The 461,373-nt window shown below is 71.2% G+C and carries 403 protein-coding genes, 3 tRNA genes, 7 pseudogenes and 3 riboswitches (2 of these 416 only partly in view); of the genes and pseudogenes, 248 read left to right on the forward strand and 165 right to left on the reverse strand.

The annotated features are described in order from the left end of the window. Nucleotides 1-34: the end of a succinyl-diaminopimelate desuccinylase gene (gene dapE / locus CP975_RS23245; protein WP_055530850.1), read on the forward strand. Its footprint begins 1,055 nt before the window's first position; only the last 34 of its 1,089 coding nucleotides appear in the window; its start codon lies off the left edge, out of view; its stop codon occupies nt 32-34. Between the two features lie 112 nt (nt 35-146). Next, on the forward strand, nt 147-923 hold the full coding sequence (locus CP975_RS23250; protein ID WP_055530852.1) for an LOG family protein: 777 nt from the start codon (nt 147-149) through the stop codon (nt 921-923). 227 nt (nt 924-1,150) lie between these two features. Here the strand turns inward: CP975_RS23250 and folP are convergent, their stop codons facing one another. After that, nucleotides 1,151-2,011, reverse strand: coding sequence for a dihydropteroate synthase (gene folP, locus CP975_RS23255; protein WP_055530854.1), 861 nt, complete (start codon nt 2,009-2,011; stop codon nt 1,151-1,153). 125 nt (nt 2,012-2,136) lie between these two features. Here folP and CP975_RS23260 point away from each other — a divergent pair, with 125 nt between their 5' ends. Both CP975_RS23260 and CP975_RS23265 read left to right on the forward strand, forming a co-directional pair. Next, a complete protein-coding gene (locus CP975_RS23260) occupies nt 2,137-2,523 on the forward strand; it encodes a DivIVA domain-containing protein (protein ID WP_055530856.1) in 387 nt (128 codons plus the stop codon). Then, on the forward strand, nt 2,520-3,116 hold the full coding sequence (locus CP975_RS23265; RefSeq protein ID WP_055530858.1) for a DNA-3-methyladenine glycosylase I: 597 nt from the start codon (nt 2,520-2,522) through the stop codon (nt 3,114-3,116). Before CP975_RS23260 ends, CP975_RS23265 begins: the two co-directional genes overlap by 4 nt. A 3-nt stretch (nt 3,117-3,119) precedes the next feature. Here CP975_RS23265 and chcB read toward each other — a convergent pair whose 3' ends face one another. Further along, entirely contained in the window at nt 3,120-3,920 is an 801-nt protein-coding gene (gene chcB, locus CP975_RS23270) for a 2-cyclohexenylcarbonyl CoA isomerase (RefSeq protein ID WP_055530860.1), read from the reverse strand. A 307-nt stretch (nt 3,921-4,227) separates the two neighbouring features. Here chcB and CP975_RS23275 point away from each other — a divergent pair, with 307 nt between their 5' ends. Continuing rightward, a complete protein-coding gene (locus CP975_RS23275; protein WP_003966491.1) occupies nt 4,228-4,395 on the forward strand; it encodes a DUF3117 domain-containing protein in 168 nt (55 codons plus the stop codon). 192 nt (nt 4,396-4,587) lie between these two features. On the opposite strand, the gene CP975_RS23280 is transcribed toward CP975_RS23275, so the two are convergent. Then, a complete protein-coding gene (locus tag CP975_RS23280; RefSeq protein WP_150477301.1) occupies nt 4,588-5,286 on the reverse strand; it encodes an O-methyltransferase in 699 nt (232 codons plus the stop codon). Between the two features lie 154 nt (nt 5,287-5,440). Here CP975_RS23280 and sigE point away from each other — a divergent pair, with 154 nt between their 5' ends. The 5 genes from sigE to CP975_RS23305 all read left to right on the forward strand — a co-directional run bounded on the left by sigE (nt 5,441) and on the right by CP975_RS23305 (nt 10,562). Next, nucleotides 5,441-6,214 (forward strand): RNA polymerase sigma factor SigE, encoded by a 774-nt coding sequence (gene sigE / locus CP975_RS23285; RefSeq protein WP_199782995.1) that lies wholly within the window; start codon nt 5,441-5,443, stop codon nt 6,212-6,214. Further along, the gene (locus CP975_RS23290) at nt 6,211-7,203 is read left to right on the forward strand and encodes an anti-sigma factor family protein (protein WP_055530864.1); all 993 of its coding nucleotides are present in this window, start codon (nt 6,211-6,213) and stop codon (nt 7,201-7,203) included. The genes sigE and CP975_RS23290 overlap by 4 nt, the downstream gene beginning before the upstream one ends. Nucleotides 7,204-7,334: 131 nt before the next feature. Continuing rightward, nucleotides 7,335-9,191 (forward strand): S1C family serine protease, encoded by a 1,857-nt coding sequence (locus CP975_RS23295; RefSeq protein WP_150477302.1) that lies wholly within the window; start codon nt 7,335-7,337, stop codon nt 9,189-9,191. Nucleotides 9,192-9,311: 120 nt separating this feature from the next. After that, nucleotides 9,312-9,773 carry a sec-independent translocase gene (locus tag CP975_RS23300; RefSeq protein WP_055532802.1) on the forward strand — a complete coding sequence of 154 codons (462 nt, stop codon included), beginning with the start codon at nt 9,312-9,314 and terminating at the stop codon, nt 9,771-9,773. Between the two features lie 120 nt (nt 9,774-9,893). After that, nucleotides 9,894-10,562 (forward strand): hypothetical protein, encoded by a 669-nt coding sequence (locus CP975_RS23305; RefSeq protein WP_055532800.1) that lies wholly within the window; start codon nt 9,894-9,896, stop codon nt 10,560-10,562. 52 nt (nt 10,563-10,614) lie between these two features. Here CP975_RS23305 and CP975_RS23310 read toward each other — a convergent pair whose 3' ends face one another. Genes CP975_RS23310 through CP975_RS23320 form a run of 3 tightly spaced genes read right to left on the reverse strand, consistent with a single transcriptional unit; the run spans nt 10,615 to nt 13,656 of the window. Beyond that, complete coding sequence (locus tag CP975_RS23310; protein ID WP_055532798.1) at nt 10,615-11,748, reverse strand: Mrp/NBP35 family ATP-binding protein; 1,134 nt, start codon at nt 11,746-11,748, stop codon at nt 10,615-10,617. 44 nt (nt 11,749-11,792) lie between these two features. Next, nucleotides 11,793-12,377: a DUF1003 domain-containing protein gene (locus CP975_RS23315; RefSeq protein WP_055532796.1), complete on the reverse strand. Its 585-nt coding sequence runs from the start codon at nt 12,375-12,377 to the stop codon at nt 11,793-11,795. Next, a complete protein-coding gene (locus tag CP975_RS23320) occupies nt 12,364-13,656 on the reverse strand; it encodes a magnesium transporter MgtE N-terminal domain-containing protein (protein WP_055532794.1) in 1,293 nt (430 codons plus the stop codon). Before CP975_RS23320 ends, CP975_RS23315 begins: the two co-directional genes overlap by 14 nt. 263 nt (nt 13,657-13,919) lie before the next feature. Here CP975_RS23320 and CP975_RS23325 point away from each other — a divergent pair, with 263 nt between their 5' ends. Continuing rightward, nucleotides 13,920-14,642: a hypothetical protein gene (locus tag CP975_RS23325; RefSeq protein ID WP_246201816.1), complete on the forward strand. Its 723-nt coding sequence runs from the start codon at nt 13,920-13,922 to the stop codon at nt 14,640-14,642. A 91-nt stretch (nt 14,643-14,733) separates the two neighbouring features. On the opposite strand, the gene CP975_RS23330 is transcribed toward CP975_RS23325, so the two are convergent. Together CP975_RS23330 and CP975_RS23335 are read right to left on the reverse strand one after the other, a co-directional pair. Next, nucleotides 14,734-15,246, reverse strand: coding sequence for a hypothetical protein (locus CP975_RS23330; protein WP_055532790.1), 513 nt, complete (start codon nt 15,244-15,246; stop codon nt 14,734-14,736). A 24-nt stretch (nt 15,247-15,270) separates the two neighbouring features. Beyond that, nucleotides 15,271-16,407, reverse strand: a complete 1,137-nt coding sequence (locus CP975_RS23335; RefSeq protein WP_055532788.1) for a magnesium and cobalt transport protein CorA — start codon at nt 16,405-16,407, stop codon at nt 15,271-15,273. Nucleotides 16,408-16,910: 503 nt separating this feature from the next. On the opposite strand from CP975_RS23335, the gene CP975_RS23340 reads away from it, so the two are divergent. From CP975_RS23340 to CP975_RS23355, 4 genes are all read left to right on the forward strand, one after another. Next, a complete protein-coding gene (locus CP975_RS23340; protein ID WP_055532786.1) occupies nt 16,911-17,495 on the forward strand; it encodes a suppressor of fused domain protein in 585 nt (194 codons plus the stop codon). 73 nt (nt 17,496-17,568) lie between these two features. After that, nucleotides 17,569-18,210 carry a DUF6758 family protein gene (locus tag CP975_RS23345; RefSeq protein ID WP_037896898.1) on the forward strand — a complete coding sequence of 214 codons (642 nt, stop codon included), beginning with the start codon at nt 17,569-17,571 and terminating at the stop codon, nt 18,208-18,210. A gap of 145 nt (nt 18,211-18,355) precedes the next feature. Then, nucleotides 18,356-19,222 (forward strand): PHP domain-containing protein, encoded by an 867-nt coding sequence (locus tag CP975_RS23350; RefSeq protein ID WP_055532784.1) that lies wholly within the window; start codon nt 18,356-18,358, stop codon nt 19,220-19,222. A gap of 135 nt (nt 19,223-19,357) precedes the next feature. Then, a complete protein-coding gene (locus CP975_RS23355) occupies nt 19,358-19,963 on the forward strand; it encodes a MarC family protein (RefSeq protein WP_030781114.1) in 606 nt (201 codons plus the stop codon). Nucleotides 19,964-20,025: 62 nt separating this feature from the next. On the opposite strand, the gene CP975_RS35100 is transcribed toward CP975_RS23355, so the two are convergent. After that, a complete protein-coding gene (locus CP975_RS35100; RefSeq protein ID WP_167532721.1) occupies nt 20,026-20,178 on the reverse strand; it encodes a hypothetical protein in 153 nt (50 codons plus the stop codon). A gap of 238 nt (nt 20,179-20,416) precedes the next feature. Here CP975_RS35100 and CP975_RS23360 point away from each other — a divergent pair, with 238 nt between their 5' ends. Next, nucleotides 20,417-21,346 (forward strand): NYN domain-containing protein, encoded by a 930-nt coding sequence (locus CP975_RS23360; protein ID WP_055535531.1) that lies wholly within the window; start codon nt 20,417-20,419, stop codon nt 21,344-21,346. Between the two features lie 30 nt (nt 21,347-21,376). On the opposite strand, the gene CP975_RS23365 is transcribed toward CP975_RS23360, so the two are convergent. Beyond that, nucleotides 21,377-22,348 carry an alpha/beta fold hydrolase gene (locus CP975_RS23365; RefSeq protein ID WP_055535533.1) on the reverse strand — a complete coding sequence of 324 codons (972 nt, stop codon included), beginning with the start codon at nt 22,346-22,348 and terminating at the stop codon, nt 21,377-21,379. A 198-nt stretch (nt 22,349-22,546) separates the two neighbouring features. After that, on the reverse strand, nt 22,547-24,994 hold the full coding sequence (locus tag CP975_RS23370) for a DEAD/DEAH box helicase (RefSeq protein WP_208835578.1): 2,448 nt from the start codon (nt 24,992-24,994) through the stop codon (nt 22,547-22,549). 454 nt (nt 24,995-25,448) lie between these two features. Between CP975_RS23370 and CP975_RS23375 the strand changes: the two genes are divergently transcribed. Next, a complete protein-coding gene (locus CP975_RS23375) occupies nt 25,449-26,207 on the forward strand; it encodes a ferritin-like fold-containing protein (RefSeq protein WP_030781104.1) in 759 nt (252 codons plus the stop codon). Nucleotides 26,208-26,251: 44 nt separating this feature from the next. Here the strand turns inward: CP975_RS23375 and CP975_RS23380 are convergent, their stop codons facing one another. The 4 genes from CP975_RS23380 to CP975_RS23395 all read right to left on the reverse strand — a co-directional run bounded on the left by CP975_RS23380 (nt 26,252) and on the right by CP975_RS23395 (nt 28,105). Next, the gene (locus CP975_RS23380) at nt 26,252-26,521 is read right to left on the reverse strand and encodes a hypothetical protein (protein WP_055530989.1); all 270 of its coding nucleotides are present in this window, start codon (nt 26,519-26,521) and stop codon (nt 26,252-26,254) included. A gap of 188 nt (nt 26,522-26,709) precedes the next feature. Then, nucleotides 26,710-26,937 carry a DUF3107 domain-containing protein gene (locus CP975_RS23385; protein WP_030781098.1) on the reverse strand — a complete coding sequence of 76 codons (228 nt, stop codon included), beginning with the start codon at nt 26,935-26,937 and terminating at the stop codon, nt 26,710-26,712. Nucleotides 26,938-27,076: 139 nt separating this feature from the next. Next, nucleotides 27,077-27,718: a TetR/AcrR family transcriptional regulator gene (locus CP975_RS23390; RefSeq protein ID WP_030781095.1), complete on the reverse strand. Its 642-nt coding sequence runs from the start codon at nt 27,716-27,718 to the stop codon at nt 27,077-27,079. Nucleotides 27,719-27,880: 162 nt separating this feature from the next. Further along, complete coding sequence (locus tag CP975_RS23395) at nt 27,881-28,105, reverse strand: hypothetical protein (protein WP_055530991.1); 225 nt, start codon at nt 28,103-28,105, stop codon at nt 27,881-27,883. Nucleotides 28,106-28,318: 213 nt separating this feature from the next. On the opposite strand from CP975_RS23395, the gene CP975_RS23400 reads away from it, so the two are divergent. Next, a complete protein-coding gene (locus tag CP975_RS23400; protein ID WP_150477306.1) occupies nt 28,319-29,374 on the forward strand; it encodes an alpha/beta fold hydrolase in 1,056 nt (351 codons plus the stop codon). An 8-nt stretch (nt 29,375-29,382) separates the two neighbouring features. Beyond that, complete coding sequence (locus CP975_RS23405) at nt 29,383-30,756, forward strand: DUF3152 domain-containing protein (RefSeq protein ID WP_055530993.1); 1,374 nt, start codon at nt 29,383-29,385, stop codon at nt 30,754-30,756. A gap of 15 nt (nt 30,757-30,771) precedes the next feature. Here the strand turns inward: CP975_RS23405 and CP975_RS23410 are convergent, their stop codons facing one another. Both CP975_RS23410 and CP975_RS23415 read right to left on the reverse strand, forming a co-directional pair. Further along, a complete protein-coding gene (locus CP975_RS23410; RefSeq protein ID WP_246201607.1) occupies nt 30,772-31,866 on the reverse strand; it encodes an amidohydrolase family protein in 1,095 nt (364 codons plus the stop codon). Continuing rightward, complete coding sequence (locus tag CP975_RS23415; RefSeq protein WP_055530995.1) at nt 31,863-32,927, reverse strand: LacI family DNA-binding transcriptional regulator; 1,065 nt, start codon at nt 32,925-32,927, stop codon at nt 31,863-31,865. The genes CP975_RS23410 and CP975_RS23415 overlap by 4 nt, the downstream gene beginning before the upstream one ends. A gap of 234 nt (nt 32,928-33,161) precedes the next feature. Between CP975_RS23415 and CP975_RS23420 the strand changes: the two genes are divergently transcribed. The 14 genes from CP975_RS23420 to moeZ all read left to right on the forward strand — a co-directional run bounded on the left by CP975_RS23420 (nt 33,162) and on the right by moeZ (nt 48,979). Then, a complete protein-coding gene (locus tag CP975_RS23420) occupies nt 33,162-34,187 on the forward strand; it encodes an ABC transporter substrate-binding protein (RefSeq protein ID WP_167532722.1) in 1,026 nt (341 codons plus the stop codon). Continuing rightward, nucleotides 34,184-35,077 carry an ABC transporter permease gene (locus CP975_RS23425; RefSeq protein ID WP_150477309.1) on the forward strand — a complete coding sequence of 298 codons (894 nt, stop codon included), beginning with the start codon at nt 34,184-34,186 and terminating at the stop codon, nt 35,075-35,077. Before CP975_RS23420 ends, CP975_RS23425 begins: the two co-directional genes overlap by 4 nt. After that, a complete protein-coding gene (locus CP975_RS23430; RefSeq protein ID WP_055535430.1) occupies nt 35,074-35,898 on the forward strand; it encodes an ABC transporter ATP-binding protein in 825 nt (274 codons plus the stop codon). Before CP975_RS23425 ends, CP975_RS23430 begins: the two co-directional genes overlap by 4 nt. Next, nucleotides 35,895-36,665, forward strand: a complete 771-nt coding sequence (locus tag CP975_RS23435; RefSeq protein ID WP_055535432.1) for an ABC transporter permease — start codon at nt 35,895-35,897, stop codon at nt 36,663-36,665. The genes CP975_RS23430 and CP975_RS23435 overlap by 4 nt, the downstream gene beginning before the upstream one ends. A 55-nt stretch (nt 36,666-36,720) precedes the next feature. Further along, complete coding sequence (locus CP975_RS36410) at nt 36,721-36,813, forward strand: Ms4533A family Cys-rich leader peptide (RefSeq protein ID WP_342787974.1); 93 nt, start codon at nt 36,721-36,723, stop codon at nt 36,811-36,813. 140 nt (nt 36,814-36,953) lie between these two features. Next, entirely contained in the window at nt 36,954-38,675 is a 1,722-nt protein-coding gene (locus tag CP975_RS23440) for an ABC transporter substrate-binding protein (RefSeq protein ID WP_055535433.1), read from the forward strand. Nucleotides 38,676-38,677: 2 nt separating this feature from the next. Next, nucleotides 38,678-39,604 (forward strand): ABC transporter permease, encoded by a 927-nt coding sequence (locus CP975_RS23445; RefSeq protein ID WP_246201608.1) that lies wholly within the window; start codon nt 38,678-38,680, stop codon nt 39,602-39,604. Continuing rightward, complete coding sequence (locus tag CP975_RS23450; RefSeq protein ID WP_055535437.1) at nt 39,601-40,608, forward strand: ABC transporter permease; 1,008 nt, start codon at nt 39,601-39,603, stop codon at nt 40,606-40,608. Before CP975_RS23445 ends, CP975_RS23450 begins: the two co-directional genes overlap by 4 nt. Next, nucleotides 40,605-42,206: a dipeptide ABC transporter ATP-binding protein gene (locus CP975_RS23455; protein ID WP_055535439.1), complete on the forward strand. Its 1,602-nt coding sequence runs from the start codon at nt 40,605-40,607 to the stop codon at nt 42,204-42,206. Before CP975_RS23450 ends, CP975_RS23455 begins: the two co-directional genes overlap by 4 nt. A gap of 201 nt (nt 42,207-42,407) precedes the next feature. After that, nucleotides 42,408-44,216, forward strand: coding sequence for a DUF3492 domain-containing protein (locus tag CP975_RS23460; RefSeq protein ID WP_150477310.1), 1,809 nt, complete (start codon nt 42,408-42,410; stop codon nt 44,214-44,216). Between the two features lie 572 nt (nt 44,217-44,788). Then, a complete protein-coding gene (locus CP975_RS23465; protein ID WP_342787975.1) occupies nt 44,789-45,880 on the forward strand; it encodes a hypothetical protein in 1,092 nt (363 codons plus the stop codon). Between the two features lie 151 nt (nt 45,881-46,031). Beyond that, nucleotides 46,032-46,985, forward strand: a complete 954-nt coding sequence (locus CP975_RS23470; RefSeq protein ID WP_055535859.1) for an NAD-dependent epimerase/dehydratase family protein — start codon at nt 46,032-46,034, stop codon at nt 46,983-46,985. Then, a complete protein-coding gene (locus tag CP975_RS23475; protein ID WP_055535861.1) occupies nt 46,973-47,737 on the forward strand; it encodes a spherulation-specific family 4 protein in 765 nt (254 codons plus the stop codon). Before CP975_RS23470 ends, CP975_RS23475 begins: the two co-directional genes overlap by 13 nt. A 63-nt stretch (nt 47,738-47,800) precedes the next feature. Continuing rightward, nucleotides 47,801-48,979, forward strand: a complete 1,179-nt coding sequence (gene moeZ, locus CP975_RS23480; RefSeq protein ID WP_055535863.1) for an adenylyltransferase/sulfurtransferase MoeZ — start codon at nt 47,801-47,803, stop codon at nt 48,977-48,979. Between the two features lie 56 nt (nt 48,980-49,035). On the opposite strand, the gene CP975_RS23485 is transcribed toward moeZ, so the two are convergent. The 3 genes from CP975_RS23485 to CP975_RS23495 form a co-directional block, all read right to left on the reverse strand. Then, nucleotides 49,036-50,565, reverse strand: coding sequence for an alpha/beta hydrolase (locus tag CP975_RS23485; RefSeq protein ID WP_055535865.1), 1,530 nt, complete (start codon nt 50,563-50,565; stop codon nt 49,036-49,038). Nucleotides 50,566-50,647: 82 nt separating this feature from the next. Continuing rightward, a complete protein-coding gene (locus CP975_RS23490) occupies nt 50,648-52,195 on the reverse strand; it encodes an alpha/beta hydrolase (RefSeq protein WP_150477311.1) in 1,548 nt (515 codons plus the stop codon). A gap of 171 nt (nt 52,196-52,366) precedes the next feature. Next, nucleotides 52,367-55,120 (reverse strand): lysylphosphatidylglycerol synthase domain-containing protein, encoded by a 2,754-nt coding sequence (locus tag CP975_RS23495; RefSeq protein ID WP_425474271.1) that lies wholly within the window; start codon nt 55,118-55,120, stop codon nt 52,367-52,369. Between the two features lie 212 nt (nt 55,121-55,332). Here CP975_RS23495 and CP975_RS23500 point away from each other — a divergent pair. The 6 genes and pseudogenes from CP975_RS23500 to nudC form a co-directional block, all read left to right on the forward strand. Then, nucleotides 55,333-55,719 (forward strand): annotated as a pseudogene (locus CP975_RS23500) (MGMT family protein); the annotation flags it as partial. A gap of 332 nt (nt 55,720-56,051) precedes the next feature. Continuing rightward, nucleotides 56,052-59,498, forward strand: a complete 3,447-nt coding sequence (locus CP975_RS23505) for an ATP-dependent helicase (RefSeq protein WP_425474332.1) — start codon at nt 56,052-56,054, stop codon at nt 59,496-59,498. A 96-nt stretch (nt 59,499-59,594) separates the two neighbouring features. Then, nucleotides 59,595-60,296 carry a hypothetical protein gene (locus CP975_RS23510; protein ID WP_055534728.1) on the forward strand — a complete coding sequence of 234 codons (702 nt, stop codon included), beginning with the start codon at nt 59,595-59,597 and terminating at the stop codon, nt 60,294-60,296. An 83-nt stretch (nt 60,297-60,379) separates the two neighbouring features. After that, a complete protein-coding gene (locus CP975_RS23515; protein WP_150477314.1) occupies nt 60,380-63,982 on the forward strand; it encodes an ATP-dependent helicase in 3,603 nt (1,200 codons plus the stop codon). A gap of 10 nt (nt 63,983-63,992) precedes the next feature. Continuing rightward, nucleotides 63,993-65,396, forward strand: a complete 1,404-nt coding sequence (locus tag CP975_RS23520) for a dipeptidase (RefSeq protein ID WP_055536151.1) — start codon at nt 63,993-63,995, stop codon at nt 65,394-65,396. Between the two features lie 96 nt (nt 65,397-65,492). After that, on the forward strand, nt 65,493-66,440 hold the full coding sequence (nudC, locus tag CP975_RS23525; protein ID WP_030781009.1) for an NAD(+) diphosphatase: 948 nt from the start codon (nt 65,493-65,495) through the stop codon (nt 66,438-66,440). 453 nt (nt 66,441-66,893) lie between these two features. Here nudC and CP975_RS23530 read toward each other — a convergent pair whose 3' ends face one another. Both CP975_RS23530 and CP975_RS23535 read right to left on the reverse strand, forming a co-directional pair. Continuing rightward, nucleotides 66,894-67,544, reverse strand: coding sequence for a class I SAM-dependent methyltransferase (locus CP975_RS23530; RefSeq protein WP_246201610.1), 651 nt, complete (start codon nt 67,542-67,544; stop codon nt 66,894-66,896). Nucleotides 67,545-67,609: 65 nt separating this feature from the next. Beyond that, a complete protein-coding gene (locus CP975_RS23535; RefSeq protein WP_246201611.1) occupies nt 67,610-68,113 on the reverse strand; it encodes a glycine-rich domain-containing protein in 504 nt (167 codons plus the stop codon). Between the two features lie 216 nt (nt 68,114-68,329). Between CP975_RS23535 and CP975_RS23540 the strand changes: the two genes are divergently transcribed. Further along, on the forward strand, nt 68,330-69,064 hold the full coding sequence (locus CP975_RS23540; RefSeq protein WP_055536153.1) for a hypothetical protein: 735 nt from the start codon (nt 68,330-68,332) through the stop codon (nt 69,062-69,064). Between the two features lie 59 nt (nt 69,065-69,123). On the opposite strand, the gene CP975_RS23545 is transcribed toward CP975_RS23540, so the two are convergent. Beyond that, on the reverse strand, nt 69,124-69,381 hold the full coding sequence (locus tag CP975_RS23545) for a mycoredoxin (RefSeq protein ID WP_055536144.1): 258 nt from the start codon (nt 69,379-69,381) through the stop codon (nt 69,124-69,126). Between CP975_RS23545 and CP975_RS23550 the strand changes: the two genes are divergently transcribed. The 5 genes from CP975_RS23550 (at nt 69,380) to CP975_RS23570 (ending at nt 73,411) form a co-directional block, all read left to right on the forward strand. Continuing rightward, entirely contained in the window at nt 69,380-71,740 is a 2,361-nt protein-coding gene (locus CP975_RS23550; protein WP_150477315.1) for an ATP-dependent DNA helicase UvrD2, read from the forward strand. The two genes, CP975_RS23545 and CP975_RS23550, sit on opposite strands and share 2 nt — an antisense overlap. A gap of 163 nt (nt 71,741-71,903) precedes the next feature. Then, nucleotides 71,904-72,245 carry a hypothetical protein gene (locus tag CP975_RS23555; RefSeq protein ID WP_055536146.1) on the forward strand — a complete coding sequence of 114 codons (342 nt, stop codon included), beginning with the start codon at nt 71,904-71,906 and terminating at the stop codon, nt 72,243-72,245. 169 nt (nt 72,246-72,414) lie between these two features. Then, nucleotides 72,415-72,783 (forward strand): WhiB family transcriptional regulator, encoded by a 369-nt coding sequence (locus CP975_RS23560; RefSeq protein ID WP_055536147.1) that lies wholly within the window; start codon nt 72,415-72,417, stop codon nt 72,781-72,783. Continuing rightward, nucleotides 72,780-73,103 carry a hypothetical protein gene (locus CP975_RS23565; RefSeq protein WP_055536148.1) on the forward strand — a complete coding sequence of 108 codons (324 nt, stop codon included), beginning with the start codon at nt 72,780-72,782 and terminating at the stop codon, nt 73,101-73,103. The genes CP975_RS23560 and CP975_RS23565 overlap by 4 nt, the downstream gene beginning before the upstream one ends. A 116-nt stretch (nt 73,104-73,219) precedes the next feature. Further along, on the forward strand, nt 73,220-73,411 hold the full coding sequence (locus CP975_RS23570) for a hypothetical protein (protein ID WP_150477316.1): 192 nt from the start codon (nt 73,220-73,222) through the stop codon (nt 73,409-73,411). 34 nt (nt 73,412-73,445) lie between these two features. Here CP975_RS23570 and CP975_RS23575 read toward each other — a convergent pair whose 3' ends face one another. Both CP975_RS23575 and CP975_RS23580 read right to left on the reverse strand, forming a co-directional pair. Further along, nucleotides 73,446-74,807, reverse strand: coding sequence for an ABC1 kinase family protein (locus CP975_RS23575; RefSeq protein WP_055536149.1), 1,362 nt, complete (start codon nt 74,805-74,807; stop codon nt 73,446-73,448). A gap of 41 nt (nt 74,808-74,848) precedes the next feature. Beyond that, complete coding sequence (locus CP975_RS23580; protein ID WP_150477317.1) at nt 74,849-76,036, reverse strand: TOMM precursor leader peptide-binding protein; 1,188 nt, start codon at nt 76,034-76,036, stop codon at nt 74,849-74,851. Between the two features lie 248 nt (nt 76,037-76,284). Between CP975_RS23580 and CP975_RS23585 the strand changes: the two genes are divergently transcribed. The 4 genes from CP975_RS23585 (at nt 76,285) to CP975_RS23600 (ending at nt 80,214) form a co-directional block, all read left to right on the forward strand. Next, the gene (locus tag CP975_RS23585; protein WP_150477318.1) at nt 76,285-76,908 is read left to right on the forward strand and encodes a M48 metallopeptidase family protein; all 624 of its coding nucleotides are present in this window, start codon (nt 76,285-76,287) and stop codon (nt 76,906-76,908) included. A gap of 117 nt (nt 76,909-77,025) precedes the next feature. Continuing rightward, nucleotides 77,026-78,750 (forward strand): TerD family protein, encoded by a 1,725-nt coding sequence (locus CP975_RS23590; RefSeq protein WP_150477319.1) that lies wholly within the window; start codon nt 77,026-77,028, stop codon nt 78,748-78,750. 11 nt (nt 78,751-78,761) lie between these two features. After that, on the forward strand, nt 78,762-79,442 hold the full coding sequence (locus tag CP975_RS23595) for an AIM24 family protein (RefSeq protein ID WP_030780979.1): 681 nt from the start codon (nt 78,762-78,764) through the stop codon (nt 79,440-79,442). 16 nt (nt 79,443-79,458) lie between these two features. After that, nucleotides 79,459-80,214 carry an AIM24 family protein gene (locus CP975_RS23600; protein ID WP_055536071.1) on the forward strand — a complete coding sequence of 252 codons (756 nt, stop codon included), beginning with the start codon at nt 79,459-79,461 and terminating at the stop codon, nt 80,212-80,214. Between the two features lie 85 nt (nt 80,215-80,299). Here CP975_RS23600 and CP975_RS23605 read toward each other — a convergent pair whose 3' ends face one another. Further along, nucleotides 80,300-80,824 (reverse strand): NUDIX hydrolase, encoded by a 525-nt coding sequence (locus CP975_RS23605; RefSeq protein WP_055536070.1) that lies wholly within the window; start codon nt 80,822-80,824, stop codon nt 80,300-80,302. Next, nucleotides 80,821-82,281 carry a zinc-dependent metalloprotease gene (locus tag CP975_RS23610; RefSeq protein WP_055536069.1) on the reverse strand — a complete coding sequence of 487 codons (1,461 nt, stop codon included), beginning with the start codon at nt 82,279-82,281 and terminating at the stop codon, nt 80,821-80,823. The genes CP975_RS23605 and CP975_RS23610 overlap by 4 nt, the downstream gene beginning before the upstream one ends. 190 nt (nt 82,282-82,471) lie before the next feature. Between CP975_RS23610 and CP975_RS23615 the strand changes: the two genes are divergently transcribed. The 4 genes from CP975_RS23615 (at nt 82,472) to CP975_RS23625 (ending at nt 85,672) form a co-directional block, all read left to right on the forward strand. Further along, nucleotides 82,472-83,584, forward strand: a complete 1,113-nt coding sequence (locus tag CP975_RS23615) for an SDR family oxidoreductase (RefSeq protein ID WP_055536068.1) — start codon at nt 82,472-82,474, stop codon at nt 83,582-83,584. A gap of 148 nt (nt 83,585-83,732) precedes the next feature. Further along, the gene (locus CP975_RS23620; RefSeq protein WP_030780966.1) at nt 83,733-84,197 is read left to right on the forward strand and encodes a molybdenum cofactor biosynthesis protein MoaE; all 465 of its coding nucleotides are present in this window, start codon (nt 83,733-83,735) and stop codon (nt 84,195-84,197) included. A gap of 140 nt (nt 84,198-84,337) precedes the next feature. Then, nucleotides 84,338-84,508: a hypothetical protein gene (locus tag CP975_RS35105; protein WP_167532723.1), complete on the forward strand. Its 171-nt coding sequence runs from the start codon at nt 84,338-84,340 to the stop codon at nt 84,506-84,508. 75 nt (nt 84,509-84,583) lie between these two features. After that, nucleotides 84,584-85,672 carry a YlbL family protein gene (locus CP975_RS23625; protein WP_055536067.1) on the forward strand — a complete coding sequence of 363 codons (1,089 nt, stop codon included), beginning with the start codon at nt 84,584-84,586 and terminating at the stop codon, nt 85,670-85,672. Nucleotides 85,673-85,738: 66 nt separating this feature from the next. Here CP975_RS23625 and CP975_RS23630 read toward each other — a convergent pair whose 3' ends face one another. Next, a complete protein-coding gene (locus CP975_RS23630; RefSeq protein WP_030780960.1) occupies nt 85,739-86,278 on the reverse strand; it encodes a PPA1309 family protein in 540 nt (179 codons plus the stop codon). A gap of 148 nt (nt 86,279-86,426) precedes the next feature. On the opposite strand from CP975_RS23630, the gene CP975_RS23635 reads away from it, so the two are divergent. The 4 genes from CP975_RS23635 (at nt 86,427) to CP975_RS23650 (ending at nt 91,764) form a co-directional block, all read left to right on the forward strand. Further along, nucleotides 86,427-89,408, forward strand: a complete 2,982-nt coding sequence (locus tag CP975_RS23635; protein ID WP_055536066.1) for a UPF0182 family membrane protein — start codon at nt 86,427-86,429, stop codon at nt 89,406-89,408. A gap of 57 nt (nt 89,409-89,465) precedes the next feature. Then, nucleotides 89,466-89,539, forward strand: a tRNA-Met gene (locus CP975_RS23640). A gap of 222 nt (nt 89,540-89,761) precedes the next feature. Beyond that, nucleotides 89,762-91,603, forward strand: a complete 1,842-nt coding sequence (locus CP975_RS23645) for a tetratricopeptide repeat protein (protein ID WP_055536065.1) — start codon at nt 89,762-89,764, stop codon at nt 91,601-91,603. An 87-nt stretch (nt 91,604-91,690) separates the two neighbouring features. Continuing rightward, nucleotides 91,691-91,764: transfer RNA gene (locus CP975_RS23650), tRNA-Met, on the forward strand. Between the two features lie 167 nt (nt 91,765-91,931). Here CP975_RS23650 and CP975_RS23655 read toward each other — a convergent pair. Further along, the gene (locus CP975_RS23655; protein ID WP_150477320.1) at nt 91,932-92,348 is read right to left on the reverse strand and encodes a Fur family transcriptional regulator; all 417 of its coding nucleotides are present in this window, start codon (nt 92,346-92,348) and stop codon (nt 91,932-91,934) included. A gap of 159 nt (nt 92,349-92,507) precedes the next feature. On the opposite strand from CP975_RS23655, the gene CP975_RS23660 reads away from it, so the two are divergent. Beyond that, a complete protein-coding gene (locus CP975_RS23660; protein WP_055531825.1) occupies nt 92,508-93,977 on the forward strand; it encodes a catalase in 1,470 nt (489 codons plus the stop codon). A 115-nt stretch (nt 93,978-94,092) separates the two neighbouring features. On the opposite strand, the gene CP975_RS23665 is transcribed toward CP975_RS23660, so the two are convergent. Both CP975_RS23665 and hisN read right to left on the reverse strand, forming a co-directional pair. Continuing rightward, the gene (locus CP975_RS23665) at nt 94,093-94,494 is read right to left on the reverse strand and encodes a CBS domain-containing protein (RefSeq protein ID WP_055531823.1); all 402 of its coding nucleotides are present in this window, start codon (nt 94,492-94,494) and stop codon (nt 94,093-94,095) included. Nucleotides 94,495-94,789: 295 nt separating this feature from the next. After that, the gene (hisN, locus tag CP975_RS23670; protein WP_030780942.1) at nt 94,790-95,590 is read right to left on the reverse strand and encodes a histidinol-phosphatase; all 801 of its coding nucleotides are present in this window, start codon (nt 95,588-95,590) and stop codon (nt 94,790-94,792) included. A gap of 144 nt (nt 95,591-95,734) precedes the next feature. Between hisN and CP975_RS23675 the strand changes: the two genes are divergently transcribed. Then, a complete protein-coding gene (locus CP975_RS23675; protein ID WP_055531821.1) occupies nt 95,735-96,340 on the forward strand; it encodes a TetR/AcrR family transcriptional regulator in 606 nt (201 codons plus the stop codon). Between the two features lie 25 nt (nt 96,341-96,365). Here CP975_RS23675 and CP975_RS23680 read toward each other — a convergent pair whose 3' ends face one another. From CP975_RS23680 to CP975_RS23695, 4 genes are all read right to left on the reverse strand, one after another. Continuing rightward, nucleotides 96,366-96,689 (reverse strand): DMT family transporter, encoded by a 324-nt coding sequence (locus CP975_RS23680; RefSeq protein WP_030780936.1) that lies wholly within the window; start codon nt 96,687-96,689, stop codon nt 96,366-96,368. Between the two features lie 78 nt (nt 96,690-96,767). Continuing rightward, complete coding sequence (gene rsgA / locus CP975_RS23685; RefSeq protein ID WP_055531819.1) at nt 96,768-97,778, reverse strand: ribosome small subunit-dependent GTPase A; 1,011 nt, start codon at nt 97,776-97,778, stop codon at nt 96,768-96,770. A 16-nt stretch (nt 97,779-97,794) separates the two neighbouring features. Further along, nucleotides 97,795-99,126 carry a 3-phosphoshikimate 1-carboxyvinyltransferase gene (gene aroA / locus CP975_RS23690; RefSeq protein WP_055531817.1) on the reverse strand — a complete coding sequence of 444 codons (1,332 nt, stop codon included), beginning with the start codon at nt 99,124-99,126 and terminating at the stop codon, nt 97,795-97,797. Nucleotides 99,127-99,158: 32 nt separating this feature from the next. After that, nucleotides 99,159-99,881, reverse strand: a complete 723-nt coding sequence (locus CP975_RS23695; RefSeq protein WP_055531816.1) for a M50 family metallopeptidase — start codon at nt 99,879-99,881, stop codon at nt 99,159-99,161. Between the two features lie 49 nt (nt 99,882-99,930). Between CP975_RS23695 and CP975_RS23700 the strand changes: the two genes are divergently transcribed. From CP975_RS23700 to CP975_RS23745, 10 genes are all read left to right on the forward strand, one after another. Then, nucleotides 99,931-100,749, forward strand: a complete 819-nt coding sequence (locus CP975_RS23700) for an SOS response-associated peptidase (RefSeq protein ID WP_055531814.1) — start codon at nt 99,931-99,933, stop codon at nt 100,747-100,749. A gap of 25 nt (nt 100,750-100,774) precedes the next feature. After that, entirely contained in the window at nt 100,775-101,413 is a 639-nt protein-coding gene (locus tag CP975_RS23705; protein WP_055531830.1) for an alpha/beta hydrolase family protein, read from the forward strand. Nucleotides 101,414-101,645: 232 nt separating this feature from the next. Further along, complete coding sequence (gene sigR / locus CP975_RS23710; RefSeq protein ID WP_030780923.1) at nt 101,646-102,320, forward strand: RNA polymerase sigma factor SigR; 675 nt, start codon at nt 101,646-101,648, stop codon at nt 102,318-102,320. Then, nucleotides 102,317-102,652: a mycothiol system anti-sigma-R factor gene (rsrA, locus tag CP975_RS23715; protein WP_055531812.1), complete on the forward strand. Its 336-nt coding sequence runs from the start codon at nt 102,317-102,319 to the stop codon at nt 102,650-102,652. The genes sigR and rsrA overlap by 4 nt, the downstream gene beginning before the upstream one ends. 116 nt (nt 102,653-102,768) lie before the next feature. After that, nucleotides 102,769-104,079, forward strand: a complete 1,311-nt coding sequence (locus CP975_RS23720) for an HD-GYP domain-containing protein (RefSeq protein ID WP_055531810.1) — start codon at nt 102,769-102,771, stop codon at nt 104,077-104,079. A gap of 26 nt (nt 104,080-104,105) precedes the next feature. Continuing rightward, nucleotides 104,106-105,353 (forward strand): HD-GYP domain-containing protein, encoded by a 1,248-nt coding sequence (locus CP975_RS23725; protein ID WP_055531808.1) that lies wholly within the window; start codon nt 104,106-104,108, stop codon nt 105,351-105,353. Between the two features lie 139 nt (nt 105,354-105,492). Continuing rightward, on the forward strand, nt 105,493-106,473 hold the full coding sequence (locus tag CP975_RS23730; RefSeq protein ID WP_055531806.1) for a tetratricopeptide repeat protein: 981 nt from the start codon (nt 105,493-105,495) through the stop codon (nt 106,471-106,473). An 81-nt stretch (nt 106,474-106,554) separates the two neighbouring features. Continuing rightward, nucleotides 106,555-107,205, forward strand: a complete 651-nt coding sequence (gene def / locus CP975_RS23735; protein WP_030780909.1) for a peptide deformylase — start codon at nt 106,555-106,557, stop codon at nt 107,203-107,205. A gap of 303 nt (nt 107,206-107,508) precedes the next feature. After that, nucleotides 107,509-108,621: an epi-isozizaene synthase gene (cyc1, locus tag CP975_RS23740; RefSeq protein ID WP_150477321.1), complete on the forward strand. Its 1,113-nt coding sequence runs from the start codon at nt 107,509-107,511 to the stop codon at nt 108,619-108,621. After that, nucleotides 108,618-109,994: a bifunctional albaflavenone monooxygenase/terpene synthase gene (locus CP975_RS23745; protein ID WP_055531802.1), complete on the forward strand. Its 1,377-nt coding sequence runs from the start codon at nt 108,618-108,620 to the stop codon at nt 109,992-109,994. The genes cyc1 and CP975_RS23745 overlap by 4 nt, the downstream gene beginning before the upstream one ends. Nucleotides 109,995-110,073: 79 nt before the next feature. Here the strand turns inward: CP975_RS23745 and CP975_RS23750 are convergent, their stop codons facing one another. The 8 genes from CP975_RS23750 to CP975_RS23785 form a co-directional block, all read right to left on the reverse strand. Further along, nucleotides 110,074-111,096 (reverse strand): ribonucleotide-diphosphate reductase subunit beta, encoded by a 1,023-nt coding sequence (locus CP975_RS23750; RefSeq protein ID WP_030780900.1) that lies wholly within the window; start codon nt 111,094-111,096, stop codon nt 110,074-110,076. Continuing rightward, the gene (locus tag CP975_RS23755; protein ID WP_055531800.1) at nt 111,096-113,492 is read right to left on the reverse strand and encodes a ribonucleoside-diphosphate reductase subunit alpha; all 2,397 of its coding nucleotides are present in this window, start codon (nt 113,490-113,492) and stop codon (nt 111,096-111,098) included. The genes CP975_RS23750 and CP975_RS23755 overlap by 1 nt, the downstream gene beginning before the upstream one ends. Nucleotides 113,493-113,620: 128 nt before the next feature. Next, a riboswitch (cobalamin riboswitch) is annotated at nt 113,621-113,743 on the reverse strand. A 60-nt stretch (nt 113,744-113,803) separates the two neighbouring features. After that, nucleotides 113,804-114,304 carry a GNAT family N-acetyltransferase gene (locus tag CP975_RS23760; RefSeq protein WP_055531798.1) on the reverse strand — a complete coding sequence of 167 codons (501 nt, stop codon included), beginning with the start codon at nt 114,302-114,304 and terminating at the stop codon, nt 113,804-113,806. A 76-nt stretch (nt 114,305-114,380) separates the two neighbouring features. After that, entirely contained in the window at nt 114,381-116,009 is a 1,629-nt protein-coding gene (mctP, locus tag CP975_RS23765) for a monocarboxylate uptake permease MctP (protein ID WP_030780891.1), read from the reverse strand. Next, nucleotides 116,006-116,260, reverse strand: coding sequence for a DUF3311 domain-containing protein (locus CP975_RS23770; RefSeq protein WP_150477322.1), 255 nt, complete (start codon nt 116,258-116,260; stop codon nt 116,006-116,008). Before CP975_RS23770 ends, mctP begins: the two co-directional genes overlap by 4 nt. A gap of 121 nt (nt 116,261-116,381) precedes the next feature. Then, on the reverse strand, nt 116,382-116,579 hold the full coding sequence (locus tag CP975_RS23775; protein ID WP_055531794.1) for a YbdD/YjiX family protein: 198 nt from the start codon (nt 116,577-116,579) through the stop codon (nt 116,382-116,384). Then, nucleotides 116,576-118,690 carry a carbon starvation CstA family protein gene (locus tag CP975_RS23780; RefSeq protein WP_055531792.1) on the reverse strand — a complete coding sequence of 705 codons (2,115 nt, stop codon included), beginning with the start codon at nt 118,688-118,690 and terminating at the stop codon, nt 116,576-116,578. Before CP975_RS23780 ends, CP975_RS23775 begins: the two co-directional genes overlap by 4 nt. A 117-nt stretch (nt 118,691-118,807) precedes the next feature. Further along, the gene (locus CP975_RS23785; RefSeq protein ID WP_055531790.1) at nt 118,808-119,590 is read right to left on the reverse strand and encodes a GntR family transcriptional regulator; all 783 of its coding nucleotides are present in this window, start codon (nt 119,588-119,590) and stop codon (nt 118,808-118,810) included. Nucleotides 119,591-119,916: 326 nt separating this feature from the next. Between CP975_RS23785 and CP975_RS23790 the strand changes: the two genes are divergently transcribed. The 4 genes from CP975_RS23790 to CP975_RS23805 all read left to right on the forward strand — a co-directional run bounded on the left by CP975_RS23790 (nt 119,917) and on the right by CP975_RS23805 (nt 124,626). Further along, nucleotides 119,917-121,191, forward strand: a complete 1,275-nt coding sequence (locus tag CP975_RS23790; RefSeq protein ID WP_055531788.1) for an extracellular solute-binding protein — start codon at nt 119,917-119,919, stop codon at nt 121,189-121,191. A 118-nt stretch (nt 121,192-121,309) separates the two neighbouring features. Beyond that, the gene (locus CP975_RS23795; protein WP_055531828.1) at nt 121,310-122,299 is read left to right on the forward strand and encodes a carbohydrate ABC transporter permease; all 990 of its coding nucleotides are present in this window, start codon (nt 121,310-121,312) and stop codon (nt 122,297-122,299) included. Then, nucleotides 122,296-123,126 carry a carbohydrate ABC transporter permease gene (locus CP975_RS23800; RefSeq protein WP_055531786.1) on the forward strand — a complete coding sequence of 277 codons (831 nt, stop codon included), beginning with the start codon at nt 122,296-122,298 and terminating at the stop codon, nt 123,124-123,126. Before CP975_RS23795 ends, CP975_RS23800 begins: the two co-directional genes overlap by 4 nt. Nucleotides 123,127-123,132: 6 nt before the next feature. Continuing rightward, entirely contained in the window at nt 123,133-124,626 is a 1,494-nt protein-coding gene (locus tag CP975_RS23805) for a glycoside hydrolase family 3 protein (RefSeq protein WP_055531784.1), read from the forward strand. Nucleotides 124,627-124,726: 100 nt separating this feature from the next. On the opposite strand, the gene nagB is transcribed toward CP975_RS23805, so the two are convergent. Continuing rightward, complete coding sequence (gene nagB / locus CP975_RS23810) at nt 124,727-125,512, reverse strand: glucosamine-6-phosphate deaminase (protein WP_055531781.1); 786 nt, start codon at nt 125,510-125,512, stop codon at nt 124,727-124,729. A 426-nt stretch (nt 125,513-125,938) separates the two neighbouring features. Here nagB and CP975_RS23815 point away from each other — a divergent pair, with 426 nt between their 5' ends. Further along, entirely contained in the window at nt 125,939-127,012 is a 1,074-nt protein-coding gene (locus CP975_RS23815; protein WP_055531086.1) for an SIS domain-containing protein, read from the forward strand. Nucleotides 127,013-127,103: 91 nt separating this feature from the next. On the opposite strand, the gene CP975_RS23820 is transcribed toward CP975_RS23815, so the two are convergent. Continuing rightward, nucleotides 127,104-127,862: an SDR family oxidoreductase gene (locus tag CP975_RS23820; RefSeq protein ID WP_150477323.1), complete on the reverse strand. Its 759-nt coding sequence runs from the start codon at nt 127,860-127,862 to the stop codon at nt 127,104-127,106. Between the two features lie 95 nt (nt 127,863-127,957). Between CP975_RS23820 and CP975_RS23825 the strand changes: the two genes are divergently transcribed. Further along, on the forward strand, nt 127,958-128,575 hold the full coding sequence (locus CP975_RS23825) for a TetR/AcrR family transcriptional regulator (RefSeq protein ID WP_055533614.1): 618 nt from the start codon (nt 127,958-127,960) through the stop codon (nt 128,573-128,575). Nucleotides 128,576-128,916: 341 nt separating this feature from the next. Beyond that, nucleotides 128,917-130,383, forward strand: coding sequence for a sensor histidine kinase (locus CP975_RS23830; RefSeq protein ID WP_055533612.1), 1,467 nt, complete (start codon nt 128,917-128,919; stop codon nt 130,381-130,383). Between the two features lie 188 nt (nt 130,384-130,571). Here CP975_RS23830 and CP975_RS23835 read toward each other — a convergent pair whose 3' ends face one another. After that, a complete protein-coding gene (locus CP975_RS23835) occupies nt 130,572-130,829 on the reverse strand; it encodes a WhiB family transcriptional regulator (RefSeq protein ID WP_016639615.1) in 258 nt (85 codons plus the stop codon). A 317-nt stretch (nt 130,830-131,146) separates the two neighbouring features. Beyond that, nucleotides 131,147-132,115, reverse strand: coding sequence for a diacylglycerol/lipid kinase family protein (locus CP975_RS23840; RefSeq protein WP_055533610.1), 969 nt, complete (start codon nt 132,113-132,115; stop codon nt 131,147-131,149). A 103-nt stretch (nt 132,116-132,218) separates the two neighbouring features. Between CP975_RS23840 and CP975_RS23845 the strand changes: the two genes are divergently transcribed. Further along, nucleotides 132,219-132,677, forward strand: coding sequence for a hypothetical protein (locus CP975_RS23845; protein ID WP_055533608.1), 459 nt, complete (start codon nt 132,219-132,221; stop codon nt 132,675-132,677). 4 nt (nt 132,678-132,681) lie between these two features. On the opposite strand, the gene CP975_RS23850 is transcribed toward CP975_RS23845, so the two are convergent. The 3 genes from CP975_RS23850 to CP975_RS23860 all read right to left on the reverse strand — a co-directional run bounded on the left by CP975_RS23850 (nt 132,682) and on the right by CP975_RS23860 (nt 134,631). Next, nucleotides 132,682-133,692, reverse strand: coding sequence for an RNA polymerase sigma factor SigF (locus tag CP975_RS23850; RefSeq protein WP_420712241.1), 1,011 nt, complete (start codon nt 133,690-133,692; stop codon nt 132,682-132,684). A gap of 17 nt (nt 133,693-133,709) precedes the next feature. After that, on the reverse strand, nt 133,710-134,123 hold the full coding sequence (locus CP975_RS23855; protein ID WP_030780840.1) for an ATP-binding protein: 414 nt from the start codon (nt 134,121-134,123) through the stop codon (nt 133,710-133,712). Nucleotides 134,124-134,370: 247 nt separating this feature from the next. Continuing rightward, nucleotides 134,371-134,631, reverse strand: coding sequence for a UBP-type zinc finger domain-containing protein (locus CP975_RS23860; RefSeq protein ID WP_030780837.1), 261 nt, complete (start codon nt 134,629-134,631; stop codon nt 134,371-134,373). A 46-nt stretch (nt 134,632-134,677) separates the two neighbouring features. Between CP975_RS23860 and CP975_RS23865 the strand changes: the two genes are divergently transcribed. Then, nucleotides 134,678-136,339, forward strand: a complete 1,662-nt coding sequence (locus tag CP975_RS23865) for a Na+/H+ antiporter (RefSeq protein WP_055533606.1) — start codon at nt 134,678-134,680, stop codon at nt 136,337-136,339. Here the strand turns inward: CP975_RS23865 and CP975_RS23870 are convergent. The 3 genes from CP975_RS23870 to CP975_RS23880 all read right to left on the reverse strand — a co-directional run bounded on the left by CP975_RS23870 (nt 136,318) and on the right by CP975_RS23880 (nt 138,324). Further along, nucleotides 136,318-137,262: a 1-aminocyclopropane-1-carboxylate deaminase/D-cysteine desulfhydrase gene (locus tag CP975_RS23870; RefSeq protein WP_055533604.1), complete on the reverse strand. Its 945-nt coding sequence runs from the start codon at nt 137,260-137,262 to the stop codon at nt 136,318-136,320. The two genes, CP975_RS23865 and CP975_RS23870, sit on opposite strands and share 22 nt — an antisense overlap. A 96-nt stretch (nt 137,263-137,358) precedes the next feature. Further along, a complete protein-coding gene (locus tag CP975_RS23875; protein ID WP_055533602.1) occupies nt 137,359-137,949 on the reverse strand; it encodes an N-acetylmuramoyl-L-alanine amidase in 591 nt (196 codons plus the stop codon). A gap of 138 nt (nt 137,950-138,087) precedes the next feature. Next, complete coding sequence (locus tag CP975_RS23880; RefSeq protein WP_055533600.1) at nt 138,088-138,324, reverse strand: hypothetical protein; 237 nt, start codon at nt 138,322-138,324, stop codon at nt 138,088-138,090. A gap of 249 nt (nt 138,325-138,573) precedes the next feature. On the opposite strand from CP975_RS23880, the gene CP975_RS23885 reads away from it, so the two are divergent. The 8 genes from CP975_RS23885 to CP975_RS23920 all read left to right on the forward strand — a co-directional run bounded on the left by CP975_RS23885 (nt 138,574) and on the right by CP975_RS23920 (nt 145,521). Beyond that, on the forward strand, nt 138,574-139,980 hold the full coding sequence (locus tag CP975_RS23885; protein ID WP_055533598.1) for a family 2B encapsulin nanocompartment shell protein: 1,407 nt from the start codon (nt 138,574-138,576) through the stop codon (nt 139,978-139,980). A gap of 111 nt (nt 139,981-140,091) precedes the next feature. After that, a complete protein-coding gene (locus tag CP975_RS23890) occupies nt 140,092-141,168 on the forward strand; it encodes a family 2 encapsulin nanocompartment cargo protein polyprenyl transferase (protein ID WP_246201818.1) in 1,077 nt (358 codons plus the stop codon). Between the two features lie 333 nt (nt 141,169-141,501). Then, nucleotides 141,502-142,179, forward strand: coding sequence for a GNAT family N-acetyltransferase (locus CP975_RS23895; protein ID WP_055536511.1), 678 nt, complete (start codon nt 141,502-141,504; stop codon nt 142,177-142,179). A 54-nt stretch (nt 142,180-142,233) separates the two neighbouring features. Next, nucleotides 142,234-142,590 (forward strand): hypothetical protein, encoded by a 357-nt coding sequence (locus CP975_RS36260; protein ID WP_055536510.1) that lies wholly within the window; start codon nt 142,234-142,236, stop codon nt 142,588-142,590. Between the two features lie 130 nt (nt 142,591-142,720). Further along, nucleotides 142,721-143,080, forward strand: coding sequence for a hypothetical protein (locus tag CP975_RS23905; protein ID WP_150477326.1), 360 nt, complete (start codon nt 142,721-142,723; stop codon nt 143,078-143,080). A gap of 3 nt (nt 143,081-143,083) precedes the next feature. Continuing rightward, complete coding sequence (locus CP975_RS23910) at nt 143,084-143,737, forward strand: hypothetical protein (RefSeq protein WP_150477327.1); 654 nt, start codon at nt 143,084-143,086, stop codon at nt 143,735-143,737. A 51-nt stretch (nt 143,738-143,788) separates the two neighbouring features. Continuing rightward, a complete protein-coding gene (locus tag CP975_RS23915) occupies nt 143,789-144,418 on the forward strand; it encodes an HAD family hydrolase (RefSeq protein WP_055536081.1) in 630 nt (209 codons plus the stop codon). A 152-nt stretch (nt 144,419-144,570) separates the two neighbouring features. After that, entirely contained in the window at nt 144,571-145,521 is a 951-nt protein-coding gene (locus tag CP975_RS23920) for a sigma-70 family RNA polymerase sigma factor (RefSeq protein ID WP_055536082.1), read from the forward strand. Nucleotides 145,522-145,549: 28 nt separating this feature from the next. On the opposite strand, the gene CP975_RS23925 is transcribed toward CP975_RS23920, so the two are convergent. Both CP975_RS23925 and CP975_RS23930 read right to left on the reverse strand, forming a co-directional pair. Then, nucleotides 145,550-147,625, reverse strand: a complete 2,076-nt coding sequence (locus tag CP975_RS23925) for an elongation factor G (protein WP_055536083.1) — start codon at nt 147,623-147,625, stop codon at nt 145,550-145,552. Between the two features lie 164 nt (nt 147,626-147,789). Next, on the reverse strand, nt 147,790-148,806 hold the full coding sequence (locus CP975_RS23930; RefSeq protein ID WP_167532724.1) for a CPBP family intramembrane glutamic endopeptidase: 1,017 nt from the start codon (nt 148,804-148,806) through the stop codon (nt 147,790-147,792). A 168-nt stretch (nt 148,807-148,974) separates the two neighbouring features. Between CP975_RS23930 and CP975_RS23935 the strand changes: the two genes are divergently transcribed. Together CP975_RS23935 and CP975_RS23940 are read left to right on the forward strand one after the other, a co-directional pair. Beyond that, nucleotides 148,975-151,128, forward strand: a complete 2,154-nt coding sequence (locus CP975_RS23935; RefSeq protein ID WP_167532725.1) for a sensor histidine kinase — start codon at nt 148,975-148,977, stop codon at nt 151,126-151,128. Continuing rightward, the gene (locus CP975_RS23940; protein ID WP_055531285.1) at nt 151,128-151,778 is read left to right on the forward strand and encodes a response regulator; all 651 of its coding nucleotides are present in this window, start codon (nt 151,128-151,130) and stop codon (nt 151,776-151,778) included. Before CP975_RS23935 ends, CP975_RS23940 begins: the two co-directional genes overlap by 1 nt. Before the next feature lie 390 nt (nt 151,779-152,168). Here the strand turns inward: CP975_RS23940 and CP975_RS23945 are convergent, their stop codons facing one another. Beyond that, the gene (locus CP975_RS23945) at nt 152,169-153,044 is read right to left on the reverse strand and encodes a nucleoside triphosphate pyrophosphohydrolase family protein (RefSeq protein WP_055531282.1); all 876 of its coding nucleotides are present in this window, start codon (nt 153,042-153,044) and stop codon (nt 152,169-152,171) included. Nucleotides 153,045-153,186: 142 nt separating this feature from the next. Between CP975_RS23945 and CP975_RS23950 the strand changes: the two genes are divergently transcribed. From CP975_RS23950 to CP975_RS23965, 4 genes are all read left to right on the forward strand, one after another. Next, entirely contained in the window at nt 153,187-153,429 is a 243-nt protein-coding gene (locus CP975_RS23950) for an acyl carrier protein (protein ID WP_246201613.1), read from the forward strand. Continuing rightward, nucleotides 153,426-153,833 carry a helix-turn-helix domain-containing protein gene (locus tag CP975_RS23955; protein WP_055531278.1) on the forward strand — a complete coding sequence of 136 codons (408 nt, stop codon included), beginning with the start codon at nt 153,426-153,428 and terminating at the stop codon, nt 153,831-153,833. Before CP975_RS23950 ends, CP975_RS23955 begins: the two co-directional genes overlap by 4 nt. After that, nucleotides 153,830-154,738: an ImmA/IrrE family metallo-endopeptidase gene (locus tag CP975_RS23960; RefSeq protein ID WP_055531275.1), complete on the forward strand. Its 909-nt coding sequence runs from the start codon at nt 153,830-153,832 to the stop codon at nt 154,736-154,738. Before CP975_RS23955 ends, CP975_RS23960 begins: the two co-directional genes overlap by 4 nt. 75 nt (nt 154,739-154,813) lie before the next feature. After that, nucleotides 154,814-155,647, forward strand: a complete 834-nt coding sequence (locus CP975_RS23965; protein WP_055531274.1) for a hypothetical protein — start codon at nt 154,814-154,816, stop codon at nt 155,645-155,647. A gap of 32 nt (nt 155,648-155,679) precedes the next feature. Here the strand turns inward: CP975_RS23965 and CP975_RS23970 are convergent, their stop codons facing one another. Further along, nucleotides 155,680-156,702, reverse strand: coding sequence for a nucleotide kinase domain-containing protein (locus tag CP975_RS23970; protein WP_199783006.1), 1,023 nt, complete (start codon nt 156,700-156,702; stop codon nt 155,680-155,682). A 617-nt stretch (nt 156,703-157,319) separates the two neighbouring features. On the opposite strand from CP975_RS23970, the gene CP975_RS23980 reads away from it, so the two are divergent. Together CP975_RS23980 and CP975_RS23985 are read left to right on the forward strand one after the other, a co-directional pair. Continuing rightward, complete coding sequence (locus tag CP975_RS23980; protein ID WP_150477332.1) at nt 157,320-158,576, forward strand: HEPN-associated N-terminal domain-containing protein; 1,257 nt, start codon at nt 157,320-157,322, stop codon at nt 158,574-158,576. 60 nt (nt 158,577-158,636) lie between these two features. Further along, the gene (locus CP975_RS23985) at nt 158,637-159,146 is read left to right on the forward strand and encodes a hypothetical protein (RefSeq protein WP_150477333.1); all 510 of its coding nucleotides are present in this window, start codon (nt 158,637-158,639) and stop codon (nt 159,144-159,146) included. A 59-nt stretch (nt 159,147-159,205) separates the two neighbouring features. Here the strand turns inward: CP975_RS23985 and CP975_RS23990 are convergent, their stop codons facing one another. Both CP975_RS23990 and CP975_RS23995 read right to left on the reverse strand, forming a co-directional pair. Continuing rightward, nucleotides 159,206-159,706: an NUDIX domain-containing protein gene (locus CP975_RS23990; protein WP_055531269.1), complete on the reverse strand. Its 501-nt coding sequence runs from the start codon at nt 159,704-159,706 to the stop codon at nt 159,206-159,208. 35 nt (nt 159,707-159,741) lie between these two features. Beyond that, nucleotides 159,742-161,097: an NsdA family TPR-like regulatory protein gene (locus tag CP975_RS23995; protein ID WP_055531268.1), complete on the reverse strand. Its 1,356-nt coding sequence runs from the start codon at nt 161,095-161,097 to the stop codon at nt 159,742-159,744. Between the two features lie 223 nt (nt 161,098-161,320). Between CP975_RS23995 and CP975_RS24000 the strand changes: the two genes are divergently transcribed. From CP975_RS24000 to CP975_RS24015, 4 genes are all read left to right on the forward strand, one after another. Continuing rightward, on the forward strand, nt 161,321-162,070 hold the full coding sequence (locus CP975_RS24000; protein ID WP_055531265.1) for a hypothetical protein: 750 nt from the start codon (nt 161,321-161,323) through the stop codon (nt 162,068-162,070). A 77-nt stretch (nt 162,071-162,147) separates the two neighbouring features. Next, on the forward strand, nt 162,148-163,059 hold the full coding sequence (locus CP975_RS24005) for a phosphotransferase family protein (protein WP_055531263.1): 912 nt from the start codon (nt 162,148-162,150) through the stop codon (nt 163,057-163,059). Next, nucleotides 163,060-163,755, forward strand: a complete 696-nt coding sequence (locus tag CP975_RS24010) for a class I SAM-dependent methyltransferase (RefSeq protein WP_055531261.1) — start codon at nt 163,060-163,062, stop codon at nt 163,753-163,755. A gap of 30 nt (nt 163,756-163,785) precedes the next feature. Then, nucleotides 163,786-164,364, forward strand: a complete 579-nt coding sequence (locus tag CP975_RS24015; RefSeq protein WP_055531259.1) for an HAD domain-containing protein — start codon at nt 163,786-163,788, stop codon at nt 164,362-164,364. Between the two features lie 65 nt (nt 164,365-164,429). Here the strand turns inward: CP975_RS24015 and CP975_RS24020 are convergent, their stop codons facing one another. The 4 genes from CP975_RS24020 to CP975_RS24035 form a co-directional block, all read right to left on the reverse strand. Next, on the reverse strand, nt 164,430-166,124 hold the full coding sequence (locus CP975_RS24020) for a relaxase/mobilization nuclease domain-containing protein (RefSeq protein WP_055531257.1): 1,695 nt from the start codon (nt 166,122-166,124) through the stop codon (nt 164,430-164,432). Continuing rightward, entirely contained in the window at nt 166,114-166,722 is a 609-nt protein-coding gene (locus CP975_RS24025) for a MobC domain-containing protein (protein ID WP_055531255.1), read from the reverse strand. Before CP975_RS24025 ends, CP975_RS24020 begins: the two co-directional genes overlap by 11 nt. 317 nt (nt 166,723-167,039) lie before the next feature. After that, a complete protein-coding gene (locus tag CP975_RS24030) occupies nt 167,040-168,326 on the reverse strand; it encodes a DUF3631 domain-containing protein (RefSeq protein WP_425474272.1) in 1,287 nt (428 codons plus the stop codon). Between the two features lie 472 nt (nt 168,327-168,798). Further along, nucleotides 168,799-168,993, reverse strand: a complete 195-nt coding sequence (locus CP975_RS24035; protein WP_055531253.1) for a helix-turn-helix transcriptional regulator — start codon at nt 168,991-168,993, stop codon at nt 168,799-168,801. A gap of 120 nt (nt 168,994-169,113) precedes the next feature. Between CP975_RS24035 and CP975_RS24040 the strand changes: the two genes are divergently transcribed. Together CP975_RS24040 and CP975_RS24045 are read left to right on the forward strand one after the other, a co-directional pair. Continuing rightward, nucleotides 169,114-169,617, forward strand: a complete 504-nt coding sequence (locus CP975_RS24040) for a helix-turn-helix domain-containing protein (protein WP_055531251.1) — start codon at nt 169,114-169,116, stop codon at nt 169,615-169,617. Nucleotides 169,618-169,638: 21 nt separating this feature from the next. Beyond that, nucleotides 169,639-170,793 carry a tyrosine-type recombinase/integrase gene (locus CP975_RS24045; protein ID WP_055531249.1) on the forward strand — a complete coding sequence of 385 codons (1,155 nt, stop codon included), beginning with the start codon at nt 169,639-169,641 and terminating at the stop codon, nt 170,791-170,793. A gap of 7 nt (nt 170,794-170,800) precedes the next feature. Here the strand turns inward: CP975_RS24045 and sodN are convergent, their stop codons facing one another. Beyond that, entirely contained in the window at nt 170,801-171,196 is a 396-nt protein-coding gene (gene sodN / locus CP975_RS24050) for a superoxide dismutase, Ni (RefSeq protein ID WP_055531247.1), read from the reverse strand. A 145-nt stretch (nt 171,197-171,341) separates the two neighbouring features. Between sodN and sodX the strand changes: the two genes are divergently transcribed. Next, a complete protein-coding gene (gene sodX / locus CP975_RS24055) occupies nt 171,342-171,776 on the forward strand; it encodes a nickel-type superoxide dismutase maturation protease (RefSeq protein WP_150477334.1) in 435 nt (144 codons plus the stop codon). Here the strand turns inward: sodX and CP975_RS24060 are convergent. Continuing rightward, nucleotides 171,659-172,309 carry a CGNR zinc finger domain-containing protein gene (locus CP975_RS24060; protein WP_055531245.1) on the reverse strand — a complete coding sequence of 217 codons (651 nt, stop codon included), beginning with the start codon at nt 172,307-172,309 and terminating at the stop codon, nt 171,659-171,661. The genes sodX and CP975_RS24060 overlap by 118 nt on opposite strands. Before the next feature lie 91 nt (nt 172,310-172,400). Between CP975_RS24060 and CP975_RS24065 the strand changes: the two genes are divergently transcribed. Further along, entirely contained in the window at nt 172,401-173,186 is a 786-nt protein-coding gene (locus CP975_RS24065) for a class I SAM-dependent methyltransferase (RefSeq protein ID WP_055531243.1), read from the forward strand. 127 nt (nt 173,187-173,313) lie between these two features. On the opposite strand, the gene CP975_RS24070 is transcribed toward CP975_RS24065, so the two are convergent. From CP975_RS24070 to CP975_RS24080, 3 genes are read right to left on the reverse strand one after another with little or no spacing between them, the layout of a single operon-like run. Next, a complete protein-coding gene (locus CP975_RS24070) occupies nt 173,314-174,075 on the reverse strand; it encodes an amino acid ABC transporter ATP-binding protein (protein ID WP_055531241.1) in 762 nt (253 codons plus the stop codon). Further along, nucleotides 174,072-175,013 (reverse strand): amino acid ABC transporter permease, encoded by a 942-nt coding sequence (locus tag CP975_RS24075; RefSeq protein ID WP_055531239.1) that lies wholly within the window; start codon nt 175,011-175,013, stop codon nt 174,072-174,074. Before CP975_RS24075 ends, CP975_RS24070 begins: the two co-directional genes overlap by 4 nt. 38 nt (nt 175,014-175,051) lie before the next feature. Then, a complete protein-coding gene (locus CP975_RS24080) occupies nt 175,052-176,008 on the reverse strand; it encodes an ABC transporter substrate-binding protein (protein WP_055531237.1) in 957 nt (318 codons plus the stop codon). 473 nt (nt 176,009-176,481) lie between these two features. Between CP975_RS24080 and CP975_RS24085 the strand changes: the two genes are divergently transcribed. The 4 genes from CP975_RS24085 to CP975_RS24100 all read left to right on the forward strand — a co-directional run bounded on the left by CP975_RS24085 (nt 176,482) and on the right by CP975_RS24100 (nt 179,715). Next, complete coding sequence (locus tag CP975_RS24085) at nt 176,482-177,705, forward strand: NAD(P)-dependent malic enzyme (RefSeq protein WP_055531235.1); 1,224 nt, start codon at nt 176,482-176,484, stop codon at nt 177,703-177,705. A gap of 184 nt (nt 177,706-177,889) precedes the next feature. Further along, nucleotides 177,890-178,852, forward strand: a complete 963-nt coding sequence (locus CP975_RS24090) for a zinc-binding dehydrogenase (RefSeq protein ID WP_055531233.1) — start codon at nt 177,890-177,892, stop codon at nt 178,850-178,852. Between the two features lie 75 nt (nt 178,853-178,927). Continuing rightward, nucleotides 178,928-179,137 (forward strand): helix-turn-helix domain-containing protein, encoded by a 210-nt coding sequence (locus tag CP975_RS24095; protein ID WP_055531231.1) that lies wholly within the window; start codon nt 178,928-178,930, stop codon nt 179,135-179,137. Further along, a complete protein-coding gene (locus CP975_RS24100) occupies nt 179,137-179,715 on the forward strand; it encodes a Clp protease N-terminal domain-containing protein (RefSeq protein WP_150477335.1) in 579 nt (192 codons plus the stop codon). The genes CP975_RS24095 and CP975_RS24100 overlap by 1 nt, the downstream gene beginning before the upstream one ends. Nucleotides 179,716-180,150: 435 nt before the next feature. Here the strand turns inward: CP975_RS24100 and CP975_RS24105 are convergent, their stop codons facing one another. Beyond that, nucleotides 180,151-181,266 carry a PadR family transcriptional regulator gene (locus CP975_RS24105; RefSeq protein ID WP_150477336.1) on the reverse strand — a complete coding sequence of 372 codons (1,116 nt, stop codon included), beginning with the start codon at nt 181,264-181,266 and terminating at the stop codon, nt 180,151-180,153. 1 nt (nt 181,267) lies between these two features. After that, nucleotides 181,268-182,209 carry a DUF4097 family beta strand repeat-containing protein gene (locus CP975_RS24110; RefSeq protein WP_055531835.1) on the reverse strand — a complete coding sequence of 314 codons (942 nt, stop codon included), beginning with the start codon at nt 182,207-182,209 and terminating at the stop codon, nt 181,268-181,270. 154 nt (nt 182,210-182,363) lie between these two features. Here CP975_RS24110 and CP975_RS24115 point away from each other — a divergent pair, with 154 nt between their 5' ends. Then, nucleotides 182,364-183,203, forward strand: coding sequence for a hypothetical protein (locus CP975_RS24115; protein ID WP_055531833.1), 840 nt, complete (start codon nt 182,364-182,366; stop codon nt 183,201-183,203). Nucleotides 183,204-183,268: 65 nt separating this feature from the next. Here CP975_RS24115 and CP975_RS24120 read toward each other — a convergent pair whose 3' ends face one another. The 5 genes from CP975_RS24120 to CP975_RS24140 all read right to left on the reverse strand — a co-directional run bounded on the left by CP975_RS24120 (nt 183,269) and on the right by CP975_RS24140 (nt 190,225). Then, the gene (locus CP975_RS24120) at nt 183,269-183,451 is read right to left on the reverse strand and encodes a DUF6104 family protein (protein ID WP_030790590.1); all 183 of its coding nucleotides are present in this window, start codon (nt 183,449-183,451) and stop codon (nt 183,269-183,271) included. A gap of 132 nt (nt 183,452-183,583) precedes the next feature. Further along, nucleotides 183,584-187,372, reverse strand: a complete 3,789-nt coding sequence (locus tag CP975_RS24125; protein ID WP_208835585.1) for a multifunctional oxoglutarate decarboxylase/oxoglutarate dehydrogenase thiamine pyrophosphate-binding subunit/dihydrolipoyllysine-residue succinyltransferase subunit — start codon at nt 187,370-187,372, stop codon at nt 183,584-183,586. A 276-nt stretch (nt 187,373-187,648) separates the two neighbouring features. Beyond that, nucleotides 187,649-188,728 (reverse strand): sensor histidine kinase, encoded by a 1,080-nt coding sequence (locus tag CP975_RS24130; protein ID WP_030790597.1) that lies wholly within the window; start codon nt 188,726-188,728, stop codon nt 187,649-187,651. Between the two features lie 13 nt (nt 188,729-188,741). Then, nucleotides 188,742-189,482, reverse strand: coding sequence for a response regulator transcription factor (locus CP975_RS24135; protein ID WP_055535351.1), 741 nt, complete (start codon nt 189,480-189,482; stop codon nt 188,742-188,744). 65 nt (nt 189,483-189,547) lie between these two features. Then, complete coding sequence (locus CP975_RS24140; protein ID WP_055535349.1) at nt 189,548-190,225, reverse strand: spermidine synthase family protein; 678 nt, start codon at nt 190,223-190,225, stop codon at nt 189,548-189,550. 153 nt (nt 190,226-190,378) lie between these two features. On the opposite strand from CP975_RS24140, the gene CP975_RS24145 reads away from it, so the two are divergent. Continuing rightward, nucleotides 190,379-191,206 (forward strand): rhomboid-like protein, encoded by an 828-nt coding sequence (locus CP975_RS24145; protein WP_246201614.1) that lies wholly within the window; start codon nt 190,379-190,381, stop codon nt 191,204-191,206. 28 nt (nt 191,207-191,234) lie between these two features. On the opposite strand, the gene CP975_RS24150 is transcribed toward CP975_RS24145, so the two are convergent. After that, complete coding sequence (locus tag CP975_RS24150; RefSeq protein ID WP_055533566.1) at nt 191,235-192,212, reverse strand: methyltransferase; 978 nt, start codon at nt 192,210-192,212, stop codon at nt 191,235-191,237. A 278-nt stretch (nt 192,213-192,490) separates the two neighbouring features. Here CP975_RS24150 and lon point away from each other — a divergent pair, with 278 nt between their 5' ends. Next, on the forward strand, nt 192,491-194,914 hold the full coding sequence (lon, locus tag CP975_RS24155; protein WP_055533559.1) for an endopeptidase La: 2,424 nt from the start codon (nt 192,491-192,493) through the stop codon (nt 194,912-194,914). 52 nt (nt 194,915-194,966) lie between these two features. Here lon and CP975_RS24160 read toward each other — a convergent pair whose 3' ends face one another. After that, a complete protein-coding gene (locus CP975_RS24160) occupies nt 194,967-195,800 on the reverse strand; it encodes a lysozyme (RefSeq protein ID WP_055533556.1) in 834 nt (277 codons plus the stop codon). 257 nt (nt 195,801-196,057) lie between these two features. Between CP975_RS24160 and CP975_RS24165 the strand changes: the two genes are divergently transcribed. Beyond that, nucleotides 196,058-196,546 carry a MarR family winged helix-turn-helix transcriptional regulator gene (locus tag CP975_RS24165; RefSeq protein ID WP_055533554.1) on the forward strand — a complete coding sequence of 163 codons (489 nt, stop codon included), beginning with the start codon at nt 196,058-196,060 and terminating at the stop codon, nt 196,544-196,546. 87 nt (nt 196,547-196,633) lie between these two features. Here CP975_RS24165 and CP975_RS24170 read toward each other — a convergent pair whose 3' ends face one another. After that, a complete protein-coding gene (locus CP975_RS24170; RefSeq protein ID WP_055533552.1) occupies nt 196,634-197,479 on the reverse strand; it encodes a protein phosphatase 2C domain-containing protein in 846 nt (281 codons plus the stop codon). Nucleotides 197,480-198,108: 629 nt separating this feature from the next. On the opposite strand from CP975_RS24170, the gene CP975_RS24175 reads away from it, so the two are divergent. From CP975_RS24175 to CP975_RS24195, 5 genes are read left to right on the forward strand one after another with little or no spacing between them, the layout of a single operon-like run. Beyond that, complete coding sequence (locus CP975_RS24175) at nt 198,109-200,790, forward strand: sensor histidine kinase (protein WP_150477961.1); 2,682 nt, start codon at nt 198,109-198,111, stop codon at nt 200,788-200,790. A gap of 8 nt (nt 200,791-200,798) precedes the next feature. Continuing rightward, entirely contained in the window at nt 200,799-201,296 is a 498-nt protein-coding gene (locus tag CP975_RS24180; protein ID WP_055533550.1) for a roadblock/LC7 domain-containing protein, read from the forward strand. Next, a complete protein-coding gene (locus CP975_RS24185; RefSeq protein ID WP_055533548.1) occupies nt 201,293-201,712 on the forward strand; it encodes a DUF742 domain-containing protein in 420 nt (139 codons plus the stop codon). The genes CP975_RS24180 and CP975_RS24185 overlap by 4 nt, the downstream gene beginning before the upstream one ends. Further along, on the forward strand, nt 201,693-202,310 hold the full coding sequence (locus tag CP975_RS24190; protein ID WP_055533547.1) for a GTP-binding protein: 618 nt from the start codon (nt 201,693-201,695) through the stop codon (nt 202,308-202,310). The genes CP975_RS24185 and CP975_RS24190 overlap by 20 nt, the downstream gene beginning before the upstream one ends. 23 nt (nt 202,311-202,333) lie before the next feature. Next, entirely contained in the window at nt 202,334-203,572 is a 1,239-nt protein-coding gene (locus CP975_RS24195; RefSeq protein WP_055533545.1) for a styrene monooxygenase/indole monooxygenase family protein, read from the forward strand. On the opposite strand, the gene CP975_RS24200 is transcribed toward CP975_RS24195, so the two are convergent. From CP975_RS24200 to CP975_RS24215, 4 genes are all read right to left on the reverse strand, one after another. After that, nucleotides 203,542-204,702: a C40 family peptidase gene (locus tag CP975_RS24200; protein WP_150477338.1), complete on the reverse strand. Its 1,161-nt coding sequence runs from the start codon at nt 204,700-204,702 to the stop codon at nt 203,542-203,544. The genes CP975_RS24195 and CP975_RS24200 overlap by 31 nt on opposite strands. Before the next feature lie 213 nt (nt 204,703-204,915). After that, nucleotides 204,916-205,191 (reverse strand): hypothetical protein, encoded by a 276-nt coding sequence (locus CP975_RS24205; protein WP_055528534.1) that lies wholly within the window; start codon nt 205,189-205,191, stop codon nt 204,916-204,918. Nucleotides 205,192-205,216: 25 nt separating this feature from the next. Beyond that, a complete protein-coding gene (locus CP975_RS24210) occupies nt 205,217-205,942 on the reverse strand; it encodes a TetR/AcrR family transcriptional regulator (protein WP_055528536.1) in 726 nt (241 codons plus the stop codon). Nucleotides 205,943-206,024: 82 nt separating this feature from the next. Beyond that, nucleotides 206,025-206,963 carry an AurF N-oxygenase family protein gene (locus CP975_RS24215; RefSeq protein WP_055528537.1) on the reverse strand — a complete coding sequence of 313 codons (939 nt, stop codon included), beginning with the start codon at nt 206,961-206,963 and terminating at the stop codon, nt 206,025-206,027. 169 nt (nt 206,964-207,132) lie between these two features. On the opposite strand from CP975_RS24215, the gene CP975_RS24220 reads away from it, so the two are divergent. Further along, on the forward strand, nt 207,133-208,242 hold the full coding sequence (locus CP975_RS24220; protein ID WP_055528539.1) for a ferritin-like domain-containing protein: 1,110 nt from the start codon (nt 207,133-207,135) through the stop codon (nt 208,240-208,242). Nucleotides 208,243-208,270: 28 nt separating this feature from the next. Further along, a complete protein-coding gene (locus CP975_RS24225) occupies nt 208,271-208,582 on the forward strand; it encodes a Uma2 family endonuclease (protein ID WP_150477339.1) in 312 nt (103 codons plus the stop codon). Here CP975_RS24225 and CP975_RS24230 read toward each other — a convergent pair. The 7 genes from CP975_RS24230 to CP975_RS24260 form a co-directional block, all read right to left on the reverse strand. Further along, on the reverse strand, nt 208,560-210,029 hold the full coding sequence (locus CP975_RS24230; RefSeq protein WP_055528540.1) for a peptidoglycan D,D-transpeptidase FtsI family protein: 1,470 nt from the start codon (nt 210,027-210,029) through the stop codon (nt 208,560-208,562). The two genes, CP975_RS24225 and CP975_RS24230, sit on opposite strands and share 23 nt — an antisense overlap. Beyond that, nucleotides 210,026-211,390 (reverse strand): FtsW/RodA/SpoVE family cell cycle protein, encoded by a 1,365-nt coding sequence (locus CP975_RS24235; RefSeq protein ID WP_055528542.1) that lies wholly within the window; start codon nt 211,388-211,390, stop codon nt 210,026-210,028. Before CP975_RS24235 ends, CP975_RS24230 begins: the two co-directional genes overlap by 4 nt. Nucleotides 211,391-211,475: 85 nt before the next feature. Then, nucleotides 211,476-211,826 carry an SH3 domain-containing protein gene (locus CP975_RS24240; RefSeq protein WP_055528543.1) on the reverse strand — a complete coding sequence of 117 codons (351 nt, stop codon included), beginning with the start codon at nt 211,824-211,826 and terminating at the stop codon, nt 211,476-211,478. Between the two features lie 94 nt (nt 211,827-211,920). Then, nucleotides 211,921-213,225: a sensor histidine kinase gene (locus CP975_RS24245; RefSeq protein ID WP_055528544.1), complete on the reverse strand. Its 1,305-nt coding sequence runs from the start codon at nt 213,223-213,225 to the stop codon at nt 211,921-211,923. Next, nucleotides 213,222-213,944, reverse strand: coding sequence for a hypothetical protein (locus tag CP975_RS24250; RefSeq protein ID WP_055528545.1), 723 nt, complete (start codon nt 213,942-213,944; stop codon nt 213,222-213,224). The genes CP975_RS24245 and CP975_RS24250 overlap by 4 nt, the downstream gene beginning before the upstream one ends. A gap of 50 nt (nt 213,945-213,994) precedes the next feature. Further along, nucleotides 213,995-214,657: a class F sortase gene (locus CP975_RS24255; protein WP_342787976.1), complete on the reverse strand. Its 663-nt coding sequence runs from the start codon at nt 214,655-214,657 to the stop codon at nt 213,995-213,997. Between the two features lie 34 nt (nt 214,658-214,691). Next, nucleotides 214,692-215,222 carry a hypothetical protein gene (locus tag CP975_RS24260; RefSeq protein ID WP_150477340.1) on the reverse strand — a complete coding sequence of 177 codons (531 nt, stop codon included), beginning with the start codon at nt 215,220-215,222 and terminating at the stop codon, nt 214,692-214,694. A gap of 215 nt (nt 215,223-215,437) precedes the next feature. Between CP975_RS24260 and CP975_RS24265 the strand changes: the two genes are divergently transcribed. Next, entirely contained in the window at nt 215,438-216,247 is an 810-nt protein-coding gene (locus CP975_RS24265; protein WP_055529561.1) for a nuclease-related domain-containing protein, read from the forward strand. A gap of 9 nt (nt 216,248-216,256) precedes the next feature. Here the strand turns inward: CP975_RS24265 and CP975_RS24270 are convergent, their stop codons facing one another. From CP975_RS24270 to ligD, 3 genes are all read right to left on the reverse strand, one after another. After that, nucleotides 216,257-216,685 carry a hypothetical protein gene (locus CP975_RS24270; RefSeq protein ID WP_030792653.1) on the reverse strand — a complete coding sequence of 143 codons (429 nt, stop codon included), beginning with the start codon at nt 216,683-216,685 and terminating at the stop codon, nt 216,257-216,259. 123 nt (nt 216,686-216,808) lie between these two features. Beyond that, nucleotides 216,809-217,696, reverse strand: a complete 888-nt coding sequence (locus CP975_RS24275; RefSeq protein WP_055529559.1) for an ATP-dependent DNA ligase — start codon at nt 217,694-217,696, stop codon at nt 216,809-216,811. Between the two features lie 31 nt (nt 217,697-217,727). Further along, the gene (gene ligD, locus CP975_RS24280; protein WP_055529557.1) at nt 217,728-218,624 is read right to left on the reverse strand and encodes a non-homologous end-joining DNA ligase; all 897 of its coding nucleotides are present in this window, start codon (nt 218,622-218,624) and stop codon (nt 217,728-217,730) included. 81 nt (nt 218,625-218,705) lie between these two features. Between ligD and ku the strand changes: the two genes are divergently transcribed. The 9 genes from ku (at nt 218,706) to CP975_RS24325 (ending at nt 240,812) form a co-directional block, all read left to right on the forward strand. Beyond that, nucleotides 218,706-219,881 (forward strand): non-homologous end joining protein Ku, encoded by a 1,176-nt coding sequence (gene ku / locus CP975_RS24285; RefSeq protein WP_055529555.1) that lies wholly within the window; start codon nt 218,706-218,708, stop codon nt 219,879-219,881. Between the two features lie 291 nt (nt 219,882-220,172). After that, complete coding sequence (locus CP975_RS24290) at nt 220,173-220,379, forward strand: MbtH family protein (protein WP_150477341.1); 207 nt, start codon at nt 220,173-220,175, stop codon at nt 220,377-220,379. 1 nt (nt 220,380) lies between these two features. Then, entirely contained in the window at nt 220,381-221,817 is a 1,437-nt protein-coding gene (locus CP975_RS24295; protein ID WP_150477342.1) for an MFS transporter, read from the forward strand. Further along, nucleotides 221,810-225,391: a non-ribosomal peptide synthetase gene (locus CP975_RS24300; RefSeq protein WP_055529551.1), complete on the forward strand. Its 3,582-nt coding sequence runs from the start codon at nt 221,810-221,812 to the stop codon at nt 225,389-225,391. The genes CP975_RS24295 and CP975_RS24300 overlap by 8 nt, the downstream gene beginning before the upstream one ends. After that, nucleotides 225,376-226,443, forward strand: coding sequence for a MupA/Atu3671 family FMN-dependent luciferase-like monooxygenase (locus CP975_RS24305; protein WP_055529549.1), 1,068 nt, complete (start codon nt 225,376-225,378; stop codon nt 226,441-226,443). Before CP975_RS24300 ends, CP975_RS24305 begins: the two co-directional genes overlap by 16 nt. Then, nucleotides 226,440-231,128 (forward strand): non-ribosomal peptide synthetase, encoded by a 4,689-nt coding sequence (locus CP975_RS24310; RefSeq protein WP_167532726.1) that lies wholly within the window; start codon nt 226,440-226,442, stop codon nt 231,126-231,128. The genes CP975_RS24305 and CP975_RS24310 overlap by 4 nt, the downstream gene beginning before the upstream one ends. Next, nucleotides 231,125-235,198 carry a non-ribosomal peptide synthetase gene (locus tag CP975_RS24315; RefSeq protein WP_150477345.1) on the forward strand — a complete coding sequence of 1,358 codons (4,074 nt, stop codon included), beginning with the start codon at nt 231,125-231,127 and terminating at the stop codon, nt 235,196-235,198. Before CP975_RS24310 ends, CP975_RS24315 begins: the two co-directional genes overlap by 4 nt. A gap of 5 nt (nt 235,199-235,203) precedes the next feature. Beyond that, nucleotides 235,204-238,605: a non-ribosomal peptide synthetase gene (locus CP975_RS24320; RefSeq protein ID WP_150477346.1), complete on the forward strand. Its 3,402-nt coding sequence runs from the start codon at nt 235,204-235,206 to the stop codon at nt 238,603-238,605. Continuing rightward, nucleotides 238,602-240,812 carry a type I polyketide synthase gene (locus tag CP975_RS24325; protein ID WP_150477347.1) on the forward strand — a complete coding sequence of 737 codons (2,211 nt, stop codon included), beginning with the start codon at nt 238,602-238,604 and terminating at the stop codon, nt 240,810-240,812. The genes CP975_RS24320 and CP975_RS24325 overlap by 4 nt, the downstream gene beginning before the upstream one ends. 57 nt (nt 240,813-240,869) lie before the next feature. Here the strand turns inward: CP975_RS24325 and CP975_RS24330 are convergent, their stop codons facing one another. Beyond that, nucleotides 240,870-241,628: a thioesterase II family protein gene (locus tag CP975_RS24330; protein ID WP_055529989.1), complete on the reverse strand. Its 759-nt coding sequence runs from the start codon at nt 241,626-241,628 to the stop codon at nt 240,870-240,872. A gap of 151 nt (nt 241,629-241,779) precedes the next feature. Here CP975_RS24330 and CP975_RS24335 point away from each other — a divergent pair, with 151 nt between their 5' ends. After that, nucleotides 241,780-242,217, forward strand: coding sequence for an SRPBCC family protein (locus CP975_RS24335; protein WP_055529992.1), 438 nt, complete (start codon nt 241,780-241,782; stop codon nt 242,215-242,217). On the opposite strand, the gene CP975_RS24340 is transcribed toward CP975_RS24335, so the two are convergent. Together CP975_RS24340 and CP975_RS24345 are read right to left on the reverse strand one after the other, a co-directional pair. Beyond that, nucleotides 242,214-244,583: an ABC transporter permease gene (locus CP975_RS24340; RefSeq protein ID WP_055529993.1), complete on the reverse strand. Its 2,370-nt coding sequence runs from the start codon at nt 244,581-244,583 to the stop codon at nt 242,214-242,216. The genes CP975_RS24335 and CP975_RS24340 overlap by 4 nt on opposite strands. Next, the gene (locus tag CP975_RS24345) at nt 244,583-245,404 is read right to left on the reverse strand and encodes an ABC transporter ATP-binding protein (RefSeq protein ID WP_150477348.1); all 822 of its coding nucleotides are present in this window, start codon (nt 245,402-245,404) and stop codon (nt 244,583-244,585) included. The genes CP975_RS24340 and CP975_RS24345 overlap by 1 nt, the downstream gene beginning before the upstream one ends. Nucleotides 245,405-245,513: 109 nt before the next feature. Between CP975_RS24345 and CP975_RS24350 the strand changes: the two genes are divergently transcribed. Continuing rightward, a complete protein-coding gene (locus CP975_RS24350; protein WP_055529997.1) occupies nt 245,514-246,734 on the forward strand; it encodes a sensor histidine kinase in 1,221 nt (406 codons plus the stop codon). Further along, a complete protein-coding gene (locus tag CP975_RS24355) occupies nt 246,719-247,366 on the forward strand; it encodes a response regulator (RefSeq protein ID WP_055530004.1) in 648 nt (215 codons plus the stop codon). The genes CP975_RS24350 and CP975_RS24355 overlap by 16 nt, the downstream gene beginning before the upstream one ends. A 69-nt stretch (nt 247,367-247,435) precedes the next feature. Here CP975_RS24355 and CP975_RS24360 read toward each other — a convergent pair whose 3' ends face one another. Continuing rightward, on the reverse strand, nt 247,436-248,320 hold the full coding sequence (locus tag CP975_RS24360; protein WP_055530006.1) for a LysR family transcriptional regulator: 885 nt from the start codon (nt 248,318-248,320) through the stop codon (nt 247,436-247,438). A gap of 226 nt (nt 248,321-248,546) precedes the next feature. Between CP975_RS24360 and CP975_RS24365 the strand changes: the two genes are divergently transcribed. Continuing rightward, nucleotides 248,547-249,119 carry an anthrone oxygenase family protein gene (locus tag CP975_RS24365; protein WP_055530008.1) on the forward strand — a complete coding sequence of 191 codons (573 nt, stop codon included), beginning with the start codon at nt 248,547-248,549 and terminating at the stop codon, nt 249,117-249,119. Nucleotides 249,120-250,011: 892 nt separating this feature from the next. Here CP975_RS24365 and CP975_RS24375 read toward each other — a convergent pair. Beyond that, nucleotides 250,012-250,083: transfer RNA gene (locus CP975_RS24375), tRNA-Arg, on the reverse strand. Between the two features lie 200 nt (nt 250,084-250,283). On the opposite strand from CP975_RS24375, the gene CP975_RS24380 reads away from it, so the two are divergent. From CP975_RS24380 to CP975_RS24500, 25 genes are all read left to right on the forward strand, one after another. Then, a complete protein-coding gene (locus tag CP975_RS24380) occupies nt 250,284-250,847 on the forward strand; it encodes a response regulator (RefSeq protein WP_246201615.1) in 564 nt (187 codons plus the stop codon). A 200-nt stretch (nt 250,848-251,047) separates the two neighbouring features. After that, nucleotides 251,048-252,121 (forward strand): ArgS-related anticodon-binding protein NrtL, encoded by a 1,074-nt coding sequence (gene nrtL, locus CP975_RS24385; RefSeq protein ID WP_150477349.1) that lies wholly within the window; start codon nt 251,048-251,050, stop codon nt 252,119-252,121. A 42-nt stretch (nt 252,122-252,163) separates the two neighbouring features. Then, complete coding sequence (gene lysA, locus CP975_RS24390) at nt 252,164-253,555, forward strand: diaminopimelate decarboxylase (RefSeq protein WP_150477350.1); 1,392 nt, start codon at nt 252,164-252,166, stop codon at nt 253,553-253,555. A 103-nt stretch (nt 253,556-253,658) separates the two neighbouring features. Then, on the forward strand, nt 253,659-254,951 hold the full coding sequence (locus CP975_RS24395) for a homoserine dehydrogenase (RefSeq protein WP_055534195.1): 1,293 nt from the start codon (nt 253,659-253,661) through the stop codon (nt 254,949-254,951). Between the two features lie 6 nt (nt 254,952-254,957). Continuing rightward, nucleotides 254,958-256,016 (forward strand): threonine synthase, encoded by a 1,059-nt coding sequence (gene thrC / locus CP975_RS24400; protein WP_055534193.1) that lies wholly within the window; start codon nt 254,958-254,960, stop codon nt 256,014-256,016. A gap of 279 nt (nt 256,017-256,295) precedes the next feature. Continuing rightward, complete coding sequence (thrB, locus tag CP975_RS24405; protein WP_055534191.1) at nt 256,296-257,213, forward strand: homoserine kinase; 918 nt, start codon at nt 256,296-256,298, stop codon at nt 257,211-257,213. A gap of 387 nt (nt 257,214-257,600) precedes the next feature. After that, nucleotides 257,601-259,664 carry a transcription termination factor Rho gene (gene rho, locus CP975_RS24410; RefSeq protein WP_055534189.1) on the forward strand — a complete coding sequence of 688 codons (2,064 nt, stop codon included), beginning with the start codon at nt 257,601-257,603 and terminating at the stop codon, nt 259,662-259,664. 322 nt (nt 259,665-259,986) lie between these two features. Beyond that, nucleotides 259,987-261,099 carry an LCP family protein gene (locus CP975_RS24415; RefSeq protein ID WP_055534187.1) on the forward strand — a complete coding sequence of 371 codons (1,113 nt, stop codon included), beginning with the start codon at nt 259,987-259,989 and terminating at the stop codon, nt 261,097-261,099. 192 nt (nt 261,100-261,291) lie between these two features. Next, nucleotides 261,292-261,513: a 50S ribosomal protein L31 gene (gene rpmE, locus CP975_RS24420; RefSeq protein ID WP_030792109.1), complete on the forward strand. Its 222-nt coding sequence runs from the start codon at nt 261,292-261,294 to the stop codon at nt 261,511-261,513. 129 nt (nt 261,514-261,642) lie between these two features. Continuing rightward, nucleotides 261,643-262,719, forward strand: coding sequence for a peptide chain release factor 1 (prfA, locus tag CP975_RS24425; RefSeq protein ID WP_030792112.1), 1,077 nt, complete (start codon nt 261,643-261,645; stop codon nt 262,717-262,719). Nucleotides 262,720-262,758: 39 nt separating this feature from the next. After that, the gene (prmC, locus tag CP975_RS24430) at nt 262,759-263,604 is read left to right on the forward strand and encodes a peptide chain release factor N(5)-glutamine methyltransferase (RefSeq protein ID WP_055533407.1); all 846 of its coding nucleotides are present in this window, start codon (nt 262,759-262,761) and stop codon (nt 263,602-263,604) included. Between the two features lie 46 nt (nt 263,605-263,650). Then, nucleotides 263,651-264,298 carry an L-threonylcarbamoyladenylate synthase gene (locus CP975_RS24435; RefSeq protein ID WP_030792118.1) on the forward strand — a complete coding sequence of 216 codons (648 nt, stop codon included), beginning with the start codon at nt 263,651-263,653 and terminating at the stop codon, nt 264,296-264,298. After that, a complete protein-coding gene (locus tag CP975_RS24440) occupies nt 264,295-264,948 on the forward strand; it encodes an arsenate reductase/protein-tyrosine-phosphatase family protein (RefSeq protein ID WP_055533406.1) in 654 nt (217 codons plus the stop codon). The genes CP975_RS24435 and CP975_RS24440 overlap by 4 nt, the downstream gene beginning before the upstream one ends. Before the next feature lie 77 nt (nt 264,949-265,025). Further along, complete coding sequence (locus CP975_RS24445; RefSeq protein WP_055533404.1) at nt 265,026-266,297, forward strand: serine hydroxymethyltransferase; 1,272 nt, start codon at nt 265,026-265,028, stop codon at nt 266,295-266,297. A 130-nt stretch (nt 266,298-266,427) separates the two neighbouring features. Beyond that, nucleotides 266,428-267,738, forward strand: a complete 1,311-nt coding sequence (locus tag CP975_RS24450; RefSeq protein WP_055533420.1) for an MraY family glycosyltransferase — start codon at nt 266,428-266,430, stop codon at nt 267,736-267,738. Nucleotides 267,739-268,007: 269 nt separating this feature from the next. Beyond that, nucleotides 268,008-268,421, forward strand: coding sequence for a Cg1360 family ATP-synthase-associated protein (locus CP975_RS24455; protein WP_055533402.1), 414 nt, complete (start codon nt 268,008-268,010; stop codon nt 268,419-268,421). A 222-nt stretch (nt 268,422-268,643) separates the two neighbouring features. Beyond that, entirely contained in the window at nt 268,644-269,453 is an 810-nt protein-coding gene (atpB, locus tag CP975_RS24460; RefSeq protein WP_055533400.1) for a F0F1 ATP synthase subunit A, read from the forward strand. Nucleotides 269,454-269,525: 72 nt separating this feature from the next. After that, nucleotides 269,526-269,774 (forward strand): ATP synthase subunit c family protein, encoded by a 249-nt coding sequence (locus CP975_RS24465; RefSeq protein ID WP_030792134.1) that lies wholly within the window; start codon nt 269,526-269,528, stop codon nt 269,772-269,774. 41 nt (nt 269,775-269,815) lie between these two features. Continuing rightward, nucleotides 269,816-270,370, forward strand: coding sequence for a F0F1 ATP synthase subunit B (locus tag CP975_RS24470; protein ID WP_150477352.1), 555 nt, complete (start codon nt 269,816-269,818; stop codon nt 270,368-270,370). Then, the gene (locus tag CP975_RS24475) at nt 270,367-271,191 is read left to right on the forward strand and encodes a F0F1 ATP synthase subunit delta (RefSeq protein ID WP_055533399.1); all 825 of its coding nucleotides are present in this window, start codon (nt 270,367-270,369) and stop codon (nt 271,189-271,191) included. The genes CP975_RS24470 and CP975_RS24475 overlap by 4 nt, the downstream gene beginning before the upstream one ends. Nucleotides 271,192-271,302: 111 nt before the next feature. Next, nucleotides 271,303-272,892 carry a F0F1 ATP synthase subunit alpha gene (gene atpA, locus CP975_RS24480; RefSeq protein ID WP_030792142.1) on the forward strand — a complete coding sequence of 530 codons (1,590 nt, stop codon included), beginning with the start codon at nt 271,303-271,305 and terminating at the stop codon, nt 272,890-272,892. Nucleotides 272,893-272,913: 21 nt separating this feature from the next. After that, the gene (locus tag CP975_RS24485) at nt 272,914-273,831 is read left to right on the forward strand and encodes a F0F1 ATP synthase subunit gamma (protein WP_055533397.1); all 918 of its coding nucleotides are present in this window, start codon (nt 272,914-272,916) and stop codon (nt 273,829-273,831) included. Beyond that, nucleotides 273,831-275,273, forward strand: coding sequence for a F0F1 ATP synthase subunit beta (gene atpD / locus CP975_RS24490; RefSeq protein WP_055533395.1), 1,443 nt, complete (start codon nt 273,831-273,833; stop codon nt 275,271-275,273). The genes CP975_RS24485 and atpD overlap by 1 nt, the downstream gene beginning before the upstream one ends. A gap of 132 nt (nt 275,274-275,405) precedes the next feature. Beyond that, the gene (locus CP975_RS24495) at nt 275,406-275,780 is read left to right on the forward strand and encodes a F0F1 ATP synthase subunit epsilon (protein WP_030792151.1); all 375 of its coding nucleotides are present in this window, start codon (nt 275,406-275,408) and stop codon (nt 275,778-275,780) included. Nucleotides 275,781-275,925: 145 nt separating this feature from the next. Then, nucleotides 275,926-276,375 (forward strand): DUF2550 domain-containing protein, encoded by a 450-nt coding sequence (locus CP975_RS24500; RefSeq protein WP_055533393.1) that lies wholly within the window; start codon nt 275,926-275,928, stop codon nt 276,373-276,375. 140 nt (nt 276,376-276,515) lie between these two features. On the opposite strand, the gene CP975_RS24505 is transcribed toward CP975_RS24500, so the two are convergent. The 3 genes from CP975_RS24505 to CP975_RS24515 form a co-directional block, all read right to left on the reverse strand. Next, nucleotides 276,516-278,351 carry a glycoside hydrolase family 18 chitinase gene (locus CP975_RS24505; protein WP_150477964.1) on the reverse strand — a complete coding sequence of 612 codons (1,836 nt, stop codon included), beginning with the start codon at nt 278,349-278,351 and terminating at the stop codon, nt 276,516-276,518. A gap of 203 nt (nt 278,352-278,554) precedes the next feature. Continuing rightward, nucleotides 278,555-279,205, reverse strand: coding sequence for a response regulator (locus CP975_RS24510; protein WP_055533389.1), 651 nt, complete (start codon nt 279,203-279,205; stop codon nt 278,555-278,557). Then, nucleotides 279,202-280,392: a sensor histidine kinase gene (locus tag CP975_RS24515; RefSeq protein WP_055533387.1), complete on the reverse strand. Its 1,191-nt coding sequence runs from the start codon at nt 280,390-280,392 to the stop codon at nt 279,202-279,204. Before CP975_RS24515 ends, CP975_RS24510 begins: the two co-directional genes overlap by 4 nt. 154 nt (nt 280,393-280,546) lie before the next feature. On the opposite strand from CP975_RS24515, the gene CP975_RS24520 reads away from it, so the two are divergent. Continuing rightward, nucleotides 280,547-281,125, forward strand: a complete 579-nt coding sequence (locus CP975_RS24520) for a hypothetical protein (protein WP_055533383.1) — start codon at nt 280,547-280,549, stop codon at nt 281,123-281,125. A 41-nt stretch (nt 281,126-281,166) separates the two neighbouring features. On the opposite strand, the gene CP975_RS24525 is transcribed toward CP975_RS24520, so the two are convergent. From CP975_RS24525 to CP975_RS24535, 3 genes are read right to left on the reverse strand one after another with little or no spacing between them, the layout of a single operon-like run. After that, nucleotides 281,167-281,739 carry a cob(I)yrinic acid a,c-diamide adenosyltransferase gene (locus CP975_RS24525; RefSeq protein ID WP_055533381.1) on the reverse strand — a complete coding sequence of 191 codons (573 nt, stop codon included), beginning with the start codon at nt 281,737-281,739 and terminating at the stop codon, nt 281,167-281,169. Nucleotides 281,740-281,752: 13 nt separating this feature from the next. Then, nucleotides 281,753-282,508 carry an ABC transporter permease gene (locus tag CP975_RS24530; RefSeq protein ID WP_055533379.1) on the reverse strand — a complete coding sequence of 252 codons (756 nt, stop codon included), beginning with the start codon at nt 282,506-282,508 and terminating at the stop codon, nt 281,753-281,755. Nucleotides 282,509-282,525: 17 nt separating this feature from the next. Next, a complete protein-coding gene (locus CP975_RS24535; protein WP_055533378.1) occupies nt 282,526-283,317 on the reverse strand; it encodes an ABC transporter ATP-binding protein in 792 nt (263 codons plus the stop codon). Nucleotides 283,318-283,415: 98 nt separating this feature from the next. Between CP975_RS24535 and CP975_RS24540 the strand changes: the two genes are divergently transcribed. From CP975_RS24540 to CP975_RS24555, 4 genes are all read left to right on the forward strand, one after another. Beyond that, the gene (locus tag CP975_RS24540) at nt 283,416-284,057 is read left to right on the forward strand and encodes a TetR/AcrR family transcriptional regulator (RefSeq protein ID WP_055533416.1); all 642 of its coding nucleotides are present in this window, start codon (nt 283,416-283,418) and stop codon (nt 284,055-284,057) included. A 169-nt stretch (nt 284,058-284,226) separates the two neighbouring features. Beyond that, entirely contained in the window at nt 284,227-285,075 is an 849-nt protein-coding gene (locus CP975_RS24545; protein ID WP_055533376.1) for a 3-hydroxyacyl-CoA dehydrogenase family protein, read from the forward strand. Nucleotides 285,076-285,286: 211 nt separating this feature from the next. Further along, nucleotides 285,287-285,610 (forward strand): STAS domain-containing protein, encoded by a 324-nt coding sequence (locus CP975_RS24550; protein ID WP_030792181.1) that lies wholly within the window; start codon nt 285,287-285,289, stop codon nt 285,608-285,610. Between the two features lie 208 nt (nt 285,611-285,818). After that, a complete protein-coding gene (locus tag CP975_RS24555; protein WP_055533374.1) occupies nt 285,819-288,278 on the forward strand; it encodes a hypothetical protein in 2,460 nt (819 codons plus the stop codon). A gap of 48 nt (nt 288,279-288,326) precedes the next feature. Here CP975_RS24555 and nucS read toward each other — a convergent pair whose 3' ends face one another. Further along, the gene (gene nucS, locus CP975_RS24560; RefSeq protein ID WP_030789353.1) at nt 288,327-288,998 is read right to left on the reverse strand and encodes an endonuclease NucS; all 672 of its coding nucleotides are present in this window, start codon (nt 288,996-288,998) and stop codon (nt 288,327-288,329) included. A 254-nt stretch (nt 288,999-289,252) separates the two neighbouring features. On the opposite strand from nucS, the gene CP975_RS24565 reads away from it, so the two are divergent. Continuing rightward, nucleotides 289,253-289,645 carry an SCO5389 family protein gene (locus CP975_RS24565; RefSeq protein WP_030789356.1) on the forward strand — a complete coding sequence of 131 codons (393 nt, stop codon included), beginning with the start codon at nt 289,253-289,255 and terminating at the stop codon, nt 289,643-289,645. Between the two features lie 84 nt (nt 289,646-289,729). On the opposite strand, the gene CP975_RS24570 is transcribed toward CP975_RS24565, so the two are convergent. Then, nucleotides 289,730-290,806 carry an LLM class flavin-dependent oxidoreductase gene (locus CP975_RS24570; protein WP_055533372.1) on the reverse strand — a complete coding sequence of 359 codons (1,077 nt, stop codon included), beginning with the start codon at nt 290,804-290,806 and terminating at the stop codon, nt 289,730-289,732. A gap of 208 nt (nt 290,807-291,014) precedes the next feature. Here CP975_RS24570 and CP975_RS24575 point away from each other — a divergent pair, with 208 nt between their 5' ends. Continuing rightward, complete coding sequence (locus tag CP975_RS24575) at nt 291,015-291,347, forward strand: hypothetical protein (protein WP_055533370.1); 333 nt, start codon at nt 291,015-291,017, stop codon at nt 291,345-291,347. A 34-nt stretch (nt 291,348-291,381) separates the two neighbouring features. Here the strand turns inward: CP975_RS24575 and CP975_RS24580 are convergent, their stop codons facing one another. From CP975_RS24580 to mce, 8 genes are all read right to left on the reverse strand, one after another. Beyond that, nucleotides 291,382-292,224 (reverse strand): ABC transporter permease, encoded by an 843-nt coding sequence (locus tag CP975_RS24580; protein WP_055533414.1) that lies wholly within the window; start codon nt 292,222-292,224, stop codon nt 291,382-291,384. A 116-nt stretch (nt 292,225-292,340) separates the two neighbouring features. Then, entirely contained in the window at nt 292,341-293,555 is a 1,215-nt protein-coding gene (locus tag CP975_RS24585; RefSeq protein WP_055533368.1) for an ABC transporter ATP-binding protein, read from the reverse strand. 105 nt (nt 293,556-293,660) lie between these two features. Then, entirely contained in the window at nt 293,661-294,470 is an 810-nt protein-coding gene (locus tag CP975_RS24590) for a hypothetical protein (protein ID WP_055533366.1), read from the reverse strand. A gap of 73 nt (nt 294,471-294,543) precedes the next feature. Next, nucleotides 294,544-295,314, reverse strand: coding sequence for an ABC transporter permease (locus CP975_RS24595; protein ID WP_055533364.1), 771 nt, complete (start codon nt 295,312-295,314; stop codon nt 294,544-294,546). A gap of 3 nt (nt 295,315-295,317) precedes the next feature. Then, entirely contained in the window at nt 295,318-296,313 is a 996-nt protein-coding gene (locus CP975_RS24600; protein ID WP_055533362.1) for an ABC transporter ATP-binding protein, read from the reverse strand. A gap of 112 nt (nt 296,314-296,425) precedes the next feature. Further along, the gene (locus tag CP975_RS24605) at nt 296,426-297,361 is read right to left on the reverse strand and encodes a coiled-coil domain-containing protein (RefSeq protein ID WP_030789382.1); all 936 of its coding nucleotides are present in this window, start codon (nt 297,359-297,361) and stop codon (nt 296,426-296,428) included. Nucleotides 297,362-297,543: 182 nt separating this feature from the next. Next, a complete protein-coding gene (scy, locus tag CP975_RS24610; RefSeq protein ID WP_055533360.1) occupies nt 297,544-301,548 on the reverse strand; it encodes a polarized growth protein Scy in 4,005 nt (1,334 codons plus the stop codon). 271 nt (nt 301,549-301,819) lie between these two features. Beyond that, nucleotides 301,820-302,260: a methylmalonyl-CoA epimerase gene (mce, locus tag CP975_RS24615; protein WP_055533358.1), complete on the reverse strand. Its 441-nt coding sequence runs from the start codon at nt 302,258-302,260 to the stop codon at nt 301,820-301,822. A gap of 136 nt (nt 302,261-302,396) precedes the next feature. On the opposite strand from mce, the gene CP975_RS24620 reads away from it, so the two are divergent. Both CP975_RS24620 and meaB read left to right on the forward strand, forming a co-directional pair. Then, nucleotides 302,397-303,599: an acetyl-CoA C-acetyltransferase gene (locus CP975_RS24620; protein ID WP_055533356.1), complete on the forward strand. Its 1,203-nt coding sequence runs from the start codon at nt 302,397-302,399 to the stop codon at nt 303,597-303,599. Nucleotides 303,600-303,644: 45 nt separating this feature from the next. After that, nucleotides 303,645-304,601, forward strand: coding sequence for a methylmalonyl Co-A mutase-associated GTPase MeaB (meaB, locus tag CP975_RS24625; protein WP_055533354.1), 957 nt, complete (start codon nt 303,645-303,647; stop codon nt 304,599-304,601). A gap of 84 nt (nt 304,602-304,685) precedes the next feature. On the opposite strand, the gene CP975_RS24630 is transcribed toward meaB, so the two are convergent. Continuing rightward, nucleotides 304,686-305,399 (reverse strand): PepSY domain-containing protein, encoded by a 714-nt coding sequence (locus CP975_RS24630; RefSeq protein WP_055533353.1) that lies wholly within the window; start codon nt 305,397-305,399, stop codon nt 304,686-304,688. Between the two features lie 151 nt (nt 305,400-305,550). On the opposite strand from CP975_RS24630, the gene CP975_RS24635 reads away from it, so the two are divergent. Beyond that, complete coding sequence (locus CP975_RS24635) at nt 305,551-306,216, forward strand: response regulator transcription factor (RefSeq protein WP_055533352.1); 666 nt, start codon at nt 305,551-305,553, stop codon at nt 306,214-306,216. Then, a complete protein-coding gene (locus CP975_RS24640; RefSeq protein WP_055533350.1) occupies nt 306,213-307,703 on the forward strand; it encodes a sensor histidine kinase in 1,491 nt (496 codons plus the stop codon). Before CP975_RS24635 ends, CP975_RS24640 begins: the two co-directional genes overlap by 4 nt. A gap of 31 nt (nt 307,704-307,734) precedes the next feature. Here the strand turns inward: CP975_RS24640 and CP975_RS24645 are convergent, their stop codons facing one another. The 4 genes from CP975_RS24645 to CP975_RS24660 all read right to left on the reverse strand — a co-directional run bounded on the left by CP975_RS24645 (nt 307,735) and on the right by CP975_RS24660 (nt 310,457). Next, nucleotides 307,735-308,211, reverse strand: coding sequence for a MarR family winged helix-turn-helix transcriptional regulator (locus tag CP975_RS24645; RefSeq protein WP_055533348.1), 477 nt, complete (start codon nt 308,209-308,211; stop codon nt 307,735-307,737). Nucleotides 308,212-308,330: 119 nt separating this feature from the next. Further along, nucleotides 308,331-309,125: an AIM24 family protein gene (locus CP975_RS24650; RefSeq protein WP_055533412.1), complete on the reverse strand. Its 795-nt coding sequence runs from the start codon at nt 309,123-309,125 to the stop codon at nt 308,331-308,333. Nucleotides 309,126-309,133: 8 nt separating this feature from the next. Then, entirely contained in the window at nt 309,134-309,817 is a 684-nt protein-coding gene (locus CP975_RS24655) for an AIM24 family protein (protein WP_055533346.1), read from the reverse strand. A gap of 1 nt (nt 309,818) precedes the next feature. Then, nucleotides 309,819-310,457: an AIM24 family protein gene (locus CP975_RS24660; RefSeq protein WP_150477353.1), complete on the reverse strand. Its 639-nt coding sequence runs from the start codon at nt 310,455-310,457 to the stop codon at nt 309,819-309,821. A gap of 170 nt (nt 310,458-310,627) precedes the next feature. Between CP975_RS24660 and CP975_RS24665 the strand changes: the two genes are divergently transcribed. The 7 genes from CP975_RS24665 to glxA all read left to right on the forward strand — a co-directional run bounded on the left by CP975_RS24665 (nt 310,628) and on the right by glxA (nt 317,835). Continuing rightward, the gene (locus tag CP975_RS24665; protein WP_055535270.1) at nt 310,628-310,972 is read left to right on the forward strand and encodes a DUF3817 domain-containing protein; all 345 of its coding nucleotides are present in this window, start codon (nt 310,628-310,630) and stop codon (nt 310,970-310,972) included. Further along, nucleotides 310,969-311,262 (forward strand): MTH1187 family thiamine-binding protein, encoded by a 294-nt coding sequence (locus CP975_RS24670; protein WP_055535271.1) that lies wholly within the window; start codon nt 310,969-310,971, stop codon nt 311,260-311,262. The genes CP975_RS24665 and CP975_RS24670 overlap by 4 nt, the downstream gene beginning before the upstream one ends. Before the next feature lie 198 nt (nt 311,263-311,460). Next, nucleotides 311,461-312,171, forward strand: a complete 711-nt coding sequence (locus tag CP975_RS24675) for a hypothetical protein (protein ID WP_055535278.1) — start codon at nt 311,461-311,463, stop codon at nt 312,169-312,171. Continuing rightward, nucleotides 312,168-312,848 (forward strand): DUF4166 domain-containing protein, encoded by a 681-nt coding sequence (locus tag CP975_RS24680; protein WP_055535274.1) that lies wholly within the window; start codon nt 312,168-312,170, stop codon nt 312,846-312,848. Before CP975_RS24675 ends, CP975_RS24680 begins: the two co-directional genes overlap by 4 nt. Then, entirely contained in the window at nt 312,845-313,501 is a 657-nt protein-coding gene (locus tag CP975_RS24685) for a TetR/AcrR family transcriptional regulator (protein WP_055535276.1), read from the forward strand. The genes CP975_RS24680 and CP975_RS24685 overlap by 4 nt, the downstream gene beginning before the upstream one ends. Before the next feature lie 524 nt (nt 313,502-314,025). Next, nucleotides 314,026-315,858 (forward strand): glycosyltransferase family 2 protein, encoded by a 1,833-nt coding sequence (locus CP975_RS24690; RefSeq protein WP_055528673.1) that lies wholly within the window; start codon nt 314,026-314,028, stop codon nt 315,856-315,858. A 12-nt stretch (nt 315,859-315,870) separates the two neighbouring features. Then, on the forward strand, nt 315,871-317,835 hold the full coding sequence (glxA, locus tag CP975_RS24695; RefSeq protein WP_055528712.1) for a radical copper oxidase GlxA: 1,965 nt from the start codon (nt 315,871-315,873) through the stop codon (nt 317,833-317,835). Between the two features lie 18 nt (nt 317,836-317,853). Here glxA and CP975_RS24700 read toward each other — a convergent pair whose 3' ends face one another. Continuing rightward, nucleotides 317,854-318,894 (reverse strand): glycoside hydrolase family 6 protein, encoded by a 1,041-nt coding sequence (locus tag CP975_RS24700; protein ID WP_055528674.1) that lies wholly within the window; start codon nt 318,892-318,894, stop codon nt 317,854-317,856. Between the two features lie 185 nt (nt 318,895-319,079). On the opposite strand from CP975_RS24700, the gene CP975_RS24705 reads away from it, so the two are divergent. The 3 genes from CP975_RS24705 (at nt 319,080) to icmA (ending at nt 321,763) form a co-directional block, all read left to right on the forward strand. Beyond that, nucleotides 319,080-319,589, forward strand: a complete 510-nt coding sequence (locus CP975_RS24705) for a MarR family winged helix-turn-helix transcriptional regulator (protein ID WP_030789443.1) — start codon at nt 319,080-319,082, stop codon at nt 319,587-319,589. Nucleotides 319,590-319,655: 66 nt separating this feature from the next. Then, nucleotides 319,656-319,988 (forward strand): DUF3817 domain-containing protein, encoded by a 333-nt coding sequence (locus tag CP975_RS24710; protein WP_055528675.1) that lies wholly within the window; start codon nt 319,656-319,658, stop codon nt 319,986-319,988. 74 nt (nt 319,989-320,062) lie between these two features. After that, complete coding sequence (gene icmA, locus CP975_RS24715) at nt 320,063-321,763, forward strand: coenzyme B12-dependent isobutyryl-CoA mutase large subunit (RefSeq protein WP_055528676.1); 1,701 nt, start codon at nt 320,063-320,065, stop codon at nt 321,761-321,763. A 77-nt stretch (nt 321,764-321,840) separates the two neighbouring features. Here the strand turns inward: icmA and CP975_RS24720 are convergent, their stop codons facing one another. Together CP975_RS24720 and CP975_RS24725 are read right to left on the reverse strand one after the other, a co-directional pair. Next, a complete protein-coding gene (locus CP975_RS24720) occupies nt 321,841-323,247 on the reverse strand; it encodes a sensor histidine kinase (protein ID WP_055528678.1) in 1,407 nt (468 codons plus the stop codon). After that, nucleotides 323,244-323,987 (reverse strand): response regulator transcription factor, encoded by a 744-nt coding sequence (locus CP975_RS24725; RefSeq protein ID WP_150477354.1) that lies wholly within the window; start codon nt 323,985-323,987, stop codon nt 323,244-323,246. The genes CP975_RS24720 and CP975_RS24725 overlap by 4 nt, the downstream gene beginning before the upstream one ends. A gap of 64 nt (nt 323,988-324,051) precedes the next feature. Here CP975_RS24725 and CP975_RS24730 point away from each other — a divergent pair, with 64 nt between their 5' ends. Both CP975_RS24730 and CP975_RS24735 read left to right on the forward strand, forming a co-directional pair. Next, nucleotides 324,052-325,233, forward strand: a complete 1,182-nt coding sequence (locus CP975_RS24730) for a UDP-N-acetylglucosamine--N-acetylmuramyl-(pentapeptide) pyrophosphoryl-undecaprenol N-acetylglucosamine transferase (RefSeq protein WP_055528679.1) — start codon at nt 324,052-324,054, stop codon at nt 325,231-325,233. Continuing rightward, on the forward strand, nt 325,230-326,237 hold the full coding sequence (locus CP975_RS24735; protein ID WP_055528681.1) for an SDR family NAD(P)-dependent oxidoreductase: 1,008 nt from the start codon (nt 325,230-325,232) through the stop codon (nt 326,235-326,237). Before CP975_RS24730 ends, CP975_RS24735 begins: the two co-directional genes overlap by 4 nt. A 75-nt stretch (nt 326,238-326,312) precedes the next feature. On the opposite strand, the gene CP975_RS24740 is transcribed toward CP975_RS24735, so the two are convergent. Further along, complete coding sequence (locus tag CP975_RS24740; protein ID WP_055528714.1) at nt 326,313-326,954, reverse strand: TetR/AcrR family transcriptional regulator; 642 nt, start codon at nt 326,952-326,954, stop codon at nt 326,313-326,315. A gap of 317 nt (nt 326,955-327,271) precedes the next feature. Between CP975_RS24740 and CP975_RS24745 the strand changes: the two genes are divergently transcribed. From CP975_RS24745 to CP975_RS24760, 4 genes are all read left to right on the forward strand, one after another. Continuing rightward, nucleotides 327,272-328,255: a tetratricopeptide repeat protein gene (locus CP975_RS24745; RefSeq protein ID WP_055528682.1), complete on the forward strand. Its 984-nt coding sequence runs from the start codon at nt 327,272-327,274 to the stop codon at nt 328,253-328,255. A 671-nt stretch (nt 328,256-328,926) separates the two neighbouring features. Next, complete coding sequence (locus CP975_RS24750) at nt 328,927-329,544, forward strand: DUF6230 family protein (protein WP_055528683.1); 618 nt, start codon at nt 328,927-328,929, stop codon at nt 329,542-329,544. Between the two features lie 156 nt (nt 329,545-329,700). Then, complete coding sequence (locus CP975_RS24755; protein WP_055528684.1) at nt 329,701-330,210, forward strand: DUF6114 domain-containing protein; 510 nt, start codon at nt 329,701-329,703, stop codon at nt 330,208-330,210. Beyond that, the gene (locus CP975_RS24760; protein WP_055528685.1) at nt 330,200-331,540 is read left to right on the forward strand and encodes a hypothetical protein; all 1,341 of its coding nucleotides are present in this window, start codon (nt 330,200-330,202) and stop codon (nt 331,538-331,540) included. Before CP975_RS24755 ends, CP975_RS24760 begins: the two co-directional genes overlap by 11 nt. Before the next feature lie 73 nt (nt 331,541-331,613). On the opposite strand, the gene pyk is transcribed toward CP975_RS24760, so the two are convergent. The 3 genes from pyk to pta form a co-directional block, all read right to left on the reverse strand. Further along, nucleotides 331,614-333,044: a pyruvate kinase gene (gene pyk, locus CP975_RS24765; RefSeq protein ID WP_055528687.1), complete on the reverse strand. Its 1,431-nt coding sequence runs from the start codon at nt 333,042-333,044 to the stop codon at nt 331,614-331,616. Nucleotides 333,045-333,149: 105 nt separating this feature from the next. After that, the gene (locus tag CP975_RS24770; RefSeq protein WP_055528688.1) at nt 333,150-334,370 is read right to left on the reverse strand and encodes an acetate kinase; all 1,221 of its coding nucleotides are present in this window, start codon (nt 334,368-334,370) and stop codon (nt 333,150-333,152) included. A gap of 25 nt (nt 334,371-334,395) precedes the next feature. Continuing rightward, nucleotides 334,396-336,480 (reverse strand): phosphate acetyltransferase, encoded by a 2,085-nt coding sequence (gene pta / locus CP975_RS24775; protein WP_055528689.1) that lies wholly within the window; start codon nt 336,478-336,480, stop codon nt 334,396-334,398. 278 nt (nt 336,481-336,758) lie between these two features. Here pta and CP975_RS24780 point away from each other — a divergent pair, with 278 nt between their 5' ends. After that, complete coding sequence (locus CP975_RS24780) at nt 336,759-337,784, forward strand: 6-phosphofructokinase (protein ID WP_055528691.1); 1,026 nt, start codon at nt 336,759-336,761, stop codon at nt 337,782-337,784. Nucleotides 337,785-337,807: 23 nt separating this feature from the next. Here CP975_RS24780 and CP975_RS24785 read toward each other — a convergent pair whose 3' ends face one another. The 8 genes from CP975_RS24785 to CP975_RS24820 form a co-directional block, all read right to left on the reverse strand. After that, nucleotides 337,808-338,533 carry a helix-turn-helix domain-containing protein gene (locus CP975_RS24785; protein ID WP_150477355.1) on the reverse strand — a complete coding sequence of 242 codons (726 nt, stop codon included), beginning with the start codon at nt 338,531-338,533 and terminating at the stop codon, nt 337,808-337,810. Nucleotides 338,534-338,647: 114 nt separating this feature from the next. Next, complete coding sequence (locus tag CP975_RS24790) at nt 338,648-339,685, reverse strand: hypothetical protein (RefSeq protein ID WP_055528693.1); 1,038 nt, start codon at nt 339,683-339,685, stop codon at nt 338,648-338,650. After that, the gene (locus CP975_RS24795) at nt 339,673-340,329 is read right to left on the reverse strand and encodes a hypothetical protein (RefSeq protein WP_055528694.1); all 657 of its coding nucleotides are present in this window, start codon (nt 340,327-340,329) and stop codon (nt 339,673-339,675) included. Before CP975_RS24795 ends, CP975_RS24790 begins: the two co-directional genes overlap by 13 nt. Nucleotides 340,330-340,539: 210 nt before the next feature. Next, complete coding sequence (locus CP975_RS24800; protein ID WP_055528695.1) at nt 340,540-341,394, reverse strand: carbohydrate ABC transporter permease; 855 nt, start codon at nt 341,392-341,394, stop codon at nt 340,540-340,542. After that, nucleotides 341,395-342,276, reverse strand: coding sequence for a carbohydrate ABC transporter permease (locus CP975_RS24805; protein ID WP_055528697.1), 882 nt, complete (start codon nt 342,274-342,276; stop codon nt 341,395-341,397). It lies immediately after the preceding gene. Nucleotides 342,277-342,315: 39 nt separating this feature from the next. Further along, a complete protein-coding gene (locus tag CP975_RS24810; RefSeq protein ID WP_167532728.1) occupies nt 342,316-343,683 on the reverse strand; it encodes an extracellular solute-binding protein in 1,368 nt (455 codons plus the stop codon). Between the two features lie 170 nt (nt 343,684-343,853). Beyond that, entirely contained in the window at nt 343,854-344,537 is a 684-nt protein-coding gene (locus CP975_RS24815; RefSeq protein ID WP_055528700.1) for a response regulator, read from the reverse strand. Continuing rightward, nucleotides 344,534-346,282: a sensor histidine kinase gene (locus tag CP975_RS24820; protein ID WP_150477356.1), complete on the reverse strand. Its 1,749-nt coding sequence runs from the start codon at nt 346,280-346,282 to the stop codon at nt 344,534-344,536. Before CP975_RS24820 ends, CP975_RS24815 begins: the two co-directional genes overlap by 4 nt. Before the next feature lie 225 nt (nt 346,283-346,507). Here CP975_RS24820 and CP975_RS24825 point away from each other — a divergent pair, with 225 nt between their 5' ends. Further along, nucleotides 346,508-347,881: a cation:dicarboxylate symporter family transporter gene (locus CP975_RS24825; RefSeq protein ID WP_055528715.1), complete on the forward strand. Its 1,374-nt coding sequence runs from the start codon at nt 346,508-346,510 to the stop codon at nt 347,879-347,881. 65 nt (nt 347,882-347,946) lie between these two features. Here the strand turns inward: CP975_RS24825 and CP975_RS24830 are convergent, their stop codons facing one another. Continuing rightward, nucleotides 347,947-348,546: a TetR/AcrR family transcriptional regulator gene (locus CP975_RS24830; RefSeq protein ID WP_055528701.1), complete on the reverse strand. Its 600-nt coding sequence runs from the start codon at nt 348,544-348,546 to the stop codon at nt 347,947-347,949. A gap of 150 nt (nt 348,547-348,696) precedes the next feature. Here CP975_RS24830 and CP975_RS24835 point away from each other — a divergent pair, with 150 nt between their 5' ends. Continuing rightward, nucleotides 348,697-350,412, forward strand: coding sequence for an MFS transporter (locus tag CP975_RS24835; RefSeq protein ID WP_055528702.1), 1,716 nt, complete (start codon nt 348,697-348,699; stop codon nt 350,410-350,412). A 459-nt stretch (nt 350,413-350,871) separates the two neighbouring features. Further along, nucleotides 350,872-351,477 carry a dihydrofolate reductase family protein gene (locus tag CP975_RS24840; RefSeq protein WP_055528703.1) on the forward strand — a complete coding sequence of 202 codons (606 nt, stop codon included), beginning with the start codon at nt 350,872-350,874 and terminating at the stop codon, nt 351,475-351,477. 13 nt (nt 351,478-351,490) lie between these two features. Here the strand turns inward: CP975_RS24840 and CP975_RS24845 are convergent, their stop codons facing one another. Further along, nucleotides 351,491-352,312, reverse strand: a complete 822-nt coding sequence (locus CP975_RS24845) for an alpha/beta fold hydrolase (RefSeq protein ID WP_055528704.1) — start codon at nt 352,310-352,312, stop codon at nt 351,491-351,493. A 147-nt stretch (nt 352,313-352,459) separates the two neighbouring features. Between CP975_RS24845 and CP975_RS24850 the strand changes: the two genes are divergently transcribed. Beyond that, nucleotides 352,460-353,446: a helix-turn-helix domain-containing protein gene (locus tag CP975_RS24850; RefSeq protein WP_055528705.1), complete on the forward strand. Its 987-nt coding sequence runs from the start codon at nt 352,460-352,462 to the stop codon at nt 353,444-353,446. 40 nt (nt 353,447-353,486) lie between these two features. Here the strand turns inward: CP975_RS24850 and CP975_RS24855 are convergent. Beyond that, nucleotides 353,487-354,347 (reverse strand): annotated as a pseudogene (locus CP975_RS24855) (glycoside hydrolase family 16 protein); the annotation flags it as partial. Nucleotides 354,348-354,683: 336 nt separating this feature from the next. Between CP975_RS24855 and CP975_RS24860 the strand changes: the two are divergent. The 5 genes from CP975_RS24860 (at nt 354,684) to CP975_RS24880 (ending at nt 359,522) form a co-directional block, all read left to right on the forward strand. Further along, a complete protein-coding gene (locus tag CP975_RS24860; protein ID WP_055528707.1) occupies nt 354,684-355,301 on the forward strand; it encodes a mycothiol-dependent nitroreductase Rv2466c family protein in 618 nt (205 codons plus the stop codon). Nucleotides 355,302-355,402: 101 nt separating this feature from the next. Beyond that, nucleotides 355,403-356,290, forward strand: a complete 888-nt coding sequence (locus CP975_RS24865) for an NAD(P)-dependent oxidoreductase (protein ID WP_055528718.1) — start codon at nt 355,403-355,405, stop codon at nt 356,288-356,290. Nucleotides 356,291-356,349: 59 nt separating this feature from the next. Further along, complete coding sequence (locus CP975_RS24870) at nt 356,350-356,742, forward strand: MerR family transcriptional regulator (RefSeq protein WP_055528708.1); 393 nt, start codon at nt 356,350-356,352, stop codon at nt 356,740-356,742. Between the two features lie 13 nt (nt 356,743-356,755). After that, entirely contained in the window at nt 356,756-357,088 is a 333-nt protein-coding gene (gene trxA, locus CP975_RS24875; RefSeq protein WP_281292890.1) for a thioredoxin, read from the forward strand. A gap of 175 nt (nt 357,089-357,263) precedes the next feature. After that, entirely contained in the window at nt 357,264-359,522 is a 2,259-nt protein-coding gene (locus CP975_RS24880; RefSeq protein WP_055528711.1) for a HelD family protein, read from the forward strand. Here the strand turns inward: CP975_RS24880 and glgB are convergent. From glgB to CP975_RS24900, 4 genes are all read right to left on the reverse strand, one after another. Beyond that, on the reverse strand, nt 359,497-361,950 hold the full coding sequence (glgB, locus tag CP975_RS24885) for a 1,4-alpha-glucan branching enzyme (RefSeq protein ID WP_150477969.1): 2,454 nt from the start codon (nt 361,948-361,950) through the stop codon (nt 359,497-359,499). The genes CP975_RS24880 and glgB overlap by 26 nt on opposite strands. Next, complete coding sequence (locus CP975_RS24890) at nt 361,947-363,389, reverse strand: maltokinase N-terminal cap-like domain-containing protein (RefSeq protein ID WP_150477358.1); 1,443 nt, start codon at nt 363,387-363,389, stop codon at nt 361,947-361,949. Before CP975_RS24890 ends, glgB begins: the two co-directional genes overlap by 4 nt. Before the next feature lie 117 nt (nt 363,390-363,506). Continuing rightward, nucleotides 363,507-365,225 (reverse strand): maltose alpha-D-glucosyltransferase, encoded by a 1,719-nt coding sequence (treS, locus tag CP975_RS24895; RefSeq protein ID WP_150477359.1) that lies wholly within the window; start codon nt 365,223-365,225, stop codon nt 363,507-363,509. Beyond that, a complete protein-coding gene (locus CP975_RS24900) occupies nt 365,222-367,243 on the reverse strand; it encodes an alpha-1,4-glucan--maltose-1-phosphate maltosyltransferase (protein ID WP_055532593.1) in 2,022 nt (673 codons plus the stop codon). The genes treS and CP975_RS24900 overlap by 4 nt, the downstream gene beginning before the upstream one ends. Nucleotides 367,244-367,473: 230 nt before the next feature. On the opposite strand from CP975_RS24900, the pseudogene CP975_RS35910 reads away from it, so the two are divergent. The 3 genes and pseudogenes from CP975_RS35910 to glgP all read left to right on the forward strand — a co-directional run. After that, nucleotides 367,474-368,175: pseudogene (locus CP975_RS35910) on the forward strand (carboxylesterase family protein); the annotation flags it as partial. Between the two features lie 136 nt (nt 368,176-368,311). After that, nucleotides 368,312-368,791 (forward strand): carboxylesterase/lipase family protein, encoded by a 480-nt coding sequence (locus CP975_RS35915; RefSeq protein WP_246201618.1) that lies wholly within the window; start codon nt 368,312-368,314, stop codon nt 368,789-368,791. 161 nt (nt 368,792-368,952) lie between these two features. Next, nucleotides 368,953-371,580 (forward strand): alpha-glucan family phosphorylase, encoded by a 2,628-nt coding sequence (glgP, locus tag CP975_RS24910; RefSeq protein ID WP_055535347.1) that lies wholly within the window; start codon nt 368,953-368,955, stop codon nt 371,578-371,580. 69 nt (nt 371,581-371,649) lie between these two features. Here the strand turns inward: glgP and CP975_RS24915 are convergent, their stop codons facing one another. From CP975_RS24915 to CP975_RS24930, 4 genes are all read right to left on the reverse strand, one after another. Next, nucleotides 371,650-373,296, reverse strand: coding sequence for a M4 family metallopeptidase (locus CP975_RS24915; protein WP_246201620.1), 1,647 nt, complete (start codon nt 373,294-373,296; stop codon nt 371,650-371,652). 292 nt (nt 373,297-373,588) lie between these two features. Continuing rightward, on the reverse strand, nt 373,589-375,628 hold the full coding sequence (locus CP975_RS24920) for a M4 family metallopeptidase (RefSeq protein WP_055535344.1): 2,040 nt from the start codon (nt 375,626-375,628) through the stop codon (nt 373,589-373,591). A 385-nt stretch (nt 375,629-376,013) separates the two neighbouring features. Beyond that, nucleotides 376,014-377,963 carry an ABC transporter ATP-binding protein gene (locus CP975_RS24925; RefSeq protein ID WP_055535342.1) on the reverse strand — a complete coding sequence of 650 codons (1,950 nt, stop codon included), beginning with the start codon at nt 377,961-377,963 and terminating at the stop codon, nt 376,014-376,016. After that, nucleotides 377,960-379,804 (reverse strand): ABC transporter ATP-binding protein, encoded by a 1,845-nt coding sequence (locus tag CP975_RS24930; RefSeq protein WP_055535340.1) that lies wholly within the window; start codon nt 379,802-379,804, stop codon nt 377,960-377,962. Before CP975_RS24930 ends, CP975_RS24925 begins: the two co-directional genes overlap by 4 nt. Nucleotides 379,805-379,880: 76 nt before the next feature. Here CP975_RS24930 and CP975_RS24935 point away from each other — a divergent pair. Then, nucleotides 379,881-380,114 (forward strand): annotated as a pseudogene (locus CP975_RS24935) (LuxR C-terminal-related transcriptional regulator); the annotation flags it as partial. Here CP975_RS24935 and CP975_RS24940 read toward each other — a convergent pair. From CP975_RS24940 to glgX, 3 genes are all read right to left on the reverse strand, one after another. Continuing rightward, nucleotides 380,057-381,436 (reverse strand): alpha-lytic protease prodomain-containing protein, encoded by a 1,380-nt coding sequence (locus CP975_RS24940; RefSeq protein ID WP_150477361.1) that lies wholly within the window; start codon nt 381,434-381,436, stop codon nt 380,057-380,059. The pseudogene CP975_RS24935 and the gene CP975_RS24940 sit on opposite strands and share 58 nt — an antisense overlap. A 138-nt stretch (nt 381,437-381,574) precedes the next feature. Continuing rightward, complete coding sequence (locus CP975_RS24945; protein WP_150477362.1) at nt 381,575-382,552, reverse strand: LysR family transcriptional regulator; 978 nt, start codon at nt 382,550-382,552, stop codon at nt 381,575-381,577. Nucleotides 382,553-382,610: 58 nt separating this feature from the next. Continuing rightward, nucleotides 382,611-384,893, reverse strand: a complete 2,283-nt coding sequence (gene glgX, locus CP975_RS24950; protein ID WP_055530108.1) for a glycogen debranching protein GlgX — start codon at nt 384,891-384,893, stop codon at nt 382,611-382,613. A gap of 208 nt (nt 384,894-385,101) precedes the next feature. On the opposite strand from glgX, the gene CP975_RS24955 reads away from it, so the two are divergent. The 7 genes from CP975_RS24955 (at nt 385,102) to CP975_RS24985 (ending at nt 392,447) form a co-directional block, all read left to right on the forward strand. After that, entirely contained in the window at nt 385,102-386,259 is a 1,158-nt protein-coding gene (locus tag CP975_RS24955) for a L,D-transpeptidase (protein WP_246201622.1), read from the forward strand. A 174-nt stretch (nt 386,260-386,433) separates the two neighbouring features. Beyond that, entirely contained in the window at nt 386,434-387,672 is a 1,239-nt protein-coding gene (locus tag CP975_RS24960) for a L,D-transpeptidase (protein WP_150477363.1), read from the forward strand. Nucleotides 387,673-387,761: 89 nt separating this feature from the next. Further along, nucleotides 387,762-388,529 carry an enoyl-CoA hydratase/isomerase family protein gene (locus CP975_RS24965; RefSeq protein WP_055530105.1) on the forward strand — a complete coding sequence of 256 codons (768 nt, stop codon included), beginning with the start codon at nt 387,762-387,764 and terminating at the stop codon, nt 388,527-388,529. A gap of 275 nt (nt 388,530-388,804) precedes the next feature. Further along, nucleotides 388,805-389,308, forward strand: a complete 504-nt coding sequence (locus CP975_RS24970; RefSeq protein ID WP_055530097.1) for an ATP-binding protein — start codon at nt 388,805-388,807, stop codon at nt 389,306-389,308. A gap of 360 nt (nt 389,309-389,668) precedes the next feature. Next, nucleotides 389,669-390,613, forward strand: coding sequence for a polysaccharide deacetylase family protein (locus CP975_RS24975; RefSeq protein WP_342787977.1), 945 nt, complete (start codon nt 389,669-389,671; stop codon nt 390,611-390,613). After that, nucleotides 390,613-391,800: a YncE family protein gene (locus CP975_RS24980; RefSeq protein WP_055530095.1), complete on the forward strand. Its 1,188-nt coding sequence runs from the start codon at nt 390,613-390,615 to the stop codon at nt 391,798-391,800. Before CP975_RS24975 ends, CP975_RS24980 begins: the two co-directional genes overlap by 1 nt. Nucleotides 391,801-391,895: 95 nt before the next feature. Continuing rightward, nucleotides 391,896-392,447, forward strand: coding sequence for a glycoside hydrolase family 25 protein (locus tag CP975_RS24985; RefSeq protein WP_055530093.1), 552 nt, complete (start codon nt 391,896-391,898; stop codon nt 392,445-392,447). Between the two features lie 30 nt (nt 392,448-392,477). On the opposite strand, the gene CP975_RS36630 is transcribed toward CP975_RS24985, so the two are convergent. Next, a complete protein-coding gene (locus CP975_RS36630; RefSeq protein WP_055530091.1) occupies nt 392,478-393,137 on the reverse strand; it encodes an NADPH-dependent F420 reductase in 660 nt (219 codons plus the stop codon). A gap of 217 nt (nt 393,138-393,354) precedes the next feature. On the opposite strand from CP975_RS36630, the pseudogene CP975_RS36635 reads away from it, so the two are divergent. After that, nucleotides 393,355-393,549, forward strand: a pseudogene (locus CP975_RS36635) (hypothetical protein); the annotation flags it as partial. A gap of 25 nt (nt 393,550-393,574) precedes the next feature. On the opposite strand, the pseudogene CP975_RS25000 reads toward CP975_RS36635, so the two are convergent. After that, a pseudogene (locus tag CP975_RS25000) lies at nt 393,575-393,993 on the reverse strand (hypothetical protein); the annotation flags it as partial. 134 nt (nt 393,994-394,127) lie between these two features. Further along, on the reverse strand, nt 394,128-394,340 hold the full coding sequence (locus tag CP975_RS25005; RefSeq protein ID WP_055530109.1) for an EF-hand domain-containing protein: 213 nt from the start codon (nt 394,338-394,340) through the stop codon (nt 394,128-394,130). A gap of 81 nt (nt 394,341-394,421) precedes the next feature. On the opposite strand from CP975_RS25005, the pseudogene CP975_RS35920 reads away from it, so the two are divergent. Both CP975_RS35920 and CP975_RS25015 read left to right on the forward strand, forming a co-directional pair. Further along, nucleotides 394,422-394,604 (forward strand): annotated as a pseudogene (locus tag CP975_RS35920) (GNAT family N-acetyltransferase); the annotation flags it as partial. A 613-nt stretch (nt 394,605-395,217) separates the two neighbouring features. Next, entirely contained in the window at nt 395,218-396,825 is a 1,608-nt protein-coding gene (locus CP975_RS25015; RefSeq protein ID WP_150477364.1) for an alpha/beta hydrolase, read from the forward strand. 49 nt (nt 396,826-396,874) lie between these two features. On the opposite strand, the gene CP975_RS25020 is transcribed toward CP975_RS25015, so the two are convergent. From CP975_RS25020 to gcvT, 4 genes are all read right to left on the reverse strand, one after another. Beyond that, entirely contained in the window at nt 396,875-398,260 is a 1,386-nt protein-coding gene (locus CP975_RS25020) for an L-serine ammonia-lyase (protein WP_150477365.1), read from the reverse strand. A gap of 155 nt (nt 398,261-398,415) precedes the next feature. Continuing rightward, complete coding sequence (gene glyA, locus CP975_RS25025) at nt 398,416-399,675, reverse strand: serine hydroxymethyltransferase (protein ID WP_150477366.1); 1,260 nt, start codon at nt 399,673-399,675, stop codon at nt 398,416-398,418. Between the two features lie 11 nt (nt 399,676-399,686). Next, nucleotides 399,687-400,064, reverse strand: coding sequence for a glycine cleavage system protein GcvH (gcvH, locus tag CP975_RS25030; protein WP_150477367.1), 378 nt, complete (start codon nt 400,062-400,064; stop codon nt 399,687-399,689). Between the two features lie 58 nt (nt 400,065-400,122). After that, the gene (gcvT, locus tag CP975_RS25035) at nt 400,123-401,256 is read right to left on the reverse strand and encodes a glycine cleavage system aminomethyltransferase GcvT (RefSeq protein WP_150477368.1); all 1,134 of its coding nucleotides are present in this window, start codon (nt 401,254-401,256) and stop codon (nt 400,123-400,125) included. 35 nt (nt 401,257-401,291) lie between these two features. Further along, nucleotides 401,292-401,406: riboswitch (glycine riboswitch) on the reverse strand. Further along, nucleotides 401,407-401,512, reverse strand: a riboswitch (glycine riboswitch). It lies immediately after the preceding riboswitch. A gap of 131 nt (nt 401,513-401,643) precedes the next feature. Between gcvT and CP975_RS25040 the strand changes: the two genes are divergently transcribed. From CP975_RS25040 to CP975_RS25090, 11 genes are all read left to right on the forward strand, one after another. Continuing rightward, entirely contained in the window at nt 401,644-402,333 is a 690-nt protein-coding gene (locus tag CP975_RS25040) for an AAA family ATPase (protein WP_199809560.1), read from the forward strand. Nucleotides 402,334-402,428: 95 nt separating this feature from the next. Next, the gene (locus tag CP975_RS25045; protein WP_055534251.1) at nt 402,429-403,211 is read left to right on the forward strand and encodes an enhanced serine sensitivity protein SseB; all 783 of its coding nucleotides are present in this window, start codon (nt 402,429-402,431) and stop codon (nt 403,209-403,211) included. Nucleotides 403,212-403,289: 78 nt separating this feature from the next. Next, nucleotides 403,290-404,063: an enhanced serine sensitivity protein SseB C-terminal domain-containing protein gene (locus CP975_RS25050; RefSeq protein WP_030785155.1), complete on the forward strand. Its 774-nt coding sequence runs from the start codon at nt 403,290-403,292 to the stop codon at nt 404,061-404,063. Nucleotides 404,064-404,361: 298 nt separating this feature from the next. Then, nucleotides 404,362-405,366, forward strand: a complete 1,005-nt coding sequence (locus tag CP975_RS25055; RefSeq protein ID WP_030785157.1) for an ABC transporter permease — start codon at nt 404,362-404,364, stop codon at nt 405,364-405,366. Between the two features lie 103 nt (nt 405,367-405,469). Continuing rightward, nucleotides 405,470-407,224 (forward strand): ABC transporter substrate-binding protein, encoded by a 1,755-nt coding sequence (locus CP975_RS25060; protein WP_055534252.1) that lies wholly within the window; start codon nt 405,470-405,472, stop codon nt 407,222-407,224. 132 nt (nt 407,225-407,356) lie between these two features. Next, complete coding sequence (locus CP975_RS25065; protein WP_055534381.1) at nt 407,357-408,358, forward strand: ABC transporter permease; 1,002 nt, start codon at nt 407,357-407,359, stop codon at nt 408,356-408,358. Next, complete coding sequence (locus tag CP975_RS25070) at nt 408,355-409,452, forward strand: ABC transporter ATP-binding protein (RefSeq protein ID WP_055534379.1); 1,098 nt, start codon at nt 408,355-408,357, stop codon at nt 409,450-409,452. Before CP975_RS25065 ends, CP975_RS25070 begins: the two co-directional genes overlap by 4 nt. A gap of 53 nt (nt 409,453-409,505) precedes the next feature. Beyond that, entirely contained in the window at nt 409,506-410,705 is a 1,200-nt protein-coding gene (locus CP975_RS25075) for an ABC transporter ATP-binding protein (RefSeq protein WP_055534385.1), read from the forward strand. A 277-nt stretch (nt 410,706-410,982) separates the two neighbouring features. Continuing rightward, nucleotides 410,983-411,657 carry a trimeric intracellular cation channel family protein gene (locus CP975_RS25080; RefSeq protein ID WP_055534377.1) on the forward strand — a complete coding sequence of 225 codons (675 nt, stop codon included), beginning with the start codon at nt 410,983-410,985 and terminating at the stop codon, nt 411,655-411,657. A 47-nt stretch (nt 411,658-411,704) separates the two neighbouring features. Beyond that, nucleotides 411,705-412,574, forward strand: a complete 870-nt coding sequence (locus tag CP975_RS25085; protein ID WP_055534375.1) for a thioesterase family protein — start codon at nt 411,705-411,707, stop codon at nt 412,572-412,574. A gap of 80 nt (nt 412,575-412,654) precedes the next feature. Next, complete coding sequence (locus CP975_RS25090) at nt 412,655-413,641, forward strand: helix-turn-helix transcriptional regulator (protein ID WP_055534373.1); 987 nt, start codon at nt 412,655-412,657, stop codon at nt 413,639-413,641. Here CP975_RS25090 and CP975_RS25095 read toward each other — a convergent pair. Both CP975_RS25095 and CP975_RS25100 read right to left on the reverse strand, forming a co-directional pair. Further along, on the reverse strand, nt 413,601-414,446 hold the full coding sequence (locus CP975_RS25095) for an alpha/beta fold hydrolase (RefSeq protein ID WP_055534371.1): 846 nt from the start codon (nt 414,444-414,446) through the stop codon (nt 413,601-413,603). The two genes, CP975_RS25090 and CP975_RS25095, sit on opposite strands and share 41 nt — an antisense overlap. Before the next feature lie 102 nt (nt 414,447-414,548). Then, nucleotides 414,549-415,196, reverse strand: coding sequence for a TetR family transcriptional regulator (locus CP975_RS25100; RefSeq protein WP_055534369.1), 648 nt, complete (start codon nt 415,194-415,196; stop codon nt 414,549-414,551). Between the two features lie 135 nt (nt 415,197-415,331). On the opposite strand from CP975_RS25100, the gene CP975_RS35115 reads away from it, so the two are divergent. Genes CP975_RS35115 through CP975_RS25110 form a run of 3 tightly spaced genes read left to right on the forward strand, consistent with a single transcriptional unit; the run spans nt 415,332 to nt 417,057 of the window. Then, nucleotides 415,332-415,484 carry a hypothetical protein gene (locus CP975_RS35115; RefSeq protein ID WP_167532730.1) on the forward strand — a complete coding sequence of 51 codons (153 nt, stop codon included), beginning with the start codon at nt 415,332-415,334 and terminating at the stop codon, nt 415,482-415,484. A gap of 52 nt (nt 415,485-415,536) precedes the next feature. Continuing rightward, nucleotides 415,537-415,839: a hypothetical protein gene (locus tag CP975_RS25105; protein ID WP_055534367.1), complete on the forward strand. Its 303-nt coding sequence runs from the start codon at nt 415,537-415,539 to the stop codon at nt 415,837-415,839. A gap of 48 nt (nt 415,840-415,887) precedes the next feature. Continuing rightward, nucleotides 415,888-417,057 (forward strand): cysteine desulfurase family protein, encoded by a 1,170-nt coding sequence (locus CP975_RS25110; protein ID WP_055534365.1) that lies wholly within the window; start codon nt 415,888-415,890, stop codon nt 417,055-417,057. A 31-nt stretch (nt 417,058-417,088) separates the two neighbouring features. Here the strand turns inward: CP975_RS25110 and CP975_RS25115 are convergent, their stop codons facing one another. After that, nucleotides 417,089-417,772, reverse strand: coding sequence for an N-acetylmuramoyl-L-alanine amidase (locus CP975_RS25115; protein ID WP_055534363.1), 684 nt, complete (start codon nt 417,770-417,772; stop codon nt 417,089-417,091). A 67-nt stretch (nt 417,773-417,839) separates the two neighbouring features. Here CP975_RS25115 and mnmA point away from each other — a divergent pair, with 67 nt between their 5' ends. Next, nucleotides 417,840-418,970 (forward strand): tRNA 2-thiouridine(34) synthase MnmA, encoded by a 1,131-nt coding sequence (mnmA, locus tag CP975_RS25120; protein WP_055534383.1) that lies wholly within the window; start codon nt 417,840-417,842, stop codon nt 418,968-418,970. Between the two features lie 54 nt (nt 418,971-419,024). Here mnmA and CP975_RS25125 read toward each other — a convergent pair whose 3' ends face one another. Further along, on the reverse strand, nt 419,025-419,675 hold the full coding sequence (locus tag CP975_RS25125; RefSeq protein WP_055534361.1) for a GNAT family N-acetyltransferase: 651 nt from the start codon (nt 419,673-419,675) through the stop codon (nt 419,025-419,027). A gap of 194 nt (nt 419,676-419,869) precedes the next feature. Here CP975_RS25125 and CP975_RS25130 point away from each other — a divergent pair, with 194 nt between their 5' ends. Then, the gene (locus CP975_RS25130) at nt 419,870-420,304 is read left to right on the forward strand and encodes a hypothetical protein (RefSeq protein ID WP_150477370.1); all 435 of its coding nucleotides are present in this window, start codon (nt 419,870-419,872) and stop codon (nt 420,302-420,304) included. 53 nt (nt 420,305-420,357) lie between these two features. Then, entirely contained in the window at nt 420,358-421,089 is a 732-nt protein-coding gene (locus CP975_RS25135; RefSeq protein ID WP_055534357.1) for a M48 family metallopeptidase, read from the forward strand. Between the two features lie 67 nt (nt 421,090-421,156). Here the strand turns inward: CP975_RS25135 and CP975_RS25140 are convergent, their stop codons facing one another. Beyond that, the gene (locus CP975_RS25140) at nt 421,157-422,092 is read right to left on the reverse strand and encodes an NADP-dependent oxidoreductase (protein WP_167532814.1); all 936 of its coding nucleotides are present in this window, start codon (nt 422,090-422,092) and stop codon (nt 421,157-421,159) included. A gap of 127 nt (nt 422,093-422,219) precedes the next feature. On the opposite strand from CP975_RS25140, the gene CP975_RS25145 reads away from it, so the two are divergent. After that, on the forward strand, nt 422,220-423,233 hold the full coding sequence (locus CP975_RS25145; protein WP_055534353.1) for a GlxA family transcriptional regulator: 1,014 nt from the start codon (nt 422,220-422,222) through the stop codon (nt 423,231-423,233). On the opposite strand, the gene CP975_RS25150 is transcribed toward CP975_RS25145, so the two are convergent. Beyond that, a complete protein-coding gene (locus CP975_RS25150) occupies nt 423,203-423,535 on the reverse strand; it encodes a DUF427 domain-containing protein (RefSeq protein ID WP_055534351.1) in 333 nt (110 codons plus the stop codon). The genes CP975_RS25145 and CP975_RS25150 overlap by 31 nt on opposite strands. A 51-nt stretch (nt 423,536-423,586) precedes the next feature. Between CP975_RS25150 and CP975_RS25155 the strand changes: the two genes are divergently transcribed. The 9 genes from CP975_RS25155 to gatB all read left to right on the forward strand — a co-directional run bounded on the left by CP975_RS25155 (nt 423,587) and on the right by gatB (nt 434,461). Further along, nucleotides 423,587-424,132 carry an LOG family protein gene (locus CP975_RS25155; protein ID WP_055534349.1) on the forward strand — a complete coding sequence of 182 codons (546 nt, stop codon included), beginning with the start codon at nt 423,587-423,589 and terminating at the stop codon, nt 424,130-424,132. Nucleotides 424,133-424,139: 7 nt separating this feature from the next. Next, nucleotides 424,140-424,838, forward strand: a complete 699-nt coding sequence (locus CP975_RS25160; RefSeq protein WP_055534343.1) for an SDR family oxidoreductase — start codon at nt 424,140-424,142, stop codon at nt 424,836-424,838. Beyond that, a complete protein-coding gene (locus tag CP975_RS25165) occupies nt 424,835-425,845 on the forward strand; it encodes a methionine synthase (RefSeq protein ID WP_055534341.1) in 1,011 nt (336 codons plus the stop codon). The genes CP975_RS25160 and CP975_RS25165 overlap by 4 nt, the downstream gene beginning before the upstream one ends. Nucleotides 425,846-425,875: 30 nt before the next feature. Beyond that, on the forward strand, nt 425,876-428,059 hold the full coding sequence (ligA, locus tag CP975_RS25170) for an NAD-dependent DNA ligase LigA (protein WP_055534339.1): 2,184 nt from the start codon (nt 425,876-425,878) through the stop codon (nt 428,057-428,059). Nucleotides 428,060-428,583: 524 nt separating this feature from the next. Continuing rightward, nucleotides 428,584-430,698: a putative bifunctional diguanylate cyclase/phosphodiesterase gene (locus CP975_RS25175; protein WP_425474334.1), complete on the forward strand. Its 2,115-nt coding sequence runs from the start codon at nt 428,584-428,586 to the stop codon at nt 430,696-430,698. 201 nt (nt 430,699-430,899) lie between these two features. Further along, entirely contained in the window at nt 430,900-431,196 is a 297-nt protein-coding gene (gene gatC, locus CP975_RS25180) for an Asp-tRNA(Asn)/Glu-tRNA(Gln) amidotransferase subunit GatC (protein ID WP_010984178.1), read from the forward strand. A 4-nt stretch (nt 431,197-431,200) separates the two neighbouring features. After that, nucleotides 431,201-432,694, forward strand: a complete 1,494-nt coding sequence (gatA, locus tag CP975_RS25185; RefSeq protein WP_150477372.1) for an Asp-tRNA(Asn)/Glu-tRNA(Gln) amidotransferase subunit GatA — start codon at nt 431,201-431,203, stop codon at nt 432,692-432,694. Next, a complete protein-coding gene (locus CP975_RS25190; RefSeq protein WP_055529628.1) occupies nt 432,691-432,930 on the forward strand; it encodes a hypothetical protein in 240 nt (79 codons plus the stop codon). Before gatA ends, CP975_RS25190 begins: the two co-directional genes overlap by 4 nt. A gap of 16 nt (nt 432,931-432,946) precedes the next feature. Beyond that, the gene (gene gatB / locus CP975_RS25195; protein ID WP_150477373.1) at nt 432,947-434,461 is read left to right on the forward strand and encodes an Asp-tRNA(Asn)/Glu-tRNA(Gln) amidotransferase subunit GatB; all 1,515 of its coding nucleotides are present in this window, start codon (nt 432,947-432,949) and stop codon (nt 434,459-434,461) included. 81 nt (nt 434,462-434,542) lie between these two features. Here gatB and CP975_RS25200 read toward each other — a convergent pair whose 3' ends face one another. Continuing rightward, nucleotides 434,543-435,724, reverse strand: coding sequence for an SMI1/KNR4 family protein (locus tag CP975_RS25200; protein ID WP_246201624.1), 1,182 nt, complete (start codon nt 435,722-435,724; stop codon nt 434,543-434,545). A 216-nt stretch (nt 435,725-435,940) separates the two neighbouring features. Between CP975_RS25200 and CP975_RS25205 the strand changes: the two genes are divergently transcribed. The 7 genes from CP975_RS25205 (at nt 435,941) to CP975_RS25235 (ending at nt 445,578) form a co-directional block, all read left to right on the forward strand. Then, on the forward strand, nt 435,941-438,085 hold the full coding sequence (locus tag CP975_RS25205) for a phosphocholine-specific phospholipase C (protein ID WP_055529630.1): 2,145 nt from the start codon (nt 435,941-435,943) through the stop codon (nt 438,083-438,085). Between the two features lie 216 nt (nt 438,086-438,301). Further along, nucleotides 438,302-440,578 (forward strand): MMPL family transporter, encoded by a 2,277-nt coding sequence (locus tag CP975_RS25210; protein ID WP_055529631.1) that lies wholly within the window; start codon nt 438,302-438,304, stop codon nt 440,576-440,578. After that, a complete protein-coding gene (locus CP975_RS25215) occupies nt 440,547-441,104 on the forward strand; it encodes a GNAT family N-acetyltransferase (RefSeq protein ID WP_055529632.1) in 558 nt (185 codons plus the stop codon). The genes CP975_RS25210 and CP975_RS25215 overlap by 32 nt, the downstream gene beginning before the upstream one ends. Before the next feature lie 35 nt (nt 441,105-441,139). After that, nucleotides 441,140-441,724 (forward strand): hypothetical protein, encoded by a 585-nt coding sequence (locus CP975_RS25220; RefSeq protein ID WP_055529633.1) that lies wholly within the window; start codon nt 441,140-441,142, stop codon nt 441,722-441,724. Nucleotides 441,725-441,858: 134 nt separating this feature from the next. Continuing rightward, on the forward strand, nt 441,859-442,140 hold the full coding sequence (locus CP975_RS35925) for a hypothetical protein (RefSeq protein WP_246201626.1): 282 nt from the start codon (nt 441,859-441,861) through the stop codon (nt 442,138-442,140). A 67-nt stretch (nt 442,141-442,207) separates the two neighbouring features. Next, nucleotides 442,208-445,288 carry a helix-turn-helix transcriptional regulator gene (locus tag CP975_RS25230; RefSeq protein ID WP_055529638.1) on the forward strand — a complete coding sequence of 1,027 codons (3,081 nt, stop codon included), beginning with the start codon at nt 442,208-442,210 and terminating at the stop codon, nt 445,286-445,288. An 80-nt stretch (nt 445,289-445,368) separates the two neighbouring features. Further along, nucleotides 445,369-445,578 (forward strand): DUF6191 domain-containing protein, encoded by a 210-nt coding sequence (locus CP975_RS25235; RefSeq protein WP_055529640.1) that lies wholly within the window; start codon nt 445,369-445,371, stop codon nt 445,576-445,578. A gap of 1 nt (nt 445,579) precedes the next feature. On the opposite strand, the gene CP975_RS25240 is transcribed toward CP975_RS25235, so the two are convergent. Both CP975_RS25240 and CP975_RS25245 read right to left on the reverse strand, forming a co-directional pair. Continuing rightward, the gene (locus CP975_RS25240; RefSeq protein WP_150477970.1) at nt 445,580-446,746 is read right to left on the reverse strand and encodes a PQQ-dependent sugar dehydrogenase; all 1,167 of its coding nucleotides are present in this window, start codon (nt 446,744-446,746) and stop codon (nt 445,580-445,582) included. Nucleotides 446,747-446,820: 74 nt separating this feature from the next. Next, on the reverse strand, nt 446,821-447,846 hold the full coding sequence (locus CP975_RS25245; protein WP_055529644.1) for an aldo/keto reductase: 1,026 nt from the start codon (nt 447,844-447,846) through the stop codon (nt 446,821-446,823). 117 nt (nt 447,847-447,963) lie between these two features. On the opposite strand from CP975_RS25245, the gene CP975_RS25250 reads away from it, so the two are divergent. The 6 genes from CP975_RS25250 (at nt 447,964) to serA (ending at nt 457,891) form a co-directional block, all read left to right on the forward strand. Next, on the forward strand, nt 447,964-448,917 hold the full coding sequence (locus CP975_RS25250; RefSeq protein ID WP_055529646.1) for a 2-hydroxyacid dehydrogenase: 954 nt from the start codon (nt 447,964-447,966) through the stop codon (nt 448,915-448,917). Between the two features lie 344 nt (nt 448,918-449,261). Further along, a complete protein-coding gene (locus CP975_RS25255; RefSeq protein WP_167532731.1) occupies nt 449,262-452,282 on the forward strand; it encodes a putative bifunctional diguanylate cyclase/phosphodiesterase in 3,021 nt (1,006 codons plus the stop codon). A gap of 233 nt (nt 452,283-452,515) precedes the next feature. Then, on the forward strand, nt 452,516-454,363 hold the full coding sequence (locus CP975_RS25265; RefSeq protein WP_030785257.1) for an acetolactate synthase large subunit: 1,848 nt from the start codon (nt 452,516-452,518) through the stop codon (nt 454,361-454,363). Nucleotides 454,364-454,390: 27 nt separating this feature from the next. Next, nucleotides 454,391-454,918: an acetolactate synthase small subunit gene (ilvN, locus tag CP975_RS25270; protein ID WP_030785263.1), complete on the forward strand. Its 528-nt coding sequence runs from the start codon at nt 454,391-454,393 to the stop codon at nt 454,916-454,918. Between the two features lie 103 nt (nt 454,919-455,021). Next, on the forward strand, nt 455,022-456,020 hold the full coding sequence (ilvC, locus tag CP975_RS25275; RefSeq protein WP_055529650.1) for a ketol-acid reductoisomerase: 999 nt from the start codon (nt 455,022-455,024) through the stop codon (nt 456,018-456,020). A 266-nt stretch (nt 456,021-456,286) separates the two neighbouring features. Further along, entirely contained in the window at nt 456,287-457,891 is a 1,605-nt protein-coding gene (serA, locus tag CP975_RS25280; protein WP_055529652.1) for a phosphoglycerate dehydrogenase, read from the forward strand. Here serA and CP975_RS25285 read toward each other — a convergent pair. Continuing rightward, complete coding sequence (locus CP975_RS25285; RefSeq protein WP_150477375.1) at nt 457,881-459,500, reverse strand: MFS transporter; 1,620 nt, start codon at nt 459,498-459,500, stop codon at nt 457,881-457,883. The genes serA and CP975_RS25285 overlap by 11 nt on opposite strands. Nucleotides 459,501-459,608: 108 nt before the next feature. On the opposite strand from CP975_RS25285, the gene CP975_RS25290 reads away from it, so the two are divergent. Beyond that, nucleotides 459,609-460,193 (forward strand): TetR/AcrR family transcriptional regulator, encoded by a 585-nt coding sequence (locus CP975_RS25290; protein WP_055529653.1) that lies wholly within the window; start codon nt 459,609-459,611, stop codon nt 460,191-460,193. 45 nt (nt 460,194-460,238) lie between these two features. On the opposite strand, the gene CP975_RS25295 is transcribed toward CP975_RS25290, so the two are convergent. After that, on the reverse strand, nt 460,239-461,373 hold the 3' portion of the coding sequence (locus CP975_RS25295) for a helix-turn-helix domain-containing protein (RefSeq protein WP_055529655.1). Its footprint extends 41 nt past the window's final position; only the last 1,135 of its 1,176 coding nucleotides appear in the window; its start codon lies off the right edge, out of view; the stop codon is at nt 460,239-460,241.

Raw genomic sequence — 461,373 nt, forward strand, 5'->3', positions numbered from 1 at the left:
GGAGGAGCGGCTGAGGGCCTGGCTGACGTCGTGAGCGGCTCCTGAGCGGCTTCGGAGCGGCTACTGGGCCGGACATACCGAGGTCCCTCGGGCGTAACCCGCGTAGACCTACGCTGTGGGGCACGCACGCATGGAGGGAGCAGACGATGACCAACCCCGATGCCAGCACGGACAGTGGTGCCCCCGCTGCCGGAAAGCGCCCCGAGGAGCAGCGGCTCGGCCCGGTGCTGCGCCGGCGCGACAAGGTGCAGGCAGGCACCACCGATCAGCGTCTCCTCGACTCCGACGGCCCCTCCGAGTGGGTGCACACCGACCCCTGGCGGGTCCTGCGCATCCAGTCCGAGTTCATCGAGGGCTTCGGCACCCTCGCGGAACTCCCGCCCGCCATCAGCGTCTTCGGCTCGGCACGCACCCCCGTGGACTCGCCGGAGTACAGGGCGGGGGTGGAGATCGGCAAGGCGCTCGTGGAGGCCGGCTTCGCGGTCATCACGGGCGGCGGGCCCGGCGCGATGCAGGCCGCCAACCAGGGTGCCGTCGAGGCCAAGGGCACCTCGGTCGGCCTCGGCATCGAGCTGCCCTTCGAGCAGGGCCTGAACCCTTACGTCGACATCGGCGTGAACTTCCGCTACTTCTTCGTCCGCAAGACGATGTTCGTGAAGTACGCGCAGGGGTTCGTGGTGCTGCCGGGCGGCCTCGGCACCCTGGACGAACTCTTCGAGGCGCTCACCCTCGTACAGACCCGCAAGGTCACGCGCTTCCCGATCGTCCTCTTCGGCTCGCGGTACTGGAACGGCCTGATCGACTGGCTGAAGAACACGGTCATCGCCGAGGGCAAGGCCTCCGAGGCCGATCTGCTCCTGTTCCACGTCACGGACGACGTCGACGAGGCGATCTCCCTGGTGACCAAGGAAGTCGCGAAGTAGAACTCCCCGAGGAGGAGACCAGGCAGCTCCCCGGCGGTCGCCCGCCGGGGCGCGGTCGTCTCAGGCCAGCCCCCGCCGCGCCACGGCGGGCGCACGGTGCCCCGCGATCGTCGCGACCATGACCATTTCTCCCTGCCGTCCTCGCACCGCTCGGCGCTGGGGCGCCTCGCGGGCTTCGCCCGGCTGTGCCGGACTCCGTCCGGCTGCCGGGGGCGGGGCGGGGTTCGTCAGGCCAGGCCTCGTCTGGCGACGGCGGGTTCTCGATGACCCGCGATCGTCGCGACCATGTCCAGCACCTGCCGGGTCTCCACGACCTCGTGTACGCGGTAGACCTGCGCGCCCAGCCATGCCGAGACCGCCGTCGTCGCCAGGGTGCCGATCACGCGTTCCTTGACCGGCCTGTCCAGGGTCTCGCCCACGAAGTCCTTGTTGGACAGGGAGACCAGCACCGGCCAGCCCGTCTCCACCATCTCGCCCAGCCTGCGGGTGGCTTCCAGGCTGTGCCGGGTGTTCTTGCCGAAGTCGTGGCCCGGGTCGATGAGGACGGACTCGCGCGGCACACCCAGTTCGACCGCGCGTTCGGCCAGACCCACCGTCACGCGCAGGATGTCGGCCATCACGTCCTCGTACGTGACCCGGTGCGGCCTCGTCCGCGGCTCCGCGCCGCCCGCGTGCGTGCACACCAGGCCGGCCCCGTACCGCGCGGCGACCTCCGCGAGCTTGGGGTCGACGCCGCCCCACGCGTCGTTGAGCAGATCGGCACCGGCCTCGCAGACCGCCTCGCCGACGTCGTGCCGCCAGGTGTCGACGCTGATCACCACGTCGGGGAACCTCTTGCGCACCTCGGCGACGAAGCCGACCGTGCGGCGCGCCTCCTCCTCGGGCGTCACCTCGTCGCCGGGGCCCGCCTTGACCCCGCCGATGTCGATGATCGCGGCCCCCTCGGCCACCGCCTGCTCCACCCGGGCCAGCGCGGGCTCGTCGCGGAAGGTGGCGCCCTGGTCGTAGAAGGAGTCCGGGGTCCGGTTGACGATCGCCATGATCACCGGCTCGTGCGCGTCGAACTCGCGCCTGCCAAGCCTGAGCATCCCCTGTGGCCCTCCTGGGTCCTTGTCGCGGTTCGGCCGCCTGCGACCTTAACCGTCAAAGGCGCATGGCACGATCGGACCCCGGCAGTTTCAGCACGGGCAGTCGAGCGTGGGGGCCTGAAGACATGGTCTTGTTCTTGTTCCTGGTCATCGTCCTCGTCGTGGTGGTCGGCGCGGTGACCCTCGCCGTGGTCGGCGGCGGCGAGAGCGGAGCCCTGCCCGACGCCGCGCCCGAGCGGTTCACCGATCCGCTGCCCCTGGACCGGCCGCTGCGCCGGGCCGACGTCGACGAGGTCCGCTTCCCGACGACGCTGCGCGGCTACCACATGGACGACGTCGACGACGTGCTCGGCCGCCTCGGCGCCGAGCTGGCCGAGCGCGACGCCCGCATCGCCGAACTGGAGGCGGCCCTGGCGGGCGCCCAGGCCACGGCGGTCGCGGGCCCGGCCCTCCTGGAGGGGTACGAACAGCACGGGGCCGAGCACAAGGGGAACGAGGGAGGCGACCAGTGAGCGGCGAGGCAGGCGCCCTCGCGGGCCCGGACGGCGGCCTGCGCTGTCCCTGGGGGCTGTCCACCGAGGACTACATCGCGTACCACGACGAGGAATGGGGCCGCCCGGTCCACGGCGACGACGCGCTCTACGAAAGGCTCTGCCTGGAGGCCTTCCAGTCCGGCCTCTCCTGGATCACGATCCTGCGCCGCCGCGACGGCTTCCGCGCCGCCTTCGCCGACTTCAGGATCGCTACGGTCGCCGGGTTCACGGACGAGGACCGGGCGCGGCTCCTCGCCGACCCGGGCATCATCCGCAACCGCGCCAAGATCGACGCGACCCTCGCCAACGCACGCGTGCTCGCCGACTGGCCCGAGGGCGAACTGGACTCGCTGATCTGGTCGTTCGCACCCGACCCGGCGTCCCGCCAGGTACCGAAGGCGCTCTCGGACGTGCCCGCCATCACCGACGAGTCCACGGCCCTGTCCAAGGCCCTCAAGAAGCGCGGCCTCCGCTTCATCGGCCCCACCACGGCGTACGCCCTGATGCAGGCGTGCGGCCTGGTCAACGACCACCTCGCGGACTGCGTGGCCCGCGAGGCGGCGGGGAGCTGACGCTCAGCGCCCCAGGTACTTCGGCTTCTCCTTGGCGATGAAGGCCTGGACGGCGATCGTGTGGTCCTCGGAGGCGCCCGCCCTGCCCTGGAGCTCGTCCTCCTTGTCCAGCGCCTCGTCCAGGGAGTGCTCCGCGGCGTAGGCGAGGGACTCCTTGAGCGCCGCGTAGGCGAGGGTCGGCCCCTCGGCCAGGGCGCGGGCCACCCGAGCGGCCTCGGCGGCGAGGTCCGCCGCGGGCACGACCTTGTTGGCGATGCCCAGGTCGTACGCCTCCTGCGCGGTGATGTTGCGCGGGAAGAGCAGCAGGTCGGCGGCGCGGCCGGGGCCGATCACACGCGGCAGCGTCCAGGAGACGCCCGAGTCGGCGGTCAGGGCGACCCCGGCGAACGAGGTGTTGAACTTGGCGGTGTCCGCGACCACGCGGTAGTCGGCGGCGAGGGCGAAACCGAGGCCCGCGCCCGCGGCGGCGCCGTTGACCCCGGCGACCACCGGCTTCGGCATGCCCGTCAGCGCCCGCACGATGGGGTTGTAGTGCTCCCTGACCGTGCTCATGGTCTGCCCGGTCCCCGCCTCGCGGTCCGCCGCGAGCGAGCCGATGTGCTCCTTGAGGTCCTGCCCGACGCAGAAGGCGCGCCCGGCCGCGGTGAGCAGTACGGCGCGCACGGCGGTGTCCGCGGCGGCCGCCCGCACGGCCTCCCGCAGGGCGACCTTGGCCTCCGTGTTCATCGCGTTCATCGCATCGGGACGGTTGATCGTGATCGTCGCGAGCCCGTCGCTCACCTCGTAGAGCACACTGTCGGCCATGGTGGCCCCCTCCGCTGGTCCAGTACGTGGCCCTCAGCATGACGGAGATCATCGAGGTCCGGCATGAGGCCGGATATGTGACGTGCGTCAAAGAATTTCGGGTCTGTGAGGCGTATGGGGCGGCGAAGTATCGCAGCCACATCGCCGAATTGGGTGGTTTTGCGGGCGCGCGTTGCGCAAGCGATGCAGACCGATGTTGGTCATCGGGTCCCGCCATGCGGGATAATGACCTGGAAGCAATGTGTTCGATGCCGGTGACACCTGGGTTGTCGGCTGCGATGAGCTGGTTTCAGGAAGGGGAACGAGCATGGCGGCCATGAAGCCGCGGACGGGCGACGGCCCGCTCGAGGTGACCAAGGAGGGGCGGGGCATCGTCATGCGCGTTCCGCTCGAAGGCGGCGGACGACTTGTCGTCGAACTGACTCCGGACGAGGCCGACGCACTCGGCGACGCTCTGAAGAAGGTCGTCGGCTGACGCGGAAGCGCTCCCACATTTTTCCCTGCCCCGGCATCGAAGGATGCCGGGGCAGCGCTATTCCCGGGCCCCTGGGCCTCCAGGCGCGTCTACTTCCGCGGGCCGTCTTTGGCTGGTCGCGCAGTTCCCCGCGCCCCTACGGGGCGCGGCCAAGCCGGCAGCAACGGGAAAACCCGCCCCGCCGGCGCCCCGCTACCGTTTAACGGCACAGAGCAGCCCGTCCCCCACCGGCAGCAACGAGGTAACAAGCTCCGGACTCTCCCGCACCGTACGCAGCAGATCCCGCAGGTGCAGAATTTCGACCGGCTGCGGACCCGAGTCCACGGTCCGGCCGTCGGCGAACACGCCTTCGAAGCAGACGAGCCCGCCCGGCCGCAGCAGGCGCAACGATTCAGCGAGGTAGTCCAGGCACTCCACGCGGTCGCCGTCGCAGAAGACGAGGTCGTAGCCGCCGTCCGCGAGCCGCGGCAGGACGTCCAGCGCGCGCCCCGGGATGAACCGCGCCCGGTTGCCCGCGAAACCGGCGGCGCGGAAGGCCTGGCGGGCGAACTGCTGATGGTCCGGCTCGGGGTCGACGGTGGTGAGCACGCCGTCGGGCCGCATGCCGTGCAGGAGATGGATCCCCGACACGCCGGTCCCCGTACCGATTTCGGCCACCGCTTTCGCGTCAGCCGTGGCGGCGAGCATCCGCAGCGCGGCGCCGGTGCCGGGCGACACCGAGGGCAGCCCTGCCTCCCGGGCCCGGTCACGGGCCCAGCGCAGCGCCTCGTCCTCGGCGACAAAGGCGTCGGCGAACGCCCAGCTCGTCTGCCGGTTGCCGGTAATGGCCCTCTCCTGTCCCCGTGGTTGCCTGGCCGTGACTGTATCCGTTGGGGCCGGGAACCCGCAGATGGGACCGCGCGTTCATAGAGGGGTGGGAAGACGGCGGGGGGATCGGATGGATCAAGACCTGAAGCGGGCGCCTCGAAGGGGCAGGACACCAGCGGGGAAGCCCGTACCAAATTCACGTAAAAACGCTTATCCGGAGCTAACGGGCGAGGTGGTTATGGTAGGGGCTCCACTGGCCACCACCAGAGCCGACAGGGGAGGTGCGGCTGCGTCCGCGGATCGGGGAGGAGCGCTCCGGCGTTTTCTCGGGTTGGCGGGTGAGCCGAAATCCGTGACCGACACCGCTGACCGCATCCGTGCCAACGACTCCGCTCAGACCGCGACCTTTGCCGCTGACGCGGAATCGCAGGCGTGGACTCCGCCCACCTGGGAGGAGATCGTCAGCACGCACAGCGGCCGCGTATACCGCCTGGCGTATCGCCTGACCGGCAATCAACACGACGCCGAGGACCTCACCCAGGAGGTCTTCGTCCGTGTCTTCCGGTCCCTTTCGACCTACACCCCCGGCACGTTCGAGGGCTGGCTGCACCGCATCACCACGAACCTCTTCCTGGACATGGTGCGCCGCAAGCAGCGCATCCGTTTCGACGCCCTCGGGGACGACGCGGCCGAGCGGCTGCCGAGCCGCGAGCCGTCGCCGCAACAGGTGTTCAACGACACGCACTTCGACGCGGACGTCCAGCAGGCGCTCGACACCCTCGCGCCCGAATTCCGCGCCGCCGTGGTCCTCTGCGACATCGAGGGCCTTTCGTACGAGGAGATCGCCGCCACGCTCGGCGTCAAGCTCGGTACGGTCCGCAGCCGTATCCACCGGGGCCGTTCGCAGCTGCGCAAGGCCCTCCAGCACCGCTCTCCCGAGGCCCGCGCCGAGCGTCGTTCGCTCGCGGTCACGGGAGCCGTGGCGCTGGGAGGAGGGGGCGCGACCGCGTGAGTGGATCACGGTCGAATCCTGCCGAGCGGCGCCTGGCCGAGGCCGAGCAGCATCTCGGGGACCGGCTCGCCGCCCTGGTGGACGGCGAGTTGGGTCATGACGCGCGCGAGCGGGTCCTCGCGCATCTGGCGACCTGTCCGATGTGCAAGACCGAGGCCGATGCCCAGCGCCGGCTGAAGAGCGTCTTCGCGCAGGCGGCGCCGCCACCGCCGAGCGAGAGTTTCCTCGCCCGGCTCCAAGGTCTTCCAGCGGGCGGCTCCGAGCCGCCCGGCGGCCCCGGACACCCCGGTGACGGGGACGGGTTCGCCACCGGCGCCACCGGTTCCGCCGGGCTGCCGCGGACCGGGCTCTTCGGCGTGAGCACCGAGTCCTTCGTGGGGTACGCCCCTTCCGGTGCCCATGCAGCGGTGCTGCCCGGCGAGGGGCGGGGCTTCCGCATCCACGACGTCACCCGGCACGACGGCGACCGCTCGCTCTGGCGCGGACGGCGCTTCGCGTTCGCCGCGGCCGGTGCGGTGTCGCTGGCCGCGATCGCGCTGGGCGGGGTCACCGCGGGCGTCCCCGCGGACCTCGGGGACACCCGGGCCGGCGGCTCCAAGGCCAACAGCAATGTGACGCCGCAGCGCATCCCGGGCTCGGGCGCCACCGCGGCCTCCGACTCCGTGCGGCGCCGTGGCGGCGGCAATCCGCTGTCGGTGCAGGGCCAGCGCCCCGGCGCCCTGTCCGCGCCGGTCGCCCCGACCGAGGTGAAGGGGCCCCTGCTGCCCGGGGCCGCGCAGCCGCCGCGCTCCCGCGAGAGCGCGCGGGAGCTGACGGGGCCCATGCTGACGGGCGCCGCCGTGCTCTCCCCGCTGATACGCCCGCCGCAGACCGGCCACGCACGACCGCCCGCGGTGGGGCCCGTGGGCACGAGAGGCGCGGATCCGGTGAACACCACCGCGGCGGCCCCCGGTTCGGGCCCGCTGCTGGGCACCTCGCAGGTCCACTGACGCGACAGGCGCCTGCGCTCCGGCGGGGGAACCTGGTTGAATCTCGGTGGACCGTGCTTGCCTAGGGGACTTGGCGGGTGCGGGGTTGAGCAGGTAATCGGCGTCCGCCGCAGGGCAGTTGTGGGGAGAGCATGGACGAGGGCAAGCCCACGAAGGCCAAGTGGTGGAGCCGCCCCCGGCCGGAAACGCCGGGGGCCACGCAGCCGCCGCCCGCGACACCCGGGCAGCCCGCTGACCCGGCGCAGGGCCTGACGGGGCCCCAGGGCGGCGCCGCACTCCCCGGGAACGCCGAGCGGCCCCGCCCCCTGCACGACCCGGACCCGTACAGCACCCCGCCGTACGGCGAGCCGGGCCCCTGGGCACCCGCGCCCCCCGTGCAACACCCGGCGGCGACCCCGGCCCACGGCACGACCCTCCCGCCCACCACGCCGGGCGGCACCCCCGCGCACGGCACTGCCGCGGGCCTCTCGCCCCAGGGCACCCCGGCCCCAGCACCCGCGCAGGGCCACCATGGGCCGGCCCCGGCCCTCGGCGGCACACCGGCTCACGGCACCCCCGCAGGCCCCTCGGCGCCCGCGCAGGGCCCCGGTGGCCCGGCCCCGACCCTCGGCGGCACGCCCCCGCACGGCACCCCCGCGGGCCTCCCAGACCACGCCGCCCCACCCCCAGCGCCCGCGCAGGGCCCCGCAGGCCCCCCGAGCCACTCCACCCCGCCGCCCACACACGCCGTGCCCGCCCAGGCCCCCTACGGCGACACCGGCCACCTCCACGCCGCCCCGCCGCAAAGCGCTCAAGGCGTGGGGCGGCGGCCGTACGATCCGTGGAACGCGCCTCTTCAGCAGATCGGGTCGTTGCCCCCGCAGACCAAGGAGCGGCAGGGCAGGCGGGCACGGCGGGTGGCCGTGGTCGGGGTCGCGTTGATCGCCCTCGTGTCCGGGCTCGTCGGCGGCGCCCTCGGCTCGTACCTGGAGCGCAACGGCGTCGATGAGATCGAGCTTCCGCAGGTCGGGGCGGAGTCCAAGGACCGGCCCAGCGGCAGTGTGGCCGGTATCGCCGCCGCGGCCCTGCCCGGCGTCGTGACCCTGCACGTCAGCGGAGACTCGGCGCAGGGCACCGGCACCGGCTTCGTCCTCGACGGCAAGGGCCACATCCTCACCAACAACCACGTCGTCGAGCCCGCGGGCACCGGCGGCGAGATAACGGTGACCTTCAGCGGCGGCCAGACCGCCAAGGCGGAGGTCATCGGCCGCGACTCCGGCTACGACCTCGCCGTCGTCAAGGTCTCCAACGTGCGCGGCCTCAAGCCCCTGACCCTCGGCAACTCCGAGAACGTCCAGGTCGGTGACCCCGTCGTCGCCATCGGCGCCCCCTTCGACCTGGCGAACACCGTCACCTCCGGGATCATCAGCGCCAAGGAGCGGCCCATCACCGCGGGCGGCGAGAAGGGCGACGGCAGCGACGTCTCGTACGTGGACGCGCTCCAGACCGACGCCCCCATCAACCCGGGCAACTCGGGCGGCCCGCTGGTCGACTCCAAGGCGCGCGTCATCGGCATCAACAGCGCCATCCGTTCCGCCGACGACGGCTCGGACTCGGGCCGCGGCCAGGCGGGCTCCATCGGCCTCGGCTTCGCCATACCGATCAACCAGGGCAAGCGCGTGGCCGAAGAGCTGATCAACTTCGGCAAGGCCACGCACCCGGTGATCGGTGTCACACTCGACACCGAGTTCACCGGAGACGGCGCCCGCATCGCGGACAAGGGCAGGGACGGCGGCCCCGCGGTCAACGCGAACGGCCCCGGCGACAAGGCGGGCCTCAAGCCGGGTGACATCATCACCGAGGTGGACGGCTCCCCGGTGCACTCCAGCGACGAGCTGATCGTGAAGGTCCGCGCCCACCGCCCCAAGGACCGTCTGGACCTGACGATCGAGCGCGCGGACCGCGACCGCGAGGTGACCCTGGTGCTCGGCTCGGCCGACGGCGACTGAGGACGGGCGGCGCAGTGGCGCATCGGCTACCGGACAGACATGAGCGCCGGGTACCGTGGTCACGGTCCAGACCTCGGACGACGACCTGTTGCGGGCTGAGGACATCGCAAGGAGTTCTAGGTGTTCAATGACATTGGCGCACTCGAGATAGTGGCGCTGGTCGTCCTCGCCGTGCTCATCTTCGGCCCCGACAAGCTGCCGAAGGTCATCCAGGACGTATCCCGCACGATCCGCAAGATCCGTGAGTTCTCGGACAGCGCGAAGGCGGACATACGAGAAGAGCTGGGCCCGGAGTTCAAGGACTTCGAATTCGACGACCTGAACCCCAAGAAGTTCATCCGCAAGCAGCTCGACAACGACGAGCTGGGGCTCAAGGAAATCCGTAACGGCTTCGACCTGAAGAAGGAGATGAACGAGGTCGCGGACGCCGTGCACGGCCGCGGGAGCGATGACTCCGACTCCTCATCGGAAGCCTCCGCCACCTCCGCGGGAGGAGCCCGCGTGGACATGCAGAAGAAGTCCGCGGAGCCCAAGAAGCTCGACGCCGGCGACCGCCCGCCGTTCGACGCGGACGCCACGTAAAGGATCACCTGAACCGCCGCCGCCGACCGGTGTGGCTATCCTGCCTTGTTGTCCGGCGTGAGGACGCCCGAGGGGGGCGGGCCGCTCCGGACCGACGAGAGCGAGGAGGCGGCCGGGTACATGGAGACGACAAGTCGCGTAGGCGCGCAGGCGCCGGCCGCGGACGGCACCGCACAAGCAGTGCCCTCCGCCCGGCGCACGGTCGACGGCTACCTGCTGGCGCCCTTCCCCTGGTACGGCCTGGACGAGGCCTTCACGGGTCAGCGCTGGCTCATGCAGGTCGGCGCGACGGCCGACGGGTCGGTCGAGCACGGTTCGATCGGCCACGGGGACGAGCCGTCGGTGCGCGCCGAGGGCAGCCTCGGCAACAGCGACAAGGAGCGGTTCGCGGTGGTGGTGACCGTCGCGGCCAACCCGGTGCGGCGCAGCGCGGACGGTACGGGCGTCCTGGAGGCCACCTCGGTCTCCTCGGCGGCCTGGCTCGCCGGAGTGGGTCTGCTCTCCTACACCTGGCCGGGCCAGATGGACCACTCGCTGCGGGACAACTGGCTCGACCAGCAGACGGAGACGGCCTGGGTCCTCGCGGACGACCTGGACGGCGCCGACTGGTCGTCGCTCTCCCTGCCCGTGGACGGCGTGCCGACGCCCTTCCACTACCGCGAGTCCGAGTACGGGTGGGTCCTCGCCGGTTCCACCAAGGAGAGCGTGCACCTGGGCGCGTACGGGCGCGGCATGAGTGCGTACGGGCTCGGCTTCTCGGTGATCAAGGACATCGCCGCGTACGCCTAGCGTCCAGCGCCTGGCGCCCCGACCCTTGCGGGACGGGGCGCTCCTCGGACGCTCAGAACTTGTTGCGCGGGGTGATCCCCAGCGACATGCCCGACAGGCCGCGCTGGCGGCCGCCCAGCTTGCCCGCGATGGTGCGCAGCGCCGAACCGGCGGGGGAGTCGGGGTCGGTCAGGACGACCGGCTTGCCCTCGTCGCCGCCCTCGCGCAGCCGCACGTCGATCGGGATGGAGCCGAGCACCGGCACCGTGGCGCCCGTCGTCTTGGTGAGGCCCTCGGCGACCTTCTGGCCACCGCCCGTGCCGAACACGTCGACCATCTCGTCGCAGTGCGGACAGGGCAGCCCCGACATGTTCTCGACGACGCCCACGATCTTCTGGTGGGTCTGTACGGCGATCGAACCGGCCCGCTCGGCGACCTCCGCCGCCGCCTGCTGAGGCGTCGTCACGACGAGGATCTCGGCGTTCGGGACGAGCTGCGCCACGGAGATCGCGATGTCGCCGGTGCCCGGCGGCAGGTCGAGGAGCAGCACGTCGAGGTCGCCCCAGAAGACGTCCGCGAGGAACTGCTGGAGGGCGCGGTGCAGCATCGGGCCACGCCACACGACCGGGGTGTTGCCCGGGGTGAACATGCCGATGGAGATGACCTTCACGCCGTGCGCGGACGGTGGCATGATCATGTTCTCGACCTGGGTGGGCTTGCCGTGGGCGCCCAGCATGCGCGGCACGGAGTGGCCGTAGATGTCCGCGTCCACGACGCCGACCTTCAGGCCGTCCGCGGCCATCGCGGCCGCGAGGTTCACCGTCACCGAGGACTTGCCGACGCCGCCCTTGCCGGACGCGACCGCGTAGACGCGAGTCAGCGAGCCGGGCTTGGCGAAGGGCACCTCACGCTCGGCGGTGCCGCCGCGCAGCGCGGACGCCAGCTCCTTGCGCTGCTCGTCGCTCATCACGTCGAGGGTGACGTCGACGCGCGTGACGCCCTCGACCGCGGCGACCGCGTCCGTCACGTTCTTCGTGATGGTCTCGCGCATCGGGCAGCCGAAGACCGTCAGGTACACGGTGACCGCCACCGCCCCGTCGGCGCCGATGTCCACCGATTTGACCATTCCCAACTCGGTGATGGGTCGCTGGATCTCGGGGTCGTTCACCGTCGCCAGTGCTTCACGCACCGCGTCTTCCGTAGCCATAGACCCGATAGTACGGCGCGGTAACCCCGCCCGGGAAAGGGCCGTCAGCGGTCGCCTACGTCACGTCCGCGCACACCCTCCGAGGGGAATACGACGCGCTTCTCCGCCCGCTGCTCGATCCGCTGCTCCTCCAGCTCCTTGACCAGGTCCTGGAGCTCGGAGCGGATCCAGTCCCTGGTGGCCACCTCGCCGAGACCCATGCGCAGGGAGGCGATCTCGCGGGTGAGGTACTCGGTGTCCGCGATGGACCGCTCGTTCTGTTTGCGGTCCTGTTCGAGGTTGACGCGGTCGCGGTCGTCCTGGCGGTTCTGCGCGAGGAGGATCAGCGGGGCCGCGTACGACGCCTGGAGGGAGAGCATCAGCGTCAGGAAGATGAACGGGTACTGGTCGAAGCGCAGGTGATCAGGGGCCGCGATGTTCCAGACCACCCACAGGATGATGACGACCGTCATCCAGACGATGAACCTGCCGGTGCCCAGGAAGCGCGCGATCCGCTCCGAGAGCCGCCCGAACGCCTCCGGGTCGTAGTCGGGCAGCAGCTTGGGCCGCGGGGTGCGCGGCTGGTCGAGGCGGAACCGTGGACTCCTGGGCTCGGCGCGGTTGTCGCGCTCCCGGTCAGCCGCGGCCATCGCCCGCCCCCTCCTCTTCCGCTTCCTCTTCCAGATGGAACTCCGTCTCGCGCCAGTCCTCGGGCAGCATGTGGTCCAGTACGTCGTCGACGGTGACCGCCCCGAGCAGCGCGCCGCCCTCGTCGACGACGGGCGCCGCCACCATGTCGTAGGCCGCGAAGAACCCGGCGACGGTGGGCAGCGTGGCGCCCGGCGCGAGCGGTTGCAGATCGTCGTCGAGGATCGAGCCGACGAGCGTGTACGGCGGGTCGCGCAGCAGCCGCTGGAAGTGCACGGTGCCCAGATACTTGCCGGTAGGCGTCTCGTCGGGCGGACGGCATACGTACACCTGTGCGGCGAGGGCGGGGGAGAGGTCCTCCTTGCGCACCCGCGCGAGGGCGTCGGCGACCGTGGCGTCGGGGCGCAGCACGATCGGCTCCGTGGTCATCAGGCCACCGGCCGTGCGTTCCTCGTACGCCATCAGACGCCGCACGTCGGCCGCGTCGTCCGGCTGCATCAGGGTGAGCAGGCGCTCCTTGTCCTCCTCGGGCAGCTCGGCGAGGAGGTCGGCGGCGTCGTCGGGGTCCATGGCCTCCAGGACGTCGGCGGCACGCTCCTCCTTGAGCTTGCCGAGGATCTCGATCTGGTCGTCCTCGGGCAGCTCTTCGAGGACGTCGGCGAGCCGGTCGTCGTCGAGGGCGGCGGCCACTTCGGCCCGCCGTTTGGGCGACAGGTGGTGCAGGACGTTCGCCAGGTCGGCGGGGCGCAGTTGTTCGAAGGTGGCGAGCAGATTCTCGGCGCCCTGCCCGTGCTCCTCCAGGGAGAAGCCGTCGACGGCCGACCAGTCGACGGTGAGCGTCTCGCCCTTGCGCCGGAACGTGCCGCCCTTCCCCTTGCGTACGAAGACCCGGTCGATCTCCCAGTCGCGGCGGGCCGGCAGCTGCTGGACCGCCACGTCGAGGACGGTCACCTCCTCGCCGGTCTCCACCAGATGGACCCGGCGGTCGAGCATCTCGCCGAGGACGAGCCGCTCGGTGGGCCGCTGCTCGAAGCGCCGCACGTTCAGCACGCCGGTCGTGATGACCTGGCCCGACTCGACGCCGGTGACGCGGGTCATGGGCAGGAAGATGCGGCGCCGGGTGGCCAGCTCGACGACGAGGCCGAGCAGCCGCGGGGGCTTGCGGCCGACGCGGAGCATCGCGACGAGGTCGCGCACCCGCCCGACCTGGTCGCCGTTCGGGTCGAAGACGGGGATGCCGGAGAGGTGGGAGACGAAGACCCGGGGGGCGCCTGCCGCCATCCGTGCGCCTCCTTCTCGCGTGTTCTCACGTGCCCGAAGTGATTCCTGCCGTTCTGTCCGGCAATACGGGCTTCAGGCTAGCCCGTCCTGGTCGGATACGCCCCGGCGGAGGGTCCGGACGGACCGGCTCCGCTCCTCCCGGCCGGCACGGGTACGCTGCCGTACTGCCGAAGCCGTAGAGGTCGACCGCACGAGAGGCAGCGTCACCTGTGACCGCACTTCCCCTGGCCAGCCGAGCCCGCAGGGCAGCGTTCGTGAGCGCGATGTGCGCGGGCATGGTCGCGGCGGTCACGAGTCTGACCGGGTGCGGCGGCAAGGCGGAGGACCCGGACGCGGGCACCAACGGCGTCGGGAAGCTGTCGGCGCCGAAGATCCAGAGCAAGTCGTCCAAGGTGGCGCAGGCGGCGTCGGCGGTCCGGCTCTCGGGCACGGTGGTGAGCAAGGGCCATACGTACACCCTCGACATGCGTCTCAAGGGCGAGGGCGGGGAGGGCTCGGTCACGTCCAAGGGCCAGACGTTCCGCCTGCTGCGCGTCGGGGAGCAGCTGTTCCTGAAGGCCGACTCGGAGTTCTGGACCCATGAGCGCGGCCAGGGCGACGGGAAGCCCCAGCAGGCGGACGAGGCGGCGGCGGCCAAGCTGGACGGCAAGTACGTCAAGGTCCCGCAGGGGGATCCGGCCTACGAGCAGCTGAGCGGCTTCACGGACAAGGACGTACTCCTGGACGGCATGCTCACGCTCCACGGCCACCTGGCCAAGGGCGACCGCGGCAGGACGGGCGCCCTGCGCACCATCAAGGTCACCGGTGACCAGGGCGCGGGCGGCACGCTGTCGGTCTCCCTGGACGGCAAGCCGTACCCCCTGCGCCTGGAGCGAGGCGGCCACGCGGGCATCCTCAAACTCACGGACTGGAACAAGGACTTCCCCCTACAGCCCCCCGCCAAGTCCGAAATGGTCGACTACGGCAAACAACTCCCCACGTCATAAGGAGAAGCAAGCCCCGAAGGGGCAGCTTCAGGGGCGCGGGGAACTGCGCGAGCAACCAAGATGCACCCGCAGGCGAAGACGGAACCAACCCTCAACGGCGCCTGCGCCTGAACAGCAACTTAGGCAGCCCCGCAGGTACCGCCTGCCGAGTGGTCACACCTGTGGGCAGCGGAACCGCTGCCAGTGACCCCGAGGGCATCTCGGTCACCGCCCCACGCGGAGTGAGCCGCACAACCCGACACCGCTCCGCCCACCGCGAGGTCATCCGCTCCGCGTCGGGCGCGTTCAACCGCTTCCCCTTCAGCTCCGAGACGGCCGCCTCCCACGCCTCCGAGCCCGCCGCCAGCTCATCGACCGTCGCCGTCCAGGCGACGATCCGCCCGCCCTTGTCCTTGCTGCGTACGGTCACCTCCGCGACGCCGCCGTCGACGAGCCCCGGCAGCGGCTGCTCGCCGGGCCCGTCGCCCACGAGGTGCGCGGCGCCGTCGTGCCAGACGTGCCACAGCGCCCGGGCGGGCGAGCCCTCGCCCCGTACCCAGATGAGGCCGGACTTCTTCGTGGCCTCCTCGACGAGCGCGCGGTCGAGCAGCGGGTCAGCAGTCATGGCGGCAGCCTACCGAGTGACGCCTCACAGCCAGCCGTTGCGCTTCAGGGTCCGGTGGATCGCGAAGCAGACGCCGCCGATGAGGGCGAGCACCATCGGATAGCCGAACCGCCAGTGCAGTTCGGGCATGTGGTCGAAGTTCATGCCGTACACCCCGCAGACCGCGGTCGGCACGGCGATGATCGCCGCCCACGAGGTGATCTTGCGCATGTCCTCGTTCTGCGCGACGGCGGCCTGCGCGAGGTTGGCCTGGAGGATGGAGTTGAGCAGTTCGTCGAAGCCGATGACCTGCTCCTGGACGCGCGTGAGGTGGTCGGCGACGTCACGGAAGTACTTCTGGATGTCGGGGTCGACCAGCCGCATGGGCCGCTCGCTCAGCAGCAGCATCGGGCGCAGCAGCGGCGAGACGGCCCGCTTGAACTCCAGGACCTCGCGCTTGAGCTGGTAGATCCGCCCGGCGTCGACACCGCGCGCGGTCCCCTTGCCCTTGCTGGGCGCGGAGAAGACCTCGGTCTCGACCTCGTCGATGTCGTCCTGCATCGCGTCGGCCACCGCGAGATAGCCGTCGACGACGTGGTCGGCGATGGTGTGCAGGACGGCGGAGGGGCCCTTGGCGAGCAGTTCGGGGTCCTCCTGGAGGCGGCGGCGCAGGGCGCGCAGCGAGCCGTGTCCGCCGTGCCGGACGGTGATGAAGAAGTCCCGTCCGGTGAAGCACATCACCTCGCCGGTCTCCACCACCTCGCTGGTGGCGGTGAGTTCGGCGTGCTCGACGTAGTGGATGGTCTTGAACACGGTGAACAGCGTGTCGTCGTAACGCTCCAGCTTGGGCCGCTGGTGGGCGTGGACGGCGTCCTCGACGGCGAGCGGGTGCAGCCCGAACTCGGCGGCGATACCGGCGAATTCGGCCTCGGTCGGCTCGTGCAGGCCGATCCAGGCGAAGCCCCCGTGGCGGCGCACCTGGAGCATCGCCTCGTGCGGGGTGAGGGCGTCGGCGCACTCCATGCGCCGTCCGTCCGTGTAGACGGCGCAGTCGACGACGGCGGAGGCGGCCTCGCGGGTCGCGTCGTAGGAGTACGAGGAGGCGGCGGAGGAAGGGTAGGAGGTGCCGTCCTTGCGCAGCGAGGGGCGGACGGCGGCACGAAGGTCGCGGATCATCGACATGGGCAGGCTCCTTCGAAGGAGGCCGCCTGCGGCGGGTGGAACTGCCCGGAATGGGGACGTCCTACTGCGGAGATGTTTGGCACGTCCACAAAGCGGGGAGCACCGCACCGTCGCGGTGGCAGCTTCGCTACTGACACAGATCAGATAACTCAGACAGATCAGGTGGAAACGAAGTGCTCTTCCGTCGCACACGGCACGGGCACCGCGAGCGGTGCGTGCGGGTGCTTGTGCAGCTACCGGGCTGCTGCGTGATTCATCGGGCGGAAGAGCGGGTGGTACTGCACGGTCGACTTCGGTCCATTGCAGCCCCACCTCCTCCGGCCGGTCCCCCGTAAGGGAAGTCCCATGCGCCCTCTGCGCCCGTGGCGCAAAGTCAGTGTCTGTCCGCAGGGCTTGAAAGCGACGCTTCTGCGTGCTGCCCTGGGCCAGCGGCCAACACTATCAGCCGACTGAAGTGTCAAGCCCCCGCTTTGCCTTTCACTGACGAGTTCTATGCTCGCGTCATGGCTGATGTTCTTGCGCTGGTCGAGGCCCGTCTCCGCACTGGCCTGGGGGAACCGGACGCGCGCGCCGCGGTGACCTTCCTCGGCACCGACCGCGTCGAGGTGCTGCGGTTCACGGACGGCGACGTGGTGCGCTATGCCACGCTCGGCATGTCCGCCCAGCCGATGACCGACCCCACCGCCGCGCTCGCCGACCCGGTCAAGGGGCCGCGCGCCGAACTGGTGCTGTCCGTACGAGCAGGCCTCGCCGACACCGACAAGGTGCTCCGCCCTCTCGCGGTGCTGGCCGCGTCGCCGCAGGTCGAGGGCCTGGTCGTGGCGGCGGGTGCCTCGCTGGACGTGGGCGAACCGCTGTGGCCCGGCGCACCGTTCACCTCGGTCCTGGTCGCGGAGTCCGGCGGCCTGGTGGAGGACCTGGAGCTCGACGAGCCGATGGATCCCGTACGTTTCCTGCCGCTGCTGCCGATGACGCCGAACGAGGCGGCGTGGAAGCGGGTGCACGGCGCGGCCGCCCTCCAGGAGCGCTGGCTGAACAGTGGAACGGACCTGCGCGATCCGCTGCGCAAGTCCGTGCCCCTGGACTGAAGTCCGGTGACAGGGCCACCGGACGGGTGATCGTCCTTGACGGAGCGGCGAGCGGGGAGGACCGTTGGTCGTTATGAGGGGCGAACCCAGTTGCCCGAAGTGTGGTGGCCGGGTCAGGGCGCCCGGTCTCTTTGCCGACTCCTGGCAGTGCGACGTGGACGGCACCGTGCACCCGCTACAGCCCGTGATCCCGCCGAGCGTCGAGGCGCTCCAGGTCGTGGTGCACCGTGCGCAGGTTCCGGTGTGGATGCCGTGGCCCCTGCCGGTCGGCTGGCTGTTCACGGGCGTGGCCTGCGCGGGGGACGACAGAAGCGGTGGCCGTGCGACCGCGGTGGCCTGCTCGGGGCCGGCGCCGCTCGGCGGCGTCGGTGAGCTGGTCCTCGTCGCCGAGGAGCTGGGCGTCGGCCTCGGCGCGCGGTACGCCGGCGTCGACGGCCCCGACCCCGGCCCCTATATGAGCGTCGACAAGCCACCGCACGCCAAGGTCCACGCCGCCGGGCGGCCCACGCCGCTGTGGCACGTGTCGCAGACGCCGGACGACCGTGCCGTCTTCGCGGGCGAGGCGCGGGGCCTGTGGCTGTGGGCCATCGCGTGGCCGGAGCAGTCGGGACTCCTGATGTACGACGAACTGGTGCTCACCGATCTCCGGGACGCGGGCGCCGAGGTGGACCTGCTGCCGTGCGGGGCGCTGTCGCCGCGGCTGCTCACGCCTTGAGCGGCGGTTACACCGCACGCGCCTGGGCGCGGGGGGCTTCGCGGTCGTGAGCGACGCCTCCTTCGTGGCGGGTGGGGGCGTGTTCGATTCCCGTTATCCTTGAGCGTTCCCGCCGTCCGCCCCGTCAGAGCCTGGAGTCAGCGCCGTGCGCATCGATCTGCACACTCACTCCACCGCGTCCGACGGCACGGACACCCCGGCGGAGCTGGTGCGGAACGCCTCAGCCGCCGGTCTCGACGTCGTCGCGCTGACCGACCACGACACCACCCGCGGCCACGCGGAAGCGCTCGCCGCGCTGCCCTCCGGCCTGACCCTCGTCACCGGCGCCGAACTCTCCTGCCGCCTCGACGGCGTGGGTCTGCACATGCTGGCGTACCTCTTCGACCCCGAGGAGCCGGAACTCGCCCGCGAGCGCGAGCTGGTGCGCGACGACCGGGTGCCGCGCGCGAAGACGATGATCGGCAAGCTCCGGGACCTCGGTGTGGACGTGACCTGGGAGCAGGTCGCGCGCATCGCGGGGGACGGCTCGGTCGGCCGCCCGCACATCGCCGAGGCCCTCGTCGAGCTGGGCGTCGTGCCCACCGTCTCCGACGCCTTCACGCCCGAGTGGCTCGCCGACGGCGGCCGCGCCTACGCCGAGAAGCACGAGCTGGACCCCTTCGACGCGATCCGCCTGGTCAAGGCGGCGGGCGGCGTCACTGTCCTCGCGCACCCCGCCGCCGTCAAGCGCGGCCAGGTCGTGCCCGAGGACGCGATAGCCGCACTCGCCGCGGCGGGTCTCGACGGGGTCGAGGTCGATCACATGGACCACGCTCCCGAGACCCGCACCCGGCTGCGCGGCCTCGCGGCGGACCTCGGGCTGCTGGTCACCGGCTCCAGCGACTACCACGGCAGCCGCAAGACGTGCGTACTCGGGGAGTTCACCACCGACCCCGAGATCTACGGCGAGATCACGCGCAGGGCCACCGGGGCGTTCCCCGTGCCCGGCGCGGGCGGACGCCCGGCCGCGTAGCGCCCCGCGCTCGCGCGCACCCTTCTCTCTTCTCCCTCGCTCCACTGTTCCGTTGTTCCGGGCCGGTGGCCGCCGTGCCCTGTGCCCGGCGGCGTCGGTGCGGCTCCTTCGTACGACTCTCGCAAGGCCATCACTGTGTTCGACGTCGCCGTCTTCGGCTCCCTCTTCCTCACCCTCTTCGTGATCATGGACCCCCCTGGGATCACCCCGATCTTCCTCGGCCTGACCGCGGGCCGGCCCGCCAAGGTGCAGCAGCGGATGGCCTTCCAGGCCGTCTGTGTCGCCTTCGGCGTGATCTCGGTCTTCGGTCTTGTGGGTCATCAGATCCTCGACTACCTGCACGTCTCCGTACCGGCGCTGATGATCGCGGGCGGCCTTCTGCTGCTGCTCATCGCGCTCGACCTGCTCACCGGCAAGACGGACGAGCCGAAGCAGACCAAGGACGTCAACGTCGCGCTCGTGCCGCTCGGCATGCCGCTGCTGGCCGGGCCCGGTGCGATCGTGTCGGTGATCCTCGCCGTCCAGGACGCCGACAGTGTCGGTACGCAGCTCTCCGTCTGGTCGGCGATCGTCGCGATGCACGTGGTGCTGTGGCTGGTGATGCGGTACTCGCTGCTGATCATCCGGGTCATCAAGGACGGCGGCGTGGTGCTCGTGACGCGGCTCGCGGGCATGATGCTCTCCGCGATCGCGGTGCAGCAGATCATCAACGGGGTGACGCAGGTGATCCAGGGCGCCTGACCGCGCGCCGGACACACGAAGGGCCCCGTACGACGTTCGTACGGGGCCCTGCGGCGTCTTCGTTACGAGGCCGTGGATTCGGCCGGTCGGATGTAGATGCGCTGGCCTATCGCTGCGGCCTGCTGCACGATCCGATTGACGGAGGCGGCGTCCACGACGGTGCTGTCCACGGCGTTGCCGTCGACGTCGTCGAGTCGCATGATTTCGAAGCGCATGAGGCTTCTCCCTTCGTCTGGTCATCCTCCTGAAGGAGAACTACTGGAGATGGCCGGGCTGTTACCTGACCATGAAGTGTCGGTTGCGGAGCTACGGTGCCCCGCGTTCCTGATGGGTACAACGAGTTGCCCCCTGCAAACATTCCCTACGCTAAGGAAATTTTTCGCGAACCTAATTACCCGTGGGTAGCGGCACCGGTTGTGTTCGCTGTGTGACCAGCGGGAGACTGGGTTCCCTATGAACGACGCCGAACACGGAGCCGCCGATCACGGTGCGGCCCACATCAGCGCTCAGCTGGAGCGCGCCAACGGGCTGCTCGAACGCGTACTCGCCGAGGTGGCGAAGACCCCGTCCACGCACGCGATCTTCGTCGACGCCGGATATCTGTACGCGGCGGCGGGCCGGCTCGCCGCCGGGACCGAGGACCGGCGCTCCTTCGACCTCGACGCCGAGGGACTCATCGAGGCGCTCATCGACAAGGCCCGCACGATCTTCGCGGACAGCCGCCTGCTGCGCGTCTACTGGTACGACGGGGCGCGGCGCCGTATCCACACCACCGAACAGCAGTCGATCGCGGAGCTGCCCGACGTCAAGGTCAGGCTCGGCAACCTCAACGCCAACAACCAGCAGAAGGGCGTCGACTCCCTCATCCGCAGCGACCTGGAGTCACTGGCCAGGCACCGCGCCATCAGCGACGCGGCGCTCATCGGTGGCGACGAGGACCTGGTCTCGGCCGTCGAGGCGGCGCAGGGGTACGGGGCGCGGGTGCACCTGTGGGGCATCGAGGCGCCCGACGGACGCAATCAGGCGGAGCCACTGCTGTGGGAGGTCGACAGCCAGCGGACGTTCGACCTCGACTTCTTCAAGCCGTACGTGTCGCGGCGCGCGGTCGTCGCCTACGAGGCGGGGATGGGGCCCGCGGCGCCGCGGCCCTCCCGTGAGGACGTCCGCTTCGTCGGCGCCCAGATCGCCGCGAAGTGGCTCGCGGCGCGGGGGCGCGAGTCGCTGGTGGGGCTGCTGGCGGGGCATCCGTATCTGCCCGGGTCGGTGGACCAGGAACTGCTGGTGGAGGCGGAGCGGCTGTTGCAGTACTCACTGCGGGGGCAGTCGGATCTGCGGCGGGCGTTGCGGGACGGGTTCTGGGATCACCTGCGGGCGCAGTACTGAGGGTCGTGGGGCGCGCGGTGCCGCTGGTGCTCAGCTGCCGGTGCCGGTGCCGGTGCCGCTCAGGTGGTTCCAGAAGCTGACCAGCGCCGCGGCTGTCTCCTCGGGCCGGTCGGTGTTGGGGGAGTGTTCGGCGCCCCTGATCACCGTGCGGCGGGCGTGCAGACGGTGTGCCATGTCGTCCAGGAGCGGCACGGGCCATGTGTCGTCGCGCTCGCCCGAGATCACGTGCGTGGGCAGCGCCGCGGCGGCGAGTTCGGCGACGCGGTCCGGTTCCGTGGAGAGCTGCTTGCCGGTGGCGATGAGCTGGGCGGGGTTGTTCCGCAGCCAGCGGGTGCGCAGGGCCTCGCTGTCGTCCCCGCCGTCCGCCCTGGCGCCGCCGGTGTCCGCGTCCTCCGGGGGCGGCGGCTCCATGGCCCGCATCGCCTGCCACACCTCGTCCATCGACAGCACCGCGAGGGCGTCCGCCAGCATCTTGGCGCGGGCCTGTTGGGCGGGGGCGATCGCGGCGGGCCCCGAGGACATCAGGGTGAGCGAGGCGAAGGCGCGGGGCTCCAGGAGGGCGGCGGCGCGGGCGATCTGGCCGCCCAGGGAGTGACCGAGAAGGTGCGGCCGGGTGCTGCCCGCGGGCGTCTTCGCCGACCCGGACGCCTTTGTCAGCGCAGCCGCCTGGGCCAGGACATCGCGGGCCAACTCCCCTTGCGCGTACGCCGATTCGGCGTCCGGGCCCGGTGATTCGTACTGGCCGCGGCCGTCCACGGCGACGGCGCGGTAGCCGGCGGCCGCCAGGGGTTCCAGGAGGGCGATGAAGTCTTCTTTGCTGCCGGTGAAGCCGGGAAGCAGGAGAACGGTCCCTTTCACCTCGGCGCCGCCTGCGGTGCCGTCCCCCGTGTTCTCCGCGCCCCCCGGCGGAAGCGCGTCCAGGACGGCGAAGTCGCCGCGGGCGGTGTGGAGCGTGCGCGGGGTCGCGCAGCGGGGCGGGGTGAAGGTGGGGGGCCTGCTCATGCCCTGAGGTTACTGGCCCCTGGGCCTGGGGGGTCCAGGCGGGCGCCCCTGGTGAGCGGCGGTCTTTACGGCTCTCCCGCCCACTCGCCCGCCCGCCTGTGACGCGGCGGGGGCATGGGTGGGCGAGTGGGCGGGCAGGGATGCGCGAAGGCCCGCCCCGGTGACGGGACGGGCCTTCGCGATGCGGAAGGGCGAGCGTCAGCTCCCCGCGGCCTCCGCGGGCTCCGCCTTCTTGCGCGTACGACGCCGGGGCGCCGGAGCCTCCGCCTCGGTCACCTCGGCGGGGGCGGCAGCGGCCGCCTTGCGCGTACGACGACGCGGCTTCGGCTCCTCGGTGGCCTGCGCCGGGATCTCCGCCTCGGCGACCGGTTCCGCGGTCTTGCGGGTCCGGGTGCGCTTGGGCTTCTCCGCGGCCGCCGGGGCCTCGGCCTCGGCGACCGGTTCCGCGGTCTTCCGCGTCCGGGTGCGCTTGGGCTTCTCGGCGGCGGCCGGGGCTTCTGCCTCGGCGACCGGCTCGGCGGTCTTGCGGGTGCGGGTGCGCTTGGGCTTCTCGGCGGCGGCCGGGGCCTCCGCCTCGGCGGGCTCGGCGGGCTCGGCCGTGGTCTCCGCGGCCTTGCGCGTGCGCGTCCGCTTCGGCTTCTCGGCAGCGGCCGGGGCCTCGGCGACGGCCTCCGCCGTCTTCCGCGTCCGGGTGCGCTTGGGCTTCTCGGCGGCGGCCGGGGCTTCTGCCTCGGCGACCGGCTCGGCGGTCTTGCGGGTGCGGGTCCGCTTGGGCTTCTCGGCGGCGGCCGGGGCCTCCGCCTCAGCGGCCGGGGCCTCGGCTACGGCGACCGGTTCCGCGGTCTTGCGGGTGCGGGTGCGCTTGGGCTTCTCGGCGGCGGCCGGGGCCTCCGCCTCGGCGGGCTCGACGGGCTCGGCCATGGTCTCCGCGGCCTTGCGCGTGCGCGTCCGCTTCGGCTTCTCGGCGACGGGGGCCTCAGCCTCCGCAGCCGGGGCCTCCGCCTCGACCACCGGCTCCGCGGCCTTCCGCGTCCGACGGCGCGGCTTCGTCACAGGAGCCTCCGCCTCGGGGGCGGGGGCGGGGGCGGGAGCGGCGGCCGGGGCCTCCGGCTCGGTCGGTGTGGCCGTGGCCGCCACGGTCAGCGCTTCCGGAGCCGCCCCGCCACGCGTCCGGCGACGGCGGCGCGGCGTGCGCGACTCCGTCGGCTCGGCGGTGACCTCAGCGGCCGGAGCGGCCGGGGTGGTCGTCGCGGCCGGGGCCGGGGCCGAGGTCGCGTCCAGCGGGCTTCCGCCACGCGTCCGACGGCGACGCCGCGGCGTACGCGCCGGGCGCTCCTCCTCGGGGGCGGTGGCCGCGGGACCCGACGACGTACGACCGCCACGGTCACCGCGCGAACCGCGGTCGCCGCGGTTGCCACGGTCGTTGCGGTCGCGGGAACCACGTCCGCGCCCACCGGTCTCGCCGAGGTCCTCGACCTCCTCCGCGCCCAGACCGGCACGGGTCCGCTCGGCGCGCGGCAGGACACCCTTGGTGCCCACCGGGATGTTCAGCTCCTCATAGAGGTGCGGGGAGCTGGAGTAGGTCTCGACCGGGTCGCTGAGACCCAGGTCGAGCGCCTTGTTGATCAGCTGCCAGCGCGGGATGTCGTCCCAGTCGACCAGCGTGATCGCGATGCCCTTGGCGCCCGCGCGGCCGGTGCGGCCGATGCGGTGCAGGTAGGTCTTCTCGTCCTCGGGCGACTGGTAGTTGATGACGTGCGTGACGCCACCGACGTCGATACCGCGCGCGGCGACGTCCGTGCAGACAAGCACGTCCACCTTGCCGTTGCGGAACGCGCGCAGCGCCTGCTCGCGCGCGCCCTGGCCGAGGTCGCCGTGCACGGCGCCCGAGGCGAAGCCCCGGCGCTCCAGCTGCTCGGCGATGTCGGCGGCCGTCCGCTTCGTACGACAGAAGATCATCGCGAGTCCGCGGCCCTCGGCCTGGAGGATGCGCGAGACCATCTCGGGCTTGTCCATGTTGTGCGCGCGGTACACGAACTGCTTCGTGTTGGCGACGGTCTGGCCCTCGTCGTCCGGCGCGGTGGCGCGGATGTGTGTGGGCTGCGACATGTAGCGGCGGGCGAGGCCGATGACGGCGCCCGGCATGGTCGCCGAGAACAGCATCGTCTGGCGCTTGGCCGGCAGCATGTTGATGATCTTCTCGACGTCGGGCAGGAAGCCCAGGTCGAGCATCTCGTCGGCCTCGTCGAGGACCAGGCACTTGACGTGCTTGAGGTCGAGCTTGCGCTGGCCCGCGAGGTCGAGGAGACGACCGGGGGTGCCGACGACGATGTCGATGCCCTTCTTGAGGGCCTCGACCTGCGGCTCGTAGGCACGGCCGCCGTATATGGCGAGGACGCGGACGTTACGCGCCTTGCCGGCGGTCAAAAGGTCGTTCGTCACCTGCTGGCACAGCTCGCGGGTGGGGACGACGATGAGGGCCTGCGGCGCCTCGGTCAGCTGCTCGGGCTCGGCGCGGCCCGCCTCGACGTCGGCGGGGACGATCACGCGCTCCAGGAGCGGGAGTCCGAAGCCGAGCGTCTTGCCGGTGCCGGTCTTGGCCTGGCCGATGACGTCCTTGCCCGAAAGGGCGACAGGGAGCGTCATCTCCTGGATGGGGAAGGGGGTGATGATGCCGACCGCTTCAAGGGCTTCGGCTGTCTCGGGAAGAATCCCGAGCTCTCGGAAAGTCGTAGTCAGGGCTATGCCTCTTCTGTGAGACGCGGCGTGAGGCGAACGCTGGGGGTCGTGACCGTGCCACTACCGCCGGCTGCTTGGGGGGCTGGCCGGGGGCGCGGGACCACTGCCTGCGCTCGAGCGCTCTTACCGCTGAGGTTCCCTCCTCGTGCCGTACGCAGCTGCGCGTACCGCCCGGAGGGCTGTCGGGTCGGAGCCGATCGGGCCACCGACCGGGCATCCTCATTCGTACGGCCCGTCGAATATTCGGCAGGCGCAATACCACTGTACCCCGGAATCTCGCATGCGTGTCCGGCGAATTCGTCACATGGCCGTCGTCACAGTGACTGACCAGGGCCTTCCGGCATACGGCAGGCGGGCTATTGTGCGCTTCATGGAGACGCCTGACACCGCCGCTGAATCCGCCGCCGAAACCCCCGCCGAACCCACCGGGGTCGCCGCCCAGGACTGGGCGAAAGCTTCCGCCGAGCCCCACTACCGCGCCGCGGTCGTGGACCTCCTCGGGGCGCTCGCCTACGGGGAACTCGCGGCGTTCGAGCGGCTCGCGGAGGACGCCAAGCTGGCGCCGACGCTCGGCGACAAGGCGGAGCTGGCGAAGATGGCGTCGGCGGAGTTCCACCACTTCGAGCAGTTGCGCGACCGGCTCTCCGCGATCGGCGCGGAGCCGACGGAGGCGATGGAGCCGTTCGTCGCCGCGCTCGACGGCTTCCACCGTCAGACCGCGCCGTCCGACTGGCTCGAGGGCCTGGTCAAGGCGTACGTGGGTGACTCGATCGCCAGTGACTTCTACCGCGAGGTCGCGGCCCGCCTCGACGCCGATACGCGCGGACTCGTGCTGGGCGTCCTCGACGACACCGGGCACGCGAGCTTCGCCGTGGAGAAGGTGCGGGCCGCGATCGAGGCCGATCCGCGCGTGGGCGGACGGCTCGCGCTGTGGGCGCGGCGGCTGATGGGCGAGGCCCTCTCGCAGTCCCAGCGGGTGGTCGCCGACCGGGACGCGCTGTCGACCATGCTGGTCGGGGGCATCGCCGACGGGTTCGACCTCGCCGAGGTCGGGCGGATGTTCTCGCGGATCACCGAGGCGCACACCAAGCGGATGGCCGCGCTCGGCCTGGCGGCCTGAGGGCGGCTGGGCGCGCGGTTCCCCGCCCCCTTCGGGGGCCCGGGCTACGCCGTCGCTGAGCGGCGCAGCCCGGGCCGGGTGGGGCGGACCAGCAGGGACAGCAGGGCCGCGGAGACCGCCGCCGCTCCCAGCAGGGTCGCGGGGGCGTGGCCGGGGCCGAGTGCCATGTGCGTGATGAAGGCGCCGACCAGGGCGCCCGCGGGGCCCGTCGACAGGACGAGGCTGCGCGAGGGCAGCCGGCGCGCCAAGCGGTGCGCGATGGCCCAGGACAGGGCGAAGCCCAGCAGAGCGGAGCCGAGCGCTTCCAGAATCACGGTGGTGCCCTCCCTTGCGGCCGGTGCAAATCGGTCGTAGCCGGTGTACCCCAGGTGGCCGGAACGCAACCCTCCACGAGCAGAGTCGACGGGTCCGCCGGCTCCTCGTACAACTCGTACAACACGCACGTACGGCCCGGTGGTTGAGAACCACCGGGCCGTCTCGTGCGCGCGCCTACGGGCGCGTCCTACAGGGCGCTGAAGCCCACCTTGCGTGCGGTGGGCTCACCGAGCTCCACGTACGCAAGGCGGTCGGCCGGAACCAGGACCTTGCGGCCGTGCTCGTCCACGAGGCTCAGCAGCGGCGACTTGCCGGTCAGCGCCTCGGACACCGCGTGCTCGATTTCCTCGGCGCTCTGGCCGCTCTCCAGCACGATCTCGCGGGGCGCGTACTGCACGCCGATCTTGACCTCCACGGCTTTGTCCCTCCGACGGTCAGTCTGTGCGCGGCCGTCCGCGCCGTACCCAGCACACATTAGCCCGGTGAGGGGACGCGGAAGGACGCGGCCGTGAACGCCGGTAGCGAACACCGGACGGGAACAAAAAGGCGAGCGGTCAGTGGCCCTCGGTGCCGTGCAGCGGGAAGCCCGCGATACCGCGCCACGCGAGTGACGTGAGCAGCTGCACCGCCTTGTCCCGCGGGACCGTGCTGCCACTGGCCAGCCAGTACCGCGCGACCACCTGGGAGTACCCGCCGAGGCCGACGGCGAGGAGCATCGCCTCGTCGCTGGGCAGGCCGGTGTCCTCGGCGATCACCTCGCAGATCGCCTCCGCGCACTGGAGCGTCACGCGGTCCACGCGCTCGCGGACCGCCGCCTCGTTCGTCAGGTCCGACTCGAAGACCAGGCGGAAGGCGCCGCCCTCGTCCTCGACGTACGCGAAGTAGGCGTCCATCGTCGCGGCGACGCGCAGCTTGTTGTCCGAGGTGGACGCCAGCGCCGTGCGGACCGACTGGAGCAGTGACTCGCAGTGCTGGTCGAGCAGGGCCAGATAGAGGTCGAGCTTGCCCGGAAAGTGCTGGTAGAGCACCGGCTTGCTGACCCCGGCGCGCTCGGCGATGTCGTCCATCGCGGCCGCGTGGTAACCCTGTGCGACGAAAACTTCCTGGGCCGCGCCGAGAAGTTGATTGCGTCGGGCACGACGCGGCAGGCGTGTGCCCCGCGGGCGTGCCGCCTCTGTCTGCTCGATGGCTGTCACGCCGCCTCCCAATCGTCCGATGTGCGGTGTGCGCCGCGCCGCCATCGTACTTTTCGGTAACAGTGATGTGCGCGGTGCGGGCGCAGAATTTCACGGACTGGACCACCGCGGCAGGTGCCCGCGGTGGTGCGTAGCGGGGCAAACACGGTCAGGCCGGTGCCCTCAGCGGTAGTCGTCCTCGTCGAGGCTGACCACGCGGGCTTGCTCGGCGAGGTCAGCCTCACTGGCGGCGTTCGGATCCGCGTCCTGGAGGGAGTCGTCCCCGCTGGGGGCGAGATCGGCGTGCTGCTCCGCGGTGTCCGCCTCCGGGGCCTCGACGCCCGCCTCGGCTCCGTTCGTGTGCTCTTCCGTCTCGAAGGTCTCGGGATCGGTCGGGTCGACACTCATGTATGGCTCTCTTCCCTTGCGGTACTGGCGGCCCTTCGTGGTGCGAGTGCCCTGTTCGCCCGCTTTCTATGAGCGTAGGAGACACCTGGATCAGGCGCTATGTGATCCGGGCGCGATCCCGGCGTGGTCCCGGCGCGATCCCGGCGTGGTCCGTGTGCGATCTGTGACGGCGAACACGTGAACCGCCGCGTGATCGTCTCGTAACATTGCCGCATGTCTTCGACCGAGCTGCCGAACCTGCTGGCCGCCACCGCCGCGCCCAAACCCGGTGCCGTCGCGGTCGCGGAGGGTGAACGGCTCGACTCGGTCGCCCTGCCCGGACTCACGCTGACCGTGCGGTCGCGGCCCTCGGTCCGCGCCGGACTCCCGCCCGCGCTGTACGTCCACGGCTTCGGCGGCTCCTCGCAGAACTGGTCGGCCCTGATGCCGCTCCTTGAGGACGTCGTCGACTGCGAGGCGATCGACCTGCCCGGGTTCGGGGACTCGCCCCCACCGGACGACAGCGACTACTCGATCACCGGGCAGGCCCGCGCGGTCATCCGCCACCTCGACGCCCGCGCCCGTGGACCCGTCCACCTGTTCGGGAATTCACTGGGCGGCGCCGTCACGACACGCGTCGCCGCGGTGCGCCCCGATCTCGTACGTACGTTGACCCTGATCTCGCCCGCACTGCCCGAGCTGCGGGTGCAGCGCACGGCGGTACCGACCGGGCTGATCGCGGTTCCGGGTGTCGCGGGGCTCTTCGCGCGGCTCACCAGGGGGTGGACGGCCGAGCAGCGGGTGCGGGGCGTGATGGAGCTCTGTTACGGCGACCCGGGCAAGGTGACGCCGGAAGGCTTCAGCGCGGCGGTCCGGGAGATGGAGCGCAGGCTCCAGCTCCCCTACTTCTGGGACGCGACGACGCGCACGGCCCGCGGGATCGTGAACGCGTACACCCTGGGCGGCCAGCACGGGCTCTGGCGGCAGGCCGAGCGGGTGCTCGCGCCGACCCTGCTCGTCTACGGCGGGCGCGATCTCCTCGTCTCGTACCGCATGGCACGCAGGGCGACCGCCGCGTTCCGCGACTCGCGGCTGCTCACGCTGCCCGAGGCCGGGCATGTGGCGATGATGGAGGACCCGGAGAGCGTGGCTACCGCCTTCCGTGAACTGCTCGTCGATCTGGGGGAGTTGAGCGGGCCCCGCGCCCGGGGTGCTCGGGGCGTCCGGGAGTCCCGTGAACTCCGTGACTCCCGTGAACTCCGCGACTCCCGTACGGATTCGGGGAGCTGAGGCGGCGCGTGGGACGACACAGCCGCCGCGGCCCGGCAGGCACACCGGCGGACAAGGCTGAGACGACCGCCTCAGCAGGCACGACCGGCACGACCGGCAATGCCGGCGCGACGGAGACGACTGGAACGGCTGCCCGCGCGAGCGGCTCGGGCGGCCCGGCGGCGCAGGGCGGTGGCCCGCTTCCGGGTCAGGTCCCGGGGCCCGGCACGGGCCGCCGCAGGCGCGGGCCCGCCGACGAGGGGACACCGGCGCACGGCACCCCCGCGCACGGCACCCCTCAGTCGACGCCGTCCCACGGAGTTCCGGGGGTCCGCGGTGGGCACCCCGAGCAGCGGGAGCCCGGCGGTGGCTGGGGTGACGTCTCCGATGCGGGGTCGGGTCCGCACCCGGGTGCCGGGCACGGCATACCGGGCCCGCGGCAGGATCGTTCCGCCCCACGCCAGGACTACGTGGAAGCCTTTACCGACGGGGGCGGGGATCCGTACGCCTCCGTCACCGACTGGAACGGCGTCCCCGAGCCCGGGCCCGGCCCGGACGTCGAGGGCGGCGGTGGCAAGAGGGGCGGGCGGGCCCGTCTCCTGACCGGCATCGCGGCGGCCGCCGTGATCACCGTGCTCGGGGTCGTCGTCGCGAGTCAGGTCACCGGCGGCGCGGACGACTCCGACGACCGGCCCCAGGCCGCACCCGGCGGCGGCGCGCGTGACACCGACGACCCGGCCTCTCGCTCCGACGAGCGCCCGCCCCCGCCCGGGGGGCCCGCCATCAAACCGGACGCCGCCCCGGTGACGTACGGCCAGAAAATGGGTGAGAAATACCCGCTGGACGCCAAGCTCAAGGCGTCCGGCGACTTCGAAGCGATGCCGGGGTTCGACAAGGCGCCCGGAAAGGGGCAGGTCTTCCGCTATCGCGTCGACGTCGAGAAAGGGCTCGGTCTCGACGGCCCGCTCTTCGCGCAGGCCGTGCAGAAAACCCTGAACGACAAACGGAGTTGGGCGCACGCCGGGGCCCGCGCCTTCGAGCGCATCTCGTCGGGCAAGCCCGATTTCGTCATCACGCTGGCGAGTCCGGGAACCACCGCCGCCTGGTGCGCGAAATCCGGACTCGACACGACCCAGGACAACGTGTCGTGCGATTCCGCGGCGACCGACCGCGTGATGATCAACGCCTATCGGTGGGCGCAGGGCGCCAAGACCTACGGCGACGCCATCCACCCCTACCGTCAGATGCTGATCAACCACGAGGTCGGGCACCGGCTCGGTTTCAACCACACGGACTGCACGAAGGACGGGGACCTCGCGCCCGTCATGCAGCAGCAGACCAAGTTCCTGGAGCACGACGGGATCAAGTGCAAGGCCAACCCCTGGGCGTTCCCCAAGGATTGAGGCGGTGGCCGGCGGTCAGCCGGTCAGCCGGCCCTTCGTGAGGCGCCGCAAATTGCCCGCGAGGATCGCGGCGCGTTCCCCCGGAGCGAGGTCCATGCGGTGCACATCCGCGAGGGAGGACCGGATGTACCCCGGCCCCTTCTCGGGGTCGTAGGGGCTGTCGGAGGCGAAGAGGACCCGCTCGGGGCCGAAGAAGTCGAGGGCGCAGCGCAGGGCGTGCGGGGCGCCGAAGAGGGCGGTGTCGGCGTAGAACATCCGGAAGTAGTCGAGGGGCCGCTTGGACAGCGGTGGTCCTTCGGTGTCGGCCCGCTGCTCGGGCGGGGTGCGGGAGCCGAGCTGGTCCCAGCCGGGGCCGACGCGCCCGGAGAAGTGGGGGATCATGCTGCCGCCGTGGTGGATGAGCAGCTTCAGCGAGGGGTGGCGCTCCAGGATGCCGCCGAAGACGATGCGGGCCATGAAGGCGGACAGGTCGTACTCCCAGCCGAGGGTCCACCAGATCTCGTAGCGGGAGCGTCGCTCGGCGGGATAGTCGGGCCAGGTGGCGTTGCGGCAGGGGTGGACCTGCACGAGAACGTCCAGCTCGGCGGCGCGCGCCCAGAACGGCGCGAAGCGGTGCTCGTCCAGGGCGTGGCCCTGTACGTGGGTGTAGATCTGGACGCCCACGGCACCCAACTCGCCTACGGCCCGGTCGAGTTCCACGACGGCGGCGTCCACGTCGGTGAGGGCGACCGCGGCGCAGAAGCCCGCGAACCGGTCCGGGTGTCCGGCGGTCAGGTCCGCCAGGGCGTCGTTGGCCATGCGGACGTAGTGGACGGCTGAGCGGGGCGTGCCGAAGTCCTCGGCGGGCGGCGCGGCCAGGTTGATCAGCTGGCGGTAGCCGGGGAACTCGTCCATCTGACGGAAGCGCACGTCCAGGTCGACGAGGGCGGGGATGTCCATCACCCGGCGGCGGAGGTTGGCCAGCGCGGGGACGTCGTCGAGGGCGAACAGCCGGTCGGCGCAGGCCCTGGGGAGGATGTGGCAGAAGGCATCGATCTTCTCGTCCGCGGGCTCCTCGTCCGCGGGGCTCGTCTCTCGGTCGGTCTCGGGGCCCGTCTTCAAGGCGGTCACAGGATTCCTCTCGCGGTTGCCGTGGATTCGCGCGGAATGAGGGTGGGGGCGTGCGCGGTCGAGCGGACGGGACGCCCCTGCCTGATCCGCAGCAGCATGTCGACCGCGCCCCGTCCGATCTCCCTCAGGGGGACGCGCACGCTGGTCAGGGGGATCGGGAGCCGGGCGGCCAGAGGCGTGTCGTTGTAGCCGACGACGGACAGGTCGTCGGGGACGGCGAGGCCGCGGCGACGGGCGGCGGCGAGCGCGCCGACCGCGGTGTTGTCGCTCACCGTCACCAGTGCGGTGGGGCGTTGCCCGTCCGGCAGCGCCAGCAGCTCCGCCGCCGTGCTCTCGCCGCTCTCCATCGAGAAGTCCGAGGGCCGCACCAGGCGGTCGTCCATCTCGACGCCCGCTTCGGCGAGTGCCTCGCGCAGACCGGCGACGCGGCCCAGGGCGTTGGAGGCGTAGGTCGGTCCCGCGATCATGCCGATCCTCCGGTGTCCCAGGTCCAGGAGGTGGCGGGCCGCCAGATAGCCGCCGAGCCTGTCGTCGCCGAGGACCGCGGGACTGTGTCCGTCGGTGCGCAGCGCCAGGACGAAGGGCGTGCCGTCGGCGGCCAGTTCGGGCAGGAAGCCGCCGGGCCCTTCGAGCCGTGCGGTGGCCATGATCAGCCCGTCCACCCGGCGGCTGAGCAGCAGTCTGCCGATGGCCGTCTCGGCTTCGAGGTCGTCGTGAGTGGTGGCGAGGAGCGCGTCCAGGCCGTGGTCGCGGCAGGCCTCGGCGATCTCCTCGTACAGCATGGCCATCACCGTGCCGGTGATGCTGGACATGACGACGCCGATCGTGCGGGTGCTCTGCCGGCGCAGGCTGGCCGCGGCCGGGTTGGGGGTGTAGCCGAGCTGCTCGGCGATCTGTCTGATCCGGGCCGCGGTGTCACCGCGGGAGAAGGGGTGCCGGTCGTCCAGGGCCCGGGAGACGGTGGACGGGTTCACTCCCGCCGCGCGTGCCACGTCGGCCATGGTCGGGCGGCGGCCCGTGCCCCGCCGGGGCGGGGGCGGGGTGGCGGTCGTTCCGGTCATCGGACTCCTCCCTGTGTGGGCTGCTCGCGACGTCAACCCCCTTACTGGGAAGGGGAGTTCGTACGAGTACGGGGTTGACGGATCGGCGACGGCGACTCCAGCATACATACGAACGCGCAAACGAATGCATAACTTCCTTGACCCGGTGGTGAGTTGAGAGCGATGCCGGGTCGGGGGCGCACCGGTTCTGTCCGCCCTTGTGTGTGGAGGTGTTCAGCGTTGCCCTCTTTATCCTTGACGGATTCATCCCGGCCGCCGCGTTCCGGGGTGGTGGCCCTGACCTCGGCGGCCCTGGCCTCGGTGATGCTGGCGGGGCTCCTCACCTCCTGCGGGAGCGGAGGCGGTGGCTCCGGGCGCTCCTTCACCGTCGCGCTGACCGAGCCGGACATCACCTCCGTACCGCTGATGGAAGCCGTGGACCAGGTCCGTGCCGCGGGTTACGACGTGACGATCGAGGAGACCGCGGAGCCGGAACTCGCCGTCGAGGGGCTCATCCGCGGCGACTACCAGTTCTCGGCCGAGGCCACGGGGCCGGCCCTGATGGCCATCGCGCGGGGCGCCCCGCTGCGCATCGTCGCCGACATGGTGGGCAATCAATGGGCCGTCTACGGAGCTGCCGCCACCGGCGACTGCGGTGACCTCGACGGCCGGGCCTTCGGCATCTTCAGCGAGGGCGCCATGGCCACCGCCATGGTGCGCCGGTGGATCGAGGAGGCGTGCCCCGAGGGCGCCCGCCCCCAGTTCCTGACCATCGGCGACTCGGAGACCAGGACGCAGGCGCTGCTGGGCGGGGAGATCACCGCCACCGCCCTGGAGCAGAGCGACGCCGCCCACCTGGCCAAGAGCGCCAAGGGCCGATCGCTGAAGCGCCTGGCCGACTTCCGCCAGGTCTTCCCGGGGCTGCACCCGCAGACCGTGTACGCCGACGAGGGCTACTTGGAGGAGCACCCGGAGCCCGCCCAGGCCCTGATCGACGCCCTCATCGACGTACAGCGGAAGATCAACGAGGAACCGGGTCATCTCGCCGGGCTCGTCCGCGAGCACCTGCCCGACACGTACGCCGAGGACGACCTCGAAGACATCGCCGCCCCCTACGTCGAACAGAAGCTGTTCGACGCCGCCGCGCTCACCCCGGCAGGTGTGCAGGACACCATCGACTTCTTCGTGGACACCGGGGCCATCGAGCCGATGGACGCCGCCCACGTGGCAGATCTCAGCTTCTTGGACCGCAACCGGACCAAGAGGGGCGGCACCTCATGACGAACGCGGCCGACTCCGCCGACCCCACCCACCCCGCCGGACCTGCCGGGCCCGCGCCCCACCCCCGGGCGCCCGGACGGACGCGACGGCTCCTCGGTCTCGGCGCCGACCTGCCCTACCAGCTGCTCACGCTGGTGGTCGTCGCCGCCGTGTGGGAGGCGTACGCCCGTACGCACGACAGCATCCTGCTGCCCACCTTCACCGAAACGGCAGCGGCCACAGTGAAGTTGCTCGGCGAGGGCGAGCTGTGGCGGGCCGCCTGGATCAGCAATCAGGCCCTCGTCCTCGGCTTCCTCGCGGCGGTCGCCCTGGGCGTTCCCGCCGGGCTCCTGCTGGGGCGGTTCAGCACGATCGAGCGCTATACGGACGTCTACCTCAGCATCCTCCTCGTGACCCCGATGGCCGGGATCATCCCGCTCCTCGTGATGTCCGTGGGGTTCGGCCTGGCCTCCCGCGTCATCCTGGTGGCGCTCTTCTCCGTGGTCATGGCCGTCACCAGCGCCCGCGCCGGAATCCGCCAGATCGACCCCTCGCTGATCGAGATGAGCCGCACGTTCGGCGCGAGCGAGGCCCAGATCTGGCGCCGCGTCCTCATCCCCGGCGCCATGCCCGCCATCATGACCGGCATCCGGCTCGCCCTCGGACGCGCCGTCACCGGAATGGTCGTCGTGGAACTCCTCATGGTCTCCGTCGGCTACGGCGGCCTGATCCTCACCTACCGCAGCCACTTCGACGCGCCCGCGCTCTACGCGGTGGTCGTCATCGTCCTGTCCGAAGCCGTCCTGCTGATCTCCGCGGCCCGCTGGATCGAACGCAGGGCGACCCCGTGGATCGAGCACAGGACGGCCTCCAGCGCGCCGGCCCACACCTCACCGAGGAGCACCGCATGATCGAGATCAAGAACCTCACCAAGCGCTTCCCCGGCCGCCGCGGCGAAACGGTCCACGCGCTGAGCGAAGTCGAACTCACCATCGCCGACGACGAGTTCGTCACCGTGCTCGGACCGAGCGGCTGCGGCAAGACCACCCTGCTGCGCGCCCTCGCCGGGCTGACCGGCTGGGACGAGGGCGACATCCTGGTGGACGGGGAACCCGTACGCACACCCGGCCCCGAGCGCGCCATGGTCTTCCAGGACTTCGCCCTGCTGCCGTGGGCCGACGTCCTGGACAACGTGGCCTTCGGACTCCAGCTGCGCGGGGAGCCGAGGAGCCGGCGCCGCGCCACCGCCCGCGAACTGGTCGAACTCGTCGGCCTCGACGGCTTCGAGGACCGGCTGCCGGGCGAACTCTCCGGCGGCATGCGGCAGCGCGTCGGCCTCGCCCGCGCCCTGGCCGTCCGGCCCCGCGTGCTGCTCATGGACGAGCCCTTCGGAGCCCTGGACGAGCAGACCCGCCGCATCCTCCAGGAGGAACTCCTCACCATCTGGGAGCGCCGGCGCCTCACCGTCGTCTTCATCACCCACAGCATCGAAGAAGCGGTCCTGCTCGGCGACCGCGTCGTCCTGATGAGCCCGCGGCCCGGCCGCATCGCCGACATCGTTCCCGTGGACATCCCCCGGCCGCGCTCCGTCGACCTCCACGGCCTGGGCCGTACCGAGGAGTTCACCTGCCTCACCACGCATCTGTGGGAGCGCCTGCGCGCCATGCGCCCCGACCGCGCCACGCAGCCCGAGGGTGCCTCACGCCCCGACCGTGCCGGAGCCCGCCCGTGATCCCCCGCCGCGGCCCGGCGGCCCTCCTGCCCCCGCTGGGCGGACTCCTCGCGGGCGCGGTCCTGTGGGAGACGGCCTCCCGTACGGCCGACGCCGCCTTCCTCCCACCGCTCACCCGGGTGCTCGCCCGGCTCACCGAACTGACCGCCGACGGGAGGATCCTGCCCAGCCTGCTCTCCAGCGTGCTCAACCTCGTCCTGGGCCTCGCCGTCTCACTGGCCGCAGGCCTCACCCTGGGCACCCTCATGGGCCGCTACCGAGCGGCGGAAGCCGCGCTCGGCATCTACATGTACGCGCTGCTGACGGCGCCCTCCCTCGTCTTCGCCCCGGTGTTCTTCTCCCTCTTCGGCCCCGGCCGCACCTCCATCGTGGCCGTGGTGGTGATGTACTCCCTTTTCGTCATCGTCATCACCACCGCCTCCGCGGTACGCGGCGTCCCCGCCCAACTCCTCGAAATGGGGCGGGTGTACGGGGCCGGCGAGCGGCAACTCCTCTTCAGGGTCGTGCTGCCCGCCGCGCTGCCGATGGCCATGGCCGGTATCCGGCTCGGTGTCGGCCGGGCCGTCGCCGGGATGATCAACGGTGAGATGTTCATCGCCGTGGTCGGCCTCGGCCGGCTCCTCACCGAAGCCGGGGGCAGCTTCGACAGCGCCACCGTGCTCGCCGTCCTCCTGGTCGTCGTCGCCGTCGCCCTCGTCGCCATCGGCATCACCCACTGGGTCGACCGCAGGCTCACCGGCTGGCTCCCCGAGACCTCCCGCACCTGAGCCCTCCCGCGCGGTCGCTTTGACATCCATCGCAAATTCGTTCATATTTCTGCGCATGTCGAACCGTCACGCCCCTGCGAGCGCAGCCATCGAGCTGGCGCTGCTCGGCGTGACCGCGCTCTGCGTGGCCGACATCCACTGTCGCTGACGCCCGCCCCGGCGAGTGCGTCGCTTCTCCGCAGCTCTGCGCTGCTCTGTTCCCCCGCGCCATCACCGGGGTCAGCTCTGCTTCATTTCCGCTGATCCGCTGCCCTTCGCGCAGCGTTCTTCCCCGAGAGGTCTCCTCCGATGCGCCGAAATTCCGCCATAGCCCGCCGCGTGGCAGCGGCATCCGTCAGCCTGGCCCTGGCCACGGGCGCCGCCGCCTGCGCGGGCCCGAAGGACAACGACTCCGGGAGCGGCGGCGGGAAACCGGCCAAGGGCGGCACGCTCACGGTCCTCAACCGAAACCCGCAGACCGACTTCGACCCCGCGCGGCTCTACACCTCCGGCGGCGGCAACGTGCCGAGCCTCGTCTTCCGCACCCTGACCACCCGCAACCGCGAGGACGGCGCCAAGGGCGCGGAGGTCGTCCCCGACCTCGCCACGGATCTGGGCAAGCCGAGCAAGAACGCCACGGTATGGACGTACACCTTGAAGAAGGGGCTCAAGTACGAGGACGGCACACCGATCACGTCCACCGACGTGAAGTACGGCATCGAGCGTTCGTTCGCCCCCGAACTCAGCGGCGGCGCTCCCTACTTGCGGGACTGGCTCGTCGGAGGCGACAAGTACCAGGGCCCCTACAAGGACAAGAGCGGCAAGGGGCTCGCCTCCATCGAGACGCCGGACGAGCGGACCATCGTCTTCCATCTGAACAAGCCCGAGGGCGAGTTCCCCTACCTCGCCACCCAGACGCAGTTCACGCCCGTCCCCAAGAGCAAGGACAAGGGCACGAAGTACGAGGAGCACCCGGTCTCCTCCGGGCCCTACAAGGTCGTCAAGAACGAGAACGACGGCGAACGGCTGCGTCTGGAGCGCAATCCGCACTGGTCGGCGAAGACCGACGCCGAGCGCAAGGCCTACCCGGACGTCATCGACGTACGCTCCGGACTCGACTCGTCCGTCATCAACCAGCGGCTCTCCGCGAGCCAGGGCGCGGACGCCGCCGCCGTCACCACCGACACCAACCTCGGCCCCGCCGAACTCGCCAAGGTCACCGCCGACAAGGAACTCGCCTCACACGTCGGCACCGGACACTTCGGCTACACCAACTACCTCGCCTTCAACCCGAAGGTGAAGCCCTTCGACGACCCCAAGGTGCGCCAGGCCATCTCGTACGCCGTCGACCGCTCCTCGGTCGTCAACGCCGCCGGCGGCTCCTCGCTCGCCGAGCCCGCCACCACCTACCTGCCGAACCAGAAGTCCTTCGGATACACGAAGTACGACCACTTCCCCGCGGGCCCGAACGGCAATCCGAAGAAGGCCAGGGAACTGCTGAAGGAGGCCGGTCACAAGGACGGGCTCACCATCACGCTCACCCACTCCAACGCCAAGGACTTCGAGACCAGCCCCGAGATCGCGACCGCGGTCCAGGACGCCCTGAAGAAGGCCGGCATCACCGTCAAGCTGGCGGGACTCGAGGAGAACGACTACTCCGACAAGGTCCACAGCGCGCAGGACGAGCCCGGCCTCTTCCTCGCCCACTGGGGCGCCGACTGGCCCTCCGGCGGCCCCTTCCTCGCCCCGATCTTCGACGGCCGGCAGATCGTGAAGGACGGCGCCAACTTCAACTCCGGTTTCCTCGACGACCAGTCCGTCAACGACGAGATCGACGAGATCAACAAGCTCACCGACCTCGACGCCGCCGCCGCGCGCTGGGGCGCCCTCGACAAGAGGATCGGGAAGAAGGCGCTCACCGTGCCGCTCTTCCACCCCGTCTACAAGCGCCTGTACGGCAAGGACGTCAAGAACGTCGTCATCAGTGACTGGACCGGTGTGCTCGACGTCTCCCAGGTCGCGGTGAAGTAGTCGTGACGATCTTCTGGCGGCGGCTGCGCGAGCGGCGCGCCGCCCTCGTCGCGGCGGGCGTCGTCGCGCTGCTCGTCCTCGTGGCGCTCGCCGCGCCGCTGCTCACGGCCCTGGAGGGGCAGGACCCCACCACGTACCACCCGGACCTCATCGACTCGGCGCGCGGCGGTGTGCCGGTCGGCCCGTTCGGCGGCATCAGCGGCGAGCACTGGCTCGGCGTCGAACCGCAGACCGGCCGCGACCTCTTCGCCCGCCTCGTGTACGGGGCACGGGTCTCCCTCGGCGTCGCGCTCGCCGCGACCGTCGTGCAGGTGTTCGTCGGCGTCGCGGTCGGCGTGGCGGCCGGGTTCGGCAACCGCTGGGTGGACCAGGTGCTCAGCCGCGCCACCGACGTCATCATCGCCCTGCCGCTGATGGTCCTGGCGCTCGCCCTGATGGCGGTCGTGCCGGCGGGCTTCCCGCGGCCCGTGCTCGTCGCCCTGGTCATCGGCCTCGTCGCCTGGGGCAACATGGCCAAGATCGTGCGCGCGCAGACCGTCACGCTCAGGGAACTCGACCACGTGGCCGCGGCACGGCTCAGCGGCTGGGGGCCCGTGCGCATCGCCCGGCGCGAACTGCTGCCCGCGCTCGCCGCGCCCGTCATCACGTACGCGGCGCTGCTCGTGCCCGTGAACATCACGGTCGAGGCCGCGCTCTCCTTCCTCGGCGTCGGCGTGAAGCCGCCGACGCCCTCGTGGGGCCAGATGCTCACGGCCGCCGACGTCTGGTACCAGGCGGCGCCGCAGTACCTACTGCTGCCCGCGGGCGCGCTGTTCGTGACCGTGCTCGCCCTCACCGTCCTCGGCGACGGGGTGCGCGCGGCGCTCGATCCGCGGGCCGCCTCGCGGCTGCGGATCGGGACGGGCCGCAAGCGGGAGGCCCGGGCATGACGGACCTCGCGCGGCTCTCCGCCTTCCTGCTGCGGCGCCTCGTCGGCGCCCTGGTCACCCTCCTCGCCCTCTCCGTGATCATCTACGTGGTGTTCTACGTCGCTCCCGGAGACGTCGCCCAGATCACCTGCGGCCCACGCTGCTCGCCCGCACAGGTCCAGCAGGTCACCGAGCAACTACGCCTCGACGACCCGCTGTACGTCCGCTACTGGGACTTCCTCCAGGGCGTCCTCACCGGCCACGACTACTCGACCGGCACCGGCGTGGAGCACTGCGAGGCACCCTGCCTCGGCGTCTCCTACCAGAGCGACCAGCAGGTCAGCGCGATGATCGTGGCGAAGCTGCCGGTCACGGCGTCGCTGGCGCTGGGCGCGATGGTGATGTGGCTGATCCTGGGCGTGGGCACCGGCGTGCTCTCCGCCTGGCGGCGCGGCCGGCTCAGCGAGCGCGTCCTGACCGCCCTCACGCTCGCGGGCACCGCCACCCCCGTCTTCGTGATCGGCCTGCTGCTGATGATCGTGGTCTGCGGTCAGCTCCAGTGGCTGCCCTTCCCGCAGTACGTCGACTTCGGCGACGACCCGACGCAGTGGGCGTGGAACCTGCTGCTGCCCTGGCTGTCGCTCGCCCTGATCGAGGCCGCCAAGTACGCGCGGCTGACCCGCTCCTCGATGCTGGAGACACTCGCCGACGACCACGTGCGGACCTTTCGCGCGTACGGCGTGGGGGAGCGGTCGATCATCGGCAAGCACGCGCTGCGGGGCGCCGCGGCACCCGTCATCGCCCTGACCGCCAACGACGTCGGGTCGATGTTCGGCGGCGCCATGCTCAGCGAGACGCTGTTCGGCCTCCCCGGCCTCGGGCGCGAACTCGTCCACGCCGTGAAGGTCGTCGACCTGCCGGTGGTGGTCGGCCTCGTCATGGTCACCGGCTTCTTCGTGGTGCTCGCCAATGCCGTCGCGGACGTGCTGTACGCGGTGGCCGACCGAAGGGTGGTGCTGTCGTGAGCCTTGTACGAGTCAACGATCTCTCCGTGGAGTTCGGGACCGGAGTGCGCGCCGTCGACGGTCTCTCCTTCACCCTTGAGGCGGGCGGCGCGCTCGCCCTCGTCGGCGAGTCGGGGTCCGGGAAGTCCACCGTGGCGTCCGCGCTGCTCGGGCTCCACCGGGGCACGGGCGCCCGCGTCAGCGGATCCGTGCGGGTCGACGGCATCGACGTACAGGAGGCGACCGAAGCCGAACTGCGGCGGCTGCGCGGCGGAAGGGCGGCGATGGTCTTCCAGGACCCGCTCTCCTCCCTCGACCCGTACTACGCGGTGGGCGACCAGATCGCCGAGGTGCACCGCGTGCACACCGGGGCGTCCCGGCGTGCGGCACGCGCGCGTGCCGTGGACGCGCTCGACCGCGTCGGCATTCCCGACGCCGTACGCCGCTCGCGCTCGCGACCGCACGAGTTCAGCGGCGGCATGCGCCAACGCGCGCTCATCGCCATGGCGCTGGCGTGCGACCCGGCCCTCCTGATCGCCGACGAGCCGACCACCGCCCTCGACGTCACCGTCCAGGCCCAGATCCTCGACCTGCTGCACACGCTGCGGGACGACACCGGCATGGGCCTGCTCCTGGTCACCCACGACGTGGGCGTCGCGGCGGAGAGCGCGGACGAGGTCCTGGTCATGCGGGGCGGGCGCGCGGTGGAACGGGGTGCGGTGCGGGACGTCCTCGCCACGCCCCGGGAGCCGTACACCCGGGAGCTTCTGGGGGCCGTGCCCCGGGTGGACTCGCCGCTGGCGGCGCCCGCCGGTGAGGCGGGCGAGGTCGTGCTCGAAGCGGTAGGGCTGCGGCGGGAGTTCGGGCGCGGGAAGCGCGCCGTCATCGCCGTCGACGATGTCTCGCTCACCGTCCGCCGAGGAGAGACCCTCGGCGTCGTGGGCGAGAGCGGCAGCGGCAAGACGACGCTGGGGCGCATGCTCGTGGGCCTTCTCGAACCGAGCGCGGGGCGCCTCCTCCACGGGGGCGCGGAGAAGCCCGGCGGCCGGGTGGACCCGCAGGTGCAGATGGTGTTCCAGGACCCCGTCGCCTCCCTCAACCCACGCCGCTCGATCGGCGAGTCCGTCGCCGACCCGCTGCGCGCCCGGGGCGAGAGCGACACCTTCGTACGGAGGCGGGTGCGCGAGCTGCTGGAGCGCGTCGGGCTCGAACCGGCGTACTACGACCGCTACCCGCACGAGTTCAGCGGCGGACAGCGGCAGCGCGTCGGCATCGCGCGTGCGCTCGCCGCCGAGCCGCGCGTCATCGTGTGCGACGAGCCGGTGTCCGCGCTCGACGTGACCACGCAGGCGCAGGTGACCGACCTGCTCGCCCGGTTGCAGCGGGAACTCGGGCTCGCGCTCGTCTTCATCGCGCACGATCTCGCGGTCGTACGCCAGGTCAGCGACCGGGTCGCGGTGATGCGGCGGGGCCGGATCGTCGAGTACGGAACCGTCGACGAGGTCTACGGCTCACCGCGGGATCCGTACACGAGAGCGCTGCTCGCGGCCGTCCCCTCGCTCGACCCCGAGGCGGCCGCGCGGCGACGCGAGTCCCGCAAGGAGTTGGCCGCGGCCTGACCCTCCGCGACGGCGGAGGGCCTCCGGGGCGCTATAGCGCGACAGAACGCTACCGGCGCGGGAAAGTCACGGCCGTTCACCCCTTCTGGTGGCGCGATGGACAACCGTCCGTCGCGCCACCGGCATGACCGCATACGTTCGTCCCGCTGTGAGCCGCCGACTAAACGGCGGCTCCCCAGACGGGAGATCGGGGGTGCACTCGTGCGCGTCGCACTGCTTACGGAGGGTGGCTACCCGTACGTGAACGGTGAGGGCCGGCTCTGGTGCGACCGGCTCGTACGCGGACTCGGGCAGCACGAGTTCGACGTCTACGCCCTCAGCCGCGACGAGCGGCAGGAGGCGCGGGGCCAGGTCGAACTCCCGCCCCAGGTCACCCGGGTGCGCACGGCTCCGCTGTGGACCCTCGACGACGAGGCGCTCCGTGCCGCCGGGCCCCGCGGCGGGCGCGGACGGCAGGCGCGCCGGCGGTTCGCGGAGTGCTTCAAAGAGCTGGCGGACGTGGTGTGCCGGGGCGGGGCGGACGGCTTGGGCGCGGGGGGGAGTGGGAGCCGAGGAACCGCGCCGGGGGCGGGCTCCGACCTCGTGGCGGACCGTTTCGCCAACGCGCTGTACGGACTCGCCGAACTCGCCCGCGACGAGGGCGGACTGGTCGGCGCGCTGCGCTCGGAGACCGTCGTGCGCGCCCTGGAGAGCGCCTGCCGCGCGCCCGGCGCACTGCGCGCCGCCCGCACCGCCCGGGTGTCCGACCTGCTCGTCGCCGCAGCCCGGATCGAGCGGGCGCTGCGGCCGCTCTCCCTCGACTGGTACGGCGACGACGCGCTCGGCGCCGCCGACCTCTGCCACGCCACGTCCGGCGGGCCCGCGGCGCTGCCCGGACTGCTCGCCAAGCACTTCGCCGGGGTGCCGCTCCTCGTCACCGAGTACGGCGTACAGCTGCGCGCGCACCACCTCGCCGCGGGCGGCATGGACCTGAGCGCACCGGCACGGGCGCTCCTCGCCTCCTTCCACGGCCTCCTCACCGCCGAGGTGTACGACCAGGCCGTGCTCATCACCCCCGGCAACACCCACGCCCGCCGCTGGCAGGAGCGGTGCGGCGCCGACCGTGCCAAGCTGCGCACGGTCTACCCCGGCATGGAGTCCGGCCGCTTCTCCGAGATCGGCGAGCGGGGCTACGACGACCTCGCCGCGGTCCCTCGCACACTCCTGTGGGTCGGCCGCGTCGAGCCCGCCAAGGACCTGATCTCACTGCTCCACGCCTTCGCCGAGGTCCGCGGGGAGGAGCCGGGGGCACGCCTGCGGATTGTCGCGGCGCCCGCCGAGGGGCCCGAGGCTGTCGACTACCTCGCCCAGTGCCGGGCGCTCGCCGCGCAGCTCTTCCCCGACGAGGCGGAGGGGGCGCACGCCGTCGGCGACAACCCCGTCTCCTTCGAGGAGATCGGCGGACCCCAGGCGCCGGATCTCGCCGAGGCGTACGCCGCGGGCGGGGTGATCGTGCTCTCCAGCGTGGTCGAAGGCTTCCCGATCAGCCTGGTCGAGGCCATGTTCTGCGGGCGCGCGACCGTCTCGACGGACGTCGGCGCGGTGGTGGAGGTGATCGGCGGTACGGGCCTCGTCGTGCCGCCGCGCAATCCGCGGGCGCTCGCGGAGGCGTGCGTGGCGCTCCTGCGCGACCCCGCCCGGTGCGCGCGCCTGGGGGCGGCGGCGCGGGCGCGGGCCCTCGAACTCTTCACCGTCGAGCAGAACGTGGCGGCATTTCGCGGCATTTACCTGGAGATCGTCTCGCACTGCCCGGTGCGCAGGGACGCCCTGGACGAGGCGGGCGAGCCGGTTCCGTTCGCCCACCCGGCCGAGGCGTACATGCCGGGGCGGTGGGCGGTCGCGGTGGGCCCCGCGGCCGCGTGCGCATCCGCGTCCGCGTCGGGAGCGGAGGGCGACGGAGTGCCGAGCTGGGCGGGCACCTCCGGCCAACGGGCTGATGAACGCCATCAGTTGAAGGGGGCGGTCGTATGACACGGCGGTTGAGCGCCGGGGGCGTGGAGGTGCCGCGGACCCCGAGGGGGGCCGGCGGGTGGGAGTCGGGCTCGGAGGAACTACTGGCGACCGAGGCGCTGACGCAGCCCGCCGGCGAGGCGCCAGGCCTGCCGGGCACCGGCGAGGCTCCCGTCTCGGGACGGTCCATTCCCGGCTTCGGGGAGGGGGGCTTCCGGGGCGGTGGCGACGGCGACGACGAAGAGGGGGAGAGCGGATGGAATGGGCGGGGGCACGAAGGGGTCGTACGGGACGAGGGGGACGCGGACGCCACGTGTCTCGGTGCTCGGCGGGGTGAGGGGGGCGCCGGGGGACGCGGGGGCGAGGCGGCTCGGGCCGCGGGCACAACTCCCAGCCCCACCACCCCCGAAACCGACGCCCCGAGGCTCCCCCTCGTAACCGTCGGCCCCCCTGACACTCCCCCCGCCGTCCCTCCCGACAGCCCCGCCCTCGCCACTTCCGGAGAGGCGCGCGGGGTGGGCGGTGGTCGGGGCGGAGCGCAGGAGTGGGGCCGACCGGGCCGGGGCACGACCTCGCACGGTGCCGCCGACCCCGTGAAAGCCCTGATGCACCGCCACCGCGACCTGTGCGCGCGAGCCGTGGACCCGCTGGAGATCGCGGCGGGCCTGGAGGCGCACGGCGTGACCGACCGGGCCGCCGCGCGCTACCGGCACCGCGACGTGTTCGCCCTCGCCGAGGAGATGTACGCGCGCGTGCCCCGCGACGACGACAGCAGCCGCGCACGCCCCGGCGCCGGTGACGGTACCGACGTACACCACGCACCCCAAGTACGCCCCGGATGGGCCTTGTTCGCACTGCTGCCCGGCGCGGCGTGCGCGGCAGCCGTCGCGGGGGCCGAGGTGACCGCCGGGGCCACCCGGGCCGCGGTGACGGTCGGCGGCGCGCTCGCCGTGGCCCTGGCGCTGCGGGTGGCCCTGCGCGACGGACCGCTGCGCGCCGCCACCCCCCTGACACCCGCCACGCGCGCGTGGGTGTGCTGGCTCATCGCGTACGCCCTACTGGGCGACGGGCTGCTGACGAACGCTGTCGCGGGCGGCCCCGACGGACCGGGCGACCTCTGGCAGCCCGCCACCGCCACCGCCCTCGGCCTCACCCTGGCCGTCGCGCCCGCGACCTGGTGCGCCCGGCTCTTCGCCGCACGGGCCAGGGGACGGCTCGTGGCCAGCCGTGGACTCGATGAGTTCGCCGCCTCCGTAAGGCCGTTGCTGCTCGGCATCGTCGTGCTGTTCCTCGCCGCCCTCGGGGTATCGCTCGCGGCGACGGACGCGGCGGCGGACGCGGTGCTCGGCACGGCCGAGAACCCCTCGGCCCTCACCGGGGCCGGTGCCCTCGGCGCCCTACTGCTGCTCGTGCGGCTGCTCGCCGCACACGGCTTCGCCCGGGCGCCCGCCCTGCTGCTCGGCGCGGCCGGAGCTTGCGAAGTGGCGGCACCAGCCCTGGTGTTCGCGGGGCGCCTGCCGGGATGCGACGCGCTGGCGGCGCCCGTCACGGCAGTCGTCGACAGCTGGGGCCCCGGTGCCGTCCCCGCCGCCGTGTGCGGGGCCGCGGCCCTCGCCCTCCTGATCCACGCGGCCAGGACCCTGACCCTGGCCTCGGCCCACGCCGGCCCCGGCGCCATGACCTGAGCCCGCCGCCCACAGACCGACCAGACCACTCTCCCGCGGGGCCGACACCGCGGGCGTGACCCCGTGACCCATGGCAACACCTCGAAGGAGAACACCAGATGACCACCCGCAGCCGTCTCCGCCTCCGAGCGGCCACCCCCGGAGGCGCCCGATGAGGGTGCTGCTGATCGGAGCCAACGGATACCTCGGCCGGTTCGTCGCAGACCGGCTGCTCGCCGACCCCGCGGTGCAGCTCACCGCCCTCGGCCGCGGCGACGACTCGGACGTACGGTTCGACCTCGCCAGCGGAAGCCCCGGCGCGCTCACGCGCTTCCTGGACGCCGTGCACCCGGGCGTCGTCATCAACTGCGCGGGCGCCACCCGCGGCGGAGCCCGCGAGCTGACCCGGCACAACACCGTCGCCGTCGCCACCATCTGCGAGGCCCTGCGCCGCAGCGGCTGCGGGGCACGCCTGGTGCAGCTCGGCTGCGGCGCCGAGTACGGGCCGAGCCAGCCGGGCTCCTCCACCGCGGAGGACGCCGTGCCGCGGCCCGGCGGGCCCTACGGCGTCAGCAAACTCGCCGCGACCGAGCTCGTACTCGGTTCCGGACTCGACGCCGTCGTCCTACGGGTCTTCTCACCCGCCGGACCCGGCACGCCCGCCGGGTCACCGCTCGGGCGGCTCGCCGAGGCCATGCGGCGCGCGATGCAGGCGGGGGACGGCGAGTTGAAGCTCGGCGGCCTCGGTGTGCAGCGGGACTTCGTCGACGTACGCGATGTCGCGCGGGCCGTGCACGCGGCCTCGCTCTCCGCCGCCCAGGGCATCGTGAACATCGGCGCGGGGCGTGCCGTACGGCTGCGCGACGCCGCCGCCGTCCTCGCCCGCGTCGCCGGGTACGGCGGCGCCCTGCACGAACTGGACCAGGTGCCCGTGCGGGCGGTCATCGGCCACCCCCGCGCCGAAGGGGAACACGGTGCCCCTGCCGCGTACCCCTACCCGGACGGCTGCGGCAGCTGGCAGCAGGCCGATGTGCGCACCGCGCGCGACCGCCTCGGCTGGCGGCCCCGCATCAACCTCGAAGAGTCACTCGCCGACATCTGGATGGAGGCCGCATGCCGCATCTGACCAGGACCGCAAGGGGCGCCACCGACACCGGCATACGCCTCGGCTTCGGCATCCCGGGGTTCGCCCACCCCCTCGTCGCCCCCCTCGAATGGGGCGAACTCACCCGGCCCGGCACCCCTTTGAAATGGGTTGTCCTGAACGTCGCGAACGGCCCGGGTGAGCGGCCCGACCCGCACTGCCTGGAGGCGGCGGGACGCCTGCGGAACGGAGGCGTCCGCGTACTCGGCCACCTCGACGCCCGGCACGGCGCCCGCCCCTTCGGGGAGCTGGTCTCCGACGCGCACCGCTACCTCGACTGGTATCAGGTCGACGGCTTCTCGCTGGACCGCTGTCCCACGGAGCGGGCGGCGCTCCCGGAGGTGCGCAGGACCGTCACCACACTGCGCGCGCTGGTCGACCACGCCCACATCGTGCTCGGCCACGGCACACATCCGTACCCCGGATACGCCGAAACGGGCGACCAGTTGGTGACCTTCGCCGGCCCCTGGAGCGACTACCGCTGGTCGCAGGTGGCCGAGTGGACCGCCGACTACCCGCCCGAGCGCTTCTGCCACTTCGTGCACGGCATGCCGCGCGGCCACCTGGAGGAGGCGCTGCGCATCGCCCGCTGGCAGGGCGCCTCGACGATCTACTTCACCGACCGCGTGGGAACCGACCGCGTGGAAGGGGCCGGCGCGGGCGACCCCTGGGAGTCCATGCCCGGTTACTGGGACGAAATCGTCTCGCGTATCGGAACGGGTGTCTCGGAATGAAGAAGGGCGTGGCAGTGTTACGGAAAGAACAACCGTTCCGAAATACCGACCAACGGAGTCCCCGTGTCGCTGCCACCCCTGGTCGAGCCCGCGTCTGAGCTCACCGTCGACGAGGTCCGCAGGTACTCCCGCCACCTGATCATCCCGGATGTCGGGATGGACGGGCAGAAGCGGCTGAAGAACGCCAAGGTGCTGTGTGTCGGCGCCGGTGGCCTCGGGTCCCCGGCGCTGATGTACCTGGCCGCGGCCGGTGTCGGCACGCTCGGCATCGTCGAGTTCGACGAGGTCGACGAGTCCAACCTCCAGCGGCAGATCATCCACAGCCAGGCCGACATCGGCCGCTCGAAGGCGGAGTCCGCGAAGGACTCGGTCCTCGGCATCAACCCGTACGTGAACGTGATCCTCCACGAAGAGCGGCTCGAGGCCGACAACGTGATGGACATCTTCAGCCAGTACGACCTGATCGTCGACGGCACGGACAACTTCGCGACGCGCTACCTGGTCAACGACGCGTGCGTGCTCCTCAACAAGCCGTACGTCTGGGGTTCGATCTACCGCTTCGACGGCCAGGCGTCGGTCTTCTGGTCCGAGCACGGCCCCTGCTACCGCTGCCTCTACCCCGAGCCCCCGCCGCCCGGCATGGTCCCCTCCTGCGCCGAGGGCGGCGTGCTCGGCGTGCTCTGCGCGTCGATCGGCTCCATCCAGGTCACCGAGGCGATCAAGGTCCTCACGGGCACGGGCGAGCCGCTGGTCGGCCGCCTGATGATCTACGACGCCCTGGAGATGCAGTACCGCCAGGTCAAGGTCCGCAAGGACCCCGACTGCGCGGTCTGCGGCGAGAACCCCACCGTCACCGAGCTGATCGACTACGAGGCCTTCTGCGGCGTCGTCTCCGAGGAGGCCCAGGAGGCGGCGGCCGGCTCGACGATCACTCCCAAGCAGCTCAAGGAGTGGATCGACGAGGGCGAGAACATCGAGATCATCGACGTCCGCGAGATCAACGAGTACGAGATCGTCTCGATCCCCGGCGCCAAGCTGATCCCCAAGAACGAGTTCCTCATGGGCACCGCCCTGGAGAGCATGCCGCAGGACAAGAAGATCGTCCTGCACTGCAAGACGGGTGTCCGCAGTGCGGAAGTCCTCGCCGTCCTGAAGTCGGCGGGCTTCTCGGACGCGGTGCACGTGGGCGGCGGCGTGATCGGATGGGTCCACCAGATCGAGCCCGAGAAGCCGGTCTACTAGATCTGTCAGGCGAAAGGCCCCGCACCATCCGGTGCGGGGCCTTCGTCATGTGCCGGTCAGGACTCGCAGACCTTGCCGTCCTTCGGAGCCTTGCCCTTCAGCAGGTAGTCGTCGACCGTGTCGTCCACGCAGTCGCTGCCGTTGCCGTACGCGCCATGGCCCTCGCCCTTCCAGGTCATGTGGACGCCGACGCCCTTGCCCAGCTCGTCCGCCATCTTGCGGGCGCCCTCGTACGGGGTGGCCGGGTCGCCGGTGTTACCGATGACCAGGATCGGGGCCGCGCCCGGGGCGCTCACCTCGGGGGAGTCGTGCTGACCGGCCACCGGCCACCGGTGGCACCAGCCCGCCGTGTCCCAGGCCATGAACGCGCCGAAGACCGGTGAGATCCCACGGAACCGGTCCAGACGCTTGCTGGCCTCCTCCGGAGTGGACCGCGCCTTGGCGTCCAGACAGGAGATCGTCCGCTGCGCGTGGTTCTGCGTGCTGTAGCGGCCGGAGGCGTCGCGTTCGTTGTAGGCGTCGGCGAGGCGCAGCAGCGTGGTGCCGTCGCCCTTCTCGGCGTCCTGGAGGCCGCGGGTCAGCGCGGGCCAGGTCTGCTTGCTGTACAGCGTGACCAGGATGCCCGTGCTCGCCAGGGACTCGGTCAGCTTGCGGTCGCCCGAGGTACGCATCGGCTCGGCGTCCAGCCGGTCGAAAAGCTTCGCTATCTTCGCGGTGCCCGCCTTCGGGTCCTGGCCGCGGGACTTGAAGTAGTTGTCGAGGGCGCGCTGGAAGCCCCGCGCCTGGTTCTCCGCGTGGCCGACCGAGTCCGCGCTGGGGTCGACGACCGCGTCCATGGCGAGGCGGCCGACGCGCTTGGGAAACAGGTGTGCGTACGTACCACCGAGTTCGGTGCCGTACGAGACGCCCATGTAGTGCAGCTTGTCGTCGCCGAGGACCTGGCGCATGAGGTCCATGTCGCGGGCGGCCTCGACGGTCGACACATGACCGATGAGCTTCTTCGCACCGCGCGCGCAGCCCGCTCCGAAGTCCGCCGCGTCCTTGAAGTACGCCTTCTCCTCAGCCGGGGTGTCCGGCGTGAGGTCGACCTTCTCCTCGGCGGCCTGGGTGGTCTTGTCGTCGCGGCAGCGCAGGCCCTCGCTGGCGCCGACCCCGCGCGGGTCGAAGCTCACCAGGTCGTACCGCTCGCGCAGAGTGCCGTACATGTCGGCGAAGGACGGCAGCCCGGAGACGCCCGAGCCGCCGGGGCCGCCGAAGTTGAAGACGAGCGAGCCGATGCGGTCGCCCTCGCCGGTGGACTTGCCGCGGATCAGGGCGATGCCGATGGTCTCGCCGTCCGGCTCGGCGTAGTCCAACGGGACCTTGAGGGTGGCGCACTGCCAGCCGGAGCCCGGCGCGGTGCCGCCCTCGGGAGCCTTGCAGCGGTCCCAGTCCAGCTTCTGGGCCGCGAGACCCTTGCCGGCGCCCTTCTCGTCCTGCCTCCCTCGACCCTTGTGGTCATCGGAAGAACCGTCGCAGCCGACAGCGAGCCCCGCCACCAGAATTCCCGCGGCGGCCAGTGCCGCGGACCGTACGTAACGCTGCATGAAGGCGCTTCCCCCCTTGGAAGACAGTCAAGCCATAGTAGGCGGGACCACTGACAGTGACCGGGGTGGGCCGTTCGAGAGGTCAGGAGCAGACGGTTCCGGTCTTTGGGACCTCGCCGTCGAGGAGATAGCCGTCCACCGCCTCGCGCACGCACTTGTTCTTGCTGTCGTAGGCCCCGTGCCCCTCGCCCTTGTACGTCAGCTCGACGCCGACGCCCTTGCCGAGGGCCTCGGCCATCTTGCGGGCGCCCTCGTACGGTGTGGCCGGGTCGCCGGTGTTGCCGATGACGACGATGGGCGGCGCGCCCGCCGCGCCGACGTCCGGGTGGTCGGCCTGTCCCTCGACCGCCCAGTCGGTGCAGGCGAGCATGCCCCAGGCCAGATAGTCGCCGAACAGCGGTGATGCCTTCCGGAAGGCGGGCAGTTTCTCCTCGACGTACCGCGGGGCGTAACGCGCCTTGTCGTCGGCACAGTTGATGGAGACGTTGGCTGCCTGGAGGTTGTTGTACTTGCCGTCCTCGTCGCGGCCGTTCATCGCGTCCGAGAGCGACATCAGGATCCTGCCGTCACCGTCGTACGCCTCTTCGAGGCCTTGGGTGAGGTACGGCCAGAAGTCCTTGGAGTACAGGGCTTGCGCGATGCCGTTGGTGGCCGCGGTCTGGGTCAGCTCGCGGGGCGGGAGGCCGGCGACCGGCTTGCTGTCCAGGTCCTCCAGGAACTGGGCGATCCTGTCCTTCACGTCCTTCTCCGTGTCGCCGACCGGGCAGTCCGCGGCTTTGGAGGTGCAGTCCTTCGCGAAGTTGTCGAGAGCGAGCTGGAACCCCCTGGCCTGACCGAGGGAGCCCTCCTCGGAGGTCTGGGTGGGGTCGACGACCGCGTCGAAGACGGCCCGGCCGACCTTCTTGGGGAACAGGTGTGCGTAGATGCCGCCGAGTTCGGTGCCGTACGAGATGCCGAAGTAGTGCAGCTTGTCGTCGCCCAGGACCTGGCGCATCAGGTCCATGTCGCGGGCCGTGTCGGTGGTGCGGACGTGGGGGAGCGTCTTGCCGGAGTTCTTGTCGCAGGCACTGTTGAACGCCTTGACGCTGTCGACCAGCTTCTTCTTCTCGGCGTCGTCGTCGGGTGTCGAGTCCTGCTGGAAGTACGTGTCGAGCTGTTCGTCGTCCTCGCATTCGATACCCGCGCTGCGGCCCACGCCACGCGGGTCGAAGCTCACCAGGTCGTAGCGGGTGCGCAGGTTGGCGTAGTCCGAACCGAAGGCGGGCAGGGTGGTGATGCCCGAGCCGCCCGGGCCGCCGAAGTTGAAGACGAGCGAGCCGACGCGGTCGCTCTTGTCGCCGCTCGCGGTGGCCTTGATCAGCGCGATGTCGATCGTGCCGCCCTTCGGCTTCGTCCAGTCGAGAGGGGCCTTCATGGTGGCGCACTGCCACTCCCCGCCGCCGGGCAGCGGGGAGGGTGCCTCACCCCCGCCCTCGGATGCGGCGGGAGCGGGGCAGTCCTTCCATTTCAGCTTCTGAGCCGACAGGTCCTCGTCCTCGGAGTCGCTGCCGCCGCACGCCGCGAGCGTGGCGGACAGGAGCAGGGTGGCGGCGGCCAGGGCGCGGGCGCGTGGCTGGGGCTGTGAGGGCATGTGCCCATCCTGCGGGGGGTCCTGACGGGGCGCTCGGGGCGCGGGCCGTGTGGGTGAGGGCGGGGGTGCGTGCCCCTGGGGGGCACGGGGAACCGCGCGACCAGTCACGACGCGCCCGCAGACGACACACTGCGCCCTCCCGCGGAGCGAACCGCCCCACCCGGCGGAGCGCTAAAGCAGGCCCTTCCTTGTGAGGTGGTTGAAGAACAGCCACCCCGGAAGCACCGGAAGCCACAACGTCAGGAGCCGGTAGAGCAGCACCGCGGGCGCCGCCACGTCCTTGGGGACGCCGACCGCGATCAGACCGATCGTCAGCGTCGCCTCCACCGCGCCCACGCCACCGGGCGTCGGCGCCGCCGACCCCAGCGCGTTGCCCGCGAGGAAGACCACCGCGACGCTCGCGAGGCTCAGCGAGGTCATCTGATCATTGCCGAAGGCCCGTACCGAAGCGTCCAGGCAGAGCACGAACATCAGGGTCAGCAGGAGCATCCCGCCGATGCCGGTGAGCAGCTTCTGCGGTCGCTGGAGCACGTCCAGCATGCGCGGCACGACACCCGCGAAAAGCGACCGCACGCGCGTGACGACGAATTTCCGCAGGAACGGGATCGCCGTCACCACGAGGACCAGTACCGCGACCGACAGAAGACCGGCGATGACCGTGCGGGACGGCGTGAACGACGGCGTCTTCTCCGTACCCGTCAGATAACCGAAGACGAGCAGCAGCAGGATGTGCGACCCGAGACCGAAGAGCTGCGAGGCCCCGACGCTCGCCACCGCGAGCCCCGAGCGCACTCCGGAGCGTTGCAGGAACCGCGTGTTGAGCGCGACACCGCCGACCGCGGCGGGCGCGACGATCTTCACGAACGACCCGGCGACCTGCGCCGCCACCGCCCGCAGGAACGGCACCCGTTCCGGCACGAAGCCCAGCAGGCTCATCGCGGCGGCGAAGTAGCTCAGCGCGGAGAACCCGACGGCGGCGGCCACCCACCCCCACTGGGCCTCCTGGAAGAGCGTGCCGAACTCGACGTGCGTGAGCTGTGACAGCAGGAAGTACGCGCCGATCGCACCGGCGATGAAACTGATCAGGGTGCGGGGCCTGATCCGCTGCAACTGCGCGGGCTCAACCGGCGCCGTCGGGCGGATGAGCAGCACCTGGTGGCGGATCTGGGTGAGCAGATCCTCCTCGCGCGCCTGCTCCAGAGCCTCGTCTATGGCCTGCTTCTCGGCCTGCCGCTCCTGCTTGGCGGCCTGCTTCTCCTGCCTCTGGACCTGCTTGTCCGTCTTCTGGACCTGTTTGTCCGTACGGCCGTCCTCGGGCGCCTCATCGGGCACGTCCGCGCGCGCGGCCTGCCGGGACCTGCGGGAGGCCTCCAGGACCGCCTCACGCTCGCGCTGGGACCGTTCACGGGCCAGCTTGCGCAGCGTGCCGCGGGTGGAGCGGGTGAGGGCGATCGGCTGGAGCAGCGGCAGACAGTCGGCCACCGCGTCCGGGCCGAGGATCTCCACGGCGGACGCGACCGCGCGCTCGGCGCCCACGCGCAGGCCGAGGGCGGTCAGCAGCTGGGCGATGTCCATCCGCAGGACCAGGTCGCCCGCGGCGATCTCGCCGCCGCGCAGATCAGTGAGGATCACCGTGCCGGAACGATCCACCAGGACCGCGTCGCCCGCCAGCCTGCGGTGCGCGATCCGGCGGGATTGCAGAGCCCGCACCTGCCGCCAGGTCTCGCACAGCAGTTCGTCGGTGATCGCCTCGTCCGGGAGGGAGTCCAGGGAGCGGCCCCCCGTGTGCTCGTAGACGAGCATCACCGCGTCGGGACCCAGCTCGGAGGTGGCGATCAGCTTCGGCGCGTTGGCGCCGGCGGCGATCGCCGCGTACGCGAGCAGGGCCTCCTGCTCCAGGGCCTGGCGCAGCGACTGGAGGCTGCGCCGCTGGGTGATGCCGCGCAGCGTGAGCCGTCGCCATACGCGGTAGAAGAACCCCTGCGCCTGCTGCTCCCGGTCGATGACCGTGACGTCCAGGGGCGGTCCGTCCTCCAGGGTGACGAAGTAGCGGCGGCCCCGGTCACCGTGCTCGCTGTCCGGGGACTCCTCGCGGGCGGCGCTCACCGGGCGGAAACCGACGTGCCGCAGACCCGCGAGCAGCGTCTGGCCGGTGGGCCGTACGTTCGGCGAGCCGACCGCGTACAGCGTGCCGTACGCCACGGTCCAGCCGATGAGCACCGTCAGCAGGATCGAGAACGGCGTCGTATAGCCGGTGACCAGCATCGTGAACGCGTCGAGCAGCAGCACGACGAAGAGCACCAGGCGCCAGCGCGGTCTGCGCGACATGCCGACGGCCGTCATGTAGGCGATGACGGGTGCGAGGTAGCCGTGCACCGGATCGGTGAAGGCGTGGAGATCGGCGGGGGACGGCTTGGTGAGCGCGTCCTGGATGGAGTCGGGGGCGGCCTTGGCGACCCAGAGGTCGGTGGCCAGGGTCACGCCGTGCGCGAGGACGGCCGCGAGGACGCCGTCGGCGATGCGCAGGCCGTCCCGCTTGATCAGCCGTTCGATGGCGAACGCGACGGGAACGAGCAGCACCCCGATGCTGGCGACGAGACCCGCCACCTTGATCAGCAGGTCGGGTGCCTGCTCCGTGCCCTTGTCGATGTCCTGTTCGAGCCCGGACGTCGTGCCGTGCGCGAACGCGGCGATCGCGAGGAGCACGACGATGGCGAGGACGCCGACGAGCAGCCGCATGAGGTCGGAAGGGCGGTGCACGCGCGCGGAGAGGAGCGGTTCGTCGCCCTCCACACGGTCGGCGTGCGCCCCGCCGTCGGCGCAGTCACCGGGGTCGAAGCACTCGTTGCCGTCCTTCGGGGTGGGCTCACCGGAGTCCAGGCGTGACTCGGACGCAGAGGTGCCCGCCTTCTTATCGGGATGCACGCCCTGCTGCTCCGTCGTCTCTTCTTGATCTCGTATCACCAGTCACCGCCCGCACGATGGTGGCATGCCGGGTCGCTACAGGGAGGCATCAGGGGGCAACGCAAGGACGCGAAGTGGTCACGAAACGACACTTGGCGCCTTCCCGGCGGCGCCGCGGAACGCTCTGCGGTGAGCCGGCCGCGGTGTCGGCGGGGTACGGCAGGATGGTCCGGATGAGCGAGCAGAGCCGAGAGCGACAGGTGCCGCCCGACGATACGGAGCAGGCGCTTCCGGAGTACGCGGAACGGGTTCTGAACGTCGCGGAACTGATCCCTCCGGGGCGCGTGATGACGTACGGGGACGTCGCCGAATGGCTTGAGGAGGGCGGCCCGCGCCAGGTGGGACGGGTGATGGCCCTCTACGGAGGAGGCGTTCCGTGGTGGCGGGTGGTCCGCTCGGACGGTGTCCTGCTGCCGGGCCACGAACTGCGCGCCCTTGAGCGCTACCGCGAGGAGGGCACCCCCCTGCGGCAGGCCTCGCGCGCAGTCCAGGGGCATGTGCCGAAGCTCGACATGCGGCGGGCCCGGTGGGACGGCTGTGAGGTGAGCGACGGGCGTGACCCGAGTGAGATGCGCGACATCGCGGAAGTGGGGGAGGTGCTGTCGGCCCGGCCCGTGAGGGGCGGCGCGCAGCGCGACGCCGCGCAGGGCGACGCCGTGGGTGACGCTCGCCCGCAGGCTCCGGAGGCTCACACCTGACAGCTTCCGCCATCCGGCGGCCCGACGGCGGACCGGTGGCCCGTACGGGGGAAGCCACGCGTCCCCCACGTCCACTGGCGTAGCGTCGACAGCACGCATCCCCGTCACCTCGCGGCCCCCGCGCGGCCACTCCTCGACCAGCACACCCACCAGGACCGGCGACCCACGTGAGCTCCCCCTCTTCCGCTCGGCACATCCGGCACCCGTCGCACCACCAGGTACGACAGGGGACCCCGGACGCCTACCGACTGGTGCGTACGCCGCCGGCCCTGTGGGAGCCCCCTCGCTTGGACGCAGGTCAGCGCGCTGTGGTTGACCATGAGGGCGGACCGCTCCTCGTCCTGGCCGGGCCCGGCACCGGCAAGACCACCACCCTCGTGGAGGCCGTCGCCGCGCGCGTAGCCCGGGGCGCGGACCCCGCCCGGCTGCTGGTCCTCACCTTCAGCCGCAAGGCCGCGGTCGAGCTGCGCGACCGCATGGCGCTGCGCATAGGTGCGGCGCGCGCCCCGCAGGCCACGACGTTCCACTCCTTCTGCTACGCCCTCGTGCGGGCCCACCAGGACGCCGACCTGTTCGTCGAGCCACTGCGGCTCCTGTCGGGTCCCGAACAGGACGTGGCGGTACGTGAGCTGCTGGCGGGCCAGATCGACCTCGCGAAGGAAGGCCGCGGGCACGTCCGCTGGCCGGATGACCTGCGGGCCTGCCTCACCACCCGGGGCTTCGCCGACGAGGTGCGCGCGGTCCTCGCCCGCAGCCGCGAGCTGGGCCTCGGCCCCGCCGCCCTCGACGCCTTCGCCCGCCGCAGCGGACGCCCCGACTGGGGAGCCGCCGCGGCGTTCCTCGCCGAGTACCTGGACGTACTCGACCTCCAAGGGGTGCTCGACTACGCGGAACTGGTGCACCGCGCGGTGCTGCTCGCGCGCCGCCCCGAGGTCGCCCGGGCGCTGGGCACGCACTACGACGCCGTCTTCGTCGACGAGTACCAGGACACCGACCCCGCGCAGGTACGGCTGCTGCACGCGCTCTCCGGAGGCGGCCGCACCCTCGTCGCCTTCGGAGACCCCGACCAGTCGATCTACACCTTCCGGGGCGCCGATGTGAACGGCATCCTGGAGTTCCCCCACGACTTCCCGCGCGCGGACGGCACTCCCGCGCCGGTCGAGGTCCTGACGACGTCCCGCCGGTCGGGCGCGCGGCTGCTCGCGGCCACCCGGCTGCTCACCCGCCGCATGCCGCTGACCAGGCTTCCCGCCGAGAAGGTGCGGGCCCACCGGGAGCTGACGCCGGTCAGGGACGGCGGCGGGGTCGAGGTGTACACGTATCCGACGGCCGGGACGGAACTGGACAACATCGCGGACATCCTGCGCCGCGCACACCTGGAGGACGGCGTCCCCTGGGGCGACATGGCGGTCCTGGTCCGGGCCGGCGCCCGCTCCATCCCCGCGGTCCGCCGCAGCCTCGGCGCGGCGGGCGTCCCCCTGGAGATCGACGGCGACGACATCGCCCTGCGCCATGAGCCCGCGGTGACGCCGCTGCTGACGGCGCTGCGGGTGGTGGCGACGGCGGTCGTTTCGGAGACGGCTGATGCAGAGGTGGCCCCTCCGGAGACGGCCGCTCCGGAGACGGCTGATGCAGAGGTGGTCTCTCCGGAGACGGCCGAAGCGGGGACTGCCCCTCCGGAGACGGATGAAGCGGGTACCGCCTCTCCGGAGAGCGCGGAAGCAGCCGTCGGTCCCGGCACGGAAACCACCGCCCCCTCCTGGCTCGACACCGAGACCGCCCTGACCCTCCTGACCTCGCCCCTGGCCGGGATGGACGCCGCCGACCTGCGCCGCCTCGGCCGCGCCCTGCGCGAGGAGGAGCGCGCGGCGGGCAACCACCTGCCGCCGCCCTCCGACGAGCTGCTGGCCCGCGCCCTCGCCGAGCCGGAGCGGCTCGTGGCCCACGACCCGACGTACGCCCGCGGCGCCCAGCGCCTCGGCGCGCTGCTCCGCAAGGCCCGTGAGCGCCTCGCGGGCGGCGGCACGGCCGAAGAGGCGCTGTGGGAGCTGTGGGACGGCACACCCTGGCCGGGGCGCCTCGAACGCACCGCCCGGCGCGGCGGCGCGGCGGGCCGCAACGCCGACCGCGACCTCGACGCGGTCTGCGCCCTGTTCGCCGCCGCGGCCCGCGCGGAGGAGCGCACGGGAGGCCGCGGCGCGCTCAACTTCCTGGAGGAGACCGAGGCGCAGGACATCGCCGCGGACACGCTCACGCGCCGCGCGGCACGCCCCGACGCCGTACGCCTGATGACGGCCCACCGCTCCAAGGGCCTCGAATGGCGCCTCGTCGTGGTCGCCGGCGTCCAGGAAGGGCTCTGGCCCGACCTGCGCCGCCGCGGCTCCCTCCTGGAGGCCGACCGCATCGGCCGCGACGGTCTCGCCGAACCGCTCACCCCCGGGGCGCTCCTCTCCGAAGAGCGACGCCTCTTCTACGTAGCCGCCACCCGCGCACGTGAACGCCTCGTCGTGACCGCGGTGAAGGCACCCGCGGACGACGGCGACCAGCCCTCCCGCTTCCTCACCGAACTCGGCGTCGAACCCAAGGACGTGACGGGCCGCCCCCGCCGCCCCCTGTCGGTCGCGGCGCTCGTCGCCGAGCTGCGCGCCACCACCGTCGACCCGCGCGTCTCGGACACCCTGCGCGAGGCGGCCGCCCAGCGCCTGGCCCGACTCGCCGCGCTCAGCGACAGCGACGGCCGTCCGCTGGTGCCGTCCGCGCACCCGTACCGCTGGTGGGGCATGTACGAGCCGACGGCGAGCGAGATCCCCCTGAGGGACCGCGACAAGCCCGTGGTGCTCTCCGGAAGCGCCCTCGACCAGCTCGCGAACACCTGCTCCCTGCGATGGTTCCTGGGCCGCGAGGTGAAGGCGGACGCGCCCGCGACCGCCGCCCAGGGCTTCGGCAACGTGGTGCATGTCCTGGCCGACGAGGTGGCCTCCGGACGCACCCCCGCCGACCTCGCCGTGCTCATGGAGCGCCTCGACTCGGTGTGGGACGCCCTCGCGTTCGACGCCCCGTGGAAGTCGGCACAGGAGAAGGAGCACGCGCGCGTGGCGCTCGAACGCTTCCTCCAGTGGCACGTCGACTCCAACGGGACCCGCGGCGGACGCACCCCCGTCGCCAGCGAGCACGGCTTCGACGTGACCCTCGAAGCGGGCCCCTACGAAGTACGCGTACGAGGTTCGATGGACCGTGTCGAACAGGACGCGGAAGGCCGTGCCTACGTAGTGGACTTCAAGACCGGCAAACAGGCCCCGAGCACCGCCGAGGTCGCCCGCCACCCGCAGCTCGCCGTCTACCAGCTGGCCGTCCGCGAGGGCGCCGCCGACGACGCCTTCGGAGGGGTACGCCCCGAACCGGGCGGCGCCGAACTGGTGCAGCTGCGCCAGGGCGCCGCCAAGAAGAACGGCGGCGACACCCTCCCCAAGGTGCAGGCCCAGGAGCCCCTCTCCGGAGAGTGGATCGGCGATCTCCTCGCGACGGCCGCGGGCAAGGTCCTGGACGAGCGCTTCACCCCCACCACGGGACAACACTGCACACACTGCGCGTTCCGCGCGTCGTGCAGCGCGCGTCCGGAGGGGCGGCACGTCGTCGAGTAGCCCCGGGGGACAGAGCAGCCCCATGGCCGAATTAAAGTCACCGTAAGAACTTGCTGTGTGCCGACCGAGGCGCACCTTTTTGAGGAGTACGCGTATATGGCAGCCAACCGGAAGCTCCTGGCAGTGGCCGTCGTCTGTGCCGCCGCCGTCATCGGCGTCACGGGCTGCAGCAGCGACGGCGGCGACAAGGACCCCTTCGAGGGCATGAGCGCCGACAAGATCGCCGAGAAGGCCTCCAAGGCGTCCAAGGACGCCGGGTCCTACCGGATGAAGGGCCAGATGAAGCAGAAGGGCGAGGTGAGCGACATCGAGTTCGCGGTCGCCGAGTCCGGTGACTGCACGGGCAAGATGGGCTCGAGCAAGACGGGGAAGGCCGAGTTCCTCTCCGTCGGCAAGTTCACCTACTCCAAGGGCGACGACAAGTTCTGGGAGTCCAAGGGCGGTGGCTCCACGGCCGAACTCCTGAAGGGCCGCTGGGTGAAGACGCCCGCCGAGGGCGACAAGGCCGTCTGCAACCCGGACGACATGTTCAGCAACAAGAACCTCAAGAAGCTGAAGCGGAAGGACGACGCCGAGGTCGGCGGCACGAAGGCGGCCGTGCTGACCCGTAAGAAGGGCGCCGAGACCACCACCTTCTACGTCGCGATGGAGGGCAAGCCGTACTTCCTGAAGGTGGTCAACAAGGGCGCCGACGGCCCCGGCACCGTCACCTTCAGCGACTACGGCAAGCCCGTCGACGTCAAGGCCCCGCCGGCCAAGGACGTCGTGGACCCGGAGAAGCTCTCCTCCGGTTCCTGACCCCACGCACCTCATGAGTGAGCGGTGGCCGCCGGCACCCGGGCAGGTCCCGGTTGTCAGTGGCCACCGCTAGCCTCTCTGACGTGCCACCTCGTATCACCGACCCCGAGCAGCTCAAGGAGCTCCTCGGGATCCCCTTCACCCCGGAGCAGACGGCCTGCATCACCGCGCCGCCCGCCCCGCAGGTGATCGTGGCCGGAGCAGGCTCCGGCAAGACGACGGTGATGGCGGCGCGCGTGGTCTGGCTGGTCGGCACCGGCCAGGTCGCCCCCGAGCAGGTCCTCGGCCTGACGTTCACGAACAAGGCGGCGGGCGAGCTGGCCGAGCGCGTACGCCAGGCCTTGATCAAGGCCGGCGTCACCGACCCCGAGGCCGTCGACCCGGACAACCCTCCGGGCGAGCCTGTCATCTCCACGTACCACGCCTTCGCGGGCCGCCTCCTGACCGATCACGGCCTGCGCATCGGCCTGGAGCCCTCCTCCCGCCTCCTCGCCGACGCCACCCGTTTCCAGCTCGCCGCGCGCGTGCTGCGCGAAGCCCCCGGGCCCTACCCCGCGCTGACCCGGTCCTTCCCCGACCTCGTCAGTGACCTCCTCGCCCTCGACAGCGAGCTGGCGGAGCATCTCGTAAGCCCCGAGCGGCTCCGCGCGTACGACACCGAGCTGCTGCGCACCCTGGACGGCGCGAAGCTCTCCAACGCCGATCTGCGCAAGGTCCCCGACACGGCGGCGGCCCGCCTGGAGCTGGCCGAACTCGTCGGCAGGTACCGCGCGGCCAAGCGCTCCCGCGACCTTCTCGACTTCGGCGACCAGATCGCCCTCTCCGCGACGCTGGCCCGCACCCGCGCGGAGGTCGGCGAGATCCTGCGGGACGAGTTCCGCGTCGTCCTCCTCGACGAGTACCAGGACACGTCGGTCGCCCAGCGCATCCTCCTCTCCGGCCTGTTCGGCGGCGGCACGGGCCACCCGGTGACCGCCGTCGGCGACCCCTGCCAGGCGATCTACGGCTGGCGCGGCGCCTCGGTCGCCAACCTCGACGACTTCCCCGAGCACTTCGCGTACGCCGACGGCCGCCCCGCCACCCGCCACGCCTTGAGCGAGAACCGCCGCAGCGGCGGCCGCCTCCTGGACCTCGCCAACGGCCTCGCGGAGCCCCTGCGCGCCATGCACGCGGGCGTGGAGGCCCTGCGGCCCGCGCCCGGCGCCGAGCGCGACGGCGTGGTGCGCTGCGCCCTGCTGCGCACCCACGCCGAGGAGATCGACTGGCTCGCCGACTCGATCGCCCACCTCGTCCGCACCGGAAAGGCCCCCGGCGAGATCGCCGTCCTGTGCCGCACGGCGACGGACTTCGCCGAGATCCAGGGCGCGCTCGTCGCCCGCGACGTCCCCGTGGAGGTCGTCGGCCTCTCCGGACTCCTGCACCTCCCGGAGGTCGCCGACCTCGTCGCCGTCTGCGAGGTCCTCCAGGACCCGGGGGCCAACGCCTCCCTGGTGCGCCTGCTCACGGGGCCGCGCTGGCGGATCGGCGCCCGTGACCTCGCCCTCCTCGGCCGCCGCGCCCGCCTCCTCGTACGCCCCGGGCACACCGCCCCCGACGACCCGGACCGGCGCCTCGCCGAGGCCGTCGAAGGGGTCGACCCCGCGGAGGTGATATCGCTCGCGGACGCCCTCGACACGTTCCTGGAGACGCCCCTGAACCAGCACGACGTCTCCGGAGGGGACGACGGACTGCCCTTCTCGGCGGACGCCAGGGTCCGCTTCGCGCGGCTCGCCGCCGAGCTGCGCGAGCTGCGCCGGTCGCTGTCCGATCCGCTGATGGACGTCCTGCACCGCGTCCTCGCCGTCACCGGCCTCGAAGTCGAGCTGTCCGCCTCACCGGGCGCCCTCGCGGCCCGCCGCCGCGAGACCCTGTCCAACTTCCTGGACGTCGCCGCCTCCTTCGCCGCGAACGGCAACGGCGCGACGCTGCTGGCCTTCCTCGGCTTCCTGCGCACCGCCGCGCAGTACGAGAAGGGCCTCGACAACGCCCTGCCGGGCGGTGAGAACACCGTCAAGGTGCTCACCGCCCACAAGTCCAAGGGCCTGGAGTGGGACGTGGTCGCCGTCCCCGGCCTGGTCAACGGCGTCTTCCCGAGCACACAGGGGCGCGAGAAGTGGACCGCCCAGGCCAAGGTCGTCCCGCACGAACTGCGCGGCGACGCGGCCACCCTGCCCGACATCGACGCGTGGGACGCCAAGGGCATGAAGGCCTTCCACGAAGCCATGAAGGACCACCAGCGCACCGAGGAGCTGCGCCTCGGCTACGTCACGTTCACCCGCCCCCGCTCCCTGCTCCTCGGCTCGGGCCACTGGTGGGGGCCCTCCCAGAAGAAGCCGCGCGGCCCCTCGGACTTCCTGTCGGCCCTGCACGACCACTGCGCGGCGGGTCACGGCGAGATCGAGGCCTGGGCGGACGAACCCGCCGAGGACGAAGAGAACCCCGCCCTGCGGGAGGACACCGCCGACCAGGCGTGGCCGCTCCCGCTGGACGACGACGCCCTGGCCCGCCGCCGTGCCGCCGCCCGGACCGTCCTCGACCACCTGGAGCGCCTGACGGGGGAGGGCACGCCGGACCCCGCCCGCTCCCACGAGGAAGCCCACCCCTCGGCGTACGACGACGTGCCTCCGGCCGACGACCCGGAGTGGCCGCTCCCTCCGGAGGACGAAGACGTCCTTTACGGAGACGCCGATTTTCCCGAGTCTCCCGACTTTCCCGACATCGAGCCGGTGGACTGGGACCTACTGCCGACGGAGCGCCCGGCGATCCCGCACCCCGCGGACGCCCCCGAAGTCCCGGCGGGGGCAAGCGGCCCCACCGACCACGCCGCTCACGCGCGCGTGCCGCTCCCCGCGCAACCCTCTGAGGCCCGCCCGCACCCCGCGGGCCGCGGCCAGGACCCCGACCGTGTCCCGAGCACCCGCCTCACCCCGGAAGAGGCCCGCACCCTCGCCTCCTGGGACCGCGATCTGGACGCCCTCACCGGAGAGCTCCTGCGCGCCCGCGAGGCCGTCAGGGACGTTCCCGTACCGCCCTCGCTCACCGCGTCCGAGCTGATGCGCCTGGCCGCCGACCCCGACGGCTTCGCCAAGGACCTCGCCCGGCCCATGCCCCGCCCGCCCCAGCCCGCCGCCCGCCGGGGCACCCGCTTCCACGCCTGGGTCGAGTCCCGCTTCGAAGAGCTGACCCTGCCGATGCTCGACCCGGAGGACCTTCCGGGCGGCGGCCCCGGCGAGGCCGAGATCGCCGACGAGCGCGACCTCGAAGCCCTCAAGGAAGCCTTCGAACGCACCGAGTACGCCCGCCGCACGCCCTACCGCGTCGAGGTGCCCTTCCAGTTCGTCATCGCCCACCGCGTGATCCGCGGTCGCATCGACGCCGTCTACAAGGAAGGCGACGGCGACGACACGACGTACGAGATCGTCGACTGGAAGACCAGCCGCACCCGTAGCGCGGACCCCCTCCAGCTCGCCGTCTACCGCCTCGCCTGGGCCGAGCAGCAGGGCGTCCCCCTGGAGTCGGTGAAGGCCGCCTTTTTGTACGTGCGCAGCGGGGAGACCGCCCGCCCCGGAAACCTCCCGGGCCGCGCCGATCTCGAGCGCCTCCTGCTCGGAGAAGGGCCGGACGAGCCCACCCCGGATGGCGGATAGGCTCGTGACCATGAGCGAGACACCGGACAGCGCCGTCCGCACGTACATCGAGAACCACCGCGCCGCATTCCTCCAGGACCTCGCGGAGTGGCTGCGCATCCCGTCCGTGTCGGCCCAGCCCGACCACGCCGAGGACGTGCGACGCAGCGCCGAGTGGCTCGCCGGCCGGCTCAAGGAGACCGGGTTCCCGACCGCGGAGGTCTGGCAGACCCCCGGAGCACCCGCCGTCTTCGCCGAGTGGCCGTCGGGCGACCCGCACGCCCCCACGGTCCTCGTCTACGGCCACCACGACGTGCAGCCCGCGGCCCGTGAGGACGGCTGGCACACCGACCCCTTCGAGCCCGTCCTCCAGGAAAACCGCCTCTACGCGCGCGGGGCGGCCGACGACAAGGGCCAGGTCTTCTTCCACACCCTCGGCGTGCGCGCCCACCTCGCCGCCACCGGCCGCACCGCCCCCGCCGTGAACCTGAAACTGCTCATCGAGGGCGAGGAGGAGTCCGGCTCCCCGCACTTCCGCGAGCTGATCGAGACCCACAAGGACCGCATCGCCGCCGACGCGGTGATCGTCTCCGACACCGGCATGTGGTCGAAGGACACCCCGACCGTCTGCACCGGCATGCGCGGCCTCGCGGAGTGCGAGATCGTGCTGCACGGCCCGGACCAGGACATCCACTCCGGTTCGTTCGGCGGCGCGGTGCCGAACCCCGCCACCGAGATCGCCCGCCTGGTCGCCGCCCTGCACGACGAGAACGGACACGTGGCGATCCCCGGCTTCTACGAAGGCATCACGGAACTGACCGACCAGGAGCGCGAACTCCTCGCCGAACTGCCCTTCGACGAGGAGAGCTGGCTGCGGACCGCCAAGTCACACGCCACCCACGGAGAGGCGGGGTACTCCACCCTGGAGCGCGTCTGGGCCCGCCCCACCGCCGAGGTCAACGGCATCGGCGGCGGCTACCAAGGAGCGGGCAGCAAGACGATCATCCCGTCGTCCGCCCTGGTGAAGCTCTCCTTCCGGCTGGTCGCGGGCCAGGACTTGGACCACGTCGAGCAGGCCGTACGAGCCTGGGCCGCCGCCACCGTCCCCGCCGGCATCCGCCACACCGTCACCTTCAGCCCCGGCACGCGCCCGTGCCTGACGCCGCTGGACCACCCCGCCCTGCGGTCCGTGGCCCGCGCGATGGGCCGCGCCTTCGAGCAGCCGATCCGCTTCACGCGCGAGGGCGGCTCGGGGCCGGCGGCCGACCTCCAGGACGTCCTCGCGGCGCCCGTGCTGTTCCTCGGCATCTCCATCCCGTCCGACGGCTGGCACGCGCCGAACGAGAAGGTCGAGATCGACCTGCTCCTCAAGGGCGTCGAGACGACCGCCTACCTGTGGGGCGACCTCGCGGAGAACTGGCGCGATGCCCGCTGACCGTCCCCGCCCCGCTGACCGTCCCCGCCCCGCCGAGCACGTCACGCCGCACGCCCTGCTGAGCCACCCATTCCATCGGGGGAGTTGGAAGCACCTGTGACCACCTGGACCGACAGCACCGCAGACCGACCCGTCGCGCTGACCGCGCCGAGCGACATCGACCGTGCGGCCCACCACCGCATGGACGAGGCCTGGCTCGCCGCTGCCTGGAGCCACCCCACCACCCGGGTCTTCGTGGTGTCCGGCGGCCAGGTGCTCATCGACGAGACCCCCGAGGGCCGCACCGAGCTGGTCATGACCCCGTCGTTCGAGGCGCCGCTCACCGAGGCACACCGCTACTTCCTGGGCACCGACGACGACGGCGTCAGCTACTTCGCGCTCCAGAAGGACACCCTGCCGGGCCGCATGGACCAGTCGGCGCGCCCCGCCGGACTGCGCGAGGCGGGGCTTCTGCTCTCACCCCGGGACGCGGGCCTGATGGTGCACGCCGTCGCTCTGGAGAACTGGCAGCGTCTGCACCGCTTCTGCTCTCGCTGCGGCGAGCGCACCGTCATCGCCGCGGCGGGCCACATCCGCCGCTGCCAGGCGTGCGGCGCCGAGCACTACCCGCGCACGGACCCCGCCGTGATCATGGCGGTCAGGGACAGCGAGGACCGCATCCTCCTCGGCCGCCAGGTGCACTGGCCCGAAGGCCGCTTCTCGACCCTCGCGGGCTTCGTCGAGCCGGGGGAGTCCATCGAGCAGTCGGTGCGGCGCGAGGTCTTCGAGGAGGCGGGCGTCACGGTCGGCGATGTCGAGTACGTCGCGAGCCAGCCCTGGCCGTTCCCCTCCAGCCTGATGCTGGGCTTCATGGCCGACGCGACCTCCTCGGAGATCAACGTGGACGGCGAGGAGATCCACGAGGCCCGCTGGTTCTCCCGGGAAGACCTGCGGGCCGCGTTCGAGTCCGGGGAGGTCCTGCCTCCGTACGGCATCTCGATCGCGGCCCGGCTGATCGAACTCTGGTACGGCAAGCCCCTGCCGAAGCCGGGGACCGTCGGCTGATCCCCCCGCGCCGGGGGGATCAGGCGTGCCCGCTCAGACAGACAGCTTCTGCTTGACCTGCGCCAGCGAAGGGTTCGTGAGCGTCGAGCCGTCCGGGAAGGCTGCTTCCACGTGGACTGCCTTGATGCGTTCTCCGGGGGGGGGAGGTTCGGGATAGGTCGAGTCATGCGTGGAGTGGACGCGCGGGGAAGCTGTCGCCGTATTCGAAGCGCACCCCGGCCGTACCCACGGCTGAGAGTTTCCCTGTTGGGAGTTCTTTAATGAGCTGCTCTAGCCGTCCGTCGAGAACGGCCAGCCGTACGGCCTTGTCGTCGCTCTGGACGGTCCGACGCTAAGCACCGGCCCGTACTCGGGGCACAGGACCAGGCGGGTTGTTGACCTGGGTCACGGAGTAGAAGCCCCGGCTTCCCTTTGGTGGGAGGTCGGGGTTCTTTCGTCGGTTGGTGGTCCGTCTCAGACCGCCACGGACGTAACCAGCATCGTTCCCGCTGACTGCCCTTCCGGGGGTGGAAGCACCGTTGCCGACACGTTTCCGAAGCCGTGGTTCTCAAGCATGCGTGACCACTCCTCAGGGGTGTGGTCGTGACGCATCCCTGCCTTGCCGGGGCGTGGTGCTTGGCTTCCGGGGGGGAGGTGGGAGAACGCGAGGATGCCGCCGGTCGTCATGCGGGACCGGATGAGCGGGAGCAGAGTCAAGGGGTCCACGAACCACACAGCCCCGAAGATGGACAGCACCACGTCGAACGACCGTGAGGTGACCCGCAGGAACGCCGTCGCTTCGGCCGTCCGGAACTCAAGGCCCGACAGGTGCCCCCACTGTTCCCGTGCTCTCCCTTCGCGGGCAGGGGCCACGTCCACGCCGACACCGGCAGCGCCGAGCATCACCAGGTGTGCAAGGTTGTTCCCGCTGCCCGATCCAAGCTCCAGGACGGCGCGGCCCGCTACAGGGCCCAGAACGCTCTCGTCCGGCCCATGGTCCGGGTACTGCGTCCAGTTCAGCCAAGAGGTTTCCCCTTTGGTGTTGGTGGCCCGGCGGGGCTTGCTGCCGACTGCGTACTGGTCCCATGACTCAGCCAACGTCATGTGTGTGTTGATCCTTTCCATGCAGGAAGGGGCCCACCCCCTGACGTACGGGGATGAGCCCCAGCTAACCAGCCGTCGAGACGGCGCTACTGCTTCTTCGGGGAGTCGTGACACCCGGCGTGGCACTGGTTGCAGTCCGCCGCGTCGGCCATGCCCCACAGCTCGGCGTCGATCTCGAAACCAGCGGCCTTGATGGTCTTGATCGTCTGGGCCAGAACGAGCGGCATGCCGGTCTTCGGGTCGTGGCCGTCGGCGTGGTCGCCCGCTTGCACGCACGCCGTGTCGGCTGTGCTGCCGGGCAGCTCCGGGACGTGATGGATGTACCGGCCGAAGTGGCGGTTCGTGAAGTGCGTGTAGTGGATCGAGTCCAGCATGAACGAGTGCCAAGCCTCGTCCACGGTGTTCGTCGGCCCCATGAGGAGATCCGGGTTCTCGCCGCAGGTCATCACGAACGCGATGGCCTGACCAAACTTCCGCTCAGCCAGTTCCCGCGTGTTTTGCGGGTCGCGGAGGAGAAACGCTACCTCCCGCTCCCACACGTCCGGGGTGACGTACGCCTTCGGGTCTCGGACCACGAGTAACGTGCTCATCCTTGGTTGCCTCCATCGTTCGTGGTGCTCCGGTTGCCGACCATCGTTGCTAGCCGCGCCGGTCATAACGACGACGTTCAGGGCGTCTCTCGGGTGTCGAAGTGGTGTCACACGATGGGCGTCAAACCGGTGTCATTGGAAGGCGGTTGGGTCTAGCCTCAGGTCGTGACCACGACGGTTCAGCCAAACGATGTCCTGCGCGCTGTTCGGATCGGCATGCGCTTGTCCCAAGACGAGTTCGCCAAGGTGATCAGGGAAGCGGGTCAGGCTCTCAGCGAGCCTAACGACGCGTCGAAGCGGCTCGTCCAGCGTTGGGAATCGGGCCAGACTCGCACCTGTCGCCCGCTGTACGCGCGTGCTCTGGAGAAGGCCACGGGGAAGCCGGTCGAAGCGCTAGGGTTCGCGCTCTCCCTGCCGGGGTCGAGGGTCCACGTCGACGGAGCGGGAGGCCATGACATGGACTCTGGGGGCGACGGCATCACTCAGGCTTCCGGGGGCACGGAGACGGCCTCTCAGCCCCAGGGAGCGATCTTCTCGGGTATCTGGCTCAGCCGGTACGAGTTCTTCTCGTCCAGTCGGTCTCGGACGTTCACAGCCGCTCACCATGTGCTGATCGTGCACCGGGGGAACCGTCTGACGGTCGAGTCTCTGCCGGGTGCGTCGTCCAACCCTGACAGTCCGATCCATCTTGATCTGACGGTGGACCGGAACGTCGCCACGGGATCGTGGACGGAGCAGACGGCCACGGATGGCTACTACCAGGGGGCCCGATACCACGGGGCGATTCAGCTACTGGTCGAACCGACCGGCCGCAGGATGGTGGGGAAGTGGGTCGGGTTCGGCAAGGACTTCGACGTGAACACGGGCCCGTGGGAACTGCGGCTCGTGGATCGGTCGACGGCGCGCGTCGCGGTCGAGCGGTATAGCCGCCCCCCTGAGGAGCAGGCATAGAGGACCGGGCAAGCAGAAGGCCCCCGCCGTAGCGGAGGCCCATCTGTATATGAGGGGGATCAGGCTGCGTCGAGCGCCTGCTTGACCTGAGCGAGCGACGGGTTCGTCATGACCGACTCCGTACCACTGGCGGAAATTACCAGGAGCGTCGGAACCGTCTGGTTTCCGCCGTTCGCCTTCTCGACGAAGGCCGCCGAGTCCGGGTCCTGCTCGATGTTGATCTCCTCGTACGCGATGCCCTCACGGTCCATCTGACCCTTGAGGCGGCGGCAGTAGCCGCACCACGTGGTGCTGTACATCGTCACAGTGCCCGGCATGTGTGTCGTGCTCCTTCGTAGCTGGGGTGCGTCTCGCAATGACACGAACGTACGTGACCCGGCCACCATTCCCGCATTAGTACGACCGCGGGCCCACCCCTGTGGACAACCGGCTCACCCGCCCCCGGCGACCTGGCAGCATGGCAGGGTGACATCAGCAACGCACTCCACCCTCTTCCCGCAGGTCCCGGACTCTGCCGACGCGGTGCTCGCCGGGCTCGACCCCGAGCAGCGCGAGGTGGCCACCGCCCTGCACGGGCCGGTGTGCGTCCTCGCGGGCGCCGGCACCGGCAAGACCCGAGCGATCACCCACCGGATCGCCTACGGGGTGCGTGCCGGCATCCTCCAGCCCGCCAGTGTGCTGGCCGTCACCTTTACCAACCGCGCCGCGGGTGAGATGCGCGGCCGCCTCCGCCAGCTCGGCGCCTCCGGTGTCCAGGCCCGCACCTTCCACTCCGCGGCCCTGCGCCAGCTCCAGTTCTTCTGGCCGAAAGCAGTGGGCGGGTCCCTCCCCAGAATCGTCGACCGCAAGATCAAACTCGTCGCGGACGCGGCCGCAGCCTGCCGCATCCGCCTCGACCGCAACGAACTGCGCGACCTGACCAGCGAGATCGAATGGTCCAAGGTCACCCAGACCGTTCCCGCCGACTACGCCGCGGCCGCGGCCAAATCCGGCCGTGACATCCCCCGCGACCCCGCCGAGATCGCCCAGATCTACGCGGCGTACGAGGACCTCAAGCGCGACCGCGCCGTCATCGACTTCGAAGACGTCCTGCTCCTCGCCGTCGGCATCCTCCAGGACCGGCACGACATCGCCGAACAGGTCCGCGCCCAGTACCAGCACTTCGTGGTCGACGAGTACCAGGACGTGAGCCCCCTCCAGCAGCGCCTACTGGAGCTCTGGCTCGGCGAGCGCGACAGCCTCTGCGTCGTCGGCGACGCCAGCCAGACGATCTACTCCTTCACCGGCGCGACCCCCGACCACCTGCTGAACTTCCGCACCCGCCACCCCGGGGCCACCGTCGTCAAGCTCGTCCGTGACTACCGCTCCACCCCCCAGGTCGTCCACCTCGCCAACGGCCTGCTCTCCCAGGCCCGCGGCCGGGCCGCCGACCACCGGCTGGAGCTGATCTCCCAGCGCGAGCCCGGCCCGGACCCCCTCTACACCGAGTACGCGGACGAGCCGGCCGAAGCCGAAGGCGCCGCCCGCCGTATCCGCGCCCTCCTCGCCGACGGCACCCCCGCCAGCGAGATCGCGGTCCTCTTCCGTACGAACTCCCAGTCGGAGATCTACGAACAGGCACTCGCCGACGCGGGCATCCCCTACCAGCTGCGCGGCGCCGAGCGGTTCTTCGAGCGCACCGAAGTCCGCGAAGCGGGCGCGGCCCTGCGCGGCGCGGCCCGATTCGGGAACAACGACGCCCTCCTGGACGACGTCGTCGACCTGCCCTCCCAAGTCCGCGCCGTGCTCTCGACCAAGGGCTGGACGACCCAGCCCCCCGCGGGCTCCGGCGCGGCCCGGGACCGCTGGGAGTCCCTGGCCGCACTGGTACGCCTCGCCGAGGACTTCGCCCGCGCCACACCGCAGGCCACCCTGGCCGACCTCGTGGCCGAACTGGACGAGCGGGCCAACGCCCAGCACGCCCCCACCGTCGAAGGCGTCACCCTGGCCTCGCTCCACGCGGCCAAGGGACTGGAGTGGGACGCCGTGTTCCTCGTCGGCCTCGCCGAAGGCATGATGCCGATCACCTACGCCAAGACCGACGAGCAGATCGAGGAGGAGCGCCGCCTCCTCTATGTGGGGGTGACCCGCGCCCGCGTCCACCTCTCGCTCTCCTGGGCCCTGTCCCGCTCACCGGGCGGCCGTCCGGGCCGCCGCCCCAGCCGCTTCCTCGACGGGCTGCGCCCCGGCTCAGGAGCGGGGGCGGCAGGCCGCGCCGCGGCCGGCGGTCCCGGCGGCATCGAGCGCGGCAGCGCCCCGGAGGGGGCGGTCGCGGCGGTCGGCACCCGCCGACGCACGAGCCGGGCCCCGGCCCGCTGCCGGGTCTGCGGCCGCACCCTCACCGACGCGGGCGAGATGAAACTCATGCGGTGCGAGGACTGCCCGTCCGACATGGACGAAGGACTCTACGAACGGCTGAGGGAGTGGCGCTCCGCCCAGGCGAAGCAGCTGGGGCAGCCCGCGTACTGCGTCTTCACGGACAAGACCTTGATCGCCATCGCGGAGGCCGTGCCGGACGACGAGGGCGAGCTGGCGCGGATCCCCGGTGTCGGCGTCCGTAAGTTTCACCGCTTCGGCGCCGAGGTCCTCGCCATTTGTGCAGGTCAGGAGGGTGTAAGGGGCGCCGACGGAGAATGATTCAAACTCGTCGAAAAAATAGTTTGCGCATGCGCAAGGAAGACCCATAGGTTCTTAGCACGGGAACGGCGGCTTCTCCGAAGCCCTGGTCCCGTGCTGTACTTGTCAGTCCGCAGGATCGGTTCCGGTCGATCCCCTAGACGCCGAGAGGAGGCGAATTCCAGTGATCACCATCAACGAGAGCTTCATCAGCACCGCCAAAATGACCGATCACTCGGTCGTCGCTTCCTGCCTGCTCGGCTTCTCGAACCAGGGCACCGGTCTGTCCGGCGGCATCCCCGCCATGCGTCCGCTGTCCTCCGCCCTGCCTGTCGCCGGTCTCGCCATTCGTGAGGCCAATGAGGGCAATGAGCGACCGACCGAGGCACCGGAAGCAGCAGTAGCGGAGGCGCAGGCCCAGGCCTATGCCTTTGCGGCGGCCGGTGCCGGATTCCGGAAGCAGACGACGCAGCACCACACGATGTGGGCCTTCCGTGGGCTCGAACCCTGGAGTGATCCAGTCTGATCCTCGATCAGACCGGCGCCTTCAGGGCCGCGGAACCCCACCCGGGATCCGCGGCCCTTCTGTTTTCCCCAAAACAGGGAGACAGAGCGAAGGGGCCAAGAGCAAGACCCGGTACCAGCCGCCAACCGGCCGACCCAGGCCGGCACGACCAGACGAGGAAAACACCACCGTGCAACTTGAAACGCACGCCCCGTCCGTACCGCCTTCACAGACGATCTCCCCGCCCACTCCCACGGAGGACCCGACCTTGACTCCCCTGACCGCGCTCACCGCGCTCGACGACGCCATCGAGAACCTCGGCGTACCCGTTCCCTGCCGTGCCTACGACCCCGAGGTCTTCTTCGCCGAGTCCCCGGCCGACGTCGAGTACGCCAAGTCGCTCTGCCGCACCTGCCCGCTGATGGAGGCCTGCCTCGCCGGCGCCAAGGAGCGGCGTGAGCCGTGGGGCGTCTGGGGCGGCGAGCTGTTCGTCCAGGGTGTCGTCGTCGCCCGCAAGCGGCCCCGTGGCCGCCCGCGCAAGAACCCGGTCGTCGCATGAACATCGCCGGAACAATCGATCGCCCCCTGACGCACGACCCCAAGAAGCAGGCCCCGATGAAGGCAGCCACCAGTGAGCCCGCAGGCTCCGCGACCCGAGACTTCACCACCACCGGCGCCCACGCCTCGCGCCAGAACAGGACCCGAGAGATGCAACTCATCCCAGAAGCCATGGCTCGTGCGCATATGCACGAACGCATGCGCGAAGCCGAGGCGGAACGCCCGGCCGCGCGCCTGATGGCGGCCCGCCGTATGCAGCGCCGCGCGGAGCGCGCCTCGCTGCGTGCCCGGCGCGCGCTCGCCATCGCGGTCATGCAGTAGGAGCCGCACAAGCGGCTCGGCCCATGACAGAACCCGGCGGGGGCCGGTCCGAACGGACCGGCCCCCGCGGTGCGTTGTGCTCACCGAGCGTCCCGAACCGGCGATAGGGTCGGCGGGTGGACCAGCAGAATCCTCAGCCCACGGACGTGGAGAACCTTGTGTGCTCCCGTTGCGGCACGGTCGCCGAAGGCGCGCCAGCGACCTGGACCTGCTCCGTGGAGAACGGCGTCCGCCATTACCTCTGCGAGTCCTGCGCGCGGGAGAACATCAGAGCCATCGAGGGACGCCTCGACTCCGAGTGGTGGTAGCCCCCGGGGGCCTCAGGTCACCCGGCGCTGACGTTCAGGCCTCCGCCGCCGTGTCGCTCTCCGCCTCCTCCGCCTGCACCACGAAGCCGGGCAGCCACTCCTCCAGCTCGGTCCGCATCCGCACCGTCGCGCCCAGCTGGCAGAGCACTCCGATCGTGCTCAGCGTCACACGGTGTATCAGCAGATACGCGGGTGGGAGGTTCAGCCGCTTGCCCAGTTGGTAGGCGGGGGAGCGGGGGTCGGCCACGCGCGCCGCCTGGCTGCGCATCCAGCCCCGGCTGAAGGTGAACTCGTCCACCAGCATCGGCTCGATGATCGGCAGGAGGTAGTCGAGCACCGCGTCCGGTTCGAGTTCGACGGTCTCCTTGACGAAGCCCTCCTCGCACAACATCTCGTAGACCGCATCGGCCTCGCCGTCCAGCGTCATCCGCAGGGATTCGCCGATGGTCGCGGGCAGGCCGCCCGGCAGCCGGTCCACCGTGCCGAAGTCCAGGACGCCGAGCCGCCAGCCGCCCTTCTCGTCCGGCAGCAGCCGGAAGTTTCCGGGGTGCGGGTCGGCGTGCAGCAGTCCTGTGCGCGCCGGGCCCGAGAAGAGAAAGCGGGCCAGCAGCTGGCCCGCCCGGTCGCGCTGCTCCTGTGTGCCGTCCGCTATCACCTCCGACAAAGGCGTCCCGTCGATCCACTCGGTGACCAGGACCTGCTCGCTCTGGTGCACCACCTCGGGCACCATCACGTCGGGGTCGTCGGCGAACTCCCGCGCGTGCGCCTGCTGTGCCTGCGCCTCCAGGCCGTAGTCGAGCTCTTCCGACACCCGGTCTCGCAGCTCTGTGATGAGCGGCTTGATGTCCATTCCAGGGATCAGTGGCCCCAGAAGGCGGGCAAACCGGCTCAGTTGGTTCAGATCAGACAGCAGTGCCTCGCCCGCTCCCGGGTACTGCACCTTGACCGCGACCTCGCGCCCGTCCTCCCAGACCGCCCGATGCACCTGGCCGATCGACGCGGCGGCCGCGGGCTTGTCCTCGAACTCCAGGAACCGCTCGCGCCAGTCCTCGCCGAGCCGCTCCGCGAGCACGGAGTGCACCGTGCTCGTCGGCATCGGCGGGGCCGCCTCCTGGAGTTTCGTAAGCGCTGCGCGGTAGGGCCCCGCGACCTCCTCCGGCAGCGCCGACTCGAAGACGGACAGGGCCTGCCCGAACTTCATCGCGCCGCCCTTGAGTTCGCCGAGGACCTTGAACAGCTGCTCCGCCGTGCGCTGTTGCAGCTCGCGCCCGACGATCTCCGCCGACTTGCCCCCGATCCGCTTGCCGAGCCCCCAGGTCGCGCGTCCCGCGAAGCCGAGCGGCAGCGCGGCCAGTTTGGCGGTTCGGGTGACCGCCTTCCGGGGAAGATCAGACATGCGCCCCTCCAAGTCCCAGACAGCCGCGCCTTCTCAGGCGGTTACCCGGCCATTGTTGCGTGTTGGTCCATGGCCGTGGTGAGGCGATCCCCCTTAACGGGTGTGCTCGCCCCGCACGGGCATGCGGGATGCGGCCAAACCGGGCGCGAGTGCCAGTCGAATCCCGGGACGGAGGCCTCCCAGCGAGCACCGGCACAGGCCGAGGACACCCCGTCGAGGAAGGCCAGCGCGTGGCCTGCGGCCAGTCCGGCCGCCGATGTCGACAGGGCCAGGTCGCACGAGGGCACGTGCCGCGCACGCCCCGAGCGCCACTGCGCCAGCATCCGGGCCCAGGTGGGGTCGCGGTCCGCGCGCTGCCGGAAGAGGCAGCCCGCGCAAGCGCTCGACCCGGGCAGGACCAAGGGACCCACCACGCCTGTCCCCTCGATCACTCCGGCGTAGAGGTGGGGGGTGCCCGCAGCGAGGAGGGCCTCCGTGGCGGTCGGGTCGGGGGCGTACGCGTCCAGGCCGTCCCGAGGGGCGATGATCACGAGGGACAGGCCGACTCCTCCCTCCTGTGTCGAGGGCTGTCGGGACCGTCGGGTCTGTCGGAGTGGGGCTGAGGGGGGCTCGGGTGGCGCGGGGCGTGCCGGCCGGTCGGGCGCCGACTGCCGCACGAGCCGTCGCGCGGAGGTGTCCCTGCGCTGCCCGATCGCGTCCGCCGGATGTCCGCCCGGCGCGACATCCCAGGGCTCCACATGCCCACCGTCCAGCACCTCCACGTGGCCCACGCCCGCGCCCGCGAGGACGGAGGCCACGACCGCGCCCACCCGCCCCGCCCCCTGAACGCGGACCCGCATGGTGCGACGCGCCGCCAGCTTCTCGATCGCCTCGCCCGGCTCGGACGAGACGAGCGACAGCGAGGCCAGGTCTGCCTGCAGCCGGTCCATGGGGCCGCTGCGCTTGCGCAGGGCGTCGGCCGCGGGGCCGCCGCCCGTCGAGTCGTCGAGCAGCCCGGCCCGCGACAGCTCTCCCAGTAATTTGTCCACGTGCCCGTCGGGCAGCCCCATTCGCTTGCCCTCCTCACGCAGGAGCGGCAGCCCGCGGGTGCCGTCCAGAAGGCTCAGGAAGCTGCCCGTCGCGGTGTCCATCGGGCCGAGCACCAAGGCGTGCGCGGGGGCCACCCCGAACTGCACAGTGCTCAGGTCCCGCCAGCCGCGCCGCAGCGCCGGCTTCAATGTCGGATGCATGGTCGTCCCCCGTCGTCCGGCCGGCGCGGTCCCGTCCGCCGCGTCGATCGAATGCCAGGATGCCCGGCCCGCCGGATGGACGCGTCGAGTTATCCACAGGCAGGGGATGCTTGTCGTACTAATGGGTCGCACCGTCGGCCGCACGGGCCGCGCCGTCCGTCGTACTAGTCGAACGCCCGGGGAGAGGAACGGCGCCGAACCGTCCCGGAGGCGGGACTTCCCCCACGCCCAGCGGGTAACGTCGGGGCGTGCCCGCCGACCCGTCCCCTCGCGCCGCTGCGGAGACCTCAGCGCGCCGCGCCGGAACTCCACAGCGCAGCACGACCAGTCCGTCGCCGTCCGGTGCGGGGACCAGCGCGGTCGAGGTCAGACGCAGCGCCCGCCGCCGTAGAACGGTCTCGGCGTACCGGGAGGGCGACCGCACCGTCGTCCTCATCCCCGCCCGCATGTCCGAGGCGGAGGAGCAGCGCTGGGTCAACGTGATGCTGGACAAGCTCGCGGCACAGGAGAGCAAGCGGCTTCTGGGCGACGCGGAACTCTCCGAGCGCGCCGGACAGCTGTCCGAGCAGTACTTCGACGGCCGCGCGAGGCCCGTCTCCGTTCGCTGGGTCACGAACCAGAACACCCGCTGGGGTTCCTGTACCCCCTCGGAAGGCAGCATCCGCCTTTCGCACCGACTTCAGGGCATGCCCGAGTACGTCGTGGACTACGTCCTCGTCCACGAGCTGGCCCACCTTCTCGTCCCCGGTCACGGGCCCGGTTTCTGGCGCCTTCTGGAGGCCTATCCGCGCACGGAGCGGGCCAGGGGGTACCTCGAAGGAGTGGTCGCGGCCAGTCGGCTGCCCCATCTGCCGACCGCCCGCGAGGAGTGAGCGTCCGCCGGATTCCACGGTTGTGTAGCGGGTCTGTACCGGCTTCGCTCGCTGTCGGACTTTGCGGTTAGCCTGGCGCGACGCATTCACATTCGGGATGGGGGACGGTCGTTACGTATGGCCAGGGAATTCCAACGCGGCCACAAGGCCAAGATCAGTGACCTCACCGCGGGGACCGATCTGTACGTGGGCGTACAGATCTCGGCTCCCGGGCTGACCTTCGACATCAGCTGCTTCGGCCTCGACGCGAGCGAGCGACTGTCGGACGACCGTTACTTCATCTTCTTCAACCAGCCGAAGTCCCCCGAGGAGTCGATCCAGCTCCTCGGCGCGCAGGCGGGCGACACCGAGTCGTTCCGTGTCACGCTCGACCGCGTCCCGCAGCAGATCCAGCGGCTGTCGTTCACGGCGACGATCGACGGCGCCGGGCAGATGTCGCAGGTCGCCTCCGGGTACATCCGCATCGTCGCGGGCGGCGAGGAAGTGGCCCGCTACGCCTTCAACGGCGCGGAGTTCTCCACGGAGCGCGCCGTCATGCTGGGCGACTTCTATCTGAAGGACGTCTGGCGGTTCGCCGCGATCGGCCAGGGCTTCGACGGCGGGCTCGACGCCCTCCTGAGGAACTTCGGCGGAGAGGTCGCCGAGGAGGAGCCCGCGCAGCCGCAGGCCGCCGCGCCCTCCTTCGCCCCGCCCGCGCAGACCTCGCCGCCGCCCGCGTTCGGTGCCCCCGCGGCCGCCGCGCCCGCTCAGGCCCCCGCTCCCGCCCCGGCCCCTGTCCCGGCTCCCGCGCAGCACTTCGCGCCGCCCGCCGGCGCCACCCCGCCCCCGGCGCCCGCCGACCCGGCGGTGCACGCCGCGCAGACCATCGTGGCGCCCGTGAACCAGCCGCCAGGCGCCGCGATGCCGCCCCCGATGGCCCCCACGCCGTACGGCCAGCCCGGTCAGCAGCCCCCGCAGCAGCCGCAGTACGGCCAGGTGCCGGGCCAGCAGCAGGTCCCCGGCCAGAGCCCGCCCCCGCCGCCGGGCTATGGCCAGCAGCCTCAGGCCCCGCTGCCGCCCGGATACGGCCAGCCGCCCGCCGCACCGATGCCGCCCGGCTACAGCCAGCAGCCGCAGAGCGGGCAGTTCCCCGGTCAGCCCCAGGCTCCGCACGGAGTCCCACAGGGCGCCGTCCCCCAGGGCTCCGGTGTCGCCGCCGCTCTCCAGAAGTACCGGGAAGCCCCCACCGGCCAGCGCTGGACCCAGCAGAACGAGAAGCTGATCCGCGTCGACCTCGGCGTCGCCGAGCAGTCCATCCTCGCCCGCCAGGGCAGCATGGTGCTCTACCAGGGCAAGGTCGAGTTCGGCTACAAGGGCGCGGGTTTCGCCGGCCGTATCGTCGGCAACGCCACCGGCCAGGAGATGCAGCTGATGCGCTGCTCCGGCCGTGGCCAGGTCTTCCTCGCCGAAGAGGGCAACCACCTGCACCCCATCGAGCTCCAGGGCGACGCGATCTGCGTCTCCGCGGAGAACGTCCTCGCCTTCGACGAGACCCTCCAGCACGAGGTGCGCAGGATCGAGGGCCACGGCATCCCCGGTGGCGCGCTGTTCGTCATGCAGTTCCAGGGCACCGGCACGGTCATCGTGAAGACCCACGGCGTGCCCGTCGTGCTGCCCGTCACGCCGACGACGTTCGCCGACTGCCATGCCGTCGTCGCCTGGTCGGCGGCCGCTCAGGCGATCGTTTCCAGCCAGGTTCGCATGCGCAGCAACGCGTACGCGGGCTCCACGGGGGAGAGCGTGAACCTCCAGTTCCGTGGCGCGCCCGGCAATTTCATCGTCGTCCAGCCGTACGAGGTCTGAGGGAGCCCGTCATGAATCAGCAGCTCGCGGGCTTCGCCCCCGCACCCGTCGCCACCCGCATGGAGAACCACGGCCACCACATGGTCAAGGTGGCCATGCAGACGGGCAACGACCTCTTCGCGCGCGTGGGCTCGATGGTCGCCTACGAAGGGTTCGTGCAGTACGAGCCGAATCCGCCCGCCGTCCGCCAGGTCGCGCGCGAGTGGATGACCGGCGAGGGCGCGCCCTTGATGAAGTGCTCCGGAGACGGCTTGCTCTACCTCGCCGACTACGGAGCGGACGTCGTCGTCATCAACCTGGCGGGCGACTCCCTCTCGGTCAACGGCACCAATCTGCTCGCCTTCGACGCGTCCCTCCAGTGGGGCGTCGAGCGCGTCAAGGGCCTCGCCAAGTTCGCCGGGCAGGGCCTGTGGAACATCAAGATCTCCGGCCAGGGCTGGGTCGCGCTGACCTCCCGCGGCACGCCCATCGTCGTCGACTGCGGTCGCGGCGAGGACGAGACGTACGTCGACCCGGACGCCCTGATCGCCTGGTCCCCGAACCTCAAGGTGAAGGGCAAGCGCAGCTTCAAGGCCGGCTCCCTCATCGGGCGCGGCAGCGGCGAGGCCTACCAGATGGGCTTCTCCGGAGAGGGCATCGTCGTCGTACAGCCCAGTGAGGACAGCACCGACCGTCTCCGAGCACGGGGCTGAGGGGGAGCAACACACCATGCAGAGCCCACTTTTCGCGCACGCCGAGCAGCAGACCCAGGAGCGCTACTCCGTCCAGAACCCGCAGCTGCTGCGGGTCGCCCTGGAAGGGCACGACGACGTCCTGGCCCGCAAGGGCGCCATGGTCGCCTACCAGGGGCTGATCGAGTTCGACGCGGAGTACCAGAGCCAGGGGAACCAGCGTGCCCGCGCGCACACCGGTGAGGGCCTGGACCTGATGCGCTGCCACGGCCAGGGCACCGTCTATCTCGCCAACCTGGCCCAGTACATCCACGTGGTGGACGTCGACCAGGACGGTCTGACCGTGGACAGCAGCTATGTCCTCGCGATGGACTCCTCGCTGACCCACCAGGTCATCGCCGTGGACAGCCAGTACGGCATCTCCGGCTCCGGCAAGTACCAGCTCAACATCTCCGGGCGCGGCAAGGTCGCCCTGATGACGTCCGGCCAGCCGCTGATGCTCCAGGTCACGCCCGACCGGTACGTCAACGCCGACGCGGACGCCGTCGTCGCCTGGTCCAACGGCCTGCGCGTGCAGATGCAGGCCCAGACCCACTCCTCGGGCGTCTGGCGGCGCCGCGGCAACACCGGCGAGGGCTGGGAGCTCAGCTTCATGGGACAGGGCTACGCGCTCGTCCAGCCCAGCGAGATGCTGCCGCCGCAGAACGCGGTCGTCGGGCGCGGCGCCCAGGCGCAGTTCGGCGTGGGGCAGCAGGGTGCCCGGGGGCAGAACCAGGGGAACGTCTGGAGCTGAGCCCTGCGGGGCAACAGGAGCGTGGGGAACCGCGGGCCGGCGGTGGGCTGGTCGCGCAGTTCCCCGCGCCCCTTCGGGGCGCCTCCTACAGGCGCGCCCGCGTGGCCTCCACCAGGCGTACGACCGACTCGTCGGCCACGGACGCCACCTGGTCGTAGGCGAACCAGCGCAGGTCCAGCGACTCGTCGCTGATCGCCTCGACCGCGTCGGAGGGAGCCAGGGCGGCGTACTGGACGTCGAGGTGCTGGGTGCACGGGCCAGGGATCGGGTGCCTGTCCAGGCGGACGGGGCCGCCCGCGAGGAGCGTCAGGCCCGGCACGCCGGACTCCTCGGTGGCCTCGCGCAGCGCGGCCGCGGCCAGCGATGTGTCGCCCGGCTCACAGTGTCCGCCCATCTGGAGCCACATCCGCAGCTTCTTGTGCAGGGCGAGCAGCACGCGGCCGCGTGACGGGTCGACGACCAGGGCGCTCGCCGTCACATGGCCCGCGGTGCACGCCTTCCACATGCCGGCCTCGCCGTGCGCGGACAGGTGGTCCAGATAGGCCTGGCGCAGCTCGGGCTGGTCCTCGTACTTCTTCAGTACGAGGACCGTGTCGTCGTAGAGACTCACTTACCGCTGTCCTCGTCGCCCTCGTCCTTCTTGAGGTCCGGCTTCGGCGCGGAGCCGCCGTCCGCCGCCTCGCCGAGCATCTTGTCCAGCTCCGAGAAGTCCATCTGCTCGTGGTGGACGAAACCGTCCGGGTCGTCCAGGTCGGACGCCGTCGGCAGCATGTCCGGGTGCTCCCACAGGCCGTCGCGGCCGTCGACACCGCGCGCGTCCGTGAGCGAGGCCCACAGGCGCGAGGCGTCCCGCAACCGGCGCGGGCGCAACTCCAGGCCGATCAGCGTGGCGAACGTCTGCTCCGCGGGGCCGCCCGTGGCGCGGCGGCGGCGCAGCGTCTCCCGGAGGGCGTCGGCGGACGACAGCCGGGGCTTGGCGGCGGCGTGCACCACGGCGTCCACCCAGCCCTCGACGAGCGCGAGAGCCGTCTCCAGGCGGGCCAGGGCGGCCTTCTGGGCCGGGGTGTCCTCGGGCTGGAACATGCCCTGCTGGAGCGCTTCCTGGAGCTGCTCGGGGTTCTGCGGGTCGAGCTGGCCGACGACGTCCTCCAGCTTGGCCGTGTCGACCTTGATCCCCCGCGCGTACCCCTCGACGGCGCCGAACAGGTGCGAGCGCAGCCACGGCACGTGGGCGAAGAGCCGCTGGTGGGCGGCCTCCCGCAGCGCCAGATAGAGCCGTACCTCGTCCTTGTCGATGCCCAGGTCCTTGCCGAAGGCCTCGATGTTCACCGGGAGCAGCGCGGCCTTGCCGGAGGGGCCGAGCGGCAGGCCGATGTCGGTGGAGCCGACGACCTCGCCGGCGAGCACGCCCACGGCCTGGCCGATCTGCTGACCGAACATGGCGCCGCCCATGGAGCGCATCATGCCGATCAGCGGGCCCGCCATGGCCTGCATCTCCTCGGGGAGCACGTCGCCCATGGCGAGGCCCACGCGCTCGGCGACCGGGTCGACCAGCTCCTTCCACACCGGCAGGGTCGCCTCGACCCACTCGGCGCGGCTCCACGCCACGGCCGTACCGGACCCGGACGGCAGCGACGTCGCGTCGTCCAGCCACAGGTCGGCGAGGCGCACGGCCTCCTCGACCGCCGAGCGCTCGGCGGGGCCGACGCTGGCGTCCTTGGTGCCGTCCGCCGTGCCCTGGGAGACGGTCTGGCGGGCGATGTCCTTGGCCATGTCCCAGTTCACCGGGCCGCCCTCGTACGAGAGCATCTGGCCCAGCTGCTGGAAGGCGGCCCCCAGGTCGTTCGGGTTCATGGAACCGAACATCGCGGCGAACGGGTTGTCACCGCCTCCGGGGCCGCCCGCTCCGGGGAACCCCCCGAAACCGAACGGGTTCGCGGGGCCACCCGGGCCCTGCCCGCCCTGTCCCCCGCTCTGTCCCTCTCCAGGGGATCCCTTCTTCTTGCCCTCGTCGCCGTCTTCCGGCTCCTCCGGCGGAAGGCCGAATCCGAATGGGGTGTCACTCACGGGATTCCTCGGCTCGTCAGGCCGCCGGTATCGTCCGGCGGCGGCTGCCCTACAACACCACCCAGCGTAGACACCGTGGCGGGTTCGGGCCTCGGTGCTTCGCCGACTCGCGGCCTGCGGCAGGATGGATGCCACCTGGTACGTACGCGTCATACGCGTGCGTACTGAAGACAACCGCTGGAGACGCCCGGTGAGTTCCCCAGATCCACAGGTTCGCGCAGCGCGAAACCCGTCAGCCCCGGCGGCAGGCCGCGGGCCCGTAGTCGCCGTCACCGGCGCCGCCTCCGGAGTGGGCGCGCTGCTGACCGAGCGCCTTGCCGCTTCGGAGGAGATCAAGCAGGTCATCGCCATCGACGAGCGCCGGGGCGACTGCGCGCAGGTGCAGTGGCACATCCTGGACGTGCGGGACCCGGCGATCGCCGAGAAGCTGCGCGGCGCGGACGTCGTGGTGCACCTGGCGCTCGATCTCGACCTGGAGACCGACGGCGCCGCCCGCACCGCGTACAACGTACGCGGCACGCAGACCGTACTGACCGCTGCCGCCGCCGCGGGCGTCCACCGGGTCGTGCTGTGCACCTCCGCGATGGTCTACGGAGCGCTGCCCGACAACGAACTGCCCCTCTCCGAGGACGCCGAGTTGCGCGCGACCGCCGAGGCCACCGGCGTCGGCGACCTCCTGGAGGTCGAACGGCTCGCCCGCAGGGCGCCCCGCGCGCACCCCGGCCTCAACGTCACCGTCGTACGGCCCGCGACCCTTGTGGGCGGCACGGACACGGCCCTGACGCGCTACTTCGAGTCGCCCCGCCTCCTGGTCGTGGCGGGCTCCCGGCCCGCCTGGCAGTTCTGTCATGTCGAGGACCTGTGCAGCGCCCTGGAGTACGCGGTCCTGGAGAAGGTCGAGGGGGAACTCGCCGTCGGCTGTGACGGCTGGCTGGAGCAGGAGGAGGTCGAGGAGCTGAGCGGGATCCGCCGCATGGAGCTGCCCTCGGCGGTCGCGCTCGGCGCGGCGGCCCGGCTGCACCGCATCGGCCTCACCCCGTCCCCGGCCGGTGACCTCGCGTACACGATGTATCCCTGGGTGGTCAGCGTCAGCAGGCTGCACGACGCCGGGTGGCGGCCGCAGTGGACCAATGAGGAGGTCCTCGCGGAGCTGCTCGAAGAGGTCTCCGGGCGGCGGACCGTGGCCGGACGGCGCCTCGGCCGCAAGGACGCGACGGCGGCGGGGGCCGCGGGGGCGACGGTCGCCCTGCTCGGCGCCGCGGCCGTGGTGCGCAGGGCACGGAAGGCGCGGCGGCGGATCTGAGGCCGGGCCGGACCCGTCCGAGGGGGGAGCCCCGCGGGACGCGCGAGCGGATGGACAGGCGCCCTGTAGGGAACTCCAAGGCGCCACGCGCGCGTGCCGGGCGAAAGATCTATTCCGTGATGTCCGTGCTGTGCGGCACCATGGCCGCATGGCACGCACCACGATGGACCATCCCGGCGAGCAGGCCGCTCAGGACCCGATCCGCCTCCTCGCGATCCGCGACACCCCGCTCTCCCTGGACGAGGTCTTCCGGGCCGTCGGCGACGACGCGGCGGGCGGCACGGCACTCTTCGTGGGGACCGTGCGCAACCACGACGGCGGCGCGGACGTCGACGAGCTGGGCTATTCGACCCACCCGACCGCCGAGGCCGAGATGCGCCGAGTGGCCGAGAGGGTCGTCGCCGAGTTCCCCGTGCGCGCCCTGGCCGCCGTGCACCGCGTCGGCGACCTGGCCGTCGGCGACCTCGCGGTGGTCGTGGCCGTCTCCTGCCCGCACCGCGGAGAGGCCTTCGACGCCTGCCGCAAGCTCATCGACGACCTCAAGCACGAGGTGCCGATCTGGAAGCACCAGCGGTTCTCCGACGGCAAGGAGGAATGGGTGGGCGCCTGTTGAGGCGGGCGTGGCCCTCCGGGGGCCGATTGACCCATGCGGCTCCGGTTGCGTAACCGGACCCCTGCCGTGAGCGTTGACATTGCGGATGGTTAATCTGCTGATCAGTCAGCTGCGGTCGCACATGGGGTCGGGAGGTCGACATGGCATCACTTGCCTGGTTGCTGATTCCGCTTCTGGCGGCCGTCGGTGCGGGTCTGTGGGGCAGCTGGGCCGCCCGGAACCGCAAGTCGGGCAGGACCGGCGACCACACGGAACTCAACGGCTACGCCGCCTTCCGCGAGGCCATGGAGAAGTCCCGCTCCGGCATGTGAGGGCCCCGCACGCGAGGCCCCCGTACGGACCGGCCCCACAGGTGCGCTGACAGGCCTGTCCCGTACTGTCGTTCCATGCCACGCCGCACTGCGACGATGCTCGCCTCCACCCTGATGCTGATCGCGCTGCTCTGCGCCGGAGTGCTCATCAAAGTGCCCTACTCGGAGATGTCCCCGGGCCCCACGGTGAACACCCTCGGCGACCACGACGGCGAGCCGGTGCTCCAGATCTCCGGGCACAAGACGTACCCCACGACCGGCAACCTCAACATGACGACGGTCAGGGTCACGAGCGCCGACTACAAGATGAACCTCGCGGAGGCCGTCTACGGCTGGCTGGCCCACGACAACATCGTGGTGCCGCACGACACGCTCTACCCGGACGGCAAGACCGAGCAGCAGTCCACTCAGGAGAACGCCGAGGAGTTCAGCCAGTCCCAGGAGAGCGCCAAGGTCGCGGCGCTGCGCCAGCTGAAGCTTCCCGTGGAGTCGCAGGTCATCGTCTCCACCGTCATCAAGGGCGACCCGGCCGAGGGCAAGCTGCACGCGGGCGACGTCATCAAGAAGGTCGACGGTACGCCCGTCAAGGAGATGACGGACGTCGCCAAGCTCGTCACCAAGCACAAGCCCGGCGAACGCGTCACCTTCACGATCGTCCCGGTCAAGGAGGCGGCCGCCGCCGAGAAGTCGGGCAAGAAGCCGACCCGGACCGAGGACATCACGATGACGACGAAGAAGGCGGACGACGCCGACCGTGCGATCGTCGGCATCCAGGCGGGCACCGACCACACCTTCCCGTTCACGATCGACATCAAGCTGGCCGACGTGGGCGGCCCCAGTGCCGGGCTGATGTTCGCACTCGGCATCGTCGACAAGCTGACTCCGGACGACCTCACCGGCGGCAAGTTCGTGGCCGGCACCGGCACCATCGACGACAAGGGCAAAGTCGGCCCGATCGGCGGCATCGAGATGAAGACGGTCGGCGCGCGCGAGAAGGGCGCCCAATACTTCCTGACGCCGAAGGGCAACTGCGCGGCGGCGGCGAGCGACATCCCCGACGGCCTCACCCTGGTCAAGGTGGACACCATCGCCGACGCGGTGAAGTCCCTGAAGAAGATCCGCGAGGGCGACACCGACGCCCTGCCGAGCTGCACCGCCAAGTAGCGGCCCGCCCAGGAGACAGCCGTACGCGAGCGGGGAGGCCCCACCCGCGTACGCCAAAACAGGCACCTACGCGAACGTCGCCGCCAGCGCGTCCGCCAGGCCGGGCACCAGGTCGGAGCCCGTGAGGACCTCGGTCGGCGAGTCCTTCTCGCGCAGCCGCAGCGCCGACTCGCGCGCGCCGTCACGCAGCACCGCCACCGTCATGCGGACCTCCTGGCGGTCCGGGTGCTTCGCCACCCACTGGGCGAGCTGGGCCTCGCTCAGGCCCTCGGGGACGGACGTCTCGGCGGACGGCGGCAGCATCAGGCGCTCCACCGTGAGGGCACAGCCCGTCACCGCGTCCGGCCAGGCGATGGTGCCGAGGAACTCGTCCAGCGGCTTGTCGGCGGGGATCTCCTCCTGCTCGATAGGGGTGAGGCCGGCGTGTTCCACGCCGTCGTCGAGGCCGAGCTGGGAGGCGAGGCCGGGTTCTTGGGTGCGCAGTCGCGCGGTGTCGACCAGCGCGAAGAGGCGGGCGGGCCGGTCCCAGCCGAGGCCGGAGACGTACTCGTCGATTTCGAGCACGGCCCGGGTGAGGGGGCTCGCTGCCATGGGAGTGTTGGACATGGTCACAATCCTGCCTCGTTAGTCCCGAGAAACGGGAACCGAGTAAAGCCTAGGTAAGTTGCATAGGTGTGGGTCCGCGATCTCGGGGGCCTGACGGACCAACAGCGAATCAACAGCGAACTTCGAGGTGCGCACCTTGGCTTTCCAGATGCCGGACCGCGGCGGAGGCCCGACGGGGCCACGGATCAGAGTGGGCCGACCCTCCCGTCGCGTCCGGACCCTGCTCATGACACTGGGCGTGCTGGCCGTACTGGCCATGGCCTTCGTCATGTTCTCCGGGTTCTGGACGGACTGGTTGTGGTACCGCTCGGTCAATTACTCATCGGTCTTCACCACGACCCTGTGGACCAAGATCGGCTTGTTCTTCTTCTTCGGCCTCCTCATGGCGGCCGCGGTCGGAGTGAACATCTGGCTGGCGCACAGGCTGCGCCCGCCCCTGAGCGCCATGTCGATGGAGCAGCAGAGCCTCGACCGGTACCGCATGGGCATCGCCCCGTACAAGAAGTGGCTGCTCATCGGGATCACCGCCCTGGTGGGTCTGATCGCGGGCGCGTCCGCGGCGGGTCAGTGGCGTACGTGGCTGCTGTGGGTGAACGGCGTGCCCTTCGGCCAGAAGGACCCGCAGTTCCACATGGACGTGGCGTTCTTCGCGTTCGACCTGCCCTGGTACCGCTTCCTGCTGGGCTTCGGCTTCGCGGCCGCGGTGCTCTCCCTGGTGGCCGCCGCGCTGACGCACTACCTGTACGGCGGGCTGCGCATCACCAGCCCGGGCGCGCGCGCGACCGCCGCGGCGACCGGCCACCTCTCGGTGCTGCTCGGCGTCTTCGTCTCCCTCAAGGCCATCGCGTACTGGCTCGACCGGTACGGCCTCGCGGTGAAGTCCAGTGACTTCAAGGCGACGGGCAACTGGACGGGCCTGCGGTACGTCGACGCCAACGCGTACCTGCCGGCGAAGACGATCCTGTTCTGCATCGCCGTCATCTGTGCCGTGCTCTTCTTCGCGACGCTGTGGCGGCGCACCTGGCAGCTTCCCGTCATCGGCTTCGGCCTGATGGTGCTCTCGGCGATCCTCATCGGCGGGCTCTACCCCGCGATCGTCCAGAAGTTCCAGGTCCAGCCGAACGAGCAGGCCAAGGAAGCGCCGTACATCGAGAAGAACATCGAGGCCACCCGCAACGCCTACGGCATCAGCGGAGTGAAGCCCGAGGACTTCAAGGGCGCGGGCAAGGTCGACGAGGACCGGCAGAAGAAGCGTGAGGACGCGGACACCGCGGCCAACTACCGGCTGAACGACCCGAACATCGTCTCGCCCACGTTCCAGCAGCTGGAGCAGGAGCGCAGCTACTACCAGTTCCCGCGGACGCTGGACGTGGACCGCTACAACGGCCAGGACACCATCGTCGGCCTGCGCGAGCTGAACGTGAACAAGCTCGACAAGCGGAACTGGATCAACGACCACTTCGCCTACACCCACGGCTACGGCGTCGTCGCCGCCAAGGGCACGGAGACCAAGAAGGGCTCCAAGGGCGCTCCCGCGTTCACCGAGTCCGGTCTGCCGACCACGGGTGAGATGAAGGAGTACGAGCAGCGGATCTACTACGGCGAGAAGACCACCCAGTACTCGATCGTGGGCGGGCCCCAGAAGGAGCTCGACTACGAAGAGGACGGCGGCGGTCAGAAGACCTACAGCTACAAGGGCGACAGCGGGGTCAATCTCTCCAACCCGATCAACCGCGCCGCGTACGCGGTGTCCTTCGGGGAGCCGCAGATCCTGTACTCCGGGGCGATCGGCGAGGGCTCGCGGATCCTGTACAACCGCACCCCCAAGGAGCGCGTGGAGGCGGTGGCTCCCTGGCTGACGATCGACGGTGACGTCTATCCGACGGTGGTCGACGGCCGTATCCAGTGGGTGGTCGACGCCTACACGACCACCAACGGCTATCCGTACGCCTCGCGCACCACGCTCGGCGACACCACCGAGGACTCCTTGTCGCAGGAGGACAGCCAGCGCACGGTGATCGCCCAGCAGAACCAGGTCAACTACATCCGGAACTCGGTGAAGGCGACCGTCGACGCGTACACGGGCGACGTGAAGCTCTACACCTGGGACGAGAAGGACCCGGTCCTGAAGACCTGGAAGAAGGCGTTCCCGGGCACCGTCAAGGACAAGAGCGAGATCCCGTCGGCGCTCCAGGACCACCTGCGCTACCCGCAGGACATGTTCAAGGTGCAGCGCGAGCTGCTGACGCTCTACCACGTCACGGACCCCGGCCAGTTCTACAACGCGAGTGACGCCTGGCAGGTGCCGAACGACCCGACGAAGAAGGACGACAGTGCGGTCCCGCCGTACTACCTGTCCCTGAAGGCGCCGGGCCAGAGTCAGCAGCAGTTCGCGCTGACGACGACGTTCACCCCGAGTGAGCGGCCCAATCTACGGGCCTTTATGACGGTCGACGCCGACGCCAGGAGCGCGAACTACGGCCAGATGAAGCTGCTGAGAGTGACCGGCGACGTCGACGGCCCCGAACAGGTGCAGAACAAACTGAACTCCATGACGGAGGTCGGCAACTTCGTCCGCGACATGAAGGGCGCCGACTCCGACGTCCTCTACGGCAATCTGCTGACCGTGCCGCTGGACGACGGTTTCCTCTACGTCGAGCCCGTCTACGTACAGGGCCGCAAGTCGGCGTATCCCCTCCTGAAGAAGGTGGCTGTGTCGTACGGCACGGAGACCGTCTTCGCGGACTCCCTGAAGGAGGGCCTCGACCAGGTCTTCGGTGCCGGCTCGGGCACCAAGCCACCGGCCGAGGACCAGGACGGCGACGAGCCGACCAAGCCGCCGAAGTCGAACGACCCGACGGTCCAGGCCGCGCTCGACGACGCCCAGAAGGCGTTCGAGGACGGCGAGAAGGCCATGAAGGAAGGCGACTGGAAGAAGTACGGCGAGGCGCAGGCGCGGCTCCAGGAGGCGCTGGAGCGGGCCGAGAGGGCGTCGTCCAAGGCGGCGGAGAAGGACACCGCCGACGGTGCGGACAAGCCCTCCGACAAGCCCGCAGACAAGCCCGCAGACAAGCCCTCCGACAAGGATGCAGAGAAGGACGCCGAGAAGGACGACAAGAGCAGTGGCTAGCGAGTAGCGGCTGGTCAAGGAGCCACCTCGCGCCGTGGTACGGTTTGAACACAACGGCGCGGGGTGGAGCAGCTCGGTAGCTCGCTGGGCTCATAACCCAGAGGTCGCAGGTTCAAATCCTGTCCCCGCTACTGCAAGGTGAAGGCCCGGATCCTTACGGATCCGGGCCTTCGTCGTGTGCGGTGATGTCGTGTGCGGGTGTCCTATGCCAAGTCATGTGAACGGCGCGCTGACGGGGGAGAGTTGGGGGAAATGTGTTTCACTTATCTCTCTGTGGGCATGTCGACAAAACGCTGAAGTGACCTCACTGGCTGCGGTATACCAGGTGTACCCAGGTTGCAGGTGGTGCGACGATGGACGTTATGGGGGACAAGGCAACTCTGTTGGATACAGGGCGGTTTGTGCAGGCGGCCGACCGGGAGGATCCCGGGACGGCCGCCGACGAGATGCGCCATCGGCTGGCCGCCGAGGCCGGGGATGTCGACGCGATGAGCGTCCTGGGAAGCCTTCTGCTCCGCCGCGGTGACCTCGACGGGGCCGAATCCCTGCTGCGCGCGGCGACCGCCGAGGGCGACCGCGCCGCCGCCAACAACCTCGGCGTCCTTCTTCACCAGCGCGGATACGCGGACGAGGCGGCCGGGTGGTGGCGGGTCGCCGCCGTCGCCGGTTCCGCGGCCGCGGCGCACGCGCTGGGCCGCCACCACCGCGAGCGCGGCGACGAGCCCGCCGCCGAGTACTGGCTGCGGCAGTCCGCCGAGCAGGGCCACACCCTCGGGGCGTACGCGCTCGCGGACCTCCTGGAGCACCGCGGGGACGTCGGCTCCGAGCGCTGGATGCGGGTGGCCGCCGAGCGCGGCCACCGCGAGGCCGCGTACCGCCTGGCCCGTGCGCTCGACCGGCGGGCGGCCGAGGAGCGCGGCGAGCCCGCCGAGCGGGGGGAGGGCCCCGTGCCGCGCGGCCGGGGCGCTCGCGCGGACGTACGCACCCCCGCCGGCGAGGCCGAGCAGTGGTACCGCCAGGCCGCCGCGCGCGGGCACCGCAGGGCCGCGCTGCACCTCGGCGCGATCCTGGAGCACCGCGGCGAGCTGAAGGAGGCGGGCCGCTGGTACCTCAACTCCGCCAAGGACGGCGAGTCCAGGGCGGCCTGCGCGCTCGGCTTCCTGCTGCGCGACGCGGGTGACGAGGAGAGCGCCGCCACGTGGTGGCTCAAGGCCGCGCAGGACGGTGACGGCAACGCCGCGAACGCGCTGGGCGCGCTGCACGCCGAGCGCGGCGAGACCCAGACCGCCGAGCGCTGGTACCGCGCGGCGATGGACGCGGGCGATGTGAACGGCGCGTACAACCTCGGGCTGCTCTGCGCCGAGCAGGGCAGGACCGCGCAGGCCGACCAGTGGTACCGCCGCGCGGCGTACGCCGGACACCGCGAGGCCGCCAACGCGCTGGCCGTACTGCTGCTCCAGGGCGGGGACGCGGCCGGCGCCGAGCCGTGGTTCTCCAAGGCCGCCGAGGCGGGCAGCGTCGACGCCGCGTTCAACCTCGGCATCCTGTACGCGAGCAGGGGCGACGAGGCCTCCGCCCTGCGCTGGTACGAGCGCGCGGCCGCCGACGGGCACACCGACGCGGCCCTCCAGGTCGGCACCGCACGGCTGCGCGAGGGCGACGAGCAGGAAGCCGAACGGCACCTGCGGTGCGCGGCAGGCGGCGGCAGCGCGGAGGCGGCGTACCGGCTCGGGACGCTGCTCGACGCGCGCCGCCCCGCCGCGGCACCGCCCGCGCTCGGGGAGCCCGCGGCGGAGAAGACGGAGTGCGAGGAGTGGTACGAGCGCGCCGCCGAGCAGGGCCACCGGCGCGCCCAGGTCCGGGTCGGCATGCTGGCCGCGGGACGGGGCGACGTCGTCGAGGCCGCGCGCTGGTACCGCAAGGCCGCGGAGGCCGGCAGCCGCAACGGCGCGTTCAACCTCGGGCTGCTGCTCGCCCGCGAGGGGAGCGAGCCCGAGGCCGCGCTGTGGTGGACGCGGGCCGCCGACGCGGGGCACGGCCGGGCGGCGCTCCGGCTCGCCCTCCTCTACGCCCGGCGCGGGCAGCTGGCGCAGGGGCAGCGGTGGGCGTCGCGGGCGGTCGAGCTGGGCCCCGCGGAGGTCGCCGAGCGGGCGGGGCGCTTGCGCGAGGCGTTGCGGCAGGAGCTCTCCGCCTAGGTGCCCGGGGTGCGCAGGCATCCCGGGATGCCTGCGCGGAACGGATTTGCGCTGGTCGTAGCCCTGACGTACTGTTGTGTTCACCGACGCGGGGTGGAGCAGCTCGGTAGCTCGCTGGGCTCATAACCCAGAGGTCGCAGGTTCAAATCCTGTCCCCGCTACTGAAGGCCGAAGGCCCGGAACCAACAGGTTCCGGGCCTTCGGTGTTTTTCTGTCCTTCGACGCCTACCATGCCCGCCGCTTTCCGCACCCGGCGCTCTACGCCGCCACGGACAAAGGGCCCGGCACCTCTCGGTGCCGGGCCCTTTGTGGAAGTGGGAGGAGAGACTCAGGCGGCCGCGCAGTCCGGGCAGACGCCCCGGTACGTGACCTCCACGCCTTCGACGGTGAAGCCGAAGCGCTCCGAGTCGGGGAGGCTGGTCAGCGGGTTGCCCGTGGGGTGGACGTCGCGGATCGCGCCGCAGCGGGCGCAGACCAGGTGGTGGTGGGGGCGGTGGGCGTTCGGGTCGTACCGCTTCGCGCGGCGGTCCGTCGAGACTTCGAGGACCTCGCCGAGGGTCACCAGCTCGCCCAGGGTGTTGTAGACCGTCGCCCGCGAGATCTCGGGCAGCTTGTCGATGGCGCGGGCGTGCACCTCGTCCGCCGTGAGGTGGACGTGGTCCCCGTCGAGGACCTCGGCCACGACGCGTCGCTGCGCGGTCATGCGCCAGCCGCGTCCGCGCAGTCGTTCCAACAGGTCACTCATGAGAGCCAGCCTAACAGGCGGGGGAGCCAGTCCCGAACGGGTGTGACTTTGGATGCTCGCTTGACTTAGACAAAGTCTATCGTAGGATCGGTTACGACGTTGGCCAGGGGACAGGCATTGGCCAAGGGACAGGACCCGCAGGAACCACCCGCAGGGTCGATGACGCAGGAGGCGCACGTGACGCAGGGACCGCTCACCACGGAGGCCGGCGCGCCGGTAGCCGACAACCAGAACAGCGAGACCGCGGGCGTCGGCGGGCCGATGCTGATCCAGGACCAGCTGCTGCTGGAGAAGCTCGCCCACTTCAACCGCGAGCGCATCCCGGAGCGCGTCGTGCACGCCCGGGGCGCGGGTGCCTACGGCACCTTCACCCTCACCCGTGACGTCTCGCAGTGGACGCGGGCGAAGTTCCTTTCCGAGGTCGGCAAGCAGACCGAGACGTTCCTGCGCTTCTCCACCGTGGCCGGCAACCTCGGCGCGGCCGACGCGGTGCGCGACCCGCGCGGCTGGGCGCTGAAGTTCTACACCGAAGAGGGCAACTACGACCTCGTCGGCAACAACACCCCGGTCTTCTTCATCAGGGATGCCATCAAGTTCCCCGACTTCATCCACACCCAGAAGCGGGACCCGTACACGGGCTCGCAGGAGGCGGACAACGTCTGGGACTTCTGGGGGCTCAGCCCCGAGAGCACCCACCAGGTGACCTGGCTCTTCGGTGACCGCGGCATCCCCGCCTCGTACCGCCACATGGACGGCTTCGGCTCGCACACGTTCCAGTGGAACAACGAAGCCGGCGAGGTCTTCTGGGTCAAGTACCACTTCAAGACCGAGCAGGGCATCAAGAACCTCACCCAGGCCGAGGCCAACAAGCTCGCCGGTGAGGACCCCGACTCCCACCAGCGCGACCTGCGCGAGGCCATCGAGCGCGGCGACTTCCCGACCTGGTCCGTGCAGGTGCAGATCATGCCGGCGGCGGACGCGGCGACGTACCGCTTCAACCCGTTCGACCTCACCAAGGTCTGGCCGCACGCGGACTACCCGCCGATCGAGATCGGCAAGCTGGAGCTCAACCGCAACCCCGAGAACGTCTTCGCCGAGGTCGAGCAGGCCATCTTCAGCCCCGCCCACTTCGTGCCGGGCATCGGTCCTTCCCCGGACAAGATGCTCCAGGGCCGCCTCTTCGCCTACGGCGACGCCCACCGCTACCGCGTCGGCATCAACGCCGACCACCTGCCGGTGAACCGTCCGCACGCCACCGAGGCGCGCACCCACTCCCGCGACGGCTTCCTGTACGACGGCCGCCACAAGGGCGCGAAGAACTACGAGCCGAACAGCTTCGGCGGCCCGTTCCAGACGGACCGGGCGCTGTGGCAGTCCGTCCCCGTCACGGGCGCCACCGGCAACCACGAGACACCCCGGCACGCCGAGGACAACGACTTCGTGCAGGCCGGCAACCTCTACCGCCTGATGTCCGAGGACGAGAAGGGCCGCCTGATCGACAACCTCGCGGGCTTCATCGCCAAGGTCTCCCGCGACGAGATCGCCGAACGGGCGATCGACAACTTCCGTCAGGCGGACGGCGACTTCGGCAAGCGGCTGGAGGCCGCGGTCCAGGCCCTGCGCGGCTGAACCAGTCCCCTTGTCGTCGAATGACGGTGGGCCGGGCTCCTTCGGGGGCCCGGCCCACCGCCGTTGTACCGGCCCGGCGGCCGGGCCGCGTCTCCAGCCGTCGGCCGGCCGTGTCTCAGCCCGTCAGCTGGGCCGCCGCGCGCCGGACAGGTGCCCAGCAGCGGATGATGTCGCGGACCGAGACGATGCCGGTGGGTTCGTTCCCGTCCATGACGATCAGGTGCCGGAAGCCGCCGTGCGCCATGGCGTCCGCCGCCTCCTCCAGGGTCCACGCCGGGGAGGCGAAGACGACATCGGTCGTGGTGTGCGTACCGGCGATCTCGGTGTCGGGACTCTGGCCGAGGGCCACGGAGTTGAGGACGTCGCGTTCGGTCAGGATCCCGAGCCCGCAGGTGTCGGGGTCGAGGACGACGGCGGCGCCGACGTGGCGCGCGGACATCAGCCTGGCCGCCTGGCGCAGGGTGTGGGTGGGGCCGATGGTCAGGACCACCGTGCTCATGGCGTCGCGGACGTGCATGGGCGTGAGCCACCTCCTTGGTGAATCCGGGAACTCCCGGTGGGCGAAGGATTGCCTCCGCTCTCCGCTTGGAGAAGGGATTCACAAGTTCACAAGTGGGGGGACTCTCAGAGTCGCAGCGAAGCCCGGGGTCAACAAGGGGGCGTGCGCGGGCAGTTCGGGGCGCGTACGGGACGAACGCCTCAGCAGCCCTGGCGGGCCAGGGATGCCGCCGACCGCGGACGCTCGACCGCGTCAGGGCCAGCCGACGGCGTCAGGGCCTCGCCCGCGTCAGAATCAGCCGACGGCGTCAGGATCAGTAGCGCTGGTTCAGATAGCCGAGCAGCTCGTCGTGGAGCAGCCCGTTCGACGCCGCCGCGTTGCCGCTGTGCGGACCGGGCCTGCCGTCGAGGCCGGTGAAGCTGCCGCCCGCCTCCGTCACCACGATCGCGTTCGCCGCCATGTCCCAGAGCGACAGCTCCGGCTCCGCGCAGATGTCGACCGCGCCCTCCGCCACCATCATGTACGGCCAGAAGTCGCCGTAGCCGCGGGTGCGCCACACCGCGCGCGTGAGGTCCATGAACCCGTCGAGGCGGCCCTGCTCCTCCCAGCCGGTCAGCGAGGAGTACGCGAAGGAGGCGTCCGAGAGCCGCGAGACCTTCGAGACGTGCAGCCGGGTCGCCGACGTGAGGCTGCGCCCCGTGTACGCGCCGCCGCCCTTCGCCGCCCACCAGCGGCGGCCGAGCGCGGGCGCGGAGACGACGCCGACCACCGGCTGGTAGCCGCCCTCGCCCGCCTCCATCAGGGAGATGAGCGTGGCCCAGACCGGGACACCGCGTACGTAGTTCTTGGTCCCGTCGATCGGGTCGATCACCCAGCGGCGCGGGCCCGTGCCCTCGATGCCGTACTCCTCGCCGAGGATCGCGTCGCGCGGCCTGGCGCGCTGGAGCTGGGAGCGGATCAGCTCCTCGGCCGCCTTGTCGGCCTCGCTCACCGGCGTCATGTCCGGCTTGGTCTCGACCTTGAGGTCCAAGGCCTTGAACCGGTCCATGGTCTGGGCGTCGGCGGCGTCCGCGAGGACATGGGCGAGACGCAGATCATCGTGGTAGTCGGGCATGGGTGAACAGTATCGATCTCGATCGAGGCGAGCCACAGCGCCGCAGCGCGGCCAGGGGCGCGGGCTCGCGCCGGAGCTATTGACAGTGCCTCCGAGCGCGTCAACTCTGGCAACCGGAGCCGCTTCGGCCGCCGGGAGGCCACGATGCCCGCAGCACGCGAATCCTTACTGGACGCGGCCTACACAGCGCTGGCCCGGCGACCGTGGCCCGGCGTGCGCATGGTGGACGTCGCGGCCGTCGCCGGGGTGTCCCGGCAGACCCTCTACAACGAGTTCGGCAGCAAGGACGGCCTCGCCCGCGCCCTGCTGCGCCGCGAGACCGACGGCTACCTGCACGGCGTCGAACGGGCGCTGGCCGAGGAGCGCGAGCCGGCCGACCGCCTCGCCGCCGTGGCCGCCTGGACGGTCGGCGCCGCCCGTGGCAACGCGCTGGTGCGGGCCGCGCTCACCGGCTGCTGGAGCGAACGGCTGCCCGCCCCGAGCCGGGTCGGCGGCTCCACGTCCTCGGTGCCGGCGCAGCGTCGGGCGGACGCCGGGGTGCCCTCGTCGGCGGAGCTGCTCGCGCTGGTGCGCGACCGGGCGGTGACCGCGCTCGGCGGCCGGGGCAGGCCCAGGGACCCCGAACTCGCCCTCGCCTGCGAGAGCGCCGTACGCCTCGCCCTGTCGTACGTCGTCGCGCCCGCCCGGAACGACGACGACCCCGCGGAGCTGGTCCGCGGGGCCATAGGGCGCTGGGTGGCCGCCAAGTAGGCGCACGGGGGCGGGTGGCAGGGCCTCAGTGCGCGGAGCCGGACAGCTGGAGGCCGACCACGCCGATGATCACGAAGGAGATCGAGACGATCTTGAGCGTGGAGACCAGGTCACCGAGGAAGACCATGCCGTAGATCGCGGTGCCCGCGGCGCCGATGCCCGTCCAGACCGCGTACGCCGGTCCGACGTCCAGCTTCTTCAGCGCCAGCGTGAGCAGGCCGAAGCTGCCGAGCGCGAAACAGGCGAACGCGATCGTCGGCCAGAGCCGGGTGAAGCCGTGCGAGAGCTTCAGACAGACCGCGAAGCCGGTCTCGAGAATCCCCGCCACGATGACCAGCAGCCACGCCATGTCCTGCCTCCCGCACTCGTCCACGATTCCTACCTGGTGCCACGCAGGCGCAAACAACGGCCAGGTCAGTCCACCAGGTCAGTCGTCCTCGCGCCGCTCCCGCGTCGCCAGCAGCCGTCGCAGGGAGTAGAGGCGCTGCGGATCCGCGTGGCCGCCGGCGACCCACGCGTCCAGGGCGCAGTCCTTCTCGTCGTGGCTACAGCCGCGCGGACACTCCACCGTGCCCGGCTCCAGGTCGGGGAAGGCGAGGATGACGCGGGACGGATCGACGTGGTTGAGCCCGAAGGACCGCACGCCGGGGGTGTCGATCACCCAGCCGCCCACGTCCGCGAGCGGCAGCGCGAGCGCGGAGGTGGTGGTGTGCCTGCCCCGGCCCGTGACCGCGTTGACGTGCCCCGTCGTGCGCCGCCGCTCCTCGGGCACCAGCGCGTTCACCAGCGTCGTCTTGCCCACCCCGGAGTGCCCGACGAAGGCGGTGACCTTGCCGTCGAGCAGTTCGTGCACCCGCGCCAGCTCCGCGCCGTCGGTGAACTCCTCGCGGCTGGTGACCACGTAGGGGATGTCGAGGGTGGAGTAGGTCTCCAGGAGCTTGTCGGCCGATGCCAGGTCCGACTTGGTCAGCACGAGGATCGGTTCGAGCCCGCCGTCGTACGCCGCCACGACGCACCGGTCGATCAGGCGCGGGCGCGGCTCGGGGTCGGCGAGGGCGGTGACGATCGCGAGCTGGTCGGCGTTGGCCACGACCACCCGCTCGTACGGGTCGTCGTCATCGGCGGTGCGCCGCAGGACGGACGTCCGCTCGGCGATCCGCACGATCCGCGCGAGGGTGTCCTTCTTGCCGGACAGATCCCCGACGACCGCGACCCTGTCACCCACCACGGCGGCCTTGCGGCCCAGTTCGCGGGCCTTCATGGCCATCACGATCCGGTCGTCGACCAGCACGGTCAGCCGGCCGCGGTCCACGGTGAGGACCATGCCCTCGGCCGCGTCCTCGTGCTTGGGCCTGATGTGGGTGCGGGGGCGGTTGCCCTTGCGGTTGGGGCGGACGCGGATGTCGTCCTCGTCGGGGTTCTTGCCGTAGCGGCGCATGTTCTCGTTCCGCCCGTCAGTTCCCGAGCATTCCGGTCCAGAGATCGGGGAAGTCCGGGAGGGTCTTCGCCGTCGTCGCCACGTTCTCGATCTGTACGCCGTCGACCGCGAGGCCGATGACCGCGCCCGCGGTCGCCATGCGGTGGTCGTCGTAGGTGTGGAAGACGCCGCCGCGCAGCCGTCGCGGCCGGATGTGCAGGCCGTCGGCGGTCTCGGTGACGTCACCGCCGAGTCCGTTGATCTCCTTGGTGAGCGCGGCGAGGCGGTCAGTCTCGTGCAGCCGCAGGTGGGCGACGCCGCGCAGCGTGGAGGGGGAGTCGGCGAGGGCCGCGACCGCCGCGATGCCGGGGGTCAGCTCGCCGACCTCGCTCAGGTCGACGTCGAGGCCGTGGATCGCACCGGAGCCGGTGAACACCAGGCCCTGCTCGGTCAGTTCGCAGGACCCGCCCATCTCCGTGAAGATCTGGCGCAGCGCGTCACCGGGCTGCGTGGTGTGCGCGGGCCAGTCCGGGATGGTGACCGTGCCGCCGGTGACCAGGGCGGCGGCGAGGAAGGGCTGGGCGTTGGAGAGGTCGGGCTCGACGGTCAGGTCGCGGCCGAGCAGCGCGCCGGGAGTGACCCGCCATACGTTCGGCTCGCCGCCCGCCTCCGGGGTGTCCACCTGCGCGCCCGCCGAGCGGAGCATGTCGACCGTCATCCGGATGTGCGGCATGGAGGGCAGGGCGCCCCCCACGTGACGGACCTCCACGCCCTGGTTGAAGCGCGGGCCCGACAGCAGCAGGGCGCTGACGAACTGGGAGGAGGACGAGGCGTCGATCTCGACCGGCCCGCCGTCCAGGGCACCACCGCCGTGCACGGTCAGCGGCAGCGCGCCGCGGCCGCCGTCGTCGATGCGGGCGCCGAGCACCCGCAGGGCGTTGATCACGCCGGTCAGGGGCCGCTCGTACGAACGGGGATCGCCGTCGAAGCGGATCGGGCCGTCGGCGAGCGCGGCGACGGGGGGCAGGAAGCGCATGACCGTGCCCGCGTTGCCGACGTCGACCGTGGCCGGGCCGTGCAGGCCCGAGGGGATCACGCGCCAGGCCTCGCCCGGGCCGCCCGCCACGGAGGAGCTGGACGACACCGTCTCCTCGATACCGACACCCATCGCGCGCAGGGCACCCGCCATCAGCAACGTGTCGCGGGAGCGCAGCGGGCGGCGCAGCCAGCCGGGCTCGGCGGCGAGCGAGGCCAGGACGAGCGCGCGATTGGTGACCGATTTCGAACCGGGTACGTGGACCGTCGCGGTGACGGCTCCGCTTGCGTGCGGGGCGGGCCAGAGGGCGGTGTGCGCCGGGGTTGCGGTCATGCCCTCACTTTAGTGGCTGCCGGTGACCCCGCTCAGACGGCGAGGAGCCAGCGCGCCCCGCCCATCAAGGAGCAGAGCGAGACGGCGTGGAAGAGGAAGAGCCACAGCCCGGCGGGTACGTGCGTCAGGCGCGAGAGCTGGTCCGCGTCCGAGTCACCCGCGCCGCCGTGCCTGCGCTTGGCCTGGAGCTCGAAGGCGGGACGGACGCCGCCGAGGAGCAGGAACCACACCACCGCGTACGCGAAAGCCGCCTGCACGTCGGTGTTCGCGAGCCAGGACACCAGGAGGAAGGTGCCGCCGGTCAGGATCACCGTCAGGGCGCCGTACGCGTTGCGGATCATCACCAGCATCGCGACGAGCAGCGCGGTGGCGATCCACAGCAGTGCCGTGATGCGCCCCGAGGAGAGCAGTGCCGCGCCGCCGAGGCCGAGCAGCGGGGGAGCGGTGTAGCCCGCCGCCGCGGTCAGGATCATGCCGATGCCGGTGGGCCTGCCGCGCGAGACGGTCAGGCCCGAGGTGTCGGAGTGCAGCCGGATGCCGTCGAGGCGGCGCCCGGTGAGCAGGGCGATCAGCCCGTGGCCGCCCTCGTGCGCGATGGTGATGGCATTGCGGGCCAGGCGCCATATGCGGTGCGGCACGACGACGGCGAGGGCCAGCACGCCCGCAGCGATCACCAGCCACTGCTCGGGCGCGGACTGCGTACCGAACACGCGGTCCCACAGGGCTGCCAGGCTGGCGTTGGCGGTGCTTTCCATTGTCGGAACTGGCTCCTCTGGGGGATCGGGTCGTGGCAGTCTGGCACGTATGTGCGGACGGTATGCATCGAGTCGTAGGCCGGAGGACCTCGCGGGGATCTTCGAGATCCAGAAGTGGGAGCAGGCCGAGGAAGAGCTGGTCCCCGATTACAACGTGGCTCCCACCAAAGAGGTCTACGCGGTTCTCGACCGTCCACTGAAGGACGCCGAGGACCCGGCTCCGGTTCGCCAGCTGCGTACGCTCAAGTGGGGTCTCGTCCCTTCCTGGTCCAAGACGCCCGAGGGCGGCGCCCGGATGATCAACGCCCGCGCCGAGACCGTCCACGAGAAGCCGTCCTACCGCCGGGCCTTCGCCTCCCGCCGCTGTGTCCTGCCCGCCGACGGTTATTACGAGTGGGTGACCGCGCCCGAGGAACGGCAGCTGGAGGTCGAGGGCAAGAAGAAGCGGCCCCGCAAGCAGCCGTACTTCGTGACCCCCGCCGACGGCTCGGTCTTCGCCATGGCGGGCCTCTACGAATTCTGGCGCGACAAGACCCTGCCCGACGAGCACCCCCTGGCCTGGTGGGTGACCTGCACCGTGATCACCACGGAGGCCGAGACCACGCCGCTCGCCGTCGCCCCCGCAGAGGGCCCGCGCTCGCTCGCCGACATCCACCCCCGGATGCCGCTGATGCTGACGCCCGACCGCTGGGACGCCTGGCTCGACCCGGCCCGCACGGACGTCGAGGACCTGCGCCCGCTCCTGGAGCCGCCCCCGGCCGGGCTGATGCGGGCCTACCCCGTGTCGACGGCGGTCAGCAACGTACGCAACAACGGCCCGGAGCTGCTGAAGGAGCTGGACGGCCCGGAAGAGGGCACACTCTTCTGACGTGACCTCTGACGCGACCCACGACATGCCCCGGAGCGAGATCGTCGGGACCGACGCCGGTGACGCCCGGATCACCTGGCACCCGGCCGAGAAGAAGGCCCGCCTCCTGCTGGCTCTCAGCCATGGCGCCGGTGGCGGCATCGAGGCCCGCGACCTCCGGGCCATCGCGGCCGCGCTGCCCGCGCACGGCGTGAGCGTCGCCCTCGTCGAACAGCCCTGGCGCGTGGCGGGCAAGAAGCTGGCGCCCGCGCCCAAAACGCTGGACGTGGGCTGGCGGGGAATCTGGCCCGCCCTGGAGAAGAAGGGGCTTCCGGTGATCTCCGGCGGTCGCAGCGCCGGCGCCCGCGTGGCCTGCCGCACGGCCACCGAGCTGGGCGCCGCCGCAGTGCTTGCGCTCTCCTTCCCCCTGCACCCGCCGGGCAAGCCCGAGAAGTCCCGCGCCGACGAGCTGCTCGGCGCCGGGGTGCCGACCCTCGTCGTGCAGGGCGGCAACGACCCCTTCGGCAAGCCCGCCGAGTTCCCGGGCGGCCGTTACGAACTGGTGGAAGTGCCCTACGGCGATCACGGTTTCGCGGTGCCGAAGAAGGCGGAGCTGACCCAGGACGAGGCCGTGGCGATCGTCACGGACGCTGTGACGCGGTGGGCGGGAATGTTGGACGCGTGACCTCTGTTGTCGCGAACAGACGGTGCACACCGTCGCAGACGTGTTCGTACGAGAGGGAGTCCGCCGCATGGGTTCGACCATCTGCCCGAACCGCTCCAGCGCAGCTGACCTGGAGTGGACGGTCTTGAGCGCACCCAAAACCGCAACTATTCGGGCGGCGCGCGGAGTGGATCGTCGTCTATCCTCCGATTCGAGTGGGGCTGCTTTCGGCCTCGCCACGTCGTTGGAGGAGGTGGGTCCGGTCACTGGGACCGACGCAGGGACCGAGCACGGCCAGGCGGAGCGCCCCGAAGAGGGCTCTGAGACGGCCGCGGAGCGCACGGCCCGCTTCGAGCGGGACGCGCTGACGTTCCTCGACCAGATGTACTCCGCGGCGCTGCGCATGACGCGCAACCCGGCGGACGCGGAGGACCTGGTGCAGGAGACCTACGCGAAGGCGTACGCGTCGTTCCACCAGTTCCGCGAGGGCACCAACCTCAAGGCGTGGCTGTACCGCATCCTCACGAACACGTTCATCAACTCGTACCGCAAGAAGCAGCGCGAGCCGCAGCGCAGCGCCGCCGAGGAGATCGAGGACTGGCAGCTCGCGCGCGCCGAGTCGCACATGTCCACGGGTCTGCGCTCCGCCGAGTCGCAGGCGCTGGACCACCTGCCCGACTCCGACGTGAAGCAGGCGCTCCAGGCGATCCCCGAGGAATTCCGCATCGCCGTCTATCTGGCCGATGTAGAGGGCTTTGCGTACAAGGAGATCGCGGACATTATGGGGACACCCATCGGTACGGTGATGTCCCGGCTGCACCGGGGCCGACGCCAACTGCGCGGCATGCTGGAGGACTACGCCCGTGAGCGCGGGCTCGTCCCGGCGGGTGCCGGGGAGTCGAACGGAACGAAAGGCTCGGGCTCATGAGCTGCGGAGAGCCGCACGAGACTGACTGCAGTGAAGTCCTGGACCATCTCTATGAGTTCCTGGACCACGAGATGCCGGACAGCGACTGCACCAAGTTCGAGACGCACTTCGAGGAGTGCTCGCCGTGCCTGGAGAAGTACGGCCTGGAGCAGGCCGTCAAGAAGCTGGTGAAGCGCTGCTGCGGGCAGGACGACGTACCCATCGACCTGCGGGCGAAGGTCATGGGGCGCATCGACCTCATCCGGTCCGGGCAGGCCGTGCCCGATCAGGACGTCACCCACGACGCCGCACCGGGCGTATCGCCCTCGCAGGCGACGGCCTCGGAGGCGTAAAAGCGCCTCATCGTCACTCGAATGTGCTAATTCCCCGCTGTGCAGTGCTGCCCGTGGGGCAGGCGTTCTAGTCTCCGGATCTGGGTCTTGCGACCTGGAACGGGGAGGAGAACGCCATGCGGTCGATGCCTGCGTGGGCCCGCGTGTACATCCTGTGCGTCGCCCTGGCGGGCGCCGCCTGTGCCTCGCCCGTGCTGAGCGGGCGCACCCCCTGGCCGACCGTCGCGTTCCTCGTCGCGCTCTACGCCGGATGCGAGCGGCTCACCCTTCCCCGCGGCCTCACCGCAGGAACCTTCTTTCCCGTACTGCTCGCCGGGGTGTTCCTGCTGCCCCCCGCTGCCGCCGCCCTCGTCGCCGTGCCGGGCGCGCTCCTCGCCCGCGTCGATCGCCGCCCCCGGCAGGTCCGCCGCCTCTGGCGCGCGGCCCAGCTGGCCCTGGCCTCCTGGGCGGCGGCGGGGGTGTACGGCGTACTGGGCGGGCCCGCGGCCGGGGCCGCACCCGACTTCCCGCAGGTCCTGGCGCCCGCCGGGGCCGCCCTGCTCGCTTTCTCCGCCGCCCTCGCCGCCCTGGACGGCGGGATCCTCGCGACCGCCGAGCGGATCCCCGTACGCGGCGCGTGGCGGGGGCTCTTCCCGCGCTCGCTCGCGCCCGTCGCGGTACACGGCCTCGCCGGGCTGATGATGGCGGTCCTGTGGACCAGTCCGTACGGGCCACCGGCCGCGCTGCTCGTGCTGCTCCCGATGGGCGTCTCCTGCTGGGCGTTCGCGCAGTACCACCGTGAGCGGGCCGCCCATCAGGCCACCATCCGGGCGCTCGTCCAGGCCGTCGACCTCAAGGACAAGTACACCCGCGGGCACAGCGAGCGGGTCGGCCGGGCCTCGGTGATGATCGCGCGCGAGCTGGGCATGGACGACGAGCGGATCGAGGTCCTGCGGTTCGCCGGGATCCTGCACGACGTCGGCAAACTCGGCGTGCCCACCCGGCTGTTGCGCAAGGACGGCCCCCTCACCCCGGCCGAACGGCGCGTCATCGAACTCCACCCCGAGTACGGACACGAGATGGTGCGCGGCATCGGGTTCCTCGGCGAGGCGCGGGCGGCGATCCTGCACCACCACGAGCGGATCGACGGCAGCGGATACCCCTACGGGCTCGCCGGGGCGCAGATCCCCGAGTGCGCGCGGGTGGTGGCCGTGGCCGACGCCTTCGACGCGATGACGTCCACGCGGTCCTACCGGCGGGCGCGGCCGGTGTCCTCCGCTCTCAAGGAGCTGGCTCGGTGTGCGGGGGCGCAGTTCGATCCGGCGATGGTCGCCGCACTGGCGCGTGCGCTCGGCCGGGACGGGTGGCATCCCGGGGTTACTTCGGATGGGCCCGAGGGCGGCTTGCCCGCGGCTCGGGGTGTTCCCGCACCTGCGGTACCGCGGTGAGGGCCTCCTTGTCGGCCCGCGGCGCTGTGGGCACAACGACGGCGGCGTGCGGGCTCGCCGGGGTGATCGCCGTCGTTTCTCTCGGGTGGACCCTCTGGCACGGCATCGCCGAAAGGCCCGTCGCGCTTGCCTTCGGGGTGATGATCGGCCTCGGGGAGCTGGCCCGGTGGGGCAGTGGGAGGCAGCGGGAGCCCGCGCCGCTGGGGGCCGCGGGGGCCCTGGCGTACGCACTGCTGGGACAGAACGCCGGAACGGCCACGCACCACGGCGTGCCCCAGGTGATCGCCGTGGTCGTCGCGGCCGCCCTCGTGGGAGCCGTACCGCACGTGGCGATCGGCCGGGGGCCCACACCCGACCAGATGGCGCGGCGCGTACTGACCGTCGCGTTCGCCGCCGTCTGCTTCCAACCCCTCTACAACTCCGGCAAGTTGAAGGACTGGGCAGGCCACGGCCCTTGGTACGCGCTGGTCATCGTCGCCCTGCTCGTCCTCACCGCGCTCTGCGACGCCGTCCTCGCCGCCGCGATGGCCCACGCCCGCACCCGCTGGCCGTTCGGTCCGCTGCTCCGCGACGAGCTGCGCGCCATGCTCGGCATCGGCTCCGCCGTCTGCGCGACCGGAGCCGTGATGGCGCTCGCGGTGGCCGTGGCGGGGCTCTGGGCGCTGCCCGTGTTCAGCCTCCCGCTGCTGCTCACCCAGCTCTCCTTCCGGCGGTACGCGGCGGTGCGGGCCACCTACCGCCAGACCATCGCGTCGCTGGCCAGGGCCACCGAGGTCGCCGGGTACACCCCGCAGGGCCACGCCCACCGCGTCGCCGGGCTCAGCCGGGCCGTCGGGCGGGACCTCGGACTCACCGGTCCGGACCTCACCGTCCTGGAGTACGCGGCGCTGATGCACGACATCGGCCAGCTGTCCCTCGTCGACCCCGTGCCCGAGGGCGCCACCGCCGCCTTGCCCGAGGCGCAGCAGCGCCGAATAGCCCTGCTCGGCGGCGCCGTCGTACGGCAGACCGGGGTGGACTCCGCGGTCGCCGTCGTCGTGGAGCGCCAGGCCGACCCGTACCGCGATCAGCCGCTCACGGCACGAATTGTGCGCGCCGCGAACGCGTACGACGAGATGGCGCGGGGAGAAGGACCCTCGGGAGCCCTCGGCGGGCCGCTCAACGCCTTGGAGAGGCTGCGACTGGCCACCGGGCGCGACTATCAGCCCGAGGTCGTGGAGTCCTTGGCGAGGGTGGTGTCGCGGGGCGGCCTTAGCTCGCCCCCGGCTGGGTAACCCATGGGTAATGAGCGGCCGTCCGACCGTACGTGGTTGGATGCGAAGAAGAGGGTGCACGGGGGCATCGACCCGACGCCGCGCCCTCATCAGATGGGACTTCCGACAAATCGTGACAGGCGGGAATCAGGCGGGAATCGTGAGGATCTTCGGCAAGGGACGGCACCGGCCCTCCGCCTCATGGCGGCAGGCGACCGACCGCGCGTTCACGCTGATCGGCGACGGCCGATACGAGGACGCGGGCGCACTGCTCACGCGTGCGGCGGATCTGGAACCCTGGCTGTCCGAGTCCTGGTTCAACCTCGCGCTGCTGCACAAGTTCCGGCACGACTGGGAACAGGCGCGGGCCGCGGGGCTGCGCGCCGTCGCGCTCCTGGACCGCTCGGCCGGCGCCCCGGACTGGTGGAACGTGGGCATCGCGGCCACCGCGCTCCAGGACTGGCCGCTGGCCCGCCGCGCCTGGCAGGCGTACGGCGTGAAGGTCCCCGGCGGGGTCGCGGCGTCCGGCGAGCCCTCGGGCATGGAGCTGGGCAGCGCGGCCGTGCGGCTCTCCCCGGAGGGCGAGGCCGAGGTGGTGTGGGGCCGCAGGCTGGACCCCGCCCGCATCGAGGTGCTGTCCATCCCGCTGCCCTCCTCCGGACGCCGCTGGGGCGAGGTCGTGCTGCACGACGGCGTCCCGCACGGCGAGCGGACGACGGCGGCCGGACACTCGTACCCCGTGTTCGACGAGATCGAGCTGTGGGCGCCCTCACCCGTGCCGACCTGGGTGGTCCTCCTGGAGGCCGCCACCGAGGACGACCGGGACGCCTTGGAGCAGCTCGCGGCCGACGCCGGCTTCGCCGCCGAGGACTGGTCGTCGTCCGTGCGGCTGCTGTGCCGCATGTGCTCCGAGTCCCGGATGCCGAGCGACGAGGGCGACGGCGAGCACCTGGACCCGCACGACCACAGCGAGCCGGGCCATCCGGGTCCGCTCGGTCACCGCAGCCCCGGCGCGATCTGGGTGCCGGAGCGCGAGTGCGGCATCGCGGCGCCCGCCGCCCTGGTGCGCGGGCTCCTCGACAGCTGGGTCGCGGACAGCCCGGACTCGCGGGACTGGCGGGATCTCGAAGAGGTCTGCTGACCCGGGGAGGCCGGTCGCCACTTCGCCGTAGGCTGTACCGGCACAAACTCTTGAGGGTTTCACGGAAGGCTTACGGCGGACATGGCGCAGGACACTGAGCAGCAGGCCTCCGGCGGGGTGCTCCCCGTCGACGACGAGGGCTTCGTCATCGACACGGAGGACTGCGAGGAGCGTGAGACGGCCTACCGCGAGCGCGGCACGGCGCGCCCGATCACGGTCGTCGGCAATCCGGTCCTGCACAAGGAGTGCAAGGACGTCACGTCCTTCGACGACGAGCTGGCGAAGCTGGTCGACGACATGTTCGCCTCCCAGCGCGTCGCGCAGGGCGTGGGCGTGGCCGCCAACCAGGTCGGCGTCGACCTGAAGGTCTTCGTCTACGACTGCATGGACGACGAGGGCGTGCGACACGTCGGTGTGGTCTGCAACCCGGTCCTGACCGAGCTGCCCGCCGAGCGCCGCCGCCTCGACGACTCGGGCGAGGGCTGCCTCTCCGTGCCCACCGCCTATGCCCCGCTGGCCCGCCCCGACTACGCCGAGGTGACCGGCCAGGACGAGAAGGGCAACCCCATCAAGGTGCGCGGCAGTGGCTATTTCGCGCGCTGCCTCCAGCACGAGACGGACCACCTGTACGGCTACCTGTACATCGACCGCCTCTCCAAGAGGGAGCGCAAGGACGCGCTCCGCCAGATGGCGGAGGGCACGCCGCGCTACCCCGTGGTGCCCAATGACTGACGCACGCGCCGCCTGAGCGGCGTGGGAACCGTGTGACACCAGTGGCCCCTGGTCGGGAACTCCATCCCGGCCAGGGGCCTTTGGCGTGAGCCGCTCACCAGTGCGAGCAGAACCGGCTGTTGAAGATCCATATTCAGTCACGTACAAGGATGTTCTCGGCACTGGGGGGTAGTGAATGGCGCAAATCTGTTCCCTGAACGGTCAGTTGTGGTGCTGAATGGAAAGCGCGGGGATACGCAACGGCGCGCGCCCGGCACGGCGGGAGGGGCGTGTGCCGCCCAGGCGGCTGAAAGGGGTTTGTCCGTGCCTGCATATTCCGGAAGCACTTCACAGACACAGCCACACACTCAGGCGGTATCGGTCCCACCGGCACTGGCCGTTCCAGTGATCGAGGCAGCGTTTCCTCGCCGTCTGCACCCGTATTGGCCAAAGCTTCAGGAGAAGTCCAGGACCTGGCTACGGGAAATGCGGCTCATGCCGCCGGACAAGGTCGAGCGGTACGCGGACAGCCTCTGCTACACCGACCTGGTGGCGGGCTACTACATTGGCGCGCCGGACGAGTTGCTCACCGCGATAGCGGATCTCAGCAGCTGGTTCTTCGCCTGGGACGACCGGCACGACCGCGACTCCGTGCACGGCAGGGCGGCACAGTGGCGGTGGCTCTGCCGCGGCCTGCACGGCGCCCTCGACGCCCCCCGGCAGTACCTCCACCACCGCGACCCCCTGGTCGCGGGATTCGCGGACTGCGTCCGCCGGCTGTACGCCTTCCTCGGCCCCAGCTGGAACGCCAGATTCGCCCGCCACTTCCACCCCGTGATCGAGGCGTACGACCTGGAGTTCAGGAACCGGCGCAGCGGCACGGTCCCCTCGGTCGAGGCGTACGTGGAGCTGCGCCGCCTCACCTTCGCGCACTGGGCGTGGATCGACCTGCTCGAACCCACCGCGCGCCGCGAACTGCCGCACACCGTGCGCAACCACACCGCGTACCGGCGGGCGGCCCTCGCCACCCAGGACTTCTCGGCCTGGTACAACGACCTGTGCTCGCTCCCCAAAGAACTCGCGGGCGACGAACTGCACAATCTCGGGATCAGCCTCATTCAGCACGAAGGGATGACGCTCGAACAAGCCGTACGGGAAGTCCACCGGCGGGTCACGCAATGCGTCGCTGATTTCCTGGACGCGGAGGAGGAAGTCCTGCTGCTCGCCCGGAGATTGTCCGACGGAACGGCGGAAGGAGAAGAACTCGCGAACGCGGTGCAGTCCTGCGTCTTCAATATGCGGAACTGGTTCTCTTCCGTGTACTGGTTCCATCATGAATCCGGTCGCTATCGGGTGGACAGCTGGGACGACCGGTCCATGCCCCCGTATGTGACGGAAGACGTCCTGGCGGAAAACGAACTGGTAGGTGAGGAATGAGCGTCGAATCCGCAATACCCGCACCGGCCGCGTCGGGACCCGGCCCGCTGCGCACCCCGATACTCGTCAAAGGCGGCGCCCCCCTGCTCGGCCACGCCTGGAACCTGGTGCGCGACCCGCTCGGCTTCCTCTCCGCGCTGCGCGACCACGGGGACCTCGTACGGATCAGGCTGGGGCCCAGGACGGCGTACGCGGTCTGCGATCCGGAGCTGGTCGGCGCGATGCTCAAGCGTCCCGAGTTCATCGTCGGCGGACCGCTCTGGGACACCCTCGAAGTCCTCCTCGGCAAGGGCGTGGCGACCAGCAACGGCAAGCTGCACCGGCGCCAGCGCCGGATGATGCAGCCGGCGTTCCGGCCCGAGCGGATCGCCGACTACGCCAGGGTGATGGAGGAGGAGGCGCGCGCCACGGCGGCCCGCTGGCGCCCCGGCGCCACGGTCGATGTCAGCGCGGAGATGTTCCGCACGGCCGTGCGCATCGTCTCGCGCTCGCTCCTGGAGGTGGAGTCGATCGGCGAGAAGGCGGACCGCGTCGCCGACTCGCTGCACACCGTCTTCCAGGGGCTCTACCGCCGGATGGTGCTCTCGGTCGGACCGCTCTACCGCGTGCCGACACCCGCCAACCGGCGATTCGAGAGAGCACTCGCCGACCTGCACGCGCTCGTCGACGAGATCATCGCGGAGCGCCGCTCGGCGGGGCCCGGCGGCCCGGACGACCTGCTCGCGGAATTGCTGCGGGCCACGGACGAATCCGGGGCGCCGATAGCCGACCAGGAGATCCACGACCACGTGGTATCACTCGTCGTCGCAGGAGCGGAGAATGTCGCGTCGACGCTGGCGTGGACCTTCCAGCTGCTCATCGAACACCCGGAACAGGAAAGGCGATTGGTTGAAGAGGTAAATTCCGTGGCCGGGGGCCGAGCGATCACATTCGCCGATCTCGGGGCCCTGCCGCACCTGCGCAATGTCATCACGGAGGCCATGCGGATACGGCCGGCGGCCTGGATATTCACACGCCGGTCCGTGGCCGAAACCGAACTGGGCGGCTATCGCATTCCGCGCGGTGCGGACCTCGTCTACAGCGTGTACGCGATGCAGCGCGACCCGCGTTCCTTCGAGCGGCATCTGGAGTTCGACCCGGACCGCTGGAATCCGGAACGCGCCGGTGACGTACCGGAGTTCGCGATGATGCCGTTCAGCGTCGGCAACCGAAAGTGCCCCGGCGACCACTTCAGCCTGGCCGAACTGGCCCTGATCCTCGGCACGGTGGCCCCCAGGTGGCGCCTGGCGCCGGTCGCGGAGACCGACACCGGCACCCGCGTCGGCATCACCCTGCACCCCAAGCGGCTCGTCCTGCGGGCCGAACCGCGCTGAGCGAGCAGGTGTGGCCCCGGGTGTGCCCGCCCCGCCCCCCGTGACGGGGCGGGCACACCCGGGCCGTTCGGTGGTGGACTCAGAACTCGTCGTCGAAGGAGACCGATCCCTCGACCGCGACCTGGTAGGCCGAGGAGCGGCGCTCGAAGAAGTTGGTCAGCTCCTGCACGCCCTGGAGCTCCATGAAGGAGAACGGGTTCTCCGAGCCGTAGACCGGCGCGAAGCCCAGGCGCTGGAGGCGCTGGTCGGCGACGCACTCCAGGTACGCGCGCATCGAGTCGGTGTTCATGCCCGGCAGACCGTCACCGCACAGGTCGCGGGCGAACTGCAGCTCGGCCTCGACGGCCTCCTTCAGCATGTCCGTGACCTGCGTCTGGAGCGCGTCGTCGAACAGCTCGGGCTCCTCCTTGCGGACCGTGTCCACCACGTCGAAGGCGAAGCTCATGTGCATCGTCTCGTCGCGGAACACCCAGTTGGTGCCGGTCGCGAGGCCGTGCAGCAGACCGCGACTGCGGAACCAGTAGACGTACGCGAAGGCACCGTAGAAGAACAGGCCCTCGATGCACGCGGCGAAGCAGATGAGGTTGAGCAGGAAGCGGCGGCGGTCGGCCCGGGTCTCCAGCCTCTCCAGCTTCTCGACCGAGTCCATCCACTTGAAGCAGAACTGCGCCTTCTCGCGGATGGAGGGGATCTCCTCCACCGCGTCGAACGCGGCCGCCCGGTCCTCGGGGTCGGGCAGGTAGGTGTCGAGCAGCGTCAAGTAGAACTGGACGTGCACGGCCTCCTCGAAGAGCTGACGGCTCAGGTACAGCCGGGCCTCGGGGGAGTTGATGTGCTTGTAGAGCGTCAGCACGAGGTTGTTGGAGACGATCGAGTCGCCGGTCGCGAAGAACGCGACGAGGCGGCCGATCAGGTGCTGCTCCTCGGGCGTCATCTTCGCGAGGTCGGCCACGTCCGAGTGCAGGTCGACCTCCTCCACCGTCCAGGTGTTCTTGATCGCGTCCCGGTAGCGCTCGTAGAAGTCCGGGTAGCGCATGGGGCGCAGGGTCAGCTCGAAGCCCGGGTCGAGGAGGTTCTTCTCGCTGTTCGTGGTGGTGCTCATTACTGGCAGGCCTCGCAGGACTCGGGGTTTTCCAGGGAGCAGGCGACGGCTTCCTCGGCCGTGACCTGCGCGGGGACGGGGGCGGCGGTGGCGGCGTTGGAGCCTGCCGCGCGGGCGATGCGGGTGGCGGGGCGCGAGCGCAGGTAGTACGTGGTCTTCAGGCCCCGCTGCCAGGCGTACGCGTACATCGAGGAGAGCTTGCCGATGGTCGGCGTCTCCAGGAACAGGTTGAGCGACTGCGCCTGGTCGAGGAACGGGGTGCGCGCGGCGGCCATGTCGATCAGGCCGCGCTGCGGGATCTCCCACGCCGTGCGGTACAGCGCGCGGACCTCCTCCGGGATCCAGCCGAAGCCCTGCACCGAGCCGTTGGCCTCGCGCAGCGCCTCGCGGGTCTGCGTGTCCCAGACGCCGAGCCGCTTCAGCTCCTCCACGAGGTAGGCGTTGACCTGGAGGAACTCACCGCTGAGCGTCTCGCGCTTGAAGAGGTTGGAGACCTGCGGCTCGATGCACTCGTAGACACCCGCGATGGACGCGATGGTGGCGGTCGGCGCGATGGCCAGCAGCAGGGAGTTGCGCATGCCGGTCCGGGCGATGCGTTCCCGCAGCGCCGCCCACCGCTCCGGCCAGGCCGGCTCGACGTCGTAGTGGTCGGGGTGCAGCACACCGCGCGCGGTCCGGGTCTTCTCCCAGGCGGGCAGCGGGCCCTCGCGCTCGGCGAGGTCGGCAGACGCCTCGTACGCGGCGAGCATGATCCGCTCGGCGATGCGGGTGGAGAGGGCGCGCGCCTCGGGGGAGTCGAAGGGCAGCCGCAGCTGGAAGAAGACGTCCTGGAGGCCCATCGCGCCGAGGCCCACCGGGCGCCACTTGGCATTGGAGCGCCCGGCCTGCTCGGTCGGGTAGAAGTTGATGTCGACGACACGGTCGAGGAAGGTGACGGCCGTCCGGACGGTCTCGTCGAGCCGGTCCCAGGCGAGGTCGCCGTCCTCCACGAACGCGCCGAGGTTCACCGAGCCGAGGTTGCAGACCGCCGTCTCGCCGTCGTCCGTCACCTCCAGGATCTCGGTGCAGAGGTTGGAGGAGTGCACGGTGTGGCCGGGCTCCGCCGTCTGGTTGGCGGTGCGGTTGGCGGCGTCCTTGAACGTCATCCAGCCGTTGCCGGTCTGTGCGAGGGTGCGCATCATGCGGCCGTACAGATCGCGGGCCGGGATCGTCTTCTTCGCGAGCCCGGCGGCCTCGGCCCCGCGGTAGGCGGCGTCGAACTCCTCGCCCCACAGGTCCACCAGCTCGGGCACGTCGGCCGGGGAGAACAGCGACCAGTCCTGGTCGCCGGCGACCCGGCGCATGAACTCGTCCGGGATCCAGTGCGCGAGGTTGAGGTTGTGCGTGCGGCGCGCCTCCTCACCGGTGTTGTCGCGCAGCTCCAGGAACTCCTCGATGTCGGAGTGCCAGGTCTCCAGGTAGACCGCGGCGGCGCCCTTGCGCCGGCCGCCCTGGTTCACGGCGGCGACCGAGGCGTCCAGGGTCTTGAGGAACGGCACGATGCCGTTCGAGTGCCCGTTCGTGCCGCGGATCAGCGAACCCCGGGAACGGATGCGGGAGTACGAGAGTCCGATGCCGCCCGCGTGCTTGGAGAGCCGCGCGACCTGGTGGTAGCGGTCGTAGATCGAGTCCAGCTCGTCCAGCGGGGAGTCGAGGAGGTAGCAGGAGGACATCTGAGGGTGGCGGGTGCCGGAGTTGAAGAGCGTAGGCGAGGACGGCAGGTAGTCCAGGCGGCTCATCAGGCCGTACAGCGCGGCGACCTCGTCCACGGCGGCGGCGCCGTCGTCCTTGGCCAGGCCGCTCGCGACGCGCAGCATGAAGTGCTGCGGGGTCTCGATGACCTGCCGGGTGATCGGGTGGCGCAGCAGATAGCGGCTGTGCAGGGTGCGCAGGCCGAAGTACTCGAAGCGGAAGTCGGCGCCGTCGGCGTGCGCGGCGTCCACCAGCGCGTCGAGCCGGGCCGCGTGCTCGGTCACGAAGGACGCCGTGCGGTCGGCGATCAGGCCCTCGCGGTGGCCGACCGCCACGGATTCGGTGAAGGAGCGCACGCCCTGCGTGGCCGCCTCCTCGCGGATGCCGATCGACAGGAGCCGGGCCGCCAGCTTCGAGTACGCCGGGTCGTCGGAGATGAGCCCCGCGGCCGCCTCGGTCGCCAGCTCCCGCAGCTCCGACGCGTCGGCCTTGGCCGAGCGGCCGCGCAGCGCGGCGGCGGCGACCCGGCCGGGGTCGGCGTCGGGAAGGTCGACGGTGAGTTCGGTCAGGGTGCGCAGCAGCGCGGCCCCTGGGCCGTCGGTTCCTTCGCCACCCTCGGCGGTCGGCTTGGTCGCTGACGCGGGTTCGGCAGGCGCGATGGTCACGTGGGGCACTCCCTCGCTCGGCTCTGGGCCAGGGGAGGGGAGGGCACACGGGCGCACCCGGACAGGGCGGCGTACCGCGTCCACCGGCCCACTCCACGAGGCCCGGACGGTCGGCACCCGGGCCGGACGGCACGGGCGCACTGTCGGCAGGTCCTCGGACTCCGCGTACGCCAAACGCGTACACATGCACCGTTGCGGGACAGTTCCGGACTTGCACCGGATTCCCCTGCGGCGACAGCGAGCACGAGCATACATCTTGTGCCGGGCCTCTGAAGCGGGCCCACATCTTGTGTCGGCTCGCGGAGTGGTGGCTAGAGCTTCAGCGCGTACGTCAGCAGCGGCACCGTCTCGATGGGGCGCCAGTCGCGCTCCGGTGTGCGGACGAAGCCGAGGCGCTCGTACAGCCGGTGGGCGGCGTGCATCGAGGTCTGCGTGGACAGGACGAGCGCGGTACGGCCCGCTTCCTCGGCGCGCCGCACGCACTCCCGTACGAGCGTCTCTCCGGTGCCCCGGCCGCGCGCCGCGGGGGAGACGGCCAGCATGCGGATCTCCGCCTCGCCGTCGCGGGTGATGTCGGCCATCGGGCCGCCGGCCGGGACGTAGGTGACGCAGCCGAGTATCTCGCCGCCCGCCTCGGCCACCAGGACCTCGGCCGCCGCCGCGCGTCCCGCCACGTCGCGCAGCACCACGAGATAGGGGTCGTCCACCCCGAAGTCCAGGTGCCCGCCGTCGAGATAGGCCTGTGCGGTGAGGTCGCCGAGCGCCTCGTACTCCTCTGGGCGCGCGGATCTGATCGTGATCGTGAAGTCCATGGGGCGCAGTGTGCAACACGGGTACGGCAGAGGACCGCCGATTTTCCGGCGGCCCTCTGCCGTGACGGCGAGTGGGTCAGTGCCCGGCGCCCGCCGTCGCCTTCGGCAGTTCCTGGACGACGCCCGGGTCGCCCGCGTCGGCGGTGTAGTCCCCGGGAGAGGTCTCGTCGATGCCTTCCGGGGCCTTCAGCGCCTTCAGGACGAAGGTGAGGACCACGGTCACGATCACGTTCAGAACGAACGCGGTGAGGCCGATGTAACCGATCTCGCCGATGCCCGGGATCGTGTCGGACGAGCCGCCGAAGTGCTTCTGCGTCGGCGAGGCGACGCCGTACGCGGCCAGCGTGCCGTAGACCATGCCGACCGCCCAGCCCGCGAGCAGCGCCCAGCGGTGGAACCAGCGCGTGAACAGGCCGCCGACCAGCGCGGGCATGGTCTGGAGGATCCAGATGCCGCCCAGGAGCTGGAAGTTGATCGCGACGGTCTTGTCCATGGTGAGGACGAAGGCGAGCGCGCCGACCTTCACCATGAGCGAGACCAGCTTGGAGACCTTGGTCTCCTGCGCGGGCGTCGCGTCGGGCTTGATGAAGTCCTTGTAGATGTTGCGGGTGAAGAGGTTCGCGGCCGCGATCGACATGATGGCCGCCGGGACCAGCGCGCCGATGCCGATGGCCGCGAAGGCCACGCCCGTGAACCAGTCGGGGAACATGTTCTCGAACAGCTGCGGGATCGCCAGCTGGCCGTTGTCGACCTTGATCCCCGCCGCGATCGCCATGAAGCCGAGCAGCGCGAGCAGGCCGAGCATCAGCGAGTACAGCGGCAGGATCGTGGTGTTGCGGCGGATCACGTCGCGGCTCTTGGAGGAGAGCGTCGCCGTGATCGAGTGCGGGTACATGAACAGTGCGAGGGCCGATCCGAGCGCGAGCGTCGCGTACGTCCACTGCCCGGCCTCGGCGGGCACGAGCGCGCCGCGCGGCTTGTCGGTGGCCGGGTTGGTCTGCGCGAAGGCGTCGCCCGCCTTGGCGAAGATGTCGTCGAAGCCGCCCAGCTTGATCGGGATGTAGATGATCGCGACGACGATGACGAGGTAGATCAGCCCGTCCTTCACGAACGCGATCAGCGCGGGCGCGCGCAGCCCCGACGAGTAGGTGTACGCGGCGAGCACCGCGAAGGCGATCAGGAGCGGCAGGTCCTTGATGAACCAGTTGGTGTCCGGGCCGCCGCCGACGCCCATGACGTCGAGGACCGCCTGGATGCCGACCAGTTGGAGCGCGATGTAGGGCATCGTGGCGAGGATGCCGGTGACCGCGACGGCCAGCGAGAGCCCCTTCGAGCCGAAGCGCCCGCGCACGAAGTCGGAGGTCGTCACATAGCCGTGCTTGTGCGAGACTGACCACAGGCGCGGCAGGAAGGTGAAGATCAGCGGATAGACGAGGATCGTGTACGGCACCGCGAAGAACCCGGCCGCGCCCGCCGCGTAGATCGCCGCGGGGACGGCCACGAAGGTGTACGCGGTGTAGAGGTCGCCGCCGAGCAGGAACCACGTGACCCAGGTGCCGAACGACCGTCCGCCGAGGCCCCATTCGTCCAGGCTCTGGTCGTTCTCGGCCTTGCGCCAGCGGGCGGCGAGGAAGCCCATGACGGTGACCGCGATGAAGAAGAAGATGAAGACGGCGAGCGCGACGCCGTTGACTCCGCCGTTCATGACCGCGCACCTTCCTTGCGGGCGCGCTGGTCACGCTGCCACAGCTTGTACGCGATCATCGTGAGCACGGTGGAGAGAAGCACCCAGACCATCTGGTACCAGTAGAAGAACGGTATGCCGAGGAAGGTCGGTTCGACCTTCGCGTACGAACCCACCCAGAGCATGGCCACGAAGGGTGCGACAAGGCAGGCCGCGATGACCACCCGGACCGGTGTGACCACCGGTCTGTCCACTTCAGGCGCATCTGACATATCGCGGCTCCGTTCCCTCGCTTATCCCATGCTTAACGTGCGGGAAATCTAGGCGAGAGTCTTGATCTATGGAACCCCTGTCCGGATAACGGACGAGTGCCGGATGTGCCGAAGCGCCTGTTCAACAGCAGCGGAATCCTTGCCGGGGGTCCGACTCCTGGCGGTCCGTCCGCATTCGCTCGAACTCCCTCCGGGAAGGGACGGACGCCCCTGGGTGCGCCTTCCGCGCGTGCGCGACATAGCGGTCGTACGCGGACTCGTCGGTCAACTCCCGCGCGTACCAGCGGATCCACCGCAGCACCCGCAGTACCCACGTCACGAGGTGAGCTCCCGCTTCTCCTGCGCGGTCGGGAAGAGGCCGGCCGGTGCCGTCAACTTCGACTCCACGAAAGGCACTTCGCTCAGCCGGGAGGCCTCGGGGTCGCTGATGTGCCGGAAGCAGACCCGGGCCGCGTCGACGATCACGATGACGATGAGCAGGGCGAGCGCCGCCGAAAGGACCCCGTCCACCGTGGAGTTGGTTACCACGGTGTGCATGTCGTCCATGGACTTGGCGGGCGGCAGGACCTTGCCGTCGTCGATGGCGTCCTGGTAGATCGAGCGCTGGGTGAAGAAGCCGACCCGCGGGTCGCCGGAGAACACCTTCTGCCAGCTCGCCGTGAGTGTCACCGTGGCGTCCCAGGCGAGCGGAACCGCCGTGATCCAGGCCCACTTGAGGCGGCCGGACTTCACGAGCAGCGTCGTGCAGACGGTGAGGGCGACGGCGGCGAGGAGCTGGTTGGCGATGCCGAAGATCGGGAAGAGCTGGTTGATCCCGCCGAGCGGCTCGTGCACGCCCACCCACAGGAAGTAGCCCCACAGGCCGGTGACGGCCGCGCTGGTCAGCACCAGGCCGGGCTTCCAGCTCACGTTCTTGAAGGGCTTGTAGACGTTACCCAGCATGTCCTGGAGCATGAAGCGGCCCACGCGGGTGCCCGCGTCGAGCGCGGTCAGGATGAACAGCGCCTCAAACATGATCGCGAAGTGGTACCAGAAGGCCCGCATCGAGCCGCCCGTGACCTTCGAGAAGATCTCGGAGACGCCGACCGCGAGCGTGGGCGCGCCGCCCGTGCGCGAGAGCAGCGAGGACTCCTCCACGTTCTTGGCGGCCTGCGCGAGGTCGGCGGGGGAGATGGAGTACCCGAAGCCCGCGACGGCCTTCGACGCCTCCTGTACGGTGTCGCCGACAACGCCCGCCGGCGCGTTCATCGCGAAGTACAGCCCGGGGTCGATGATCGAGGCGGCGATCAGGGCCATGATCGCGACGGCCGACTCCATCAGCATGGAGCCGTACCCGATCATCCGGACCTGCGTCTCCTTCTGGATCATCTTCGGCGTCGTGCCAGATGAGATCAGCGCGTGGAAGCCGGACAGGGCCCCGCACGCGATGGTGATGAAGACGAAGGGGAAGAGCGAGCCCGCGAAGACGGGCCCGTCGCCGCGCGAGGCGAAGTCGGTCACCGGGTCCATCCTCAGCGTCGGCAGGGAGACGACCACGCCGAGCGCGAGCAGCAGGATGGTGCCGATCTTCATGAAGGTGGAGAGGTAGTCGCGCGGCGCGAGCAGCATCCAGACCGGCAGGATCGACGCGACGAAGCCGTACGCGATCAGCCAGATCACCAGCGTCGAGGGTGCGAGCGTGAAGGTGTCCGCGAGCGAGGACTCGGCGACCCAGCGCCCGGCGACGAGCGCGATCAGCAGCAGCACGACGCCGATGAGGGAGACCTCGCTGACCCGCCCCGGGCGCAAAACCCGCAGGTAGAAGCCCATGAGCAGCGCGATCGGGATGGTCATCGCGATGGAGAAGGTGCCCCAGGGCGACTCGGCGAGCGCGTTGACGATGACCAGGGCGAGCACGCCGAGCAGGATGATCATGATGGCGAAGGCGGCGAGCAGCGCGGCGGCCCCGCCGAACGGCCCGATCTCGTCCCGTGCCATCTGCCCGAGCGACTTGCCGTCCCGCCGCGTCGAGAAGAACAGGACGACCATGTCCTGGACGGCGCCCGCGAAGATCACGCCGACGACGATCCAGATGGTGCCGGGCAGGTACCCCATCTGGGCGGCCAGTACGGGCCCCACCAGCGGGCCCGCGCCCGCGATCGCCGCGAAGTGGTGGCCGAGCAGGACGCGGCGGTCGGTCGGGTGGTAGTCGATGCCGTTGTCGAGCCGTTCGGCGGGCGTGGCCCGGCGCGCGTCGACCTTCAGCACCCGGTACGCGACGAACTTGGAGTAGAAGCGGTAGGCGATGGCGTACGAGCCGAGGGCCGCCGCCACCATCCAGGCGGCCGAGACCTCCTCGTCGCGGGCCAGCGCCAGCACGGTCCAGCCCGTGGCGCCGACCAGTGCGACGACGGTCCAGACGGCGATGGATCGGGGATCTGCTCTGCGCACCGGGTCGTCCTCCCGTTCATCGTGCGATGACGTTCGTCATGCGATGACGGGAGGAACGTAAGGCAGGGAAGTGATCCGCGCCAGACCCCGGTGCGGGACCGGCCGGTCGTACGCGGGTCAGTCCGTGGGGCGCTTGAGGCGGGCCACGAACTTGTAGCGGTCGCCGCGGTAGACCGAGCGCACCCACTCCACCGGCCGGCCCGCGGCGTCCAGGGAGTGACGGGAGAGCAGCAGCATCGGCAGGCCGACGTCGGTGCCGAGCAGGCCCGCCTCGCGCGGTGTGGCCAGCGATGTCTCGATGGTCTCCTCGGCCTCGGCGAGACGCACGTCGTACACCTCGGCGAGCGCGGTGTAGAGCGAGGTGTACTTGACCAGGGAGCGGCGCAGCGCGGGGAAGCGCTTGGCGGACAGGTGCGTGGTCTCGATGGCCATCGCCTCGCCGTTGGCCAGGCGCAGGCGCTCGATGCGCAGCACGCGGCTGCCCGCGCCGATGTCGAGCAGGCCGGCGAGGGTGTCGTCGGCGGTGATGTAGCCGACGTCCAGGAGCTGCGAGGTGGGCTCAAGGCCCTGCGCTCTCATGTCCTCGGTGTACGAGGTGAGTTGGAGGGCCTGCGACACCTTCGGCTTGGCGACGAACGTGCCCTTGCCCTGGATCCGCTCCAGGCGCCCCTCGACGACCAGCTCCTGGAGGGCCTGGCGGACCGTCGTGCGCGAGGTGTCGAACTCGGCGGCGAGCGTGCGCTCCGGGGGAACGGGGGTGCCGGGCGGCAGCGTCTCCGTCATGTCGAGCAAGTGCCGCTTCAGCCGGTAGTACTTGGGGACGCGCGCGGTCCGGCCGACGCTGGGGGTCTCCGCGGGCGCGCCCTCGTCGGTCCCGGTACTGCCCGCTTCGGTGCCCATAGTCAGCCTTTCCGGCTCCTGTGCTGCTGCCGTCACCGGCTCCTCCGTCTGTCGCGGCTCACATCGTGGCACGTACCGGGCCATGGGGGCGCCCCCTGGTCGAGCGAAGTCGAGAGCCTGGGGGGAGGGCCTTGCCCGCTCAGGTGTCGGTCCGATAACGGACGCGACAGCCCTTCTTATACACCCTTGACACCCCTAAAGGTCTAGGCCAAGCTCCCCGTACTGGTCTACACCATTAAAGACCAGGTTCCAGTCCCACGGGCAGATCTCGGTCCATTCGGTCGCTGCGGGTGGGGGGTTGACTGGCATCCCTTGAGGAGGGTGACGTGAAGCGCAAGCTCATAGCGGCCATCGGTGTCGCGGGCATGTTGGTCTCGGTCGCGGCGTGCGGCGGTGACGACGGGGACAAGAAGTCCGGCGGAGCCGACGGCTTCAAGGGCGAGACGCTGACGCTCTGGGCGATGGACGGTTCGACGCCGGACAAGTGGCAGAAGGACGTCACGGCGGCCTTCGAGAAGAAGACCGGCGCCAAGCTGCAGTTCGAAGTCCAGCAGTGGAACGGCATCCAGCAGAAGCTCACCACGGCCCTCTCCGAGGAGAACCCGCCGGACGTCTTCGAGATCGGCAACACCCAGACCGCCGCGTACGCCAAGACCGGCGGCCTCGCCGAACTCGGCGACCTCAAGGAGTCGATCGGCGCCGACTGGACCGAGTCGATGAACAAGGCCTCGGTCATCGACGGCAAGCAGTACGCCGCCCCGTGGTTCGTCCTCAACCGCGTCGTGGTCTACAACAAGAAGATCTGGGCCGAAGCCGGCATCAAGGACACCCCCAAGACCCGCGCCGAGTTCCTCAAGGACCTCAAGCTGATCGGCGAGAAGACCGACGCCGAGCCGATCTACCTCCCCGGCCAGAACTGGTACCACTTCGTCGGCCTCACCATCGGCGAGGGCGCCGAGCTGGTCAAGAAGGACGGCGACAAGTACGTCTCCAACCTCGGTGACCCGAAGGTCGCCAAGGCCATGAAGACGTACAAGCAGTTCGCGGACCTCTCCAAGGCCCCCAAGAACAAGGACGAGGCCACCCCGCAGCAGGCCGAGGTCTTCGCCAAGGGCAAGACCGGCGCCTTCATCGGCATGAGCTGGGAGGCCGCGACCGCGATCAAGGCCAACAAGAAGATCGAGAAGGACATCGGCTTCTTCACGATCCCCGGCGCCACGGCCGACAAGCCCGAGGGCGTCTTCCTCGGCGGCTCCAACCTCGCCGTGGCCGCGACCAGCAAGAAGCAGGAGCTGGCCAAGGAGTTCCTGAAGATCGCGCTGTCGGACAAGTTCGAGGGTCAGTTCGCCAAGGAAGGCGGCACGATCCCGAACAAGAAGGCCCTGGAGTCCAACCTCAAGGGCAACCCGGCCGCCGAGGCCGCCGCTCCCGCCGCCGCCGGCGGCGGCACCACCCCGCTGATCCCGGAGTGGGGCGCGGTCGAGAACCCGCCGAACCCGATCAAGAACTACATGACCGCGGTGCTCAACGGTAAGTCGCCCGCCGACGCCGCGAAGCAGGTCGAGGGCGAGCTGAACAAGCGCCTGGCGCAGAAGCAGTAACAACCCCCCTCTTGCCGGGGGCGGCGGGTGACACGCCCTCGCCGCCCCCGGCATACCTCTGCGTACCGCGCAGCCCACGCCTCTGCGTACCGCGATGCCCACGAAAGAGATGGCGAGCATGACCGTGCAGAAGACCGAACGGCCGCCCTCCGGCCCGACGGAGGTGCAGACACCGGACGGCGGACCACGACCACGCGGCCCGCGCGCCACCCCGGGGCGTCTCACCGGCCTCACGCCCTATCTGCTCCTGGCACCCGCGATCATCGCCACCCTGCTGCTGCTCGGCTGGCCGCTGGTCAACAACGGGATCCTGTCGTTCCAGAACCTCAACATGCGGCAGTTCATCCTGCACTTGACCGAGTGGAACGGGTTCGACAACTACAAGGACGTCCTCACCGGCGAGGACTTCTGGCGCGTCACCGGGCGCTCGATCGCCTTCACCGCCGCCAACGTCGTACTGATCATGATCCTCGGCACGCTGGTCGGGCTGCTGCTCGCGCGCCTCGGCCGCAAGATGCGCACGCTGCTCATGGTCGGGCTCGTCCTGGCCTGGGCGATGCCCGTCGTCGCGTCGACCACCGTCTACCAGTGGCTGTTCGCACAGCGCTTCGGCGTCGTCAACTGGGTACTCGCCAAGATCGGCTTCGAGTCGATGGCCGACCACGACTGGCTCAGCACGCAGTACTCCACCTTCCTCGTGGTCCTGCTCCTGATCGTCTGGCAGTCGATCCCCTTCGTGGCGATCAACCTCTACGCGGCCACCACGACCATCCCCAAGGAGCTGTACGAGGCCGCCTCGCTGGACGGCGCCGGCGCCTGGAAGCAGTTCACCTCGGTCACCCTGCCGTATCTGCGGCCCTTCATCTACGCCACGACGTTCCTGGAGATCATCTGGGTCTTCAAGGCGTTCGTCCAGGTCTTCACGCTCAACGAGGGCGGGCCCGAGCGGCTCACCGAGATCCTGCCCGTCTACGCCTACATCGAGGGCATGGGCAACCAGCACTTCGGCATGGGCGCGGCGATCGCGATGCTCACCATCGTCATCCTGCTGGCCATCACCTCGTACTACCTGCGGATCGTGCTCAAGCAAGAGGAGGACGAGCTGTGAAGCGCTCGCCGCTGGGCCGGATCTGGCCCAACCTGACCGCCGTCGTTCTCTTCCTCGTCTTCGTCTTCCCCGTCTACTGGATGTTCGCCACGGCCTTCAAGCCGACCGGCGACATCATCAGCGAGGACCCGGTCTGGTTCCCGGCCGACGCCACGCTCGAACACTTCAAGACGGCGATGGACGCCGACCACTTCTGGACGATGGTCGGCAACTCGATCACCGTCACCGTCTGCGCGGTCGTCTTCTCGCTCATCATCGGCGTCACCGGGGCCTTCGCCCTCGCCCGGATGCGGTTCAAGGGGCGGCGCGGCTTCATCATCGGCTTCATGCTGGCGCAGATGGCGCCCTGGGAAGTCATGGTCATCGCGATCTACATGATCGTGCGCGACGCCGACATGCTGAACAGCCTGATCCCGCTCACCCTCTTCTACATGGTGATGATCCTGCCCTTCACCCTCCTCACGCTGCGCGGCTTCGTCGCCGCGGTGCCCAAGGAGCTGGAGGAGTCCGCCATGGTCGACGGCTGTACGCGCATGCAGGCCTTCCGCCGCGTCATCCTCCCGCTGCTCGCGCCGGGCCTGATGTCGACCTCGCTCTTCGGCTTCATCACCGCCTGGAACGAGTTCCCGCTGGCCCTCGTGATCAACAAGGAAGCGGACGCCAAGACCCTGCCGATCTGGCTGTCCAGCTTCCAGACCGCCTTCGGCGACGACTGGGGCGCCACGATGGCCGCGGCCTCCCTCTTCGCCCTCCCGATCCTGATCCTCTTCGTCTTCCTGCAACGCAGGGCCGTCAGCGGCCTGACCGACGGCGCCGTGAAGGGATAACTCACCATGACGACTCTGGCCCACGCGGGGGACACCCTCACCCGCAACGCCCTGGCTGTCCTCCAGCCCGGCTTCGACGGCACCACCGCACCGGACTGGCTGCGCCGCAGGATCGGCGAGGGCCTCGCCTCCGTCGGCCTGTTCGGCCGTAACGTCAAGACCGCCGAGCAGGTCGCCGCCCTCACCGCGCAGCTGCGCGCCGAGCGCGACGACCTGCTGGTCGCCATCGACGAGGAGAGCGGCGACGTCACCCGCCTGGAGGTGCGCACCGGCTCCTCCTACCCGGGCAACCACGCGCTCGGCGCCGTCGACGACACGACGCTGACCCGCGAGGTGGCCGCGGACCTCGGCCGCCGCCTGGCCGCCTGCGGCATCAACTTCAACTGGGCGCCGTCCGCCGACGTCAACGCCAACCCCGACAACCCCGTCATCGGCGTACGTTCCTTCGGCGCGGACCCCGAGCTGGTCGCCCGGCACACCGCCGCGTACATCGAGGGCATGCAGTCGTCCGGCGTCGCCACCTCAGCCAAGCACTTCCCGGGCCACGGCGACACGGCGATCGACTCGCACCACTCGGTGCCGGTCATCGATGTCGACCGGGACGTGCTGAACTCCCGCGACCTCGCGCCGTTCCGCGCCGCGATCGCCGCCGGTACGCGGGCCGTGATGAGCGCCCACATCCTCGCCCCCGCCCTGGACCCGGAGAACCCCGGGACGGTCTCCCGCCGCATCCTCACCGACCTCCTGCGCGGGGAACTCGGCTACGACGGCCTGATCGTCACCGACGGCATGGACATGCAGGCCATCGCCGGGCGGTACGGCTTCGAGCGCGGCTGCGTCCTCGCCGTCGCCGCGGGCGCCGACGCGATCTGCGTGGGCGGCGGCCCCTCCGACGAGGGCACCGTGCTGCGGCTGCGGGACGCCTTCGTCGCCGCGGTCCGCTCGGGTGAACTGCCCGAGGAACGTCTCGCCGACGCCGCCGACCGCGTGCGCGCGCTGGCGAGCTGGAGTTCGGTGTCGGGCGCGGCCGATCGTTCGGGGGGCGCGCCCGACACCGGCATCGGTCTGGTCGCGGCCCGCCGCGCGCTGACGGTCACCCGCGGTGAGACGTACGCGGCCCCGGTCACCGAGGCGCCCTACGTCGCCACCTTCACGCCGCTCCCCAACATCGCGGTCGGCGACGAGACCCCGTGGGGCGTCACGGCCGAACTCGAACGCCGCCTCCCCGGCACGGCCTCGGGCAGCTTCTGCGGTGACGCGGCGGGCGCCGAGGCCCTCGCGGCCGCGGGGGAGCGCCGCATCGTCGCGGTGGTCCGCGACGCGCACCGCCACGCGTGGATGGCCTCGGCCGTCCGTACGCTTCTGGCGGCCCGCCCGGACACCGTGGTGGTGGAGATGGGCGTCCCCCAGTCCGCACCGGCGGGCGCGATCCACATCGCGACGCGCGGTGCGGCGAGGGTCTGCGGCGAGGCGGCGGCGGAGGTCATCACCGGCCCGTGATCCCCTGACGCGCGACCTGCACGACGTGAAGCGCGGCCAGCACGACGAAAGGGGCGCCCCGGTCCGGGGCGCCCCTTTCGTCACGTACGGCCGAACGTCCCTACAGCCCCTGCCACGAGGGCTTGTTGGCGTAGGTGTGCCGGAAGTAGTCCGCGAGCTTCAGCTTGGAGGCGGCGGCCTCGTCGACGACGACCGTGGCGTGCGGGTGCAGCTGAAGCGCCGACGCGGGAACGACCGAGGCGACCGGCCCCTCCACCGTCGCGGCCACCGCGTCCGCCTTGCCCTCACCCGTGGCGAGCAGCACCAGGTGCCGCGCCTCCAGGATCGTCCCGATCCCCTGGGTGATGACGTGGTGGGGAACCTGCTCGATGTCCCCGTCGAAGAAGCGTGCGTTGTCCACCCGCGTCTGCTCGGTCAGGGTCTTGATGCGCGTACGCGAGGCGAGCGAGGAGCAGGGCTCGTTGAACCCGATGTGCCCGTCGGTCCCGATCCCGAGCAGCTGAAGGTCGACCCCGCCGGCCTCGGCCAGCGCCTTGTCGTACGCCTCGCACGCCGCCTGCACGTCCTCGGCGCTGCCGTCGGGGCCCATGAAGGAGGCCTCGCTCAGCCCGAGCGGCTCCACGACCTCGCGCAGCACCACGGAACGGTACGACTCGGGGTGCCCGACCGGCAGCCCCACGTACTCGTCGAGCTGGCAGATCCGCGCCCGCGAGGCGTCCACCGCACCGGCGGCGACCTTGGCGGCCAGCGCCTCGTAGATGGGCAGCGGGGTGGATCCGGTCGCGACACCGAGCAGGGCGTCAGGCTTACGGCGCACCAGTGCGGCCATGGCCTCCGCGATGAGCTCGCCGCCTGCCTTGGCGTCCGGGACGATGACAACTTCCACGCTGGGCCTGCCGATCTGGAGAGGGGACTCAAGAGGACTGGTGGTATAGACCAATCTAGCAGAGCCGCACCGAGCGAACACCCGTTTCCCCACCTCATGCTCCCCTCCGCATCCCACCCTTGCCCATCGAGTACCTGGGGCGGTCGACGGCCCGCTTCAGTCACCCCGGGCTGCCGAGCGCCCCTGGCAGGGGCCGCTGATTCAGGCAGCTCTCTCGGCCGAGCGGCCCCCAGTCCGGGCCGTTGACTCGGGCGCCCCCGAGGGACACCCCACCCGCGAAGGCACCCCCTCAGTGAACGCCCCCCAGCCAAGGCGCGCCCGCCAGTGAACGACCCCCCGCACAGGGCCCCCAGCAGGGCGCCCCCGCCAGCCAACGCGCCCCGCCAGCACAGGCGCCCCACCCAGCCACCAGGGAAAGTAGGAGGCATGACCCCCACGCCTCCTCAGGATCCGGACAGTGAGCGGCCGGGGCGGATCATGTCGCGGGAGATGGCCGAGCAGCCCGCGGTGCTGCGTCGCCTCCTCGACACGGGTGCCCCGGCGATCCGCGAGACCGCCGAGCGGGTCGCCGAGCGCAAGCCCCGCTTCGTCCTGCTCACCGCCCGCGGCACCTCCGACCACGCCGCGCTCTACGCGAAGTACCTCCTGGAAGTCCGCCTCGGCATGCCCTGCGGTCTCGCCTCGATGTCCACCATCACCGCGTACGGAGCCAAGCCCGACCTGCGGGACGTCCTCGTCGTCACCGTGAGTCAGTCCGGCGGCTCGCCCGACCTGGTGGCCTCCGCCCAGGCCGCCCGTGAAGCGGGCGCTATCACCCTCGCGGTGACCAACAATCCCGACTCGCCCCTGGCCGCCGTCTCCCAGCATCACATCGACATCCTGGCGGGACCGGAGCGGGCGCTCCCGGCCACGAAGACGTACACCGCGTCGCTGCTCGCCCTCTACCTCTTCGTCGAGCGGCTGGGCGGCTCGGACGGCGCGGCCGCAGTCTCGCTGCCCGAACTGGCCGCCGGTCTGCTCGCCCGCCAGGACGAGGTCAAGGCCCTCGCGGCGCGCTACCGCTTCGCGGAACGCATGGTGATCACCTCCCGTGGTTACGGCTACCCGACCGCGAAGGAGGCAGCCCTGAAACTAATGGAGACCAGCTACATCCCGGCGCTCGCCTACTCCGGCGCCGATCTGCTGCACGGCCCGCTCGCGATGGTCGACAACATCTCCCCGGTCATCGCGGTCGTGACGGACGGCCGGGGCGGCGAGGCGCTCCAGCCCGTCCTCGACCGGTTGCGCGGCCGCGGCGCCGACCTGGTGGTCATCGGCCCCAAGGCCCAGGTCGAGCAGGCGTCGGCCGGATTCGTGCTGCCGACCGACGGCGTCGCCGAGGAGGTCCAGCCGATCCTGGAGATCATTCCCCTCCAGCTCCTCGCCTACGAGGTCACGATCGCCCGGGGCCAGGACCCGGACGCGCCGCGGGCTCTGGCGAAGGTGACCGAGACCCGCTGACGCCGGGCCCACCGCCACAGCGCCGCCCCCGTGGACCGCCCCCGTGGACCCCCCCGGGCGGACGCCCGCCCCCGTCAGCGCGGCGCTCCCCTCAGAGCCCCAGCGCCGAGCCTCCCGTCGCGTCGATGTACTGACCCGTGATCCACCGTGCGTCGTCCGACGCGACGAAGGAGACGATGTCCGCCACGTCGGCGGGCTGTCCTATGCGGTTGAAGGCCGAATACCCGGCCATCTCCGTCCGCTGGTCCCCGGGTGCGCCGTCCATCATTTCCGTCTCGATGATTCCCGGCGCCACCGCGTTGACCGTGATCCCGCGCGGGCCCAGCTCCTGGGCCAGGGTGTGGGTCAGGACGTTCACCGCACCCTTCGTCATCGAGTACGCGATGGTGATCGGGAAGGCGATGCGGGTGACGCCGGAGGAGATGTTGATGATCCGGCCGCCGTCGCGCAGCCGGTCAAGGCCGTGCTGCACGATGAAGAAGGGTGCCTTGGTGTTGACGGCGAACACACGGTCGTAATCCGCCTCCTGTACTTCTCCCACCCTGCTGTACAGCCCGATGCCCGCGTTGTTCACCAGGATGTCCAGGCCGTCCGCGTGCCGGTCGAACTCCGCCCAGAGCGCCTCGGCGTCACCGGGCACACCCAGCTCCGCGCCGATCATGAACACCGAGCCGCCCGCCTCCTCGATGGCGGTCACCGTCTCCTTCGCGGCCGTCTCATTGCTGCCGTAGTGCACGCCGACCCGCGCCCCGTCCCGCCCGAGCCGCTCGGCGATGCCCCGCCCGATGCCCCGACTACCTCCCGTGACCAGTGCCGTCTTGCCCGCAAGCCTGCCCGTGGATGCACCCATGCCGGACGCCCCCTCTTTCTCTAGTGGTCGCTACAGAAAAAAAACCGTACCCGACTCCGAGCCGTTTTTCTAGCGCCCGCTATACAATTCACTCCATGGCGACGAAACAGCGCGGACGCCCCCGCTCCTTCGACCGCGAGACGGCCCTGGAGCAGGCGGTCCGCACCTTCTGGGAGCACGGGTACGAGGGCACCTCCGTCTCCGACCTGACGCGCGTGATGGGGATCGGAGCGCCCAGCCTCTACGCCGCGTTCGGCGACAAGCGGACCCTCTTCGACGAAGTCGTCGTGCGGTACGGGGTCACGCACGGCGCCTTCGGCGGGCGCGCCTTCGACGAGGAGCCCACCGCGCGCGGCGCCGTGGCGCGGCTGCTGCGGGAAGCCGCGGCCGAGTTCACCGACCCGGGCCACCCCCGGGGCTGCCTGGTCATCACCGCGGCCACCAACTGCACGACGCCGGAGGTGGAGGAGTCCCTGCGCGCTCGGCGCAACGCCAACGTGGCGGGCATCGAGTCCCGCATCGCCGCGGCGGTCGCGACGGGCGAGTTGCCGGCGGACACCGACCCCGCGGCCCTCGCCCGGTTCGTGGCAGCGGTCTTCCAGGGCATGTCCCAGCAGGCCAGGGACGGCGCCACCAGGGAGGATCTGGAAGCGGTGGCCGATCTCGCCATGTCGGCGTGGCCGCGGGGTTCCGTAGCGGAGAATGGAGCCTGACGGCCGGACGGAACCACGCCCGCGCCGCCCCGACAAAGATCTGCCGACGCATAGACATGACAGAATGGTCTAGTCCACAATGCGTGGGTAAAGCCTCCGCTCTTCCCGCACAGGAGAGCGGACCGAGGACCCGACGCTCTCTGCCCTGACCGCGTCGGATCCTCCCGGTCGGCCGGCCAGTACCGCACATTCTGGCGGCTGACGCACCTGAAGGGCTGCGGTGCCGTGGGCGGGTTGAGGGTCCCGCCCTGGCGCCGCGGCTCGTCGGGAGTCCGCGCGGTCGAGGAATCTCCCGGGCGGGCCGGCCGTAAGCGACAGGTACGCTCGCTCACGTGCCCTCCATGAACGACCTCGTACGCCAGCACACCGCCCTCGGCGACTCCGACCTCGAGTGGCTGCATCTGCTGGTCTCGGAGTGGCAGCTGCTCTCCGACCTCTCCTTCGCCGACCTCGTGCTCTGGGTCCCCACGCGCGACGGCACCCGCTATGTCTCCGTGGCGCAGATGCGGCCCAACACCGGCCCCACCTCCTACCAGGACGACATGGTCGGCCACCTCGTGCCCCGCGGCCGCCGCCCCCTCCTGGACGCGGCGCTGGACGAGGGCCGCATCGTGCGCGAGGGCGACCCGGAGTGGCGTGAGGAGGTCCCGGTGCGCGTCGAGTCCATTCCCGTACGCAGGGAAGGACGCGTCCTGGGAGTGATCGCCCGCAACACCAACCTGCTCACCGTGCGTACCCCCTCGCGGCTCGAACTGACCTACCTCCAGTCGGCGTCCGACCTGGCGCAGATGATCGCCGCCGGGTCGTTCCCCTTCCCGGGGCAGCAGGTCGACATGGACGCCTCCCCGCGCGTGGGGGACGGTCTGCTCAGGCTCGACGCCGACGGCATCGTCCAGTACGCGTCACCGAACGCGCTCTCCGCGTACCACCGGCTGGGCCTCGCGTCCGACCTGGTCGGCCACCACCTCGGCAGGGCCACGGCCGAACTCGCACCGTCCCGCGGCCCGGTGGACGAGGCCCTGGCCAAGGTCGCGAGCGGCTGGGCGCCGCGCGAGTTCGAGATCGAGGGCGGCGACGGCGTGATCCAGCTGCGCGCTATCCCGCTCAAGCCCAAGGGGCCGCGCATCGGTTCTCTCGTACTCCTTCGTGACGTCACCGAACTCCGCCGCCGCGAGCGCGAGTTGATCACCAAGGACGCCACCATCCGGGAGATCCACCACCGGGTGAAGAACAACCTCCAGACGGTCGCCGCGCTGCTGCGACTCCAGGCCCGGCGCATCGACTCCGCCAAGGGCAGGGAGGCGCTGGAGGAGGCGGTGCGGCGCGTGGGCTCCATCGCCATCGTCCACGAGACGCTTTCTCAGAACCTCGACGAGCGCGTGGAGTTCGACGAGATCGCCGACCGGGTCCTCGCGATGGTCGCCGAGATCTCGCCCGGCAAGGTCACCGGCCGGCGCACCGGACGCTTCGGCATCCTCGACGCCGAGGTGGCGACGCCCCTCTCGATGGTCCTCACGGAGATCTTGCAGAACGCCCTGGAGCACGGCTTCCGCGAAGGGGACACCGGCACGGTCGAGGTCTCCGCGGTGCGCGGCGGCACGACCAAGGACGCGCGGCTGCTGATCACCGTCCAGGATGACGGCATCGGTCTGCCCGAGGGCTTCGACCCGCATCGCTCCGGCAATCTGGGCCTGCAAATCGTGCGCACCCTCGTGGAGGGGGAGCTGGGCGGCACCTTCGACATGGTCCGCGCCCCGGAGCGCGGCACCCAGGTGATCCTCGACGTGCCCCTCAGCGGCGCCAAGTAGACGCCAAGCAGACGACCGGCAGATCGCGAGCCGCAGAGCACAGCAGTGAGCCCCGGACCGATGTGGTCCGGGGCTCACTGCTCACGTTGCGATGCGCATCGGGGGTACTGCGCGGCTGCGGCTCGGGGGCGGGAGATGCGTACTCGCTGTACGCGCCGCCAAGCTCAGGCTCGTAGGGGGCGTGGGCGTCAGGCGCTGGCCTGGCGTGCACGGTTGCGAGCGGCGCGGCGCTTCATTGCGCGGCGCTCGTCCTCGCTGAGGCCACCCCAGACGCCGGAGTCCTGGCCGGACTCGAGCGCCCACTGCAGGCACTGCTCCATGACGGGGCAGCGGCGGCAGACGGCCTTGGCTTCCTCGATCTGCAGCAGCGCAGGACCGGTGTTGCCGATGGGGAAGAAGAGCTCGGGGTCTTCCTCGCGGCAAACGGCGTTGTGACGCCAGTCCATGGCTGCTACCTCTCCTTGGTATTACATGCAGGTTGCTTGTGAATGTGAACGCTTTCACGAATCCCTCGACGCGGGAAGGGCCGACGCCCAGTCGCCTGGTGTGGACCTTGTGGTGGAGGAGGGGTTCTGGCTCTCTGTGGGGCCGATGTTGCGGGCCGTCCCGATCGCCATGTAGAGATTCGCAAACCTCGGCGGCGGATACAACCCCTTCAGGAAAGTTTTTTTTGATTCCTCAGTGTCGGCTGGGTCACAGCCGTACTTCCATGGGGTGGACCCTGGTCTAAACGTTCGAGTGAAAGGACTTTGGGCCCTTCCACTCACACAATCACACGCAGTGCACGGCGAACGCCTGTGAACGTCACGCTCGTCCGCAGCCCCAGGTGGTCACCGTCCATCTGGAGGGGGAGAGGGACCTTGGAATGCAAGGTGAAGTCCGTGAGGTCGTGGAGCGTGACCGCGTGCTTACCGTGCGGTCCGCGCTCCGGCGTGGAGGTCAGGAGCTGCGTGCCGTAACGGGCCACCGCGGCCGTCGAGAGCTTCTTCAGACCGAGCACGTCCAGACCCGTGTCGAAGGAGGCCCGCGGCGATGCGTACAGGGGGCGATTGCCCAGGTAGGAGTAGGGAGAGGTGTTGCAGACTATCGACATCACCAGGTCCGTCACCGGGTCCTCGCCCGGCCGCTCCACGGTGATCATGCCGCGCCGCCGGTGGGGCTCGTCGAGGAACTGGCGGAGCACCTGGCGCACATAGAGGGCGTGCGTCGAGCGCCTGCCGAGCTCCCGCTGCTGCTCGACCCTGCCGACCACGCCCCCGTCGAAGCCGAGGCCGGCACAGAACGTGAACCAGCGCGAAGGCACCGCCTCGTCCTCCGTGCCCGGCGTGCCGCCCGCGAGGCCGAGGCCCACCGTGCGCTCGCTGCCCTCGCGCAGGGCGTCCAGCAGGGCGCCGGTGGCCTCCACGGCGTCGTTCGGCAGCCCCAGGGCGCGCGCGAAGACATTGGTGGAGCCGCCGGGGACGACGGCGAGGCGCGGGAGGCGGTCCGGGTCGGGGCCGTGGTGCAGCAGGCCGTTGACCACTTCGTTGACCGTGCCGTCGCCACCCAGGGCGACGACCAGCTCGATGTCCTTGCTCTCCGCGGCCTGCCGGCCCAGGTCTCTGGCGTGCCCGCGGTACTCCGTGGTGACCGCCTCGAGCTTCATCTCGCTCGCCAGCGCGTGGACCAGTACGTCACGCGTACGCGCACTGGTGGTGGTTGCCGCCGGGTTGACCACGAGAAGTGCACGCATGCGCAGCAGACTACCTAGGGGTCTTTACCTGGCCTAGACCGAGGTGCCGCGGCGGCCGGGGCCGAGGTGCCGGGGGGCGTGTACGCGGAGCTACCCTGCTGGAGTGAGCACTGAGCGGAAATCCACCCCCGAAGCCCCGGAGCCGCCCGTCTCGGGCCCGCGTCCCGGGCGGCTGACCGCCGCCGCGGCCCTGTGCGCGCTGGAGGGTCTCGCCCTGCTCGCCGGGGGTGTGTACATGCTCGTGATGGGTCTCGCGGGTACGCCCGACAATCCGCGGCAGGCCGAGACCGGCGGCATCACGCTGATCGTCCTCGCGCTGCTCCCGCTGCTGGCCGCGCGCGGGCTGATGAAGCTGCGCCGGTGGAGCCGCGGCCCCGCGATCATCACGCAGATCATGGCGTTGCCGGTGGCCTGGCAGCTGTTGCAGGCCGACAGCGCGGCGATCCCGGCCGGGATCGTCCTCGCGATCGTGGCCGTCGCGTCGCTGGTGCTTCTGATCAATCCCGCGACGACCGAGGCCCTCGGTATCCGGGGCCCCGGCAACGTACAGGACCAGAAGTAGGCCGCTACTCCTCCACCAGCAACTTCTCCCGCAGCTGCGCCAGCGTGCGGGCGAGCAGGCGCGAGACGTGCATCTGGGAGATGCCGACCTCCTGCGCGATCTGCGACTGGGTCATGTTGGCGAAGAAGCGCAGGAGCAGAATGCGCTTCTCGCGCGGGGGAAGGTCCTCGAGGAGTGGCTTGAGGGATTCGCGGTACTCGACGCCCTCCAGGGCCTCGTCCTCGGCGCCCAGGGTGTCCGCGACGGCCGGGGACTCGTCGTCCGTGTCCGGGACGTCCAGGGACAGCGTGGAGTAGGCGTTGGCCGACTCCAGGCCCTCCAGGACCTCCTCTTCGGAGATGGCCAGCTTCTCGGCGAGTTCGTGCACGGTGGGGGAGCGGCCGTGCAGCTGGGACAGCTCGGCCGTGGCCGTCGTCAGCGCGAGACGCAGCTCCTGGAGACGCCGCGGGACGCGGACCGCCCACCCCTTGTCGCGGAAGTGCCGCTTGATCTCGCCTACGACCGTCGGTGTCGCGTACGTGGAGAACTCCACGCCGCGCTCCGGGTCGAAGCGGTCCACGGACTTGATCAGACCGATCGTGGCGACCTGGGTGAGGTCGTCCAGGGGCTCGCCGCGGTTGCGGAAGCGGCGGGCCAGGTGCTCGACGAGCGGCAGGTGCATGCGGACCAGCTGGTTGCGCAGCTCCGCGTACTCCGGACTGCCGTCGCTCAGGGTGCGCAGCTCGATGAACATCGCGCGTGCGCCGCTGCGGTCCCGTGGATCGTGTCGGCTGTGCTCGTGCTCGCTCATGTTTCCCGCCCGTCGCCCGCCGCCCCGGCCGGAGAGCTGCTTGAGCTCGTCCTTGGCGGTCGGCTCTGCCTGCTCCGACACATCGGCCACCGACAGAGGACCCGGCTGCCCCAGGTCCTCCGGGTGAGGTTTGGCCTGCTGCTCGGGGATCCCGGTGGCCATTCGGCGCACCCCCTCCCTGCCGTCGGCGGGCAGACCCTGTGTGCCGCGCTCTTCGTCCCGCACCGGCCCGTCCCCGTTCCTCACGCCGGCCCGGGTCCCGCGCCGCGCTTCTTGTAGAGGCTGATCGAGACGGTGTTGTCCTCGGCGACGGTGGAGTCCACCTGGCCCGCGAGGGCCGACAGCACAGTCCAGGCGAAGGTGTCCCGCTCCGGGGCCCGGCCGTCGGTCGTGGGCGCCGAGACCGTCACCTCCAACGAGTCGTCGACGAGCCGGAAGACACAGCTGAGCACGGAGCCCGGCACGGCCTGCTGGAGGAGGATCGCGCAGGCCTCGTCGACCGCGATGCGGAGGTCCTCGATCTCGTCGAGAGTGAAGTCCAAACGCGCCGCGAGGCCGGCCGTCGCCGTCCGCAGCACCGACAGGTAGGCACCCGCAGCCGGAAGGCGGACCTCCACGAAGTCCTGATTCCCGGGCTCGCCTGCGATCTGGGACACCCTCACCTCCAAGGTGGTACAAGCACTTTCGGGGCTCCAGAACCGCCGTCCAGCGGCGGTCCGGACTGCGTCACACGGGTAACGCACCACGTAGTTCTGCGGTGACGCTACCGCGCTCCCCAGCTCCGTGTCCCGGGGACCCCGTCCCGTTGCTGTCACTCATAGTAAGCATATGAGTACGCACAGTGGCTAGGGGTTTCGCAGGCCCAATTGGAAAGAACGGGCGTCGGGTTGACGTACCCAGGCGTCAGACGATCGAACCGTCGACAAAGCACCAACGCCAGCTCTCGCCCGGCTCGAAGGTCCTCATCACTGCGTGTGAGGTTTCCTTGAAGTGTGCCGTCGCGTGCTGGAAGGGCGAGGAGTCGCAGCAGCCCACGTGACCGCACTCCAGACACAGCCGCAGCTGGACCGGGTGGCTGCCGGCCGCCAGGCACTCAAGGCACGTTTCGCTCAGCGGGGCCACCTCGGGGTGCGGCAGTGTCGCGACGTGCGGGCACTCGTTCATGATTGCCAGGTTACGACGGCGACGCGGAAGGCGGAGGGGTCTGCCGATGGATGTACTGCCCCTGGTGGCACTGATCGCGGCGAGTGCCGTGGTGGCGGGGGCCGCGCGCAGGACCGCCGTCCCGGCTCCGCTGCTCCTGGTCGGGGCGGGGCTCATCGCCTCGTACGTCCCCGGCGTGCCCGACTACCACCTCGATCCGCACATCGTGCTGCCGCTGATCCTGCCTCCCCTGCTGCACACCGCCGCCCTGGAGAGCTCCTATCTGGACCTGCGCGCCAACATCAGGCCCGTGGCGCTGCTCTCGGTCGGCTACGTCCTTTTCGCGACGCTCGCCGTCGGCTGGCTCGCGTATCTGCTGATCCCCGATCTGCCGCTGACCGCCGCGCTCGTGCTCGGCGCCGTGATCGCGCCCCCGGACGCGGTCGCGGCCACCGCCATCGCGCGCAGGGTAGGGCTGCCCTCGCGGATCACCACGATCCTCCAGGGCGAGTCCCTGGTGAACGACGCGACCGCGATCACCGCCTTCAAGGTGGCCCTCGCGGCGGCGGTCGGGGAGGGCGCGAGCTGGGCGGGCGGTGTCCAGGAGTTCCTTGTGGCGGCGGTCGGCGGGGTCGGCGTCGGGCTGCTCCTCATGGTGCCGATCCACTGGCTGCGCACCCACCTCAAGGAGGCGATGCTGCAGAACACGCTGTCGCTGCTCATCCCCTTCGTCGCGTACGCCGCCGCGGAGCAGGTGCATGCCTCCGGAGTGCTCGCCGTGGTCGTCGTCGCCCTCTATCTGGGCCACCGCTCCTGGCAGGTCGACTTCGAGACGCGGCTTCAGGAGGCCGCGGTGTGGAAGGTCGTCGCGTTCATCCTGGAGTCGGCGGTCTTCGCGCTCATCGGGCTGCAACTGCCCGTCGTGCTCAAGGGGCTCGGTGAGTACAGCGTCGGACAGGCGGCCTGGTACGCCGCCGGGGTCTTCGTCTTCGTCGTCGTGGCGCGGTTCGCGTGGTCCTACCCGGCCACTTATCTGCCGCGTGCGGTGTCGGCGCGGATCAGGAGGCGTGAGGGGCGTGAGGGGCGCGAGGGGAACGACAGGGACGTCGGGAGCGTCGGGGACACGGATGGCACGGACGGCACGGACTGGCGCGGGCCGCTGATCGTCAGCTGGGCGGGGATGCGGGGCGTGGTGTCGCTGGCGATCGCCTTCTCGATCCCGCTCGCCATGGAGGACGGGGGGCCCTTCCCCGCCCGCAATCTTGTCTTGTTTCTTACCTTCACCACGGTCATCGGCACGCTCGTCGTGCAAGGGCTCTCGCTGCCGTGGCTGATCCGTGTCCTGAAACTGCCGGGCCGGGACGCGCAGGCGCAGACGCTCGCCGAGGCGCAGGCGCAGAACGCCGCCTCACAGGCCGCGGAGGCCCGGCTGGAGGAACTCACGCGGGACGAGCGCAATCGCCTCCCACAACCCCTCCAGGACCGTCTGAGCACCGTCCTGGAACGGCGCCGCAACTCCGTGTGGGAACGGCTTGGTCAGTCCAACCCCGTGACGGGGGAGTCCGCGGACGACACCTACCGGCGGCTGGCGCGCGAGGCGATCGCCGCGGAGCGCGAGGTGTTCGTGAGGATGCGGGACGAACGGCGCATCGACGACGAGATGATGCGGACGCTGCTGCGCAAGCTGGACCTGGAGGAGGCGGCCGCCTACCGGGAGGTCGAGGACTGAGCCGGGGCCCCGCCGGCGCCGGTGATCACCGCGGTGAGGCGGGTGCCGGGCCGGAAGGCGCCCTCTTCGGAGAGGGCGGTCAGGGCGTAGAGCAGCTTGGCGACGTAGAGGTGCTCTACGGAGAGGGCGGTTTCCGCGCCGTGGCGGCGCTCGAAGTCCTCGGCGAAGGCGATGAGTTCGGGCGGCGTACGGGCGTAGCCACCGCAGTGGAAGCGCTCGTCCAGACGCCAGTTGGCGGTCGGCCCGCCGAACGTGTCGCGTTGCAGGGCCCGTATGTCCGGGCCCAGGAAGCCACCCTTGAGGACCGGTATGCCCAAGGCCTGCCGCTCCGGGCCGAGTCCCGCGGCGAGACCCGCGAGCGTGCCACCGGTGCCGCAGGCCACGGCCGCCACGTCGGTGTGCTCGCGCAGCTCCTCGCCGAGAGCCGTGCAGCCCTGCACGGCCAGGGCGTTGCTGCCGCCCTCGGGGATCACGTACGCGCTCTCCGCCCCCGCCTCGCGCAGGATGGCCGCCAAGGTCCCGGGCTCGCTCTTCGCGCGGTATGTCGATCTGTCGATGAAATGCAGACGCATGCCGTCGGTCGCACAGCGGGTCAGGGACGGGTTGAGGGGGCGCCCGGCGAGTTCGTCGCCGCGCACGACACCGACGGTGGCGAAGCCGAGGAGGCGGCCCGCGGCTGCGGTGGCCCGAAGATGGTTGGAGTAGGCCCCGCCGAAGGTGAGCAAGGTGTCATGGCCCGCGTCCGCAGCGGCCCGCAGGTTCAGGACGAGCTTGCGGTACTTGTTGCCCGGCAGATCCGGGTGGATCAGGTCGTCCCGTTTGAGGAAGAGACGCACGCCGTGGCGGTCGAAACGGTCGTCCGCTACGCGCTGCAACGGCGACGGGAGCCGGGGGCGCAGACCGTCGGGCGGGGTGGGGTGCACCCCGCCATTGTCCCCCGCGGCACGCCGTGCGGCAGAGGTCGGCTCGGTGGAGGAGTCCCGCGCCGGCTCCTCCGGAGTCAGCTGGCTCCTCCGGAGTTACTTGAGGCGTTCCTCGACGCGCTCCCGCATCTCGTCCATGGTGAACCCGCGCGGGTCGACCTTGCCCGGCTGCCACTCCAGGTGGCCGATCACCGAGCGTTCCGTCCAGCCGTGGACGCGGCAGATCGCGGCCGAGACCCTCTCGATGGTGTCCAGCTGGGCGTCCGGCCAAGGGTCCTCGCCGTCGCCGAGGTTCTCGCACTCGAAGCCGTAGAAGTGGCGGTTGCCGTCGGTGTTCGACTCGTTGTCCGGAGGCAGGCGCTTCTCGGCGATGACCGCCCGCAGTACCTCGTCGTCACCGAGGCCCGCGTGGTTGGCGCGGCCGTAGCCGACGAGGTGGACGCAGCCGTCCTTGGTGATGACGCCGTGGCAGAGCGGGCCGGGCAGCGAGGGGTGGCCATCACGGCAGATCTCCACCGTGCGCTCGCTGCCCGAGGTGGCGGTGTGGTGGATCATCACGCCGTGTACGGGGCCCCAGGGCCCCTTGTGGTTGCGGTTGTGGTGCTTCCAGTCGCCGACTTCGACGACGGTCACGCCTTCGTCCTTCAGGGCGTCCAAGAAGCGATCCGCGGACATGGGTGGGGCCATGACCGCCTCCTTTGCGGGGCGCGACGGCCGCCGGTGCGAACCGCCTCGTATGCCCTGCTTGTACCGGAACCCCGGTGCCCGGACCAGCTGTTCGGAATCGATCCGAGGCCTGTTCGGGCACCGTGCGAGCCGATCCGGTCAGGTGCCGTGCAAGAAGGCGTCGCCGTGCGTCGCGACGTGGGACTCCACGGCCTCCAGTGCCTGCTGGGTGGCCTGCGGGGAGCCGGTGCCCCGGCGCTCCGCGTAGTACGCGGCGCCGAGCTTCTTCAGGAGGGCGTCGCCCGCGCGCTTCTCCTGGACCTCGTCGAGCTTCTGCTTGCCTTGCGTGAGGCCCCGCTGCGCCTGCTCTTTGGCGCGATCCAGGAAGCCTGCCATTGCTGTCTCCTGCCGGTTGAAGCCAAGGGTGCGGGCTGTGCCGCCCCGCAAAGTCTTCAACGGAAGCCTTGATCCCGCAGTTCCCGGCGCTCATGCGGGCGAGCCGACGAGGCCGAACGGGTGGAAACGCCCTCCCTGCCCCGCGTAAGCGTGATCTATTCCCGCTCGTTTGTGTAATGGCGCCGCCACGTTCCGTGCTGGAAAGCTGGCGGTTGCAGATCACCGCAGGTACTCGGGAGGGCACACGCAATGTCGGTAGGCGAAGAGATCCGGGCGGACTCGGAGAAGCCGCAGCAGAGCCTCGGCACATCAGCCGCACGGAATCTGGCCACCACCACCAAGTCGGCACCGCAGATGCAGGAGATCAGCTCGCGCTGGCTGCTGCGGATGCTGCCCTGGGTGCAGGTGCAGGGCGGCACGTACCGGGTGAACCGGAGGATGAGCTACTCGGTCGGGGACGGCCGGGTGACCTTCGTGAAGACGGGTGACCAGGTGGAGGTCATCCCGGCGGAGCTCGGCGAGCTGCCGGCGCTGCGCGACTTCGACGACCAGGAGGTGCTGGCGGAGCTGGCGCGGCGCTGCCGGCAGCGGGAGTTCGCGGCGGGCGAGATCCTGACCTCCTTCGGCAGTCAGGCCGACGAGGTCTTCCTGCTCGCGCACGGCCGGGTGGAGAAGGTCGGCACGGGCCCCTACGGCGGCGACGCGGTGCTGGGGACGCTCGCCGACGGCTCCTACTTCGGGGAGTCGGCGCTCCTCGACCCCGAGGCCATCTGGGAGTACACGGCACGCGCGGTGACCGACTGTACGGTCCTGACGCTGCCGAGGCAGGACCTCGATCAGGTCGCCGAGCGCAGCGAATCTCTGCGCGGCCACCTCCATCGGCTGCGGTCCATCCCGGCGCAGCGCACCAACAAGTACGGCGAGGCGGCCATCGACCTCTCGGCCGGGCACGTCGGTGAGGCGGTGCTGCCGGGCACCTTCGTGGACTACGAATCGTCGCCGCGCGAGTACGAGTTGAGCGTCGCCCAGACGGTTCTGCGCGTCCACACGCGCGTGGCCGACCTCTACAACCAGCCGATGAACCAGACGGAGCAGCAGCTGCGGCTCACCGTCGAGGCGCTCAAGGAGCGCCAGGAGCACGAGCTGATCAACAACCGCGAGTTCGGGCTCCTGAACAACTGCGAGTACGACCAGCGGATCCAGCCGCACGAGGGCGTGCCCAGCCCCGACGACATGGACGAACTGCTCAGCCGCAGGCGCGGATCGAAGCTCTTCCTCGCCCACCCGCGCGCGATCTCCGCGTTCGGCCGCGAGCTCAACAAGCGCGGACTCGTCCCCGAGACCATCGACATGGGCGGCAACAGGATCCCGACCTGGCGCGGCGTCCCGATCTTCCCGTGCAACAAGATCCCGGTGACCGAGGCCCGCACGACGTCCATCATCTGTATGCGTACGGGCGAGGAGGAGCAGGGGGTCGTCGGCCTGCGGCAGAGCGGCATCCCGGACGAGATCGAACCGAGCCTGTCCGTGCGGTTCATGGGCATCAGCGAGCAGGCGATCATCTCGTACCTGGTGTCGACCTACTACTCCGCGGCCGTCCTGGTGCCGGACGCGCTCGGAGTGCTGGAGAACGTCGAGATCGGCCGCTGGACGTGACCGCCGGACCGTGTCCGTGGCCGCGGCGCGGGGTACACCCCTTCCGTACGCGCCCACAGGCCGAGGAACCGCCACCGTCCACATCCTTCCCGGGGTGAGTCCATGACGGACATGACGACGGACACGGCAGGCATGGCGGCGATGATGTCGTGGCCACAGGGCCCCGGTGAGGGGCAGGAGGCCCAGGAGATCCTGGCGGCGGCGCGGGCGTGCGTCGATCCCGAGCTGCGCGGGGCGATCGACTCACTGCCCGGCTCCCTGCGCCGGGTCGCGCGCTACCACTTCGGGTGGGAGCACGCCGACGGAACACCGGCCGCGGGGAACGCGGGCAAGGCCATCAGGCCCGCGCTCGTGCTCGCCGCGGTGCGGGCGCTCGGCGGCGAGCACGCTACGGCCGTGCGGGCCGCGGCGGCCGTGGAGCTGATCCACAACTTCACGCTCCTGCACGACGATGTGATGGACCGCGACACCACGCGCAGGCACCGGCCCACCGCCTGGACCGTGTTCGGCGACGCCGACGCGATCCTGGTCGGTGACGCCATGCAGGCGCTGGGGATGAGGCTGCTCGCCGAGGACCCCCACCCGGGGGCCCCGGCGGCCTCCGCCCGCCTGGCCCGATGTGTCATCGAGCTCTGCGCGGGGCAGCAGGCGGACTGCGCCATGGAGCGGCGCGGCCCTGCCGAGGTCACGCTCGACGAGTGCCTGGCCATGGCCGAGGCCAAGACCGGGGCGTTGCTGGGCTGCGCGTGCGCGCTCGGGGCGGTGTACGCGGGCGGGGCGCCCGAGGAGGTCGACGCGCTCGACGGGTTCGGCAGGGAGGCCGGGCTCGCCTTCCAGCTCATCGACGACGTCATCGGCATCTGGGGTGACCCCGGTCGCACGGGCAAGGCCGCGGGCGCCGACCTGGCGGCGCGCAAGAAGTCCCTGCCGGTGGTCGCCGCGCTCGCCTCGGGCACGCCGGACGCGGTCGACCTGGCCGAGCTGTACGGCGGGCCCGCCATGAGCGAGGCCGAGCTGGAGCGTGCGGCACGTCTGGTGGAGCAGGCGGGCGGGCGTGACTGGGCGCAGGTGCACGCGGCCGATCGGATGTCGCGGGCGATAGGCCAGCTCGCCCGGGCGGTCCCTGATCCGGAGGCGGCGGGCGGACTGCTGGCCCTCGCCGAGTTCGTGACGCGGCGTACGCATTGAGGGGTGCGTACGCATCGACGGCGAGGGGGTGCGGAGGGGAGGCCGGGGGCTGAGGTGAGGGGGCCGTAGATGGGTGGGGGGCCTGAGATGAGGGGGGCCGGGCTGAGGGGGCCCGGGGTGAGAGAAGGGGTGGGCTGATGTGAGGGAAGGGGTGTGACGCGAGGGTGAGGCCCCGCGGTCCCCGGGTTCCGGGTGTGCCGCGGGGGCCTTCCGTGCGCCCGGAGGCGATCACTTAGGCTGCAACCGGCGGGCGATCACGCGGAGTTGAGCGTGCGAGAGCCGTGCCGTCGTAGTCGGGCCGGTGGTGGCGAGCGGTGAGGGGCGGGGCGGGCTGTGGGTGTGGCGATCCGTAGGGCCGGGGAGGTGGACCGGGACGCCGTGGTCCGGTTGCTCGACGAGGCGTTCATGCGGGACCCGGTGAGCAGTTGGGTCTTTCCCGGCGAGGAGCACCGTCGGCGCAGGCACGGCGCGTTGATGGGCGCCTTCTTCGACCTCGCGCTCGACGAGGGGTACGTCGACATCACCGAGGACGGCGCGGCCGCGGCCCTGTGGTGGTCCGTGCCCGCGGCGGTGCCCTCCGCGGCGCCCGGGAGCGGGGAGGGCGTGAATGCCGGGGAGCAGGGGAGCGCTGGGGCGGGCGGGAGTGCCGGCGAGGACGGCCCCGCCCTGTTGCGCGAGGCGGTCGACCCGGAGAACGAGAGAGTCGAGCTGATGGGGCGGCTGGCGGACGAGGCCCATCCGACCGACCGGGCGCACCAGTACCTGCACATGATCGCCGTGCGGCCGGACCGGCAGGGGGAGGGACTCGGGACGGCGCTGGTCACCGCCGTCCTCGACCGGTGCGACCGGGAGGGCCTGCACGCCTACCTGGAGGCGAGCAGCGCGCGGAGCCGTGAGTTGTACGAGCGGCTGGGGTTCGCCTTCACGGGGGCGCCGCTCGATCTGCCGGACGGCCCCCGAATGTGGCCGATGTGGCGGGAGCCGCGGGTGGTCGTACCGCCCTCCGAGTAGGGCGGCGGATCCCTGGGGCTGCCCAACCACGCCGGGCGGGAATAAACTCTGTGTATGGGCAGCGAAGGGCCCCGGTCCGGCGCCGGCCCGCAGGAAGAGCCAGTCTGCGGCGCCTGCGGAGAGCCGGTCGGCACGGTCATCCGGCGGCGCAAGGTGCTCGGGGTGTTCGTCCCCGTCTGGCGCCCCGGGCCATGTCGTAACGCGCTGTGCGAGGCCTGCGTGGGCGCCGAGGCCGAGGAAGCGCGGCCCGCCGGCCGCATCAGCGGCAGGCACTTCAGGTCGCGGCACCGCCGAAAGTCGCCGGCGGCGTTACCGGACCCCGGGGGCCGGGGCGCCTCCAAAGCGGGCCCGGCGGGCCCGGCGGACCCGGCGTCCACGCGGCAGGCCCCGGCGGACGACGACGCCGAATGAGACCGGCGTGAGACCGGCGTGACTCCTCATTCCGTCATGCCGGGGCCCTGGGCCGACGGGCCGACGCGTCGCAGGGGGTAGGTGTGGCGATAAGGTCCCCCGGTCGGCGGCTCGCCCGGGGAGGGGTGCGATGAAGGCGCGATGGGGTGGACTCGCCCTGGTGGGGCTGGGGCTGGGGCTGGGGCTGGGGCTGGTGTCGGTGGGGTGCGGCGCCGGGCTCGGTTCCTTATCGGACGACTCTCCGCCCCGGTACGCGCGGGAGCCCGGCGTGCCCAGGGTGAGGAGCGAGGCCGAGTTTCCCGAACTGCCTTTGGATCGTTATGAGTTGAGCGCCCGCGACAGTGAACGCATGCAGCGGGCCCAGGCGTATCTCGTACGGCGGTGCATGCGGTCCTTCGGTTTCGCCGACTTCCCTCTCGCCCCCAAGCCCCGCGGCCAGATGAGCGAGTCGTTCCACAGCACCCTGACCCTGGTGGCGGTCTCCCCTTAAGGGATGCTCGATCTCGGCCAGGCGCGGCGCTGGGGCTACGGCTTCGACCCCGACCGTGTGGAGGCGGGGGTGGCGGGGGATCTGCCGAAGGGGCGGGCGCCTACGCAGCGGGAGTTCGAGGTGCTGCACGGTTCCGGCGCGGAGGACGGCGGCGGCATGGTGGTGCGCGGCCGCGAGGTCCCCGAGGGAGGTTGCTCGGCGGAGGGCTCGCGGCGGCTGATGGCGCAGGTGGCGGACGAGGAGCACATGTGGGGGTATGTCTCCGGGCGCGTCCGGAGGATCGACAAGGCCGTCGCCAAGGACCCCCGGGTGCTCAGGGCCTTCCGGGACTGGTCACGCTGCGTCCAGGGCAAGGGCTTCAAGGAGTACGGGAGTCCGGCCGACGCCGTCCGGGACGAGGCGTGGCGCGTGGGGCGCGGGGACGGCAACACGGCTCGTACGAAGAGGGAGTTGGGGACGGCCGTCGCCGATGTCACGTGCAACCGGAAGCTGAACACCGCCGGGGTCTGGTGGGCCGTGAGCAATGAGCGGCAGCGCGCCGAACTGCGCCGCAACAAGTCCCGGTACAGGGCCGTGCGCGCGGACTTGGACCGGTTGCGGGCCGCTGTCGACAAGGCCCTCGGCGAGCCTGCCGGGAAAGCCCTCGGCGAGCGGTGACAAGGAGGCGGTCGTGCGTGGGGCGTCCGCGCCGCGTGATAGACACATGCGATGACGATCTCCGGCCGGGCGTTCGACGCCGTACTGAGTGACCTCGACGGCGTGATCCGCTTCTACGACATGGCGGAGCTGGAACAACTGGAAACCTCTGCCGGGCTGCCGCGGGGCAGCACCGCCGAGATCGCCTTCGCGCCCGAGACCGATCTGCCGCTGATGCGCGGCGAGATCACCAAGGAGCAGTGGATCGACTCGATCGCCCGCGGGCTCGCCGACCGGGTGCCGATGGAGCGCGGACGCGAGCTGGGGACCACTTTGGCGGAGACCAAGTTCCGGGCCGACGACGCGGTGGTCGGGTTGCTCCGGCAGGTCCGTGCGGCCGGACTGCCGGTCCTGCTGGTGACGAACGCGACGCCGTGGCTGGCCGACGACCTGGCACTGCTCGGCCTCACCGGGCCCGCCGGGCTCTTCGACGACGTGATCAGCAGCGCGGACCTCGGTATCACCAAGCCGGATCGCCGCATCTACGAGACGGCGGCCGAGCGGGCCGGGACCGCCCCCGGCCGTTGCCTTTTCGTCGACGACCGTCAGGAGAACGTGGACGCGGCCGAAGCGCTCGGGATGACAGGCCTGCTCTACCGCGAACCGGCCGACCTGCGCGGGGCGTTGACCCCGCTCCTCTGACCCTGGCCCCGCGTCCCGCGCGCTCGCGTCCCGCGCGCTCGCGCCCGCTCCCGCGACCCCGGCGAAGATCACGATTACTGTTCTCCGCAGGTGTCATGCGGGTGGGGAAGCTCCGTCACAGCCATGGCCGACGCGACGGGAGAATGTGACAGATGGACGACAACGCATCGGCGCAGACCGACCTGGCCACCCGCTTCGAGGAGCACAGACCCCGTCTGAACGCGGTCGCCTACCGCATGCTCGGCTCGGTCGGCGAGTCCGAGGACGCCGTCCAGGAGGCGTGGTTCCGGCTCAGCCGCACCGAGGCCGCCGGGAAGCCGGGATCAGGCGCGGGCGAGGCGGGTGAAGCGGGCGAGGTGCGCAACCTCGGCGGCTGGCTCACGACAGTCGTCGGCCGGATCTGCCTGGATCTGCTGCGCTCGCGGCAGTCCCGGCGCGAGGACTCCCTTGACGTCTCCTTGGAGACGCACGTGCCGGACCCGATCGTGAGCGGCGTGGACGTGGTCGACCCCGAGCAGGAGATGCTGCTCGCCGACTCGGTGGGTCTCGCCCTGCTCGTCGTACTCGAAACCCTCGCGCCCGCCGAGCGGCTGGCGTTCGTGCTGCACGACATGTTCGCCGTGCCCTTCGAGGAGATCGCGCCCATCGTGGAGCGCTCGGCCGCCGCGACCCGGCAGCTGGCCAGCCGGGCCCGGCGCCGCGTGCGGGGGTCGGCCCCGGTCCAGGAGACGGATGTCGCCAAGCAGCGGGAGGTCGTCGAGGCCTGGATGGCCGCCACGAAGGCAGGCGACTTCGACGCGTTGCTCGAACTCCTCGACCCGGACGTCGTGTTGCGCGCGGACACGGGCGAGCTGTCGTCGGGCCTGTCGAAGCTGGTGCGCGGCGCGGCGGCGGTGGCCGGGCAGGCCACGATGTTCGCGCGGCTCGCCGCCGACCAGCACCTCGTGCTCGTCAACGGCCTGCCGGGGCTGGTCGCGACGCCGGGCGGCAAGGTGTTCTCGCTCGGCTCCTTCACCGTCGTGGACGGCAGGATCGTGGAGATCAACATCATCGCGGACCCCGAGAGGCTGCGGAACCTGCGGATTCCGGAGGCCGGCGCCTGAGGTGCGGGGGCCCGCCCCCGACGGGGTCTCACGCGCTCGTCCTGCGCACCACCCGCAGCAGATAGTCCTTGCGGTTCAGCGGATCGTGGTCCGTCCGCGCACGCTTCGGAGGAGCGCCGCGTACCGGCTCGTAGTGGTCGAAGGCGGACTCCAACTCGCCCTCGCCGCGCGTGAGTCCGGGAAGCAGCTGTTCCAGCGCGTGCACCCGCTGTGCGGGGATGTCTCCTTCCAGGCGGTACGAGGTTCCGCTCGTCGTCGTCGGTGTGTGCGGCACGGCCCGCAGCCGCGCGAGGGCGGGCAGCACCGCCCCGACCGTGTCGGCGGGCACGTCGAGCCGGAAGCGGTGCATCGGCTCACACACCGCCGTGCCCGCCTCGCGCAGCGCGTCCATCAGGACCAGCGGCGTCAGATGCCGGAAGTCACCGGCGGTGCTCGACATGCTCTTGTCGAACGTGCCGTGCGCGTGGCTCTGCCGGGGCCAGTAGCCGGCGTGCGTCATCGTGACCGCGCAGTCCGGGACGCGCCAGCCGTGCAGCCCCTGTTGGAGGGTCTCCCTGACCGTCTCCTCGACGGCCCGGAAGAACGCGTACGGCATCGAGCCCAGCTCGACCCCCAGCCGGAACTCCACCCCGGCGCCGACCGGCGCGGGCTCGACCCGCAGCCCGACCGTGGCGAGGAACGGGTTGGGCTCCTTCTCGCCGATCTCGAACGCCTCACCTGTGCCGACGACCCGCTCCACGCAGATCGTCGTGGTCTCGCGGAAGGAGACGTCGAGCCCGAAGTCCTCGGCGAGCGTCGCCTGGATGACCTCCTTCTGGACCTCGCCGTAGAGCGAGACCGAGACCTCGCGGCGGGCGGTGTCCTGCCGCAGGGCGATCAGCGGGTCCTGCTCGGCGAGTTGGGTGAGCGCGGTGTGCAGGGCGCCCCGGTCGGCGGGGCGCACCGGCGTGACGACCGTCTCCAGGGTGGGCGGCGCGAAGAGGCGCGCGCCCGGTTCGGTTCCCTTCGGCGGTACGCCGATCACGTCGCCGACCCTGACGTCGCCGAGCCCCCAGAGCCTGCCGATCCGGCCCGCCCGGACCTCCGGGCGGCGCACATCCGTGCCCTGGTCGAAGACGGTGACGGCGGTGACCTTGCCGTCCCGGCGCGCCTCGCCCGCCGGGTGCGCGCCGTCGAGGATGTCGAGGCGGTCGCGCGTGCGGATCGTGCCCGAGAACAGACGTACGTACGCGATCTTCTCCCCGGCGGGGCCTCGCTCGATTTTGAACACGCTCCCGGAGACCGGACCTTCGGCGTCCCCGGCCGAGGCAGGCAGCAACACGCGGATGCCATCGGTGAGTTCGGGGATGCCGGTGCCCGTGACGGCCGAGCCGAAGTAGACGGGGTGCACCAGGGCGCGGCCCGTCTGATGGGCCAGTTCACGGCGCAGACGGTCGTACGAGAGGGGTGCGCTGCCCTCGGCGTACGCGGACAGCAGCGCGTCGTCGTGCCCGGCGAGCAGCTCGGTCAGGCGGGTGGTGAAGCCGCGTTCCTCGGCGTTCTCGGCCGTGAATGGCGTGCAGCGGGCGGCGCGTGTGCCGAGGCCGGAGACCGAGCCCATCGGGACGATGTCCGGGGTGAGGCGTTCCGCGATCTGCTTCAGGACGCTCTCGTAGCGGGCGCCGGCGCGATCCGTCTTGTTCACGAAGATCAGCGTGGGGATGCGCAGTCTGCGCAGGGTGCGCAGCAGGACGCGGGTCTGCGCCTGTACGCCCTCCACGGCGGAGATCACGAGCACGGCGCCGTCGAGCACGCTCAGGACCCGCTCCACCTCGGCGATGAAGTCCGGGTGGCCGGGGGTGTCGATGAGGTTGACCGTGACGCCGTCGCCCGTGCCGGCGCCCTCGGGGGCGTCGATGACGAAGGAGACGACCGCGGATTTGATCGTGATGCCGCGCTGTCGTTCCAGCGCGAGCGAGTCGGTCAGGGTGTTTCCGTCGTCGACGCGGCCGACCTCGTCGATGACGCCGGCGGCGTGCAGCAGCCGCTCGGTCAGGCTCGTCTTACCGGCGTCGATGTGGGCCAGGATGCCCAGGTTCAGCGTGTGCGGAGCAGGTGAGTGCACGTACCGTCATGTCCTTTGAGGAGAGGTGACTTCCTTCGGGGCGGGACATGGACGAACGCCGCATTTCCTTCTCCTTCGTGGACTCCGCCGGGCTCTCGCCGGCTCCCGCCAGTGCAGCAGGGGGCCGGTGGACGCGGCAACCGATTAAGTGACCTGGCCACTGGTCATGTGCGGGTGCGGGGCGCCCCGACGCCCATAGCCTCGATCCCCCGGCGGCCCGCCACCCGCAGGATCAGAACCGTGTACCCGCAGAGCATCACGATGTCGACGCCGACCGCCGTCCAGGGCATGTCGGCGGCCGTCTCCTCGGAGGCGAGAGCGCCCGCGATCGCGGCGGAAACGCCCATGGACAGCAGGTTGTTGAGCACGTGCAGGCCGATGGCGGCCTCAAGGCCCCCCGTACGTACCGTCAGCACGCCCGCGACCACGCCGAACACCACCAGGTCCGCGAAGCCCCAAGGAGTTCCCCACCCGTGCGCCGCGGCGAACAGCAGCGCCTGCGGCACGATCGCCACCCACGGTGAGCGGAACCAGGCACCGACCGCCTGGGTGAGCCAGCCCCGGAAGGCGTACTCCTCGGCCGCCGCCTGGAACGGCACGAGCGCGCACACCATCGCGAGGCCCAGCAGGAAGTCCTGGAGCCCGGCCCACGCCACCTCGTCCGTGCCGCCGGGATCGGGCAGCAGCGTCATGATTCCGAACGACCCCGCGACCAGGGGCAGCCCCATCGCCAGGCACCGCCCGAGCCAGCGCCGGCGCAGGCGTCCGGTGACCGAGGACAGCGTCCCGGCCGGGCGCCGCTGGGCCCAGCGGGCGGCGAGGAACACCACGGGTGTCAGCGCGGCGAGTGAGAGCAGTGCCAGGCCCGTCTCCGCGACACCGCCCCACACCCGGAACCCGTCACCGTCGACCGGCCGGTCCAGCAGCGCGCCCGCTATCTCCGCGCCGAGCATCACCAGCAGTACGGCGGCCATGGCACCGGCCAGTACCAGCGCGGTCCCCGCGAGGGGGCGCCACCAGCGGTGATGTCCGGTGATCAGGGCGAGGCGGTGGTAGGGGAGGGGCGGCGGAGGCGGGGGCTCAGGGGCGTGCTGGGGATACGGGGCGTACGGGTACGGGGAGTGGGGGGCGTGGGCGTCGGGCGGGACGTAGGCGTACGGAGGGGAGGGCTTCGGCGTCATGTGCATCAGCATTCCGGCCGCGGCGGGCCGTGGCGTCGGCCGTCCGTACGATCGTGCTCTCCAACCTGGGATAGAGCCGGGCGCGCTCGGCCGACGGCGCCATGGCCGACGACGCCTTGGTCGACGATGCCCCCTCCATATCATCGGGCTCCGTATCATCGGGCCCCTATGGAGGGGATACGCAACTGGCTGCTGCCCGTACTGCTGGCGGTCCAGCAGCTGGCCTACTGGCCCGGCCGCGCGCTGCGGGACGGTGATCCGGTCGGCGCCGCCCAGCTCACGGCAGCGCTGATCACCGCGGTGGTGATCACCGCGGCGCTCGGCCTGCGCCGCCACCGGCCGGCCGCGGCCGCGCTCACCGTGGAGGCCGCCCTGGTCTGCGGGCTGCTCCTCCCCGGGGACGCGACGCTGCTGCACGGGCTGAGCGTGCTGGTGGCCCTGTACTCGGTCGTGGTGCGCTGCCCGGTGCGGACGGCCACCCTGGTGGGGGTCGTCCTGACCGTCTCGTCGGCGGTTCGCGCGGTGGTGCAGTTGGACTCCGTGGCCGAGGTCGGCGCTGAGATCCTGGTGAACTGCACGCTCTACCTGACCGTCGTGGGCCTCGGCTGCGGCCGCCGCCGCCGGCTCGCCGGACGCCGGGCCGCGGCGCGGGACCTGGCGCGTGCGGAGGCCGAGCGGGGCCGCGCCGCGACCACCGAGCGCCAACGCCTCGCCCGCGAACTCCACGACGTCAGCGCCCACCACCTCACCTCCGTCGTCGTCACCGCGGACACCGCGCTGCGGCTCGGCGACCGCAAGCCGGAACTGACGCCGCAGGCACTTGAGTTCGCGGCGCACAGCGGCCGCGAGACCCTGGCGGCGCTGCACCGCCTGGTCGCGATGATGCGGACCTCGGAGGCGGACGAGGAGAGCGGCATCGAGGAGCGGGTGGGCGAACTGGCCGCCGGATTCGCGCGCCTCGGCCTGCGCCCGGCCGTGGACGTGACGCCGGACCTCGCGGCTCTGACGGGCCCGGCCGCCGACGCGGCGTTCGGCATCGTCCGCGAAGCCCTCACCAACGCGCTGCGCTACGCCCCCGGGGCGACCGTACGCGTACGGATCCGCGCCTGCGAACGCGACGGCGCGGTGGAGCTGACGGTCGAGGACGACGGTGCGGCGGAGGCGCCGCTCGACGCGGACACCTCCGGGGCCCGGCAGCGGCTCGGTTCGGGACGGGGCACCGCGGGCATGCGGGAGCGCGCCGCCGCGCTCGACGGCACCTTGGCGGCGGGGCCGCGCAAGGACGGCCCCGGCTGGGCGGTGCGGGCGCGGCTGCCGCACACCACGGCCACGCTGCGCCACCGCGCCGCGCGCCACCGGGCCCTGCGCGGCCTGGACCCCGCCGACGGGGCGACCGTGCTCTCGGTGGCCGCGTTCCCGCTCTTCGCGGTCCTCGCGGACAGCCCCGGCGAGACCGCCCTGGCCTGCGGGCCCGCCCTCGCGCACGCGCTGCCGCTGCTGTGGCGGCGCCGGGCGCCGTGGGCGGTCCTGGCGGCGGTGCTCGCCACGGCCTGGCTGGTGCCGCTCGGGCTCGCCTTCGGGGTGCTTTCGTCCGCGGCGGCGGTGTGTCTGGCGGTGGCCGGGGTCGGCGCGGAGTGCGTGGCCGTGTACGCGGTGGGCGCGTTCGCGGGCCGGGCGGGCGTCACCTGGCCCGCCCCGGTGGCGGCGGCGGCCGGACTCTCCCTGTCCTCGGTCGCGCTGGCCGCGGTCGACGGCATCACGGACGTCGAGAAGGACGGCGGCTTCGGCCTCATCGTCTTCATGGCCTGTGTGTTCGGAGCGTTGCTCCTGCTTCCCTTGGCGGTGCCCTGGGGAGCCGGCGCACGGCACGAGCGGATCAGGGCCCGCGAGGACCACACCCTCGCGGAGACGGTCCGCGCGGCGGTCACCGAGGCGTACGAGGAGCGCCGCCGCATCGCCGAGGAACTGCGTGGCGAGGTCCTGCGGCACGCGGGCGAGGTGGTCGCCAGGGCTGAGGCGGGGGACCTCGGGGGTGTGGCGGAACAGGCGCGGGCGGGCCTGGCGTCCATGCGGGACCTGCTGGCGGAGCTGAGAGAGGTGACGGACCCGGGGCCGGGTAACGTACGCGAGCCACGACCGAAGCGGTCGCGGCCCGACGCCCCCGCCACCCACGACGCCTCCGCCACGCCCCGGAGTCCGACGCCAGAGAGCCCGAAGGAGGGATCCGTATCAGCACCGAGAACGCTCGGAGCACCGCCGCCGCGCACGGGGAAACCGGCACCGGCACCGACGCGGCACCCGGTGCTGGAACCGTCCGAGTGATGGTCGTCGACGACCAGGCCGTGGTCCGCGCCGGATTCGCGGCGATCGTCGACGCGGAGCCGGACCTCCACGTGATCGCGGAGGCGGGGGACGGCGCCCGGGCCGTCCAGCTGGCCCGCGAACTCTCCCCGGACGTCGTCCTGATGGACATCCGGATGCCGGGCATGGACGGCCTCACCGCGACCCGCCTGCTCACCGACGGCCCCCAGGCGCGGGCGCCGCGCGTCCTGGTCCTGACCACCTTCGACCAGGACGCGTACGTCCATGACGCCCTGCGTGCCGGGGCCTCCGGGTTCCTTCTCAAGGACGCGATGCCCGAGGAACTCCTCGCCGGCATCCGCGTGGTGGCCTCGGGCGAGGCCATGCTCGCCCCCACCGTCACCCGCCGCCTGATCGACGCCTTCGCCGACACGGCCCCCGCCCCGGACCCCGCGCTCCTGGAACCCCTGACGCCCCGCGAGCGCGAGGTCCTGACCCTGGTGGCGGCGGGCTACACGAACGCGGAGATCGCCGACGCCCTGGGCGTGACGACCGGCACGGTGAAGTCCCATGTCAACGCGGTGCTCGGCAAGCTGGGCCTGCGCGACCGCGTGCAGGCCACGATCCTCGCGTACGACCTGGGCCTGGCACGGCCCCGCGGTACGCGCTAGCCGGGAGGGCGGAAAAGCGGGGAGGGCGGGAAGACGCCGAAAGGGCCCGTCCAAGTGCTGGACGGGCCCCGACGGGATGCCTGCGCGGGTCAGGCCTTCTTGGTCTCCTAGTAACCGGCCAGGTCGGTGACCTGCGGGAATCTTTCCTGCGGGGCGCTGACCTGGCCTTTTGGCGATTGGTGGCGATGGGGTGCGACGGTCTTGAGCGGGTGTCTTGCGGACTGTGTGCGGACCGGGCACAGGGGGCAATCGAGTCGGTTCACGAGTGGTCTGATACGGCACGACTCAGTACCTTGAAGATCACTGCTCGTGAATCGAGTGATCGTTCCCCGTGGGGTAGCGGTAGGTCACCGCGGAGGTCTCCGCCCCGGGACCAGGCAGCGCCTTGTGCTACGACTCGACCGTCAGGGTCTGCTCGTCGAGATCCAGGTGTACGGTTCCGCCGCCTTGGGCACGGAGCTTCCGCCAGGCGTCGTATCCCGTCATGATCGCCTGCTCCCAGTCGGCGGAGCGTAGAACGCTGACTTCAAGGTGGGAAGTCATGGAGGCGATGGTCTTGATGAGTTCGTGGTCGATGTGGCGGACGTTCTCGAAGAACCCGTGGCGGGCCGCGTAGGAGAAGACGAGGGCCGAGATGCCCTCCTCGATGGCGATGGCACGGCCGCCGTCCTCGGCCTCGTCGGTCTTGGGGTCGCTCTTGCGCTTGCAGCGCAGCAGGAAGCGGGAGACGGGTGACCAGCCCAGGACGGTGGCGTGGGCGAGATGGAAGATGTCGTGGAATCGGTAGTCGTCGTCGATGTGGGATGCGTCGGTTAGCGGGTCTCCGCAGGGGACGCCGTCGTGGGTCAGGACGGCGACGGTACGCCCGTCGCGGTCGCGCTGCTGGAGGGTGAAGGTGAGGGTGGCCTGCCGTGGGAGCCGCTCGGCCTCGGGGAAGTGGGCGTCGAAGGTGATGCGATCGGCGGCAGGGGTGGTGCGCCACCGGTCGCTGATCTTGACGAGGTTGGCGGCGGCGACATCTTCGAGGTCGAGGTCGAAGCGGTGGGCGAGGGCGGCGACGTACCACAGGACGTCGCCAAGTTCTTCGCGCAGGTGCTGCTTCCCTGAGGCGAGGCCGGGCCCGTCACGTAGGCGCTTCTTGTAGGCGGTGGCGAGGGATCCGACCTCACCGGTGAGGCCGAGCAGGGGCACCAAGACGGGGTCAGTCCCTGGCGCGGGCTCTTGGAGGGTCTTGATGGCGGCTTGCTGGTAGCGGTTGAGGTCCACAACTTCCTCCTGTCGGAAAATCCAGCACACAGGTCGGGAATCCCGACCCCGTGTCGTATAGTAGAGCAGCGATGCTGGAAAATCAGACAGACGGGAGAGTCTCCTGAACGCGATCGAGCCGTCCCTGGAGGACATCGTCACCGTGGTCGTGGAGTTCCTGGCCGAGCTACAGGACCGAGAACCCGATGAGCTGCGGATGGAACTGGAGGAGGCCGGCGAGGAGCTGCCCGTCGACTCCATCCTCATCGTCGAGATCTTGACCCGCATCGAGGAGCGCTACGGCATCAGCGTCCCGGCAGACGAGGAGGCGGCTCGTTCCACCCGGTCGGTGCGCACCTTCGCCACCACCATCTTGAACGTGATCAACGAAAGGCGTAAGTCATGACCCCCGAACCTGCCGCACTCCGCGGCCGCGACCCTGAGCTCGAACTGCTTGGAGAGCGCCTTCGCAACACCCGCGACTACCTGGGCATGTCGCAGCAGCACGTCTCCGACATGACCGGCATCCCCCGATCGGCGGTCAGTGACATCGAGCGCGGCTCACGCCGGGTAGACAGTCTTGAGCTGAAGAAGCTCGCGCGCCTGTACATGCGGCCGGTGTCCTACTTCCTCGCCAAGGAGGAGGAGGCAGACCTGGGGGAGCACGCGCTGGCCGGGCTGCCGCGCGCCCTCGTCGGCTTGACCGACGGCGACTGGGACGAGGTGCTCAGCTTTGCCGAGTTCTTGAAGTTCCGGCGGGCTGGCGAGCAGGAGCAGGAGCAGGAACAGGAGCAGGAGCGCGGGGAGTGAACTGGGACGTGGCCCACAAGGTCGCCGCGATGGAGGCGGTAAAAGCACACCGCGACCTGGCCATCGACCGCAACGGGTACGTGGACGTGTACGGGGCACTTCAGCGTGCCGACGTCGTCGGGATGGCACGGCCCATGCCACGCCTGTTCGGGGTGTACGCCGCTCCTCGGGACAACGGGCCCGCCGTGCTGCTCAACGCCAACCTGGACATCGTGGCCCAACGGCACACCGCAGCACACGAGTTGGGGCACCACCGGGCCGGGCACGGCACGGCGCTGGACGAGGAGCTGGACCGTGCCCGCACGTGGGGGGATGGGTCCTGGCCGGACGAGGAAAAGGTGGCGGAGGCGTTCGCGGCCTGGTTCCTCATGCCCCTGCCTGCCGTCCAGACCGCGCTGGCCCAGATCGGGGTGCGCCGTCCGCTGGTCCCGGAGCACGCCTATCGGATCGCCCGCATCCTGGGCACCTCGTACGCCGGGACAGTGAACCACCTGCACCGGCTGCGGCTGCTGTCCCGGGTACAGAAGACCGAATGGCTGCGGGTCAAGCCCGCCTCCATCAAGGTGGACCTCGCGGGCGGCCCGGCCCCCCGGAAGGCCCACGTTCACCTGATCACCACCAGTGCACACGGCTCCACCGTGCGGGTGGATGCCAGCGACCTCGTGGTCCTCGGCAACACCGGGGCGAAATTCGAGTCCCTGCCGTCGGCACTGCAAGTCCCCGAAGAGGCGCCTGGTCAGCTCTCCCTGGGCGATGCCTCCGCCTCAGGGTCTGCTGAGGTCACCGATTCGTTCATCGGAACTGCCTCGGCCACCGTGTACATCCCCGGGGTCGCCGAACTGCTGGCCTTCACCCTGGAGCGCCAGGCCCCACGCGTCGGGGTCCAGAGCCTGTGGCCCGCCTGATCTACGCCTCCTCTTCTAGTCGTTCTCCCTCGCGCAGCTCCCCACTGGTACACGTCTAACGTCAGGAGCACGGAGATGTCCCTCTTTATCGTTGACAAGGCCAACACATCGCTTGCCTGGCAAGAGGCATGCCGGAAACTCGACGTACCCGGCAATCCGAAGCGAGACGCCCTGCACACCTTGGTTCGCATCGGCAACGCCGCGGCAGAGGATCCGCAGGTGCGAGCTGAGTTCGACCAAATGCGCAAGGAGCGGGGCTATGCGCTGATCGAAACGGTAGCCAACACTCTGTTCCCTGCCGAGCTTGCGGCCGTCTCCCGCACCCCGGAAGAGTTGGTGCGCAGGTACCGGGCTATGTATCCGAGGCTGTGCCGCATCGACCGTGGAAATGCGACCGGCACCTACTTCGGACGCATCGTGGCCTACCCAGGGGAGCATGGTCCTGTGGACCAGCTGACCGCGCTCATTGATCGGATACGTCGCCAGGCTGCCGGCAGGGGACCGATGACTGCGGCGTACGAGATGGACATCGCTCATCCCGACGACCCAGCCGCTCCCGACCTCACAGGTGGCGACCACGATGCCGGCGCGGACACAGACACCTGGGCCACGCCGGTACACGCCGCCGGGAAGGACAACGGGTTGCGGGGCTTTCCGTGTCTGAGCCACTGCTCGTTCCAGCTGGACCGCAACCGGGTCCTGCACGCCGTGGCCCTCTACCGCAGCCACTACATGGTGGCCCGCGCCTACGGTAACTACCTGGGTCTGGGGCGGCTTCTGGCCTACCTGGCAGAGCACGCCGAGGTGCGCCCCGGCGCGCTGACGGTAATTGCCGGGCACGCCCAGATCGAGGGCGACATCACGGCCCTGCGGCCGGTACTGCGAGGCCAGGCCCGGCTGGCCGCCTGAACGGCACGGGCATCCGTCAATCGACCTGAAACTTACGGGTTGATGCCCCACTTGGGAGGGAACCAGGCGGTCAGAGGGGCGCTGTCGGGACGGTAGAGCTGCTTGATGCGGCTGCGGCCACTGATGCCCGCGATATCCGGGTGGACCACACGCGCGTACTTGTCGACCTCGCAGAACAGATTCTGACAGTCAATCAGCTGCAAGGGGCGCCCGCGCAGTCCCCTGAAGGTAAGGCCGAGGCGAGCGAAGTGCTCCTCCTGGTTGTCCGCCATGTAGCGGATCACCTCGGCCTCGATGCCGCTCGCGTTGGCGCCGAAGCACTTCCGGATGCCATCGCGGGCACCCGGCCCGGGGACGACGAAGTCCATCTCGGAGAACGACAGCCCGGCAGCATAGTTGAGGTCGATCAGATACTGGTACGCAAGGAACGGGCCGAGCGCCGGAAAGCCCAACAGCACCTGGTATGCCTCGCGCATCGAGGCAGCCTCTTGCACCTGCTTTGGGGCCCCCTGTTCCATCAACATTTCGACCAGGCGCAGGTGATTACGATGCTTGCGCTGCTCCCCCAGATGCGGCGGCGGCGTGATGTAGGCGGCGGAATACAGACGTGTACCCGACGCGAACGCCCGTGACAGCACCTGGTCCAGGGCCCCGTAGTCGTAGCCCTGCCAGGTGATCTCACCCAGGTGCTCTTCGAGCAACTGCCAGGTCTGAACCTTGTTGAAGACCTTGAACAACAACGTGCGGAAGAACACTTCTTGCCACGCTTGGTCGCCGCGGTATGACACATGGCGGATCAGGTACTGGCTGACCCGATCAGCGGCCCGGAAGCAATTGGTGAACCTGTGCCGGACGAGCACGGGGTCCGGTACCGCCGGCGCCGAGACCTCCCCCAGGCGCGCCAGATACACCTGGTGCCGTGCAGCCGCGAACCGCCAATACGTGTCGAACACCGGCGTGGGCTTCAGCACGCGCCCGGAGATCCGCACGGTGGCGGGCGGATCGCAGTCTTCCGCCTGGCGGATCTGTGGTCGGGCTTGCAACGTGGTGACCATGGGCACAATATATATTGAATCTAGATGAGCCGCCAGAGAGGGCGCAGGATGGAACTGCTGTGGCGCGCAGAACGCCGCAATACCCTCATCGCATGGCCAGATGCCGTCAACGAGCGCCTTGACCAACTGGTCGCAGCAGGACTCGCCGCTGGCGAGAACGTCAACCGCTCTCACCTACTCGCGGCCCTCGTGGTCCATGCCGATCTGTCACCCGAGTTCGTCGCCGGCGTCATGCGGGCCTACCGCACGCTGGGCAGCGATTCCCTGGATGAGGCCAATCGCTCAGCGGATGAGCAGTGGCCCACGGTCCGGCGTCCTGGGCCCCGGCGAGGCTCTAGCCGTGACAGGGGCCCAGGCCCACTACGCGGTGAGGGATCCGCCGTTACCAACGACGCGCGTCAATCCCCGGACACGGCCACAGAGAAACTCCGTCCATAGAAGCGACGTCAGAGCTCGTAACAGGATCTTGTTGAGGTGTCCTGGTAGGGCGTTACCCTCAAGATTGCCGACGCCTTGCAACTCGACGCTGCCGAGCTGGTGCGGGGGGCTCTCTGCCTCTGCACCTGAAGCGACTGCTGCGAAGTAACACGCAAACCTGCAAATCGACGGGGGACCACATGGGACTTGCCAAGCGGCACTGGATGGAAACTCAAGACCGCGGTTGGTACGCCGGCGGAGACCAGTGGGTGTGTGAGCAGTGTGTTGCTGAGCCCTTCCTGGCAAGCAAGGTCAGAGAGGCGTCCTCGCCCGAGAAGGCATGCAGCTTCTGCGATGAAAGCCCGGCTGCTGAGCTGGACGTCTTCATCGAAGCATTCATGAATGGGGTCACGCGTCGTTACGAGGATGCCGATAACGAGCACCGCTACGACTCGGAAACGGGCGAGTACCTAGGCAACACCTTCAGCACGGCGGAACTGGTCACCGAGGAGTACGGGGACATCTTCGTTGAACCAGAATTCCTAGAGGCCGTGTGCGATTCTATTATCGAAAGAACATGGACCGATAATGATTTCTGGTATTATACGCCGAGCGAAGCTCTTAGTGCTGGCTGGGATCGGTTCCGCGAAGCCGTCATGTATGAATCCCGCTATGTCTTCTGGCTTCGCAGGGACTGGCAAGGCCAGGATTACGACGCCGACGGTGTCCACCCGGCCAAGGTGCTGCAAGCCCTCGGTGAGTACATAGATAAGCACGCGCTGTACCGCACCATTGAAGCAGGCAAGATCTTCTGGCGAGCCCGTACGCGTACGAGTGCTGGAGCTTCCTGGGGAGCAAAGGATCTAGGAACGGCCGGACGTGAGCATGCGAAGCAAGCGAACCGCATGAGCCCGGCTGGCATCCCCATGTTCTATGGTGCCGAAGACGCAGATACTGCGGTCAGGGAAAGCCTCGTCCGAACCTCTGACACACACGTCAGTGTTGCTGCGTTCCAGACAACACAACCTTTCACCGTGGTTGACCTGACTGGAAGTAAGATCCCCCAGGCGCCCTCCGAGTTTGATGTCGAACGGTTTACTGAGCGACACCGAATCTTGTTCCTCAGGGACTTTGTCAAGGATCTGACTAAGCCGATCCGGGAGAGCTACGAACAAATCGACTACGTGCCCACTCAGATCTTGGTGGAGTACCTCCTCAGAGTGCACGCGCGCGAGGAAGGTCACGTAAGCGGCTTGATGTACACGTCTGCCGTGACAGGCGAGACCTGCATCGTGCTCGACGTCCCCAACAAGCGATGCATCGACCGGGACGACGAGATCGAGCGCTTCGCACAGGGCAAGCTCCACCTGAAGATGGATGCTGCATCGCTGAGTACTTTCAAGATTAAGCGAGACTACGAGCCGATGCCGCGGGCCAGCGACGATCCGTTCGCATAGTCGGGGTGCCTTTCGGGGGGAATTTTGAGTCCGTCAACAAGTGCCCTGGTCATTGCCTTGGTGGGTATCGCGGGCACGCTCGCTTCGGCGCTCCTCACCCAACGCAGTGCCAATAGCAGCAAGATACGAGAACTTGAAAGGGTCGACGAGCGGCGCAGAGAAGACCGTGCCTACCAAGCCGAGCAAGCAGCAATAGAGGCCCGGCGTTCCTGCTATGTCGCGCTCAACATCGCCGCCCGTTTGTATCAGACAGCACTAACTAACTACCTTGTTGCCATTCGTGCTGGTGCCGTGACCGATGAGATACGTACCGATGTAGACGAAATGCGACGAGAGCACAGATCTCGTCATGCTGAAGCCCAGATGGTGGTGCCTGACTCTGTGCTTGAAGCGGCTGGCGCTGTTAACGGGAACCTCGGGAAGTTCTACGGAATCTTGAAGAGCATTGACCTTGGCACTGCAAACGCAGATGAAACGATTGAAGCAGCTGAAGCTCGACGCGTGAGATCGTGGGACTTGCTGCGTGAAATGAGAGCCGCTATGCGACGCGATCTGGGAATCGCTCCGTAATATCGCACAAAAATGGAGGAGGAACTTCTCACCCGCAGCCCATGAGGGTATCGGCGTTCCTACTGCCAGCCGTCGAGGGAGACTTCCGGACCGCCCGCGAGGTAGCGGTGGAGGGCACTGGCGGTGGTGTCCACGAACTCCGCGGGGATGGCGTCGGCATCGACCCAGCAGACCTGGGAGTGTTTGCGTGGTTCGCGGTTTTCGGGTTCGCCGGTCCATTCGTGGGCGGTGAAGACGACGGTGAGGAAGCCGTTGGGGGCCTCCACGCCCCAGGCGCCGTGGATGATGTGGGCGACCTTCAGGGCTTCCGGCTTCACGGTCAGGCCGGTTTCCTCGTACAGCTCCCGCACCGCCGTCTCTGTGATGGGCTCGCCGGCTTCGCTCTTGCCGACAGGGAGATCCCACATGCCCTGGGCGAACTTGGCGTTCTGGCTGCGTTGGAGGAGGACGACGCGGTTGGTGGCCTTGTCGTGGACGATGACGGCGGCGACCAGCAGGGTCATGGATTCGAGGGCGGGGGGCAGGGCTTTGGGCTGGTCGTCGGTTGTCCGCTGAGCCACGGCTTGTGTCCCTTCGTCGGCCGGATGGTGGCAGCTTAGGCCAGTGCTTCGCGTGCACGGCGGGCGAGTTCGGCGGCTCCGGGCACTCTGCGGCGCTGGTAGATGGAGAGGGTGGAGCGGAGCGAGGTGATGGCCTTTCGGGTGCGGTCGGAGGTCATGCCTTCCATGAGTGTCAGGGCCTGGGACCAGGCGGCGACGGCCTCGTCGGCTCGGGCCTGGGCGGCGAGGCTGTCGCCGAGGTCGGCGTGCGTGAGGGCGTGGACGCGCTTGTACTTCTCGGGGTCCCAGCGCACCAGGGCATCGCGGTGTTGTTGTTCGGTGCCGACGTGGTCGGCGAGGTCGGTCAGGGTGCGGGCGGTGTGGCTGGCGACAGTGCCGGCGGCCGGGCCGCTGACGCGGGAGTAGCTGGGCTGGGGTCCATCGTCGCGCAGGAGGGCGTCTTCGGCGGCGAGCAGAGCGCGGGCCGCTGCGGGCTTCGCGCCGACCGCGGCGTAGGCGCGGGCGTGGGTGATGTGCAGCAGCGCCTCGGTCTGGCCGTCGACGTGGCCCAGGCCGCGGGTGAGGGCGCCTTCCACGAGGTCAACGCAGTGGTGAGGCTGCTTGAGGCTGAGGGCCTGGTGGGCAAGGGCGCGCATCATCCAGGCGGCGTGACCGCGCGGGTCGGCTTCGCAGGCGAGCTGGTAGCCGACCTGGTAGTAGCGCTGGGCGGCGCCTTCTTGGCCGAGGTCGTGGTGCTTCCACCCGGCGAGGTATGCGAGTTCGGCGACGGCACCGAAGGCCGCTTGCCGTAAGGCTTCGTTCGGGAAGCGTCCGCGGAGCATGGGGGCGGCGGTGTCGGCGAGGTAAGCGGTGACGGTTGTCAGGCCGTGGCCGCCGCCGAGGCGTTCGTCGGCCGCGCTGAAGGCTGCGGTGATCTGCCGTACGACGTCCACGTCCTCGATCCCGACCAGCGAGCTGCCGGTGCGGGCCCGCAACATGCGAGCGGTGGCCTCGTGGTCGTAGAAGAGCGGCATGGCCACGCCGGCCGTGGTGAAGGCAGCCACGGCAAGGAAACGGCGGCGCTCGACGTCGGCACGGCCCAGATCGGTGGCGGCCAGAACAGGATCGGGCTCCTCCGACACCGCCGTTTCGGGTGCTCGCAGGCCGATCTCGACCGAGGTGATGGTGCGGCCTGCCCGGCGGGCCAGCGCCTCTGCGAGGTACTGGCCGGTCCGTCCGGTCGGCTGGCGTGTGCCGTTCGCCCAGTGGGAGACGGCCGACTTGTTGGTCTGGAGAGTCTCGCCGTTCTCGGCCGCGATACGCCGGATGTCCTTCGCCAGAGCCTCGTAGGTGCAGCCGATCGCCTCGATGACGTCACGCAGGCGGGAGTTGGGGCCTCTCGGCGCTGCCACGATCGCCTCCGCTCCGGAGCTGTAAACCGCGTATACCGCTTCAACTGCCTCTCACCGTACCCACTGTGCGTGACGGAGGGTTCACTAATCATCAGCCGCCCGGCCCCGGTCCGACACCGCGACCAGGCTCCCCCTTCGGTCGGGCGGCCCCGAAGTTCCGTACGCCTACACCGGGTTCGGGCATTCCTGTGTCCGGACCCGGCCGATCAGAGACGGAGACACGGTGACCACCATCGACACCACGGCCATCACGGTCGAGCTGCCCGAGGCGTTCGACGAGCGCTGGAGCCGCTTGCCCGGCATCCAGGTCGACGGCCGGCGCATCACGATCGACCCGGCCGAGTACTTCTTCCGCTTCGAGTCGAACACGTGGCTCGTCGCCGACTGGGAGCTGGTCAAGTCCCAGCTCCTGGACGTGGAGGAGACCACCGAGAGCGCGGTCGAGCAGCTCGCGCTGGACTTCATCAAGGCTCACGCCGAGTCCACCTCGGACGCCGCCCGCGTGCTGTCCATCGCCTACGCGGTGTACGCGTACCTGTTCCGCGACGAGCACCTCGTCGGCCTCGGCCTGCCGCAGATCACGGCCGAGCACCTGCGGATGCTGCGCGAGGCGGCCACGCTGATGGCGCTGAACAAGGTCGAGCTGGACGGGCACATCTCCAACGTCGGCCCGTGCTGGTTCTTCCCGGCCGCCACCTCCGTCGTCTTCGACCTGGACGACGAGATGGGCGGGATGCTGGACGAGGTCTACCACGGTGGCTGGTTCAACGAGCACCGCCGGGTCGAGTCCATCAAGGCTCACGCCGCCCTCGGCGGCAGGCTCGTACACGGTTGTCAGTCCGTGCCGGACCAGACCGGCGGTGTCGTGGCGCCCTACGGTGCCTCGATGGCCGCCTTCCGCGACGACCTCGCGGCCTTCAAGGCCGGATGGATCGAGCAGGTCTACGCCCACCGCGTGAGCCCAGCCGCGTAACACCGCACACCAGGCTCCGGGGCGGGATGGCACCTCTCGCCCGCCCTGGACGCCCTCTACCTCCTTGGAGCCCCCACGTGACCGCGAACCCCAGCGTCGAACTTCTCGACAACCTGCTCACCATGGACAGCCGCACCACCGCCGTGCGCGAGGAGGTGCGCGTGTGGTCCATGTCCGGGGTCGAGCGCCTGACCTTCCCTGACGCCACCACCGCGATCTTCAAGTACGCGAAGCGGCCCTTCGATAGCGAGGACCAAGCTCTCCGTCTGGCGCGCACGCTCGGCGTTCCCGTCCCGCAGGTCCACGCCTCCGCCGTCCTGGACGGCTGGCTCGGCATGCTCATGGAGGACCTCGACCCCGCCGTCCGCGACGCCGACGACCTCGACGGCACCGCCGCGGCCGTAGTCCTGCACGGCACCCGCACAGCTCCCGCCCTGCCCGTCCTCGACCAGGCCCGGCTCCGCACGCTGCCGGACAGGGCCCTGGCGCACCTCGCCCGACTCCGCAAGGCCGAGCGGTGGCAGGAGGCGGACGGCGTCGAGGACGCGCTCGATCGGATCGCCCAGTCCGCCGAGACACGCTCTGCCGGTGCCACAATGGCTCCATTCGGCTGGGTGCACTCCGAGTTCCACCCCACCAGCCTCCACATCAGCAGGCACGGCTGGCGGCTGCTGGACTTCGCCCGCGCCTTCACCGGCCCCGGCCTGCTCGACCTCGCCAGCTGGCACGGCACCCTCGACACCCCCGACCCCGTACGCCTCCGGGTCTTCCTGGAGCAGTACGTCACCGCCGGCGGCACCCCCGACGCCCTTGCCCGGCGCGGCGGGCTGACCGCCGAGAACTGGGCGCTGGGCTGGCACCGCATGTGGGCCGTCGAGTGGTTCATGGAGCAGTCCATCCGCTGGATCAACGACCCGGCCACCGACCCCGCCTACATCAAGGCCGTACGCCGCCACCTCACCGACGTCCTCCACCTCCTGGAGGTCTAGGTGCTCGTCCACGCTTCCCCCTGGTACGTCCACGCCCTGCAACGCACCACGGCAAATCCTGCCGAGCCACTCTCGGTCCCCGCGCGGATGGAGTGGACCACGCGGCCGGGCACCGGACCCGGAGCCGAGATCCTCGGCCCGGACCTGCGCCGCAAGCGACTGCTGGAACTCGGCTGCGGCCCCGGCCACAACGCCGCCCACCTCGCCACCCGCTACGGCGCCCAGGTCACCGGCGTCGACCTCGTCCGTCTCCAGGTCCGCCGAGCCCGCTCGCACTACGGGCGACTGAACAGCCTCACCTTCGTCGCCGGCCATGCCCTGCACTACCTGCAAGCCTCGGACGAGCAGTTCGACGCGGTTTACTCCGTCTTCGGCGCCATTGGGCTCGTCGCCCCCGAACTCCTGCTCCCGGCCATCGCCCAGCACCTCAAGCCCGGCCGCACTCTCGCCTTCTCCGTACCCCACCCGCAACGCGGCGGCCTCCGCCCGGCCACCGACGACCGGCCGCGCCGCGACTACGTCACCCTCCCCGACCGCACCCGACTACCCATCGCCCGGTGGGACTTCGACGCCAACCGCTGGGAGAGACACCTCGACCGCTCCGGCCTCTGGCTCACCTCGGTCCAGGAGTTCCACGACGCCCGCCACGGAGGCCGTTGGCCCTCCACCCTGCTGATCACCGCGCGCAAACTCTGACACTCACCCCTGCTCCCCTGGGAGAATCCGATGCGCCCGCCCTACCTGCTCCTCGATATCGACGGCGTCCTCATACCCTTCCCCGACGCGGAGGGCTCGACCCCAGCCACCCACACCTGCCACGACGTCGTCCCCACTGGCCGCAGCGCCGACGACCCGGTCACCATCTGGCTCAACCCCGCCCATGGCCCCATGCTCATGGAAGTGATCCGTACCGGCATGGTCACGCCAGTCTGGTGCACCAGCTGGCGCCAGGACGCCGCCACTCTGATCGGACCGCTCCTCGGTCTCCCACCCCTGCCGCACGTCGATCTCCCGCGCCCCAAGATCACAACAAGCCACCCCAATGGCTACCTGTGGAAGCGCGACTACGTCGACACGCGGCTGGCTGACGCCCCCGCTGTGTGGATCGACGACGATTTCACTGACCTCGACCACTCCTGGGCCGCGGAGCGCACCGCCCGTGGCGCGGCGACCCTCCTGATGCAACCTGATCCCCGTGCCGGGCTGCAGGCTGAACACGTGGCCGAAGCCCGAACGTGGGCCGAGCGGCTGCTCGCCGTGCGGACTGGTACACCCGCTGCTCCGAGCGGAACCGAAGCAGCCTGACGCGAAGCCGTGGCAGAACAGTCGACGCCCCCGCCGCGCCGCGTGGCGAGGGCATCCGACCGGGTTCAGCGGTGCCGACCACGTTCTTCGGGCGTCATGTTCACTGGTGTGGCCGGAGGACGTTGAGCGGCGGACATGGACGTCGTGCCGCTGACGGTGCTTTGCCTACGTGCTGCCTGAGCGCGCCTGTTCGGTTGAGCGGTGATGCGCCAGTTGAGGACCTCGGCGGGATGCTCGGCACTGTCGAGTTCCCGCCGGGCGCCGGCCTCGGACAGGAGACGGCGGGGGTTGTGGCCGGCGGTCTCGGCGCGGGCGAGGGTCGTGGTCAGGGCTGGCCATGCGGGATCGGAGAGGACGCGGTCGGCGTGGTCGGGGAGGACTGCGCGCAGGTCCTGCTCGAAGCGGTCGGCGGTTGCGGCGCGCGGTGCGCGACGGGCGAGATCCGCCAAGACTGGCTGGGCGGCCTGCTGGTAACCGGCCTGCAGGTGGCGGAAGGCTTCCTCGGCCGCTGCGGCCTGCTGCTCGTGACCGCGCTGCTCATGCCACTTGGCGGCGGCGCGCGCCACGTGGAGCGCGGCGAAGATCAGGGCGATGGCGAGTCCGCCCGGATCGTGTGAGGCGTAGGCGAGTTCCTTGGCAGCTTCCCGCAGGGCGGTGGCGGCCTGGTGGTCGGCCCGGATCGCCGAGCGGCGGGCGCGGTTGAACGCCCTTGCCGCGGCTTGCAGTTCGGCCCGGTGCCCACCGTTGGCAGTGAGGGCCAGGTTGTGCAGGGCGTCGCCGAAGGCATTCAGGTAACCCTGGGCCACAGCGTCCTCGCCCGAGTCGAGGACGTCGTTGGCGTCGCGGATGGCGGTTTCGGTCCGGTGCCACGGTTCGGCCGGGTCCGCGACCGCTTGAGGGCGGTCGGCCAGGGTCTGGGTCTGGAGGCGTTCACACAGGCGGTTGTAGGACAGGTCGGGGGCGAGGCTTGAGCCGCCGAACCAGATGGGCTCACCCCTGCCGGTGTCGCCGGGCGCGGCCAGGCTGTAGCCGGTCACCTCGCCGGTCTCGGGACCGATGCGCGGCCTGACCTGGATGCCGATGGAGAGCAGCACGGTGAAGTACTCGTCGATGCTGCGTACGGCAGCGGCGATCGCGTACGCCTGCTCGCGCAGCCACTCCCGCGCGGCCTTTTCCTGGCCTTGGCGCTCGGCCTTCGCGCGCTCGGCGCCGGTGGGAGTACGCGGGGCGGTGAGGTCGCCGGACTTCAGGCGACGCAGCCCGAACTCCGCCTCGATTTTTCGGCATTCGCGCTGGGCTCGCCAACCGTCCCGATTCGTACGGGGGCGGCGGCCGTCTGCGCGGACGGTGGTGGCCATGATGTGGATGTGGTCGTCGGCGTGCCGGACCGCGATCCATCGGCACGCTTTCTCGTCGCCCTCGGGGGCGATGCCCGTTGCGGCGACGACGCGGCGGGCGACCTCGGCCCACTCGGCGTCGGTGAGGTAGCGATCGCCGGGCGCGGTGCGTACGGGGCAGTGCCACACATGCTGCGGCGGCTTCTCTCCACCGAGCTCCCGGGTGCGCAGGTCGACGTGGTGGTCTAGGCGCCGGGCGAGCTGGGTGTAGGTGGCGGTGGGGTCGCGGCCGGGGTCGGGTGCGCCGACCATATCCCAAGCAGCCACGATATGGGGGTCGGTGTGCTCGTCGCGCCGCCCCTTGCCGAAGAGGTAGTTGATCAGGCCGAGCGTGCTGGCGCCGGTGGAGACGTCAGGCACCATGACCGGCCCCCTCCGCCAGGAGCTGGTCCATCAGTGCGTAACTGGCCTGGGCGGCCTGCTCAATGCGGTCGAAGGCGGCCTCGGCGCGCTCGGGTATTGCACCGGAGTGGATGGCCGCCGTGATCTGGTTGAGGTTGGTACCGATCCGGTTCAGTGCCTTGGTGTGCGCTTCGATGGCCTCCAGCAGCGGGCGGATGGGGTCGTCCTCGGGACTGCCGACCATGCCCGCCTTGCCGAGCGCGACGGCGAGGGCGGCGTCGCCGACGAAGCCGGCGAACTTCTGGCGGCGCCGTTTGGCCTCGGCGTCGATGAGGCGGACCGCGGTCGGGGTGAAGCGGATCTTCTTCTCCTGGTCGCGCTTCTCGGTAGTGCGCTTGCGGTTCATCCGCGCGGGCAGCGCGGGGGCGTCGGGCTCGCGCCACGAGGGCTGCTCAACCGCGGAGGGCGGTTGGGGATCGGCGGACGGCTCGGCGTGTGGGGTGATGGAGTCGGCGACAGGCTGCTCGGCGCTGTCGGCCGCAGACGTGGTGCGGGGCTCGTTCACCCCCTCCTCAGGCTCGGATGCCCGCTGGCGCCCGGCCCCCTCTTCCTCCGCCATCCCAAGGGCGGGGGCAAGCGCGGACGAAGCCCCTTTAGGGGCTCGTTCGCTCCAGCTTGCTGCTGTTCGTCGGCTCCGGCCGAACCATCCCCAGCGGCGGGCGGAAAGAGGGTTCGTGTCGTTCTCAGTGTGCATGGTGGTGCTCCGATGGAGAGGGGATGGGGCTGTGTCACGTCCGTCGCATCCGTCGCATGCCTGGTCAGCGCAGGTACGGACACGCGGGCAGGTACGGAGAACTCCGTCCCGGCGAGAGAGTCCGTCCCCGCGCTGACCTGCGCGGGGACGGATGCGACGAAGTGATACGGACCCCGGTGGGATCAGAGAGTGCGCCTGGGCCCGGCGGGGCCACCGGGCGGGCCGACGGGCAGCGTCCCCGCCGGGGCGGTGGGCGGCTTGCCCTGGGCCATGCGGGCAGGGGCAGTGCCGTGTTCTGGCTCGGGTGCCGCCTCGACGAGGTCGGGGCAGTTGCGGGCCCAGGCGTCCAGGAACCGGTTGCGTATGTACGCCTTGGCCTGCCTGCCCTTGTCGAACCGGTAGTTGGCCGGGCTGATGTTGAAGTCCCGCAGCAGGTTGCTCAGGTGGTACGCGTTCAGCCCTTTGGTGCCGTACTCCGCCCACGGGGCCTCAGCGTCCTGGAGCAGCGAGGCGACCAGATCCTGAGTGGCCAGGGCCTCGGGGTTGTCCGCCCGCGCGAAGATGCGGTGGATGTCGCGCAGCAGCCGCGTCTTCAGGCTGCTCTGCTCGTCCTGGACCGCCTCATGGCGGGTCATGGCCAGGCAGGCGGCACGAGCCTGGGCGGGCCAGTGGCCGCCAGCCAGGTCGGCGATGATGACCAGCGGCTCCCAGGTATCCGCCGCCCGGTCCTCCACCGGCATCTGCGGCACCATGCGGGCAGCCTGCCCGCGCAGCGGGCCCAGCCAGGCGGCCAGCTGATCACGCAGCGCGTTGAGTTCCGGCACTGAATACCGGGAGCGGAAGGGGGTGACCCTCTCGCCCGGCTTGCGCTTCTGCATCCGCAGCACGACCGCCCGGTCCATGACCGTGTCCGGCAGGTCGCCGATCCCCGCGATGGCAGCCATGGCGAAGGTGGGGAATGGGGTCGGTTTGTGATCCGGACCGGAGATCCGCCAGGCGGGCCGGTTGCGCTGGTGCCCGGCATTCAGCAGGCCGCGCAGGATCTCACTGTCACCACTCGCCTTCGGGCCGAAGATGGTGTCCGCCTCGTCCACCAGCAGGGTGGGCGGGTTCTTGCCGATGATCCGGAAGATGACCGCCGGGGAGGTGTTCACCGTCGTCATCGGCTGGTGCACGGTCTCGTGGAGCACGTCCAGAACCCGGGACTTGCCGCAGCCCTTCGTCGGGCTCACCACCGCCAGACGCGGCGCGTGCTGCAGAGCCGTCTGGATGTGCGTGGCCGCCACCCACAGGGTGACCGCGGTCAGCGCCTCCTCGCTGGGCAGCACCACGTACTTGCCGATCGCTGCCCGCAACTCGTCCAGCAGCGCGCCCCCGTCAGCGGCTGCCTGAGCACCGGCGCCTTCATGGCCGTCGGCGCGTGTCCCGCCATCGGTGGCTGCGATCTCTTGTTGCTCGGCCCGCTCCACGGGGACGTCGGTCCCCGGCGACAGGTGACGGCCGCTGTCCCGGTCCCCACTGCGGTCCCCTGGTGCAACTCCAGAGTCTTGGGGACCGGTCCCCGTTGGCGTGCCGATGCCGCTGACCTGCACGTCTCCAACGGAATTGGGTATGGGGACCGTGGTTCGCGCCGACAGGGGACCGGATGTATCGCGGGGACGGTCCCCTGATACCGCAGCAGCAGAATGCTCGTCCCCGCGGCGTCCGGGGACGCCTTGGCCGGGGACCGCGACCTCGGGCCAGTTGACCTTGGGGACCGTGTTCGGGTTGGTGGGGGACGTAGAGTCCTCCATAGACGTTCCTCTCAGACGAGGGGCAGGACGGGCAAGATCCAGCCCCTCGTCGGCTTGTTCGTTCAGGGATGGGCGGTGCGCGGGGGACTCTCCGGCCTTCGGCGTTGGCGCGCCGAGGGCCGTTTCTGTGTCCCGGGCCTCCGGCGGCTCAGGAGGCCAGACCCCACTCGTCTCGGCCCTCGATCAGCGCCCGCTCGTAGCGCAGCAGCTCGACCTCGGGGTACAGCACCCGTTTGCCGATCTTGATGCCGCGTGGGCCCTTCTCGATCTGGCGCCAGTAGCGGACGGTGCTCTCCGCTGTGCGGTAGCGCTCGGCGACCTCGGCGGTGGTCAGATATCGCATGCATTCCCAATCGACTAGGTGGCAATCCGGTCTGCATAGGTTGTACTCGACGATCGCCGGTTAACCAAATCGGCAAGTGTATGTTTCAATTGGGAAAGTGATGGTCGTGATGGAGGTCCGATGACAGGCGATAAGGCCGACGGCGGTGAGGTGCCGCTGCTCTACAGCGAGGGCAACATCGCCGCGCGGGTGGCACTGGAGCGCGAGGTCAGGGGGTGGAGCACGATCGAGCTGGCGGATCGGGTATCCAAGGCCGGCGTCAAGATGAACCAGACCGCGGTCTGGCGCATCGAGAACGGCACCCCGCGCCGCCGCATCAATGTCGACGAAGCCCTCGCCTTCGCTCGCGTCTTCGAGCTGCCCCTCGAAGAGCTGATGTCCCCGCCGCTGGAAGGGCTGGATCTCAACAGCAGACGGCTCGTCCAGGAAGCCGTCGAGGCGTACTACGAGACACGCGACGCAGAAGACCGCCTGCACCACGCCGTCGTCGGCATCGCAGAGCACATCCAGGCCCACCCGGACAGCTCACGGGCCATCCATGAACAGTGCCTTCGCCTCATGGGCGACGAGCGCGACGCCCGCACCCTCACCGAGCACATCGAGGGCGGCGGCTACCACCGATAACCAACCCAAGGGAGAAGCCACTTGGCGAACATCCAGAAGCGCCCCAACGGCAAATGGCGGGCCCGCTACCGCGACCTCGACGGCAAGGAGCACGCCCGCCACTTCGACCGCAAGATCGACGCTCAGCGCTGGCTGGACGAGGTCACGGCCAGCATCGTGACCGGCCAATACGTCGACCCGCGCGCCGGACGGATCACCTTCGAGAAGTACACGAAGAAGTGGGAGGAGTCGCTCATCGCCAGCGAGGCGGGCGAGCGCATCACCGACAACGCGCTCCGGCTCCACCTCGTCCCGGCGCTCGGTTCCCGCGCGATGGCGGCGATACGCCGCAACGACCTCCAGGTGCTCTTCAAGAGCCTGTCCGAACTGCTCGGCCCCGGCAGCGTGCGCAACGTCTACGACGTCCTCGTGCGCGTCATGACCGCGGCCGTCGAGGACAAGGTCATCCCGGCCAGTCCGTGCCGCCGGATCACTCTTCCGCCCATGCCGGACGAGGAGGTCACCCCGCCCACGGTCGCGCAGGTCGAGGCCATGGCCCGCGTGATGCCGCCGTACATTCGCGCGGCCATCGTCACGCTCGCCGGATCAGGCTTGCGAATAGGCGAGTTGCTCGGCCTCAAGGTGTCGGACATCGACTTCAAGGCCGGAGCCATCCGCGTCGAGCGGCAGCGCCTCCAGTCCGGGAAGATCGGTCCGCCGAAGACCGCCAAGTCCCGGCGCACGGTTCCGGTCGGCGAGGTTGTCACGGACGCGCTCCTCACGCACCTCGCGGCACGCCCCTCCAAGGAGTGGCTGTTCACGATGGAGGAGGGTGAGCCTCTCAACTACCGCCGTTGGAAGACGGAGTGGAACTGCGCCCGCAGGACGCTCCAAGCGGCGGAGAACGAGGCAGCCGACCGCGAGGGCCGCAAGCCCGTCGAGCTGCCGCACATGGTGACCCACGACCTGCGGCACTTCTACGCCTCCGCGCTCATCGCCGGCGGAGCGAGCGTCAAGCAGGTTCAGCTGGTCCTCGGCCACGCGTCCGCCGTCATCACACTGCGGATCTACGCGCACCTGTGGCCGGGCGAAGAAGACCGCACCCGGACCGTCATGGACGCCGTTCTCGGCGGCCTGCGGACCGGGTGCGGACCGGAAGACCAAACGACCAAGGAAATCGCAGGTCAAACGGCATGATCGAAGATCAAGCCTTCTTCGTCTCCCAGAAGATCTTGTCGATCTGGGCGATGTAGTCCAGCGCCTTCTGGCCCGTGGCCGGGTCCGTCGAGCCCTTGGCGGCCGAGAGGGCCTTGAGGGCGTCGTTGACCAGCTGGTGCAGCTCCGGGTACTTCTCGAAGTGCGGGGGCTTGAAGTAGTCGCTCCAGAGCACCGACACGTGGTGCTTGGCGAGCTCGGCGCGCTGCTCCTTGATGACCGTGGCGCGCGCCTGGAAGTGCGCGTCGTCGTTGGCGGCCATCTTCTCCTGCACGGCCTTGACGGACTCCGCCTCGATGCGGGCCTGGGCCGGGTCGTACACGCCGCAGGGGAGGTCGCAGTGGGCGCTGACCTTCACCTTGGGGGCGAACAGGCGGGAAAGCATGTAGCTGTCCTTCCTCGTGATCGTCTTCTCAGGTGGGACATTACTCCGTGAGAGGCCGGTTTTCGCGAGTGCCCCCATGGGCTTAGGACAAAAGTCCAGGGTCAGACTGGGACCGGTGGAGGATAGGACCGGGGAGGTGCCGGGGATGCCGGAGCTGTCGCAGGAGAGCGAGCGGGGAAGGGCCGCCCTGCCGTGGGGCGCGGCCGAGGTGACGGGCCCTTCGATGGTGCCCACGCTGTACCACGGGGACCGGCTGCTCGTGCGCTGGGGCGCGCGCGTCCGCCCGGGTGACGTGGTGGTCCTGCGCCATCCGTTCCAGCAGGACCTGCTGGTCGTCAAGCGCGCCAAGGAGCGCCGTGCGGGCGGCTGGTGGGTGCTGGGCGACAACGCGTTCGCGGGCGGGGACAGCACGGACTACGGGGTCGTCCCCGAGGACCTCGTCCTGGGGAGGGTGCGGTTGCGTTACCGGCCGCCCGCGTCCGGGCGCCGCTCACCGCTCGCGGTGCTGCGCTGGGCGGCGTCCGCCGTGCGGCCGGTGCTCGCGGAGCGCTCGGTCTCCAGGCGCTTGCGGGCGCGGTAGGCGGCCACGTTGGCGCGGGTCGCGCAGCGGTCCGAGCAGTAGCGCCGGGAGCGGTTCGTCGACGTATCGAGGTAGGCGTTGCGGCACGGTGTCGCCTCGCACAGGCCGAGGCGGTCCACGCCGTGCTCGGTGAGGTGGAAGGCGAGGCCCATCGCGGCGATCGCCGCGTACCCGGCGGTGGCGTTCGAGGGGTGGTCGGCCAGGTGCATGTGCCACAGCGGGCGGCCGTCGTCGTCCCGGTGGTCGTGGCCCGAGATCTGCGGGCTCACGGGGAACTCCAGGAGCAGGGAGTTCAGCAGGTCGACCGCGAGCGTCTCGTCGCCGCCGTCCGCCGCCTCGAAGACCGCGCGGAGCCTGCCCCGTACGGACCGGAAGCGCGTGACGTCGGAATCCGTCGCGCGGCGGGCCGTCTGCGTGCTCGTCCCGAACAGATCGCGGATCGCCTCGACCGAGGTCAGCGCGTCCTTGTTGCGGCCCGGCTCCTCGCTGTTGACCAGACGTACGGCGTAGTCCGAGTAATAGGCCAGTTCCACTTGTAGTCCTTACGAGGGCGGGCTATGGTCGGCACGTCGGCAAGTAATAGCCGATTGCGGTACCAGGGTATTACGGACTGGAGGGGTTCTGATGACGGAAACGGGGACCGGCGCCGAGACCGGGTCCGGGCTCGGCACCGACTGGCGTGCCTGGCAGGACAGTTGGGACCGGCAGCAGCAGTGGTACCTGCCGGACCGCGAGGAGCGGTTCCGGATCATGCTCGACATGGTCGAGGCCGTGGTCGGCCCCGCGCCGCGCGTGCTCGATCTGGCCTGCGGTACGGGAAGTATTACGGACCGGCTGCTCAAGAGGTTCCCGGACGCCACCAGTGTCGGCGTCGATCTCGACCCCGCGCTGCTCACCATCGCCGAGGGCACCTTCGCCGACGACGACCGCGTCACCTTCGTCACCGCCGATCTGACGGACCCCGACTGGGCCGCCGCGCTGCCGCACGACTCGTACGACGCCGTGCTCACCGCGACCGCCCTGCACTGGCTCTACAGCGAGCCGCTCGCCGTCCTTTACGGGCAGGTCGCCGGGCTCGTCCGCGACGGCGGCGTCTTCATGAACGCCGACCACATGCCCGACCCGGCGACCCCGCGTCTGAACGCCGCCGAGAGTGCCTTCCGCCATCGGCAGATGGACCGCGCCAAGGCCGAGGGCGTGCTGGACTGGAAGGAGTGGTGGCAGCTGGCCGCGCAGGACCCGGTCCTGGCCGCCCCCACCGCCAAGCGGTTCGAGATCTACGGCGACCACGCGGACGGTGACATGCCTTCGGCCGAGTGGCACGCGCGGACTCTGCGGGAGGCCGGCTTCGCCGAGGCGCGGGTCGTGTGGGCCTCGCCCTCGGACGCGGTGGTCATGGGTCTTAAGTAGCGGGGTTGCCCCGCGGGTTCGGTGGGGGCTGGCCGCACAGTTCCCCGCGCCCCTTACGGGGCGCGCCGAAGGGGCCGGTACGGAATCCGTACCGGCCCCTTCGGCGATCACTGAAACCAGCGGAGCGTTAGAGCACCTTGGACAGGAAGGACTGCGTCCGCTCCTGCTGCGGGTTCGTCAGGACCTCGCGCGGGTGGCCCGACTCGACCACCACGCCTTCGTCCATGAAGACGAGGTTGTCGCCGACCTCCCGCGCGAAGCCCATCTCGTGCGTGACGACGATCATCGTCATGCCGGACTCCGCGAGGTCCCGCATCACGTCGAGGACGTCGCCGACCAGCTCGGGGTCGAGCGCCGACGTCGGCTCGTCGAACAGCATCAGCTTCGGGTCCATCGCCAGCGCCCGGGCGATCGCCACCCGCTGCTGCTGGCCGCCGGAGAGCTGCGAGGGGTAGTTGCCCGCCTTGTCGGCGAGGCCCACCCGTTCGAGCAGCTGGCCGGCCCGCTCCCGTGCCTGGCTCTTGGCGACGCCCTTGACCTGGACCGGCGCCTCCATGATGTTCTCCAGCGCCGTCATGTGCGGGAAGAGGTTGAAGCGCTGGAAGACCATGCCGATGTCCCGGCGCTTCAGGGCGACTTCGCTGTCCTTCAGCTCGTACAGCTTGTCCCCCTTCTGCCGGTAGCCGACCAGCTCACCGTCGACGTACAGCCGGCCGGCGTTGATCTTCTCCAGGTGGTTGATGCAGCGCAGGAACGTCGACTTGCCGGAGCCGGACGGGCCGATGAGGCAGAAGACCTCACCCGACTTGACCTCCAGGTCGATGCCCTTGAGGACCTCTACGTTGCCGAAGGACTTGTGGACGCCTTCGGACTTCACCATGGCGGTCATGCGGTGCCTCCCCGCGGGCTGTTGAGGGACAGCATGTTGGCCTTGATCTTCTGCCAGGGGGTGTCCGGCAGCGAGCGCGACGAACCGCGCGCGTAGTAACGCTCCAGGTAGAACTGTCCGACGCTGAGGATCGACGTCATGATCAGGTACCAGCAGGCGGCGAGCAGCAGCGTCTCCACCGTCGCGCCGGACGAGGTGCCGATGTCCTGGGCGTACTTGAGCAGCTCGTAGTACTGCACGGCGGCGACCAGCGAGGTCGTCTTGAGCATGTTGATGAACTCGTTGCCCGTCGGCGGCACGACCACGCGCATCGCCTGCGGCAGCACCACGCGGCGCAGCGTCTTGTTGTGGCTCATGCCGAGCGCGTGCGAGGCCTCGGTCTGGCCCTCGTCGACCGAGAGCAGACCGGCGCGGCAGATCTCCGCCATGTACGCGGCTTCGTTGAGGCCGAGGCCGAGCAGCGCCGTCAGGAACGGCGTCATGAAGTCCGACCACTCGTCCTTGTAGACCGGGCCGAGGTTGATGTAGTCGAAGACGAAGCCGAGGTTGAACCAGACGAAGAGCTGGACCAGGACCGGCGTACCGCGGAAGAACCAGATGTAGAACCAGGCGATCGAGGAGGTCACCGGGTTCTTCGACAGGCGCATCACGGAGAGGATCACACCGCCGACGACGCCGATGAGCATCGAGAGGAAGGTGAGGATCAGCGTCTCGCGGACACCCTTGAGGATGCGCTCGTCGAAGAAGTTGTCGGGGATCGCGCCCCAGTTGATGTCACCCTGCGAGAAGGCGTAGACGATCGCGGCGAGGACGCCGATCGCCAGGACCGCCGCGACGTACCGGCCGAAGTGCCGCACGGGGATGGCCTTGATGGCCTCCGCCTGCCGCGCCTTCGGGACGTCGTCCTCGGGGCCCTTCTTGGAGATGTCGGTGGTCACGTGCGTGGCCTTTCAGCGACTCGGGGAGAGGGACGCGGTCACTTGCCGCCGTTGATCTTGGCTTCCTTGACCGCGCCGTCCTCGACGCCCCACTTCTTGATGATCTTTTCGTAGTCGCCGTTGGCGATGATCGCGTCGAGCGCGGCCTTGATCGCGTCGCGCAGCTCGGGGTTCTTCTTGGAGACAGCGATGCCGTACGGCGCCGCCTCGACCTGCTCGCCGACCAGCTGGAAGTCCTTGCCGCCGCCCGACGTCTTCACCGCGTACGCGGCCACGGGGAAGTCGGACGAACCCGCGTCGGCGCCGCCGGAGCGCAGTCGGGTCTGGGCCTGCTGGTCGTTGTCGAACTGCTCGATCGCGATCTTCTTGCCGCCCTTGCACTTCTTGGACTCGGCCTTGGCCAGGTCGTGCGAGACGGTGCCGCGCTGGACGACGATCTTCTTGCCGCAGAGGTCCGACCAGGTCTTGATGCCCTGGTCGTCGCCCTTCTTGGTGTAGATGGAGACACCCGCCGTGAAGTAGTCGACGAAGTCGACGCCGTCGCCGACCTTCTTGCCGGTCTCCTCGTCGATGCCCTCCTGGCGGTTCTTGGTGTCGGTCATGGCCGACATCGCGATCTGGTAGCGCTTGGAGCGCAGACCGCCGAGGAGGGTGTCGAAGGTGCCGTTCTCGAACTCGAACCGCACGCCGAGCTGCTTGCCCATGGCCTCGCCCAGGTCCGGGTCGATACCCACGGTGTTGCCGGACTTGTCCTTGAACTCCACCGGCGGGTAGGCGATGTCCGAACCGACCTTGATGACGCCCTTGGCGCGGATGTCCTTGGGCAGCTTGTCGGCGAGCGGCGCGTCGACGACCGCGTTGCTCTCCTTGTCGTTGGTCTGGTCGCCACAGCCGGACAGCAGCAGCGCACCGGCGACCGCGACCGCGCCGACCGCGGCAATCCGGGACTTCGCGGACTTGGCTGCGGTCGTACGGCAAAGGGGGCTTGCGGTCATGGTGGTTCCTCCGGCGGATGAGGGAGTTGCCGATGGGTCGGGCACACACCTTCGGGTGTCGCGACCTCGTGTGATGACGGCATCTTGCCATTCGGACCGTCCGATTCTGGGTGCCGGAGATGTCAAAATCGGATAACGGGCGATCTGGGAATGCCTACGGCCCGGTAGGGCCCGGATGTATGGGCCCGGGAGCAAACCACCGTTAACCATCCGATATACCGCGAATCTCGCTATGTGGACTCTCGGGGGCGGTCCAGGTGTGCGCTGCAACCAATGTCACTCGCCCGGCCCCCTCCCTGTCGGGTACAAAGGTTGGCTACACCCCTCATCCGGGGCTCAGGGCGCGTGTGCGGCGCGCCCGCGTGTCCGTACCTCCCTCCGTCGACAGACGGGGAACGGACGCGGTGCCCGCCCACTTCTCAACCGGGAGTGGACACCCTCAACGAATGATTAAGACTTAAGGGGTCAGACAAGTGGCAGCGGAGATCGTCAATCCTCGCAGCGACAGCAGTACGGATCACGAGGGCCCTGCGGGTGCAGCCGAGCCCTTCGATCCGGCCTTCGCGCTGCACCGTGGCGGCAAGATGGCCGTGCAGGCCACCGTGCCGATCCGCGACAAGGACGACCTGTCCCTCGCATACACGCCCGGCGTCGCGAAAGTGTGCAGCGCGATCGCCGAGCGACCGGAGCTCGTCCATGACTACACGTGGAAGTCGAACGTCGTCGCCGTCGTGACCGACGGCACCGCCGTGCTCGGCCTCGGAGACATCGGCCCCGAGGCCTCCCTCCCCGTCATGGAGGGCAAGGCCATTCTCTTCAAGCAGTTCGGCGGCGTGGACGCGGTGCCGATCGCGCTCGCGACGACCGATGCCGACGAGATCGTCGAGACCGTGGTGCGGCTCGCCCCGTCCTTCGGCGGTGTGAACCTGGAGGACATCTCGGCGCCGCGGTGCTTCGAGATCGAGCGCAAGCTCCAGGAGCGGCTCGACATTCCGGTCTTCCACGACGACCAGCACGGCACGGCCGTCGTGACGCTGGCGGCGCTGCGGAACGCGGCGAAGCTGACCGGGCGCACCCTCGGCGAGCTGCGTGCCGTCATCTCCGGTGCCGGTGCCGCCGGTGTCGCCATCGCCAAGTTCCTGCTGGAGGCGGGGCTCGGGGACGTGGCGGTCGCGGACCGCAAGGGCGTCGTGAGCCGGGACCGGGACGACCTGACGCCGGTCAAGCGGGAGCTGGCCGAACTCACCAACAAGGCGGGGCTGAGCGGGTCCCTGGAGTCCGCGCTCGCCGGTGCCGACGTGTTCATCGGCGTCTCGGGCGGGACCGTGCCGGAGCCGGCCGTCGCCTCCATGGCGCCCAACTCCTTCGTGTTCGCCATGGCCAACCCGAACCCGGAGGTCCACCCGGACGTCGCACACAAGTACGCGGCCGTGGTGGCGACCGGGCGTTCGGACTACCCGAACCAGATCAACAACGTGCTGGCGTTCCCCGGCATCTTCGCGGGAGCGCTTCAGGTGCGGGCCTCGCGGATCACCGAGGGCATGAAGATCGCCGCCGCCGACGCCCTCGCGGACGTCGTCGGGGACGAGCTGTCCGCCGATTACGTCATCCCGTCGCCGTTCGACGAGCGCGTCGCCCCGGCCGTGACCGCCGCGGTCGCCGCCGCCGCGCGGGCGGAGGGCGTCGCCCGCGGATGACGTCGTGGCCCCGCCCGTCGCGGCGGGGCCTTGCCTCGATCGCCCACCTGTCTCCGTTCGGACGGCAGGTGGGCGTTTGTCATGGAGCGCCTCCGGCCGGACGGCTCGCCGTCGGCGGCCGCGGGACGCGTGTCACAGCCGTACGTGGTTCCGTCGGCCGCTCCGCCTGCCTATCGTCGGCGTCATGTTCGCTGCTTACGCCGCCCGTATCGACCGTGACCAGCCGCTCAGCGGCCTTGAGTTGGGGGAGCGCCCGGCCCCGGAGGCGCGCCCCGGTTGGTCGACCGTGAATGTCAAGGCCGCTTCCCTGAACCACCACGACCTGTGGTCGCTGCGCGGGGTCGGTCTGGCCGAGGACAAGCTGCCGATGATCCTCGGCTGTGACGCCGCCGGGACCGACGAGGACGGGAACGAGGTCGTCCTCCACTCCGTCATCGGACAGTCGGGGCACGGCGTCGGGCCCCGCGAGGGCCGGTCCATCCTGACCGAGAAGTACCAGGGGACCTTCGCCGAGCGCGTGGCCGTGCCCACCTGGAACGTGCTGCCCAAGCCGAAGGAGCTGTCCTTCGCCGAGGCGGCCTGTCTGCCGACCGCGTGGCTGACCGCGTACCGCATGCTCTTCACCAACGCCGGTGTGCGGCCCGGGGATTCCGTCCTCGTGCAGGGCGCAGGCGGCGGCGTCGCCACGGCCGCGATCATGCTCGGCAAGGCGGCGGGCCTGCGGGTCTTCGCCACCAGCCGCGACGAGGCCAAGCGCAAGCGGGCGCTGGAGCTGGGGGCCGTGGAGGCGGTCGAGTCGGGTGCGCGGCTGCCGCAGCGGGTCGATGCCGTCATCGAGACGGTGGGTGCGGCGACCTGGTCGCACTCGGTGAAGTCGCTGAAGCCGGGCGGCACGTTGGTCATCTCGGGGGCGACCAGTGGCGACCGCCCCGCGCACGCCGAACTCACCCGGATCTTCTTCCTGGAGCTGAAGGTCGTCGGCTCGACCATGGGCACCAAGGACGAGCTGGAGGACCTGCTCTCCTTCTGCGCCGCCACGGGCGTGCGCCCCGTCATCGACGAGGTGCTGCCGCTCGACCGGGCGCGGGAGGGCTTCGAACGGCTGGAGTCCGGGGAGCAGTTCGGGAAGATCGTGCTGGAGGTCTGAGCCGCGCTTCCGGCTGAGCCGCGCATCTGTCAACTGTGGTTGACGGCTGCCTCTTGTCAACGTAAGTTGACGTGTATGACCGAAGCTACGGATCTCGCCGAGCGGGCGGGTGATCAGGATCCCCGGGTCGGGCTGCGTGCCGTCTCCGCGCTGCGGAAGCTGGTGGAGCGGCTCGAGGCCGTGCAGGTGCGCAGCGCGCGCCGGCAGGGCTGGTCGTGGCAGGAGATCGCCGCGGAACTCGGAGTGAGCAGGCAGGCCGTGCACAAGAAGTACGGGAGGCAGTGATGTTCGAGCGGTTCACCAAGGATGCCCGGGCCGTGGTGCTCGGCGCGGTCGAGCACGCGGAGCGAGGGGGCGCGGACTCGGTCGACGACGGGCACCTGCTGCTCGCGCTGCTCGACCGGGAGGCGAGCCGGGGGTCGTTCGCTCTCGCGGCGCTCGGGGCCGCGGGCCGCCGTGACGCGATCGAGGAGGCGCTGAGCGGGGCGCGACGGCGCGGCGGCCTCTCGCAGGCCGACACGGACGCGCTGGCCGGGCTCGGCATCGACGTCGCCGCGATCGTCTCCCGGGTCGAGGAGGCCCATGGCGAGGGCGCGCTGGCGGACGGCGGGAAGTCCGGGCCCCGCAAGGCGGGGCGGGGCCGGCTCGGCCGGGTGCCCTTCTCCCGCGAGGGCAAGGACGTCCTGGAGAAGTCCCTGCGCGCCGCCACCGCCCGCCGCGACCGCCGCATCGGCGACGAGCACATCCTGCTCGCCCTGACGGTCCGCCCCGGCTTCGTCGCCGAGGTCCTCGCGGATCACGGGGTGACGCACGCGTCGGTGGACCGGGTCCTCGGCGCGGACCCCGCGGCGGCCGCGGGCTGACGCCGACGCCGGGGCCGGGCCGGCCCAGGTTTGTGTGTGCGGTGCTGAGGCCGCGTCCTGCGCCTGTCCTCAGTCATCTCCGGGCGGGCGGGGGGGGTGTCCCTGCGCGGCGCGCCCGTCGGTAAGGGGGGCGCGGGCCTGGCTGGTCCCTGGCTTGTGTGTGCGGTGCTGAGGCCGCCCTCTGCGCCTGTCGTCATTCATCCCCGGGCGGGCGGGGGAGGGGTGTCCCTGTGCGGCGCGCCCGTCGGTAAGGGGGCGCGGGCCTGGCTGGTTCCCGGCTTGTGTGTGCGGCGCTGAGGCCGCCCCCCTGCGCCCGTCGTCAGTCATCCTCGGACGGGCGGGGGAGGCGTCCCGGTGCGGGCCGCCGTGGCGGCAAGGGGGCGCGGGTCTGGCTGGGCCCCGTGCTGGTTGTGCGGCGCCGAGCCCCCGCCCCCGTCAGGTCTTTCGTGGGCGCAGGGTCGCCCCGATGCGGGCCGCCGCTGTCGACAAGTGGGTGCGGGCCTCGCGGAGTTGGGCCTCCGTTACGCCGTGGTCGCGGGCCGCGTCGCGGATGTCGTCCCGGAAGCGGTCGAGCAGGCGGTCCAGGTCGCGGGCCGGGTCGCCGCTCGGCTCCTCGTGGGCCCAGTCGGGGACGTACTCCACGGTCAGGTCATCGGGGGCGGCGCTGAACTTGGGGGCGGGGTCGGGGGTGGAATCGGGGCCTGCCTCGGGGGCGGGGCCCGGCTCCGTCCCGCGGGCCGACGCGGGGTCCTCCTGAGGCGCCTCGGGGAAGTGCTTGCCGAGGTCCAGGCCGAAGTCCATGCCGTACGCGCCGAACCCCTTGGCCAGCTCCGTCAGGCTTTCCTGTACGCCCGCCGGCCAGTCGCCTTGCGTGAAGTGGTCCTGGACCTGTTCCTGGACGAGCCGGGCGATGCGCTGGGCCTCTTCCTGGGCCTGGATCCGCGCCTTCTCCTGGGCGTCCTTGGCCTGGCGGCGCGCCCGCTGGGCCTCCTCGCGGGCCCGGCGGCTCTCGTCCTTCGCGCGGCGCGCCTGCTCCTTCCACTCCTGCTTGGCGCGGTTGAACTCCTCCTTCGCCTTGCGCCAGCCGTCCTTGTCGCCCCACGCACCGTCGAAGGAGTCGGACGGGTCGGCGGAGGTCCCGCCGGTGTCCGCGCCTCCCGAGGCGCGCGCCTCATCGGCTGCCGCCCTCATCTCTCGGCGCAGGTCGCCCGCCGCTCCCTGGACGCCGTCGCGGATCTCGGCCGCAAGCTCGGCGACGGACTCGCGGATCTCCAGCTCCAGGTCGGCCAGCTCGCCGCCACGCCCGGCCAGCTCGGCGCGGCCCGCCTCCGTGATGGCATAGACCTTCCGGCCGCCCTCGGTGGTGTGCGTGACCAGGCCCTCGGCCTCCAGCTTGGCGAGGCGCGGATAGACCGTGCCCGCCGAGGGTGCGTACAGGCCCTGGAAGCGCTCTTCGAGGAGGCGGATCACCTCATAGCCGTGGCGCGGGGCCTCGTCCAGCAGCTTGAGCAGGTACAGGCGCAGGCGGCCGTGGGCGAACACGGGGGGCATTTCAGAGCACCTTCTTGTCGGTCGGGCCATCGTCGGTCGGGCCGTTGGGCGGGGCGTCGGTCCGGTCGTCGCCGCTCGGCGCGGTGGTGTCCGCCTGGGCGACGTCCAGGGGGACATCGTCGTACGGATCCTCCTCCGCCGGTGGCCTGCGCAGCAGCGCGATCGATCCGCAGACCGTCGTCGCCCTGAGCCGTCCCGCGCCCGAGCCGAGCCGGCCCGTGAGCCGCTTGGCGCCCCACTGGCCGCTGACCCTCAGGTCCTCGAAGGCGTTCGACACGGATCCGGTCGTGGTGTCCACCTCGACCTCCGCGTCCGCCGGATGCGGAAGCCGGATCGCGATCTCGCCCGAGACGCTCGACAGAGCGATGTCCGTCGGGCCGCCCGCCGGGTCGAGATCCACGACCATCGAGCCGCTCACCGAATCCGCCCGGACGGAGGAGCCCGCGGCCTCGACCACGGTCAGATCGCCTGCCGCGGAGCTGAACCCCAGGTCGCCGGTGACGCCCTGGGCCTCCACGCTCCCGGAGACCGTCTCGGCGCGGACCGGGCCCGAGAGGCCGACCAGGGTGGTGTCGCCGGTGACTCCCTTCACCTCCACGTACCCCTCGATCCCGGAGACCATGGCGGCGGCGCCGACCACGCCGACCTCCACGCGCGTGCCCGCCGGTACGGCCAGTGAGACGACCGCGCTGCGGTGCCAGTTCCCGGGGTCGAACCACGTGAGGAAGTTCTTCCAGGGCAGGTCGTCGTAGGCGACGGAGAGGGTGCCGTCCTCGTGGGTGACGGTCAGGGGAGGGCCTTCGATCTCGGTGACCTCCAGGCGGGCGGGACCTTCTTCCGTGCCCACCACGTTCACCGTTCCGTTGGCTACGCGGACCCGGAGGGTCGCCACCGGGGCGTCGAACGCGAGCTTCCGGGGCTCGGCGACGGACCACTCTGACATGGGTGTCCTCCTTGGTGGGCCTCGGCGCGCACGCCCCGGACCTGGACGGCCCCCGACACGACGCGCCATATCGCGTCTCTGCCATTCACGATATATCGCGGATCCCGAAAGTCAAGACTGCGCCGATATCCGCGATCTGTCCTAGCGTGGGGCCATGTCGTCAGAAGCTTCCGCGCGCGCCCTGGGCGTCGGCGCACTGCTGCTCTGCCGGGCCGACCCCGACGCCACGGAGCCCGTGGCCCACCTGCTCCGCGAGCGGATGCTACTCGTGCCGGCCGGCGGCGGCTGGAGCGTACTGGTTCCCGAGGGCAAGCCCTGGCTGCACGGCGAGGAACCGGTCGACCGGGTGCTCACCGGGTGGGCCACCGCCCTCGCCGTGGGCTCCGGCAGGCCCGTGCTGGCCCTGTGGTGGGACACCGACCGCTGCGGCTACACCCTCGCCGCCGGGTTCCGGCGCACCGTCGGCTACGAGTGGCTGGCGAACGGCACGCCCGTCGGGGAGGACGAGGCGATGCGGACGTTCGCCGCCCGGCTGGGCCTCGATCCCGTCCTGGACATGCAGTCCCTGGAGGCGCTGACCCGGCCCGACACGGAGGCCGACGCGCGCGCCAGGATGCTCGGCCTCCTCGCCGTCCTCACCCGCACGGGCCTCGCGCTCCCGCCCGGCCTCGCCCCCGGCGAACCGGCCGACCGGCTCCGCGAGGCGGCACGGGTCCAGCGGGATCTGCGCAAGGTCGAGTGGGCGGGGTGGCGTGACGCGGTGCGGGCGGAGTTCGACGTGGTCGAGAGCGGGCCGCTCGGCCCCTGGGTGCGCGGCCCCAAGGCGCGGGCGCTGGCCGCGGCCCAGGTGGCGGCCGGACTGCCGCTCGCGGCGTGGGCGGTACGGCGGCGCAGCGGCGGCTGGGCCGTGGCGGCCGCGGTGCTGGTGGCGCAGGGGGCGCTTGGACTCGCGTACGACCGGATGCGGGCGCGGGACTTCGCGGGCACGCGCTGAGGCTGCCTTCGCGGGCACGCGCTGAGGCTGCTTCGCGCGGCACGCCCCGAGCGACCGCGGGGCGGCTACTCCTCGTCGTCCTCGTCGTCCAGCCTGGCCAGCCACGTCGCCAGGCGCTCGACCGGCACCTCGAAGTCGGGGTTGAGGTCCACGAAGGCGCGGAGCTGCTCGGCGAGCCACTCGAAGGTGACCTCCTCCTCGCCGCGCCGCTTCTCCAGCTCCTCGATGCCACGGTCGGTGAAGTACAACTCAAGCTCCTGATGCGTACGGTCTCTTCCGCCTCATGGTAGGCGGCTCAGGCCCCCGCGTACGCCGGTGGGCCCGGCCCCGAGTCGCAAAGAACTCGGGGCCGGGCCCACCGGACGCGCAACCGTCGAGGCCTAGGCCTCGAAGACCTCGCTCAGGAGCTGCGCCTGCTCCTGCTCGTGGCGCTTCTTCGAGCCGACCGCGGGGGACGAGCCGTGCGGCCGCGAGATGCGGCGCAGACGCTCGCCGTGCGGGATGTCGGCGCCGACCGCCAGGTCCAGGTGGTCGATGAGGTTGAGGGCGATGAAGGGCCACGCGCCCTGGTTCGCCGGCTCCTCCTGCGCCCACAGGTACTTCTCGGCGTTCGGATACTTGGAGATCTCCTCCTGGAGCTCCGCGCCCGGCAGCGGGTACAGACGCTCGATGCGGATGATCGCCGTGTCCGTGACACCGCGCTTCTGCCGCTCGGCCTCCAGCTCGTAGTAGAGCTTGCCCGCGCAGAAGACGACCTTGCGGACCGCCTTCGGGTCCACGGACGCGTCGCCGATGACCGGGCGGAAGCTGCCCGAGGTGAACTCCTCCGTCTTGGACGCGGCGGCCTTCAGGCGCAGCATCCACTTCGGGGTGAAGACCACCAGCGGCTTGTGGTGCGGGTTGTGCACCTGCCACCGCAGGAGGTGGAAGTAGTTCGACGGGAGGGTCGGCATCGCGACCGTCATGTTGTTCTGCGCGCACAGCTGGAGGAAGCGCTCCGGGCGGGCGGACGAGTGGTCCGGGCCCTGGCCCTCGTAGCCGTGCGGGAGGAGCAGGGTGACGCCGGACGTCTGGCCCCACTTCTGCTCGGCCGAGGAGATGAACTCGTCGACGACGGTCTGCGCGCCGTTGACGAAGTCACCGAACTGGGCCTCCCACATCACGAGGGACTCGGGACGGGCCAGGGAGTAGCCGTACTCGAAGCCCATCGCCGCGTACTCGGACAGGAGCGAGTCGTAGGCGTTGAAGCGGGCCTGCTCCTCGGAGAGGTACAGCAGCGGCGTGTAGTCGTCGCCCGTCTCGCGGTCGATGAGGACCGCGTGGCGCTGGCCGAACGTGCCGCGGCGCGAGTCCTGGCCCGCGAGGCGCACCGGGGTGCCCTCCATGAGCAGCGAGCCGATGGCGAGGGTCTCGCCCATGCCCCAGTCGATCGTGCCGTCCTCGACCATGGCCGCGCGGCGCTGGAGCTGCGGCAGCAGGCGCGGGTGCACGGTGACGCGGTCGGGGATGTTGACCTGGGACTCGGCGATGCGCTTGACGACCTCCTGGGAGATCGCCGTGTTCACCGCGACCGGGAACTCGGCCTCGGGGCCGGGGACCTCCACCGGCGCGGACTGCGAGGTGGCCTCGCGGACCTCGGTGAAGACCTTCTCCAGCTGGCCCTGGTAGTCCTGGAGCGCCTGCTCGGCCTCTTCCAGGGTGATGTCGCCGCGACCGATGAGGGACTCGGTGTAGAGCTTGCGCACCGAGCGCTTCTTGTCGATCAGGTCGTACATCAGCGGCTGGGTGAACGCCGGGTTGTCCGACTCGTTGTGACCGCGGCGGCGGTAGCAGATGAGGTCGATCACGACGTCCTTGTTGAACGCCTGACGGAACTCGAAGGCCAGGCGGGCCACGCGGACCACGGCCTCCGGGTCGTCGCCGTTCACGTGGAAGATCGGCGCCTCGATCATCCGCGCCACGTCCGTCGAGTACATCGACGAGCGGGACGACTCCGGGGCGGCGGTGAAGCCGACCTGGTTGTTGATGACGACGTGGACCGTGCCGCCCGTGCGGTAGCCGCGCAGCTGCGACATGTTCAGGGTCTCGGCGACCACGCCCTGGCCCGCGAAGGCCGCGTCACCGTGCAGGGCGACGGGCAGGACCGTGAAGTCCGTGCCGCCCTTGTTGATGATGTCCTGCTTGGCGCGGACGATGCCTTCCAGGACCGGGTCGACCGCCTCCAGGTGGGAGGGGTTGGCGGCCAGGGAGACCTTGATCTGCTCGCCGTCCAGGCCCGTGAAGGTGCCCTCGGCGCCCAGGTGGTACTTCACGTCGCCGGAGCCGTGCATCGACTTCGGGTCGAGGTTGCCCTCGAACTCGCGGAAGATCTGGGCGTACGACTTGCCGACGATGTTCGCGAGCACGTTCAGGCGGCCGCGGTGGGCCATGCCGATGACGACCTCGTCCAGGCGCGACTCGGCCGCCGAGTCGATGACGGCGTCGAGCAGCGGGATGACGGACTCGCCGCCCTCCAGCGAGAAGCGCTTCTGGCCGACGTACTTGGTCTGGAGGAAGGTCTCGAACGCCTCCGCGGCGTTCAGGCGGCGCAGGATGCGCAGCTGCTCCTCGCGCTCCGGCTTCGTGGCGTGCTGGCGCTCGATGCGGTCCTGGAGCCACTTGCGCTGCTTCGGGTCCTGGATGTGCATGAACTCGACGCCGGTGGTGCGGCAGTACGAGTCGCGCAGCACGCCGAGGACGTCGCGCAGCTTCATCATCGACTTGCCGGCGAAGCCGCCGACCGCGAACTCCCGCTCCAGGTCCCACAGGGTGAGGCCGTGCTCGGTGATGTCCAGGTCGGGGTGCTTGCGCTGCTTGTACTCCAGCGGGTCCGTGTCGGCCATGACGTGGCCGCGGACGCGGTAGGAGTGGATCAGCTCGAAGACGCGGGCGGCCTTCGTGACGTCGTCGTCGTGCGAGGCGTCGATGTCCTTGAGCCAGCGGACCGGCTCGTAGGGGATCCGCAGAGCCTCGAAGATCTCGTCGTAGAAGTCCTGCTCACCGAGGAGGAGGTTCGCGACGATGCGCAGGAACTCGCCGGAGGCGGCGCCCTGGATGACCCGGTGGTCGTAGGTCGACGTGAGCGTCATGACCTTCGAGATGCCGAGCTTGTTCAGGGTGTCCTGGGAGGTGCCCTGGAACTCCGCGGGGTAGTCCATGGAGCCGACGCCCATGATGACCGACTGGCCGGGCATCAGACGCGGGACCGAGTGGACGGTGCCGAGGCCGCCGGGGTTGGTCAGGGAGACCGTGACGCCGGTGAAGTCGTCCATGCCGAGCTTGCCGTCGCGGGCGCGGCGGACGATGTCCTCGTAGGCCTGCCAGAACTCGAAGAAGTTCATGGTCTCGGCCTTCTTGATGCCCGCGACCACGAGCTGGCGGTCGCCGTTGGGCTTCACCAGGTCGATGGCGAGGCCGAAGTTGATGTGCTCCGGCTTGACCAGGGTCGGCTTGCCGTCCTTCTCCACGAAGGAGTAGTTCATCGACGGCATGGCCTTGATGGCCTGCACCATCGCGTACCCGATGAGGTGCGTGAAGGAGATCTTCCCGCCGCGGGCGCGCTTGAGGTGGTTGTTGATGACGATGCGGTTGTCGAAGAGCAGCTTCACCGGGACCGCGCGGACCGACGTGGCCGTCGGGACCTCGATCGAGGCGTTCATGTTCTTCGCGACCGCGGCGGCCGGGCCGCGCAGCGTCGTGTACTCGGGTCCTGCCGGGGCCTCCTTCGCGGGCTCCGCCTTGGCGGCGGGCTTCGCGGCGGCGGGCTTGGCGGCGGGGGCCGCGGGGGCCGCGGTGGCGGGCTTCGCGGTCTGGGCCGCGGGCGTCGCGGGAGCCGGTGCGGCGGGCGCGGGCTTCGCGGCCGGCGCGGCGGGAGCAGTGGTGGACGCGGCCCCCGCGGCCGCGTCACCCGCCGGCTGCGCCGGGGTGGCGGCTACGGAAGCGCCCACCCCCGGCTTGTAGTCGGCGAAGAAGTCCCACCAGGCTCGGTCGACCGAATTCGGGTCCTGGAGGTACTGCTGATAGATCTCGTCTACGAGCCACTCATTGGGACCGAAGGCGGCGGCAGGGTCCTTGCCCTGCGCGTCTTGGTCGGTCGAAGTGCTCGAGCTACTGGGGGACTGTGACGACACGGCGGTAACCGCCCTCTTCCGCTTCACAAGGTGATGGACAGCGGAAATAAAGGCTACGCCTCCATCGGCGTGAGGTGCAGGCCGGGCCCGTCATCCGTCGCGTAAGTCACACTGGAGCAAGGGTTTCGGCGCTGTAAATGGCGGGAAACAAGCGAGGTTCCGCAACGCGAGATGGCCGCGCGGGTACGTCGGAGGGACGTCTACGCGCGGCGGCGGTCCCCGAGTGCCCACAAGGGCGCCCGATGAATCGCTTCCGGTTCGAACCCTACGTCAACTTCACGCTTCGGGCAGGCCCGGAAGGGTGACCTGGATCCGGCAGCCGCGAGGGGATTCGGCCACCCCGATGTGGCCGCCGTGCAGATCGACCGCCCAGCGCGCGATGGCGAGGCCGAGGCCCGTGCCGCCGTCGTTGGCGGAGTTCTTGGCGGGGCTGCCCGCGTGGCTGCCCCGGTTGAAGCGCTCGAAGACGCGGTGCCACTCGGACTCCGGGATGCCGGGGCCCTCGTCGAGCACCTCCAGGTCCAGGGACTCGGGGTAGGGGCCGCGCCGGGCCCGTACCGTGACGCGGCCGTGCGGCGGGCTGTGCTTGACCGCGTTGTCGATGAGGTTGGCCACGACCTGGTGCAGGCGCTCGGCGTCCGCGTGGGCCGTCAGCTCCGGGGGCGAGACGTCGAGGTGCAGATGGACGTCCGTACGAGTGTGGCTGCCGGAGCCGGAGGCGATGCCCGCGCGCGCGGAGGCCACCATGTTGGCCTCCTTCAGTACGCCCGACAGATAGGGCCACACCTCGAAGCGGCGGGCCCTGAGCGGTACGACGCCGTTGTCGAGGCGGGACAGGTCCAGGAGGGTCTCGACGAGCCGGCCCAGGCGCTCGGTCTGCTTCAGGGCGGTGCGCATCGTCTCGGGGTCGGCGGCCGAGACGCCGTCGACGACGTTCTCCAGGACGGCACGCAGGGCGGCGATGGGGGTGCGCAGCTCGTGGCTGACGTTCGCGACGAGTTCCTTGCGCTGGGTGTCCTGGGCCTCCAGGTCGTCCGCCATCGCGTTGATGGTGGAGGCCACGTCGCCCAGCTCGTCGCGCCGGTCGGCGCCGCGTACCCGGCGCGTGTAGTCGCCGTGGCTGACGGCACGGGCCACCGCGTTCATCTCGTCGAGCGGCGCGGTGAGGCTGTGCGCCACGAACTGCGTGATGAGCAGGGTGGCGATCACCGAGAAGACGGTGATGAAGCGCAGCTCGGTCTCGGTCTTCATCGCGACCAGGAGCAGTCCCGTGGTGATGAACACGGAGACGACCACCAGGGCGCCGAGCTTGGTCTTGATGGAGAACGGCCGCAGCTCTCCGAAAGGTCCGCTCATGGCAGGACCGGCCTCATGGCGCCGGGGTCTCTAGGGCGTAGCCCACGCCGTGCACGGTCCGGATCCGCTCGGCGCCGATCTTCCGGCGCAACGCCTTGATGTGGCTGTCGACGGTCCGGGTGCCGGACGCGTCGGCCCAGTCCCACACCTCGGCGAGCAGCTGTTCGCGGGAGAGGACGGCGCGCGGGGTGTTGGCCAGGCAGACCAGCAGGTCGAACTCCGTGGGCGTCAGGTGGACGTCCTCGCTGCGCACACGCACACGCCGCTGTGCGTGGTCGATCTCCAGTTCGCCCAGGCGCAGGATGCCGCTGCGGGGGGTGGTCGCGGCGAGCGCGGCCCGTTCGACCCTGCGCAGCAGGACGTGCACCCGGGCCGCCAGCTCCCGCATGGAGAACGGCTTGCTCATGTAGTCGTCCGCGCCGACGCCGAGGCCGACCAGCATGTCCGTCTCGTCGTCACGCGCGGTGAGCATGAGGACCGGGACGGGGCGCTGGGCCTGGACCCGGCGGCACACCTCCAAGCCGTCGAAGCCCGGCAGCATGATGTCGAGAATCAGCAGGTCGGGCTGCCAGGCCTGCGCGGTGTCGACCGCCGAGGGGCCGTCCCCGGCCGTTTGCACAACAAAACCCTCGGCACGCAGCCGGGCGGCGATGGCGTCGACGATCGTCGGGTCGTCCTCGACCACCAGGACCCGGCGCTGGGCGCCGGGTGTCGCCGCTGTCGCGCCGCTGTGGGAGGTGTGTGTCTGCTCCATCGCCCGCCCCTGACACTGATCGCTTGTGTTCGGTCAGCAGGGTACGGGGCGCGAAGGCACCTCGGCTACGCAGCCCGGACGCCGAGGTGCACCACGTCCGGGACGCCTCGGGCAACGGGGATCTCTTCGGTTCGTACCCTCTGGAATCCGGCATTCCGTAGAGCGTCGTCGAAAGCGGACGAGGGCTTGGCGGACCACACGGCGAGCACTCCGCCGGGGGTGAGCCGGGCTTTGCAGGCGGCCAGACCGGCAGGCGAGTAAAGGGAGTTGTTGCCCTCCGTCACCGTCCAGTCGGGGCCGTTGTCGATGTCCAGACAGAGCGCGTCGTACGTCTCCGGGGCCTCGGATATGTAGGTGACGAGGTCGGTGTGAAGAATCTGCGTACGTGGGTCGGCGAGTGCGGTCTCCGACAGCTCGGCGAGCGGTCCCTCGCGGTGCCAGTCGATGATGGCCCGCTCGCGCTCGACGACGGCGATCCGTCCCCAGCGGGGGTCGGCGGCGGCGTGCGCGAGGGAGAAACCGACGCCGAGCCCGCCGATCAGGACGGCGGGCCGCGGGCGGTCGTCGAGGGCGTCCCGTGCCGCGTCGACGAGCAGCCGCTCGGAGCGGCCGTCGGAGGTGTCCATCAGAAAGCAGCCGTTCGCGATGATCTGTAGCAACTCACCGTGGCGCCGCAGTACGACCTCGCCGTACGGGCCCTCGCGCCGGTCGAGGACGACGGGGGCGGTGGTGTGGGTGTGCATGCCCTCAGCGTATGAGCGGGCGGCGCGGCGGCCGGGGGCAACGCCAAAAATGCCCCCGGGGTTGCTGTGAATCGCGTCCCACGTGGCGTCGGTCATAGACAGCGCCCGAAAAGAGGGCCAAGGGTAGGCCGGGACGGAAGGAGCGCCTCACCCGTGGACCAGAGCGTCGAGCCCTCGGACACCGCCACCGCCCCCGCGTCCGGGGACCGTGAGCCGCCCACCCTGAGCGCGCTTCCGCGCCAGCCGGACCGCCGTACACCGCCGGAAGCCCGCGCGGCGGCAGCCGCTCCCGTGGGCCGCGAAGCCGCCGTTCCCGGGAGCCCCGAGGCCGCCGCCGCTTCCGTGCGGCGCCCCCGGCTCCGTCCCTGGCGCCTGCTGCCCGACCCCAAGGGCACGCCCTTCACCTTCGGCTACGCGCTCGTCCTCGCCGCCACCTCGCTCCTCAGCCAGTACGCCGATCCGGAGGTCGTCGACGCGCTGCTCCGGGGGTCCAGCACCGACGTCGCCCACCTCGCGCACAGCCCCGTCCTCGTCCTCGTCGCCAGCGCCCTGTGGATCGCGGGCGGCATCACATCGCCGTACGCCGTCGGCTTCCTGCTGGTCCTCACCGCGCTGGAGCGCCGCATCGGGGGTCTGCGCACGGCCGGGGTGTTCCTGCTCGGTCACGTCGTCGCGACCCTCGCCACGGAGGTCCCGGTCGGGCTCTCCGTCCTCGCGGGCCATCTGCCCGACAGCTCGCTGCACCGTCTCGACTACGGCATCAGCTTCGGTGTCGCCGCCAGCGTCGGCGCGCTCGCGGGACTGCTCACACCGTGTCTGCGGTGGGCCGTGCTGGCGGGCTTCGGCTGGATGCTGGTCGACGAACTGATCGCGTTCACCGACCCGATGACGAACTGGGGCCACCTCCTGGCGCTCGTGATCGGCGTCTCCAGCTGGCCGCTGATCCGCCGCGGACGCCGGTCCCTGGCGGGCCGCCCCTGAGGGCGCCTCGGCACTCCGGCCGGGCCCGTTACGCAGGCACCGCCTCCACCACCGACGGGAACGCCGCCGTCGGCAGGACCCGCGTCAGCTCGAACCCGGCCCGTGAGAGCAGCGCGGCGAACTCCGCCTCCGTACGCTCCTGACCGTCCACGATCGCCGCCATCGCGACGTCCATCGCCTTGCCGGGGTGCGGGTCGTCGCCCGCGGGCAGGACGGACTCGACGATCAGGAGGCGGGCGTCCGGCGCCATCGCCGTACGGCAGTTGCGCAGGATCCGCAGGCAGGACTCGTCCGGCCAGTCGTGCAGGACGTGCTTGATGACGTACAGGTCGCCGCCCTTGGGGACGCCCGTGAAGAAGTCGCCCGACTCGGCGCTCCAGCGGCCCCGCACCGCCTCGTCCCCGCTCAGGACGTGCGTGCTGACCGCCGGTGTCTGGTCGAAGAGGACCCCGGTCAGGCCCGGCCGGCCGCGCAGGACCGCCCGCAGGAGGCCGCCGCGCCCGCCGCCGACGTCCACCACCGTGCCCTTCGCGGGGAACGGGTACGTCCCGGCCACCACCGCGTCGATCGGTGCCGAGAGCGAGGTCATGCCGGCGTCGAACAGTTCCCGGAGCGCGGGGTCCCCGGCCAGATACGCGAAGAACGGCTGCCCGAAGACTCGCTCGAAGGAGGCGCCCTCCTCGCGCACGGCCTCCTCCAGGCCCGCGGAGGTCCGCTGAAACGCCGCGTCGGTCAGCATCACGACCGCGCCGTGCTGCGAATAGGGGACGTCCGTGCGCAGCGCGTCCCCGAGGGGAGTGAGGTGGAACGCGCCCGCCTCGTCCTCGTGGAAGACGCCGCGCGTGGCGAGGTAGCGCAGGACGCGTCGCAGGTGCCCGGCGTGCGTGTCGGTCAGCTCCGCCAGCTCCTCGGCGGTGCGGGGGCCCGGCGCCAGATGGTCGGCGATCCGGCAGCGTGCGGCCGTGCGCAGCGCCGCCGAGAGGAGGTGCCCCAGCGCGATCTCCATGAGCTGACCGGCGGCGCCGGCCGCCGGGCCCGCCGCCGCGTCCACCACTGCCGGGTCCACCGGGCCGCCGCTGTTCTCGGGTGTGTCCACCGTGGGTCTCCTCCGTGAGAGTCGGAGCGTCCACGTTCCTCACCGAACGCCGGTCCGTACAGAGGGCGTCGCCACCGGCCACGAGCGGGTGACCGGTGATCGCTCAGAGCGAACAGCCCTTGGGGAACATTGCAGCACTCATAAGCATTGAGTCGATACAGCTCAACTTGAATGCTGAAAGGGAGATCATGGCTACTGAGTCCACCTCGTACACATCGCTCACTCTGCCTGTGCTGCCGCTCGACGACGAGGTGGTCCTGCCCGGCATGGTGGTCCCCTTCGACCTCTCCGACGCGGAGGTGCGCGCCGCGGTGGAGGCCGCGCAGGCCGCGGCCCGCTCCGAGGGCGACAGCAAGCCGAAGGTGCTGCTTGTTCCGCGCATCGACGGGACGTACGCGGCGACCGGCGTCCTCGGCACCGTCGAGCAGGTCGGACGGCTCTCCGACGGCGACCCCGGTGCCCTCATCCGCGGCCGGGGGCGCGTGCGCATCGGCGCCGGTACGACCGGGCCCGGCGCCGCCCTCTGGGTCGAGGGGCAGCAGGTCGAGGACGCCGTTCCCGAGCCCCTCCCGGGCGCCGCCACCGAGCTGGTCAAGGAGTACAAGGCGCTCGCCACCAGCTGGCTGAAGAAGCGCGGCGCCTGGCAGGTCGTCGACCGCGTCACGCAGATCGACGACGTCTCCGCGCTCGCCGACAACTCCGGCTACTCGCCCTTCCTCACCACCCAGCAGAAGATCGAGCTGCTGGAGACCGAGGACCCGGTCGCCCGCCTCAAGCTCGCCACCGAGCAGCTGCGCGAGCACCTCGCCGAGCAGGACGTCGCCGAGTCCATCGCCAAGGACGTGCAGGAGGGCGTGGACAAGCAGCAGCGCGAGTTCCTGCTGCGCCGCCAGCTGGACGCCGTGCGCAAGGAACTGCGCGAGATCAACGGCGAGAAGGAGGGCGAGGAGTCCGACGACTACCGCGCCCGCGTCGAGGCCGCCGACCTGCCGGAGAAGGTCCGCGAGGCCGCCCTCAAGGAGGTCGACAAGCTGGAGCGCGCCAGCGACCAGTCGCCGGAGGGCTCCTGGATCAGGACCTGGCTCGACACCGTCCTCGAACTGCCGTGGAACGAACGCACCGAGGACCAGTACGACATCAAGGGCGCCCAGGAGATCCTCGACGCCGAGCACGCCGGGCTCCAGGACGTGAAGGAGCGCATCACCGAGTACCTCGCGGTCCGCAAGCGCCGCTCCGACCGCGGCCTCGGGGTCGTCGGCGGGCGCCGCGGCGGCGCCGTGCTCGCCCTCGTCGGCCCGCCCGGCGTCGGCAAGACCTCGCTCGGCGAGTCCGTCGCGCACGCCATGGGCCGCAAGTTCGTGCGGGTCGCGCTCGGTGGCGTACGCGACGAGGCGGAGATCCGCGGACACCGCCGTACGTACGTGGGGGCGCTGCCCGGACGGATCGTGCGGGCCATCAAGGAGGCCGGGTCCATGAACCCGGTCGTGCTCCTGGACGAGATCGACAAGGTGGGCTCGGACTTCCGCGGCGACCCTGCCGCCGCTCTCCTCGAAGTCCTCGACCCGGCGCAGAACCACACCTTCCGGGACCACTACCTGGAGGTGGAGCTGGATCTGAGCGACGTCGTCTTCCTGGCGACGGCGAACGTCCTCGAAGCCATCCCGGAGGCCCTGCTCGACCGCATGGAGCTGGTCCGGCTCGACGGCTACACCGAGGACGAGAAGATCGTCATCGCCCGCGACCACCTGCTCCCGCGCCAATTGGACCGGGCGGGCCTGGAGAAGGACGAGGTCACCCTCGACGAGAGCGCCCTGCGCAAACTGGCGGGGGAGTACACGCGCGAGGCGGGCGTACGCAACCTGGAGCGGTCCGTGGCGCGGCTGCTGCGCAAGGTCGCGGCCCAGCACGAACTGGGCGAGCGCGAGCTGCCCCTCACCGTCACCGACGCGGACCTGCGCGACCTGATCGGGCGGCCGCACCACGTGCCCGAGTCCGCCCAGGACCCGGCCGAGCGGCGCACCGCGGTGCCGGGCGTGGCCACCGGGCTCGCGGTCACCGGGGCGGGCGGCGACGTGCTGTTCGTGGAGGCGTCGCTCGCCGACCCGGAGACGGGCGCGTCGGGGCTCACGCTCACCGGTCAGCTCGGCGACGTCATGAAGGAGTCGGCGCAGATCGCCCTGTCGTTCCTGCGCTCGCACGGCGCCGAACTGGAGCTGCCGGTCGCCGACCTGAAGGACCGGGGCGTGCACATCCACTTCCCGGCGGGCGCGGTGCCGAAGGACGGCCCGAGCGCGGGCGTCACGATGACGACCGCCCTCGCCTCGCTGCTCAGCGGTCGCCTCGTCCGCACCGACGTGGCGATGACCGGGGAGGTCTCGCTGACCGGCCGGGTCCTGCCGATCGGCGGTGTCAAGCAGAAGCTGCTCGCCGCGCACCGCGCCGGGATCACGACGGTGATCATTCCCAAGCGGAACGAGGCGGACCTCGACGACGTCCCGGCCGAGGTCCTGGAGAAGCTGGACGTGCACGCGGTCACCGATGTGCGCCAGGTGCTCGAACTGGCGCTCGCCGAAGCCACGGTGGGTGAGCCGCGGGTGCCGGTCGCGGTGTAACGGGCGGGGGAACGGTGGCCGCCCTCGCACGGGGCGGCCGCCGTCCGCGTACTCAGCCGTTCGCGAGCGCCTGCACCCTGTCGTAGGCGCCGTTGAACTTGTTGTGGTCACCGACCGTCGGCCCGGAGGAGGTGTACTGCCACATGGTGTGGAAGCCCCAGCCGGCCGGTAGCTCGCCCGGGGTGGTGTCGTAGCGGGCGATCCACAGCGGGTTGCTCGCGCCGAAGCCGCCGTAGTTGCCGGTGCACTGCTTCCACCAGCTGGTGGCGGTGTAGATCACGGCGTCGCGGCCGGTGCGCGCCTTGTACGTGTTCAGGAAGTCACGGATCCAGCTGACCATCCCGGACTGCGTCTTGCCGAAGCAGGCAGCCCCGTAAGGGTTCCACTCGATGTCCAGCGCGCCCGGCAGCGTCCTGCCGTCGCGCGACCAGCCGCCGCCGTTGTCCACGAAGTAGTTGGCCTGGGCGGCGCCGCTCGCGGTGTCGGGCGTGGCGAAGTGGTAGGCCCCGCGGATCATGCCCACGTTGTACGACCCGTTGTACTGCTGGGCGAAGTAGGGGTTCTTGTAGTACGTGCCCTCGGTGGCCTTCACGTAGGCCCACTTCACTCCGCTGTTCCACAGGGTCGACCAGGCGACGTTGCCCTGGTGGCTGCTGACGTCGACGCCCTCGGTCTGGACGGCGCCGCCGCCGGTGGGCAGCCCGCCCTGGCCGTCGTGTTCGATGACGCCCTGCCCGAGGCGCGCGGAGCCGCGCGGGGGGACGTCGTCCGCCTGGGCCGCCGTGGGGAGCGTCAGGAGGAGGGAGAGAGCGGACAGGACCGCGAGGAGGACACCCGCCGGCGACAAGCGCGAGGGGCGGGCAGGTCCGGGTCTGTGCACAGGCATGCGTGCCTCCGAAGGCCTCGGGGGTGCTCTGGGGGGACCTGTCGACACGTTCATGGTGTGAACATGTCACTTGAAAAGCTACGCACGTAGACCACGGCGGGGGAAGGGGGGCAGAGTGGTGCCGTTGGTCCACTCCTGTGGCGGTGCCACCGGATCGGCACCGCCGCGACCTTGCGAAATACTGGTCAGGCCGCTGGCGCCACGGCCACGGCGCGAGAGCCTCGCGGCGATAACTTTCAGAATCGGGAAAGCGGGACATGGCTGCTGCAGAAGAGGGTGTGACGGTCGGGGCACACGGTGACGCCGGACCGGCGGTGGACCGCGAGTTCCTCTCCCTGGAACGGGAGTTGTCGCTCCTGATGCGCCGCGCGCGGGCCAGGTCCGGCGAGATGGCACGCCAGGTCCACCCCGACCTGGAGCCCGCCGCGTACGGCCTGCTCGTCTGCCTGGACGACTCGGGCCCGCAGCGCGCCACCGACCTCGCCGCGTACATCGGGGTCGGCAAGGCGACGATGAGCCGCCAGCTGCGGGCCATGGAGGAGCTGGGCCTGGTCTCCCGCGAGCCCGACCCCGCCGACGGGCGCGCCTGGCTGATCCGGCTCACCCCCGACGGCCGCACCCGCTTCCGCACGGTCCGCGCCGCCCGCCGCGCCCGGTACGTGCGTCAACTCCAGGGCTGGGACCGGGCGGAGGTCGCCGAGCTGGCGCGGCTGCTCGGGCAGCTCAACGCGAGCGCCGAGTCGTGAGCGACGGGGCGCGTTCCGCCTGGTGAGCCACGGGGCCCGGCCCCGGGGGGCCTTGGGGAGGGCTTGGGGGTTACAGCTCCACGTGGGTTACAGCTCCACGTACACCACCGCCGCGTCGTCATGCCGCTTGCCGCGCGGGAAGGCGAGGCGGTCGGGGTCGGCGTGTTCCAACTCCCGTACGCGGTCGAGCAGATGTTGCGGGCCCTCCTTGCGCAGCAGCGCGAAGCACTCGGGCCAGTCGCCCTCGCGGAAGGTCTCGACCCAGCGCGAGGCCCCGTCGGTGAGCGCCGCCACCGCCGTCACGTCCGCGCGCGGCAGCTCACCGGTGATCGCGCGCAGGGCGGCAGAGGGGTCCGCCGCGGCCGTGAAGAAGCCGTTCTCGGCGTTGCGCAGGGCCTCGACCGCCGCTCCGTACGCCCGGCCCGCCACCTCCCGCTCGGCCGAGCCGCGCGGCAGGGCGCGCACCTGGTCGCGCAGTGCCCGCGCGGCGGGCGGCAGTTCGGCCAGGCGCCGGTCGAGGACGGCGGTCACTCCGCCGCCGACGCCCGCGACGAGGAGCGCCGAGTCGGACAGGACCAGATGCTCGACGCGCTCGGCGTCCCACCGCACGAGCACCACTGTTGCCTGAGGGGTGCGAGGGTGAGAAAGGTCACAGGTTGAACCATGCGCCTCGGCGGTACGCGCAATGGCGCCCGCCAGGACCTCAGGGAGCGTCATATCCCGCCGCGAAACGGACAGTTCCCCCAGAGCGCCGCCGAGGCGCGCGGTGAACCAGGGGACGGAATGCAGACAGCCCACCGATCCCTCGGGCGGCGTCACGCCGTCCAGGAGGACGAGCGATCCGCCCTGCCCGGACGCGGGAAGCGCGACGGAGGCGTAGTCCTCGTTGGGGCGTGCGGGGTCTCCGGGCTCAGTGGCGAGTTCGATACGCATCCGGCCAGTCTGCCCGAGGCCCTCAAGGGGGCCGCCGGAAGTGGCGCGGGGGCGGCGGATCGGCCCGGGGTGGGGAAACGCGCGCCGGAATTCGACCGGAATGATCAACTCCGGTGGCGTGTGGCGGCGCATCCTGCCAAAGCCGGTCGGCGACGTCCAACCGGCGCACCGCATATGCCCGACGCCGATAGCCTTGGGACTTGCCCGCCAACTCCCCGCCGATGTTCACTCCTTCGGGTGGCCAGGCAGGCGATGCGCGACCACCACTCACCGGCACTGGAAGTGTCAGGTGCCGTAACCGGGGGCGCGCTCGTGTTGACGGATCGTCACCCGGGCCCAAGGGCAGACGAAAAACAGGAATGCGAGCACCGGTGCAGAAGATGCGGCCTCGGCGTAAAGGCAAGCAGACGGCCCCGGAAGGGGCCACGCCGGGCGCGACCACCCCGACCGGCCGTGCGCCCGAGCGCACGGCCACGGACCCTGCGGCGGGCCCCGTGGGCTCGGCGGCCCCGGCGGCCCCGGCAGGGGTGGACGCGGTTTCCGGGCGGGACGCGGTCTCCGGGCCGGACGCCTCCGCCACACCCGACCCACCCGAGCCGTCCGCCGCGGCGGGGCCGGACGAGCCCGACATGACGCCCACACCCCCGGCCGGGGACTCCGCCAAGGCGGCCGCAGCGGCCGCCGCGGGCGTCAACAAGAAGCCCACCGCCCGCGTACGCAACCGGCTGATCGTCGCCGTCGCGGTCGTGGCCGCCGCGATCGCGGGAGCGGGCGCGCCCGCCATCGTCGCCGCGTCCGGCCGGCTCAACGACACCCAGAGCCTGGTGACCCTCGCCGAGCACACCCAGCAGGCGGTCTCCCTCGGGCACTCGCTGGCCGACGAGCGCGACGAGGTCACCTCCTTCATCGCCGCCGGACGCCCCCAGGGCAAGGGCCTCTCCCAGAGCCGCAGCGCCCGCGTGGACCGCCAGATCGACGAGCTGCGCGGCGCCGACGCCCCCGCGGGGCTCCGCGGTGAGCTGGCCGACATCGCCGCCGTCCGCCGCTCCGCGCTCACCGGCAAGACCACCGCCCTCGAAGCGCACGAGGCGTATACGAAGGTCATCACCGAACTCCACGGCCTCACCCGTGACCTGGCCGAGCAGCTGCCGCCCGAGGTCAACAGGGGCGCCCTCGCCCTCGCCGACCTCGACCACGCCGTCGAGCAGGCCGCCGCCGCCCGCGGGCTCCTCCTCGCCGCTCTCGCCGTGCCCCGCTCCACCACCCCCGGGACCGACCCCGTCACCGGCCTCCCGGCCACCGGCGCGGACGAGCCCCCGGCCGCGGGCAAGCGCCGCGACGGCCTCAGCGCAGCCGCCCAGCGGGCCCACATCCGCGAGCTGGCCGCGCTCGCCGACTTCCGGGACGCCGCGGGCGAGTCCGACCGCACCACGTACGACTCGACCGTCACGGGCGCCGAGGTCACCGCCGCAGAGAAGTACCTCTCCCGGCTCACCGACCAGCCCACGCTCTCCGCCGCCGAGCTGAGCTACGACCGCAAGAAGCTCGACGCCGCCCTCTCCGCCCGCATCGAGACGATGCGCGGCGCCGAGTCCGCGCTCGGCGTCGAGCGCACCAAGCGGCTCGCCCAGCTGCGCGACGACGACGTCACGGCGCTGGAGATCCGCGTCGCGCTCGTCGGCGTGCTGCTGCTCGTCGCGGTCGGCGTCACCATGGCGATGGCCCGCTCGCTGACCCGCCCGCTCGCCGTTCTGCGCCTGGGCTCCGCCCGCCTGGCGACCGAGCCCGCGCCCCAGGAGCCGATCCGCTTCACGGGCCGCGACGACGAGTTCGCCCAGGTCGTCCGCTCCGTCAACGCCCTGCACGGCCACGCCGCCGCCCTCACCGAGCGCCTGGCCACGCTCGAAACGGACCGCAAGCACCTCATCGGCAAGCGCCGGACCATGGCCGACGAGCGCGACGCCCTGCGCGCCGAACTCGCCGAGGCATCCGTGCACTTGGAGCGCGTACGCCAGTCCATCCACGGCACCTTCGTCAATCTGGCCCTGCGCACCCTCGGCCTGGTCGAGCGCCAGCTCGCCGTGATCGAGAACCTGGAGGACCGCGAGCAGGACCCCGACCGGCTCGCCACGCTCTTCAAGCTCGACCACCTCGCCACGGTCATGCGCCGCCACAGCGAGAACCTCCTGGTCCTCGCGGGGGCCGAACACGGCCACCAGCACCCCGGCCCGGTCCCGCTCGTGGACGTCGTACGCGCCGCCGTCTCGGAGATCGAACGGTACGAGCGGGTGCGCATCGCCGCGCTGCCGCCGCACGCGCACATCGCGGGCTTCGCCGCGGACGACATCAGCCACCTCACCGCCGAACTCCTGGAGAACGCCACCTCGTTCTCCCCGCCCGACGCCTCCGTGGAGGTCTCCGGATGGCTCCTGGAGAGCGGCGAGGTCATGCTCTCCGTCCAGGACGAAGGCATCGGCGTCACCCAGGACCGCATGCGCGAGCTGAACGCCCGTCTCACGGACTTCGACCCCGACGACGCGTACGACCAGGAGAGCGGGGAGGGTCTCGGCCTCGGCCTCTACGTCGTCGCGCGGCTCGCGGCGCGGCACGGGGCCCGGGTGCGGCTGCGGGAGCAGAAGCAGGGCGGTGTCGCGGCGGTCGTGGTGCTGCCCGAGCCGATCCTGGCGGAGGCCCCCGCGTCGGCCACGGCGGTCACCCCGCCGCGAGCCGGTGAAACCCTGGTCCACCTGCCCGGATCGGAGGCGGAGGCCAACTCCAACGTCATCCCGGGGCGGTTGACCGGTGCACCCGGTGCCGACCAGGACCCGCTGATCGAGGCGGCGGAACGGACGCTGGAGACGGCCCTGCCGACGCCGGCGGAGGAGGAGCCCGCGCCTTCCGCCGAGACGACCATGGAGCTGACCGCGCCCGCCGCCCCGGAAGCGAAAACGGAAGCAAAAGCGGAGCCCGAGCCGGAGCCCGAGCCCGAGCCGAAGCCCGAACCCGACGTGGCCCCCGCGCCACCCAAGTGGGAGCGCGTCACCGACAAGGGGCTGCCCAAGCGCACCCCGAAGATCACTGCGCCCGTGGCCGCCGCGCCCAAGCAGCGCAGCGGTTCCGTGGATGCCGAAACGCTCCGCCGCCGCCTCGGCGGCTTCTACCAGGGCGCCCAGAGCGGCCGGCGGGACGTGGAAGCGGAACTCGCCGCCGAAACGGATCCGGCGGACCCGAAGGAAACGCAGCAAGGTAACGCAAAGAACGCAAAAGACGCAGACGTAATGGGGGACTCAGTCGAGGAGGCAAGCAGTTGACTGCGCCCATGCGCACGCCCAGTTCTTCCGCCGGACCCGCCACGTACGGCCTGAGCAGTGAAGCCCGCAATCTGCACTGGCTGCTGACGAACCTCGTGGAGGAGGTGCCAGGGATCCTCTCCGTCGCGGTGGTCTCCTCCGACGGACTGCTGCTGCTCTCCTCCGATCCCGGGCGCAACGCCGAGCGTCCCGCCGCGAACCCCACGGGCCCCCGGGGTTCCAGCGCCGACCTCGCCACCATCGTCTCCGGACTCGGCTCCCTGACCATCGGCGCCGCCCGGCTGATGGACGGCGGTGGGGTCAAGCAGACCGTGGTCGCGATGGAGGAGGGCAGCCTCTTCGTCATGACGGTCAGCGACGGCTCGCTGCTCGGCGTGCACGCCACCCCCGACTGCGACATGAGCGTCGTCGCGTACCACATGGCGCTCTTCGTCGGCCGCGCCGGGCACGTCCTCACCCCCGAACTCCGCAGCGAGCTGCGCAAGTCGATGGAGAGCGCCCGATGAGCGGCAGCAGCCGTAAGGCCCCCAAACTGCCGCAGCGAGGCGGCGGCCGGAAGCCCGCTCGCGTACGCCCCTACTCGCTGACCGGCGGGCGGACCAGGTTCGGTCACGTCCTGCTCGTCGAGACGTTCGTGGCGAGCCACCCCGAGCTGGAAGCCGCCGAGGAGCGCCGCGAACTGCCCAAGGGCACCCTGTCGCGGGTCATGCCGGAGATGCGGGCGATCGTCGAGATCTGCCGGCGCATGCGCACGGTGGCGGAGATCGCGGCCCTCCTCAAGATCCCGCTCGGCGTGGTCCGCGTCCTGCTCAGCGACCTCGCCGACCAGGGAAAGATCCGCGTGTACGGAACGGGCCACGGCCCGGGACAGCCCGACCGCGCACTGCTGGAAAGGGTGCTGAGTGGACTCCGCCGTCTCTGAACTCCTCGCGAACGAGGGTCAGTTGCAGGCCTGGCAGACGGACAGGTCACGGGCCCCGATCGCCACGAAGATCGTGGTGGCCGGCGGCTTCGGCGTCGGCAAGACGACCCTGGTGACCGCCGTCTCCGAGATCACGCCCCTCCAGACGGAGGCGCTGATGACGCAGGCGAGCGCCGACACCGACGACCTGAGCGGGACACCCGGGAAGACGACCACCACGGTCGCCATGGACTTCGGCCGCATCACGCTCGACGACGACCTGGTGCTCTACCTCTTCGGCACGCCCGGTCAGCAGCGCTTCTGGTTCATGTGGGACGACCTGGTGCGCGGCGCGATCGGCGCCGTCGTGCTCGCCGACACCCGCCGCCTCTCCGACTGCTTCCCGGCGCTCGACTACTTCGAGAGCTGCGGCCTGCCGTACATCGTGGCCGTCAACCACTTCGACGGCAGCGAGAAGTTCGAGGTCCCCGATGTGCGCGAGGCGCTGACGGTGCCGCCGCACATACCCGTGCTGATCATGGACGCACGGCAGCGGATCTCGGTCGTCGAATCGCTGCTCGCCCTGGTCGGCCACGCGCTCGACGTCACCCCTGAGTAAGACCTGAGTAAGAGAAGGACCCCATGCGGAAGATACTTGTCGTCGGAGCCGGACAGTCCGGGCTCCAGATCGCTCTCGGGCTCCAGGCGCAGGGATACGAGGTCACCCTGATGTCCAACCGCACGGCGGACGAGATCCGGTCCGGGCGGGTCATGTCCACCCAGTGCATGTTCGACACGGCGCTCCAGCACGAGCGCGACATCAAGGCGAACTTCTGGGAGTCCCAGGCCCCGAGGATCGAGGGCCTCGGCGTCTCGGTCGCCGGCCCGGACTCCTCCCGCGTCATCGACTGGGTCGGCAAGCTCGACGGATACGCCCAGTCCGTCGACCAGCGCGTGAAGATGGCGGGCTGGATGGAGACGTTCGCCCAGCGCGGCGGCCAGCTGGTCATCCACGGCGCGGCGGTCTCCGACCTCGACTACTTCTCGCGCGCCTACGACCTGGTGCTCGTCTCGGCGGGCAAGGGTGAACTCGTCTCGATGTTCGAGCGCGACGCGTCCCGCTCGCCGTTCACCGAGCCCCAGCGGGCCCTCTCGGTCGCCTACGTCCACGGGCTCGGCCCGCGCCCCGAGCACCCCGAGTTCGACGCGGTGCGCTGCAACCTCGTGCCCGGCGTCGGCGAGCTGTTCGTCATGCCGACCCTCACCACGTCCGGCCGCGCGGACATCCTCTTCTGGGAGGGCATCCCCGGCGGCCCCCTCGACGTCTTCCAGGGCGTCAAGGACCCGAGCGAGCACCTGGCGCTGACGCTGGAGCTCCTGGAGAAGTTCCTGCCGTGGGAGTACGCGCGCGCCACGAAGGTCGAGCTGACCGACGCGGGCGGCACGCTCGCCGGGCGGTACGCCCCCACGGTCCGCAAGCCCGTCGGCCGGCTGCCCGGCGGGGGTGCCGTCCTCGGCGTCGCGGACGTCGTCGTCGCCAACGACCCGATCACCGGGCAGGGCTCCAACTCGGCGTCCAAGTGCGCCGCCTCGTACATCTCCTCCATCGTCGAGCACGGCGACAAGCCATTCGACGAGGCGTGGATGCAGTCGGCCTTCGACCGCTACTGGGACACCGCGCAATGGGTCACCAAGTGGACGAACGCGATGCTGGGCGCGCCGCCGGAGCACGTCCTGAACATCCTCGGCGCGGCGGGTCAGCTCCAGCCGGTCGCCGACCGGTTCGCGAACGGCTTCAACGACCCGTCCGACTTCGAGAACTTCTTCTACGACCCGGACAGGGCCGCCGCCTACCTGGACTCGGTCGCGTCCGGGGCCTGATCCCCGCTGTAGCCCAGGTCGCTGCCCGAGGTCGCCCCCTCGGGCAGCTTCGGCGGGAGGTACCCCCGCATCGGCCGGCCCCGGGGGTCGGGCCGCACCGCGCCGAGGACCGGGTTGGCCGCGATCGGCGACACCTTGATGCGGGCGCCGGGGCGTGGCGCGTGGACGACCCTCCCGTCACCCAGGTACAGCGCCACGTGCGTGGCCCGGGGGAAGTAGACGACGAGGTCGCCGGGGCGCAGCTGCGACAGCGGAACACGCCGCAGCTCGGCCCACTGCTCCTGACTGGTGCGGGGGATCTCACGGCCCGCGCGCGCCCAGGCCCGGTACGTGAGCCCCGAGCAGTCGTACGCGTCCGGGCCCTCGGCGCCCCACTCGTAGGGCCGCCCGATCTGCCGCACCGCGAAGTCGAGGGCCCTGTCGCCCTGCCGTGAGGGCGCCCGTGCGGCCCGGCTGCCGCCGAGCGCGCCGGACGCCATGAACTCCCGCTGCGCCCTCGCCGTCCCTGCGTCCTCCGCCTCCCGCAGGGCGTCCAGCTGGTCCGGAGTCAGCGCGGAGAGCAGCTCCTGGACCTCCTTGAGCTGCCCGCCGACCTTGTCCCGCTGCTTCTTCTGCCGTGCCGCCAGGGCGGTCTGCGCGGCCAGCGCCTTCTTCGCCGCCCTGGCCAGCGCGTCCGCCCTCTGCTCGCCCTCGGCCAGGCGCTCCACGGTGGCGGCGCGGCCCGCGGCCACCCGCTGGATGACGTGGCCCTGGTCGAGGGCGCGCTGGGGGTCGCGGGCCAGCAGGAGGCGTACGTAGGGGGAGAGGCCGGCGGCGCCCTGGTACTGCTGGCGGGCGAAGCGGGCCGCGTCGCCCCGGCCGTCACGCACGGAGGCGCGGGCCCTCGCCAGCTTCTCGGCGAGGTCCTTGGACCTCGCGCGCTGCTCCTTCAGCTTCTCCTCGGTCGCGTTGTACGTCTCCGATGCCTCTTCGGTGGAGCGGTACAGACGCTGAAGGTCTGTCAGCAGCTCGGCCACGCGGCGGGTTTCTGGCCCCGGGGCCGCCTGGGCGGGGGGAGTGGTCGGTGCGGTCGCGCACAGGGTGCCCAGGGCTGCGCCTGTGCAGGTCCAGCGGAGCAGCCTTTTTGACACGACATCACCTCCGGGGCGCGGAGGCGCTTCCTCCGTGCACCCCGAGCATCGGGGGCCGGTGCGGGGTTCGCCTCCCGGCGGGGGCGGGCGGTGGAACGGGGGTCACTCGTCCAGGGGGTGGCGGCGTGGGGGGTTGCGTTGCATCACTGCGGGTGCTTCGTGGCTGGTCGCGCAGTTCCCCGCGCTCCATACGGGGCGCTCCTGGCGGGGCGCTCAGGATCTTGTCGGCTTCGACCAAGGCCACTTCAGGGCCGTGTCCTTTTCGCCCTCCGGGGCGTACTCGTACTGCCACCTCGGGGTGAGCGTGCGGCGCTTGGACGTCGTTGCTGCTGGTACGCGGCGGTAGACCAGGACCGTCGGGGGGCCGCCCGCGTCGTCCGGTACGGGGACGCGGTAGGTCTTCGGGGGGTGGCCGGTCGGGCCCAGCAGGACCGGGAGGACGCGGCCGTCCAGGGGGCCACCCACGAAGGGGGTCTCTTCGCTCTTCACGGCACCAGTGTCACACCACGCGGCGTCACAGCAGGTGGGCCGCGTCGGCCACCACGGGCAGCACGCGCCGCGCGAGGCCGCCCACCGGGCCCTCCTGCCGCTCCAGGGCCAGCGCCCACCGCACGACCGCCGCCGTCTGCGGGTCGCGGCCGGCCGTCGTCACCAGGACCGCCATGAACTGCTCCACCAGCATGTCCCGCAGGTCGTCGAGCGGCGGCTGCTTCTCCTCGTCGAGCCAGATCAGCGAGGCGGCCTCCACCGCCGTGATCCACATCCGTACCGTCATCCGCAGCCGCGGGCCCGGTTCCGGTACGTCCAGGTGGGCGAGGATGTGCTCGGCGGCGGCTCTGCGCACGCCGTCGACTATCGCGGTGGTCCGTGAGGTCTCCACCACGCTGCCGCCCTGGAGCAGCGCGCTGAATCCGGTGTCGTGCTCGTCGACGAAGGCCAGGTACCGGTCGAGCGCCCGGGAGAGCCGCTGGGTGAGCGGGCCGTCCGGTGGCTCGGCGAAGCACTGCTCCAGCTCGTCGGCGGCGGACCGCAGCGCGGCCTCGTACAACTGCTGCTTGCCGCCGGGGAAGTAGCGGTACACGAGCGGCCGCGAGACGCCGGCGGCCTCGGCGACGTCGTCGAGGTTGACCTCCTCGGGCGCGCGGTGTGCGAAGAGGGAGAGCGCGGAGTCGAGCAGCTGCCGCCGCCGCGCCTCGACGCTCAGGCGGCGGTACGCACGCGTGCTGGCAGGCGAGGTCATGCCTCGCAGCGTAACTCGCCCCGCGCCCTTTCAGAGGCGGGAGGAACCGCGCGAGCAACCACACGCGGCCCGCAGCCAAGCGCTACGCCAGCAACCCGGAAGACCTCCAGAGCCGCCGCCCCACCCCCCTCATCACGCCGATGTCGTCCAAGAAGTCGGTCAGCCGCTTCGCCCCCGTCTGCATGACCTCCCGCCGGTGCCCGCTCGCCCTCACCTGCGCCACCGCCTCACGCCGGTCGAGCCCGACGTTCGTATAGACGGCGGGGTTCACGAACGCTATGGAGAAGACGCGGGCCGCCTCGCCGCAGCTGAGGCGGGTCAGCTCCCGTTCCCAGCGCGGAGCGGTCGCCATCTGGCGGCGCAACTCCTCGCGCGCGTAGCGGACATGGCGCGCCTCCTCCACCACGTGGATACGGGTCACGCCCCGGACGAGGGTCTGGACGCGCTCGTCCGGGAACGTCAGCCGCTGCATCCAGTCGAGGATCTCCTCGCCGAGCAGTGTGCAGGCGAAGGAGCCGGGCGTGGTGGAGACGGTCTTCAGGACGCGCGCGAGGTTGTGGTTGAGGCGCGTGACGGGGTACGTCGGCGCGCCGCCCTTCTCGATCATGCGCGCGAACATCATCGAGTGCCGGCACTCGTCGGCGATCTCCGTCAGCGCGTACCGCACATGCGCGCTGGTCACCGACTTGTCGTAGATGTGCCGGACGAGGAGCTGCATGAGGATGATCTCGAACCAGATGCCGAGCGAGGCGAGCGAAGCGGCCTCGTGGCGGGCCAGGTCCATCCGCTGCTCCTCGGACATCCGCCGCCACAGCGGGGTGTCGTAGAGGGAGACCAGCTCCGGCGGCCAGAACCACTTGCCCTCCTCGACCGGGGCGTCCCAGTCGAGTTCCCTGTCGGGGTCGAAGGAGTGCCTGGCGGAGGATTCCAGAAGCCGGACGGCTACTTCTTCCCGGTCCTTGAGCAGGCCGAGCGCGTCTCGCAGACCCTGGAGCGAAACGTCTTCCGTCACGGTCGTCATGACTTGTTCCTGCCTTGTCGTGGGAGGTGCGCGTGGGGGTATGCCTGCGAAGAGGGGCGGTTGCGGGTTACCGGCGGTCAACTCTTATGAGACTCCCCGTCAGTAAGGCCGTCAATCCCCCGTGCGCGACTTGTTGACCCTGCGTCCAGGAGCGTGTGAGCCTGCCCGTATGTCGACGCATGAGCTCTATACCGGGCCGCCCGGAGCGCCCGACTGGCAGGTCCCGTCGGCCGGTTCGGCTCGCTTCAGCTGGGAGTACGACGAGGGGCGCGACCGTCTCCTCGCCCTCTACCAGAAGGGCAAGGACAAGCAGTGGGACGGCACCAAGCGCATCGACTGGGACCTGGAGGTCGATCCGCTCGACCCCCTCGGCACCCCGGACGAGTCGCTGTCGCTCTACGGCACGCCCCACTGGGCGAAGATGACCGAGAGGGACAAGGGCGAGCTGCGCAAGCACTACGCCTCCTGGCAGTTCAGCCAGTTCCTGCACGGCGAGCAGGGCGCGATGGTGTGCGCGGCCCGCATCGTGGAGTCCGCCCCCGACCTGGACGCGAAGTTCTACTCCGCGACCCAGACCATGGACGAGGCGCGGCACGCCGAGATCTACGCCCGCTTCCTGCACGAGAAGATGGGGATGCTCTACCCCATCAACGACAACCTCCAGTCGCTCCTCGGCGACACCCTGCGCGACTCCCGCTGGGACATGCCCTACCTCGGCATGCAGGTCCTCATCGAGGGCCTCGCGCTCGCCGCGTTCGGCATGATCCGCGATACCACGGACAAGCCGCTGCCCCAGCAGATCCTGGCGTACGTCATGCAGGACGAGGCCCGGCACGTCGCCTTCGGGCGGATGGCGCTGCGCGACTACTACAAGCAGCTCACGGACGCGGAGCTGCGCGAGCGCGAGGAGTTCGTCATCGAGGGCTGCTACCTGATGCGCGACCGGTTGCGTGGGGTGGAGGTCCTGGAGAACTTCGGCATCCCCAAGGCGCAGGCCGAGGAGTACAGCGAGCAGTCCGAATTCCTCGCCCTGTTCCGGCAGCTGCTGTTCAGCCGCATCGTCCCGTGCGTCAAGGACATCGGCCTGTGGGGCAAACGCCTTCAGCAGGCGTATGTGGACATGGGCGTCCTCGAACTGGGCGACGCCAGCCTCGACCAGCTCATGACCCAGGACGAGGAGATCGCCGAGAAGCTGGACGCGGAGCGCTTCGCCGCCGAGGAACGCGAGCGCGTGACGGAGGTGCGGGGCGCGATCGCGGCGGGCGGCGCCCCGGACTGAGGTCGACGCGGCGTGCGCCGGCCACTCGATGGGCGGGCGGTTCGGTGTTCCCGCTGGGTACGCTGGCCGTACCAGGCAAGGTCTGCCCCATGGGAGCACGCATGAGCGCCGCACGCGAGCGGAGGACCGGGACCGCGAGGTCAAGCCCCGCAAGTACGCCGAGGCGGGCATCCCGCACTACTGGCTGGTCGAACAGAACCGGGGCCTTCCCGTGGTCTACGTCTACGAACTCGACCCCCTGGCCCACTCGTACAGTCTGGCCGGGATTTTCCACGACCGCCTCAAGCTGACGGCCCCGTTTCCCCTCGACGTCGACCTCACCGCGGTCCGCCGCCGCTGAGCGCCGCCTCCATCACGGCCTTCGCGATCGGGGCCGCGCTCCCGCCGCCGCTGATGTCACCGCGGTCCGCCGACGCGTCCTCGACGACCACCGCCACCGCCACCGAGGGCTCCGGATCGTCGGCGCCCTGGGCCCAGGAGACGAACCAGGCGTACGGCGTACCGGCGTTGTCGACGCCGTGCTGCGCGGTGCCGGTCTTGCCGCCCACCGTCGCTCCCGGGATGGCGGCGTTCGCGCCGGTGCCCTTCTCGACGACCTCCGTCATCATCTCGCGCAGTCGCACCGCCGTCCCCGGGTTCATCGCCTGGCGCAGTGTCCTGGTGCCCGTCGTGTCGACCACGTCGCCGTCGGCCGTGGTCGTCCTTTCCACCAGGTGGGGCGACTTGACGGAGCCGCCGTTGGCGACGGCCGCCGAGACCATCGCCATCTGCAAGGGCGTCGCCCGGGTGTCGTACTGGCCGATGGAGGAGAGCGCGAGCTGCGCCTTGTCCAGGGAGGTGTCGAAGGTGCTGGCCGCGACGGGTGAGGGGATCCGCAGCCCGCGGTCGTTGAACCCGAAGTTCCTCGCGGTGTCCACCATCGCGCTCAGGCCCGTGTCGACCCCGAGCTTCGCGAAGACCGTGTTGCAGGACCACACGAAGGCGGTGCGCAGCGAGGCGTTGGTGCAGCCGTCCACCTCGTTGGTGAGCTGCGTGCTGGTACCCGGCAGCGTGTACGGGCTCGGGGACTTGGTCGGCTCGTCGGGATCGGTCACGACCCCCGCGTCCAGCGCGGCGGCGGCCGTGACCACCTTGAACGTCGAACCGGGCGGGTAGGTCTGGCGGATCGCGCGGTTCAGCATCGGCCTGCTGGGCCGGCCGTTCAGCTCGGTCCAGGCGTCCGCCACCGGCCGGCTGGTCCCGGAGAGCCGTTCCGGGTCGTACGACGGCGCGCTGACCAGCGCGAGGATCTTCCCCGTCGCCGGCTCGACCGCCACCACCGCGCCCCTCTTGCCGCCGAGCCCGGCATAGGCGGCCTGCTGCACCGGGGCCCTGATGGTCGTGACGACCTTGCCCCCGGGGTTCTGCGCGCGCGTCACGTCGTTCCACAGCGGGAGCGGGGCGAGCATCGGGTCGGTGCCGGAGAGGATGTCGTCCTCGGCTTCCTCCAGGAAGGAGGTGCCGTACACCTGGGAGGCGAAACCGGTGACGGGGGCGTACAACGGCCCGTTCTTGTACGTACGTTCGTAGCGCAGCTGCTCCCCGGTGTCCTTGGAGCCGGTGACCGCGCGTCCGTCGACCACGATGTCGCCGCGCGGCTGCCCGAAGCGGACGATGGCCTGGCGGCGGTTGGCCGGGTTGTGGTCCAGGGAGTCGGACTGGACGACCTGGACACGCGTGGCGTTCACGAGGAGGGCGAGGAGCAGCAGCGCGCAGAACGCGGCGGCGTGCCGGATGCAGCGGGTCACCGGACCGCCTCGCCGACGGGCTGGCTGCGGGCCGAGTCGCTGACCCGGATGAGCAGCGCCACGATGATCCAGTTGGTGACGACCGACGAGCCGCCCTGCGCGAGGAACGGCATCGCCATGCCGGTGAGCGGGATGAGCCCCGTGACACCACCGGCGATCACGAAGACCTGGAGGGCGATGATCGAGGCGAGCCCGACCGCGAGCAGCCGCCCGAAGGGGTCGCGCAGCGCGAGCCCCGCGCGGTAGCCGCGCTCGACGAGAAGGGCGTAGAGCAGGAAGATCGCGCAGAGTCCGGCGAGGCCCAGCTCCTCGCCCGCCGTCGCCAGGATGAAGTCGGACTTCGCGGCGAAGCCGATGAGGATGGAGTGGCCGAGCCCGAGGCCGGTGCCGAGCATCCCGCCGGCGGCGAACGCGAAGAGGGACTGGGCCAGTTGGTTGGGGCCCTCGCCCGCGTCGATGGAGGCGAAGGGGTGCAGCCAGTCCTGGACGCGGCTGTGCACGTGCGGTTCGAGCGAGCCGACCGCGAACGCGCCGAACGCGGCGAGGAGCAGGCCGACCGCGATCCACCCGGTGCGGCCCGTGGCGACGTACAGCAGGATCACGAAGAGGCCGAAGAAGAGCAGCGACGTGCCGAGGTCGCGCTCCAGGACCAGGACGCCGACGCTCAGCAGCCAGATCGCGACGAGGGGGCCGAGGACGCGCCCGGTGGGCAGTTGGAGGCGCCGGAACCTCCCCAGGGTGCGGCCCGTGTGGGCGAGCGCGGTGCGGTTGGCGGCGAGGTAGCTGGCGAAGAAGACGGCGAGCAGGATCTTGGCGAACTCGCCCGGCTGGATGGAGAACCCGCCGAACCTGATCCAGATCCTGGCCCCGTTCACGGCCGGGAAGAAGATCGGCACGATCATCAGGATCAGCGCGGTGACCACGGAGAGATAGGCGTAGCGCTGGAGCACGCGGTGGTCGCGCAGGAGGAGCACGGCGGCGGTGAAGAGCGCGACGCCGATGGTCGACCAGACCAGCTGGGCGGGCGCGGCCTCGTCGTTCGGGGTCTCCAGGTCGAGGCGGTAGATGAGCACCAGGCCGAGGCCGTTGAGGAGGACCGCGATGGGCAGCAGCAGCGGATCGGCGTAGGGGGCGCGGAAGCGGACGGCGAGGTGTGCGAGGAGCGCGAGCACACCGAGCCCGGCGCCGTAACCGGCGGCGCCGGGCGGGACGGTGCCGTTCCTGGCGAGGCCGACGTCGCAGTAGCCGTACACGGACAGCAGTACGGCGACGACCAGCAGGGCCAGCTCGGTGCCGCGGCGCCGGGGGACACGGACGGCGGGGACCGCGGGGGGTGCGGTGCCCGCTCCTGTTCCGGTCATGCCCGGAACGTAGCAAGCAACCCGCCCTCAAGTCCGCTTATGTCGTCTATGTCGGCCGTGCCGAACGGCGGGGCGGTGCGGGCTCTCAGCACCAGCGCGGGGACTTCCCGATGGTCGCGATGTAGTTCGCGGAGCCCCAGGCCCAGGTCCCGTCGGTGAGCAGGTACCAGAGGCTGGTGCGGCCCACGCGGTCGCCCTTCGTCTTGCAGTAGATGGTGACGACCTTGCCGTGGGGGACGCTGCGGACCACGCGGCTGCCGCGGGTCGGGGCGGTGTGCAGCAGCAGCCCGGACTTGGCGGTCACCCGGCCCTTGTAGACGGGCGGGTGGCTGTTGCCGTCGTCCTGGGCGGCGGCGGGGCCGGTGACGGTGAGCGCGGCGAGGGCGCCGCCTGCGGCGAGTATGCCGAGCCGGGTGGCGATGGTCCGCGGGGACATGGGGCCTCCTCGTGGGAAGTCGGGCGAGCGGCTCATGACGATGGGTCAAAGGCCGCAATTCACACTTAAAGCGACACCCTGGGCCTGCACAAGCTCACGTACCGCTTTCGGGCCCCTCCGGCTCGTCCCCGTCGGCGCACTCCTCGAAGGGCAGCCGCAGCGTCGCCACCGCCCCGCCGTCGGAGGCGTTGGTGAACGTCAGCCGGGCCCCGAGGACCGCCGCCTGGCCGAGCGCGATGGTCAGCCCGAGGCCGTGCCCCTTGCTGGTGCCCTCGGTGCGGAACCGCTGCGGGCCGTGCTCCACCAGGTAGTCGGGGTAGCCGTCGCCGTGGTCCCGCACGGTGACGACGGGCCCGTCGACGGTCACGAGCACCGGCGCCCGCCCGTGCTTGAGCGCGTTGGCGACGAGGTTGCCGAGCACCCGCTCCAGGCGCCGCCGGTCGGTCTCCACGCAGACATCGCGTACGACGACCAGCTCCGTGCCCTCGCCGGAAACCCGCACCACCCGCTCCGCCAGTGGAGCGAGGTGATGGGCGTCCAGGTCCACCCGCTCGCTCCGCGCGTCGAGCCGGGAGATCTCCAGGAGGTCCTCGGTCAGCGTGCGCAGCGCGGCCACCCGGTCCCGCACCAGCTCCGTGGGGCGCCCCGGTTCGAGCAGCTCGGCCGCCGCGTGCAGCCCGGTCAGCGGCGTCCGCAGCTCGTGCGCCACGTCGGCGGTGAACCGCTGCTCGCTCAGCAGCTTGCCCTGCAGCGAGGAGGCCATGGTGTCCAGCGCCCCGGCGACCGCCGCCACCTCGTCCTGGTGCCGGGCGGGGCCCTTCGTGCGCGGGTCGTTGACGCGCGCGTCGAGGTCGCCGCGGCTGATCCTCCGGGCGACCTGCGCCGTCAGATGCAGCCGCCGCGTCACCCGCGTCACCGCGAACGCGCCGACCAGCAGCGTCGCGCCGATCGCGAGGACGGAGGAGCCGAGGATCGCCCGGTCGAGCCCGTCGATGGTGCGGGCGCCCTGGGCGTAGTCGACCCGGACGGCGATGGCGCGGTGTCCGTCGGCGGGCCCCGCCGCCCACATCGTCGGCCGGGACTCGTGGGTGGCGACCATCGTGCCGCGCTCCCCGCTCAGCGCCAGCTCGCGCAGCGCGGCCGGCAGGCCCGCCGGGTCCACGCCCACGCCGGGACCGAGCCGGTCGCCCGCCTCGTAGCGCTCGGTGGCCTCCGTCAGGCGGTCCAGGGCCTGCTCGCGGGCCTGGCCGACGGTCTGGTTGGTCACCGAGACGTGCACGAACGTGCCGAGCAGGGCCGCGAGCGCGCAGCACATGACGGTGATGAAGACGGCGGCCTTCCAGGTGAGCGTCGCCGTCCAGGCGGGAAGCCGCGGCCCGCGCGGCTGTCGGTGGCTCATCGCCCGGCGCTCGCGGACGGGGAGACCCGGGGCTTCTTGGGGCGCGGGCCGTGCGAGGAGCGCACGATCTCGTCCCGCGTGGGCAGCATCGTCTTCTGGTGCGCGTCCCAGGACCAGACCGTGTGGTACTCGTACCCCGGCAGGCTGGAGACGGCGCGGATGATCAGGTCGCGCCCGGCCAGCTCGACGCCGAGCACGGCGTCGCTCATCTCCATGATCTGCGTCAGCTGCCTCTCCTCCTCGGCGTAGACGCGGATGTCGAGGTTGTCGTCGGGTGTGGAGACGCCGACGATCAGGTCGTCCTTGCGGTCCCCTGTCAGATCTCGGTAGTACGCCTTGAGCACCGGGCACCGCTCCCGCGCGCCGGAGTCGTCCTCGGCGCAGGCCTTGAGCCGCTCGACGGTCTCCTGGTACGAGGCGTCCGAGGGGTCGTACGTGCCGGGGTTCTGGTCGAAGTCCGCGCGGACGACGTCGGCCGGGTTCACCTTGCGCAGGTCGCCGCCGGGCACCTTGACCCCCTTGACCCGCACGCTCTCTATGGCGCCGTAGTCCTCGGCGGGCGCGGACGGCGGGGGCAGGTCGGGCCAGAGGTGCGTCGGGCCCTGGGCGGTGGGCGTCGCACCGGCGCCGCGCAGCCCGCCGGGGTCGCCGCAGCCGCCCGCCAGCGCGGCGGCGAGGGCCGCGAAGACGGCGGTGAGCGCGAGCCGGCTGCGGTTCACTGCACTCCTGCCTGCCGCGGGCGCGGCCTGTCGTGGTGCCCGGCGTGCTGTCAGGACACCAGGTCGGCGTAGAGGATGATGTTGTCAGACCGGTGACCGCCGACGATCGGCCCACCGCAGGTCAGCAGGCGCAGCTCGGGCCGCCCGGTCGCCCCGTACACCTTATGGGTGGGGAAGTCCTTCTTGTCCACCTGTTGGATCTCCCGCACCTTGAACGTGGCCGTGTCGCCGTCCGCGCGCGGCACCTGGATCTTGTCGCCGACCCCGACCTTCGCGACGTTCCTCATCAGCGCCGGGCCGTTCGCGGTGTCGTAGTGCGCGACGATCACGGCGGCGCCCTTCTCGCCGGGGGTGACCCCGCCTGTCCACCAGCCCGGCTCCTCCGCCTTGTCCACCGGCGGCACCTGGAGCTCCTGGCCGGCGTCGATGCCGAGGTCGAGCATCGACGTCGCGTCGACGCCCGCCGCCGGGATCCGCAGGCCGGTGGGCCTGGACTTCTTCAGCGGGGCCGGGGCCCGGCCGGCCTGGGCGGTGGCGGCGTTGTCCACCTTGACGTCCGGGGCCGGACGGCCGCTGCCGCCCTGGCCGCAGGCGATCAGGCCGATGCCGAGGGCGGCCGTCAGGGCCGCGACGGCCGCGATACGGCCGGTGCACGGACGCCGCCGGTCCGGCTCGCTGTGGGGGCGGGGCCCGAAATCGGTGGGGGTGCTCACGGGGACTCCTGGGGCAGTGGGGGCAGGGAGAGGGTCAGGAGTCCGTGCGGCCGCGCCGCAGCATCGCGAAACCGAGGCCCGCGGCACCGGCCGCCGCCATGGCGCCCCCGGCCACCAGGAACGCCGGGTCGCCCGTGCCGCGCACCCCCTCGGCGCCCGCCTCGACGCCGCCCCTCGGGGTGCCGGGCCCGGCGCCGCTCCCACCCTTGAGGTGCGTGATGCCGATGTGTCCGTTGGACGGGTACAGCTCGTACCGCACACCGCTCTCGGTCACCGTGGAGTGCCGGGCGGAGAGAGTGGCGATCTGCTCGCCCTTGACCGAGATCGTCGCCACGTACGAGCTGTCGCGGTGGCGCACCTCCGCCTTCGCGCCGTTGCCGAGGGTGACGTCGTAGACGTCGTAGACGTCATAGGGTTCGGCGGCCGGCCGCGTCGCCGTCGCCGTCGCTGTCGACTCCCGCGCCGGGGTGTCCGCGAGAGCCACGGCGGCCGGCGCGAGCAGCGCGCCGCCGACGAGCGCGGAGAGGGCGGCGGTGCGGAGGAGGGCCTGGCGGTGGGTGCTCACGGACGTTCCTAACGGTCGGGCGGCTGGGCGGCAGGACGCTTCGACGTTAGGTGTCCGCCATTGCGGCGGTTCGGCGGCCGCGTAACAGCGGGCCATAGCTGTGCGGGCGATGCTGTTACGGGACCGAGGGGAGGCCGGCCGCCGGGCTTGCGGGGAGGACGGGTCCTTGCCCCCGGCGGCAGCGGGCTGGTCCCATGGTCGAGGGGTGATGCGGCATGAGCGGACTGCGCGTCGTACCGGCCTGGCGGCACGGGCAGGAGCGGTTGTACGTCTGTCTCGCGGGCGGCGGGAACGTGGCGTGGTACGACCGTGACTCGTCCCGCGTGAACCTGCTCAGCGAGGACCGCGAGGCCGATGTCCTGCGCGTCCTCGCGCCCTTCCTCACCGGCGAGGTCACGGTGGGCCCGCCGCCGGTCCCCACCTCCGTCGAGCTGACCCGCCTCGCCCTGCACCCCGACGACGACCTCGCCCCGAACCGCCCCGGCGAGGCCCTGCACATCGCCCTGGACCGCGACCGGGCGCCCGCGCGCAGGCTGCGCCCCGACCCCCGGCGCCGCGCTCTCGCCGCGGAACAGGCGGTGGGCGAGGCCCTGGACGGGCTCGAAGGAGCGGGCTGGCGCGTACTGCACTCCCTGCCGCTGCCCGGTGGCGCCCGCATCCACCACCTGCTGATCGGCCCCGGGGGCCTGTTCTGCGTCGCCGCCCTCGCCGTGCGCAGGCAGCGGGTCCGCATCGCCGACCCGATGGTGACGGTCGGCCGCGCCGCCCCCGTTCCCCTGCTGCGCACGCTCCGCGCCGACGCGGGCCGGGCCTCGTTCGCGCTCACGGCCGAGGTCCGCCCCGTCCTGGCGCTGGCCGGGACGGGGGCGGCGGACCCGCCCGTCACGCCGCCGCCGCGTGATGTGCGGGTGCTGCGCGAGGCGGACCTGCCGACGCTGACCCGTCTGGGCGGCGTGCTGAAACCGGCCGACGTGGAGGCCCTGCACGCCCTGGCCAGGGACCGCCGCACCTGGCAGCGGGTCTGAGAGCCCGCGTCAGAGGTTGTCCCCCCAGCCGCCCTGGACCATGGTCTGGAAGGCCCAGGAGCCGCCGCGCCTGATCAGGATGTCGGCGTAGCGCAACTGCTGCGTCTCGCCGTTCGCCGTCATCACCGAGTCGGTGAAGACGACGGCCATGGCGGGGGAGAGGAAGACGGGCGTGCGCGTGGACTCGAAGGTGATGTCCTCGCTGCCGTCCCCCATCACGTGGGTCATCGTCTGCACGAACTGCTCCCGGTCCCACTGCGCCGACCGCCCGTCCCCCGCGGAGTCGTCGCTGACCAGGTTGAGCGGGAAGACGGCCAGGTCGGCCATGCGCTCCACATCGCGCTTCGCGCTGTGCGCGTCGTACTCGGCGAACCAGGCGTCCAGGCTCGCGCGGTCCTCGTCGGTCGGGACGTAGCCGGTCTCGGGAAGGAAGGTCACGGGTTCTCCTCGTTCGTTCTTCTCGTCAACTTTGACTAATGACGAGGAGGTTATGCCTTCGATGAGAGCTAGTCAAACTTGATTAGACGTGATGCCGGTCACATTCTCCCGAGGAGTCGATCATCACCGGAAGCGGACCACGACCGCCGTCGCGTGCCGCGTCGTGTTCTGCCGCACCTCGACCAGCACCACCGGCTCCGCGGGCAGCGCCGCGTACGTGACGTCGCCGATGCCGATCGCGGTCGCCACGCCCTCGCCCACCGGATCCGGCAGCGCACCCGCCGCGGCGGACCGCACGGCGGGGGACAGCGGCGACGACACGACCGGGGTACCGTCCCCCGGCAGGGCGAGGACCAGCGCCTGCGGCCGGGCGGGGCTGCCGGTGCAGCCGACCACCACCGCGTCCCGGGTGTCGCTGTGCCGCAGCTTCAGCCACGCGCGCGTGCCGCCCCGGTACGCCCCGTCGAGCCGTTTGATCACCAGGCCCTCGACGCCGGTCGCGGGGAGCGTCTCGTACCAGGTCAGGGCGAGGTTGCGGTCGGTGGTCGACGGCACGGCCTGGAGCGGTGGTCCCCAGGGCGCCAGCAGCCGTACGAGACGCGCCCGCCGCTCCTCGTACGGCAGTCCGCGGCAGTCCTCGCCGCCCTCCGCGAGCAGGTCGAACGCCGCGTACGAGGCGGGCAGGGTGCGCGCGAGGACGGCGGCACGCGCGCGTGTGGCCGCCGCCCGCTGCTGCACGGCGGCGAAGTCGATGCGGCCACGGGACCACACCACGACCTCACCGTCGAGGGCGGTGCCTTCGGGGAGGCGGACCGCGGCCTCGGCGAGGTCGGGGAAGGCGCTGGTGACGGTCCGCCCGGAGCGGGCCTGGAGGACCACCCGGCCCCGCTCGTCCCGGAGCGCGACCAGGCGGTGCCCGTCGAACTTCGGTTCGTAGGCCCAGCCGCCGCCCTCCGGCAGCGCGCTCACGGCCTCCGCGAGGGCCACCCGTACGGGCGTCGGCAGGCTCATCGCGCGGCCTTCGCAGGGGGTGTCGGCGAACTCATCGCGCTGCCCGCGCGGGCAGGGGTCTGGCGTTGTTGAGGTTGATCAGAGGGGCGAGCAGGTCGCCGTGTGCGCGCAGCCGGGGCGCGATGTCGTCCGCCGAGAAGACCAGCCGGTCCGGCTCCTCGCACGCCTCGATCTCCGCCCAGGTCACCGGCGTGGAGACGGTCGGCTCGGCGCGGGCCCGCAGGGTGTAGGGCGCGGCGGTGGTCTTCGCGGCGGCGTTCTGGCTGAAGTCGACGAAGACCTTGCCCGGCCGCAGGCTGCGGGTCATGCGGTGCACGACGAGGTCGGGCAGCTCCTTCTCGGCCTCGACGGCCAGGGACTTCGCGTACGCGCTGACCCGTTCGGAGGGCGTCGGCTCCAGCGGGACGAGCAGGTGCAGGCCCTTGCTGCCGGACGTCTTCGCGTACACGGGGAAGCCGTCGGCCGTCAGCCGCTCGCGCAGCCAGAGCGCGGCCCGGCAGCACTCCACGACGGTGGCGGGCGGGCCGGGGTCCAGGTCGAGCACCAGCCGGTCGGCCTGCCCAGGGGCGCCGGCCCGCCACTGCGGGGTGTGGAACTCGGTCACCAGATTGGCCGCCCACATCAGCGACGCCAGGTCCTGGACGAGGATCTGGCGGGTGGGGCCCTCGGAGCGGGGCACCTCGGCGGTCCGCACCCATTCGGGGGTGCCCGGGAGCACGTTCTTGGTGAAGAAGCGCTGGCCGTCCGGTCCGTCGGGATAGCGCAGGAAGGACAGGGGCCGGTCCACGAGGTGCGCGAGCAGGGCGCCGGCCGTGCCGGCGTAGTAGTGCAGCACCTCGCCCTTGGTGAAGCCGCTCGCGGGATAGATGACCTTCTCCAGGTTGCTGAGCGAGATCCGTCGCCCCTCCACCTCTGTGATCGGCGTCATACGATGAGAGTCCCATAAATCGCCCTTAACGCCATGAATCAGCCAGATCACCCGCAATCCCCCCAGTGAGAGGTCCCGGACGTGCGATCCATATGGAACGGTGCGATCTCCTTCGGCCTGGTCAGCATCCCGATCAAGCTCGTGAACGCCACCGAGAACCACTCGATCTCCTTCCGCCAGATCCACACGGAGGACGGCGGCCGGATCCGCTACCGCAAGGTGTGCGAGCTGGAGGACCGCGAGGTGGCCTCGGCCGAGATCGGCAAGGGCTACGAGGACGCGGACGGCTCGATCATCCCGATCACGGACCAGGACCTGGCCGCGCTGCCCATCCCGACGGCCAAGACGATCGAGATCGTCGCCTTCGTCCCGGCGGACCGCATCGACCCGCTCCAGATCGACGCTGCGTACTACCTCTCGGCGAACGGCGTCCCCGCCGCCAAGCCCTACACACTGCTGCGCGAGGCGCTCAAGCGGAGCCAGAAGGTGGCCATCGCGAAGTACGCGCTGCGGGGCCGGGAGCGCCTCGGCATGCTGCGCGTCGTCGACGACGTGATCGCCATGCACGGCCTGCTGTGGCCGGACGAGATCCGGGAGCCGGAGGGAGTGGCCCCCGAGTCCCACGTCACCGTCCGCGACGCCGAACTCGACCTGGCGGACGCCCTGATGGACACCCTCGGTGACGTCGACATGTCCACCCTCCACGACGACTACCGCTCGGCGGTCGAGGAACTCATCGCCGCGAAGGTCGAGGGCGGTACACCCGCGGAGCAGGCCCCGGCGGCCGAGGCGGGCGGCGGCAAGGTCATAGACCTGATGGCCGCCCTGGAGAGCAGCGTCCGCGCGGCCCGCACGGCCCGGGGCGAGTCCGACGAGGGCGGCCGGGGCGACGAGGGCGCCGAGAGCGGGACGAAGGCGGAGGTCACCCAACTCCGGTCGCACCGCGCCAAGTCGGCACCGGCGTCCGCGCGCAAGTCGTCCCCCGCGACCCCCAAGCAGGTCGGCGGCAAGAAGTCGACGTCGGCCTCGGCGAAGAAGAAGGAAGCCCCCGCCAAGAAGTCGGCGGCCAAGACGACGGCGACGAAGTCCGGGGCGAAGTCAACGACGGCGTCCGGCAAATCGACGGCGAGTAAAGCGACGGCGGGCAAGGCGGCCGCGGGCAAGACGGCCGCGAGCAAGACGGCGGCCAAGAAGACGACGCAGAAGAAGACGGCATCGGCGAAGAAGACGACGGCGAAGCGCCGGGCCTCCGCGTAACGCTCGCCGGGTCCGCCCGAGTCGGGTCCGCCCGAGTGTCCAGGGGTGAGGGCGATGTGCTTGACGCAAAAGGGCACAATGCAAATCTCGGCGCCGACCGGGGTGGGCATGAAGGACACCTTCGTAAGGGCGCCGCATAAAGTCGTCAACTGAATACGGTCAAACCGCCCCCTCTCGCCCTTTTGCGACCTGTGAGCAATGTCACAATCGCTTGATGGAATTGTATATTCCGCGCAATGATCTCTGCGGACACAATGGGATTCTTTGGGATTTCCGGGGGGTTTAAGGTATATGGCCAGTAATCCATTTGAAGATGATGGCGCGGATTATCTGGTACTCGTGAACGACGAGAACCAGCACGCTCTCTGGCCCGCCGGGCTCGACATCCCCTCCGGCTGGACCGTCGCACAAGAGGCGAGTTCACGGGCCGATTCCCTGGCCTACGTCGAGGAGCATTGGACGGATATGCGTCCGGCCGGCCTGATATCCGGCTCCTGACGTGAGCGGCAGCGGAAAAGCGGCCGGAAAAGCGAAGGCGCGGGGCGCGGAGAAATCGGGGCCGGGCCGCTTCACCGGTGCGGGCCCCTTGTTGCTCGTCTGGTCGGGACAAGCCGTCTCACTGGTCGGAAGCGCCGTTCTCAGATTCGCTTTCATTATCGAGGTCTGGTCCACCGGGGAGCAGGCCACCGCCGTCACCGCGCTGTCCCTCTGCGCCCTGCTTCCACAGGCACTGTTCAGCCCGTTCGCGGGCGCGATAATCGACCGCATCCGCAAACGGTCCGCACTCCAGATCGCCGACGCGGGCGGACTCCTCACCGTCGGCCTGCTCGCCCTCGTGCACTTCTTCGGCGGCGGCCTGGAACCGTGGCAGGTCTACCCGGCGACCGTCCTCCTCGGCATCAGCGCCGCCTTCCAGCTGCCCGCGCTCACCGCCGCCGTCCCCCTCCTCGTCCGCAAGGACCAACTGGGCCGGGCCAACGGCCTTCTCGCGGGAGCCAGAAGCGCCGCGGGGATCTGCGGCCCGGCGCTCGGCGGCGTCATGGTCGCCGTCTCCGGGATCGGCGCCGTCCTCATCATCGACCTGGTCAGCTACGCCTTCGCGCTCATCGGCATACGCGTCGTACGGATGAAGGGCGACAAGGTCCCCGCGGGCGCGGGCGCACCCCGTACGAGGATCACCGCGGAGGCCGTGGAGGGCCTGCGCTACGTCTTCCGGCAGGGGAGCCTGCGCGCCATGACCGTGAACTTCTGCACGGTCAACCTCGTCATGGTCTTCGGCTTCGCCGTCATCCAGCCCATGGTCCTGATCAAGGACGGCAACGGCGCGCTCGCCGCCGTGAACAGCGCGATCGGCGTCGGCGGAGTCGTCGGCGGTCTGCTGATGGCGGCCTGGGGCGGGCCGAAGAACCGCGGCCGCGGCATGATGCTCGGCATCGTCGGCATGTGCCTCTCGGCGCAGATCGGGATGGCCCTGGTCGGCGGGGTCGTCGCCTGGTGCGCGGCCATCCTCGTCGGCGCGCTGCTCATGACGCTCGTCAACTCCTCCATGCAGGCGATCGTGCAGACCAAGGTGGACCCCCAGTGGCAGGGCCGGGTCTTCGGCGCGGTCATGTTCCTGTCGCAGATCTCCGTGCCGCTGGCCACGGCGGTCTCCGGGCCGCTCGCCGACGGCGTCTTCGAGCCGCAGGCCGACGACGGGACCGGCGTCTTCGTCCTCCTGGGCCCCCTGTTCGGCGACGACCCCGGCAGCGGCATGGCCGGGATGCTCTTCCTCGCGGGTGTCGCGGGCCTCGCGGTCGCTCTGTGGGGCCTCGCGAGCCGCTCGATCAGGGACATCGACGTACTGCTGCCGGACATCGACGACGAGAACGAACAGAAGGCCGACGACGGGACCGACGGCAGGGGCGGTGAGAAGGATGACGCGGTGCGTGCATGAACTGTTCGAGGAGCAGAGCGCACGGACGCCCGACGCGACAGCCCTCGTATACGAGGACGAACGGCTGACCTACGCCGAACTCGACGCCCGTGCCGCCCGGTTGGCGGGCCTGCTCGCGGCGCGCGGAGTGACGCGCGGCGACACCGTCGGGGTGTACCTGGAGCGCTCCGCGGAGCTGGCCGTCGCGGTACTCGGCACGCTGAAGGCGGGGGCGGGATATGTGATGCTCGACCCCGGCTTCCCCGCCGGGCGCCTGCGCGGCATGGCGGCGGACGCGGGGATCGCGGCGGTACTCGCGTCGGCCGGTGCGGCCGAGGAGCAGCCGGAGTTCGTGGACGACGTGCCCGTGCTGCACGTCGAAGACGCCGCACACGCGCGGCCGTTGAGACGCGGGGCGGTTGCCGTGCGGCCCGACGACGTGGCCTGCGTGATGTTCACCTCCGGGTCGACCGGCAGGCCGAAGGGCATCGTCGCCCCGCACCGCGCGGTCACCGCCACGCTCACCGGCCAAGACTACGCCTCCTTCGGGCCCGGCGCGGTCTGGCTCCAGTGCGCGCCCGTGTCGTGGGACGCGTTCGCGCTGGAGCTGTGGGGGCCGCTGCTCGGCGGCGGGACGTGCGTACTGCACCCGGGGCGGCGCCCCGACCCGGTGGTGATCGCGCGGCTCGTCGCCGCGCACGGGATCACGTCCATGTACCTGTCCGCTTCCCTGTTCAACGTCATCGTCGACGAGTACCCGCGCGCGATCACCGGACTGCGCGAACTGATCGTCGGCGGCGAGGCGCTGTCGCCCCCGCACGTGGCCCGCGCCCTGGAGCGCGCACCCGGACTGCGGCTCGGCAACGGCTACGGCCCCGTCGAGTGCATGGTCTTCCTCACCGTCCACCGCATCGCCCCGCAGGACGTGCGCGACGGCCGTCCGGTGCCGATCGGCCGCCCGCTGGCCGGCAAGCGGCTGTACGTGCTCGACGAGCGGCTGCGACCGGTCGCGGACGGCGTCGCCGGCGAGCTGTACGCCGCCGGGGCGGGCCTCGCGCGCGGCTACTGCGACGCGCCGCTGACGGCGGAGCGGTTCGTGGCCGCGCCGCCCGGTCTCGGGCGCCCGGGTGAACGCATGTACCGCACGGGCGACTTGGCACGCCGACGGGCCGACGGCACCTTCGAGTACCTGGGGCGGTCCGACAGCCAGGTGAAGATCCGGGGCTTTCGCGTGGAACCCGGCGAGGTCGAGGCCGCCCTCGCCCGCCACCCCGGAGTCGAGCGCGTCGCCGTGGTGGCCACGCGTGCCGCGGCGGACGGCGAGCGGCAGCTCGTCGCGTACTTAGTCCCCCGCAAGCGGGGCGAACAGGAGCCGACGGAAGCGGAGTTGCGCGCGCACGCGGAGCGTGAACTCGCCGAGTTCCTGGTCCCCGCCGCCTTCGTCCCGCTCGACGCGCTGCCGCTGACCGCCAACGGAAAGCTGGACCGGGCGGCGCTCCCCGAACCCGCACGGCCCGCGTCCGAGGAACCCCGCCCAGGCGCGGGCGACGCACGGAGCGAGACGGTCCGCGCGCTGTGCGCCCTCTTCGCCGACGTCCTCGGTGTCGCGTCGGTCGGCCCGTACGACGACTTCTTCGCCCTGGGCGGCCACTCCCTGCTCGCCGCCCGGGTCCTCGGCCGCGTCCACACGGCGCTGGGTGCCGAGCTTGACCTGCGTACGCTCTTCGAGGCGGCGACCCCGGCGGGGCTCGCGCCGCACGTCGACGGCGCCGCCAAGTCGCTGCCGCCGGCCCCCACTACGCCGTCCGGTGGCTCCGCGTCCCTGCCGGTCTCTCCCGCCCAGCACCGGCTCTGGTTCCTCGACCGGCTCGGCGCCGGAGTCGCGTACAACCTGCCCGTGCTGGTGCGGCTGCACGGCGAGGTGGACCCGGACGCCCTGGGGGACGCCCTCGGCGATGTCGTCGCCCGGCACGACGTGCTCCGTACCGTCTTCGACGAGGTGGACGGGGCGCCGGTACGGCGCGTGCTGAGCGGCGTCGACGCGAGGCCGCCCTTCCGGCATCTCACCCTGGCCGAAGCCGAACTGGCGGCAGCGGTCGAGGGCGCCGCCCGCCACCGCTTCGACCTGCGGGGCGAACTTCCCGTGCGGGGCGCCCTGTTCAGCGTCCGGGACCGGCCCGGCGAACACGCCCTGCTCGTCCTGATCCACCACATCGCAGGTGACGGCTGGTCCCTCGCGCCCCTCTTCCGTGACCTGTCACGCGCGTACGCCACCAGAGCGGAGGCGGAGGGCCGTGGAACGCTGCCGCCCCTGCCCGTCACGTACGCCGAGCACGCCCGCCGCCAGGCCGACCGGCTCGGGTCGCCCGACGACCCCGCCTCCCTCGCGGCTCGCCAACTCGCCTACTGGACGAGGACACTAAGGACACCAACGGGCGCCAGGCCCGAGGGCCCGCTGCTTCCGCGGCGCCCGGACCGGCCCGCCGTGCCTGGCCCCGTCGCCGCGACCGTCGTACGCCGCCTCGACGCCGCCGCGCACGCCCGCCTCGTCGACGCCGCCCGCGACCAGGGCGCCACCCTCTTCATGGCCCTGCACACCGCGCTCGCCGCGGTGCTCGCACGGGCCGGCGCGGGCGAGGACCTCGCGATCGGCGCGCCCGTCGCGGGCCGGGCCGGGGACGGGAGCGTCGAGGACGCCGTCGGGTTCTTCGTGAACATGCTCGTGCTGCGCACCGACGTGTCCGGCGACCCGGGCGCGCGGCAGCTGCTCGCCCGCGTCCGGGAGGCCGACCTGGCCGCGTTCGCCCACCAGGACGTGCCGTTCGAGCAGGTTGTGGGCGCCCTGAAGCCGCCGCGGACGCGGGGAAGGCAGCCGTTCACCGATGTCGTCCTCGCCCTCCAGAACAACGCGCGAGCCGAGGTGGACCTGCCCGGCGCCGACGCGGGCGTCGAGGTGGTGCGCACCGGCGAGGCCCGCTTCGAACTGCTCGTCGACGTCACGGACACGACAGGGCCCGGCGGAACCCCCGAAGGCCTCACCCTGACCTTCGAGTACCGCGCCGACTCCGTGGAGGCCCCCTTCGTGGAGTGGCTCGCGGACGCGCTCCCGCAGGTCCTGGAGGCGCTCCCGCAGGCTCTGGAGACGGCGACCGCCGCCCCGGACACACCGGTCAGCGCCCTCGTCCCCGCAGGCCCCCCGCGCCGCGCGGACGCCGGCGACAGGATCGCGGCCCCGGCCGTGACCCGTGCGGCGGGCCCCGTCACCCCGCTGGAGCGGGACATCGCCGCCGTCTGGAGCGACGTCCTCGGTGTGCCGGACCTCGGGCGGGACGACGACTTCTTCGCCCTCGGTGGCAACTCGCTGCGCGCGGTGCGGGTCGCGGCCCGCCTGACCACCGGGACGCGGACCGTGACGGCCGCACAGCTCTTCACCGCCCCGACCGTCGCCGCCCTCGCCGCCGAGCTGGCACGGGCGCCCGTGGACCAGGGCCCCGCCCCGGCCCCCATTCCGCGGCGGCCGCGCGTGCCCCGCCAGCAGGATCAGCAGAGCCACCTCAGCAGGGAACAGGAGGAGAGGCCGTGGACCTCAGCGTGATGTTCTTCGGCGCGGACAGCGCTACGGCGGCCGAGGGCGAGGGTGCCCCGCACGCGCAGACGTACGACGACATCCTCACCGTCGCCCGTACCGCCGACCGCCTCGGCTTCCATGCCATCTGGACCCCCGAGCGCCACTTCCAGCAGGTGGGCCAGGTCTTCCCGAGCCCGCCCGTGCTCGGCGCGGCCCTCGCCGTCGCCACCGAGCGCATCGGGATCCGCGCGGGCAGCGTCGTCCTGCCCCTGCACCACCCGCTGAAGGTCGCCGAGGACTGGGCGGTCGTCGACAACCTCTCGCACGGCCGGGTGGGGCTCTCCGTCGCCACCGGCTGGCACTCCACCGACTTCACCCTGGCCCCCGACCAGTACGAGGACCGCAGGGAACGCACCCTCAGGACCATCCCTGAGCTGCGCAGGCTCTGGGCGGGCGAGGCGGGCACCTACCCCGACGGCACCGGGCAGCCCGTCTCCGTCGTCCCGCAACCCAGGCCCGTACAGAGCGAGTTGCCGCTGTGGATCACCACCTCCGGCAACCCCGCGACCTGGGAGGCCGCCGGGCGGCTGCGCGCCGGGGTGCTCGGCGCGACCGTCGGGCAGAGCAGGGACGAACTCGCCGAGAAGATCGCCCGCTACCGCGCGGCCTGCGCCGCCGCCCCCGACCAGGCGGGCACCGACGCACACGGCCGCGTCACGCTGATGGCACACACCTATGTCGGCGCGGACGACGCCGAGGTGCGGCGCCTGGCCGCCGAACCCCTCAAGACGTACCTCGCCTCGTATCTGCGCCAGACCGCCGCCAACCGCGCGGCGGACGCGCGGGAGAGCGCGGAGCTGAGCGGCGAACAGACCGCCATGCTGGCCGAGTTCGCCTTCCGGCGCTATCTGACCTGGGGCAGCCTCCTCGGCTCGCCCGGCACCTGCGCCAAGATGCTCGCCGACCTGCGCGACCTGGGCTGCGACGAGGTGGCCTGCTTCATCGACTTCGGCATCGGACGCGACGAGGTACTCGCGGGGCTGCACCGCCTCGCCGAGCTGAGAGAGGCCGCCCTGTGACCCCGAACCAGCCTTCCATGGCCGACCGCTTCAGCGCGCTCAGCGGTGAGCAGCGGATCCGGCTGATGCGCCGACTCGTCGAGGCGGGCAGGGCCCGGGAGATCCCCGCGGTCGTACCGCCCCGCGACGCCGGGGGAGCCGTGCCGCTCAGCCCCGCCCAGCGGGACCTGTGGGTGTACGAGTCGCTGTATCCCGGCACCCCGGCCCTCAACCTCTGCTGCGCCTACCACTTCGACGAGCCCGTCGACCCGGCCCACCTGGAGGCCGCGCTCACCCTCATCCAGGCCCACCACGACATCCTGCGCACCCGGATCTCCGGCACGGCCGACGATCCGCGCGTCGACTTCCCCGACGAGGGCCCCTTCGTCCTGGAGCGCGAGGACCTGCGCGGCACGGACACCACCATCGAGCAGGCCTTCCGCGCCTTCCGCCGCCGCCCGTTCGACCTCACCGCGGACCGCCTGATCCGCGGCCGCTTCGTACGCGTCGACGACACCCGTACGACGCTGATGCTGAGCCTGCACCACATCATCACCGACTGGTGGTCCTTCGACGTCCTCCAGAGCGAGTTCGCCGAGGCGTACCGCGCCGTGCGCGCGGGCACCGAGCCCGAGCTGACCCGCCCCGCCGTGCAGTACGCCGACTTCGCCTCCTGGCAGGGCGAGTTGGAGGCCGCCGGGGTCTTCGACGCGCGCCTGGACTTCTGGCGCCGCTATCTGGCCGACCCGCCGGGTCCGCTGACCGTGCCGGGCCACGGGCACCCGGGTGCGGGCGGGGAGGACTCCGGCGACGAGGACGGCATCGTCCAGATCCGCTTCCGCGTGGACGAGGCCACCACGCGGGCCGTGCGCGCGCTGGCCCGGGAGCGGGGCGCCTCCGTGTACGTCGTCCTCATGACGGCCTTCGCGGTCCTCGCGCACCGCGTGTCCGGCGCCCGTGACCTGGTGCTCGGCACGCCGGTCGCCAACCGCTCCGCCAAGGGCCTCGAACAGGTCATCGGGTACGTCATGAACGCCGTACCGACCCGCTGGCGCATCACCGAGGAGGACTCCTTCGCCGACGTGCTCGCCCGCTTCGGCACGGACTTCCCCGCCCTCATGGCGGGCGCCGACCTGCCGGTGGGCCGCATCGTCTCGGCGGCCGCCCCCGAGCGCAGCGCGGGCCGCTCCCCGCTGTTCCAGTGGGTGTTCATGCACCTGACGGAGCAGCCGAGCGTCTCGGCCGTACGGGAGTTCGCCCAGCCCGAGCGCATCCACACCGGGGGCGAACACGACCTCGTGGGAGTCGTGCGGGACAACGGCGACGCCATGGACGGCAGCTTCGAGATCCGTACGGACCTGTTCGCGCCCGCGGCCGTCACCCGCTGGGCGGACAGCTACCTCACTCTCCTTGAGCAGGTCACCGCCGACCCGGCCGTCCCCCTGCGAAACCTCGACGTGGTTCCCGCGGCGGAGCGCGACCGCCTGCTAGCCCTGTCGCGCGGCCCGGCCGCGCCCGCCCCCGAGTCCCTGCCGGACACGGTGGCCCGGCACGCCGCCCGCACCCCGGACGCGCCCGCCCTCGAAGCGGACGGTCTGCGCCTCACCTACGCCCAACTCGCCGACCGCGTCGACCGGTTGGCGGGGCTGTTCGTCCGGCACGGCGCGGGTCCCGACCGGACCGTCGCTCTCGCCCTCGGGCGCGGCGCGGACCTCCCCGTCGCCGCGCTCGCCGTGCAGCGGGCCGGGGCCGCCTATCTGCCGGTCGACCCCGACTATCCGGCGGACCGCGTCCGCCACACGCTCGCCGACGCGGCGCCCGTCCTCCTGGTCACCGACGCGCGCACCGCCGCGGCCGGTGTGCTGCCGCCTACCGACCTGCCCAGGATCGTCCTGGACGACGACGCGTACGCGGGGGAGCCCCTGACCCCCGCGCCCCCGAGCCCCGCGCCCCTCGACCCGGCGCACGCCGCCTACGTCATCCACACCTCCGGCTCCACCGGCACCCCCAAGGGCGTCGTCGTCACCCACGCCGGGATCGCCGCACTCGTCCACAGCCTCGTCGGCCGCTTCGCGCTGGACGCCGGGTCGCGGGTCCTCCAGCTCGGTTCCCCGGCGTTCGACATCTCCGTCGCCGAGATGTGCATGGCCTTCGGCCCCGGCGGCACCCTGGTCGTGCCGCCGCCGGGCCCCCTCGCCGGGGACGGCCTCGGCAGGGTCCTCGCCGAGCGGCGGATCTCCTGCGCGATGGTGCCGCCGTCCGTCCTCGCGACCGTGCCCGAAGGCCCGTACCCGGCGCTGCGCGCGCTGGCCGTCGGCGCCGAGGCGTGCCCGCCCGCGCTCGTGGCCCGCTGGGCCGTCGGCGGCCGCCGCTTCCACAACGCGTACGGGCCCACCGAGGCCACCGTCGCCGCCACCCTGTCCGCCCCGCTGAACGGCGACGGCACCGCCCCGCCCGTCGGAACGCCGGTCGCGGGCACCGCCGCGTACGTCCTCGACGCCCGGCTGCGCCCCGTGCCCACCGGAGTCGCGGGCGAGCTGTACCTGTCCTCGCGGGGCCTGGCCCGCGGCTATCTGAACCGGCCCGCCGCCACCGCCGAACGCTTCGTCCCCGACCCCCACGGCGCCCCCGGCTCCCGCATGTACCGCACCGGCGACCTGGCGTACCGCGACGACGACGGCACCCTGCACTACCTGGGCCGCACCGACGAGCAGATCAAGCTGCGCGGCCTGCGCATCGAACCGGGCGAGGTCGCCGCGGTCCTCACCGCGCACGCCGCCGTCGCCCACGCGGCCGCGCTCGTACGCGAGGACGGCGAGGGCAGGCCGCAACTGCTCGGCTACGCGGTCCCCGCCCCCGGGCACACCCTCGACCCGAACGAACTCCTCGCGTACGCCGCCACCCGCCTTCCCGCACACATGGTGCCGTCGGACGTCGTGACGCTGCCCGAACTGCCCCTGACCCGCAGCGGAAAGCTCGACCGCGCCGCCCTGCCCGCGCCCCGGGCCGCCGCGTCGACACGGGCGCCCGCCTCCGCCCCGGAGAAGGAGCTGTGCGACCTCTTCGCGCGGATCCTCGGCGTCGAGCAGATCGGCGCCGACGACGACTTCTTCCGGCTCGGCGGCGACAGCATCATGGCCATCCAGCTCGCCGGACAGGCCTCGGCGGCGGGACTCGTACTCGCCCCGCGTGACGTCTTCACGATGCGCACCCCCGCCCAACTGGCCCTCCACGCTCAGACGTCGGCCGCCGCGGGCCGGGGCGGGCCGGACGGCTCGGACACGGGCGTCGGCCGCTTCCCGCTGACACCCGTCATGCGGTGGTGGCGCGAGCAGGGCGGCGACTCCTGGGCGTTCACGCAGTCGATGGCGTTCCCCGTGCCGCCCGGCACGGACCGCGAGCGGATCGAGACAGCGGTACGGGCGCTCATCGAGCGGCACGGAGTGCTGCGGATGCGGCTGCTGACCGACGAGGCGGAGATCGAGGTGGCCGAACGGGCCCCGGCCGGGGCGGCCGCACTCGAACGCGTCGAGGTCCCCGGCGAGGCCGAGGCCCGCGCCAAGGCCGCCGAACTGGCCGCCAGGATCCGCCTCGCCCCCGAGGACGGCGAGATGCTGAGGGCCGTGTGGCTCGACGCCGGAGAGCAGCGGCGGGGCGTGCTGCTCCTGACCCTGCACCACCTGGCCGTCGACGGCGTCTCGTGGCGGATCATCGGCCCGGAACTGGCCGCCGCGCTCTCGGGGAACGGCGCCCCGGCCCCGGCCCCGGGGACCTCCTTCACCCGGTGGGCCGGACTGCTCGCCGAAGAGGCGCTGAGCCCCGGCCTCGCCGCCGAACTCGACTGGTGGCGGGGCAGGCTGACAGCCGCTGCCGACGGCCGGCTCGCCGGGGGACGGGGCGCGGGGGCGAGGCGGGCGACCCTCACCGCCGAGCTGCCCGCGGACCTCACCGAGGCCGCGCTCACCACGCTGCCCGCCGCCTTCAACTGCGGCCCCGACGCGGTGCTGCTCACCGCGCTGGCCTCGGCGGCCGTACGCCACCGCGGCTCGGGCACCGGTCTGCTCGTCCACCTCGAAGGACACGGCAGGGAGGTGCTGTCCGTGCCGGTGGACGTGTCCCGCACGGTCGGCTGGTTCACGACGCAGTACCCGGTGCTGCTCGACGCGGGGAGCGACTGGCGGACGGGAGGCGGCGCGGCGGGCGAGGCGCTCAAGACGGTCAAGGAACAGCTGCGGTCCGTCCCCAACGGCGGCATCGGCTGGGGCCTCCTGCGCCACCTCAACCCGGAGACCGCCCCGATCCTCGCCGAACTCCCCGTCCCGGACGTGCGGTTCAACTACCTCGGCCGCTTCACCTCCGGGGACGCGGCGGGCGGCGAGCTGCTCGACGCCGGTCCCGGTGCCGTACCGCTCGGCCACGCGGTCGAGATCGACGCCTTCGCCAAGGAGACCGCGGACGGCCTGCGCCTGGAAGTGACCTTCTCGTACGCCCAAGGGGTCCTCGCACAGGAGGACGTGCGGGAACTCGTCCGACTGTGGCGCGAGGGCATCGCCCTCCTGGCGCGGGAGACCGCGGAAGGCGGCCCGGTGGGCGCGACCCCCTCCGACTTCCCCCTGGTCGGCCTCTCCATGGACCAACTGGCCATGCTGGAGGGGGACCTGGCGGACCTGCCCGATCCCGCCGCGGAAGGGGACGGTGGCCGATGAGCGGGCGGATCGCGGACGTACTGCCGCTCACCCCGGTGCAGGAAGGGCTGTACTTCCATGCCGTGCGGGACGCGGAGGGGCCCGACCCCTACCTCGTGCAGGCCCGCTTCCACATCGGGCCCGCGATCGCCGCCGACACGGTACGGGCCGCGCTCGGCGCCCTCATGGAGCGGCACCCCAACCTCCGCGCCTGCTTCCGGCACGAACGGCTCGACCGCCCCGTGCAGGTGATCCCGCACACCGTCGCCGTGCCGTGGACCGAGGCCGACCTGACCGGTCGTGACGCGGCCGAACTGGAGTCCGCGACCGAGCGGTTGCTGGCCGAGGACCGCACCCGCCGCTTCGACCTGGCACGCCCGCCCGCCGTCCGCGCCCTGTTCGTACGGCACGACACCGGCGGCGAACTCGTCCTCTCCTTCCACCACATCCTGCTCGACGGCTGGTCGGTCCCGGTCCTGGAGCGTGACCTCGCGGCCCTGGCCACCGGCCGGTCCCTGCCGCCCGCCGTGCCCTACCGGCAGTACGCGCTGTGGCTCGGCCGCCAGGACCAGGGCCTCGCGGAGACGGCCTGGCGCGAGGCGCTCGCGGGGCTGGAGCGGCAGGCGCCGCTCGCCTCGCAGGGGGAGGCGGCCCCGGGGGAGGTCACCTCGGCGGAGGCTGTTTCGGGGGCGACGGACGAGGGGGATCGCGCGGACCGGCCCGACACGGTCCGCCTGCACCTCACCGCGGAGCTGACCGCCGCCCTCACCCGCCGCGCCGCCGAGGCGGGCGTCACCCTCAACACGCTGACGCAGGCCGCCTGGGCCCTGGTGCTCGCCCGGATGACCGGCGGGCGGGACCTGGTCTTCGGCGGCGTCGTCTCGGGCCGCCCGCACGACCTGCCCGGAGCGGGCGAGATGGTGGGCCTGTTCATCAACACGCTGCCGGTGCGGGTCCGGCTGCGCGACGGGGAGACCGTCGGCGAACTGCTGGCCCGCGTCCAGGACGAACAGTGGCGCCTCGTCCCGTACCACCATGTGCGGCTGACGGACGTACAACGCATGGCGGGCCACGGTCCGGGTGCGGGGCGTGGTGCCGGGCCGGGCGCAGGGTCCGCGTCCCCGGGGGAACTCTTCGACTCGGTCCTCGCGTTCGAGAACTTCCCGCGCGGGGCGCGGCAGGCGCGGGGCGACGGCCCGGACGTCGTGCGCGTGACGGACGTACGGGACGCCACGCACTACCCCGTGACGCTGGCCGTCGTCGCGGGGGAGCGGATGCTCCTCGCGGTGGGCTGCCGGCGCGGCATCCCCGCTGCGGCGGTCGCGGCCCGCATGGTGCGGGCCTTCGAGCAGCTCGCGGGCGACCCCGCGACGCCGGTGGACCGGATCGACGTACTCCCCGAGGAGGAGCACAGGCACCTGCTCGCCCGCTCCGAGGGCGCCCCGGCGGCGGTGGCCGGGTCCGCCACGGTGACCGGACGGTTCGCCGCGCAGGCGGCCCGTACGCCGGACGCGCCCGCCGTAGAGAGCGGCGACGACATCCTCACGTACGCCCGACTGGCCGCGGAATCCGACCGCCTGGCCGCCCGCCTCGTCGCGGCGGGCGCCGGGCCGGGCGCCACCGTGGCCCTGCTCCTGGGCCGCTCACCGTCCCTGGTCGTGGCGCAACTGGCGGTGCTGAAGGCAGGGGCGTGCTGGCTGCCGCTGGATCCGGCACAGCCGGCGGAGAGGCTGGCGCGGCTGCTGGCCGGGGCGTCGGCGGGACTGGTGCTGACGGAGGGCGGGCCGGCGGTGCGGCTGCCCGCGTCCGTACGCCGGATCGACGTGCGCGGGGACGCGCCCGAGGGCGTGGAGGTCACCGCGCCGTCGCACCCGGAGTCGGCGGCGTGCGTGATGTACACGTCCGGTTCGACCGGTGAGCCCAAGGCGGTCGTGATCCCGCAGCGGGCCATCGCGGAACTGGCCGCCGACGGACGTTTCCGCTCGGGGGGCCGGGGCGGTGAGCCGGACCCGGCGGGGGCGCACCGCCGTGTGCTGCTCCACAGCCCCCACACCTTCGACGCCGCCACGTACGAGGTCTGGGTCCCGCTCCTGAACGGCGGCACGGTGGTGATCTGCCCCGACGAGCCCGTGACCCCGGCCCTGCTGGCGCGCGTGCTGCCCGAGCGGCGCGTCACCGCACTGTGGCTCACGGCGGAACTGTTCCGCTTGGTCGCGGAGTTGGCGCCGATGTCGCTGCGCGGGCTGCGTGAGGTGTGGACCGGGGGTGACGTGGTCGACCCCGAAGCGGTGCGCCGCGTGCGGGAGCACTGCCCCGGCACGGTCGTGGTGAACGGTTACGGCCCCACGGAGACGACCGTGTTCGCCACGGCCCACCGCGTGCCGGGGACCGTCCCCGGCGGCCCGCTGCCGATCGGGCGCCCGCTGGACGGCACGCGCGTCCACATCCTCGACGCCCGCCTGCGCCCTGTGCCGGACGGCTGCGTGGGGGAGGTCTACATCGCCGGATCCGGCCTGGCCCACGGCTACTTGTCCGACCCTTCCGCCTCGGCCGAACGCTTCGTCCCCGACCCGCTCGGCCCGCCCGGCACCCGTATGTACCGCACGGGAGACCTGGCACACCGGACCCCCGACGGCACCCTCGCCTTCGCGGGCCGAGCCGACACCCAACTGAAGATCCGCGGCTTCCGCATCGAACCGGCGGAGGTGGAGGCGGCCCTGCGCACCTGCCCGGGTGTCGCCCGCGCCATAGTCGCGGCGAGGCCCGCGCCGGGCGGCGGGAAGCGGCTGGTGGCCTGGCTGGTACTGGAGGACCCCGAGCCCGGCAGCACGTCCGGCGCCCCGGCGCCGACAGCGAACGCCCCCGGCACCCCGGCACCCGACGCCCCCGCGCTCGGCACCCCCACCATCACCCCCGACTCCCTCTCCCGGATCCGCGACGCCGCCTCCCGCGTCCTCCCCCCGCACCTCCTGCCCACCGCCTGGGCCCGCATCGACGCCGTGCCCCTCACGCCGCACGGCAAGACCGATCGTGCCGCGCTGCCGGAACCCCCGGCCCCGGCCGGGCCGGAGGCCTCGCGGGCGCCGCTTACCGCGAGGGAGAAGGAGCTGTGCGCCCTGTTCGGTGAGGCGCTCGGCGGGGCGGAGGCCGGGCCGGATACCGACTTCTTCGCGTCCGGCGGGCACTCGCTGAGCGCGCTGCGGCTCGCCGGGCGGATCGAGGCGGCCTGGGGCGTACGGGTCCCCGTGGCCACCCTCTTCGCCGCGCCGACGCCCGCCCGTCTCCTCGCCCGCTTGGACGGCCCCGCCCCCGACCCCGACCCCGACGGCGCCGACGCCGAGAGCCTGGCACCGCTGCTCACGCTCCGCGCCGACGGCGACCGCGCCCCGCTGTTCTGCGTGCACCCGGGGCTCGGCGTGAGCTGGGCCTATGCCGCGCTGCTGCCCCACCTCGCCCAGGACCGCCCGGTATACGCGCTCCAGACGCCCGCCCTGTCCGCGCCCGACCGCCAACTACCGCGGACCGTGGACGCGTTGGCCGAGGCGTACGTCGAGCTGATCCGCGCCGTCCGCCCCCGCGGCCCCTACCTCCTGCTCGGCAGGTCCTTCGGCGGCCCCGTCGCCCACGAGATGGCGGTGCGGCTGCGCGCCGACGGCGAGGACGTCGCCCTGCTCGCCGTGGTGGACGCCATGCCCAAGCCGCCGGACATCGCCCGTACCCCGCTCGACCCGGCCGTCGTCGACGCGGAGGCCCGGCGCATCCTCCAGGAGGAGGGAGCCGCGCTCGACGGCATCGGCGAACGCCGCCTCGCGGCACTCACCGACGCCATCGCCCATCACGTCACCCTCGGCAGGAGCTGGGACCCGTCCCCCTACGACGGCCCCGTCACCCTCTTCGCCGCGACCCGCGATCCCGAAGCCATCCCCACCGAGGACAAGGCCGCGGCCTGGCGCCGCGCCGCCGCGACGGTCGACGTGCACGAGCTGGCCTGCGCCCACGCCGACGTCCTCGACGCGGAACCGGCCGCGCGGATCGCCGCGGTACTCGAAAACGTCCTTGCCGGCCCCCAGGCCCCCTCCAAGGGAGAGTGAACCCAGTGGACACACCACACCCGGCCGACCAGGCGGACCCGGCGCACCCGGTGGACCAGGCGGACCCGGCTCAGCCCGTCGAGGAGTACGAGTTCCCCGTCTCCGACGCCCAGAGCCGCCTGCTGGTCCTGGACCGCATGAACCCCGGCACCGCCCAGTACAACGTGCCCGCCGCCTTCGCCGTGCACGGCCCCTTCGACCTCGGCGCGCTCACCGGCGCGCTGGAGGCCGTGGTGGCCCGCCACGAAGCCCTGCGCACGGTCTTCCGCACCGCGGCGGACGGCTCCCAGACGCAGATCGTCGCCGCCACGGGCCGCGCGCACCTCACGGTCGAGAAGGACGTACGCGCGCACGAGGTGGACGACCGGATGCGGGCGGACGGGGCGCGCCCCTTCGACCTGGCGACGGGGCCGCTGCTGCGCTGCACGGTGTACGCCGTCGACGACGGCAGCCACCGCGTGCTGCTCGTGGCCCACCACCTGATCTGCGACGGCTGGTCCCTCGGCGTCATCCTGCGGGACCTGTCCACGGCGTACGAGAACGAATCCGGCGGCGACGACCCGATCCGGCCTCTCCGCCCGCTCCCCGAACTCCCCCTCCAATACCCGGACTTCGCCGCGTGGCAGCGCGAACGCCAGGCGGCGGGCGCCTATGCCGAAGCCGTCGCCCACTGGGCCGGGCGCCTGCGCGGCGCCCCCGAGGTGGTCTCCCTGCCCCTCGACCGCCCGCGCCCGGCGGTACGTTCGGCGGCGGGCGCCGAAGAACGCTTCCTGGTGGACGCCGGACTCCACGCCCGCCTGGGGGAGGCGGCGCGCGCCCGTGGCGCCACGCCCTTCATGGCGCTGTTCGCCGCGTACGTCGCGTTCCTGGGACGCCTCTCGGGCCGCGACGACCTCGTCATCGGCTTCCCGGTGTCCGGGCGCGACCGGCCCGAACTCCAGGAGATGGTCGGCATGCTGACCAACACCCTGGCGCTGCGCGTCGACCTGTCCGGCGACCCCTCCTACGGCGAACTGATCGGCCGCATCCGCGCGGAACTGCTGGCCGGCCAGCCGTACCAGGACGCCCCGTTCGAGACGGTCGTGAACACCCTCGCCCCGGCCCGCGACACGAGCCACGACCCCGTGGTGCAGCTGGTCTTCGCCTACGACGACGACACGGAACTCTCCCTCGCGCTCAAGGGGGCCCGCGTCGAGCGCGTCGAACTCGCCCTGGACATCGCGAAGTTCGACTTCCACCTGCACGTCGAGCGCTGGACGGACGGCCTCGCCGCCCACTTCATCTACCGCACCGCCCTCTTCGAGGCCGCAACCGTCCGCGCCTGGGTGCGGAACTTCCAGGCGCTCCTGGACGCCGCCCTCGCCCACCCCGACGCCCCTCTCTCCACCCTCGACACCGTCCCGCCACAGGAGCGCCGCCGCGCCCTCGCGGCCGCCGACCGCACGGCCGAGGCGGCGCCCACCGACCGCCTGGTGCCCGACCTGATCGCGGACGTCGCGGCCGCCCGGCCCGACGCCACCGCCCTCGTCTGCGGCGACGTCCGGCTCAGCTACCGCGAACTCCTCGACCGGGCGGACGCGTTGGCGGCACGGCTGCGCGCCGCGGGAGTGCGCCCCGGCTTCCGGGCCGGCCTGCTGCTGCCCCGCTCGGCCGAGATGGGCATCGCGGCGCTCGCGGTGCTGCGCGCGGGCGGCGCGTACGTACCCCTCGACCAGGCCCACCCGCACGCCCGCCTCACCCACATGGTCGAGACGTCCGGTACGGGACTGCTCATCACGGCGGCGGAGACCGTGGCGCAGGGGGAGCGGCTCGGCGTCCCCTGCCTGCGCGCCGACGTCCCGGAGAACACCGGTCCCACCCCGCCACCGCCGGCCACGGGCCCCACGCCCCAGGACCTCGCCTACGTCCTGTTCACCTCCGGCTCCACCGGCGTTCCGAAGGGCGTCGCCGTGGAGCACCGGGCACTGCTCAACCTGACCCGGGCCGTGCGCCCCGCGTTCCCCGTCACCGTCGACGACCGCGTCCTGCAATTCGTGTCGTTCGGCTTCGACGTCGCCGTGTCCGACCTGTTCTTCCCCTGGATCGTGGGCGCCGAGCTGCACATCGCCCGCGATGACGAACGCCTCGGCGAGGCCCTGTACGCCCGTCTGCGGGACTCCCGCATCACCTACGTGGCCCTGCCGCCCTCCGCCGCGATGCTGCTGCCCGACCTCCCCGACAGCGAGGGACGGCTGCCCCATCTGCGTACGCTCGTCGTCGGCGGCGAACCCTGCCCCGCCGAACTGGTCGAGCGGCTCAGCGGGCCCGGCCGCCGCATCGTCAACGCGTACGGCCCGAGCGAGGCCACCGTCTACGCCACCACCGCCGACCTCGAACCCGGCGAACCCGTCGTCATCGGCCGCCCCGTACCGGGCTCCCGCGTATACGTCCTCGACGCCCGCCTGCGCACGGTCCCCACCGGCGTCACCGGCGAGGTCTACATCGCGGGCGCCTCGCTGGCCCGCGGCTACATCGGCCGCCCGGCCCTGTCCGCCGAACGGTTCGTCGCCGACCCGTACGGCCCGCCCGGCTCCCGCATGTACCGCACCGGCGACCTCGCCCGCGTGGACGCGCGCGGCCGGATGCACTACCTCGGCCGCTCCGACTCCCAGGTCAAACTCCGCGGCATCCGCATCGAACTCGGTGAGATCGAGGCCCTGTTGGCGGGACACCCCGACGTCGCGGTCGCGGCGGCCACCGTCCGCGGCGGCACGGACACGGGGACCAGCACAGAGCAGCGCCTCATCGCGTACGTCGTGCCCCGCGAGGGCACCGCCCCCACCGACGAAGCCCTCCGCGCCCACCTCGCCGAACGCCTCCCCGGCTACATGCTCCCGGAAAACTACGTCCGCCTCGACGCACTGCCGCTCAACCGCTCCGGGAAGATCGACCGGTCCCGGCTGCCCGAACCGACCGCGCAGCGGCCCGAGTCGAGCCGCCCGTACGTCGCCGCGCGCACCGCGACCGAACGGCGCGTGGCGCGGGTGTGGGCGAGCGTGCTGACCCGGGACCAGGTCGGCGTCCACGACAACTTCTTCGACTCGGGCGGCAATTCGGTGCGGCTGCTGCGGGTCCTGGACGCCCTGCGCGAAGCGGCGGACGGTGGCCAGGAGCACGGGGCGCCCGACCTCACGCTGGTCGACCTGTTCCGCCACCCCACCGTCGCCTCGCTCGCCGCACACCTCGACGGGACGCACGCCGCGACTCCCGCCCCGGCCCTCGACCGGGCCTCGGACGAACCGCCCGCCACGGCGCCGCAGGAAGCCCCCGCCCCCGCCACCGCGGCCGAGCGCCGGGGCAGCGACCGCCGCGCACGACAGACCGCCGCCGCACAACGGCTCCGCTCCAGAAAGGGCACGTCACGATGACCGAGCCAGCACCCCGGGCCTCCGACGCCGACGCCACCCCCGAGCCCGACACGGCCGCGTTCGGGCCCGACGCCGACTCGGCGATCGCGATCGTCGGCATGAGCGGGCGGTTCCCCGGCGCCCCCGACCTGGACACCTACTGGGCGAACCTCCGCGACGGCGTCTGCTCCATCACCGACTTCACACGGGCCGAGCTGCTGGCCGACGGCACGGACCCGGCCGACCTGAGCCGCCCCGAACACGTGCCCGCCAAGGGGTACCTGGCCGACGCCGACCGCTTCGACACCGAGATGTTCGGCTTCAACCGCACCGAGGCCGCCACCCTCGACCCGCAGCACCGCCTCCTCCTGGAGACCGCCTGGGCCGCCCTGGAGGACGCGGGCCAGGACCCGCTCGCCGTGCCCACCCGCACCGGCGTGTACGTGGGCGGCAGCCCCACCGAGCACATGCTGGCCGCCCACACCGACCGCCGCCTGGCCGCCTCCCTCGGCGCGATGCAGACCCGCATCCTCACCGACCGGGAGTTCCTCGCCCCCTGGATCTCCTACCGCCTCGGCCTCGAAGGCCCCAGTCTGACCGTGCAGACGGCCTGCTCGACCTCGCTGACCGCCGTGCACCTCGCCGCCCAGGCGCTGCTCCTCGGCGAGTGCGACACCGCGCTCGCGGGCGGCGTCAGCGTCGACACCGTACGCAGGCAGGGATACGTCCACTACGAGGGCGGCATCTTCGCGCCCGACGGCCGCTGCCGCCCCTTCGACGAGCGGGCGGGCGGCACCGTGCCCGGCAACGGCGTGGGCGTCGTCGTGCTGCGCCGCCTGTCCGACGCGCTCGCCGACGGCGACCCGATCCGCGCGGTGCTGCGCGGCAGCGCCCTGACCAACGACGGAGCCACGAAGGTCGGTTTCACCGCCCCCGGCGTCGAACAGCAGACGGCGGCGATCGTCGAGGCCTGGTCGGCGGCGGGCCTCGCCCCGTCGGCCGCCCAGTACGTGGAGACGCACGGCACGGCCACGGAGCTGGGCGACCGCATCGAACTGGCGGCGGCCACCGAGGCGTTCGCCGCCGAAACGGACACCCCGGGCACCGGCGACCGCCCCCGCATCGGCATCGGCTCCGTCAAGTCGAACATCGGCCACCTGGACGCGGCCGCGGGCGTGGCCTCGCTCATCAAGACGGTGCTGATGCTGGAGCACGCCACCCTGGCGCCCACCGTCAACCTCTCCCGCCCGCACCCCGAACTGCGTCTGGACGCCTCCCCGTTCCACGTCGTCGACCGGCCCGCTCCCTGGCCGCGCCCCGCCGAAGGCCCGCGCCGCGCCGGAGTCAGCTCACTGGGCATCGGCGGTACGAACGTCCACGTCGTCCTGGAACAGGCCCCGGACCGCCCCCGGCCCCCCGCCCCGGCCGACCGCCACGCCGCGAACCCGACGAACCTGACGAACGCGGCGACCCGGGCGGCCCCGGTGACCGAGATCCTCCCCCTCTCGGCCCGCACGGAGACCGCCCTCACCGCGCTCGCGGCGAAGCTGGCGACGGCCCTGCGCGCCCCCGGCGCCCCGTCCCTCGCGGACACCGCGCACACACTGCGCACGGCCCGCACCCCCATGGCCGTACGCGCGTACGTCCTGGCGTCGGACCGGGCGGAGGCGGCCGACCGCCTGACGGCGCTCGCGGAGGGCCGCCCCTGGACGGGCCAGGAGGAGGGCCCCGACACGGACGGCCCGCGTGAGCTGGGTGAGCTGTGGCTGAAGGGTGACTCGGTCCCGTGGCCGAAGTCGCGGGACGGGGCGCGCAGGGTGAGCCTGCCGACGTACCCGTTCGAGGGGGAGACCTTCGGCGCGCTGACGCTCCCGACCGCGACGGCGGCCCCCGGCGCCGAGGGAACCACGGAGCCCATCGGGACCGGTACGAGGCCCGACGACCTCACCCCGGCCGTCTCCGCCATCCTGGCCGAGGCCCTGGGCCTGGACGAGAACGCCCCCATAGCCCCGGAGACGACGTACTTCTCGGCGGGCGGCGACTCACTGACGGCCGTCCACCTGGTCGGCCGGCTGCGGGACGACCTCGGCATCGACGTACCGATCACCCTGTTCCTGGAGGAACTGACCCTCCAGGAACTGGCGGTACGCATCGTCGAGGCGAAGGAGCCGGACGCCGCGGAGGACTCGCTGGACGCGCTCCTGGCGGAGTTCGAGGCGGAGGAGTAGAGCCGCGCGGGGGCGAACCGCCCCGGCCCACGGCTTGGGGGCGTGGCTACGCGGCGGTCATCGCCTCCCGATCGGATCGGGAAGAGAGGAGGCGATGACGTCGGCGACGTACGGCAGATGGTCGTTGAGGAAGAAGTGCCCCCCGGTCAGGACGTGGCAGGAGAAGGCGCCCCGCACCTCGCGCTGCCAGGCCCGGGCGTCCTCCACGCCGACGCGGGGGTCGCTGTCGCCCGTGAGGACGGTGACCGGGCAGCTCAGCGGCTCCCCGGGGCGGTACACGTAGTCGTCGACGATCTGGTAGTCGGCGCGCATCGACGGCAGGAAGAGCGAGAGCAGTTCGGGGGAGGCGAGGAGTTCGTCGGCGGTGCCGGACAACTTCCGCATCTCCTCGACGAGTTCGGCGTCGGACATCTCGCGCACCGGCCGCATCGCCCCGGTCCGGCGCGGCAGCGAGGGCGCCCGTCGGCCCGACAGGAAGAGCGCCACGGGAGGCCGCCCCTGTGCCTCAAGCCGCCGCGCGGCCTCGAACGCCACGGTGGCGCCCATGCTGTGCCCGAACAGAGCGAGAGGCGCGGAACCGACCCCCGAGTCCAGCTCACCCAGCACGGCATCGACGATCTCGTCCGCCCCCGCGGCGAACGGCTCGCCGTACCGGTCCTGACGCCCCGGGTACTGCACGATCAGCGGCTCCACGATCCCCGTGACCGCCCCGGACAACGCGTGATACGCGCTGACGGAACCCCCCGCGTGCGGGAAGCAGAGCAGACGGACCCCGGCGTCGGGAGCGGGGTGGCAGCAACGTATCCAGTCGCCCACGAGCGCGCCCTCCTTTCCTCAACCGCAGGGGACCGCCGACCGGCCCCCTGCCGCAGGCCAGCATGCCGGACGGACAGCCCACCCCGATAGATCCCGCGTCTGCGGGTACCGGTGGGAGGACCGACGACGGACACGCAAAGGAGATGAGGACATGGCCTCCTCGCTGCTCGAAGCCGTAGACATCAAGGCGCCGGTCGCCGTGAGCTGGGCGCTGTGGGAGAACGTCGAGCGCTGGCCGTCCTTCCTCAGCCACGTCAAACACGTCCAGCGCATCGACGGCAAGACCTTCGCCTGGCAGGTCGCCCTCCCCGGCGCGGACAAGAGCTTCGTGGCCGAACTCACCGAAGTGGTCCCGCAGGACCGCATCGCCTGGCACACCACGGAGGGCGTCCACCACGCGGGCGTGGTCACCTTCCACCACCTGAGCGCCACGGAGAGCCGGGTAACCCTCCAGATCGAGTACGACCCCCAGGGGTTCATAGAACACCTGGGGGCCCTCACCAACCTCGACGCCACCCTGGCCAACTACGACTTGGGCGAATTCAAGAAGATGGCGGAACGAACGGTCTCCGAAGGCACCGGGGACTAGGCGGACTTCCTCAGCGTCCGCCCGGTGACCATCACCCCCGCCACGACGGCCGCGGCCAGGGTGGCGATGATCGCCGTGAGGACGGCTCCGCTGTCCAGGTGCAGACCGACGTCGGACGAGGTGGCCTGCGAGAGGCCGGAGGCCATGCCCGCCAGCGGGGGCAGCGTCACCAGGACACCCAGGCCGGCGCCGACGGCCACCAGCACCGCGGTCTCGCCCGCCGCCAGCCTGAGGAGCTGGCGGACGGTGCCGCCCGCCGACTTCATCACCGCGTAGTCCCGGCGACGGCCGTGGGCCGCCATGGCCATGCTGTTGGCGACGGCGATCACGCTGTAGCCGACGGCGATGACGATGAGCATCGTGGCCAGGCTGTCGGTGAGCTTGGCGTCGGTGTTGTAGTCGTCGAGCGCGTACCGCATGGCGTCGTGCAGGACGGTCCCGGGGACCGCGGCGGAGGCCCTGCTTCCCGCCGGGACGAAGATGTCGTCGGTGAGCGCGGCCGGGTCGTGGGCTCGGACCAGGTCACGGGCGACCACGAAGTCACCGCGGGCCGGGTCGTCGGGCAGGACCTTGCTGATCCTCAGGGTGACGCTCGCGCCGTCGGCGAACCGGACCCGGACGCTCCGGCCCTCTTCCAGACCGAGGCCGTCGGCGGTGCGCCGGCCGAGCACAGCCTCTCCCGGCTTGTTCCACCGGGCGTCACGGGTGCCGAGTACGTCCAGGACGGTCCGCTCCTCGCCGACGAACGCGCGGGTCGGCAGGGAGGCCTTGCCGACGGGGTTGGCGGCGACGACCTCGTCGGTGTTGCCGGGGGTGCCGTCCGAGGTGACGATCGTCTGGCCGGCGACCTTGCGTGCCTCGCCCGCCGGGTAGGCCGCCCGCATCGTCTCGACCGCTCCGCTGAGCAGGACCGCGAAGCCGACGGCGGCGATCACGGGAGCCACCAGGGACGCGGCGCGACGGGAGTTGGCGATGAGTTCGGAGCGGATCAGGACGGGAGCGGCCGGGCCGCGCTTCTGGAAGGGGGCGGTGAGGAGGCGGCCGACGGGGCCGATGAGGGCGGGAGCCAGCAGGGCGGCGGCGACGATGAGCGTCATCGTCGCGAGGAGCGCCATGCTGACGCGGTTGTCGGCGCCGGTGGTGGCGGTGCCGACGGCGAGGGCGGCACCCAGGCCGAGGACGGACAGCCCGGCGATCCCACGCCCGCGCCCCATCCCGTCGTTGGCGGAGCGGCTGTCCAGCAGGGCCTCGATCGGGGCCACCTTCGCGGCCTTGCGGCCGGCGGCCCAGGCACCGATGACGCTCACACCGATGCCGACCGCGCAGGCGGTGAGCAGCGGCCAGGCGGCCACGGTGACCTCCATGCCCGGCGGGGTGACGTCAAGGCCCTTGAGGATGTCGCGCAGGATCGGGGTGGCGGCGACGCCGGCCAGGCAGCCGACGAGCGAACCGAGCAGGCCCACCACGGCGGCCTCGCCGAGGATCATGCGGCGGATCTGGCTCGGTGCGGCGCCGATGGTGCGCAGCAGGCCGATCTCCCTGCGGCGCATGCCGGTCGACAGGACCAGCATGGAGGCGACGACGAAGACCGTGGTGAACAGGCCGAGGGCGGCCATGGCGCCGATGAGCTGGACGCCGAGGTTGCGCTTGTGCTCGACGTACTGGGGCTGTAGTTCGGAGCGGGCGTCACCGGCCAGGACGTCGCCCCGGTCGCCGAGCGCCTGCCGCGCGCCGGACGCGATGGCGGCGGCGGACGCTCCCTTGTCCGCGATGAGGGCGAGGGCGCCGACACCGGGCTGCTGCTCGGCGGCGAAGGCGTCGCTGAAGTAGTAGCCGGGGCCGTCGACGGTGCCGACGACGGTGAACCGCTTGCGGCCCTCGGTGATGTTGACGGTGAGCCGGCTGCCCGCTGCCACGCCCAGGGCGCGGTCGACCACGACCTCGCCGTTCCCGCCGGGGGCCCGGCCGGAGACGAGCCGGTAGGGCGCCATCCGCGCGCTGCCCCAGCCGTGCCCCGCTTCCGCGGCGCCCTCGTCGGCGACCGGCTTGCCGCCCTTCAGGGCCTGGGCGTAGAAGGAGCGGTCCACCACGACGGCGGCGACTCCGGGGACGGCGTCGAGCCTGGCCCGGACCGGAGCGGCCTCGGCCCGGCTCCACGGCATCCGGTCCTCGGGGCTGCCCTCCTGGTCGAGGGCCTTCTGGGGCAGGGCCAGGGCGGCGGCGCCCGCGTAGCGGTCCTGGACGGAGGGGCGGGAGGAGTCGTAGATGACCAGGGTCGTGGTGATGAGGGCCACGCCGACCATGACGGCGAGGAAGGCCCCGAGGAAGCCGGACCAGCGCTCGCGTACGTTCGCGAGGATCAGCATCACGCCTCCAGCCGGGCCATGTGGGCGGCGACCGCGGCGGCGTTGTCGCTCTGCGAGTCCTTGTTCAGCGGGATACGGTCGGCGATCCGGCCGTCCTTGATGAAGACGACGACGTCGGCCACGGAGGCCGCCACCGGGTCGTGGGTGACCATCAGCGTCGTCTGGCCCTCCTGGTCGACCAGCATCCGCATCATCCGCAGCACTTCCTTGGAGGTGACGGTGTCCAGGGCGCCGGTGGGCTCGTCCGCGAAGAGGACGTCGGGGCGGGTGACCAGGGCCCGGGCGAGGGCCACGCGCTGCTGCTGGCCACCGGAGAGCTGACTGGGCCGGTGGCTCGCACGGTCGGCCAGACCGACCGAGGCGAGCGCGCCCGCGACCTGCTCGGGTCTGACCTTGCGGCCGGCGAACCGGGAAGGAAGCTCCACGTTCTGTGCCGCCGTCAGCGACTCGACGAGGTTGAAGGCCTGGAAGACGAAGCCGATGTGCTCGCGGCGGAGTTCGGTGCGCTGCTTCTCGTTCTGCTCGCCGATGTCGACGCCGGCGAGAACGATGCGTCCTTCGGTCGGCTGCTCCAGTCCGGCCGCGCACTGGAGCAGGGTCGACTTCCCCGAGCCGGAGGGGCCCATGATCGCGGTGAAGGTGCCGCGGGGAAAGCCGATGGAGACGCTGTCCAGTGCGGTCACCGCGTGGTCGCCCGAGCCGTGGACCTTGCGCACGCCGTGGAGTTCGACCGCGTCCTGCACGGAGGCCTGCCTCGCAGTTGTAGTTGCTGCCGCTGTCGCCGCTGTCGCCGTTGTCGTCGCTGTCGCCGTTGTCGTCATGCGTCGATCTCACTGCACGAGGGGGTCCGCGGGCACTGGCCCGCTCTCTACTTCCGGGGTAGTGCCAGCTCTACCTCGATCACCCGAACTCCCGGGCTACGGTGACCACATGCGCCCCACGACGGCCTGGCAGGCCATGGCTCAACGTCCCCTGAGCTTTCTGACATCGAGCTGGCCCTGGAGGTCCCTGGCCTATCTGAGCAGCGGTGTTCTGGTGGGTACGGCGGCGGTGGTGATCTTCGCCGTCGGACTGGCGGCCGGGATGGCGCTGCTGCTGGTGCTGATAGGCATCGCCCCCCTCGCGGGCCTGGTCACGGCCTCCACGGTGGTGGCGAGACTGGAGCGCCAACGGCTGCGGCTGGTGGACCTGGACCGGCTGCCGGACCCGCACCGGCGCCCGGACGGGCCGGGCACCAGGGCATGGGTGGCGACCCGGATCAAGGAGCAGGTGACCTGGCGGGAGCTGGTGTTCACGCTCATCTCGTCGGCGGGGCTGTGGTGGGTGGACCTGATGGTGCTGCTCTTCTGCTTCGGGCTGCCGGCCGTCTTCCTCAGCTCCCTGGACGGCGAGACCTGGCCCTGGGCCATCTTCTCGGCGGTCGTGCTGCTCGCCTCGCCGTACACGGTGACCTCGTGGGCGGGGGCGCGGGCGGCGATGGCGCGCACCTTCCTCGCCCCGCGCGACCGGGAGCTGGCGGAGGAGCTGCGCGAGGTGCGCGCCTCGCAGGTACGCCTGCTGGACACCTTCGACGCGGAACGGGTACGGATCGAACGCGATCTGCATGACGGGGCGCAGCAACGGCTGGTGTCCCTGGGAATGACCCTCGGGATGCTGCGCCTGGAGACTCCTCCCGACTCCCCGCAGGCCGAACTGCTCACGCAGGCGGAGGCCCAGCTGTCCACCGCCCACCAGGAGCTGCGGGCCCTCATCCGGGGACTCAATCCGCCCGTACTGGCCGACCACGGGCTGGTCGCGGCGATCGAGGACTACGCCGCCCGGTTCCCGATCCCGGTCACGGTGGACCTACGGCTGCCCGAGAAGCTGCCCAGGAAGATCGAGACGACCATGTACTACCTCATCAACGAGGCCATGACGAACATCGCCAAGCACAGCGGGGCCGCGAGGGCGGAGGTGCGCGGTCGCTACCATGCCGATCTACTGATCTTCGACATCACGGACGACGGCCACGGCGGCGTGGACACGGAAGCGGGCAGCGGCGTGACCGGTCTCGCCGACCGGGTCAAGGCGCTCGACGGCCGTATGCGGGTGTCGAGTCCGGTCGGTGGTCCCACCCTGTTGCACGTGGAGGTTCCGTGTCGCTTCGCCTGATCGTGGCAGAGGACGCTGTCTTGTTGCGCGAAGGCCTGGTCGGGCTGTTGCAGCGGGTCGGGCACGAGGTGGTGGCGGCGGTCGGCGACGCCGAGGCCCTGGTCGCGGCCGCGCGCACCGAGCGGCCCGACCTGATCGTCACCGACGTACGGATGCCGCCGACGCTGAGCGATGACGGACTGAAGGCGGCGATGCAACTCCGGGAGGAATTCCCCGGGTTGCCGGTGCTGGTGCTCAGCCAGTACGTGGAACGCTCGTACGCGCTCGGCCTGCTGGACTCGGGCGGCGGAGCCGGAGTCGGCTACCTGCTCAAGGAACGGGTGGCCGCGGTCGCCGACTTCACGGCCGCCATCGACCGGATCGCCGTCGGCGGGACGGTGGTGGACCCGGAGGTGATCCAGCAGCTCGTACGGTTGCGGAAGGACCCCCTGGAAGGGCTGAGCCCCCGGGAGCGCGAGGTGCTCGGCCTGATCGCCCAGGGCCGCACCAACGCGGCCATCGCCGCGGAGCTGTTCGTCAGCGAGGCCGCCGTGAACAAGCACATCGGCAACATCTTCGCCAAGCTCGACCTGCCGGTGGCCACCGAAGGGCACCGGCGGGTCCTCGCGGTGCTCGCCTTCCTCCGCTCCTGACCGGCCCGCGTCGACGGCGAGGCACCCGTCGGCGGGGCACCTGTCGGCGAGGCACCCGCCACAAGGCCGTCACAGGGGCAACGGCCCAAGGCCTTCCACCACGTCGGCGAGGTCGCGGATCACGTCGGTGTCGCCGCCGGTACGCCAGCAGAGCGCCCAGTGACCGAGCGGCGCGTCGCGGATGGGGATGTAGGCGATGTCGGGCCGGGCGTAGTAGCGCAGCGCGTGCGCGTGAACGGGACAGACCGCTTCGCCGCTGGCGACGATGGCGAGCAGCTGCGTGCCGTCGCCCGCGGCAGGCCCCTCGGCGATCGGCTGTCCGCTCGGGGTGCGCGCGGGGATCAGCGCCTCGCGCCAGTAGCCGGGTGCGGCACCGGTCGGGACGGCCTCGTAGGCGAGGTCCTCGTAGGAGACGGAGTCACGTGCGGCCAGCCGGTGGGCGGAGGACACGCACAGCACGACGGGTTCGGTGTAGACGACAGGACCCACGGTGAGGCCCGCTTCCCTGATCGGAAGCCAGGCGAGCAGGACGTCGACGGTGCCGCGGCGCAGGGCGGAGAACGGGTCGTCGTAGCCCATGGCGCGGATCCGTACGTGGCAGCCGGGGCGGCGGGACGAGAACGCGACGAGTACGGGCCGCAGATCCTCGCTGTTGCCGGACATCATGCCCAGGCGCAGCACCTCCGTCCCCCTCCTGGCGGTCGACGCGGCCCGCTCCAGGCTCTGCCGCAGGGCGCGGTGCACCGGAAGCAGGTCGTCGTAGAGCTGCCGGCCGAGGGGGGTGAGGCGGACGTGGTGACTGGAGCGGTCGAAGAGAGCGCCGCCCAGGCGGCGCTCCTGCTTCTTGATCGCCTGGCTGACCCGGGCGGGGGAGACGCGCAACCGCTCGGCGGTCCGCCCGAAATGCAGCTCCTGACCAAGCGTCAGGAAGATCTCGATGTCCCTGATCTCCACGTGGCCCCCGGTCCCGCCCCGCACCCCGCACCCCGGCCGCGTTAACCGCAAGGTTAACGCGCGCTACAGGAAAGGCGGTTGCCGCGAATCCCGCGGTGACCAATAGTCGAGGCCGAGCTGTGGCGACGCCAGAAGCGCGCCGGGTCGCCGACGCGATACGGAACCCAGCTGGAACTGTGCTGGACCTCAGCTGACCCATGGGACGCACTCAAGAAGGTAGGGCAGTATGAAGCACCTACAGACCGGCGTATTGCTCGCCGCCACCCTCTCCACAGGGCTCATGGCCGGACTGTTCGCCGCCTTCTCCTACGCGGTCATGCCCGGCCTGGCCCGCTCGTCCGACCACACGCTCGTCGAGGCGATGCAGAGCATCAACAAGGCCATCATCAACCCGGCCTTCATGCTCCCGTTCATGGGCTCGATCCCTCTCCTGGGCCTGGCCGTGTTCCTGTCCTGGCGAGAAGACGGCCGCCCGGCCCTGCCCTGGCTGATCGCAGCCCTGGCCCTGTACCTGGTGGCCTTCGTGGTCACCAGCGCCATCAACGTCCCCTTGAACGACCAACTCGCGAACGCGGGAGACCCCGGCCACGTCAGACACCTGGCGGAGACCCGCGCGGACTTCGAGAACAAGTGGGCCACCTGGAACACGGTCCGAGCCCTGCTGCACATAGCGGCGTTCGCGGCCCTGCTCTGGGCCCTGCTCGCACACGGCGCGCACCGCACACAGGGAAACGACACGACAGCCAAACCCCAACAAACGGCCACACCGACGCTCCATGCAGCCCCCACGAACCACTGAGCGGCCGACGGCCAAGGGGAGCCCGGTGAGACTGGGCCCCCTGCATCTGCCATGGCCAGGGCGCTCGATCGTCCACTCCGGGTGCCGGAGGTGGCGCCGGCCGGGTAGAGGGTTACGGCAGTTGATCCGCCAGCCACTCGAGACGGGACCGGTGCCCCAGCGCCGCAGTAGCTCGCGCCTTGAACGGTCATGAAGAAGCTCTGGAGACATCCAGAGCTCCTTCATGTTTTCCTGCCACCCCAAAGCGATCCCGCAGTGCTGGAGTGCCAAAATCTCCCCAGGGAAGAAGCAGGGGGGGAAGATGCAAGACCAGCGTGCTGCCATTCCGAGCGAGCTCGATGCGGACCACGGGGTCACTGCGGTGACCATGGGATGGCTTCGGGAGCGTTACAACCCGGAGTGGGGGCGTCTTAGCGCCAGTCGAGCCAGCGAGATCAGCCGTTGGCTTACGACACAGGAGATTGCGCACATCCCGTCGTCGCTCCCCTCGCGAGAAGTGGAAGAGGTAGTGCTCTACCGGCCGTCCTCCCGGATCGGCGTGTACATCAACGCAGCGCGCTTGGATGGGCCGTTTGAACACCGCCCAGCCGCTGCCGCTTACTTCCTGCAAGACATCGCGAGGAGGCTGAATGGTGCCCCGCAAGCTGAGGCCGAGCGCAGCTGACGGCGCCTGGTGAGCCCTCGGGATGCGCTTCAGCTCCTGAGGGTGAGCCTTAAGCCTCCGAAACGACAATTACGTCTTGGATGACGCCTGACCTGCACAAAGGTCATCAAGATCATTACGTGATCACTGGCATACAGCTGCTCTCGACGGCACCCGCCTGCACATACGCGAAGACCCCGGCCTCAGCGTTTCCGCTGGAGACGGGGTCTTTGGGCACCTACTACAAGGTGCCCCCGGCAGGATTCGAACCTGCGCACACGGCTCCGGAGGCCGTTGCTCTATCCCCTGAGCTACGGGGGCGTATCGTCGCGGTTGCGCGGCGACGGGTAGAACCCTACCAGCTCTCCGGGGCTGCCCATGAACAGGTATTTCCACGCTCCGGGGGGCGTCCGGGTGGGGGCCTGCGGGCGGCGGCCCGCAGGCGCGGGCGGGGCGGCTCTCGTGGGGCGGAAGTGGGGAAAACCGGGACGCGGCGGTGGGCGCGGACCTACTCTCGAGTTGTGTCAGGCGTGCCCGGCCGCGTGCTTGTTGTGGACGACAACAAGGTCATTCGGCAACTGATCAGGGTCAACCTCGAGCTGGAGGGCTTCGAGGTCGTGACCGCGGCTGATGGTGCCGAGTGCCTGGACGTCGTACATCAGGTGCAGCCCGACGTGGTCACCCTCGATGTCGTGATGCCCCGGCTCGACGGTCTGCGCACCGCCGAACGGCTGCGTGCCGACGCGCGGACCCGGGAGCTGCCCGTCGTCATCATCAGCGCCTGTACGCAGTACGAGGTCGAAAGCGGTCTGGAGGTCGGCGTCGACGCCTTCCTCGCCAAGCCCTTTGAACCTAGTGAACTGGTGGATGTGGTACGGCAATTGATGGGGCGTCGGGCGGGTTCCGGCGGCCATGGGGGTCTGACCGGTCACGTGAGGCAGGCCAGTCAGGCAAGGCAGGCAAGTCAGGCCGGTCAGGCCGGTCAAGGGCTCGATCCCGTGGGCAGCCGCTGCCCCGCCGGTGATGGCGGCGGCAGCAACGGCCTCTCCGGCGAAGCCGAGCCCGCCGCCCGCCCCGGCGGCTGACCCAGGCCCCCAGACCCCGGGCCCCGGTCCCCAGGTCCAGCAGCGGCCGGCCCCCGGGGAGGGGGATACCCAGCGGCCCTCCCCGCGGGGGATCGCAAACCCAGCCCCCCTCCCAGGCCCCTGCCCAGCCCCGTCCACATCCCAAGACCATCCAGAAACCAAGTCGCCGACCCACCCCCCTCCTCCCATACGCTTGTCCCGTGACCCCCGTCGAGCTTTCCCGCACCGTGCTGCGCGCCATGCGCCACGCCGTTGACGCGGGCGAGCTGCGCGTGGACGTGCCGGAGAGTGTGAAGGTCGAGCCGCCCCGGCCCGGCGGGTGTGGGGACTACGCCACCAACCTCGCCCTGCGGGTCGCCCGCGACGCCGGAAGGCCCCCCCGGGAAGTCGCCGAGCTGCTCTCCCCGTGGCTCGCCGCCGAGCCCGGGATCGCCGGGGTCGACATCACCGGGCCCGGCTTCCTCAACATCACCCTCGCGGGCGCGCCCGCCGAGGCCCTCGTCCGCGACATCCTCCGGTGCGGGGAGTCCTACGGGCACGTCCGGCCCGACACCGGCGCGCTCGCCCAGCTCCACACCCCCCACGAAGTCCGCGCCGTCGTCGTCGCCGACAGCGCCCGCCGCATCCTGCGCTCCCAGGGGGTCCTCGTCCGCGTCACCTCGGACGCGGCGCCCGACCGGGAATGGGTCGACACCCTCGGCGTACGCGTCGACGCGTACGGCCGCCCCCCGCAGCCGCTCCCCACCCTGCGGCCCGTGCCCGCCCCGGCCGCCCCCCTCCGCCTCGGCCGCGACGCCGCCCGCTGGGCCCTGCTGTACCCCGCCGCCCACGACCATCCCCGCATCGCGCCCGAGCAGGGCGGCGACGAGCACCTCGCGCAGCGCGAGACCAACCCCCTCTTCCGGGTCCGCTACGCCCACGCCCGCTCCCGCGCCCTCACCCGCAACGCCGCCGCCCTGGGTTTCGACTCCGCGCCGGGACCCCTCCAGGGCCCTGCCTCCGACGAGGCCACCCCGCACGAACTGCTCGGGCACCTCGCCGCCCACCCCCCCGTCCTCGCCGCCGCCGCCCGCCACCGCGCCCCCGACCGGCTCGCCCGGCATCTGGTCGCGATCGCCGATGGTCTGCTCGCGTACCAGCACACCGTCCTGCCCCTCGGTGACGAGAAACCCTCGGCCGCCCACCGTGCCCGGCTCGCCCTCGCCGAAGCCGCCGGGACGGTGCTCGCCGGTGGCCTGTCCCTGCTCGGCGTCAGCGCACCCGACTATCTGTGACACCGTCATACGTGACACCGTGAGAGACGAGACGACCGAGCCATGAGCCGTTCCGCACACCCCGCAGGGCCCCGCCACGCCGACGTCCTGACCGAGGGGCACTACAGCGCTCCGCCGACCGACCTCAACGCCCTGGACGCCAAGGTCTGGTCCCGCACCGTCACCCGCACCCCCGAGGGCGTCGTCAGCATGGGCGGCATCGAGGTGACGCGGCTGGCCGAGGAGTTCGGCACCCCCGCGTACTTCGTCGACGAGGCCGACTTCCGCGCCCGCTGCCGCGCCTGGCGCGACGCCTTCGGGCCCGAGGCCGACGTCTTCTACGCCGGCAAGGCGTTCCTGTCGCGGGCCGTCGTGCGCTGGCTGCACGAGGAAGGCCTCAACCTCGACGTGTGCAGCGGCGGCGAGCTGACCACCGCCCTCGGCGCGGGCATGCCCGCCGAGCGCATCGCCTTCCACGGGAACAACAAGACCGAGGACGAGATCCACCGTGCGATCGAGGCCGGCGTCGGGCGCATCGTGCTCGACTCCTTCCAGGAGATCGTGCGCGTCTCGCACATCGCCGAGCGGCTCGGCCGGCGCCAGCGCGTGCAGATCCGGGTGACCGTGGGCGTCGAGGCCCACACCCACGAGTTCATCGCGACCGCGCACGAGGACCAGAAGTTCGGCATCGCGCTGGCAGGGGGGCAGGCCGCGGAGGCCGTGCGGCGCGCCCTCAAGCTCGACGGGATCGAGCTGATCGGCATCCACTCGCACATCGGGTCGCAGATCTTCGACATGGCGGGGTTCGAGGTCTCCGCCCGCCGCGTGGTGCAGCTGCTCGCCGAGGTGCGCGACGAGCACGGCGTGGAGCTGCCCGAGATCGACCTCGGCGGTGGTCTCGGCATCGCGTACACCCCGGAGGACGACCCGCGCGAGCCGCACGAGATCGCCAGGGCGCTGGGCGAGATCGTCACGCGTGAGTGCGAGGCCGCCGGGCTCCGCACCCCCCGCATCTCCGTCGAGCCGGGACGCGCCATCGTCGGCCCGACCGCCTTCACGCTCTACGAGGTCGGCACCATCAAGCCCCTCGAAGGCCTGCGTACGTACGTCTCCGTGGACGGCGGTATGTCGGACAACATCCGTACCGCGCTCTACGACGCCGAGTACACCGTCGCCCTGGTCTCCCGCTCCTCCGACGCCGAGCCCATGCTCGTGCGCGTCGTCGGCAAGCACTGCGAGAGTGGTGACATCGTCGTACGCGACGCGTTCCTGCCGGCCGACCTCGCGCCCGGCGACCTGATCGCCGTCCCCGCGACCGGCGCGTACTGCCGCTCGATGGCGAGCAACTACAACCACGCTCTCCGCCCGCCCGTCGTCGCCGTCGAGGGCGGCGCGGCGCGGGTGATCGTCCGGCGTGAGACGGAGGAGGATCTCCTGCGTCTCGACGTCGGATGACGAAAAAGATGAAATAGATGTCTCAGGATCCGGACATTGGACGGAAAGTCCGTTCCGGTGGGTGAGACTGGGACCACCGTAGATGTAAGAGAAGTGAGGTCGGATGATGCGTACGCGTCCGCTGAAGGTGGCGCTGCTGGGCTGTGGGGTTGTCGGCTCAGAGGTGGCGCGCATCATGACGACGCACGCCGACGACCTCACAGCCAGGATCGGCGCCCCGGTGGAGCTGGCCGGGGTCGCCGTCCGCCGCCCCTCGAAGGTGCGTGAGGGAATCGACCCGGACCTCATCACCACCGACGCGACCGCGCTGGTCAAGCGCGGTGATATTGACGTCATCGTCGAGGTGATCGGCGGGATCGAGCCCGCCCGGACCCTCATCACCACCGCGTTCGAACACGGTGCCTCCGTCGTCTCCGCGAACAAGGCGCTCATCGCGCAGGACGGCGCCGCGCTGCACGAGGCCGCCGTCGAGTACGGACGGGACCTGTACTACGAGGCCGCCGTCGCCGGTGCCATCCCGCTGATCCGGCCGCTGCGCGAGTCCATGGCGGGCGACAAGGTCAACCGCGTCCTCGGCATCGTGAACGGCACCACCAACTTCATCCTCGACGCCATGGACACGACGGGGGCCGGGTACCAGGAGGCCCTGGACGAGGCCACCGCGCTCGGGTACGCCGAGGCCGACCCGACCGCCGACGTCGAGGGCTTCGACGCCGCCGCCAAGGCCGCGATCCTCGCCGGCATCGCCTTCCACACGCGCGTACGCCTCGACGACGTGTACCGCGAGGGCATGACCGAGGTGACGGCCGCCGACTTCGCGTCCGCGAAGCGGATGGGCTGCACCATCAAGCTCCTCGCCATCTGCGAGCGGGCCGCTGACGGTGAGTCGGTGACCGCGCGCGTGCATCCCGCGATGATTCCGCTCAGCCATCCGCTGGCCTCGGTCCGCGAGGCGTACAACGCCGTGTTCGTCGAGGCGGAGGCCGCGGGACAGCTCATGTTCTACGGGCCCGGCGCGGGCGGCTCGCCCACCGCGTCCGCCGTCCTCGGCGACCTCGTCGCCGTCTGCCGCAACAAACTCGCCGAGACCACCGGACCCGGCGACTCCGCGTACACCCAGCTGCCCGTGGGCTCCATGGGCGAGGTCGTCACGCGCTATCACATCAGCCTCGACGTGGCCGACAAGCCGGGCGTGCTCGCCCAGGTCGCGACGGTCTTCGCCGAGCACGGCGTATCGATCGATACGGTTCGCCAGACGGGCAAGGACGGCGAGGCCTCCCTCGTCGTCGTCACCCATCGCGCGCCCGACGCCGCCCTCACCGGCACCGTCGACGCGCTGCGCAGACTCGACACCGTGCGTGGTGTCGCCAGCATCATGCGGGTTGAAGGGGAGTAAGCAGCAATGAGCCACCAGTGGCGCGGAATCATCGAGGAGTACCGGGACCGTCTCCCGGTCTCGGACACCACGCCGGTCGTGACGCTTCGCGAGGGCGGCACGCCGCTCGTACCCGCGCAGGTCCTCTCGGAGCGCACGGGCTGCGAGGTCCACCTCAAGGTCGAGGGCGCGAACCCCACGGGGTCCTTCAAGGACCGCGGCATGACCATGGCGATCACCAAGGCCAAGGAGGAGGGCGCGAAGGCCGTCATCTGCGCCTCCACCGGCAACACGTCGGCGTCCGCCGCCGCCTACGCCGTCCGCGCGGGCATGGTCTGCGCGGTCCTCGTCCCGCAGGGCAAGATCGCGCTCGGCAAGATGGGCCAGGCGCTCGTCTACGGCTCGAAGATCCTCCAGGTCGACGGCAACTTCGACGACTGCCTGAACCTCGCGCGCGCCCTCTCCGAGAACTACCCGGTGGCGCTGGTCAACTCGGTCAACCCGTTCCGCATCGAGGGCCAGAAGACCGCCTCCTTCGAGATCGTCGACGCCCTCGGCGACGCCCCCGACATCCACGTCCTTCCCGTCGGCAACGCCGGCAACATCACCGCCTACTGGAAGGGCTACAAGGAGTACGCCGCCGACTCGGTGTCGACGAGTACCCCCCGGATGTGGGGCTTCCAGGCCTCCGGTTCGGCGCCCATCGTGCGCGGCGAGATCGTCAAGGACCCCTCGACGATCGCCACCGCGATTCGCATCGGCAACCCCGCCTCGTGGCAGTACGCGCTCGCCGCGCGCGACGAGTCGGGCGGCCTCATCGACGAGGTGACGGACCGTGAGATCCTGCGCGCCTACAAGCTGTTGGCGTCCCAGGAAGGCGTCTTCGTGGAGCCCGCGTCGGCCGCCTCGGTCGCCGGTCTGCTGAAGGCCGCCGAGCAGGGCAAGGTGGACCCCGGCCAGCGCATCGTCTGCACGGTCACGGGCAACGGCCTCAAGGACCCGGACTGGGCCGTCGCGGGCGCCCCGCAGCCGGTCACCGTGCCGGTCGACGCGGCGGCCGCGGCCGAACGCCTCGGCCTGGCGTAACCGCGGCGGAACCCGCGAGGGAGCGGCGAAACCCGCTCCTCAGCGGCAAACCCGCGCCTGTGCCCAGGGGGTGGCACAGGGGGCATACGACACGCATCGTGCGCCTCCTGTGCGCCCTATGTCGCCACAGAACCTTCCTTCGATAGGCTGTACCGAACCCGCCCGCCGCATATGCCGCGGTGCCGCCGTTGTTCGCGGCCTTCGGGTCTTCCGTACATGTGGCACGTACGAAAACTACGCAGCCTCACAAACACGCAGCTCAAGGAGAGTCATCGAGCGATGGCCGGTCCAGCGTTCCGCGCCGCCGCCGTCCGGGTGCGCGTCCCCGCCACCAGCGCCAACCTCGGTCCGGGCTTCGACGCCCTGGGCCTGTCGCTGGGTCTGTACGACGACGTGGTCGTCCGGGTGGCCGACTCCGGCCTGAACATCGACATCGCCGGAGAGGGCGGTGAAACCCTCCCGCGCGACGAGTCGCACCTGCTCGTACGCTCGCTGCGCACGGCCTTCGACCTGCTCGGCGGACAGCCGCGCGGCCTGGAGATCGTCTGCGCCAACCGCATCCCGCACGGCCGCGGCCTCGGCTCCTCGTCCGCCGCCATCTGCGCGGGCATCGTCGCCGCCCGCGCCGTGACGATAGGCGGCGAGGCCAAGCTCGATGACGCGGCTCTCCTCGAACTCGCCACCGAGATCGAGGGCCATCCGGACAACGTCGCCGCCTGTCTGCTCGGCGGTTTCACGCTCTCCTGGATGGACGGGGGAGCGGCGCGGGCGATCCGGATGGATCCCGCCGATTCCATCGTTCCAGTGGTCTTCGTCCCCGGAAAGCCCGTCCTCACCGAGACGGCGCGCGGCCTGCTGCCGCGCACCGTCCCGCACGTCGACGCCGCCGCCAACGCGGGCCGGGCGGCCCTGCTCGTCGAGGCCCTGACCAGGCGCCCCGAGCTGCTGCTCCCCGCCACCGAGGACCGCCTGCACCAGGAGTACCGCGCCCCGGCCATGCCGGAGAGCGCCGCCCTGGTGGAGCGGCTGCGCGCCGACGGCGTGCCCGCGGTGATCTCCGGCGCGGGCCCCACGGTCCTCGCGCTGGCCGAAGACAGTGCGGCCGACAAGGTCGCACGCCTGGCGGGAGAGGGCTGGGCGGCCAACCGCCTGGCACTCGACGCCAGGGGAGCGAGCGTGCTGCCGCTCGCGCCCTGACGCGGTGAACACAGGGATTTCGGGGTGTCCCGGTCCCGAGAGGGGGAATGTTTGTTGGATCCGGTAGTGTTAATCTCAAGTCTGCACCCGACCTCACCATGGCGAGGTGCTTTGTGTCCCCGTCCGGGACAACCATTCTTCCGGGAGCCTCCCAAACTGCTCTGTGCCCCGCACTGAGCGGTCCTGAGCACGCTCCGGAACCGGCGTGACCGAGCCGGGTGACACGCACTTCAGTGGCACCGCACCGGGAATCGCCATCACCAATGAATTCTTCCGCCTCGTTGGCGGACCACCGCCCCGGCACGGTCCATACGCATAGGACCTCCGGACAGCACAACCGGTCGCCGAGCCAGACAGGCCGACGTCCGCTCCAGGGAAGGACCCTTCGTGAGCGACACCACCGATCTGATGGGCGTGACTGCCGACACGCCCGCCACGGACGCCTCCGCGGCGCCTGCCACCGGTGCTTCGGCCGGGTCCCGGCGGCGCCGCGGCACCGGCCTTGAGGGCATGGTGCTGGCGGAACTGCAGCAGGTCGCCTCGGGCCTTGGGATCAAGGGAACCGGGCGCATGCGCAAGAGCCAGCTGATCGAGGTCATCAAGGAGGCGCAGGCAGGGGGCGGAGCCCCGGCGAAGAGCGCCGCGCCCTCCGGCGACACCGCCGAGACCAAGCCCAAGCGCCGGGCCACCTCGAAGGCCCGTACGGGCGAGGACGCCGCGGAGAGCGCCGGCAAGCCGAGCAAGGCCGTCAAGGCGGAGAGCGCCGAGGGCGGCAAGGCCGAGAAGGCCCCCGCCCAGCAGCAGATCGACATCCCCGGTCAGCCTGCCAGCGACGACCAGCCCGCCGGTGAGCGCCGCCGGCGCCGGGCCACCGCCGACGCGGGCAGCCCGGAGACCGTCACCGCCGAGGCGAAGGCCGAGCCCAAGGCCGAGGCCAAGGGCGACGCGTCCGGCGACAAGGGCGGCGACGGCTCCGGCGGCGACAACGCCGAGGGCCGCCGCGACCGCCGTGACCGCCAGGGCCGCGGCCGTGACCGTGACCGCCGCGGCAACAAGGGCGACGACCAGCAGGGCGGCGGCCGTCAGGACCGCCCCGACCGGCAGGACCGTCAGGACCGTCAGGACCGTCAGCAGCAGGGTGGCGGTGGCCGTCAGGACCGCCAGGACCGCCAGCGTGACAACGGTCCTCAGGATGACGACGATTTCGAGGGTGGCCGCCGCGGTCGCCGCGGCCGTTACCGCGACCGCCGTGGCCGTCGGGGCCGCGACGAGCAGGGCTTCGGCAACGAGCCGCAGGTCTCCGACGACGACGTCCTGATCCCCGTCGCGGGCATCCTGGACATCCTCGACAACTACGCGTTCATCCGTACGTCGGGCTACCTCCCCGGTCCCAACGACGTGTACGTCTCGCTGGCCCAGGTCCGCAAGAACGGCCTGCGCAAGGGTGACCACGTCACCGGCGCGGTCCGCCAGCCCAAGGACGGCGAGCGCCGCGAGAAGTTCAACGCGCTCGTCCGCCTCGACTCGGCCAACGGCATGGCGGCCGAATCCGGGCGCGGGCGACCGGAGTTCAGCAAGCTGACGCCCCTTTACCCGCAGGACCGGCTCCGTCTGGAGACCGACCCGGGCGTGCTCACCACCCGCATCATCGACCTCGTCGCGCCCATCGGTAAGGGACAGCGCGGTCTGATCGTGGCCCCGCCGAAGACCGGCAAGACCATGATCATGCAGGCGATCGCCAACGCGATCACGGTCAACAACCCCGAGTGCCACCTGATGGTCGTCCTGGTCGACGAGCGTCCGGAAGAGGTCACCGACATGCAGCGGTCGGTCAAGGGCGAGGTCATCTCCTCGACCTTCGACCGCCCGGCCGAGGACCACACCACGGTCGCCGAGCTGGCCATCGAGCGCGCCAAGCGTCTGGTGGAGCTGGGCCACGACGTCGTCGTGCTGCTCGACTCGATCACGCGTCTGGGCCGTGCCTACAACCTGGCGGCGCCGGCCTCCGGCCGCATCCTGTCCGGTGGTGTCGACTCGACGGCGCTGTACCCGCCCAAGCGCTTCTTCGGTGCCGCGCGCAACATCGAGGACGGCGGCTCGCTGACCATCCTCGCGACCGCGCTCGTCGACACCGGCTCCCGCATGGACGAGGTGATCTTCGAGGAGTTCAAGGGCACCGGCAACGCCGAGCTGAAGCTCGACCGCAAGCTCGCCGACAAGCGCATCTTCCCGGCGGTGGACGTGGACGCGTCCGGTACCCGTAAGGAAGAGATCCTGCTCGGCAGCGACGAGCTGGCCATCACCTGGAAGCTGCGCCGCGTGCTGCACGCGCTCGACCAGCAGCAGGCGATCGAGCTGCTCCTGGACAAGATGAAGCAGACGAAGTCGAACGCCGAGTTCCTGCTCCAGATCCAGAAGACGACCCCGACCCCGGGCAACGGCAACGACTGACCTGGTGCGGGCGCCTGGAACAAGGTGACCGGAAAGGGCCGGTCCCGTCATTCGACGGGGCCGGCCCCTTCTGTTTGCCGAGACCTTGGCCACACGGCTAAGAGATTCTCACGGTCGCCGAGGGTAGCGCCGTTCAGTACGAAAGCGCTGGTGAAGGGCCCGAAAGGGGGCGGCAGGGGGCACGCTGGGTAGCGATCGGAACCCGGGGCGCGCCCAGGGCCCCGTGCAACCCTTCTTCCGGATTTCCCGTCTGACAAGTGACGGAAAGCCACGCTTGACCCTGAAAACAGGGGGTATCCGACCGACGAGGACTGAGGGGCGCATGACCGACGAGAGCAGAGCCGCCGCCGCGCGCAAGCGGGGGAAGCGCGGCCGCCGCCGCAAGCCGCGCGACAAGCGCAAGAAGGTGCTCGTCCTCTCGGCATGGGCCGCTGCCTCGGTGGTCGTCCTCGGCGGCACAGGCCTCGGCGTCGTCTACTTCAAGCTCAACGGCAACATCAAGGGCGTGGACATCAACGCCGCCCTCGGTACGGACCGGCCCGAGGACATCGACAACGGCTCCCAGGACATCCTCGTCCTCGGCTCCGACTCCCGCTCCGGGAAGAACGCCAAGTACGGCAAGGACGAGGGCGCAGCCCGCTCCGACACGGCGATGATCGTGCACGTCTACAAGGGCCACAAGAAGGCCAGCGTCGTCTCCATACCCCGCGACACCCTGATATCCCGGCCCGACTGCAAGACGGAGGACGGCACGACCGACCCCGGCGGGCAGCGGCAGATGTTCAACACGGCGTACGAGGTCGGCGGCCCCGCCTGCGCCGTCAAGACCGTCGAGAAGATGTCCGGCATCAGGATGGACCACTACGTCGAGGTGGACTTCACGGGCTTCAAGAAGCTCATCGACACCCTCGGCGGCGTCGACATCACCACCAAGAAGGACATCCGCGACAAGGACAGCCACCTCGACCTGGACGCCGGCACCCACACCCTGAACGGTGAGCAGGCGCTCGGCCTGGTCCGCACCCGCCACGGCGTCGGCGACGGCAGCGACCTCGGCCGCATCCAGCTCCAGCAGGCCTTCATCAAGGCCCTGCTCGACCAGGTCAAGGAGGTCGGGCTCTTCGACAACTGGAAGAAGCTCTACGACCTGGCGAACGACGCGACCAGCGCCATCACCACGGACTCCGACCTGAACGACGTCAAGAGCCTCGCGAGCTTCGCGAACGGCCTCAAGGGCATCGGCGCCGGCGACATGAAGATGGTCACGATGCCCATCCAGTACGACCCCGCCGACCCCAACCGCGTCCTGCCCCTCGAAGAGGCCGACCAGGAGGTCTGGGACGCGCTGCGGGCCGACAAGCCCATCCCCAAGTCCGCCACCGAGAAGTCCGCGGGCGACAAGGGCGCCGTCGGCTCCGTGGTGAGCAGCGAGTAGTCCCTCCGCAAGGCGCCCCGCAAGGTCCCCGCAAGGTCCCCGCCAGGCCCCCCGAAGGCCCCTGGAATAGATCCCGGCCTCCCCCCGTTTTGGGAGATACGGCCGGTCCTGGCAGACTGGTACGTCGGCCCCGGTTCACGTACGAGCAATCCGCGCGTACGACCCGGCGCCCTCCCGAAACTAGGAGACACCTTGAAGCGCGACATCCACCCCGAGTACGTCGAGACCCAGGTCAGCTGCACCTGTGGCGCCGAGTTCACCACCCGCAGCACGATCTCCAGCGGCACCGTCCGCGCCGAGGTCTGCTCCGAGTGCCACCCGTTCTACACGGGCAAGCAGAAGATCCTCGACACCGGTGGCCGCGTGGCCCGCTTCGAGGCCCGCTTCGGCAAGGCCGCGGCTGCCAAGAAGTAGCGAGCCACTGCGCCGGTCATCGGCCGCCCTCGGGAGGGGGTGGCCGGGACCGGCGCTTTTGCCGTCCCGCAGCCAATTCGCGTAGAACCTCGCGCGGAGAACCTTCGCGCAGAAAACCAGGAGCCCCCGATGTTCGAGGCGGTCGAGGAACTGATCGGTGAACACGCCGATCTCGAGAAGAAGCTCGCCGACCCGTCGGTCCACGCCGACCAGGCCAACGCGCGCAAGCTCAACAAGCGCTACGCCGAGCTGACCCCGATCGTCGCGACTTACCGCTCCTGGAAGCAGACCGGGGACGACATCGAGACCGCCCGCGAGCTGGGAGCCGACGACCCCGAGTTCGCCGCCGAGGTCAAGGACCTGGAGCGCCGCCGCGAGGAGATCACCGAGAAGCTGCGGCTGCTGCTCGTGCCCCGGGACCCGTCCGACGACAAGGACGTCATCCTGGAGATCAAGGCGGGCGCGGGCGGCGACGAGTCAGCCCTGTTCGCCGGCGACCTGCTGCGCATGTACCTGCGGTACGCCGAGCGCGTCGGCTGGAAGACCGAGATCATCGACTCCACCGAGTCCGAGCTGGGCGGCTACAAGGACGTCCAGGTCGCCGTGAAGACCAAGGGCGGCCAGGGCGCCACCGAGCCCGGCCAGGGCGTCTGGGCCCGGCTCAAGTACGAGGGCGGCGTGCACCGCGTGCAGCGCGTGCCCTCCACCGAGTCGCAGGGCCGCATCCACACCTCCGCCGCCGGCGTCCTGGTGACGCCCGAGGCCGAGGAGATCGACGTCGAGATCCACGCGAACGACCTCAGGATCGACGTCTACCGCTCCTCGGGCCCCGGCGGCCAGTCCGTCAACACCACCGACTCCGCGGTGCGCATCACCCACCTGCCCACCGGCGTCGTCGCCTCCTGCCAGAACGAGAAGAGCCAGCTCCAGAACAAGGAGCAGGCCATGCGCATCCTGCGCTCCAGGCTGCTCGCGGCGGCCCAGGAGGAAGCGGAGAGCAAGGCCGCGGACGCCCGCCGCAGCCAGGTCCGCACCGTCGACCGCTCCGAGAAGATCCGGACGTACAACTTCCCCGAAAACCGGATCTCGGACCACCGCGTCGGCTTCAAGGCGTACAACTTGGACCAGGTGCTCGACGGCGAACTCGACGCGGTCATCCAGGCCTGCGTCGACGCGGACTCCGCGGCCAAGCTCGCGGCAGCCTGACGCCCCCAATCCCTCGTACGACGCCCCCGGAGGACCAGCGTGAACCTGCTGCTCGCGGAAGTGGCCCAGGCCACCCAGCGGCTGGCCGACGCCGGCGTGCCCTCGCCGCGCAACGACGCGGAGGAGCTGGCCGCCTTCGTGCACGGCGTGAAGCGGGGCGAGCTGCACTCCGTCAAGGACGCCGACTTCGACGCCCGCTACTGGGAGACGATCGCGCGCCGTGAGGCCCGCGAGCCGCTCCAGCACATCACCGGGCGCGCCTACTTCCGCTACCTGGAGCTCCAGGTCGGACCCGGCGTCTTCGTGCCGCGCCCCGAGACCGAGTCGGTGGTCGGCTGGGCCATAGACGCGGTGCGCGCGATGGACGTCGTCGAGCCGCTCATCGTCGACCTGTGCACCGGTTCCGGCGCCATCGCGCTCGCCCTGGCCCAGGAGGTGCCGCGCTCGCGCGTGCACGCCGTGGAGCTGTCCGAGGACGCCCTGAAGTGGACGCGCAAGAACGTCGAGGGATCCAGGGTCAAGCTCGTCCAGGGCGACGCCCTCGACGCGTTCCCCGAGCTGGACGGCCAGGTCGACCTGGTGGTCTCCAACCCGCCGTACATCCCGCTCACCGAATGGGAGTACGTCGCCCCGGAGGCCCGTGACTACGACCCCCAGCTCGCCCTGTTCTCCGGTGAGGACGGACTCGAACTGATCCGCGGCATCGAGCGCACCGCCCACCGGCTCCTGCGCCCGGGGGGCGTCGTCGTCATCGAACACGCCGACACCCAGGGCGGCCAGGTCCCCTGGATCTTCACCGAGGAACGGGGCTGGGCCGACGCGGCCGACCACCCCGACCTCAACAACAGGCCGCGCTTCGCGACCGCCCGCAAGGCGATGCCGTGACAATCATGACTTCAAGGCAGCAGTACGTGTACGAGGAGGCCCGCTAATGGCACGGCGATACGACACCAACGACGCGACCGACCGCTCGACCGGTCTGCGCGAGGCCGCGTCCGCCGTCCGCCGCGGCGAGCTGGTCGTGCTGCCCACCGACACCGTGTACGGCATCGGTGCCGACGCCTTCAGCCCGGAGGCGTGCGCCGACCTGCTCGACGCCAAGGGCCGCGGCCGCAACATGCCGACCCCCGTCCTCATCGGCTCCCCGAACACCCTGCACGGCCTGGTCACCGACTTCTCCGAGATGGCCTGGGAGCTGGTCGACGCCTTCTGGCCCGGCGCCCTGACCCTGGTCGCCAAGCAGCAGCCGTCCCTCCAGTGGGACCTCGGCGACACCCGCGGCACGGTCGCCATCCGCATGCCGCTGCACCCCGTCGCCATCGAACTGCTCACCGAGGTCGGCCCGATGGCCGTCTCCTCCGCCAACCTCACCGGGCACCCCGCCCCAGAGGACTGCGACGCCGCGCAGGACATGCTGGGCGACTCCGTCTCCGTGTACCTGGACGGCGGCCCGACCCCCGGTATCGTCCCCTCGTCCATCGTCGACGTCACGGGCAGGGTGCCGGTGCTGCTCCGCGCGGGCGCCCTGGACGCGGACGAGCTGCGCAAGGTGGTACCCGACCTCGAGGTGGCGAATTGACAGCCCCTGAGACGGGGCGTGGCATAGCGGGCTTCCCGGGCTCTGCGGGCACCTTCCGCATCCTCCACGTCAGCACCGGCAACGTGTGCCGCTCGCCGATCACCGAGCGGCTGACCCGGCACGCCCTGGCCGACCGCCTCGGCGACCCCCTCACCGGCGGCCTGATCGTGGAGAGCGCGGGCACCTGGGGCCACGAGGGCGCCCCCATGGAGACCAACGCCGAGACGGTCCTCGCGGACTTCGGGGCGGACCCCACCGGTTTCATGGGGCGCGAGCTGCTCGACGACCACGTCATCCGCGCCGACCTGGTCCTGACCGCCACCCGCGACCACCGGGCGCAGGTCATCTCCATGGGCCACTCGGCGGGCCTGCGCACCTTCACGCTCAAGGAGTTCACCCGGCTGGTGCGCGCCATAGACCCGACGACCCTGCCGGAGCCGGACGGCAACGGCGTGGTGGAGCGCGCCCGCGCCCTGGTGCGGGCCGCCGCCGCCCTGCGCGGCTGGCTGCTCGCGCCCAACGTGGAGGCCGACGAGGTGTACGACCCCTACGGTGCGCCCCTGCCGTTCTTCCGGTCCGTGGGCGACGAGATCAACCAGGCCCTCGACCCCGTCGTGACGGCGCTGACCGGGGTGCCCGCACACACGTAGCCGGATCGGCGTGCCCGCCCCCGGGCAGCGGCCTACATTGGATCTGAGGTCATCCCCGCCAGGCCCCGGAGCCCACGATGCCGCTCAGTACGGTCAGCACCGCACCCACCGCCCACGAGGCGTCGTACACCGATCTCGACGCGCTGCGCCGACAGGACCCCGAGCTGGCCGACGTCCTCATCGCCGAGGCCGCCCGGCAGGCCGAGGGGCTCCAGCTGGTGGCCGCCGAGAACTTCACCTCGCCCGCCGTCCTGACCGCCCTCGGCTCCCCGCTCGCCAACAAGTACGCCGAGGGCTACCCCGGCGCCCGCCACCACGGCGGCTGCGAGCTGGTCGACATCGCCGAGCGGATCGCCGTCGACCGCGCCAAGGCCCTCTTCGGCGCCGAACACGCCAACGTACAGGCGCACTCCGGGTCCTCCGCCGTCCTCGCCGCGTACGCCGCGCTGCTGCGGCCCGGCGACACCGTCCTCGCGATGGGCCTGCCGTACGGCGGCCACCTCACGCACGGCTCGCCCGCGAACTTCTCCGGGCGGTGGTTCGACTTCGTCGGCTACGGCGTCGACGCCGAGAGCGGGCTGATCGACTACGACCAGGTGCACACCCTCGCCCGCAGCCACCGCCCCAAGGCGATCGTCTGCGGCTCGATCTCCTATCCGCGGCACATCGACTACGCGGCCTTCCGCGAGATCGCCGACGACGTGGGCGCCTATCTCATCGCCGACGCGGCGCACCCCATGGGCCTGGTCGCCGGGGGAGCGGCGCCGAACCCCGTGCCGCACGCCGACGTCGTCTGCGCCACCACCCACAAGGTCCTGCGCGGCCCCAGGGGCGGCCTCCTGCTGTGCGGGGCGGACCTGGCGGAACGGATCGACCGGGCGGTCTTCCCGTTCACGCAGGGCGGCGCCCAGATGCACACGATCGCCGCCAAGGCCGTCGCGTTCGGCGAGGCGGCGGCACCCGCCTTCACGGCGTACGCCCATCAGGTCGTCGCCAACGCGCGGACGCTGGCGCAGGGCCTGGCCGCGGCCGGGTTCGCGGTCACCACCGAAGGCACGGACACCCATCTGGTGCTGGCCGACCCCGCGCCCCTCGGCGTCGAGGCGCACACCGCCCGCGGCAGGCTCGCGGCGGCCGGTATCGTCCTGGACACCTGCGCGCTGCCGCACGGCGAGGCCCGCGGGCTGCGCCTCGGCAGCGCCGCCGTCACGACCCAGGGCATGACCGCCCCCGAGATGGCACGGATCGCCGGGCTGATGGCCGACGCGGTCCGTGACGCCGCGGAGATCCCGAACGTACGAGAAGAGGTCCGTGAACTGGCGGGGAGATTTCCGCCGTATCCGGGATAGGACGGGGTAGGCGCGTCAGGGACGTAGGCGTACTCGTGCAACCATCGTCGCTACCCGGAAGTCCCCAACCGTATGCGCGCAAAGCTAGGGTGTGGGGCTGAGATGGCCAGCGATACCTGTGGGGAAGCCCGTGCGTGAATACCTGCTGACGCTCTGCATCACGGCCGCGGTGACCTACTTGCTGACCGGGCCGGTGCGGAAGTTCGCGATCGTGGCCGGCGCGATGCCGGAGATCCGCGCTCGTGACGTGCACCGGGAGCCCACGCCCCGGCTCGGCGGGATCGCGATGTTCTTCGGCCTGTGCGCGGGCCTGCTGGTCGCCGACCACCTGCCGAACCTGAACGCGGTCTTCGAGAACTCCAACGAGCCGCGCGCCCTGCTCTCCGGAGCGGCGCTGATCTGGCTGATCGGCGTCCTGGACGACAAGTTCGAGATCGACGCCCTGATCAAGCTCGGCGGTCAGATGATCGCCGCCGGCGTCATGGTGATGCAGGGCCTGACGATCCTGTGGATCCCGGTCCCCGGCGTCGGCACGGTCTCGCTGACCTCCGGCCAGGGCACGCTGCTGACGGTCGCGCTCGTCGTCATCACCATCAACGCCGTCAACTTCGTGGACGGCCTCGACGGCCTCGCGGCGGGCATGGTCTGCATCGCCTCCGCCGCGTCCTTCATGTACGCCTACCGCATCTGGTACGGCTACGGCATCGAGGCGGCGGCCCCCGCCACGCTCTTCGCCGCGATCCTCATGGGCATGTGCCTCGGTTTCCTGCCGCACAACATGCACCCCGCCCGGATCTTCATGGGCGACTCGGGGTCGATGCTGATCGGGCTGATCCTCGCGGCGGGCGCCATCTCCGTCACCGGGCAGGTCGACCCGGCGGCCATGAAGCTGAACTTCGGCGGCACCCGCGACGCCACCCACGCGATGCTGCCGGTCTTCATCCCGCTCCTGATGCCGCTGACGATCATCGCGATCCCCTTCGCCGACCTGGTGCTCGCGATCGTGCGGCGCACCTGGAACGGCAAGTCGCCCTTCGCGGCCGACCGCGGCCACCTGCACCACCGGCTCCTGGAGATCGGCCACTCGCACAGCCGCGCGGTCCTGATCATGTACTTCTGGTCGGCCCTCATCGCCTTCGGCACCGTCGCGTACTCGGTGCACTCCACCAGCGTGTGGATCCTGCTGCTCATCGTCGCGCTGAGCGCGCTGGGCCTCGTACTGCTTCTGCTGCCGCGCTTCACACCGCGCACCCCGCGCTGGGCCGAGTCCTTCGTGCCGCCGCGCTACCGGCGCCGCCGCGCGGAGAGCGCCGCCCAGGAGGCGCCCACCGCCCCCCTCGCCGCGCCCGTCGCCCCGGTGCGTGAGCTGAGCGCCCTGAAGCTGCACGGCAGTACCGCGGTGTCCGAGAGGCCCCGTGTACGGTCGCCTGAGCGGGAGTAGGCGCGGCTATCACCTGTGACGCGCTCGGGTCCATCGCGAAACACGCGGCGGGGCCCGATCGTGTGATGGTCAGCACACTTTCAGGTAAAGACTGCATCAAATAGTTTGTGATACGGTTCACGAGAACCCGAGATATATTGGGGCGGCCCCGACGAGATCGGCCGCCTTGGTGAGGTGCGCCTCTACGTGTCCGGGCCAAGGCCTTCGCTCGACCTTCGCTCGACGATCGCAATGCCACGTCCCCAAATTCCGCCGGAGGAGCTGCCGCCATGCAGTCCAACGACGCCCGCACACTCCTGCACTGTGCCCTGCCCACCGCTGCCGCGGGTGCGGCGGGGGTCGCGGTCAGCGCCGCCGTAGCCGGCGGCAAGGGTGCGCTCGGTGCCACCTTCGGCGCACTGGTCGTCCTGCTGTTCATGGGCGGTGGCCTTGTGGCCCTACAGCGAGGTGCGCGTTCTTTCCCCCATCTGTTCCAGATGATGGGTCTGCTGGTGTACACCGTCCAGATCCTGGTGCTGATGGTCGCCCTCACCGCGCTGCGCGGTACGTCGGCCTTCAATCACAAGTGCTTCGCGTTCACCCTGCTCGCCGCCACTCTGGTGTGGATGGGAGCGCAGGTGCGCTCCCATATGAAGGCCAAGGTCCTCTACGTGGAGCCGGAATCCGCCCGGCCGCAATCGTGAGCTGTAGGGCCAGCGTAAGAAGGCCTCCGCTCATTTGCTATGGTCTCGCCACAACTGCGGCAGAGCTGGCGCGGGAGGCGGCCGTGCCTGTGAAGCCTTACGGCTCGGAGCCCAGCCGCCGCCCCCAAATCCGCAAGTCCAGTCCAGTGCCGCTCCGCGGTCGTATGCCGCGCCGACACATCGAGGTTGCCGTACCCATGCGCCACGCTGAAGGAGCTCGCGGTGAGTAACGCCCAGACGCTCGCCTTCGAGACCGATTGCCATATTTTTGAAGGGTGCGGTTTCCCGACCCCCGGCCTGCACTCCTTCCTCTTCGAGCCGATTTTCACCGTTGGCGGCTTCGAGTTCAACAAGCCGATGCTGCTGGCCCTGGTGAGTTCGGTCGTCGTCATCGGTTTCTTCTGGGCGGCTTTCAACAAGCCCAAGCTGATCCCTGGCAAGCTCCAGATGATCGGTGAGGCCGGCTACGACTTCGTGCGCCGTGGGGTCGTCTACGAGACGCTCGGCAAGAAGGAGGGCGAGAAGTACGTCCCTCTCATGGTCTCGCTGTTCTTCTTCATCTGGATCATGAACATCTGGTCGATCGTTCCGCTCGCCCAGTTCCCGGTGACCTCGGTCATCGCCCTTCCGGCGGGCCTCGCGGCGATCGTCTACATCCTCTGGGTGAGCGTGACCTTCAAGAGGCACGGCTTCATCGGTGGCTGGAAGAACATCACCGGCTACGACCGTTCGCTCGGCCCGGTCTTCCCGATGGTCATGTTCTTCGAGTTCCTCTCGAACATGATCATCCGGCCCTTCACCCACGCGGTGCGGCTCTTCGCCAACATGTTCGCGGGTCACGTCCTGCTGGTGATCTTCACCATTGCGAGCTGGTACCTGCTGAACGGCATCGGCATCGCCTACGCGGGCGTCTCGTTCGTCATGGTCATCGTGATGACGATCTTCGAGCTGTTCATCCAGGCGCTCCAGGCCTACGTCTTCATCCTGCTGGCCTCCAGCTACATCCAGGGCGCGCTCGCCGAGCACCACTGAGTACGCCTCTCCTCCCCCCGATACATCCGGTGGCCAACCCCCACCGGCCCGTAAAAAGAAGGAAGTTACGGCATGTCCGCTCTCGAGACCCTCGCCGCGGTCAACATCCAGGGCAACTTCGGTGCGATCGGCTACGGCCTCGCCGCGATCGGCCCCGGCATCGGCGTCGGCGTCATCTTCGGTAACGGTACGCAGGCCCTCGCCCGTCAGCCCGAGGCCGCCGGCCTCATCCGCCAGAACCAGATCCTCGGCTTCGTGCTCTGTGAGGCCCTGGCGCTCATCGGTCTGGTCATGGGCTTCGTTTACCCGGTTCCTTCCTGATCCGGTCTCGTTGACGAGAAACTTCAACGGAAGGCACTGATGTGATCTCTCTGGTACAGCTGGCGTCGGAGGAGCCTCAAAACCCTCTGATTCCGGAGATCCCTGAGCTCGTCATCGGCCTCATCGCGTTCGTCATCGTCTTCGGCTTCTTCGCCAAGAAGTTCCTCCCGAACATCAACAAGGTTCTGGAAGAGCGCCGCGAGGCGATCGAGGGCGGCATCGAAAAGGCCGAGGCCGCGCAGACCGAGGCTCAGAGCGTGCTCGAGCAGTACAAGGCTCAGCTCGCCGAGGCCCGGCACGAGGCCGCGCGACTGCGCCAGGAGGCGCAGGAGCAGGGTGCTCAGCTCATCGCCGAGATGCGGGCCGAGGGCCAGCGTCAGCGCGAGGAGATCGTCGCCGCAGGCCACGCCCAGATCGAGGCCGACCGCAAGGCCGCCGCGCAGTCGCTGCGTCAGGACGTGGGCCACCTGGCCACCGCCCTGGCCGGCAAGCTCGTCGGTGAGTCCCTTGAGGACCACGCCCGGCAGAGCCGCACCATCGACCGCTTCCTCGACGGACTCGATGAAGTTGCTTCGAAGGCCGAGGCGGCTCGATGACTGCGCACGGAGCCAGCCGCGAGGCACGGGCCGCCGCGCGCGAGCGTCTGGACGCGCTGACCGACAACACGTCGGTCGACGCCAAGCGGCTCGCGGACGAGCTGGCCGCGGTCACCGCGCTCTTCGCCCGTGAGGTCTCGCTGCGTCGGGTCCTGACCGACCCGGCGCAGGCCGGTGAGGCCAAGGCCGAGCTGGCCGGGCGCCTGCTGGGCAGCCAGGTGGGCGGCGAGACCGCCGACCTGGTGGCCGGCATGGTGCGCTCGCGCTGGTCGCAGTCGCGCGACCTGGTGGACTCCCTGGAGGAGCTCGCCAACCTCGCCGACCTGACCGCCGCGCAGAAGGCCGGCGCGCTGGACAACGTCGAGGACGAGCTGTTCCGGTTCGGCCGGATCGTCGCGTCCAGCACCCAGCTGCGGGCGGCGCTCACCGACCGCTCCGCCACGGGCGCGGCCAAGAGCGAGCTGCTGCGCAGCCTGCTCGGCGGTCGTGCCGAGGACGTGACGGAGCGACTCGTCGAGCGCCTTGTGACCGCGCCGCGCGGACGTAGCCTGGAAGAGGGAATCGAGTCCCTCTCCAAGCTGGCCGCGGACCGACGCAACCGCATGGTGGCCATCGTCACTTCGGCTGTTCCGCTCTCGGACCAGCAGAAGCAGCGCCTCGGCGCCGCCCTGGTCAAGGTGTACGGACGCCCGATGCACCTCAATCTCGACGTGGACCCCGAGGTCCTCGGCGGGATCACCGTCCAGGTGGGCGACGAGGTCATCAACGGCAGCATCGCGGACCGCATCGAGGAAGCCGGCCGCCGCGTGGCCGGCCAGTAACTCAACACGCACGAAATACGGCCCTAGTTGGGCCGTGCAGAGGATTCCTGGGGGCTGACCCCAGACCCCCCAAGAAAACTTCGGGCCCAACAAGGAGAGCAGGGAACCCAGATGGCGGAGCTCACGATCCGGCCGGAGGAGATCCGGGACGCGCTGGAGAACTTTGTCCAGGCGTACAAGCCGGACGCGGCCTCGCGCGAGGAGGTCGGTACGGTCACCGTCGCCGGCGACGGTATCGCCAAGATCGAGGGTCTCCCCTCGGCCATGGCGAACGAGCTGCTGAAGTTCGAGGACGGATCTCTCGGCCTCGCGCTGAACCTCGAAGAGCGCGAGATCGGCGCGGTCGTCCTCGGCGAGTTCAGCGGCATCGAGGAAGGCCAGCCGGTCACCCGTACCGGCGAGGTGCTGTCGGTCGCCGTGGGCGAGGGCTACCTCGGCCGCGTCGTCGACCCGCTCGGCAACCCGATCGACGGCCTCGGCGAGATCGAGACCAGCGGACGTCGCGCCCTCGAGCTGCAGGCACCGGGCGTCATGGCCCGTAAGTCGGTGCACGAGCCGATGGAGACGGGCTACAAGGCCGTCGACGCGATGACCCCGATCGGCCGTGGCCAGCGTCAGCTGATCATCGGTGACCGCCAGACCGGCAAGACCGCCCTGGCCGTCGACACGATCATCAACCAGCGCGACAACTGGCGCTCGGGCGACGTGAACAAGCAGGTGCGCTGCATCTACGTCGCCATCGGTCAGAAGGGCTCCACCATCGCCTCCGTGCGTGGTGCGCTCGAAGAGGCCGGCGCGCTGGAGTACACGACCATCGTCGCCGCCCCGGCGTCCGACCCGGCCGGCTTCAAGTACCTGGCGCCGTACACCGGCTCGGCCATCGGCCAGCACTGGATGTACGAGGGCAAGCACGTCCTCATCGTCTTCGACGACCTCTCGAAGCAGGCCGACGCCTACCGCGCCGTGTCCCTGCTGCTCCGTCGCCCGCCGGGGCGCGAGGCCTACCCGGGTGACGTCTTCTACCTGCACTCGCGTCTGCTGGAGCGCTGCGCGAAGCTCTCCGACGAGCTGGGCAAGGGCTCGATGACGGGTCTGCCGATCGTCGAGACCAAGGCGAACGACGTGTCGGCGTTCATCCCGACCAACGTCATCTCCATCACCGACGGCCAGTGCTTCCTGGAGTCGGACCTCTTCAACGCCGGTCAGCGCCCCGCGCTGAACGTCGGTATCTCCGTCTCCCGAGTCGGTGGTTCCGCGCAGCACAAGGCGATGAAGCAGGTCTCCGGCCGTCTGCGCGTGGACCTCGCCCAGTTCCGTGAGCTGGAGGCGTTCGCCGCCTTCGGTTCCGACCTGGACGCCGCGTCGAAGGCGCAGCTCGAGCGCGGCCAGCGCATGGTCGAACTGCTTAAGCAGCCGCAGTACGAGCCGATGGCGACCGAGGACCAGGTCGTCTCCGTGTGGGCCGGTACCACCGGTCGCATGGACGACGTGCCGGTCAACGACATCCGCCGCTTCGAGAAGGAGCTTCTCGAGTACCTGCACCGCAAGGAGCAGGGCCTCATGACCTCCATCAAGGAGGGCGGCAAGATGTCGGACGACACCCTCCAGGCCGTCGGCGACGCCATCGTGGAGTTCAAGAAGCAGTTCGAGACCTCGGACGGGAAGCTTCTCGGCGAGGACGCTCCGGCCGCCGCCAAGTGACGTAAGGAAGGGACCTGACTCATGGGAGCTCAGCTCCGGGTCTACAAGCGTCGCATCCGATCCGTCACCGCGACCAAGAAGATCACCAAGGCGATGGAGATGATCGCCGCCTCGCGCGTCGTCAAGGCGCAGCGCAAGGTGGCGGCCTCCACGCCGTACGCGACCGAGCTCACCCGCGCGGTCACGGCGGTCGGCACTGGCTCGAACACGAAGCACCCGCTGACGACCGAGGCGGAGACGGCGACCCGTACCGCGGTTCTGCTCCTCACGAGCGACCGCGGTCTGGCCGGCGCCTTCAACTCGAACGCCATCAAGGCCGCGGAGCAGCTGACCGCGCGCCTGGAGGCCGAGGGCAAGGAGGTCGACACGTACATCGTCGGCCGCCGTGGTCTGGCCCACTACAACTTCCGCGAGCGCAAGGTCGTGGAATCGTGGTCGGGCTTCACCGATGAGCCCACGTACGCGGACGCCAAGAAGGTCGCGGCGCCGCTGATCGAGGCGATCGAGAAGGAGACGGCGGAGGGCGGCGTGGACGAACTCCACATCGTCTACACCGAGTTCGTCTCGATGATGACGCAGACGGCCATCGACGGCCGCCTGCTGCCGCTCAGCCTCGAAGAGGTCGCGGAGGAGAAGCCCGCCAAGGGCGAGATCCTTCCGCTGTACGACTTCGAGCCGTCGGCGGAGGACGTCCTCGACGCCCTGCTGCCGCGGTACGTCGAGAGCCGTATCTACAACGCGATGCTCCAGTCGGCTGCCTCCAAGCACGCCGCCACGCGCCGCGCGATGAAGTCGGCGACCGACAACGCCGGGGATCTGATCAACAGCCTCTCCCGGCTTGCCAACGCGGCCCGCCAGGCCGAAATCACCCAGGAAATCAGCGAGATCGTCGGCGGCACAGCAGCCCTGTCCGACGCGACCGCGGGGAGTGACAAGTAATGACGACCACTGTTGAGACGGCCGTTGCCACGGGCCGCGTCGCCCGGGTGATCGGCCCGGTCGTCGACGTGGAGTTCCCCGTCGACGCGATGCCGGAGATCTACAACGCCCTGCACGTCCAGGTCGACGACCCGTCGACCGAGGGCGCGAAGAAGACGCTGACCCTCGAGGTCGCCCAGCACCTGGGTGACGGCGTGGTCCGCTCCATCTCGATGCAGCCCACCGACGGTCTGGTCCGCCAGGCGCCCGTCACCGACACCGGCAAGGGCATCTCGGTGCCGGTCGGCGACGTGACCAAGGGCCGGGTGTTCAACACCCTCGGTGAGGTCCTGAACGACGACCCGTCCACGGTCGCCGACGCCGAGCGCTGGACGATCCACCGCAAGGCCCCGTCCTTCGACCAGCTCGAGTCCAAGACCGAGATGTTCGAGACCGGCCTGAAGGTCGTCGACCTTCTCACCCCGTACGTCAAGGGTGGAAAGATCGGTCTGTTCGGTGGTGCCGGTGTCGGCAAGACCGTTCTGATCCAGGAAATGATCGTCCGTGTGGCCAAGCTGCACGACGGTGTCTCCGTCTTCGCCGGTGTCGGCGAGCGCACCCGTGAGGGCAACGACCTCATGGTCGAGATGGAGGAAGCCGGCGTTCTGGACAAGACCGCGCTGGTCTTCGGCCAGATGGACGAGCCGCCGGGCACGCGTCTGCGCGTCGCCCTGGCCGGTCTGACCATGGCGGAGTACTTCCGCGATGTGCAGAAGCAGGACGTGCTGTTCTTCATCGACAACATCTTCCGCTTCACGCAGGCCGGTTCCGAGGTCTCGACCCTGCTCGGCCGCATGCCCTCCGCGGTGGGCTACCAGCCGAACCTGGCCGACGAGATGGGTCTCCTCCAGGAGCGCATCACCTCGACCCGTGGTCACTCGATCACCTCGATGCAGGCGATCTACGTCCCCGCGGACGACCTGACCGACCCGGCCCCGGCCACCACCTTCGCCCACCTCGACGCGACGACGGTTCTCTCCCGTCCGATCTCCGAGAAGGGCATCTACCCGGCCGTGGACCCGCTGGACTCCACGTCCCGCATCCTGGACCCGCGCTACATCGCGCAGGACCACTACGAGGCCGCGATGCGCGTGAAGGGGATCCTTCAGAAGTACAAGGACCTCCAGGACATCATCGCGATCCTCGGTATCGACGAGCTGAGCGAGGAAGACAAGCTCGTCGTCGCCCGTGCCCGTCGCGTGGAGCGCTTCCTGTCGCAGAACACGCACGCCGCCAAGCAGTTCACCGGCGTGGACGGTTCGGACGTGTCCCTCGACGAGTCGATCGCGGCCTTCAACGCGATCTGCGACGGCGAGTACGACCACTTCCCCGAGCAGGCCTTCTTCATGTGCGGTGGTCTTGAGGACCTCAAGAAGAACGCCAAGGAGCTCGGCGTCTCCTGAGCCCCGTAGCTCAACAGCGGAGAGGGGCGGGTTGCACCCCGCGGGGGCCGTGTCCCGCCCCTCTTCGTACGCCCACTAGAATTTGACCCAACACCCGGCGAAGCCGCCGGGTGGTGACCCGAGGAGCCACCCTTGGCTGCTGAGCTGCATGTCGAGCTGGTCGCCGCGGACCGCAGCGTCTGGTCCGGCGAGGCCACCCTGGTCGTCGCGCGCACCACGTCCGGCGACATCGGCGTCATGCCCGGTCACCAGCCGCTGCTCGGTGTGCTGGAGTCGGGCCCGGTGACCATTCGTACGAGCGACGGCGGCACGGTCGTCGCCGCTGTCCACGGGGGATTCATCTCCTTCGCGGACGACAAGCTGTCGCTGCTGGCCGAGATCGCGGAGCTGTCCGACGAGATCGACGTCCAGCGTGCGGAGCGGGCGCTGGAGCGCGCGAAGTCGGAGGCCGACGCCTCCGCCGAGCGGCGCGCCGACGTCCGACTGCGTGCGGTGGCGGCGCGCTGACCCCAGCGCGCGGCGTAACGTGACTCAGCCGCGGCCAGGTCCGGGAACATTCCGGACCGGGTCGCGGCTGAGGCAATGCGGGTGCAATGTATTTGGTCCGTTGTCGGTCGGGTGACCGATAGTAGAGGCGAGGAGGTCGGTGCCGATGATCCTCACTCTGCTCGTGTGCGGACTTGCTTTGATCGCGCTGGTTCTGGTGGGGCTCTTCGTCTTCGGACTGCGCCGCCGGCTGATCCAGCGGTCCGGGGGTACGTTCGACTGCTCCCTGCGCTGGGACGCCCCCGAGAAGGGCGACACCTCCGGCAAGGGCTGGGGGTACGGCGTCGCCCGCTACAACGGCGACCGGGTCGAGTGGTACCGCGTCTTCTCGTACGCTCCCCGGCCGCGCCGCGTTCTCGAACGTTCGGCCATCGAGGTGGTCGACCGCCGCGCCCCGGACGGCGAGGAGGAGCTGGCCCTGCTCTCCGACGCCATCGTCCTCGGCTGCCTGCACCGCGGCGTCCGCCTGGAACTGGCGATGAGCGAGGACGCGCTGACGGGCTTCCTGGCGTGGCTGGAGGCGGCGCCTCCGGGGCAACGGGTGAACGTGGCGTAGCGCTTTCAAGCCCCGTAGGAGGCGCTCCGTAAGGGGCGCGGGGAACGGCGCGACCAGCCCCACACCACCCGCAGACACAAAGAAGCCGGGAAGGTGGGGGGCGATCCCATCTTCCCGGCTTCGTCCATGGGGGGTACGGACTACTTCAGTCCGTCATTGATGGCGCTCACCAACTCACCGTTGGCGGTATCCCCACTGAACTCCCAGAAGAACGCGCCGCCGAGCCCCTGCTCCTTAGCCCAGGTCATCTTGGAGCGGACCGTCGACGGGGTGTCGTACGACCACCAGTTGTTGCCGCAGTGCGCATACGCCGTCCCGGCGACCGTCCCGTTCGAGGGACAGGAGTTCTTGAGGACCTTGTAGTCCTCGATGCCCGCCTCGTAGGTGCCCGGCGCCGCGCCCGTCGCGGAGCCTCCCGGCTCCTTCTGGGTGACACCGGTCCACCCGCGCCCGTAGAAGCCGATACCGAGCAGCAGCTTGGCGGAGGGCACTCCCTTGGCCTTCAGCTTGGCGATCGCGGCGGCCGAGTTGAAGCCCTCCTGCGGGATACCGGCGTAGGAGGTCAGCGGCGAGTGCGGCGCGGTCGGACCCTTCGCCGCCCACGCGCCGAAGAAGTCGTACGTCATCACGTTGTACCAGTCGGAGTACTGCGCCGCCCCGCCGTAGTCCGCGGCGTCGATCTTGCCGCCGCTGGAGGCGTCGGCGGTGATGGCGGCGGTGACGAGGTTCTTGGCTCCGAACTGGTTGCGGAACGCCTGCATCATCGTCTTGAAGACGGCCGGGCCCGAGGTGTCGCAGGACAGGCCGCAGGCGTTCGGGTACTCCCAGTCCAGATCGATGCCGTCGAAGACGTCGGCCCAGCGCGGGTCCTCGACGAGGTCGTGGCAGGACTTGGCGAAGGCCGCGGGGTTCTTCATGGCGTCGGTGAAGCCGCCGGACCAGGTCCAGCCGCCGAAGGACCAGAGGATCTTGATGTTCGGGTACTTGGCCTTGAGCTTGCGCAGCTGGTTGAAGTTGCCGCGCAGGGGCTGGTCCCAGGTGTCGGCGACGCCGTCGACGCTCTGGTCGGCGGTGTAGGCCTTGTCGATCGCCGCGTAGGAGTCGCCCATGGTGCACTTGCCGCCCTGGACGTTGCCGAAGCTGTAGTTGATGTGCGTGATCTTCCCGGCCGACCCGGAGGTGGCGATGTTCTTGGCGTGGTAGTTGCGCTGGTAGACGCCCCACTCGGTGAAGTAGCCGAGCTTGACCTTGTCGCCGGGGCCGGGGCCCGGGTCGCCGCCGCCCGTGGTGCGGACCTTGACGGCGCCGCTCGCGGGACCGGTCTGGTCGGCGGTGTCGCGGGCCTGCACGGTGTAGGAGTAGTCGGTGCCCGCGGTCAGGCCGCTGTCGGTGTACGAGGTGCCCGTCACCGTGCCGACCTTGGCGCCGTCGCGCAGGACGTCGTAGTTCTTGACGCCCTTGTCGTCGGTGGCGGGCTTCCAGTCGAGCTTCGCCGAGGTGTCGGTGACGTCGGAGGCGGTCGGGGTGCCGGGGGCGCTCGGCGGGTTGTCGCCGGGGACGCTGCCGCCGTCACAGCTGCCGCCGTTGAGCGTGCACTTGGAGGGGGCGCCGGGGCCCGTGCCGTTGAAGCCGAAGGAGACCGAGGCGCCGGGGGCGAGCGTCCCGTTCCAGGAGAGGTTCTTGCCGGTCCAGCGGGTGCCTGAGTTGGTGACGGTGGCGTCCCAGGCCGAGGTCACCTTGGTGTCGGCGGGGAAGTCCCACTGGACGTTCCAGGAGCTGAGCGTGGTGGTGCCGGTGTTCTTGATGGTCCACTTGCCCTCGAAGCCGTTGCCCCAGTCCTGGGTCTTGGCGTAGGTGGCGGTGGCCTCGGGGGCGGCGTCGGGGGCCGCCTCGGCGGGAGCGCCGAGGGCGACCAGGGTGGCGAGCGGGAGCAGCAGCGTGGTCAGTCCGGCCACGGCTTTGTGTCTGATTCTCAGTCTTGAGCGGGTGTCGCTCTGTGTGAAGCGCACGAGGTGCTCCTCGGGTGAGATCCGGGGGTCTTAGGGGTGGGACCCTGCGCCGCCCGTGAGCACGTGGACACGTGGGGGTGTGCTCACCGCAGTGCGGTGAGAATAGAAAGGTCTGGACCAGCGGTCAAGAGGTCTGAACCAATGGCCTGATCCGGTCGGCCCCGGAACCCTCAGACACCCAACTCCTGCGCGAGGACGGCCGCTTGGACGCGGCTGCGCAGCTCCAGCTTGCCCAGCAGCCGGCTCACATGCGTCTTCACCGTCGCCTCCGCCATGGAGAGGCGGCCCGCGATCTCCGCGTTCGACAGGCCCTCGCCGATGCAGGACAGCACCTCGCGCTCGCGGCGCGTGAGGCTCTCCAGGACGGAGGGGTCCGGCGCGTTCTCCCTGCGTACGGCCCTGGGCGGGGCCGCGAACTCGGCGATGAGACGGCGGGTGACGGCCGGGGCGATCAGGCCCTCGCCGCGCGCGACCGTGCGGACGCCTTCGATGAGGTCCTTCGCCTCCGTGTTCTTGAGGAGGAACCCGCTGGCGCCCGCGCGCAGCGCCCCGAAGACGTACTCGTCGAGGTCGAAGGTGGTCAGCACGAGGACGTCCGCAAGCCCCTCGGCGACGACCTGGCGCGTTGCCGACACCCCGTCGAGCCGTGGCATCTGTATGTCCATCAGGATCAGGTCCGGCCGCAGCTCGCGGGCGAGGGCCACGGCCTGCTCACCGTCCGCCGCCTCGCCGACCACCTCGATGTCGGACGCGCTGCGCAGGATCAGGACGAGTCCCGCGCGTACGGCTGACTGGTCCTCGGCGACTAGCACCCGGATCATTCCTTGGCTCCTTCGTCTGCGGGGTCGACCGGCAGGGTCACAAAGACGATCCAGACCTTGCCGTCGGGGTTGCTCTCGGGGCCGGATTCAAAGGTGCCGCCGAGCAGTTCGGTGCGCTCGCGCATGCCGACGAGTCCGGCTCCCGAGCCGGGGGCGCGTGGCCCGGACGGATCGTCGTACGGGCTGGTGACGCGGACCCTCAGGGCGCGGGGCTCCTGGGAGAGGCGCACGGTGACCCGGCCGGGCGAGGCGTGCTTCAGGGCGTTCGTCAGGGACTCCTGGACGATGCGGTACGCCGCCAGCTCGACCGGCGCGGGCAGCTTCGGGCCCTGCGGGGCGCGGGCGTCGTCGAGCGTGACGTCGAGGCCGTTGGTGCGGGCGCCCTCGACCAGGGCGGCGAGGCCGTCGAGGGTGGGCGCCGCGGCCGGTTCGAGGTCGCCGCTGGCGTCGCGCAGGATGCCGATGAGGCGGCGCATCTCGGCCAGGCCCTGGACGCTGTTCTCACGGATGACGGCGAGTGCGTCCTTGCTGGCCGCCGGGTTGTCAAGGGAGAGCGCGGCCGTGGAGTGGATGGCGATCGCCGAGAGGTGGTTGGCGACCATGTCGTGCAGTTCTCGGGCCATCCTGGCGCGCTCGGCCGTGACCGCCTGGACGCGGTCCATCTCGGCGAGCAGCGCGGTCTGCTCGGCCCGCAGCTTGGCCGCGGCGGCCGCCTCGCGGTGGTTGCGCACCAGTACGCCCGTGGTGGCGGGCGCGTACAGCACGATGCCGACGAGGATGCCGATGAGCACGGCCTCGGGCTCGCGCCACCACGCGAGGAAACCGAACGTCACCGCCACCGTGATGACGCCCGTAGTCACCGGGATGCGGCGGGCGGCGGCCGGGGTGCCGTAGAGGACGGCCGCGTACACGATGTCCGTGTACATCAGGATCGACGCGAGGTTGCCCTTCGTGAACTGGTCGAGGACCAGGGCGCACGTGGCGAGGACCAGGGCGGTCCGGGGCATGCTGCTGCGCAGCAGTTCGAGCCCGGCCAGGACGACGAGTGGGATCAGCGCCCAGTCGGCGCCGAGCGCCCGGTCCGGCTGCGCGTGCAGCCCGAGCGCCCACAGCACCAGCCCGCCGAGCAGGCTGGTCACGGCGATCCGCACGTCGACGCGCTGCGGGCGGGGGAGGGACAGGGCCATGCCCTCCATCCAACACGGCGGGGCGGTGACACGCGTGATCCTGGGGGAGGAAGCGCCCGCTACATCGAAGGATGCAGTCCCACCTCGTCACTGGCGACGATGATCCGCGCCCTGCCTCGCGGGAGCCTTGAGGGGTGACCGAGAGGAGCGAACCGTGATCGTCACGCTGATCATCATCTGCGAGGTCGGCTTCTGGGTGCTGCTGGCCGCCGGCCTCGCCGCCCGCTATCTGCTGCGGATGCCGCGCCTCGGGATCGCGATCCTGCTGTGCGAGCCGCTTCTCGAGGTCGTGCTCCTGGTCGTGACCGCGCTCGACCTGAAGAACGGCGCCGACCCGAGCTGGAAGCACGGACTCGCCGCGCTGTACATCGGCTACACCGTGGGCCACGGCCACCGCACGGTGAAGTGGCTCGACGGCCACGCGGCGCACCGCTTCCACGGCGTGCCGGTGCCGCGCCCGCCCCGCTACGGCAGGCCCCGCGCCCTGCACGAGGCCAGGATCTGGCTCGGGACCCTCGTGGCGGGGGCCGTCGCGACCGTGCTGCTGTTGCTGGCCATGTGGTACGTCGACGACCCGGGCCGTACGTCCTCGCTGGAGGGGTGGATGCACACGGCCTGGCGGGGGGTGGGCATCCACGGCCTGATCGCGCTCAGCTACACGCTCTTCCCGAAGCGGGTCCCGGCCCCGGCGCCCGGGGAACGGGACGGGGACCGGCCGCTGACCAAGCTCTGACGGCTGCCCGGCTGCCCGGCTGCACGGCCTCAGCTACCCGGCTACCGCTCGCCGCCCGGCACCCACAGCACGTCTCCGACCTCCTTGTTGGCCACGCGGGCCAGGATGAACAGGAGGTCGGAGAGGCGGTTGAGGTAGGTGGCCGTCAGCGGGTTCATCGTCTCGCCGTGGACCTCGAACGCCGCCCACGTCGAGCGCTCGGCCCGCCGCACCACCGTGCAGGCCTGGTGCAGCAGCGCCGCGCCCGGGGTGCCGCCCGGCAGGATGAAGCTGCGCAGCTTCTCCAGTTCTTCGAGGAAGCGGTCGCAGTCCGCCTCCAGCTTGTCGACGTAGGACTGCTCGACGCGCAGCGGCGGGTACTCCGGGTCCTCGACGACGGGCGTGGAGAGGTCGGCGCCCACGTCGAAGAGGTCGTTCTGGACCCGTACGAGGACCTTCACGACCTCCTCGCCGAGCCCGCCGAGCGCGATCGCCGTGCCGATGGCCGCGTTGGCCTCGTTGGCGTCGGCGTACGCCCCGATCCGGGGGTCGGTCTTGGCGGTGCGGCTCATGTCCCCGAGGGCCGTCGTGCCCTGGTCGCCGGTCCTGGTGTAGATGCGCGTCAGATTGACCATGCGGCCAGCGTAGTTACGCCCCGGCCTTCTTGAAGACGCGTGTGCCCACCGTCACGGACAGCAGGACGAAGGCGAGGGCCATCAGGACGCCGTACAGCATGGTCGTGGTCGCGTAGTCGCCCACGTATCCGGCCCGCACCGCGTCGACGAGGTAGCGGAACGGCATGAAGTGCGACAGGACGTCCAGCCAGGAGGGCGCGAGCGCCATCGGCAGCATCAGGCCGGAGAGCAGCATCGAGGGCATGCTGATGGCGTTCACCGCGGGCCCGAACTCGTGCGCCTTGGAGACCTTCATGGCCAGCGCGTACGAGAGGGAGGCGAGCCCGGCGGCCAGGACCGCCACGAACGCGAAGCCGATGAGGATGCCGGCGAGCGGCGCCCTGAGCCCCATCACCAGCGCGGCGAGCACCAGCAGCACCGCCTGGAAGACGAAGAGCGCGGCGTCGCGCAGGACCCGGCCGAGCAGCAGCGCGAGGCGGCTCACGGGCGTCACCCGCATCCGCTCGACCACGCCGAACTGCTTCTCGATGATGAGCGCGAAGCCGCTGAACGTGGCGCCGAACAGGCCGAGTTGGAGCAGCAGTCCCGGCACGAGGATCTGCCAGGAGTCGCCCTGGGAGCCGAGCGGCAGGTCGGTGAGGAGCGGCCCGAAGAAGAGCAGGTAGAGCAGGGGCGTCAGGACGCCGAAGAAGATCTGGAACTTGGAGCGCAGGGTCTGGCGGGCGTACCGCCCGAAGATCAGCGCGATGTCGGAGAGCAGAGCGGGCATCGGTGGGTCCTGGTGTCTCAGACGGCGACGGGGGCCGTGTCGTTGGCGTCCTTGGACGCGATGTCGCGTCCGGTGATGGCGAGGAAGGTGTCCTGGAGCGAGGCGTCGACCGAGCCGCAGTGCCGGAGCTTGAGCGCGCTCGGCGTGCCCTCGGCGACCACGACGCCCTTGTCGACGACGACCAGGCGGTCGGAGAGGGCGTCGGCCTCGTCGAGGTAGTGCGTGGTGAGGAAGACCGTCGTGCCGTACCCGTCGCGCAGTTTGCGCACCAGCTTCCACAGGTCGGCGCGGCTGCCCGGGTCGAGCCCGGTGGTCGGCTCGTCCAGGAAGAGCACCTCGGGCCGGTGCGTGAGTCCGAGGGCGATGTCCAGGCGCCGCCGCTGGCCGCCGGAGAGCGCGGCGCAGGGGCGCTCCATCAGCTCGGTCAGGTTGAGGTCGTGCGCCAACTCGTCGGCGCGGGCGGCGGCCTGGGGCTTCGTCAGGCGGTAGAGGCGCCCCTGGGTGATCAGCTCCTCGCGTACGGAGATGCTCAGGTCGACGCCGCCGGACTGGGCGACGTAACCGATCTTGCTCCGTACGCCCGCGGGGTCCTTCGCCAGGTCGCAGCCCGCGACGGTGGCGGCGCCGCCGGTGGGCGGGAGCAGCGTGGTCAGCATGCGCAGCGTGGTGGTCTTGCCCGCGCCGTTCGGCCCGAGGAAGCCGAGGATCTCGCCCGCCTCGACCCTTAGGTCGATACCGCGCACGGCCTCCACGGTGCCGCTCTTGCTCTGGAAGGTCCGGGCGAGCCCGGCGGTGCTGATGATTGCCATGACAACTACAAAAACAGAGTCCATGCATTTTTGCAATCGCCCCAAGTTTTAGGAGGGTGCAAGATTGCATGGTGGTCAGCGAGGCCTACGATGAGGTCATGACCGAGGGGCTCAGGGAACGCAAGAAGCGCCAGACCAAGCAGCGGATCTCCGACATCGCGACGGGGCTCTTCCTGGAGCGCGGCTTCGTCACGGTGACGATCGCGGAGATCGCCGAGGCCGCCGACGTCTCGGTCAACACCGTCTACAACTACTTCCCGGCCAAGGAGGACCTCTTCCTCGACCGGGGCGCGGACGCCGTCGACCGGCTCTCCCGCCACGTACGCGGCCGCCGCGAGGGGGAGTCCGCCGCCGACGCGGTCCTGCGCGAGCTGCGCACGGACGTCGAGAGCGCCTCGCCGGCCGTCGGCCTCTTCCCCGGCTGGGCCGACTTCATGAAGGTCATCACCGAGGCGCAGCCGCTGCGCTCCCGCCTCTGGGCCATCCAGCAGGAGGCCCTCGACAACCTCGCCAAGACCCTCGCCGAGGAGGCGGGCGCCGCCGACGGCGACCCGCTGCCCGCGCTCGTCGCCGGGCAGCTGTCCTGGCTCCACAGCACACTCATGAGCTGGATCGGCGACGAGATGGCCAAGGGCCGCGAGGTGCCCGAGGTCTCCCGCGAGGGCCTCGCCCTGCTCGACGAGATGGAGTCCCTTCTCGGCGAGAGGGTCCTCAACTACGCGGTGCGCGCCGCCGGATGAGGCCTGCCGGAGGCGTCTCGGGGCCGTACCAGTGTGACGTCCGTCATTTGAGACGTGACGCGCATCTCTTCACCGCCACAGGCGCGCTCACGGCCGCTAATGTCCGCTCCAGAGGCATACGTAAACAGCGTGTAAGCCAAGCGTGATAAGCGGTAGGGGAGTCGGAACAGTGGCACGCAAGCTCGCCGTCATCGGAGCTGGACTCATGGGGTCCGGTATCGCTCAGGTCTCCGCCCAGGCGGGCTGGGACGTCGTCCTGCGCGACGTCACCGACGAGGCCCTGACCCGCGGCACCGACGGCATCAAGGCGTCGTACGAGAAGTTCGTGAGCAAGGGCAAGCTCGCGGCCGACGACGCCGAGGCCGCGCTCGGCCGCATCACGGCCACCACCGACCTGGACGCCGTCGCCGACGCGGACATCGTCGTCGAGGCCGTCTTCGAGAAGCTGGAGATCAAGCACGAGATCTTCCGCACGCTCGACAAGCTCGTGCGCGACGACGCCGTGCTCGCCTCCAACACCTCCGCCATCCCGATCACCAAGATCGCCGCCGTGACGGAGCGTCCGGAGCGCGTCGTGGGCGCCCACTTCTTCTCGCCGGTCCCGATGATGCAGCTGTGCGAACTGGTGCGCGGCTACAAGACCAGCGACGAAACCCTCGCCCGCGCCAAGGAGTTCGCCGAGTCCGTCGGCAAGACCTGCATCGTCGTCAACCGCGACGTCGCAGGCTTCGTGACGACCCGTCTGATCTCCGCGCTCGTCGTCGAGGCCGCCAAGCTCTACGAGTCGGGCGTCGCCACCGCCGAGGACATCGACATCGCCTGCAAGCTCGGCTTCGGCCACGCCATGGGCCCCCTCGCGACCGCCGACCTCACCGGCGTCGACATCCTGCTCCACGCCACCAGCAACATCTACACGGAGTCCCAGGACGAGAAGTTCGCGCCGCCGGAGCTGATGCGCCGGATGGTTGACGCCGGTGACATCGGGCGCAAGAGCGGGCAGGGCTTCTACAAGCACTGAGCCGGTACTGACGTACGCCGTCTGACGCCTCGTCCGACGATCCGTCGCCTCCTGGGTCACCCCTCGGAGTGAATTCGGTATCGGTTCGCTTACAGACGGCAACTTCCTCGCCCACGCGGCAGTCAGTTGCAGTGACATACGCAGACGCCTTACGGATCAGACGTCACAGCAGACACAGTCACAGCAGACACAGCACTCTCGGGGAGCGCATATGCACATCAGGGGCGACCAGGCCCAGCTGGTCGTCGGGGGACGCCTCGACGTACGTAGCGCGGCGGACGCCCGTACGGTGCTGCACTCGGCCGTCGACGACGGAGCCGGGGACCTGGTGCTCGACCTGTCCGAACTGGACTCGTGGGACGCCACGGGCCTCGGCGTCATCATGGGCGCGCACCGCCGCGCCGGACGGTGCGGACGCAGACTCGTCCTGCGCCACGTGCCGCCCCAGATGCAGCGCCTCCTCGTGGCGACCCGGCTGCACCGGATCCTCGCCATCGAGGGCGGCATCGGTGTCGAATCGCTCCCCAGAGCCTGAACCGCACCTCACGCGCAATCCTCACGAGACTGTGACGTCTCGGGCGGGGCGGCACCCCGCCCTCTCGTAGATACTGAGCGAAGGTCTAGGGTTCGGTCGCCCGCCGCTGGACGAACCCGCACGGGGGGCACCGGACCAGAAGCGACAGCGCAGTGTGCACGAAGGCCGGAGGGGGCTGTGCACACACGCATCTGGGGGGGCTGGGACCATGGACCCGATGAACCGGGGACCCGAAGAGCACGGCCACGACCACGGTGGCGACGATCACGACGCCTCGGCGCGCCCGCAGCGCCCGCGCGACCCTCTGACACCCGACTTCGGGCAGCCCGCGCCCGCGCTCGCCCGCACCGTCCAGCTCGTGGCGGGCGACTTCCTGCTCACCGTCAACCCCGTCGACGGCAGCGAGATAGAGGCCTGCCCGCCCGGGGAGCGCCCCGAGCGGCCCGCCAGGCGCACCGCCGACGACCGCGCCGAGCTGCGCCGCGCCGCGATGCCGCCCGTGCCGCCGGGCCCCGCGCTGCCCAGGCTGCCGCTCCTGGAACGCCAGGAGGAGCGTGAGCGCCTCGTACGGCTGCTCGCGCGCGGCCGCTCGGTACGGCTCACCGGACCCGCCGGATCGGGCCGCACGGCGCTGCTGGGCGCCGTCGCCGACGACTGCGCGGACCTCGCACCCGACGGCGTGATCCGGCTCTGCGGCTACCGCAAGACGCCGGGCGAGCTGCTCCACGACCTCTTCGCGGCCGTCTACGACGCGCCCCTGTACCGCCCCGACCGCGCCCAGCTGCTCGAACTCGTCCACGACATCGGCGCCGTCGTCGTCCTCGACGACCTGGAGTTCGGCGGCGCGGCCCTCGACGAACTGCTCGACGCCACACCCGAGTGCGCCTTCCTCCTCTCCACCACGCCCGACACCGCCGCCCCCGCCGCCGACTCCCACCTCGAAGAGGTCTTCCTCGGCGGCCTCGGCCGCGGCGCCAGCCTCGAACTGCTCGAACGCGTCGTCGGACGGGTCCTCGACGACGAGGAGGCCAACTGGGCGGGGGACCTGTGGTTCGAGTCCGAGGGCCTGCCGCTGCGCTTCGTCCAGGCGGGCGCCCTGCTCCACCAGCGCGACCAGCTCCGCGCCGACCCGCACGCCTTCGAGGAGTACGGCTACTTCGCCGACACCCCCGTCGACGCGCCCTTCGACGCGGGCCCCGACGACGGCCCCGGGATCCCGCTGCCCTCGCTCGCCGACGGGGCCGCGCCCGCGGCCCTGCTCGCCTCGCGGCTCAGCCCCTCCGCCCGCGCCACGCTGAAGTTCGCCGTCGCGCTCGGCGGCGAACTGCCGCACCAGGCCCACCTGCCCGCCCTGGTGGGCGACACCCACGCCGACGCGGCCCTCGCCGAACTGGTCGGCTGCGCCCTGGTCACCGCCGTCGGCGCGCGCTACCGCCTCGCCGCCGGCGTGCGTACGCAACTGGAGAGCGCCGGATACGCCGACGACGCCACCGAGCACGCGAAGACCGCCGCCCAGCACTACGCCTGGTGGGCCGGGCACCCCTCGGTCACCCCGGAGCGGGTCGCCGCCGAGGCGGACGCCGTGCAGGCCGCTCTCGGCGCCCTCGTCACCCCGGAGAGCGGCGCCGCGGTCCTGCTCGCCCGCACCGCCGCGCCCGCCTTCGCCGGCGGGCTCCACTGGGGCGCCTGGGAGCGCGCCCTGCGGTCGGGCCAGGAAGCGGCACGCAATGCCGGGGAGGTCGCCGAAGAGGCGTACTTCCACCATGAGTTGGGGATCCTCGCGCTCTGCGGCGGGCAGCTCGACCGGGCCCGCGCCGAGCTGGAGGCCTCGATAGGGCTGCGCGGCGCCCTCGCCGACAAGCGCGGCATGATCTCCGGGCGCAGGGCCCTCGCCCTGGTCGCCGACCGCTCGGGCGGCACTCTGCCCGGCGGGCGCACGGCGGCGGGCGAGGAGGTCCCCGACGCGCGCTACGAGGAGTCGGCGTCGCCCCCCGGAGGCGTACTCGCCGCCTTCGCGTCGCCCGAACCGCCTGCCGAACCGTCCGCCGAACCGGACACACTGGTCACCAGCAAGGTCACGCCCGCCGTGGGCGCGGGCGCCGCGCCGAGCCGCCGCTCCATCGTCAGCGGCACCCGGCGCAACCTCGTCGCCGCGGGGGCCGGAGCCCTGCTCGCCGCGGTCCTCGGCACGGTCGTCACGCTCGGCGCCACGTCCGACGGCGACCGGCCCGAGGGCGACCGCGTCAAGACGGAGCAGTCGGCGAAGGAGGACCGTGACGGCGGCGGCCTGAGCGCCGACGAGCCGCAGAAGGACTCCACGGACCGCCCCGGAGGCCCGGGGGACGACGGTGTCGTCGGCACCTCGGACGACCCGAAGCCCTCCGCGAGCGGCGCGCCCTCGGGCGAGCCGAGCGAGAGCGGCAAGCCGTCGCAGAAGCCGACCGGGAAGCCGTCGGACAAGCCGACCGACAAGCCGACGGACCCGCCCACCGACAAGCCCACCGGCAAACCCACGGACAAGCCGACCGACAAGCCGACGGACCCGCCCACCACGGACGAGCCGACGGACCCGCCGACGTCGGACCCGCCTCCCACGCCCACGAGCGACGCCCCGCCGTCCTCGCCCGACAGCTCGCCGGACACCTCGGACTCGGCGAGCGCGTCATAAGTCAAGCGGTCATAAGTCAGGCAGCTGGGGCCTGTCGGCCGACAGGCCTCAGAACAGCCGCAGCTTGTCGTCCTCGATGCCGCGCAGCGCGTTGTAGTCCAGGATGGCGCAGCCGATGCCGCGGTCGGTGGCGAGGACGCGGGCCTGCGGCTTGATCTCCTGGGCGGCGAAGATGCCCTTGACGGGTGCCAGGTGCGGGTCGCGGTTCAACAGCTCCAGGTAACGGGTCAGTTGCTCGACGCCGTCGATCTCGCCGCGCCGCTTGATCTCCACGGCGACCGTCTGGCCGTCGGCGTCCCGGCAGAGGATGTCGACCGGACCGATCGCCGTCATGTACTCGCGGCGGATGAGCGAATATCCCTCACCGAGTGTCTCGATCCGGTCGGCGAGAAGCTCCTGGAGGTGTGCTTCCACGCCGTCCTTGATGAGGCCGGGGTCCACGCCCAGCTCGTGCGAGGAGTCGTGCAGGACCTCCTCCATCGTGATGATGAGCTTCTCGCCCGCCTTGTTCACGACGGTCCACACACCGGCGTCGTCCCCTGATCCCTCCTTCAGCGTGCAGGGAGGGGACATCCAGTTGAGGGGTTTGTAGGCCCTGTCGTCCGCGTGGATGGAGACGCTGCCGTCCGCCTTCACAAGGATCAGGCGGGGCGCCGACGGGAGATGGGCGGTGAGCCGGCCCGCGTAGTCCACGGAGCATCGGGCAATGACGAGACGCATGGGGCGCAACGCTACTCGACCGGGGGCGGTGTACGCGATTCGCCCACCCGGGGCCCCGCGACGCGCGGAGCGCCGCACGACTTGTCCGCCGATGGACACGTTCGATCCTGGCCGGTTATGCGCCCAATCTCCTGGTGCGGGCACCGCCCGTTGCCTACCGTAGAAGCAGGAGGTCGTCATCCGTGCACGCTGCGTATGCGGGCCCCTTCCCTGTCCGTATGCCCTCGCTTCGCGGGGGTCCGAGAGGAGTACCCATGTCGCTCGACGTCTCACCGGCACTGTTGGAACAGGCCGAGCGAGGCGAGGTGGACGAAGCAGCATTCGTCGACTGCGTCCGGACCTCCCTGCCTTACGCATGGGAGATGATCAGCTCCTTGGTGGCCCAGCTGAAGGTCGACGGCGGAGAGTTCGCCGACAACCAGACGCCGCCGCCGGACGAGCAGGCACGTGGACAGCTGCTGCGCGCGCTCGCGAGTGACGCGATTCGCGGCGCTCTGCAACGGCACTTCGGAGTGCGCCTGGCCTTCCAGAACTGCCACCGTGTGGCGGTCTTCCCGCTGGATTCCTCGGTGGACGACAGGCTTGCCCGCTTCACTTCGATCCGGGGTCAGCTGCTCAACCAGTCTCCCGAACTCCGGGACTGCTGACGCTTGTTGCTGCCGCTCCGTACGCGGGAGGTGTGTCAGTCCGGAGCGGCAGCTCCCGTCTCAGCCCGGCCGGTGCACCCGCTCTCAGCCCAGCTGGGGCAGTACCTCTGCCCCGAGCCTGCGCACGTTTTCCTCCGTGGCCGCGAGATCGCCCGACCCCTCGACGAGCAGCGCGAAGCGCGTGATGCCCGTGCGCTCCGAGGTGGCGGCGAGGCGGTCCGCGCACACCTGCGGGGTGCCGACGGGGTGCAGCTTGCAGAGCAGTTCGGTGTACGCCTGGGGGTCCCGCATGGCGCGGCTGCGGCCGTCGACGGTCACATGGGCATCCAGGCCCTGCTTGAGCCAGCCCGGCATCGCTTTCTGTAACGTCTCGGCCGCTTCCACGCGGCGGTCCGCGATCTGCACCACGCCGGCCGAGACGTGCGACGCCGCGGCGATTTCCTCCGGCGTATGCCCGGCGGCACGTGCGTGGCGGTTCCACGAGGCGACCATTTCGGCCTTCTCGTCGTCGCCGGCATGCATGCCGAGCAGCATGGGCAGGCCGCGCTGTGCGGCGAGCCGCACGCTCGACGGCGAGGTGCAGGCGAGGATCACTTCGGGGCCGCTGCCGCCTTGGTCCGCCGAGGCGTCCCGCGGGTCCGTCCACGCGTCCCGCGGGCCCGTCAGTGCTTCCTGCGGGCGCGGTACGACGGTGACCTCGCGGAAGGGGAAGCGCCCGCCCGAACTCTCCACCCGGGGCTCGGTCAACCACCTGAGCAACAGGTCGAGGGAGTCGGGGAAGCCTTTCTCGTACGCCTCCAGGCCCGCTCCGAAGACCTCCAGGTCCACCCAGGGGCCGCCCCGGCCGACGCCGAGCGAGAACCGGCCGCCGGAGGTGATGTGGAGCAGGGCCGCCTGCTCGCCGAGCGCGACCGGGTGCACGGTCGGCAGGACGCTCACGGCGGTGCCGATCCGGATCCGCCGGGTCCGTCCGAGGAGCAGTGCGGCGAGGGTCACCGCCGAGGGGCAGGTGCCGTAGGGCACGAAGTGGTGCTCGGCGAGCCAGACCGAGTCCAGGCCCGCCTCCTCGGCCACCTCGGCGGACCGCACCGCCCGGTGCAGCGCTTCCCCTTGCCCTTGTCCCGGGAACTGGGCGGCCAGAACAAAACTACCTACACGCATCGAACTCCTGCCTCCTTGGCGCCGACGCAGGCACTCCCCCCACGGGCAATAACGCGTGACACGTGCCAAAGGCACGGCCTGTCATGAAGATTGTTGGATTGTCCGCGCAGCGCGGGGGGACCGGTGGGGGTCCGGCGAGGCGGGTACCCCTCGGCCCGGCGCGTAGGCTGGTCACACCCCTGATCGCCGTACAGCCGTGAGGTGTTCTGTGTCCCCGCGTCGCAACCGCCCCAAGGGCGCCGGAGAGTCGAGGGCGTCCGCGGGCGCGGAGCCGCCGGGGCGCTACGGCGGGTTCCAGAGCGTCGAGACCTGGCAGGGCGAGCAGTGGAGCGTACGCCATGTCGCGGGCGCGAGTTCGGCGGGCAAGCGCTACCGCTGCCCCGGCTGCGACCAGGAGATCCCCTCGGCGCTCGCGCACGTGGTGGCCTGGCCGGAGCACTCGGGGGTGGACGAGCGCAGGCACTGGCACAAGGCGTGCTGGAACGCGAAGGACCGCCGCACCACGCGGGTGCAGCGGTCCCGTAACGCGCCCAGGTACTAGCCCGTCGTGCGGTTGTACGACGGGCTCTGTGCGGCTAGACGTCGCGCTTCTCCAGGAGGGCGAAGGCGCCGCCGAGTGCGAGCACCGTCACGACGACGAGCACGACCAGCTGGGGCGTGCCGTGGCTGCCGTCGACGCCGTCCAGGCCGAAGATCTTCGCGAGCGAGTTGATGGCGTTGTAGTCCGACATCTTCTCGGCGAGCGACTCCGTGCTCTTCCAGATCATCAGGAACCCGGGCAGGATCGCCGGCACGAGGACCAGGCCGAGCATCGCGGTGATGGCGCCCGCGGAGTGCCGCAGCATGGAGCCCACGGCGAGCGCGAGCACACCGAGCAGCGAGACGTACAGGCCGCCCTTGAGGACCGTGCCCGCCCAGGCGACGTCGCCGGCCTCCGGGCCGCTGTTCATCGAGGAGGTCGCGAGGCCCACCAGGAGGATGGAGCCCGCGGAGACGACGAAGGCCGTGATGAAGAAGACGACGACCTTCGCGGTCAGCACGCGGTAGCGCTGCGGGGACGCCGTGAACGTCGTACGGATCATGCCCGTGCCGTACTCGGACGAGGTCACCAGGACGCCGAGCGTGATCAGGCAGATCTGGCCCAGCATCAGGCCGAAGAACGCCGGGATCGTGAACGGCACGTCCGCGTAGTCCTCGGGACCGGTTTGCGCCGCGGCGAGCAGGCCGATGCCGATGACCAGGGCGAGGAAGATGCCGAGCGTCCACATCGTCGAGCGGACGGACTTGATCTTCGTCCACTCGGAGGCGAGGGCGTTGCCGAGGTGGGTCTTCTTGACCGGGATCGGCGAGGTGTAGGCGTTGGCCATCGCCTGCTGCCAGGCGGAGGGCGGCGCCGGGGCGGCGGGCGGGGGAGCCATCGGGGCGCCCTGGGCCATCGGGGCGCCCTGCGCGGGAGCACCGGCCTGGGCGTACGCCTGCTGGGGCTGCGGGGCCTGCTGCGCCTGCGGCTGCTGCTGCGGAGTCTCAGGCGTGGTCATCGGGCGGCGTCCTTGTTGTCGGTGTGGCCGGTGGCGCCCTTGGTCAGGTCGGGCGCGGGAGCGGGTGCGGGGGAGGTGGGCGGCTGCGGCGCGGTGGCGTACGGGTTCGGCGTCCCGGGCGCGGCCTGCGGCTGCTGCTGCGGCATCGCGAAGGGCTGACCGCCCTGCTGGGGCGGCGGCGGGGCGTACCAGCCGGGCTGGCCCTGGCCGGGCACCGGCGGCTGACCCTGCGGCAGCGCGCCGGGGGGCATGGCGCCGGGCTGCATCGGCTGCTCGAAGCCCGCGCGCTGGTCGACCGTGGAGCGGTAGTCGACGGCGCCCTGCGTCATCCGCATGTACGCCTCCTCCAGCGAGGCCTGGTGCGGGGACAGCTCCCACAGGCGGACGTCGGCGCCGTGCGCGAGGTCGCTGATGCGGGGGAGCGGCAGCCCGGTCACGCGCAGCGCGCCGTCCTGCTCGGGCAGGACCTGGCCGCCGGCCTCGCTCAGCGCGGCCGACAGCTTCTCGCGCTGCTGGGGGTCGGTGTCCGGCGTACGCACCCGCGCGAAGTCCGCGGAGTTGTGCGAGATGAAGTCCTTGACGCTCATGTCGGCGAGCAGCTGGCCGCGGCCGATCACGATCAGGTGTTCGGCGGTGAGTGCCATCTCGCTCATCAGGTGGGACGACACGAAGACCGTGCGCCCCTCGGCCGCGAGCGACTTCATCAGGTTGCGGACCCAGAGGATGCCCTCGGGGTCGAGGCCGTTGACCGGCTCGTCGAAGAGGAGCACCTGCGGGTCACCGAGGAGCGCCGCCGCGATGCCGAGGCGCTGGCCCATGCCGAGCGAGAAGCCCTTGGAGCGCTTCTTCGCCACGTCCTGGAGGCCGACGACGCCGAGCACCTCGTCGACCCGGCGGGCCGGGATACCGGAGAGCTGGGCGAGGCAGAGCAGGTGGTTGCGGGCGTGCCGGCCGCCGTGCACGGCCTTGGCGTCGAGCAGCGCGCCGACCTGGCGCGGGGCGTTGGGGAGCTTGCGGTACGGGTAACCGCCGATCGTCACCTGCCCCGTGGTGGGTGTGTCGAGCCCGAGGATCATGCGCATCGTCGTCGACTTGCCGGAGCCGTTGGGCCCGAGGAAGCCGGTGACGGTACCGGGCCGCACCTGGAAGGAAAGGTTGTACACGGCTGTCTTGGCGCCGTAGCGCTTCGTCAGGCCGACTGCCTCGATCATTCTCCGCACCCATCGAATGGTTCAGGACGTCGGGGCACACGCCCCCGTAAGGGTTAGGAGGATAACGGGGGGCTGACGGTTCCAGCCAAGAGCAGGTAAAAGCGCTTACAGCCCCGAAAGCTCCGTCCATGGCAGCACCCAGCCCTCCTCGGCGAAGAGGCGAGTGCCCCGCGCACGCAGCCCGGGGTCGCCGGCGGCCCGCCGCACCCAGGTCGCCGCGTCGGGCCCGAGCAGCTCGCGCAGCCGCGGCGAGGCGTCGAGCAGCGCGTCGAGCAGCGCGGCCTGGTCGCCGCCGCCGGGCCGCGGCAGCCGGGTCGCGGGGTCGGCGAGGACCCCGCGCACACTGACGTACAAGGACGCCTCACCGAGCGGCTCCCCGGACGGCAGGGTCATCCCGTAGGCCTCGCCCGGCAGCAGGGCCCGCCGGTAGTTGGGTAGCTCGGTGCCGTCGACCGCGGCGAGCTGCGCCGCGTCCAGCCACGAGACGACCAGCGTGGCCTCGGCCGCCGGGGCGGGGTAGGGGGCGGCCGCCACGTACCCGGCGCGGCCGATGTGCGCCGAGCAGCCGATGCCGATGCCGCGTACCCGTACGGGCACCATGGGCACGGCCGCGGGGACGCCGTGCCGGGCCAGCTTGTGGGCGATCTGCCCGGGGGAGGCGTTCGAGCCGACGGCGATGACGGGGGTGCGGCGGCGCAGCGGCGACTGCCCGAGCATGGCCAGGGCCTCGTCGAGCGAGGTGCCTCCGTCGGCGGTCCACTGACCGAGGCCGCCGGGCGTCGCCCGCAGCGGCAGCAGTTCGGCGCCGGTCAGCAGGGAGGGCACGGTGACCGGCAGCCCGGGATAGCTGAGCGGCTGGAGCGCGGGCACGCCGTCGAGTCCGAGCGCGGCGAGCCCGCGGTCCTGCGTCGTCACACGCCCCCCTGTGGCCCTACGCCCGTCAGGACGCCCCGGTCACGCGCCCCTCGTCTTCACGCGCCCCTCGTCTTCACGCGTCCCTCTTCTTCAGCAGTACGTACCCACCGAGCAGCGCCACGACCACCCACGCCACCATGATCGCGAGCCCGCCCCACGGCCCGTACGGGGTGTCGTCGCCGAACGGCGTCTTGACCTGCATGATCTTGCTGCCGGCCTGATCGGGCAGGAAGCGGCCGACCTTCTTGGTGGCCGACACATTGCCGAGGATGCTGGAGATCAGGAAGAAGAACGGCATCAGGATGCCCAGCGACAGCATCGGGCTGCGCAGCATCGCCGCCACGCCCATCGAGAACATCGCGATGAGCGTCATGTACAGCCCGCCGCCGATGACGGCCCGCAGCACACCGGGGTCGCCGATCCCGGCCCGGTAGGGCCCCAGCATGGCCTGCCCCACGAAGAACGCGATGAAGCTGGTGGCCAGACCCACGACGAAGGCGAGCAGCGTGGCCACCAGCACCTTGCCGAACAGGAACGCGCCGCGCTGCGGGACCGCCGCGAGCGAGGTGCGGATCATCCCGGTGCTGTACTCGTTCGAGACGACGAGCACCCCGAAGACGATCATCGCGAGCTGGCCGAGGGACATCCCCGCGAAGCTGATGAAGGTCGCGTCGAAGGTCAGCTTGTCCCTGGCGTCCAGGCTGTCGTAGTCGTTCTTGGACAGGATGCTGATCAACGCCCCGAGCGCGACCGTGACGACGACGGCGAGGCCGAGCGTCCACACGGTCGAGGAGACCGACCTGATCTTGGTCCACTCCGATTTCAGTACCTGTGCGGCGGCCATCGCTCAGGCTCCCTTCCGTCGCTGCTGCCAGCCGTCGCCCCACCCGGGGGCCTGCTCCGGCGGACTGGCCCCCGCGTGGTCCGAGCGTGGGCGGTCCGAGTGCGCGTGGTACTCGACCGACTCCGCCGTGAGCCGCATGAACGCCTCCTCCAGGGAGGCCTGCTGAGGGCTCAGCTCATGGAGTACGAGCCGGTGGCCCGCGGCGAGTTCGCCGAGCCGCTCCGAGGCCGTGCCGTCCACTTCGAGGGCGCCGTCGCCCGCCTCGACCGCGGGGATGCCCGCCTGGTGCAGCACGTCGAGGAGCCGCTCGCGCTCCGGGGAGCGCAGCCGGACGTACGACCGTGAGTTCTGCCGGATGAAGTCGGTCATCGAGGTGTCGGCGAGGAGGCGGCCCTGGCCGATGACGACGAGGTGGTCGGCGGTGAGGGCCATCTCGCTCATCAGGTGCGAGGAGACGAAGACCGTACGCCCTTGTGAGGCAAGGGACTTCATGAGGTTCCGGATCCAGTGGATGCCCTCGGGGTCGAGGCCGTTGACCGGCTCGTCGAACATCAGGATCTCGGGGTCGCCGAGCAGCGCGCCCGCGATGCCGAGGCGCTGCCCCATACCGAGCGAGAAGCCCTTGGCCTTCTTCTTGGCGACGGCGGTCAGCCCAACGGTGTCGAGGACCTCCCGGACGCGCCCGCGCGGGATGCCGTTGCTCTGCGCCAGACAGAGCAGGTGGTTGAAGGCGCTGCGACCGCCGTGCATGGCCTTGGCGTCAAGCAGGGCGCCGATGTACTTGAGGGGGTCCTTCAGCTGGGAGTAGTGCTTGCCGTCGATGCGGACGTCGCCGGCCGACGGGTTGTCGAGCCCGAGCATCATGCGCATGGTGGTGGACTTCCCCGCGCCGTTCGGCCCGAGGAAGCCGGTGACGATGCCGGGGTGGACGGTGAAGGTCAGGTTGTTGACGGCCACCTTCTCGCCGTACCGTTTGGTCAGCCCCGAGAGCTCGATCATGCGGCAACGCTAGAACGGGCCGTGGCCCTCTGCCACCGGAGTGGCAAAGGGCCACGAAGGGGCGCGGGGAACTGCGCGACCAGCCACAGCCGGTCCGCAGGTCCCGTACTCGCTAGCGGGTCTGCTGCGCCGGGACACCTCGGGAGACCGGCTCGTCGTCGGCGGGCGTACCGGCGGCGGCCACGGCCGCGCCGGTGAGCGTCGCCAGCATCTCCCGCACATTGGTGAGCTGCGCGTTGATGGAGTCGCGCCGGTTGGTGAGCGCCGCCAGTTCCCGCTCGGATTCCGAGCGGATCCGGTCGGCCTTGGCGTTCGCGTCGGCCACGATGTCCTCGGCCTGCCGCTGAGCGGTCTCGACGGTCTGACGCGCGCGACGCTCCGCGTCCGTCCGCAGCTTCTCCGCCTCCAGACGCAGCTGCTCCGCACGGTGCTCGATCTCCGCGAGGCGCTTCTCCGCCTTGGCCTGACGGGACGCCAGGTCGCGCTCGGACTGCTCACGCCGCTTGGCGAGATTCGTCTCGAAGTCGGCGGCGGCCTGCGCGGCCTTGGCGCGGGTCTCCTCGAAGAGGGCGTCCGCCTCCTCACGCTTGGACTGCGCGTCCTTCTGGGCCTCGGCCCGCAGCGCGTTCGCCTCGCCCTTGGCCTTCTCGACGATCCGGACGCCCTCGTCCTCGGCCTTCGCCTTGCGCTCGGACGCGAACGACTCCGCGTCGTTGCGCACCTGCTGGGCGGCGGACTCGGCCAGCTCGCGGTGCTGTTCGGCCGCGCGACGGGCCTCCTCGCGCAGGTCCTTCGCCTCCTCCTCGGCGAGGCGGAGGATCTTCTCGACGCGGGCACCGAGACCGGCGTACGACGGCTCGGCGTCGGCGACCTGGGCCTGGGCGTTCTGCGTCTCGAGGTGCAGCTCCTCGATGCGCTTTTCCAGAGCAGTGATACGGGCAAGAGCACTGTCACGGTCGGAGACGAGCTTGGAGATACGTTCGTCCACCTGAGCGCGGTCGTACCCACGCCGCACAAGCTCGAAGCCGTAGGGGGAAGTGTCGCTCATGGGGTTCCTGTCGAATGAGACCGGTGAGGTGATAGAGGAATCCTAGGGGTCCAGGCGGCGTGTCATCGAGCAGATGCCCGTTTGATCTGGAGAATGACACCCCTTTTGAGTGGCAGGACGTCAGAGTGCTTGCCAGCGACAGGGCCGAAGGTCCTCCTCAGAGCACGGTAGGTCCTCTTTGGCTAGCCCTCTGACGTCTTGCCACCCGAACGAGGCGATCCGGCCACGGCCCCCGCCTTGACGCCCCCCGCTCCGGATCCGCTGTTGGACGGAGCCTTCGCACCCCCCGTCGGGGCCTCGAAAGACTCCAACGCCTCCAGCACGTCCTGGACACGGGAGATCTCCGTGTTGATGTCCTCGCGGCGCCGCACCAGGACCTCCAGCTCGCGCTTGCCCTCCTCGACCGTGCGCGTCGCCTCGGCCTCCGCCTCGGCCTTGATCCGCTCGGCCTCACCGACCAGCGTGGCCTTCTTGGTCTCGGCCTCCTTCAGCAGAGCCTCGGCCTTCTTCACGGCGGCGATACGGACCTTGCCCGCCTCGGAGTTGGCGTCGGAGACCATCTCCTTCGCCTTCGCCTGAGCCTCGGCAAGCTGCTCCTCGGCGGCCTTCACCAGCGCGTCACAGCGCTCGCCCGCCGACTTCATCGCCTCCGCGGACTCGCGGCGCGCCCGCTCGTGCAGCTCCTCGATCTCGGTGGTCAGCCGGTCACGCTGCTCCTCCGAGCGCTCTCTTATGGCCGTCGCGTCGCGCCGGGCGCCGACCAGCAGCTCGTCCGCGTCCGTACGGGCCTTCTCCACCAGGGAGTTGCCCTCTATCGTCGCCTCGGCGACCAGCCGCTCGGCCTCCTTGCGGGCCGCGCCGACCATCGTGTCGGCCTGCGCCTCGGCGTCCGTGGTCGCCTTCAGGGCCTTCTCCTGGGCGTCCGACGTCAGCTTCTCGGCCTCGGCCGCGGCTTCCGTGATGAGCGTGTCGACCTGCTCGGCGGCCTCCTGGCGGCGCTTGTTGGCGGCCTGGCGGGCCTCGTCCAGGGTGCGCTCGGCCTCCTCGCGCGCCTCGGACGTGAGCCGCTCGGCCTCCCGGGCCGCGTCCGCCTTGAGGCGCTCGGCGTCGGAGCGGATCCGCTCGGCGTGCTGCTGGGCGGAGTTGACCGCCTCGGCGGCCTCTGCCCGCAGCCGCTCCGCGTCGCCGGAGGCGTCCGAGATGAGCTTCTCGGCCTTGGCCACGGACTCCGCGCGGACCCGCTCGGCCTCCGCCGTCGTCTCCGCCTTGAGGCGCTCGGCCTCGGCGGTGGACTCGGCGCGCAGCCGCTCGGCCGCCGCGGCGGACTCGGTCGTGAGGCGCTCCGCCTCCGCCGTCGACTCGGCCTTGAGCCGCTCGGCCTCCGCGATCGTCTCGTTCTGCAACAGCTCGGCCTCGCTGCGGGCCTCGCCGATCAGCGTGTCGGCCTGGGCCGCCGCGTCACTGCGGATGCGGTTGGCGTCCTCACGGGCGTCGGCCCGCGTGCGGGCGGCGTCCTGCTCGGCCTGCGCGATGGTGTCGGAGGCCTCCGTGCGCACCCGCTGGGCGTGCTCCGAGGCGTCCGAACGCATCCGCTCGGCCTCCGCGATCGCGTCCGCGACCGTACGCTCCGCGAGGGCCTTGGCGGCCTCAGAGGCCTCCGTCGCCTCGCGCCGGGTGCGATGGGCGTCCTCGGTGGCGCGCTCCCGCTCGGCGTGGGCGTCGGCGCGGACGCGGTCGGCCTCCTCCTGCGCCTCCGTCCTCGTACGCTCCGCGGCGTGCTCGGCGGCCGAGCGCAGGCCCGCGACCTCCTCCTGCGCCGCCTCGTGCAGGCCGGCGACGGAGTCCCGTACGGACTGGGCGGTCTGTTCGGCGGCCGAGACCATCTCGGTCGCGCGGCGGTCGGCCTCCTCGACGAGGCGGACGGCCTCGGCCTGCGCCTCCTCGACGCGCTTGCGGGCGGAGGCGAGAAGCTCCTCGCTCTGCTCGCGGGCCCGCTCGCGCTCCTGATCGGCCTCCGCGCGCGCGGAACCCAGGGTCTCCTCGGCCTCGCGGCGGCGCCGCGCCGCCTCCTCCTGGGCGGCGGCCAGCTCCTCGGCGGCCTCCGCGCCGACCCGCTCGGCGGCGGCCGCGGCCTCCGCGCGCACCCGGTCGGCGGACTCCTGCGCCTCGGTCTTCAGCCGCTCGGCCTCGGCCGCGGCCTCCGAACGCAGCCGCACGGCGAGGGCCTCGCCCTCCGCGCGGGCCTGCGAGGCGTCGGCGGCCGCCTCGTCGCGCAGCCGCTCGGCCTCCGTCTCGGCCTGCGACTGGAGGGTGCGGATCCGCTCGGCGGACTCCGCGCGCAGCCGGTCGGTCTCGTCCGTGGCCTCCTTGCGCATGCGCGCGGCTTCCGAACGTGCGTCGGTCAGCGCCTGCTCGGCGGCGGCCAGGCGCTCCTCGGCCTCCGTGTGCAGCCGCGTCAGCTCCTCGGCGGCCTCGGCCTGCCGTGCCGCTATGGCCCGCTCGGTCTCCTCACGCAGCGCCCGCGCGGCCTCCTCGGCCTCCGCCCTGGTGGCCTCGGCCTGCTCGGCGGCCTCCTCGCGGTGCCGCTCGGCCTCGGCGCGGGTGCGCTCCAGGGTCTCCTCGGCCTGCGTACGCAGCGCCGTGGCGCGCTCCACGGCCTCGGTGCGCAGCCGCTCGCTCTCGGCGGTCGCGGCCGTGCGCAGCTCCTCGGCGTCGGCCTTGGCCTTGGCCAGCAGCTCCTCGGCGGACTTGGCCGCCTCCTCGATCTCCTTGACGGCCTCGCGCCGCGCCTCGCCCCGGATGCGCTCGCCCTCGGAGACCGCCTCGGCCCGCAGCTGCTCGGCCTCGCCGCGCAGCCTGCGCGCCTCCTCCTGGAGCTCGACGGTCTTGGCGCGGTACTCCTTGGTGTCGTCCTTCGCCGCGCCCTTCAGCTCCTCGGCGATGTCGTGCGCCTCGGCGCGCAGCCGGTCCGCCTCCGCCTCGGCCTCGGAGCGGATCCGCTCGGCCTCGTCGGTGGCGGCCTTCGTGGTCTCCTTGGCGTTCTTCGAGGCCTTGTCCAGGACCTCCTCGGCCGTCCGCGCGGCCTTCGCGAGCTGGCCCGCGGTCTCCTCGGCGGTGATCGTGCGCGCCTTCTCGGCGGCGTCCGCGATCAGCTTCTCGGCCTCCGCGCGGGCGTCGGCGATCAGCTGCTCGGCCTCGGACTTGGCGGACTCGGCCTCCTTGGTGGCCTCGCCGACGAGCCGGGCGACCTGCTCCTTGGCGGTGCGCGTGCGCTGCTCGCCCGCGGCCTCGGCGGCCGCGAGCTGCTTGCCCGCGCTCTCCTTGGCCTCGGCGAGCACCTTCTCGGCCTCGGCGCGTGCCTCGCGCAGCAACGCGTCGGCCTCGGCCATGCGCTGCTCGGCCGCGCGGCTCGCCTCGGCGGCCTGGCGGCGGGCCTGCTCGGACTCGGTCGCCGTGGTGGAGCGCAGCTGCTCGGCGTGGTCGGTGGCCTCCTGGGCCTGCGTGGAGGCGGCGTTCAGGAGGCGCTCGGCGTCCGAACGGGCGCGGCGCAGGATGGCCTCGGCCTCGGCGCGGGCGGCCTCGGCGTCGCTCGCCAGGCGTCGGCGGGCCTGCTCGGCTACGCGCTCGGCCTCGGCGCGGGCGGCGGCCAGGGCCTGGTCGGCCTCGGCGCGCGACTCGTCCAGAAGGCGGCGGGCCTGCTGCTCGGTGCGGGCCCGCAGCTGCTCGGCCCACGCCACGTTCTCGTTGACGTGCGACTCGACGGTCTGGCGGCGCTCGGCCAGCTCCTGGTCGAGCTGCTGGCGGCGCGCGACGGCCTCGGCGTGCAGCTCGGACTGGAGCCTGGCCTGCTGCTCGGCGTGCTCCTGGAGGATGCGCTGGGTCTGCGCCCGGGCGTCGCGCAGCTCGCGCTCGGCGTCCGCGCGCAGCTGCTCGGCCTGGATCTGCGCGTTACGCAGCAGCTGTTCGGCCTGGTAACCGATGTCCGCGCTGTCGTAGGCAGGGCGGTTCGCGAGGTTGCGGCGCGCCTCGTGCAGCTTGGCGCGCAACACCTCGACCTGGTAGCCGAGGTCCTCGGCGTGCTGGACGGCTTTCTCCCGCTCGGTCTTCAGCCGGTCCATCTCGGCCTCGAACCGCGAAAGACTGTCGGTCTCAGCCCGCGAGTTCTCTTGGCGTTCGTAGCCCCGCACTGCGCGGTCCCATCCTTCCCCGAGCTCTCGGCTGCGCTCGAGCAGGGGAGGCCCCACTCCTGGTCGCAATTCTCTCCATCGAGCCTCGTCCATCTGCCGGACGAGGCCCCCGGGGGAATGGTGTCAGATCAACGGCGGAGCATGGGTTGCTGCCCCGACGCTCGTCCCCCGAAACCCGGACCCCGGCACGCGGCCGCCCAGCTTTCGGGCAGCCTGCCGCCCCGACTTCGGACGGCCAGTCACTAACCCTACCGGCCCAGATATACGGAGGTCAGTGCTCCGGTGTCTCGGAGGGCGCCGAAGTGACGAGTTCGGTCAGAACTCCGTGGCAGTCCTTGGGGTGGAGGAACGTGATGCGGGACCCCATGGAGCCGATCCGCGGCTCGTCGTACAGCACCCGGACGCCCTTGTCCTTGATGGCCGCGGCGTCGCCGTCCACGTCCGCGGTGCCGAAGGCGATGTGGTGGACGCCCTCGCCGTTCTTGGCCAGCCACTTGCCCACCGCGGAGTCGTCCCGCGTGGGCTCGAGGAGCTGGAGGTAGGAGGCACCTCCGTCACTGGTCTCGTTGATCTTGAGCATGGCCTCGCGCACACCCTGCTCTTCGTTGATCTCGGTGTGGAAGACCGTGAATCCGTACGTCTTCCGGTAGAACTCGACGGTCTTGTCGAGGTCGAAACAGGCGATCCCGATGTGGTCGATTCGCGTCAGCATGCTTCAAGTGCAGCGCTTCATGCGGTGATTACGCAACGTGCGCGCGATCACACCCGCCGCCCGATGACGCACGGGGTACTGCTCAGTACATTCAGATAAACCCTCGTTAACTCCTCCTCCCAAGGGGCCGTGGCACATGTCTCGAACGTCCGGTACCACCTCAGTGATCGTCGCGGGCGCGCGCACGCCCATGGGCCGCCTGCTCGGCTCCCTGAAGTCCTTCTCGGGTGCGGACCTGGGGGGCTTCGCGATCAAGGCCGCGCTCGACCGCGCCGGCATCGGCGGCGACCAGGTCCAGTACGTGATCATGGGCCAGGTGCTCCAGGCCGGGGCGGGGCAGATCCCGGCGCGCCAGGCCGCCGTCAAGGCGGGCATCCCGATGAACGTCCCCGCGCTCACCGTGAACAAGGTGTGTCTGTCGGGCCTCGACGCGATCGCGCTCGCCGACCAGCTGATCCGCGCGGGCGAGTTCGACATCGTCGTCGCGGGCGGCCAGGAGTCGATGACCAACGCCCCGCACCTGCTCCCCAAGTCGCGCGAGGGCCACAAGTACGGCGCGATCGAGATGCTCGACTCGATGGCGTACGACGGTCTGACCGACTCCTTCGAGGGCGTCGCCATGGGCGAGTCCACCGAGAAGCACAACAGCCGCCTCGGCATCGCCCGCCCCGAGCAGGACGAGATCGCCGCCCTCTCGCACCAGCGGGCCGCCGCCGCGCAGAAGAACGGCCTGTTCGAGGCCGAGATCACACCGGTCGAGATCCCGCAGCGCAAGGGCGACCCGGTGCTCTTCTCCAAGGACGAGGGCATCCGCCCCGAGACCACCGCCGAGTCCCTCGGCAAGCTGCGCCCCGCCTTCGCCAAGGACGGCACGATCACCGCGGGCACGGCCTCGCAGATCTCCGACGGCGCCGCGGCGGTCGTCGTCATGTCCAAGGCCAAGGCCGAGGAGCTGGGCCTGGACTGGATCGCGGAGATCGGCGCGCACGGCAACGTGGCGGGCCCGGACAACTCCCTCCAGTCGCAGCCGTCCAACGCCATCCGGCACGCCCTGAAGAAGGAGGGCCTGGACGTCGCGGACCTGGACCTCATCGAGATCAACGAGGCCTTCGCCGCCGTCGCGGTGCAGTCAATGAAGGACCTCGGAGTGTCCTCGGAAAAGGTGAACGTCAACGGCGGGGCCATCGCGCTGGGTCACCCGATCGGGATGTCCGGCGCGCGTGTCGTGCTGCACCTCGCCCTGGAGCTGAAGCGGCGCGGTGGCGGTGTGGGCGCGGCGGCGCTGTGCGGTGGCGGTGGCCAGGGCGACGCGCTGATCCTCAAGGTGGCGAAGGGCTGACCCCGCCGGTCGTCCCGTCCCGTACGTAGCGAACGGAGCTGTCTCATGCAGGACGTCCCCTCCCTGGTGGCGCAGGCCCGCGAGGGCAGGCCGCGGGCCGTGGCCCGGCTGATCTCACTGGTCGAGGGGGCGTCGCCGCAGCTGCGCGAAGTGATGGCGGCGCTTGCTCCATTGGCGGGACACGCGTACGTGGTCGGGATCACCGGATCGCCCGGTGTCGGCAAATCCACCTCCACGTCCGCTCTGGTCAGCGCCTACCGGCGGGCCGGGAAGCGGGTCGGCGTACTCGCCGTCGACCCGTCGTCACCCTTCTCCGGGGGCGCGCTCCTCGGTGACCGGGTGCGGATGTCCGAACACGCGTCCGACCCCGGCGTCTACATCCGCTCCATGGCCACGCGCGGCCACCTCGGCGGGCTCGCATGGGCCGCGCCGCAGGCGATCCGCGTGCTGGACGCGGCGGGCTGCGACGTCGTACTGGTGGAGACCGTCGGTGTCGGGCAGTCCGAGGTGGACATCGCCTCGCAGGCGGACACCTCGGTGGTCCTGCTCGCGCCGGGCATGGGCGACGGTATCCAGGCGGCCAAGGCCGGGATCCTGGAGATCGGTGATGTGTACGTCGTCAACAAGGCGGACCGGGACGGCGCGGACGCGACCGCGCGGGAGCTGAACCACATGCTCGGCCTCGGGGAGTCGAGGGGGCCCGGCGACTGGCGGCCGCCCATCGTGAAGACGGTCGCGGCGCGGGGCGAGGGCATCGACGAGGTCGTCGAGGCGCTGGAGAAGCACCGGGCGTGGATGGAGGAGCGGGGGGTCCTCGCCGAGCGGCGGGTCTCCCGTGCCTCCCGGGAGGTCGAGACGATCGCGGTCACCGCGCTGCGTGAGCGGATCGGGTCCGTCCACGGGGACCGGCGGCTCTCCTCGCTGGCGGAGCGGATCGTCGCGGGGGAGCTTGACCCTTATGCGGCGGCCGATGAGCTGGTCGACGGGGTCACCGCGGGATGACCTGAGCCGCATCCGCACGGAAGACGCCTCGGGGGCGGCGTCCAAGGACGCCGCCCCCGAGGCGGATGTGTGTGGTGCCGGCGGTCAGTCGTCCGAGCCGTCCTCGGCCTGGTCGTCGCGGTCGTCGTCGGCCTGGTCGGCCTGGTCGTCGTGGTCATCGTTGCGGTCCGCCGTGACCTTGCCGGTCTTCAGGTCGACGTTCCACTCGGACTCGGCGCCCTTGGCGCCCGTGGTCTCCACGCCCCAGGCGCCCGAGGTGCCGTCGTCGTCCAGGTCCACGGAGGTCACCGTGCCCTTGTCGGCGCCGGCGCGCGCGGCGTCCTCGGCGCTGGTGGACGCGCCCTTGAGCGCGGAGTTCACCCGGGCGGCGTCGGCGGCGTCGTCACCGTCGTCGTCCTTGTCGACCCAGGTGCCGAGCACCTTGCCGGTGCCGGGGTCGACCTCGACCTCGTGCCAGGTGCCGCCCTTCAGGATGTCGACGCCCCAGACCAGGCCGCCGTCCTCCTCGTCCAGCTCGGCGGAGACCGCGGTGCCGGGGGTCTTCGCGAGCGCCGCCCTGATCGCGTCGGCGGCCGTCACCTTGGCGGCCTTGGCCTCGGCGGTGTTCTCGGCGGCGTCGTCGGCGTCGTCGCGGTCGTCGCCCTGGCCGTCGTCGTCCTTGCGGTCGTTGTCCTTCACCTGGACGCTCGACTGCTTGGCGGCCGTCTCGTCGTCGCCGGTGGTCGCGAGGGCGGTGGCGGTGCCTCCCGTGATCAGGGCCGCGGCGGCGACGGTGGCGATGACGATGTTGCGCTTCATGAGGGATTCCTCCAGAGACGGGGGCGAGTGTGCCGCGGCCCGGGGGCCGCTGCCGTTCGCTTGCTACGAGGACCAATCTGGCTGAACGATCCTGAACGGAAGCTGAAGCCGCCTGAAGAACTCTTCAGGTTCGCTCTGCCACCCTGAACGCATGCGTTTGTTGATCGTGGAGGACGAGAAGCGGCTGGCCCTGTCGCTCGCCAAGGGCCTGACCGCCGAGGGCTACGCCGTCGACGTCGTCCACGACGGCGTCGACGGACTGCACCGCGCGAGCGAGGGCACGTACGACCTGGTCGTCCTCGACATCATGCTGCCCGGCATGAACGGCTACCGCATCTGCTCCACGCTCCGCGCCGCGGGCAACGACGTGCCGATCCTGATGCTCACCGCCAAGGACGGCGAGTACGACGAGGCGGAGGGCCTGGACACGGGCGCCGACGACTACCTCACCAAACCGTTCTCGTACGTCGTGCTCGTGGCCCGCGTGAAGGCCCTGCTGCGCCGCCGCGGCAACGGCGGCCCGTCGCCCCTCCACACGCTGGGCGACCTGAGGGTCGACACGGCCGCGCGCCGCGTCTTCCGCGGCGAGGACGAAGTCACCCTCACCGCGAAGGAGTTCGCGGTCCTGGAGCAGTTGGTGCTGCGGGCCGGGGAGGTCGTCTCCAAGGGCGACATCCTGGAGCACGTCTGGGACTTCGCGTACGAAGGGGACCCGAACATCGTCGAGGTGTACGTGAGCACGCTGCGCCGCAAGCTGGGCGCGGCCCTCATCAGGACGGTGCGCGGCGCCGGTTACCGTCTGGAGGCCCCGCGGTGACGCGGCTGTTCGGTTCCGTGCGCGCCCGGGCCACCCTCGGCGCGAGCCTGGTCGTCGCCCTCGCCCTGGTCGCGGCGGGCGCCGCCGTGCTGCTCTCGCTGCGCACCAACCTCACCGGCCAGGCGGACGGCCGCGCCGACTCCGCTGCCCGCGAGGTCGCCTCCCAGCTCGCGACGGGCCGGGCGTACGACGATCTCGACCTGCCGGACGGCGAGGACGCCCCGGTCCAAGTGGTCGACGAGGACGGGAGGTTGGTGGCCGCCAGCGAGGACCTGGAGCGGATCAGCGGCACCGGGACCGACGCGGTCAAGCCCGGTGCCGCCGCCGCGAAGCAGTCCGGGGGCAAGGACGGTGGCGAGGAGGGCGACGAGGACGGTGACGGCACGGAGAGCGCGGAGAGCAGCGACGCGGCCGACCCCGCCGAGGCCGCCGAGCGCGGTGAGATCGACGGCGACGCCGAGTACACCGGCGGCTCCGCCACCGTCGACGGCGAGAGCGCCGACTACCGCTTCGCCGCCGTCGAGGTGAGCACGGAGGACAAGGGCGACCTCACCGTCTACGCGGGCGGCTCGCTCACCGACGAACAGAGCGCGGTCTCGACGGCGTTGACGTCCATGCTCATCGGCTTCCCCCTGCTGCTCGGTGTCGTCGCGGGCGTCACCTGGCTGGTGACGCGCCGCGCGCTGCGCCCGGTGGCCGCGATCACCGCGGAGATGTCCGCGATCACCGCGTCGGAGGACCTCGCGCGCCGCGTGCCCGAGCCGGACACGCACGACGAGATCGCCCGCCTCGCCCGCACCACGAACGAGACGCTGACCGCCCTACAGACCTCCGTGGAGCGCCAGCGGCGCTTCGTGGCGGACGCCTCGCACGAACTGCGCAGCCCCATCGCCTCGCTCCGCACCCAGCTCGAGGTCGGCGCCGCCCACCCGGAGCTGCTGGACGTCGACGGCGCCGTGGAGGACACCGTGCGGCTTCAGGGGCTCGCCGCCGACCTGCTGCTTCTCGCCCGCCTCGACGCGGGCGAGAAGCCCGGCGAGGCACGCGTCGACCTGGCGGCCTTCGTCCGCGAGGAGCTGTCGCAGCGCACGCGGAACCGCGTCGACGTACACACGGACCTGACGAGCGTGGAAGTCGCTGGCTCCCGCGGCCAGTTGGCGCGGGTGCTCGGCAACCTCCTGAACAACGCGCAACGGCACGCGGTCTCCCGCGTCACGGTCACCACCCGGGCCGATGGCGCGTGGGCGGTCCTTGAGGTGTCCGATGACGGGAGCGGAGTGCCCCCGGGTGAGCGGGAGCGGATCTTCGAGCGGTTCGTACGTCTGGATGACGCGCGGACCCGCGACGAGGGCGGGGCCGGTCTGGGCCTCGCGATCGCCCGGGACGTGGCGGCGCGGCACGGCGGCACTCTGGGGGTCAGGGAGGCGCCGTCCGGGGGTGCGCTCTTCGAGCTCCGGTTGCCCGCCCCCCAGTCCTCGGCGGATTGAGTGACGTCACGACCGGCGGCCGCGGGAGCGGTCAGGGTTTGCCGCGCTGGGAGCGCAGGTGTTCCGCGATCGGGGTCAGGGCCTTGTGCAGTTCGGTGAGCGCCTCGGGGGAGACGAGGTCGACGAAGTGCCGCCGCACGGAGGCGACGTGGTGCGGGGCCACCTTCTGCATGGTCTCCATGCCCTCCTCGGTGAGGACGGTGTAGAGGCCGCGCCGGTCGGACTCGCAGTTCTCACGGCGCACCAGGCCCGCGTTCTCCATACGGGTGATCTGGTGGGACAGGCGGCTCTTGGACTGGAGGGTGGCGGCGGCGAGATCGCTCATGCGCATCCGCAGCTCTTCCGATTCGGAGAGATGCACGAGAATGTCGTAGTCGTTCATGGTCAGGTTGAACGGCTGAAGGTCCTTTTCGAGCTGATATGTCAGCATCCTGTTGACCTCCACGTGGGTGCGCCAAGCGCACTGTTCCTCGTCGGTCAGCCACTGCGGGGCCGTCTCGGTCTCCATGGAATCGATTCTACCTAAGAAGTTGAAAGGTGAACGAATGGTGGGATGTGACGCGCCTCGCATCCCCTGGTCGCGGGGAGGGGTACAGGCGTTCGCCGTCACACTCCGCAGACTACCGCTCACAGCCCGAAGCGACGCTGGAGGTCCCCCAGTTGTCCGGGAAGACGCGGTGCACCGGATTGCTGCCCCGGTTGAGTGGGAGCGCTCCTCCCACCCGGCACCCCTGCCTGGTCCGGCACCCCTCCGGCGGCCTGCTCGGGCAGCAGCGCCTCGGACGACTGGAGCAGCACCGTGCCGGCGCCCACGAACTCGAATTGGTGCTCCTCTCCGGAGGTGCCGCCGATGCCGGTCAGCGCCCGCATGCCCCCGATCACACCGGTGAGGTAACCGTGGTCATAGTGATGGCACGGTGAAGGGCAGTCGGCCCACCCCACGAGCGCCTGTGGATCGACGCGGATCGGGGGTTCCATGAACACCACCGGACCGTTCGACGCGGCCACGAACTTTCCGGTTCCGATGAGTGTCAGGAAGCCCGGAACGATCGATTGCTTCAGAGCGAGAGTTGGCTGAAAAGCGAGGAGGTTGCCCGAGCGAATGGTCAGGTTGCCCTCATCGAGGTCGTACGAATTCACGTCGAAGGCCCGGTCGGCGAGGAGCATCTTGCCCTGGCCGTCCGCCACGACCCAGTCACTTGCGTGCAGCGGCGAATGAAAACTCGTCCGTACCAGGCGGTCGAGACGGCCGTGCCCTATGCCGTTGAAGTCGATCCGCCCGTAGTAGGCGATCATCTTCCCCTTCTGTAGGAACCACTGGCTTCCCTTGAGCTCCACGCAGAAGGTGTACGCGTTGACGTTGTCGTCGCTCGGCAGCGTCAGGGGGTCGAGGACCGCGGGCGCGCCCGCCGGGGTCGAGATGCGGGGATTCACAGCTTCTCCTCCGAGGCCTGGACGTACACCGTGCCGCTTCCCGACAGCTCCAGCTGGAACGCCTCTCCGGAGCCCCGGCCCACCATGTCGCGCCAGCCCAGCGCTGTGGAGAGCTTGTTGCGCACGTCGCCGTGGTGCGCCACATAGGCCTGGGGGTCGACATGGACCGGGCGCTGCGGGGTGATCGGCACCTCGATCACCCCGCCGTGCGCCATGACGGCGACCGCGCCGTGACCCTTCAGGGTCGTGGTGAACAGGCCCTGGCCGGTGACCTGGCCGCGCACCATGCCCATGACGCCGCCCTGGGAGCCCATGAACATCGTGCCCTGCTGGAGCGTGCCGTCGAAGGCGAGCAGGCGGTCCGCCTCCACGTACAGGGTGTCTCCGGACAGCTCGATCACCTGGATGTGGTGGCCGCCGTGCCCGAACAGGACCGTCCCGGTGGGGGTGCCCGCCCGGCCGTGAGGGCCTTGGTGGACCTCGACCGTCATCAGCGGGGCCGCCTCGCCCGCGACCCGGCGCCCGATCATGGACGCCAGACCGCCCTGCCCGCCCTGGAGGTTGGGCGTGAACGAGACGTCTCCCCGATAGGCCAGCATGGCGCCGCGCTGACTGAAGATCTTGGCTCCCGGGGTGACCGTCGCCTCGACCATCTTCGAGTTGATCTGCCGGAAAGGCATGTCAGACATCCCCCGCGATCGTGGTGCGCTCACTGGGCTGTACGTAGACGAGGCCGTCGCCCTCGAAGCGGATCTGGAAGGCCTCGCCGCCGCCCTCGCCCATGAACGTGCGGAAGGTGACGCCGGACTGGAAGCTCTGGCGGACGTCCCCCTGGTGCGCGATGTACGCGCCCGGGTCGACCGTCAGCGGATACTGCCGGGAGACGCGCAGCACCACCGCGGGGCCGTCGGAGACGATCGCCGCCTGGCCCGTGCCCTCGACGGTCGTGGTGAACAGGCCGTTCCCCTGTGTCGCGCCGCGCAGGCCCGTGAAGCTGGTGCCGGTGCGCAGGCCGGCGTCGGTGCACAGCAGATTGCCCGCCTCGACGTACAGCTTCTCGCCGCGCAGCTCCACCAGATTGATCTCGGTGGCGCGGTCGGCGAACCAGCAGGTGCCATGCCCCTTCACCTCCATCACCGTCATCTGCTCGCCGGTCACGCGGCGCGTCACCATGCCGCGGATGCCCTCGCCGCCGCCGGACATCTTCTTGAAGGCCATCTGGCCGTCGTAGGCGACCATCGAGCCGTTCTTCGCTTTCACGGCGTCGCCGGTCATGTCGACGGCGAGCACTCTGCTCCCTTGGAGCCGGAACGTAGCCACGAATCGACGGTAGCCCCCGCGTACCCGCCCAGAACAGGGTGAACGCCCCTGAGCGAACCCCGAGAACCCCCCGATGTCACAATGGGGGTCGCTTGTGCGCGCGTTCACAAGATCGGCGCCGCCGAGCGCGCAGCCCCCTCCCGCCGCCCCCACCCCACCGAAGGTGACCCGTGGACATCAAGACCGCTTCCGCACTCCGCCGCCTCCGCCTGGTCTCGGCCCCCGAGGCCGTCTCCTTCCTGCTGCTGCTCGTCTGCTCGGTGCTCAAGCGGACCACGGAGTTCAACGCCGTGCCGGCGATGGGCATGATCCACGGCGTGCTCTTCGTGCTGTACGTGATCTTCTGGCTGGACGCCTGGAACCGCACGAAGTGGGACCTCAAGACCGCCGCCCTGTACTTCGTCCTCTCCGTCCTGCCGACCGGCGGCTTCTTCGCCGAACGCAAGCTGAAGCGCGAGGCCGAGTCCGCGGTGATCGCGTCGCGCGCCCGCAAGGAAGGGATCGTCAACGCATGATCGTCGCCTTCTCCGTGACCCCGCTCGGCGTCGGTGAGGACGTCGGCGAGTACGTGGCCGACGCCGTCCGCGTCGTCCGCGAGTCGGGCCTGCCGAACAAGACCGACGCGATGTTCACCTCCGTCGAGGGCGAGTGGGACGAGGTCATGGACGTCGTCAAGCGCGCCGTCGCCGCCGTGGAGGCGCGGGCGCCCCGCGTCTCCGTCGTCATGAAGGCGGACATCCGCCCCGGGATGACGGACGGTCTCACCTCCAAGGTCGAGACGGTGGAGCGCCACCTCTCCGCCTAGGTCCGCCTCTCCGTGTAGGTCCGCCTCCGTGCGCCTCGCAAGCCCCCGCCCTCCTGGGCGGGGGCTTTCCTGTGCCACTTTCCTGCCTCCCGGTCCCACCTTCCTGCTTCCTGCGTACGCGAACTTGAGCGAGTGCTCAAACAGTTGTACCGTCCACTTGAGCAGTCGCTCAAGAAGGCGCTGACGTGGGGGTTCAGGGTGAGCCTGTATATCGAGGCACGGATACGTGCCGATCTCGACGACCTGTGGGAGCGCACCCAGGAGCCGGGCTCGCACCAGCGCTGGGACCTGCGCTTCACCGAGATCGCCTACCTGCCGTGCCGGGAGGGCGAGCAGCAGCACTTCCGGTACGCCACGCGCGTACTGCCCTTCCTCACGATCGCCGGCACCGGCGTCAGCGCGGGGGAGAGGCGGCGCCCCGACGGCACGCGGACGTCCGCCCTGCGCTTCGCCTCGCCCCACCCGCTCTCCCTCCTCGAAGAGGGCAGCGGCTACTGGCGCTACGTACCCGCGCCCGACGGCGACGGCATCCGCTTCCTCACCGGATACGACTACCGGCCGCGCTGGGGCCGCTTCGGCGCGCTCGCCGACCGCGCGTTCCTCCGCCCGCTGATGGGCTGGGCCACCGCCTGGTCGTTCGACCGCCTCAGACTCTGGCTGGAGCGGGACATCACCCCCGAACGCGCCCTGGTGAACGCCCTCGCGGAGGTCGTCCTGCGCGTGCTGTGCGTGGCGGCAGCCGTCCTCTTCCTCCCCGTGACGGCCCTCGCGGCCGCCGCGCTCGCGCTGATCCTGCCGCCGCTGCCCACCACCCCGGCCGCCCGCCGCTGCCTGCGCACCCCACCGGCACGCGCGCGTGCCCCGCGCATCCTGTCCACCCCCGCCACCGCCACGGAGCCGCAGCCATGACCTCGATCTTCGAAACCGTGATGGGCGCCGACTTCCGCCGGCTCCACCCGCAGCTCCGGCGTCGCTTCTCCGTCGGTCTGGAGAGCGGCGAGGCCTGCACCGGGCGGGGCGTGATGGACCGGATCTGGCACGGCCGGGGCTTCGTGAAGCCGTTCCTCGCGGTCGGCGGAACCCGCAACATCCTCGTCCCGCGCCAGGGCCGCGACGTCCCCTTCGTGATCGAGAACGTGCCGTACGCCGACACGTACGGCCGTGAGACGGTGACCTTCGTGCGCACCTTCGACCTGCCCGGCGGGCCCCGCCGATTCGACGCCCAGATGGTCCTGAGCCCCAAGGGTGACCGCGTGCTCGACTACCTCGGCACGCACCAGCACCTCGCCAGCGACCTGCACTTCCGGGCGGAGCCCGACGGCTCGCTCGTGATCCGCTCCGGAGAGCACCGGTTCCGGGAGGGGCCGGTGGACTGCCGCGTTCCCTCGCTGATCGGCGGCGATGCCGAGGTGCGCGAGTCCTACGACGATGACGCGGGGTGCTTCCGCATCCGGGTCCGCGTCGTCAACCGGCGCTTCGGGCCGCTCTTCGGGTACGAGGGGTCCTTCCGGGCGACGTATACGGACGTCCGTACGTGCGGGGTGCGGGCCGGGCTGCGGCCCGTTCGCGAGGAGGCGCGGGCGTGAGCGCCGCCAAGGACCCCGACAAGGGGCGGGAGACGCGCGAGAAGCTTCTCGACGGTGCGCTGCGGACGCTCACGGAGCAGGGCATCGCCAAGACGTCGGCGCGCAGCATCGCCGCCGCCGCGGGGGTCAACCAGGCGCTGGTCTTCTACCACTTCGGTTCCGTCGACGAACTGCTCGCGGCGGCGTGCCGGTACGGGACCGAGCAGCGCGTGGCCCTCTACCGCGACCGCCTCGCCGGGATCGGCTCCCTCTCCGAACTGCTCGCCTTCGGGCGGGAGATGCACGAGGAGGAGCGGGAGGCCGGGCACGTGGCGGTCCTCGGGCAGTTGCTCGCGGGCGCGCAGACGCAGCCTCGGCTCGCGGCGGCGACCGCGGCGGGGCTCGCGCTCTGGGTCGAGGAGATCGAGAAGGTTCTGGCGCGGGTCCTTGCGGCGTCTCCGCTCGGGGAGTTCACGGATGTCGTGGGACTTGCCCGGGCGGTGGCGGCGTCCTTCGTGGGGCTGGAGCTGTACGAAGGGGTCGACCCCGTCGGCACCGAGCGGGCGCTCGCGTCGCTGGAGCAGCTGTCCCTCCTGGTGGGTGCGGTCGAGGACCTCGGCCCCCTCGCGCAGCGGGCGGTCCGCCATCGGCTCCGCCGGTCTTCCCGGCCCTGAGCCGGCGCCTTCGCCCCCGTGCCGCGGCTTGCCGCTTGGCTGGTGTCCTCGCCTCGCGACGCGGGGGCCCTGGCCCGCCGCTCCGCGGCGGATGTCTCCCACCCACCCGTTTGCCCGGCACCGGCCTGCTGGGTAGGGGCGGTCGTTCACCGCGCTGGGTCTGCTGGGTGGCACCGGTCCGCAGCCGCCGTCGAGACCGGAGGGGACGTGGCGGTATGTCCGCCCGGAGCACAGTGGAGCAGCTCCGGCACAGCGAAAAGGCGCCGACGCCAAGATGGCGAGGACGGACATACCGCCGCGGCCCCGCCCCACCGACGAGCCAGGCGCGACCCCGGCCCCCACCCGCACTTCACGACACGGCCCACTCCCACCCCACCCACACGCCCCCACCCACACGCCCCCCACCCCCGCAACCCCCCGCCCCAAAACCCCTCGCACGGACGTACCCGGTTCGACACGCCGACGAAAACCCCCTTTTGTGGGGGTATCGGCTCGTTCGATTCACCAGAACACTGGAGGGCGCTGTGCGGCAGCCGGAGGGCTACGACTACGACACCCACAGCACGCTCGCCGGACCGCTCACCGAGCCACACGGCGGCAAGGACGGCAAGGACGGCAAGAGCGGCAAAAACGGCGGCGCAGGCGGCTATCGGGTCCAGTACCGCAAGCTGCTCTCCTCCGAGCCCCACCGAATACGCGCCGTGCTCCTGATGACGCTGGCCCCGATACTCACCGGGCTCCTGCTCGTCTACCTCGTGTGGCCCACGCACTGGACCGAACGCGAGGGCGGCGAACGCTGGCTCATCGGACTCGACGTCACGATGCTCGCGGCGATCGGCCTGATCGAACTCTTCATGCTGGTCAACGTCATATCGATCGCACACGCGACGATGGTCGCGAGGGACCCGGTCCCGGTGTACCCGGAGAAGGGCACCCGCGTCGCCTTCCTCACCACGTACGTGCCCGGCAAGGAGCCCCTCTCCATGGTCCGGGCCACCCTCGAAGGGGCCGTCCGGATACACCACACGGGCCCCCTGGACGTATGGCTCCTGGACGAGGGGAACGACCCCGACGCCAAGGCGCTCTGCGAAGAACTCGGCGTCCGGCACTTCACGCGCCTCGGCGTCCCGGAGTGGAACCGCGCGAAGGGCCCGCACAAGGCCCGCACCAAGCACGGCAACTACAACGCCTGGCTGGCGATGCACCACGCGGAGTACGACTTCTTCGCCTCCGTCGACACGGACCACGTCCCGCTCCCCAACTTCCTGGAGCGGATGATGGGGTACTTCCGTGACCCGGACATCGCGTTCGTGGTCGGACCGCAGGTCTACGGGAACTACACCACCCCCGTCACCAAGGCCGCCGAGTCCCAGCAGTTCCTCTTCCACGCGCTGATCCAGCGAGCGGGCAACCGCTACCGCGCGCCCATGTTCGTCGGCACCAACAACGTCGTACGCATCAAGGCGCTCACGCAGATAGGCGGCCTGTACGACTCGATCACCGAGGACATGGCGACCGGCTTCGAGCTGCACCGCCGCCGCAACCCCGCCACCCAGCAGCACTGGCGCTCGGTCTACACCCCCGACGTGCTGGCCGTCGGCGAGGGACCGGCCTCCTGGACGGACTTCTTCACCCAGCAGATGCGCTGGTCGCGCGGCACGTACGAGACGCTGTTCAAGCAGTACTGGAAGGCGCCGTTCACGATGCCGCCCGGGCGCCTGTTCTCGTACACGATGATGCTCGTGTACTACCCGATGACGGCGGTCAACTGGCTGCTCGGCATCCTCAGCTGCGTCCTCTTCCTGTGGTTCGGCGCGTCCGGCACGCAGGTGGCGGCCTCCGTGTGGCTGATGCTCTACAGCGACGCGGCCGCCCTCCAGATCGGCCTCTACCTCTGGAACCGCCGCCACAACGTCTCCCCGCACGAGCCCGAGGGCTCCGGAGGCCTCGCGGGCATGGCGATGTCGGCGCTCTCCGCCCCCATCTACGCCAAGTCCCTCGGCGCGGCCGTCGTCCGCCGCCCGAGCCGCTTCGTGGTCACGCCGAAGGGCGGCGACGCCAGCCCGGACCGGCTGCTGACCTTCCGCATCCACCTCTTCTGGGCGGCGATACTCGCCTCCTCCCTGATCGCCTCCTTCGTGCTCGGCCACACCCACGTGGCGATGCGCACCTGGGCCGTCCTCGCGATGGCCATCTCGCTGGCCCCGGTCGCGGTGTGGACCTTCACCCTCGCCACGGAGCGCAGAACGGCCCGCCAGACGGCACGGGAGCGGCGCGCGGCCGGGCAGTCCGCCCCGGACGCGGAGGGCGAGCCGGAGCCCGCCTTCGCCACCGGCACGACGACAGGAGGGAACTGACCCATGGCACCCATGGCCTACCGACCCTCGCGGCGTACGAGGAAGACACTCATCGGAGTCGGCGCGGGCGCCCTGCTCGTCGGCCTGAACGCCCCCGCCGCGCTCTCCTTCGCCGAGGAGCAGTACTACGAGTACAAGATCTCCCGGCCCGGCTACAAGGCGAAGTACGGCTCCTGGAAGCAGGTCGACATCCCCAAGGAGTTCCGCACCAACGCCATCCACGCCGCACTTCTGCACACCGGCAAGGTGCTGATCGTCGCGGGCTCGGGCAACGAACAGAAGAAGTTCGACGCGGGGTCGTTCGACACGGTCCTGTGGGACCCGGTGCGGAACACCTTCAAGAGGATCGACACCCCCGAGGACTTCTTCTGCGCCGGGCACGCCCAGCTCCCCGACGGGCGGCTCCTGGTCGCGGGCGGCACCGCGCGCTACGAACTGCTCGACGGCGAGGTCGAGCGGGCCGGCGGTGGCATGCGGGTCAAGAACGAGAACCCCGACAAGGCCATCATCCTCAAGAAGGGCACCAAGTTCCGCTCGCCGTCCGGCATCGAGTACGTCAGCAAGTTCGACGTCGAGGTGCCGAAGGCCAAGCGGGACTACGAGATCACGTACTCCAAGGCCGGCGCGATGCAGCCCTGGAAGACGAAGGTCAAGGCGAGCGAGGCACGGGTCTTCGTCGAGGCGCTGGAGCCGGGCCCCCAGTCGGTCAACGACAAGCAGGCGCAGTACGAGATCGAGGGCCTGACCGGTGACGAGGCCGACAACACGTACGGCATCGCCGAGAAGATCGACATGGAGAAGCAGGACTTCCAGGGCATCAAGGCCGCGTACGAGTTCGACCCGAGGGCCGAGCGGTACGTCCCCGTCGACCCGATGAAGAAGGCCCGCTGGTACCCGACGCTGGTCGGCCTCGAGGACGGCAAGGTGCTCGCCGTTTCCGGTCTCGACGACGTCGGCGTCATCGACCCCGGCGACAACGAGATCTACGACCCGAAAACGAAGAAGTGGACCGACGGCCCCAAGCGGTACTTCCCGACCTACCCCGCGCTCTTCCTCACCAAGGGCGGCAAGCTCTTCTACCCCGCGTCCAACGCCGGTTACGGACCGGCGGACAAGGGTCGCGAGCCGGGCCTGTGGGACCTGAGGACGAACAAGTTCGAGAAGGTCCCCGGGCTGACCGACGTCGACCAGACCGAGACGTCCGCGTCGGTGCTGCTGCCGCCCGCGCAGGACCAGAAGGTGATGATCCTGGGCGGCGGGGGAGTGGGCGAGTCGGACAAGGCGACGCGCCGCACCGCCGTGATCGACCTCAAGGAGGCCAACCCGTCCTTCAAGACCGGGCCCCAGCTCCCGGAGGGCACCCGCTACCTGAACAGCGTGATCATGCCGGACGACTCGGTGTTCACCTCCAACGGCTCCTCCGACTACCGGGGCCGCGGCGCCAGCAACATCCTCAAGGCGCAGTTCTACGACCCCAAGCAGAACGTCTTCCGCGCGGCCGCGGCGCCCAAGGTGGGCCGCAACTACCACTCCGAGGCGCTGCTCCTGCCCGACGGCCGGGTCGTCACCTTCGGCTCGGACCCGCTCTTCGACAACGAGCAGAACACCAAGCTCGGCCACTTCGAGCAGCGCATGGAGATCTTCACCCCGCCCGCGCTGCACAAGGGCGGCAAGACCCGCCCGGTCCTCGGCGAGGGCCCGGAGCAGCTGGCGGCGGACGGCCGTGCGACGTTCCGCACCGACCGCCCCGAGAACATCGTCTCGGCCCGTCTGATGCGGCCCAGCGCGGTGACGCACACCACGGACGTCGAGCAGCGTTCGATCGCGCTGGGGCTGACCAAGGGCAAGGGGGCGGTGACGGTGGACGTCCCCCAGCGGGACGCGGCGCTGGTCCCGCCCGGCTGGTACATGCTCTTCGTCACGGACAGGGACGGCACGTCCTCGCAGGCCAAGTGGATCCACGTGGGCCAGGAGTGACCCGGGCGGACCCGGGCCTCACGCCGCCTTCGCGTTGCGCGCGAGGCCCAGGGCGTAGTCCGGCCACCACTGCCCCGCCGCCGGGCCGCCCCGGCACGGGCCGTCCGAGTCGCCCGGGCGCTTGATCCACAGGACGGCGTCGACGAGCGGGTCGCCCGTGCGGTCGGTGGGCGGGGTGCCGAGGCCCCGGCCCGGCGGGTTGCACCAGGCGTCCTGCCGGTCGCCCGCCAGCGGGCCCTTGCCGTTGCGGCTGGTGTCCATCACGAAGTGCTTGCCGCCGACCGTCGCCGACAGCGTGCGGCCGTACTTCTTGATGACCTCGTCGCTCTGGAAGTTCGAGACGTTCAGCGAGAAGCCGTCGGCCCGCGCGATGCCCGCCTGGCGCAGCGGTTCGGAGAGCTTGTCCGCGTCCGTGATCCAGCCGGGGTTCCCCGCGTCGAGGTACACCTTCACCTTCGGCTGCCGCTTGAACCGCTGGATCGCCTCGGAGAGCAGCTGGTAGCGGTCGGCGTGGTACTCGGCCGGGGTGCAGCCGTCCACGATGTGCGGGATGGCGTCGGGTTCCAGGATGACCACGGCGGGGGCGCTGCCGATCGTGTCGGCGAAGGTGTCCACCCAGTTCCGGTAGTAGTCGGCGTTGTTCGCGCCGCCCGCGGAGTGCTGGCCGCAGTCGCGGTGCGGGATGTTGTACGCCACGAGCACCGCCGTGCGGCCCTCCTTCTCCGCACCGGCGGTCGCCGCCCTGACGTCGGCCGCGGGGTCGTCCCCGGCCGGCCACACGGCCAGCGGCTGTTCGGAGATCCGCTTGAGCGTCTCGGCGTCCTGGGCGCGGCCCTGCGCCTCCCACTCCTTGACCTGGCGGGCGGCGGGGCTGTCGGGGTCGACCCAGAACGTGTTGGGCGGGGCCTTCGCGGCGGCGGTCGAGGGACCGGAGGCTGCGCCCGCGCCCTTGGTCCTGGCGGGGCCGGCCTCGGACCCGGACCCCGACGAGCAGCCCGCCGTGAGCCCGAGGGCGGTGAGAGCCGCGAGTGCCGTGAACGTGCGGAGCAGCCGGTGCATCCAGACCCCTTGGGCGACGGTGACGGTCAGTCAGCCCGGCAATCGTTGCATATAGGGCGAATCATCCTCCTGTGCGACACCGGGGGCGCTGTGCGCGGCGGGCCGACCGGGGGCGTTCAGGGAACGTACGCCCGAATTGCGAGACGGGGCTGACCACCATATGACCGGCGGGTAAGGTCTTTGGCGTGCCGAAGCCGCTCAGCCTCCCCTTCGATCCCATCGCCCGCGCCGACGAGCTCTGGAAGCAGCGCTGGGGATCGGTCCCGGCCATGGGTGCGATCACCTCGATCATGCGCGCGCACCAGATCCTGCTCGCCGAGGTCGACGCGGTCGTCAAGCCGTACGGGCTGACCTTCGCGCGCTACGAGGCGCTGGTGCTGCTCACCTTCTCGCAGGCCGGTGAGCTGCCGATGTCCAAGATCGGCGAGCGGCTGATGGTGCATCCCACGTCCGTGACCAACACCGTCGACCGGCTCGTGAGGTCCGGCCTCGTCGACAAGCGCCCGAACCCCAACGACGGCCGGGGCACGCTCGCGTCCATCACGGAGAAGGGCCGCGAGGTCGTCGAGGCGGCCACGCGCGAGCTGATGGCGATGGACTTCGGGCTCGGGGTGTACGACGCGGAGGAGTGCGGGGAGATCTTCGCGATGCTGCGGCCCCTGCGGATCGCCGCGCAGGACTTCGAGGAGAAGTAGAGGCCTCCGTTCCGCTCGGGCGGGGGCGGCGAAGATCACGCGAGACGGGCCGTTACGCTCGTAGGCATGAAGCGAAGCGTGCTGACCCGCTACCGGGTGATGGCCTATGTCACCGCCGTCATGTTGCTCGTGCTGTGCGCCTGCATGGTGTTCAAGTACGGCTTCGACAAGGGCGAGGGTCTGACGCTCGTCGTGTCGCAGGTGCACGGCGTGCTCTACATCATCTACCTGATCTTCGCCTTCGACCTGGGCTCCAAGGCGAAGTGGCCGTTCGGCAAGCTGCTGTGGGTGCTGGTCTCCGGCACGATCCCGACGGCCGCGTTCTTCGTCGAGCGCAAGGTCGCCCGTGACGTCGAGCCGCTGATCACCGACGGCTCCCCGGTCACCGCGAAGGCGTAACACCTGCCGCCGTACGCATTCGTACGGCGGTCAGCCATCGACTTTTACTAGGACGTCCTAGTAAATTCGAAGGTATGGACGCTGACGCGATCGAGGAAGGCCGCCGCCGCTGGCAGGCCCGTTACGACAAGGCCCGCAAGCGCGACGCGGACTTCACCACGCTCTCCGGCGACCCGGTCGACCCCGTCTACGGGCCGCGCCCCGGGGACACGTACGACGGGTTCGAGCGGATCGGCTGGCCCGGGGAGTACCCCTTCACGCGCGGGCTCTACGCCACCGGATACCGGGGCAGGACCTGGACCATCCGCCAGTTCGCCGGCTTCGGCAACGCCGAGCAGACGAACGAGCGCTACAAGATGATCCTGGCCAACGGCGGCGGCGGCCTCTCCGTGGCCTTCGACATGCCCACCCTCATGGGCCGCGACTCCGACGACCCCCGCTCGCTCGGTGAGGTCGGGCACTGCGGCGTGGCCATCGACTCCGCCGCCGACATGGAGGTCCTCTTCAAGGACATCCCGCTCGGCGACGTGACGACCTCCATGACGATCAGCGGCCCCGCCGTGCCCGTCTTCTGCATGTACCTGGTCGCCGCCGAGCGCCAGGGCGTCGACCCGGGCGTTCTGAACGGCACGCTCCAGACCGACATCTTCAAGGAGTACATCGCGCAGAAGGAGTGGCTCTTCCAGCCCGAGCCGCACCTGCGCCTCATCGGCGACCTGATGGAGCACTGCGCGCGCGACATCCCCGCGTACAAGCCGCTCTCGGTCTCCGGCTACCACATCCGCGAGGCCGGGGCGACGGCCGCGCAGGAGCTGGCGTACACCCTCGCGGACGGCTTCGGTTACGTGGAGCTGGGGCTCAGCCGGGGCCTCGACGTCGACGTCTTCGCGCCCGGCCTCTCCTTCTTCTTCGACGCCCACGTCGACTTCTTCGAGGAGATCGCGAAGTTCCGCGCAGCGCGTCGCATCTGGGCCCGCTGGCTGCGCGAGGAGTACGGCGCCAAGACCGACAAGGCCCAGTGGCTGCGCTTCCACACGCAGACCGCGGGTGTCTCCCTCACCGCCCAGCAGCCGTACAACAACGTCGTGCGTACGGCCGTCGAGGCCCTCGCCGCGGTGCTCGGCGGCACCAACTCGCTGCACACCAACGCCCTCGACGAGACCCTCGCCCTGCCCAGCGAGCAGGCCGCCGAGATCGCGCTGCGCACGCAGCAGGTCCTCATGGAGGAGACCGGCGTCGCCAACGTGGCGGACCCGCTGGGCGGCTCCTGGTACATCGAGCAGCTCACCGACCGCATCGAGGCCGAGGCGGAGAAGATCTTCGCGCAGATCAAGGAGCGGGGACGGCGTGCCCGCCCCGACGGGCAGCACCCGATCGGGCCGATCACCTCGGGCATCCTGCGGGGCATCGAGGACGGCTGGTTCACCGGTGAGATCGCCGAGTCCGCCTTCCAGTACCAGCAGTCCTTGGAGAAGGGCGACAAGCGGGTCGTCGGCGTCAACTGCCACGAGGGTTCCGTCACCGGGGACCTGGAGATCCTGCGGGTCAGCCACGAGGTGGAGCGGGAGCAGGTCCGGGAGCTGGGGGCGCGCAAGGCCGGGCGGGACGAGGCCCGGGTGCGGTCCTGCCTCGACGCGATGCTCGCTGCCGCGCGGGACGGCTCGAACATGATCGCCCCCATGCTGGAGGCGGTCCGCGCCGAGGCGACCCTCGGGGAGATCTGCGGGGTGCTTCGCGATGAGTGGGGGGTCTACGTGGAGCCGCCGGGGTTCTAGTAGGCGCTGCGTCCGCGGGTCCGCCGTGGCCGCTCGCGCAGTTCCCACCGGGCCGGGGAAACCGCACGATCCGCCATCTAGCGTGCGGGCAGCGTGAGGCGGAACAGCGCGCCGCCGCCCGGTGCCCGTTCCGCCGTCAGCTCCGCCCCGTGCGCGTGGGCGATCTGGCGGGCCATCGCGAGGCCCAGGCCCGAGCCCGGCAGCGCGCGGGCCTTCTCGGCGCGGTAGAAGCGGTCGAAGACGTACGGCAGGTCCTCCTCGGCGATGCCGGGGCCGTGGTCGCGCACGGTCAGGTCCGTGGCCGAAAGGGTCAGCTCGACGGGCGTGCCCGGCGGGCTGAACTTGGCCGCGTTGTCGAGGAGGTTGGTGAGCAGCCGGGACAGCCGCGCCGGTACGCCGGGGACACTGAGGTGTGCCGCGTCCGGCGAGATCTGGAGCGTGAAGGGCACCGCGGGCCAGTGGCCGCGCGCCGCGTCCACCGCGTGGGCGGCCAGTTCGGCCGGCCGCACCTCTTCCAGGAGGGGCTGCGGCTCCTCCTCCCTGGCCAGCTCGATCAAGTCGTTGACCAGGCCGGTGACTTCGCGCAGCTGGCGGCCGAGCGCGCCCGACGCCCGCTCGCGCTGAGTCCGCGTCAGGCGGTCGGCCTGGGCGAGGAGTTCGGCGTTCGTGCGCAGTGCGGTCAGCGGGGTGCGCAGCTCGTGGGAGGCGTCGGCGACCAGACGGCGGCGGGCCGTGACGGATTCCTCCAGCTCGGCGAGCATCGTGTTGAAGGCGGCGGCGAGGCGCGTGACCTCATCCTGGCGGCCCGGGTGGCCCTCGCGGCCCGGCGGCCCGGGTGGCAGCTCGATGCGGTGCCGGGCGTCACGGGTGGCCGCGATGCGCTCCGCCGTGGCGGTGAGCCGGGTGATCGGGGCGAGGCCGGTGCGCGAGACCCAGTAGCCGCCGATCGCGGAGAGCAGGACGCCCGCGCCGCCCACCGCGAGGAGCAGTGCCGCGGCCTGGCGCACGCCGCGCTCGGCGATGTCGGCCCGCAGGGCCACCTGCACGGCGTCGCCCTCGCCGAAGGTGGTGGTGTACATCCGCCCCGGCTTCCCGCCGGGCAGCGTGAAGTTCGTGTAGTACGGCGCCTGTCGACCCGCGGCGACCGCACGGGTCGACCCCGCGACGGGCAGCAGATACGGCTTCGCCGGGTCCTTCGCCGAGTCCGCGGGGACGATCTGCGAGCAGGCGGGCGCGCCGAGGAACCGGCACTCGCCCGTCACCACGCCGGGGCCCTCGTCGCGGTGCTGCTGGGCGATGAGGGTCGCCGACTGGGCGAGGTTCTGGTCCAGTTGCTGGTACAGCTTGTAGCGGATCACGAAGAACGCGGCGGCGCACACCCCGAGCGCCACCAGCGCGACGGCGGCCGCGGCCATCACCGCGAGGCGGGTGCGCAGCGGCCTGCGGCGCCGCCAGCGCGCGCCGAGCCCGCGCCGGCCGCTCACGGGGAGCCCAGCCGGTAGCCGACGCCGTGCACGGTGTGGACGAGCCGCGGTTCGCCGCCCGACTCCAGCTTGCGGCGCAGATAACCGACGTACACGGCAAGGGAGTTGGAGTCGGGCCCGAAGTCGCGGCCCCACACCGCCCGCTGGATCAGCTCGCGCGGCAGGACCTGCCCGGCATTGCGCATCAGCAGTTCGAGGAGGACGGCCTCCGTGCGGCTGAACTCGACGCGCCGCTCGCCCCGGCGGCCGGTGCGGGTGGCGGGATCCAGGACCAGATCGCCGTACGAGAGGTCGTCGGCGTCGCTCGTGGGCCGCTCCGGGGTCGCGCGCCGCAGCAGCGCCCGCACGCGGGCCACCAGCTCGTCCAGGGCGAAGGGCTTGACGAGATAGTCGTCGGCGCCCGCGTCCAGGCCGTCCACGCGCTCGCTCACCGAGTCCAGGGCGGTCAGTACGAGTACGGGCGTCCGGTCACCGGCCGCCCGCAGCTGGCGGCAGACGGCGAGGCCGTCCATGACCGGCATCAGCACGTCCAGGACCACCAGGTCCGGCTCCCAGCGGGCCACCGCCGTCAGCGCGCGGTGACCGTCGGCCGCGCCGCGCACCAGATGGCCCTCGATCGTCAGGGCGTCCTCGACGGCGGCGCGGACCTCGGGGTCGTCGTCCACGACGAGGATCCTGTGCGGCGCAGGCCCGTCCGCGCCCGGCGGCCCGCCCCTGCTGGTCACGCTCGTGAAGCTCATGGGTCAAAGGTGCCAAACGCGGCTCTTAAAACCCTCTTAGACCCTCTCGTGATGCTCCATTGCCATGCGAACCTCTCACTCCGGCCGCGCCGCGGCCCCGGGGCACTCCCGCCTCTCCGTCGTGATCGGCGCGGGCGGCACGGGCGGGCACATCTATCCGGGCCTCGCCCTCGCCGACGCGCTGCGCCGGGCCGTGCCGGGCGCGGTGATCTCCTTCGTCGGCACCGAGCGGGGCCTGGAGACGCGGCTCATACCGGACGCCGGGTACCGCCTGCACACCGTCGACATGATCCCCTTCGACCCGTCGCTCGGGGCCCGCCGCTATCTGCTGCCCGCCGCGCTGGTGAGGTCCGGGGCCCAGTGCCGGACCATCCTGCGCGAACAGGGCGCGCAGGTCGCCGTCGGGATGGGCGGCTATCCGAGCGCCCCCGTCATCGTCGGCGCCCGCATGGCGGGCCTGCCGAGCCTCATCCACGAGTCCAACGCCGTGCCGGGCCGCGCCAACCGGTTCGCCGCCCGGCTCACCTCGAACATCGCGGTCGCCTTCGACCGCAGCCGCGCCCATCTGCCGGGCGGCGAACGCGCGTACACCACCGGCATGCCGATCGCCGCCGCGCTGGCCGCGCTCGACCGGACCGCGCTGCGTGACGAGGCGCGGCGCGCGCTCGGCGTACCGGCCGGGGCCCGCATGATCCTCTTCAACGGCGGCAGCCTGGGAGCGGCACGGCTGACCGAGGCGGCGGCCGGGCTCGCGGAGCGGTGGCGGGGGCGTGACGACGTACACCTCCTGATCAAGACCGGTCCCGCGGCCCTTGAGGAGACCCGGGCGCGGCTCGCGTCCACGGGCGGCGACGCGATCGCCCGAGCCGTCCCCTATCTCGACCGCATGGACCTCTCCTACGCCGCCGCGGACCTCGTCGTCTGCCGTGCCGGTTCCGCGACCGTCGCCGAGCTGGCCTCGACCGGGGTGCCCGCCGTCCTCGTGCCCTATCCGCACGCGCCCGGCGACCACCAGACCCACAACGCGCGCGTGCTCTCCGACGCGGGCGCCGGTCTGCTGCTGCCCGACGCCGAGACCACCGCCGACCGGCTCGCGGCCCTGGTCGGGCCGCTGCTCGCCGACCCCGCGCGGCTCGCCGCGATGAGCGGCGCGGCGGATCCGGGGCCGCATGCCCACGCCGCCGACCTGCTGGCCGAACGGGTCCTTCGACTCACCCCCACCACACCTCACCTGGAGTTCGCGTGAACACGTCCCCCTCTTCCTTCTCCTGGCAGGACCGCACGGTCCTGGTCACCGGAGCCGAGGGCTTCATCGGCTCGACGCTCGTCGACCTGCTGCTCGCGGAGGGCGCGAAGGTCCGCGCCCTCGTGCACTACAAGCCGTACGCGGAGAAGGGGCACCTCGCGCATCTCCTCGGTGATCCGCGGGTCGAGATGATCGCGGGCGACGTGCGGGACGCGGGGCGCGTGATGGATGCGGTCGCCGGGTGCGACACGGTGTTCCATCTGGCCGCGCTCATCGGCATCCCGTACTCGTACGACTCCCCGGGCGCGTACGTCCAGACGAACGTCGTCGGCACGGAGAACGTCGCGGAGGCGTGCCGGCGGCACTCCGTGCGGCGGCTCGTCCACACGTCCACCAGTGAGGTGTACGGGACGGCCCTGACAGCGCCGATCGCGGAGTCCCACCCGCTCCAGCCGCAGTCGCCGTACTCGGCGTCGAAGATCGGCGCCGACATGATGGCGCTGTCGCACTGGCACGCCTTCGAACTGCCGGTGACGGTGGTGCGCCCCTTCAACACGTACGGTCCGCGGCAGTCGGCCCGTGCCGTGATCCCCACGATTCTCGCCCAACTGCACGCGGGGGCGCGGGAGATCAAGCTGGGCTCGCTGACGCCCACGCGGGACTTCACGTACGTGACGGACACGGCACGGGGCTTCATGGCGCTCGCGGTGTGCGACCGGGCGCTCGGGCACGCGGTCAATCTGGGGGTGGGCCGGGAGATCTCCATCGGTGACCTCGCGAAGGCGCTGATCGTGGCGTCGGGGCGGGAGGCGTCCGTGGTCGTCGACCCCGCGCGGCTGCGCCCCGCCGGGAGCGAGGTCGAGCGGCTTCTCTCGGACAACTCCCGGGCTCGGGAGTGGGCGGGGTGGGAGCCCCAGGTCACCCTCGGGGAGGGTTTGCGGCACACCTCGGCTTGGGTCGCCGAGAATCTGCGCCTGTTCGCGCCTGAGCGGTATCAGGTCTGAGTCGCGAGTGCGGGGTTGTGGGGGGCTGGGCGCGCAGTTCCCCGCGCCCCTTTCGGGGCGCCCCCGCGCCCGGCCTCACGCCTGCGCCGCTGCCGCCGCCAACCCCCCGAGCAGCAGCAGCGTGAAGCGGCGGGCCCACTCCTCGTCGATCGGCTCCGCGCTGACCAGGGCACGGTGGACCACCGCGCCGGCGATCACGTCGAAGATGAGGTCCGCCGTGTGGGCGGCGGCGGTCGCGTCCGGCTCGGTGGGCAGTTCGCCCCGCCGCTGCGCCCGCTCCCGCCCCGCGAGGACCAGGCGCTTCTGGCGGTCGACGATCGACGCGCGGATGCGGTCCCGCAGCGGCTCGTCCGTCGTGGACTCGGCGACCACCGCCATGAGCGCCGTCTTCGTCTCGGGACGGCCGAGCAGCAGCGCGAACTGAAGGACCACGCCCTCGATGTCGGCGGCCAGGCTGCCCCGGTCGGGCAGTTCCAGCTCGTCGAAGAGTTCCGCCACCGCGTCCACGACCAGTTCGCTCTTGCCCGCCCAGCGCCGGTACAGGGTGGTCTTGGCGACCCCCGCGCGTGTGGCGACGGCGCCGAGCGTCAGCTTGGACCAGCCCAGTTCGACGAGGCCCTGCCGGGTCGCCTCCAGGATCGCGGCGTCGGCGGTCGCGCTGCGCGGGCGACCTCCGGTGCGGGGAGCTGGGGGAGTGGTCGGCGTGCGGCTCTGCATGGCCGCGACCATACCGGTCGGTACGGAGCGGGGCCGGGGACCCCCGCGTACCACTGAGTGAGGGAGATCACCGGCGGCGGCTGTTCAAGTCCGGCGCGCGGAAGTTACGCTACGACCCGTAGCGAAAGTCTCCGGGCGGAAGCCGGGAGCGTCGCCACCAGAGTGACAACCACGCAGCACGACCGGCAAGGGGTGGGGACCCCGCGCCAACCGACGGTCCTCCTCGGGACCTTGGACCGTGCCCCCTGTGGCCCCGCAATCCGGCGGGGGGCCGCGGACGGGCGTGGTTCCCGCACGGCTTGGGGGAGGATGTACTCATGCAGCCACGGAACATGTCCATGAGCGGTGTCGTCGACCTCGCCGCGGTGAAGGCGGCCCAGGAGGCCAAGGCGAAGGCGGAGCAGGCGCGCGCCGAAGCGGCTCGGCAGGGCGGGAGCACGGCGGGCGCCGCGGTGTCTCCGTCGAGCCTGGTCATCGATGTCGACGAGGCCGGCTTCGAGCGCGAGGTCCTCCAGCGCTCCACCGAGGTCCCGGTCGTCATCGACTTCTGGGCCGAGTGGTGCGAGCCGTGCAAACAGCTGAGCCCCCTTCTTGAGCGGCTCGCGCAGGAGTACAACGGCCGTTTCCTCCTCGCCAAGATCGACGTCGACGCGAACCAGATGCTGATGCAGCAGTTCGGTGTCCAGGGGATCCCGGCGGTCTTCGCGGTGGTGGCCGGGCAGGCCCTGCCCCTCTTCCAGGGCGCGGCCCCCGAGGCGCAGATCCGCCAGACCCTCGACCAGCTGATCCAGGTCGGCGAGGAGCGCTTCGGCCTGACCGGCCTCGCGGTCGACGCCGGGGCCGAGGGGCAGCAGGCCGAAGCGGCGCCCGAGGTGCCCGCGGGTCCTTACGACGCCCTGCTCGAAGCGGCCGTACAGGCGCTGGACGCGGGTGACCTCCCCGGTGCCGTACAGGCGTACAAGAACGTGCTCAGCGACGACCCGGCCAACACCGAGGCCAAGCTCGGCCTCGCCCAGGCCGAACTGCTCCAGCGCGTCCAGAACCTCGACCCGCAGCAGGTCCGCAAGGACGCCGCCGAGAAGCCGGCGGACGTGGCGGCGCAGATCGCGGCGGCCGACCTGGACCTGGTGGGCGGTCACGTCGAGGACGCCTTCGGGCGGCTCATCGACACGGTGCGGCGCACGGCGGGCGACGACCGCGACGCCGCCCGGGTGCGGCTGCTCGAACTCTTCGAGGTGGTGGGCGCGGACGACCCGCGCGTGACCTCGGCGCGCACGCAGCTCGCCCGGGTGCTCTTCTGACCCGTACGCCCTCTTTCCGGCCGGTCCGCCCACCGGCCCTCCGGCTCACCGGACCCTGAACACCGGGACTGGTGATGCCTGAGTGAAAACTCTGCTCCCCTGACGCGACGGTGGCCGTGGTTTGCCAAAAATTGGCAAACGCGGCCACTGTTACTTGGAGTAAGAGATGGGCGGCCATCTGGGCGCTTTCGCCCCTTCATATGCCGTTCTGCTCACGGCCGTTGAGCCACCGTCCGTGCCCGACCGATGCCGGTCGGTCGCGGTTCGGTTATCCGGCCGTTACTAGCCAGTAATGAACCCCCTTGTGCGGGGCCCGAGAATGCACCACGATCGGCGACGCTCGGTCCTATTGACTCGCATTCCGACAGCCGGTCGGGGGGCGGGTGCGTGGGGTCCCCACCGAGCAGACCGGTGACGCCGTCGCCGGTCTTGGACAGGGGGGTCTCTGCCGTACCCGGCAGGGCCTGTCCGTGAGGTTGTGCGTGATGCGTCAGGCGCGACCAGTGGTTGTCGCTCGGGGGTGATCGCCGGTGCTGTGTGGTGCGGTTCGCGCCTCCGATGCGGGCGCTCTCCTTCCCGAGGACGTAGCACTTCTCCCATCCCTGCCCGGCTGAGCCACCCGAACGGGAGCAGCCAGTGCCGGAGATGTACGTCCGAGAAGGAGGAAAGTCATGGAGTCCGTGGCTCGTGGCGGAACCAGATGGAAGCGGTTCGCCGTGGTCATGGTGCCGAGCGTCGCGGCGACTGCCGCGATAGGCGTCGCCCTGTCCCAGGGCGCGCTCGCGGCATCGTTCAGTGTGTCAGGTCAGCAGTTCAAGGTGACTGCCGACGAACTCAAGGGCACGGGATTCGTCCAGTACGGGGCCTTGGACGTGGGCAAGTCGGGCAAGCACCCGGTTGCCGTCGTCGGCCTCGACTCGGCCAAGATCACCAACCTGTGCCAGTCCGTGGTCGTCCCCGTGCCGGCCTTCGGCGATGTGTCGATGACCCTCAGGGCCGGCAGGCCCGGTGGACCCAAGGTCATCGCCAAGAAGCTGTACATCGACGCCGACGACCTGAAGGCCAACGCGACCTTCAACAAGGTCGACATCGGTGTCTCGGTCGACCAGACCACCAAGGGGCCGGGTCCGGCGGCGAACGACAAGTACGCCCCGGACTCGTTCGCGCAGCAGGCGGAGTCGGTGAAGTTCACCAAGGTCCGCCAGCGCGCGTGGGCGACCTCCGCCGGCACCTTCAAGCTCTCTGGCCTCGCGATGTCGGTCAAGAAGGGCAAGCACGAGTGCTATTAGGGCGGTTGACGCTCCAGTAGGTCGTACGCAGTTCGGTACGCACTCGCCGCTATGAACGGCCGGGCGCGGGGGCGCGACGGCACGTGACGGAGCCGTCCCCGTGCCCGAATCCGCACGACACACAGAACCAACGCCATTCCCGAGGAGCTGTACGACATGAGCGCCGAAGCGCAAGTGGGACTGGGCGACAAGCTCGGCCGGATGCGCCGATCGTTCCGGGTGTGGCGCGGTCAGCGCCCGTTCTGGGGTGGTCTGCTGACGTTGCTCGGTGGCATTCCGATCATGTACTTCCCGTACGCGAACCTCACGCTCGGCACGATGACGATCCGGATGGCGACCACCGCCGGCGCCGGATCGCTGATCATCGGCGTGCTGCTGATCGTGCTCGGCCTGACCCTGTGGTTCCAGCCGCTCTCCCGGGTCTTCGCGGGCGTCGCGGCGATTCTGCTCGCCCTGGTCTCCCTGGTGGTCTCCAACTTCGGCGGCTTCGTCATCGGCTATCTGCTCGCCCTGCTGGGCGGCGCGCTCGGCGTCTCCTGGGCGCCCGCACGGCCCGCCGGTGAGCCCGCGACCACGGTGGCCCCTGGTGGGGTGAGCGGCGAGCAGGACGATCTGTCAGGAACGAGCCCGACGAACGGGACGAACGGGAGGCACCGTGCCGGCTGACGAGGTGCACCACGAGGGCTCCGCGCGGGAGCCTCGTGCGAGAACCGGGCCGCGCCACGCGGCACCCAGGAAGCCGCTGCTGACCCGGCTCCAGGTGCCCGCGGGCAAGGCCATCGCCCTCGCGGCCATGCCGACCGCGGTCCTGATGGGCATGGGCCTGACCCCGACGCTCGCCCAGGCCAAGCCCGGCGCCCCCGAGAACCCCTTCCAGGACGGCCCGTGCGTCACGGCGCCGGACAAGGAGGCGGAGGCGGAGGAGAAGGCGGAGCGGGACGCCGAGGACGCCAGGAAGAAGGCTCGGGAAGACGCCGCGAAGAAGGACGCCGAGAAGGACGCCGGGAAGGGCGACCAGGACGGGAAGGGCTCCGACGAGCCGTCCGCGCCCACCTCGCCCTCCACCGGGGAGAAGGACTCCGGCGACAGGCCCGCACCGGATCCCGCGCCCTCCGCGGGGGAGAAGGACGAGGCCACCGAGCCCGAGCCGGAGCCCGCGCCGACCAAGTCCAGGAACCCCTGGGACCCGCTGGGTCTCGGCGATGCCCTCAAGGACGCCTTCACGCCGGACGAGCCCGCCGGGCCGAACAAGCCCGCCGGGCCCGAGAAGGAGTCCGAGAGCCCCGAGCCGTCCGCGTCCAAGGACACCAAGTCCCCTGAGGACCCGGTCAAGGACACGGTCGACAAGGTCACCGAGCCCGTCAAGGACACCGTCGACGAGGACGAGGACGAGGACGAGGACGAGGACGAGGACGGGGTCGGCAAGGCCAAGGACGGCGCGGAGGGGGCCACCGGGGCCGAGAACGGCGACGAGGCCGAGGCCGAGGACCCCATGGCGCCGGACGAGAACGGCAAGAAGCCGTTCCCGTGCGTGGTGGAGAAGAAGGTCGACGGCGAGGACGAGCAGCCGCCCGCGCCGATCCCGAACCAGCCGTGGCACCTCGAAGCCAGCGCGCTGAAGCTCACGGGCGCCGACTACCAGGGCGTTGTGAACCTCACCATGCCGAACGGCAGGACCAAGCAGGCCCTGAAGTACGTCGTCCAGAAGACGGACATCGACGACCTGCACCAGATCGTCGAGGGGCCGGGCGGCAAGAAGTACCACGTCGAGGCCGCCAAGGGCTCCCGGTCGACCATCCGGGGCGGCGAGACGACGATGTACACCGAGCGGATCTCGGGCAAGCTGTTCGGGCTCATCTCGATCACCTTCGACCCCGAGCACCCACCGCCCCTGAACATCCCGCTGATCTACTTCACGGACGTGAAGGTGCAGCAGGCGGGCCAGTTCGGCGGCGACCTCACGATCCCCGGACTGCGCCAGTCGATCACCGACTGATCCGCACGAACGCCGAGGGCGCCCCCTGCGACAGGGGGCGCCCTCGGTGCGTACGTACGAAGGAGACGGACCGTCAGTCGCGGTCGCCGCCGCCGAGGTGGTGCACCCGCACCATGTTGGTGGTGCCGGGGACACCGGGGGGCGAGCCCGCGGTGATGACGACCGTGTCGCCGTCGTTGAAGCGGTTGAGGTTGCGCAGCTCGGCGTCGACAAGATCGACCATCGCGTCGGTGTTGTCGACGTGCGGCACGACGTAGGTGTCCACGCCCCAGCTCAGCGTGAGCTGGTTGCGGGTCGACTCGTCGGTGGTGAAGGCCAGGATCGGCTGGGCCGCGCGGTAGCGCGAGAGCCGGCGGGCCGTGTCACCGGACTTGGTGAAGGCGACCAGTGCCTCACCGCCGAGGAAGTCCGCGATCTCGCAGGCGGCACGGGCCACCGAACCGCCCTGCGTACGCGGCTTCTTGCCGGGCACGAGCGGCTGGAGGCCCTTGGCGAGCAGCTCCTCCTCGGCCGCCGTGACGATCTTCGACATCGTCTTGACGGTCTCGATGGGGTACGCGCCGACGCTCGACTCGGCCGACAGCATGACCGCGTCCGCGCCGTCCAGGATCGCGTTGGCGACGTCGGAGGCCTCCGCGCGCGTGGGGCGCGAGTTGGTGATCATCGACTCCATCATCTGGGTCGCGACGATCACCGGCTTGGCGTTGCGGCGGCACATCTCCACGAGGCGCTTCTGCACCATCGGGACCTTTTCGAGCGGGTACTCGACAGCCAGGTCGCCACGGGCCACCATCACGGCGTCGAACGCCGCGACGACGCCCTCCATGTTGGCGACGGCCTGCGGCTTCTCCACCTTGGCGATGACGGGGACCCGGCGGCCCTCCTCGTCCATCACCTTGTGGACGTCCTTGACGTCGTTGGCATCGCGGACGAAGGACAGGGCGACCATGTCGCAGCCCATCTTCAGGGCGAAGCGGAGGTCGTCGATGTCCTTCTCGGACAGGGCGGGCACGTTCACGGCCGCGCCGGGCAGGTTGATGCCCTTGTGGTCGGAGATGACACCGCCCTCGACGACGATCGTCTTGACGCGCGGGCCTTCCACCTCGACGACGCGCAGCTCGACGTTGCCGTCGTTGATGAGGATCTGGTCGCCCTTGGAGACGTCGCCCGGCAGCCCCTTGTAGGTGGTGCCGCAGACCGACTTGTCGCCCGGCACGTCCTCGGTGGTGATGGTGAACTCGTCACCGCGCACCAGCTCGACGGGGCCCTCGGCGAAGGTCTCCAGACGGATCTTCGGGCCCTGGAGGTCGGCGAGGACACCGATGGCCCGGCCGGTCCTCGCGGCGGCCGAGCGGACACGGTCGTACCGGCCCTGGTGCTCGGAGTGCGTGCCGTGGCTGAAGTTGAAGCGGGCCACGTTCATGCCGGCCTCGATCAGCGAGACGAGCTGCTCTTCGGAGTCGACGGCGGGGCCAAGCGTGCAGACGATTTTGGAACGGCGCATGGGGGCGATCCTATCGGTTTGTTTCGCTTCGGAATATTCCGTCTGGTGGAATCTACAAATGGGCGGAAGTCCGCTCAGGCGTTGCGCTGCCCGTGTATTACCGAATTACGGTGCCGACGGGTTACCGACCAGGGCATAGGTCTGGTTCGCGATCTCCAGTTCCTCGTCCGTGGGGACCACCGCGACGGCCACGCGCGCGTACTCCGGCGAAATGAGCCGGGCTTCGTCGGAACGTACGGAATTGAGCGCGCCGTCGACCGCGAGGCCCAGCTCCTCCAGGCCCGCCACGGCCGCCTCGCGCACCGGCGCCGCGTTCTCACCGACGCCCGCGGTGAACACCACGGCGTCCACCCGGCCGAGAACCGCGTAATAGGCGCCGATGTACTTCTTCAGACGGTGGATGTAGATCTCGAAGGCGAGAGCGGCCTCCTGGTCGCCCTCGTCGACCCGGCGCCGGATCTCCCGCATGTCGTTGTCGCCGCAGAGTCCGATCAAACCGCTCTTCTTGTTGAGCAGGACGTCGATCTCGTCGACGGACATTCCGCCGACCCGCGCCAGATGGAAGATGACCGCGGGGTCCAGGTCACCGGAGCGGGTACCCATCACGAGCCCCTCGAGCGGCGTGAGCCCCATCGACGTATCGACGCACCTGCCGCCCCGCACGGCGCTCGCCGACGCGCCGTTGCCCAGGTGCAGCACGATGACGTTGACGTCCTCGGGCGCCTTGCCGAGGAGCTTCGCGGTCTCGCGCGAGACGTACGCGTGCGACGTGCCGTGGAAGCCGTAGCGCCGCACGCGGTGCTCGTCGGCGGTCTTGACGTCGATCGCGTAGCGCGCCGCGGACTCCGGCATCGTCGTGTGGAACGCGGTGTCGAAGACGGCGACCTGGGGCAGGTCGGGGCGGAGCGCCTGGGCGGTGCGGATGCCGGTGATGTTGGCCGGGTTGTGCAGCGGGGCCACCGGCACCAGGCGCTCGATCTCGGCGAGCACCTCGTCGGTGACGACCGTCGGCGCGCTGAACCTCAGCCCGCCGTGCACCACGCGGTGGCCTATCGCGGCCAGCTCGGGGGAGTCCAGGCCGAGGCCGTCGGCGGCCAGCTCCTCGGCGACGGCCTTCAGCGCCGCCTCGTGGTCGGCGATCGGCTCCTCGCGCTCACGGCTCTCGGCGCCGCCGCCGGTGAGCGGGGTGTGCTTGAGCCGCGAGGTCTCCTCGCCGATCCGCTCGACCAGGCCGACGGCCAGGCGTGCGCTGTCGCGCATGTCGAGCAGCTGGTACTTCACCGACGAGGAGCCGGAGTTGAGGACGAGTACGCGAGTGGCGGTCACGGAATGCAGCACTTTCTTGTGGGGGTCAGCTGGCGCCCGGCGCCGGGGCCTGGGACTGGATCGCCGTGATGGCGACGGTGTTGACGATGTCCTGGACGAGCGCGCCGCGGGACAGGTCGTTGACCGGCTTGCGCAGGCCCTGGAGGACCGGGCCGACGGCGATCGCGCCGGCCGAGCGCTGCACGGCCTTGTAGGTGTTGTTGCCGGTGTTGAGGTCCGGGAAGATCAGCACGCTGGCCTGGCCCGCGACGTCCGAGTCGGGCAGCTTGGTGGCCGCGACCGAGGGCTCCACGGCCGCGTCGTACTGGATCGGGCCCTCGATCTTCAGGTCCGGCCGGCCGGCCCGCACCTTCTCCGTGGCCTCGCGCACCTTGTCGACGTCGGCGCCCGACCCCGACGTGCCCGTGGAGTACGAGAGCATCGCGATCCGCGGGTCGACGCCGAACTGCTCGGCGGTGGCGGCCGCCTGGACCGCGATGTCCGCGAGCTGCTCGGCGTTCGGGTCCGGGTTCACCGCGCAGTCGCCGTAGACGAGGACCTTGTCGGCGAGGCACATGAAGAAGACGGACGACACGATCGAGGCGTCCGGCTTGGTCTTGATGATCTCGAAGGCGGGCCGGATGGTCGCGGCCGTGGAGTGCACCGAGCCCGACACCATGCCGTCGGCCAGGCCCTCCTGGACCATCAGCGTGCCGAAGTAGTTCACGTCCGCCACCACGTCGTACGCCAGCTCCACGGTGACGCCCTTGTGTGCGCGCAGCTCCGCGTACTTCGCGGCGAAACGATCCCGCAGCTCGGAGGTCTGCGGGTCGATCAGCTCGGTGTCGGCGAGGTCCACGCCGAGGTCGGCGGCCTTCTTGCGGATCTGCTCGACGGGCCCGAGCAGAGTCAGGTCGCACACGCCCCGGCGCAGCAGGACGTCGGTGGCGCGCAGCACGCGCTCCTCGGTGCCCTCGGGCAGCACGACGCGGCGGCGGTCGGCGCGGGCCCGCTCCAGGAGCTTGTGCTCGAACATCATCGGCGTGACACGGTCGCTGCTGGGCGCCGAGACGCGGCCGAGCAGGCCCGCGGTGTCGACGTACCGCTCGAAGAGGCCGAGCGCGGTCTCCGCCTTGCGGGGCGTCGCCGCGTTCAGCTTCCCTTCCAGGGCGAACAGCTCGGCCGCCGTGGGGAAGGACCCGCCGGAGACGGCGACGACCGGGGTGCCGGGCGCGAGGCGGTCGGCGAGGGTGAGAATCTCCGGGCCCGGCTGTTCGTTCAGGGTCAGCAGGACGCCCGCGATGGGCGGGGTGCCCGCGCTGTGCGCGGCGAGCGAGCCCACCACGAGGTCGGCGCGGTCGCCGGGGGTGACGACCAGGCAGCCCGGGGTCAGGGCGTTCAGGAAGTTCGGCAGCATGGCGCCGCCGAAGACGAAGTCCAGGGCGTCGCGGGCGAGCCCCGAGTCGTCGCCGAGCAGGACCCGGCCGCCCAGCGCGTGGGTGATCTGCGCGACGGTCGGCGCGGAGAGGGCGGCCTCGTCCGGCAGGACGTAGCAGGGGACGGGCAGGCTTGCCCGCAGCCGTTCGTTGATCTCGTCGCGGTCGGCCGGGGCCACCCGGTTGGTGATCATGGCGAGGACGTCGCAGCCGAGCGAGTCGTACGCGCGATAGGCGTTGCGCGTCTCGGCGCGCACCGACTCGGCGGTCTGCTTCCTGCCGCCGACCACGGGGATCACGGAGGCGCCGAACTCGTTGGCGAGCCGGGCGTTGAGCGCCAGCTCGTCGGGGAGCTGAGTGTCCGCGAAGTCCGTACCCAGGACGAGGACCACCTCGTACTCCCTGGCGACCCGGTGGAAGCGGTCGACGATCCGCGAGACCAGCTCGTCGGTGCCCTGCTCGGCCTGGAGCGCGGACGCCTCGTGGTAGTCCATGCCGTACACGGACGCGGCGTCCTGCGAGAGGCGGTAGCGGGCCCGCAGCAGGTCGAAGAGCCGGTCGGGCCCGTCGTGGACGAGCGGCCGGAAGACGCCGACCCGGTCGACCTGGCGGGTCAGGAGCTCCATGACTCCCAGCTCCACGACCTGGCGGCCGTCGCCGCGGTCGATCCCGGTCACGTACACGCTGCGCGTCACGCGTGCTCTCCCCTTCTTCGCTGTCCCCGGTTCTTCGCTGTCCGGGCCGGACAAATAGCCCGATATACCGGCGGTGCCCTCTTGACAATACCTCTGCGGCTGGCTAGGCCGCCCGCCGGACGAAAGGCCCGACGGGAGGGGCCGTAAGGCCCCTGCCCCCGTATCGTCCGCCTATCGCACATGTGTCCGTCGGACATGTGTGAGCGGCGACCCCCTTCCGGTCGTGGAACAATCGGACCGGCTCACAAGTACCAACAGCGAGCAGGAGACACAGCGCGATGCGTATCGGAATTCTCACCGCGGGCGGCGACTGCCCCGGCCTCAACGCAGTGATCCGGTCGGTCGTGCACCGCGCCGTCACGCATTACGGCGACGAGGTCATCGGCTTCGAGGACGGCTACGCGGGCCTGCTCGACGGGCGCTACCGCCCCCTCGACCTGAACGCGGTCAGCGGCATCCTGGCCCGCGGCGGCACGATCCTCGGCTCCTCGCGCCTGGAGCGCGACCGCTTCCGCGCGGCCTGCGACAACGCCAAGGAGCTGATCGAGAAGAGCGGTTTCGACGCGCTCATCCCGATCGGCGGCGAGGGCACCCTGACGGCGGCGGGCATGCTGGCCGACGCGGGCGTGCCGGTCGTCGGCGTCCCGAAGACGATCGACAACGACATCTCCTCCACGGACCGCACCTTCGGCTTCGACACGGCGGTGGGCGTGGCCACGGAGGCCATGGACCGCCTGAAGACGACCGCGGAGTCCCACCAGCGCGTGATGGTCGTCGAGGTCATGGGCCGTCACGCCGGCTGGATCGCCCTGGAGTCCGGCATGGCCGGCGGCGCCCACGGCATCTGCCTGCCCGAGCGTCCGTTCGACCCCGCCGATCTGGTCGCGCTGGTCGAGGAGCGGTTCGCGCGCGGCAAGAAGTTCGCGGTGATCTGCGTGGCCGAGGGCGCGCACCCGCTGGACGGCACGATGAACTACGGCAAGGGCGCGATCGACCAGTTCGGCCACGAGCGCTTCCAGGGCATCGGTACCGCACTGGCGTACGAACTCGAAGCCCGCCTCGGCAAGGAGGCCAAGCCGGTCATCCTCGGCCACGTGCAGCGCGGCGGCACCCCCACCGCGTACGACCGCGTCCTCGCGACCCGCTTCGGCTGGCACGCGGTGGAGGCGGTGCACCGCGGGGAGTACGGCAAGATGACGGCGCTGCGGGGCACGGACATCTCGATGGTGCCGCTGGCGGAGGCGGTCACGGAGCTGAAGACGGTGCCGAAGGACAGGATCGACGAGGCCGAGTCGGTGTTCTAGCCCCCCGGGGCCTGGTTCGGGGCCTAGGAGGCTTGGCCCCCACCACGGACGAGGGGCCAGAAATGGTCGAGGACCCGCTCCAGATAGTCCCGCCCGGCCTCGCCGGACGCGTCCGGGCCGGCGCCGCCGCCCCAGCTGAGCGTGCGCGCCATCCGTGACTGGTAGTCGTCGTGCATCTGCCGCAGTACGTCCTCGACGTGCCGCCGCTCCACCGGCAGCAGCTTGGCGACGGGCCGCACGTACCCCTGCCACCGGGTCGTGACGGCGCTGCGCAGCAGCTCGGCGAGCGGCTCGGAGCGCCCGGTCACGGTCACGAAGTCGGGCAGGGAGAGGCCGAGGGCGCGGGAGAGGGCGGCGGACTGCCGTTCGTTGCCGCGCCAGCTGTTGGTCTCCTCCATCCGCAGATACGCCTGGATCTCCACGCCCGCCTGCCGCGCGACGTCCTCCGGGGCGAGCCCCCGGGCGATCCGGTGCTCACGCAAGGTCCGCGCGGCGCCCATGAGTTCCCCGGGCGCGCACCACAGCGTCGCCGCGAGCGCGGTCAGCTCGGCGGAACTGGGCGCGGCGAGCCCGCGCTCCCAGGCGGCGATGGTGTCGGCGGTGATGTACGTGAGCCCGTAGCTCGCCCGCATTCCGTACGCGACGTGCCCGTGCGCCATCCCCAGCGCCTCGCGCAGGCGCCGGGCGGCGGGGAAGTTGAAGGGGGGTGTGGGCTGGTGCGGTGACTGGCTCGGTTGGCTCGGTTGCACGGGCACACCGTAGGCGCCCGGCGGGGTGGCGACTACGGTGCGTTCCTACGAGGTTGCGGATTGGTGGGAAGGTACGGGCCGTATCCCGCGGACCGTTCGAGGCATGCCGCCAGGTCATGCCTGGCGGTTGATGGCCTGGATCTCCTGCACGACCACGTCCTGCTCCGCGCCGAACTCGCCGTCGGGGAGCTGCTTTGCCCCGTCCACGCCCGTCCCCGTCCAGCTGATCTTCCAGGTCACCGTCGCCTTCAGCGGGTACGAGCCGTCGCCCGAGGAGCGCAGGTACTTCACGCCGCAGGGCGGGTCCTGCTTGGACCTGCCCTTGGCGTACGGCTCTCCGATCTTGCCGTCGACGATCTCGCAGACGCCGGATTCCGGGTACGTCTCGGCGTCCGGCGTGCCGGGGTCGATCTTCAGGGAGACCGGTTCGGCGGTCGTCGTCGCCTCGATGTCGAGTACGTCGACCCTGGCCGTGACCGACACCGGCTTGAACTCCGCGCCGTCGAGCCAGGCCCAGGTGGGGAGGTTCACCTTCGTCTCGGCCTCGGGGGCCAGGGTCACCTTGGTGCCGGGTACGCGGATCTCGGCGTACGCCAGCTTCGCCAGGGTCTCCGGGTCGATGGCGGGGAGGCCGGGGGGCGGCGGCTCGTTCTCGTCGACCCAGAAGGTCTCCTTGTCGCACTTGTCCCAGCCGGGCGGATACGTGGGGTTGGGGAAGCCAGTCCACCAGTAGCCCTTGCCGGCCTTGTCGAGGTTGAAGTTCTTGTACGGCTCGCCCTCGACGTAACGCTTGCGCTGCGCCAGGTCCCACTGGTGTCCCGTGGAGTCCACCGCCCAGACCGCCTCGCGCTCCTTCTTGAACTGGGCGGGGGTGTAGGCGGGGCCGTACCAGCACGGCGGCGGGCTGTAGGCGCCCGCGGGGGCGATGGCGCCGGTCTTGGGGCCCTTGCCGTTCTTGGACCTGTCGTAGCTGATGCCGCCGGCCGAGGCCGTCAGGGAGCCGTCGCCCCCGTCCTCGGTGGGACCCTTGGCGTCACCGTTGGTGGTGCCGCCGTGGCCCGTGCGGGCCGGGGCGGGTGCCGACAGGAGCAGCGTCGCGGCCATCGCGACGGCCCCAGCGGCGACTATCGGCTTTCTTGTCAGGGCTGGCATGTGGCATTCCCCCGGTCGGATGTGGTCGTCTCGGTGACCCAGACGCCCTTTTCGTTCACGCGCAGTCGGCTGCTGTAGAGCACGTAGTCGTCCTTGGAAGGGGCCGCTGCCTTGGCGGTCTTCCCGGTCTTGAGGCTCTTGTTGTGCGCCTTGCGCTGGTCCTCGCAGTAGACGAGCCCGGCGGTCCTGCCACCGGTGATGTCCACCCGGGCGTTGTAGAACCGCTTCACGCCGGTGATCCGGTCCTTGTAATCGACGTACTCCTGTACGAACTTCTGGCTACCGGCCGCCGCCTCACCTTCGGAGTAGAAGCGGTAGGCCTTGTGGAGCGGGTCCTGTTCGGCGATGGCCATGTCGACGGCCTTCACATACCGCTCGGTGTCGGCGAGGACGGCGTCCTTGTTCTTGTCGCTCGACTTGGCCCACTCGAATTTGTACGAGAGGTCGGACGGCAACTTGATCTCGGGACGCTCCACGGCCCCCGCCGGCTTGCTCGGCGGCGCCGACTTCCTGTCGTCCCCCTGCTCCGCCCCGGCGATCTTGTCATCACCCCCGGAGGACTTCTCGTCGCTGCCGCAGGACGTCAGAAGCAGGGCTGCGGACGCGGCGAGCGCGGCCGTCGCGAGGTGAAGAGGGCGGTTCACTGTCGGCTCCTGGCAGGTGGGAAGTGGCGGCAGCTCAGCACGCTAGTGCGAGGCCGAGGCCGTTACCAGGGAGATGTGTCGCCATGAATGGGGCGCCTGGGACGTATCGCCGCGGAGTCATGTCACAGTTCTGTGGCCCCCGACGGCCTCGCCGGCGCTGGTTCAGGCCAAGCCCGCCGAGCCCCCCCCGAGGCCCCGGGGCCCGCTACCTCAGCCCTTCACCGCCCCGCCCAGCGCGAAGCCCCCGCCGAAGCGGCGTGAGACGAGGACGTACAAGAGGATCACCGGAGTTGAGTAGAGGATCGAGAACGCGGCCAGCTGGCCGTACACCACCGTCCCCTTGTTGCCGAAGAAGTCGTTGATGCTGACCGACGCCGGCATCTGTTCCGGGGTGAGCAGAAGCATGAAGGGGACGAAGAAGTTGCCCCACATCATGACGAACGAGAAGACCGTCACGACCGCCACTCCGGGGCCCATCAGAGGCAGGACGATCCGGATCAGGGACTGGAGGGACGAGGCGCCGTCCGTCCACGCCGCCTCCTCCAGCTCCTTCGGGACGCCGTCCATGAAGTTCTTCATCAGCCAGATGGCGAAGGGGAGTTGGGTCGCGGCGAAGAAGAAGATTGTGCCGTGCATCGTGTCGATCAGGTCCACCTGGACGAAGAGCGCGTACACCGGAACCATGATCGCCGTGATCGGCAGGCTCGTCGCGAAGAGGATCGTCAGCATGAACGGGCGGTTCAGGCGGGACCGGTAGCGGGAGAGGGGGTACGCCGCCAGGGTCGCGCAGGCCACCGTGAGCAGCGTGCCGCCGCCGCACAGGAGAAGGCTGTTGAGGAGCGGGGTGAAGGTGATCTCGGGGGTCAGGACCTTGTCGTAGTTGTCCAGGGTGAGGCTGTCGGGGACGCGCACCCTCAGGTCCGCCTTCGGATCGAAGGAGGACAGGACCACCCAGGCCAGGGGGAGGACGAACGCCGCCGCCACCGCCAGCAGACCCGCGTCGGCGGCGAGTCGGTGCTTCGTGCGGCGCGAACGCAGCGTCCGAGGCCGGTTGTTGACGGGCACTCAGACCTCCGTACGCAGCAGGCGCATATAGACGAGCGAGAACAGCGAGCCGACCAGGAGCAGGAGCAGGGCCACCGCCGTGCCGTAGCCGATCATGCTCTTCTGGAAGGCCTGCTCGTACATGAAGAGCGGCAGGGTCTGGCTGCGGTTTCCCGGGCCGCCGCGCGTCATCACCCAGATCAGGCCGAAGACGGAGAGGGTCTGGAGGGTGTTGAGCATGAGGTTCGTGCCGATCGAGCGGCGGATCATCGGCAGCGTGATGTGCCACATGCGGCGCCAGCCGCCCGCGCCGTCGACCTGCGCGGCCTCGGTGACCTCCTTGGGGATCTCGTTGAGGGCGGCGGAGTAGACCAGCATCGAGAAGGCCGTGCCCCGCCAGACGTTCGCGAACGACACCGCGAGGATCGGCAGGGTGAACAGCCAGTTCTGGGACGGGAGATGGAGGAGGTCGAGGACGGCGTTGAGCGTGCCCTCGCGGCGGAAGAAGGCGTAGAGGAGGAAGCCCGCGACGACTTCCGGCAGCACCCAGGCCGTGACGACGATCGCGCCCGTGAGGGTGCGCACCGGCTTCGACGCGCGCTGCATGAGGGAGGCGAGGGCGAGCCCCAGCGTGTTCTGGCCGATCAGGGAGGACAGGACCGTGAAGACCAGGGTGAGCCACACCGCGTTGAGGAACCGCTCGTCCCCGAACGCCTCGCGGAAGTTGTCGAACCCCACGAAGCCGGACTCGGCCTGACCGGTCAACTGGAGGTCGGTGAAGGCGATGTACGCGCAGTAGCCGATCGGCCCGGCGAGGAACAGCACGAGGAGCACGACGGCGGGGGAGACGGGCAGGGCTCGGAGCAGGCCCCGGCGGGCACGGGCGGAGGATGCGGTGGTCACGTGCGGGCACTCGCTCTCTGGTACCGGTGGCTGGAGGCGCTACTTCTCGATGACCTCGCCGTCCGTCGCCGACTCGACCTCCTCGTCGTAGCCCTCCGCCGCCTCCTCCACCGAGCTGTCGCCCGTCGTCACCGACTCCATCGCCTCCTGGATCGCGGTGGAGACCTTCGGGTACGCGGGATACGCGGGCCGGTAGTGCGTGGCGGCGACCAGCTCCGTGAAGAACCTGAGGCCGGGCTGCGCCTTCACGTACGACGGGTCGGCCGCGACGTCCTCGCGGACCGCGATGCCCGAGTTGGCGACGTACCACTTCTTGGCGTTGGCCTTGGTCTGCATGGTCTCGATGAACTTGAAGGCCAGGTCGGGGTTGCCCGCCTTGGACGGGATCGCCCAGGTCCAGCCGCCGGACATGCTCACCTTGCCGGGCGCCTGGCCGTGCTGTGTCGGCATGGCGGCGAGCCCCAGCTCCTTTGACCACTCGGGCCACTCGTGCCCCGCGCCCTTGCCCCAGTCCTGCGGCAGCCACGAGCCGTCGAGCGCGATGCCCAGCTCGCCCTCGGGCAGCAGCTCACCGCGCACCCGGGTGGCGAAGTTGGGGTCGAGGGCGTCGGAGACGTCGGGGCCGAGCTTCTCCTCGTAGACCGTCTCGACGAACTTCAGGGAGTCCTTGAAGCCCTTGCTGCCGGTGACCCACTTCTTCGCCTCCGTGTCGTACAGCGGGTCCTTGCCCGTGCCGTAGGCGAGCATCTGGAAGCCCTGCATGGTCGCCGCCTCACCGGCGGGCTTTCCCGTGTAGACGTTCAGCGGGGTGACCCCCGGGACCTTCTTCTTGATCGTGCGGGCCGCGTCGAGGATCTCGTCCCAGTTCCTCGGCTGCCAGTCGGCCGGCAGCCCCGCCTTCTTGAAGACCGCCTTGCTGAACCACAGGCCGCGCGTGTCCGTGCCGTCCGGCACGCCGTACGTCTTTCCGTCGGCCGCCTTCGCCGCCGCCTTGGCCGTGTCGATGAACTGCTCCCAGTCCTTCCACTTGTCCAGATACGGGTCGAGCGGCTTCAAGTACCCGCTGGTGATGTCCGAGTTGATGAGGAACGTGTCCTCGTACACCAAGTCGGGCGCGGTCTTGGGGGAGCGCAGCATCTGCTGGAGCTTGGTGTAGTACTCGGAGTCCGGCGCCTTGATCGGCACCAGCTTGACCTTCTTGCCGGGGTTCGCCTTCTCGAACTGCTTCTTGATGTCCGCCAGATAGGTGTCCATGACCCTGACCTCGTTGTCCGTGGACTGCTTGAACGAGATCTGCACGGTGTCGGGGTCGTCACCGGAACCGCCGCCGCACGCGGTGAGGGTGCCGGCGGCCAGCAGGGCGGATGCCACGAGGAGCGGCGGGGTGGTGGTGGGACGCACGGGCACGACCTCCTACAGCGCGGGGTTGCGACGCGGGGCTGCCCGGTGAACGTAAGCGTGCGCTCGGAGCAAGGTCAATGCCCCTGCGGTGGGAGGGCATTGACGCTTGTCATCCAGGTGACAACGTTGTTATCGAGTTATCGGACGTACGGCGGCACGGCGCCCCGAGCGGCCGGTCACTCGGCTGCCGTGAGCCACCGGTAGACCAGCTCCGGGCGGCCGACATGGCCGTACTGGGGGCTGCGGGCCGCGCGCGCCGTGTCCACCAGGTGTTCCAGGTAGCGGCGCGCGGTGATGCGGGACAGGCCCGCCGCCTCGGCGGCCGCGGTGGCGGTCAGGCCCTCGGGGGCGGCGCGCAGGGTGCGGGTGACGCGTTCGAGGGTGGGGCCGCTGAGGCCCTTGGGGAGCGAGGCGGGGCCGGGCGCGCGCAGCGCGGCGAGCGCGCGGTCCACCTCGTCCTGGCCGGTGGCCTCACCCTCGGCGGCGGCCGTGCGGAACTCCGCGTAGCGGGTCAGGCGGTCGCGGAGGGTGGCGAAGGTGAACGGCTTCAGGACGTACTGGACGACCCCTAGGGAGACTCCCTCGCGGACCACCGCCAGGTCGCGGGCCGACGTCACCGCGATCACGTCGGCGGGGTGCCCCGCGGCGCGCAGGGAGCGGGCCAGCTGGAGACCGTGGCCGTCGGGCAGGTGCAGGTCCAGGAGGACCAGGTCGACCGGGGTGCGGTCCAGGGTGCGGCGGGCCTCGGCGGCGGAGTGGGCGGGCCTGCCGATGGCTTCGAAGCCGGGGACGCGGTTCACGTAGAGGACGTGGGCGTCCGCCGCGACGGGGTCGTCCTCGACTACGAGTACGCGGATCATCCGGTGCCGTCGCTTGTGTCGGTGCGGTCACCTTTTGGAGGGGCCTGGGTGCCTGGGCCGACGCCCACTGCATCGGCACCCGGCGCCGTGGGCACAGCGGAAGCGGCCCCGGCAGCGGCAGCGGAAACGTGGTCGGGGACCGTGAGGGTTACCTCGAACTGGGCGCCGCCCTCCTCCGCCTCCCGCAGCGTCAGCACGCCGCCGTTCCGCGTCACCGTCTGGTGGACCAGCGCCAGGCCGAGGCCCCGGCCCGTCGCCGCCTTGGTGGACCAGCCGCGCTCGAAGACCGTGTCCCGCAGCGCCGGGTCGACGCCCGGGCCCGTGTCCGAGACGCGCAGCAGGAGGCCCGTCCCGTCCGCGCGGGCCGTCACCGTGACCCGCGCTGCCGGTGAGCCCTGCGCCGCGTCGACCGCGTTGTCGATGAGGTTGCCGAGGACCGTCACCAGGTCGCGGGAGGAGAGGGACGCCGGGAGCATGCCGTCGTCGATGCTGCTGTCGGCCGAGACGACCAGCTCCACGCCGCGTTCGTTGGCCTGTGCCGCCTTGCCGAGGAGCAGGGCCGCGAGGACCGGCTCGCTGACGGCGGCCACCACCTGGTCGGTCAGCGCCTGCGCCAGCTCCAGCTCGGCGGTCGCGAAGTCGACGGCCTCGTCGGCGCGGCCGAGTTCGATGAGGGAGACGACCGTGTGGAGGCGGTTCGCGGCCTCGTGCGCCTGCGAGCGCAGCGCACGCGTGAAGCCGCGCTCGGAGTCCAGCTCGCCGGTCAGCGCCTGGAGTTCGGTGTGGTCGCGCAAGGTGACGACCGTGCCCCTGCGTTCGCCGCCCGTGACCGGCGAGGTGTTGACGACGACCACGCGGTCGGCGGTCAGATGCAGCTCGTCCACCCGCGGCTCGGACGCCAGGAGCGCCCCGGTGAGCGGCGCGGGCAGTCCCAGCTCGGCGACGTTGCGCCCCACGGTGTCGCCGCGGACGCCGAGGAGTTCCCGCCCCGCGTCGTTGATGAGCGCGATCCTGCGCTGTCCGTCGAGCATCAGCAGTCCCTCGCGCACCGCGTGCAGCGCCGCCTCGTGGTAGTCGTGCATGCGGCTCAGCTCGGCGGCGTTCATACCGTGGGTGCTGCGGCGCAGGCGGGCGTTGATGACGTACGTACCGATGCCGCCGAGGACGAGGGCCCCCGCGGCGACGCCGAGCAGGGCGAGGAGCTGGCCGCGCGCCTTGGCGGTGATCTCCTCGATGGTGATGCCCGCGCTGACCAGGCCGATGATCCGGCCGTCGCCCGCCTCGCCCGCCCGGATCGGTGTGACGACGCGTACGGAAGGGCCGAGCGTGCCCGTGTAGGTCTCCGCGAAGGTCCTGCCGCGCAGCGCCTCTTCCGTGTGGCCGAGGAAGCGTTCGCCGATGCGCCGCTCGTCGGGGTGCGTCCAGCGGATGCCGCGCGGGTCCATGATCGTCACGAAGTCGACGCCGGTGTGCCGCTGCACCCGGGTCGCGTACGGCTGGAGACGCTTCGAGGGGTCGTCGTCGCCGCGTATGGCCTCTCGTACCGAAGGGGAGTCCGCGACCGCCCGGGCCGCCGCGGTCGCCTGATGGCGCGCGCCGTCCTCCGCCTGGTGCTTGTCGCTCAGATAGGTGAAGAGCGCGCACCCGGCGACCACGGCCGTGACCAGCACGATCTGCATCGCGAAGAGCTGGCCCGCCAGGCTGCGCGGCAGGCGGCGCCGACGGGGTGGGCGAGTGCGGGGCATGGGGCAAGTCTGCCTCGTCGCCCAGCGGGCCGTTCGCCTGCGAACACAATGAACGCAAGGGTGACCGCCCTCACAGCGCGGGAGATAGTCGCCGGGATCGCCCAGGAGGACGTGAGCCGCACGCACCGCAGGCGCCACCAGGTCGGACACCACGCGCCACCTGGCACCACAACGCCGACGTCGTCGTTCAAGGAGGGCCCCGTGACCAGCACGGCCGACCCGCACATGGCACCCGCAGCCAAGCGGGACCGCACGCACTACCTGTACATCGCCGTCATCGGCGCCGTGCTGCTCGGCATCGCCGTCGGCTTCATCTGGCCGGACTTCGCCAAGGAGCTGAAGCCGGTCGGCGCCGGCTTCGTGAACCTGATCAAGATGATGATCTCGCCGATCATCTTCTGCACGATCGTGCTCGGCGTCGGCTCGGTGCGCAAGGCCGCCAAGGTCGGCAAGGTGGGCGGGCTCGCGCTCGCCTACTTCGTCGCGATGTCGGTCGTCGCGCTCGCCATCGGCCTGCTCGTCGGCAACATCCTGCACCCGGGTTCGGGCATCGACCTCGCCGACTCCGACAAGGGCGCGGGCCACGAGGCGGCCGACGAGGCCAACAAGGGCCTCGTCGACTTCGCGCTCGGCATCATCCCCAAGACGCTGGTCTCCGCCTTCACCGCGGGCGAGGTGCTCCAGACGCTGCTCGTCGCGCTGCTCGTGGGCTTCGCGCTCCAGGCGATGGGGCGCTCCGGTGAGCCGGTGCTGCGCGGCGTCGAGCACATCCAGAAGCTCGTCTTCCGCGTGCTCGGCATGATCATGTGGGCCGCTCCGGTGGGCGCGTTCGGCGCGATGGCGGCCGTGATCGGCGAGACCGGCGCCGACGCGCTCAAGGCGCTCGCCACGATCATGATCGGGTTCTACGTCACCTGTGCCCTGTTCATCGTGCTCGTACTCGGCACGCTGGCGCGGATGGTGGCCGGAGTGAACCTCTTCAAGCTCCTGAAGTACCTGGGCCGCGAGTTCCTGCTGATCCTCTCCACGTCGTCCTCGGAGTCCGCGCTGCCGCGGCTCATCGCGAAGATGGAGCACCTCGGGGTCAGCCGCCCGGTCGTCGGCATCACGGTCCCGACCGGCTACTCCTTCAACCTCGACGGCACCATGATCTACCTGACCATGGCCTCGCTCTTCATCGCCGACGCCATGGACCAGCCGCTCGGCATCGGCGAGCAGATCTCGCTGCTGCTCTTCATGATGATCGCGTCCAAGGGCGCGGCGGGCGTCTCCGGTTCGGGCATCGCGGTCCTCGCGAGCGGCCTCCAGTCCCACAAGCCGGCCCTGGTCGACGGCGTCGGCCTGATCATCGGCGTGGACCGCTTCATGAGCGAGGCCCGCGCCCTCACCAACTTCGCGGGCAACGCGGTGGCCACGCTGCTGATCGGCACCTGGACCAAGGAGGTCGACAAGGAGCGGGTCGCCGCGGTCCTCGCCGGGCAACTGCCGTTCGACGAACGTACGTTGGTCGACGACGGACACGGCGCCGAGGTGCCGGACGCCGCGGCTTCCGTGCCGGAGCGGCGCAGCGAGGGCGGCAAGGAGCCGGCGAAGGTGTAGCCGCCGCCCCGCGTCACATCCGCCGAGAGGGTCGAGAGCGCCGACGGAACCCGGGCGGGCGGGCGCTACGGCAAGGCCGCGATGATCCGGCGGGTCCGGTCCACGGGAACGCCCGCCGAGAGCAGGGCCGTCGACGCCGCGGCCCTGCCCGCGTCGCCCGGGGCGATAAGGCCGTCGTTCACCGCCTCCATCAGGCCGAAGAGCTGCTGCTCATGGACGTACGCGAGCGCGGCGGGCGGCAGCGGTGAGGCGAACGAGCCGTCCGCCAGGCCGACCCGCAGCACGTCCACGCATTCCTCGCGGACCGGGGCCAGGCGCTGTCGGATGCCTTCCATCGCGACGCTGCGCTGTGCGAGGCCGACCAGGAGGCGGTAGCCGTCGGCGATCGCCCACACGGCGAGCATGGAGTGGGCGAGGGATTCGGCGGGGTCGTCCGACTGGGCCCGCCCCGAGGCGTGGGCGGCGGCGACCGCCTCGACGGCGCCGTCGAGGAGCGCGCCGACCAGCGCCTCCCGACTGGGGAAGTGGCCGTACACCGTCCTGCGCACGACGCCCGCGGCACGCGCGATCTGGTCCATGGACGCGTCCGGATCGCGAAGGAGTTCGGTGAGAGCGACCTCCAGGATGCGGCGGCGGTTGGCGTCGGCTCGGCTCATGGGCTCCATTTTGCACGCGGCTTCCCGAGCGCTGCCCCGCGACCGTTTTGCACAGCTGTGTGCAGTGGCGTAAGTTGCACACCAGTGTGTAATTGCACAGTGTTGTGCAAGGTCACCGGGAAGCAAGAACGCGCAGCAGCAGGGAAGGGTGAGACTTCGGTGGCTCTAGTCATGAAGCAGCCGGTCGAGGAGATGAAGGGGCCGTACGCGCGCCGCTGGTGGGCGCTGGGGGTGCTCTGCCTGAGCCTGCTGATCATCGTCATGGCGAACACGGCGCTGACCGTCGCCGCCCCCGACATGACCAAGGACCTCGGCCTCTCCAGCTCCGACCTCCAGTGGGTCATCGACGGCTACACCGTCCCGTACGCGGCACTGATGCTGCTGCTCGGCGCGATCGGTGACAAGTACAGCCGGCGCGGCGCGCTCGTCCTCGGCCTCCTCGTCTTCGGTGCGGGCTCCGTCGCGGGCTCGCTGGTCGACAGCTCCGCGGGCGTCATCGCGTCCCGCGCCGTGATGGGCTTCGGCGCGGCCATGATCATGCCGGCCACGCTGTCGCTGCTCGCGGCGACGTTCCCGAAGGGGGAGCGGGCCAAGGCCATCGTGCTGTGGACCGCCACCGCGGGCCTCGCGATCGCCGCGGGGCCGCTGGTCGCGGGCGCGCTCCTGGAGGACCACGGCTGGTCCTCGACCTTCCTCATCAACGTGCCGGTGGCCGCGCTCGCCATCGTCGGCGCCTTCGTGCTCATCCCGCCGTCCAAGGCAGGGCACCACGACCGCATCGACTACGTCGGCGGGCTGCTCTCCGTCGTCTGGACCGGCGCGCTGGTCTACATGATCATCCAGGGTCCGCACTTCGGCTGGGACGCCAAGGCGGTCTCCGCGGCCGTCGTCGCGGGCGTGGGCCTGGTGGCCTTCGTCGCCTGGGAGCTGCGGTACCCGCACCCGATCCTGAACGTCCGCCGCTTCCTCGACCGCCGCTTCGCCGGCTCGAACCTCGCGGTGGCGCTGTTCTTCCTCGCGGTCTTCGGCGCGTTCTACTACCTCACGCAGCACCTCCAGTTCGTGCTCGGCTACAACCCGCTGGAGACGGGCGTGCGCATGCTGCCGCTCGCGGGTGCGGTCTTCGTCGGCTCGGCGCTCACGGGCTTCCTGACCCCGCGCATCGGCATGAAGATCACCGTGACGGCGGGCATGGTCGCGGGCACGGTGGCGCTCGCGCTGCTCACGACGGTCGACGCCTCGTCCTCGTACGGGGACTTCGTGGCCCCGCTGATCGTCCTCGGCCTGGCCATCGGCCTCGCGCTGTCCCCCTGCACCGACGCGATCATGGGCGCGTTCCCGGAGTCCGAGCTGGGCGTCGGCGGCGCGGTCAACGACACCTCGCTGGAGCTGGGCGGCTCGCTCGGTATCGCCATCCTCGGCTCGGTGCTCGCCAGCTCGTACTCCTCCAAGCTCGCGGACGCGGCCTCGGCCTCCGGGACGAAGCTGCCGGACGGCACGCTGGACACCGCCCAGGACTCGGTCGGCGCGGGCTACGCGGTCGCCCAGGGCATCGGCGACAAGGCGCACGCGGCGGCGGAGAAGGCGGCCCACGCGGGCTCGCAGCAGGAGGCCGCGCAGCTGAAGGCGCAGGCGGAGCAGCTCGCCCAGGGCGCGGGCAAGATGGCGGACGCGGTCGGCTCCGCGTTCTCGGACGCGGTGGCGCACACGAGCCTGGTCGGCGCGGTGATCCTCGGGGTGGGGACGGTGCTGGTGGCGGTGCTGCTGCCGCGCAAGGGCGGTCCCGCGGACGCCTCCGCGGGCGCCTCGGCCGCTCCGGAGTCCTCCAAGCGTGAGTCGGCCGCGGCCGGCGCCGGGGCCGACGCTCAGCGCTAACTCCGGGGCCGACGCCCAGCGGCAGCGCCGGGGCTGACGTCCAAAGGTAGTCACACGAAGCGCCTTCGGGCGCGGGCCCAAGGGGGCCGGGCTTCACTGCCCGGCCCCCTTTGTGCTGCCCGGGTAGCGGTCGCTCCGAAAAAAGTTCTGGAATCCGTTGACACCACTCCAAGTGAAGTACTACGTTCTAACCACTTCAGCCGGAGTACAACAAGTAGCGCGCTTGTCGCCCGCTACTTCCCCGCGTCAGATGAGGAGCGAGATGCGAACCCAGAGCCAGTTCCGCGCCCAGGCCGCGTTCCAGCCCCGGAACGCGCAACCGCACCGGCCTTTCCCGCAGCCGGCCAAGCCCCGTTCCGTGCCGCGGCCGCGTCCGCTCCCCAAGCCGGGGAGCCGCAGCTGACCGGCACCGGACTCCGCGCCCTCCCGACCGACCACCACCGCTTCCCAGGAGCCGCCATGCGAAAGCTCGTCTACTTCATCGCCGCCACCCTCGACGGATACATCGCCGGCCCCGACGGCTCCGACCCCACCGGCCCCGACGGCTTCTGGCCCGTCGCTCAGGACTACGTCCAGCACCTCGCCCAGACGTACCCCGAGACCCTGCCCGACCCGGCCAGGAAGGCCCTCGGCATCACCGCCGAGGGCACCCACTTCGACACGATCCTCGAAGGCCGCAGGACCTACATGATCGGCGTGGACGCCGGGATCCCCGACTGCTACCCGCACCTGAGACACCTGGTCTTCACCCGCACCCTCACCGAGAGCCCCGCCCCGGGCGTCGAGCTGGTCGCCACCGACCCCGTGGCCAAGGTGCGCGAACTGAAGCGCGAGGAGGGCAAGGACATCTGGCTGTGCGGCGGCGGTGAGCTGGCCGGGGCCCTGCGCGGCGAGATCGACCGGCTGGTCGTCAAGCTGGCCCCCCTGACGGTCGGTTCGGGCACACCGCTGTTCTCGCACAAGACCGCCTTCGAGCCCACGCTGTACGAGCGGACGGACGCCGTGCTCCTCGACAGCGGCACGATCTTCCTCACGTACGACAGGACGGCGGGCGAGGAGAGCTAGGAGGCACGAAGTCCTACTGGCCCCCGTGGTGGGCGGCGGTCGTGGGGGCCAGTCGGTGTCCCTCGCCCGCCGCCGCCCGCAGCAGTACGTCGGCCAGCTCGCCGGGCGTGGAGAGCATCGGCCAGTGCCCGGTGGCCAGTTCGAAGAAGGACGCGCGGGGGTCGGCGAGGTGCTGGACGAGCGGCAGACCCGACGCCACGAGGCCTTCGAGCGTGGCGATGTCCATCGTCCCGCCCGTGGTGCAGAAGACACCGGTCGCCGGGAGGGCGGTGACCGCGTCCGACACGGCGAGCTGCTGCTCGCAGGGGCCGATCGGCATCGGCGAGGCCAGGCGCGCGAGCCGGGCCAGCGCCTCGGGGGAGACACCCGCGAGATTCCCGTGCGCCCGCCACTCCTCCGGCGTCGGCGCCGGGATCAGCCAGCCGTCCTCGGCCCGCTCCCGCATGCCGAGCATCCGCTCGCGCGCCTCCCCGTGCGGCATCTGCTCACGGATCTGGTCGAGCATGGAGTAACCGTCCTGCGGCATCGGCGAGTCCAGGTGGACGAGCCGGGAGATCCGGTCGAGCCGCCGGTCGGCGGCGCCCACGGACGGGTAGATCCCGTAGCAGTACCCGACGAGCACCACCTCGGGCGCGTCGACGTGGTCGATCGCCTGGGCCACGTCCTCGATGTGGGTCTCCAGATCCGTCCCCGGGCCCGCCAGATGCCTGCGGTCCCCCAGGCCGGTGAGCGTCACCGCGTGCACCTCGGCCCCCGCCGAGCGCAGCCGCGCCGTCACGTCCCGCCAGATCCAGCCTCCCGTGTGACCACCCGAGACCAGCACGAACGCCGTCATGATTCCTCCTGCTCAGTGGCAGCGGCGGTGGCAGTGGCCCGACAGGCCGCCCCCTCCGTCCGCCGCGTGGTTGCCCGCGCGGCCCGGCCGACCGGTCCTCCGCGCTCGCCCGTACGCTAGGAACTCCCCCTGAGGGAGGTTCAAGTCGTGACAGCAGACGGCCGGCGGGAGAGTCCGGGGCCCGTATCCGCCGACGCCTGGAGCATCGGACAGCTCGCCGAGCGGGCCGGCGTCACCGTCAAGACCGTCCGGTTCTACTCCGACCGCGGACTGCTGCCCGAAGCCGCCCGCAGCACCGGCGGCCACCGCCGCTACGGCCCCGATGCCCTCGACCGGCTGCACCTCATCCGCTCTCTGCGCGGACTCGACCTGCCCGTCCCCGATGTGGGCCGCGTCCTCGACGAGGAGGACGCGCTGGAGGACGTCGTCGAGGCCCAACTGCGTGAGGTCGGCACGCGGTTGACCGCTCTGCGCTGGCGCGCGGCCGCCCTGCGCCTCCTGCGCGACAGCCCCGCGCGGGAGCGGGCCGAGCGACTGCGTCTGATCGGCGGGCTGAGCACCCCTCCGAACACGGCCGCGCTCGCCCGGTTCTGGCGGCTCTGGCTGCCCGCGCGGCTGCCCGCCCGGGTGGTCTCCGTCGTCGTCGAACAGGCGGTCCCGCAGCTGCCCGACGATCCCGCCCCGGAGCAGGTGCTCGCCTTCGCCCGGCTGCACGCGTTCGTCTCCGGGTCCTGCTTCGACTCGCGCCCGCGCGCCTCCGCCGACGACTGCCGGCCCGAGGTGCACCTGCCCGGCAAGGGCTACCGTCCCGCCGTGCTCTACGAGGCCCTCCCCGAGGCCTTCGCGCTCGCCTCGGCCCCCCTGCGGGCGGGCCGGGCGCCCCACGGGGGCGAGGCGCTCGACTGCTTCGTCGCCGCACACGCCGCGGCGCGCAACACCCGTGACACCGACGGCTTCCGCCGGGAACTCGGCCGCATGCTCGCCGCCGAGCCCCGCATCGACCGCTACTGGCAGCTCACCGCCGAGGTCATCAGCCCACCCCAGGCACCACCCGAACCGACACCGGGCACCGCGGACAACTGGCTCCGCGCGGCCCTGCTCACCTCCGCCGACTCCAACGGTCACGGCTGCTAGGGCGGGATCCGCGAGGCTCCGCTCGCCCCGCCCGCTACGACCGCGTCCACACCGCCACGCGATCGACCATCATCGGGTGCCCCGGCTCCGTCGCCGGCGTCGGTGTCGCGCGGCCCGCGACGCCGTTCGGGAACGCGCCGCCCATCGCCACGTTCAGCAGGATGAAGTAGCCCCCGTGGGACGTCATGTCGTGCCACGTCCTCGCCGAGAAGCGGTCCTGGCCGAGGGCGTGGTAGCGCTCGCCGTCGACGTACCAGCGCAACTGGTTCGGCGTCACCGACCGGTCCCACTCGAAGCGGTACGTATGGAACGCCGACTGGCAGCTCGCCCGTGGGCAGGGGCGGCTCGCGCCGAGGCCCTGGGACTCGTTGCAGTCGCCGCCCGGGTTCACCCCGCAGTGCAGCACGCCCCATACGGCGTTGACGCCGTTCACGTTCTCCATGACGTCGAACTCGCCGATGGAGGGCCAGTTCTGGTAATTGCCGCGGTAGGGCGAGCCCAGTGCCCAGAACGCGGGCCAGTAACCGAGCGCCGCGTCACCGGTGACGCCGGGCATCCGGATGCGGGCCTCGATGGCCAGCACCCCGCCCTCGGGCGCCTTGAAGTCGGCGCGCCTCGATTCGATCCGCGCGGAGGTCCACCGGCCCGACGCGTCCCGGCGCGGGGTGATCCGCAGGTGGCCCGCTCCGTCGGTGCTCAGGTTGTCCGGCGAGTTCGTGTACCGCTGGATCTCGCCCGTGCCCCAATTGGGCGGGCCGCCCGGGTAGTTGTGGCCCAGGTCGACCTGCCAGTTCGCGGCGGAGGGCCCGGCGCCCGCCGGCCCGTTGAAGTCGTCGCTCCACCTCAGCGTCCAGCCGGGGCCGCGCGCGGGCGCGTCACCGCGCGCCGACCCGGGCAGCATCAGCGCCCCGAGCAGGCCGAGGGCGGCGAGGGCGGCCAGCAGCGGGGTCGTCCGGCGCGGGTGGGCGGCGTGCGGGACTGCCTGCCGGCCGGAGACCGTGCGGATCGTGGGGGGTGTGGGGGTTGTGGGGATGGTCGGGATCGTGCTCATCGTGCACCTCCGTGGGGGCGGGAGTGTGGCGGTGAGAGCGCTCTCAGAGTGGTGCTGCTGGTTTTGTAGTTGTGGCCGGGCGGCGCGTCAATGGCCCCGGTGCGTCGATTTCCCGAAGGCGGCGCACCGACACCGGGCCTACGGGACCCCAACTGCCGCCTCACGTACCGTGGATGAATGAGCGTCATGGACGAGCAAGCCCCCGCCGGAGTGCGCGTCGACTTCTGGTTCGACCCCGTCTGCCCGTACACGTGGATCACCTCGCGGTGGCTCCGCGAGGTGGAGCGGGTGCGGGACATCGCCGTGCGGTGGCGGGTGATGAGCCTGGCGGTCCTGAACGAGGGCCGGGACGTCGACCCGGAGGACCCCGAGGGGCTGTACGGGGAGTACATGAAGGCGCCCGGCCGGGTCTGCGCCGCGGTGCGCGAGCGGCACGGCAACGCGGCCCTCGGACGGTACCTCGACGCCCTCGGGGTCCGGCTCCACGAGCGGCAGGACTGGTCGGGCATGACGGCCGCGCTCGCCGAGGCGGGGCTCCCCGCGGACCTGGAGTCCGTGGCGATGACCACGGAGTACGACGCGGTGGTGCGGGCCTCGCACGAGGAGGCCGTGGCGCTGGTGGGCGAGGACGTCGGTACGCCGGTGCTCGCCGTCGAGGTGGCGGGGGCGCTGTTCGGCCCCGTCGTGTCCCCGGCTCCCAGGGGCGAGGCGGCCGGGCGGCTGTGGGACGGGGTGGTGCTGATGTCCGGGGTGGAGTGCTTCCACGAGTTCAAGCGGCCCTACGGATCCCCGGACTTCGGCTGACGCCCCGCGGTAACCCCGCCCGCACCACTTACCTTTCGGTGCGTACCTGACTAAATAGTAGGTACTTGTGGCGAGTTGGGGCCGAAACGAGCATGGGGATCATGACTGAACGAAACCCCCTCCCCGCTGTCACCGTCCTCGGCCTCGGTTCCATGGGACAGGCTCTCGCCGGTACCTTCCTGGACGCCGGCCACCCCACCACCATCTGGAACCGCTCGCCCGGCAAGGGCGATGACCTGATAGCCCGCGGGGCCTCCCGCGCCGCCACCCCGGCCGACGCGGTCCGCGCCGGCGAGGTCGTCGTCGTATGCGTTCTCAACTACGACGCCGCGCAGAAGATCCTCGACCAGGTGACCGCCGCCGACCTCGCCGGGCGGGTCCTCGTGAACCTCACCTCCGACACCCCGGAGCGCGCCCGCGAGGCCGCCGCCCGCGCCGCGGAACTCGGCGTCGACTATCTGGACGGCGCGGTCATGGTGCCGGTCCCGATGATCGGGACGCCGGACGCCCTGATCTTCCACAGCGGTTCGCGGTCCGCCTACGAGAAGTACGAGGGGACGCTCAAGGCCCTCGGCGGGCAGAGCGCCTACGTCGGCGAGGACCACGGGCTCGCCGCCGTCTTCGACCTCTCCGTGCTGGATTTCTTCTGGACCGCGATGCACGGCCTCGTGCACGGCTTCTCCCTCGCCGGCCGGGACGGGGTGCGGGCCGCCGCCCTCGTCCCCTTCCTGAAGGCCAACGTGGCGCTCGTGGAGAGCGCCGTCGAACGCACCGCCGCCGACATCGACGCGGGCACCTACCCCGGCATCGTGGACAACCTCGCCATGGAGGCCGAGGGTATCGAGCACATCGTGCACGCCGCCGAGCACCGCGGCCTGGACGCCACCGCGCTGCGCGGCGTCCTCGCCGCGGCCCGCAGGGCGGTCGACCTCGGGCACGGCGCCGACACCTGGACCTCGACGATCGAGGGCATCCGCAACCCGGCCTGAGTCCCGTCCCCGGAAGAACTCCTGGCCTTGACGCCCACGTCAAGGATTACCGTCGGGGCATGCGAATCGGCGAGCTGGCGGCGCGCGCGGGGACGACCACGCGGACGCTGCGCTACTACGAGTCGCGCGGGCTGCTGCCCGCGCGGCGCTCCGGCAACGGCTACCGCACGTACGACGAGGACGACGTGCGGCTCCTTGAGCAGATCAGGACCCTTCAGGACTTCGGGTTCGATCTGGAGGAGACCCGGCCCTTCGTGGAGTGCCTGCGCTCCGGTCATCCGGAGGGCGACTCGTGCCCCGCCTCGCTCGCCGTGTACCGCCGCAAGCTCAATGAACTCGACGCGCTCATAGGTGAGTTGACGGCCGTACGCGAGCAGGTCGGGGCGCAGCTGACGCGCGCCGAGGCGGCACTACCAGGCGGCCCCGAGCCGCGCTGCGAACTGACGGGATGAGGAGTGGGGCCAAGTGAGGGCAGCAGGCGTGGCCGAGGTGACGGACGCGGATTTCGAGGGGGAGGTGCTGCGGGAGCCGGACCGCCCTGTGCTCGTGGAGTTCACGGCGGACTGGTGCGGGCCGTGCCGGCAGCTGGCGCCGGTGCTGAGCGAACTGGCCCGCGAGGAGGCGGACCGGCTGAAGATCGTGCAGCTGGACGTGGATCGCAGTCCCAAGACCGCGATCGCGTACAAGGTGCTCTCCGCGCCGACCATGATCGTGTTCAAGGGCGGTGAGCCCGTGAAGCAGATGGTGGGCGCGCGGGCCAAGCGCAAGCTCCTCGCGGACCTGGCCGACGTGCTCTGACGCCTGTGGAGGGACAGGCTCCGGCACCCGCGTGCGAAAGAGAAATGCCCCGGACGAATTGACGTCCGGGGCATTTCTCTGCGTATATTGGATTCTTTCGCGAGGTCTCGCCCATTCGGGCATGACTGCTTCACGAAAAGCTTTATACGAGCACTGTAACTGGCGAGGGGCTGAATTGTCAACCGAGGAATTGCGGGAAGAGCAGCAATTCGTCTCCGGGCTGTACGCGCGCCTTGACGCGCTGCGCGAGGAGGCCGAAGCCGTCGTGCAGACGTCGTTGTCGCAGGTGGGCAACGGTCTCCAGGCGCGTCTTGAGCGCGATGTGATGGTGGCGGAGCAGTCCGGTCTGCTCGCCTCCTTCGACGCGGGGGAGAACGGCCTCTGCTTCGGCAGGCTCGAATTCCGCGACGGCCGTGACCACCACATCGGGCGCATCGGAATCCGCGCCTCCGACGACCGGCGCACTCCGCTGGTGATCGACTGGCGTGCCGATGTCGCGCGCCCCTTCTATCTCGCGACGGGCCATACACCGATGGGTCTGCGGCGGCGCAGACACATCACCACCAAGGGCCGCGAGGTCACCGCCCTGCACGACGAGATCCTCGACCTCGGCGACACCACCCGCACCGGCCACGAGGCCGCCGACGCCGACGAGGTGCTGCTCGCCGCGCTCGACTCGGCGCGCACCGGCCGCATGCACGACATCGTGCGGACCATCCAGGCCGAGCAGGACCGCATCATCCGCGCCCCGCACCGCGGCGTCCTCGTCGTCGAGGGCGGCCCCGGCACCGGCAAGACGGTCGTGGCCCTGCACCGCGCGGCCTTCCTGCTGTACGCGCACCGGGAACTGCTCGCCAAGCGGGCCGTGCTGATCGTCGGCCCGAACCCCGCCTTCCTCGGCTACATCGGCGAGGTGCTGCCCTCGCTCGGCGAGACCGGCGTACTGCTCTCCACGGTCGGCGAGCTGTTCCCCGGCGTGACGGCGACCGGCACCGAAAGCCCGGAGGCGGCCGAGGTGAAGGGCCGCGCGGAGATGGCCGAGGTGCTCGCCGGAGCGGTCCGCGACCGGCAGCGGATCCCCGAGCCGGGCGAGCCGCTGGTCGTCCCGCACGACGACGGCGACCTGATCCTGGACTGGACGATCGCCTACGAGGCGCGGGAAGCGGCCCGTGAGGCGGACGTGCCGCACAACCTGGGCCGCCCCTACTTCGCGTTCCGGATCATCGACGCGCTGACCGAGCAGCTCACCGAACGCATCGGCGCCGACCCCTACGGCGGCCCCAACTTCCTGGGCCCCGACGACATCGCCCAGCTCGGCAAGGGCATCGCGGCCAGCCCCGAGGTCCACGCCGCCATCGAGGAGCTGTGGCCGACGCTGACCCCGCAGGAATTCCTCACCGACTTCCTTCAGGAGCCGACCGGCCTGGACGAGGAGGACGCGAAGGCGATCCGCCGCCCGCGCGGCGCGCCCTGGACGCCCGCCGACATCCCGCTGCTCGACGAGGCGGCCGAACTGCTCGGACACGACGACAGCGCCGAGCGGGCGGCGGCCGAGGCGGAGCGCGCCCGGCAGATCGCGTACGCGCAGGGCGTCCTCGACGTCTCGCGGGCCTCACGGACGTACGAGTTCGAGGACAAGGACGAGGACGACGCGGAGGTCCTGCTCGCCCACAACATCATCGACGCCGAGCGGATGGCCGAGCGGCAGGAGGAGGCCGACCACCGCAGCGCCGCCGAGCGCGCGGCGGCCGACCGTACCTGGGCGTTCGGGCACATCATCGTCGACGAGGCGCAGGAGCTGTCGGCGATGGCCTGGCGGCTGCTCATGCGGCGCTGCCCGACCCGCTCCATGACGCTCGTCGGCGACCCGGCGCAGACCGCGGAGGCCGGCGGCTGCGGATCGTGGGAGGACATCCTGCGGCCGTACGTCGAGGACCGCTGGGAGTACACCCGGCTCGGCGTCAACTACCGCACGCCCGTGGAGATCATGGAGGTGGCGGCCGAGGTGCCGCGCGCCGCGGGGAACCCTGAGTTCCGGCCGCCCAGCTCGGTGCGGTCCACGGGCGTTCGCCCCTGGGCGCGCCGCGCCGACGACGCCGGCGGCCTCGCCGCCGCCGTGGCCGACGCGGTGGCCGCCGAGGCGCGGGACGAGGGCCGCCTCGCGGTGATCGCCCCGCGCGACCTCCACCAGCGGCTCGCCGCCCGGCTCCCCGGGGTGACGGCCGAAGGGGCCCCGGACCTGACGCGGCCGGTCGTGCTGATCGACCCTCGGCAGGCCAAGGGCCTGGAGTTCGACACCGTCCTGGTCGTCGAGCCGTCGCGCTATGGGGCGAGCGATCTGTACGTGGCCCTGACGCGGGCCACCCAGCGGCTCGGCATCCTGTACACCGGGGAGCTGCCCGGCGCGCTCACACAGGTCGCAGCCACACCGTAGCCAGCGGAGGAAGGGTCAGGCGCAGGGTCGCTGGACGGCCGTGGGACGCCACCGGCTCCGGTTTGAGCGGGTCGGGGTTGGTGACGTCGCTGCCGCCGTAGCGGGCCTCGTCCGTGTTCAGGACCTCCTGCCACGCCGCGAACTCGTCCGGCACGCCCAGGCGGTAGGCGTGCCGCACGACCGGTGAGAAGTGGGAGACGGCGAGCAGCGGGGCCCCGCCCCCGCCTTCGTCCGGGTAGCGCAGGAAGGCGAAGACGTTGTCCTCGGCGGCGTCGCCCTCCACCCAGGCGAAGCCGCCGGGGTCCGTGTCGCCCTCCCACAGGGCGCCCTCGTGCCGGTAGACGGTGTTCAGCTCGCGCACGAGGTCCCGTACGCCCCGGTGGTCGGCCTCCGCGCCGTACGCCGGGTCGAGCAGCCACCAGTCCGGACCGTGGCCCTCCGCCCACTCGGCGCCCTGCGCGAACTCCTGCCCCATGAAGAGGAGTTGCTTGCCGGGGTGGGCCCACATGAAGCCGAGATAGGCGCGGTGGGTGGCGCGCTGCTGCCACCAGTCGCCGGGCATCTTGGAGACCAACGACCGCTTGCCGTGCACCACTTCGTCGTGGGAGATGGGCAGGACGTAGTTCTCGCTGTACGCGTACACCATCGAGAACGTCATCTCGTTGTGGTGGTGCTTGCGGTGCACGGGCTCCTTGGAGACGTAGCCGAGGGAGTCGTGCATCCAGCCCATGTTCCACTTGAGACCGAAGCCGAGGCCGCCGAAGCCGCCCGGGCCCTGGTGGTGGGTGGCCCGGGTCACGCCGTCCCAGGCGGTGGACTCCTCGGCGATGGTGACGACGCCGGGGCAGCGCCGGTAGACCGTGGCGTTCATCTCCTGGAGGAAGGCGACGGCGTCGAGGTTCTCGCGGCCGCCGTGGGCGTTCGGCGTCCACTCGCCGTGTTCGCGGGAGTAGTCGAGGTAGAGCATGGAGGCGACCGCGTCGACGCGCAGGCCGTCGATGTGGAACTCCTCGCACCAGTACGTGGCGTTGGCGACCAGGAAGTTGCGTACCTCCTTGCGGCCGTAGTCGAACTCCAGGGTGCCCCAGTCCGGATGCGCGGCACGTGCCGGGTCCTCGTGCTCGTACAGGGGCCGCCCGTCGAACTCGGCGAGCGCCCAGTCGTCCCGCGGGAAGTGCGCGGGCACCCAGTCCATCAGGACCCCGATCCCGGCGCGGTGCAGCGCGTCCACGAGGTACTTGAAGTCGTCGGGGGTGCCGAGGCGGGCGGTCGGCGCGTAGAAGCCGGTGACCTGATACCCCCAGGAGCCGCCGAAGGGGTGCTCGGCCACGGGCATCAGCTCGACGTGCGTGAAGCCCAGGTCGGCGACGTACGCGGGCAGCTGCTCGGCCAGCTGCCGGTAGGTCAGGCCGGGTCGCCAAGAGGGCAGATGTACCTCGTACACCGAGAAGGGCGCCTCGTGCGCCGGGCGTTCGGCGCGGCGGGCCAGCCAGTCCTGGTCGTGCCACTGGTGGTGCGAGACGTGTACGACGGAGGAGTTCGCGGGCGGCGTCTCCGTGCGGCGGGCCAGCGGGTCGGCGCGCAGCGTCTTCGAACCGTCGGGCCGGGTGATCTCGAACTTGTACAGCTCGCCCTCGCCGACCGAGGGCGCGAACAGCTCCCAGACGCCGGTGCCGCCGAGCGAGCGCATCGGGAAGCCGGTGCCGTCCCAGAAGTTGAAGCCGCCGACGACCCGTACACCCCGGGCGTTCGGCGCCCACACGGTGAAGCGGGTGCCGGTCGCGCCCTGGTGGGTCATCGGGCGGGCGCCCATCGCGTCCCACAGCCGCTCGTGCCGGCCCTCGCCGATCAGATGCAGATCGAAGTCGCCGAGCGAGGGCAGGAAGCGGTACGCGTCGTGGATCTCCAGCTCCGCCTCCTCGTACGTGATGTGCAGCCGGTAGTCGTCGGGCGCTGCCTTCAGAGGCAGGACCGCCGAGAAGAACCCGTCGCCGTCGTCGCGCAGCTCGGCGCGGAGGTCCTTGGTTACGACCGCGACCGCCTTCGCGTAGGGCCGCAGCGCCCGGAAGGCCGTACCGCCGGGGACGGGGTGGGCCCCGAGGACGCCGTGCGGGTCGTGGTGGGTGCCCTCCAGGAGGCGGACGCGGTCCCCTTCGGGCACGGGGGAGACGGCGAGGGCCACGGGGGGTGGCTCGGGGGGCGTCTTCGCGGCCGCCTTCCGCGGGGCCCGCGGGGACTTCGCGGATTTCGCCGCCTTGGCCGCCCTGGCCGCTTTGGCTGTCCGCTGAGCCGGTGCCTTCCGCTCGGCGGGGTCCGGTTCCGGGGTGCGGGGCGCGGGAGGGGCGGGGGCGGGGGCGGGGGCTTCGGCGGACGGTTTGCGGGGGCGGCGGGTCACGGAGGAGGCCTCCTTTCGGAAGGGGGTGGTCAGAGGGCGGCGTCGGCGGAGCCGTCCCCGGCGAGGCGGCGCGCCGCGGCCAGCGGGACGGCCAGCCAGTCGGGGCGGTGGCGGGCCTCGTAGAGGACCTCGTAGACCGCCTTGTCCGTCTCGTGGGCGCGCAGCAGCACCGGGTCCGTGCGCGGGTCGAGGCCCGCGACGTCCGCATACCCCACGCAGTACGCGGCCCGGCAGTCCGCGGCCCACTCCGCGGCCCACGGTTCGCCGGTGCACGCCGCGTAGTCGAAGGAGCGCAGCATGCCCGCGACATCGCGGACCGGCGGCTGCGGCATGCGCCGCTCGGCGAGCGGGCGCGCGGGCTCGCCCTCGAAGTCGATGATCGACCAGTGGCCGTCGGGGGAGCGCAGGCACTGCCCCAGGTGCAGATCGCCGTGGACGCGCTGCGCGGTCCACGACTGGCCCTCGCCGCCGAGGTCGGCCAGCGCCTCGAAGGCGGTGAGCAGCCCGGGGGCGTACGGCCGCAGCGCGGGGACCGCCTGTGCCGCCGCGGCCAGGCGCTGCGCCATGGCGTCCGCGACGCGCTCCACCTGGACCCGGCCCAGCGTGACGGTCGGCAGCGCGGCGGCGAGCGCCGCGTGCACCTCGGCCGTGGCACGGCCGAGCGCCCGCGCCTCGCCGGTGAAGTCCTCGCCCTTGTCGAGCCTGCGCAGGGCCAGTTCCCACCCGTCCTCGGCGCCGGCCAGGTAGGGCTGGAGCACCCCGAGGCCGCACGCCTCGTCGGTGGTGGCCGCGCCGGACGTCAGGTCGGCGAGGAACCACGCGGCGGGTGCGGGCACCCGTGCGCAGCCCTGCCGGGCCAGGTGCAGTGGAATCTCCAGGTCGGGGTTGACGCCGGGCACGACGCGGCGGAACAGCTTGAGGATGAACGTATCGCCGTACACGATCGAGGAGTTGGACTGCTCGGCGGCGAGCGGGCGCGGGGTGAGTCCGGAGGGGATGCCCGCGCTCATGTCGCGTTCGAAGCGGAGCACGCCGTGCCGGCCCGGCATCCGCAGCCGCTCCAGGAGCAGGGCGGACAACCGCGGGTCGTGCAGCGCCTCGTACACCGTCTGCCCGGCGAGGGGGCCCTCGGTGACGTGGCCGATGAGGGCGGAAGCCAGCTGCGGTGGCAGGGTGCGGCGCACTCCGATCAGCAACTGGTAGCAGTCACCGGGCCGTTCGGCCGCCGCGGCGTCGAGGGGCGCGTCCTGTGCGGGGACGATCGGCTGGCGGATCCGCACGAGCAGGTGCAGCAGGCCCGCCGGTGAGCTGCGCGGCAGGAGTTCGGTCACCGCGACCGGTTCGAAGGCGCTGATCGGGCGGCCCTTTCCGGCGAACCACCGCTGCCGGGGCAGCCACTCGCGCAGCAGCGGGTCGAGCGAGGCGAGCAGCGCCGTGGCGTGCGCGGTGGGGCGGGTGGCGGCTTCCGACATGGCGTCGCGTCCTTTCCGCGAGGCGGACAAGGCAGAGTGCGGGAGTGCCGGTTGTGCGTAGGAGTGCCCAGGGCGGGGCGGTGGAAACCGCCCCGCGAGGCGTGGCGCCGCCGGAGCCTACGACGGTTCCTTGCGCAGCCGGAACCAGTAGAAGCCGTGGCCCGCCAGCGTGAGGAGGTAGGGCAGTTCGCCGATGGCCGGAAAGCGCACTCCGCCGATCAGCTCCACCGGGTGGCGTCCGTTGAAGGCTTGTAGATCGAGTTCGGTGGGCTGCGCGAAACGCGAGAAGTTGTGCACGCACAGCACGAGGTCGTCGCCCTCCTCCTCCGTCGGCGGCGCTTCCCTGAGGAAGGCGAGGACGGCGGGGTTGGTGGAGGGGAGTTCGGTGTAGGTGCCCAGGCCGAAGGCGGGGTTCTGTTTGCGGATCTCGATCATCCTGCGGGTCCAGTGCAGGAGGGAGGAGGGGGAGGACATGGAGGCTTCGACGTTGGTGACCTGGTAGCCGTAGACGGGGTCCATGATCGTGGGGAGGAAGAGGCGGCCGGGGTCGCAGGAGGAGAAGCCGGCGTTGCGGTCGGGTGTCCATTGCATGGGGGTGCGCACGGCGTCGCGGTCGCCGAGCCAGATGTTGTCGCCCATGCCGATCTCGTCGCCGTAGTAGAGGATCGGGGATCCGGGCAGGGAGAGCAGGAGTGCGGTGAACAGTTCGATCTGGTTGCGGTCGTTGTCCAGGAGGGGGGCCAGGCGTCGGCGGATGCCGATGTTGGCGCGCATGCGGGGGTCTTTGGCGTATTCGGCGTACATGTAGTCGCGTTCTTCGTCGGTGACCATCTCCAGGGTGAGTTCGTCGTGGTTGCGCAGGAAGATGCCCCACTGGCAGTTGGAGGGGATCGCGGGGGTCTTGGCGAGGATTTCGGAGACGGGGTAGCGCGATTCACGGCGTACGGCCATGAAGATGCGCGGCATGACGGGGAAGTGGAACGCCATGTGGCATTCGTCGCCGCCCTTGGCGTAGTCCCCGAAGTAGTCGACGACGTCCTCGGGCCATTGGTTGGCCTCGGCGAGCAGGACGGTGTCGGGGTAGTGGGCGTCGATCTCGGCGCGGACGCGTTTGAGGAGCTGGTGGGTGCGGGGGAGGTTCTCGCAGTTGGTGCCCTCTTCGGCGTAGAGGTAGGGCACGGCGTCGAGGCGGAATCCGTCGATGCCGAGGTCGAGCCAGAATTTGAGGGCGGAGATGATTTCTTCCTGGACCGCGGGGTTTTCGAAGTTGAGGTCGGGTTGGTGGGAGAAGAAGCGGTGCCAGTAGTACTGCTTGCGGACGGGGTCGAAGGTCCAGTTGGAGGCTTCGGTGTCGACGAAGATGATGCGGGCGTCGCTGTAGGCCTTGTCGTCGTCCGCCCAGACGTAGTAGTCGCCGTAGGGGCCTTCGGGGTCGGTGCGTGAGGCCTGGAACCACGGGTGCTGGTCGCTGGTGTGGTTCATGACGAAGTCGATGATGACGCGCATGCCGCGCTGGTGGGCGGAGTCGACGAATTCCACGAAGTCGGCGAGGTCGCCGAATTCGGGGAGGACGGCGGTGTAGTCGGAGACGTCGTAGCCGCCGTCGCGCAGGGGGGATTTGAAGAAGGGGGGCAGCCACAGGCAGTCCACGCCGAGCCATTGGAGGTAGTCGAGCTTGGCGGTGATGCCTTTCAGGTCACCGACGCCGTCGCCGTTGCTGTCCTGGAAGGAACGCACGAGTACTTCGTAGAACACGGCGCGTTTGAACCAGTCGGGATGCCGGTTGCTGGCGGGCGTGTCCTCGAAGGTGTCCTGGACGGGCTCGTTGACGATCATGATGTGGGTGACCCTCCGATCAACGGTGAGGACGGTCGCAGGACCCGGAAGATGTGCGCGGGCGCACGGCCCGGTTCGAGGCGCACATAGTTGGCCCTGCCCCAGTGATAGGTCTCGCCGGTGAGCTCGTCGCGCACCGGCACGGTCTCGTGCCATTCGAGGCCGAGTTGCTGCATGTTCAACGAGACCGTGGCCTCCTGGGTGTGGTGGGGGTCGAGGTTGGCCACCACCAGAACCGTGTTCGAACCGTGCGTGTCCGTGGCGGTCTTCGAGTAGGCGATCACCGCTTCCTTGTCGGTGGGGTGGAAGTGCAGGTCCCGCAGCTGCTGGAGCGCGGGGTTGGTCCGCCGGACGCGGTTCAGTTCGGTGATCAGAGGGGCGATCGTGGCGCCCGTGCGGGCCGCCGACTCCCAGTCGCGCGGGCGTAGTTGGTACTTCTCCGAGTCCAGGTACTCCTCGCTGCCCGGCCGTGCGGGGGTGTTCTCGCACAGCTCGAACCCGCTGTAGACGCCCCAGGTCGGCGAGAGCGTGGCGGCCAGCACCGCCCGCGTCTCGAAGGCGGGGCGACCGCCGTCCTGGAGGTAGGCGTGCAGGATGTCCGGGGTGTTCACGAAGAAGTTCGGGCGCAGGAAGTGCGCGGTCTCCCGGGACAACTCGGTGAGGTAGTCGGTGAGTTCGGCCTTGTCGTTGCGCCAGGTGAAGTAGGTGTACGACTGCTGGAAGCCGATGGCCGCGAGGGTGTGCAGCATCGCGGGGCGGGTGAAGGCCTCGGCGAGGAAGATGACGTCCGGGTCGGTGCCGTTGATCCGGGCGATCACCTCCTCCCAGAACACGACCGGCTTGGTGTGGGGATTGTCGACGCGGAAGATCCGTACGCCGTGCCCCATCCAGAACCGCAGCAGCCGAACCGTCTCAGCGATCAGCCCCGGCAAGTCCCGGTCGAAGGCGAGCGGGTAGATGTCCTGGTACTTCTTCGGGGGGTTCTCCGCGTAGGCGATGGAGCCGTCCGCCCGGTGCCGGAACCACTCCGGGTGCTTGTCCACCCACGGATGATCCGGCGAACACTGCAACGCGAAGTCCAGCGCGACTTCCAGACCCAGCTCCCCCGCACGCCGCACGAAGGCGTCGAAGTCCTCCAGGGTCCCGAGGTCCGGATGGACCGCGTCGTGCCCGCCTTCGGGCGAGCCGATCGCCCAGGGCACGCCCACGTCGTGCGGTCCGGGGGAGAGCGAGTTGTTGGGGCCCTTGCGGAAGGTCGTGCCGATCGGGTGGATCGGCGGCAGGTACACCACGTCGAAGCCCATCGCGGCGACCGCCGGCAGCCGCTCGGCAGCCGTGCGGAACGTCCCCGACACCGGCGGCTCCCCCTCCCGGACCACAGCCCCCTCCGAACGCGGGAAGAACTCGTACCAGGAACCGAACAGAGCCCGCCGCCGCTCCACCACGAGCGGGAACTCCGGGGAGGACGTGATCAGTTCACGCAGCGGATGCCGGGCGAGCACCGCCTCCACCTCGGGCGTGAGGGCCGCCGCGAGCCGGGCGGCCGGCGCGCGGTCCGTGTCGCGCAGCGCCTTCGCCGCGCCGAGCACGACGGCCCGCTCGGCCCGTGGCACCCCGGCGGCCGCGCGTTCGTGGAGGCGGGCGCCCTCTTCGAGGACCAGGTCCGTGTCGAGGCCCGCCGGTATCTTGATCCGCGCGTGGTGCCGCCAGGTGGTGACCGGGTCGCCCCACGCCTCCACGGCGTACGTCCAGCGCCCCTCGGCGTCCGGCGTGACGTCCGCGCCCCACCGGTCGGTGCCGGGCGCCAGCTCCCGCATCGGGGTCCAGGGGCCGGGACGCCCCTCGGGATCGCGCAGGACCACGTTGGCGGCGACGGCTTCGTGGCCTTCGCGGAAGACCGTGGCGGTCACCTGGAACGTTTCGCCCGGCACGGCCTTCGCCGGTTTTCGGCCGCAGTGGACGGCCGGACGAACATCCAGAACGGGGATGGTCGGTTGCGGGGTCGAGCCAAGAGGCATGTCTGACCGCTCCTGTCCGCGTGCACGGATACGGGGGTGGGGAGAGGTTCCGCGGTGCGCGCCGGCCGCGGTGTGCCGGAGTGCGTACCGCAGGAGCCTTCCCACACTCTCCGGGTGGGCAATCCGGCGCTTTGTTAACTACTAGTGCGTAACGGCCCATGCAAGACCGGCCCCGCCGCGCGGCGCGAAGCCGGTCCGAAAACACACTGTTCGGTAGGGGGCAGGCGCATATGCCCCCCGGATTGTCGGTGCTGAACCGCGCCCGCCTGCACCGCACTTCCGCCCCGGCCACCACCGGCGGGTGGCGGATACTCGCCCCGCACCCGGCGGCGACCCCCTTGCGGAGGCGGCCGAATCTCGTATGCCGTAGACCCCATGCCCGGCCACCCGACCGTCACCACCACCCACGGCCCCGTCCGCGGCGCACGCCACGCACACGGCGCCCGCTTCCTCGGCATCCCCTACGCCGCGCCCCCGTGGGCGACCTCCGCTTCGCACCGCCCACCGGGTCGGTCCCCGGCGACGGCATCCTCAACCTGAACGTCTTCACCCCCGCCCCCGGCACCGCGGCGGCGCTCCCCGATTTGGTCTGGATCCACGGCGGCTCCTGCGCCGCCGGGTCCGCCGCCAGTCCCTGGTGCGACGGGGCGGCCTTCAGCCGTGACGGCGTCGTCCTCGTCCCGCTCGGCTACCGGCTCGGCGTCGAAGGCTTCCTGCACCTCGACGACGCCCCGGACGACCGCGGCGTACGCGACTGGATCGCCGCCCTCCAGTGGGTGCGGGACAACATCGCCGCGTTCGGCGGCGACCCCGCGAAGGTCACCGTCGGCGGCCAGTCCGCGGGCGGCGGAGCCGTCCAGACACTGATGGCGACCCCCGCCGCGCAGGGCCTGTTCCGCGGGGCGATCGCCCTGTCCGCCTCGCTCATGGAACCGCAGGGGCGCCGGGCGGGGTTCGCCGTGTCCGAGCTGTTCACCCGGCGCACCGGCGTGCCCGCCACCGCCGCCGCGCTGCGCGACCTCACCGCTCTTCGCGCCCTTCGCCGACGGCGAGCTGGTCCCGCGGCCCGTGCTCGGCGAACTCACCGAGGGCGGCCTCGGCGCGGACGTCCCGCTGCTGCTCGGCTTCACCGGACAGGAGTTCAACTCCTTCGGCGGCCAGGAGCTGACCGACCTCGTCTTCCGCAGGCCGAACCTCGCGGTCGCCGAGGCGCGTGCCGCGCGCGGCCGCCCCGCATGGCTCTACGAGTTCCGCTGGCCCTCACCCGCCCCGGGCAGCGGCCGAGGACTCGCCTTCCACTGCCTCGACCTGCCCTTCGCGTTCGACCTGCTCGACGCCGAGGGCGTCACCGCCGTAGCGGGCCAGGACCCGCCGCGGCGGCTCGCCGACGCGATGCACGCCGCCCTCGTCGCCTTCGTCCGTGATCTCGACCCGGGCGATGCATGGCCGCGCTACACCCACGACCGCCGCGCCGTCCGGCTCTGGGAGGCCGCCCCACGCCTGATGGACGACCCGCTGCGGGCGGAACGGGAGGCCTGGTCGGGCTGAGCCGGCCCCGCCCCCCCGGGCCCGCCGACCGCCCACCGTGCGCCCTGTGCGCCGTGGTGACGGGAGGGGGCCACCGCTACCTTCGTGTCGCGTAGGTGGATATGTGCCGCATACCTGTGAACCCCTGTGGATCCCCGCGAAGCACCGCGAAGGTGGAGACCGTGAAGGCAATCCGTCGTTTCACCGTACGTCCCGTCCTTCCCGACCCCCTCGGTCAGCTTGCCGAGCTGGCCCGCAATCTGCGCTGGTCCTGGCACCCGCGCACCCGCGAACTCTTCATGTCCGTCGACCCGGTGCTGTGGGAGGCCTCGGGCTGCGACCCGGTGCGGCTCCTCGGCGGCGTACCGTCTGCGCGGCTCGCCGAACTCGCCCGCGACGAGGACTTCCTGCGGCGGCTCGCCGAGGCCGCGGACGAACTGCGCGAGTACGTCACCGGAGACCGCTGGTACCAGGAGCAGACCGGGGGGTACGGACAACTGCCGCGCGCCGTCGCGTACTTCTCCCCGGAGTTCGGCATCACCGCCGCCCTGCCCCAGTACTCCGGCGGCCTCGGCATCCTCGCCGGGGACCACCTGAAGGCGGCCAGCGACCTCGGCGTCCCGCTCATCGGCGTCGGACTGCTCTACCGCCACGGCTACTTCCGCCAGTCGCTCTCCCACGACGCCTGGCAGCAGGAGCACTATCCGGTCCTCGACCCGAACGAACTCCCCGTCTCCCTGCTCCGCGAGAACGACGGCACCCCCGCCCGGGTGGCACTCGCCCTGCCCGGCGGGCGCTCGCTGCGCGCCCACGTCTGGCAGGCGCAGGTCGGCCGCGTGCCCCTGCTCCTGCTCGACTCCGACGTCGAGGAGAACGCCCCCGGAGAACGCGACGTCACCGACCGGCTCTACGGCGGCGGCAGCGAACACCGGCTGCTCCAGGAGATGCTCCTCGGCATCGGCGGGGTGCGCGCCGTACGGACGTACTGCCGGCTGACCGGCCACCCCGAGCCCGAGGTCTTCCACACCAACGAGGGGCACGCGGGCTTCCTGGGGCTCGAACGCATCCACGAACTGGCGCTCCAGGACGTCGGGTTCGACGCAGCCCTCGAAGCCGTCCGCGCCGGGACCGTCTTCACCACCCACACGCCCGTCCCCGCGGGCATCGACCGCTTCGACCGCGAGCTGGTCGCCCACCACTTCGGGCCCGCCGCCGAGCTGCCCCGCATCGACGTCGGCGAGGTCCTGCGGCTCGGCATGGAGACGTACCCCGGCGGCGAGCCCAACCTCTTCAACATGGCGGTGATGGGCCTGCGCCTGGGCAGCCGCGCCAACGGAGTGAGCACCCTCCACGGCTCGGTGAGCCGTGAGATGTTCGGGGGCCTGTGGCCGGGCTTCGACCCGGAGGAGGTCCCGATCACCTCCATCACTAACGGCGTGCACGCCCCGACCTGGGTCGCCCCCGAGGTCCTCGCGCTCGGCGCCCGCCAGATCGGCGAGCGGCGCACCGAGGACGCCCTGTCCGTGGGCGGCTCCGACCGCTGGGACGCGGTGGCCGACATCCAGGACGCCGACATCTGGGAGCTGCGCCGCACCCTGCGCGAGCAGCTGGTCCACGAGGTCAGGCGGCGCCTGCACACCTCCTGGCGCCAACGCGGCGCCGCCACCGCCGAGCTGGGCTGGATCGACGGGGTCCTCGACCCGGACGTCCTCACCGTCGGCTTCGCGCGCCGCGTCCCCTCGTACAAGAGGCTCACGCTCATGCTGCGCGACCGGGACCGGCTCATGGAGCTGCTCACCCACCCCGAGCGGCCCCTCCAGATCGTCGTCGCGGGCAAGGCGCACCCGGCCGACGACGGCGGCAAGCGGCTCATCCAGGAACTGGTGCGCTTCACCGACGACCCGCGCGTACGCAACCGGATCGTGTTCCTGCCCGACTACGGCATGGCGATGGCGCAGAAGCTCTACCCGGGCTGCGACGTATGGCTGAACAACCCGCTCAGGCCCCTGGAGGCGTGCGGGACCTCCGGCATGAAGGCGGCCCTCAACGGCTGCCTCAACCTGTCCGTCCTCGACGGCTGGTGGGACGAGTGGTTCGAGCCCGACTTCGGCTGGGCCATCCCCACGGCGGACGGCGCCGCCACCGACGACGACCGCCGCGACGACCTGGAGGCCGCCGCCCTCTACGACCTCCTGGAGCGCCGCATCGCCCCCCGCTTCTACGAGCGGGGCCCCGAGGGACTGCCCGACCGGTGGATCGAGATGGTCCGCAGGACGCTGACCCGGCTCGGCCCGAAGGTCCTCGCGGGCCGCATGGTCCGCGAGTACGTCGAGGAGCTGTACGCCCCCGCCGCCCGCGCCCACCGCGCCCTCGACGCCACGGCCGCCGGCGAACTGGCCGCCTGGAAGGCCCGCGTCCGCGCCGCGTGGCCGCGCGTGGCCGTCGACCACGTGGAGGCGTCGGCGACCGGCGCCACCGCCGAACTGGGCTCCACGCTGGCCCTGCGGGTGCGGGTGCACCTGGGCGAGCTGACGCCGGACGACGTGGAGGTCCAGGCCGTCGCCGGCCGCGTGGACCCCGAGGACCACATCAGCGGGGCCACGCCGGTGCCGCTGAAGCCCGTCGGCGGGCTCGACCAGGAGGGGCGGCGCGTGTACGAGGGGCCGCTGGCCCTGGACCGGGCGGGGTCGTTCGGGTACACGGTGCGGATTCTTCCGGCGCACCGACTGCTGGCCGGCGGCGCCGAGCTGGGGCTCGTGGCGGTGCCGTCGGAGGCCACCGGCGAGGCGGCCGGGGTGCTGATGAGGTGACGACGAAAGGGGCGGCGTCCCGGTCGGACGCCGCCCCTTTCCCGATGATTGCTCGGCTTTCCCGGGGAGTTACTTGACGTTGACGCCGGCCCAGGCCGCCGCCACGCGCTTGTACTCGGTGGAGTTCGCGCCGTACAGGTCCTTCGCGGCGCTGAGCGTGCCCTTACGGGCCGCCTTGTAGTTGGTGGTCGACGTGAAGTACGTCGTCAGGGCCTTGTACCAGATCTTCTCGGCCTTGGCGCGGCCGATGCCCGTGACCTTGGTGCCGTCGAAGGTCGGGGAGTTGTAGTTCACGCCGTTGATCCGCTTCTTGCCGCTGCCCTCGGACAGCAGGTAGAAGAAGTGGTTGGCGATGCCCGAGGAGTAGTGGACGTCCACGTTCCCGGCGCCGGCGCGCCAGTAGTCCAGGGAGCCGCCGTCCTTGGAGGGCTTGTCCATGTACCGCAGCGGGGTGCCGTCGCCGTTGATGTCGATCTTCTCGCCGACGAGGTAGTCGCCCACGTCCTTGGGGTTCTTGGCCTTGAACTCCACGGCGGCGGCGAAGATGTCCGAGGTGGCCTCGTTGAGGCCGCCGGACTCACCGCTGTACTCCATGTTGCCGGTCGCGGAGGTGACGCCGTGCGTCATCTCGTGCGCCGCGACGTCGATCGAGGTGAGGGGCTTCTTGTTGCCCTCGCCGTCGCCGTACGTCATGCAGAAGCAGCTGTCGTCCCAGAAGGCGTTGACGAAGTTGTTGCCGAAGTGGACGCGCGAGGTCGCGCCCTTGCCGTCGCCGTTGATGCCCTTGCGGCCGTGCGCCGACTTGTAGTAGTCCCAGGTGAGCTGGGCGCCGTAGGCGGCGTCGACACCGGCGGTCTGCGCGCTCGTGGGCTTGCCGTTGCCCCAGATGTCGTTGGCGTCCTTGAAGAGCTTGCCCGCCCCGTTCTCCGCGTGCTTCAGGTCGTAGGTGCGGTGGCCGCCGCGGGTCTTGTCGGTCAGCTCGTAGCCGCTCGCCGTCTTCTTGGAGCCGACGGTGACCTTGCCGCTGTACTGGCTGTTGCCGGTGCCGTTCTCGATGTCCTGGTACTGGTACAGCTTCTTGCCGGTCGCGGCGTCCGTGATGACGTGCAGCCTGCTGGGCGTGCCGTCCTGCTGCACACCGGTGACGACCGTCTCGTAGGCGAGGACGGGCTTGCCGGTGGCGGCCCAGATCACCTTGCGCGGGGCCTGCGCGTCGGCGTCGGCCGTCTTCGCCTTCGCGGCGCTCGACTCGGCGGACTTCGCGACGGAGGACTTGGGCAGTTCGGCGTCGGTGGAAGCGACCTTCACGCTCGCCTCGGTCGCCTTGGTGACGCCCTTCAGCGCGCCGCTCTTCGCGGTGTGCACGACGAGGTCGCCGCCGAGGACGGGCAGGCCGTCGTAGGTGCGCTCGTAGCGGGTGTGGGTGGTGCCGTCGCGGTCCTTGATGGCATCGCGGACGACGAGCTTCTCCTTGGCGCCGAGGCCGATCCGCTCGGCGGTCGCGCCCTTGTCGGCGTTCGCGTCCTGGAGCAGGCCGGCCCGGGCGGACACCGAGAGGGCGGCGGGCGCGCCGGAGGGGACGGACTCCTTGTCCGGCTCCGGCTGGGCGGAGGCGCCGGTGGTCAGTCCGGCGGTGAGCAGCGCACCGGCGGCGACGGCGGTGGCGATCGTGAGAGTCGAACGTCTACGGGATATGCGGGAGATCTGAGTGGACACGCGGGCTCCTTCTGTGGGGGACCTGGGTGGCATGGGGCGCCGCCCAGGGCAGGCAACACGTGGTGCGGATGTGCAGCGAGGTGCTGAACGTGCAGCGTGTTGCGGGGAAGAGTGTCATTCGGGCCAGGTACATGTCAGGACTTTGGCTGGATATTGGCCGGAAATGGCCCGCTGAGCGATGGTCAACATACGCAATGCGAACGGCCCGCCAACGGCCGGGGGTAGCAAAAGCGCGCCGCCCCGGGGAGTTGACTCACCCGGGGCGGCGCCGTTCGAACGCGGGACGGCAGGTCTACGGGAAGGTGACCTTCCAGCTGTTGATGTAGCCGGTGTCCTGCGCGGCCTTGTCCTGGACCTTCAGCTTCCAGGTGCCGTTGGCCACCTCGGAGGAGGCGTTGACCGTGTAGGTCTCCTTGACGTTGTCCGCGGAGTCCGAGCTGCTCGTGGGCTTCAGCGGATAGACCGTGCCGTCGGGGGCCACCAGGTCGACCTGGAGGTCACCGCGCCAGGTGTGCACGATGTCGACGCCGACCTTCAGGGCGCTCGGCGCGTTGCCGGTGCGTCCGGTGACGTTGACCGACGAGGTGACCGCGGCGCCGTTGTCCGGAATGGACACGTCCGTGGTGTTCTCGAAGGAGGTGCCGCCGGGCTCCTCGCCACCGGGGCGGGCGCCGACGTTCACCGCGGCCCAGGCGTGCGCCACGGCCTTGTACTCGGTGCTCGTCGTGCCGTACAGCTCACCGGCCACCGCGAGCGTCCCGGTGCGGGCCGCCGCGTAGTTGGTCGTGGTCGTGAACTTCGTGGTGAGCGCCTTGAACCAGATCAGCGACGCCTTGTCCCGGCCGATGCCGGTCACCGGCAGGCCGTCGGAGGTCGGCGAGTCGTACTGGACGCCGTTGATCTCCTTCTTGCCGCTGCCCTCGCTCAGCAGGTAGTAGAAGTGGTTGGCGACGCCCGACGAGTAGTGGACGTCGATGCTGCCTATCCCGGAGTACCAGGAGTCCTTGGACGAACCGTCCTTGCTCGGCTTGTCCATGTAGCGCAGCGGGGTGCCGTTGCCCCGGATGTCGATCTTCTCGCCGACGTTGTAGTCGCCGACGTCCTGCGGGTTGTTGGCGTTGAACTCGACGGCCGCCGCGAAGATGTCGGAGGTCGCCTCGTTCAGGCCGCCGGACTCGCCGCTGTACGTCATGTTGCCGGTCGCGGCCGTCACACCGTGCGTCATCTCGTGGGCCGCCACGTCGATGGACGTCAGCGGCTTGGCGTTGTTCGCGCCGTCGCCGTACGTCATGCAGAAGCAGGCGTCCGACCAGAAGGCGTTGACGTAGTTGTTGCCGTAGTGGACCCGGGAGTACGCGCCGACACCGTCGCCGCGGATACCGCTGCGGCCGTGCACGTTCTTGTAGTAGTCCCAGGTGAGCGCGGCGCCGTAGTGGGCGTCGGCGCCGGCCGTCTCCAGGTTGGAGGGCAGGCCGTTGCCCCACACGTCGTCGGCGCCCGAGAAGAGGGTGCCGGTGCCCGACGTGCCGCGGTTCAGGTTGTACGTCTTGTGGTTGCCGCGGGCGGTGTCGGTGAGGGTGTAGTTGGACCCCGACTGAGCCGTACCCAGGGGAACTTGGCCGCTGTACTGGGTGTTGCCCGTGCCGTTCTCGATGCCCTGCCACTGGAAGAGCTTCTTGCCGGTGGCGGCGTCCGTGACGACGTGCAGCTCGTTGGGGGTGCCGTCGTGCTGGAGGCCGCCGACCACGGTCTCGTACGCGAGGACCGGCTCACCCTTGGCCAGCCACACGACCTTGCGCGCCCGGTCCGCGTCGGTCTTCTTCGAGCCCTCGGCCTTCGCGGCGACCAGCGCCTGCTTCTCCGCGGCCGACGCCTTGACCTCGGCGCTCATGTCGATGCCCTTGAGGCGCGCCTTCGCGGCCTTGGTGACGCCCTCGGTCTTCCCCGACCTCGCGGTGTCGACGACGAGGTCGCCGCCGAGGACGGGCAGGCCGTCGTAGGTGCGCTCGTAGCGGGTGTGGACCGTGCCGTCACGGTCCTTGGTGACGTCGCGGACGACGAGCTTCTCCTTGGCGCCGAGGCCCAGGTCCTTGGCGGTGTCCGCCTTGGTGGCGTTGGCGTCGCGCAGGAGCTGCGCGCGCTGGGCGGGGGAGAGCTTGACGGCGAGCGCGCCGGGGTCGACCTTGCCGAGCTTCTGGGCGGGGGCCTTGGAGGCGGTCGTCCACGGGTCGTCGGCCGAGGCGGGGGCCGCCTGGACGGCGACGGCCAGCAGGGCGGCGACGGCGGACAGGGCGCCGGCCGCGGCGACACGTCTGTGGGAGGTGCTTCTCAACACGGACTCCTTCTGCGCGGCCGCGGGGGTGCGCGGCCAGAGCTACCGAACGGCTGGATCGCTGTCCGGGCAGAGCAAGGCGGAACGCAGAACTGGGCGGTGCACATGGGGTGTTGCGTGTGGGGAACCGCTGGCCGCCCCACGTTGTTGAAAGCCGTGCGGCGGTTGAGGGGAAGAGTGGCACCGGAGCCGGGCGTATGTCAGGGGCGCATCAAGAGTTGGCTGGAATTAGTCCGTTGGCCGGTGCGGTACGTTCACTATGCGGAGCTAGGCGGGAGGCCGTGACGGCCATCCCGGCCCGGGGCGCCCGCGCAGGGGTGAGTGCACGCGCAGGGGCGAGTCCCTGCACAGGGGCGAGTGCCCGCGCGGGGGCGGAGGGCCGCCGTCAGGCGCTCACCACGCTCTCCCGCCACGCCCGGTGGAGATCCGCGAACGAACCCGAGCCCGCGATGAGTTCAGCGGGCCTGCCGTCCTCCACCACCCGGCCGTGTTCCATCACGAGCACCCGGTCGGCGATCTCCACCGTGGAGAGGCGGTGGGCGATCACCACGGCCGTGCGGCCGCGCAGCACCGTGTGCATCGCGCGCTGCACGGCACGCTCGCCGGGGATGTCCAGGGAGCTGGTCGCCTCGTCGAGGATCAGGACCGCCGGGTCGGCGAGCAGGGCCCGGGCGAAGGCCACCAGCTGGCGCTGGCCCGCCGAGATCCGGCCACCCCGTTTGCGTACGTCCGTGTCGTAGCCGTCCGGCAGCGACGTGATGAAGTCGTGGGCGCCGATGGCCACGGCGGCCTGTTCGATCTCCTCGCGGGTGGCGTCGGGGCGGCCGATCGCGATGTTCTCGGCGACGGTCCCGGAGAACAGGAACGCCTCCTGCGTCACCATGACGACCCCGCGCCGCAGCTCGGCCCCCGACAGCTCCCGCAGGTCGACGCCGTCCAGCAGGACGCGGCCCTCCGTGGGGTCGTAGAAGCGGGCGAGCAGCTTGGCCAGCGTGGACTTGCCCGCACCGGTCGAGCCGACCACGGCGACGGTCTGCCCGGCGGGCAGCGTCAGGTCGAAGCGGGGCAGGACCTCGCCGCCCGTGCGGTAGGCGAAGCGCACCCCGTCGAAGCGCACCTCGCGGCCCGGGTGGCCGGACTCGCGGACCGGCAGCGGGCGCGTGGCGGACGCCTCCGGCTCGGGCACGGCCGGGGTCTGGGCGAGCAGCCCCGCCACCTTCTCCAGGGAAGCGGCCGCCGACTGATAGGAGTTGAGGAACATGCCGAGCCGGTCGATCGGGTCGTACAGCCGCCGCAGATACAGCACGGCCGCCGCGAGGACGCCGAGCGCGAGCCCGCCGTCCGCGACGCGGTGCGCGCCCCACAGGACGATGGCGGCGACGGCGACGTTGGCGACCAGCCGCGAGCCGACGACGTAGCGGGCCATCTCCAGCATGGCGTCGCCGTTGCTCCGCTCGTGCCGGCGGTTGAGCACGGCGAACTCCGCGTCGTTGGCCCGTTCCCTGCGGAAGGCCCGCACCGGCCGGATGCCGTTCACCGTCTCCGCGAACTTCACGATGACCCCGGCGATCGCGGTCGAGCGGGTGCGGAACATCGCCCCGGCGCGCCGCTGGTAGAGGCGTACGAGGAGGTAGAGCGGCACGAAGGAGGCCACCGCCAGCCCGCCGAGGCCCAGATCGAGCCAGAGCAGCATCGCCGAGATGTAGACGAACGAGAGCAGGACGGTGATCAGTTCCTGGAGTCCCTCGCTGAGCAGTTCGCGCAGCGACTCCACGTCGGTGGTGGAGCGGGAGATCAGCCGCCCCGAGGTGTACCGCTCGTGGAAGTCGACGCTGAGCGCCTGCGCGTGCCGGAAGATGCGGCCGCGCAGATCGAGCAGCACGTCCTGGTTGACGCGCGCGGAGGCGACGATGAACGCGTACTGGAGGGCGCCCGACGCGCCCGCGCAGAGCAGATAGCCGACGGCGATCGCGATCAACGGGCCGTAGTCGTCGGCGCGCACGGCGGGTACGCCGCTGTCGATGGCGTACGCGACGAGCAGCGGGCCCGCCTGCACGACGGCCTGCTGGACGAGCAGCAGCACGGCGGCGAGGGCGACGCGGGCGCGCAGCGGGGAGAGCAGCGAGCGCAGGAGGGCGCGGGTGGCGCCGGGCGGTGTGGGGAGGTCGTCCTTGTCGAAGGGGTCGTCCTCCGCGCCGGCGGGCTTGTCCGGTACGGGGGGTTCCGTGCGGCTGTCCGTGGGCGGGGTGGGGCCGTGCGCGGGCCGCGGCCGATCCGGCTCCGGCTCCGGCTCGGGCCCCGTGCTCCGTGACGTGGACGTCGACGAGGTGGTCATCGGGCAGCCTCCTCGGCAGCGTGGTCGGCGCGGTTCCCGGTCTCGGTGCCCGACATCAGCCAGGCGTACTCCGCGTTCTCCCGCAGCAGTTCCTGGTGCGTGCCGACGGCGGCGACGCGTCCGCCGGACAGCAGGGCGACGCGGTCGGCGAGCTGCACCGTGGAGGGGCGGTGGGCGACGATCAGCGCGGTCGTGTCCGCGAGGACCCGCCGCAGCGCCGCCTCCACCAGCGCCTCCGTATGGACGTCCAGCGCGGAGAGCGGGTCGTCGAGGACCAGGAAGCGGGGGCGGCCCACCACCGCGCGGGCCAGGGCGAGGCGCTGGCGCTGGCCGCCGGAGAGGCTCAGGCCCTGCTCGCCGACCTGTGTGCCGGTGCCCTGCGGGAGGGCGTGTACGAAGTCGGCCTGCGCCACGTCCAGGGCGCGGGCCAACTCGGCCTCCCCGGCGCTCTCTTCGGCGCCCATCAGGACGTTCTCGCCGACCGTCGCGGAGAACAGCGTCGGCTCCTCGAAGGCGACGGCCACCAGCGTGCGCAGCCGCTCGCGGTCCATCGCCGTGATGTCGACGCCGTCGAGGGTGATGCGCCCGCCGGTCACCTCGTGCAGCCTCGGCACCAGCGCGGTGAGCGTCGTCTTGCCGCTGCCGGTCGCGCCGACGACGGCCATGGTCTCGCCGGGCCGGATGTGCAGGTCCACGTGGGCGAGCACCGGTGGCGCGTCCGGCGGGGCGTCGGGATACCTGAACTCGACGTCGCGGAACCGCAGTCCACCGTCGCTTTCGCCGTGGCGCCGGTCGCGCCCGTCGGCAGGCGTCACCGCGTCGTCCTCCGGCTCCGCGTCCATCACCTCGAAGTACCGCTCGGTGGCCGTCGCCGACTCCTGGCTCATCGCGAGCAGGAAGCCGATCGACTCCACCGGCCAGCGCAGCGCCAGCGCCGTCGACAGGAAGGCGACGAGCGTGCCCGCGGACAGGTCGCCGTCCGCGACCCGCACCGTGCCGAGGACGAGCGCCGCCCCGATCGCCGCCTCGGGAAGCGCCATGATGACCGCGTAGATCGCCGCGAGGATCCGCGCCTTGGCCAGCTCCGTGCCCCGCAGGGTGTGCGAAAGCTCGCGGAAGGCCCGCGCCTGGCTGCGATGGCGGCCGAATCCCTTGATGATGCGGATGCCGAGCACGCTCTCCTCGACGACCGTCGTCAGATCGCCGACCTGGTCCTGAGCCCGCCGCGCCACGGCGGTGTACCGCCCCTCGTAGTACGCGCACACGATCACCATCGGCGCCACGGGCGCGAGCAGCACGAGCCCGAGCGTGAAGTCCTGGCCCAGCAGGATGATCACGCCCACCACGATCGTCGCTCCGTTGACCAGCAGGAACGTCAGCGGAAAGGCGAGGAACATCCGCAGCAGCATCAGGTCCGTCGTGCCGCGCGAGAGCAACTGCCCCGACGCCCACCGGTCGTGGAAGGCGACCGGGAGCCGCTGGAGATGGCGGAAGAGGTCCGCACGCATCGCCGCCTCCACGCCCGCCAGCGGCCGGGCGACGAGCCATCGCCGCAGCCCGAAGAGCAACGCCTCCGCGAGGCCGAGCACCAGCAGCACGAGCGCCCCGAGCCACACCCCCGCCCCGTCCCCCTCGGCCACCGGGCCGTCCACCATCCACTTCAGCACGAGGGGGAAGACAAGCCCCGTACAGGAGGCGACGACCGCGACGAACGCCGCGGTGATCAGGCGAGTCCGGACCGGGCGCACGTACGGCCACAGCCGCAGCAGTGTCCGGACGGTGGACCGCCCCTCGGCGGGTGCGTCGGCGGGCCCCTCGGCGGGCGCATCTGATTTCGGCATCAGGAGCGAGCCTACGGATGACCACTGACAGCGCCCACCGAGTTTTGGCCCGCACGCGGTACTCCGCTGGTCGTAGGTCTCACGCGTACGCGCCCCCGGCAACGAACCGCTGAGCACCCGTGAGAGGGAGGTGCTCGCGCTCGTCGCCAGGGGCACGTGGAACCGCGCGATAGCCGCGGAACTGTTCATCAGCGAGGCCAAGGCCTACAGCAGGGGCATCTGGGCTGAGGGCCCGCAGCCGGCCAACGACGATCAGGCGGCTTCCCACAGCGCGGGCGTACCGGCCGGCTCCCAGCCGACCTGTGCCTGATGCGCCTGCAAGCAGCGATACGTGGATCCGCCGTACGTCACGGAGTCACCTGCCGCGTAGACCCGGCCTGAGGCCCACGTACCCCCGGGCTCGGGCTCACCGGGCTCAGGGTTGCCCCCACCCCCCGTGGTCCTGAGCGTCAGGCCGAACTGCTGGAGCAGCGGATTGATCGGCTGGTGGAACGTCGTACCGCCACTGCGGCAGTTGCCCGACCCGCCCGAGGTGACGCCCTGCGCCTGGCTCCCGGAGATGTAGGAGCCGCCCGAGTCACCGGGCTCCGCGCAGACCGTGGTCCTGGTCACGCCGCTGATGGTGCCCTGGGGGTAGGTGACGCTGGTGTTGTGCTGCGAGATGGTGCCGCAGTGCCACCCCGTCGTGGAGCCTGACCGGCAGATCGACGCACCCACCGGGGACTGCGTGGAGCCCCCGACGCCGACCCGCTGGCCGCCCGGACCCTTCACGTACGGGGTGGCGGTCCACTGCGTGTTCGTGGCGACCCAGGCCATGTCCCTGCCGGGGAAGATCGACCCCTGGAACGTGCCCTGGGCCACCCGGTTGTAGCCGGTGGTCGCCGTGCCCACGCGCCCGCAGTGCCCGGCCGTGGCGAAGCCCTGCTGCGCGCCCTTGGTGACGGAGAAGCCGATGGAGCAGCGGCCGCCTCCCATGTAGTACGCGTCGCCGCCCACGAGGTCGTACAGCGGCCGGGGCCGTTCCCGGGTCCTCTCCACCTGTACGAGGGAGGAGTCCACGCCCGCCGCCGAGACGAGGGACCTCGCGGCGCCGGCCTTCACCGCGCGCACCACGACCGCGTTGGAGCGCACGTCGACGTACCAGACGGGTGCGTCGCGCGTCGCCTCCTTCTTCGCCGCCCGGTCCAACTTGGCCTTCGCCGAGTCCAGTTGGGCGACCGAGTACGGCACGACCCGCGCCCGCGCGCCGCGCGCCTCGATGAGGGGGACGTCGGCGGCGTCGGTGGTGGCCACGGTGAGCTGGTGGGAGGTGGCGCCGTGCACCCAGGCGCCCGCGAAGTCACGGCCGAGCGCGTTCCGCAGGGCTCCCGCGTCGGCGCCGGCCTCGGCCTCGTTGACCAAACGAGCCTTGGCCTGCGCCGACGTGAGGCCGAGGTCGCGCTGCATCGCCTTCAAGACTCCGGGAGAGGTCTTGCCGACGGCGGCGCTCTCGGCGGGGGAGGGGAACGGGGAGGCGGCGGGGCCGGCCTGCGCGAGGGCGCTGCCGGGCAGCCCGGCGAGCACCAGCGCACCGGCCGCGACGGCGACGGCGGCGCGGGTCGCGGCGGCACGTCTGTGGGGTATGGGGAGCATGTGGGGGTCTCCTCGGGGGGCGAGGGGGCGAGCGGGGATTCGCCCACACCGTAGGACCCTCAACAGCACTCCAGTAGACGTCGGTTGACCCCGGTACCCCGTGTTATGGAAGCCCCGGGGAGACCCCCGCGCCCCGCGTCAAGGAGGGCCCGGCGAGGCCCCAGCGCCCCGCGTCGCCGAAGGCGCCGCCAGCCACGCCGTGTAGCTCTCGCTGCGGGCCGCCGCCTCGGCGTGGGCCGTGCGGGCCTGGGCGAAGACCGCCGCCGCCGTGTCGCGGGCCGGGGCCGCCGGGTGCCAGCCGAGCACATGACGCCAGTACAGCGGCGTCCCCGCCAGGGGCCTGGTCACCAGGCCCGGAGTCGGCGGGAAGGTCGCCCGGCACAGGCCCACCGCCCGGCCCACCTGCACCAGATGGACGCAGGACGCGACATCCGTCTCGTACACCCGCGCGGGAGTGAACCCCGCACGCGCGCACGCCGCGGTGAAGCAGTCCCCGAAACAGCCGTCCCCCGGCACGTCCGCCCATGCCTCACCCGCCAGCAGCGCCAGCTCGATCTCCTGGCGGCCCGCCAGCGGATGGCCGGTCGGCAGCATGACGAACACGGGGTCGCGGCCCACCTCCCGCCACACCAGCAGCTCGCTCTCCGGCGGCGCGCTCGCCCCGCACGTCCCCACCAGCGCGAAGTCCAGCCGCCCGGCCGCCGTGCGCGCCGCGATGTCCCGCTCCGACCAGGAGGTGTGGGTCGACACCGGCACTCCCGGGTGCGCGGCGGCGAGCCGGTCCACCAGCGCGCCGAGCAGCGGCCCGTGCGTTCCGCCGAGCCGGAACTCGGCGCCGCCCTCCCAGGCCCCCGCGAACCGCCGCGCCTCCTCCCGCAGCCCGCTCACCGCGGGCAGCACGACCCGGGCCCGCGCCAGCACGAACTCACCGAGCGCGGTGGCCCGCACCCCGTGCCGCCCCCGCTCGAACAACTCCCCGCCGAGAACACGCTCGATCCGCTTCAACTGCGCGCTCAGGGCGGGCTGGGCGAGCCCGAGCGCGGTGGCCGCCTTGGTGAGGCTGCCCGCGTCGGCGATCGCCCGGATCGTCTTCAGGTGCCGCAACTCCAGGTCCATACGGTGAGCTTGGGGCGCGACGCATGCCGGGGCAATACGTAGGTCCAGACCACGCGCGTCAGGCGTCGCGGACCCGCAACAACAACACCGTTCGCCCCGCCACCGTCACCGCGCCCCCCGCCCGGTGCACGGTGCCGGGCGGCTCCCCCTGCTCCTCCAGCGCGGTGTCCACGACGACCTCGTACGACGAGGCCCACGGCGGTCCCGGCAGCACGAAGCGCGCCGGACGGTCCGCCGCGTGCAGGACCGCGAGGAAGCTGTCGTCGACCACCTGCGCCCCCCGGGCGTCACGGCCCGGTATGTCACGCCCGGAGAGGTACATCCCGAGCGTCGCCGCGGGCGCGTACCAGTCGGCCTCCGTCATCTCCGTGCCGCGCGTCGTGAACCACGCCAGATCCCGCAGCCCGTCCGCCGAGTGCGCGCGCCCCGAGAAGAACGCCCGCCGCCGCAGGACGGGGTGCCGGTGCCTCAGCTCTATCAGGCGTGACGTCAGCGCGAACAGCTCACGCCAGCCCGGCTCCTCCCGCAGCCCCCAGTCGACCCAGCTGACCTCGTTGTCCTGGCAGTACGCGTTGTTCGAACCGCCCTGCGTGCGCCCCATCTCGTCCCCGGCGACGAACATCGGCACGCCCGTCGACAGCAGCAGCGTCGTCGTGAGGTTGCGCAGCTGCCGGCGCCGCAGCGCCGATATGTCCGCGTCGTCCGTCTCACCCTCGGCCCCGCAGTTCCAGGAGCGGTTGTCGTCCGAGCCGTCCCGGTTCCCCTCGCCGTTGGCCTCGTTGTGCTTCCGCTCGTACGACACCAGGTCCCGCAGCGTGAAACCGTCGTGCGCGGTCACGAAGTTCACCGACGCGTACGGCCTGCGCCCGCCCCACGCGTACAGATCGCTGGACCCCGAGAGCCGGTACCCCAGATCCCGTACGTCCGGCAGCGCGCCCCGCCAGAAGTCCCGTACCGCGCCCCGGTAGCGGTCGTTCCACTCCGTCCACAGCGGAGGGAACGCCCCCACCTGATAGCCGCCCGACCCCACGTCCCACGGCTCCGCGATGAGCTTCACGCGCCGCAGCACCGGATCCTGCGCGATCACCGCGAGGAACGGCGAGAGCATGTCGACGTCGTGGAAGGACCGCGCGAGCGCCGCCGCCAGATCGAAGCGGAAGCCGTCCACGCCCATCTCCGTCACCCAGTACCGCAGCGAGTCCGTGATCAGGCGCAGCACGTGCGGCTGGACGACCTGGAGCGTGTTCCCGCAGCCCGTGTAGTCCGCGTACCGCCGCGCGTCACCCGGCTGCAACCGGTAGTAGCCGCGGTTGTCGATGCCCTTGAGCGACAGCATCGGGCCCAGCTCACCGGCTTCCGCCGTGTGGTTGTAGACCACGTCGAGGATCACCTCGATCCCGGCCTCGTGCAGCGCCCGCACCATCCGCTTGAACTCACCGACCTGCTGACCCGCCGTACCCGACGCCGCGTACGCCGCGTGCGGGGCGAAGTAGCCGATCGAGTTGTACCCCCAGTAGTTCCTGAGCCCCCGCCGCAGCAGATGGTCCTCGTGCGCGAACTGGTGCACCGGCAGCAGCTCGACCGCCGTCACCCCAAGACGTACGAGATGGTCGAGCGCGGCGGGGTGCGCAAGACCCGCGTACGTGCCGCGCAGCTCCGGCGGAACCCCCGGATGCAGCTTGGTGAAGCCCCGCACGTGCAGCTCGTAGATGACCGAGTCCGCCCACGGCGTCTTCGGCCGCCGGTCGTCGGCCCACTCGTCGTCCGGCGCGTGGTCGTGCACGACCACGCCCTTGGGGACGTACGGCGCCGAGTCCCGGTCGTCGCGCACGGTGTCCGCCACGTGCTGCTGGGGCCAGTCGCGCACATGCCCGTACACCTCGGCGGGCAGCGCGAAGTCACCGTCCACCGCTCGCGCGTACGGATCGAGGAGCAGCTTCGCCGGATTCCAGCGGGCGCCCGTCCACGGATCCCAGCGGCCGTGCACGCGATAGCCGTACCGCTGGCCGGGCCGCACGCCCGGCACGAAACCGTGCCAGATCTCGTGCGTCAGCTCGGTCAGGGGACAGCGCGTCTCACCGCCCCGGTCGTCGAACAGACACAGCTCCACCGACTCCGCCCCGCCCGCCCACAGCGCGAAGTTGGTCCCCGCCACCCCGTCGGGACCGACCCTGAAGCGTGCCCCGAGCGGCGTCGGCGCCCCCGGCCACACCGGCCGCGTCGGCACCACGCGGCCCGCGGGCCTCCTGCTCCCGTTCACCGCGGGGGCCGGCCGCTCGGGCGCGGCGCGCCCCTTCGCCCGTGCCTCCCGCACTGCCCCTTGCTCGGATGCGCTCGACACCTGTCAGCCTCCCGCGGCTCTGCCGGCCGACGCGCGAAGAAGGGCATACGGCGTCCCGGCCGCGGCTCCCCCTGCGTCGTCCTCCCCACTAGTTCTGCCCAGCGCGCGCGTCGCACTCACGTTTCCCCGGGCCGGGACGGTCGTTGGGTCCCACGTGAGACAGGTTGCGAGGCGCGCACGGCGCGCAGGGGCCGCGCTGGCCGCGGCAGTGACATGGGCCGGACTGCTGGCCGGGGCGGCGGGCTGCACCGGCGGCGGCCTCGACGGAGTCCTCGGGAAACCGCGCTCACCCGCGGACGCGATCCGGGTGACCCCCGACGACGAGAGCAGAGGCGTCAAGCCCGACGAACGGCTGGAGGTGAAGGTCCCCGGCGGCCGACTGGAGTCGGTCGAGGTGGTCCGGACGCAGGACGCGCAGCAGTTCGATGTGCCCGGCCGCATCGACGAGGACGGCATGACCTGGCGCCCTCTGGACAAGGGCCCGCTCGCCGTCGCCGCCACCTACAAGGTCGACGCCGTCGCCCTGGACGGCCACGGCCGCCGCACCGCCCGGCACACGACCTTCCGGACGGAGGTCCCCGACAAGCGCTTCGTCGCCTACGTGGCGCCCGAGAACCGCTCCACGGTCGGCACCGGCATGATCATCTCCCTGGAGTTCAACCAGGAGGTGGAGAACCGCGCGGCGGTGCAGCGCGCCATCGAGGTCACCGCCCGCCCGGCCGTCGACATCCGCCCGCACTGGTTCGGCAAGACCCGCGTGGACTTCCGCCCCGAGAAGTACTGGAAGCCCGGCACGAAGGTCACCGTCGGACTGCGGCTGCGCGACGTCGAGGCCGCGCCCGGTGTCTTCGGCCTCCAGGACAAGACCTTCGCGTTCACCGTCGGCCGCAACCAGGAGTCGCTGGTCGACGCCGCCGACCACACCATGGAGGTGCGCCGCGACGGTGAGCTGATCTCCACCGTGCCGATCACCGCTGGAGCCCCCAAGACCACCACGTACAACGGGAAGATGGTGGTGACGGAGATGCTCGAAGTGACCCGCATGAACAGCCGCACGGTCGGCTTCGGCGGCGAGTACGACATCCCCGACGTGCCGCACGCCATCCGCCTGACGACCTCCGGCACCTTCCTGCACGGCAACTACTGGGCCCCGGACGCCCCCGGCAACACGAATGTCAGCCATGGTTGCGTGGGCCTGCGCGACGTGAAGGGCGGCAGTTCCAAGACACCCGCGGGCTGGTTCTTCGACCGCACCCTCATCGGGGACGTCGTCGAAGTGGTCAACAGCGATGACAAGAAAGTCGCTCCCGACAACGGCCTCGGCGGCTGGAACATGGGGTGGAAGGACTGGGTGAAATCAGGGTGAAGAACGGCCGACCATGATCCATCCGCACCCCGCGGGCAGTTGGAACGGAACGGTGACATTGGCGGGGAGTCGCCGCCCGGATCCATATGGTTATCTATCGCTGGCGCGTGTCTGAAACGCGCAGGTGCACTGGGGTGCGGGCCTGGATCCAGGCCGTGCGAGGGGAGACACATCTTGAACGGGCGACCGATATCGGGGACGTCGGTTGGCGCGCGCACGCGCGCGCGACGGCGGGGCGCCAGAGGGCTGACAGCGGTGCTGTCGGGAGCGGCACTGCTGGCGGTGGCGGCCTGCGGCGGGGGCGGCTCGGACGCGGGCGGGGACGGCAAGGGCAAGGCGGACAAGAACGCCCCGTCGGCGGCCGTCGTGACGATAGCCCCCAAGGACGGGGCGAAGTCGGTGGCCACCAGCGGGGCCCTGAAGATATCCGCCGACAAGGGCAAGCTCTCCCAGGTCAAGGTCGAGGACAGCAAGGGCAACCCGGTCCCCGGCAAGATCACCTCGGGCGGCGCGGCCTGGACGCCCGCGCACCACCTCGCGGCGGCCACGACGTACAAGGTCCACGCGGTGGCGAAGGACTCCGAGGGCCGCGCGTCGGCCAAGGACACCTCCTTCACCACCCTCACCCCGCAGAACACCTTCATCGGCCAGTTCACACCGGAGGACGGCTCGAAGGTCGGCGTCGGAATGCCGTTCTCGGTGCGGTTCACGCGCGGCATCACCGACCCGAAGGCCGTCGAGAAGGCCATCGAGATCAAGACCGAGCCGTCCGTGCCGGTCGAGGGCCACTGGTTCGGCAACGACCGCATCGACTTCCGCCCGGAGAAGTACTGGAAGGCCGGTACGAAGGTCACCGTCAAGCTCAACCTCGACGGTGTCGAGGGCCGCCCGGGCGTCTACGGCAAGCAGTCCAAGACCCTGGACTTCACCATCGGCCGCAGCCAGGTCTCCACCGTCGACGCCAAGACGCACCAGATGAAGGTCGTCCGCGACGGCAAGCAGATCAAGAAGATCCCGATCACCGCGGGCGCGCCCGGCACGACCACGTACAACGGCCAGATGGTCATCAGCGAGAAGCTCCAGGTGACCCGGATGAACGGCGAGACCGTCGGCTTCGGCGGCGAGTACGACATCAAGGACGTCCCGCACGCGATGCGCCTGTCGACCTCCGGCACGTTCATCCACGGCAACTACTGGGCGGGCGGCGTCTTCGGCAACTCCAACGCCAGCCACGGCTGCATAGGTCTGAGCGACGTGCGCGGCGGCTACAGCAAGAAGACGCCCGCCGGCTGGTTCTTCAACAACTCGATGATCGGCGACGTCGTCGTGGTGAAGAACTCCGCGGACAAGAACATCCAGCCCGAGAACGGCTACAACGGCTGGAACATGTCGTGGGAGAAGTGGAAGGCGTAACGCCTCCCGAGGAGTGACCCGTGGGGCCCGGCGCACTGTGACGAAGTGCACCGGGCCCCACGGCGTTAACCCCCGCTAACGTGCCTGTCATGACTGCACACCTCGAAGTCGCTGAAGGCGTCGGCACGATCCGGCTCGACCGTCCCCCCATGAACGCCCTGGACATCGCCACCCAGGACCGCCTCAAGGAACTCGCCGCCGAGGCCACGCGCCGCGACGACGTGCGCGCCGTGGTGATCTATGGCGGCGAGAAGGTGTTCGCGGCGGGCGCGGACATCAAGGAGATGCAGGCCATGGACCACGCGGCCATGATCGCGCGCTCCGGGGCCCTCCAGGAGTCCTTCACCGCGGTGGCCCGCATCCCCAAGCCCGTCGTCGCCGCCGTCAACGGCTACGCGCTCGGCGGCGGTTGCGAACTGGCCCTGTGTGCCGACTTCCGCATCGCCGCGGACAACGTCAAGCTCGGCCAGCCCGAGATCCTGCTGGGCCTCATCCCCGGTGCGGGCGGCACCCAGCGCCTCGCCCGCCTGGTCGGCCCGTCCAAGGCCAAGGACCTCATCTTCACCGGGCGCCAGGTGAAGGCGGAGGAGGCGCTCGCCATCGGCCTGGTGGACCGCGTCGTACCCGCCGCCGAGGTGTACGAGCAGGCGCACGCCTGGGCCGCACGGCTCGCGCAGGGGCCGGCCATCGCGCTGCGCGCCGCCAAGGAGTCCATCGACGCGGGCCTGGAGACGGACCTCGACACGGGCCTGGCCATCGAGCGGACGTGGTTCGCGGGCCTGTTCGCCACGGAGGACCGGCAGCGGGGCATGCGGAGCTTCGTCGAGGAGGGCCCCGGCAAGGCGAAGTTCGTATGAACTCCCTTGCTCACCGCTCCAGTTGAACCGACGTCAGCCGACGTCCTCCCCCGAAGGGGCGGTTTATCGGCGGCTTAAGAGAGCCTTAAACCTGCCCGGTTCGAGGCTGTAAGTGATCACCTGTAAGCGACAAGTCATCGCAGGTGAGAGCGGCTTCCCCGGCTCATTTCTGCCAGTGGCATATGCCTACTCCACCCCCCGGAATGGTTGGTTCCGGGGGGCTTATTCCTTCGGAACGGCCCCGGCGGGGGTTCTGGGCGGCCATGATGGGGGGCATGGCGGGGCTGGAGGGTTACGAACGGCCGCGGCGGCACGGGAGTGCGACCGCGGCGCGCTGGTCGCCGGCGGTAGAGGACGAACACGCGCTGAAGGCGCTCGAGTTGTTCGGCAATCCGACGGACGCGGAAGTTCCGCTGCCGTCGCGCCCGGAGTCCGCCGCCATCGCGCGCCGACTCGCCCAGGTCGTCGTCCTGCGCCACTGGCACCTCTCCCCGAAGCTCACCGAGGACGTCGTCCTGCTCGTCTCCGAACTCGTCGGGAACGCCGTGCGGCACACCGGCGCCCGGGTCTTCGGCCTCCGCATGGAGAAGCGGCGCGGCTGGATCCGCGTGGAGGTCCGCGACCCCTCGCGGGGCCTGCCCTGTCTGATGCCCGTGCACGAGATGGACCTGAGCGGACGCGGCCTCTTCCTCGTCGACAAGCTCTCCGACCGCTGGGGCGTCGATCTGCTGCCGCGCGGCAAGACGACGTGGTTCGAGATGCGGGTCTCCGACCGCTGACACGCGAAAGCCCCCTGCGGCCGCGAGCGGGCGGGGGGCCTCCGTGGGGCGGCGTGGACGGTTTTGGGGTGTGTCCACGGCCGCCGAGACGACCTGAGCCCGGGTCAATGGGGGTCGTGACCCCGACTATGGCAGACGGGGGCTCAAGATCCAAAAGGCCCGCACGGGCATTAAGGGGCAAATTAGGACAGCTGTAAGGCGAATCCTTGGTGAGTTGGGCCACTTGCCTGGTAAAGGCTGGTTAAAGCGCGGCTGTGGCAGGTGATAAACAAGATCCGGAAAGTCCGGTGCTGCCACCGGGAGGGCTCGCGAGTCGGGTCAATAACCGCAAATCGTCCTTTACGCCCCTTAAATGGTCGCGTGACTGAGCATGCGACGGATGCGGGAGCCCCCGGCGGCAGGCGGCGGGGGGTGCTGCGGGCCGGGGCGGCGGTGACCGCCACGGGGATCGGAGCCGCGCTCGGAGCCACGCTCGGGGGCGGGCTCCTCGCGGGATGCGGCACCACGGGCTCCGGGCGCGCCTCCGACCCCGCGCGCGCCTCCTACCCCACACGCGCCACGGACTCCGCACGCGCTTCCGGCCCCGCGGGCACTACGGACCCCGCGCACTCCTCAGGCCCCGTGCGCACCTCCGACCCCGCACGCAACGGCCCTCCCTCCTCCAGGGCGCCCTCGCCAGGACCCGCGCCCCGCCGCTTCCCCGGCCTCCCCGAACAGATCACCCACGGCCCCCGCGACCGCCCCCGGGTCGCCCTCACCTTCCACGGGCAGGGCGATCCCGCCACCGCCGAGGCGCTGCTCGCCGAGGCGGAGAGGGCGGGCGCCAAGGTCACCGTGCTCGCCGTCGGCGGCTGGCTCGACGAACACCCCGCCCTCGCCCGCCGCATCCTGGACGGCGGCCACGACCTCGGCAACCACACCCTGCGCCACCTCGACATCAACGACATGTCCGAGGCCGACGCCTACGCCGAGATCACCGGGTGCGCGGACCGCCTGCGGCGCCTCACCGGCTCCGTCGGCACCTGGTTCCGCCCCTCGCGCGCCCGCACGGCGAGCCCCCTCGTCACCCGCCTCGCCCACCGCGCGGGGTATCCGCACGTCCTCTCGTACGACGTCGACTCCCTCGACTTCACCTCGCCGGGCGCCCCGGCCGTCACCCGCACGATCGCCGCCGAGGTCCGTGCGGGATCCGTGGTGAGCCTGCACTTCGGGTACGCGGACACCGTCGCCGCGCTCCCCGACATCCTGCAAGAACTGGAACGCCGCGGCCTGCGCGCGGTGACGACCACGGAGCTGCTGACCTGATGTCCCGTACGCGACTGAACCTGACCAAGCGCGCCGCCGCCGCTCTCGCCGCCGGTGCCGTCCTCGCCGCCCTCGCCGGCTGCGGCGGCGACAAGCGGTCCGACGAGGCCCTCGGTACCGAGGGCGTCCGCAAGCCCGCGAAGCCCAAGTCCGCCCCCGGGCTGCCCGGCATGCCGCCCGTCCTCGACCCCAAGGACGCCTATGCCGCGGACCGGCCGAACGCCCTTTCGCCCGTGGCCAAGAAGTTCCTGCCGCGCGTCTACGTCCCGAACACCGAGTCCGACACGGTGTCCGTCATCGACCCCAAGAAGTTCAAGGTCGTCGAGACCATCAAGGTCGGCGACCAGCCGCAGCACGTCGTCCCCTCCTGGGACATGAAGACCCTCTGGGTCAACAACGACCTCGGCGACAGCCTCACCGCCATCGACCCGGTCACCGGCGAGACGGGCCGCACCGTCGACGTCTCGGACCCGTACAACCTCTACTTCACGCCGAACGGCAAGCACGCCATCGTCATGGCCTCCATGGACCGCGAACTCGTCTTCCGCGACCCGAAGACCATGAACCGCGTCAAGACCGTCCCCGTGACCTGCGCGGGCGTCAACCACGCCGACTTCTCCATGGACGGCCGCTACTTCATCGTCTCCTGCGAGTTCTCCGGCGAACTCCTCAAGGTCGACACGGAGAAGATGAAGATCGTCGGCCAGCAGAAGATCCCCTTCAAGGGCGCCATGCCGCAGGACGTGAAGATGTCCCCGGACGGCAAGACGTTCTACATCGCCGACATGATGGCGCACGGCATGTGGGTCCTGGACGGCAAGAAGTTCACGACGCCGAAGCTCCTGCGCACCGGCAAGGGCTGCCACGGCCTGTACGTCAGCCGCGACTCCAAGGAGATGTACATCTCCAACCGCGGCGAGGGCACCATCTCCGTCTTCGACTTCCCGAAGAACAGACTCACCAAGAAGTGGAAGCTTCCGCAGGGCGGCAGCCCCGACATGGGCGGCGTCTCGGCGGACGGCAACACGCTCTGGCTCTCGGGGCGTTACGACTCCGAGGTGTACGCCATCGACACCCGCACAGGTGTCCAGCTGGCCCGCATTCCGGTCGGCAGCGGGCCACACGGCCTCGCCGTCTACCCGCAGCCCGGGCGCTATTCCCTCGGGCACACGGGCATCTTCCGTTGACAGATTGATGGTTGACGGTTGATCGATGCCGACACCGGGCACAAAAAGGGCAGTTCGCAAACCCCCCCGGCGTATCACTGCTCTCGGAGGCCGCCATGCTGCGTGGCATCGACGTCAGCTCCCATCAGTCCACGTTCTCCACCGACGGCCTCTCCTTCGTGATCATAAAAGCGACGGAGGGCCGCTCGTACGTCAACCCGAAACTGGCCGCCCAGACCAAGCAGGCCCGCGACGGCGGCTGCGTCGTCGGCTTCTACCACTTCCTGTGGCCGGGGAACATCACGGCCCAGGCGGAGTACTTCGTCAGCAAGGCCCCCGAGCAGACGGGGGACTTGCTGGCGGTGGACTGGGAGTGGACGGGGGACCACACGGCCGCCACCAACGCGGAGAAGGACCGCTTCATCCGCGAGGTGAAGCGGCTCCGCCCCGGTCACAGGGTGATTCTCTACTGCAACCGGGATTTCTGGTTGAACCGGGACGACACGTCCTACGCGGGTGACGGACTGTGGATCGCCGACTACGTCACGGCGGGCAAGCCGCGCATCCAGGCGCAGTGGAAGATCCATCAGTACACGTCGTCGCCGATCGACAAGAACGTCGCCTGTTTCGAGAGCGAGGACGCGATGCGGGAGTGGGCGTCGCCCTAGTCGTCCGTCCGGGCCGCCCCCCTAGGCGGGTCAGGCGCGCCAGTCGGCCGTGCGCTCCGGGGTGGCCGCTTCGAGGGCCTTGCGGATCTCCTCGACGCCGCCGCGGTGGCCGTACACGGGAGTTCCGGGCTGCTGGCGCCACGACTCGTCCTGGCCGCCGTTGTCGACGGTGTCGAAGCCGAGTTCGTCGATGAGGTCGCGTACGACCTTCTTGGCGGCCTCGTCGTCGCCGGACACCGGCAGGGCTACGCGGCCCGGGGCGCCCTTGGGCTGCGGCTTGTCGAGGATGTCGTCGGAGTACGTGCCGTTGAACGCCTTGACGACGGGGTGGCCGATCTGCCGCTCCGTCCAGCGGCTCTCGGGCAGGCCGTCCTCGATCTCGGCGATCCTGCCGTCGCGCTGCTGCGGGTAGTAGTTGCCGGTGTCGATGACGGCGACGTCCTCGGCCGCCCCGTCGAGGAAGCCCTTGGGCAGGTCGGGCACGGCCTTGAGCGGGATCGTCACGACGACGACCTGCGCGCCGCGGGCGGCCTCCTCGACGGGGACGGGCGTCGCGCCGGTCTCCTCGGCGAGGGCGGTCAGGGTGTGCGGGCCACGGGAGTTCGCGACGGAGACGTCGTGGCCGAGAGCGGTGAGGCGACGGGTGAGGTTGCCGCCGATGTTGCCCGCCCCGATGATGCCGATCTTCATGACTGCCCTTTCGATGGTCCGTACGGTCGTAACGGAGGTAACCTCCGGAACCGCCCGGGGTATTCCGGGCACGCCGAACGGATCATCGTTCGACCGCACGGCCGGGCCTCGGGCCTTCGCGACGTCTACCCCACGTGCCCGTTCGTCTCCAGCAGGCGGTGCGTGTCCCGGATCCGGTCCAGGCCCTCGAAGACCTCGGCGACCGCCGGCCGGTGCTCCGCTGCGGTCGGCGGCCGAACGTGCCGGATACGCGACGGAGTGCGCCTTCGCCAAGACGTTCAGGCGGGAGTTCGGTCTCGCGCCGGGCCGGGCGATGACCTGCGCCCAGATCGCGCCCGCGCCGTTGGCGCGCGCGGTCGGTCTCCCGTTCGGCGCGAGGATCATGAGGAGCCAGACCGGGGCGGCCAGGTAGAAGGCGAGTTCGAGGAGGGTACCGGTCATGCGGCGACCTCGATTTCCGTGGTGGAGGGAGTGGCGGGTCCGGCCGGGGTCCGCAGGGCCGCGCAGGTTTCCGCGGCCGTGGCGCCCGCGATCAGTGCGGCCGCCGTCAGGGTCGCGCAGTCCGGGTGGATCAGCGGCTGCCCGCGCAGTGCCTGCCAGGTGACCAGGGCGAAGAGCGCCGCGTACGCCGCCGAGCCCACCAGGACGAGCCGCAGGCTACGCACTCGTCGGCGAGGCGGGCCACGCGTGGCGCGAGAGCCATCAGCGCCGTGAGCAGCAGCGGGAGCAGCTGGAGCGCGTGCATGCCGGAGAAGTGCGGTATCCGCAGGTCACCGCCGGTCGTCGACCAGCCGGTCAGCGGCATCGAGGGCCCGCCGTCCGGGGCGCCGACGCTGTGCGCGCCGACCACCGGGGACTCGCCGCGCCGCTGGCGGGCCGCGGGCTGGGGGCGGCACCGGCAGCCGGGAGAACGCGGCGGTCGCGGGCACCGCTGACCGGCATCGCGAAGGGGCCCGGCACACCACGTGCGCCGGGCCCCTCCCGCTCCGCCTACTTCTTCAGGCTCGCCCAGAACTCGTCGAACGACAGGCGCTTGTCCGCGTCGCTGTCCTTCGCGCCGATGACGGCCTCGGCCACCGTCTCGGTCATGTAGAAGTCGCCCATCTTGGCCATGGCGCTCTTCCACTCGGCCGCCGTGATGAAGCCGTCGCCGTCCGCGTCGAACTGGTCGAACGTCCTGCGCGCTTCCTCGATGTCCGCCACCGGATCCACCCCTTCTTGGTGCACTACTGACGGGGGTCAGGGTAACGGCCGTCCCCGGTCCGCATCACAAGGAGTACGCCCATGGCCAGTGCCTCAGCCTCCCTCGGGGCGCTCCTGGACGCCGCCGCGCGCGGTGTGTTCCCGCCACCGGACGGCTCCACCACGGTCGTGCCGCAGGCCGCCCACCGCGACGCGGGCGTGATCGCGTTCACGGCGCACTCCGTCGTCTTCACCGACGAGGACCCGGAGTGGGTGCGGTCCACGCACCGGGCAACGCGCGCAGCGTGCGGGCCTTCCAGGCGGCGGGGTACCGGCCGGTGGGGTCGGAGGCCCTGTTCTTCGCGCGGTGAGCAGCGGGGCCTGTTCCACGCCGGGCGAGCAAACTCTTCGCTGCCGCGCCCGCCCAGGCACGACCGAGTTCGAGCCGGTCGGGGTCCGTGGCGTCGGCCCGCCGAGGTCCTCTCCACGCGGCTGCACCTCGCGTCGGCGGTGAAGGCCCCCCGCTCTTGACGTCCGGCCCGACACGGGGGCCGCCGCCCCACGCCGCCGGGGCCCGGCCGCCCGTACGCGGTCGGAGACCGGACCCGCGACACGCGACCGCATCGCAGTCGGGCACGGCCGCGTTCGAGCTGCCGGGGTCTGGGGTGTCGGCTGTGCCCCGAGTCAGGCGTAACGCGTTCCAGCCTGCCCGGGGTCCCTGGCGTCCGCTATGCCTTGAGCCGGGCGCGGCCGCGTCCTGTGGCGTCCGCCACGCCGGTGCTCCGGCGCAACCGCGGCCCCGCCGTCGCCGTCCTACAGCGGCCACCCCTACAGCCCCAGCCGAGGGCGTTGTAGACGGCCCCCCCGCCACCGCCGCGAAAATCCCGGGAGCCCCCCCGTGCACCCCGCACCCCACACCGCCGCTCACCCACGCCGCCCCCTGGCCCTCGCGCTCACCGCGCTCGTCGCCCTCGCGCTCACCGCGTGCACCGCCGGGAGCGGGGAAGGCGGTCAGGCGTCCGGGGAGCGCGGTGACCCCTCGGTGCGGCCCGGGCTTCAGCGGTTCTACGGGCAGGAGCTGGCGTGGCGTCCGTGCGGTGACGGTCTGAGCTGTGCCCGCCTCACCGTCCCCCGGGACTACGCCCACCCGCGGAACGGCAAGACCTTCGTCCTGCCGGTCGCGAAGGCGGCCACCGCCGGCAAGCACGACCGCATCGGCTCGCTCGTCTACAACCCGGGCGGTCCCGGAGCCTCCGGAGTGAGCGACCTCAAGTCGGACAGCGGCGAGGTCTTCAGCGAGGAGGTGCGCGCCCGGTTCGACATCGTCTCCTTCGACCCGCGGGGCGTGGGCGGCAGCCGGCCCGCCGTGACGTGCGCGGAGCCCGACGACGAGGGCGCGGCGGACGACGCCCCCGAGCCCCTCACCCCCAGGACCCGTGGCGACCGCGCCCGCGCCCTCGCCGCCGCCCGCGCCGACGCCGAGGCCTGCGCGAAGGGCAGCGGCGGCATCCTGCGCCAGGTCGGAACCGATGACGCGGCCCGCGACCTGGACGTCCTGCGGGCGGCACTGGGCGACCGGAAGCTGAGCTACCTCGGCTGGTCCTACGGGACGAGCCTCGGCACGTCGTACGCCGAACAGTTCCCGCACCGCGTCCGCGCCCTCGCCCTGGACGGCGCGACCGACCCGTCCCTGAACTGGTCGCAGCGGGCCATCAGCCAAGGCGCCGGGTTCCGCAGGGCCGTCGAGGACTACGCCGAGTACTGCGCGGACATCGCGGGGGCCGGCTGCCCCGGCACGAGCCCGGCGGAGATATCCGGCGTGCTCGACAGGCTGTTCGAGGAGGCGGCGCGCGAGCCGCTGCCGGTCAGCGACGAAGAGGCGTACGAGGTCGACGCGCGGACCCTGCTCGATGTCGTCACGGACGCCATGTACAGCCCCGAGGACGACTGGGAGGCCCTCTCCGACGCGCTGGCCGAGGCCGCCGACGGCGACGCCACCCGCCTCGCCGAGCTGGCGGAGGGCGACGACGCCTCCGGAGATGACGCCTCCGGAGATGACGCTTCCGGAAACGCCCGTAGCAAGAGGCGAGAGGCCGGCAACGACGACGACGCCCTCCTCGCCGTCAGCTGCCTGGACACGCCCCACCCGCGCGCGGCGGGACCCTACTGGAAGGCCCTGGCACCCGCCGAGAAGGCCGCGGGCGTCTACGGCACATCGAGCGTCGTCGACGAACTGACCTGCAAGGACTGGCCCGCGGGCACGCAGCGCCCGCACCGCGTCCGCGCCGCGGGCGTCCCCCCGGTCCTGGTCGTGGGCACCACCGGCGACCCCGCGACGCCGTACGAGGAGGCCCGGAGCCTCGCCGAGCAGTTCCCCGGCGGGATGCTCCTGACGTACGAGGGCGTGGGCCACACCGCGTACGGCCGGAGCAACGCCTGCGTCACGGACGCCGTGGACGACTACCTCATCGACCTGAAGCGGATCGGGGCCGACACCATCTGCTGACACCACCTGCCGACCCGCGCGCGCGGCGCCCCGAACCGAGGACGACGCCTCAGCACTCGATGATGTTCACCGCGAGCCCGCCCCGCGCCGTCTCCTTGTACTTGACGCTCATGTCGGCGCCCGTGTCCTTCATGGTCTTGATGACCTTGTCGAGGGACACCTTGTGGGAGCCGTCGCCCCGCATCGCCATCTTCGCGGCGGTCACGGCCTTCACGGCCGCCATGCCGTTGCGCTCGATGCACGGGATCTGGACGAGGCCGCCGACGGGGTCGCAGGTCAGGCCGAGGTTGTGCTCCATGCCGATCTCGGCGGCGTTCTCGACCTTCTCCGGGGAGCCGCCGAGGACCTCGGCGAGCGCGCCCGCCGCCATCGAGCAGGCGGAACCGACCTCGCCCTGGCAGCCGACCTCGGCACCGGAGATCGAGGCGTTCTCCTTGAAGAGCATGCCGATCGCGCCCGCGGCCAGCAGGAAGCGGACCACGCCGTCCTCGTCGGCCCCGGGGATGAAGTTCATGTAGTAGTGCAGGACGGCGGGGATGATGCCCGCGGCGCCGTTCGTCGGGGCGGTGACCACGCGGCCGCCCGCGGCGTTCTCCTCGTTGACGGCCATGGCGTAGAGGGTGATCCACTCCATCGCGCGGGCCTGCGGGTCGCCCTCGGCGCGCAGCTGCCTGGCCGAGTTGGCGGCGCGGCGGCGGACCTTGAGACCGCCCGGCAGGATGCCCTCGCGGGACATGCCGCGGGAGACGCACGCCTGCATGACCCGCCAGATCTCCAGGAGGCCCTCGCGGATCTCCTTCTCCGTGCGCCAGGCCTTCTCGTTCTCCAGCATCAGCGCGGAGATGGACAGGCCGGTCTCCTTGGCGAGCCGCAGCAGCTCGTCGCCGGTGCGGAAGGGGTACTTGAGGACGGTGTCGTCCGGCACGATCGGGTTCTCGCCAGCGGCGCCCTCCTGATTGAGCACGGTCTCGTCGACGACGAAACCGCCGCCCACGGAGTAGTACGTCTTCTCCAGGACGAGGGCGCCCTCACGGTCGTACGCGAAGATCGTCATGCCGTTGGCGTGGTACGGCAGGGCCTTGCGGCGGTGCAGGACCAGGTCCTCGTCGAAGTCGAAGGCGATCTCGTGCGCGCCGAGGAGGCTGAGGCGTCCGCTGCTCCTGATCTCCTCGACACGGCCGTCGGCGCTCTCCACGTCCACCGTGCGGGGCGACTCGCCCTCCAGGCCGAGCAGGACGGCCTTCGGGGTGCCGTGGCCGTGGCCGGTCGCGCCGAGCGAGCCGTACAGCTCGGCCCGTATGGCGGTGGTGTGGGCCATGAGGCCCTCGTTCTTCAGGCGGCTCGCGAACATGCGGGCGGCCCGCATCGGACCGACCGTGTGGGAGCTGGACGGGCCGATGCCGATCGAGAACAGGTCGAAGACCGAGATGGCCACGGAAGACTCCAATGGTTGGTAGACGCCGTCGTCTGCCGGATGGTGCAGAAAGCAGGGCGTGCGCCGGGCATGAGCCGGGGCACCGCACTCACTGTGTTCACTTCCAGTGTGCGCGGTGCCCCGAAGTTTCGTACGAGGAAAAGCGTACGAAAATGCTACAGGTTGGGGTACAGGGGGTGCTTGGCCGCCAGAGCCGAGACCCGCGCCTTGAGGGCGTCTGCGTCGAAGCCGGGCTTGAGGGCCTCGGCGATGACGTCGGCGACCTCCCGGAAGTCCTCCTCCTGGAAGCCGCGCGTGGCGAGCGCCGGGGTGCCGATCCGCAGGCCCGAGGTGACCATCGGGGGGCGCGGGTCGTTCGGGATGGCGTTGCGGTTGACCGTGATGCCGACCTCGTGGAGGCGGTCCTCGGCCTGCTGGCCGTCCAGCTCGCTGTTGCGCAGGTCCACCAGGACCAGGTGCACGTCCGTGCCGCCGGACAGGACGTCGACGCCGACGGCCTTGGCGTCGTCCTGCACCAGGCGCTCGGCCAGGATGCGGGCACCGTCCAGGGTGCGCTGCTGGCGCTCCTTGAACTCCTCGCTCGCGGCGACCTTGAACGAGACGGCCTTGGCGGCGATCACGTGTTCGAGGGGGCCGCCCTGGAAGCCGGGGAAGACCGCGGAGTTCAGCTTCTTCGCGAAGTCCTTGTTGCGGGCCAGGATGATGCCGCCGCGCGGACCGCCCAGCGTCTTGTGCGTGGTGGAGGTCACCACGTCCGCGAACGGCACCGGGTTGGGGTGCAGCCCGGCGGCGACCAGGCCGGCGAAGTGCGCCATGTCGACCCACAGGTACGCGCCGACCTCGTCGGCGATCCGGCGGAACTCCGCGAAGTCCAGCTGCCGCGGGTAGGCGGACCAGCCCGCGATGATCACCTTCGGGCTGTTCTCCTTGGCCAGGCGCTCGACCTCGGCCATGTCGACCAGACCGGCCTCGTCCACGTGGTACGGGACCACGTTGAACTGCTTGCCGGAGAAGTTCAGGCGCATGCCGTGGGTGAGGTGGCCGCCGTGCGCCAGGTCCAGGCCGAGGATCGTGTCGCCGGGCTGGGCGATCGCGAAGAGGGCGGCCTGGTTGGCGGAGGCGCCGGAGTGCGGCTGGACGTTGGCGTACTCGGCGCCGAACAGCTCCTTGACGCGGTCGATCGCGATCTGCTCGGCGACGTCGACGTGCTCGCAGCCGCCGTAGTAGCGGCGGCCGGGGTAGCCCTCGGCGTACTTGTTGGTGAGGACCGTGCCCTGGGCCTCCATGACGGCGACCGGAGCGAAGTTCTCCGAGGCGATCATTTCCAGGGTCGACTGCTGGCGGTGCAGCTCGGCGTCGACGGCGGCGGCGACGTCCGGGTCCAGCTCGTGGAGAGGGGTGTTCAGAAGCGACATCGGGGAGATCCTTAGCTGCCGGAGAACTCGGTGTACTCGTCCGCGGAGAGCAGGTCCTTCGGCTCCTCCGTGGTCCGGACCTTGAAGAGCCAACCGCCCTCGAACGGCGCGGAGTTCACCAGCGAGGGGTCGTCCACGACGTCCTGGTTGGCCTCGACGACCTCGCCGGTCACCGGGGAGTAGAGGTCGCTGACCGACTTGGTCGACTCCAGCTCACCGCAGGTCTCGCCCGCGGTCACCGTGTCACCGACCTCCGGAAGCTGCACGAAGACGACGTCGCCGAGCGCGTTGGCCGCGTGCTCGGTGATGCCGATCGTCGACACGCCCTCCTCGGCGGCCGACAGCCACTCGTGCTCCTTGCTGTAACGCAGCTGCTGGGGGTTGCTCATGACCTGAATTCTCCTGTACGCGGGTGGGTGCTGCGGAACGGGGACGATGTGCGGGCAGTCACTTCTGGCGCTTGTAGAACGGCAGCGCCACGACCTCGTACGGCTCGTGGGTACCACGGATGTCCACGCCGACGCCGGGCGTGCCCGGGGCCGAGTGCTCCGCGTCGACGTACGCCATCGCGATCGGCTTGCCCAGCGTCGGGGACGGGGCGCCCGAGGTGACCTCGCCGATGACCTTGCCGTCCGCGACCACCGGGAAGCCCGCGCGCGGGACGCGGCGGCCCGCGGCGATCAGGCCGACGAGCTTGCGCGGCGGGGCGGACTCGGCGCGCTCGGCGGCGGCCGCGAGCGCCGCGCGCCCCACGAAGGTCTCGGACCGCGACGTCTTCTCGAACTTCACGACCCGCCCGAGCCCCGCGTCGAACGGCGTCAGCTCGGCGGTCAGCTCGTGCCCGTACAGCGGCATGCCCGCCTCCAGGCGCAGCGTGTCGCGGCAGGAGAGGCCCGCGGGGACCAGGCCGACCGGCGTGCCCGCCTCCATCAGCGCGCCCCACAGCTTCTCGGCGTCACCGGGGGCGACGAACAGTTCGAAGCCGTCCTCGCCGGTGTAGCCCGTGCGGGCGATCAGCGCGGGGACGCCCGCGACGGTGCCGGGCAGGCCCGCGTAGTACTTCAGGTTGTCCAGGTCGGCGTCCGTCAGGGACTTCAGGATGCCGGGGGACTCGGGGCCCTGGACGGCGAGCAGCGCGTAGGCGTCGCGATCGTCGCGGACCTCCACGTCGAAGCCCTCGGCGCGGGCGGTGAGCGCGTCGAGGACGACCTGGGCGTTGGAGGCGTTGGCGACGACCATGTACTCGGGGGCCTCGGGCTCGCCGAGCCGGTAGACGATCAGGTCGTCCAGGATGCCGCCGTCCTCGGCGACGATCATCGTGTAGCGGGCGCGGCCGACCCCGATGGAGCCGATGTTGCCGACCAGCGCGAAGTTCAGGAAGTCCGCGGCCGCCGGGCCGGTGACGGTGATCTCGCCCATGTGGGAGAGGTCGAAGAGACCGGCCTTGGTGCGCACGGCGTTGTGCTCGTCGCGCTCGCTGCCGTACCGCAGCGGCATGTCCCAGCCCGCGAAGTCGGTCATGGTCGCGCCGAGCGACCGATGGACGGCGTCGAGGGCGGTCAGACGGGGGGCAGTGCTCATGAAGGGAACTCCCAGGGCATGACGGGCGAGGTCGATCCTCCCCATCTGTCATCGGAACCTGAGAGGTTCGCCACGACCACTCGGCCTGCGAGGGTCACGGCTTGCACCTTGGGTGGAGCCGACGGCTGCCGGCCCGCTTTTCAGATGTGCCTCGCCCGCGCGGTACGGGGCCTGAGAGATTCAAGGGAGGGACTTGCTCCTTCGGCGCCCCGGAGCGTCGTACGACGCCTGCCGGGAACTCTCCCGCGCGGATTCAAACGGCCGGTATGGAGTTGGCGCGCACATCATTGCACGCGAGGTGGACGAGGGGGACTCATGGTCGAGTAATCCCCTTGTGCGGCATTACCTTCTCTTTACACTTGCCGGGGAAAGCAGTACGTGACCGCTATGGGGAGGCAGATCACGGTGCGCAGCAGGACGAGTGTGTACGCCACGACCACGGGGGTGGCGCTGCCCAAGCAGGCCGCCGCCCCGCTCGGGGAGGACTGCGGCCGGCTCCCCGTGGCCGTCGTCCGGGATCTGCGCCACCGGGCCGGGCACAGCCCCCACCGGCTCTCCTTCGACGAGGGCGACCTGGTCGTCGTCTCCGGGCTGCCCGGCGGCGGAAAGTCCACGCTGATGCGGCAGGCCGTCACGGGCCCCCGCATCGACTCCCAGGACACCCGCGACCGCTGGGCCCGCCGCATGCCGCGCCTGCTGCCCTACGCGCTCTACCGCCCCCTGGTCCGCCTCGCGCACTACGCGGCGCTGCGCCGCGTCCTGCGGTCCGGCGCCGGCGCCGTCGTGCACGACTGCGGCACCCAGCCCTGGGTGCGCCGCTGGCTCGCCCGCGAGGCCGCGCGGCGCGGCAGGACCCTGCACCTGCTCCTGCTCGACGTCCCCGCGGACACCGCCCTCGCCGGCCAGCGCGAGCGCGGCCGCGGCGTCTCCCGGTACGCCTTCGCGCGCCACCGCAGAACCGTCGGGCGGCTGGTCGGTGCCGCCGAGCGCGGCCGTCTGCCGCGCGGCTGCGGCTCGGCGGTGCTCCTCGACCGCGCGGCGGCGCAGGTCCTGCGGGGGATCGCCTTCGACCGCTGAGGACGCCCGACGCTAGGGTTTCGGCCGCAGGCAGCCGCGACCCGCGGGCAGCGGTCGTGGGCAGGGGTTGGACAGCGCGAGCAGGGGTTGGACAGATGGACTTTCCGGCGCAGGCACATGCCCATCCGTACGGCGGATGGCCGGGCAATGAACTCGAAGAGGTCCTCGCGGCCTCCCTCGGCGCCCCCGCGTCGGCGGGCGCACGGATCGTGGAGGTCCTCGGCCGCAGCCGGATATGGATCCCCCTGCCGAACGGCGGGGGCCCCGACAGCGGCACCCTCGACCTGCCCACCCTGGAGATCGACGGCCAGGCGTACGTCCCCGTCTTCACCTCCGAACAGCAGTTCCGCCAGGCACTCGGCGAGGCGGCCGACCGCATGGGACACACGGTCGCACCCGCCGTCGAGTTCGCCCGCGGCCTGCCCCCGCAGCTGGGCCTGGCCCTGAACCCGGACGGCACGGTCGGCGTCCCGCTGCCGCCCCCCGCGGTCGCCGAGCTGTGCCGGGCCGGGCGCACCCCGCTGGACGGGCCCACCACCGGCGGCCGCGTACGCCTCTTCGAGCCGGACTGGCAGGAGGACCCCGTGGACTTCCTCGCCGCGGCCGGCCGGGAGTTCGAGGCGGCCGGCGTCGTGCTCACGGCGCGCCGCTGCCTGGCCGCCATCGAGACGGACGACCCGACCCTCTTCGTCGGTGTCGAACTGTCCTCCTGGGAGGGCACCGCCCGCGACCTGCCGATGGAGGCCCTGGGCCGCGCCCTCGGCCAGGTCCCCGTGCCGTGGCCGGTGAACCTCGTCCTGCTCGACGTGGCGCAGGACCCGGTCGCCGACTGGCTGCGCGTGACGGTGCGGCCGTTCTACCACCGGATCGCCGCTTAAGCTGGTTCCATTCCTTGGGCCCAGTGACTGGGCCTATTCCTCGGGTCCGTTGAGTTCGTCACGAAGGGGCGGTTACGGGTGAGTGCGTCGGGCACGGCCGCGGCCGGACAGGTGGAGCAGGTGCTGCGCCAGGTGACGCCGGGGCGTTACGACGCGTACGAGGCGCTCCTGCGCGCGCTCGCCGCCGACCAGGTGTGGATGCTGCTCTGGCACGGCCAGGCCGGCTCCCCCGACGCCCAGTACGGGAACATGGAGATCGAGGGCCTCGGCTACGCCCCCTGCGTGACCTCCGCCCAGGAACTGTCCGCGAGCGGCTGGAACCGCAGCTACGAAGTGGTGCGCGGCGTCGATGTCGCCCGCACCCTCTACCCCGACCACTACGGCCTGTGGCTGAATCCGCACGCCCCCGGCGGCGGCGTCGGCATCCCCTGGCTCGATCTGCGCCGCATCTCCACCGGCCTCGACCTGCTGCCCGCCGGGCCCCTCAGGCTCACCGAGCCGAGCATCGAGATCCCCCAGTTCTACGCCCTGTTGACGCAGAACGCGCACCGCACCCCCGCGGTCCGCTCGCTGCGCCGCGCCTGGGTGCAGCCCGCCCTCGGCGCGCCCTATCTGGCCATCGGCCTCGATGTGTACGACACGTCGCCGCCGTCGGTCGACGCGGTGCGGGCGATGATGCAGCAGTCCATCGCGGCCGTCCCGGAGGGGCTGCCCGTCTCGACCGTCGCGATGTCCGACGACTACGACCCGGTCGCCATGTGGCTGCGGGCCAACGCCCGGCCGTTCTACGACCGCGATGCCCAGGCGGCCCCCGCCCCCGCGGGCGGATACGGCTACCCCGCGCAGTACTGAACAGCGCGAACGGACGCGATGTCCGTTCTGATGCTGGTGGGGCCCTATGGGCTCCCGTGAAGCCTTGCACCCCAACTGCCCCGTGTTCGACCATCGTTCACCCGCGTCCGCATAACGGAACACCTCGATCAGCATCACGTTTGCGCATCCATTCCCCGTCAAGTCTGGTAACAGATCGCGACGTGGATGAAGACTCCCGCTCCAGGGGCCTTCGCCCCCTGCGTACGACGGACTGATCACGTCGCTACAGCGGCAAGTGCGGGCCGGTCACCACCGGTTGAGAGGGGTCCCTGCCACGATGACGGCACCATTGCATGACACACCTGCGGACGCGGACCCGACCGAGGACGTCGCCCCCGCAGCTGGTGCAGGGGTGAAGAAGGTCGAGGGCCGGTCCCTCAAGCAGATCGCCTGGAACCGGCTGAAGCAGGACAAGGTCGCCCTCGCGGGCGCCTTCGTCGTGCTGTTCCTCGTCCTGGTCGCCGTCTTCGCGCCCTTGATCGTGAGCCTGCTGGGCCACCCGCCCAACGACTTCCACCAGGAAGAGCTGGACGAGCTGACCAACCTCCCCAAGGGCGCGCTCGGCGGTATCAGCAGCGACTTCCTCCTCGGCGTGGAGCCCAACAAGGGCCGCGACATCTTCAGCCGGATCGTCTACGGGGCACGCATCTCGCTGCTCGTGGCGTTCCTCGCGGCCGTGGTCGCCGTCGCCCTCGGCACGCTCTTCGGCATCATGGCGGGCTACTTCGGCGGCTGGGTCGACGCGCTGATCAGCCGCGTGATGGACGTGCTGCTGTCGTTCCCGCAGCTGCTCTTCATCATCTCCCTGGTCTCGGTCCTGCCGGACGACCTGCTCGGCCTCACCGGCAGCGGTGTCCGCGTCGGCATCCTCGTCCTGGTCATCGGCTTCTTCGGCTGGCCCTACGTCGGCCGGATCGTCCGCGGCCAGACGCTCTCGCTCCGTGAACGCGAGTACGTGGAAGCGGCCCGCAGCCTCGGCGGCGGAAAGCGCCACATCCTCTTCCGTGAACTGCTGCCCAACCTGGTCGCCCCGATCACCGTCTACGCGACGCTGATGATCCCGACCAACATCCTCACGGAGGCGGCCCTGAGCTTCCTCGGCGCCGGTGTGAAGCCGCCGACGGCCTCCTGGGGAGGCATGCTGCGCGACGCGCTCGAAACCTACGAGCACGACCCGATGTTCATGGTCGTCCCGGGCGTGACGATCTTCATCACCGTTCTGGCCTTCAACCTCTTCGGCGACGGGCTGCGTGACGCGCTCGACCCGAAGGGAACGCGCTAGAAACCCCCAACCGGCTCGCCCCTGCCGCATGTCAGGTGGCTCCACCCCATGGTTCTCCGGCAGCTCAAGGCCAGGGACCGCGAATCTCGGAGGTTACGAGAAAATGCCCACAGTTTCCTCGAAACGACGGCTCACCAGCGGTGCGGCCCTCGTCGTCGCGGCACTGGTGACCACCACGGCGTGCGGCGGCGGTGACGGTGGTGACGGTGACTCGAAGGGTGCCGGCTACAACGCGGCGCTGAACAAGGTCGCCAACCCCTCGAAGAAGAAGGGGGGCACGCTGAGGATGGTCGGCAAGCAGGACCTCGACTCGGCCGACCCCCAGCGCGCGTACTACGGCATGTCCTGGGACTTCATGCGCTTCTACACCCGGCAGCTGGTGTCCTACGACACCAAGCCGGGCAAGGCGGGCACGAAGCTGGTCCCCGACCTCGCCACCTCCACCGCGAAGATCTCGGACGACGGCAAGACGTACACGTACAAGCTGCGGGACGGCCTGACCTGGGAGGACGGCTCCGAGCTGACCTCCAAGGACATCAAGTACGGCATCGAGCGCGCATGGGCGACGGACACCATCACCGGTGGTCCGGGCTACATCAGGCAGGCGCTCGACCCGGACTCCAAGTACAAGGGCCCGTACAAGGACAAGGGCGGTCTGAAGGCGATCGAGACGCCCGACGACAAGACCATCATCTTCAAACTGCCCAAGCGCAACGGTGACTTCGAGCAGTTCCTCGCCATGCCGACCGGTTCGCCGGTGAAGCAGGCCAAGGACACCAAGGCGAAGTACACCGCGCGGCCGTTCTCCTCGGGCCCGTACAAGTTCCAGTCGTACAAGTCCGGCAAGAAGATCGTGCTCGTCCGCAACGACAAGTGGAAGAAGTCCTCGGACCCGATCCGCGCGGCGCTGCCCGACAAGATCGACGTGACGATCTCCGCCAACCTGGAGGAGAACGACAAGAGGCTGATGGCGGGCGACTACGACGTCGACCTCAACGGCACGGGCATGACCCAGTCCGGTCGCGTCACCGCGGTCTCGAAGCACAAGGACAACGTCGACAACATGCACACGTCCTTCGTGCGCTACGTCGCCCTGATCCACACCGCGAAGCCCTTCGACAACGTGCACTGCCGCAAGGCGGTCTTCTACGGCACGGACTTCGAGAGCCTCCAGCGGACCCGCGGCGGCAAGCTCGCGGCCGGTGACATCGCCAACAGCACCTTCCCCGTGGCGATCCCCGGTCACAGCGACTACGACCCGTACGGGGTGCTGAAGCGCAAGGGCAAGCCGGACGCCGCCAAGGCCAAGGAAGAGCTGAAGAAGTGCGGCAAGCCGGACGGCTTCAAGGCCAAGCTCACCGCCCGCAACAACAACCCGGGTGAGGTCGACGCCGCCGAGGCGCTCCAGGAGCAGCTGATGAAGGTCGGCATCGACGTCAGCGTCGAGTCCCTGGACGGCGCCGACTCCGCCAGCATCACCGGCTCGCCCTCCGTCGTGAAGAAGCGCGGCTACAGCATGCAGATGAGCGGCTGGGGCCCGGACTTCCCGTCCGGCCAGGGCTACGCGCAGCCGCTGTTCGACAGCCGTTACCTGATCGACAACGGCAACTACAACGAGTCGCAGATCAAGGACAAGAAGATCGACGCGCTCTTCGACAAGGCGATCGCGGAGACCGACCCGGCCAAGGCCGGCGAGATCTACAAGCAGCTCGACAAGCGGATCCTCGACAACGCCGACTGGATGCCCTTCCTCTACGAGAAGAACATCACCTGGCGCGGGTCGCGGCTGACCAACGCCTACATGAACGACGCCTACAACGGCCGGTACGACTACGTCTCGCTCGGTGTCGTCAAGTAACCGACCCCGCATGACCCGTAGTTGACCGTCCCACCGCCGCCGAATCCCGCCAGTCCGAAGGGCAGGTGATGGCCCCGGGCGGTGGCCGGGACCCCTCACGAGGGGGTGCCGGCCACCGCCGGGCCGCGCACAGTGCTTGCTTATCTCATCCGGCGCCTGATCGCCGTCATCATCATGGTGCTGGTCGTACTGCTCGCGACCTTCACCATCTTCTTCATGCTGCCCAAGTGGGCGGGACAGGACATCGCCGTCCTCTTCGCCGGCAAGGCATCGGGTGCCGAGCAGCTCGAGGGCATCCGCGTCAAACTCGGCCTGGACGACCCGCTGCTCGTCCAGTTCTGGGACTTCATCAAGGGCATCCCGATGGGCCGTGACTACGTCAACGGAAGTGACGTCACGCACTGCCCCGCCCCCTGCTTCGGTTACTCGTTCCGTACCGAGGCGCCGGTCTGGGACACCCTCAAGGACGCCCTGCCCGTCACCGGCGCGCTCGCCGCCGGAGCCTGCGTGCTGTGGCTGGCCGGCGGTGTCATCACCGGCGTGATCTCCGCCCTGCGCCGCGGCACCATCTGGGACCGCGCCGCGATGACCACCGCGCTCGCCGGCGTCTCGCTGCCCGTCTTCTTCACCGGCATGATCGCGATGGGCGTCTTCGTCCACGAGCTGGGCTGGGTGAGGATCGCCGACAGCCTCAGCACCGACGACTCAATCGACGTCTGGTTCCAGACGCTGATCCTGCCGTGGATCGTGCTCGCGTTCCTCAACGCCGCCATGTACGCCCGCCTCACGCGCGCCACGATGCTGGAGGTCCTCGGCGAGGACTACATCCGCACCGCGCGCGCCAAGGGCCTCGGCGAGGGCGTCGTCATCCGCAAGCATGCGCTGCGCTCCGCGATGACGCCGATCCTCACCGTCTTCGGACTCGACCTCGGCGTCCTGATGGGCGGCGCGGTGCTCACCGAGTCCACCTTCAACCTGCCGGGTCTCGGCCTCGAAGCGGTCAAGGCCATCAGCACCAAGGACCTGCCCGTCATTCTCGGCGTCACCCTGTGTGCGGCGCTCGCGATCGCCGTGGCCAACCTCGTCGTCGACCTCCTGTACGCCGTCATCGACCCGCGAGTGAGGCTGGGATGACCGAACTGTCCAAGAGCGGAGCCGCGGTGGGCGAGCCCGTCGCCGACTCGCCCGCTCCCTCCGCCTTCCTCGAGGTGCGCGACCTCAAGGTGCACTTCCCGACCGACGACGGCCTGGTCAGGTCGGTCGACGGGCTCAGCTTCCAGTTGGAGAAGGGCAAGACCCTCGGCATCGTGGGCGAGTCGGGCTCCGGCAAGTCGGTCACCTCGCTCGGCATCCTCGGCCTGCACACCGCCGGGCAGTACGGCCGCCGCAGGGCGCGGATCTCCGGTGAGATCTGGCTCAACGGCCAGGAGCTGCTGAGCGCCGACCCCGACGTGGTGCGCAAGCTGCGCGGCCGCGAGATGGCGATGATCTTCCAGGATCCGCTCTCCGCGCTGCACCCGTACTACTCCATCGGCAAGCAGATCACCGAGGCGTACCGGGTCCACAACGACGTCGACAAGAAGACCGCCCGCAAGCGCGCGATCGAGATGCTCGACCGGGTGGGCATCCCCCAGCCGGACAAGCGCGTCGACGCCTACCCGCACGAGTTCTCCGGCGGCATGCGCCAGCGCGCGATGATCGCCATGGCGCTCGTCAACAACCCCGAGCTGCTCATCGCGGACGAGCCGACCACGGCCCTGGACGTCACCGTCCAGGCGCAGATCCTCGACCTGATCAGGGATCTGCAGAAGGAGTTCGGCTCCGCGGTCATCATGATCACGCACGATCTGGGCGTGGTCGCCGAGATGGCGGACGAGCTCCTGGTCATGTACGGCGGCCGGTGCGTCGAGCGCGGCACGGCCGAGAAGGTCTTCTACGAGCCCCAGCACCCCTACACCTGGGGCCTGCTCGGCTCGATGCCGCGCATCGACCGCGAGGAGACCGAGCGGCTCATCCCGGTCAAGGGCTCCCCGCCCAGCCTGATCAACCTGCCGAGCGGCTGCGCCTTCAACCCGCGCTGCCCCTACGCGGACATCCCCAAGGATCAGATCACCCGCCGCGAGCGCCCCGATCTGCGCGAGGTGGCCGCCGGGCACTACTCCGCCTGCCACATGTCGCAGGAAGAGCGCACCCGGATCTGGACCGAAGAGATTGCGCCGAAGCTGTGAACGATGACGCGAAGAGCCAGGACGCGAAGGGCCGGGACGTGAAGGGCCAGGAGATGACGACCCCGGCGCAGCCGCAGGGCTCGTCCGAGCCGCTGCTCAAGGTCGACGGCCTGGTGAAGCACTTCCCCATCAAGAAGGGGCTGCTCCAGCGCCAGGTCGCGGCGGTGCAGGCGGTCGACGGCCTGACCTTCGACGTGCGCCCCGGTGAGACGCTCGGCGTGGTCGGCGAGTCCGGCTGCGGCAAGTCGACGATGGGGCGGCTGATCACCCGGCTGCTCGAACCGTCCAGCGGTCGCGTCGAGTTCGAGGGTACGGACATCACGCATCTGAACACCGCCAAGATGCGCCCGCTCCGCCGCGATGTGCAGATGATCTTCCAGGATCCGTACTCGTCGCTGAACCCCCGGCACACCATCGGCACGATCGTCGGCGCGCCCTTCAAGCTCCAGGGCGTCAAGCCCGAGGGCGGCGTGAAGAAGACCGTGCAGGAGATGCTGGAGCGCGTCGGCCTCAACCCCGAGCACTACAACCGCTATCCGCACGAGTTCTCCGGCGGTCAGCGCCAGCGCATCGGCATCGCGCGTGCCCTGGCCCTGCGGCCCAAGCTCGTGGTGGCGGACGAGCCGGTCTCGGCCCTGGACGTCTCCATCCAGGCCCAGGTGGTCAACCTCCTGGACGACCTCCAGGACGAGCTGGGCCTCACGTACGTGATCATCGCGCACGACCTGTCGGTCATCCGGCACGTCTCGGACCGCATCGCGGTGATGTACCTCGGCAAGATCGTGGAACTGGCGGACCGCAAGGACCTCTACTCCACGCCGATGCACCCGTACACCAAGGCGCTGCTCTCCGCCGTGCCGGTGCCCGACCCCAAGCGGCGCGGCACCAAGAGCGAGCGGATCCTGCTCCGCGGCGACGTCCCCTCGCCGATCGACCCGCCGAGCGGCTGCCGCTTCCACACGCGGTGCTGGAAGGCGACGGCGGTCTGCACGACGAAGGAGCCGCCGCTGATCCCGCTCGCCTCGGGCCACCAGGTGGCGTGCCACCACCCCGAGAGCGCGGAGGACCAGGCGCCCGAGGACACCGAGCTGCTGTCAGCCGCCAGGGACGCGATCGAGGTGGTGACGGTGGTCGCCAAGGCGGAGGAGACGGCGGCGGAGCCGGCTGCGCCTGCGGTGGCCGCGGGGGAGTCCTCGGACAAGCAGACGTCAGACAAGCAGACGTCAGACAAGCAGGACCCGCCCGAGAAGTAGCGTGACCGCCGACGGGAGGGCGCGAGAACACCGCGCCCTCCCGTCGGCACGTCCGCGTCAGGCGCCCGTGCGAGGCGCCCCGCCGGACCCGGCGACGACACGCCGGCTCCCCGGAACGCCTCCTCGGCGGCCTTGCCCTCGAACCAACTGTGTCATTGCCATTCCCTGTGAGACTTTCGCCAGGAAAGCAGCGCAAACCCCTGCTCAACGCCCGCCGACCCTCAATCCGAGGCGAGGGCGGGGAAGAGCCCGCCCCGCCCGCGGGTAACAATGGCGCGTGCTCCAGGACCTGTTCACACCCTCCGTCCAGCACGCGCTGGACATCGTGGGGATCTTCGTCTTCGCGATCTCCGGCGCGCTGCTCGCCGTGCGCAAGAACTTCGACGTCTTCGGCATCGCCGTCCTCGCCGAGGTCACGGCGCTGGGCGGAGGGCTCTTCCGCGACCTGGTCATCGGAGCGGTGCCACCGGCCGCCTTCACCGACCTCGGCTACTTCATCACCCCGCTCCTCGCTGCCGCGCTGGTCTTCTTCCTCCACCCCGAGGTCGAGCGCACCCAGCTCGCGGTGAACGTGTTCGACGCGGCCGGCCTCGGCCTCTTCTGCGTCGCGGGCACGACCAAGGCGTACGACTACGGTCTCGGCCTCACCGCGTCGGCCGCCCTCGGCCTGATGACCGCGGTGGGCGGCGGTGTGCTGCGCGACATCGTCGCCAACGAAGTGCCCTCGCTCGTCCGCTGGGACCGCGACCTGTACGCCGTGCCCGCCATCGTGGGCGCCACGATGGTCGCCCTGTGCATCCGCTACGACCAGCTGACGGCGTTCACCAGCGCCCTCGCCGTCGTCACGACGTTCGTCCTGCGACTCCTCGCGCTGCACTACCACTGGCGGGCGCCGCGCGCCTGGAACCGCCGGTCGACGGCGACGGAGGCGGAGGTGCGGGAGACGCCGTAGGGCGTGAAAAGCTACCGCTCAGTAATTACATGTTGTACGTTGCTGCCATGGCAACGGCAGCATCCCTCCCGGCAGCGGTGCCCGCGAGCATCGGCGACAGCGAGTTCGACCGCGACACCGCGGTCACCCGGCGCGAGCCCGGCGTCTACGACACCGAACTCTCCGCCGGCTGGACGATCATCAGCGCCGTCAACGGCGGCTACCTCCTGGCCGTCATCGGCCGCGCCCTCGCCGACGCCCTGCCGCACGCCGACCCGTTCACCATCTCCGCGCACTACCTCACCGCGTCCAGCCCGGGACCCGCCGTGATCCGCACGGACGTGGTGCGCGCCGGCCGCTCCCTCTCCACCGGGCAGGCCTCCCTCTTCCAGTACGACGAGGAGGGCCGGGAGATCGAACGGATCCGTGTGCTCGCCTCGTACGGAGATCTCGACGCGCTCCCGGACGACGTCCGTACGACCGCGAAGCCGCCCGTGATCCCGCCCCTCGACCAGTGCTTCGGCGCCCAGGACGCCCCGGACCACCGCCCGGTGCCCGGCAGCTCCGCCATCGCCGACCGCCTCTTCCTCAAGCTCGACCCCGCCACCCTCGGCTGGGCGCTCGGGCAGCCCTCGGGCAAGGGCGAGATGCGCGCCTGGTTCGGCCTCGCGGACGGCCGCGACGCCGACCCGCTGTCGCTGCTGCTCGCGGTGGACGCGCTGCCGCCGACCGCCTTCGAGATGGGCCTGAGCGGCTGGGTGCCCACGGTGGAACTCACGGTGCACGTCCGCCACCGCCCCGCCCCGGGCCCGCTGCGCGTCGCCATCACCACGCGGAACCTCGCGGGCGGCTTCCTGGAGGAGGACGCCGAGGTCTGGGACAGCGAGGACCGCCTGGTCGCGCAGTCCCGCCAGCTGGCCAGGGCGCGGCTCTCCTAGGGGCAAAGGGGCAAAGGGGCAAAGGGGCGCCGGGGTGACAGGGGCATGCGGGTCGGCCGGCGTGGGAGATCCTGGACGGCGTGAAAGCTGACCGGCTGCTCTCGATCCTGCTGCTGCTCCAGACCCGCGGCCGGGTGCCCGCGCATGAACTCGCCGAGCGCCTGGAGGTCTCGGTCCGCACGATCTACCGTGACGTCGAGGCCCTGTCCGCCTCCGGGGTCCCGGTCTACGCCGAGCGCGGGCGGCACGGCGGCATCGAGCTGCTGGCCGGGTTCCGCACCGATGTGACGGGGCTGACCGCCGACGAGTCGCGGGCCCTGTTCGTCCTCGCCGCGCAGGGCGCGCACGCCGCGCTCGGCCTGGACGACGCGCTCGGCTCCGCGCTGCGCAAGGTCATGGCCGCACTGCCCGCCCCGCACCGGCCCGGCGCCGAGCTGGCGAGCCGCCGCATCCTCGTCGACGCCTCGCGCTGGATGGCGGGGCCGGGGCCGGGCGCCGATCTGGAAGTGCTCCAGGACGCGGTCTTCGCCGACCGCCGTCTGCGGCTGCGCTATCGGCACAGCGGCACCGTGGAGCCGAGGACGTACACCGTCGACCCGTACGGCCTGGTCTCCAAGGCCGGCGTCTGGTACCTCGTCGCCGACCTGCGCGGCGGCCCGCGCCTCTTCCGCGCCGACCGGGTCCGCTCGGCGGCCCTCACCGACGCCCCGGTCCAGCGCCGCGCCGGTGTCGAACTGGCCGACGTATGGGCGGCGTTGAAGCGGCAGGTGGAGCAGCGTCCGGGCACCATCGAGGTGACGGCCCGGGTGCGCCGCTCCCGTTTCGAGCTGTTCCTGCGCCTCAACGGCACGGCGATCACCCACCTGCCCGAGGGCGAGGGCGAGGCGGGCGGCGGTGAGTGGGTCACGGTCCGGCTGGCCTATCAGTTCGTGGGCGAGGCCAAGACGTTGCTGCCCTTCGCCGATCACGTCGAAGTGCTGTCGCCGCCCGAGGTGCGTGACGAACTCGCGGCAGCCGCGGCGGCCGTCACCGCGATGTACGCAGGAAACGGTCCAGTTCACCGGTGAGTTCGGCGGGCGCGTCCTCCTGTACGAGGTGGCCCGCGCCCTCGATCAGGCGAAGCTCGGCGCCGGGGATCGCCCGGGCCAGCTCACGGCCGCGCTCCACCGGGATCCAGGTGTCCTCGACGCCCCAGCAGATGAGCACGGGCAGGTCCAACTCCCCGTACCTGCCCTGGATCTCGTCGGTGTAGCGCTGGTCGTTCTGCTCGATCTGCCGGTAGAAGGCGGGCCTGCCCTCGTCCGTGCACCAGGCGGCGACCAGCCGGTCGAGGACCGCGGGGTGCAGCCCGCGGTGGCTCGCGGAGCCGACGTACTCGCGGACGAGCGCTTCGTGCAGGTTGGGCGGCAGCTGGCCGAAGATCCCCGCGTGCGCGCCCAGCAGCCGGTAGGTGGGGGAGCCCCACGGGGCGAGGGCCACCGGGTCGACGAGGGCGAGGCGGTCGTAGCGGGCGCCGTGCAGCAGGTGCGCGCGCAGGGCGACACAGCCGCCGAAGTCGTGGGCGAGGACGGCGGGACGCTCAAGGCCCCAGTGGTCGAGCAGTTCGGCGAGGACGCGCCCCTGCGCGGCGAGCGACACGTCCTGCCCGTCCCGCATCTCGGATGCGCCATAACCGGCCAAGTCCCATACGTGGACGCGGTGGTCGCGCGCGAGGGCACGGGCGACGCCTCGCCAGACGTACGACGAGAAGGGCGTGCCGTGGACCAGTACGACGGGCGGGGCGTCGGCGGGGCCGAGCGCGGCCCAGCGGATCGTGCCCGACGAGCTGGGGAAGGTGCGGTCGAGCGGCCAGGTGTCACGCGCGTTCGTCATGACCGTAGAGGGTAGTTGCCCCTTACGTGAGAGTCGAGGACCCGCCGACCGCGAGAGTCGAGGACCTGTCGGCAGGGGAGTTGGCGGCCACGGCCCCGGTGGTCAGTGCTCGTCCAGCCAGTGGCGGCGGCCGAGACCGACGAGCCGCAGCCGGCGGCGCGCGGTGGCCGCCACCCGCTCCGTCGCTCCCGGGTCGCCCTCCGCCTCCATGAGCGCCGACGCGGTCATCACCATGTGGTCGACGTACATCCCGGCGAGCATCAGGAGATCGTCCTCGGCCCAGCCCGCCGCCTCCGGCTCCCGGGCGAACTGGTCCTTCACCTCCTGGGCGAACAGGGCGAGTTGACCGCCTATCGCGGCGCGCACCGCCTGCACGCCGCCGTGCTTCTCGCGAGCGATGAAGCGGACGTGGGCGGGGTGGGTGCGGACGTAGGCGGCGATCAGATCGACGGTGGCGGCGATGCGCTCCTCCCCGTCGTCCTCGCCCGCGCTGTCGCCGGTCGCGGAGAGCAGGGCGGTCAGTGCCGTGTGCAAGCTGCCGAGCGCCTCTTCGACGAGGGCGACGCCGAGGTCGGCGGTGTCGCGGAAGTGCCGGTAGAAGGCGGTCGGAGCGACCCCCACGGCACGGGTGACCTCGCGCAGGCCCAGGCTGCTGAGGCTCTGCTCCTCCAACAGCTGGAGCGCCGCGTCGAGGAGCGCCTGCCGGGTCTTCTGCTTCTGGGCCTGCCGGATGCCGAGAGTGTGACTCATACCATGCAGTTAACAACTGTTCTCCGAGTTTTGAAAGCGCGGAGCGGAGTACTCTCTAAGTGAGTGAACAGTTGTTACCACAAGCGTTCACCGAGCGGGCTCGAAGGGCCCGTTCGCCGATTGGAGAGGGATCTCATGCTCTTCCTTGTCGCCGCCCTGCTCCTGCTGGGTGTCGCCATGGGTTCCGTGGCCCACCTCCCGCTGCCGGTCACTTTGGTCGCCGCCGTGGTCATCGGCGCCTGGCTCGCGGTCTTCGCGATCCGCGAGCGCCACACGCGCCACCACTGAGCGGCCGTCACCCCCGGCCCGTACGGCACCTCCATCCGCAAGGAGTCCGACCATGGCACTCACCGCCGAACGCACCGCCGAGCCCGTCACCGGCCGCGCCCCCGAGCGCCCCACCGGACGCCGGGACACCGACGGCATGGCCGTCGCCTCCTTCGTCTGCGGCCTCCTCGGACTGCTCGTCCTGAACATCTTTCTCGGCCCCGTCGCGATCGTCCTCGCGGGCCTCGCCCTGCGCCGCGGCACCGCCCGGCGGGGCCGCGCGCTGCTCGGACTCGGGCTCGGCGTGGCCGACCTCGTGGTCCTCGCCTCGCTCGTCGCGATGGACAACACCGTGTCCTGGGGTGTCGCAGGCTGATACCGCCGGGTCGTCCGGCGCCGCACGGCTCGTAGAATCGTGCGCACCATGGCCTACCTCGACCACGCAGCGACCACCCCGATGCTCCCGGAGGCGATCGCGGCGATGACCGCGCAGATCGCCGCCACCGGCAACGCCTCCTCGCTGCACGCGGCGGGCCGCCGGGCGCGCCGAACCGTCGAGGAGGCCCGCGAGACGCTCGCCGAGTCGCTCGGCGCCAGGCCCAGCGAGGTGGTCTTCACCTCCGGCGGCACCGAAGCCGACAACCTCGCCGTGAAGGGCCTGTACTGGGCCCGCCGCGACGCGCGACCGGCCCGCACCCGCGTCCTCGCCAGCCCCGTCGAACACCACGCGGTCCTCGACGCCGTCCACTGGCTCGGCGAGCACGAGGGCGCCACCGTCGAGTACCTGCCCGTCGACGCCCACGGCCGCGTCCACCCCGACGCGCTGCGCGAGGCGATCGAGCGCGGCCCCGACGATGTCGCCCTGGCCACCGTCATGTGGGCCAACAACGAAATCGGCACGATCCAGCCGGTCCGTGAACTGGCCGACGTCGCCGCCGAGTTCGGCATCCCGCTGCACGCCGACGCCGTGCAGGCCTACGGACAGGTCCCCGTCGACTTCGACGCCTCCGGGCTCGCCGCGATGACCATCTCCGGACACAAGATCGGCGGCCCCTACGGCATCGGGGCGCTGCTGCTCGGCCGGGAGTACAGCCCCGTGCCGGTGCTGCACGGCGGCGGCCAGGAGCGGCACGTGCGCTCCGGGACGCTGGACGTGCCCGCCATCGCCGCCTTCGCCGTCGCGGGGGAGTACGCGGCCGAGCACCGGGAGCGGTTCGCCGCCGAGATCGGCGCCCTGCGCGACGACCTGGTGGCCGCGGTCCGCTCGGCCGTCCCCGAGGCGGTCCTCGGCGGCGACCCGTCCCCGGCGGGACGGCTGCCCGCCAACGCGCACTTCACCTTCCCCGGCTGCGAGGGCGACTCCCTGCTGCTCCTCCTCGACGCGCAGGGGATCGAGTGCTCCACCGGGTCGGCGTGCACGGCGGGCATCGCCCAGCCCAGCCACGTCCTGCTCGCCACCGGCACCGACCCGGACCTCGCGCGCGGCACCCTGCGCTTCTCCTTCGGCCACACGTCGACCAAGGCGGACGTCGAGGCGGTCGCGGCGGCGATCGGCCCGGCGGTGGAGCGGGCGCGCACGGCGGGGCTGAGCTGAGGCGGGACCGAGCCGATCCGCCGGACAGGTTCTAGGCCTTCCTGCCGGGCGCTTCGAGCCGCTCGCGCGCGGCGCGGACCAAGCGCAGGTACCGGTCCCAGTCCCAGTGCGGGCCGGGGTCCGTGTGGTCCGTGCCCGGCACCTCGACGTGCCCGATGATGTGCTTGCGGTCCACCGGGATGTCGTACCGCTCACATATTCCGGCCGTGAGCCGCGCCGACGAGGCGTACATCGCGGCCGTGAAGGACGACTTGTCGTCGACGAAGCCCTCGTGCTCGATGCCCACGCTGCGTTCGTTGTAGCCCCTGTCGCCCGCGTGGAACGCCACGTCCAGCTCGCGGATCATCTGCGCCACATGCCCGTCCTTGCGCACCACGTAGTGCGTGGCGGCGCGGTGGGCGGGGTCCTTGAAGACGCGCAGCGCCGTCGCGTACCCGCCCTGGACCACGTGGATGATGACGCGGTCGATGGTGTAGTCGTCGGGGCGGTCCGCTCGGCGCCAGTTGTAGGCCGAGGCGGCGGTCCACTGCGCGCCCTTGGCGTCGACCTCGCCCTCCTTGCGCTTCTTGACCACACCGGGCATGCGCCACCACAGCCGCCCCAGGTCGTCCCTGGCGAACACGGCCGTGCCGAAGGCGGCCGCGCCGCCCCCGATCAGCAGGGCGCGCCGGCTCACTCCGCGGCCTCCCGGCTTCTGCCCCTCTGGTTCCCCCATACGATCGTCAACGCTTACTCACGGGCGTCCGGTTCCCGCGGGCCCGTACTCTGTTAGAGCTATGAATCTGACCGAGACCCCGCAGCCTTCCCCGCGCCCCCTCCGTGTCCTGGCCGCCATGTCCGGCGGCGTGGACTCCGCCGTCGCCGCCGCCCGGGCCGCCGAGGCCGGCCACGACGTGACGGGAGTGCACCTCGCCCTCTCGGCGAACCCGCAGTCGTTCCGCACGGGCGCCCGCGGCTGCTGCACCATCGAGGACTCGCGCGACGCCCGCCGCGCCGCGGACGTCATCGGCATCCCGTTCTACGTGTGGGACCTCGCCGAGCGCTTCCGCGAGGACGTGGTCGAGGACTTCGTCGCCGAGTACGAGGCGGGACGCACCCCCAACCCGTGCCTGCGCTGCAACGAGAAGATCAAGTTCGCCGCGCTGCTCGACAAGGCCCTCGCCCTCGGCTTCGACGCGGTCGTCACCGGCCACTACGCCAAGGTGATCGTCCGCGAGGACGGCACCCGGGAGCTGCACCGCGCCTCCGACATGGCCAAGGACCAGAGTTACGTCCTCGGGGTCCTGGACGACAAGCAGCTCGCCCACGCGATGTTCCCCCTGGGTGACACGGTCACCACCAAGGAGGAGATCCGCGCGGAGGCCGAGCGCCGGGGGCTCGCGGTGGCCAAGAAGCCCGACAGCCACGACATCTGCTTCATCGCCGACGGCGACACCCAGGGCTTCCTCGCCGCCCGCCTCGGCAAGGCGGAGGGCGACATCGTCGACGAGTCCGGGACGGTCCTCGGCACGCACGAAGGGGCGTACGGCTACACCATCGGCCAGCGCAAGGGCCTGCGGATCGGCACCCCGGCCCCCGACGGCAAGCCGCGCTACGTCCTGGACATCTCCCCGGTGAACAACACCGTGACGGTCGGCCCGGCCGCCGCCCTGGACGTGACCGGCCTGACCGCCGTCAAGCCCCGCTGGTGCGGGGTCGCGCCCGCCGGACCCGGCACGTACACGGCGCAGCTGCGGGCCCACGGCGGCGAGACCGAGGTCTCCGCCGAGCTGGTCGACGGCGAGCTGCGGGTGTCCTTCACCGAGCCCGTGCGGGGCGTGGCCCCCGGCCAGGCGATCGTGCTCTACGACGGCACGCGCGTGGTGGGCTCGGCGACGATCGCGACGACGGAGCGGGCCGTGGCGGTGGCCTGAACCCGGTGAACCAACTGACCCGCTGAGCTCCCCAAGTCCAGCTGAGTCCGGACACTAGGCCGACGTGAACTTCGCGCTGGTCAGCGGAGCCCGGTGGATCCACCCCAGCGACTCGTACAGCGCGCGTCCCTCCGGAGTGCCCGCGAGGACGGCCGTGCGGGCGCCTCGGGCCGCCGCCGCGTGCTGGAGCGTGCGCACCACCAGGCCGCCGAGGCCCCTGCGCCGGTGGGCGACCGCGGTCTCGACCTGATCGACGACCGCGGTCGCCCCGGTCGGCGCGATCTGACCGCGTGCCGCGAGGGCGCCGTCGGGCGCGGTGACCAGTACGCGCGTGACTCCGCCGCGGGACCAGGTGCGCAGCCGGTACCCCGCCGGAACCGGCGCCGGCTCCGGCGCGTCCGGTGTCAGCGGCAGCGACATCAGGCATCCCGGCTCCGGGTCGACCCACCAGTGCGGGCCCAGCCACGCGCGCACCACCTCCGGGTCCGCGAACGCCTTGAACCAGACGCCGTCCCCGGTCACCGCGTCGGCCACCTTCCGGACGGCGGTCTCCTCGACCTCGTCGCCGACCGCGCCGAGGACGTGCCGGGTGACGTGGTCGATCCGGCCCGCGTCGATGGTCCAGCCCCACGGCTCGGCGAGCGGCGGCGCGGCCCCGCGGGACACCACCCAACCCTCCACCCAGGCCTGCACGAGGTCGTTCATGCCATCCCCCCGTAATAATCGGTAGGCGGTAGAGGCTATTACGGGGTCGACCTTATGTGGCTGGTGACGGGTGGCGGGAGCCGTGATCGCTCAGAGCGAACGCGGCCGGGGGGGCGGAGGCCTGACCTCTGCGACCGTGCGCCCGGCTGTCCGGCCGGGACTGGCCCCGGGCCAGCCGTCGTCATAGTCTGCCCTTGCGGATCGTCCGCAAGGGGATGCACCAGGACTTCGAACAGGCCGCTGCCGACCTGGCGCGGCTCGTAGGCGACGTCAGTGAGGACGCGGAGGACTCAGGGCCGCGCCTCGACCCGCTGACCGAAGGGCCGGTGTACCGAGCGCTGGTCAGGGAACTGGAGCGGGCCGAGGCAACCTTCGTGCCCCCGGAGCTCGACCTTCACAGTGCGGCGCGCCTCATCGCCGTGGACATAGCCGCCCTGGTGAGGCAGCCGCACTTCCCGGCTCAGGCCGAAGCGCGGATCGACGTGCGGAAGGAGCTGCGCTTCAAGGTCGCCGACCGCCTGCACGTGGAATGGGAGGAGACCGCGGACATGGCGGCGGGACTCCTGGAACTCGCTGTTGAGCGCCACGGAGATTTCCTCCGCTACGGGAAGCGGCCACCTCGACAGTAAGGACGACGGCGGGCTGCCGGACCTCTGTCGGTGGTGGACGGTACGAATGCCGAGTGAGCAAAACTGTCCAGACCGCCCTCGCTTCCATCCCCCTGCCGGGGGAGTGGACGTGGCAGGTCGTCGTGCGGCCACGCCGCCGGACGCTGGGGATCGAGATCCAGGAAGACGGTGACGTGCTCTTCGCGGTGCCGCAGGACGCAGATCCGCACGCCGTCGCGGAGGCCGTGCGTTCCAGGCTGCCCCGCCTTGCCGACGAGGTCGCGAGGCGCACGCGCAGTGGAGGCGAGCCGGTCAAGGAGCTGGTCGGCGGAGCGAGCTTCGCGTACCTCGGACGCCGCCACCGGCTGAAGGTGGTGCCCGCCGGTCCGGGCAGGCGGGTGCGGCTGCATCAGGGCTGGCTGGAGCTGCCGGACAGCGGGTCACCAGGGCACCGCGCGTGGCTGATCGCCGGGTGGTACGCCGCGCGAGGTACCCGGTGGGTGGTGACCCGCACGGCGCCACTGGCGGAGCGGACGGGAGTCACCCCCCGGGATGTGACCGTTCAGGATCTCGGCGGACGCTGGGGAGCCTGTGAGCCGGACGGTTCCATCGCCCTGCACTGGGCGCTCATGCAGTTGCCGCCGGACCTTGTGGATCTGGTCCTCGTACATGAGCTGACCCACCTGAAGGTCCCGGCGCACGGCGCGGCCTTCCGGCACAGGATGCGAAGGGTGCTCGGTGATCTGGAGGACCTGGAGCGCCGCTTCGCAGAAGCAGAGGGCAACCTGTGGCGTGGTGCTGTCTGACAGCGCCCCAGCTGGGACGTGAAAGCGGGTCATCGCCAGGCGGGGCGCATCGAGCGGACATCCCGAATCAGGTCACCCGGAGCACGATCTTGCCCTGGGTGCGGCCCTGTTCGCCGCGCGCGTGGGCCTTCGCCGCCTCCTCCAGGGGGATGACCGCGTCGATCTCCACGCGGAGCTTCCCCTCGTCGACCAAGCGGGAGATCTCCAGCAGGCCCAGGCGGTCCGGCTCGACGATCGTCCAGCCCGTGTGCACGCCGAGCTCCGCGGCCCGTGCCGGGTCCGGGAGGCCGCCCGGGTCGGGGAGCGTGACCAGGTGGCCGCCGGGGCGGATGATCTCCAGGGATCGTGCCCCGTACTCGCCGCCCACACCGTCGAGGACCACGTCCACGTCGCTCACCGCCTCGGTGAAGTCCACGCGCGTGTAGTCGACGACCTCGTCCGCGCCGAGGCCGCGCAGGAAGGCGTGCTTGTCCTCGCGGGCCGTCCCGATGACATACGCCCCGTGGGCCTTGGCGATCTGTACGGCCAGGTGGCCGACGCCGCCCGCCGCCGCGTGGATCAGCACGCGCTGCCCGGCGCGCAGGCCCGCCGTCTCGATCAGCCCCTGCCAGGCGGTGAGCGCCGCGAGCGGCAGCGCGGCGGCCTGGACGTGGTCGATGCCCGCGGGCTTGGGCGCGAAGCGCCGGGCGGGCGCGGCGACGTACTCGGCGTAACCGCCCGTCTGCTCGGGGAAGCGGGGCATCCCGAAGACCTCGTCACCGGGGGAGTACAGCGTCACCCCGGGGCCCACCTCCTCGACGACGCCCGACACGTCGTAGCCGAGGATCGGTGTGTCGCCCCAGCTGCCGAAGGCGCCCTCCGCGCGGGTCTTCCAGTCGACGGGGTTGACGCCCGCCGCGTGCACCCGGACCAGGATCTCGGTGAGGCCCGGCTCGGGGCGGTCCACCTCCACGGGCACCAGGTTCTCCGGGGCGCCCCAGGCGCGGGGGCTCACGGCACGCATCTTCATGATCATCCTCTTTCGGGAAAACGCCAGGCCGACCGGCTTTCGGAACGGCCAGGACCCAGAGTGCGTCGGCTCCCGTGCGCACAGTGCTGGCAGTTTGGCCATGATGTGACAGGATTCGGCCATGAGTTCTCACGGCAGGCGCCACCGCGTGGCGGTCCTCGCGCTTGACGGCGCGTACGCCTTCGAGATGGGCATTCCGCCGCGGATCTTCGGGGCTGCCGAGGACGCCGAAGGACGCCCGCTGTACGACGTCGTCGTCTGCACGGTGGACGGCCGGCCGGTGCGCACCGACGCCGGTTTCCAGGTGACCGTCGAGCACGGGCCGGAGGCGCTCGCCGAAGCGGACACCGTGGTGATCCCGCCGACGGAGCGCCTCTGCGGCGGCACGGACGAAGGCCTCCTGCCGGGGCCGCTCGCCGCCGCGCTCGCCCGGGTGCGGCCGGGCACGCGCTGGGTGTCGTTCTGCACCGCGTCCTACGTCCTCGCCGCCGCGGGGCTGCTCGACGGCCGCCCCGCGACCACGCACTGGAAGGAGGCCGACCACTTCCGGCGCACCTTCCCCCGGGTCGCGGTCGACGAGGACGTCCTGTTCGTGGACGACGGCGACATCCTGACGGCGGCCGGTGTGGGCGCGGGCGTCGACCTCTGCCTGCACCTGCTGCGCCGCGACCACGGCAGCGCGGTCGCCCACCGCGTCGCCCGCTTCTGCGTGGTCCCGCCCTGGCGCGAGGGCGGGCAGGCGCAGTACATCGAGCGGCCCGTCCCCGAGCCCACGCTCGCCACGACGGCCGCCACGCGCGCGTGGGCCCTCGAACGGCTCCAGGAGCCGCTGCCCCTGGGTGAGTTGGCCGCCCACGCGCGCATGAGCCTGCGGACCTTCACGCGCCGCTTCCAGGAGGAGGTCGGCATGCCTCCGGGCCGCTGGCTGACCGCCCAGCGCATCGAACTGGCCCGCCAGCTCCTGGAGTCGAGCGACCTCCCCGTGGACGTGGTCGCCCACCGGGCCGGGTTCGGCACCGGCAACTCCCTGCGCCAGCACATGCGCGCGGTGCTCGGCGTCTCACCGGCCGCCTACCGCAAGACGTTCACCGCCGCCACCGGCGGCTACTCCCGCCCGGTGACCTCGGCGTCGTAGAAGCAGTAGTGGTCCTTGACGGCGGCCACCTCGGGCTTCGGCTCCGGGTACGCCCACACCGCGTCCCGCGCGCCCGGCAGCGACCAATAGGAGGCCGTGCCCTTGAACGGGCAGTGCGTGGTCGTCGCCGACGGTGTCAGCAGGTTCGTACGCACGTCCTCCGGAGGGAGGTAGTAGCGCACGGGGTAGCCCGTCTCGCGCAGCAGCAGCGGGCGGGTGCTCTCCGCCACCACCTGCCCCTCGTGCACCACGCGCACGTGGTCGGTGCCCTGCTCGACGGTGATCCGGTGTCCCTTGGTCACGACGTACCCTCCTCGACAGGTGCTGTCAGTGTCGGACCGTACCGTGAGCGCATGAATATCTGCGTCTTTCTCTCCGCCGCCGACCTCGACGACCGCTACACCGCCCCGGCGAGGGAGTTCGCCGAACTGCTCGGCAAGGGCGGGCACACGCTGGTATGGGGCGGTTCCGAGAGCGGTCTGATGAAGGTCGTGGCGGACGGTGTGCACGAGGCGGGCGGGCGGCTCGTCGGCGTCTCCGTCGACTTCCTCGGTGCCAAGGCCAGGGCCGTCGCCGAGCCCGACGAGATGGTGATCGCCCGCGACCTCGCCGAGCGGAAGGCGCTCCTCCTGGAGAAGGCCGACGCGATCGTGATCATGGTGGGCGGCACCGGCACGCTCGACGAGGCCACGGAAATCCTGGAGCTGAAGAAGCACGGCAAGCACACCAAACCGGTCGTCCTGCTGAACTCCGCGGGCTTCTACGACGGCCTCAAGGAGCAGTTCCGGCGCATGGAGGACGAGGGCTTCCTGCCCCTGCCCCTCACCGACCTGGTCTTCTTCGCCGAGGAGCCCGTCGGTGCCCTGGCCTACCTGGAGGAATCGATCGGCACCCAGTGATGCGAGCATGGCGGGTATGGCAACACATGTGATCACCGGGGCCGGCTCCGGCATCGGCGCGGCCGTCGCCCGCCGTCTGCACGCACGCGGCGACGACCTCGTCCTGCACGCGCGGGACGCGGGCCGCGCCAAGGAACTCGCCGCCGAGTTCCCGGGCGCGAGCACGCTCGTCGGCGACCTCTCCGACCCCGACAAGCTCTCCTGGGCCTTCGGGCACCAGTCGCTGCCCGCGCGCGTGGACTCCCTCCTGCACATCGCGGGCGTCGTCGACCTCGGCCCCGTCGGCGAACTCACCCCCAAGGCCTGGCGCCACCAGCTCAACGTCAACCTCATCGCCCCCGCCGAGCTGACCCGCCACTTCCTGCCCCAACTCCGGACCGCCCAGGGGCACGTGGTCTTCGTCAACTCTGGCGCCGGCCTCAGCGCCCACGCCGACTGGTCCGCGTACGCCGCGTCCAAGCACGGCCTGAAGGCCCTCGCCGACTCCCTGCGCCAGGAGGAGCACGGCAACGGCGTCCGGGTCACCTCGGTCTACCCCGGCCGCACGGCGAGCGCCATGCAGGTCAAGGTCCACCAGCAGGAGGGCAAGGAGTACGACGCCTCCCGCTGGATCGACCCCGAGTCGGTCGCCACCACGATCCTCATGGCCCTGGACCTGCCGCGCGACGCGGAGGTCAACGACCTCACCGTGCGGCCGGGCCGATGAGCGCGCGGCTCTGGAGCCCCGCGACCGGCGTCGGGTCCATGCCCGGCGGCGACGCCCGCGAGGCCGCGAAGACCGTCACCGGAAGCTTCGACGGACCCGAGGAGGGCATGCCCCACCTCGCCGAGCTGCCCGCCCGCGGACCCGGCGCCGACATGATCGGCCGCACGGCCGGCATGCTCGTCGACCTGTACGCGCGCGTGGAGCCCAGCGGATGGCGCGTCGGCGACCGGCCCGGGCGCGACACCCGGCGCGCCAGGGCCTGGCTCGGCGAGGACCTCGACGCCCTGGAGGAGTTCACCCAGGGGTACGAGGGACCGCTCAAGGTCCAGGCCGTCGGCCCCTGGACGCTCGCCGCGGCCCTGGAACTCAGGAACGGCGAAGCGGCACTCTCCGACCCCGGCGCCTGCCGTGACCTCGCGGGATCACTCGCCGAGGGCCTGCGCGCACACCTCGCCGACCTGCGCCGCAGGGTGCCCGGCGCCCAGGTGGTGCTGCAACTCGACGAGCCCTCGCTCATCGCCGTGCTGCGCGGACAGGTCAAGACCGCCAGCCAGTACCGCACCCACCGGGCCGTGGACCGGCAGGTCGTGGAGGACACCCTGCGGGACGTGCTGGCCGTCCAGGACGGCGGGCCCACGATCGTCCACTCCTGCGCGCCCGACGTCCCGTTCGCGCTCCTGCGCCGCGCCGGGGCCCACGCGATCTCGTTCGACTTCTCACTACTCACCGAGCGTGACGACGACGTCATCGGCGAGGCGGTCGAGGGCGGCACGAAGCTCTTCGCCGGTGTCGTGCCGGGCGTGGACGGCGGATTGTCGGACCCTGCCGGTAGCGTCATGGGTGTCAGGACGCTGTGGCGCAGGCTGGGGCTGAATCCGGGATCGCTCGCGGAGTCGGTCACGGTCACTCCGTCGTGCGGTCTCGCGGGGGCTTCTCCCGCGTATGCGCGCGAGGTGCTCGCCCACTGCGTCAAGGCGGCGAGATCGCTCGCAGACAACCCTGAGTAATTGGGTATGACGTAACGGGAGGACGAAACGGTGGCTGTCGAACAGCAAGGCTCTGTGCCCGCCGAGGCACGGGATCAGCATGCCCAGCTGGCCGAACAGATCGAGGAGCACCGCTTCCGGTACTACGTGAAGGACCAGCCGGTCGTCAGCGACGCCGAGTTCGACAAGCTCCTGCGTTCCCTCGAAGCCCTGGAGGAGGAGTATCCGGAGCTGCGGACGCCGGACTCGCCCACGCAGAAGGTCTCGGGTTCGTACGAGACGGAGTTCACGGCCGTCGAGCACCGCGAGCGCATGCTCTCCCTCGACAACGCCTTCGACGACGCGGAGCTGGCCTCCTGGGCCGACCGCGTCGCCAAGGACGTCGGCTCCCCGGGGTACCACTTCCTGTGCGAGCTGAAGGTCGACGGCCTCGCGGTCAACCTCACGTACGAGGACGGCAAGCTGACCCGCGCCGCCACCCGCGGCGACGGCCGCACCGGCGAGGACATCACACCGAATGTCCGCACGATCGCGGACATCCCCCAGCGCCTCAAGGGCGACCGCGTCCCCGCCCTCGTCGAGATCCGCGGCGAGGTCTTCTTCCCGATGGAGAAGTTCGAGGAGCTGAACGCCCGCCTGGTGGAGGCGGGCGACAAGCCCTTCGCCAACCCCCGCAACGCGGCGGCGGGTTCGCTGCGCCAGAAGGACCCGCGCATCACCGCGACCCGCCCGCTGCACATGGTCGTGCACGGCATCGGCGCCCGCGAGGGCTTCGACATCGACTGCCTCAGCCACGCCTACGACCTGCTCCACGAGTGGGGCCTGCCCACCGCCCAGCACAACAAGGTGGTCGACGGCCTCGACGGCGTACGGGACTTCATCACGTACTTCGGAGACCACCGCCACTCCGTGGAGCACGAGATCGACGGCGTCGTCGTCAAGCTGGACGAGATTCCGCTGCAAGGGCGCCTCGGCTCCACCTCGCGCGCCCCGCGCTGGGCGATCGCCTGGAAGTACGCGCCCGAGGAGGTCAACACCAAGCTGGTCAACATCCGCGTCGGCGTCGGCCGCACCGGCCGCGTCACGCCGTACGCCCAGGTGGAGCCCGTCACCGTCGCGGGCTCCGAGGTGGAGTTCGCGACCCTGCACAACCAGGACGTGGTGAAGAAGAAGGGCGTCTTCATCGGGGACACGGTGGTGCTGCGCAAGGCGGGTGACGTCATCCCGGAGATCCTCGGCCCCGTCGTGGACCTGCGGGACGGCACCGAGCGGGAGTTCGAGATGCCCGCCGAGTGCCCCGAGTGCGGCACGCCGCTGCGCCCGATGAAGGAGGCCGACATCGACCTCCGCTGCCCCAACGCCCAGTCGTGCCCGGCCCAGTTGCGTGAACGTCTCTTCTATCTGGCCGGCCGCAAGTCCCTCGACATCGAGAACTTCGGCTACGTCGCCGCGGCCGCGCTGACCAGACCCCTGGAGCCCGCCCAGCCGCCGATCCTCGACGAGGGCGACATCTTCGACCTGAAGGTCGAGGAACTGCTGCCCATCAAGTCCTACGTCCTCGACCAGGACTCCGGCCTGCCCAAGCGCGACCCCAAGACCGGCGAGGAGAAGGTCGTCACCTTCTTCGCCAACCAGAAGGGCGAGGCGAAGAAGAACACCCTCGCCATGCTGGAGAACATCGCGGCGGCCAAGGAGCGCCCGCTCGCCCGCGTCCTCACGGGCCTCTCGATCCGGCACGTCGGTCCGGTGGCCGCCGAGGCGCTGGCCCGGGAGTTCCGTTCCATCGACCGCATCGAACAGGCCACCGAGGAGGAGCTGGCCGCGGTGGAGGGCGTCGGCCCGACCATCGCCGCCTCCCTCAAACAGTGGTTCACCGAGGAGTGGCACCGCGAGATCCTCCGCAAGTGGCGGGCGGCCGGGGTGCGCATGGAGGAGGAGTCGAGCGGAGAGGACGAGGGCCCCCGCCCCCTGGAGGGCCTCACCGTCGTCGTGACCGGAACGCTGGAGCACTACACCCGGGATGGCGCGAAAGAGGCGCTCCAGACCCGGGGCGCGAAGGTGACCGGTTCCGTTTCGAAGAAGACGTCTTTCGTGGTCGTGGGGGACAACCCCGGTTCGAAGTACGACAAGGCGATGCAGGTGAAGGTTCCGGTTCTCAACGAGGAAGGCTTCGTTGTGCTGCTGGAACAGGGACCGGACGCGGCCAGGGAAGTCGCGCTTCCGACCGAGGAGTAGCGGTTGAAGGCCACCCGTTCAGCGCATACCAGATGCATACGGGTGGCCGGGTCGCATTCGGGCAACCGTAGTCGACCGCTGCCCGTGGAAGCCTTCTGCGGCCTACTGTTGAGGTGTGCGCCTGCCGTGCCCCGCTGCGACCGGGGCATCTCCTGCTCAACAAGAGCGTGGAAGGGGGCATCCCCTGCTCGGCACGAGTTCGGGAGCAGTGCATCCCCTTGCTCGTCCAGAGCTCGGGAACGAATGTGCGGACCCGGCCGCCCTTGGGCCGAGTCCGTGTGGCGTGGGCACCGCCGGCTGTGAGAGGGACGGGAATGGAACCGACCGAGAGCGCCGCCCCGGACTCACCGCTGCGCGCGCGCCGGTGGCGCGCGCCGGGCACCTGGCTCCGCGGCCGCCGGACCGTACAGTCCGCCGACCCGGGCCCCACGACCGGACCGCAGACCGGTGCGCTGAGCACCGCCATCGAACCCCGCGAGCGGGCCTGGACCTCGCCCGCGACCGGCCACGGCACGGAGAGCGCCGTGGCCCTGGCGGGCGGCCCCACCGCCCCGGAGCCCCGCGACCCCTGGCCGCTGCTGCCCATCGTGGTCGTCACGGCCGCCGCGGTGCTGCTCGGCACCGGCTTCGTCCAGGCCCTCACGGGCCGGCACACCCTGTTCCCCTCCGGGGCCGCGGGCTGGTCCCTCGCCGTCCTCACCGGCCTCATCGTCGGCCACCTCGTCGCCCTCGGCCGGGACCGCTGGTGGGGCGGCACGGGGTCCGGCGGGGCGCTCACCGTCGCCGTACTCCTGCTGTACGGGTGGGTGCCCGCCGGCATGGTCAGCCTCACCGTCGTCGTCCTCGTCGGCGTCGCGCGCAGGCACCGCTGGCGCCAGGGCGTCCTGCACGGCGCCGTCGACATCCTCGGCATCGGCGCGGGCGCCCTCACCCTGGCCGCGTTCGGCACGTCACCGACAGCCGAAGCGCCCTGGCTCCCCGAGACCTGGGACCTGTACACCGCCCCCGAGGTGGCCCTGGTCGCCGTCGCCTACCTCGTCGTCACGCGCGTACTGCTCTGGTACGTCCACGCCCCGCGCACCGGCGCCCTGCCGACCGTCACCCGAACGGCCCTGGTGCGCCAGGGACTCCTCGGCATCGCGCTGCTCGGCATCGCCCCGCTCATCTGCGTGGTGGCCACCTCCCTGCCGATCCTGCTGCCCCTCTTCGCGATCCCGCTGGTCGCGCTCGACTCCACCCTGTGGATCGCCCGCGCCCGCGCGGAGGAGCAGTTGAGGGACCCGCTCACCGGACTGCCCAACCGGCAGTGGCTCCTGGAGCGGACCTGGACCGCCCTCGACGACGCCGAGCGGATCGGGGCGCGGTCCGCCCTGATGCTGATCGACATGGACCGCTTCCGGTCGGTCAACGACACGCTCGGACACCTCGCCGGTGACCGGCTGCTGTTGCAGATAGCGGACCGGCTGCGACTCGCGCTGCCGCGCGGCGCGGAGGCGGCCCGGCTCGGCGGCGACGAGTTCGCCGTGCTCCTGCCCATCGCCGACTCCACGACGTCCGCCACGCGCGTGGCCCGTCAGCTGGTCGCGGCGCTCGGCTCGCCCCTCGACCTGGACGGCCTGACCCTCGTCCTGGAGGCCAGCGCGGGCCTCGCCGTCTTCCCCGACCACGCGCTCGACGCGGAGGGGCTGCTGCGGCGGGCGGACGTGGCGATGTACCAGGCGAAGCGGGACCGCACCGGCGTCGAGGTGTACGAGTCCAAGCGGGACTCCAACACCCCGGACCGGCTCGGCCTGTTGGGGGACCTGCGGCGGGCGCTGGACGCGGGCGACGTCGAGCTGCACTACCAGCCCAAGGTCCGCTTCGACGGCAAGGTCGCAGGGCTCGAAGCGCTGGTGCGGTGGGTGCACCCCGAGCGCGGCAAGGTGCCGCCGGACGAGTTCATCGCCATCGCCGAGTCGTCCGGACTCATGCCGCACCTGACGGAGTACGTCCTGGAGTCCGCCCTCGGCCAGGTGGCCAAGTGGCAGGCGCAGGGCCTGAAGGTCCCCGTCGCGGTCAACGTCTCACCGCGTGACGTGCACACCCCCGGCTTCGCGGGCGCGGTAGCCGCGCGCCTCGCCCGGCACGGCGTCCCCGCGGGGGCGCTGCAACTGGAGATAACCGAGCACGTGCTCCTGGAGGACCCGCAGCGGGCCGCGGACACCCTGGCCGGGCTCACCGGGCACGGCGTCAAGATGTCGCTCGACGACTTCGGCACGGGGTACTCCTCGCTGGTCCACCTGCGGCGGCTGCCGGTGAGCGAGCTGAAGATCGACCGCTCCTTCGTGGCGCGCCTCGCCATCGACGACGAGGACGCCTCGATCGTCCGCTGCACGGTGGACCTCGCACACTCCCTGGGGCTGCTCGTCGTCGCCGAGGGCGTCGAGGACGACGAGACGTGGGAGCGGCTGCGGGACCTCGGGTGCGACGCGGTGCAGGGGTGGCTGGTCGCCGCGGCGATGCCGCCCGACGAGACCACCGCGTGGCTGCGGGCGCGGGGCTCGCGCGGCTGGCGCCGCCCGGTGGACGTCGCGGCGGAGGCGGCGGCCCTCGCTGAAGGCTCCGACGTGGGGGAATCCTCGGGGCATGTGGTGAAGTAGGCGTCTGCCGCTCTCCCGTGCGGGGCTGCTCCTGGGGTACGAGGCGGTGCGGGGCAAACGGGCGGGTGGGTGGGAGAGGCCCGCCGCGGAGCGGTGAGAAGCTGCCCACGGAGCCGCCGGGGGAAACCGTTTAACGGCCACGCCATCCCGCCCCATAGGATTGGGGTCACAACCCGCACACTCACCCCTGAGGATCGCCGCATGCCTGGCATCACGCGCGAGGAGGTCGCCCACCTCGCCCGCCTTGCACGTCTGGAGCTGAAGGCCGAGGAGCTCGACCACTTCGCCGGACAGCTCGACGACATCATCGGCGCGGTCGCCCGCGTCTCGGAGGTCGCCGACCAAGACGTACCGCCGACCTCGCACCCGCTGCCGCTGACGAACGTCATGCGCGCGGACGAGGTCCGTCCGTCGCTCACCCCCGAGCAGGCGCTCTCGGGCGCCCCCGCCCAGGAGCAGCAGCGTTTCAAGGTGCCGCAGATCCTGGGGGAGGACTAAGAACATGACGGACATCATCAAGCTCACCGCCGCCGAGATCGCGTCGAAAATCGCCTCCGGCGAGCTGACGGCCGTCGAGGTCACCGAGGCCCACCTGGCCCGCATCGACGCCGTCGACGAGAAGGTGCACGCCTTCCTGTACGTCGACCGCGAGGGCGCCCTCGCGCAGGCCCGCGCCGTCGACGAGAAGCGCGCCAGGGGCGAGAAGCTCGGCCCGCTGGCCGGCGTTCCCGTCGCGCTCAAGGACATCTTCACCACCGAGGGCATCCCGACCACGGTCGGCTCCAAGATCCTCGAGGGCTGGATCCCGCCGTACGACGCGACCGTCACCAAGCGGCTGAAGGCCGCCGACGTCGTCATCCTCGGCAAGACCAACATGGACGAGTTCGCCATGGGGTCCTCCACCGAGAACAGCGCCTTCGGCCCCACCGGCAACCCCTGGGACCTCACCCGCATCCCCGGCGGCTCCGGTGGCGGTTCCGCCGCCGCCCTCGCCGCCTACGAGGCGCCCCTGACCCTCGGCACGGACACCGGCGGCTCCATCCGCCAGCCCGCGGCCGTCACCGGCACGGTCGGCGTCAAGCCCACCTACGGCGGCGTCTCCCGCTACGGCATGGTGGCCTTCTCCAGCTCCCTGGACCAGGGCGGCCCCTGCGCCCGCACCGTCCTCGACGCCGCGCTGCTGCACGAGGCCATCGCCGGCCACGACGAGCTGGACTCGACGTCCATCGACGCCCCGGTCCCGCCGGTCGTCGAGGCCGCGCGCAACGGATCCGTCCAGGGCATGCGCGTAGGCGTCGTCAAGCAGTTCCGCGGAGAGGGCTACCAGGCCGGTGTCGTCCAGCGCTTCGACGAGTCCGTCGAGCTGCTCAAGTCGCTCGGCGCCGAGATCGTCGAGCTGGACTGCCCGACGTTCGACCTGGCACTGTCCGCGTACTACCTGATCGCGCCGTCCGAGTGCTCCTCGAACCTCGCCCGGTTCGACGCCATGCGCTACGGCCTGCGCGTCGGCGACGACGGTACGAAGTCCGCCGAGGACGTCACCGCGCTCACCCGCGAGGCCGGCTTCGGCGACGAGGTCAAGCGCCGCGTCATTCTCGGCACGTACGCGCTCAGCTCCGGCTACTACGACGCGTACTACGGAAGCGCCCAGAAGGTCCGCACGCTCATCACCCGTGAGTTCGAGGCGGCCTTCGAGCAGGTCGACGTGATCGTCTCCCCGACGACCCCGACCACCGCCTTCCCGATCGGGGAGCGCGCCGACGACCCGATGGCGATGTACCTGGCCGACCTGTGCACCATCCCGTCCAACCTGGCGGGCAACTCCGCCATGTCGCTGCCCTGCGGCCTCGCGCCGGAGGACGGCCTGCCCGTCGGACTGCAGATCATCGCCCCCGCCATGAAGGACGACCGCCTGTACAAGGTGGGTGCCGCCGTCGAGGCCGCCTTCGTGGAAAAGTGGGGGCACCCGCTGCTCGAGGAGGCACCGTCGCTGTGAGCGCTCTGAACAAGGCCAAGGGCTTCAAGAAGTCCAAGACCGGTACGTATCTGTCGATCGGCACCACCGCGTTCGGCGCGGTCTCCGTGCTCAAGCAGGCCAGGAAGGCCCGCTACGAACACGACACGCTCCGCCTCGTGGACGCCGTCGTCTCCGCTGCCGCCATCGCCACCGGTGTCGCGCTGCTCCTGCGGGAGCTCAAGCGCCTCGGCGACGACGACGTCCTGCTGGGCTGAGAGGGAAAGTTTCACCGTGACTGTCACTACCGACCTGGTGTCGTACGAGGATGCCCTCGCGACGTACGACCCCGTCATGGGCCTTGAGGTCCATGTCGAGCTGGGCACCAAGACCAAGATGTTCTGCGGCTGCTCGACCACGCTCAAGCAGGGTGCGAACAGCCAGACCTGCCCGACCTGCCTCGGCCTGCCCGGCGCGCTGCCGGTCGTGAACGAGATCGGCGTCGAGTCCGCCATCAAGATCGGTCTCGCGCTGCACTGCGAGATCGCCGAGTGGTGCCGCTTCGCCCGGAAGAACTACTTCTATCCGGACATGCCGAAGAACTTCCAGACCTCCCAGTACGACGAGCCGATCGCCTTCAACGGCTATCTGGACGTCCAGCTGGAGGACGGCGAGGTCTTCCGCGTGGAGATCGAGCGCGCCCACATGGAGGAGGACACCGGCAAGTCCACGCACGTGGGCGGCGCGACGGGCCGTATCCACGGCGCCTCGCACTCGCTCCTGGACTACAACCGCGCCGGCATCCCGCTCATCGAGATCGTCACCAAGCCGATCGAGGGCGCGGGCGAGCGCGCCCCCGAGGTCGCCAAGGCGTACGTCGCCGAACTGCGCGAGCTGATCAAGGCGCTCGGCGTCTCCGAGGCCCGCATGGACAAGGGCCAGATGCGCTGCGACGTGAACCTCTCCCTGCGCCCCAAGGGCCAGGAGAAGTTCGGCACGCGCAGCGAGACGAAGAACGTGAACTCGCTGCGTTCCGTGGAGCGCGCGGCGCGCTTCGAGATCCAGCGCCACGCGGCGGTGCTCTCCTCGGGCGGCACGATCATCCAGGAGACCCGTCACTTCCACGAGGAGGACGGCTCCACGACCTCCGGCCGCATCAAGGACAACGCCGAGGACTACCGGTACTTCCCGGAGCCCGACCTCGTCCCCGTCGCCCCGTCCCGCGAGTGGGTCGAGGAACTGCGCGCCGGACTCCCGGAGCTGCCGCGGCTGCGCCGCAACCGGCTCCGCGAGGAGTGGGGCATCTCCGAGCACGACATGCAGTCGATCCTCAACGCCGACGCCATCGGCCCGATCGTCGCCACCGTCAACGCGGGCGCGGACGCCGCGTCGGCCCGCAAGTGGTGGATGGGCGAGCTGGCCCGCCACGCCAACGAGCAGGGCGTGGAGCTGGGCGCACTGCCGATCACACCGGAGCACGTCGCCCGCGTCACCGAGCTGGTCGCCTCCGGTGACCTGAACGACAAGCTGGCCCGCCAGGTCATCGAGGGCGTTCTGAAGGGCGAGGGCACGCCGGACGAGGTCGTCGAGAAGCGCGGCCTGAAGGTCGTCTCGGACGAGGGCGCCCTTACGGCCGCCGTCGACGAGGCCATCGCCGGCAACGCCGCCATCGCCGAGAAGATCCGCGGCGGCAAGGTCGCGGCGGTCGGCGCCCTGGTCGGCGCGGTCATGAAGGCCACCCGCGGCCAGGCCGACGCGGCCCGCGTCAAGGAACTCATCCTGGAGAAGCTGGGCGTCAGCGAGGGCTGAGCCTCGCCATCGTCCGCGTGAGGGGGCGGCGCACCCGGCAGGGGCGCCGCCCCCTCACCCGTACCCGAAGGCCCGCCGGGGTCACCCGGTGCCGCGCGGCCCGAAGGGTTCGAAGAACATGTACTCCAAAGGGTCCTGGTCCGCGCGCAGCCCGGGGAAGCCGGCGGTGGCCGGGCCGTCGCCGCGCAGCCAGGCGAGCAGCGTCTCGGTGAAGTTCCCCGGCAGCGGCGGGCCTTGGTCGCAGTGGCGCGGATGGACGGCGGCGCGCCACTCGTCGGGCTCACCCTCGGCGCACCAGCCGATCACGTCCCCGTCGATGGTCGAGGCGAAAGGCAGGAAGCCGCCGGGCTCGGGCCAGGCGGGCATGGGGTAGTACTCGGGGTGCGCCTCGCGCAGGTCGCGGTAGCCCTCCAGCATCTCCTCGGCGTCGGCCGCGAGCCCGAAGCGGCCGTCCAGGTCCAGCGGCGCGGGCATGTCCAGCCACCAGCTCCAGTTCCCCGCGCCGTACCGCTCGGTGAGGGCCATGAAGTCCGTGGGCAGCCGGGTGCCGAGCCGGGCGAAGACCTGCTCCCAGGTCCCCTCGCCCAGGTGCGGGGCGAGCGGCGGGGGTATCAGCGCGGTGACCGCCGCCAGGCCCTCGCCCTCGGTGAGCGCGGCGTGCTGGCGGGCGTCCACATACGTACCCCGGGGCGGCGGGGTCCAGGGGCCGGCACCGGTCAGCGGCGCCCAGGTGCGGACGGCCGCGCCGTCTCGGGCAGCCGCACTGCCGCGGACGGCCGCCGACAGCACGTCCAGCAACGGGGCCTCGTACGACACCCACGGCTCGGCCTCGCCGACGGCGATGGACGTGGTCAGAAGCACCACCGGCCACGCGTCCGGGTCCTTCGAGACCGAGGTGTCCCAGAACAGGTGGTCGCCGCCCGCCGTCGTGGCGAGGGCGAGGAGGCCGCCCTCCTCGGGCAGGAAGCGGCGCCGCTGCCGGGTGAACATGCCCGGCCGGATCGCGGAGTGACGGTGGGTCTCGACCACCCAGGCCCCGTAGTCATACCGCCCGTCCGCGCTGACGCACGGCGTGTGCAGGCGGATGGCCGCGGCGCCGTCACCCACCTCGACCGGGCCGTACGCCGACACCAGCGCCTTGTAGTCAGCCGGGAGCGGGACTTCGAGCCAGGCTTCCACCGCGGCCCAGTCGACGGCGGGCGCGGCGTCCGGCGGCGACCCCACCAGGTCCGTGAAGGCGGCGATGCGCGCGGTGATCTCCATGCCTCCGAGGATGGCACCCACCACTGACAACGCCCTCCTGACGGAGGTGCCGAGGCCGCGCCAACACCCGCGCGGACGGGACCTTTTGGACGTTCACCCCGACTTTGACCCTCGGCCTTCACAAGGAAACCGGACGTCACTAGCGTCCCCGCGGAACAGGTCAATGGATCACCAGAGGACCATTGGCTGTCGGCCAGGACTACTGGGAGGTCGTACGTGACTCCGGAGATTTCGCGCAGACGCCTGATGGCGATCGGCGGCGGCGCGCTCGGCGCGGCCGCCGCCGGTTCCTTCCTGCCGCCCTCGCTGAGGGAGGCGCTCGCGCACGAACCGCCGCGCGGCAGCGGTCTCGACTCGATCGAGCACGTCGTGATCCTGATGCAGGAGAACCGCTCCTTCGACCACTACTTCGGCTCCCTGCGCGGGGTACGCGGCTTCGGTGACCGCAACGCCATCCGGCTGCCCGGCGGCACGTCGGTGTTCGAGCAGCCCGGCGGCCCGCGCACCGTCCTGCCCTTCCCCGTCCGCGAGGCCGCGAAGACCCAGAAGAAGGACCTCCAGTACATCGGCGACCTGGACCACTCCTGGAGCGGCGGGGCCAAGGCCTGGCGCGACGGCTGGATGGACGGCTGGATCACCGCCAAGACGGCGGCCACGATGGCGTACTACACGCGCGAGGACATCCCGCTGCACTACGAACTCGCCGACACCTTCACCGTCTGCGACGCCTACCACTCCTCCATCCACACCTCCACCAGCCCCAACCGCAACCACCTGTGGAGCGGGAGGACGGGCTACGAGGCGAACGGCAAGCGGGCCGTCGGCAACGACGCGTACGCCGAGGGCACCCACCCCGGCTACGGCTGGGGCACGTACGCCGAGCGCCTGGAGAAGGCGGGCGTGAGCTGGCGGACGTACACGGAGTGGGAGAACTTCACCGACAACCAGATCGAGTTCTTCACCACCTTCAAGGCCATCGCCCGCAAGGCCCTGGTCAGGACCGGCCTCACCTTCATGGAGGCCTTCTACGCCAAGGTGCGCGACGCCAGGGACGAGACCGAGCGCGCGAAGCTGCTCGCCACCCTGGAAGAGGGCGTCGCCACGCTGGACAAGCGCGAGCGGTCCCTGTTCGAACGCGGTCTGCGGCGCGTGCCGACCGGCAGGCTCGCCGAGGAGTTCGCCAAGGACGTCGCGGGCGGCAAGCTGGCGAAGGTCACCTATCTGGTGCCGTCCGCGCTGGACTCCGAACACCCCGGCGTCTCCTCGCCGATCCACAGCGCGACCATCGTCTACAGGATCCTCGACGCCCTCGCCTCCCACCCCGAGGTGTGGCGCCGTACCGCCGTCTTCATCAACTACGACGAGAACGACGGCTTCTTCGACCACGTTCCGCCGCCCGTGCCCGGTGGCGACTTTGCCGAGGAGCGGGAGGAGCGCTGGGAAGGCAGGCCGACCGGGCTCGGTGTGCGCGTGCCGATGCTCGTCGTCTCGCCGTGGACCGTCGGCGGCTACGTCTGCTCCGAGGTCTTCGACCACACCTCCGTCGTGCGCTTCCTGGAGAAGTGGACCGGCGTCAAGGAGCCCAACATCAGCGCCTGGCGCCGCAAGGTCACCGGCGACCTCACCGGCGCCTTCGACTTCCGGCGCGCCCACCGGCAGCCGGACGTCGAGCGGCCGGGCCCGATCCCGGCGTTCAGTGGACGCTGGAAGCCCCAGCCGCCCCTGAAGCAGTCCATGCCGGTCCAGGAGCCGGGCGTCCGGCGTGCCCGCCCGCTGCCGTACCAGCCCGACGCGGACGTACGCCCCGCCGAGGACGGCACGCTCACGGTGCGGCTGCGCAACGGCGGCAGCTCCAGCGCGCACTTCGCGCTCTACCCCTACGCCGGCGAGTTCCCGGTGCCCCAGCACCAGGACGTCGTGCGCAAGGGCTCCTGGACCGTGCCGGTGCCGGGTGACACGTACGCGTTCACCGTCACGGGGCCGAACGGTTTCCGGCGCGAGTTCGCGGGCGGCATGGCAGGCGGCGGAGGCAAGGGCGGCACGGCGGGCGAGGGCGGCAGGGACGGCGGCGCGCGGCTCGCCTCCGCGATCACCCGCCGCGAGATCCACCTCACCCTGGCCAGTCGCGGCCGCGCGGATCTGGTCTTCACGGTCAAGCCGCTCGGATACGTGGACGAGGAGGACATCCGGCGCCGGACGCGGACCGTCCGCGTCCGGGCGGGCAGCAGCCGTACCGTCGCCTGGCGGACCGACGACGAGCACGGCTGGTACGACATCGAGGTCACCACCGACCGCGACACCGCCTTCCGGCGCCGCCTCATGGGCCACATAGAGAACGGACGCGCGAGCGTCTCGGGCTGACGCGACGCACGCGCGGGTGCGCGGAGGTTCCCCGGGGGACTTCCGCGCACACCTTGTGCCCTTGTGAGTATGGCCACGAAAGGGACTAAGGATCTCCAAGGGCTGTCAAGGTGTTTCTGGCGCTCATGTCGCCGCTCATGCGTTCTTTGCGGGCTGTTCAGTTGATTCACTGCTGTTCCCGATAAAGATCCACGAATCACCCCAGGGAGCCAGTACGTGGGAGCACTCGCACGGTGGTGCGTCAGGCACCGTCTTCTCGCCGTTCTGCTCTGGCTCCTCACGCTCGGCGCCGCCGCGACCGCCGCCACCGTCGCCGGATCCTCGTACTCGAACGACTACGAGGTCCCCGGCACCGAGTCCGGCCGCGCGACCCAGCTCCTGGACAAGGGGTTCCACGGCCTCGGCGGCGACAGCGACACCGTCGTCTGGCACACCGGCCCCGATGCCTCGGGCCGCGTCGCCTCCGTCCGCGCCGCCGACGTCGAGCAGACCATGTCCGAGACCCTGGACAAGCTCGCCGACCTGCCCGCCGTGGCCTCCGTGACCAGCCCGTACGACCGTGAGGGCGCGGAGCGGATCAGCCAGGACGGCCGCACGGCCTACGCCACCGTCACCTTCCGCGAGCAGGCCGACGACCTCGACAAGGCCGACGCCCAGCGGGTCGTCGACACCGCCAAGGCCGCCGAGTCCGAGGGCCTGGAGGTCGAACTCGGCGGCACCGCCATCGGGCTCACCGAGTCCAAGAGCGCGAAGGTCGCCGAGATCGTCGGGGTCGCCGTCGCCGCCGTCGTGCTCTTTCTTGCCTTCGGTTCGCTCGCCGCCTCGGCGCTGCCCATCGCCACCGCGCTGGTGTCCGTCGGCACCGCGTACGCGGGGATAGTGCTGCTCGGCCATGTGATGACCGTCGCCGACTTCGCTCCGATGCTGGGCACGCTGATCGGCCTCGGCGTCGGCATCGACTACGCGCTGTTCATCGTGACCCGGCACCGCAAGGGCCTCAAACGAGGCCTGCCCGTCGCCGAGGCCGCCGAGCGGGCGGTGGCCACCACCGGGCGCGCCGTCGTCTTCGCGGGCGCCACCGTCTGCATCGCCCTGCTCGGCATGCTCATCCTGCGGCTCAGCTTCCTCAACGGCGTCGCGATCGCCGCCTCGCTCACCGTGGTCCTCACCGTCGCCGCGTCCGTGACCCTGCTGCCCGCGCTCCTCTCCTGGATCGGGCCGCGCGCCCTCGGCCGCCGCGAACGCCGCAGGCTCGCCGAGCACGGGCCGCAGCCGGAGCTGCCGACCGGGCTCGCCGCCCGCTGGGCCGCTTTCGTCGAACGCCACCCGAAGCTCCTCGGCGGTATCGCGGTCCTCGTCATGGCCGTGCTCGCGCTGCCCGCGTTCGCCCTGCACCTGGGCACCTCCGACCAGGGAAACAACCCCGCGACCGCCACCACACGGCAGGCCTACGACCTGCTCGCCGACGGCTTCGGCCCTGGTGTCAACGGCCCCCTGACCCTGGTCAGCGAGGTCTACGGCGCGGGCGACCGCAACGCCCTCGACGACCTCGGCACGACACTGGAATCGACCGAGGGCGTCGCCTCCGTGACCCCGGTGACGTACGACGAGAACGGCCGCACCGCCTTCCTCACCGTCGTCCCCGACTCCTCCCCCCAGTCAGAGGCGACCAGTGACCTCGTCGACCGGCTGCGTGCGCACGTGCTGCCCGCGGCCGAGGCGGACAGCTCCCTGGACGTGGCGGTCGGCGGCGTCACCGCGAGCTACGACGACTTCGCGGAGATCATCGTCGGGAAGCTGCCGCTCTTCGTGGGCGTCGTCATCGGGCTCGGCTGCGTCCTCCTCCTGCTGGCCTTCCGCTCCATCGGCATCCCGCTCAAGGCCGCCGTGATGAACGTCGCCGCCGTCGCCTCCGCGTTCGGGATCGTCGTCGCGATCTTCCAGTGGGGCTGGGGGAGCGAGCTGCTAGGTCTCGGCAGGGCCGGGCCGATCGAGCCCTTCCTGCCCGTGATCATGGTGTCCGTCCTCTTCGGGCTCTCCATGGACTACCAGGTGTTCCTGGTCAGCAGGATGTACGAGGAGTGGCTGGAGACCGGCGACAACCGGCGGGCCGTGCGGGTCGGCCTGGCCGAGACCAGCCGCGTGATCAACTCCGCGGCCGTGATCATGATCTCGGTCTTCCTGGCCTTCGTCCTCAGCGGCGACCGTGTCATCGCGATGTTCGGCATCGCGCTCGCGGCGGCCGTCGCCCTCGACGCCTTCGTCCTGCGGACGCTGCTCGTGCCGGCCCTCATGCACATGCTCGGCGGCGCCAACTGGTGGCTGCCGCGGCGCCTGGACCGCGTGCTGCCGCGCATCAGCATCGAGCCGCCCGAAAGTCGCTCGAATCCGCGCGGCGGGCGTGCGAAGATCCCCGAGCGTCGGGACGAAGACGCGGACGCACAGGGGCTGAAGGAGCGGGATGTTCGCAATATCGCTGGCCGAGGGCGCTGAGCTGCGGCCGCTCGAGCCGTGGCAGGCGGCGGAGTTCATCGAGCACATCGACCGGGCGCGCGAGTACGCGGGGCCGTGGGTGCCCTTCACCGTGGACGTGAAGGACCTGGAGACGGCGCGCGGCTTCCTGCGGACGTACGCCGAGAAGGCGGCGGCCGACACCGGGCGCCTCTACGGCATCTGGCTGGACGGCACGCTCGTCGGCGGTGCCCTCTTCCGGATCTTCGACACCAGCTCCGACAGCTGCGAGCTGGGCGTCTGGCTGGAGCCGTCGGCCGCCGGGCGCGGGCTGGTGAACAGGGCCTCGCGGATCGTCATCGACTGGGCCGTCGAGCAGCGCGGCATGCACCGCGTGGAGTGGCTGGTCTCGTCCCGCAACGACCGCAGCAAGGCCGCCGCCCAGCGGCTCGGCTTCACCAGGGACGGCGTGCTGCGCGAGAGCTTCCCCTGGCAGGGGGTGCGGCACGACATGGAGGTGTGGTCCGTCCTCGCTCCGGAGTGGCGGGCGGCGCGGGACACGCGTTAAGAGAGCTCTCAGACTCCGTCCGTACGGTGCGGAGCATGGGTACTAAGACAGATGACGCGGCCGGTGCCAAGGGTGCCGCCGGGACCGAGGCCGAGGTCGAGGTCGAGACCGGTGAAGTGACCGAGGTCGAGATCGAGGAAGTGACCGAGGCCGACGAAGTGACCGACGCCGACGCCGAAACCGGCATCGATGCCGATGCCGAGGCCGTCGCGTCCGCCGGCTCCACCGGCGTCGGTCAGGGCGCCGCCGCCGTCGTCTCCGCCGCGCTCGGCGTGATCGGCCTCTCCGGCGGCTGGCTCGGCACGATCGCCGGGGCACGCGCGGACATCATGGGACGGCTGGAGACCAGGCAGTCCGCGAGCGTCTCCGACCAGCTCCAGGCCACGTACGGCGACTCCTGGCAGGCCACCGCGCTGATCGCCGGCATCTTCGCCCTCTCCGCGCTGGTCGTCGGCTTCGTGGTGCTGGTCAGGCCCGCGTTCGGCGCCCCCGGCAAGGACCAGGCGCCCTGGATCAAGTCCGTGGCGTGGGCGGGCGTCGCGCTCGGCGTGATCGGACTGATCCTCGCCGTGGCCAAGTACTCCGACCTGCTGCTCGGACTGCCGTCGGCACCTTCCTGAGGCACGTCTCAGCACGGCACGGCTGAGCCACTTCGTCCGTACGTAAGGCAGGGGCGGGTCAGGGGCTAAGGCCCCCGGTCCGCCCCTCGTCGTGTCTAAGGCCCCCTGCCGTTGGGAGATGCGGAACTCGCCCGATGCGGCGTACCCCCCTGGGAGACGAGAGTGAAGACATCGCAGAGAGCGACACCAGCGATGACCACCGCAACGCACCACCCAGACAAGCCGAGGGGTACGAGATGTTCGAGTACGAGATGTACCAGATGCGCGCCGCCGACCTCGCCCGGGAGGCCGACCGCCGCCGCCTGATCCGCGAGGCCCGCGGAAACCGCGCCGCCGCCCGCCGCTCCGGCCGCGACGAAGCCGAGGGGCGGGTGAGCGTGCCCCTGTGGAGGTCCCGCTTCACCCGGGCCGCCTGAGGTGAACGCGCCGGTGCCGGTGACCGCTCCGCGGATATCGGGTGCCGCATCGCGCGATCTCTGTGCGATGCTCGCGGGCGTGCAGACCAGGTCCGTCAGTCCCGTGTTCGTCGGCCGCTCCGACGAACTGGGCATTCTGAACGAAGCGCTCGCCCGTGCCACGGGAACCCCGCTCGAAGGAGCCGGGAGCCCGGGCACGGGTGAACCGCAGGCGTTGCTGCTCGGCGGCGAGGCGGGCGTCGGCAAGACGCGCCTCGTCGAGGAGTTCACCGAAGCCGCCGAGAAGCGGGGCGCCGTCGTCGCGCTCGGCGGCTGCGTGGAGATCGGAGCCGACGGCCTGCCGTTCGCCCCCTTCTCCACCGCCCTGCGCGCCCTGCGCCGCCAACTGCCCGACGAACTGGCCGCGGCCGCCGAGGGACAGGAGGAGGAACTCGCCCGGCTCCTGCCCGAACTGGCCGGCGCCGCCCCCCACCCGGGCGGACCCGGCGGCAGATCCGACGAGCAGGACATGGCACGGCTCTTCGAACTCACCGCCCGCCTCCTGGAGCGCCTCTCCCGCGAACGCACCGTCGTCGTCGCCCTGGAGGACCTGCACTGGGCGGACGCCTCCACCCGCCACCTCCTCGCCTATCTCTTCCGCACCCTGCGCGGCGGCCGCCTCGTCCTCCTCGCCACCTATCGCGCCGACGACATCCACCGCCGCCACCCGCTGCGGCCCCTGCTCGCCGAACTGGACCGGCTGCGCACCGTGCGACGCATCGAACTCGGCCGCTTCAGCAAGGACGAGGTCGCCCGCCAGATGGCCGGGATATTCGCCGCCGAACCCGAACAGTCCCTGGTGGACGACATATTCGACCGCTCCGACGGCAACGCCTTCTTCGTCGAGGAACTCGCCGTCGCCACCCACGGCGGCAGCTGCGCGGGCCTCACCGACTCCCTGCGCGACCTGCTCCTCGTCCGCGTCGAGGAACTGCCCGAGGACACCCAGCGGGTGGCGCGGATCGTCGCCGAGGGCGGCTCCACCGTCGAGTACGAACTGCTCGCCGAGGTCGCCGGGCTCGGCGAGGACGACCTGATCGAAGCCCTGCGGGCCGCCGTCGGCGCGAACATCCTGCTCGCCTCTCCCGAGGGCGACGGCTACCGCTTCCGGCACTCCCTGGTCCGCGAGGCCGTCAGCGACGACCTGCTGCCCGGCGAACGCTCCCGCATCAACCGCCGCTTCGCCGAGGCCCTGGAGGCCGACCCCGCACTCGTCACCGCCGACCAGCGCGCCGCCCGCCTCGCCACCTACTGGTACTACGCGCACGACGCGGCCAAGGCCCTGCCCGCCGTCCTCAGAGCCTCCGTCGAGGCTCGCCACCGGCACGCCTACGCCGAACAACTGCGCCTCCTCGAACGGGCGATGGAGCTGTGGGACGACGCCCCCGACAGCGTCCGCGCGGAACTGCGCCCCGCCGACTACGTGGAGGGCTACCCCGCCTGCGGCTGCGACCCCACCACCCCGCTGAGCTATCTGGACCTGATGGCAGAGGCCACCGTCGCCGGACGCCTGTGCGGGGAACGCGACCGAGCCCTGAAGAGCACCAAGCGCGCCCTGCGCCTCCTGGACGGCGAGAACGACCCCTTGCGCTCCGCCTGGTTCTGGGTCCAGCGCTCCCGCCTCGTCTCCACGCTCGGCCGCGGCGACGGCTGGGCCGAGATCGCCAAGGCCCAGGAGCTGATGCGCGGCCTGCCGCCCTCCGAGGTGCACGCGGACGTGCTCGTCTACCGCGCCTCCTGGGGCATGCTGCACGACCCCGGCCCGGAGACCATGGCCGCCGCCGAACGGGCCGTCGAGTTCGCCCGCATGGTCAAGGCCGACACCATCGAGCTGAACGCCCGGCTCACCCGCGGCAACCTCCTCATCGAAGCGGGCGACCCGGAAGCCGGCCTCGCCGAGATGTACGAGGTCAGGGACCGCGTCGTCGAGCAGGGCCTGGTCACCGACCTCGGCCGCGCCCACATCAACCTCCCTTCCGCCCTGGAAGGCGTCGGCCGCTCCGCCGAGTCCGTGAAGGTCGCGATGGAGGGCATCGAGTTCTGCCGCAAGTACGGCCTGGTGGACACCGAGGGCTGGATCTGGGCCAACGCCGCCGAAGCCCTCGTCTCCCTGGGCCGCTGGGACGAGGCCGCCGAGGCCGTCGCCCACACCCACCGCTGCGTGCACAGTTCCAAGCCCCGGGGCTCCGCCGAGCAGTGCTCGGCACGCATGGCGCTCTTCCGCGGCGACCTCGACGCCGCGACCCGCCACCTCCAGGCCGCCCACCACCACTACGGCACCCATGACCCGCAGCCGCAGTACACGCTGCCGCTGGCCCGCATCGCCCTCGGTATCGCCGCGGCCGAGGGCCGCATCCTGGACGGCCGCGCCCAGGCCGAGGACCACCTCGCCTCCGGGCTCCCCTTCGGCACCTACAAGTACGGTTGGCCGCTGCTGCTCACCGCCGCCGCGATGGAGGCGGACGCCCGCGGCCTGCCCGCCGCCGAACAGGGCCGCCCCGCCGCCCTCGAACGCATCCGCGCGGTGACCAAGTCCCTCGCCACCCCGATACCGCTCTGGCGCGCCTACGACGAGTGGACCCGCGCCGAGCTGCTGCGTGCCGAGGGCCGCGACGGCCCCGCCGACTGGTCCGCCGTGCTCGCCGCCGTCGAACCCCTCGACCGGCCCTACGACCTCGCCCAGGTCCGCCTGCGCCTGGCCGAGGCCCTCCTCGCCTCGGACGGCACCGACCGCGACCGCGCCGCCCTCCTGCTGCGCCAGGCGGCACAGGAGGCCGAGCGGCTCGGCGCGCGGCCGCTCATCGACTCGATCACCGGGCTCGCCCAGCGGGCCCGGCTCACCCTGAACCCCGCCGAGGGCGCCCGCACCCCGGCCGCGCCGGCCGACCCCGTCGAAGCGCTCGGTCTGACCAGCCGGGAGCGGGACGTCCTGCGCCTGGTCGCGGTGGGCCGCAGCAACCGCCAGATCGCCGAGGAGCTGTTCATCTCCCCGAAGACGGCGAGCGTCCACGTCTCCAACATCCTCGCCAAGCTGTCCGTGACCGGCCGGGGCGAGGCCGCCGCCCTGGCCCACCGGCTGCGGCTCTTCCCACCCGCGAGCCGCGGCTGACCTGCGCCTCTTGACTCCCGGCCCGTTTCGCGGGCCCTCACTTACGCTTGACGGCAGGAACTCGGCTCCAGGGAGGCGCAGTGTTCAACGCGATAGAGGCTCTGTTCGCGCCGGGACGCAAGCACACCGATGACGAGCAGAAGCGTCTGGAGACGACCCGCGTCGACCTCGCCGACGGCGATCCCGGACGCGGTCCGATCGATCTGACGTCGGGCAAGGTGGTCGTACGCCCACCGGTCCCGGCACCCCGCACGGACGAGACGCCGGACTCCGACGAGGCCCGTGGCTGACCTACTTCACCTCCACCTCCAGGATCTTGTCGTCCCCCTTATCCGGCGTGCCCCGCGAGTCCGTCTCGTTCGTCACCAGCCACAGCTTGTCGCCGCCCGCCGCGAGCACCGTGCGCAGCCGGCCGTGGTCGCCCTTCAGGAACGACTGGGGTTCCGGCTCGCCCGTCACGCCCCGTACCGCGATGCGCCACAGCCGCTCGCCGCGCAGGCCCGCCATCCAGACCGAGCCCTCGGCGTAGGCGACACCGCTCGGTGAGGCCTGAGAGGTCTTCCACTGGGCGACCGGATCGCGGAAGCCCGCCTTGCCCGCCTTGCCCTCGGCCTCCGGCCAGCCGTAGTTCTCACCGGCCTTGATCTCGTTCAGCTCGTCCCAGGTGTCCTGGCCGAACTCCGAGGCCCACAGCCTCTTCTGCTCGTCCCAGGCCAGGCCCTGCACATTGCGGTGGCCCAGCGAATAGACGGGGGAGCCGTCGAAGGGGTTGTCGGGGGCGGGCTCCCCGTCCGGGGTCAGCCGCAGGATCTTGCCGCCCAGGGACTTCTTGTCCTGGGACAGATCCGTGTCGCCCGTCTCGCCCACGCCCGCGTACAGCATCTTGTCGGGGCCGAAGGCGATCCGGCCGCCGTTGTGGACCATGCCCTTGGGGATGCCCTTGAAGACCGTGTCCGGCGCGCCGAGCTGCTCACCGGACGGCTTCTTCTCGTCGTACAGCATGCGGGCGACGCGGTTGTCGGACTCCGTCGTGAAGTACGCGTACACCATGTGGTCCGAGGCGTACGAGGGGGAGAGCGCGAGGCCCATCAGACCGCCCTCGCCGCCGGGGGATACGCCGGGGACCTCGCCCAGCTCCGTCTTCTTGCCCGTCGTGCCGTCGACGCGGGTGATCGTGCCCTCGTCGCGGGAGGAGACCAGGAGGTCCCCGCCGGGCAGCGCGGCGAGACCCCAGGGGGACTTCAGGCCCGTGGCGAGGGTGCGGGTGACCTTCGCCGAGCCCGTTTCCGGTGGGGGTTCGGCGCCCGGCTTCCCGGTGGGGGACCCGCTCGGCCCCTCTCTTTTCGAGGCGCTCTTGCGGTTGTCGGGCTCGTCCCCGCCACCGGACGAACAGCCGGGGGCGAGGGCGAGGACGGCAGCGGTCAACACGGCCGTGACAGCAGGTCGTTGCACGATCAGGATCCCTTCGACGCAGCGCTTCTCCTGTTCATACACCTCTCACGCCCCGCGGGTGCCCGTCGCAGCGCGCCTCCTCAGTCCCAGGACCCCAGAGCCGCGGGCAGCGCCGCTATCTCCGCCAGGTCCACCCCGGTCAGCCGCACCTGAGCCGCCCGCGCGTTCTCCACCGCCCAGCGCTCCCGCTTCGCCCCCGGGATCGGCACCACATGCCGCCCCTGGGCGAGCACCCACGCCAGCGCGATCTGCGCCGGTGTCGCCCCGTGCCGCTCCGCCACCCGGCGCAGCCCCACCACCAGCGGCTGGTTGGCCGCCATCATCTCGGCGGTGAAGCGCGGGTGCCGGGCCCGCAGATCGTCCGGCTCGAACCCCTGACCGGGCGTCAGCGTCCCGGTGAGGAAACCATTCCCCAGCGGCATCGCCGCGAGGAAGCCCACCCCGCGCGCCACGCACCACGGCAGCAGCGCCTCCAGCGCCTCCGGCGACCACACCGACAGCTCGGCCTCCACCGCGCTCACCGGGAAGACCTGCTGCACCCGCTCCAGCTGCCGGACCGTCACATCGTGCAGCCCGCCCCGGGGGCGCCCCGGCGCCGTACGCCGATGAGCGCGCGCTCCCACCGCGCAGAGCCCGAGGGCCCGCACCTTCCCGGCGGCGACGAGTTCGGCCATCGCGCCCCACGTCTCCTCGATGGGCACCTCGGGGTCGGCGCGGTGCAGTTGGTACAGGTCGATCGTCTCGGTCTGGAGGCGCCGCAGCGAGGCGTCGCAGGCCCGCTTCACATATCCGGGGCGGCCGTTGGCGACGATGTGCTGCTCGCCCACGAGCAGCCCGCACTTCGTCGACACGAACGCCTCGCCGCGCCGCTCCTTGAGCACCCGGCCGACGAGCAGCTCGTTGGTGAACGGCCCGTACATGTCCGCGGTGTCCAGCAGCGTGAGACCCGCACCGGCGGCGCCGGTGGCGTCCAGCGCGGCGTGCACGGTGCGCAGCGACGCGTCGCCGCGCTGCCGCGAGCCGGTGTACGCCCAGCTCATCGGCATGCAGCCGAGTCCGACGGCGCCCACTTCGAGCGCCCCCGCGCCGATCGTCCTGCGCTCCACCTGGCCGTACCCTCCCACTCCTCGTCCGGAGATCACCCAAACTATCCGCTGCCGCCCCGGGCCCGGGCGCGGCCTCCCGCGGGCAGCATGTGACCTGCGCGTATTAGCCTCCAGGGCATGACGACAGATGTATGGCTTCCGTTCGAAGCGCACGAGATCGAGGGGCTGCCCGAGGCGTCTGAGGCGGGCCTCAACTACCGCTACTGGGACGGCGGTCCGGACTTCCCCGCGAACCCGGCCGACTGCGCCTTCTATGTGGTGCCCTACCTGAAGGGCGACGAGGTGTCCGTCCGCCCCCTACCCGCGATGACGTCCGTGCGCGTCGTGCAGACACTGACCGCGGGGATCGACCACCTGGACTCGGGGCTCGGGTCCCTCGCGCCCGGTGTGCGGTTGTGCAACGCGCGCGGGGTGCACGAGGCCAGTACCGCCGAACTGGCCGTCGGCCTGATCCTGGCGTCGTTGCGGGGCATTCCGCGCTTCGTCGAGGGGCAGCGGGTCGAGGAGTGGCGGGCCGGGTTCTATCCGGCGCTCGCCGACAAGTCCGTGCTCATCGTGGGCTATGGATCGATCGGTTCCGCCATCGAGGACAGGCTCACCCCTTTCGAATGTGCGCGGGTGGCGCGCGTCGCGCGCTCTGCCCGTGCCGCGGAGCGCGGCCCCGTGCACCCGCTCACCGAACTGCCGTCACTGCTGCCCGTGGCCGACGTCGTCGTGCTCTCCACGCCGCTCACCGAGGACACCCGAGGCCTGGTGGGCGCCGACTTCCTGGCCCACATGAAAGACGGCGCGCTGCTCGTGAACGTCGCCCGCGGCCCCGTCGTCGACACCGGGGCCCTCCTCGCCGAACTGGAGTCCGGCCGCCTCACCGCCGCCCTCGACGTGACCGACCCGGAACCGCTGCCCGCAGGTCACCCCTTGTGGCACGCTCCTGGAGTGCTCATCAGCCCGCACGTGGGCGGCTCCTCGTCCGCGTACCTCCCCCGCGCCCGCCGTCTGCTGGCCGCGCAACTGACCAAGTACGCCGCCGGACAGTCCCTCGACAACGTCGTACGGATCACCGGCAGTTGATCACCTGGAGTCGTTTTGCGCACGCTCCGCACTCGAATGCGTGCGCCCCGTGTCCACTTCCCCTCCGGTAGTCACGGAGCGTAGAGGGGCTATGTCCCTGTGTGACGAGCCTGGTGTATCGTCCCGACAGGGGACGCGCCGTGGACCATGCGGCGCCGGGGATCGAGGCACGGACTGCGAGGGGGGCGACGGGCGATGTATGGCCTATGGGCGGACGATCCGACACGGCGGGACAGCCGCCGCCGACTCTCGCGCACGGCAATCCACACACACCGGCGGCCGTACGGGCGCGACCGGCGCCCGGACCGCACGGACACGGGGGCGGCGCGTACCAGGGCCGTCCGGTGAGCGCCCCGCCGACCACCCCCGTCCTCGAGACGGGTCCGGCCACGGCACCGCCGCCTGTGCGGGCGCCGCAGGCCCGCCGGCCCCTGCCGGGCGGCCGCGGCCTCGCCTCCCAGCTCGCGCTGCTGCTCATCTGCGGTGGGTACGCATTGGGCTCCGCGCTCGGCTGGGGCTCGGGCCGACTCGCCCTGATCATGGGCGACTTCGGCCTCAGCATCGCCGCCGCGGCCGCGGCGATCTCCTGCTTCTGCTACTCCCGCACCCGCCGCAGCCGCTTTCGACCCGCGTGGCTGCTCTTCGCGCTCTCCTCCGCGATGGCCTCCCTCGGCAACGCCGTCTGGGGCTGGTACGAAGTCGTGCTCCAGCAGGAGGTGCCGAGGACCGGCCTCGCCGACCTGTTCTTCCTGTGCTTCGCCCCGCCCGCCATCATCGGCCTGCTCGTGCTCGCCAAGCGACCGGTGACCAAGGCGGGCTGGGGCTGCCTCGCCCTCGACTCCTGGCTGATCGGGGGCTCGCTCCTCACGCTCTCCTGGAGCCTCGCCCTCGCGCACAGCGCGCAGTTCGAGGGGCAGACCGTCGCACACGTCGCGCTCTCGCTCGCCTATCCTCTCCTCGACATCGCGCTGGTCAGCATGGTCCTCGCGCTGCACTTCAGACGGTCCTCCGCCAACCGCACCGCGGTGAACACCGCGATCGGCGCGCTCGCCCTGACCGTGATGTGCGACGCCCTCTTCACCTCGCCCCTGCTGCACGCCAGTTACCGCTCGGGCCAACTCCTCGACGCCGGCTGGTTCGCGGGCTCGCTGCTCCTCGCGTACGCCCCCTGGGCCGCCCCCTGCCACGCGCGCGAGGGAGCCGGGCAGGAGCACGCGCGCGGGGCGGCCGACGCCGAGCCCGAGGAGACGCGGTCCGCGGCCACCCGGCCGATCGCCGGGTCCCTGGCCGCCCTCACGCCGTACCTCGCCGCCGCCGTCTGCACCCTCGGGATCCTCTACAACGCACTGAGCGGACGCAGCGTCGACCGCGTCGTGTTCTTCACGGCGGGCACCGTCGTGCTCGCCCTCGTCGCACGCCAGGGCATCATGCTCCTGGACAACATCACCCTCACCCAGGAGCTGGCCCAGAAGGAGAACCACTTCCGCTCCCTGGTGCAGGGCTCCAGCGACGTCATCATGATCGCCGCGCCGAACGGCATCCTGCGCTACGTGAGCCCGGCCGCGGCCGGGGTCTACGGCCGCGACGCCGAGGAACTGGTCGGTTCGGAACTCGCCTCGCTGATACACCCCGAGGACCTCGGCCGGGTCGTCCACGAGGTCCGCAGATTCCTCGCCGCCAACCCCGTCGAGGAGCCCACCACCCGCATCGAATGCCGCTTCCGCTCCGGCCATGGCGACTGGCTGAACGTGGAATCCACCGTCAACCGCCACCACGGCGGCCTCATCTTCAACAGCAGGGACGTCACCGAGCGGGTCCGTCTCCAGGCGCAGTTGCAGCACAACGCCGAGCACGACCCGCTCACCGACCTGCCCAACCGCGCCCTGTTCACCCGGCGCGTGAGCCAGGCGCTGACCGGCCGCAGAGTGACCGACCGCGGCACGGCCGTGCTCTTCATCGACCTCGACGGCTTCAAGGCGGTCAACGACACCATCGGCCACCAGGCCGGTGATGAACTGCTCATCCAGGCGGCGCGCAGACTTCAGGAGGCGGTGCGTTCGGGCGACACCGCCTCCCGGCTCGGCGGCGATGAGTTCGCGGCTCTCATCGTCGGCGACGGTACGAGGGACCAGGCCGCCAGGGAACAGCACATCTACGAACTCGCCGACCGGCTGAGAATCACCCTCTCCCAGCCCTACGCCATCGACGGCAACGACGTGCGCGTCGCCGCGTCCATCGGCGTGGCCTTCGCCGAACCGGGCATCGGAGCGGGGGAGCTGCTGCGCAACGCCGACCTCGCGATGTACCGCGCCAAGGCCGCGGGCAAGGGCCGCGTCGAGCTGTACGCCCCCCAGATGCAGGCCGACGTCGCCCGCAAGGCGGAGCTGGCCACCCGGCTGCGCTCCGCCCTGCACGACGGCGAGTTCGCACTGCTCCACCAGCCCGTGGTCTCCCTCGACGACGGCCGGATCACGGCGGTCGCCGCCCAGGCCCGCTGGCGCTCGGCGCAGGGCATCCTCTTCACGCCCGCCGAGTTCCTGCGGGTGTCCGAGGCCGGGGGCGGCAGGGACGCCGGGAACGGCAGGGAGGGTGACCGCGCCGCCGAGCTGGGCCGCTGGATGCTCGAAGAGGCCGTCGAGCAGGCCGCCGAGCGCGGCCGCACCGGCCACGCGGTGCCGGTGGCCGTCCGGATGGGCGCCCGGCGCCTCCTGGACCGCTCCATGCCCCTCAGCTCCATCGAGGCGCTCCTGACCCGCCACGGGCTGCCCTCCGGGGCGCTCATCATCGAGCTGGCCGACAGCGACCCCCGGGTCTCGCTGGACGACCTGGAGCGCCGCCTCACGGCCCTGCGCAGACTGGGCGTACGCATCGCCCTGGACGGCTTCGGCAGCGGCTATGCCGCGATCACGGCGCTGCGCCGGCTCCCCGTCGACGTACTGAAGCTGGACCGCGGCCTGATCGAGGGCGTCGTCGAGTCCGCGCGGCTGCACAAGATCACCGCGGGGCTGCTGCGCATCGCGAACGACCTCGGGCTGCTCTCCGTGGCCGACGGCGTCGACCTGCCCGAGCAGGTGGTCGCCCTGCGCGCCATGGGCTGCACGCACGGGCAGGGCATGGCGTTCTCCGGACCGCTCGACGAGTACCGGCTGCGCAGGGCCCTCGCCCTCGGCGAGTACCCCGTGCCCCGCGGCCCCGCGGAGCCGGTCCTCGCGGGCGGGCCCGCGAGGACGTACGTCGGCAGCCCTCCTGGTGCCTTCGCGGTCAGCCCCCCGGGTGCCTTCGCGGGCGGCCCGACCGCGACGTACGCGGGAGGTCCCTCCGCCTACGCCCGTTCACATAATGAGACCCCCATCCCACCTACTTGACAGGTACTGCGTGCCGGGGGGAGGGTCAGAGCCATGCGCACCCGAATTCTCGTACTTGGAAAGCGCGTCGGCTGAAGCTGGGACCGACCGGTCCGAACACCGGATCCCAGCGACCGCACCCGGCGCGCTCCCCTCGCTTGCCTCACGGCACGAGGGGTTTTTTGTTGCACTGGCACCCGCCAAAACCCTGCGAAACCCCCGCGAAAACCCTCAGCTTCGAGAAGAGAATGCCGATGACCGAGCAGGCCACCGGGGCCCACCATCCGCAGCCGCGGCCCCGATCCTCAGGACAGCAGTCCGTCCCCGTCGAGCACGTCACGGGCGCGCAGTCCCTCATTCGTTCTCTTGAGGAGGTCGGGGCCGACACGGTGTTCGGCATCCCCGGCGGCGCCATCCTTCCCGCGTACGACCCGATGATGGACTCCACCCGGGTCAGGCACGTCCTGGTCCGGCACGAGCAGGGCGCGGGCCACGCCGCCACCGGCTACGCCCAGGCCACCGGCAAGGTCGGCGTCTGCATGGCGACCAGCGGCCCCGGCGCCACGAACCTCGTCACGCCGATCGCCGACGCCCACATGGACTCCGTCCCGATGGTCGCGATCACCGGGCAGGTGGCCTCCAAGGCGATCGGCACGGACGCCTTCCAGGAGGCGGACATCGTCGGCATCACGATGCCGATCACGAAGCACAACTTCCTGGTCACCAAGGCCGAGGACATCCCGCGCACCATCGCCGAGGCCTTCCACATCGCCTCGACGGGCCGTCCGGGCCCGGTCCTCGTAGACATCGCGAAGGACGCCCTCCAGGCGCGGACCACGTTCTCCTGGCCGCCGCAGCAGGACCTGCCCGGCTACCGCCCGGTGACCAAGCCGCACGCCAAGCAGATCCGCGAGGCCGCCAAGCTCATCACCGCGGCCAAACGCCCCGTCCTGTACGTCGGCGGCGGCGTCCTGAAGGCGCGGGCCACCGCCGAGCTGAAGGTCCTCGCCGAGCTGACCGGAGCGCCCGTCACCACCACGCTGATGGCGCTCGGCGCGTTCCCCGACAGCCACCCGCTGCACGTGGGAATGCCGGGCATGCACGGTGCGGTCACCGCCGTCACCGCGTTGCAGAAGGCCGACCTGATCGTCGCCCTCGGAGCCCGCTTCGACGACCGCGTCACCGGCAAGCTGGACAGCTTCGCGCCCTTCGCGAAGATCGTCCACGCCGACATCGACCCGGCCGAGATCGGCAAGAACCGCGCCGCCGACGTGCCGATCGTCGGCGACGCCCGCGAGGTCATCGCCGACCTCGTCCAGGCCGTCCAGGCCGAGCACACCGAGGGCCACACCGGCGACTACTCCGCCTGGTGGAACGACCTCAACCGCTGGCGCGAGACCTACCCCCTCGGCTACACCCAGCCGGAGGACGGCTCGCTCTCCCCGCAGCAGGTCATCGAGCGCGTCGGCCAACTGGCCCCCGAGGACACGATCTTCGCGGCGGGCGTCGGCCAGCACCAGATGTGGGCCGCGCACTTCATCCAGTACGACAAGCCGGCGACCTGGCTCAACTCCGGCGGCGCCGGGACGATGGGCTACGCGGTCCCGGCCGCGATGGGCGCCAAGGCCGGCCAGCCCGGCCGCACGGTCTGGGCGATCGACGGCGACGGCTGCTTCCAGATGACCAATCAGGAGCTGACCACCTGCGCCCTGAACAACATCCCGATCAAGGTCGCCATCATCAACAACGGCGCCCTCGGGATGGTCCGCCAGTGGCAGACCCTGTTCTACAACCAGCGTTACTCCAACACCGTCCTGCACAGCGGCCCCGAGGACATCGGCCCCAACAAGGGCACCCGCGTCCCGGACTTCGTGAAGCTGTCGGAGGCGATGGGCTGCGTGGCGCTGCGCTGCGAGCGCCCCGAGGACCTGGACAAGGTCATCGCCGAGGCCAACGCCATCAACGACCGCCCGGTCGTCGTCGACTTCATCGTCCACGAGGACGCCCAGGTCTGGCCGATGGTCGCCGCCGGCACCTCGAACGACGAGGTCATGGCCGCCCGCGGGGTCCGCCCCGACTTCGGCGACAACGAAGACGACTGAGCGAGAGCGAAAGAGAGACCACGCGCCATGTCCACCAAGCACACGCTCTCCGTCCTGGTCGAGAACAAGCCCGGCGTCCTCGCCCGGATCACCGCCCTGTTCTCGCGCCGCGGCTTCAACATCGACTCGCTCGCCGTGGGCGTCACCGAGCACCCCGACATCTCCCGCATCACCATCGTGGTGAACGTCGAGGACCTGCCGCTCGAACAGGTCACCAAACAGCTCAACAAGCTCGTCAACGTCCTGAAGATCGTCGAACTGGAGCCGGGCGCCGCCGTGGCGCGCGAACTCGTCCTGGCCAAGGTCCGCGCCGACAACGAGACCCGCTCCCAGATCGTCGAGATCGTCCAGCTCTTCCGCGCCAAGACCGTGGACGTCTCCCCGGAGGCCGTCACCATCGAGGCCACCGGCAGCAGCGACAAGCTGGAGGCGATGCTCAAGATGCTGGAGCCCTTCGGCATCAAGGAGCTGGTCCAGTCCGGCACCATCGCGATCGGCCGCGGCTCCCGCTCCATCACGGACCGCAGCCTGCGGGCGCTCGACCGCTCCGCCTGACCCGGGCCGCCCGGGCCCCTCTCGGATACCGAGACCCGACAACTTCCCTCGCCGAACCCGCCGTACGGTGGGACGCAACACCAGCACACATAGGAGATTCCCAGTGGCCGAGCTGTTCTACGACGACGACGCCGACCTGTCCATCATCCAGGGCCGCAAGGTCGCGGTCATCGGCTACGGCAGCCAGGGCCACGCCCACGCGCTGTCGCTGCGCGACTCGGGTGTCGACGTCCGCGTCGGTCTGCACGAGGGCTCCAAGTCCAAGGCCAAGGCCGAGGAGCAGGGCCTGCGGGTCGTCACCCCGTCGGAGGCGGCGGCCGAGGCCGACGTCATCATGATCCTGGTGCCGGACCCGATCCAGGCCCAGGTCTACGAGGAGTCCATCAAGGACAACCTCAAGGACGGCGACGCCCTGTTCTTCGGCCACGGCCTGAACATCCGCTTCGGCTTCATCAAGGTCCCCGAGGGCGTCGACGTCTGCATGGTCGCGCCCAAGGGCCCGGGCCACCTCGTCCGTCGTCAGTACGAGGAGGGCCGCGGCGTTCCGTGTATCGCGGCCGTCGAGCAGGACGCCACCGGCAACGGCTTCCAGCTGGCGCTCTCGTACGCCAAGGGCATCGGCGGCACGCGTGCGGGCGTCATCAAGACGACCTTCACCGAGGAGACCGAGACCGACCTGTTCGGCGAGCAGGCCGTGCTCTGCGGCGGCACCGCCGCGCTGGTCAAGGCGGGCTTCGAGACGCTGACCGAGGCGGGCTACCAGCCGGAGATCGCGTACTTCGAGTGCCTCCACGAGCTGAAGCTGATCGTCGACCTCATGTACGAGGGCGGCCTGGAGAAGATGCGCTGGTCGGTCTCCGAGACCGCCGAGTGGGGCGACTACATCACCGGCCCGCGGATCATCACCGACGCCACCAAGGCCGAGATGAAGAAGGTCCTCGCGGAGATCCAGGACGGCACCTTCGCCAAGCAGTGGATGGACGAGTACCACGGCGGTCTGAAGAAGTACAACGAGTACAAGACCCAGGACGAGAACCACCTCCTGGAGACCACCGGCAAGGAGCTGCGCAAGCTCATGTCGTGGGTCAACGAGGAGGCCTAGCCCGCACCGGGTCCGGGGCACCGCCTCGGGGCTCCGCCCCGGACCCTGCTCCTCAATCACCGGAGGGGCTTACCTTTAGTACACCGCGTCCAGCCACGGACGGGTGATCCTTCCTCAGAGGCGCATGCTGATCCGTTCGGCGCCACTATGCTTCTGTTCAACATTCGCGTCGGGCCCACAGCGTCGTGCGTCTTCCACGCGGCAAGCACCCTCCACCGCCTGCGGCCGTCGGGACGGCCGTCCGCAATGGACTTGTGAGGACTCACGTGAGCACTGCTGCCACCGGCAAACCCGTCGTACTCATCGCTGAAGAGCTGTCGCCCGCCACCGTCGACGCCCTGGGCCCGGACTTCGAGATCCGGCAGTGCAACGGCGCGGACCGCGCCGAGCTGCTGCCCGCGATCGCCGACGTCGACGCGATCCTGGTCCGCTCCGCGACCAAGGTCGACGCCGAGGCCATCGCCGCCGCCAAGAAGCTGAAGGTCGTCGCCCGCGCGGGCGTCGGCCTGGACAACGTCGACGTGTCCGCCGCCACCAAGGCCGGCGTGATGGTCGTCAACGCCCCGACGTCGAACATCGTCACCGCCGCCGAGCTGGCCTGCGGCCTGCTCCTCGCCACCGCGCGGAACATCCCCCAGGCCAACGCCGCCCTGAAGAACGCCGAGTGGAAGCGTTCCAAGTACACGGGCGTCGAGCTGGCCGAGAAGACCCTCGGCGTCGTGGGCCTCGGCCGCATCGGCGCACTGGTCGCGCAGCGCATGAGCGCCTTCGGCATGAAGGTCGTCGCCTACGACCCGTACGTCCAGCCCGCCCGCGCCGCCCAGATGGGCGTGAAGGTGCTGTCCCTCGACGAGCTGCTCGAAGTCTCCGACTTCATCACCGTGCACCTGCCCAAGACGCCCGAGACCCTCGGTCTCATCGGCGACGAGGCGCTGCACAAGGTCAAGCCGACCGTCCGCATCGTCAACGCCGCGCGCGGCGGAATCGTCGACGAGGAGGCGCTGCACTCCGCCCTCAAGGAGGGCCGCGTCGCGGGCGCCGGTCTGGACGTGTACGCGAAGGAGCCCTGCACGGACTCCCCGCTCTTCCAGTTCGACCAGGTCGTCTGCACTCCGCACCTCGGCGCCTCCACGGACGAGGCGCAGGAGAAGGCGGGTATCGCCGTCGCCAAGTCGGTGCGCCTCGCGCTCGCCGGCGAGCTGGTCCCGGACGCGGTGAACGTGCAGGGCGGCGTCATCGCCGAGGACGTGCGCCCCGGCCTGCCGCTCGCCGAGAAGCTCGGCCGCATCTTCACCGCGCTCGCCCAGGAGGTCGCGGCCCGCCTCGACGTCGAGGTGTACGGCGAGATCACCCAGCACGACGTCAAGGTGCTCGAACTGTCCGCGCTCAAGGGCGTGTTCGAGGACGTCGTCGACGAGACCGTGAGTTACGTCAACGCCCCCCTGTTCGCCCAGGAGCGCGGTGTCGAGGTCCGCCTCACCACCAGCTCCGAGTCGCCCGACCACCGCAATGTGGTCACGGTGCGCGGCACGCTCTCCGACGGCGAGGAGATCGCGGTCTCCGGCACGCTGGCCGGGCCCAAGCATCTCCAGAAGATCGTCGCCATCGGCGAGTACGACGTGGACCTGGCGCTCGCCGAGCACATGGTCGTCCTGCGGTACGCCGACCGCCCGGGTGTCGTCGGCACCGTCGGCCGCGTCCTCGGCGAGGCCGGGATCAACATCGCCGGCATGCAGGTCGCCCGCGCCGACGTGGGCGGGGAGGCCCTCGCCGTGCTGACCGTCGACGACACCGTTCCGCAGTCGGTCCTGACCGAGCTGGCCGAGGAGATCGGCGCGGAGTCCGCGCGTGCGGTGAACCTCACGGACTGAGGCTCCGGGCCCCGGAGTTCTGGGCGCCGTCGCCCCCGGCTTCGCCGAGTTCGCCCTCACACGCCGGACGGGCTGGATATTCCTCCAGCTCGTCCGGCTTTTTCGTGCGCAGCGCGCTTGCGGCCACCGTCGCCGCCGCCAGCAGGATCACCGCGCCGGTCAGTGCCGCGGCGTGCATGCCGCTGGTGAACGCCTCGCGTGCCGTCGTCAGGAGCGTGTCGGACGCGCGCTCCGGCAGGTGGTGCGCCGCCGCCACCGCGCCGCCGAGTGTCTCGCGGGCCTCGGCGGGGGCCCAGCTGGGGACCGCGTCGCGGTAGACCGCGTTGCCGATGGAGCCGAGCAGCGCCATGCCCATGGCGCCGCCGAACTCCTGGCCCGTCTCAAGGAGCGACGACGCGGTGCCCGCCTTCTCCGCCGGGGCCGCGCCGAGCGCCAGGTCCGTGAGCTGTGCGCCGATGACCGTCCCGCCGCAGGCCAGCACGCCCGCCCCGGCGAGGACCAGCCCCAGCGAGTCGGCGCCGGCGAGGGCGAGCAGGCCGTAGCCGCCGGCGGCGACGGTGAAGCCGACGGCCACCACGTGGGCGCGGTCCACGCCGCGCTGCACCAGCGCCGTGGCGGCGGGCGCCGCGAGGCCGATCGGTACCGAGGGCAGCAGCGCCCAGAGCGCGGCCTCGATGGCGCTCATGCCGAGGACGGACTGGAGGTACTGGGTGGTGAAGTACACCGAGCCGAACATCGCCAGCGACGAGATGAGATTCAGCGAGACAGCGGCGCGGAAGGCACGGCCCCGCCCCCGGAACAGCTCCGGTGGGACCATCGGCGCGGCGGTGGTGCGCTGGCGCCGGACGAAGAGCGCGGCGAAGGCGAGACCGACGGCGACGGACACGACGTAGGACAACTCGACGCCCTCCGCGGCGACCTCCTTGAGGCCCCAGACGAGCGGCAGTACGGCGGCCATGGACAGGGGCACGCTCAGCAGGTCGAAGCGGCCGGGGTGCGGGTCCCTGGCCTCCGGGATCAGGACGGGGGCGAGGACGAGCAGCAGCACCATCGCGGGCAGGTTGACGAGGAAGACCGAGCCCCACCAGAAGTGCTCGACGAGGACGCCGCTCATCACCGAGCCGAGCGCGATGCCGGCGACCATGACCGTCTGCCACAGGCCGATGGCCTTCGCGCGCTGTCCGGCGTCGCGGAACATCGTGCGTACGAGAGCCAGGGTGGACGGCATCAGGGTCGCGCCGCCGACTCCGAGGACCGCGCGGGCCGCGATCAGCGTCTCGGCGCTGTCGGCGTACGCGGCGACGAGCGAGGCGGCGCCGAAGGCCGTGGCCCCGAACAGCAGGAGCCGGCGGCGCCCGATGCGGTCGCCGAGCGAGCCCATCGTCATCAGCAGTCCGGCGAGGACGAACGCGTAGATGTCGAAGATCCACAACTGCTGGGTGCCGCTCGGGTCCAGATCGGCGGTGATCTGCGGGATCGCGAAGTACAGGACGGAGACGTCCATCGAGACCAGCAGCAGCGGAAGCATCAGGACGGCGAGGGCGGTCCACTCCTTGCGGGTGGCCCGGGCGGGGGTGGTGGGGTCGGTGGCTTGCGGTTTCGTTCGCATGGCGGTGACTGTACGGGCGTCTTATACGGACGTCTAGTACGAGCGTGTAAATCACTCGTGTAAGACGTCGGTATGGGACGCTCGTATGGATCGACGTAGGCTGCCCGTATGGGACACCGTGAGGATCTGCTCGAAGGCGCCAAGCGCTGCCTGCTGGAGAAGGGGTTCGCGCGCACGACGGCCCGCGACATCGTGAAGGAGTCGGGGACGAACCTCGGGTCCATCGGCTACCACTACGGATCGAAGGACGCGCTGCTCGCGCAGGCGTACATCGCCCTCATCGAGCCGCTGGGAGACACCTTCGAGAGTTCGCTGGCCGGGGGGAGTCCGGGGGAGGGGGGCCTGGAGCGGTTCCAGGAGATCTGGGGGAACATCATCCGCTCGGTCCCCGAGGCGCGGCCCATCTGGATGATGACGCTGGAGGTCATCACCCAGGGGGAACGCCTCGCGGGCATCCGCGAGTTGCTGATCGAGGCGCAGAAGCAGGGGCGCAGCGGAATCACGGCGCTGTTCACCGGCATCGAGGAGAACGAGATCCCCGCCGACGTGCTGGAGAGCGAGGGCCGCCTCTACACCACGCTCCTCAACGGCCTGATGATGCAGTGGCTCTTCGACCCCGCGTCGGCGACCACCGCCGAGCAGCTGACCGAGGGGCTGCGTCGGGTGACGCGGCGGATGCGGGAAGAGGTCTGAGGGGCGGGCGTCAGCCGGTGAACCCCGGCGCTACCGGGCCGAGCGCTACAGCCGCGACGACTTCAGGACCATGTGCAGCAGCAGCCGGTCCTCGCCGTCGTCCAGGTCGAGGCCGGTGAGCTGCTCCACGCGGGAGAGGCGGTAGTAGAGCGTCTGGCGGTGGATGCCCAACTCGGCGGCCGCGCGGCCCGCCTGGCCCGCGCAGTCGAGGAACACCTCGGCGGTGCGGGCCAGTTCGCGATGCGTGGGGCCGAGGAGCTGGCGGCCGACGGGGTCGTGCGCCGCCTCCGGGGGCAGGGCGGTCAGCAGCCGGTAGGGGCCCACGTCCGACCACTGCGCCACCGGGCCGAAGCGCCGCTCGGCGAGCGCCGCGCGGGCCGCCGCCGACGCCTCCCACCAGGCGGCGCCCAAGTCCTCCAGGCCGTGCCGGGCCCCCGCGATACCGGCCGCGCCGCCCGGCGCCGACTCCAGGAGGCGCGCCGCCGCCGTGTGCGCGGGGGCCATCGCGTCGGCGGAGCGCAGCCGTACCAGGGCCGCCAGGGACTGCGCGGTCGTGCCCCACGGAACCGTGCACACCGCGGCCGCGCCCGGCACCGTGCGGGCGGCCGGCGCGTCGTCCGGGTCCGCGGAACGCCACGGCGCCACGCACACCACCGCGTGCAGGCCGTCGCCGCGCGAGCCGAGCGCTGTCCGCAGGGCGGCCACCGCCATGTCGCGCTGCCAGCCGCGCTCGGCCGTCAGGACCGCGCGGAACTCGCGGGTGAGGTCGGCGCCCGCCTGCGCCTCGTCGGCCAGGAGCGCGCCGATCCGGGTGGCCACCTCCATGGCCGCGCCCAGCTGCTGCTCCGTCGGGCCCGGATCGTCGTCGAGCAGCCACACGTATCCGAGGGCGAAGCCCCGGTGGCGCACGGGCAGGCAGATGCGGCCCCGGTGGACGCCCGCCTCCGGGGTGGGCGGGATCCGGACCGGACCCGTGGCGCGGGTGATGCCGAAGCCCTCGAACCAGGCCCGGACCTCGGCCGTGGAGCGGCGCGTCAGGATCGAACGGGTGCGGACGGGGTCGAGGACGGTCGCGTCGAAGCCGCTCTCGCCGTCGCCGCCGCCGTCGTGCGCGCCGAAGGCGATCAGCTCGAAATCGCGGTTCTCCAGGGTCGCGGGGGCGCCGAGCAGCGCCGAGATC

This window comes from Streptomyces alboniger (genome assembly GCF_008704395.1).
Classification (GTDB): domain Bacteria; phylum Actinomycetota; class Actinomycetes; order Streptomycetales; family Streptomycetaceae; genus Streptomyces; species Streptomyces alboniger.

Excerpts from the sequence above, each read along its gene's own strand:
- CP975_RS23250 (WP_055530852.1), top strand. The coding sequence starts at position 147 with ATGACCAACCCCGATGCCAGCACGGACAGTGGTGCCCCCGCTGCCGGA.
- folP (WP_055530854.1), bottom strand. The coding sequence starts at position 2,011 with ATGCTCAGGCTTGGCAGGCGCGAGTTCGACGCGCACGAGCCGGTGATC.
- CP975_RS23260 (WP_055530856.1), top strand. The coding sequence starts at position 2,137 with ATGGTCTTGTTCTTGTTCCTGGTCATCGTCCTCGTCGTGGTGGTCGGC.
- chcB (WP_055530860.1), bottom strand. The coding sequence starts at position 3,920 with ATGGCCGACAGTGTGCTCTACGAGGTGAGCGACGGGCTCGCGACGATC.
- CP975_RS23275 (WP_003966491.1), top strand. The coding sequence starts at position 4,228 with ATGGCGGCCATGAAGCCGCGGACGGGCGACGGCCCGCTCGAGGTGACC.
- sigE (WP_199782995.1), top strand. The coding sequence starts at position 5,441 with ATGGTAGGGGCTCCACTGGCCACCACCAGAGCCGACAGGGGAGGTGCG.
- CP975_RS23295 (WP_150477302.1), top strand. The coding sequence starts at position 7,335 with ATGGACGAGGGCAAGCCCACGAAGGCCAAGTGGTGGAGCCGCCCCCGG.
- CP975_RS23305 (WP_055532800.1), top strand. The coding sequence starts at position 9,894 with ATGGAGACGACAAGTCGCGTAGGCGCGCAGGCGCCGGCCGCGGACGGC.
- CP975_RS23310 (WP_055532798.1), bottom strand. The coding sequence starts at position 11,748 with ATGGCTACGGAAGACGCGGTGCGTGAAGCACTGGCGACGGTGAACGAC.
- CP975_RS23315 (WP_055532796.1), bottom strand. The coding sequence starts at position 12,377 with ATGGCCGCGGCTGACCGGGAGCGCGACAACCGCGCCGAGCCCAGGAGT.
- CP975_RS23320 (WP_055532794.1), bottom strand. The coding sequence starts at position 13,656 with ATGGCGGCAGGCGCCCCCCGGGTCTTCGTCTCCCACCTCTCCGGCATC.
- CP975_RS23325 (WP_246201816.1), top strand. The coding sequence starts at position 13,920 with ATGTGCGCGGGCATGGTCGCGGCGGTCACGAGTCTGACCGGGTGCGGC.
- CP975_RS23330 (WP_055532790.1), bottom strand. The coding sequence starts at position 15,246 with ATGACTGCTGACCCGCTGCTCGACCGCGCGCTCGTCGAGGAGGCCACG.
- CP975_RS23335 (WP_055532788.1), bottom strand. The coding sequence starts at position 16,407 with ATGTCGATGATCCGCGACCTTCGTGCCGCCGTCCGCCCCTCGCTGCGC.
- CP975_RS23340 (WP_055532786.1), top strand. The coding sequence starts at position 16,911 with ATGGCTGATGTTCTTGCGCTGGTCGAGGCCCGTCTCCGCACTGGCCTG.
- CP975_RS23345 (WP_037896898.1), top strand. The coding sequence starts at position 17,569 with ATGAGGGGCGAACCCAGTTGCCCGAAGTGTGGTGGCCGGGTCAGGGCG.
- CP975_RS35100 (WP_167532721.1), bottom strand. The coding sequence starts at position 20,178 with ATGCGCTTCGAAATCATGCGACTCGACGACGTCGACGGCAACGCCGTG.
- CP975_RS23360 (WP_055535531.1), top strand. The coding sequence starts at position 20,417 with ATGAACGACGCCGAACACGGAGCCGCCGATCACGGTGCGGCCCACATC.
- CP975_RS23365 (WP_055535533.1), bottom strand. The coding sequence starts at position 22,348 with ATGAGCAGGCCCCCCACCTTCACCCCGCCCCGCTGCGCGACCCCGCGC.
- CP975_RS23370 (WP_208835578.1), bottom strand. The coding sequence starts at position 24,994 with ATGACGCTCCCTGTCGCCCTTTCGGGCAAGGACGTCATCGGCCAGGCC.
- CP975_RS23395 (WP_055530991.1), bottom strand. The coding sequence starts at position 28,105 with ATGAGTGTCGACCCGACCGATCCCGAGACCTTCGAGACGGAAGAGCAC.
- CP975_RS23400 (WP_150477306.1), top strand. The coding sequence starts at position 28,319 with ATGTCTTCGACCGAGCTGCCGAACCTGCTGGCCGCCACCGCCGCGCCC.
- CP975_RS23415 (WP_055530995.1), bottom strand. The coding sequence starts at position 32,927 with ATGACCGGAACGACCGCCACCCCGCCCCCGCCCCGGCGGGGCACGGGC.
- CP975_RS23425 (WP_150477309.1), top strand. The coding sequence starts at position 34,184 with ATGACGAACGCGGCCGACTCCGCCGACCCCACCCACCCCGCCGGACCT.
- CP975_RS23430 (WP_055535430.1), top strand. The coding sequence starts at position 35,074 with ATGATCGAGATCAAGAACCTCACCAAGCGCTTCCCCGGCCGCCGCGGC.
- CP975_RS36410 (WP_342787974.1), top strand. The coding sequence starts at position 36,721 with ATGTCGAACCGTCACGCCCCTGCGAGCGCAGCCATCGAGCTGGCGCTG.
- CP975_RS23440 (WP_055535433.1), top strand. The coding sequence starts at position 36,954 with ATGCGCCGAAATTCCGCCATAGCCCGCCGCGTGGCAGCGGCATCCGTC.
- CP975_RS23450 (WP_055535437.1), top strand. The coding sequence starts at position 39,601 with ATGACGGACCTCGCGCGGCTCTCCGCCTTCCTGCTGCGGCGCCTCGTC.
- CP975_RS23470 (WP_055535859.1), top strand. The coding sequence starts at position 46,032 with ATGAGGGTGCTGCTGATCGGAGCCAACGGATACCTCGGCCGGTTCGTC.
- CP975_RS23475 (WP_055535861.1), top strand. The coding sequence starts at position 46,973 with ATGCCGCATCTGACCAGGACCGCAAGGGGCGCCACCGACACCGGCATA.
- CP975_RS23485 (WP_055535865.1), bottom strand. The coding sequence starts at position 50,565 with ATGCAGCGTTACGTACGGTCCGCGGCACTGGCCGCCGCGGGAATTCTG.
- CP975_RS23490 (WP_150477311.1), bottom strand. The coding sequence starts at position 52,195 with ATGCCCTCACAGCCCCAGCCACGCGCCCGCGCCCTGGCCGCCGCCACC.
- CP975_RS23510 (WP_055534728.1), top strand. The coding sequence starts at position 59,595 with ATGGCAGCCAACCGGAAGCTCCTGGCAGTGGCCGTCGTCTGTGCCGCC.
- CP975_RS23520 (WP_055536151.1), top strand. The coding sequence starts at position 63,993 with ATGAGCGAGACACCGGACAGCGCCGTCCGCACGTACATCGAGAACCAC.
- CP975_RS23530 (WP_246201610.1), bottom strand. The coding sequence starts at position 67,544 with ATGGAAAGGATCAACACACACATGACGTTGGCTGAGTCATGGGACCAG.
- CP975_RS23535 (WP_246201611.1), bottom strand. The coding sequence starts at position 68,113 with ATGAGCACGTTACTCGTGGTCCGAGACCCGAAGGCGTACGTCACCCCG.
- CP975_RS23540 (WP_055536153.1), top strand. The coding sequence starts at position 68,330 with ATGCGCTTGTCCCAAGACGAGTTCGCCAAGGTGATCAGGGAAGCGGGT.
- CP975_RS23550 (WP_150477315.1), top strand. The coding sequence starts at position 69,380 with ATGTGTGTCGTGCTCCTTCGTAGCTGGGGTGCGTCTCGCAATGACACG.
- CP975_RS23545 (WP_055536144.1), bottom strand. The coding sequence starts at position 69,381 with ATGCCGGGCACTGTGACGATGTACAGCACCACGTGGTGCGGCTACTGC.
- CP975_RS23565 (WP_055536148.1), top strand. The coding sequence starts at position 72,780 with ATGAACATCGCCGGAACAATCGATCGCCCCCTGACGCACGACCCCAAG.
- CP975_RS23575 (WP_055536149.1), bottom strand. The coding sequence starts at position 74,807 with ATGTCTGATCTTCCCCGGAAGGCGGTCACCCGAACCGCCAAACTGGCC.
- CP975_RS23580 (WP_150477317.1), bottom strand. The coding sequence starts at position 76,036 with ATGCATCCGACATTGAAGCCGGCGCTGCGGCGCGGCTGGCGGGACCTG.
- CP975_RS23590 (WP_150477319.1), top strand. The coding sequence starts at position 77,026 with ATGGCCAGGGAATTCCAACGCGGCCACAAGGCCAAGATCAGTGACCTC.
- CP975_RS23595 (WP_030780979.1), top strand. The coding sequence starts at position 78,762 with ATGAATCAGCAGCTCGCGGGCTTCGCCCCCGCACCCGTCGCCACCCGC.
- CP975_RS23600 (WP_055536071.1), top strand. The coding sequence starts at position 79,459 with ATGCAGAGCCCACTTTTCGCGCACGCCGAGCAGCAGACCCAGGAGCGC.
- CP975_RS23620 (WP_030780966.1), top strand. The coding sequence starts at position 83,733 with ATGGCACGCACCACGATGGACCATCCCGGCGAGCAGGCCGCTCAGGAC.
- CP975_RS35105 (WP_167532723.1), top strand. The coding sequence starts at position 84,338 with ATGGCATCACTTGCCTGGTTGCTGATTCCGCTTCTGGCGGCCGTCGGT.
- CP975_RS23625 (WP_055536067.1), top strand. The coding sequence starts at position 84,584 with ATGCCACGCCGCACTGCGACGATGCTCGCCTCCACCCTGATGCTGATC.
- CP975_RS23630 (WP_030780960.1), bottom strand. The coding sequence starts at position 86,278 with ATGTCCAACACTCCCATGGCAGCGAGCCCCCTCACCCGGGCCGTGCTC.
- CP975_RS23635 (WP_055536066.1), top strand. The coding sequence starts at position 86,427 with ATGCCGGACCGCGGCGGAGGCCCGACGGGGCCACGGATCAGAGTGGGC.
- CP975_RS23645 (WP_055536065.1), top strand. The coding sequence starts at position 89,762 with ATGGACGTTATGGGGGACAAGGCAACTCTGTTGGATACAGGGCGGTTT.
- CP975_RS23655 (WP_150477320.1), bottom strand. The coding sequence starts at position 92,348 with ATGAGTGACCTGTTGGAACGACTGCGCGGACGCGGCTGGCGCATGACC.
- CP975_RS23660 (WP_055531825.1), top strand. The coding sequence starts at position 92,508 with ATGACGCAGGAGGCGCACGTGACGCAGGGACCGCTCACCACGGAGGCC.
- CP975_RS23665 (WP_055531823.1), bottom strand. The coding sequence starts at position 94,494 with ATGCACGTCCGCGACGCCATGAGCACGGTGGTCCTGACCATCGGCCCC.
- hisN (WP_030780942.1), bottom strand. The coding sequence starts at position 95,590 with ATGCCCGACTACCACGATGATCTGCGTCTCGCCCATGTCCTCGCGGAC.
- CP975_RS23675 (WP_055531821.1), top strand. The coding sequence starts at position 95,735 with ATGCCCGCAGCACGCGAATCCTTACTGGACGCGGCCTACACAGCGCTG.
- CP975_RS23680 (WP_030780936.1), bottom strand. The coding sequence starts at position 96,689 with ATGGCGTGGCTGCTGGTCATCGTGGCGGGGATTCTCGAGACCGGCTTC.
- rsgA (WP_055531819.1), bottom strand. The coding sequence starts at position 97,778 with ATGCGCCGCTACGGCAAGAACCCCGACGAGGACGACATCCGCGTCCGC.
- aroA (WP_055531817.1), bottom strand. The coding sequence starts at position 99,126 with ATGACCGCAACCCCGGCGCACACCGCCCTCTGGCCCGCCCCGCACGCA.
- CP975_RS23695 (WP_055531816.1), bottom strand. The coding sequence starts at position 99,881 with ATGGAAAGCACCGCCAACGCCAGCCTGGCAGCCCTGTGGGACCGCGTG.
- CP975_RS23700 (WP_055531814.1), top strand. The coding sequence starts at position 99,931 with ATGTGCGGACGGTATGCATCGAGTCGTAGGCCGGAGGACCTCGCGGGG.
- CP975_RS23705 (WP_055531830.1), top strand. The coding sequence starts at position 100,775 with ATGCCCCGGAGCGAGATCGTCGGGACCGACGCCGGTGACGCCCGGATC.
- rsrA (WP_055531812.1), top strand. The coding sequence starts at position 102,317 with ATGAGCTGCGGAGAGCCGCACGAGACTGACTGCAGTGAAGTCCTGGAC.
- CP975_RS23720 (WP_055531810.1), top strand. The coding sequence starts at position 102,769 with ATGCGGTCGATGCCTGCGTGGGCCCGCGTGTACATCCTGTGCGTCGCC.
- def (WP_030780909.1), top strand. The coding sequence starts at position 106,555 with ATGGCGCAGGACACTGAGCAGCAGGCCTCCGGCGGGGTGCTCCCCGTC.
- CP975_RS23745 (WP_055531802.1), top strand. The coding sequence starts at position 108,618 with ATGAGCGTCGAATCCGCAATACCCGCACCGGCCGCGTCGGGACCCGGC.
- CP975_RS23750 (WP_030780900.1), bottom strand. The coding sequence starts at position 111,096 with ATGAGCACCACCACGAACAGCGAGAAGAACCTCCTCGACCCGGGCTTC.
- CP975_RS23760 (WP_055531798.1), bottom strand. The coding sequence starts at position 114,304 with ATGGACTTCACGATCACGATCAGATCCGCGCGCCCAGAGGAGTACGAG.
- mctP (WP_030780891.1), bottom strand. The coding sequence starts at position 116,009 with ATGAACGGCGGAGTCAACGGCGTCGCGCTCGCCGTCTTCATCTTCTTC.
- CP975_RS23770 (WP_150477322.1), bottom strand. The coding sequence starts at position 116,260 with ATGTCAGATGCGCCTGAAGTGGACAGACCGGTGGTCACACCGGTCCGG.
- CP975_RS23785 (WP_055531790.1), bottom strand. The coding sequence starts at position 119,590 with ATGGGCACCGAAGCGGGCAGTACCGGGACCGACGAGGGCGCGCCCGCG.
- CP975_RS23795 (WP_055531828.1), top strand. The coding sequence starts at position 121,310 with ATGACCGTGCAGAAGACCGAACGGCCGCCCTCCGGCCCGACGGAGGTG.
- CP975_RS23805 (WP_055531784.1), top strand. The coding sequence starts at position 123,133 with ATGACGACTCTGGCCCACGCGGGGGACACCCTCACCCGCAACGCCCTG.
- CP975_RS23815 (WP_055531086.1), top strand. The coding sequence starts at position 125,939 with ATGACCCCCACGCCTCCTCAGGATCCGGACAGTGAGCGGCCGGGGCGG.
- CP975_RS23820 (WP_150477323.1), bottom strand. The coding sequence starts at position 127,862 with ATGGGTGCATCCACGGGCAGGCTTGCGGGCAAGACGGCACTGGTCACG.
- CP975_RS23825 (WP_055533614.1), top strand. The coding sequence starts at position 127,958 with ATGGCGACGAAACAGCGCGGACGCCCCCGCTCCTTCGACCGCGAGACG.
- CP975_RS23830 (WP_055533612.1), top strand. The coding sequence starts at position 128,917 with ATGAACGACCTCGTACGCCAGCACACCGCCCTCGGCGACTCCGACCTC.
- CP975_RS23835 (WP_016639615.1), bottom strand. The coding sequence starts at position 130,829 with ATGGACTGGCGTCACAACGCCGTTTGCCGCGAGGAAGACCCCGAGCTC.
- CP975_RS23840 (WP_055533610.1), bottom strand. The coding sequence starts at position 132,115 with ATGCGTGCACTTCTCGTGGTCAACCCGGCGGCAACCACCACCAGTGCG.
- CP975_RS23860 (WP_030780837.1), bottom strand. The coding sequence starts at position 134,631 with ATGAACGAGTGCCCGCACGTCGCGACACTGCCGCACCCCGAGGTGGCC.
- CP975_RS23865 (WP_055533606.1), top strand. The coding sequence starts at position 134,678 with ATGGATGTACTGCCCCTGGTGGCACTGATCGCGGCGAGTGCCGTGGTG.
- CP975_RS23875 (WP_055533602.1), bottom strand. The coding sequence starts at position 137,949 with ATGGCCCCACCCATGTCCGCGGATCGCTTCTTGGACGCCCTGAAGGAC.
- CP975_RS23880 (WP_055533600.1), bottom strand. The coding sequence starts at position 138,324 with ATGGCAGGCTTCCTGGATCGCGCCAAAGAGCAGGCGCAGCGGGGCCTC.
- CP975_RS23885 (WP_055533598.1), top strand. The coding sequence starts at position 138,574 with ATGTCGGTAGGCGAAGAGATCCGGGCGGACTCGGAGAAGCCGCAGCAG.
- CP975_RS23890 (WP_246201818.1), top strand. The coding sequence starts at position 140,092 with ATGACGACGGACACGGCAGGCATGGCGGCGATGATGTCGTGGCCACAG.
- CP975_RS36260 (WP_055536510.1), top strand. The coding sequence starts at position 142,234 with ATGGGCAGCGAAGGGCCCCGGTCCGGCGCCGGCCCGCAGGAAGAGCCA.
- CP975_RS23905 (WP_150477326.1), top strand. The coding sequence starts at position 142,721 with ATGAAGGCGCGATGGGGTGGACTCGCCCTGGTGGGGCTGGGGCTGGGG.
- CP975_RS23910 (WP_150477327.1), top strand. The coding sequence starts at position 143,084 with ATGCTCGATCTCGGCCAGGCGCGGCGCTGGGGCTACGGCTTCGACCCC.
- CP975_RS23915 (WP_055536081.1), top strand. The coding sequence starts at position 143,789 with ATGACGATCTCCGGCCGGGCGTTCGACGCCGTACTGAGTGACCTCGAC.
- CP975_RS23920 (WP_055536082.1), top strand. The coding sequence starts at position 144,571 with ATGGACGACAACGCATCGGCGCAGACCGACCTGGCCACCCGCTTCGAG.
- CP975_RS23930 (WP_167532724.1), bottom strand. The coding sequence starts at position 148,806 with ATGACGCCGAAGCCCTCCCCTCCGTACGCCTACGTCCCGCCCGACGCC.
- CP975_RS23935 (WP_167532725.1), top strand. The coding sequence starts at position 148,975 with ATGGAGGGGATACGCAACTGGCTGCTGCCCGTACTGCTGGCGGTCCAG.
- CP975_RS23940 (WP_055531285.1), top strand. The coding sequence starts at position 151,128 with ATGGTCGTCGACGACCAGGCCGTGGTCCGCGCCGGATTCGCGGCGATC.
- CP975_RS23955 (WP_055531278.1), top strand. The coding sequence starts at position 153,426 with ATGACCCCCGAACCTGCCGCACTCCGCGGCCGCGACCCTGAGCTCGAA.
- CP975_RS23965 (WP_055531274.1), top strand. The coding sequence starts at position 154,814 with ATGTCCCTCTTTATCGTTGACAAGGCCAACACATCGCTTGCCTGGCAA.
- CP975_RS23970 (WP_199783006.1), bottom strand. The coding sequence starts at position 156,702 with ATGGTCACCACGTTGCAAGCCCGACCACAGATCCGCCAGGCGGAAGAC.
- CP975_RS23980 (WP_150477332.1), top strand. The coding sequence starts at position 157,320 with ATGGGACTTGCCAAGCGGCACTGGATGGAAACTCAAGACCGCGGTTGG.
- CP975_RS24015 (WP_055531259.1), top strand. The coding sequence starts at position 163,786 with ATGCGCCCGCCCTACCTGCTCCTCGATATCGACGGCGTCCTCATACCC.
- CP975_RS24020 (WP_055531257.1), bottom strand. The coding sequence starts at position 166,124 with ATGGTGCCTGACGTCTCCACCGGCGCCAGCACGCTCGGCCTGATCAAC.
- CP975_RS24025 (WP_055531255.1), bottom strand. The coding sequence starts at position 166,722 with ATGGCGGAGGAAGAGGGGGCCGGGCGCCAGCGGGCATCCGAGCCTGAG.
- CP975_RS24035 (WP_055531253.1), bottom strand. The coding sequence starts at position 168,993 with ATGCGATATCTGACCACCGCCGAGGTCGCCGAGCGCTACCGCACAGCG.
- CP975_RS24040 (WP_055531251.1), top strand. The coding sequence starts at position 169,114 with ATGACAGGCGATAAGGCCGACGGCGGTGAGGTGCCGCTGCTCTACAGC.
- sodN (WP_055531247.1), bottom strand. The coding sequence starts at position 171,196 with ATGCTTTCCCGCCTGTTCGCCCCCAAGGTGAAGGTCAGCGCCCACTGC.
- sodX (WP_150477334.1), top strand. The coding sequence starts at position 171,342 with ATGCCGGAGCTGTCGCAGGAGAGCGAGCGGGGAAGGGCCGCCCTGCCG.
- CP975_RS24065 (WP_055531243.1), top strand. The coding sequence starts at position 172,401 with ATGACGGAAACGGGGACCGGCGCCGAGACCGGGTCCGGGCTCGGCACC.
- CP975_RS24070 (WP_055531241.1), bottom strand. The coding sequence starts at position 174,075 with ATGACCGCCATGGTGAAGTCCGAAGGCGTCCACAAGTCCTTCGGCAAC.
- CP975_RS24080 (WP_055531237.1), bottom strand. The coding sequence starts at position 176,008 with ATGACCGCAAGCCCCCTTTGCCGTACGACCGCAGCCAAGTCCGCGAAG.
- CP975_RS24090 (WP_055531233.1), top strand. The coding sequence starts at position 177,890 with ATGTTCGCTGCTTACGCCGCCCGTATCGACCGTGACCAGCCGCTCAGC.
- CP975_RS24095 (WP_055531231.1), top strand. The coding sequence starts at position 178,928 with ATGACCGAAGCTACGGATCTCGCCGAGCGGGCGGGTGATCAGGATCCC.
- CP975_RS24100 (WP_150477335.1), top strand. The coding sequence starts at position 179,137 with ATGTTCGAGCGGTTCACCAAGGATGCCCGGGCCGTGGTGCTCGGCGCG.
- CP975_RS24105 (WP_150477336.1), bottom strand. The coding sequence starts at position 181,266 with ATGCCCCCCGTGTTCGCCCACGGCCGCCTGCGCCTGTACCTGCTCAAG.
- CP975_RS24110 (WP_055531835.1), bottom strand. The coding sequence starts at position 182,209 with ATGTCAGAGTGGTCCGTCGCCGAGCCCCGGAAGCTCGCGTTCGACGCC.
- CP975_RS24115 (WP_055531833.1), top strand. The coding sequence starts at position 182,364 with ATGTCGTCAGAAGCTTCCGCGCGCGCCCTGGGCGTCGGCGCACTGCTG.
- CP975_RS24130 (WP_030790597.1), bottom strand. The coding sequence starts at position 188,728 with ATGAGCGGACCTTTCGGAGAGCTGCGGCCGTTCTCCATCAAGACCAAG.
- CP975_RS24135 (WP_055535351.1), bottom strand. The coding sequence starts at position 189,482 with ATGGAGCAGACACACACCTCCCACAGCGGCGCGACAGCGGCGACACCC.
- CP975_RS24140 (WP_055535349.1), bottom strand. The coding sequence starts at position 190,225 with ATGCACACCCACACCACCGCCCCCGTCGTCCTCGACCGGCGCGAGGGC.
- CP975_RS24150 (WP_055533566.1), bottom strand. The coding sequence starts at position 192,212 with ATGGAGATCGCGCTGGGGCACCTCCTCTCGGCGGCGCTGCGCACGGCC.
- lon (WP_055533559.1), top strand. The coding sequence starts at position 192,491 with ATGGCTACTGAGTCCACCTCGTACACATCGCTCACTCTGCCTGTGCTG.
- CP975_RS24160 (WP_055533556.1), bottom strand. The coding sequence starts at position 195,800 with ATGCCTGTGCACAGACCCGGACCTGCCCGCCCCTCGCGCTTGTCGCCG.
- CP975_RS24165 (WP_055533554.1), top strand. The coding sequence starts at position 196,058 with ATGGCTGCTGCAGAAGAGGGTGTGACGGTCGGGGCACACGGTGACGCC.
- CP975_RS24170 (WP_055533552.1), bottom strand. The coding sequence starts at position 197,479 with ATGCGTATCGAACTCGCCACTGAGCCCGGAGACCCCGCACGCCCCAAC.
- CP975_RS24175 (WP_150477961.1), top strand. The coding sequence starts at position 198,109 with ATGACGCCCACACCCCCGGCCGGGGACTCCGCCAAGGCGGCCGCAGCG.
- CP975_RS24180 (WP_055533550.1), top strand. The coding sequence starts at position 200,799 with ATGCGCACGCCCAGTTCTTCCGCCGGACCCGCCACGTACGGCCTGAGC.
- CP975_RS24185 (WP_055533548.1), top strand. The coding sequence starts at position 201,293 with ATGAGCGGCAGCAGCCGTAAGGCCCCCAAACTGCCGCAGCGAGGCGGC.
- CP975_RS24195 (WP_055533545.1), top strand. The coding sequence starts at position 202,334 with ATGCGGAAGATACTTGTCGTCGGAGCCGGACAGTCCGGGCTCCAGATC.
- CP975_RS24210 (WP_055528536.1), bottom strand. The coding sequence starts at position 205,942 with ATGACCTCGCCTGCCAGCACGCGTGCGTACCGCCGCCTGAGCGTCGAG.
- CP975_RS24215 (WP_055528537.1), bottom strand. The coding sequence starts at position 206,963 with ATGACGACCGTGACGGAAGACGTTTCGCTCCAGGGTCTGCGAGACGCG.
- CP975_RS24220 (WP_055528539.1), top strand. The coding sequence starts at position 207,133 with ATGTCGACGCATGAGCTCTATACCGGGCCGCCCGGAGCGCCCGACTGG.
- CP975_RS24225 (WP_150477339.1), top strand. The coding sequence starts at position 208,271 with ATGGGCGGGCGGTTCGGTGTTCCCGCTGGGTACGCTGGCCGTACCAGG.
- CP975_RS24235 (WP_055528542.1), bottom strand. The coding sequence starts at position 211,390 with ATGACCGGAACAGGAGCGGGCACCGCACCCCCCGCGGTCCCCGCCGTC.
- CP975_RS24240 (WP_055528543.1), bottom strand. The coding sequence starts at position 211,826 with ATGTCCCCGCGGACCATCGCCACCCGGCTCGGCATACTCGCCGCAGGC.
- CP975_RS24245 (WP_055528544.1), bottom strand. The coding sequence starts at position 213,225 with ATGAGCCACCGACAGCCGCGCGGGCCGCGGCTTCCCGCCTGGACGGCG.
- CP975_RS24265 (WP_055529561.1), top strand. The coding sequence starts at position 215,438 with ATGAGCGGACTGCGCGTCGTACCGGCCTGGCGGCACGGGCAGGAGCGG.
- CP975_RS24275 (WP_055529559.1), bottom strand. The coding sequence starts at position 217,696 with ATGAGCCTGCCGACGCCCGTACGGGTGGCCCTCGCGGAGGCCGTGAGC.
- ligD (WP_055529557.1), bottom strand. The coding sequence starts at position 218,624 with ATGACGCCGATCACAGAGGTGGAGGGGCGACGGATCTCGCTCAGCAAC.
- CP975_RS24290 (WP_150477341.1), top strand. The coding sequence starts at position 220,173 with ATGGCCAGTAATCCATTTGAAGATGATGGCGCGGATTATCTGGTACTC.
- CP975_RS24315 (WP_150477345.1), top strand. The coding sequence starts at position 231,125 with ATGAGCGGGCGGATCGCGGACGTACTGCCGCTCACCCCGGTGCAGGAA.
- CP975_RS24325 (WP_150477347.1), top strand. The coding sequence starts at position 238,602 with ATGACCGAGCCAGCACCCCGGGCCTCCGACGCCGACGCCACCCCCGAG.
- CP975_RS24335 (WP_055529992.1), top strand. The coding sequence starts at position 241,780 with ATGGCCTCCTCGCTGCTCGAAGCCGTAGACATCAAGGCGCCGGTCGCC.
- CP975_RS24340 (WP_055529993.1), bottom strand. The coding sequence starts at position 244,583 with ATGCTGATCCTCGCGAACGTACGCGAGCGCTGGTCCGGCTTCCTCGGG.
- CP975_RS24345 (WP_150477348.1), bottom strand. The coding sequence starts at position 245,404 with ATGACGACAACGGCGACAGCGACGACAACGGCGACAGCGGCGACAGCG.
- CP975_RS24350 (WP_055529997.1), top strand. The coding sequence starts at position 245,514 with ATGCGCCCCACGACGGCCTGGCAGGCCATGGCTCAACGTCCCCTGAGC.
- CP975_RS24365 (WP_055530008.1), top strand. The coding sequence starts at position 248,547 with ATGAAGCACCTACAGACCGGCGTATTGCTCGCCGCCACCCTCTCCACA.
- lysA (WP_150477350.1), top strand. The coding sequence starts at position 252,164 with ATGAGCCGTTCCGCACACCCCGCAGGGCCCCGCCACGCCGACGTCCTG.
- CP975_RS24395 (WP_055534195.1), top strand. The coding sequence starts at position 253,659 with ATGATGCGTACGCGTCCGCTGAAGGTGGCGCTGCTGGGCTGTGGGGTT.
- thrC (WP_055534193.1), top strand. The coding sequence starts at position 254,958 with ATGAGCCACCAGTGGCGCGGAATCATCGAGGAGTACCGGGACCGTCTC.
- thrB (WP_055534191.1), top strand. The coding sequence starts at position 256,296 with ATGGCCGGTCCAGCGTTCCGCGCCGCCGCCGTCCGGGTGCGCGTCCCC.
- CP975_RS24415 (WP_055534187.1), top strand. The coding sequence starts at position 259,987 with ATGACCGACGAGAGCAGAGCCGCCGCCGCGCGCAAGCGGGGGAAGCGC.
- prfA (WP_030792112.1), top strand. The coding sequence starts at position 261,643 with ATGTTCGAGGCGGTCGAGGAACTGATCGGTGAACACGCCGATCTCGAG.
- CP975_RS24435 (WP_030792118.1), top strand. The coding sequence starts at position 263,651 with ATGGCACGGCGATACGACACCAACGACGCGACCGACCGCTCGACCGGT.
- CP975_RS24445 (WP_055533404.1), top strand. The coding sequence starts at position 265,026 with ATGCCGCTCAGTACGGTCAGCACCGCACCCACCGCCCACGAGGCGTCG.
- CP975_RS24455 (WP_055533402.1), top strand. The coding sequence starts at position 268,008 with ATGCAGTCCAACGACGCCCGCACACTCCTGCACTGTGCCCTGCCCACC.
- CP975_RS24465 (WP_030792134.1), top strand. The coding sequence starts at position 269,526 with ATGTCCGCTCTCGAGACCCTCGCCGCGGTCAACATCCAGGGCAACTTC.
- CP975_RS24475 (WP_055533399.1), top strand. The coding sequence starts at position 270,367 with ATGACTGCGCACGGAGCCAGCCGCGAGGCACGGGCCGCCGCGCGCGAG.
- atpA (WP_030792142.1), top strand. The coding sequence starts at position 271,303 with ATGGCGGAGCTCACGATCCGGCCGGAGGAGATCCGGGACGCGCTGGAG.
- CP975_RS24485 (WP_055533397.1), top strand. The coding sequence starts at position 272,914 with ATGGGAGCTCAGCTCCGGGTCTACAAGCGTCGCATCCGATCCGTCACC.
- atpD (WP_055533395.1), top strand. The coding sequence starts at position 273,831 with ATGACGACCACTGTTGAGACGGCCGTTGCCACGGGCCGCGTCGCCCGG.
- CP975_RS24500 (WP_055533393.1), top strand. The coding sequence starts at position 275,926 with ATGATCCTCACTCTGCTCGTGTGCGGACTTGCTTTGATCGCGCTGGTT.
- CP975_RS24510 (WP_055533389.1), bottom strand. The coding sequence starts at position 279,205 with ATGATCCGGGTGCTAGTCGCCGAGGACCAGTCAGCCGTACGCGCGGGA.
- CP975_RS24515 (WP_055533387.1), bottom strand. The coding sequence starts at position 280,392 with ATGGCCCTGTCCCTCCCCCGCCCGCAGCGCGTCGACGTGCGGATCGCC.
- CP975_RS24525 (WP_055533381.1), bottom strand. The coding sequence starts at position 281,739 with ATGGTCAATCTGACGCGCATCTACACCAGGACCGGCGACCAGGGCACG.
- CP975_RS24530 (WP_055533379.1), bottom strand. The coding sequence starts at position 282,508 with ATGCCCGCTCTGCTCTCCGACATCGCGCTGATCTTCGGGCGGTACGCC.
- CP975_RS24535 (WP_055533378.1), bottom strand. The coding sequence starts at position 283,317 with ATGGCAATCATCAGCACCGCCGGGCTCGCCCGGACCTTCCAGAGCAAG.
- CP975_RS24540 (WP_055533416.1), top strand. The coding sequence starts at position 283,416 with ATGACCGAGGGGCTCAGGGAACGCAAGAAGCGCCAGACCAAGCAGCGG.
- CP975_RS24550 (WP_030792181.1), top strand. The coding sequence starts at position 285,287 with ATGCACATCAGGGGCGACCAGGCCCAGCTGGTCGTCGGGGGACGCCTC.
- CP975_RS24555 (WP_055533374.1), top strand. The coding sequence starts at position 285,819 with ATGGACCCGATGAACCGGGGACCCGAAGAGCACGGCCACGACCACGGT.
- nucS (WP_030789353.1), bottom strand. The coding sequence starts at position 288,998 with ATGCGTCTCGTCATTGCCCGATGCTCCGTGGACTACGCGGGCCGGCTC.
- CP975_RS24565 (WP_030789356.1), top strand. The coding sequence starts at position 289,253 with ATGTCGCTCGACGTCTCACCGGCACTGTTGGAACAGGCCGAGCGAGGC.
- CP975_RS24570 (WP_055533372.1), bottom strand. The coding sequence starts at position 290,806 with ATGCGTGTAGGTAGTTTTGTTCTGGCCGCCCAGTTCCCGGGACAAGGG.
- CP975_RS24580 (WP_055533414.1), bottom strand. The coding sequence starts at position 292,224 with ATGGCTCCCCCGCCCGCCGCCCCGGCGCCGCCCTCCGCCTGGCAGCAG.
- CP975_RS24585 (WP_055533368.1), bottom strand. The coding sequence starts at position 293,555 with ATGATCGAGGCAGTCGGCCTGACGAAGCGCTACGGCGCCAAGACAGCC.
- CP975_RS24595 (WP_055533364.1), bottom strand. The coding sequence starts at position 295,314 with ATGGCCGCCGCACAGGTACTGAAATCGGAGTGGACCAAGATCAGGTCG.
- CP975_RS24600 (WP_055533362.1), bottom strand. The coding sequence starts at position 296,313 with ATGATCGAGCTCTCGGGGCTGACCAAACGGTACGGCGAGAAGGTGGCC.
- CP975_RS24605 (WP_030789382.1), bottom strand. The coding sequence starts at position 297,361 with ATGAGCGACACTTCCCCCTACGGCTTCGAGCTTGTGCGGCGTGGGTAC.
- mce (WP_055533358.1), bottom strand. The coding sequence starts at position 302,260 with ATGCTGACGCGAATCGACCACATCGGGATCGCCTGTTTCGACCTCGAC.
- CP975_RS24620 (WP_055533356.1), top strand. The coding sequence starts at position 302,397 with ATGTCTCGAACGTCCGGTACCACCTCAGTGATCGTCGCGGGCGCGCGC.
- meaB (WP_055533354.1), top strand. The coding sequence starts at position 303,645 with ATGCAGGACGTCCCCTCCCTGGTGGCGCAGGCCCGCGAGGGCAGGCCG.
- CP975_RS24630 (WP_055533353.1), bottom strand. The coding sequence starts at position 305,399 with ATGAAGCGCAACATCGTCATCGCCACCGTCGCCGCCGCGGCCCTGATC.
- CP975_RS24635 (WP_055533352.1), top strand. The coding sequence starts at position 305,551 with ATGCGTTTGTTGATCGTGGAGGACGAGAAGCGGCTGGCCCTGTCGCTC.
- CP975_RS24645 (WP_055533348.1), bottom strand. The coding sequence starts at position 308,211 with ATGGAGACCGAGACGGCCCCGCAGTGGCTGACCGACGAGGAACAGTGC.
- CP975_RS24655 (WP_055533346.1), bottom strand. The coding sequence starts at position 309,817 with ATGCCTTTCCGGCAGATCAACTCGAAGATGGTCGAGGCGACGGTCACC.
- CP975_RS24670 (WP_055535271.1), top strand. The coding sequence starts at position 310,969 with ATGATCGTCGCCTTCTCCGTGACCCCGCTCGGCGTCGGTGAGGACGTC.
- CP975_RS24680 (WP_055535274.1), top strand. The coding sequence starts at position 312,168 with ATGACCTCGATCTTCGAAACCGTGATGGGCGCCGACTTCCGCCGGCTC.
- glxA (WP_055528712.1), top strand. The coding sequence starts at position 315,871 with ATGGCCTACCGACCCTCGCGGCGTACGAGGAAGACACTCATCGGAGTC.
- CP975_RS24700 (WP_055528674.1), bottom strand. The coding sequence starts at position 318,894 with ATGCACCGGCTGCTCCGCACGTTCACGGCACTCGCGGCTCTCACCGCC.
- CP975_RS24710 (WP_055528675.1), top strand. The coding sequence starts at position 319,656 with ATGAAGCGAAGCGTGCTGACCCGCTACCGGGTGATGGCCTATGTCACC.
- icmA (WP_055528676.1), top strand. The coding sequence starts at position 320,063 with ATGGACGCTGACGCGATCGAGGAAGGCCGCCGCCGCTGGCAGGCCCGT.
- CP975_RS24725 (WP_150477354.1), bottom strand. The coding sequence starts at position 323,987 with ATGAGCTTCACGAGCGTGACCAGCAGGGGCGGGCCGCCGGGCGCGGAC.
- CP975_RS24730 (WP_055528679.1), top strand. The coding sequence starts at position 324,052 with ATGCGAACCTCTCACTCCGGCCGCGCCGCGGCCCCGGGGCACTCCCGC.
- CP975_RS24740 (WP_055528714.1), bottom strand. The coding sequence starts at position 326,954 with ATGCAGAGCCGCACGCCGACCACTCCCCCAGCTCCCCGCACCGGAGGT.
- CP975_RS24745 (WP_055528682.1), top strand. The coding sequence starts at position 327,272 with ATGCAGCCACGGAACATGTCCATGAGCGGTGTCGTCGACCTCGCCGCG.
- CP975_RS24750 (WP_055528683.1), top strand. The coding sequence starts at position 328,927 with ATGGAGTCCGTGGCTCGTGGCGGAACCAGATGGAAGCGGTTCGCCGTG.
- CP975_RS24755 (WP_055528684.1), top strand. The coding sequence starts at position 329,701 with ATGAGCGCCGAAGCGCAAGTGGGACTGGGCGACAAGCTCGGCCGGATG.
- pyk (WP_055528687.1), bottom strand. The coding sequence starts at position 333,044 with ATGCGCCGTTCCAAAATCGTCTGCACGCTTGGCCCCGCCGTCGACTCC.
- CP975_RS24780 (WP_055528691.1), top strand. The coding sequence starts at position 336,759 with ATGCGTATCGGAATTCTCACCGCGGGCGGCGACTGCCCCGGCCTCAAC.
- CP975_RS24790 (WP_055528693.1), bottom strand. The coding sequence starts at position 339,685 with ATGCCAGCCCTGACAAGAAAGCCGATAGTCGCCGCTGGGGCCGTCGCG.
- CP975_RS24815 (WP_055528700.1), bottom strand. The coding sequence starts at position 344,537 with ATGATCCGCGTACTCGTAGTCGAGGACGACCCCGTCGCGGCGGACGCC.
- CP975_RS24820 (WP_150477356.1), bottom strand. The coding sequence starts at position 346,282 with ATGCCCCGCACTCGCCCACCCCGTCGGCGCCGCCTGCCGCGCAGCCTG.
- CP975_RS24825 (WP_055528715.1), top strand. The coding sequence starts at position 346,508 with ATGGCACCCGCAGCCAAGCGGGACCGCACGCACTACCTGTACATCGCC.
- CP975_RS24830 (WP_055528701.1), bottom strand. The coding sequence starts at position 348,546 with ATGGAGCCCATGAGCCGAGCCGACGCCAACCGCCGCCGCATCCTGGAG.
- CP975_RS24840 (WP_055528703.1), top strand. The coding sequence starts at position 350,872 with ATGCGAAAGCTCGTCTACTTCATCGCCGCCACCCTCGACGGATACATC.
- CP975_RS24845 (WP_055528704.1), bottom strand. The coding sequence starts at position 352,312 with ATGACGGCGTTCGTGCTGGTCTCGGGTGGTCACACGGGAGGCTGGATC.
- CP975_RS24860 (WP_055528707.1), top strand. The coding sequence starts at position 354,684 with ATGGACGAGCAAGCCCCCGCCGGAGTGCGCGTCGACTTCTGGTTCGAC.
- CP975_RS24865 (WP_055528718.1), top strand. The coding sequence starts at position 355,403 with ATGACTGAACGAAACCCCCTCCCCGCTGTCACCGTCCTCGGCCTCGGT.
- CP975_RS24870 (WP_055528708.1), top strand. The coding sequence starts at position 356,350 with ATGCGAATCGGCGAGCTGGCGGCGCGCGCGGGGACGACCACGCGGACG.
- CP975_RS24890 (WP_150477358.1), bottom strand. The coding sequence starts at position 363,389 with ATGTCGGAAGCCGCCACCCGCCCCACCGCGCACGCCACGGCGCTGCTC.
- treS (WP_150477359.1), bottom strand. The coding sequence starts at position 365,225 with ATGATCGTCAACGAGCCCGTCCAGGACACCTTCGAGGACACGCCCGCC.
- CP975_RS24900 (WP_055532593.1), bottom strand. The coding sequence starts at position 367,243 with ATGCCTCTTGGCTCGACCCCGCAACCGACCATCCCCGTTCTGGATGTT.
- CP975_RS24925 (WP_055535342.1), bottom strand. The coding sequence starts at position 377,963 with ATGACCACCTCGTCGACGTCCACGTCACGGAGCACGGGGCCCGAGCCG.
- CP975_RS24930 (WP_055535340.1), bottom strand. The coding sequence starts at position 379,804 with ATGCCGAAATCAGATGCGCCCGCCGAGGGGCCCGCCGACGCACCCGCC.
- CP975_RS24940 (WP_150477361.1), bottom strand. The coding sequence starts at position 381,436 with ATGCTCCCCATACCCCACAGACGTGCCGCCGCGACCCGCGCCGCCGTC.
- CP975_RS24945 (WP_150477362.1), bottom strand. The coding sequence starts at position 382,552 with ATGGACCTGGAGTTGCGGCACCTGAAGACGATCCGGGCGATCGCCGAC.
- CP975_RS24965 (WP_055530105.1), top strand. The coding sequence starts at position 387,762 with ATGACTGCACACCTCGAAGTCGCTGAAGGCGTCGGCACGATCCGGCTC.
- CP975_RS24970 (WP_055530097.1), top strand. The coding sequence starts at position 388,805 with ATGGCGGGGCTGGAGGGTTACGAACGGCCGCGGCGGCACGGGAGTGCG.
- CP975_RS24980 (WP_055530095.1), top strand. The coding sequence starts at position 390,613 with ATGTCCCGTACGCGACTGAACCTGACCAAGCGCGCCGCCGCCGCTCTC.
- CP975_RS24985 (WP_055530093.1), top strand. The coding sequence starts at position 391,896 with ATGCTGCGTGGCATCGACGTCAGCTCCCATCAGTCCACGTTCTCCACC.
- CP975_RS36630 (WP_055530091.1), bottom strand. The coding sequence starts at position 393,137 with ATGAAGATCGGCATCATCGGGGCGGGCAACATCGGCGGCAACCTCACC.
- glyA (WP_150477366.1), bottom strand. The coding sequence starts at position 399,675 with ATGTCGCTTCTGAACACCCCTCTCCACGAGCTGGACCCGGACGTCGCC.
- gcvH (WP_150477367.1), bottom strand. The coding sequence starts at position 400,064 with ATGAGCAACCCCCAGCAGCTGCGTTACAGCAAGGAGCACGAGTGGCTG.
- gcvT (WP_150477368.1), bottom strand. The coding sequence starts at position 401,256 with ATGAGCACTGCCCCCCGTCTGACCGCCCTCGACGCCGTCCATCGGTCG.
- CP975_RS25040 (WP_199809560.1), top strand. The coding sequence starts at position 401,644 with ATGGGGAGGCAGATCACGGTGCGCAGCAGGACGAGTGTGTACGCCACG.
- CP975_RS25045 (WP_055534251.1), top strand. The coding sequence starts at position 402,429 with ATGGACTTTCCGGCGCAGGCACATGCCCATCCGTACGGCGGATGGCCG.
- CP975_RS25055 (WP_030785157.1), top strand. The coding sequence starts at position 404,362 with ATGACGGCACCATTGCATGACACACCTGCGGACGCGGACCCGACCGAG.
- CP975_RS25060 (WP_055534252.1), top strand. The coding sequence starts at position 405,470 with ATGCCCACAGTTTCCTCGAAACGACGGCTCACCAGCGGTGCGGCCCTC.
- CP975_RS25070 (WP_055534379.1), top strand. The coding sequence starts at position 408,355 with ATGACCGAACTGTCCAAGAGCGGAGCCGCGGTGGGCGAGCCCGTCGCC.
- CP975_RS25075 (WP_055534385.1), top strand. The coding sequence starts at position 409,506 with ATGACGACCCCGGCGCAGCCGCAGGGCTCGTCCGAGCCGCTGCTCAAG.
- CP975_RS25085 (WP_055534375.1), top strand. The coding sequence starts at position 411,705 with ATGGCAACGGCAGCATCCCTCCCGGCAGCGGTGCCCGCGAGCATCGGC.
- CP975_RS25095 (WP_055534371.1), bottom strand. The coding sequence starts at position 414,446 with ATGACGAACGCGCGTGACACCTGGCCGCTCGACCGCACCTTCCCCAGC.
- CP975_RS25100 (WP_055534369.1), bottom strand. The coding sequence starts at position 415,196 with ATGAGTCACACTCTCGGCATCCGGCAGGCCCAGAAGCAGAAGACCCGG.
- CP975_RS35115 (WP_167532730.1), top strand. The coding sequence starts at position 415,332 with ATGCTCTTCCTTGTCGCCGCCCTGCTCCTGCTGGGTGTCGCCATGGGT.
- CP975_RS25105 (WP_055534367.1), top strand. The coding sequence starts at position 415,537 with ATGGCACTCACCGCCGAACGCACCGCCGAGCCCGTCACCGGCCGCGCC.
- CP975_RS25110 (WP_055534365.1), top strand. The coding sequence starts at position 415,888 with ATGGCCTACCTCGACCACGCAGCGACCACCCCGATGCTCCCGGAGGCG.
- CP975_RS25115 (WP_055534363.1), bottom strand. The coding sequence starts at position 417,772 with ATGGGGGAACCAGAGGGGCAGAAGCCGGGAGGCCGCGGAGTGAGCCGG.
- CP975_RS25125 (WP_055534361.1), bottom strand. The coding sequence starts at position 419,675 with ATGAACGACCTCGTGCAGGCCTGGGTGGAGGGTTGGGTGGTGTCCCGC.
- CP975_RS25140 (WP_167532814.1), bottom strand. The coding sequence starts at position 422,092 with ATGCGTGCCGTGAGCCCCCGCGCCTGGGGCGCCCCGGAGAACCTGGTG.
- CP975_RS25145 (WP_055534353.1), top strand. The coding sequence starts at position 422,220 with ATGAGTTCTCACGGCAGGCGCCACCGCGTGGCGGTCCTCGCGCTTGAC.
- CP975_RS25155 (WP_055534349.1), top strand. The coding sequence starts at position 423,587 with ATGAATATCTGCGTCTTTCTCTCCGCCGCCGACCTCGACGACCGCTAC.
- CP975_RS25160 (WP_055534343.1), top strand. The coding sequence starts at position 424,140 with ATGGCGGGTATGGCAACACATGTGATCACCGGGGCCGGCTCCGGCATC.
- CP975_RS25165 (WP_055534341.1), top strand. The coding sequence starts at position 424,835 with ATGAGCGCGCGGCTCTGGAGCCCCGCGACCGGCGTCGGGTCCATGCCC.
- gatC (WP_010984178.1), top strand. The coding sequence starts at position 430,900 with ATGCCTGGCATCACGCGCGAGGAGGTCGCCCACCTCGCCCGCCTTGCA.
- gatA (WP_150477372.1), top strand. The coding sequence starts at position 431,201 with ATGACGGACATCATCAAGCTCACCGCCGCCGAGATCGCGTCGAAAATC.
- CP975_RS25200 (WP_246201624.1), bottom strand. The coding sequence starts at position 435,724 with ATGGAGATCACCGCGCGCATCGCCGCCTTCACGGACCTGGTGGGGTCG.
- CP975_RS25215 (WP_055529632.1), top strand. The coding sequence starts at position 440,547 with ATGTTCGCAATATCGCTGGCCGAGGGCGCTGAGCTGCGGCCGCTCGAG.
- CP975_RS25220 (WP_055529633.1), top strand. The coding sequence starts at position 441,140 with ATGGGTACTAAGACAGATGACGCGGCCGGTGCCAAGGGTGCCGCCGGG.
- CP975_RS35925 (WP_246201626.1), top strand. The coding sequence starts at position 441,859 with ATGCGGCGTACCCCCCTGGGAGACGAGAGTGAAGACATCGCAGAGAGC.
- CP975_RS25230 (WP_055529638.1), top strand. The coding sequence starts at position 442,208 with ATGCTCGCGGGCGTGCAGACCAGGTCCGTCAGTCCCGTGTTCGTCGGC.
- CP975_RS25250 (WP_055529646.1), top strand. The coding sequence starts at position 447,964 with ATGACGACAGATGTATGGCTTCCGTTCGAAGCGCACGAGATCGAGGGG.
- CP975_RS25265 (WP_030785257.1), top strand. The coding sequence starts at position 452,516 with ATGACCGAGCAGGCCACCGGGGCCCACCATCCGCAGCCGCGGCCCCGA.
- ilvN (WP_030785263.1), top strand. The coding sequence starts at position 454,391 with ATGTCCACCAAGCACACGCTCTCCGTCCTGGTCGAGAACAAGCCCGGC.
- CP975_RS25285 (WP_150477375.1), bottom strand. The coding sequence starts at position 459,500 with ATGCGAACGAAACCGCAAGCCACCGACCCCACCACCCCCGCCCGGGCC.
- CP975_RS25290 (WP_055529653.1), top strand. The coding sequence starts at position 459,609 with ATGGGACACCGTGAGGATCTGCTCGAAGGCGCCAAGCGCTGCCTGCTG.